Origin of the sequence: Acinetobacter pullicarnis (assembly GCF_006352475.1) — a bacterium.
Lineage (GTDB): Bacteria > Pseudomonadota > Gammaproteobacteria > Pseudomonadales > Moraxellaceae > Acinetobacter > Acinetobacter pullicarnis.
This window is the reverse complement of sequence record NZ_VCMZ01000001.1, coordinates 2,191,513-2,652,885: the sequence shown is the minus strand read 5'-3', so window position 1 is coordinate 2,652,885 and position 461,373 is coordinate 2,191,513. Positions and strand designations below refer to the sequence as shown.

Sequence of the window (461,373 nt, the reverse complement as noted above, 5' to 3'; positions counted from 1 at the left end):
TACGAACGCCTGAGTTTAATGAGCATATTTGCACCACGCAATATATCGAATAAACCATCTCGCCCAAGCTTGATTTTTAAATCTTGAAAGCGCGATTTAAGTAAGAAATATAATTTACGTGTCCCTAATCGGGGTAATTGCAACCGCTGACTTATTACAAGTTCTACCACACTATTAGCCATTTTCGCCTTAGCTTTAAGGCTTTGAAATTGTTTGTAATAGGCTTGGCGGCTAATACCATAATGGCGGCAAGCGGTATCAATACTCATCGCTTTTTCGGCTTTGAGGTTTTGGACAGCTTGCCTAAAGGCTTTTTTATCAGTGGATTAGGGTACTCTGTACGAATAATTCTGACGACTTCTTCAAATAGCATAGCCTTTTGTTGTGCTTCAAGAAGTTGCACTTCTAATTCTTTAATACGTTGTTCTGGAGTAAGTGGTTGATTTTTCATATTAGCGGCACTGTTTTTATTAGATGTAGCTCCAAGCGTACACCAATCCATAGAGCCATGCTTTCTTAACCAGTTACGAACAGTTGAATGACTCTGTATGCCGTAGCGCTTAGCAGCTTCAATATAAGTCATCTCGCCACGTTCAATTTGGGCGACAACACTCAATTTAAAAGACATGCTGTAATCGCGTTGAGTACGCTTAACGTATTGGTTCATTTGACACTCCTGAGCTAACGCTCTGTTGTGTCAACCTATTCTAGGACGGGACAATGTGATCTTTAAAACCAGCAACTGCTGGTTTTTTAGTTTTGTGCGATAAAGTGTGTTTATAAAAGATCTTGGCTTTTCTGAAGGTATTTGCGCGGAATAAAATTGCATCTATGAATTGAATCTATTTATTGAGTGATTAATCCGTGGAAAATACCATTTAAACTCGGGAAAGTGCATTAACGATCACAAGCAAAGTGTGAATAATAAGATCAAAGTAAGCGCTATAAAGCATTTAGACAAGATGTCTAATCAAGGGAACTTGAGTGATTAAGGGAAAGTTAATATGGAAAATACAATTTCAAATTCAGCCACTTTAAATACGACATTGACTGATTTCACCGATACATCGATTCATTTGGTTTATACCACCGCCAAAATAGCTGTGGCACAAGAAAAATCTATGCTTGAAAAAATCCAAGCGCTATTACCACAAATTGCAGCCAATGCTGAACAAGCGGAGCAGTTACGTCGCGTACCAGATGAGAACATTGCTCTATTAAAAGCCATCAATTTCCACCGCGCATTCCAACCCAAAGTCTATGGTGGTTTAGAAATGAGCTTGCCAGATTTTGCCAATTGTATCGTGGCATTGGCAGGTGCATGTGCAGGAACAGCTTGGGCATTTAGTTTGTTATGTACCCATAGCCATCAAATTGCTATGTTTAGCAAACAGTTGCAGGATGAAATCTGGCTTGCAGATCCAGATGCAACGGCAAGCAGTTCGATTGCACCGTTCGGAAAAGTACAAGAAGTTGAAGGGGGGGTACTGCTCAACGGTGAATATGGTTGGAGCAGTGGTTGTGACCATGCTGAATATGCCATTGTCGGTTTTAACCGTTTTGATAACGAAGGCAATAAACTGTATTCCTTTGGCGTGGTACCACGTGCGGACTATGAAATTGTCGACAATTGGTTTGCCCAAGCAATTAAAAGCAGTGGTTCAAAACAGCTAAAATTAGTTGATGTTTTTATTCCTGAATACCGTATTTCCAAAGCCAAAGATATGATGGAAGGTAAATCAGCTGGTTTTGGTTTATATCCAGATTCTAAAATATTCTATTCACCATATCGTCCTTATTTTGCCAGTGGTTTCTCCGCGGTGAGCTTGGGTGTGGCAGAACGTATGGTCGAAGCGTTTAAAGAAAAACAACGTAATCGTATTCGTGCCTATACGGGTGTAAATGTTGGTTTGGCAACACCTGCTTTGATGCGTATTGCTGAATCGACCCATCAAGTGGCTGCTGCGCGTGCATTACTTGAAAAAACGTGGGAAGATCATCGCTTACATGGGGCTAATCACGTTTATCCAAATCAAGATACTTTGGCATTTTGGCGGACCAATCAAGCCTATGCGGTGAAAATGTGTATCGAAGCGGTGGGGCGTTTAATGGCAGGTGCTGGCGCAACCAGTTGGCTAGACAACAGTGAGTTACAACGTTTATTCCGTGATTCGCATATGACGGGTGCGCATGCCTATACCGATTATGATGTCTGTGCACAAATTTTGGGGCGTGCATTGATGGGCATGGATCCAGATCCAACGATGGTCTAAGCCAATCGTCAATAACAGGGAAAGGTTATTATGAATACGATTAATAAATTAAGTGAAACTGAGGTAATTGATGTAAAAGCATTTCGCCGTGCTTTGGGGAATTTTGCGACGGGTGTGACCATCATGACTGCACAAAATGCAGCAGGTGAGCGGGTTGGGGTAACCGCCAATAGTTTTAATTCGGTGTCCTTAGATCCCGCTTTGATTTTATGGAGTATTGATAAGAACTCATCAAGTTTTGCGATCTTTGAACAAGCCACACATTTTGCGGTCAATATTTTGTCTGCTGCGCAAATTGATCTGTCCAATAAATTTGCGCGTCGTGGCGAAGATAAATTTGCAGGGGTTGAGTGTGATCTGGGGACTGCGGAGATCCCGCTGTTTAAAAACTGTGCAGCGGTATTTGAGTGTGAGAAATTCGATATTTTAGAAGGTGGTGATCACTGGATTATTCTCGGTAAAGTGGTGAAATTTCATGATCATGGTCGTTCACCGCTGCTCTATCACCAAGGGGCATATTCAGCCGTATTGCCGCATCCGAGTTTAAACAGCAAAACAGAACCTGGTGAGGATGCTTTTCCTGGGCGACTTTACCACAACATGTATTATTTGCTGACCCAGGCAGTACGAGCCTATCAGAATGATTATCAGCCGAAGCAATTGGCCAGTGGCTTTCGTACCAGTGAAGCACGCTTATTGTTGGTGTTAGAAAGCCAAACGAGATTAAATAAAAGTGATTTATTACATGAAGTGGCAATGCCAATTCGTGAAATTGAACAAGCCACTGATATTTTGGCACAAAAGGGTTTGCTTATCGATCGTGGTGACCATTATGTGCTTACCGCGGCTGGAGATGTCGCAGCACGTACGCTGTATCATATTGCGGAAAGTCATCAGCAAGATGTTTTTAAAAAATATAGTACAGATGAGCGCGATTTATTTAAGAAAATGCTCAAAGATTTAATCGGTATTTAAGCGCATTTTGAGCATTCAATATAAGGGTTTTACGGCTGTAAAATCCTTGTATCGCTGCTTATTTTAAATTTTGATTATAAATGATGCAGTGTTTTGTCAATTTGAAAGCATCTGCTCAGCACCAATAAGCTTGATTTAAATTGTGGCTTGCAAACATATTATCGACTTAGAGATTTTGCATATTTGTGCGCAGTAAAACTTATTATTCACGCAAAATATAAAACAAGCATAAGTTTATACTTTTAGAATATTGTTAATATCATCATTATATGTATATTATCGACGCTTGATGACTGGATGTTATCTCAGGAATATCCCTGCTGTTGCGCAGGGAAATGAAAGGATTTTTTAAAGGGTGTTTATGGATAAGTTCAAAAAATCACGGAAAGTTTTGTCAGCAGTTATGCCATTGGCCTTATTGGGTTTAAGCTTTAATCAAACTGCTTTTGCAGAAGATAACTGGAAACTATATCTTAAGAATGCATATATTGAGCGTGATTTTGAAAATAGTGCATTGAAAGATACCGGAAGTTGGTCTCAGGGCATTTCATTATTTTATACTTCAGATTATCAAAATACACCGATTAAAGACTTAGAAATTGGTTTAGATGGGTCTGTGCAATATGCGGTGCGATTGAGTAATGACAAGCATGTTGCAGATACGATTTTACCTTTTGATAAGCAGACACAAGATCAGGCACACGATCAGTTAAAATATGGCGGCACTTTAAAGCTGAAATATAAAGACAATGTGGTTCGTGTGGGTGAGCTTTGGTTAGACTTACCTGTGACCTCTGTCGATACAAGCCGCCAGTTATTGACTTCTTATCTTGGTGCAAATGTAAACAGTAAAATTAACGACAAGTTAAGTTTAGAAGTTGGTCGGGTGACCAAGATTTCACCGCGTAATGAAGAAGGTTTTCAGAAGTTTTCTTATACGACGAAAGGGGTAACACATCAGTCTGATGGTTTGAATTACCTTGATGTGCGTTATAAGTTTAATAATGACCTAAAAGCTGAATATTATTTTGGTAATTTAGAAGACTTATATAACAAGCATTATTTAGGACTAGAGCATAATTTAAAACTCAGTGATGACATGAGTTTGATCTCGAAATTTAAATATTTTAATGCGCAAGATACGGGTAATGACATCGATATTGATAGCCAAAATATTGGTTTAATCGAAACGGTAAAATATAAAAACCATTCGATTGGTGCCGGTTATCAACAAATCATTGGCGATGCTTATCCATTACCAGATGGTTTCTTACCTGAGTTATATTTTATTAACTGGAATACGACGGGTTTCTTTAAAGCCAAAGAGAAATCTTATCACGTGGTCTATGCTTATAACTTCAAAGATTATGTACCAGGTTTAAATACCGTTGTTAAATACGCTTATGGGGATAGTTTTAAAACCGCAGATGGCAAGAAAAACAACGAGTCTGAGTGGAACCTGATTGGTAACTATAGTTTCCAACAACCGATGTTAAAAGGTGTCGGACTCCAATATATCTTTATTAAATATGATGTGAAGCATGGTAATGACTTTAATGAAAATCGTGCATTCTTGACTTATACCAAGAAGTTCTAAGCGGTTGGTTAAGCGTTCAATAGTGTTAACTTTTTAATAAAGCTCCAATAAACAATCAGGGTTGCATGTTGCAGCCCTTTTTGATGCCCTCCTTCTAAGCAGTGTTCAGGTGAGCGGTTATATCGGTTAAGTGAGGAGGCTATGCTTGAAATGGCTGCGCTTATATTTATTTTCTAAAAAATCAGTTAACATATTTATTAAATATACGCGTAGATTGATGCATGAAAACGATTCGCCCTTCTTTAACCTTAGCACTTCTTGAAGCACGTGAAGCTGCAATGACTTATTTTAGACCCGCTTTAAATGAAATCGGTTTAACCGAACAGCAGTGGCGTGTGATTCGTATTTTGTCGCAACATGAAGCCTTAGAAAGCAATCAGCTTGCTGATTTAGCGTGTATTTTAAAACCAAGTTTAACGGGTATTTTAAATCGCATGATCGACCAAGATCTGATCCGCAAGCGTAAAGGTGTTACAGATCAGCGGATTCATTTAATTAGCTTAACTGATCAAGGGCGTAAAACTTTTGAGATTCAGGCGTTAAAAATGGAAGCATCTTACAAAAAAATTCAGGAACAGTATGGTGCTGAAAAACTAGAAGTATTGCTTGAAATGCTTAAAGATTTTTCTAAAGTTAAAATTAATTAAGGTGTTGATTGGGGGGAGTGACAGCCCATTGTTGAATATCAGGTAGAGCAAGGATGCTGCCAAAACTTAACAGGGTCAATTTAACCCCTCGATAATAAACAACCAATATCTGCTATTTCGCATCAATAGCCCAAAGCAGTTTTATTCTCTTGTAAATAATCTTTGGCAAGGATCCGCAATAGCGCGACATAACTCAATGCTGTGAGATTGAGAACCACCACATTGAGCATCATTTTTGTATATTCAGCATTTTTATCTGGTTACTATTATGAAATATCAACAGCCCCTAATAACTAGAATATTTATTTATCCTTTATAGTGTCGTTCATATTTAATCCCTTCCATTTCATAAATCTGATAAATACACTCAAATAACGCAGTAATATCTTTGCTTTTATCCAAATTACGAATACTCATGAATATGGGGCTGACGGCAGATTGATCGAGTATCGGAATATAATGCAAATGCGCCAATTGAATTGAACGCGCACTTTCAGGCACGATACACACTCCAATACCTGCCGCTACAAAACCTAAGGCCAATTGTAGTTCACGCACAGTTCGTAAATTGGTTGGATCAAGATGATATTCAGAAAATAGATTCTGTACTTGCGTTGCAAAGCTGGGTTGTACGTGATTTGGATATAAAAATATATTTTCATCGACGATATCAGATAAATAAACACCTTCTTTCTGCGCGAGTAAATGATGGTTTGAATGCAATGCAAGGAATAATGGCTCTTCCCGTAATAACACACGTTTCACGGCTGGATCTGAAATACGTAAGCGGCCAAATCCAACATCAATGCGACCTTCTTTGAGTGCCGTCACTTGTTGCATGGTGGTCATTTCAATCATTTCTATTTTTAAATGCGGTTGTTGTTGGCTATATAAATACACAATTTTAGAAAGTAAACCGTAGAGCAATGAGCCGACAAAACCCATGGTTACTGTATGTTCGAGTCCGCCGATACGCTGCGTCATCGCTCGAATTTCAGCAGCATTCGATAAAAGTTTTACAGCATGTTGATAAAGAAACTCACCCGCGGGCGTCATTTTTAATGGACGACTACCACGTTCAAATAACAGTACCCCAAGATCCGTTTCTAAGTTTTGGATTTGACGACTCAATGGTGGTTGCGCAATAAATAATTTTTCAGCAGCTTTGGTAAAGCTCTTTTCTTCTGCGACTGCAACGTAGTAGCGGAGGCGTCTCATATCCATACACTCTATACCTTTTCCATATACTAAAATGTTAATTTGATCTTAGACAGTCAATATCTATTCCGATAAGGTATATCAAGCCCGATATGAAAAGCAAGATTAAGCTGTGAACTTCGGGTTCTAGTTTCATTGTTTTCAAGCGCATCGCCATGAAAACTTGCACCAAGCAATGCAATACATACTCAAGGAGTCGAGTTATGCAATATATGCATCAGCATACATTAACTAAAATTTCGAATAGGTTGTACGGGGACATAGAAATCACGGGCTGCAGCGACGATTTCCTCAGCCTTGATTTCCTCGGCCTTGACGTACTGTTTTTTCAAACAAATTAAAACGACAGCCCTTGCTGGTTTAGAACTTTACCGCTTAAGCACTTGCTCAAAACCTCATGTAACCTAAATATCGCTACTTTGGATATTTCTGGGAACTTCCTTAAATTTAGAAAGCCGGAGAATGGAAATGCCACGCATTCCTGTGATGAATACTAGCCATCTTGATCGTATTGATGAATTACTTGTAGATGATTTTGAGTCGGGTGAATTTAAGCTACATCGTTCAGTATTTACTGACCAGACTTTATTTGATTTGGAAATGAAATACATTTTTGAAGGCAACTGGGTTTATTTAGCGCACGAAAGTCAGATTCCGAACAATAACGATTTTTACACCACACAGATTGGCCGCCAACCGATTATTATTGCGCGTAACCGCAATGGTGAACTTAATGCCATGATTAATGCATGTTCACATCGGGGTGCGCAACTTTGCCGTCATAAAAAAGGCAATAAAGCCACTTATACCTGCCCATTCCATGGTTGGACATTCAACAATTCGGGCAAGTTACTTAAAGTCAAAGACCCATCCGATGCAGGCTATTCAGACTGTTTTAACCAAGATGGTTCACATGATCTTAAAAAAGTAGCACGTTTTGAAAACTACAAAGGTTTTCTCTTTGGTAGCTTAAATCCAGATGTGCCGTCTTTACCTGAGTTTTTAGGTGAGACCACCAAAATTATCGACATGATTGTGGATCAATCTGAACAAGGCTTGGAAGTTTTACGTGGTTCTTCAACCTATACCTATGATGGGAATTGGAAGTTAACTGCGGAAAATGGCGCAGATGGTTATCACGTTTCTGCCGTGCATTGGAACTATGCAGCGACCACGCAACATCGCAAAGAAAAACAGCAAGAAAATGATAATGTTCGTGCCATGAGTGCAGGGGCATGGGGCAAACAAGGCGGTGGTTCATATGGCTTTGAACATGGTCATATGCTGCTGTGGACGCAATGGGCCAATCCTGAAGATCGTCCAAACTTTGTCAAAGCAGACGAGTTTACTGAGAAATTTGGTGCTCCAATGTCAAAGTGGATGATCGAACGTTCACGTAATCTGTGCCTCTATCCAAACGTTTATTTAATGGACCAATTCGGTTCACAAATTCGTGTGCTGCGTCCAATTTCGGTTAATAAAACCGAAGTGACGATTTACTGTATCGCACCGATTGGTGAGTCAGCCGAATCACGTGCCCGCCGTATTCGCCAATATGAAGATTTCTTTAATGCGTCTGGCATGGCAACGCCAGACGATCTGGAAGAATTCCGCTCATGCCAAGCGGGTTATGCCGGAATTGAACTGGAATGGAATGACATGAGTCGTGGTGCAAAACATTGGGTTCAAGGTCCTGATGCTGCAGCTGATGAAATTGGCTTAATTCCTAAACTCTCAGGAATTAAAACGGAAGATGAAGGCTTATATGTTGCACAGCATCAATATTGGCTCGACATGATGAAAACAGCGATTCAAAAGGAAAAACAATTGGCTGAGTGCGCTGAGTTAAATGCAGCAGCAGCGGGAGAGGCAGTGTGAATACGATTGTAAATTTAGAAAAAGTCACTTTAGAAAATATTAGCCAATTTTTATATCGTGAAGCTCGTTGTTTAGATGATGAAAAATGGGATGAATGGTTGGCATGTTATGCAGCGACGGCATCTTTCTGGATGCCTGCTTGGGATGATGATGATCGTTTAACGGAAGATCCACAGGCTGAAATCTCGCTGATTTATTATCCCGATCGCCAAGGTCTTGAAGACCGGGTGTTCCGGATTAAAACCGAACGTTCTTCGGCCACCATGCCAGACACGCGTACCAGCCATAATATTAGTAATGTTGAAATGATCTCGCGTGATGGCGACAAAGTGGTGGTGCGTTTTAATTGGCATACCCTCAGTTTCCGCTATAAAACCAGCTATAGCTATTTTGGCATGTCGCGTTATGAAATTGATTTCTCAGGTGAAAAGCCGCAGATCTTAAGCAAATATGTGGTGTTAAAAAATGACTATATCAATCAAGTGATTGATATTTACCACCTTTAATCATTTATCCAAGCAACCCATCCGAATTTTCAGCCAAATATAAATTGGCTGAAAAGGATACGTTTTAAAGATTTTTATAGGATTCTCAGCCATGTCAAGCCACAACATTGCACTTCAATTTGAAGATGGCGTTACTCGTTTTATTGCTGTCGCTCAAGGTGAAACTTTATCTGATGCAGCCTATCGCCAAAAAATTAATATCCCACTGGATTGTCGTGATGGTGCATGTGGAACTTGTCGTGCATTTTGTGCTTCAGGTTCTTTTGATATGCCTGAAGAAACCTATATCGAAGATGCTTTAACTCCTGAAGAAGCTGCTCAAGGCTATATTTTGGCATGCCAATGTCGCCCAAGTTCCGATGCGGTTTTTCAAATTCAAGCCTCATCGGCACTGTGTAAAACTGAAATTCATACATTTCAAGGCAGCTTATCCGCAGTTGAACACCTCTCTGAATCAAGTATTTGCTTTGATATTCAATTAGATGAAGATCAGCCGGATATTCATTTCCTTGCGGGACAGTATGTTAATGTAACGCTACCGAATACCACAGAAACCCGTTCATATTCATTTAGTTCGAAGCCTGGCGAGCGTCTAACCAGTTTTGTGGTACGGAATGTACCGAATGGCAAGATGAGTGCATTTTTAAGCACTGATTTTCAGTTGGGCCAAAAAATGTCATTTAGCGGTCCCTATGGCAGTTTTTATTTGCGTGATGTGCAGCGTCCCGTATTAATGCTGGCCGGTGGAACTGGGATTGCACCATTCATGTCGATGTTAAAAGTGCTTGAAGAAAAAGGATCTGCATATCCAATTCGCTTAGTCTTTGGTGTAACCAACGATTTTGATTTGGTGAGATTGGAACAACTCGATGCATTACAAGTAAAATTACCGTGGTTTGAATATCGGACTGTGGTGGCACACCCAGAATCGACACATACACGTAAAGGTTATGTGACTGGTCATATTGAAAATGATTGGTTAAATGGCGGTGATGTCGATGTTTATCTGTGTGGGCCTGTACCGATGGTTGAAGCCGTTCGTGGCTGGTTAGACAAAGAAGGGGTGCAGCCAAGTAACTTCTTATTTGAAAAATTCTCTGCGAATTAATCATTAAATTTAAGGGAATGAATAATGATCAATAAAAGATTCACCAACAAAGTGGTGATTGTCACTGGTGCTGCTCAAGGTATTGGCCGAGGGGTAGCACTACAAATTGCAGCGGAAGGTGCACAAGTGGTGATGGCTGATCTTTCACCGTATGTAGAAGAGGTCTTAGCCGAAATCATCGCAGCCGGTAATGATGCAATCACCATCAGTGCAAATTTAGAAACCTTTGCGGGTGCAGAAGCAGTTGTTGCCAAAGCAATCGAACACTATGGTCGTATTGATGTGCTGATCAATAATGTCGGTGGGGCGATTTGGATGAAACCTTTTGAGCAATTCTCTGAACAAGAGATTATCAAAGAAGTCAATCGTTCATTGTTTCCAACGTTGTGGTGCTGTCGTGCGGTATTGCCAGAAATGATTAAAAATCAAAAAGGTACGATTGTGAATGTGTCATCCATTGCGACACGTGGGATTAATAGGGTGCCATATTCTGCTTCTAAAGGTGGGGTCAATAGCCTGACGGCATCACTTGCCTTTGAGCATGCCAAAGATGGTATTCGTGTGAATGCGATTGCTACAGGTGGCACCGAAGCACCACCGCGCAAAGTACCACGTAATGCTGAGCAACTATCTGAAAATGAAAAACAATGGATGCAACAAGTGGTTGATCAAACGCTTGATCGCAGCTTTTTAGGGCGTTATGGCAGTATTCAAGAACAAGTGAATGCGATTTTATTCCTTGCTTCTGATGACTCTTCTTATATTACAGGGACGGTTGTGCCTGTTGGTGGAGGAGATCAGGGCTAAATCTGATTTTTTCCAAGTCAAAAGGAACATTGAATTGCAAGCAAGGAGGCACTCGCACAATGGCAAATCTGGTTCAAACCCTAAAACATGACTGGTCAATTTCGGCTACTGTGGCTGGATTTCTAGCTGTTTTAATCTCTTATTCCGGACCTTTAGTCATCTTCTTTCAAGCTGCCCAGCAAGCACAGGTTTCACCTGCCATGATGATTTCATGGATTTGGGGGATCTCGATTGGTGCTGCTGTTGCCGGGATTTATCTGTCAATCAAGTTTAAAGTGCCAGTTGTCACAGCATGGTCTGCACCAGGAACAGCACTACTGGTGACATTATTTCCAGATATCTCATTAAATGAAGCGGTTGCAGCCTATATCACCTCCGCGGTGGTAATTTTTGTGATTGGTATTACGGGCTATTTTGACAAACTGTTGAAACTGATTCCGCAAGCGATTGCTGCTGGGATGATGGCTGGGATTCTATTTCAATTCGGTATTGCGTTATTTGTTGCCAGTGACACTATGCCAATGATTGTCTTTGGCATGTTGATCGTGTTCCTGTTAGCAAAGCGCTTTAGTCCGCGCTATACCATGGTTTGGGTGCTCATTTCCGGCATTGTACTGAGCCTGATTATGGGCAAAATGAATCCAGTTGAAATGAACTTTAGCTTGGCAATCCCACAGTTTATTCGCCCAGTCTGGACATGGAATGCGGTTTTAAATTTGGCATTACCACTTACCCTCGTGAGTTTGTCGGGGCAGTTCTTACCCGGTATGGCAATGATGAAAGTGAGTGGTTATGACGTGCCAGCCAAGCCGATTATTGGTGTAACCAGTATTGTTTCACTTGTTGTTGCTTGTGTGGGAGGCATTACCATTGTATTGGCTTCGATTACAGCAGCTTTATGCATGGGCAAAGATGCACATGAACTCAGAGAAAAACGCTATATTGCAGGAATTGCCAATGGGATTTTTTATATTCTCGGTGGTCTATTTGCGGGCAGTATTGTGATGATGTTTAGTTTACTTCCCAAAGAATTGGTTGCAGCGCTTGCTGGCTTAGCATTGCTTGGTGCAATAGGCAGTAATATCTCTATGGCAATGTACAACGAATCGCAGCGTGATGCCGCCTTGATTACCTTTTTAGTGACTGCTTCAGGGATGCATTTTCTAGGGTTGAGTTCGGTGTTTTGGGGAATTTGTATTGGCTTAATCGCACATTTTATTTTAAAGAAGCCAGAACCGATTGCAGCAGCAACATAGCTTGTGGTAATCATTGCAACGATTTGTCTAGCAATGAAAATGCACACTGTCATTTGCGCTAAATTCGACATGGATCACGGATAGCATCTGATCGAATGTGGATTATTATTCGGTTTTGATTGAGGCCAGATTTCAGTATTTAAAATCAACTATTTTTTGGAAAGGGCTGCTTAGACAGCCTTTTAAGCATGCCTAGAAGGTATGTATTGCTTAACTTTTCTTCGATTTTAGCTTGGTACGCTTGGTGATAGCCGCTCAGTACTGGCTGAGCTGATTGATATTTCTTTTGTCAAAATACAAAAGATGGATTTAAATTGAATCGATTAATAAAGATATTTAGACTTTATAGTCTTTTGATTTTAGTGGTTTATATTGAATATTTAAAAAGAATACTTAAGGCCATGCGATTGAAAATAGTGTGATTCAAGCCGATTTAAACTTGAGTTGAATCTTTAGCACCTGAAAAATAAAAACAACCGAAACGGTATAACAATAGATTGAATCAGTTTTGGACATTAGCAAGAGAATCCCGCATTGTCTGCCATAGTTTATGGACTAATTCACAAGCAGGAGGCTTATCGTGGATAGTAACAAATTAAATATAAATACAGTCGTAGATAAGGCTAAATTCACTCCATTCCATTGGGGGGTATTGATTTGGTGTTTACTTATTATTGTTTTTGACGGCTACGATTTAGTAATTTATGGTGTCGCTTTACCATTGCTCATGCAGGAATGGGGCTTAACGGCAGTACAAGCAGGTTTACTCGCCAGTACTGCGTTATTTGGGATGATGTTTGGTGCAATGTGTTTTGGAACACTCTCAGATAAACTTGGCCGAAAAAAAACCATTATGATTTGTGTGGCTATTTTTAGTGGTTTTACCGTATTGGGGGCATTTTCCAGTTCGCCAACAGAATTTGGTGTTTTACGCTTTTTGGCTGGTTTGGGTATTGGTGGGGTCATGCCAAATGTGGTTGCACTGATGACCGAATATGCGCCTAAAAAAATACGCAGTACTTTGGTTGCATTGATGTTTAGTGGTTATGCCATTGGTGGGATGACATCAGCACTGTTGGGGGCCTGGTTGGTTGCAGATTATGGTTGGAAAATCATGTTCTATATCGCAGGTTTTCCATTGCTGGCACTGCCTTTAATTTGGAAATATTTACCCGAATCACTGATGTTTCTTACCCAGAAGGGGGAAACTGAAAAAGTCCGTGAAATTGTACAAAAAATTGCGCCCGAACAGCAAATTAGCCTAGACACAAGATTTGTTTTAAATGAAGCGACTGCAGGCGATGAAGCGCCATTACGTGCCTTATTCCAACAGGGGCGCACATTTAGTACATTAATGTTTTGGCTCGCTTTCTTTATGTGCCTGTTGATGGTTTATGCCTTGGGTAGTTGGTTGCCGAAGTTAATGATACAGGCAGGTTACTCACTTGGTGCTAGTATGATGTTCTTGTTTGCATTGAACATTGGTGGAATGGTGGGGGCAATTGGTGGGGGGGTATTGGCAGATCGCTTTCACTTAAAACCTGTACTGAGTATTATGTTTGCAGTCGGTGCACTGGCGTTAATTTTACTGGGTTTTAATAGCCCGCAGGCTGTGCTATATACCTTAATCGCCGTGGCAGGTGCAGCAACCATTGGATCACAAATTCTACTGTATACCTTTGTTGCACAATTTTATCCAGCTGCAGTTCGTTCAACCGGCATGGGATGGGCTTCGGGGATTGGGCGTATTGGTGCAATTGTCGGTCCAGTGTTGACGGGTGCTTTATTAACGTTTGAGTTACCACATCAAATGAATTTTATGGCGATTGCCATTCCTGGGATTATTGCAGCAGTTGCGATTTTCTTGGTACGCCTCAGCGTATCCGTAGAAGGTACAAAACAACGCTCGAAGTTATTGGATGCACAGCAAGCCACCGCTGAAAAAACCGTGATCAATTAAATCAAGTACAGTCTAAAAAGCAATTGAGTATCTGCTCAATTGCTTTTTTTTTTGAGTGTGATTAGGGCTGCTGGATTTGTTGAAGTGCAGCTAGATCAAAGGTGATCGCTGAATATTCTTTTTGAATTTTATTCATATAAAATACATGCTGCTTGTCTTTTGACCATGGGCCATCGAGATGCGTCCAAGATGCAATATCGACCCGCGGGAGTTTGCGCTCCAAATAATAAATATGCACATCATCCGTTGAGAAGTGAGCGCTTAGCATTCGCCATGAGTGAGCAGTGACGCGTTGCAAAGCTTTTCCATCACAATAAATCTGTTCTTCATCACTGGCATACAGCGTATTGTCTGTGAACACTTCGAGCCGTTGGCTATGCGTGCAAGTTTTCATAAGCCGCCCCCAATACCATGCCGCATTTTGATCTGCGGCATAACCATGACCAAGATCACGGAAGCTTTGAGGATCAGCATTTTGAACGGCTTTGAGTGAGGTCTCATGTTCAAGATATACTTGATGTTGATCAACCCAATATTGATCTCGTCTAGCAAAGCTATTGCGGTCAATTTCGCTCATGCGTGTCCAAGCATGATAAATACTCGAAGCATCACGGGCGATAAAAAGACTATTCTCTAAATGTTCATCCAGATAAATTTCAAAGCTTGCTGCATCGGCAGCACGTAGTTTACGTCCCTGATGCCAAACCTTCCCATCACGGATTGCCCAAAACTCGATTGCATAAACACCAATGACTTTTTGTTCAGGGAAGTCACTGAGTTTTTTCCAAGGCATGCGCTTCTTCTCTAAATATTGAGGATCACCAAGAGTATAGGCGATTTAATAGCTGAGAATCTGATCTTATGCATTATCTTAAAATACGTTTATCGACGTGTTGAATCTTGGTTTTTCCACAAAAGGCCATACTCAAATCAAGCTCTTTGTAGAGAATCTCAAGCACGCGATGCACACCTGCTTCACCATAAGCACCTAGACCATAAATAAAAGCACGACCAATGAGACAACCTTTTGCACCTAAAGCCATGGCTTTAAGCACATCTTGCCCGCTGCGAATACCACCGTCGATATACACTTCGGTTTGTTCACCCACCGCCAAGACGATTTCTTCAAGTACGGAAATGGTGGAGGGGGCACTATCTAATTGACGACCACCATGATTGGAAACCACAATCGCATCGGCACCAGCCTGAACAGCGAGGCGGGCATCATCCACTTCCATAATGCCTTTAATGATGAGCTTGCCACCCCATTGCTGTTTCACCCAAGCCACATCATCCCAACTTAGTTGCAAATCAAATTGTTCGGTGGTCCATGAGGAGAGCGAGCTGGTATTTGAAATGCCATCAACATGCCCCACGATATTGCCAAAGCTACGACGTTTTGTGCCTAACATGCCAAGGCACCACTGCGGTTTGGTGCCCATATTTAAAATATTACGAATGGTAAGGCGCGGGGGAGCAGATAAACCATTTTTAATGTCTTTATGGCGTTGCCCCATAATTTGTAAATCAGCGGTCAAAACTAAGGCACTACATTTGGCTTTTTTGGCACGTTCGATCAGTCGTTGCATAAACACACGATCACGCATCATATAAAGCTGAAACCAAAATGGTTGCGTGGTTGCCGCTGCGACATCTTCAATTGAGCAAATGCTCATGGTCGACATAATATAAGGAATACCAAATTTTTCTGCGGCCTTGGCAGCGAGAATTTCACCATCTGCATGTTGCATTCCAATCAGACCCGTCGGTGCTAAGGCAACGGGCATATGCACTGGTTGACCGATCATCTCTGTTGCCAAAGAACGGTTATCCATATTGACCAAGACTTTTTGTCGAAACTTATATTGCTTAAAATCTTCGCTGTTTTGATGCCAAGTTTGTTCAGTCCATGCACCTGAATCACAATAATCCACAAACATTTTGGGTACTTTGCGATAATAAACTTCACGCATATCTGCAATACAGGTAATGCGTTGTAAATCACTCATAATGGTTCCTTGATCGATGATCTGAAATGCTTTGGCTGTGTCGATAGATTTAGTGTTGTTGTTTTTGTATAAAGTATCTATATGTTTTATATCATAAAATAAATGATTCTGAAATAACATATCTCGATAAAGAAGCGCCGTGGTTTTGGGCTGTAGATTCCGTCTAAGAAGAAAAAGCTGGAAAGAGCTGTGCTGCGCTGCGCATAGAGACATTTTGGAAGAAGGCTGCTAAGGAAAAGACTGAAGATTAACGCAAAGGATAAACAGTTGCTTTATGCTATCGAGGTAGATTGAAAATTTTAGTAGAATATTGATAAAAATCAATTACTAGTTTATTAATATGACAAATGTTTCTCAAATTTTAACGCCTTTCCCTAGCATTAAGTTGAATGAGCTGAATGAAATGCTAGATTCAAGACTTAAAAGTTTTATAGATGCGCATCTAATCCAGAAAGAGAATGGACTGATTATTAAGGGATATCTTGTTAAGCTAGAGAAAACGCTTGAGCGCTCAAGGTATGCAAAGGTTTATGATCTCGTCCTAGAAGATGACACTGGAAAAATTGAAGTCGAAATCTCAAAAACGCTTTTAGAAAAATATTCATCAGGACAATATGTGGAATTATTTGGCTATCCAAAATTCAACTTTTATAATAATCAATGTAATAAAAGATTTGTCGCATATACAATTCACCAGCATGAAGCGCCAGCAGAAATTGAAACTTTCCAAAGTGTGACTGACCTTTCAAGCAGCTTTAAAAAATATAAACCAAAGAAAAATTTATTTCCATACTCGGCAAAAATTTCGATTGCATTGATTTACTCATCAGCCAGTGCAGTAAAGGTTAATAATGATTTCTATCAACAGCTTACTGATCAAAGTCGTTTGGAGTTTACCGAATTACCGGTCAGTTTATCTAATCTTAATAATTTGACTGAAGTATTAAATAAGGCTAAGAATTTTGATGTCATCGTGCTCATCCGTGGAGGAGGAGATCCCTCCGTTTTTGAAATATTTGATAATCCGCGTATTGTTGAAGCATTTAATGCGCTAAATGGCTATAGAATTGTTGGCTTAGGTCATAATACAGATCTCTCTATTATTGATTATTTAGCGGATTACTCTGGCGTAAGCCCAACAGAAGCGGGTGTGCATCTACGGGATATTTTAGTTTATTACACTGAAATAAATAAGGCGTTTGAAGAGGCAAATAAGCACATCGCCCATTTAAAGCATAGGGTCGCTGAAGGCTCAAAAAAGATTACACGACTTGAAGTTGATCTCGAACGTCAACCGAATGAAACGGTGCAAAGACAACTGCAAAGTAACTTTGATCGGGTTCAAGTGGAATTAAGCAATAAAACTGAAGCGTATAAAAAGCTAATGTATTTATCCCTCGGCATTATCGTTGTGTTGCTTTTTATGCTTTTTTTAAAATAGGAGCTTAAAGAAGAGGCAGCAACTTGCACTCAAGAATTGTATTACAGGGGTTGTGCAAATGAGTATTTAGGCATAGGCGACGCGCGCGATGTAATAGAAAACTGATGTGATATGAGTTTAATCGTTAAAAAACACCTTTCCAATCCGACACGCAAAGCTTTGTTTGAGTGTCGGAGGTATGGCCATTTTATGCAGAATTATTTAACGACCTAAGTCTGATTCAGAAAGATTGTCTGGTGTCATCAGGGCTTGCGCAATATAAAGTTTCACCAGTCGTTCACGTGAGCCAATCGACTTTTGATAATAGGTTGAATTTAATAATAAAGATGCGCCATGCGTGACGGTCCAGACATAGGATAAATAATCACGAATCGACATTTTACTGTTAACTGATTTTAGATATTCATCTGTGCTGTCTTTTATTTCTATAATCCGTGCTTCACGTACGGTATAAAGTTCTTCGAATAGCGATTTTAAAGTGCGTTCATTGTTGGTCAGGCGTTCTTCAATCACATGTAATAATATGGTGCGATTAGAATTAAGCATGTTGTACAGCATATATTGTGCGACATAGGTCTTAATATTATTTTTATATTTAATCGAAATATCGAGTAAGCGCTTTTCATTTAAAATAATGAGTTCTAAATACAGCTGATTTTTACTTTTAAAATGTTTGTAAATCGTGCCTTTAGCAATATCGAGCTCATGTGCCAATTCACCAAGCGTGATGTCTTGGTTATTTTCAAGCAATAGCCGTTCAGCCATCTCTAAGATTTTTTCTTTACGTAAAATAAAATTTTGTTGGCGTACAGACAGCATCTTATTTACCTAAAGCCATAGAATCAAAGCACTTTACCATATTAAAGGATTCTTGCATTAAATGTTATGGAACTAAAGTCGTGTTATTGCCTAAAAAACAAGCAAACAATTCAATGCATTATTCTTTAAAAATCACAACTGTATATTAATGTCAACAAGAGTGAACCAGAGAGGTCAATAATGCGTAATTTGATTTTAAAATCGAATGGAATTGTTTATTGTCATCGGCATCAAATACTGGTGTTTAAACGATTGGGTTCTCATTTTAAGCACTTTTATATTCACCCAGTATTGATATTTATTGCTGATTAATCTTGTTATTTGATTGGCAAAAAAATCATATTTCTAATGACATTCTTTTTGAAAATGGCAGATAAATGATTTGTCATGGATACACTCGAGGATACAAATATGCCGATCTATAATGCACCATTAAAAGACATGGAATTTATTTTAAATGACGTGTTTAAAGCGGATGAGTTCTGGCAAAGTAATCAGAAACTTGAACATGTAGACATGGCAACCGCCAATGCTATTTTAGAAGAAATGGCCAAGTTTTCAAAAAATGTCATCTTGGATTTAAATCGTAGCGGTGATGAAGAAGGCGCACATTTTGACAATGGTCAAGTGACAACGCCACAAGGTTTTAAACAAGCCTTTGAACAATATGGTCAAGGTGGTTGGATCGGTTTAGGCGCTGATGAAGCGTGGGGCGGTCAAAACATGCCGAAAATGCTGACCGTACTAACTGATGAAATGATTTTTGCGACAAACCCATCCTTTATGTTGTATCCATTGCTGTCTGTTGGTGCAGGAATGGCATTAAGCAACTGCGCATCTGAACAACAAAAACAAACTTATTTGCCGAAGATTTATTCTGGTGAATGGGCAGGCACCATGTGCTTGACTGAGCCACATGCAGGTACAGATTTAGGTCTGATTCATAGTAAAGCAGAACCTAATGCTGATGGTTCGTACAACATTAGTGGTACCAAAATCTTTATCACCGGTGGTGAGCATGATCTTGCTGAAAACATCATCCATTTAGTTCTCGCGAAAACCCCGAATGCACCTGCAGGTTCACGTGGTATTTCTTTGTTTATCGTACCGAAATTCTTAGTGAATGCCGATGGTTCTGTTGGCGAGCGTAATCACGTTGCAGCCGGTTCAATTGAACATAAGATGGGCATTAAAGGTTCAGCAACTTGTGTCATGAACTTTGATGCAGCCAAAGGTTTCTTGGTGGGTGAAGAAAACCGCGGACTTGCAGCGATGTTTGTAATGATGAACTACGAACGTTTATCGATGGGTATTCAAGGGATTGGCGCATCTGAGTTCGCCTATCAAAATGCAGCACAATATGCGACAGATCGTTTACAAGGTCGCAGTGCAACCGGTGCAAAAAATCCAAGTAAAGCAGCAGACAGCATTTTAGTTCATGGTGATGTGCGTCGTATGTTACTAAACGGCCGTGCGAACAATGAAGCATCACGTGCTTTTGCAGTGTATGTGGCGCAGCAACTTGATATTACTAAATTCTCTGTAGACCCTGCTGTGGTACAGCAAGCCGATGATCGTGTGGCATTACTGACCCCAGTCGCCAAAGCCTTCCTCACCGATACTGCATTTAATGCGGTACTTGATGCGCAAATGTGTTTTGGTGGTCACGGTTATATTCGTGAGTGGGGCATGGAACAATGTGTACGTGACTTACGTATTGCACAAATCTATGAGGGTACCAACGGTGTTCAAGCACAGGATTTAATTGGTCGTAAAGTCATTAAAAACAATGGCGCTATGATTTTGAGTTATGTGGCTGAAATCCGTCAATTCACACAAGCATTAAATGACAGCTTGATTATCAAAGCTGCAACTTTGCAGGCTTGTGATGAGGTTGAGCAAATTACGCAGTTTATTTTAGAACAAGCACAAAGTAAGCCAGATTTTGCTAATGGTGTGGCAGTTGACTACTTACAAGCAGTGGGCTTACTCAGCTTTGCTTATATGTTTGCACGTATGAGTCAAGCTGCAAGTGAAAAAACCGAAGACTTCTATCAAAACAAATTGGTCTTGGCTGAGTTCTTTGTGGCGAAAGTCTTACCTAAATTGGCGATGCATGTGCAACAAATCAAAGCTGGATCTGATTTGATGATGCAATTGTCTGATGCGTATTTTACGGCTCAATCGTAAGAAATCTCAGTCTTGCAGTATAGATGACTCATTTTTGTTTAAGAGAAATCTCCCCCGAACCCCCTCTTTTCCAAAGAGGGGGACTCCAGTGTGATGTGACATAAGACTCCTCCCTTTTTCAAAGGTGAGTAGCACTGCTACGCAAGGGAGGGATTTATGCTCCTCTCTCTAGAAGGACTATGTTTAGGCATGAAGGAAACATGCCTAACAATGGAATGCTTTAAACAACACCCTGCAATCACATGCAGGGTATTCACCATTTTGGCACTGTTGTTTAACCATATTGTTTAATGGTTTTTAAAAATATTTGAGAATTTTAAGATGAATAATGATTTAACGCGTATTCGACGCAGCGCCTTACATGACAAAATTATGCCTGCAGCAGAGGCTGTTAAATTAATAAAAGACGGCATGGTTGTCGGTATGAGTGGCTTTGGTGGCGGTGGTGAAGCGAAAACCGTTCCTTTGGCATTGGCTGAACATGCCAAGACCCATCCACTGCAAATTACCTTTGCGACCGGTGCTAGCTTAGGCAATGGGATTGATAAAAAATTATGTGAAGCCAACGTCATTGCACGTCGCTTACCTTATCAATCAGATGCGACATTACGTAAGGCGATTAATGCTGGCGATGTGATGTTTACCGATCAACATTTGTCAGAAACCGCAGAACAAATGCGCCACCATACGATCGCGCAACCGAGTATCGCGATTATTGCTGCGACCGCGATTACAGAAGATGGGCACATCATCCCAACGGGTTCGGTGGGGAATTCTGCTGCTTTTGCAGAAATGGCAGATCAAATTATTGTTGAAATCGACCAAAGTATTCACCCTTCCTTTGAAGGTGCGCACGATATTTACGTACCCAAAGCACGACCAAATCGTGAGCCAGTCCCATTGATTCATGTGGATGATCGGATTGGAACGCACGGTATTGTGGTCAATCCTGAGAAAATTACTGCAATTGTTTTTAATGACATTCCTGATCGTGCAGCGTCAATGGCAGACCCAGATGAGGAAACGCTGGCGATTGCGAAAAACTTAATTAAGTTCTTTGAAAATGAAGTCGCAGTTGGGCGTTTACCTGAAAACCTCGGCCCATTACAGTCTGGCGTTGGCTCAATTGCCAATGCGGTTTTTGCGGGCTTTGAACATTCAAGCTTTAAAAATTTAGAGATGTATTCTGAAGTTTTACAAGACTGTACCTTCCAGTTAATCGACTCTGGCAAAATGATCTTTGCTTCAGGTAGTTCGATGACGCTTGATACCAGCGCTGAACGCGTGATGAATAATTTTGAGCTTTATAAAGATAAAGTGGTGTTACGCCCCCAAGAGATTTCCAATAACCCTGAGCTTATTCGTCGTTTAGGTATTATTGCGATTAATACTGCGATTGAGTTTGATATTTACGGTAACGTGAATTCAACCCATGTCACCGGCAGTAAGATGATGAATGGGATTGGTGGTTCGGGAGACTACGCACGTCATGCACATTTGGCTGTTTTTGTGACCAAATCGATTGCCAAAGATGGCGCGATTTCTTCTGTAGTCCCTATGGTCAGCCATGTTGATCACAATGAACACGACATCGACATCTTGGTAACAGAACAAGGGGTTGCGGACTTACGTGGCTTGGCACCAAGAGAACGTGCATTACAAATTATTGAGCATTGTGCGCATCCATCTTATCAACCATTGTTACGTGATTATTTCGAAAGAGCCTGTGCCAAAGGTGGACATACCCCGCATTTGTTAAATGAAGCATTGTCTTGGCATGCTAACTTTGAAGAAACGGGTCATATGCAGGCTTAATAAATCCTGTTTTACAACACAACAAGCCGCTAAGACTCAGTCATAGCGGCTTTTTTTCTATTCGCGAGCAAAATCTGGATTAACTTAATGTACGTGCTGCATCCAGTACTGCGTGTAGTACCTTATCTTTGTCGATATCGCCAATATTGGTTATGCCAATCGCCATGTGACGATGGGTAATCGGAACGAATAAACCAACCACCCCCGCTTGTAATGCACCTTCTGAATAGGCATAGCCGAGTTGTCTTGCCGTGTGTACTGCGGCACTGTCTTGTTCCTGACTTGGAAACGTCGATGCGAGTGCGATGCCACTGGCTGCAAGACCAAGTGCATGTCGTGAACCCAGTTCATAATTAATCTTTAAATAGGTCGCTCCAGCCGAAGCCGTTTTAATCACCACACAATCGCTGCCTTCTGCAATCACCAAGCAAGCACTGGCTTGGGTCTGCATCGAGAGTTCATTTAAGACCTGTTGTGCCGATGCCGGAATCGTTCTTTCAAAGCACTGATATAGATCGATTACTTTACTACTCAGTTCGAGGTGCTGCTGTTCATTGCTTTTGATATAGCCCAAATGGCTTAGCGTGCGGGTAATCCGGTAGGCAATGGTGCGATTAATTCCAAGCTGTTCGGCAAGTTGTGCCACATTGATTTGGCCATGTTTTTTTGCAATCAATTCTAAGGCATGCATGCCGCGCTCTAATGTTTGTAATGTTTCCACAGTTTTTCCCTATTCCGACATTCACCAACTGCATTGGTCATGGCAGAGTTTACCGATTCTTCAATTAAAAGTATTTGCAAAATCATAGTTTATTTATTTGACAAAAGAAGAGTGGGTTATTTATGATGATTACTATATTAGAACATAGTGTTCGATAATAGAACAAGGACGGTTCAGTAATGAATACACCAGTAACGCCAGCGGGACAATGCCCATTTCATGCGCAGCTTAAGGAAAAAGGCGAAAATTTTGATATGTTTGGTGCTGCCTATCAAACTGATCCTGCTGAAGCTTTAAAAGAATTTAGAGAGCAACTACCGATTTTCTATTCAGAAGCGATGGGGCATTGGATTGTAACGCGCTACGAAGATGTTAAAGCCGTGTTCAGAGATCCGATTGTTTTTTCTGCTTATAATGCTTTGGAAAAACTGACTCCATCTTGTCCTGAATCGATCAAGATTCTTGAAAAATACCAATACGGTATGAACCGTACCTTGGTCAATGAAGTTGAACCAGTACATATGGAACGCCGCCGTGTTTTGATGGATGCGTTCACCCCACAAAATTTAGAAGTACATCAAAGCTTTGTAAAAGACTTAGTCAAAGAGAAAGTTGATGGCTTTATTCATAAAGGCCAAGCTGATTTAGTTCAAGAAATGCTTTGGGAAGTGCCGCTTACGGTTGCACTGCATTTCTTGGGCATTCCTGAAGAGGATATGCAAGAGCTACGCAAGTTTGCTGTGGCACATACGGTTAATACTTGGGGTAAACCAACTTTAGAGGAACAACGGGTTGTTGCTGAAGGCGTTGGACAGTTTTGGCAATATTCTGGGCAAGTGCTAGAAAGAATGAAAACCAATCCAGAAGGTGAAGGCTGGATGTATGACATGATTGCAAAAAATCGCCTCATGCCAGACGTGGTGACTGACAACTATTTACACTCCATGTTGATGGCAATCATGGTGGCTGCGCATGAAACCACTGCGTTGGCTTCAGTCAATGCCTTGAAGTTATTACTTGCTGATCGTTCGATTTGGAAAAAAATCTGTGACAATCCTAAATTGATTCCCGGTGCAGTGGAGGAGTGTTTACGCCATTCGGGTTCAATTGTGTCTTGGCGTCGTCAAGCCACTGAAGATGTGGTGGTGAATGGCACTCAGTTTAAAAAAGGCGATAAATTATTTGTGGTGATGGCTTCTGCTAACCACGATGAAGACCATTTTGAAAATGCCGATACACTGGATATTTACCGTGACAATGCCATTGAGCATCTGACCTTTGGTTATGGCGCACATCAGTGTATGGGTAAAAATATTGGCCGCATGGAAATCTGTGTATTCATTGAGGAATTGGCACGCCGTATTCCCGATCTAAGGTTATCTGAGCAAGATTTTAGTTATCTTCCGAATACCTCTTTTCATGGTCCAGAAGCACTTTGGGTGGAATGGCCGATTCAGCCTGAACCTAAAGATCAGCGTATTGTGACTTTTCCAATTGGCGCTCCCGATACCAAAGCCATGACCCGTACTGTGACGGTGCAAAAAATTCAACTGGAAGCAGAAGACGTATTGCGGCTTGAGCTGGCTGGATTGGATGGGGAGCAATTACCTAAATGGAGCCCCGGTGCACATATTGAATTAGTCTTGGCCAATGGTATGAGTCGTAAATATTCATTGTGTGGTACTGAGCAAGATGATTTTTATACTTTGGCGATTAAACATGAGCCACAAGGCCGTGGTGGATCGGCATGGATTCATCGTGATTTAAAAGCCAATGATGTGATTCAAATCAAAGGGCCGAAAAACTTTTTTAAACTTAATCTTAAAGCACCAACACATTTATTGATCGCTGGCGGCATTGGTATTACGCCAATCTTGACCATGGCCAATCGTCTACGGGCACAAGGCAAAAGCTATCGTCTGATTTATATGGCACGTCACCGCGAACAGATGGCATTGCTCGATGAAGTATTGGCGCATGGTGATGCTGCCGAATTGTTTATTTCAACTGAAGGCAAAAAAGTTGATTTAAAACAATTGTTATCGCAACAGGCAGCAGAGACACAGGTTTGTGCTTGTGGTTCAGAAGCGCTGTTGGATAGTTTGGCAGAATATGCTGAAGTGTTCCCACATTTAGAAATCACCATGGAGCATTTTGGTTCAGGCAGCAACAGTATGATTCGCCCGGATGATCAAGCCTTTGAAGTGGAACTAGTCGATAGTGGATTGAGCTTTACAGTAGCAGCCGATCAGACCTTACTCGACTGTCTGTTAGAAAAAGGTTTTGATGTCAGCCATGACTGCGGTGAAGGCTTATGTGGTAGCTGTCAGGTCGGTACCTCATGTGGTGAAATTGATCACAGAGATAAAGTATTGACCAAGTCTGAACGAGAAAGCATGTCCTCAATTATGACCTGTTGTTCTAGAGGCAAGGGTAAATTGCAGCTGAAGTTGTAAAACGAGCAAGATGGAGCATATAAATCAGAAGCTTTGATTCATCGCCCTGATCCATCGCACTACACGCAGCATCAAGCAAAAAGCAGGTCTCCATTGAGAGCTGCTTTTTGGGTTTAGACCATTACTTTTTTTAACGCATCTCAGGTTCTACTGCTTCGCGCTGAAATGTCTATATGCTTAGGATGTTCATGCATTTACATCGGATGCAGCAACATAATCACAGTGCTGGTGCTGAGTATTGTACCAATGGTGGTGATGAGCAAAATCGTAGAACTGCGTTCACCCATACCTACCCCTTGAGCAAAAACCCCAAAAAGTGTTGCCATCGACATGCTGGCCAACAGTACACCTGCAAAAATCATCTCGGGCGTGGTATTGGGCAGGCATAGGAACACCAAATAAACCAGAAGTGGCATCGCGACCAACTTGGTCGAAATGATAATGCTGGCATCACGAGAAATATTATTAATTTTTTTAATCCCGTAGAGGCTGCCACCCACCACAAATAATCCCAAGGGCGCTGCGATTTTTCCAATTGGCATGAGCACATCAAAGATAAACTTCGGAAATTGTAGCTGCAATGCGCTCATGCTCACGCCTAAAATTAAGGCGAGAATAATCGGATTGCGCATAATATTTTTTAAGGTTTGCAATAAAATCGTTTTAAAGTTGGCTTGTTGCTGTTGACCGATTTCCAGACAGATGAGAAAGGGCAGAAACACAATAAAGTTTTCAAGTAAAAAGGTAATGGCAAAATAAATCGCAGCATTGGCACCCAGCACTGAATGTAGAATCGCACCGCCCATAAAGCCGGTATTGGACATCGAAGCACCCAGTGCAAAAACGCTGGCTTGGCTTAAAGGGGTTTGAAATACTTTAAAATAGAGTAATAAAATCAAGGCAAAGATCAGCAAGGAAACCAGTCCATAGCTCAATAAATATTGCGGTTGCCAAAGGCTTGCCAAGTTTTGCGCAGAAATACTCACGACCAATAAGCAGGGAACAGCCAGCCGAATGACAAATAAACCCAGTACTTTAATTTGATCCTTACTGAGAATATTACGTGCAACCACGAAATAGCCGAGGAAAATGGTTAAAAAAATCGGGGATAAAATTTGAAAAATAAGAAACATACCTGTTCTCTTTGTCCTTGAATAAAAGGCAGCTCCGCCTTTTATGAGATTTTTGCGTGGTTTAAATCAGTGCGAGGTATTTGTTTTTACAGCCAATATCATCATACTTATTTTAACAAATCACGCAATATGTAATCTAATTATGCAGGTCATAAATATTTTACTGCTCAGCGATAGGCAAGTGTAATGGTCAATCTGGGGTATCCAAGCAGAAAACAAATCTAAAACCAACCTTTGCCATTTAAGATTCAGCTTGAATGCGGACTCACTCAGCCAAGGCCGGTGTCGATTAAGATAAAAATGATTTGAAGAAGTACTTTTCATCGAGATCAATTGTCGGCACTATAGCTGCGCAGCGAAAGTCCTCACATTTTCTTTGTCTGCTTATATCCGCTTTTTGCTCTTTGCCTAGGTCGTCTATCATGTCCAATCGCCCGATGAAAAAAAACAGATTAAACCAAGCTTTGCAGTGCTTTATCTCGCTTTCCTCTAGTTCAGTTCTACTGTATTCAAGTCAGTTACAGGCCGAGACGACGCAAGTTCAGCAACTGCAAACGATTGTGGTCGAAGCGAGCAAGTATGCGGATAATTATGGCGAGAAGACGGTCAATATTTCAGGTTATGCCAATCCAGAAATTGCCAAGGTGCCAGCATCAGTCAGTGTGATTGGCGCAGATTTAATCGCCGATCAGCAAGCGCGTGTACTCTCCGATATTGTAAAAAATGACGCTGCAGTGGGCGACAATTATGCACCACTTGGCTTTTATCCAAATATTGTGACCCGTGGTTTTGTGCTGGATCAGGCATCCAGTTATCTGATCAATTCAATGTTGATCCGTGGTGAGCAAAATGTGGCTTTGGAAAATAAACAGCAGGTTGAGATTTTAAAAGGCATATCTGCAATGCAAAGTGGCATGTCGACTGCAGGTGGTGTGATTAACTATGTGACCAAACGCCCAGAGCAAGTACGAAATTTGAGTATGGCCGTGGATGAGTACGGCGATAATCTGGTGGCGGTAGATGTGGGGGGATTTTGGGGGCAGCAACAACAGTTTGGGTATCGGATCAATTTAGCCAATCAAAATACCCGTCCTTATGTCGAACACAGCAATGGCGAACGTCAATTCGGTGCCTTGGCATTGGATTGGAAAATTGATGACAAATCAAAACTTGAGTTTGATATTGAATCACAAAGACAGCAGCAACGCTCTGTACCCGGTTATGAACTCCTTGATGGCAACGTGCCGACTGGTGTCAAGTGGGACCGTTTATTGGGTTATCAATCAGATGCAAAACCGGTGACCAATAAAAGCTTAAACAGCAGCTTGCAATATCAATATCAGTTTAATAACCGTTGGAGCGGGCGTTTAAGTGCGGCACACAGTAAAGTGGTGATTGATGATTTCTCCTCTTTTGCTTATGGCTGTTTTAGTGATATTTGTGATTTTACGGGCACGGGCAGTGGTTTTGATAAAAATGGCAATTACGACATTTATAATTGGCGTAATCCAGACGATACCTTTCAAACCAACCAATATAAAGCCACGCTCAATGGTGCTTTTAATACCGGTCCTTTCAAACATGAGCTGTATTTGGAATTGACACAGACACAGAAAAAGCACAGTCAATATCCCGGTGTGAATCAATTGATTGGGACAGGTAATATTTATAATGACGAGGTGCATTATATTGATGGCTTGGAATTAACCACGGAAATTACAGGTGATAAATATCAATCACTTCGTAGTTCACAAACAGCGCTCACGGTACTGGATCAGATTGCATGGAATTCGCAGTGGTCAAGCATTGTCGGGGGGAAATGGGTCGATTTAAATGAAAAAGCCTATAGCGCAGCTGGTGTGCAAAGCCGTAAGACTGATTTAGATAAATTCTTACCGCAATTGGCGCTGATGTTTACACCGTGGGAAAATACCAATTTGTATGCCTCGTATAGTAAAGGCCTTACCGATGGTGGAACTGCGCCGTGGTATGCGGAAAATTTTGGTGAAACCTTAGCACCGATTAATTCGCGTCAATATGAAATCGGGATTAAACAGCAGATCAATGATTATTTATTCACTGCTGCATTATTTGATATTAAAAAAGACAATCAGAGTATTGAGCCGAATGCAGCGGGTGAACAGATTTTTATGGACCAAGGGCAACAGCATAATTATGGCTTAGAACTTGGGGTCAGTGGACGTATTAACGAGGCCTTAAAAATCAGTTCAAGCATGGCCTATACCTATGCCAAATTAATTGATATTAGCAATCCAGATTATCAAGGCCATCAACTGCAAAATGTACCCAAACTGCGTTTTAGCAGTTATGCCGCGTATGATATTGCAGCCATTGAGGGCTTAAGTGTTTTGGGGGGGCTGCGTTATAGCAGTAGCAAATTTGCCAATAAAGAAGGCACAGCCAAAGTTGCGGGTTATAGCGTGGTTGATTTAGGCGCGGCCTATCGTTTCGATTTAAATCGTTATGCAACCACCGTGCGTTTTAATCTAGATAATGTATTTAATAAAAAGTACTGGCGTGATGCAGGTGGTTTTATTGGAGATGATTATTTATTCCTAGGCGCACCACGTACTGCAAAGTTGGCACTTGATATAAACTTTTAAGCAAACAGCCAGACCGTGATGACTACCGTCTGGCTTTATTTTAAATAAGGGAGGCATCATTTGTTTCTGCTATGACGCAAGATATGGCAAATTGTGCTGCAAATAAGTGCTTGTTTATATAGATGAAGGTCTACGATATCCCAGTCAAATGACATGTTATAAATGCATTGAGTATATTAATCATTAATAACTGCGCGGAATAAGACCGTATCAGGTTTTTTCAGCGGCCAAGCGCCGTGTATATAAAAATGAAAAGGGACGCAATGGATGCAGCCAAAAACCACTCAATTGAATATGCCCAATAATCGGGTATTTGCGCGCTATGCGATTGCTATCGTGGCATTTGCCCAATTGTTTGGAACCTCATTGTGGTTTAGTGCCAATAGTGCGGCTCTGGATTTAATTCGTGAATGGGGCATTACAGCAGCAGATATTGGTTGGCTGACCAATGCGGTACAAGCAGGATTTATTTTAGGCACTTTTTTAATTGCCGCCACTGGGCTTGCCGATCGTTTTAAGGCCAGTTCGATTTTTGTCTGTGCTGCTATTTTGGGGGCAGTTTTTAATTTTTGTTTTGCATGGTTGGCAACGGGATTGTCTGAAGCCATGCTCTACCGCTTTTTTGTCGGGATGAGTCTTGCTGGAATTTATCCGATTGGCATGAAACTGGTGATTCAGTGGGCGCCTGATCAAGCGGGGCAGGCACTGGCTCGACTGGTGGCAATGTTGACGCTAGGCACTGCATTACCTTTTGCTTTAAATGGCTTATTTACTGCTTTGGCTTGGCAAGCGGTGATGAGTTGCTCGTCTGTACTGGCACTGATTGCGGCCGGATTGATCTATAGGTTAGGCGATGCCAAGCATTCTCATACCGCAAAACCGCAAGCTCAAAGCCTAAGAGCTCAGCAAGCAGTTTTGACAAAATCAGGTGCCTTTCAGGTTTTTAAAATCGCAAAATTTCGAGCAGCTGCAGTGGGTTACTTCGGGCACATGTGGGAGTTATATGCTTTTTGGGCGATGCTGCCGTTATTTATTCAACACTCAGGTATTCCTGAAAAATTAGGCATACCTAACGTCGCATTACTCAGCTTTGCGGTCATTGCAGCTGGTGCAATCGGCTGTCTATTGGGCGGCTATGTTGCCAAACAGCGGGGTAGTGCGCAAGCTGCGCTTGGTGCCTTGTGGATTTCGGGACTGAGTTGTTTGGCTTTTGTGGTCGGTTGGCGGTTTTTACCCGCGTGGGGATTGCTGATTATTTTATTGGTGTGGGCAATAGCTGTCATCGCCGATTCTCCACAGTTTTCCGCGCTTTCGGCGCAGGCATGTCCACCGGAAAAACTTGGTGCAGCCTTGGCGATTCAAAATGCGATTGGCTTTGCCATCACCATTGTTTCGATCACCCTGACCAGTTATGCATTTGATTTTATTGGGCTAGATGCTGCTTGGATTTTACTGATTGGGCCTGTATTGGGATTGGTGGGGTTTTATTCGATTCGTCGTAATGAAATGCGGGTTTAACTAATAGAAAACAGTGCTGAAATAGCTACTCAGCTTTATCAGTGTGTTGATTAAAACCAAGCCACCCCATATTAAAAAACCCAACCTTTTATCAAAGATTGGGTTTTGATTTATTAACAGTAGGCTTTGGTTTAAACGTTTTGTGCTGCAGTTACTGCAATTTCAATTAACCATTTTGGGTTAACCAAATCAGCTTGAATAGTTGCGCGTGATGGTGCTTCAACGCCTTTTACCCAATCAATCCAAATCGCATTGACAGTATTAAAATCATCTAAGTTTTTAACATAGAGCTGCGCGGATAGCATTCTTGATTTATCAGTATTCGCCAATGCCAATAACTGATCAATTTTTGCGAGTACTTCAGCGGTTTGACCTTCAATACCCAAATCAGTATCTGTTGGTACTTGACCTGATAAATACACCACTTGATTAAAAATGGTAACACCGCTCATCACGTCGTTACGGTTTAGTTTTTTGATATCTGCATGACTCATTTTAAAGCTCCTTAAGTTTCTATTTTAAAATTAACTCGATTGGTAATGCCGCACATGAGTTCATAACCGACAGTACCTGAACCAGCTGCGACGTCATCAATGGCTAAAACTTGCTGACAACTTGATTTACCCCACAACACCACTTCACTGCCAATATCAGCATTTGTAATATGAGTTAAATCGACTGCCAGCATGTCCATACTGACTCGGCCAAGGGTCTGGGTTGGTGTCCCATTGACCAAAACTGGGGTGCCTGTTGCGGTAATTCGTTGATAACCATCGGCATAACCACAGGCGACGATACCAATTCGCATGTTTTTTTCAGCACGGAACAGTGAACCATAACCAATGGTTTCATCTGCGGTTAAATCTTGGATGGCAATGATTTCACTGCGCAAACTCATGCTTGGCTGTAAGTCCCAATCGACAATACTATGCGTTGGATAATCGGGAGAACTGCCATAAAGTAAAATCCCAGCACGCACATGATCTGAATCGACTTGCTGAGCATGCCTTAAGATGGCAGCACTATTACTTAAAGTACGTTTGCCCGGTAAATCTTCAATGCTGCGATTAAACAGTTCAAGTTGCTCATCAATGCCATTTTTTCCAAAACGATCACTGTCGGCATCGGAAAAATGCATCATATGGGTAATCGATTTGACTGCGGCACAGTCGTTGAGTTGTTGCCAAGCGGCACGATATTGTTCGGGTTTAAAGCCGAGACGATTCATACCGGTATTCATTTTTAGGAAAACATCAAACTGCGCAGGGTTGGGATGTTGCTGCAACCACTGAATTTGCGCTGCACTATGAATGCTAAAACTGAGCTTGTCGTTCGCACAATCAAAGAGATCTTGTGCTGAGAAAATCCCTTCTAATAAAATAATCGGGCCTTGCCAACCCAAGGCACGCAGACGTTTGGCTTCATCGAGATCCAATAAAGCAAAGCCGTCGGAGCAGTTCAGTGCAGGAAAAACCCGTTCGATACCATGACCATAGGCATTGGCTTTGACCACTGCAAAAACTTGGCTGTCTGGTACAATCTTTCTGACCACAGCCAAATTATGTCGCAGCGCATCATGATGAATAATCGCTTGAATGGGACGTGGCATTGATTAAAATCCTTTTCGCGTTACAAATGTTCGATCGTCAATTAAGCAACGTGGGAATAACGCTGAATTGATAAGCCTTCTGTACTAATTTCAGGATCTTGCTTTAACACCAAGTCACTAATCAGTTTGCCTGAACCACATGCCATGGTCCAGCCCAAAGTCCCGTGTCCAGTATTTAAAAATAGATTTTTATAACGCGTTCCCCCAATAATCGGGGTGCTGTCTGGGGTCATTGGTCGTAAACCCGTCCAGAATGTTGCTTGTGCTAAATCGCCACCTGGGAACAGGTCTTGAGTTACCATTTCCAAGGTATCGCGACGAGTTTGTTTGAGGCCGAGATTAAAACCACTTAACTCTGCCATTCCACCGACACGAATACGATTGTCAAAACGGGTAATCGCAATTTTATAGGTTTCATCTAACACGGTTGATTGCGGTGCTAAATCAGCATCAACAATTGGAATGGTGAGTGAATAGCCTTTGACTGGGTAAACTGGAAGATCCAGTGCCAGTGGTTTTAAGAAATCACGTGAATAACTACCAAATGCCAAGACATAACGATCGGCAGTTAATGTTTGACCATCAACGATCACGCCTTTAATCTCATCGCCTTCAACCACGAGATTTTCAACATTTTGATTAAATAGAAATTTTACACCCATGTCTTTGGCCAGCTTGGCCAATGCATTGGTAAATAAATAACAGTCGCCAGTCTCATCATTTGGAAGGTGTAGGCCACCGACCAATTTGTCTTGGGCACGGGCCAGAGCAGGTTCTACTTTGGCCAAATCTGCTTTTCCAAGCAGTTCATGGTCAACACCACATTCTTTCAGTACTTCGATATCACGTTGTACGGCTTCGAGTTGTGCATCGCTGCGGAATAACTGTAGGGTGCCTTTGGCGCGGTGTTCATATTGAATACCTGTCGCAGCACGTAAGTCACGTAAACAGTCACGGCTGTATTCAGCGACACGGGTCATTCGTTCTTTATTGACTGCATAATGTTGTGGATTACAGTTTTTAAGCATCTGTGCCATCCACTGCAATTGCCACAAGCTACCATCTAAGTTAATGGCTAAGGGAGCATGATGTTGGAACATCCATTTTACCGCTTTAAACGGAATGCCCGGTGCTGCCCAAGGGGTTGAGTACCCAGGAGAAATTTGGCCAGCATTACCAAAACTGGTTTCTTCAGCAGGGGCAGGTTGACGATCAATCACCGTCACATTTGCACCTTGTTTGGCAAGGTAATAAGCACTTGCAACACCAATTACACCGCTGCCTAAAACGATAACATGCATATTTATTCCTTTAAATTATTAAAAGCGTAGCTCTAGTTGATTTCGCTAGTATATTTGCAAAGCTATAGTTGATTTCACTGTTTAATGGGCTAAAATCTAGGTGTTTCATCGTTTTTTTCACGAGAAATTCAAAATTAGAGGAAAAGAGTGATGCGTAAGTTAGATCGGATCGATGCATTGATTTTGGATATCTTGCAGCGAGAGGGACGGATCGCCATGAGTGAGCTGGCGACCCGCGTAAATTTGTCGACCACGCCTTGTTCTGAGCGAGTTAAACGACTGGAACGTGAAGGGATTATCATGGGCTATCATGCGCATTTAAATCCAGCGCTGGTTGATCGTAATTTACTGGTTTTTCTGGAAATTAAACTGTCAGCAAAATCTGGAGATGTGTTTGATGAGGTTGCTAAAAAATTAGCCGAAATTCCAGAGGTGTTAGAATGTCATTTGATCTCTGGCGAGTTTGATTATTTGGTCAAAGCCCGCTTAAAAGAAATGGGGGCTTATCGACGTTTATTGGGGGATTTGCTGAAAAAGCTACCGGCTTCGGCTTCATCACATAGTTATGTGGTGATGGAAGAAATTAAAGAAAGTCTTTATTTAAATGTCGATTAAAGCGAGTTTGATTCAAACCCACTTTAATTATTCAGCCTGAAAATGCTGATCAAGATAGTGATCTAAAATATTATAATGATTGCTGTCTTTGATCAGCATATGCTGGGTATGTTGCTCACCATTTTTCAAGCGCTGCTGATAATAATGTTCACTTTGCCATTTCAGTGCAGCCAACTCTTGATCGCCGCAGTAAATTTCACAAGACTTATTAAAAATCTGATTGCGTGTGATCGGACTATAATGCTGAATTTCTTGCTCCGATAACTTTAAAGCCTCATTTAACGGTGTTGCTGAAATAGGGGCTAAGTCGTAAATACCGCTCAGTAAAATGGTTTTGGAAACCAGAGGGTGATCTTGCATTAATGCCCCCAGATGCGCACCCGCTGAATGCCCAATCACAATCACCTCATCGCTAATCCAAGGTTGTTCCAGCATAAAGTCAAACGCTTGACGGATCTGAGTCACGATCTCCTGCATACAACTGCTGGGTGCCAGATCGTATTCTAGTAATACACATTGGCAGTTTTTATTTAAAAGCTGCGGGGCAATAAATGCAAAATCTGATTTATTACACCACTGCCAATAACCGCCATGAATAAAAATTACTGTTGTTTTGGCTTGATCGAGTCTAAATAAATCAAGGCTTGAACGTTTATGTGCTGCATATTGAATATCACGAATGCAAAGATGATTTTTATAACAAGCTAAGCTTCGCTTTTTGAAATTGATTAGAATTTCATTTTCATTGGTTACAGTTGTCGCGTTGTCATAAGTTTGCATTGTGATACTCACTTTTCAAATATTTTAACAATCAGGCGAGTGCAAATTTAATGATTAAAAATGCCTTGCTATAGACTGCTTTCATCATTGTTTCGAACCATTTTAATTTCTCATCAAAGGCAAGATTAAAAGGGCAGATGAAAGAAGTCTTCTGTTTAGCCTTGTGATTTTTTTCTGATAGAGCGATTCATAAAGTAAAAAATGATCAGAAAAATAATAAATGGGATACCAAATTGAAGGGTGGATTTAAATTCATTGGTAAACCAAGTCGTGATCATAATGCTTAATATCGAGATCAGACCAAATAATGAAATTAGCTTACTGCCTGGGATTTTATATTTCAGACCAATGTTATTTTTTGCCATATTGGCTCTAAAGAACATGTGTGTAAAAAAGATACCGCCCCAAGTAAATAATGCACCAAACATCGACAAGGCAATCATGACAGGGAATGCCGTTGCTGGATCGATACTGTAAACCACACTCGCTACCCCAATACCCATTGCAGAGAGAATAAGTGCATTGGTGGGTACTCCATTTTTCCCAATTTTACCGAACAATTTAGGTGCATCACCGGCACGCGATAAACTAAACAGCATACGTGTTGAGATATACAACATACTGTTCATTGCAGATAAAGCCGCAACAATTACGATGAAGTTTAAAATACTGTCCGCATAGGGAATGCCCACGTATTGCATCACCATAACAAATGGACTGGTTGCATCTTTTTCGATTAATACGGTCCAAGGCACGATTAATACGATTAAGGTTAGCGACAGTAAATAAAATAATATTAATCTGACCGCGGTACTTTTAAAGGCAAATTTCACCGCCTTTTCTGGATCTTTGGCTTCACCAGCAGCCACGGCAATCATCTCAATACTCAGATAGCTGAATATCGAAATAATCACGCCAATCCAAATCCCTGAAAAACCATTCGGTGCAAAACCACCATGTCCCACCAAGTTTTCAGTAAGGTGACTGTCTGAACCTGAACCAAAATTTTGAGTCAGGATGCCAATCGCCAGCAGAATAAAAACGATAATCGCGAATACTTTAATGGTTGAAAACCAATATTCAATAAAACCAAATGCTTTTACGCTATATGCATTCACGGCCAGTAATACGGCTGAGAAAAATGCGATCCAAACCCAAGCATCGACATTGGGGTACCAAAACCGCATATAGTCTGCGACAGCCGTGATTTCTGTGCCCACGGCCAAGACAATACAGGCCCAATAACTATATCGAATAAGAAAGCCAACCAAGGGGTGTACATAATATTCGGCATAGGCACCGAAAGACCCCGAAGTTGGATGTTGAACGGTCATTTCTGCTAAACATGCCATTAATGCAAATGCAATTAAACCGCCAATGGCATAACTCACAATAACTGCTGGGCCAGCAAAACTAATTGCAAATTTGCTGCCCATAAATAAACCAGTACCAATGGCACCACCAATTGCAATCATTCCTATTTGCTTGGCGGTTAATTTTTTATGCAAACCCGCTTCACGGGTTTGGATTTCATCAAAATTACTCATACACCCTCCTAGGCATAAGCTTTTTTGCAATGACTTATGGTTAAGTCACTTGCGCTCGCACTTGATATTTTTCTTGTTTCCATTCACCTAAGTGCATGACTTGTTTTAATGCTTGAACTGCCTTCCAAATATCAGCATGGCTTAAATATAAAGGCGTGACTCCGAATCTTAAAACCTCTGGTTCGCGATAATCACCAATAATGCCGCGAGCGATCAGTGCTTGAATAATTTGATAGCCATTTGGATGCTTAAAGCTGACATGACTACCGCGGTATTGATGTGATGCTGGCGTGATTAATTCAAAACCAAACCCGGCACATTCTTGTTCAACCAAGGCCATAAATAAATCAGTCAGTTTTAGAGATTTATCACGAACTGTTTGCATGTCGGTATTGAGAAAAATATCTAAACCACATTCAATTAAACTCATCGACAGAATCGGTTGAGTCCCACATAAAAAGCGGCGAATGCCTTGTGCAGGTTCATAATGATCAGCCATGTTGAACGGCTTATTATGTCCCCACCAGCCTGAAAGTGGCTGTCCGACTTTATTTTGAAGTTTTGGGTTGACCCATAATAATGCGGGAGAACCAGGTCCACCATTTAAGTATTTATACGTACAGCCAATGGCAAAATCACTGTTGGTTTTATTTAATTCAATCGAAACGGCACCGACTGAATGGCATAAATCCCAAATCAATAATGCTTGATGTGCATGAACGTGCGCATTCAGTGCAGCCATATCATAGAGATAACCTGTACGATAATTGACATGAGATAACACCACAGCTGCAACTTGTTGCGAGGCTAACGTCTCGGTTAAATCATCCAAATTTTCGATTAAAACCAGTTGATAACCTTGGTTAATAAGATGAATAAAACCTTCGATCATATAAATGTCGGTTGGGAATACATCTTTCTCTGCCACGATGATTTTACGTTCAGGGTATGTTTCAGCCTGAATACTGACTGCCGCAGAAAGTACTTTAAATAAGTTTAAAGAGGTTGAATCCGAGATAATGGTTTCGCCAGCATTGGCACCAATTAATGGTGCAACTTTATCGCCTAAGCGTGTTGGTAAACCCCACCAATCGGCTTTATTCCAACTATTAATCAAATCTTCGCCCCATTGCTGGGTAATGACTTCTTGTGCTAATGCCAAAGATTTACGTGGGCGAGCGCCCAAAGAATTGCCATCAAGATAGATTACATCTTCTGGTAAAGCAAAATCGTCTTTAAAGTTTTTTAATGGGTCTTCACTGTCCCAAGCGAGGCATTGATCATATGTAATCATCTGTTGTTTCTACCTTTACTACCTTGTGTATAGGTTAATTTTAACACAGCAATTTTGTGATTTTATTCGATAATTTATAGCTAAAAACGCTTAAATATGAATATAATTCTAATTATGGCGTTATTATTGATAGGAGATTCTAAGCATGAATATGGACAATATTGATCATAAAATATTAAAACTACTTCAGAAAAATGCGCGTTTAAGTAACCAAGAATTGGCCGATGAGGTGAATCTTTCAGCATCAGCCTGCCACCGCCGTGTCAAAATTTTAGAAAGCATGGGGATTATTGAAGGCTATCAAGCAAAAATAAACTATGAAAAACTAGGCATCAAAGTTGAAGTGATGATTGAAATTAAATTGGCGCAGCTGACCGAAACGGATCACAAAGCATTTGTGAGTCAAATTCGTGATTTTGAAGAGGTGATTAATGCTTATATTATTACGGGGGACTCGAATTATGTATTGCATATCGCGACCAAAGACTTAAATTCGTTTTCCCAATTTGTGGTAAATAAGCTGAATAAAATAAAAGGCATTATGAATATTAATTCGAAAATTATTTTAGAGAAAGTGGTGCATAAAAGTTTATTCTAATTCTCGCCTAAGCATAAAACCAAAAATAAAATCCCTCTCCAAGGCATGTGAATATAAGACTTCTATTCCACAGATCAGGAGAGGGGGCGCTTAAAACTTTATTTCACATCAAATCTTCATTTCACATCAAAACTCATGGTTGCCACCATCACGCGCTTTTGATATTGCTGTTGCTTATATTCACCTGGCTCATCAATATTTTTGCTGACTTCGATGACATAGCGTCCTTTCCACGGCGTTTCGATATGAAAACGACCTTGCTCATCGGTCTCATATTTTTTACTCCAACGATTGCCTGCGATCACTTCAACTTCTTGTTTGGCTAAAGGCTGGTCTTGAAAGATCAATACGAATTGATTTGAATTGGCAGCCACGGGCACAATTTCTAGTTCTGAAACATGCGCAGTGCTGCTACGACCAGCTTTGGCGCGGAACTGAGCCAGCAGATCGCCATGCACCAAGTTGTTATCTGCACGAACATCCCCCGTAGCGGAAGTGCTGTAAGCAAAGTAATTGGGCTGCGCAGTCGCTTGCAGCTCTTTCCCATTTTGAACCACTTTGGCGCTGGCAAAGGCTTTTAATGGGCCTGCTTGGGTTTCGGTCAAGTTCTCGCTGTATTCACCAAAATAAGCACGGGTTTGTTGGTCTGAGGTTTTTTCCAGCCAAAACATGTGGGCTTGTGTTGTCTGTATGGTCATGGCAGCCGATAAAGCCAAGATAAGGGTACTAATACGTTGCATGCTTGCGTCCTTGTGGATGGGGATTAAAAAATGAATGCGCTTTACAGCGTTATTCGTGGTGTTGAGGGTTAAATTTAAAAATCAAAACTGGCAGAGAGCATTAGCGTACGCGGTGCGCCAAGGCCTGAACTGGTTGAACTGGCCCAATAGGCTTTGTTGCTCAGGTTGAAAATGTCGGCACGAATGATGGTCGGCACTTGACCGATTTGGGTGTTATAACGTCCACCGATGCCATAAAGTGTGCGACCTGCAACGGAAAGGCTATTTTCTGCATTGGCATATTGTTTAGACATGGCGCTGATATTGGCATTGATGCTCAATCCTTCGAGCATCGGGAGGTCATATTCAGCCGCGAGTTTGGCTTGTGACTTCGGGACACTGGTGGCGAAGTTGCCTTGGTTTTTGCCCCCTGCCGTTTTGGTGAGTTTGGCTTGGGTATAAGAGATACCGCCCATGAGTTTTAACTCAGGTAACAGCTTGCCAAAAAAGCCCCATTCCACCCCACGGTTGCGTTGTTCGCCATCCGCAGAATAAATATTGGTTGCTGGATCGGTCAGGGCACTTGGTTTTTCAATTTGGAAGATGCTGAAGGTATTGGCGAAATCAGCCCATTCGAGTTTGGCCCCCATTTCATATTGCTTGGTTTGATAGGGGGCAAAAACTGCACCTGCGTTGGCAGCATCTGCGGGCGCAGTTGATCCAGCACTTAAGCCTTCAATATAGTTGGCATAAACCGAGACATGATCTGAAGTTTTATACAGAATGGCAAAAGCCGGGGTGGTGGCATCTTGGCGATAACTGGTTTTTCGAGCAGCTGTTTTTGCATCAAAACTGTATTGGGTCACCTCTTGCTGACGTACCCCAACAATAATATTTAAGCGATCATCGAGCATGCTCATGCTGTCCGTCAGACCATAGCTAACATTTTTAACTGCTGAACTTTTAATAATATCGGGTTTTGTCGCGGCTTTATCGAGAATTAAACCATCCCAATTCGGTGCGTAAATATTGGTAATAAAAGGCGTTTTAAGTACATTACGGTTAAAGCCCAATTTTTGTTCGTGCTCATACCAAGTGCTATTGGCAATGAGATCATGCTGAATACCGAGCGTATTAAAGCTAAATTTCACACCAACATCAGCAGAGTCTTTATCAAGTTGAAAACGTTGATAGGAAAAATTGTTTTCAAAATCACCTTGCGCATTAATAATTTTACTATTAGAACCTGCTAAAGAATTAAAATCAGTTTTACTGTGACCATAGCTGGCATAGGTACTGATTTGATCACTGATCTCTAAATCCCCACGTAAAATAATGGCATCATCTTGGGTGGTGGTAAAGGTGCTGGGTGGGGCGAATACTGTGGTCGCTTTCGGGGCTTTGGGAATGGCGAGGCCCGTTGCTAAACCAACACCGCGATTTAATCCCTCAACATGATCTTCGGAATGGTAGAGGTCTGCTGCAAGTGATCCACGTTCAAAGCGCCAATCAAATCCGAGCGAAGCAAATTTACTGGTTGCAGATTGATTTTTGACTGCGGTATCACCATCACGATAGACCCCATTAAAACGCAGACCAAATTGTTGTTCATCACCAAAGCGTGTCGCTAAGTCTGCATGTACGCCAAATTTTGCATCTGAATCATAGGTCGTGGTTAAGCGTTTGCTTGGCGTATCTTGCGCACGTTTGGTGACCACGTTAATGGTACCGCCAACAGAACCGCCGGGTGGCATGCCATTGAGCATGGCCGAAGGACCTTTGAGCACTTCAACACGTTCAGCAAATTCGGGAGTCAGACGATAATACGGTGCAAGCCCGTACAAGCCGTTGAGGCCGATATCATTTGCTGATACGTTAAAGCCACGAATACTATAGCTTTCATTAATGCCACCGGCAGCACCTGAGCTATACACCGCAGGATCTGTTTTGGTGATAATCCCCGTAATATCTTTGGCTTGGCTATCTTGAACATATTCACTGGTATAACCAACAATACTAAATGGGGTTTCCATAAAGTCTTTTTCACCCAAAACCCCAACCCGTGCTCCTCGTGCTACTTGACCTCCTGCATAAGCTTGGGGTAAAGCTCTGGGCCCATTTTCTGCTGTGATATTGATCGTCGGGAGTTGCACAACCTCTTGATCAGCAACGAAGCCTTGGGCAATGGTTTCGGAAGAAGCAATCGTTGACAGCGCTTCAGTCGAAACAGGATTGGTTTTGGCAACCACCACATAGCCATTTGCAGTTTTCTGGGCTTGAAATGCTGTGCCTTGCAAGAGTGCTGCGAGGGCTTGTTCGACAGTGTAGTGACCATTTAAGCCTTGCGTTCTCAAATCATTAAGACTTTGTGCATGACTCGAAATCGCGACATCCGCCTGTATTGCAAATTGATTGAGTGCTTGTGCTAAGTCGCCCGCTGCAATGTGATAACGCAAACTTTGGCTTTGGTTGGCAATTGCAGTCGTACTGCTGATCAGGACGGCAGCTGTGCAAGCAATTTGAATCGCGAGCACCATTGGCTTGAGTACAAAACTGGTCGATCTGTCACGGTTCCGCATGAATATATCCCCACATATAATGTGATTACTCAAAAATATAAAAATTTTGTTGTTTCACTTATTAAGACAATCGAGAAAGGGAAATGGGAAGCATTATTATTTATTTTTTTAAATTATTTTTTAAAAAGCAGCTTTAAAGGGCGAGGGTATCGCGATTTATGAGGATGAGCGCCTAAAGTACCTTTGCTTAAAAAGGAGATACAAGGCTGAGAGAGCTCAGGGAGGATAAAATTAAAGTACCGCTTGCATTGGCAATACCTTCACCCGATTAAATAGAGCACGTTCAACTTTGATCGGTAGGCTTTTTTCAAGTAGATCTAGGGCGTGTTCATCAAGTGTTAAGGTCGCATTGACGCTTATTTTACTGAGTTGTGCAGCATCATAGACCAGCGTTTCTGACTGATAGTTTTGTAATAGGCCCAGCACCTGATCGAGTGGCATATTTTGAATCACCAACTTATGTTTTTGCCAAGCCGCTTCGAGCAGATCGGGAGAAACTGTGGTGGTGCTGATAATACCCTGTTGATTGATCAGTACTTGTTGACCAGCATGGACTATCGCCGCTGTTCCCATTTTGTCCGTTGTTATTTTTGTCTTAGATTCCAACATGATCAGCACTGTGGCATGTTCCGATTCTTGCACCATAAAGCGTGTGCCCAAGGCGGTAATCTGGGCGTATTGGGTTTGAATTACAAATGGCCGCTGCGCATCTTTGGCGACTTCTACCAAAATATTGCCCCGATACAGTTTGATCAACCGTTGCTTCGAGTCAAAATCAAGATCATAAGCCGTTTTGCCACTCATTTGAATTTCACTCAGATCGCTTAAGGTGTTGCTAGACCACGCTTGATAATTGTTTTTATGATCAGCGGTCCATTGATTGAGCGGTATATTTCCTGAGTAGGTCAACGCAAGCAGTATGCTCAAGCTCAGCAATAGCGCCAGCGCATAGGACTGCCAAGCGTTATTGTTGCTGGCGTTGTTGCTAGAGTTGGTGTTGTTAGGCGTCTGACTGGTGATTTGTTTCAGGGTTTCAGCACTAGAGCGTGCGGATGGGCTGTGTTGTAGTTGTTGAAAATAGCCTAAGGTTTGTTGCAACGCTGCAATCTGTGCAACGCGCTTGGGGGCTTGTTGTTGCCACGCTGCAAAGGCACTTCGATCTGCATCGGTACAGTCATCGCTATTCATTTTGACCAACCAGTACGCCACCTGTTCCAGTAATTGATCTTCTGTTACGGTGCTTTGAGCAAGCGGGTCTGATTGATTTGCATTGTTCATAACATTAAGACTGCTTTTGAATGCTGCGATGGCAAGAAACAATCGCTTTGATTAATTCATTTTGTATGGTTTTTCGAGAGACATTAAAATGCTCAGCGAGATCTACTTGGGAAATGCCTTCAATATAATGCATGATCAGCACCAAGCGTTGCCGTTCTGCTAAACCCTCAAGCGCATTCACCACGAGGGTCAGGGTTTCCAAAATAATAAACAGTTGCTCAGGGGAGTGCTGTAAATGCTCCGGCTGCTCGGCTAAATTTTTTAAATAGCTTTCCTCAATTTTTTTACGCTTGGCCTGATTGATCATAATATGCCGAGCGGTGGTCGCTAAATAAGGGCGGGGTTGTTTGATTTGATCTAAAAGATTGGGCGTCACAAAAATTTTTAAAAAAGTGTCCTGAAGAATGTCTTCAATGTTGTTTCTAGAACTGACGGTTTTGCAGATAAACGTATAAAGCCATTGATAGTTTTCTACATAAAATTGATTGAAACGCAGATGGTTTTCATTCGGTGATGGCGTAGATGACAACAGCATGGTGGGGCCTTATGACAGGAGAAAGCATTAAAATTGTATGACCATAATACACTTAAATGATAATCATTACTATTGGTGCGCCATTCAGCTCGAAAAATAACGAAAGAGAATAAATTAGATCAGTTTATGGCGGGCACCATTCGCACAAAAATCTTGTGGCTTGATGTGAGTAAGATATAAAGAAAATAAGCGGTTGTTTTTTAAACAAACAAGACCGCATAGACTAAAGTATAGGTTGTCGGATAGTAAATAGACATTTCTCATTACTTTTCCCGCAAGAGTATTGCGAATGAATCTTTTTAGCAGAATAAAACCGCAAAGGCCTGTATTAAAAAACCGCAGGCTGGTTTGAAAATGAGCCTTAAATGGTATGACCAATTTAGGTTGGCGGTCTGTTGGTATTGATCTTTAATTCATCAGAATTTAGTATTAGCTGCTAAATATCTGGTTTTTTTCTAAATTATACTTATATTGGTATGACCAATATTGAGTATATTGAAAATCAATCAGACCAATATCGTGTTCTCACAGGCATTTCAAGGAGATGACAATGCTTCAACATTGGCAGCAGGTTTACGATCCGATGGGCAATATTTGGTTATCCAGTATTGTTGCACTTATTCCAATTATATTTTTCTTTTTTGCATTGGCCATTTTCCGTATGAAGGGCAGTGTGGCAGGCACCATTACCGTGGTACTTGCAGTGCTGGTCGCACTGTTTGCCTACGACATGCCAGCAACCATGGCTTTTGCATCGGTGGTTTACGGTTTCTTTTATGGTCTCTGGCCGATTTCGTGGATTATTATTGGGGCAGTGTTTTTATACAAAGTCTCGGTAAAAACTGGTCAATTTAATATTATCCGTTCTTCGATTTTATCGGTGACGGAAGATCAACGTTTGCAAATGTTGTTGGTGGGCTTCTCCTTTGGTACCTTTTTGGAAGGTGCGGCAGGTTTCGGTGCACCGGTTGCCATCACGGCTGCGTTATTGGTCGGTCTGGGCTTTAAACCATTGTATGCTGCGGGCCTTTGCTTAATTGTAAACACAGCACCGGTGGCTTTTGGTGCAATGGGCATTCCAATTATTGTGGCGGGTCAGGTGTCTGGCGTAGACACGATGGAAATCAGCCAGATGGTCGGTCGTCAATTACCGTTTATGGTACCGATCGTGCTGTTTTGGATTATGGCAATCATGGATGGCTGGCGTGGGGTGAAAGAAACTTGGCCTGCTGTGATTGTTGCCAGTCTTTCATTTTCCTTGGCGCAGTACTTAACCTCGAACTTTGTCGGTCCTGAATTACCCGATATTACAGCAGCAATTGCCTCTTTGGTGAGTTTGACACTGTTACTTAAATTTTGGAAACCAAAGCATATTTTCCGCTTTGAGCTGGAAAAAACGGCTGAAAATGATGCAGCAGCAGCTGAAGTATTAAACAGCCAAAAACAACAGTATACGATCTGGCAAATTGCCAAAGCGTGGTCGCCATTTGCAATTTTAACAGCGATGGTGACGATTTGGAGCGTGCAGCCGTTTAAAGCATTATTTGCCAAAGGTGGTGCTTTAGAAGATTTAGTGATCTCAATCAAAGTGCCATTTTTGCATCAATTGGTACAGAAAATGCCGCCCGTCGTCGCTGAAATGAAAGACTACGATGCCGTTTTTAAATTTGATTGGTTCTCGGCCACAGGCACAGCGATTTTTATCGCAGCGATTATCAGCATCATTTATTTGAAAATGAAACCACGCGAAGCTGTTTCGACGTTCTTTGAAACCGTGAAAGAGTTAAAAACCCCGATCTATTCAATTGGGATGGTGTTGTCATTTGCTTTTATTGCCAACTATTCAGGCTTGTCTGCAACTTTGGCATTGGCATTGGCGCATACCGGTAAAGCCTTTACTTTCTTCTCACCGTTCTTGGGATGGTTGGGGGTGTTTCTTACAGGTTCTGATACCTCAGCAAATGCCTTATTTTCAGCTTTACAAGCCACCACGGCACAGCAAATTGGCGTACCAGAAGTGCTGCTGGTTGCAGCCAATACCAGTGGGGGCGTGACTGGTAAAATGATCTCGCCACAGTCGATTGCGATTGCCTGTGCTGCCGTAGGTTTGGTTGGTAAAGAATCTGATTTATTTAGGTTTACGGTGAAACATAGTATTACCTTTACAGTGATGATTGGTATCATGATCACCTTACAAGCCTATGTGTTCCCATGGATGATTCCATAGCACAAAAAACCAAGTAAAGCTCAAGGAAAGCCCAATGAAAGTCTCCGATAAAGTGGTTCAACACTTACGTTTGTTGATTGAACAAAACAACATGCAAGTTGGTGATCGTTTGCCAGCAGAACGTAAGTTGTGTGAACAACTCGGCGTCTCGCGTTCGTCTTTACGTGAAGCATTACAACAATTGATTAGCTTGGGCATGTTGGTCAGTAAAGTTGGGGCAGGTACCTATTTACAGCAACTTCCAAGCAATTGGTCACAATTGAAAATTGTACAGCCGCTAAGTGATTTGATTGATGAAGATCCAACCTATCGCTTTGATGTACAAGAGGCACGCATGATCTTAGAGGGCGGCACAGCTTGGTATGCTGCGCAGCGCTCTACACCAGAAGATCGGATTAAGATTCGCCACTATTATGATCAAGTCTCCCATTTTCAAGCGCTTGGAGATGCGGATCAGGCTTCATTGGCCGATGCGCATTTTCATTTAGCCATTGCTGAAGCTTCGCATAATCTGGTGTTGATTCAGGTGATGCGCGGTTTATTTGATTTATTGCAATACAACGTGGTGTTGGGACGACGCAAAGTCTATTCCGAAACCCATCGTTTTGATCAGTTACATGATCAACATTTTAAAGTAATGGATGCCATCGAACGTCAAGATCCAGATGCTGCGCGCAGTGCGGTCTGTGGACATATTGAATTTGTCGTTCAACAAGTACGCTCCATTGATGAAGAAGAAGCGCGTCATCAGCGTGCGAGTCGATTAAAAAGGATAACGCCATGATTATTTCCTCAGCGCAAGATTACCGTGAAGCTGCTAGACGCCGTTTACCGCCATTCTTATTTCATTATATTGATGGTGGGGCTTATGCAGAACATACGCTAAAACATAATGTTGAAGATTTATCTAAAATTGCACTACGGCAACGTGTGTTAAATGACATGTCTGAACTCAGTTTAGAAACTGAAATTTTTAATGAAAAACTGTCGATGCCATTGGCGCTATCACCAGTGGGCTTAACGGGCATGTATGCCCGTCGTGGTGAAGTACAAGCTGCTGTTGCTGCAGACAAAAAGGGTATTCCATTTACTTTGTCGACTGTTTCAGTGTGTCCGATTGAAGAAGTGACTCCCGCGATTCAACGGCCAATGTGGTTTCAACTCTATGTGCTGCGCGATCGCGGTTTTATGTTGAATGCACTGGAACGTGCCAAAGCCGCGGGTTGTTCAACCTTGGTCTTCACGGTCGATATGCCAGTGCCAGGCGCACGTTATCGTGATGCACATTCGGGGATGAGTGGGCCAAACGCAGCCATGCGCCGTTATTTACAATCGTGCATGCATCCACAATGGGCTTGGGATGTGGGCTTAATGGGTCGTCCGCATGATCTGGGCAACATTTCAAAATATTTAGGCAAACCCACTGGTCTTGAAGATTATATTGGCTGGTTAGGCAATAACTTTGATCCATCGATTTCATGGAAAGACCTTGAGTGGATTCGTGATTTTTGGGATGGCCCAATGATCATTAAAGGGATTTTAGATCCTGAAGATGCCAAAGATGCAGTACGTTTTGGTGCAGATGGCATCGTGGTGTCCAATCATGGTGGTCGTCAGTTAGATGGCGTGCTATCAACCGCACGTGCTTTGCCACCGATTGCTGATGCAGTCAAAGGTGACATTAAAATCTTGGTCGATTCGGGTATTCGCAATGGCCTCGATGTGGTGCGTATGCTGGCGATGGGCGCTGATCTGTGTATGCTCGGTCGTGCTTTTATTTATGCACTTGGCGCAGCCGGTGGTGCAGGGGTGAGTAATTTATTAGATTTATTTGAAAAAGAAATGCGGGTTGCCATGACTTTAACAGGGGCGAAAAGCATTCAAGAGATTACTTCAGACTGTTTGGTCAAACTTGATCACGAACTACGCGGTTAGCAGTAAAGTCCTTAGGAGTAAATAAGCATGCAAGCTCAAGCAAAATCTGATGCGCAGCGCAGTATAGAAAAAAATGTTTTGGCGCAGTTGGCCAAAATAGTGGGGGCGCAACATTTGTTAACCCAAGACAAAGACACGCGTTTATATCGTCAAGGTCGTCGTTTTGGTGAAGGCAAAGTGTTGGCTGTGGTGAGTCCAGGGAGTTTGCTTGAGCAATGGCAAGTGTTACAAGCGGCTGTAAATGCAGATTGTATTGTGATTATGCAGGCCGCCAATACGGGCCTCACTGGGGGATCTACGCCTTTTGGGGATTATGATCGTCCCGTGGTGCTGTTAAGTACTCGTCGTTTGGTGGGTATACAGGTCATTCAATCGGGCAAGCAAGTGATTTGTTTACCAGGTGCAACCCTGGATAAACTCGAACGAGAATTGGCAGGTTTTGACCGCGAACCGCATTCAGTGATTGGTTCATCTTGTATTGGTGCTTCGGTGTTGGGGGGAGTCTGTAACAACTCGGGTGGGGCTTTGGTACGTCGTGGTCCGGCTTATACCGAGTTAGCACTCTATGCGCAGGTCAATGCGGCGGGTGAGTTGCAGTTGGTCAACCATTTGGGCATCGACTTGGGCAATAGCCCAGAAGAAATTCTAAAAAACCTTGAACAGCAGCATTATCAACCCAGCGATATTCACAGTGATGATCAATGCTGTGCCTCAGATCAGCGTTATGCCCATGATGTAACCCAAGTTGATGCAGATACCCCAGCACGTTTTAATGCAGATCCAACCCGTTTATTTGAAGCTTCGGGTTCAGCTGGAAAAGTTTGTGTATTTGCGGTGCGTCTAGATACCTTTGTTAAAATTCCGAGTCAGGTGTTTTATGTCGGCACCAATTCGCAAGAAGATTTAACGGAAATTCGTCGCTTTTTATTGACCGAATTACCGCGCCTGCCAATCGCGGGTGAATATATTCATCGTGTCGCCTATGACATTGGTGCCAAATACGGCAAAGACACCTTCATGTTTATTGAAAAGTTTGGTACCGCCAAGGTGCCAGCAGCTTTTGCCATGAAAGATAAAGTCGATGGTTATTTAGAAAAGTGGGGTATGAAAGGTCTATCAGACAAGTGCTTGCAATTGGTCACTGGACTGCTGCCTTCGCATTTGCCCAAGCGTATGAATGCCTTTCGTGATCGCTATGAACATCATTTGGTCTTACGTATTGAAAACCAAGACGTTGCACAAGTTGAAGCTTTCTTAAAAGGCTATTTTAGTCAGACTGCATCTGCAGTAGCCGATAGCCAGACAGCAATGGGTGATTATTTCTTATGTGATGCCGATGAAGGGCGTAAGGCCTTTTTACATCGCTTTGCCGTGGCAGGTGCTGCGATTCGTTATCGCGATACCCATCGCAGCGAAGTCGAAGATATTGTGGCACTCGATATTGCGCTACGGCGTAATGACCGTCAGTGGGTGGAAACATTACCGACTGAGATGGATCAAAAAATACTGCATAAACTCTATTATGGGCATTTTCTCTGCCATGTGTTCCATCAGGATTATATTGTCAGAAAAGGCGTGGATCCAATCGCGATGGAACATCAAATGTGGCATTTACTGGATGATCGTGGGGCGGAATATCCGGCTGAACACAATGTTGGACATTTATATATTGCCAAGCCTGCGCTGCAAAAACATTATCAGCTGCTCGACCCAAGTAATCAGTTTAATGTGGGGATTGGACAGACCTCAAAGTTAAAAAACTGGCAATAGACTGGTTTAATTCGAGAGATGTGGCTTTAAAATGTCTCTTTTGCTACGCGAATTTTGTGGCAAAAGAGAAGCAACACAATATTTTCTAAAAAAAAGTTATAAAATTTACCCAATTTAAAAAATAAATCAAAATATATGTAACAAAATATAATTTTATTTTGCCTATTTCTATTACCTCGATCAAATTAAGTTATTTTGCAATTTTGCAGGTTAAGTCACATTACTTGCATTAATAGTGATATTAACTGTGAATTTTATAGGTTGTTTTTTGATCAAATAGTGGCAGGGTGAAATGCGAATACTATCGTTTAGCGCACTTTATAAAAACAACAGTTGAAACTTTTGCGTGTTAAAAATAGAGATTTTCTGTATGAAATTTCTTGTCATAACACGAGATGATAGCGCTTGGAATAATCTTATTTTGGGTAGAAAAAATAGAATGAAAAAACGCTGAATGCATTTTAATGCATGGCTTTGGTTACTTTTAATAATCATATTATTACTAATTGATTACAATTGAAATATACTGAAATAAGATAATTTTTATAATGAAAATATTTATTAAATTGTTTTAATGAGTCTGTTAATTTAATTTTTATTAAAGTTATTTTTATTTTTAATTTAATTTTTTAATTTAAGTCAATCCCTGATTATGGTTATATGTGGTTTTTTCTAACCTTTAGGCAACTAAAAAAATGATATACCCAATTCTAGTGATATGAATAAAACATAAAAAACCATTAAATGATCACTAGGTCGATTAGGACTAATCTCTAGTTCTATTTGGGGGAGTCGCTTATATATTTATTTTTAAATAGCTGAGTTACTTTTTAATTAATCGATTTAAATTTTTCATACTAGTGAGCTTTAACATGAATACTTTAAAAACATCATTATCTCTAATTGCTGCAATCCTTTGCACTGGTGCAGCTCATGCTGCAGAAACAACTGGTCAAGTTGATTTTTCTGGTAGCGTTTATTCACAAACTTGTACTATTGCAACAACTAGTAAAGACAAAAAAGTGATATTACCACCAGTACGTGCTTCAGCATTAATGACAGCTGGTATCGCTTCAAAAGAAAATGAGAAGTTTGATTTGGTACTTTCAGGCTGTACAGCGGGCATGACAGCGGGTGTATTGTTTGACCAAACTAACGTGGATTCTGCAAATTCAGGCACCTTAATCAATACGTCAACAGGTGCTAGTGCTGCTAAAAATGTCAACATTCAAATTGAATTGGCGGATGGTACGGCGATTAAATTGAATGAACAAACTAAAGATCATTACCGTGAAGTCGTTAAGGATGATGTAGATCAAAAATATGGCTATATCGCACGTTACTTCTCAACTGGAAAGGCAACTGCTGGATCAGTAACTTCATACGCTACATTTAAAGTTGATTACAAGTAATTCGTTGTCATTTTAAAATTCTGAAGGTGTGATATGTTTGTAAAATCATTTAGTTATACTACAGCACTCGGTCTAATGCTCGGTGCATCCATAAGTGTAAATGCTGCGATTATCATCAATGGTACGCGTGTTATTTTTCCGAGTGATCAAAAAAATATCACTGTTCAAGTCAAGAATGAAGGATCGGCGCCAGCATTAATGCAGACATGGATTGATAATGGTGATGCAGACGTCATACCGGATGAAAGTGATGTACCGTTTGTGGTAATGCCTCCAGTGAGTCGGGTAGATCCAATGTCTGGACAGACGATTCACATCTCAAATATAAATGCTGATTTACCGCAAGATCGCGAATCTGTTTATTGGCTTAATGTTTTAGATATTCCAGCAAAGCCACAAACAGCTGATGCAGAATCTGATAATCTTTTACAGATCGCAATTAGAAACAGAATTAAAATATTCTACCGTCCTAAACAATTACAAGGCAAAGCAATTGATGCGCCTAAAAAATTGCAATGGGGACTATCTTCAGATTATTTAACTGTAAATAACCCTACGCCATATTATGTCAATATTTCTAATCTGATCGCAGTTTCGAATGCGGGCAAGCAATATGAATTAGCACCTGATGGTCTCATGCTTTCACCTTTTGCCAATCAAAATATTGAACTTAAAAACTTAGAAATTCAAAAAATTAATCTTCTTAGTATTAATGATTATGGTGGCATAAATAGTTTTGATGTTGAGTTGAAGCAGTAATCAAGGACGACTGATCATGAATATCCCAAAGAACAGTTTTAAATTAAAGCTGCTAACACACTGTTGCTTACTTTCTGGAGCAATTTATACCAGTTCTAGTTTAGTTATGGTTTATGCAGAAGAAACTACCTCTACTACTCCAGTTTATGCAGAGTTTGAAAAGGTAGCTTTGGTGGGTGGTGTTAAAGAAATCGACTTAACAGCTTTTACTCAAGGTAATCCCGTACTTGCTGGAAACTATACCGTCAGTGTTTATGTGAATGGTGAGTGGCAAGGAGAAAGAGAATATGATTTTAAGCCATTTGGTCCAGATAAAATAATAGAGCATTGTTTTAATTTAAAACAATTACTTTCACTTGGCGTGGATATTTCTAAAATTCAAGTGAAAGATCAGCAACAATGTTTGCAGTTGGCTGAGTGGATTCCAAGTGCGAGTAGTCGCATGAACGGCAGTGAGTTACGTTACGAACTTTCAATCCCACAGGCTTTTCTCAAGCAGAATGCACGTGGCTATGTACCACCAGAAGTTTGGGATCGGGGAATTAATGCAGGTTTTTTAAGCTACAACCTGAATACCCAGCAAAATAGAGAGAACCATCAGACTAAAACCAATAGTTATTTGTCTCTAAATGCTGGGATTAACTTTGCAGGATGGCAGCTTCGTCATAATGCTATTGCGACTGATCTTGATGGTGAAAAAACGGAATATGAAAGTCTCAATACGTACTTACAACGTGCTTTTCCATCGATCCATTCCGTATTAACGGTCGGGGAAAGTTACACTTCAGGCGAGTTATTTGATTCCTTTGGTTTTACTGGGGTGCAACTACGCAGTGATGATCGAATGCTGCCTGAAACACAGACAGGTTATGCGCCGATTATTCGAGGTGTTGCACAAAGCAATGCGATTGTTGAAGTTCGTCAAAACAATCAAATGATTTATCAAATGTCTGTCGCACCGGGTGAGTTTGTAATTAATGACTTGTATCCAACAGGCTATGGCGGTGAAATGCAGGTCACAATCCGTGAGGCCAATGGGAAAATTCAGCGTTTCAATGTGCCTTATGCTTCTGTGAATCAAATGATTCGACCTGGACACCATCGCTATGCTGTGACTTTAGGGCAAGTGCGTAATAAAAATTTAAGCGATAAAGATAATTTTTTAGAAGTTACATATCAACGTGGTCTGAATAATTATTTGACGGGTTATGCAGGTTCGATTTTAAGTGAACATTATCAAGCTTATCAGCTGGGTAGTGCTATCGCGACGCCAATAGGTGCAGTTGCACTTGACGTCACGCATTCGGATACCGATTTACCGACTGGTCCCAAAAGTAGTAGCCAAGGACAAAGTTATAAACTCAGTTACAGTAAGTTCTGGCAGCCGACCAATACCAATTTAACCTTGGCAGCTTATCGTTATTCAACCTCAGGCTTTTATGGTTTTCAAGATGCCAATACCACGCAAGATTATATGCGTCGTGGTTTATCAACAAGCTATATCGGTCGTCAAAAAAGTCAATTTCAATTGGCACTTAACCAAAACCTAAAAGCAGGTTGGGGTAGTCTCTATGTGACTGGAACACGAAGCCAATATTGGGATGATGTACGGGCAAGTACAGACTATCAAATTGGTTATAACAATGTTTATAAGTTGTTGAATTATAGTCTTTCGATGCAAAAACTAACCGATATGAATGGCAAAAAAGACGATCATTACTTTTTGACGTTATCAATGCCATTACAGTTTAAACGACATGCAACCTCGATTAGTCATACAGTATCGGATTATGGCAATAACACCAGTGTCTTTGGTGCGCTAACCGAAGATCGTGCACTGACCTATAATGCCTCAGTGAGTGATGTCGGATATAACAATACTTCGGGTAATGCAAGCTTGCAATATCGCAGTCCATATACGACTGCTGCGCTCTATGCGAGTAGTGGTCGTGATTATCAGCAATGGGGTGTAAATTTAACCGGAGCATTGGTTGGGCATGAGAATGGGATTAGTTTTAGTCCCGAGATGGTCGATACTATGGTCTTGGTTCGTGCTGAAAATGCCAAAGGTGCCAAAATTAATAATACTGTCGGTTTGAAAATCGACCCATGGGGCTATGCGGTAATTCCTTTTGTTACGCCTTATCGCATGAATGAAATTTCGATTGATCCTAGAGCGGTATTGGACAACGTTGAATTAAGCTCTACCAGCCAAGATCTTGCACCTTATGCAGGTTCAATTAGTCGAGTTGAATTTAAAACCAAATCTGGTTTTCCATTACTCATTAAAAGTAAAACCAAGCTAGGTGAGCGTCTTCCATTTGGTGCCACAGTGTTCAACTCACATGGTGAGTTGGTCGGTGCCGTGACGCAAGGCAGTCAAATTTTAATTCGTACAGAAGCCTTAAGTGATTCGCTCTTGGTGAAATGGGGTGATTCTGCACAGCAACAATGCCAAGTGAGCTATACCTTAGCAAATACCAATCAAAGCAAAGTGGGATATCGCGTTGTAGAGGGACAATGTCAATGAAAAATAAAATGTTACTCATCGCAGGAAGTGTCAGTCTACTTTCACTTTGGAGCCAATCGAGTTTTGCGGTATGTACTTTAGAAGATAAAAACTTTATTGCGCAAAATGTCATTATGGATATTGGTAAAATTACTTTAGATCCTAAAAAGAAAGTTGGTGAGATTTATAAAACAGGTAGTTTTAAGATTAATGAAAGAAAAAATGTCTTTTCATGTGATAAGCGTGGAGGTGCAGCCATTGGGGTTGTTATCCCTGGTACAAAAGTTGCGAATATGGAAAATACTTACTCCACTAATGTAAGGGGAATAGGTATAAGACTGTATCGTGATTCAGGTCCAATCCAGACCTATTATCCACATAGAATACCGCTCAGTGCCGGGAGTTATGGCAGGTTAGCGGGGGGCAATTTTAAGGTCGATATCATCAAAACAGAGAATGTGACAGGGACGGGGGCTTTAACTTCTGGGTTATATTCTTCGTATTATTATGATGGCAATAGCCAGAGTAAGCCTGTACTGACATCGACTTTAAATGCTGAAGGCATTGTACTCATCAATCCGACTTGTTCTATTGATGAGCAGAGTAGATATCAGAATATTGAAATGGGTGGGATCCGTGCGAGTCAACTGAAAAATGTTGGCGATACCTTAAATGAAAAGGACTTTAAAATAAAATTAATCTGTAATGGCGGTAATGTACAAGTACAAAAAGTGAAACTTGGTTTTAGTTATTTACCCGATGCTCAAGCGGGCAATTATGGTGTTATTGCCAATAAAAAGGGGGTTGAATACGCACAAGGAATAGGCATTCAGTTATCCAAAGCAGATGATAAAACATCCGTTACCAATGGACGAAGTGTAGATATGGGCACGACAACATTGCATCAGGAGACTTATCCTGAGTTAAAACTAAAAGCGCGTTATTATAAAACCAATACGACCTTGCTGCCTGGTAAAGTGTTTGCCACCACGACATTTAATATTGAGTATCAATAGCTCTAGCCATTGAGCGTCGTATAAAAGCACTCGTTTAAGATGATATTTCAAACCTTTTACTGAATGCTTATTCCAATAAAAAACCCCATAATATTAAGTATTGAACTGAACCCCATAAGTTGGACACAACTTACGGGGTTTTTTATTGGAATACCTTTCTCAAAGTCTTGGAACTATTTGCCGCATCGCAAACACTAATTTAAGCTGATTGCGAAATGATGACTTTAATCTGGGTATCGCCAGGGCGAGAAACAATGCGAATCGATCCACCAATGCGATTTACCCGAATTTGCATACTGTGTAAACCGACATGCAGACCTGCTTGCACTGTACTTGGATCAAAACCAACGCCATTGTCCTTAATTTTTAAAATCAGCATGTTATCTATGTTGCAAAGTGAAACCTCGACCACTGTGGCATGGCTATGTTTAACGATATTGGTCAGTGCTTCCTCGGTTACCCGGGCTAAGGTTAGGCATTCGAGTGCTGTTGGTTTCGATTGCCAATGCGCAGGGAATTGCCAAGTAGATTCAATTTCCATTTCTTCAAACAATTGAATATAACGATGACGTAAAGGTGCACCCCAAATAATCGGTGTTTCTGGGACTTTAGCACCGATACTTGAGCCTGAATCGATAATTTGACGTAAATCATTGCGTAGTAATTTTAAAATTGACATAAAGCGTTGTTTGTCAAAGTTATCTGCTCGATCGACCAAGGCCATTGAACGAACCAATGAACCACCTAGACCATCATGTAGATCATGCGCGAGATTCAATCGTTCTTGTAGACGCATATTTTCAATTTCAAGCTGATGTTTATTATCAAGTGAACATTCTAATTCAGACTTAACTTGATCAATTTTTATTTCGAGCTGTTCATTGAAGGTTTCAATCTTGGTAATGTTTTGTGCAATACGCCAACCTAAAATCAGCGAAAGTGCCAAAGTCATCAGTACGCCACCTAAAGGCGTTCCCATAAACCCGCTGGTGTCTCTGGTGATGATTTTATAAATATCGTGGCAAATGATCACAATATAGCCGAGCATGGTGAGTGCCAGTATACGAACATCAGTTTGCTTACTTTTAAATGCAATCCATTGATAATAAATGCAATTTAGTACAAACACACCCATTGCTATTAAAAAAACAATGAACAGAAGCAGTTGTAACTTTTCTAGGGGAGAAAAGATTAAGGCCGGTATCATAAATAGGTTGATGGCCCATAGTGCATATTCAGTTTTTTTATATCTTTTTGCAGCAAATCGCCAAGTGAATATTGAAAAACAGAGTGTATAAGCGAGCAGTAGCCACATATTAAATTTGGCATATTGGATCGAATCTGCAAAGAAGGGAGTCTCTGTGACTAGAGTACCGCAAATAAAGATTGCCCAAATTATGCTAGCCAATGCAAACCAGCCAAAAGTGCTGTCTTGGCGACGCAATAACCAAATTAAAAAACCAAATATACCCAGCATCAAAGTCATCACTAAATTAATGAAATGAATGGCTCGTTGTTGGAAGATATATTTATTATGTGCTTGTACTATTAAGTGAGGTGAGCCGAGATGAATAACGCCCAGTCCAGGGCTTTGGGTGGCCACGCCAACCACTTTCACCAATAAGGTATTTTCACCTTGATTAAAATTCGCAGAAGGGAGAATCCAATAGCGTGGAATATTCCAACTGCGACTGAGTGGTTCAACCAATGCCTGGTCTTTCCAAATCAATTGCCCATTTAAATAGACTTGCCCCGCCATATTGATACTATTAATACTGAGTGCAAGCGAATCATGTTGCTGGCAGTATTGGGTCCATTGAATACGATATAAAACAGTACCAGAGTAGCCTTTCCAACGACTTTCCCAAAAATCGGGCAGTTGAACATCAACCCAATTTTGTTTTTTTAATTGGGATTGATCTTTTGTAGCTTGAATCTCTGTACACGACAAATTTCACAGAACCCTTATCCTATCAGGGTTCTGCCTTCTTAAAATTGCCAAAATTTCCTTAAACTCTTCTTTTTTCCCAAAACCAATTAAACGCTGAATCGCCATTTGAACATAGTCTAAACCATAGCGAAATAAACTCATTGAGAGTCGTCCATGCTTCTTTATTTTTATCACTTTTTTTTGATCATGTTGCCATTCACCCGTTAAGTAACACCAACAGAAGCTTATAGCTAACACCGCAATCAATTTTTTCACTCGTCTAGGGTCTGTCAAGCGCGTATTTTCAAGATTAAACCCGCGTCCTTTGAGACAACTGAATAAGGTTTCAATTTCCCAGCGTAATGCATAATCCTGAATAGCATTGGCATTAAACTGAGGAGAAACGACGAGTAAAAGCTCTCCATTTTCTAACTGTAGTGCACTTATATATAGTTTCACCCGACCAACCAAAATCCGTCGTTTACGACATTCAATTTGACCAACTTTAAGATGGCGAAATAAATCACTAATTTTATGATTCTTTCCTAAATGATTGGTGACAATGAAGTTTTTTTAACACGAATGCAGAAGTTGATGTCTTGTTCAATTAACCATGTAAACCACTGCTCACCGATAAACTCTCTGTCTGCGAACACATTCACAATACGGTCTTTACCAAAAATGGCTATAAAGCGTTGAATCAAAGCAATACGCTCTTTCGTATCTGAATTTCCACGTTTATTAAGCAATGTCCAAAGGATAGGTATCGCTATTCCACGATAAACGATTGCGAGCATCAGGATATTAATATTTCGTTTTCCCCATTTCCAATTGGTTCTATCTAAAGTCAGTTGCACTTGGTCGAATGAAAACATATTGAAAATCAACTGAGAAATTTGACGATAATCAAAATACTGACCTGCAAAGAAGCGCTGCATACGTCGATAAAATGATTGTGGTAAGCACTTGATGGGCAAGGCTTTAGATGCAGAAGAAAGATTACATGTTTGCTTTAAAATAATCACAAGCATGATGAGCGCAAAGCACTTTAAATGTGACTTGTTCCATTTTAGATATTTGTTTAAGATAAGATATAACTCATTGAGATGTGTCATAGTATTCGTCGTTAGAAAACAATTATTATGACATTATTTCAATGAGTTATCTATTTTTGTCGTGTACAGAGAGCTTGAATTGATTTTAGCTGAATATCACAGGCTTGATTGTCTAGCTGTACAAAATCGTTTGGTAAGGCATAGGCTTTAGCAAAGAACAAACTGAATAGACATAAAGCGAAACCACCTAATCGAGTAAGCCGAGTGAGCGTGCTGTATCTACTGCTTTGGTTCGTGTACATACCGAAAGCTTCCGATAAATATGTTTAATATGTGATTCGACGGTATAGCGAGATAAAAGTGTTTGATCTGCTATTTCTTTATTGCTTAACCCTGTAGACACGAGTACTAAAATCTCATGTTCACGGGGGGTTAATATTTTATTGATACTATCATTAGTTGCTGGTTGACCAGTCTTTTTTTCTTCTAAATCAAGATGTTTTAAAATTTTTTGCGCAATAAAAGGATCAATCGGTGCGCCACCTCTGAGTACGCTGCGAATCGACATCATTACTTCGAGATCATCACGCTCTTTAAGTACGTAGCCAGTTGCACCTGATTTGAGTGCGGCAAAAATAGCATCCTCAGTGCTCCAAGCAGAAATTACTAAAATCGCAATAGAGTCATCATATTCTTTTAAGTGTTGAATAAACTCATTGCCGTTGCCATCAGGCAGCCCCAAATCAACCAAGGCAAAAGAAGCGGAATGTTGGTTTAATAATTCTTTGGCTTGTTTTATATCTTGAGCAAATAAAATATTTTCTGCTTGATAGCCAATTGTTTCTAGAATTTCTTTTAATCTGTTCTGCATTAAAGGCTCATCTTCAACGACAAGAACAGGAACTGGTAAGCTAAGTTCGTGATGTAACATGCAAAACCTCACAATTAATTATTAGATCAATTTGCCTTGAAATGGCGCCTAATGCTATCCCCAAATCTAGGTATTTTTTAGATGAACTAAAAAATATAAAGTGAAATAGAAATCTAAACCACGATTTCAAGTTATTGATTTATACGTGCATTATGCACATAAAGTGTCTAGAAAAATATAACCAAGTAATCGCTGTAGGAGATCTTAAATTTTAGAAAAATTATCTAATAAAATATTTTTCATCCAGTGAATAGATGAATCATGCCTGAAAAGTTTATGGTAGAAAACACTGACATCAATCGAGTTATACTCATTTTTAATTTCTATTATTTTAAACTGGCTATAAAAATTATAACGCTTTGCAATCGAGCTTGGAATAATGACGCCATAATCAGTCTTACTCACAATATCAGGTGCAGCACTATAATAAGGAATGGTAATTTTTGTATCAAAATTAAAGTCTTTTAATATTTGATTAATGATTTCAGAATGGCCAGTTATATTGGTATTGATCTGAATTAAATTTAAGTTTTTTAAATCGGTTTCTTGTGACAACAACAATATATTTATTATTATAAAACAATGTATTAGTGTTTATTTGCTGACGTATTTTTATAAGGCTTTTTTAGTGGTTATTTTAAAATGCTGATGGCTTGGGTATTTTTAGCTGTCAGTGGTGCATGACAATGTAGGCAAGTCATCTGTGCTTCGGTCTGATGTTGGCAATCGTTATGTATATAATTTAAGACAGGAAATTGGTTGTTCTCATTCAGCCAACGATTGCCCCAAGCGGTCAGAGCCAAAATAACAGGATATAAATCAAGGCCACATTGGGTGAGTTTATATTCATAGCGTTTCGGGCTTTGTTGATATAAAACTTTTTCAAAAATTTGATGCTCGACCAAGCGATTTAATCGTTCAGTCAGCAAGTGCCGAGTGATGCCAAGTTGTTTTTGGAAATCATCAAAACGGCGGGTACGCATAAAGGCATTTCGAATAATCAGTAAGGTCCAACGATCACCTAAAATAGCTAAACTTCGTGCAACTGGACACTGCATTTCACCGAGTTCATGCCATTTCATTATGCACCTCATGTTTGATTTTTAATTAAATATCGCTGTTGCTCTTGGAAAAAAGCCGTGCATATCACCAATAACGATTGACAGCGAATTATAGCATGGCTATGTTAGATTTCATTAGTTCCTTTTTGGAACTTATGGTGGCAAGAAAAGAAAACTGCATCAATCCATGCTGAGCAAATTTTTTATCAAGGTTTTATTCGGAGATCCAAGACATGAATCCACTTGAAATGACAGGTTTAGAAGTGATGCAGGCCTTTGTCAAAGGCTTAGTGCCAGCACCGGGCATTGCCAAGACCATGCCAATGCAACCCGTCGAAGTTGAACATGGGCGAATTGTATTTACTGCCATTGCCGATGAACGACACACAAATCCTTTGGGTGGAGTGCATGGTGGTTTTGCTGCAACCGTTTTAGATTCAGTCACAGGTTGCGCCACGCATACTGTTTTAGCCGCTGGAGAAGGTTATGGCACCACTGATTTAAATATCAAAATGTGTCGTCCGATTCCATTTAATACCACCCTGTTTGCCGAAGCCAAAGTGATCAATGTTGGGCGCAATCTCGTGATTTCTGAAGCTTATATTCGTGATGAAGCAGGCAAGTTATATGCACATGCCACTGCCACCAATATGATTATTCGCCGCTAAAGATCTCAATACATCAGCTAAGCTGTCCGAATCGTACACAAAAAAGCGCCCATTGCTTTATCGCCAATGGGCGCTTTTTATCATCGATTTTCAAACAGGATATGTTTGTTATTTCTCAATTTTTACCGGTAAATCAAACCAAATCATTTGACTGTCTTGCAATGCCTGAATCTCAGATACCTCTGCAAAAATCAAAGCATCACCGGCATTGACCACTTGCGTTCCAATTTGTACTTGACCACTGATCAGATGCACATAGTTCAACTGCTGGGTTGCTGTAACGTCAAGTTTTTGATCTTGCAACAAATAAGCGGCTTTCACTTCCGCTTGTTGGCGGATATGCATGGCTGCATTGTCATTTGGGCCCGCAATCAAATGCCATTGGTTCGGCGCTTGTTTCGGATCACACTGAATTTGCTGATAACTTGGCGCTGCATTCTGAACATCAGGATGAATCCAGATTTGCAGTAAATGTACCGCTTCATCACCTTGATTCATTTCACTATGCTGCACACCTGTTCCAGCACTCATCAACTGCCATTCACCTGCGCGAATATCACCTTTATTGCCCATACTGTCTTGGTGCGAAATGGTTCCAGACAAGACACAGGTTAAAATTTCCATGTTCTCATGTGGATGGGTACCAAAACCACGATGTGCTGCAATATTGTCATCATTAATCACTCTTAATGCGCTGACACCCATATAGTTCGGGTCATACCAACTGCCAAAGGAAAAGCTATGTTTGCTGTCCAACCAACCGATATTGACGTGACCACGATTTTCTTGCCGATGTAATACTGCGTTCATATTTTTTCTCTTATTTTGTTTGATGACGCTATTTTAGTGTGTTAAAAGCATGTTAAAAAGTCCACGTTTGCAATCCATTGTTGCGTTTGTGAAACGATGTTTAGACTTGAAATTAGATTTAACTTGTATTGTGATCGATGCCAAGAGCGGCTACCATTTGCGCGATAATTTCAGCCTTGAGCATCAAAGCAAATGAGTCCATTAATGACCGCTTATGGATTATTGGCACTGGCCATCATCAGTGAAGTGATGGGATCTACTTTTTTGGTTAAATCTGAAGGGTTTACCAAGTTCGTACCTTCAATTGTGGTGATTACTTTATTCTCCATCGCCTTTTATCTATTGTCACAAGTGATCAAAGTAATTCCGCTTGGCATTGCCTATGCGATTTGGGCTGGGGTGGGCATTGTCCTCACCGCATTGATTGGTTTTTTTGTATTCCGCCAAACACTAGATTGGCCTGCCATCCTTGGCATTGCCTTGATTATCTGTGGTGTGCTGGTGATTAACTTATTTTCAAATGCCACAGGGCATTAAATCTACACTGTGGTTGCGCTAAGTTTTTATGCCAACGGCCTGTTTATGCAGCATCCGCGGCGACAGCACTTTTTACTGGCATACGTCGCCAAATCAAAATCGCCAAGATAAAAAATAATCCGCCTGCCATCCACAGCACCATACTGTGCGATGAGCTAAAGGCTGTTGCTGCATACTGCGTGACTTCTGCAGCAGTACTTGGATTTAAATGTTCAACCGCTTGTAAGGTTTCTCCAATTGAATAGCCTAAGCTCTGTATTTGGCTTTGACTGAAATCGGCAGGGTAACGCATTTGCTGCATATAGAAAAAAGACAACATTAAACCAAAAAATGTTATGCCTAAACCTGCACCTAATTCATAGGCCATACCTTCAATGGCACCTGCTGCGGTGGCTTTTTCAGGTGGTACAGCAGACATAATCGCAGCAGTTGATGACATTAATGCAATTTCCACGTTAATCCCCAGTAAGATCATCCATGCCCACGCTTGATATTGATCGTTATGGAAATTGAGTTGTGCCATACCCCAAAAACTCACTGCACTAAGTAAGAGGGCGATGGTTGAAACGTTGCGTAAACCAAATTGATTGACCAGATAACTGGCCAGTGGTCCACCCAAACTAATCGCGATGATAAAAGGTAAAATAAACAGTCCTGCTTGTAGCGGACTATAGCCATAAATAAACTGTAATTCCTGCGCCAGCAGCAGCTCAAAACCGACCAAAGCAATCATGGCCACCATTGCCATAATAATACTGATGGAGATCACTGGTTTTTGGAATAAGCGGAAATCAATCATGGCTTGTGGGGCAGAGATTTGATGTCGGATAAAGCCAGCCAATAAAATAGCACCCGCCACAAAAATACCAATATTGAGCAGATTGAAATCATACATTGCCTGTTTGAGCGCATAGATAATCAACAGAATTGCAGTCACAAGGGTCAATGCTTGTAGCAAATTTAAAGTTTGATTTTTTTGCGTGGTTTGTTTCGGCACATAAATGGCAATCAAAATCAGCGCGACGATGATAATGGGCACATTAATCAGAAACACCATGCCCCAATCGAAATGCTCCAAGATAAAGCCACCGACCAACGGGCCGATGGCCGCACCGCCACCGCCTACCGTACCCCAAATACCAAGGGCGAAGTTACGTTGCTTTTCATCTAAAAAGGTATGCCGTAAACCCGATAAAGTGGCTGGAATCAGCATCGCAGCGCCTAAGGCCAATAAGGCACGTGAGGCAATCAGCATCTCAGCGCTGTTGGAAAATGCGGCACATAATGAGGCGACTGCGAAAATGGCAGCCCCAATAAACATCAGTCGTTTAAAGCCAATCCGATCACCCAAGGCACCCATCGGGAGCATTAGACCCGCCATCACCAAGGAATAAATATCAATAATCCACAGCAGTTGGTTATTGCTGAGTTCGAGCGCTGAATTTAATGAGGGAATGGCCACATGCAAAACCGTCGCATCAATAGATACCGGTAAATAGACCAAAATGATGATCAGCAAGATCATCCACTGACGAGACATGAGATACCTTATTTAAAAGTTGGACGTTTGTTCAAGTTGTGCAGTTTAAACTAATTTGGACGAATGTCCAATATGGACTACAATGCGGCATAAATTCGGTTTGGGGGGCAGGGCATGCGCTATTTACAACGTGATCAACGACGTGATTTGATTTTACGTGCAGCAATGCAATTGGCCTTGGCAGAGGGCTTATCAGCACTGACGGCACGGCGAGTGGCACAAGCTGCAGCAGTATCGACGGGTCAAGTGCATCATCATTTTCAGTCGATCTCACATTTAAGAGCTGCTGTCTTTTTAGATTTAATGCAGCAATTGACCGAGATCGAATCCCATATCAAGACTCAGGATCATTTCTCCCGATTGATGCTGGAATTGGGTGCCGAAGACATCCAACAGACCCAAGCTTATTTGAGTTTATGGAATGAAGCTGAAGTGTTGATGCAGCAAGATATCGAATTAAAACAAGCTTATAAAATCAATATGCAGCAATGGCATGACTTAGTGGTGACGGTGATTGATGTCGGGATTGAGGCACAAGAATTTAAGTTAAAGTCCAATCATCAAGTGACTGAGGTGGCATGGCGATTAATGGCCTTTGTGTGTGGTTTAGAGGGTATGTATCAGTTAAAGCTATTTTGTGGAAATGCCGAAGATTTTAAATACCAAACCGAAGTGATGATTCAGATTGAATTGGGCGCAGTCAGGAATTAAAGCGGCTTATCCAGCCATGATTTTCTGAAATTCAGGACAGTCGAGATGCTGCGGATAGAGACATGTTGCAATGTGTTTTAAGATAAGTAGGGTAGTTTGCATTTGTGCAATACGCTGTTCGATGCTCTCGATTTTATCATCAAGTAAAGCGCTGTCGATTTGAATATTCTGCTGCTGAAAAAAGATATTTTTAATATCTTCGAGTGTTAGTGAGGACTGCTGTGCCATTTGAATCAATCTTAATTGATCGAGCGTTTTCAACGCATATTGGCGTCTTAATCCTTTGCGTCCTATCGAATGAATCAGTCCTTTTTCCTCATAATAACGCAAGGTTGCTGTCGATAGCTGGCTACGCTGTGCCAATGCACCAATATCAATTTCTGTATGAGACATGCTTGACTTCAAGTTAGCTTTAAGTCGTAAAGTCTAATTTGAATCGGGTCATGAGACAAGTAGATGGTATTAATACAAGCAGTTGTTGTAGGCGTAATCGCCACGCTGGTTATGGATGTATTGGGCGGTGTACGTGGCAAGTATTTTGCCGTGAAGTCTTTAAATTATGCATGGGTCGGGCGCTGGGCACTGGGTTGGAAAGACTGTCAATTTAAGCATCGCAATATCATGCAAGCACCTGCACGCCGTGGAGAAATGGCTGTTGGTTGGCTGTTGCATTATGTGACTGGCATACTTTGGGCGTATTTATTGTTATTGAGCATTCCGAATTGGCTCGCTGAAATCACGTTTTGGCCGGCATTGTTAACAGGATTGCTCAGCTTGGCTTTTCCATTTTTAATGATGCAGCCTGCCTTTGGTTTTGGCTTTTTTGCAGCGAAAACGCCTGCACCGCGACAAGCCATTAAAAATAGTCTAATTGCCCATCTATGTTTTGCAGTGGGCTTAGATATTGCTGCATGGATTTACAATGCTTTATTCGTGGGCTAAGTCGGTATATTTTTACTAACAGTTAAACTATATTTGCGTTATTCTTCAAATTCTTTTTAATCCCCCTAGATCCAATTGGAGTATTGTTTTGGCTGTCCGCGACATTATTGAAATTCCTAATGCAAAATTACGTGTTAAATATCAAAAGGTAGAAGATGTCAGCACGGTGCAAAACTTAATCGACGATATGTTGGATACGCTCTATGCCACCGAAGATGGCATTGGGCTGGCAGCACCACAGATTGGTCATGCTGATGCGGTACTGGTGATTGATTTATCAGAGCAACGCAATGAACCGTTGGTGATGATTAACCCTGAGATTATAGCCTCTGAAGGTGAAGTCATGTCAAATGAAGGCTGTCTTTCTGTGCCTGGTATTTACGTTGAAGTGAAGCGGTTTCAACGAATTAAGGTGCGTGCGCTCGATCGTGACGGCAACGAGTTTTTTACTGAACGTGAAGATTTCTTGGCAATTGCGATGCAGCATGAAATTGATCACTTACATGGCCGCATTTTTACCGATTATCTGTCGCCACTAAAACGTGAAATGGCAATGAAGAAAATTGCCAAAATGCGTAAACAAGCCAGTCGCACTGCATCATAAAAGTGGATCTAAAGCTTAGATCAGGGGCGCTGTAATTGCGTTTAAAATATAACGTGTACGTCTCATGATGAGCCATAGATAAGTTGTGCTGACGGGGCGTCGATAAGCAATAATACTTAGTCGTGGTGAAAAAATGACACAATCGGTTGTAATTGTTGGGGCAGGTATTTTAGGCGTAACCTTGGCATGGAGGTTAGCTCGCCAGTCCAACTTGAAAATTACCTTGCTTGATCAAGCAGATGCAGGCAGTGGGGCAAGCCAGCATTCGTTTGCTTGGATTAATACGGCATTTTCATCTACACCTGACTATATGCGCTTTCGTGCGCAAGCGGGTCAGTCGTGGCGACAATTAGATCAAGACACCGCAGGTCGTTTAAATATTCAGTGGTCGGGTGCGCTCAGTTGGCAACAAACTCCTGAGCAAACTGCTGCCTTTATTCAGCAACAGCAAGACTATGGTTTTCATGTGCAGGCTTGTACTGGATTACAGATTGCACAACTTGAACCAAACCTCAAACATTTTCCCGATTTGGCAGCCTATGCCCTGGATGATGGTGCTGTGCCACTGGATCATGTGATCCAGTCGCTCTTACAAGAGGCGATTGAAGCCGGTGTGAACTATGCTGCGCATCAGCGTGTGACCAGTTTAATTCATCATCAAAATCAGGTGGTGGGTGTGAGTACCACACATGGCAATTATTTTGCAGATCAGGTGGTACTGGCAGGTGGTGTGGGAAATCATGCGTTATTGCATGATTGCAAGATAGATTTGGCTTTAACCGCATCTCCTTCTATTTTAATGAAAATGTCTTATCAACACCGCACAGCATTATTAAACCGAATTGTCTCTACCCCTGAAATGGAGCTACGAGTGTGTGCGGTTGGGCAAGTGTTGGCGGCTGAAGATTATATTGATGCACAGGCTCAAAACCATCCAGAACTGATTGCACAACAGGCCTTACTGAGCATCCAAAACAATTTAAAAGCCTCGCATGGTTTGCGTTTAGACCAAGTCAGTGTGGGCTATCGACCCATGCCAACCGATACTTTGCCTTTGGTTGGGGCTGTACCGAATCTGCAAGGGGTATATGTACTCAATAGTCATGCGGCTGTAACGCTCGCACCGTTATTGTGTCAGTTGGCGGGTCAGGAAATTTTATCTGGCAATCTACAAACGGCTTTAGCACCGTATCGCCCCAATCGGATCATGTCAGCATCGTCATAGAACATCATAGATCGTCATAGATTTGGTAATTGTGCAATAACTGAAATGACTAGAGCAAACCATAGAGTGGGTGCCCAGAAATCAAAACTCATTTCAAATTGAAAGCCTTGGAACGGTATCACCACCGCAAACACCAATATTGAGATCAAATACTGCAAGGGTATCAACTGCATTGGGTTCTCTTTGATTTTGCGTTGTAAAATCGCTCCAAGCGTAATGGAAAATAAACAGCATGTTATGCTGCATGCTCGGATTTAAATTTAAGCAGAAATGTCATGTCTAAAGACCACTTACGCCTCATGGCCAATTATAATATTTGGGCGACAGACAAACTGGTACAACAATTAGAAAGCATGCCAGTCAAGGCTTTACAGCAAGATTGCGGATTGTTTTTTAACAGTATTTTTGGCACCTTAAATCATCTGCTGTTGGGCGAGCATTATATTTGGTATCCGCGCTTTGCTGAGGGCGTGTCACCAGCACTGGCTTTAAATCAGATTGTCGAAACAGACCCCACTGTATTGTTACAGGCACTTCGGGAAAAATCTAATAATTGGGTAGATTTTATTGAGCAATTGGATGCAACGACTTTAGCAGGCTGCTTAAGTTATACCACCACGGCAGGTCAGCATTTAAGTTTGCCTTATGCTGCAACCCTAATACACGTCTTTAATCATGGTACTCATCATCGTGGACAAGTTAGCGCAGCCATCACCGCAATGGGCTATGACTGCCCCGAACTAGATATGGTGTATATGCTACGTGAACAGATGCACTGAGATTTATCTTGAATACTCGACCTCTTTTATCATTGTTTTAACTTCTTTATTTTTCTACGCAAATGACAAAAAGCACCTCAAGTTCTTCTTATTTTCAAGGAGAGTATCGGAGAGGTTAGCAGAGAACACTTTTCTAAGTGCTCATCAGTTCTACAGCGCATTACTTAGAAATATATTTTCTAGTCCCACCGCAAAGCAGTGGAGCGAGAGACAGTTCCTCTCCTTTTCAAGGAGAGGTTAGGAGAGGATCAGAATAATTCAGAAGAGGATCTTAAGACTGATTGATTTCTAAGACCAATTGATTGATCAAATCCGCTGCATTCATGTCGCGTATTTGTGCCACATTACTGCCCGCCCAAAATGCACCATAACTCACATCGCCGTGTTGACTGGCAATTGCATTAAGTTGTTTCGCGAGATCATAGGCATAAGGGTAGGCTGCAACGGGTGCACGATCTGGGGTGTCAATTGCAAGTTGCCAATGTTGCATTAGACCACGTGCAGGCCGTCCTGAAATACTGGCGGTAATTTGGGTGAGCGGTTGTTGGAACAGGGCTTGGCGATAGGCTGCATTGGCACTCGAACTTTTACATTGCACAAAAGCGGTACCCATTTGTACAGCAGCAGCGCCTAAGTTCAGCAGATGCTGTGCTTGTTGCCCATTCATAATGCCACCAGCAGCAACCACTGGAAGCTGACAATGTTGCAAAATCAGTTGTAGCAAGTCCGCAGTTGGCATGGCGCTGTCAAAGGTTGGATTGAAAATTCCTCGATGCCCACCGGCTTCAATTCCTTGCGCAATGATCACATCGATGCCAGCTTGCTCAATACGAATGGCTTCTGGAAGATTTGTGGCGCTGACCATGGTCATAATGCCCGCCGCTTTTAGGGCTTGAATCTGCTCGGGGTGCGGAATACCAAAATGAAAACTGACCGCTTTGGGTCGAGTTTCTAACACGACTTCTAAATAATCATTATTGTCTAAAAAACTTGGATAAATACAGTTGAGTTGGCTCGGTGGTGTGGCAGCAAACTTTTCAAATTCAGGGCGTAATGCTTCGATCCATATTTGATCTGCTTGGGCATCGGCTGGCACGCTTTCATGACAGAAGAAGTTGACCTGAAAAGCAGCATCGGTCAGTTGATGGGTTTGAATAATCTGTTCACGTGCTGCTGCTGCGGTATTTGCACCTAAACCAAGTGAACCCAAAGCACCTTGATTGGATACTTCAGCAGCCAAGGTTGGCGTAGACACACCAGCCATAGGTGCCAGTAGAATTGGGTGTTTAATATTTAATTTTTCTAATAAAGTCATCATCATCAACGCCAGTACTCATTGAGCTTCAAGGTAGCTGATGTACTGGCTATGAGGCAAATTATATTCATAATTTATTTCGTTGATGATGATTAAATTTGTTGCTAAACAATATGACCGACTTGGAACAGAGAACCGATCCAACTTGAGAATGCCATTGCAATAATGCCCCAAATACAAACCCGTAAGCTGCCTTTAAGCATTGACGTGCCGGCATAGTAACTAGAAACAGCCCCTAAAATAGCCAAAGAAAGGACGCCAACCACCATAACCACCGTAGAGATATAGGCTTCAGGGCTAATTACAATCGCCAACATTGGCAGCACAGCACCCACGGTAAAGGAGGCAGCAGAAGAGCCAGCAGCTTGAATCGGTCTTGCTGCGGTCATTTCATTGATCCCAATTTCATCACGAGCATGAGCTTCTAGGGCATCCTTAGCGGTGAGTTGGACTGCAACTTCATGAGCAAGTTCGGGCGTGAGACCACGCAAGGTGTAAATGTGGGTGAGTTCTTTTAATTCGAGATGCGGATTTTTTTCCAATTCTCGCGCTTCAATTTTTAAATCTGCTTCTTCAATATCTGACTGCGATTTAACCGAAATATATTCCCCAGCCGCCATCGAGGTTGCACCAGAAATGAGCCCAGCCACACAAGTAATAAATAAGGTTTGACCTGATGCACCACTGGCTGCCATTCCCATCACCAAACTGGTGACGGAAATAATGCCATCATTGGCACCTAATACGGCTGCGCGTAACCAACCAGCACGTTGAATCAAATGTTTTTCGTCATGATGTGAATAAGACATAAATTATTCAGTTGCATAAAAAGAATGTGCTGACTTTAACTTGATTAACAACTCAATTTCAAATTTATTTGTGTGGTTTTACATTATATTTTTATTAAACCTGACTTAATGATGATGGAAATCATTTTTAATGATGTAATGGGATTTATTCTGAATTGTAAACGCATCTATTTATATACAGGTTGTGGGTTTAATTACTGAGTTGATTTATATAAGCTGTTGTTTTATGGTGATTATAGTTTTTTATTAAATAATAATTTTATCTTTGAATTGCTTATTTTTAGCATTCATCTGAGCGATTGCTGTGCTCAGGTGAATTACGTTAAATCATTCGCACTTTCTAATATTAATTAAAATAAAAAGGCGTACTGTGTATTCAAACTTAATAATAAGTTTTAAGATAAAACGGCTTGTTGTGGCCGAAATATTAAAAGTCATTATGGTACGAATTGCGTCACAGCAGGCTGTCAAAAATAAAAGCAATATTATAAAAATAAGGATAAATATTATGGAACAAAATGTCAGGAATAAGGTGGTTTCAGCCGTTATTGGAAACACCTTAGAGTGGTACGATTTTTTGATTTACGGTTTTCTGGCAACAACTATCGCAAAATTATTCTTTCCAGAGAAGAATGAATTAACCTCATTATTATTGGCCTTAGGCACATTTGGCGTTGGTTTTTTGATGCGGCCAGTGGGAGGGATCTTGATTGGTTACTATGCCGATAAACATGGGCGTAAATCTGCACTATTACTGATTATCGGCATTATGACCTTGGCGGTGAGCATGATTGCCTTTGCGCCAACAGCCGCTAGTATTGGTATTGCCGCACCTATATTAATTGTAATTTCAAGACTATTACAAGGGTTTGCCACGGGCGGAGAATATGCCAGTTCGACTGCCTTTGTGATTGAGGCCGCCCCAGACGATAAAAAAGGTTTATATGGTTCTTGGCAGTTTTTTGGCCAGTGTTTTGCGATTTTATTGGGTTCATCCGTTGCTGCTGCAGTGAATCATTTTATGTCACCCGAAACCTTAAACAGTTGGGGGTGGCGCATTCCCTTTATTCTTGGGTTATTAATTTGCCCTGTGGGGTTATGGATTCGTAGTCGTTTAGATGAAAATGAAAGTTATCTGCAAAGTAAAGCTGAGGTCACTGATAGTCATGCGCAGATTAAACAGACTGTAAAACAGTCAATTCGCGAAATTATCTTAAGTATGGGCTTGACCGTTAGTGCCACCGCTTCGGTTTATGTGGTGTTGGTGAATACCCCAACCTATGTCCACACCAAACTGGGTTTGGATATGGGCAGTGCCTTGTTTATACAGGCTTTGGCCGTCATGATCATGATGTTCATCATTCCTGTATCGGGCATGCTATCAGACCATTTTGGGCGTAAGCCTGTATTGATGACAGGCCTACTCATTCTGCTACTGACCGCATTGCCGCTATATCACTTTGTGATTGCAGCACCGTCCTTAACACGATTGTTATTTATGCAATTTGTACTCTGTGTGGGAATTGCCATCATGTTTGGTCCATCACCTGCAGCAATTTCTGAGCAGTTTAATATTTTGGGTCGAACCACGTCGATGTCCATTGCTTACAACATGGCCGTAATGTTATTTGGCGGATTCGCGCCCTTTATTGTGACTTGGTTAAGTAGCGCAATGGATTTGGCTGCACCGGGCTATTACCTCATGTTTGGTGTAATTGTTGGTATTTTTGCTGTGCTCAACATGAGGGAAACATCACCACGGCTTTGGCGTAAAAAAAGTAATTTAAAACAAATCAGCCCCTCAGTTTAAGGCAGAGGCTTAGTCCAGTTTTATTGTTTTTGGGCAATTATTCTCAATTTTAGGTTTTTAGACATTATTCTGTATTGCAAGCGAGCACACTCATGGACACGCTACGACTCGATTCATTTATTGCTATTCGCCACCACCTCCATCAACATCCTGAAATAGAAGGGGATACTGTTCAGACATCACAATTGGTTGCAGATCATTTAAGTGCTTATGGCTATAAAGTCCATCGTCATATTGGCGGGCATGGACTGGTTGCTGTTTTACGTCGAGGGACAGGAACAAAATCATTGGGCATACGTGCGGATATGGATGCCTTACCGATTCATGAACAAAACAACTTTGCACATGCCAGTAAAATTGCAGGACGCATGCATGCTTGTGGTCATGATGGGCACACCACAATTTTATTGGCTGCAGCAAAACAAATTGCGCAACATTGTGATTTTAATGGCACGCTCAATTTAATTTTCCAACCCGCAGAAGAAAACCTGACAGGGGCTAAAGCCATGTTAGAAGCAGGATTATTTGAGCAATTTCCATGTGATGCGATTTATGCTTTACATAACTTACCGGGGATTCCTGTCGGGACTGCAATTGTACAGGCAGGAACCGTCATGGCATCGTCACAACGGGTGCTGTGTAAAATTATTGGTAAAGGTGGGCATGGTGCAATGCCTGAACATACCCACGACCCAATTCAGGCGTTGTCTGCTTTTATTAATGCGATTCAAAGTATTAAGTCTCGTAATTTGAATGTACAGGAATATGCAGTGATCAGTATTGGTTCGATTCACGCTGGGGCAACCTATAACGTGATTCCCAATGAAGTTGAGCTACAACTCAGTATTCGTACTGATACCCAAGCGGTACTTAATAAAATTAATCACCGCATGGTTCAAATCGTGAGAGGGATTGAACTGTCCTTCAATGTGCATATTTCATTGGTATTTGACTATTTGGTGCCTCCGGTAATCAACAGTAGTGCTGAAACCTTGTTGCTCGAACAGGCATTGGCGGATGAAGATTCGGGGATTAACGTGGTGCCACAAACCACAACCATGATGGCTTCTGAAGATTTTGCATGGATGTTGGCGCAACGGCCGGGCTGTTACTTTTTTCTAGGAAATGGAGAAGGTGAGCCTTATGGTTGCTCGATCCACAATGCACATTATGATTTTAATGATCAGAATATTGTGTTGGGTGCGCATTGTTGGACATTGTTGGTGGAAAAATATTTAAATTAGCAATGGTTAGAAATGTAACCTCTCCCAGCCTCTCCTAAAAGGAGAGGAGATTAGTGTGATACCCTCTTCAACGAGAGAGGGCAAGGGAGAGGTTTTTAAGACCCTGAACGAATAATATAATCAAAGGCAGATAGTGATGCTTTTGCACCTTCACCTGCGGCAATAATAATTTGCTTATACGGCACAGTGGTACAGTCACCCGCAGCAAATACACCTTTGACATTGGTTTCGTTGCGATCATTCACCACAATCTCACCACGATTTGAAAGCTCAACTGCGGTCTCTTTTAAGAAATCCGTATTGGGCAATAAACCAATTTGCACAAAGATCCCTGCGAGTTCAACCGTATGTTCTTGCTCAGTCGCACGATCTTTATATTTCAACGCCGTCACTTGTGCGCCATCACCAATCACTTCAGTCGATAAGGCATTCATGATCACTGTAGTATTTGGCAAGCTATGTAGTTTGTCTTGTAGCACTTGGTCTGCACGTAATTTAGTATCAAATTCAACCAAAGTCACATGTTCAACAATACCAGCTAAATCAATCGCAGCTTCAACCCCTGAGTTACCACCACCAATCACTGCAACACGTTTGCCTTTAAACAACGGACCATCACAGTGTGGGCAGTATGCGACACCACGAGTTTTATATTCTTTCTCGCCCGGTACATTCATTTCTCTCCAACGTGCACCTGTGGAAAGAATGATGGTTTTCGATTCAAGTTTAGCGCCATTTTCAAGTTCAACTTCAACCAAGCCACTGGCCGTCTGATCTGCACCGATCACATGTTTAACCCGTTGTAGGTTCATGATGTCGACGCCATATTCGCGAACATGCGCTTCCATGTCTGCGCCAAATTTCGGCCCTTGGGTTTTTTGCACTGAAATGAAGTTTTCGATGTCCATGGTGTCCATAACTTGGCCACCAAAACGATCTGCAACAATACCGGTACGAATACCTTTACGTGCGGCATAAACCGCAGAAGCTGCACCTGCTGGGCCACCACCAATGACCAGTACATCAAATGCAGCTTTGGCATTGAGTTTCTCTGCATCTTTTTCCGCAGAATTGGTATCCAGTTGCGCCACAATCTCTTCTAGAGTCATGCGACCTTGGCCAATGTGTTCACCATTTTGGAACAGCATTGGTACTGCCATGATTTTGCGTTGTTCAACTTCGTCTTGGAAGAACGCACCATCAATCATGGTGGCCGTAGTGCCTGGATTATTAATTGCAATTAAGTTCAGCGCTTGCACCACATCCGGACAGTTATGGCAGCTTAGAGATACGAACACATCAAAATCTGCGGTTAAGTTTAGGCCTTTGATTTGAGCAAGTATTTCATCAGAAACTTTTGGTGCATAACCAGACACTTGCAGTAAAGCCAAAATTAACGAGGTGAACTCATGCCCCATTGGGAGGCCTGCAAAGAATACGCGTGGTTTTTCCCCTGCTTTAGCAACCCCAAAACTTGGACGACGTGCATTGTCACCATCAAAGCGTACCGTGACTTGCTCAGAAAGCTCAGCAATTTCGGTGACCAGTTGTTTGATTTTTTCTGCTTTATCAGATTGATCTAATGCGGCAACCAATTCAATTGGGCTTTCTAAACGCTCTAAATAAGATTTCAGTTGCGCTTTAATATTTTGATCTAACATGATTTTTACTTCCAGAAGATTTAAATTATTGGATTGCAGCCATCATACGATAAACGCATATATAGGTAAAACAGTTTGTATTTATCATTGTGATCGGTTTTTAGAATCAATGCCGCTGTGGTTCAGTACAGCATTCTGATTACAATACTGGCAATATAGGATGAGATGAGTGAATAAGAATGCAAATTAACAGAGGCATATATCGGCACTATAAAGGAAAGTTATATCAAGTGCTTCATGTTGCCAAACACAGTGAAAACAGAGAAGAACATGTGGTTTATCAATGTTTATATGATGACTACTCTATCTGGATTCGACCTTTGGCGATGTTTATTGAAAATGTACAACAAGAGGATGGCAGCCAAGTGCCACGTTTTAAGTTAGAACAAGATCTCACATAAGATTCAGTCAAATGTCATCGCTTTGACCTAAAGTCATGTAAAGATTGAATACTGAGATAAACCTCAGGGGAAAAAAGCATTATGAGTTTAAGTACAGCTTTTACCGATCGAATCAATCAACTGTACCGTAGTTTTATGCAACACGATGCAGTACAAAGCGATCGGATCAAACGATATCGAAATATTGAACCTGATTCCGCACAATACCTTGCGATGTTGATTCGAATTCAACAATCTAAAAAAATATTAGAAATAGGAACTTCGACAGGTTACTCGACCTTATGGATGGCAGATGCCATCCAGGTAACGGGTGGCAAGTTGACAACACTTGAAATTGATCCTGCTCGTACAGCAAAAGCGCAAAATTATGCGACGGAATTAAAACTCGATCATGTGATTGATTTTTGGGTCGGGGATGCTAAAAACTTTTTAGTTGAACAGCATGATCAGCAGTATGATTTCATATTACTTGATGCTGAACGTGATGCTTACTTAGATTATTGGCCGTATTTACAGCAGATGTTTATCAAGCAGGGCAGTGTATTGATTGTCGATAATGTGATTTCACATGCAGCTGAAGTCAAAAGTTTTATTGAAGCTGTTAAAAATGATGAACGCTTTATGAGCATGACCTTGTCATTAGGCGCAGGACTGTTTTTGATTTCTCCAAAGTCCTAAGCCAACGAACTACATTGCTTTTAAGCAACGATACAATGAGTAAATGATAGCCACAAAAAACCACGTCACATGGACGTGGTTTTTTGCTTTATCAACTTTAAATCAAAAGATTAAAGTAGATTAGATTTTACCAACGAGGTCGATTGAAGGTGCAAGTGTTGCTTCGCCTTCTTTCCATTTTGCTGGGCAAACTTCACCTGGGTGAGCGTGAACGTATTGAGCAGCTTTTACTTTGCGAAGTAATTCAGTTGCATCACGGCCTACACCACCAGCGTTGATTTCAACGATTTGGATTTTGCCTTCTGGATCGATTACGAAAGTACCACGGTCAGCAAGACCAGCAGCTTCGATTAATACTTCGAAGTTTCTAGACAAAGTCCAAGTTGCATCGCCAAGCATTGGGTATTGAATTTTTTTGATTTCGTCTGAAGAATCGTGCCAAGCTTTATGCGTGAAATGTGTATCAGTAGAAACTGAATAGATTTCAACGCCAATTTTTTGGAATTCAGCATAGTTGTCAGCAAGGTCACCTAGTTCTGTTGGGCAAACAAAAGTGAAGTCTGCTGGATAGAAAAAGAATACAGACCATTTGCCTTTAAGTGCAGCTTCAGTCACTTCAACGAATTGGCCATTGTGGTAAGCCTGAGTGTTAAATGGTTTAACTTCGGTGTTAATTAAGCTCATCAATATCTCCAAGAGTGAGGTTTGTATCTAATATGAAACTAGAATAGGTGATTTTTCTTTATTGAGGAAACAGTATTTTTGCATTGTTAGAATCGGAAAAATGAATCTATCAATAATTGTAGACTATTTCGCATCGAGGTTATAAATCAAATTCGCAGCTGCCATGTCGAAATACTCGACATACAAAGCATGTCTAATCTTGATGTTCAAAAAATGACAGCGACAAAAAATATTTATGAATCAATTGATCACTATGATTATGGAGTACTTTATTAGAAGTTCAAGTCAATCAACCTGAATAACCGATAAATTTCTTGAAGATGATCAAATGCGATCGCTTGTGTTCGGGGGAGATAGAAGTCCGGTTTTTTAGATTATCGTATGGACTGTTGGATATTCTTGATCTCATCAAAAATCGAATTTTGAAAATTCTAGCGGATAATATGATCAGTTAATTACATGATTAATCAAATATTAAAAATGATGCTGATATCAGTTATACTGCTTAAAAAGCGCGAGAGAAGTTGAATATGCATGCTCAACCATTGTTTAACAAGGGTTTAAATCCGGAATTAAAAAGGTGGTTATATGCCTCAGGTTCTTTAACGCAGCAGCTTACAGATTTAGCAGGGGGCACCTTTCGAGTGCAGCCCACTCAGCAATATTTTAAAAAAATGAATTTTAAAGACAGTCAATGGATGAAAATGCCATTTCATCACACCTCATGGGTGCGTGAAAGTTTGCTCTATGGTTGTGAAACACAGCCTTGGGTCAAAGCAAAAAGTATTTTTCCAATTTTAAGTCTGCATGCCAAAGCGCGCTTGTTTAAATATATTGGTACTCAACCAATTGGCCGCTATTTATTCGATCGTCATCAGCCGAAATGTCAACGACGTGTCTTGTATTTAGAGGACGGTTGGACCCGGCAAAGTTGTTATACTTGGCACGGTTGTAAATTCATTGTTCAAGAAACTTTTTTACCTGCATTTGAGCAATTTCTTGCCGCACAGGTCAATCAAGCTGCAGATCCCCAAGGATAATCATGGTCACTCAACATACAATACATTGGCGGCAACGTTTGGCTGCTTATTATTATCTCTGTCGTTTTGATAAGCCGATTGGTACTGAGTTGGTATTTTGGCCAACCATGTGGGCCTTATGGGTGGCTGCGAAAGGTATTCCTGATTTAAAAATTTTATTTCTAATGACTTTGGGCGTAATTTTTATGCGTGCTGCGGGATGTGCAATAAACGACTTTGCGGATCGTAAAGTGGATGCGCATGTAGAAAGAACCAAAGATCGCCCATTGGCCACAGGGGTAATAAGTGGTAAAGAGGCTGTAGCCGTATTTTTAGTTTTGGTTGCAGCAAGCGCTACGCTATTATTATTTCTGCCAATTGAAACATTTTACTGGTCCTTTGGGGCTTTATTTTTGGCCTTCATTTATCCATTTATGAAGCGCTATACCCAGCTGCCTCAAGTCTTTTTAGGTGCTGCATTTTCTTGGCCTATTCCAATGGCCTATGCAGCTGTAGGCGCAGAGCCCAATTTAACTTGCTGGTTATTATATTTTGGAAACCTTGCATGGACAGTCGCATATGATACCCAATATGCGATTACTGACCGAGAATATGATTTAAAAATTGGGGTTAAATCTACGGCTATACTATTTGGTCAATATGATATTGCGATAATTTCACTGTTACAAGCCAGCAGTTTAATCTTAATCGGTGCAGCTTTATACCAAGAAGGTTTATTATTTCCTTATGCAATTATTGGTTTGGTTGTTGCAATGCTTGATTTTATTTATCAATGGATAAAAACCCATAATCGTGATCCGCAACAGTGTTTTTGGGCCTTTCGCCATAATCGTTGGATTGGTTTGATGATCTTTGCAGGAATATTTATTTCTCTATTATAAACACTATTTTTATTTTAAAGAGACCACCTATTCAGGTGGTTTTTTTTATGTTCTATTATCCTTTATCGAGATGAGAACATATATTTAAATAACAATGAATCCAAGGATGAAGATCATGTTAAAACTAAAATTAATAGCGATTTGTTGTAGCGCTGCAATATTACTCAGTGCATGTCAGGATGACAATAAAGATCGTCGAAAACCTCGACCGAAGGCGAACAAGCAAACAACCATGCAGGTCTCTGAACGCAAATACAGTTTAGATAATTTGCCAGAAGCTAAGTCAATACAAGTGATGACTTATAACATGCCCAACGTTCAGGGTAAAACAGCAAAAGCCACAGCAATGTTAATGTTTCCACAAACACCGCAGCCGAAAGATGGTTGGCGCGTTGTGGTTTGGGGGCATGGTACTGTTGGCATTGGTGATCGTTGTGCGCCAAGTAATAATGCCTTGGATGTAAACTTTAAAACAACGGCTGCAGGTTTACTCAAAGCGGGTTATGTGATTGTCGCACCAGATTTTGAAGGCCTAGGCACGTCTGGTATTCATCCTTATTTAAATTTAGGCAGTGCATCACGATCTGCAAGTTATGCAATGATAGCGATCAAACAACTGTATCAAAATCAAATGAATGGCGCTTGGATGTCTGTTGGGCAGTCGCAAGGTGGGCATGCCGCTTTAGGAATTGCTGAGTATGCCAATGATGATCGAAATTACAAAGGTACTGTCGCAGCAGCACCAGCATCGAGTCTCGATATTATTGCGCTCGGTGCACCGATGGTATTGGAGCAGTTGGTTGCTGCAGGAAAACAGGAGGTTGCGATTGAAGGCTATGCAGGGTTGCTGACCTTTGCTGCCTATGCCACCGTTGGAATTAAAGCTTATGAACCACAGTTCAACTATAAACAAGTATTTGAACCACGCTCTGGCGAGATTGCGGCTTATGCAGAAGGTTCTACAGGTGAGCAAGGTGAATGTTTAGCCCCGCTTTATAGTCGATTCAGTGCTGATATTAAAGACTTTCTAGCAAGAAATAAGGGGAAAACAGTTTTAGATTATCCGGCACTCAATAAAGATTTTAATCAAAACCCGAGTGTGAAAAAATTCCTGTTGGATAATCAACCAGGGACCAAGAAAATAAAAAGTCCATTGATGATTATTCAAGGAACGGCAGATGAAGCCATTCCATATGTAATCACCGTTGGTTTAAAGGATCATCTGATTGAACTTGGGACAGCGCTTCACTTTGTGCCTGTGGAGGGCGCATCGCATAGTCAGGCAATTGTGCAAAAAAATGATGAGTTGCTAAAGTTTGTACAACAATATATGCCAGCCTCGTCATTGAAAGAGGGCATGCTTTAATTTAAGTGGTTGTGTTGCTGAGTCAATTGATGGGTTGACTTGGTAATGCCAATCAAAAGTGTGATTTTAATATTGCTTTTGATATAAGCTTTGGTCTGGTTTTAAATATAAGATTGAAGCTTAGATATTATCGCTATTTTATAAAATTCTGCGTGGTTAAATGGAGTGTTTATTTAAAATAAATACAGGTAGATACTTTGTTTGAAATTTTATTTAAAGAATATATGGTTGTTGGGTTTTATAAATAAATATAATAAATTATTTTTATATTTATTTTTAGAATATATTATTGTTAAGCAGTAAGTTAAATAAAATAAAAATAAATAATTATAAAATCAATATTAATTTCTTTGACTAAGTAAAACATATTTATATAATGATTTTGTACGAAGTTTGATCAATTAAAAGTCGTAGGCGTACACATTATAAAATCTCAATGAAATAAATAAAAAGTGAATAATGAAAATCGAAAGACCTGTAAGGAAAGCGTAGATGTGAAAAAGTAGTACTTAATAATACTCATCTAAATCAAAGGATATGAAAAATGATTAACACTTTCAAAGTGCCAGTATTGGCTGTTTGCTGCAGCAGTATGCTGCTGTTAAGTGCCTGTAAAGATAAGAAGGATGACCCTCCAACGCCGCAACCCAAAAAAACCGAGCCTGTAAAAGCAGTTGAAACGAAACTAAAAGCACCAGAGAAAGAACCAGAACCAGAGAAAACACCAGAACCAGAGAAAGCACCAGAAAAAGAGAAGGCAGAAGATGGCAAAGCAGCAGACGTACCTAAAGCCGACGGCAAAGCACCAGATGCGCTTAAAGCGAATGACAAAAAAACAGGAGAAGCGCCTAAGGCTGGTGACAAAGCACCCAATACACCTCCGAATGCCCTAATCGTAATCACCAATAAAAATGCTGCAAATAAAACATCTGCAGAATACTTAGGTGAAGTTGCTTATAGTGCGGATACGTTATTAGAGGATGCTGCATCGATTAATGTAATGAGTTACAACATGCCGACTGTATTGGGTAAAACAGCCAAAGCAACAGCAATGGTGATGATTCCTAAAACACCGCAACCGAAAGATGGTTGGCGTATTGTGGTTTGGGAACATGGTACGGTTGGTCTAGGTGATCGTTGTGCACCGAGTGCGAATAAGATCAATGCAAGTTTCAAGATACTTGCAACCAGCTTACTTAAAGCCGGTTATGTCATTGTCGCGCCTGATTATGAGGGCGTAGGTACACCTGGGGTGCATCATCCTTATATGAATTTAGGCAGTGCAGCTAAATCGGCAATTTATGCAGTAAATGCCATTAAAAAACAATATGGTAAAACCTATCAAGGATCTTGGATGGCTGTTGGGCAGTCTCAAGGCGGGCATGGTGCCTTAGGAACGGCAGAATACTCCAATAACGATACGACCTACAAAGGTACTATTGCTAGTGCACCTGTTTCTAATATTGTGGAACTCATAACAGCTAGAGGACCTGCCAGATTGGAAATTGGGAAAACAATCCCAGAGTATAAAGATAGAGTCCTTACAGGTTATAGTGATCTCTTAACGTATGCCTCTTATTTTGTGGTAGGGATCAAGGCAAGTAATCCAAGCTTTAATTACCAAGAATTATTTATTGGAAGTTCAGCCACAATTGCAGAAGCAGCAGAGGGTGGGCCGGTTGGCGATAATGGGCGTTGTTTAGCTGATATGCGAAGCTTATTTATGACTGAAATAAAGCAGTTTACTGAGAAGAACCCATTGGCATTCATTCCTGACTATCCAGGTATTATTCCTAATTTTGCGACCCATCCTATGATTGTTAAGTATATTCAGGACAATCTACTTGGAACCAAAAAACTCAATACACCGACATTAATTATTCAGGGTTTAGCCGATTCAAGTGTAGATCCATTAGAAACGATTGCTTTAAAAGAAAAGCTAGAAAGATTGGGTTCTATAGTTACTTATTCAGAACAGCAAGATGCAACGCATGCCACAGCTATTGATAAGGCCAATGATACGTTGATGGAATTTGTGAAAAAGACCATGCCTGCGTCATAAGAGAATGAGATAGAGAGCAAGCAAGAAGTAGTGTAATAGACAGTGTACGAGACAAAGTAGGAGGAGCTTCGGCTCCTTTTATTTTTAGGTTTAACATGAGACAACAGCGATTTACTTAGACATCAAAGGAGACATTAGATCATAGAGCTCATTTAAAGCGAACAAAATCTAGCCCCATCAAAATGCCAGATAGACACCACATTTTTTTGATTGCTTATTCAATTCAACCCAAATGCGTGATGGGCTAGATAAGATCTTAGTAATTGTCTTTTGAGAAGATTTTATTGAAAGTCGCCATATTTTAATTGTGCTGACCACTGCTATTTATAGGTTTTTATTGATTATACTTACATTTATTTAGATAAACTAAACTTAAATATCTGTTCAATGCATTAAATTTGTGTTTAATTACTCACTCTCAGCACAAGAATGTGTAATTTAAGATAGGGAGTTAAGATGGGTCATCTACTAAAAAAAACCATGCTAGCGCTATGCTGCAGTGGAGCATTACTTCTAACTGCCTGTAACGACAATGATGATTATCAGAAACCACAAGGACTCAATAACTATATAAAAGAAACGCCTTATGTGAAGGACAGTTTAGCCAATGCGGCTTCCATTAAAGTTATGACTTACACCATGAAAAACGTACAAGGGAAAATGGCTGATGCAACTGCATTGGTTTTTTATCCTAAGACAGCAAAACCAAAGGACGGTTGGCGTGTTGTGGTTTGGGAACATGGGACGGTTGGTGTGGGAGATAGTTGTGCGCCAAGTAATACATTAATTGGTGAAAACTTTGCTGAGTTGGCGCAAGACCTGTTGGCTGCGGGCTATATTATTATTGCACCAGACTATGAGGGACTTGGGACACGTGGTATTCATCCCTATTTAAATCTACAAAGTGAAGCCGAATCAGCGCTTGCAGCAGTTACTGCATATAAAGCCAAGTATGGTAAAGATCTGAATGGCGCATGGATGTCTGCCGGACAGTCTCAAGGTGGTCAGGCCTCGCTTGGGACAGCCGAATATGCCAATACCGATCCGACTTATAAGGGTGCCGTGGCAGGCGCACCAGCTTCGAGTTTGGGTGAAATTATTTTAGAAGTTGCACCGACTGAATTAAGAAAAATTGAAGTGCTCGAAAATCAAGCTCAGCAACCTTTGCAAGATCGTAACTCTGTGACCTCCTATGCGACCTTATTGTCATATGCTGCACTCACAGGAATCGGTATTAAGGCTTACGAACCAAGTTTTGAATATCGTGATTTATTCCAACTACGTGCCAAAGGCTTGGCTGCACTAGGAGAGGGCAGCACCGGTGAAAATGGCATGTGCTTAAATGATGCCGATCCGAGCCAGAGTCTGATCCAGAACTTTAAGGTCGACATTATTGATTATATGCAGAAATATCCAGGCACAAGTGTGATGGATTATCCAGGCTTAGATGAAGCGAGTTTTAAAAATGATAAATCGGTTGAAAAGTTCCTTGTTGATAGTCAGCCAGGAACCAAACGTATTGATAAACCGGTATATATTATTCAGGGCACCGCCGATACCAATGTACCTGCATCCATGACACAAAACGTGGTTGCTGAGTTAAGACGTTTAGGTTCTCCAGACATCAGAGTAGATTATGTTGTGGGCGCATCACATACCGCAGCAATTAAAATCAGACGTCAAGAAGTGGTTGCCTTCATTCAACAACATATGCCTGCACAATAAGCGGGTCTGGTTGTGAAACCCAAAGGAGCTACGGCTCCTTTTTTGCGCTTTGATTTTAGCGAACAGATGAAGAGGTCGAGCCGATCTAAAGATTGAGGTTTTGTATTTATTTTTGATTTTGCTATAGTGATGCCAATTTTAAGTCATTGTATTTTTTAAGAGAGTAAAGATGTCGCAAGCAAGAAATATCAATTTTAAAATACTGCTGTGTATATTGGCCGTGGTGGTCTTTTTACTTGCGATGCTGGGGATTCGTTCACTGCTTGAGAAATCGGACTTAGAAAATAAGCGTGAAATGGATGAGTTAATTCGTCAACAACAAGCATTGGTTAAAGTAAAACAAGATCAAGCTGTTGTAGAAGCTTCAACTGCGATGCCAAGCTCAAGCGCTGAGTAAACTTATTTATCAACCCAATTTTAGTCAATAAAAAACCCACAACAATGTTGTGGGTTTTTTGAATCTTGGCTCTCCAACCTGGGCTCGAACCAGGGACCTGCGGATTAACAGTCCGTCGCTCTACCGACTGAGCTATTGGAGAATCTGAAACGGATTCTATGCATCTCAGTGCATTTGGTCAAGCCGCTTTAGATAAAAAAGCTTTAATGTTGATTTGATTGTCTTTTTTATCGCCATCATGCTGATATTTTGAGGGAAGGTTTTGTAATTACAATAGGGGAGTAGGCGCTTATCAGAAGTATTTTATATTTATAATCTGGGCAAAGAAAAAGCCCATAACAATGTTATGGGCTTTTTGAATCTTGGCTCTTCCACCTGGGTTCGAACCAGGGACCTGCGGATTAACAGTCCGTCGCTCTACCGACTGAGCTATGGAAGATCGATGGCTCTCCAACCTGGGCTCGAACCAGGGACCTGCGGATTAACAGTCCGTCGCTCTACCGACTGAGCTATTGGAGAATCTGATGCGCATTCTAAGGATGAAACTCGAAGTCGTCAATACTATTTACGATTGAAGCGGTTCGTTTGCTTTATTAGTATTCATTTCGCTGTAATAAATCAAAAAAATCACCCCGAAGGGTGATTTTTTAAGCGTGTTAGAAAAATTATTTTTCTACACCAGCTTCTAAACCGGCATATTTCGCATTTGCGTAATCCCAGTTCGCTAAGCTTTCAAGGAAAGTCGTGATGTACTTAGGACGCATGTTGCGGAAATCGATATAATACGCATGTTCCCAAACGTCAATGGTCAATACTGCAACTTGGTTGTGTGCAAGTGGCGTATCTGCATTTGCAGTTTTGGTTACTGATAATTTACCATTGACTTTATCAGCCACTAACCAAGCCCAACCTGAACCGAATTGAGTGGTTGCAGCAGCAGCAAATTCTTCAGCAAATTTTTCGTAACTACCGAAATCTTCGTCAATTTTAGCAGCAAGCGCGCCAGTTGGTTTGCCACCACCATTTTGCTTCATGCTGTTCCAATAGAACGTGTGATTCCAAACTTGAGCAGCGTTGTTAAAGATACCTGCTTTAGAAGCATCACCAGCAACAGCTTTAATGATTTCTTCTAAAGTTTTACCTTCAAGCTCAGTACCCTTGATCAAGTTGTTTAGATTCACCACATAAGTATTGTGGTGTTTATCATGATGGTATTCTAAAGTTTCTTTGCTGATGTGTGGCGCTAAATCATCGTAGCCATACGGGAGCGCAGGTAACGTAATAGTCGTCATGTTCCTATTCCTTGCATTTGCTGGGTTATACAATTAAGTGGGCCTATTGTAGTTGATTTTGCTACCAATAGTGCAGTCTTTAAATAACTATACAGAATAAAGCCTTGCTTTGCGGTCATAAAGCAGATTGAAAATAAAGCTCAACTAAATCGGATTATTCAATTCAAAGTAACTGTATTCGATATCGCTAAATTGTTCAGTAATGGCTTGTGCTAAACGTTGTACGCCATAACGTTCAGTCGCGTGATGACCACAAGCATAATAATGCACACCTAACTCTTTGGCTTCATAGAAGGTTCTTTCACTGACTTCACCCGAAATATAGGCATCACAATTTTGTTCTGCTGCTTTGCTTATATAGTCTTGCGCACCACCGGTACAGAAGCCCACTTTTTGAATTTGTGCTTTGTCAGCAGGTAAGTGAATCGACTCAAAGCCTAAGCGATTGCTTAGCATCGCTTTAAAGTCAGTCGGAGACATCGCTGATTTTAAATAGCCGATATTCCCAATCGGATGCCTTTCACTTGGATCTAAAGCCTGAATTGAATCCAGTTCTAAAAGATCAGCGATCGCTGCATTATTGCCAAGCGTTGGATGGGAATCCAAGGGCAAGTGATAGGCAACCAAGGAGATATTGTTTTGGATCAAGGCCTTGATACGCTTACCACGCATGCCTGTGATCGGGTAGGCTTCACCTTTCCAAAAGTAACCATGATGTACCAGAAGCATGTCGGCTTGGTAGGCGATCGCGGCTTCAATTGCATCTTGAGAAGCGGTCACAGCACAAAGTATACGTTTGACCTCAGATTCTCCTTCAATCTGTAAGCCATTAGGTGCATAGTCCTTAAATTCATTGCTCTTTAAGCTTTCATTGCACCATAAGAGGATATCGCTAAGTAATGCCATCGTTTTTCTAAAAAATAAATTATAATCTTGAGAGTATAATTTAATTTGTAACTAAAGCTGAACAAATCTCTATTCGGTTTCTTTGTATCTTCATTTATTTTGATTACAATGTATAAAATTCTTTGCCATCAACTAATTAAATAATTCTTAGAGGAAGTAATAGTGCGCCGCTCCTTTTCTTGGTTACCTTGGGTCTTACTCGTTGTCGTCATTATCAGTTTTATTGGTTGGCAAAAGTATCAACAACCGAAGCCCCCAATTGCCTCAGATGGTGTGAAAATGCCTGCGGAGAAGGTCGAGCCGTTGCTAAATACATCACGTGCTGGTGGTGTGGTTTCCTTTAGTGCAGCAGTTAAAGTCGCAGCGCCTGCCGTGGTTAATATTTTTACCACACAGAAAGTTAAACAAACCAATCCATTATTTAATGATCCGGCATTTAGAGAATTTTTTGGTGATCAACAACAAGGCCGCACTCAAAGCCCCAATGAAAATAGCCTAGGTTCTGGGGTTATTGTACGTCCAGATGGTTATATTTTAACGAATAATCATGTTATTGCGCAGGCTGAACAAATTGTTGTGAGTCTGCAAGACGGTCGCCGTGCAGAAGCGACAGTTGTTGGAACAGACCCAGACACAGATTTGGCTGTTATCAAAATTAATCTTGATAATTTACCCGTATTGCCATTTAAACTCAGTGGCAATGAAGTTGGTGATGTGGTACTTGCGATTGGTAATCCATTTGGTGTTGGACAAACTGTTACTCAAGGGATTATTTCAGCGACAGGGCGCTCTGACCTTGGCATTAATACCTATGAAGACTTTATTCAAACCGATGCGGCGATTAATCCTGGTAACTCAGGTGGGGCGCTGATTGATGTTGCCGGTAATCTGATTGGGGTGAACACCGCTATTTTCTCGCAATCGGGTGGATCACTTGGTATTGGTTTCTCAATTCCAGCCAAAGTCTGCCAACAGGTACTGAACTCGATCTTAAAAGATGGTCGCGTTATTCGCGGTTGGTTAGGCATCAGTTTGGTTGCGCCAAAACAAGATGATGTGCTTTCTGCAAAACCTGCTGGGGTAATCGTCGCAGATGTGCTTAAAAATGGTCCAGCCGCTTTAGCCGGATTAAAATTAGGTGATAAAATTGTCAAAGTGAATGATGAAGACATTACATCTGCTTCACATCTAATTAATTATGTGGCTTTACAGGCACCCAATACCGAAATTCAAATTGAAGTTGTTCGCGGTAATCAACCAATTTTATTAAATGTAAAAGTGGGGGAGCGTAAAGTGCTAAGCAATGAATCACAGTACATTCCATTGCCACGTCGTTAATCGCTTAAGCCCTAAGTTGTATTGAAGAGAAAGCCAATCAGTGTCGTGCTGATTGGCTTTTTTGTTTTCGTGTATAGATTGAATTGTGCAGATGATTTGGTGCATGGTCGATTATCTAAATCACCACTATTTTCATCATTTATTTGTTGATTGCATTCAATGAAAGCTTCGTTGAGTTGCGCCTGAAAGCTATTGGTGATCAAAACTTCTTGTTTTTAGTGAAAAGTAGCGATCAAAGCTTGATTTAAGTGAAATTCGCACAAAGAACGTTCATCCAAATTAAATTCCACTAAAAAAGCTTGTCAACCTCAACAATAATTACTATTATGCATCCCACTTAGGCGTGTAGCTCAGTTGGTTAGAGCGCTACGTTGACATCGTAGAGGTCACCAGTTCGAATCTGGTCATGCCTACCAAAATATTGGTAGAATAAACAAAGACTTATTAGTTAATATTAAAAACTAATAGGTCTTTTTTATTGCCTGTAATTTCGTTAAAAGTAGCTTTCGCTGTATAAAGGACGAATATGCAGCGTGGTACTAAAATGTATTAGAATCAGATTGAACATTTTATACATCAGGTGAACAAGCGTGTCTTATCTATTACAAGTTGATTTTTCATTTTCAGGCCCTTGGGGGGATGCGATGACCGAAAGCATGCAGGGCTTGGCCAATTCAATTACGCAAGAACCTGGTCTAATTTGGAAAATTTGGACAGAAAATCAAACTGAACAGCAGGCGGGTGGCGTTTATTTATTTGATACGGAAGCACATGCACAAGCTTATTTAGACATGCATGCTGCACGTTTAACCGCAGCTGGGGTAACCGAAATTCGTTCTAGAATATTCTTAGTGAATGCCGCTTTGTCTGAAATTACACAGTTTTCGGCTTAAGACCAGATACGCTGTGCGAAGACAAGAGCAGGGCTAGAATTTTGTGATCATCGAGCAAAATCGTTATGCGATTGCTCAGACAAGATGAAAAGGCTAAATGTTGAAATTTTAGCCTTTTTTATTATAAAGAAGAATTGAACAATCATTTTAAAACACGCATGATAAAAACTCATGCAGTAAATAGTTTTTCTCACTTTTTATTCAGAACTGTTTATGAGACTTTATGTGGATTCATCACGTATGCAGGATGTATCGGTATGAGAATTTCCACAATGTAAGAAGGTTTTGGTTTAAACACGCTCATATTCAACCGGGATGGATGAATAATTGATTCAAATCAACCTAGCATTACCTTAATCTTTTCTTACATGATTGACTCCCCATAATCGGCATGGAGCCTTGGAGGGTCTTTAGATTAAATCAATCATGTGGGGAATCAGGACAAATCAGGAGTGTCCATGAAGATAAAACCCCTACCACCAATGAATAGTCTTATTGTGTTTGAGGCAGCAGCACGCCACCTCAGTTTTACCTTAGCCGCCAATGAATTAAATGTGACACAAGGAGCGATTAGTCGCCAAATCAGACAGCTAGAGGAATACCTAGGAAAAGAGTTGTTTGTTCGGGCCAATCGTAATATCTGTTTGTCGGCAACGGGATTGCAATATTATCAGACCATTTATAGTTCATTGCTTGAAGTTGCTCAGGCCACGGCTGAGATAAAAAAATGGCAAGGTGAAAATCAGGTGACTGTAGCCACCACCAATGCGATGGCTGCTTTGTGGTTACTCCCTAAAGTTGCATCTTTTGAACAGCTTGAAGGTATAGATTTGCGGATATTGACGACAGATAATATTGCTGATTTACACCGAATGGACTGCGATCTGGCCTTGTTTTATTGCCGGGTTAAACCTGAAAATATGCATACAACCACTTTATTCCCAGAAGAAGTTTTTCCTGTCTGTAGTCCTGGTTATCTTGAACAATTTAAAGGGGAGATGACATTGGAAAATATTTTTGGGAAGACGTTGCTGTATTTGGACGAATCTCAAAGAGATTGGATGACTTGGGCGGAATGGATTAAATCAGTGAATTATCCAATATTGACGCCAAAGAATCGCGTCAATATCAATAATTATCCATTGCTATTACAAGCTGCTGCCAATGGTCAGGGGGTTGCATTGGCTTGGGGATCGTTGGTCGATGAGTATTTAAAAAGTGGTCAATTGGTTCGTCCTGTGGATACCGTTTTACGAACCAAAGCTAATTTTTGTATGTTGGAGCCATGTGATCGTGGTGTGATTCCATCTAGCGTAAAACAGTTTCGGCATTGGTTGTTGGAACAGTTACCAGGGCAGGTCGGGCAGAAGGGATTAAGTGAAGTTTAATCTGTAAATAGGGTTGAGCATAAAAAACAGGGATTTTAAAATCCCTGTTTTTTTTATGCGGTTAAGTTTTGAGATTAATTGGATTGATCTTTGGACGCCTTGTCTTTGTGGCTGTTATCTGTTGTATCTAAATAATCTGGAAGTACATGTTGCGGCATCATGGCCCAAGCTTGAGGTTCTCTGCGTAAACTCTTAAACAAAGTCACACTCATGATGGCAAGGAAGATCGAGATGGGGAAGCCTGCAATAATTGACGCTGTCTGCATCGCTTTGAGTCCCCCTGCATAGAGTAAGCCTGCACCAATAATAGCAATCAATACGCCCCAGACAATTCTGATTTTTATCGGTGTTTCGGTGGAGCCCTCCGCATCAAGAAAACAGAGTACGTGGGTGCCGCAGTCAGCAGAGGTAATGAAATAAGTGGCTAAGAGAATACAAGCAATAACACTTAAAGCTTGCCCGATAATACCACGGTCAATATTGTCAAACATGGTAAATAAGGCACGGGTATTGTCTGCTTTGGTGGCTGTCACAATTGGCCCGCCAGCAAAAGCTTCAGGGGCAGGTTGTCCAGCTTCGATTAGCGCGGCACGTTGTTGTTCATAATGGTGTCTGGCATCTTGCTCAACTTTGAGTGCAGAACCACCAATCACAGACATCCAGATTGCTGTGATAAAGGTTGGCACCAGAAGTACCCCGGAAATGAGTTCTCTGATGGTACGCCCCCGTGAGATTCTTGCCACAAACATGCCGACAAAGGGTGCCCAGGTCATCCACCATGGCCAATAATATGCGGTCCACCAATTTTGCCAGCCAGAATCTTTTTGTGCATCACTCCAGAGACTCATGCCAACAATGTTTTGGGTGTAATTCCCTGTGGTTTCGAGCAAAGTATGTAAGATATAGCGGGTGGGGCCGATGGCAAGCAAAATGATGATGAGTAGCAAAGACAACAACATATTCAGTTGTGATAAGCGTTGCATACCGCGATTAATACCAAATACCACTGATACTGTCGCAATACTGCAGAGGATGCCAATCATTAAAAATTGCACGCCTAAACTGTTGCTAATACCAAAAACTTGATTTAACCCCGAATTAATTTGGATGACCCCCATCCCCAACGACTGGGCGATACCAAAGGCTGTGATTGCAATGGTTAAAATATCAATAGTGTGTCCAATCGGACCATAAATACGATCGCCAATAATAGGATAAAGAATCGAGCGCAGGCTAAAAGGTAAGCCTTTACGATAAGAAAAATAAGCCAGTGCCAAGGCAGTTACACAAAAGATTGCCCATGGATGTAAACCCCAGTGAAAAAAGGTTAGTTGCATGGCCATACTGGCTGATTCATCACTGAAATCAGGGGTGAAAGGGTTATTGGCATAGTGCCACATTGGCTCGGCAGCAGACCAAAAGACTAAACCAATTCCCATACCCCCAGAGAACAGCATGGAGATCCAAGCAATAAAGCTAAATTCAGGTTTTTCATCATCTCGCCCAAGCCGAATATGGCCAAAACGACTGACCATTAAATACAATAAAAAGCCCACGACAAAGGTCATTAGACCAATATAGAACCACTTCAAATTTAGTAATAGAACACTTGAAATCATTTCAAATGTTTGTCCTGCACGCTCCGCTTGAAGGGCGCAGAAAATGACAAAAGCAAAGACTAATATTTTAGAAATGACTGTCACTGTCGGATTGAGCCCTTTAAAGACCCCAGATGTAGCACGCATAACTCCTCCTTGGATGCGTTGCAGCAGTTAACTACCTGTTAACCGTTCTTGCGATTGCTAAAAGAGTAGTGAGATGTGGGGAATGCACTCAACTGATTTATTCTCACTCATGGGTGAGTTTTAATCATAGATCATGTTTTGGCTGCTCAATGCAAGTTTTTCAAAGGCATAGATAGAAAGGCGATGCATGATGAAAACTCATTAACACCTAGCTAAAAAGTCGTTTGTTTGTCGCGATGATGTTTACCACAATCTCCTTAAAGCAGCACAGCGTGCTAAAGAGTGAAGCGAGCGCAGGAAGCACTTCACTGGTTAAATATATGGAGATCAGCATGAGTAATGTCAGCCAAAAACTTATTAGCGTACAGCAAGCCGAAAATGTATTAAATCCAATCCATCTCGCCAATGGGATGCCTAATGTGGCGTATACCAATCAGGATTACTTTAATTTTGAGCGTGATCAAATCATGAGTAAAACCTGGGTCTGTGTTGGTTTTGCTTCAGATCTTGCTCAAAATGGATCGGTTAAACCTGTTGAATTTATGGGCTTGCCACTTTTGATGATGCGTAACCGCGAAGGTCTGGTGCAGGTGTTTCACAATGTCTGTAGTCACCGAGGAATGCGTTTGGTCGATCAAGAGGGCGTGATCGAAGGGGTGATTCGTTGTCCGTATCACTCATGGAGTTATGATCTCAATGGCCAGTTGAAAGGAACACCGCATGTGGGTGGGATTGGACAGCACAAAGATGAGCGTTTTAAGTGTGAAAAGCATGGGTTAAAAGCCTTGCGCTCAGCCATTTGGATGGACATGGTTTTTGTCAATATTTCTGGAGATGCCGTTGCTTTTGAAGCACATATTGCACCCTTAGTCGAACGCTGGAATGGTTTTTGGGGCGAGGATGGTTTGGCACAAATACGCCGTGTCAATATGGGTGGACAACTGGAAATTGAAGTCGCAACCAATTGGAAGCTAACAGTTGAAAACTACTGTGAAGCCTATCATTTACCTTGGGTTCACCCCGCACTGAATACCTATTCGAAATTAGAAGATCATTACAATATTTTATTTGATGATCGCTTTGCTGGGCAAGGCAGCTACAAATATAACTTATCAGATACCGCAGGTACTCATCTGCCAAAATTCCCAAGTTGGCCCACAGATAAACTACGCCATGCAGAGTATGTGGCACTGTTCCCGAATGTGTTGTTAGGTATTCAAGCGGATCATGTTTTTGCCATGATGATTGATCCGATTAATGCAGAGAAAACCATTGAAAAACTACGCTTATATTTCGTAGGTGATGAATCAACGCAAGATATTTATGCTGAATGTCGTGCTGCAACCTTAGCCTCGTGGAAAGTGGTCTTTTTAGAAGATATTAATGCGGTAGAGGGGATGCAAAAAGGCCGCCATTCACCAGGTTTTGGCGGTGGTGTGTTCTCACCAGAGATGGATTTACCCACCCACTTTTTCCAAAAATGGTTAGCAACACAGACCAAAATTGCGTTGGAGGCCTAAGATGCAGCACTACCTTAATTATATTGATGGTCAATGGAAAGATGCTGCAGGTCAACTGCTGGTGAACAATCCTGCGACGGGTCAAGTCTATGCCAGTATTGCGCAAGCAGATATTTCAGATGCAGATTTGGCGATGGCTGCTGCTCGACGCTGCGTCGAGAGTGGTGCATTAAGCGATGTTCGACCAGCGCAGCGCACCACTTGGCTGCTCAAGGCGGCTGAAGCAATTCGTGCAGTTGCCGATGCAGGTGCGTTGGTTGCCTGTCGTGAGAATGGGAAAAGTTTAAATGATGCCTACGATGAGTTTAATGAGGCAGCGCGTTACTTTGAATATTATGCCGGTTTAGCAGACAAAATAGAGGGGATTTCGGTGCCTCTGGGCAAGGACTATATTGATTTTACGCAATATGTCCCGATGGGAGTATCTGTTCAAATTGTGCCATGGAATTTTCCAGTCTCGATTTGTGCACGCTCTTTAGCACCGGCTTTGGCAGCAGGGAATGCAGTGGTTATAAAGTCGCCAGAGCTCTCGCCATTGGCCATGACCATATTAGTGAAAGCGATTGAAACAGCAGGATTTCCAAAGGGTGCAATCAATCTACTCTGCGGTAAGGGTTCAGATGTTGGTCGTCATTTGGTGCAACATCAGTTTTGCAATCAGATTGTATTTACTGGGTCGGTTCAAACTGGGCAAAGCATTTTAAAAGATGCTGCTGAACGTGCCACCCCATCGGTGATGGAATTGGGTGGAAAGTCTGCTGCAATTGCTTTTGCTGATGTCAATTTAGATCAATTGATCGCTAGCGTAAAAGTCGGAATTTTCTTTAATGCAGGTCAGGTCTGTTCTGCGATGTCACGGCTCATTATTCAACAGAGCCGTTATGACCAAGTCAAACAAGCAGTCGTTGCGCTTGCACAAAGTCTGTGTCCCGGCCCCGGTGAGCACAATCCAGAGATTACCCCCGTGATTTCACAGCAACAGCAGCAACGTATTTTGGCAATGATTGAACAAGCACGAGCCGAAGGTGCGCAAGTGTTATGTGGTGGCATCGCGGTCGATGGGCCAGGTTATTTTGTCTTGCCAACTGTGATAGAAGCCACGCCAGAAATGCAGATCGCCAATGAAGAAGTTTTTGGTCCAGTGTTGGTCATTATGCCTTTTGAGGAAGAAGCCGAAGCAATCCGTATTGCAAATGGCACTGACTTTGGCCTCGTCGCTGGCGTGTTTGGTGAAGGTCTCAGTCAAACTTTAAATGTGGCGAACCAACTTCGAGGTGGTCAGGTCTTCATTAATGAATGGTTTGCAGGTGGTATTGAAACACCATTTGGTGGTGTTGGCTTGTCTGGTTTTGGTCGAGAAAAAGGTCAGGAAGCGATTTATAGCTACGTCCAAACCCGCAACATTGGCATTCGCTTAAGCACCGCTTAGATCTCCTGAGATAAAGGAATAACAGCAGATGAAAAAATGGTTATGCCTCATATGTGGCTGGATTTATGACGAAGCAAAAGGCTGGCCCGCAGATGGCATAGCCGCAGGGACCAAGTGGGAAGATATTCCCGAAGATTGGCTCTGCCCAGATTGTCTGGTGAGCAAAGCAGATTTTGAAATGATTGAAATCAGCAATGAAAGCGCTAATTCCCCAGTACAAGCAGTGCAGGCAGTACAAGCGGAAGTTGCAACTTTAGCTGTTGAAGAACCGGTGGTGATTGTCGGATCAGGGCATGCGGCTTATCAGTTGGTCTTGGCCTTACGTGCCCAAGCACCAGATTTAGCGATTACAGTTTTTACTGCAGATGATGGTGGACTCTATAGTAAACCAGCTTTATCGAATGCTTTGGCTTTGGGTAAAGATGGACAGAGTTTATTGCGAGAATCAGCGCTTAGTTGGGAGCAGCGTCTCAATATACGGGTTTATGCACATACGCAGGTTGAGAAAATCGATCGGGACAACAAAAAGTTAATCACCAGTATTGGGGAATATCCTTATGCACGACTGGTTTTGGCTGTTGGTGGGACTCCGATAGTGATTCCAGTACAAGGTGCGGCTGAATCGATTCTAAGAGTGAATGATCTTGCGGACTATCGACATTTTCGCAGTCAATTACAGGATAAAAAGCATGTCACGATTTTAGGTGATGGCTTAATTGCCTGTGAGTTTGCCAATGATTTGGCCACACAAGGTATTCAGGTTTGCATTATTGGGCTGGGGCAATGGCCAATGCAACGACTACTCCCAGAGCCAATCGGCAATGCATTGCAACAGGCACTCAGTCAGTTGGAGATTGAATGGAAATTAGAGAATAGCCTAAGCAGTATGCAGGTTGAGCATGAACAGTTTCTATTGCAATTGGCGGATGGACAGCAACTGCGCACTGACTTAGTACTCAGTGCGGTGGGGCTCAGTGCCAACACACAACTCGCAAAAAATGCAGGTTTGGCCATTGGGCGCGGTATTCAGACCAATCTTGAACATCGGACGAGCGACCCCGCAATTTTTGCTTTGGGGGATTGTGCCGAAGTAAATGGGCAGTGGGCGCCTTATATCAATCCGATTAATCAAGCCATCCCTGCGTTGGTTCAAACCTTGTTGGGAAGAGCGACGGCAGCGCAGTTAAGTGCAACACCCGTTGTGGTCAAAACACCGATTATGCCCTTATCTGTTTTGCCAGCAAGTGGTCAGGGCAGCTGGGTGATTGAGCAGCATGGGGCTGAACATACGGCTGCCTTTTTAGATGAGCAAGGTCGATTACAAGGTTTTGTGTTGTTGGGGGCAGAATTACAAAGTCAGCGCAATGCATGGTTGGACAAACTGAATCACAACATGACAGCTGCTTGAGGAGCAAAACATGATTGCTTTACCAAATGATGATCGAAGCTGTGGTTGGTATGACGTATTGACCACAGCAGCGCCAAGCAAAAAAATGAGTGGTGAACAAAATGCCGATTTTGTCGTCATTGGTGCTGGCTTTGCTGGCTTGGCAGCGGCAAGGCGATTGGCTGAACGTCAACCGAATGCACGCATTGTATTGGTAGATGCACAGCGCATTGCGGAAGGTGCTTCTGGACGTAATTCAGGATTTGTAATTGATTTGCCGCATAAATTTGCGCTGGAACATCCAGATCCTGCGCATAAGCAGAAATTATTGAGTCTGAATCGATCGGCCATTTCGCAATTACAGCAGTTGGTTGACGATTACCAAATAGATTGCCAGTGGTCTGCGGTGGGTAAATATCAGGGTGCAGTTGGTGCGCGTGGACAAGCACATTTAGATCATTTTGAAGCATTAATGAAAGATCTTGGTGAACCCTTTCGTGTGGTTGAACAAACTGAACTGGCAAAAGTGTTGGGGACCAATTACTACAGCCGCGCTATTTTTACCCCAGGTACTTATTTGATGCAACCTGCAGCCTTGGTCAGAGGTCTAGGAAATAATCTACCTGAAAATGTTGACGTTTTTGAGCAGACACCGATTCGAAAAATACAGCAACAGGGGCAGAAATGGCTGTTGCATGCAGATGATGGCACGCTTAAAACACCAAAGGTTTTATTGGCAACCAGCATTTTCACCCGAGAATTTGGCTATTTAAAAAATAGACTTTTGCCAGTCATGACATTTGCCAGCTGGACACGCCCACTCAGTGATGCAGAACTTGAGCGTTATCAGGGTGAGTTAAATTGGGGGCTTACTCCTGCAGATCATGCTGGCACGACTTTACGTATGACGGCTGATCGTAGAATTTTAATTCGGAATACCTATAAGCATGTACCGAAATATGCGGCCAGTGTGAATGATCAGACGCGGCAGTGGGTGCAGGGCGAGCATTATAAAGCATTGCGTGCTCGCTATCCCGATTTTGCCGATATTCCACTTACCCATACATGGGGTGGGGTCTATGCGATATCGCGTAATTTTACCAATTTCTTTGGCCAGTTAGAAAATGGCGTATATGCCAGCGCTTGTGACAATGGTGTGGGTGCCGCTTGGGGAACGGTTTCTGGAGGTTTACTTGCTGATTTAGCGATACAAGCGGATTCACAGGCTTTACAAGATATTCAATATGTAACAGGTATGCCAAGCCTCAATCCACCTGAACCTTTTTTAGGTCTAGGGGTGAAATTTCGGATTGGTTTAGCGAAATGGCAAAGCAGAAGTGAATTGTAAAAGGAATTTGGAGGCAAACATGCGTGAAGTAATACGAATTGATCATCAAGATCTCAGCTTTAATATCCGCGGTGAAACACCCGGTATGGCCTATGTGGCACGGGCTTTAAGCCCCGAAGTCTCTCCCAACATGGGAATTGGATTCGCACGTTGGGAAGGGGCTGAGGTGGAATGGACCGTACTTTATGACGAAGTGATTTTTGTGATTGAAGGCTGTTTTGAATTGACAGCCAATGGTCAAAAACATGAAGTTCGACCAGGGCAAATGTTGTGGATTCCTGAAGGTACGGCATTAACTTATGCTGGGCATGCCTTATTTGGCTATGTGGTACATCCTGGAAATTGGAAAGCCTTGCATGGCCTCACCTAGGCTCTGCTAAAAGGACAGGATCAGATTAAAGCTGTATTGCATTGCTGCTTCTCCCGCGTTAAAGCAGCAATGCATTTTTTTAAAATATGAAAATAGGAATACGTTTCATATTCGTTGCAAATACAAACATACAAGGAAATGTAGATGAATAAAGGTTATTTAAAACTCAGCATGGGGTTTTGGGTTGGGGCAATGATCAGTCCAGCATATGCAGGGTTGAGTATCGGTGATCCTGAGAGTGAGTTGGGCGCTTTAACGCTTTCAGCAACGTTACGTGCCAACTATCAAGACAAAGATTATGGCGTGCCTGTCTCTGATCAAAAAATTAAATTTGATACTGCAATTGTTAAATTAGACTATCAATCGCAAGACTGGTTTGGAAAGGCCGAATACCGTTGTTATCAATACGATACTCTATGTGATTTTTCAACCTTGGTGGACGGTTATGTTGGTTATAAACTTAACTCAACCGATCATGTGACATTGGGTTTACAACCGATTCCTTTTGGTCCAGGGACTTTTTGGGACAGTAGTTTTTATGCCGGTATCAATAACACGATGGGCTTACAGGACGCGCATAATTTGGGTGTGAATTATCACGTTGAATTGCCTTCTAAAACCAAAGTGGATTTGGCATATTTTGCGACCGATGGTGGCAATTATGTTGGAAATAGTCGAGATGCTGCACGTTATACCGCAAATTTAGTCCATTCCGCAGATCCAGCGAAAACAGATCTCAATGAAAAAAATATGTGGATGGCCCGGGTTAAGCAAGAGCTCACTTTTTTGAAAAACCCTGATTTGAAGGTTTCAGTCGGTGGAAGTTATTGGTATTCAGACATTGAAAATAATAGAAACGCCCAGAATGGTTCACGGAAAGCGTGGGCTTTATTTAATCAGGTGCATTATAAAAACTTTGCAATGACATTAACGGGGGGCTCCTTGGCCATCAATAATCAGGACCCTTTAAACCCCTATAGCTCAACACTTGGCTCTTTTGAAACTGAATATGACATTGCCAACAAAGGTCACTTTTATTCAGTCGATACAAGCTACAGTTTTAAAAATGTAAGAGATGGGCTGAATGTCAGTCCCTATGTGGTTTTTAGTGGTTTTGAAAAAAAACAAAAAGGTTTCAATGATTCAATCCGAAATATTGTAGGCGTACTTTTTGATTATAAGGACATCTCGGTGTATAGCGAATATGTCATGAGTAAAAGTGATCCCTTTGTTGGTGGTTCTGGAAATGCACTTGCCTCAGGCGATGATGCCAAGTGGAAGAAACTTTTAAATTTCACCTTTATTTATCGTTTTTAGGCAGTTATTCACTTAAGGGAATAAAGATGTTTTCAACGTACACGCATGCATTTGCTTTGTTCTTTGCCTTATTAAATCCATTCCTTATGAGTATTTATATGATTGGATTAATACGGCATAGCGAAACCAAGGTTTTTAATAAAGGGTTAATACAAGGGGCAGGTATTGCTTATACCGTATTTATTTTATTTGCATGGGGTGGCGAGGCAATTTTTAGTCAATACCTGAATGTGCGTTTTGAATCCTTCCAAATCTTTGGCGGTTTAATCTTTTTAGTGATTGGTTATCGCTATGTGTTTCAAGGTGCCGATACGATTGGGGTAATGCGTGGTGCCCCTGAACATTTGGCGGGTACTGTGGCCATGCCATTTATGATAGGACCTGGAACAATCAGTGCTGCGGTGGTTACAGGAATGAGTATGACTTTATTTGAAGCCGCACTGGTGATTGCATTAACCCTATTTTTAAGCTGTAGTGTTTTAATCGCAATGAAACTCTCACATGATCATTTGAAATCAAAGCATGCCAAGTATATTGATCGTTATTTCGATATTGTTGGGCGATTGTCTGCATTATTAATTGGCACCATTGCCATTGATATGATTGTCAGCGGTGTAATGCGCTTAGTCGAAAAAGCTTAGCCTAGAAGGTTTATCTAGGCGAGTTCGTTTGATTTAAAGAGATGGTTTTAAGCCTGAGCATTAAAAGCTGTTTTAACTTGCCTCAGTACCAAAGCAGATCTTTAATTATAGGTAATATTGATGGTGGCTAATGCCTTCACATCACCGGTGGTAATCGTAGGGTCATACTGATAATAACGTGCCTTCATTGGGATATTAAAATCAAGCGTACTATCATTTGCACGAAAATTACCTAAGGCTAAGCGATCGCCAGTTTTGATAATCGTTTCAGTATTATTATAATTTGAGACCAGTTGAACCCCCACACCTTTGGCTTGGGTCAGTACAGGAACTTGATTACTCATTACTCCCATATTTGTTGGAATGTTGGTGTAGTTAAAGGTTAATCCGATATTATTAATAATGGTTGTGCTGGCTGAAGGTGCCCCTGCATTGCATTTGAGATTGAGCATAAATGCTTTTTCACCTTGGGTTGAACCGACACCGCTAAATCCAGATTTTTGTACTGTTGCTAATGAGATAACAGCATCTTTGTCGCTGCTAAACTCACAGGTGGTGGTATTAATAATAATTGAATTGGGATTAACGGTTCCAGTTAACCAAATTGGGGCATTTGCAATACCAAAGCTAGAGTAAGTCGCTGCCTGTAATGGTCCTGAACCTGTTATATTTTCCATTTTAATAATTTCAACCACAAGCGGGCCAGGGGCAAGGGAGAAAGTACCAGAGGTGGTCTGTGAAAAGCTATAGGGGTAGGTATATGCAAATCCAGGTGACTCCGTACGAATTCTGATGCCTATGCCCGCGATGTTGGTGGGATAGATGTTATTGCCCGGACTGTTTGCCCCAAACCCAGGAATAATCTTACCTTCGAAGGTATAAGTGCTGTATGTACAATTCAAATTAGTTTGGATGGGAGAGGTAGAATAAGGAAATTGAGCGATCCCATTGCCATTGCCATTTAATATCTTACCGACAGGATCCGTTGGACGAACAACAACTGTACCAACATTAAAGACGACATTGATTGTGGTAAAGCTTGCTGGATATTGGGGTGAACAGGCTGCATTTGCTTTTGAAAAAGAACCAACACTGCACAGCCCCAAGACGAGTATTAAATTTGTGATTTTCATTGGCATACCTCATTAGTCATCAGCATATGTTTGGTTTTGTCTTGTGTCTGCGCACTTAAGTCGTAATGAATCCAACATTGTTCATCGGCGGCTTCACCCCATTTCACTTGAAGCTGTCCTTTGATCTGTTGTGTCCTTAAATAGATCAGGCTACCTTGTGCCACGATGCCGACATTTTCGCCTGCCGTATCATAGACATTGGCAGTAAATGGGAGATTTTTACCGGCTGTTGTTAATGCGCGGATATAGAGTGCCTTGCCTTGTTTGGTGACAAAACTGACTTGAACAATCGCACCTGCATAGGGCGCGACTTTTTGACTGGTCTCAGATAACTCAACATCGATTGACATGTTTTGTGGATCAAGGCTGATGTCGTTTAAACGATATGGTGTGACATAGGGAATGACGGCATAACCTGATTTATTCACCCTCAAGCCTGTGGTATTGCTGACAGCAGCCCCATTGGCCTCTGGTGCATAAACGACGACCATGGTTTGACCTTGATCTGGACCAAATAACAATCCACCAGCATGTGCCACCACCGTCCCTTGTGCGCCAAGCATCGCTTGCTGATAGTGCTGTGTATGACTAAAGGCAGCGGTTAAGTTTGTGATATTGTTTCGATACTGGCTGTTCACGTTGAAGCTTGGCCGTTCCCCATAGCTCTCCGATATTGACGCGGCATAGTTAAAGCGTTCACCTAAGTGAGCATTTAGACCAATGTTTATATTGTTTTCGGTAACACTACTATTGACGTTAATGCTGTGTTTTTTAAAATCGAGAGGAAATGAAAGACTGAGCATATATTGTGTGTCATCTTGAAGTATTTCGGTTGTTTTGTTCTCAATCAAGCGCCTATTGGCGGAGAGGCCATAACTTAAACTGCGGTAGCGGTTGTTATAACCGAGACTATAGTTTGTTGAGCTTTCTGCACGATTCCAATAATCGATCCAAGATCCTGTGATATAAAAATTTCCCCATTTTTCAGGTAAGCCCTGATTGAGCGTGAGCTGAAACTGACTTTTCTGTTTGCCAATATGACCTGTGCTCAGGCCGTGATTTTCTAAGTCGCGAATGGCGAGCGCGTCTTGCAATTGATAAAAGTTTTCAGTGGAATAACGATAGGCTGCCAAAGTGAAATTGGTGAGCGTTGGACTAATAAATTTGCTATAACTCATACGATAACTTTGTCCATACTCACGTGTGCGGGTAAAATCTGCGGCTGAGTGGGTCATATCCAATGAAATGGCACCAATGGGGGTTGAAAATGCAGTTCCAATCGCCAGCGCTTGATAATATTCAGCGGCCTGTATACCGCCATATGCGGTAAGATAGTTATTTAAACCACGCTGATAGGTCACTTGAGCAACCCAAGGTTTAATCTCTAAATAGCGATCTCTAAACTCCCCGATTGTGACAGAGTACCGGTTTAAACCTGGTCGCAGCATTTGCACAACCGATGCATAAGGGGTAGTAAAGCGTTGAATTTCACCATTGCTCTCAATCACAGAAACCTCTAAGTTACCGCCATAACCGGTGGGGTAGAGATCATTAATCTCAAAATTTCCTGCTGCAACAGTGGTTTGATAAATTAACTGACCCTGTTGATGCACTTCGACTTTGGCATTGGTTTTTGCAGTACCACGTATTCTAGGGGCATAGCCCAATTGACTATTGGGCAACATCGAATCATCACTTCGGAGTTCAGCCCCGCGATAACCGAAGGAATCGAAAATATTGCCACTGCTAAAGTAATCACCTAGCGTGAGTTGACTGCGGTATTGGGGAAAGGCACGTTGTACATAGCTACTGACGGCATCGTATTGAGAACGGGACTGCGCATCTGTAATACTTTCTGACCAGCGCCATTGGCCTTGATGACGGAATTGCCAACCGCCAAGATTGGCGCCAGCGGTAATGGAAGCAAAGGCATGTATTTGATCCTGATGATTAGAAAAGTCACTAAAGCTTTTATAAACATTGGTGTTATAGCTGATAAACCCTGCATTAATGCCACGATCCCAGAGACTTGGATCAACATAACCTTGGGCATTTTTTTGCATGGCAGCTTGTGGAATAGAAAGATCGATACGTAAATTGGCGCTATCAAAGCGATAGAATGCGTCATCAATCCAATGCTCGATTTTGAGGCATTGTGTATTGCTTGAGTCTGCTACTTTGGCTTGTAAAAGATTGGCTTTTACCCCGTATTTAATTAAATCATTCGAGCTGAAACAGGTTGAAGCATTTTCATTTGGATGCGGTGCCGTGAAAAGGAGTCGGCGTTTTCCGATCCAATTATCATTTATGTAAATATCAACATTATATTCACCAGGCAAGATTGAATTATCATATTTAAAACGAGCCATATCGATTTTATTTGCATCACCTTTTAGAAAGGTGGAATCAAAGTTTGCATATTGTTCTTGTTTTGGTGGTGTTGTCTCTAATGCACTCACGATCATGGGAGTACAAAGTATAATGGTGCCATAACTATACAGATAGCATATTATTTTTCTTGACCGTTTATATTTTTTTGATGCAATTTTAGACATAAGACAACCCGCCTATTATAAATAGGTGTTTTTATTCATATCATTATTAAATAACTGATTTAAGTTTTAACTCATACTCTGAATGACCGCCATAATCGTTTATGGTGGTAAATATCATTTTTCTATTTTCTAGATGCTGTAAGTTTAGTATTTCTTCAGTATGTGGTTTGAGCATTAATCCATCAGAAATTAGATTAAGGGTTTTGCCGGACTGTTCTTGCTGGATGGAGGTTAGGGTTATATAAAATGCAGTGGGATTTTGAATTTTTAACTGAGATCCATCACGGACCCATTGTATTTTTTCTGGTGCTAATGCAGCTTGTTCTAAACCTTTTGGCCGATAAAACAATTTAATTCGCGAACGTATTGCCAGTTGTAAATAATTATCTGGCGCATCTACATTCACTGCATTACTTTCAGGTTTCGGTGGAATGTCTAAGACATTTAGCCAGAATAACGTTTCTTGCGTTTTACTTAATGATGCTGCATTCGGCAGTGCAGTAATCCGCAGCGCTTGTCCTTTCTTTGCATTCACACGACTAATGGGGGGAGAAATCATAAACGGTGCTGTAGATTGATCAGGTGTACTTTTCGGATCACCATCATCAATCCAAGCCTGAACCAATGAGGGTACTTCACCGATATTACTCAGTTGTAAGGTGACTTCACGGGCTTCTGCAGGATAAATTACACGTGTACCATGCAGAATAACCTCCGCATTTAAGTCGCTACAGAGGAGTAAAAAACTCAGCATGCAGGTCGAAAAAGTACTATTTATAATCATTGTTATTTCTCAAAGTCATTTCTCAAAAAACGGTTGGTGAAGCAAGCAAGCTGACTTCACCTTTAAAACAGCAAAATTATTGATAAATCATCGTGTATTGCACACTGGTTGTGACATCACCTGCTGTTGCAGCACCGGTTGCAACATACTCGGCAAAGTAATTTAGTGTTACAGCACTTCCTGCAACGCTAATCACTTTCCATTGTGCGGGGTCTGTTGGTGGGACACCAAGAATAGGCAAGATAGTGCCATTATCCGTTAAGAGTTGAACTTGGACTTTTGTTGCAGGAGTTCCAGAAGCTTGATTGTTTAATCGACCTGTACTGAGATCAACTGTTGTACCTGGTTCAAAATAACTGGTGACTTGACCAATCGAGCAGTTGGTTAGTTTTATGGCAAAGGGAGTACGACCTGCTGTTTCACCAGCAGCAAATAATGTACTTTTAGATACAGTCGGCAAAGTTACAATAATATTTTTAGAGTTCGTATCGACTGTACAGGTTTGATCTGTGACTTTGCCATTGATCGTGACTTTACCATCTACAGCATAAGCATTTGATAGCCCGATAATTATTGTTGAGGCAGCTAAAATTAATTTTTTCATGTTATTTTCTCTATAGATTAATAATCTTCAAAATAAAACTGGATAATCTTGGTTTTCGTTGCAAAACAAACTATAAATCTACAATCTGAAACAATCAAAAAACATTTCATTTACAATGTTTTTTTGAATTAAAACAACTTTATTGCTTATACATTTGAATGTTTGATTATGTTGGTCGAGTTGGGGTTTAGGGCTTTGTGAGTATAGGGTGTAAATTGAGTTTGATAATTTGCGGTGTAAGTCATATTGAAATATTTTGAAAGATATTAATTTAAAACCTATATTATTATTAAGTTGAGTTGTTTATTTTAAGGAAAATATAATAGTTAAAGTCGATATTGAAAATGGTATTAATCATATTTTTATTATTGAGTTCCATCACATCAGAATGGAACCGTCTATTCAGAATGCTTTTAAAATTAAATTAGCCTAATCCATTAACAAACCCTGATACGCCTCTGCTTGTTGCCTTAAAAAATCCCAGACCAGTTTAATCCGGGGTTCATGATGCAAGTCGACAAAGGTCAGCATCCAAAAGGTGTGGGTGAAACTGACCTGATTACTCAAAACCTCTTCAAGTTCAGGTTTATCATCGGCCAAAAACTTCGGCAAAATCGCGAGGCCTGCGCCCGCACTCACCGCTATTTGCTGTGCCAAAATACTACTGCTACGAAAATTGGCAGTCAGTTGTAGGGGCAGGCGTTCCAGACAGTACAGTTGCGGGCTATAAATCAAGTCATCAATATAATTAACAAAACGGTGCTGTGGTAAGTCATCCAAACTGTGAATCGCTGGGTTTGCAGCCAAATAGCTTGTGCTGCCATAAATTTTGAGGCAGTAGTCGGTTAGTCGGGTGATGATATATGGCCCTGATTTGGGTCGATCAATCGAAATCACAATGTCTGCTTCACGATGTGAGAGCTTAAGCATTTTCGGAACTGGAATTAAATCGACAGACAACAGGGGATATTGCTGTAAAAACACTGCCAATAGCCGCGCTAAAAATGCAGTTCCAAAACCTTCAGGGGTGCCAATTCGCACATGACCTTGTACTGGACTGGTTTTTTCAATCTGTAAAAAGGCTTGTTCCATCAGCTCAACCCGTGGCACTAATGCTGCACCCTCAAGGGTCAGTTCATAGCCACTGGCCTCTCGTTTAAACAGTTGGGTACCGAGTTCTTGTTCGAGCGCCTGAATCCGCCGCGCTACGGTGCTGTGTTCAACTCCAATCAGCCGGGCGGCATTGGTCAGGGTTTTAGCCCGTGCCAAAACCAAGAAAAAGCGTAAGTGGTTCCAATCCACACTCATTGTTTTTACGTCCTGTGCTTTTTTGCACAACCATCGTGCAACATTTTGCGTTGGTGGTCAAAGTTTTCTTTGCTAGGCTGTTTTCATGACGTAACGGAAAATACGTTTTTAAAGGATGATCATACGCTTAAGTCCGTATTTTCAAAAAAGCAGTGACAGTACAGCAGATAGTACAGCAGACAGTAAACAGGCCGTTTAACTGATCAAGCAAATGGATCGACAACAATAATTCGTCCCTACGGAGAGACCATGAACGCAATTCATAACCCGATGCTCGCAAACCAATTAACCAGTGTTAAATTGCTGATCAATGGGGAATTTGTTGACTCAAAGACCACTGAATGGCAAGACATTGTCAATCCAGCGACACAGGAAGTGTTAGGCAAAGTCCCATTTGCCACCACTGAAGAAATTAACGCAGCCATTGCATCTGCACAAAATGCTTTTGCCAGTTGGAGCCAGACGCCAATTCAAGCGCGTATGCGCATCATGCTTAAATTGCAAGAATTAATCCGTATTCACGCCAAAGAAATCGCCAAAGTCCTGACGGCTGAACAAGGTAAAACCTTGGCCGATGCAGAAGGGGATATTCAGCGTGGCCTAGAAGTCGTTGAACATGCCTGTTCAATTGGTACTTTGCAAATGGGCGAGTACGTTGAAGGCGTGGCGCGTGGTGTCGATAGCTATACGTTGCAACAACCGTTAGGTGTTTGCGCAGGGATTACCCCATTTAACTTCCCAGCCATGATTCCATTGTGGATGTTCCCAATGGCAATCGTTTGCGGTAATACCTTTGTCTTAAAACCGTCTGAGCAAGATCCATTGTCTACCATGATGTTGGTGGAGTTGGCGCTTCAAGCGGGTGTGCCTGCTGGTGTACTGAACGTGGTGCATGGCGGTAAAGAAGTGGTCGATTTACTCTGTACCCATAACGACATCAAAGCGATTTCATTTGTTGGTTCAACCGCAGTTGGTACGCATGTGTATAACCTTGCTGGGCAACATGGCAAACGCGTACAGTCCATGATGGGTGCGAAAAACCATGCGGTAATTATGCCAGATGCCAATAAACAACAGACTTTAAATGCCTTGGTTGGTGCTGCATTTGGTGCTGCGGGTCAGCGTTGTATGGCACTTTCAGTTGCAGTGATGGTCGGTGAAACTAAAAACTGGTTGGCTGAGTTTGTTGAAAAAGCCAAAACCTTAAGTGTAAATGCAGGACATGAACCAAATACCGATGTTGGCCCGGTGATTTCGCCACGTGCCAAAGCGCGTGTGATTGATTTGATCAACAGTGGGGTTGAGCAAGGTGCACAGCTGTTGCTTGATGGTCGTGATGTACAGGTTAAAGGCTATGAGCAAGGTAACTTTGTTGGCCCAACCATTTTCAGTCAAGTCAGCACAGACATGCGCATTTATAAAGAAGAAGTGTTTGGTCCGGTCTTGGCAGTGATTTGTGTCGATACGCTAGAAGAAGCGATTGCATTGGTGAATGCCAACCCATTTGGTAATGGTGTGGGCTTATTTACCCAAAGTGGTGCGACCGCACGAACTTTCCAACATCAAATTAATATTGGTCAAGTTGGGATTAATATTCCAATTCCAGTGCCAGTGCCATTCTTTAGCTTTACTGGTTCACGTGGTTCGAAATTGGGTGATTTGGGTCCCTATGGCAAACAAGCGGTACAGTTCTATACTCAAACCAAAACCATTACCAGTCGTTGGTTTGAAGACAGCCAAGACAGCGGTAAAGTCAACACCACGATTAACCTAGGCTAAGGAGCAACATCATGAATATTGCTTTTATTGGTTTAGGAAATATGGGCGGTGCCATGGCGCAAAACCTGCTCAAGGCAGACCAAAAGGTTTTTGGTTTTGACTTAAGTCCGAAAGCGCTGGAACAGTTTGCAGCAAGTGGCGGTGTGGTCTGCGACAGCCCACAAGCCGCTGCCAAACAGGCGGACGTGGTGATTACCATGTTGCCTGCGGCCAAACATGTACGTGAAGTCTATCTGGGTGAAAATGGCATCTTGGCGGTGCTCAAAGCTGGTGCCTTGTGTATCGACAGCAGTACCATTGATCCGCAAAGCATTAAAGACGTTGCTGCTGCGGCAAAAGCCAAACATATCAATGTCTGCGATGCCCCGGTTTCAGGTGGCACTATTGGCGCACAAGCGGGCACCTTAACCTTTATGGTGGGTGCAGATGAACCGATCTTTCAAGCGATCCAGCCCTATTTAAGCCTTATGGGCAAAAATATTGTGCATTGCGGTGATGTTGGCACAGGACAGATTGCCAAAATCTGTAATAACTTAATTCTTGGTATTTCAATGGTTGCCGTAGCCGAAGGGATGGCACTGGGTGCCAAGCTTGGGATTGATCCAGAAGCGTTGGCTGGCGTGATTAACAGTTCAAGCGGTCGTTGCTGGAGTTCCGATGTTTGCAATCCGTGGCCGGGTATTAATGCCAATGCACCTGCGGCACGTGGTTATCAAGATGGTTTTGCCACGCAATTGATGCTTAAAGATTTAGGTCTTGCCGTTGAAGCGGCTGAGCAGGCACAGCAACCGATTTTACTCGGTGGTTTTGTGCAACAGCTTTATCAGCAACGTTGTATGCAAGGCAATGCAGGTTTGGATTTCTCCAGTATTATTCAACAATATTTACCGGCTAAAGTATAATTACTGCATTGATTATTAAGTAATATTATTGGTGCGATGGATCGTGCAATTACTGAGTTATTAACACGATCTATTGTAATGATAATAAAGTGTGATCGAAATAGGATATTAGCAAGGTTTTGCTAAAGCTTGGGTCTGTTCACACATCATCTCAAGGATACCTAGATTGTTGCTTAAGTCAGTTATTAATTAAGCAATTGATCAAAGGGTGGGATGATGCCTGGCATGGATTGCCAATAGACCCTAACTCGTCATGAACAACAAAAAGTCTAGACTGAGGTTAGAAATATGTTGAACTATCAAGAAGCAGCACGTGCATTTAATTTAGAAATGGCTGCAAAAGATTTACTTTCAGGCTCTATTGATGCTTTAAATGCCTGTTATGAGTGTTGTGACCGCCATGCGCAGTCAGATGCAGATAAAGTTGCCCTCTATTGGCAAGGCAAGGATGGCCGCAAAGAACAATACACCTTTAGTGAACTCCAAAAAGGTGCCAGTCAATTTGCGAATTTCTTAAAATCTCAAGGTGTAGGTAAAGGCGATCGGGTTTCAGGTCTATTGCCACGGACACCTGAGTTGATCATGACCATTTTAGGGGCTTGGCGCATTGGCGCTGTTTATCAGCCATTATTTACTGCGTTCGGCCCGAAAGCGATTGAACATCGTCTCAATATGGCGCAAAGCAAGTTAGTCGTCACCGATCTAGGCAATCGTTCTAAATTAAATGAGGTTGCTGACTGCCCAAGCATTATGACTGTTGCAGGCAAAGACGATGCTGATTTACCCGCGGGTGATTTCAGTTTCTGGGGCGAAATTGAGCGTCAGTCTGCCGATTGTGCGGTAGAGCTGCTGAGTATTGAAGATCCATTCTTGTTGATGTTCACTTCGGGCACCACTGGGCCGGCTAAACCGTTAAAAGTGCCATTAAAAGCACTGATTGCCTTTGGTCGTTATACCCAAGATGCCGTAGGGCTAACGGAGCAGGATTCATTCTGGAATATTGCAGATCCAGGTTGGGCCTATGGTTTGTACTATGGGATTACCGGGCCATTATTGTTGGGTCACGCGACTTTGTTCTATGAAGGTGGCTTCAGTATTGAAAGTTTATCTCGCATTGTTCAAGAGTACGGTATTACCAATTTGACTGGTGCACCCACAGCCTATCGCATGATGATGGCTGCGGATCAAGAAGAAATGGCGAAATTGCGCGGTCAATTCCGTCGTGTCAGTAGTGCAGGAGAGCCATTAAATCCAGAAGTGATCCGTTGGTTTAAACAAGTCCTCAATGCACCGATTTATGACCATTATGGTCAAACCGAAGTGGGAATGGTGGTATGTAATCACCACGCACTTGCACACGATGTCCATCCGGGTGCTGCAGGTTTTCCAAGTCCAGGTTATCGCATTGTGACCGTGAATGAACAGGGTGAGGAATTGGCCCCTGACGTCCCAGGCATATTGGCCGTCGATATCAGCCAATCGCCAATGATGTGGTTTGGTGGCTATGAAGAAAGCCGTAAGTCTCCGTTCTTGGGTCAGTATTATCTCACGGGTGATACTGCTGAGATGCATGCTGATGGCAGTATGAGCTTTGTTGGACGTAATGATGATGTTATTACGACGTCGGGTTATCGGATTGGACCATTTGATGTGGAAAGTGCTTTGCTGGAGCATGAAGCCGTGGTGGAAGCAGCTGTGGTCGGTGTTCCAGATCCTGAGCGTACAGAGATCGTTAAAGCCTTTGTGATTTTGACAGAAGGTGTTCAAGCGACACCGAAGCTTGCAGAAGAGTTGGGCCAGTTTGTGAAAAAACGCCTTTCTGCACATGCTTACCCACGCTTGGTCGAGTTTATGACTGAACTTCCAAAAACCCCAAGTGGCAAAATCCAACGCTTTTTATTACGTAATCAAGAAATTGAAAAACAGAAAGTGGCAACCAGCATCGCTTAAGTCGCATTTTTGACATGGATTATGAATCGAAAAAATCCATCCTTGCGCTGCAGTACTGCTCCTCTCTTTGAACAAGGGGAGCAGCGTTGCTTGGCAAGGGAGGGATTGCTTTCTCAGCTTTAAAATTTAAGGAACGACACGATGCTATTTACGGAAGAACAAATCTTAATTGGTGACATGGCCAAAAGTTTTGCAGAAGAGCAAATCAAGCCCTTTGCCAGTGAATGGGATAAACAGGGTCAGTTTCCTGCAAGCGCTTTAAAACAAATGGGTGAGCTGGGCTTTATGGGCATGTTGGTGCCTGAACAATGGGGTGGTTCAGATACTGGTAATTTGGCCTATGTATTGGCACTTGAAGAAGTGGCTGCTGCAGATGGTGCAACCTCAGCCATTATGAGTGTACATAACTCAGTCGGTTGTGTGCCAATTTTGAAATATGGCACGGAAGCACAAAAACAACGTTTTTTAATGCCATTAGCACGTGGCGAAATGATCGGTGCTTTTGCATTGACTGAGCCACATACGGGTTCAGATGCTGTGGCGATTAAAACCCGCGCAGTCAAAGATGGTGAAGAATATGTAATTAATGGCGCCAAGCAATTTATTACCTCTGGGCATAATGCTGGGGTGATCATTGTGTTTGCTGTCACCGATCCGAGTGCGGGTAAAAAAGGCATTAGCGCATTTTTAGTGCCACGTGACACACCAGGATATGAAGTGATTCGTGTCGAAGAAAAGCTCGGTCTACATGCTTCAGATACCTGCCAAATTGCCTTAACCGATGTGCGTATTCATGAAAGTTTAAGACTGGGTCAGGAAGGCGAAGGTTTAAAAATTGCCTTGTCCAATTTAGAAGGGGGACGGATCGGGATTGCAGCGCAATCGGTTGGCCTTGCACGTGCAGCGCTTGAAGAAGCCACGCGTTATGCCCATGAGCGTGTGACCTTTGGCAAACCAATTTTTGAGCATCAAGCAATTTCTTTCCGTTTGGCCAGTATGGCAACTGAAGTTGAAGCTGCACGTCAGTTGGTACATTACGCGGCACGTTTAAAAGAAGCAGGTCAATCATGCCTCACAGAAGCATCAATGGCCAAATTGTTTGCTTCGGAAATGGCGGAACGTGTTTGTTCGAATGCTTTACAGGTTTTTGGTGGCTATGGTTATTTAAAAGATTTTCCGATTGAGCGGATCTGTCGTGATGCCCGTGTTTGTCAAATCTATGAAGGCACCAGTGATATTCAACGTTTGGTGATTGCACGCAGTCTATAAGTCCAGTTTAGATTCAGAATTTTAGGGCTGAGTGCAAATTTAATTGAATTTCAGAAATCCCCAATCTCCCCTAACCCCTCTTTTCCAAAGAGGGGGACTTTTTGGGGAATTCAAAGCCAAGTATAGGCTACACAACGCTCCTTCCTTAGAAAAAGGGAGGTTGGGAGTAATGCCAGTCAGTTAAGACAAATACAGCTATTTTTGATTGATCAATTGTGTCTGAAAGCCCCTTCTCCCTTTGGGAGAAGGCTGGGAAGAGGGTGCTTTTAAACCACAAAAGCCCTTAACTGACTAGCATTAAGGTTGGGAGGGATTGTCTCGAAAAAGCTAAGTAGTATGCTGCGTAAGGATGGATTGCTTTGGATCGTAAATAGCATATCAAAAGATGTGTAGATACCTTCTCCCTTTGGGGTGAGGAATATATTTCGCAAGTTGGATAAGGGGAAAGGGAGCGACCAAGCGACTCTCCCCAAACCATCTCGCACACGCAACAACCCATATTTCTAAAGATGACGTTGACTTTAAATTATTTAATAAACAGGGTTTAACAAGGAATTTCTCATGCAGTGGAACAGTATTTTATTAGAACAGCGTAATGGGGTTGGATTGATTACTTTAAATCGTCCCAAAGCATTGAATGCACTGAATAGTGAATTGATTCGCGAAGTTAATTTGGCACTCGATCAGCTAGAACAAGATGCAAATATTGGCTGTATTGTGATTGCAGGATCAGAAAAAGCCTTTGCTGCGGGTGCAGACATTAAGGAAATGGTTGATCTTCGTTTTCCCAATATTTATTTAGATGATTTCTTTAGTCTGGCGGATCGTATTGGTCAACGCCGTAAACCGCTTATTGCTGCGGTAAGTGGTTATGCCTTGGGCGGTGGTTGTGAATTGGCACTGATGTGTGACTTTATCTATTGCGCGGACAATGCCAAATTTGCGTTGCCAGAAGTGACGCTTGGGGTTTTACCGGGCATTGGGGGTACGCAACGATTGACACTTGCAGTAGGCAAAGCCAAAGCCATGGAAATGTGCCTAACAGCACGTCAAATGGGTGCGGTTGAAGCAGAGCAAAGTGGTTTGGTGGCACAGGTGTTTAGCAAAGAAGAATTACTTGAACAGACCATGCAAGCGGCTGAAAAAATTGCTGAAAAATCACTGACTGCAGTGATGATGATTAAAGAGTCGATTAATCGCGCTTTTGAAGGTAGTCTGGCGGAAGGTCTACGTTTCGAACGTCGTATTTTCCATGCAGTATTTGCAGGTCAAGACCAAAAAGAAGGCATGCAAGCCTTTATTGAAAAGCGTCCAGCAAAATTTACCCAATAATTCAGTTTTAAGGGATAGCTCATGAGCCATGAAAACAATTTAGAAATTCAGACTCAAGGCCATTTTGGTCGAATCGGTTTAGACCGTGCGAGTAGTTTAAATGCATTATCTTTACCCATGATTCAAGGCATCATTCAACAACTCGAAATATGGCGTGACAATCCGAGTATTCAGGCCGTGCTGATCGATTCAAATAGTCCGAAAGCGTTCTGTGCTGGCGGTGATATTCGGTATTTATACGACAGCTATCAAAGTGGCGATATTGATTATCGGGATTATTTTACTGCCGAGTATCAAATGCTGACCAGCATCAGAAAATATCCAAAAACGGTAGTCGTACTTTTAGATGGCTATGTTTTGGGTGGTGGTATGGGCTTATCGCAAGCATGTCACATCAGAGTCAGCAGTGAAAAATCACGTTTTGCGATGCCAGAAACTGCGATAGGCTATTTCCCAGATGTTGGTGCAACTCATTTTCTCTCACAGCGAGATGAGATTGGTGTGTATATGGCACTTAGCAGTGAACAGATCAGCAGTGCTGATGCATTTTACTTGAAGTTTATTGATGTGCATGTGGCAAGTGAGCGTTTACCTGCACTGAAAACAGACCTATTGGCATTAGCAAATCCAACGAAACTGAGCATTGAGCAACTCATCGCTCAGTTTAGCGTTGCACCAGCAGCCAGCGAGATTCAAAGCCGAGCAGCGTGTATTAAAAAGCATTTTAGCCATCAACAGCTCAGTGAAATTGAACAGAGTCTGGCTCAAGAAACCAATCCTGATGATCAAGCATGGGCTGCTAAAATATTAGCTATTTTACAACAACGTTCTTTGGTCGCGATGCAGACCAGCTTGAAGTTGCAGCAGGTGGGGCGAAATTTATCACAGGATCAAACCTTACAACTTGAACGTGAATTACAAGATGTTTGGTTTGAGCTTGGTGATCTGATTGAAGGGGTGCGGGCGCTGATTATTGATAAAGACAAGCAACCGCAATGGCAAAGCCATAATCCTAAACTTGAGCAGCATTTAACACAGTTGCTTGCCGCCGTGGCCTAAGTTGCTTGAATGGGCTTGGTGATTTAAATAATTGAGTCCAGTCGCTTAAAAGCCCATAAGCATTTCGATGACTTATGGGCTTTTTTGATTTTTGATTTTTGATTTTTGATTGAAAGTTTGATGCAAGCGCTGCAAGGTCTAATCGCCTTAAAGTTAAAAATGAAGGTTGGATCGTTGATTAGACTGTAATTTCAGTTTATTGATATCTTTATTTATTCGTCGCTTATTTCTGTGCTAGTTTATTGAAATTCAATAACAAGAGCAAAGGCTGCTTTAATGATTCCAGAGAGAATACAACCTGTGATGAGTCGTCCAGGCGAGAATGCGCTGTTTATTGTATTGGGCATGCAGCAAGACGATATTGCGGTCGATACCATTCTTGATTTTGCAGCTGGTTTTTCTGCCTTAACGCGCAGCTTGGCAAATCGCTACCCTGCGTTAGGCTTCAATGCAACTTTAGGTTTTAGTGCCAATGCATGGGATGTATTGTTTCCCAATCAAGCCAAACCCAAGGAATTAATCCCGTTTGAGGCGATTCAAGGACCGAAATATACGGCTGTTTCGACACCAGGTGATTTGTTCTTTCATATCCGTGCAGACCGTCAGGCACTGTGCTATGAGTTGGCGAGTATTATTCAAGAGCAATTGCAGCAAGTCACTTATCCCATTGATGAAGTGCATGGTTTTAGATACTTTGATGGACGTGCAATTATTGGTTTTGTTGATGGAACTGAAAACCCTGAAGCAGAAATTGCTGCTGAATATGCATTGGTTGGCAATGAAGATCCTGTATTTAAAGGGGGCAGTTATGCCTTTATTCAAAAATACAGCCATGATATGTCGAAGTGGCGGGCATTAACGGTTGAAGAACAAGAGCGCGTGATTGGACGCAAAAAGTTTAATGATGTTGAGTTGGGGGATGATGAAAAACCCAATACTGCGCATAACAATGTCAGCAAAGCCTATGATGAATTGGGCAATGAACTTAAAATTATGCGTGCAAATATGCCATTTTCCAATCCATCTAAAAATGAATATGGCACTTTTTTTATTGGCTATGCGCGCAAGTTTAGTGTGACCCGCCAAATGCTAGCGCATATGTTTCAAGGCGATGCAGACGGAAATCTAGACCGTTTGCTGGACTTTAGTACAGCTACAACGGGGACTTTATTTTTTGTGCCCACCATCAATTTTTTAGAAAGTCTTGGTGATGATTAAGTCTTGATATCCATCATATTGTCATACTTTAGACTGAAGACATGAATAGAAATAGCTCGATATAAACAGATTGCAGCAACCCCGTAATGTATTTGCCATGAACAGCAGAGGTGCACGGCGATGAATGAATTAAAGCAGATCGAAATCATGTTTGTTGCAGGATTTGGTCCAATTACCCAGTCCGATGCAGACAGTAAAGCCTTTTATATTGATGCTTTAGAGTTACCTTTAAAACCGATGCCAGACAATGAACGTTATAGGTCAACTGAAAATGGCGACTTAGCAGGGGTAAAGCATTTTGCGCTGTGGCCCTTAGATCAAGCTGCACAATCTTGTTTTGGCTCACCAATTTGGCCGAGTGATTTGGTTGTGCCACAAAGCTGGGTGGAGTTTGAAGTGGTTGATATTAGCACTGCATCTAAGCAGCTCGCAGCACAAGGCTATACGCTTTTGGTGAATAACCGTATCGAACCTTGGGGGCAGACGGTAACGCGTTTACAGAGTCCAGAAGGCAGCTTGGTGGGGCTGACGCGAACACCGTGGTTAAGAGATGATTTAAGCCAGTGAGCATACTGATTTAACCGATATGATGTAAGAGATGTATGGTGCATCTAAATTAAGGCCATAGCTGATATATGGCCTTAATTATTGATATTTAGAGTTTAAACATATTGCTACGATGAAATTTAGTTATTCACGATGGTGGCTTTCTGCGTGGTTTTCGGTGCTTGCCAAATACGATAACTTACATCGACATCTTTCGGTGCATAAATCACTAAGGGAAGCTTACTGTTATAGCGCAATAAACTTTTATCACCTAAATGAACGGGTAAATTTGCTTTCACCTTTTTTGTATTGCTACAGGCCATTTGGGTGCTGATCGGCCCTTGAAGACTCTCAACAGTGTAATAATCATAACCCCAGCCTTCTAAGACTTTTTCATTAAAGCTGGCGTTGTATGAAACATTATTACAATCTTTTAAACCAGATTTTGTCGCCACGATTTCAACTTTGTATTGTGACTCATCGGGTTGATTTTTTAGCCAGATGACGTGGCGATTGCTGTCCTTGTTAACGGCCGGATAGGGAGCAACATCTTTAAGTTTCTGGGCTGGCGATGCTGCGGATGAAGTCGCAGCAAATGCCAGATTTGTGATAAATACGGATACGATAGCAGTGTATAATCCTATATTTTTCATAATATTGGCCTTTGTCTTTTGAGTGGTGTGCTTAGGCGTGACTGCAAGTTCTAGCAGGACGCATGTGCAGCAGTTTACTGCTTCAATAAACATACGGCTAAAGTTGCCATTGATCAGAGAAAATTACCAAATAAAACCAATTAATATACATTACACAACGGCTTTAATGGCCCAAGACGTTTCAGGGTATAGAGGTCAGTATCCTGAAAAGCCATTGTATGTGATTGCTTTTTGAACGAATCTCGGTTGTGCGCGTTCAATATAAAAGCTTATTTTTAGTGCATATAGGGTATTAAATACAATTAAATACACGGTATAAAGTTGTACTGTATCAAAATCATTAAGGCTACCCGCAGTTATTTTTACAAGTAATTCAATATTTTATAATTAAAGATAAATCTATATAATATATGGGTTTAATGTATTATTTTTTAAGAAAATAGCGATTTAGAAACTATGTTTTAAGCCTTAATCCTATTATTTTGCCTTCCATCATAAAAATCTCATATCCTTTGAAAATACGACCATTTCCATTTCTTATTGTTTTATAAACAATGGTTTATTGTATAATTGTGATTATTATCAAACATTCATGCTTTAAGCCAGTCGTTATCACTCTTCTTTGTTGAATTTTTCACACCTATCCATACTTTGTCCATTTCAAATGTGCAAGACCTCGATCAGTAGCCATCTGCATCGGGGAGAAGACTCACATCGAATGATCCGCAGATGCGTATTCGATCCATGTGGTGACTGTTTTGAGCATGAATCAATATTTATAGATTGAAACTGATGTTAGTAAAAAAGTAAGTATTATGAAATATGAAAATTTAGTCAGCTTCTCAGATGAAGCATTTGAACAATTGGTTGGCGTTTCTAAGGCCGCTTTTATTGCGATGGTTGAAGTGTTAATTCAATTTGAACAACAGAAGAAAAAGTCAGGACGCCCACATACTTTGAGTATTGAAAACCAATTACTACTCACCTTGAAATACTTGATCCATGAAAGTACCCAGTTGCAACTGGCAGATGAATATAACTTGGCAGAAAGTAATGCCAATCGAACCATTCGCAAAGTTGAACAGGCGTTGGCTCAGTCAAAACAGGTGTGCTTACCACTGCGAAAAGTCATTAAACGTGCTGAATCCGAACAAACGGAAGTGTTGGGCTACTCAGACTGAGCACTCAATGCGCTTGAGGGACATTAAGGCCAAGTACTCTGGCGCTGTTCATCTATAAGTTCCTCGGAAGTCGTTGTGAACGGTCAATATATCGCTGATGTTCAAGATCAGCGTTTTTGTGTAAGGCTATGATATAATCCGCCACACTCAAAGCAACCTTTTACTTTAATCGATTTGCTTAGAACATATATGTATGTAAAAGCTGCTCAAAAGCAGCTTTTTTGGTTTGAACAGGGTTTCACTTTAAAGAATAAATCAGATCGCCCGCAGCTGTAAAAATTCACAACAGCACCGATCGGCTATTCTTTCTTTTTAGCAAGGCCAAATTTAATTTTCCTAGCTCAACTTTCACAGGGGCTCCTCAATGGCAAACCCAAATTCATCCGCGAATTTGCTAGAACGCTTATTTAAACTTAGTGAGAACCGTACCGACTTTAAAACGGAAGTCCTCGCAGGTTTTACCACCTTTTTGACGATGTGTTACATCATCATTGTGAATCCAGATATTCTTTCATTGACGGGAATGGATTTTGGTGCGGTATTTGTGGCGACCTGTTTAGCTGCTGCTATCGGCTGTTTTGTCATGGGTTTAATCGCCAACTATCCAATCGCTTTGGCGCCAGGTATGGGGCTTAATGCGTATTTTACGTTCAGTGTCTGCTTGGGCATGGGGGTAAACTGGCAAGTTGCTTTGGCTGCAGTTTTTGTCTCTGGTTTGATTTTTATTTCAATCAGCTTGTTTAAAATTCGTGAAGCGATCGTCAATGCCATCCCAATGTCACTTAAGTTTGCGATTGGTGGCGGGATCGGGTTGTTTTTAGCCTTGGTTGGGTTACAGAAATCCGGCATCGTGGTTTATAAAGAAGCAACCATTGTGGGCTTGGGTGACATTACTCAACCGAGTGTGCTTTTGGTCTTGCTTGGCTTTTTCATGATCGTGATCATGCATCATTTTAAGATCAAAGGTGCGATTATTATTAGCATCTTGGCCATTACCATCATTGCGACGTTGACGGGTTTAAGTGAATTTAAAGGCGTGGTCGGTGATGTACCTTCGCTTGCACCAACCTTTATGCAGATGGATTTCGCAGGCTTATTTACCTACAGCATGATCGGTGTCATCTTCGTATTTTTCTTGGTTGATTTATTCGATTCAACCGGTACTTTGGTGGGTGTTTCACATCGTGCGGGATTATTAAAAGATGGTAAATTACCGCGCTTGAAAAAGGCCTTATTTGCCGATTCAACCGCAATTGTAGCTGGAGCGGCATTAGGCACATCTTCAACGACGCCCTATATTGAATCTTCGGCAGGTGTTGCCGCAGGTGGACGTACAGGTTTAACCGCAGTTGTGGTGGGTGTCCTGTTTCTTTTGTGTTTGTTCTTGGCTCCACTCGCGCAATCTGTCCCAAGCTTTGCAACCGCACCTGCCTTACTGTTTATTGGGGTGCTGATGGTTCAGGGGATTACCAATATTGATTGGGAAGATATCACTGAAGCGGTTCCTGCATTTTTAACCATTGTATTTATGCCATTTTCTTATTCGATTGCAGATGGTATTGCCATGGGCTTTATCAGCTATGCTGTCATTAAACTGTGTACTGGCAAGGCAAAAACAGTGCCTTATATGGTCTGGATTATTGCAGTGCTTTGGGTCATTAAATTTATGTATTTTGGTGGCTAAACCGAAATTCAAAATTAGTATCTAGGCTTTAGCGTTTAAAGTTTAAGCTGAGATCTCATCATTTAAAGTCCAAGTATGCTGCTGTATGCTTGGACTTTCTCTTTCATTTAAAAATAAATTTGTGGAATGATATGCAACAACTTGAGCTGATCCGTGCTTTACCAAAAGCAGAATTACACGTCCATATTGAAGGGACTTTTGAACCTGAATTGATGTTTGCGATTGCACAACGTAATCAAATTGAGATTCCCTACAAAAGCATTGACGAAGTTAAGCAGGCTTATAACTTTCATAATTTACAATCCTTTCTTGACATCTACTATGCTGGAGCGCAAGTCCTGATTCATGAACAGGATTTTTATGATTTGGCGTGGGCGTATTTTGAAAAATGTGCGCTTGATCGAGTGGTGCATACCGAGATGTTTTTTGATCCACAAACCCATACCGACCGTGGCGTGGCCTTTGAAACGGTCATCAATGGATTAACACGTGCATGTGATGATGCAAAACAGCAGTTAAATATCAGTTCTCATCTGATTATGTGCTTCCTGCGGCATTTAAGTGAAGCGGCGGCATTCGATACTTTGGCGCAAGCCCTTCCTTATAAAGATCAGATTATTGCCATCGGTTTAGATTCAAGTGAACTTGGGCATCCACCTGAGAAATTTGAACGGGTTTTTGCGAAAGCAGCTGAAGCGGGCTTTTTGTTGGTGGCACATGCCGGTGAAGAAGGGCCAGCAGATTATGTGTGGCAAGCCTTAGATTTACTTAAAGTTAATCGTATTGATCATGGTGTCCGTTCAGAAGAAGACCCAGCACTATTACAACGCCTAAAGGCAGAACAAATGCCGCTGACGGTCTGCCCGTTGAGTAATTTAAAGCTGTGTGTGGTTGATCAGATGCAACAGCATAATATTCAGCGTCTGTTACAACAGGGCCTATGTGTCACAGTAAACTCAGATGATCCTGCCTATTTTGGTGGCTATATGAATGATAACTTTATTGCGATCACTGAGGCCTTGGATTTAACTGATACCGCGTTAAAACAATTGGCAATCAATTCATTTAATGCATCATTTATTTCAACAGCCGATAAACAAAAGTGGATTGCTGAAATTGAGTCAATTTAAATAAATTCTGTTTAACCCTTCAGTAAATGAATGAATAAAAATGGGGATGTTTTGGCATCCCCATTTTTTATTGCATTATTTCGTTTGTAATCTCTGGCTTGTGGCTGCGATGTCTCAACGTTAAGTTTAGTCAGCGCATACTTAAGCTTATTTCGGCTGTTTCAACATACTTTTTAAAACAAAATCTTTGTCGATAAAGTGATGTTTTAAAGCGGCGAGCAGGTGTCCGACAATCAGCAATGCCGCGAACCAAGAGATATAAATATGCAGTGGCTTCACAATAGCAAGTAATTGCGGATTATCTTGAACTAGACGTGGAATTTCAAATAAATACAGGACAGGTGCAGGGTGACCAGCACTCCAGCTAAATAGACAGCCAGTAATCGGCAAAGCAAGTAAAATGAAATAAAGTGCTAAATGGCCGTAATGCGCCATTTTTTTCATTGGGGCAGACATGCTGTCTGGTAGTTGTGGTGTTGGATGGGTGTAGCGCCAAAAAATACGGATCACCACTAAAAAGATAATGACGGTCGCAATATTTTTATGCAACGTGATTACATTGCCTTTAAAATCACCATCGACGGCATAGCTTAGAAAGTTACCACTATAAAAACCAATGAGCCATGCCGTAATAAAGATTGCCGCCATCGCCCAATGTAGCCATTGCGCTGTTCTTGTATAGTATTGCGCTTGCTTTGACATAGAAGCCTCATTAATTTTGGATTGTGCGATATTAACGAGATGATGCAATTGACTCAATATTTAAAAACACAACGCCTTGTATTAATATCGCAACGGTGAGGGGTAACTTCGGCTTAAAAAACAATCGGCTAGCTTTGTCGTAACCGGTGCAGCATGATGATCATGTTAAAATCTGCGCCAAATGACGTTGATATTAGATCTGTGAGAAATAAACTTGATGAATCAAATATATATTGCGGGTGTCGATGAGGCAGGTCGCGGGCCATTGGTGGGATCAGTCGTTGCAGCCGCGGTGATCTTGGATCCGCTTCGTCCGATTGAAGGCCTGAATGACTCAAAGAAATTAACGGAAAAGAAACGTGAAAAGCTTTTTATTGAGATTCAAGAAAAAGCTTTGGCATGGTGCGTTGCAGAAGCGTCACATACTGAAATTGATGAGCTTAATATTCTACAAGCCACCTTTCTTGCAATGCGTCGTGCAGTAGAAGGTTTACAGATTACACCGCATAAAGTACTGGTCGATGGTAATCAAATTCCTAAGGGGATCAGCATTGCTTGCGAAGCCATTGTTGGTGGTGATGCCACACATGCCGAAATTAGTGCGGCAAGTATTTTGGCCAAAGTAACCCGTGATCGAGACATGAAGGCATTAGATCTCGAATTTCCACAATATGGTTTTGCAAAGCATAAGGGCTATCCAACCAAAGCACATTTTGCTGCCATTGAGGCATACGGCGTAATTGCACAGCATCGTCGCAGTTATGCGCCCGTGAGAAAAGCCTTGGTACAGGCGAGCTTAGGCGTTGATTTAGGGGATATGTAATTTAAGATTTTTTAATAAATGGTAAAAAATTTAAAGCGGCTTGGTAAGCCGCTTTAATTGTGGAGAACATCTAATCTAGCGATTGAAGTTATTCTGAGAAAAATTATCATCTTCAAAGGAGGGTTGATAATCTTGGTCAAGATGCTGCAAGTGCTCATGCATTGCGCGTTCGTGTTGAATTCGTTGATAGATTTCCTCACGGTGTACAGATACTTCTTTCGGAGCATTTACACCAATGCGCACTTGGTTACCCTTAACACCAAGCACAGTAACACTGACTTGATCCCCAATCATTAATGTTTCTCCGACACGACGGGTCAGAATCAGCATGTTTATCTCCTTGCCTAAGCGCTAAACCTGCGATAGTTTTTGAAATTAAAAAAACAACCTCGGTATCGAAGAAAATTTTAACAGATTATTGTGATGAATTATGCAAAATCAATAGCTCTGTTGAAATTTTCAAAATAACAGAGCCTAATATATCAGAGCCACCATGGAAAAAACTATGGTGGCTCGACTTATTATTGGGGTATAACATGATAAAACTGGCACGTATGCTTAAAAATTAAGCGCTCGCACCAGACTCACCATGTTCACGATCCAAACCAAAGGCTGTATGCAATGCTCGAACAGCCAGTTCTAGATAGTTTTCTTCGATAATAACGGAGATTTTAATCTCAGAAGTGGAGATCATCAGCATGTTAATGCTTTGTTCTGCAAGGGCAATAAACATTTTACTTGCAACACCAGCATGTGAACGCATGCCAACACCAACAATTGAAACTTTCACAATATCGTTACGGGTTGCAACTTCACGCGCACCAATGGCTTTTGCTGTTTCTTCAAGAATTTTTTTGGCTTTAGCCAAGTCACCACGATTTACAGTAAATGTGAAGTCGGTCGTACCATCTTCTTCAACATTTTGAATAATCATATCGACTTCAATATTGGCAGCACCAATCGGCGATAAAATTTTGGCTGCAATACCTGGTTCATCAGGTACACCTAATATGGTTAATTTTGCTTCGTCACGATTAAACGCGATACCAGAAATAATTGGGTTTTCCATATTGTTTTCCGTTTCAGTGGTGATGAGGGTACCGACATTTTTTTTGAACGCTTCGTCAAAAATGCCATCATCTTCATTGTCAAAACTAGAAAGTACGCGCAAAGGTACTTGGTATTTTCCTGCAAATTCAACTGAACGGATTTGCAAAATCTTCGAACCGAGGGAGGCCATCTCAAGCATTTCTTCGAAAGAAATACGATCAATTTTTTTGGCTTTTGGCGCGACACGTGGATCGGTGGTATATACACCATCAACATCCGTATAGATTTGGCATTCATCTGCTTTTAACGCAGCGGCAAGTGCCACACCTGTCGTATCTGAACCGCCACGACCGAGAGTGGTGGTATTACCTTCGTTGTCAACGCCTTGGAAACCAGCAACCACCAGCACACGACCTGCATCTAAATTACTGGTCATATATTCGGTGTCGATAGATTCAATGCGTGCTTTATTAAAGGCATTGTCCGTTTTAATACTGACTTGACGACCAGTGAGAGATTTGGCTTGTACACCTATGGAATTCAGTGCCATTGCCAACATGGAAATCGTCACCTGTTCACCGGTAGAAACCATTTGGTCAAGTTCACGCGGGTCAGGGGTTTCAGTAATGGCCTTGGCAAGCGCCAATAAGCGGTTGGTTTCCCCGCTCATTGCTGAAACAACGACCACGACTTGGTGACCATTGTCATGCCAGCGCTTGACACGACGAGCAACATTAAGAATGCGCTCGGGAGTCCCCATAGAGGTACCGCCATATTTTTGAACGATTAAAGCCATAGTTTTTCCATATAAGCCATGATCTTGAAGCTGTAATCTTACCTAAGTTCAGTTCAAGATCAGTTACACAAAAGGGTAGATTAGGGTTGTTCAAGCCAAGTGCTAAGATTGGCCATTACAGGTTCAAACGTGTCGTTTAGTGGTGCGCCACCTTGCGCCAAGTCTGGTTTACCGCCACCTTTACCACCAAGTTCGGTCGCAAGATGTTTGATAATGTCACCTGCTTTTATGTTTGCAGTAAAGTCTTTTGCAACTGAAGCAATTAAACTTACTTTGTCACCATCGATTCCTGCAAGCACAATAATGGCATTGTCTAATTTAGACTTGACGCCATCGTGTAAATGACGGAGTGCTTTTGCATCTGTCTCTTTTACAGTTGTGATCAGCGTAGAGCGACCTGCAATCGTTTGAACTTGGCTTAAAAGTTCAGCTGCTTGGAAGTTTGCCAACTTTTGGTTGAGCTGTTCGATTTGCTTTTGCAGGGCAGTTGCCTGCTCTGCATTGGCTTGAACGCGTTCTACGGTTTGATCTTTTTGTGCTTTAAGCAATTGGTTGATCTGTTGGATATCCGCATCTGCTTTCTGTACAGTTTCAAGTGCTTTGTGACCTGTAACCGCTTCAATACGGCGAATACCCGCAGCGACACCTGCTTCAGAGGTGATTTTGAATAGGCCGATGTCGCCTGTGCGTTTGACGTGAATACCACCGCAAAGTTCGACAGAGAACTGTTGCTCTTCCTGCAGAGAACCCATAGAAAGTACACGAACTTCATCGCCATATTTTTCGCCGAATAACATCATGGCGCCTTTGCCTTTTGCCGCTTCAATGTCCAAAACTTCGGTATTGACTGCAGTGTTGGCAATCACTTCAAGATTGACCAAACGCTCAATTTCTTGTAATTGTGCAAAACTCACAGGTTGATCATTGGCAAAGTCAAAACGCAAAATATCACTGGCAACCAAAGAACCTTTTTGTTGTACATGACCACCCAATACTTGGCGCAATACTGCATGTAGTAAATGTGTTGCAGAGTGATTGCGCGCAGTTGCTTCACGGATATCCGCACGTACAGTCGCTTCAACCGCTTGTGTGGTTGATAGGCGACCCATGGTTACAATCCCTTGATGAACAAAGGCCCCACCAGATTTTTTGGTGTCTTGAACTTCAAAAATACCTGTCTCGTTTTTGAAAATACCGGTGTCACCAATTTGACCACCACTTTCAGCATAGAAAGGGGTCTGATTGAGGACGATTAAGGCTTCATCACCTTCATCGACATGATCAACTTGAGCACCATCTTTATAGATCGCAATAATCTGGCCTTGACCTTGGGTTGCATCGTAGCCATCGAATTGGGTTTCAGTGTCAACCTTCACCACACTGTTATAGTCGATTGAGAATTTGCCAGCATCACGTGCACGTTGACGTTGTGCTGCCATTTCTTTTTCAAAACCAGCTTGGTCAATTTCTAACTCGCGCTCACGGGCAATATCGGCTGTTAAATCGGCTGGGAATCCATAGGTGTCATACAGTTTAAATACGGTTTCACCAGGAATAACCTTGCCTTTTAGGTCACTTAATTCAACTTCAAGTAATTTAAGACCTTGTTCTAAAGTCTTGGCAAATAACTCTTCTTCGCGAATTAAGAGTGCTTCGACACGGCTGCGTTCTTGAGCAAGTTCCGGGTAGGCCTGACCCATTGTTTCAATTAAGGGTTGCAACATTTTGTAGAAGAAGGTGCCTGTTGCGCCCATTTTATTGCCATGACGAACTGCACGACGAATAATACGACGCAAGACATAACCACGGCCTTCATTGGATGGATTGACACCATCAGCAATGAGGAAGCAGCATGAACGTGCATGATCTGCAACCACTTTAAGCGACGCAGGATAATCTATAGCGCTGCCATTGGCGCTTGCTTCTGCTTGTTGTTGGGTGGTGTCTAGACCAACAATTTCAGCTGCAGCTTTTAATAGATCTTGGAATAAGTCGATTTCGTAGTTGGAATGCACATGTTGTAAAACAGCAGAAATACGTTCCAAGCCCATGCCTGTATCGACAGAAGGTGCAGGAAGTGGGTGCAAGACGCCATCAGCAGTACGATTGAACTGCATGAAAACGTTATTCCAGATTTCGATAAAACGGTCGCCATCTTCTTCAGGGCTACCTGGTAATCCACCCCAGATATGATCGCCATGATCAAAGAAGATTTCTGAACACGGCCCACAAGGCCCAGTATCACCCATGGTCCAGAAATTATCAGACGCGTATTTTTCACCTTTATTGTCACCAATACGGATAATACGGTCTGCCGCTAAGCCAATCACTTTATTCCAGATATCAAAAGCTTCATCATCAGTTTCATAAACTGTGACATAAAGTCGATCTTTAGGAAGGCCTAACCATTCTGATGCGGTTAGAAATTCCCAAGCAAATTTGATTGCATCTTGTTTGAAATAGTCGCCAAAAGAGAAGTTGCCCAACATTTCAAAGAAAGTATGATGACGCGCGGTATAACCGACGTTATCTAAGTCATTGTGTTTACCGCCAGCACGGACACATTTTTGTGAAGAAGTCGCACGTACATAGTTACGTTTTTCAAGGCCTAAGAAGCAGTCTTTAAACTGATTCATACCGGCATTGGTGAAGAGCAGAGTCGGGTCGTTGGCTGGAACTAATGAACTCGAGGCGACGCGCGTATGTCCTTGCGTTTCAAAGTAGCGTAAAAACGCTTCACGGATTTCAGCAGATGTCATTAAACGAGTACTCACGATCAAGTCACTCCCTCTTTTATTGGATTTGGCTAAATACACCGTATTTGCTTGGGCGTGCTGCCTAAAGTCAAACGCGATGCGCGGCTTATAAATTAAAAAACGCCAAATTATAACGGAAAAAGCCTGTCCAACCAATGATTTTAAGGGAATAACTGACAATTCAGTAGAATTGTTGCTTTCAAATCAGTGAATGATTCTTCTCCATTTTCATTGGGGGGGGAGGTGCCTTGAAAACCGTAATAAACTGAAGCTGTATTACTATATAACATGAAATCTGCTGTAATGACTGCCAACACAGGCGATTTGAGAGTTAAATAGATATTTTATAAACAACTTATTGTTTTTAAATTGTTAAATATAAAGGTGGTTTTAGGGTTTTGAAATGGCAGTATTCGTCGAAAGTCTCGCATTATAAAAAATGATAAAAGCAAAAATAATCAACTTGCAGATTTAAACGGCAATCGATCGTGCTCAAGCAGCAACTAAAATTAAAATAAATCTTCTTCATCTTGGGTTTAATTTAAAACTAAGGCTATCTAAAGGCTAAAAATCCGATAACATAGATGCCGTTAAATAACGAGTTTTAATGCAAAGGAAAACTGATGCAACGTGTGGCAATTAATGGATTTGGTAGAATAGGACGAAATGTTTTAAGGGCTTGGTTTGAAAATCCGCAAGATTTTCATTTTGAGATCGTTGCCATTAATGATATTGCAGATGTTGAAACGCTGGTGCATTTATTTAAATACGACTCAACCCATGGTCGTTTTGCTGGGAAAGTGGCAGTAGAACACGAGCAGGGTGCTGATTATTTACAGATTTCCTATGGCCATATGCAGGCACGTGTACAAGTGCTCTGTCAGGAACAACCCAGTCAATTGCCTTGGGCAAAGCTTAATATTGATGTAGTGCTTGAATGTACAGGCTTTTTCCGTTCACGTGCTGCAGCAACACAGCACCTTGAGGCGGGTGCTGAGCGTGTCATCATTGGGGCAGCACCATTTGACAGTGTCGATGCTGCGATTGTCTATGGTGTCAATCACCATGAACTTAAAGCCAGTGATCGCGTCATTTCGAGTGTGTCTTGTACCACGCAGGCTTTGGTGCCATTGGTGAAAATTATTGATGATGCTTTTGGGATTGAAAGCGCATTAATGACCGAAATTCATGCAGTAACAGCGGATCAAACCGTATTGGATCAAGCGCATCGAGATTTAAGACGCGCGCGGGCTTCGGGACAAAATATTATTCCAACCACATCTTCGGCTTTAGCTGCGCTCAAGCAAGTACTGCCTAAAATGGCAGATCGCATCGATGGCTATTCGATTCGGGTGCCGACCATTAATGTGGCTGCTATTGACCTAAGTTTTGTGGCACAACATCCTATTTCTGTTGAGAAAATCAATCAGGTGTTGGTGCAGGCAGCTGAACAGAATTATGCCAAAATCATGCAAGTGACCGATGAACCGTTGGTGTCGAGTGACTTTAATCATTCACCGTATTCATTGATTGTCGATTTGACCCAGACCATGCATGTTGGGCACCAAGCCAAAGTTTTTGCTTGGTATGATAATGAGTGGGGGTATGCCAATCGCTTGCTCGATTTGTGTGAGAGCTTAAGCACACAACATTGAGGTAAGGTACTTAAGGTCAAGTGCTTAGGCTTGGACAGCTAGGCTTAAGCACTCAAGCTTAGCTGTGTTAATTAAACATGCCATATTCAGGACTAAACATCCGTTACTTGGTCTTTTAACAGCATCAGCACATCGGTGACTAACTCACTTTCCTTGAGGTCATGAATGAAATTGTGATCGTGGAAATAAAGACAGGATATTCACCGACCTCTCTAAACGCATCTACAGAATCAAATTAAAATCGTTAAGCCGAATTAGAATAATTTATATGCGAGACACTTAATTTCAAATGTTTGTTATATTTATCTTTTAGAATAAAGCACTTTCAATTTTATTTGGCATAAGCTGATTTGCTATGGCTCATCTTCAGGTTGCACTTTCATATCGTCAAATCTTTTTCACCTTTTTGAAATTAGGTTGTATTGCCTTTGGTGGTCCTGCAGCACATCTGGTTTTTTTTCATCAAGTCTTTGTAAAGCAACTGCAATGGTTGAGTGAAAATAACTACGCACAATTGCTTGCGTTGGCACAGATTTTACCGGGGCCGAGCAGTAGTCAAGTTGGGATTGCAATTGGTTATTCCTTGCGGGGGCATTGGGGTGCAGTGGTGGCATGGCTCGGTTTTACTTTGCCTTCCGCGTTACTTATGACATTGGTCGCAGTGATTGGGTCTCGTTTATCTGATGTGTTATCACAGCAGTTTTTTCATGTGATTCAATTGATTGTTTTGGCCGTTGTACTTTGGGCTTTTTGGCAAATGCTACGCAGTTTTTGCCAGCAGTTATGGCAATACTTTTTAATGCTCTGTGCGGCTGGATTTGTGTATTTTGTGCAGCTACCAATGAATCAAATACTATTGATTGCGGTTGCTGCACTGGTTGGGGTGTTATGTTCAAAATACGTTAAACCCAATGCAACCGTTCAAGTTGGCGTAGATTCTCAAACAACACCTGCTGAAAAGAAAAGCGTCAAGCACAAGGCTGCTGCCACAGCGCTTGGAACGAAGCAACGTAGTTATGCCTATATTTGGCTGATCTTATTTTTCCTGCCCTTTTTTATTTTGCCCATTTTGAAAGAAGGGCATTCCAATATTCTGCTAGAAAGTATCCAAGGTTTTTATTATTCGGCTTCTGCTGTATTTGGTGGCGGGCATATTATTCTGCCACTTTTGCATCAAGATTTTGTCGTAACCGGTTTGGTATCGGGGGAAAAGTTTGATTTGGGCTACGCATTTGCTCAGTTAATGCCGGGGCCACTGTTTAGTTTTGCAAGCTATCTGGGGGCGCTTTTGCCGCTAACCGATTCAGTGTTGTTCAATGCGCTGATTGGCACAGTGCTGATTTTTATTCCTTCGTTTTTGTTGGTGTTTGGGGCATTACCTTATTGGTCATATCTGATGCATCAGCCGAGAATATATCAAGCGGTTGCAGGCATTAATGCTGCTGTTGTCGGGTTGTTGCTGTGTTTGGTGGTGCAAATGACTCAACAGTATATTTTACAATGGACGGATGTTGTATTTGTGCTGTTGGTGATTGCTATGCTCAAACAAAAAATTCCGATCTGGGTGAGCTTAATTTCAAGCTTCTGTATTTATTATGCTTTATTGTCGTTCTTGTCAGGGGTATTGGGCTGAAAATAATATAGCGTATTTAACCGCTCGAAATGCAGCAGATTCAATGGGCAGATTGAGTCTGCATCGCAATACGGTGGTTTTAGGTTAAATTGTGTTTAGACCAAAGTCTGGAAAATAAAATTAAACATAAGTTAGAAGAAACTTTATTGCATTTTCACGTAGAATGCCCCGCATTCAATTGTTAAACAATAAGATTGAGAGATTCATGCGTTTATACCAAGTAGATGGGGCAACAAAAATTATTGCGCTTATTGGCGACTCTATAACAACAGCTCAAATACCAACACGTTTAAATAAAATGTTAGCCGAACAAAGTAAATTGGGGGAGTATTTAATTATTCCATGGCATGTGTCTGCTGCGGGTTTGGCAGATACTTTGCAGGCGCTACGTTCCATGCAAAATTTTATTGGTGCGATTGTGACTGCGCCACATAAAACTCAAGTGTTGCAACATTTAGATGAAGTTGCTCCCGATGCTGAGTCTATTCAAGTGGTTAATGTGATTACCCGCTGTGTGGAAGGGAAATTGGCAGGGTGGAATTATGATGGTGCTGGCTTCGTGCGTGGGCTTGAACAGCAAGGGCATCAAGTACGACAAAAAAAGTTTGTATTGATTGGGGCAGGCGGTGCAGCAGCTTCAGTTGCCTTTGCTTTACTCAGCCGTGGTTGTGCTGAATTGATCTTGTATAACCGCAATCCCAATAAGGCAAAATCATTAATTGAACAGCTCTATGCACATTTCCCTAAAGCCAAACTACGTTTAGGTTTAGCAGAAAATGAAGCCATGGATGTGATTATTAATGCCAGTGCGATTGGGATTGACTCGACGAGCGAATTACCAATTGATGAAGTGGTATTGCAACGTGCTGGTTTAGTCGCAGAGTGTATTGCAACCAAAGAAAAAACCGCATTATTGACGCTTGCAGAAAAATACACCGAAATTCATTCGGGGATTCACATGTTGGTTGGGCAGTTGGAATTGATTTGTGATCTATTTTTGTCTACTCAGGCATCAGCACAGGCTTAATCCGTGCATTTGGAAATAATGCGGAGCAGGCCGAGCAGACCAAAGTTCTCGCAAAAAAAACATGGGCTTATACAACGGCTTTCTTGCGGCTGGGCTATTTTTGTCCTTGTTGGCAGAACCTCATGTCGCCTTGGCCAATTTCTTTTTAGGTTGTGTGCTGATTGCTGGAATTTATGGCGGTGTGACGGCAAATAAAAAGATTATTTATATTCAAGCGATCCCAGCATTAATAACGCTCATTTTATTAAATCTAGGTAAGTGAGGCCGAGAAAGATTAAATTATCGATTTAACCCTATCAGTGAGGATGGATTGAATATAAGTATTTTGGAAGCGACAGTCATAATGCCGCTTTTAGCACGAATATTCGAAGTATTTAGCTAAAATCTCAGGTGCATGGCTGAAACTATCGTGTTAAACTATTCGAAATCGGGTGTGTTCCCGATTTTTTTATGCGGATAACAACCGCTTTAGCAATAATTTAGGTTTACAACATGCCCATTTCAGAGACATGGTTATTACCTGATGGTGTAGCTGATGTATTACCCGAACAGGCGCAAGTGATTGAAACTTTGCGTCGCAAGGCATTAGATTTCCTCGCTCATCGAGGTTATCAGCTGGTCTATACTCCATTTATTGAATATATCGAATCACTCTCTTCATTATCTGAATCGAATCAAGATCTAGATTTGGTCACTTTTAAAGTGATTGATCAGCTGAGTGGCCGGTTACTTGGAGTACGTGCGGACATGACACCGCAAGTGGCGCGAATTGATGCCCACGTTCACCCGATTGCGGGTGTTGCGCGTTATTGTTACGCCGGTTCGGTCTTACACACGAAACCACAAGGGTTTAATACCACGCGAGCGCCCCTACAACTTGGGGCAGAACTGTTTGGTTCAAACAGTATCGATGCTGATGTAGAAATGGTCGATCTGATGTTGGGCTTGCTTGAACAAGCAGGTTTGGCTGATGGGATCCATTTGGACTTAGGTCATGTGGGTTTATTCCGCAGTATGGTCAAACTTGCAGCATTGGATAAAGCCACAGAGCAACAACTCTCTGACTTATATCAACGTAAGGCTTTACCAGAGTTAGCTGAATTTACTCGTGAATTACATTTTGGTGCAGACTTTTATGTGCTTGGCCGTTATGCCAGTGACTTAAAAGCATTACAAACGCATTTAAGTGAAGAGATTCAAAACAATCCAGCTTTTCATGAGGTGTTTGAGGCCTTGACTGAAACGCGTTCAGCAATTCAGCAACGCTGGCCAGATGTGCAGATTGGTATTGATGTGGTGGAATTACGTTCTTATCATTATCATACTGGCTTAACCTATGCGGTATATGCGCCAAATCGTGCAGCAGCCTTGGCTCAAGGTGGTCGCTATGACGGTATTGGTAAGCATTTTGGTCGTGCGCGCCCAGCCACAGGTTTTAGCTGTGATTTATATGCACTCAGTGCAGGATGTTTTGAAGAAATTTCAGTTGTGGTTGCGCCTAAAGGTTTGCAACGCGACTTACAGGAAAAAATTGCGACGCTTCGTGCCGAAGGTTCGAACGTTGTACAGCTTTTAGATCAAGATGATCTCGATTCTGTGCCAAATGCAACCCATCAGTTGCAGCAGTCAAATGGGCATTGGGTCGTTACAGCGATTTAAGCAATGAATCGGGTGCAATACCTGGATATATCTATTCAATTTTAACAGCATGATGCAATGAGGCTATTATGGGCAAGAATGTTGTGGTACTTGGTACCCAATGGGGCGACGAAGGTAAAGGTAAAATCGTCGACCTGCTCACAGATCAAGCGGCTGCAGTAATTCGCTATCAAGGCGGACACAATGCCGGCCATACGCTCGTGGTGAGTGGTAAAAAAACCGTATTACATTTGATTCCATCGGGTATTTTACGTGAAAACGTGATGTGCATGATTGGTAATGGTGTGGTACTTTCACCCGCTGCATTAATTGAAGAAATGGCGATTCTTGAGAAAGAGGGCGTTCCAGTAAAAGAACGTCTACGCATTTCGCCAAACTGCCCACTGATTCTGCCGAATCATATTGCCTTGGATCAAGCACGTGAGAAAAAACGTGGCAATGCAAAAATTGGTACAACAGGTCGTGGTATCGGACCAGCTTACGAAGATAAAGTGGCACGCCGTGCGGTTCGCGTTGCAGATTTAGTTCGTGGTGGCGATCATCTTAAAAATCTTTTGGTTGAATTGTTGGAATACCACAATTTCCAATTGACCCAGTTCTATGGCGTTGAAGCTGTTCAACTTGAAGATGTCTTAGCATTGTGTGATCAATGGCGTGAAGTGATTCAACCATTGGTGGTCGATGTGATTGCTGAACTGCATAACTACCGTAAAAATGGTCAGAACTTAATGTTCGAAGGCGCACAAGGTTCTTTACTTGACGTCGATCATGGTACTTATCCATATGTGACTTCATCAAATACCACCGCTGGTGGCGTAAGCTCAGGTTCTGGTCTTGGTCCATTACATTTAGATTATGTATTGGGTATTACCAAAGCCTACACCACCCGTGTTGGCGCAGGACCATTCCCGACGGAGTTGGTTTATGATGCTGCCAATGACACCGGTGATGCGATTGGTAAGCACCTGGGCACAATCGGTAACGAATTTGGCGCATCGACTGGTCGTCAACGTCGTTGTGGTTGGTTTGATGCTGAGATTCTACGTCGCTCGGTTGATGTGAATTCACTTTCAGGTATTTGCTTAACCAAGCTTGATGTTCTTGATGGCTTAGAAGAAGTAAAAATCTGTGTGGGTTATGAAGCAGCAGATTGTGGTTGCATCGGTTCTTCAGATGCATTGGCATTTGATACGCTTAAACCGATCTACGAAACCATGCCAGGTTGGTCTGAATCAACAGTGGGTTTAACCCAAGTGGATCAACTTCCTGCAAATGCGTTGGCTTATGTAAAACGTATTGAGCAATTGGTTGAATGCCCGATTGATATTATTTCAACCGGCCCAGACCGTGCTGAAACAATGGTATTACGTCATCCATTTGATGCATAAGCAGTTTCGTTAATATGCAAACAAGCCTCGATCAATTCGGGGCTTTGCTTTAATGTGCTAGACACTCGGTAAATCAGGGGATGACTTACTGCTCACGCGACTAAAGTAGGCTGTTTAAATAAGATAAAACCATCTAAAAAACCAAGATTACATTAAAGATTAAATGAAAGTGATGCCTGCATGAAACTCCTCCCGAACATTTCAAAAACAATTTTATTTTCATTTATTTTTGCACTCGGTGGTGCACCAACGATTGCAATGTGGATCAGCGCATCTCAGGTGAACGACCCGGTACAGTTGTTGAATTTGTTTATTAGTTTAACGGTACTGATTGCTTGTATTTTGGTGCCTATTATTTTTATTCAAAATGTATTTTTGCTAATCAAACGGCAAAGCCTTTGGGTTGAAGATCGAATTGTATTACTTAGTCGATTTTATTTGATCCTAAATGTATGCTGTCTTATTTACTGGTTGTTAAAAGTTTTTGAGCTAAGTTGATGTGATCTCAACGTTATTTGACCGCTATTCGCGTGGTTGAACTATCTACTGTGTCACACGTTAGTTATAATCTTTGTAAAAATCAGTGCTCAAAAATTGGAGTTTAGAGATGAAAAACAAAATCTTGTTGGCTGTGTCTACAGCAGCAATCGTGACATTGTCGGGCTGTACGACCATTGCTGATATGGCAGGGGCAGATTCACAAAGCTTGAATATCAATGCCACTCAAGGTTTTAATAAAACTGTAGATGAAGCGCGTAGCAATAAAACCCTCGATACAAGCTCGAATGTTTATAAGCGCATTAATGCAGTTTTTGTCCGTATGGCACCTTATGCTGATTTAGAGAATAAAACGGGTCAAAAGTTTGATTGGAAGTTGGCTGTGCTCAAATCTGACACGGTTAATGCCTATGTTGCACCAGGTGGTAAAGTGGTGTTCTATACCGGTATTGTGACTAAATTGAACTTAACAGATGCGGAAATTGCAGCGATCATGGGCCACGAAATGGTGCATGCTTTAGAAGAACATTCTAAAAATAAAATTGGTGCAGACGTGTTGACCAATATGGCGGTTGGTATTGGTAAACAGTATGCTGGTGCAAGCTTAGGCGAGGTGGGTTCTGCTGCTGTCGATTTTGGTAGTCAGGTGGGTGTAGGTCTACCTTATTCGCGTAGTCTCGAAAGCCGCGCTGACCAAGGTGGTTTAATGTTGATGGCACGTGCGGGTTATGATCCGAAAGCTGCGATTAGTCTTTGGGAAAAAATGAATAAACTCAGTGGCTCACAAGGTTCATTCTTGTCAACGCATCCATCCAATACCAAACGTATTGATGATATGCGTAAAAACTTAGCTGCAGCTGAAGCGGTGTATAAACAAGCCAGAAAATAATCGACACTGCGAGATGAGTTTCGATTCACAATATTGAGTATATTGTGCTTAAACCCCAATATTTATGTATTGGGGTTTTTTATTTTGAAGCCGTTGCCTAGATGCGCGCTTATCGTAAGGCTTTGAGTTGCTGTGAACCGACCCAGTGCTTAGAGAACTGATACGCTGAGCGACCGGAACGTTGTCCACGCGCTTGGCTCCAACGGAGGCTTTCGGCACGGGTGAACTCATCAAAAGCAATATTTTCTTTCGCCAAATAATGCTCAACAATTTCAAGATAAAGTTGCTGATCCATTGGGTAAAACGACAGCCACAAACCAAAACGATCTGAAAGTGAGATTTTTTCTTCGATGGCTTCTTGTGGATGTAGTTCTTTGTACTGAGGCACATCCACTTTGGTGGCTGGGGTGTTTTCGTGCATAAATTCAGGCAATAGATGACGACGGTTACTGGTGGCATAAATAATGAAATTACTGGTACCTGATTGTAATGAGCCATCTAAGACACTTTTTAAGCTACGATAGTTTTCATCTTCGGCATTAAAAGCAAGATCATCACAATAGACAATAAATTTTTCAGGTCGATTTTTGATGGTCTCTTGAATCAGTGCCAAGTCAGATAAGTCATCGCGCTCGATTTCAATTAATCGAAGCCCTTGCGCCTGATAAGTGGTGAGCAAAGAGCGTACGATCGAAGATTTACCTGTGCCTCTTGAGCCTGTCAGTAAAATATCATTGGCGGGAAAGCCGTGTAAAAACTGTTCTGTGTTTTGCAGAATAATCTTCATTTGTCGTTCAATTCCCTTAAGATCTGCTTGCAACACAACTTTAGGATTGAAAATAGGTTTAAGCTGCTGATCATGCCAGCGAAAGGCTGGTGCAGAAAAGTCAGGGTCTTGCTTTGGTGCTGGCAGTATTTGTTGCAACTGATCCAATACCACCGCAAGCTTATTGATTAAGTGTTCAGGTAAATCAAGAGTAGCCATAATGTTTTAAGTGTAAAAATACAGCATTTAAGCATAATCCCAATGGGGTGAAAAATGAAGCAGTGTATTTTTTTAATCTGTATTTTGAAGGCTTATTCGGGGTTTTAAAAAATAAAGCTTTTAGCTAAGCATTTATCCTTATATGATTTCATCAGATAAGTAGAGCGCTAAAGCGATCCAGTTAATTCGATGAAGAGGCACATATGATTTTAGAGTTCAGTGGTGACCTGAATCCGCATCAAGCATATCGTATCAAAAAGTTAAAAAGACAATTAAATCAATCAGAAAGCTATGAAGAATGGAAGTCTATTGCGTTAAAGCTCGATGAAGAGAGCGGTGCACAAGAATGGAAATTCGACAATAGTTCACCCTATTTTGATGCAGAGATTATTTCGCATCGCTTAAATCTGCTTAGACGTTATCGCGGTCAGCATCGCACTGCGGATCTTATTCATATTTTAAGTGAAGGCTTAAGCTATGACGTGGCCAATATTGGTCACCCGATGCTGTTTGGTTCGACGTATGTGGGTACTAAAAAAATTATTGAAGATTATATTGAAGAGGTCAGTGAGTCTCTGGCTTATGTGGCTTCTGAAAATTGTGCCAGTCTAACGTTTCAAGAAAAGCACGATTTTTTTGAGAACTGCCAAAAAGCCTATGGACAACCAGCTTTAATGTTTTCTGGTGGTGCAACCCTTGGTTTATTCCACAGTGGGGTGTGTAAAGCACTGCTTGAGCAGGATTTAATGCCTAAGGTGCTGTCTGGCTCCAGTGCTGGTGCAATTATGACCGCCATGCTGGGCGTGTCTAAACCTGAAGAGATTCCAAATATCTTAAAGGGTGAACATTTTTATAGCGAAGCCTTTCATTTCCGTGGAGTCAAAGAGTTACTCAGTGGCAATGGTGGTTTTGCAGATGTACGCTATCTTAAAAAATTCTTAGTAGAAAACCTCGGTGATGTCACTTTTCAGGAAGCCTATCATCAGTCGGGTTTAGATATTAACGTGACAGTTGCGCCATTCGATGTCTCTCAGGAAGACGCACGAATTATGAATCGCTACACCTCACCAGACCTACTGGTGTGGAGCGCAGTCCTGGCTTCCTGTGCGGTTCCTATTCTTTTTCCACCAGTGCGCTTGGTCAGTAAACGCTATGATGGCGTACATACACCTTATTTGGCGAATACACGTTGGGTCGATGGCAGTGTACGCAGTGACTTCCCACAAGAGCGCATGTCGCGCCTGTATAACTTGAACTACACCATTGCAAGTCAAGTGAATCCGCATATTGTGCCGTTTATGCAAACCGATGAAGAGCGTTACCGTCAGGATGTATTGAGTTGGCCGCAACGTATCTTGCGTAGGCAGGGGAAGATTTTGGCGATGGGGGTCATGGATTTCACCCGTGGTCGTATGGGGCGGGTGCCTTCGGTGCGACGTTTGCTCGATCATGGTTATGGGGTAATTGATCAGCGTTACTACGGCGACGTAAATATCGTAGGGCAGTATAATCTCACGCATTATATGTACATGTTGCAGAATCCACGGCCATTTCTATTTAATCTGTTGCAGCGTGAAGGCGAACGCGCGACTTGGCCAAAAATATCTTCGATTGAAAGTCATGCACGTATTGGTAAAACCATTGAGCATTGCTTAGAGGTACTTCGATTTAATCAAGCACAGGCACAACCATGCCAAGATTATGTTGAATCTTAAACAGCTTTATCAGACTGGGACAGCTGTTAACCCGATACAGAGTCAACAGCTTGGCCGTTATCTCTATCTTATCGATCCAGAGGCAGCATCGCAGTCAATACCGTGTCATTGGCTCAAGTTACAGCAGCAGGGGGTGAACAGCGCCTATGAACGCAGCTTTATGCATGAATTACAGTGCTATGCAGATTTAAATCGTTTAGAAGCTGAATATGGGCTTGAGATCACCCTGCCTTTTAGGGTGTTAGAGGCATCCCAAACATTAGATTTTCCTGATGGTTTTGTGCCACAAGCTTTGTTGCTTGGCGAAGCGTCAGCGCATTTTAATAATGCAACGCTACTTGCATTAGCATCCTCCCATTTTAGTGATGTTGGTGAGCAGCAGTTACTTGCACGGCAGCATTCGAAAATCCTACACCATTTGATTCAGAGCAGCCAAGTGCTGGCGCATTTGCATCATGTGGGGTATTTGCATGGTGACTTAAAGCCTGAACATTTTCGAACGCAAGCAGGGCAATGTTATTTAATCGACTTTGAGCAAGCAACCCGCATTGATTTGGCAAAACCGTTGTCACATGCCGCAACACCGCGCTATATGGCACCCGAGCTGTTTCATGGCGAGGCAAAATCGCAACAATCAGATATTTATGCTTTAGGTATTATTTGGTACGAATGGCTAACGCAACGACGGATACAACATAAAACCTATTTAGATTGGGCAAAATGGCATTGTCAGCACTTTCAAATTGAATTATCACCGCAGTTTCAGCCATTGATGGCGGTATTAAAACGAATGTTGTGTAAAAATAAAGCAAATCGATATGCCAATATTCATGAAATAAAACAAGGATTAAGTCGTATTGTGTAGATAAACAGCGTTATATGGCTTTTTGTTTTTTATTTAAGCAAACAAATTGATTTTTCATAAAAAGGACTTGTCAGGTAGTACTGATCTCTATAATATACACAGCCATCGGGGGGCGTGGCGGAATTGGTAGACGCACTGGATTTAGGTTCCAGCGCCGCAAGGTGTAAGAGTTCGAGTCTCTTCGCCCCCACCAAGTAAAACATGAAGTGGCATTAAAGCTTGATGAGTTACTTATAGAGGATTGGTGTAATGGTAGCATGACGGTCTCCAAAACCGTTCGTCAAGGTTCGAGTCCTTGATCCTCTGCCAAATTCTTAAGAGACCCCATCGTGGGTCTTTTATCTGGGGGCGTGGCGAAATTGGTAGACGCACTGGATTTAGGTTCCAGCGCCGCAAGGTGTAAGAGTTCGAGTCTCTTCGCCCCCACCATATTCTAAAAAAGACAAGATTCTATCTTGTCTTTTTTTTTGCTTAAAATTTATAAAGCCCAAAAAAAATAAGCACCAACATCATGTTGGTGCTTAGGGTAAGACATCATCGTGAAAGAAATTAAACTAAGACGCGCTTAAAGTGTTAAAACAATATTGTTATACAGGGGTTGCGTACAAAGTCGCTGAGTCATTAAAAGGTACTTAGGCCTTCAGGTGATCCTCAAACTCTTCACCTAACTGGAGTGCCAAAGAGTTTCCAGCAAGATCGCAGGTGACCAAACCATATTCTTTTTTAAAGCTAAATGTGAAACCACGATTATCAGTAAGGGTTCTTACTGAATAACCCAATTTTTCTAACCAAATTCTAAATGCAATTAAATTTTTTGCTTTGACGACCTTTTTCACGATTCGTTCTCCATTCGTTTACCTAATAAAAATAATAGGGATTAAGCCTGAGTTTTTAAAGGGCTAAGTGCGCAATTATTTTAATTTATATTGTTTGACAAGGGAGAGTCGTGCATTTTAGTGACGATAAAATACGGGATTGTTGTCGATTAAAATGGGAATTTATGTATTTTATTTTTAAAATTAATATAAAAAACAATATGTTGTGATTTTCTTTGGAATGGGCTAAAGCGCGACTCAAGCAAGAAAGGCCATGACGTATATTTAAATTTGATGAAATATTTTGTATTACTTCTATTTTATAGAAATTTAAGATAAATAAAAAAATATGGACTTAAGTCACGTTTATTGGTGCTTTAGGTAAGAACTTGTATTGTTGTTATAAAAAATGCCTAAGCTGAGGTTTATATATTAAACCCAACTTAGGCATTTTATTTTGATGCTTAGTACTGATCCTTGAGTTGACGAATACGAGCAAATTCTTCAACATTTTCAGTTCTAAGAAATGGGTTGGTGGCTAGTTCGAGTTCAATGCGGCTGGGTAGGGTAATTTCACCACGTTGCCGTTGCGCTTGGGTTTCTTGAAGGCGGTGTTGTAACGCAAGATTATTTGGTTCTATTTCAATTGCAAACTGAGCATTGGCCAACGTGTATTCGTGGGTGCAATAGACTAGCGTTTGCGGTGGAAGTGCGGCCAGTCGGTTGAGGGAATGGTACATTTGCTCAGGTGTACCCTCAAAAATACGGCCACAGCCCATAGCAAATAAGGTGTCGCCACAAAATACACTGTCTAGATGGTCAATATAATAAACAATATGACCTAAGGTGTGCCCAGGCACTGCGATAATCTCTACATTAAGCCCTTGGAACTCAAAATGATCATCATGTTGTAAGGGATGACGAATAAACGGAATTTTACTGAGTTCTTCACGTGGCCCATAAACAGGGATTTGAGTATTGGCAATTAAATCCGGTACTCCACCAATATGATCTTTGTGCCAGTGCGTGAGCCAAATTTGACTGAGTGTGAGTTGCTGTTGCTCACAGTATTGCTTTACAAGATCTGCTTCAGTTGGATCAATTGCGACCACTTGTGCGCTGCTGGTATGTTCAATTAACCAGATATAATTTTTCAGGGCATTTTTGACATCAATGACATGGATTTTATATGACATGTTGGTGATCCTTCAGGTGCTCGCTGGGTCGGCTGCATTGGTTTAACGCTATAAATGAACAAAAGATTCTGCTTAGCGCTTGATCTACACATTTAAATTTTTAACTGGGCTGAGTATAACAAAGATTTAAGTTGGCTAAGGTTGTGACTACAAGGCACATTTAAATGTGGTTTCTTTTAAATCTTGATTGAGCTGATCCAATTCGTTTTGGGTGCGCGTGTATTTCACGTCTAGTTTGTCGCGGCTGAGAGATGGCTCATTGATTTGGATTTTAAAATCTTCAAAATTTTTATCGATTAAATCTAAAGATTTAAACTTTATTTTGATTAATTCACATTTGAGTTTTAGGGAATCTAATTTTTCTGCTTGGCTTGGGTTTTGCTTAAGCCGAAGTTGGTATTTAGATTGATTACTTGCACTGGATGCATGGTCGAATTCTTTTTCGAGTTGTTGGAAGGCTTGGGTAAATGTTGGTTTTGGCTCAGCTAAAACGGAACTTGAAAATAAGGCAAGGCCAAGCAGGAGGCTAAATTTGTTTTGCATAGTTCAAGTTTTAAGGAATTAATACAACAACATATAATATGTTCAAAAGTTTTCAAGTGCTTTTGCTGGTTTAATTGCGTCAGCTATTACTGAATAGATGACTGAACCGACAATTCTGTATGTACTTTATGCTTAATGAGCAGTACGCTTTATTTTTTGTTGTATATATCACATAGATTGGGCATTGCTTGAAAAGCACCACAAAGGCTTAATCCATCATGAGACTTTTACTAGGTAGTCTAAGCTTCTATTTGATTTTTTATATACAATTGAAAAGTTATCGGTTAAAACTATGTATACTCTTGTCTATACAAGCTGAAATCCTCTGAACACGCTACTCGCTCTCTATAGAATATAATTATGTCGATTAAACTGAACCCTGAAAATTTTGACTTTTCGATGGATCAAGATGAACCATTGCCGATTTATCAACGTATTAAAAAAATTATTCAAACAAAAATTTATGAGGGAAGCTGGAAGGTCAATGAGAAAATTCCTTCCGAAAGTGAATTTGTAAAACAATTGGGTTGTAGTCGGATGACGATTAACCGTGCATTAAGAGAGCTCACTCAAGAAGGTTTGTTGGTGCGTATACAGGGGGTGGGTTCTTTTGTGGCTGAAGGTCAAGGACATACCGCTTTATTTCAGATTAGTAATATTGCCGATGAGATTATGGCGCGGCATCATCTGCATCGCGCAGAAGTGCTGAAGTTAGAGCAAATTCAGGCAGATGCAGCACAAAGTTTGGTAATGGGGTGTCGTGAAGGGACGGACTTATTTCATTCGATTATTGTGCATTATGAAAATAATATCCCAGTACAACTCGAAGACCGCTTGGTGAATGCAGCTTTAATTCCAGCATATTTACAACAAGACTTTCTCTCAATCACCCCACATGCCTATTTAATGGCGCATGCCCCTATTAGTGAGGGGGAGCATATCGTTGAAGCCGTGTTGGCCACAGTGCAAGAAGCCAAATGGTTGAAAATGAGTAAAACCGAACCGTGCTTGCTGATTCGACGTCGGACTTGGTCAGATAAAAACTTAATTTCCAGTGCACGTTTGACCTATCCGGGAAGTCGCTATCATCTGGAAGGTAAATTTATTCCTTAATCGCCGAGCTTAAATTTTCATTTTAAAATGCACAATAACGTGATTGATTGGGGAATATCACGGATTGAAACTGATAATGAGGGCCGCGTATGCGATTAGGGGTAAAGCTTTTCTGTAACGTATGCTTCTTTGCCAATATCCATTATGCATACGCCAATAGCTGCGAGGAGCCGGCATTTATAGGTTCGTTGCTACAGCAGGCTTAGTTGAATTTAGATCAGAGATCTCATTGCGGGTTGTCTGGTTTTACTGAATCAAGTCGATTGGGTGGTAATAATCTATCAACGCATTATAAAAGCTTATGACGCGAATTAGATGATGTAGGATTATGCGATCTATTTACTGACAGCAGATCAAAAAACAGAATAACGGATTAGTTGTTATAAAGATCCTTCATGGTTTTTCTAACGCAGCCGCATGGCATGGTAGACCTAAAAGTCAATATTATAGTGGCTTAGGAAATATCTGCACTCGATCAAGGTGATTGTGTCAATGTTGCAACTAAGCCCAAAAAGCTGAGTCATATATTAAAATTTAATGGCCAAAATATGTGGTCCCAAAATATTTACAACAACCTGCGGGAGAGTAAATAGTAGAGGAAGCATGCCGTAAGTATGTGAGTGTTTAGACATGAATATCTATAATTAAAAAAGGAACCTAAGCCGGTTCCTTTTTTAAAGTGTTAAAGCCTTACTAGAACTACCAACCCCAACAAGTGCCTGTTTGTGGTTTACCACATTGATTATAATTTACAGCGTACCAGACACTACCACCTGTTCTCGGGGACTTATCTTTTTTGATTTCATCACGGTTTAACTCATCAAGGTTACTAATCGCGTTTGCGGTAACCGAACCTTTGGCTGCATTCTTTTCTAGGCGCAGTGCACCAAGATCTGCAGCAGTGAGATCTTTATAAATTAAATCCGTTGGCTGGGTAGATCCCATTAAAATCGAATAGTTGGCAACAGCGGCTTGATATCCAGTTGCACTGCCAGAAACCGTGAGATCTGATTTGATGGCACTGCTTGCCAGTACATCTGCCGCACCATAGGCTTTTGCATCCAAGTGATAAAAGCTCAAGGGTTGAACTAGACCTTGTGTGCTTTGTTTCTGGAACCAATCTTCCCACAAGAACTCAGTAAAATCAGTTGCATTAGCGACTTTTTCATAGCCGATATCACGGGTGAAATAGACCAGTGAACGGTATGGATTGTTTTGCATGCCATTTGGATTCGACGTGGATAATAAACCTAAGTTCTTTGGCAATTGTTGATAGGTAATGCTTTCATTTTTGCCATTTCTTAACCAAGTACGCCCTGTATGCTGCATTTTCGCCCAAAACTCATCTGCTGTTTTGAGGTTACTTTCATTGGCAACAACTTTTACCCAAACTTTGAGCTTTGTACCACCATCAGGGAGTTCTTGTAGTTGCGACATGGTGTGATGTCCATCGGTCAGATAGAGTCGGCCGTCATAGCCCACCACCACTGTTTTTAAGTCGGCAACTTCAGTCCCAGGTTGTTCTGTACAACCGAAGCTATCGAGTTGTTTTAGATTGGCTTTTTGCAAGGCTTCAATTGTCTTGAAATCGTCACGGCTTTTTGCGCCAATTGCTTCGCAATAATCACTAAATTTTTTACCAATGGTTTTGTTGAGATAGACCAATTGATTTTCAGGGCTAGCTTGCCATGTTGGGCGGTTGACATCCCCCTGCCAACGACCGAGTTTATAATAAATTTGATCATAGCCAATTGCCCCTTGCGTAGGTTTTAAGTCTTCAATATTGACTTGAATGACATCATTTACTTTGGCAGTTAAAAAACGTTGATCTCGTGAATCGGTTGGAGGAGAAACAACATTTTGATCATTTGAATCATTGCAGGCGGTTAGCCCGATCATACAACTGAGTGCTAAAGCAATGCTTCCCATGCGATAACTTTTTATTTTCATGATTTTGACTAGGTCCCTAATAAACTAGCCTATTTTCACTGCCTGAGATGTCATTCATGTGACAGCGCTTAAATTACATTTGCTTAATTTTAATGCTATTCAAACATTTAAAAACGATTGTTTTGTCAGGTATTAAACAATAATGACGATAAAATATTTGCGTATTACTTGATAGAAAACAGCATATTTTGATCAGATGGCTTATTTTTTCCATGAAACCTATGTTTTTTTGCATATGCTTTTGTATGCAAGTGTATTTTTAATATTTTAAAAATCAAAAACTTATTTTAAAAATAAAAAAAATTCATCAAGAGTTCTTTTCAAGTTACAAAATCTCTGTTAGTGTTTACCTGTATATACAAGTTAATACATCTTTAAACGAAGCTTGTAAAAAAGACTTGATCAAATTTTATGTAGCACAAGGAGTTCTACAGTGACCGCACAAATTACAAAATTTAGAGACGTTGAAATCAGAGCACCTCGTGGCAATAAACTCACTGCAAAAAGTTGGTTGACTGAAGCGCCTTTACGTATGCTGATGAACAACTTGGATCCTGACGTTGCTGAAAATCCAAAAGAGCTTGTGGTTTATGGTGGTATTGGTCGTGCTGCACGAAATTGGGAATGTTATGACAAAATTGTTGAAACGCTAACAACGCTTGAAGATGACGAAACCTTATTGGTTCAATCAGGTAAGCCAGTGGGTGTTTTTAAAACGCATTCGAATGCGCCACGTGTGTTAATTGCAAACTCAAATTTAGTGCCACATTGGGCAAATTGGGAACATTTTAATGAACTTGATGCTAAAGATTTGGCGATGTATGGCCAAATGACAGCAGGTTCTTGGATTTACATTGGTAGCCAAGGCATTGTACAAGGCACGTATGAAACTTTTGTTGAAGCAGGCCGTCAGCACTTTAACGGTGACTTGACCGGTCGTTGGGTCTTAACCGCAGGTTTAGGTGGTATGGGCGGCGCGCAACCATTGGCTGCAACTTTAGCTGGCGCATGTTCACTCAACATTGAATGCCAACAAGCCAGTATCGATTTCCGCCTACGTACCCGTTATGTCGATGAGCAAGCGGCAGATTTAGATGATGCTTTAGCGCGTATTGCAAAATATACAGCAGAAGGCAAAGCGATTTCGATTGCACTGCATGGCAACGCAGCGGAAATTTTACCAGAATTGGTACGCCGTGGTGTTCGTCCAGATATGGTGACGGATCAAACCAGTGCGCATGATCCACTCAATGGTTATTTGCCAATTGGTTGGACTTGGGAAGAATATAAAGACCGTGCGAAAACTGAACCACAAGTCGTGACCAAAGCTGCAAAACAGTCGATGGCGCAACATGTACAAGCCATGCTCGATTTCCAAGCACAAGGAATTGCAACATTTGACTACGGTAATAACATCCGTCAAATGGCACAAGAAGAAGGCGTGGAAAATGCCTTTGATTTCCCAGGATTTGTACCAGCATATATTCGTCCATTGTTCTGTCGTGGGATTGGTCCATTCCGTTGGGTGGCCTTGTCTGGCGATCCAGAAGATATTTATAAAACAGATGCAAAAGTTAAAGAGCTGATTCCAGATGATGAACACTTACATCATTGGTTAGATATGGCGCGTGAGCGTATTAGCTTCCAAGGTTTACCTGCACGTATCTGTTGGGTGGGCTTAGGTCTACGCGCTAAACTCGGTTTGGCGTTTAATGAAATGGTTCGCAGCGGTGAGTTATCTGCACCAATCGTGATTGGTCGCGACCATTTAGACTCAGGTTCTGTGTCTAGTCCAAACCGTGAAACTGAAGCGATGCAAGATGGCTCAGATGCGGTATCGGATTGGCCATTATTGAATGCCTTGCTCAATACAGCAGGTGGGGCAACTTGGGTGTCGCTCCATCACGGCGGTGGTGTAGGAATGGGCTTCTCTCAACATTCTGGTGTGGTGATCGTATGTGATGGTACCGATGAGGCCGCCGCACGTATTGCACGAGTTTTAACCAATGACCCAGCAACGGGCGTGATGCGCCATGCTGATGCGGGCTATGACATCGCAATTGAATGTGCCAAAGAGCAAGGTCTTCATTTACCAATGATTACAGGCTAAGCGCTGTTCTGGTGACGTTTGAAAATGAGTCATCTGCGTAAATGGATCGTTTTAAGATCTCGCAGGTGGCTTATTCGACCTGATTCAATCGCTTTTAAGGCATTGAAGTACAACAAAGATTTGTAGTTTAGGATGACATGATGCAAAAAATATTAAAACCAGGACAGTTAAGTTTGGCAGAGTTACGTCAAGCGTATTTTAATCCCATTCAAATTCAGCTTGATCCGCAAGCGATTCCAGCCATTGAAGCCAGTGTGAACTGTGTCAATAGTATCGTGGCTGAAGGTCGTACCGCTTATGGTATTAATACCGGTTTTGGTTTGTTGGCTTCAACCAAAATTGCAGCAGAAGATTTAGAACAACTACAACGTTCATTGGTTTTATCACATGCTGCGGGCGTGGGTGAGCCTTTGGATGATGCCATGGTTCGTCTGATTATGTTGCTTAAAGTCAACAGTTTGGCACGTGGCTTCTCTGGTATCCGTGTCAAAGTCATCGAAGCGTTAATCGCGCTTATAAACGCAGAAGTTTATCCACATATTCCATTAAAAGGCTCAGTGGGCGCATCAGGTGACTTAGCACCGTTGGCACACATGTCGCTTATATTATTGGGCGAAAGCCAAGCGCGTCATAACGGCAAATGGTTACCCGCTGTTGAAGCGTTAAAAATTGCAGGCTTAGAACCAATTTCATTGGCTGCAAAAGAAGGCTTAGCACTGTTAAATGGTACTCAAGTTTCAACTGCTTATGCATTACGTGGTTTGTTTGAAGCCGAAGACTTATTTGCTGCAGCCAGTGTTTGCGGCAGTTTAAGTGTTGAAGCGATGTTGGGTTCACGTGCACCATTTGATGCTCGTGTACATGCAGTCCGTGGTCAAAAAGGTCAAATTGACAGTGCTGCAATTTACCGTGATTTGTTGACTGAGCACAGTGAAGTTGCTGACTCACATCAAGACTGTAGCAAAGTGCAAGACCCGTACTCATTGCGTTGCCAACCGCAAGTGATGGGTGCGTGTTTGACCCAAATTCGTCAAGCTGCTGAAGTCCTCGAAATTGAATCAAATGCCGTTTCTGATAATCCATTGGTTTTTGCTGCGGAAGGTGATGTGATTTCAGGCGGTAACTTCCATGCTGAGCCTGTGGCGATGGCAGCGGATAATCTGGCCTTGGCGATTGCGGAAATTGGATCACTTTCGGAACGTCGTATTTCAATGATGATGGACCGTCACATGTCACAATTGCCACCCTTCTTGGTTGCCAATGGTGGGGTGAACTCTGGCTTTATGATTGCACAAGTGACTGCAGCTGCATTGGCGAGTGACAATAAAGCTTTGGCGCATCCACACAGTGTTGACAGTCTACCGACATCTGCCAACCAAGAAGACCATGTGTCTATGGCTCCGAATGCGGGCAAACGTTTGTGGCCAATGGCAGACAATGTTCGTGGTGTGCTTGCTGTTGAATGGCTTGGTGCATGTCAGGGCTTAGATTTCCGTGAAGGCTTAAAAAGCTCACCGAAACTGGAGCAGGCACGAAAAATCCTTCGTGATCAAGTGCCTTACTATAGTGAAGACCGTTTCTTTGCACCGGATATTGAACAGGCCAGTAATTTATTGAACAGTCGTTGCTTGAGTGAACTCGTGCTTGCAGATATATTGCCTAGCGCAAAATCCAACTAAACGTCACTGAGATGTTAGCGGCCACGTAGAATGGCCGCCTTATTAAATAACTTCAGGGAATGGAGAATTATAATGTCAGAAAACTCCACATTATCGCGCGGGTTAAATACCCGTCATATACGGTTCTTAGCATTAGGCTCAGCGATTGGAACAGGATTGTTCTATGGATCTGCTGCAGCCATACAACTTGCTGGACCTTCAGTCATACTGGCTTATCTTTTTGCCGGTATCGCGATTTATATTGTGATGCGAGCTTTGGGGGAGATGGCTGTTCGTAACCCAGTTTCTGGGTCTTTCAGCCATTACGCATCACAGTATATTGGCCCTCTGGCGGGGTTTACCACCGGCTGGACTTATGTGTTTGAAATGATCATTGTGGCACTTGCTGATGTGACTGCATTTGGTTTGTACATGGGGCTATGGTATCCGGATGTGCCACGCTGGATTTGGATCATGTCATTAATCATGTTCTTAGGCGCGATTAACTTGATTCACGTTAAGGTCTTTGGCGAACTCGAATTTTGGTTATCGATTATTAAAGTGACAGCTATTGTCGCGATGATTGTGGGTGGCTTTGGTTTAATGTTCTATGGTTTTAATGGTGGACATCAGGACTTTGTTCCAGGTATTGCCAACCTTTGGGAACATGGCGGCTTTATGCCAAATGGGATTGGTGGCTTGATTGCATCATTAACCGTTGTGGTGTTTGCTTTTGGTGGTATTGAAATTATTGGGATCACTGCAGGTGAATCTGCAGAGCCGAAAAAATCAATTCCTAAAGCGATTAATGCAGTACCGGTACGTATCTTATTATTTTATGTGTTAACCATCTTTGTCTTAATGTCGATTTTCCCATGGAACCAAATTGGTACCCAAGGCAGTCCATTTGTACAGATTTTTGAAAATCTAGGTATTTCATCAGCTGCCAATATTTTGAACATTGTGGTGATTACCGCTGCGGTATCTGCGATTAACAGTGATGTATTCGGTGCAGGACGGATGTTATTTGGGATGTCGACCCGTGGTCAGGCACCGAAAGTGTTCCAAAAGTTGACCAGAAATGGTGTGCCGTGGATGACTGTGGTCATGATGGTTGCAGTATTGATGGTTGGTGTACTGTTGAATTATTTGATTCCTAAAGATGTATTCCTGATCATTGCATCGATTGCAACTTTTGCGACAGTTTGGGTCTGGTTAATGATCTTACTTGCGCAGGTGGCAATGCGTCGTCAGATGTCTCCGCAAGAAGTAAAAGAACTGGGTTTTCCAATTATTGGTTGGCCGTATGCACCCGCAATTACAATTGCCTTTATGGTATTCATTTTGGCGATGATGGCGTACTTCCCAGCATCACGTCCTGCGATTTATGTCGGCATTGTATGGCTAGTCATATTGACTATTGCTTATAAGATTTGGGTTGAGCCGAAGCAGCAAAACGATGCTGATGACGATCAATCGAGTGAAAATGTAGAAGTTCCTGCATCAGTAAAAGCCTCAGTCAAGCTTGATGTCGCAGATAACGTAGAAGTCAAAAGCTAAGCTTTAAAACCAATTAAGCTCCCAGTGCGGAGCTTAATTTTTATCATTTATACCTGTTTTAAGCGGCCGTATGTTGTATGCATAAGGCAGTACAAGGAGATGCGAATGAAAAAGCGTTGGTACAATTGCCATATCGCGACCATGCAAAATGGCCAATATTCGATAATTGAAAATGGCGCCATCATAAGCAATGCTCATTTAATTGAGTGGATTGGGCCTGAAGCAGAATGTGCTGTGGACAGCAGCATCGAATCTATTGATTTGCAGGGGGCTTGGGTAACACCTGGCCTAATCGACTGTCATACCCATAGTGTTTTTGGGGGGAATCGCAGCCGCGAGTTTGAACAGCGCTTAAATGGTGTCAGCTATGCAGAAATTGCAGCGCAGGGCGGGGGTATTGTCAGTACTGTTAAAGCTACTCGTGCAGCAAGCGAAGCTGAGCTTTTGGCATTGGCACTCAAGCGAATTGAACATCTACGCCGTGAAGGCGTGACCTGTATTGAGATTAAATCGGGTTATGGCCTTGATTTAGCCAATGAACGTAAAATGTTAAGGGTGATTCGTGAAATTGCAGCGCAACTTCCGCTTACCGTAAAAAGCACGTGTTTGGCAGCTCACGCTTTACCCCCTGAATATCAAGATCGCGCAGATGAATACATCGATCATGTCTGCGACATCATGTTGCCGAGCTTGCATGCCGAACAGCTAATCGATGCTGTTGATGCATTCTGCGAATATCTTGCATTTAGTCCAGCACAGGTTGAGCGTGTTTTTCAAACCGCGAAACGCTTAGGCCTACCGATTAAACTGCATGCAGAACAATTGTCTGCACTGGGCGGGTCAAGTTTAGCAGCACATTATCATGCCTTATCTGCCGATCATTTAGAGTTTATGAGCGAGGATGATGTGTTGGCGATGGCGGCTTCAAATACTGTTGCGGTGATATTGCCGGGTGCTTTCTTTATGTTAAAAGAAACCCAATATCCTCCGATTCAAAGCTTGCTTAAACATGGTGTACCCATTGCATTATCAACCGATTTAAATCCAGGGACATCGCCAGTGCTATCACTGCGATTAATGCTGAATATGGGCTGTACGCTTTTTGGCTTAACCCCAGAACAGGCTTTGGCAGGCGCGACCCTACATGCAGCACAGGCCTTGGGGCTTGCAGACAGCCATGGTAGTTTGGCTGTGGGTAAAGTCGCTGATTTCGTGGCATGGGATATTGAACATCCTGCTGAAATTATGTATTGGCTAGGCGGTGATTTAAATAAACGCGTCATTCACCATGCACAAGAACTGACATTTTAATTTAAAAGCTGATCTGCTATGACCGTGTTGTGACGCAATACTGTCGTGCTGGCATCACATCTCATAGGATAATCTTTATGCCCAATCAAGCTTTTCAATGGCAAGGCCGTAACGATGGTGAAGGTGAGGCGCACCTACGCATTCACAATATAATCAATCAATCACGCCAAGCGACGTATGCACTGATGGGCTTTTGCTCGGATGCCGGGGTAAAACGTAATTTGGGTCGTATTGGTGCGGCCGCAGGGCCTGATGCAATTCGGGCACAATTGGCAAATTTACCCGTACATCAACCGGTTGAAATGATCGATCTGGGCAATGTAATTTGTATTGATGATCAACTGGAGCAAGCGCAATTTGAATTGGCAGAGATGATTGATCTGAGTCTGCAAAGAAAGATGATGCCAATTGTGCTTGGTGGTGGGCATGAAGTTGGCTTTGCCAGTTTTAGTGGCTTATTCAAATATTTGCATGCGCAGCACCCAGAACGTCGCTTGGGCATTATCAACTTTGATGCGCATTTTGATTTGCGCCAAGCACCGCGTCCAAGTTCAGGCACCCCGTTTCTACAAGCGGCAGAGGTAATGCAGCAGCACGGCAAAACATTTAATTATATGTGTCTTGGGGTAGGGAAACACTCGAATACCAAAGTGCTATTTGATACTGCCGATGCCTTAGCCTGTGATTATCTGTATGACCATGAAGTCACTATGGCCAACCTGCCTGCCGTGCTGGATCGTATTGACCAATTTATGGCAAAAATAGACGATCTCTATGTCACCATTGACTTAGATGTATTCACTTCTGCATTGGCACCTGGGGTAAGCGCACCCGCCGTGAAAGGGGTTGATCTAACCACCTTTGAGGCGATTTTTCAGCATTTACAACGTAGTGGCAAAATCCGTCTGCTCGATTTGGCCGAATGCAATCCAACATACGATATCGACAATAAAACCGCCAAGTTAGCGGCTTATATTGTATTTAATTTTATTTTTGCGCAGGCTGAAGCACAGGCCTGATTTATAAGAGCTAAGGATTGAGGTGGATTTTAAATTAATCACCTCAGTTTAGCTATAACTTGGCAGTACGCACCACTAAAAACCGAGAAATAGCCAAACGCAGTTGATTAAGGTAGCCGGTAAAATAATGATTGGCACCCGGAAGCACGGTAATCAAATGGCGTTGTGGGCGTGCCCAAAGCATCAGATCAGACAGTAAGGTCACGTCATCAAGTTCGCCATGAATCAGTAATAAATCAGCTTGAATCGCTGGAGTGTCATAACATCTTAAGCCAGCAACATCGGCAGTGGGAAGGCCACATAAAATCATTTGTCTGGGTTTATGTTCCGCGCTGAGTCGTGCTTGGCAATTTGCTAGGACATGCGCACCAAAGCTAAAACCTGCGGCATAAAATGGCAAGCCTCTATGGCGTTGCTGGAGTTGCTCAATCAGATTGAGCATATCTTCTGTTTCACCAAAGCCATCATCATGTACACCAGCCGTTTGACCAACGCCACGGAAATTCGGTCGATAGACGATACAGCCTTGTTCAAGCAAGAGTTGCGCAAGTAGGGTGGGCACTTTATGTTGTGGTGTGCCACCGACCAGTGGGTGCGGATGACAAACCAAGGCAAAACCTGTGTATTCACCCAGAGGGTAGTCGACATAAATTTCCATTTTGCCAACAGGGCTTTCTAGAAAAATGGTGTCTGTCATACCGTTACTCGTTGAAATTGATGTAAAGCGCTATTCTAACGATTAACAGCATCAAAATCATGAATTGGTATTCAAATAGTGCTGCTGCTATAGTAGTTTGCAATGAATTTTGAAAAAGAATAGTGATGCTTGCTTTAATCTCTCCTGCAAAAACTTTGGATTACCAAACTGCACTGCCAACCGATCAATATACCCAAGCCAGACTGCTTGACCAGTCACAGCAACTGATTGAAGTCGCAAAAGTATTATCTGCTTCTGAAATTGCCAGTTTGATGCAGGTCAGTGAAAAAATTGCACAGTTAAATGTCGGGCGTTTTAACGATTGGCAAAGCGAATTTGATTTCTCCAATGCACGCCAAGCCATCTTTGCATTCAAGGGTGATGTTTATACTGGTTTAGATGCTTATCATTTATCCGACCCAGATATTCACTTTGCACAACAGCACTTACGTATGCTATCTGGGCTTTATGGTTTATTGCGCCCTTTAGATTTGATGATGCCGTATCGCTTGGAAATGGGTACCAAGCTCAAAAATAGTCGTGGTCATAACCTCTATGAATTTTGGGGTACTCGGATTACTCAACTGATTAACCAAGACCTTGAGCAAGCCGGTTCTAAAATATTATTGAATCTGGCTTCGGATGAGTATTATAAATCGGTGCAAGAAAAGCAGGTTCAGGCCGATATTATCAAGCCGGTCTTCTTGGATCAGAAAAATGGCAAATATAAAATCATTAGTTTTTACGCTAAAAAAGCCCGCGGTTTGATGGCGCGCTATATGATTGAACATAAAATTGAACAGGCAGATGATTTAAAAGCCTTTAATACTGATGGTTATTATTTTGATAGCGAAAACTCATCTACAACTGAACTGGTATTTAAGCGTGATGAGCAAGCTTAACCGCGTTTAAAATCAACGTTTTAAGCCATTATTTAGTTCACGATGAATCGCCTAGTTTGGAGTTCGCCCAATGTCGCAATATATTCAACAATTTAAGCAGCATTGGGCGCAGTTTCAACAGCGGTATCAACTCGATTCACAGCGCGCACAGCAGTGCTACACTCAGTTAGCACAAGCATATTTAGAGCCACAGCGTCATTATCATACGGTACAGCATATTGTTGAATGCTTAGACCTTTTTCATCAAGTCAAAGCCCAATTAAGTGACCCGTTTGCAGTGGAACTCGCCATTTGGTTCCATGATGTGGTCTATGACCCTAAAGCCTCAGACAACGAAGCCCAAAGTGCTGTTTTTATGCAGCAGTGTTGCCATGACTTTGTACCCGTGGCAGTGCTTGAAAAAATTGCCGCTTGGATCGAAGCGACGCAGCAGCATCAACCGAGTACGGATACGGATCTGAATTTTTTATTGGATATTGATTTGGCGATTTTGGCTAGTTCGCCATCGCGTTTCGCTGAATATGAGACTCAGATTCAACAGGAATATCATTGGGTTGAAGCAATTGTTTATAAAGAGAAAAGGGCAGCTGTTCTACGTTATTTTTACGCAATGCAACCACTTTATCAAACTGCATATTTCCAAGAAAAATATGAATTACAGGCCAAACAAAATTTAAGCTTAAGTCTTTGTAGATAAATTATAAATATTAATGGCTTACTCCTTCTTGTTCGAGTGACCCCTCAGCGTGAGGCATAGGGATCTACACAAATATTTAAGAAATGTATTTAGTCGAAATATGTAATCTATTTGAGCTTAATACACGGTATTTAAGTCCTGTTTAGATTTTGAATTTAGGACTGAATACAAATTTCATTGTATTTCAGAAATCCCCAATCTCCCCTCTTACGCCATATATGGCTCATCTTTTCCAAAGAGGGGGACTTTTTTGGGAATTCAAAGCCTAGTATAGGCTACACAACGCCCCTCCCTTTAGCAAAGGGAGGTCGGGAGGGATTTCTTTGGATCGTAAACAGCATATCAAAAGATGTGTAGATACCTATGTAGCGTGAGGGGACAAGGGCATGTTTTAAGGATTTACATTTAGTGAAACAATGGTGTAGTACTGATTCACAGGTTTCTTTTTAAAATCATGGGTTTCAGTGACTTCAACCAAGTATTGACCTGCGGTTGGGAACTGGACTTCAGCAATTCCTTCAGCATTGGTCACAAATTGCGTTGCTTGATCTTCAGTAGCACCTTGCGCAAGAATATTCACTTCTGCATTTTTCAAGACTTTTTGATCTTTCATCACCAAAATGTTGGTTGCAGTGGCAGCTTTGATTTCATTTGGGTGAGCTGAGAAGCTGATGCTCAACGGTGCTGCAATTTTTTGTGTAATGGCAGACGTTTTATTTTTAGATACATAGCTTTCAATGCTCCATTCACGGACAACATTTTCAACTTTCATCTTTTTAAAATCACTTGGAATCAAGTAATCACGGTCGGCTAAAGGACCTGCTTTTTCAGCGGTGGCATCGTAGACCGGTTTCCATTGCTTGTCGTGCTGTGCGTATTTTAATGGATAGCCAACGGTTGCAGAAATTTGATAAGTCCCATCTTCAGGCAGTGCCAAATCAAAAACAGTGGTCGATTTTAAATTAGATTCTGGGCTAATGCTGCTGCTTTTTTGACTCGGACTCATCACGGTAAATACGATGTCTTTCAGTGCGTATTCGCTGCTGAGGGCATTTTCAGCATAGCCTGAAAGTACAGGTGTCTGTGAGTTTTCAGTGACATAGGCCAATGGGGCTACATAAGGTTCATGTGCGAAAGTCGTTGAACTGAGTAAAGCACCAAGTAAAAGCATTTTTTTCATAAAAGTCCCCAATGAAAAAACATCAATAAAGTAAATAAGAATCATTATTGTATTTGAACGCGAAGATTAAGCAATGCTTTGATTATATTTAATATTCACAAAGCAAAAAAATAGACCCAAATCCAAATGGATCGGGCCTATTTTCGTTGTTTAAAGACTGAAGTCTGTATTGAAGCTTAAAGCTCGACAGATTCAGCTCTAAACGACCAAGATACGAGGTATCTTAGTGGTGATGACCACCAGCACCGTGTACATGACCGTGCTCAAGTTCTTCAGCAGAAGCATCGCGAATTTCAACGATTTCAACTTCAAAAGTCAGGTCTTGACCAGCAAGTGGGAAGTTAGCATCAACGATGATGTTTTCACCTTCGATTGCTTTAACGGTTACGATTTGTACGCCATCATCAGTTTGTGCTTGGAACTGCATGCCAGCTTCGATGTTGTCAACGCCTTGGAACATTTGAGCAGGTACTTCCTGAACTAAATCAGGGTTGTATTCGCCATAACCATCAGCAGCTGAAACGTTTACAGTAAATTTATCGCCTAGGTTTTTGCCTTCTAAAGCTTTTTCTAAACCTGGGATAATATTTCCTGCGCCATGCAAGTAAGCAAGTGGTTCACCTTGAGATTGGTCAAGGGTTTCACCTTCAGCATTTGTTAGTGTGTAGTGGAAAGAAACCACGTGATCATTTGCAATTGCAGTTGCATCAGTCATTGTATTGATCCATTCAATGTTTTAAGGGCTATATCATAAAGTGAAAAGCGATTTTTGTAGACTAAAATTACTAAAAAAATGCACTTTCACAGCTTTATGCCATTTTTTTGATTGATTGGGGCGGTATTTATAAAATCAATGTTATTCAACAGCTATTGTGCATTTTTCTTAAAATAATCGGTTTAATCATAAAGCGTGTGATGATGCTATTGGTCACATCATCACACTTTGTTATTGTTAGTTATTGATATTGCTTATAAAAAAAAGAACGATCTGTTTAAGCTAAAAATGGGAAAATATTTTGCAGCCACATCCAAAAGCGTTGATACCAGGTCGCTTGCTCAATATGCACACTATTTGAAATATCGAAGCTTTGTAGGAACTCATTGTTTTGATAAACATTTACTTTGGCTAAATGCATCAGACCTGCAACGGGTGCAGTGAGGCTTTGCTGTAGCAGTTCAACATTGAGCTTGGTTGAAGTTTGCTCTAGTGGAAGAACAGGACTGAGTGCACCTGCGGTGTCTGGAAGCATGATCCGTTGTGTGGTTTGGTCAAAGGTATTGAGGTCAATCGGATTTTGAGCTGTATAAAGGCTGGTCGTTACGATTTGCGGCGTTGGTGCTTCAACTTTAAACAGTTTGCTGGTGGCATTAATTACAGGGAGCTCGGCAATTAATTGTTTACCATGCAGTGCAACCTCATCACGGGTATAGGCATAAGCCAAGTTCATCAGTTTATGCGCGACTTCTGCGCGTTTATGTGCCGACTTGGTTCCCATGACCACCACCACGATCCGGCGCTCTGGGCTTTCAGTTAAATTGGAAGGGCGATGTGCAGTAAGTGCCAGATTATAGCCAGCCGCCTTGGTAAATCCTGTTTTCAAGCCATCAACACTTGGATCGAGCTTTAGAATTAAGTTGGTCGCTTCGTGAAAATGCGGACCATAGCTAAAACTCGGTTGTTTGGAGTAATGGAGATATTCTGGGGTTTCTAGTGCAACTACTTGTCCAAGGCGCGCCATATCAGCAGCAGAGGAGAGGTGGTCTGGCATGGTAATGCCTGCGGGATTGGTGAAGTGGGTATCTTTCATGCCAAGGGCTTGCGCTTCTTGATTCATACGTGCCACAAAGGCTGGCACACTGCCAGAAATTCGCTCAGCCAAACTGACCGCGGCATCGTTGGCAGACATCACAATTAAACCAGCCAATAACTGATCAATCGGAATCTGTTCACCGGGCTTTAAATACATTTGTGATTCATCGGATTGCACCGTGTTGACCACTGCCGTTGCTGTCAGAATTTCATTTTTATTGAGCCGACCTGCGTTGATTTCTTTGATGGCGATATAGGCCACCATCATTTTAGTGAGTGAGGCAGGGGCGCGTTGTGCATGGCTATTGTGTTCAGCAATTGTTTGACCGGATTGGCTGTCTAAAATAGTCCAAGATTCTGCTTCAACTGTACTTGGATTGATATTTAATAAACCTGCAAACGCGAATGTGGAAAATAACAGGCTGTACAGTACAAAGATAGAAGTGAAAATTCTCAACGGGGTATCCTTTCTCAGCCAATCTTTTGGCCATTACGTAATATAAAAACAAAGGGCATGCTATGCTTTTTTTCAACGCTTAGCTAGTGAGAACTGCTGTCAATTGCGACGAATAACGCCTGACTTTGTAAAAAAATGCTAATCTAGATGGCAACTGTCATTAGAGCGTTTCGAATATAAATTATGTTGCATTATCAGATCGAGTTTGACGATTATCGCCAGCATCTTATCCATGTCACCCTGCGTTTTTTGGCTGACCCAACTCAAGTGTTGTGGTTGCCAACTTGGATCCCTGGAAGTTATTTGGTGCGAGAGTTTGCGAAGCACATCGAAGCCGTTAAAGCCTATGATGAGGCTGGACGACGTTTAGAGATTCAGAAAATCGAAAAAAATAAATGGCGCTTATTTAATACGGATCACGAACTGATCACGGTTGAATACGATGTCTATGCCTATGATCTTTCGGTTCGTGGTGCTTACGTTGATCAAACCCGACTCTATGTCAATCCGGCCTGCGTGTGTTTAGGGCTTGAAAATCAGAATGATAAAGCAGTTGAACTCGAAGTATTCTTGCCTGAAGAGCTACAGCATTTTCAATTGGCAACCGGGCTTGCTGCAAAAAGTTTGGTCAAAGGACGTCATACCTTAAAAGCCAATGATTATATGCAGTTGATTGATAGTCCTTTTGAATTGGCGGTACAAAGTCGGTTTGCGTTTGAGGTGGCGGGTATTCCGCATCAGTTTGTCGTTTCAGGTCAGCATGCAATGAATGCTGAACGGATGCAGCAAGATATCGAAAAAATCTGCCGCACTGAAATTGAACTGTTTGGTTCAGCACCATTTAAAGACTATACCTTTATGACCATGGCAACGGGGAATAGCTATGGTGGACTTGAACATCCCAACAGTACCAGCTTAATTACTCCACGCGATGATTTACCAAAATGGAATGAGCCGGCTGAACCTTCTGCTGATTATCAGCGTTTCTTGGGCCTATGTAGTCACGAATACTTTCATTCATGGTTGGTCAAATTTATTCGACCTGAAAATTTCGTCAATTATGATTTGCATAAAGAAAGTTATACCTCATTGCTTTGGGTATTTGAGGGGATTACCTCTTATTATGACGACCTGATTCTGTATCGCAGTGGTGTGATTTCACAAGGTGCTTATGTCACTTTGCTCAAAGCACAAATCGACCGTTATTTACAAAATCCGGGGCGTTTTATTCAAAGCGTGGCGGAATCGAGTTTTGATGCGTGGATTAAATTTTATCGCCAAGATGAAAACTCCAACAACGCAGGTACCAGTTATTACAACAAGGGTGCATTGGTTGCGCTGTGTTTGGACTTAGGTTTACGTAGTCATGGTTCCAGTTTAGATGCACTGATGGGTTTGTTGTATCGCAATGCGCAACAAGGGATTCAGGTCAACACACAAACTATGTATGAGCTGTGCAAACAGTTAACAGGTCAAGACTGGTCGGATCGTTTAGGCTTTTTAATCAACCATACTGATGAATTGCCATTGGCACAGTTACTGCCAGAGTTTGGTTTGAGCTATACGCCCAAAGACAATAAGAACCTGCCATTTGGCTTAAAGCTGTTAGAAAAGCCTGAGGGTCTTCTGATTCAACAAGCGCGTCGTGAGGGCAGTGCTGTACAAGCAGGGCTTTCAGCATTGGATGTGATTGTGGCGATTGATGGCTTAAAGGCTACGATACCTTTGATGGCAGCTTATGCCAAACAAGCCAAGAGCTATACCGTACATGCTTTCCGTCGCGATGAGTTGATGCAGTTTGAAGTACAAGCCGCAGAAGTAGCTTTGACTGAAATTGAATTAAACGTATTGGATCAGCAAAAACTTGCAAAATGGCTCTAAGTCCATGTGATTCATTACATTATTGAGTGTTGTTTACTCAACAAAAAAGCCCAAGGATTTTGAATGGTCCTTGGGCTTTTGTATTGGGGTGATGAACTTAGCTATTTGCTTTGCAGCTAAAGGTTAAGGTGGTTTGGTAATCAGTGTCTTTCTCTAAGCTTGTTGGGGTTCCCAGTACAGTGCCCAATACACCCGCTGCGGCAGTAATCAGTTGCCCAGTTTTCTCATCGACCACGCCATTGAGGACGCCTGTATATTGGGTTTTTTCATCAATCAAAATTGGGGCTGCTTTTTTTCCACAGGTGTTGTTGGCTGCTGCAATGGCGTTATTTTTGGCTTGCAGTTGGCTTTTTGCCATTCCAGTGACTTCATATTGATTGTCAACTTTTTGAATGGCTAAATTTTGCGTTGGATTTGAGGCACATGCGACTAAGGTGATGGCTGCGAAAAGTGTTGTTGTTAAAGTGAATATAATATATTGTTCATATGAGATTCCAATTGGGAGGAATGAATTAAATAGCATGTATATAAGTTCAGGATTTTACATCAATTACGCCGTGAAATAGCGGTTTTGAGTAGTATTCCTGTGTCAGCACATCCTTAATTGCTGCGCAATGATCTGGCTAGAGTAATTTTGAGAGATTATGTTAAGCTTAGTCCGTGTATTCTATTTAGAAAAAGTGTGCAATGGTCGATTCTCAGCTTCAAATTATTCATGACAATATTCATCAGCGTCAATCCATTGGGCTGCTGATCGAGCCAGCACCAAGTTCAGAACAACTTGAACTTGCCTTTCAAGCGGCAGCAACTGCACCTGATCATCATCGTTTAAAACCAACAAAATTTATTGTGATTGGCCATGCGCAACGGCAAGCTTTTGGTGAGTTATTGTCCGAGGCAATCAAAGACTTGGGTGAAATAGATGCGGTACAAGTTGAGCGTGTTAAGCAGCATCCATTACGCGCACCATTGTTGATCTTGGCCATCACGCATATCCAAGATCATGCAAAAGTTCCAGAATTTGAACAGATTTTAAGTACCGGTGCCGCCGTACAAAACCTCTTGTTGTCTTTGCAAGCACAAGGTTTTTCCAGCATTTGGCGGACTGGCGCTGTGGTTGAGTCGGTGTTGCTCAAACAGGCCTTGGGAATCAAAGAGAATGATTTGATTTCAGGGATTATTTATTTGGGCACTGCAGCGAAGCCCATCCCAGCACGTAGCCTGCCTGAGCTGGACAGTTTTGTCAGTGAATGGATCGCACCGAAATAATAAGGACTGCAGTTTTGACGCTATTTCGATTGATTGAGCAGCATATAAAGTGCCTTAATCTTTAAGTCCGCAATAGATTCGATTTTTAAATCAGCAATACAGCAGAAAATAAATTAGGAAATTAACGCGCAAGCTAGGAAAATCATCATGTCAGAATTGAAATTTAAAGATTTAGTTGATCCCGTGGTGATTGATCGGAAAACAGCACTTAGAGTAACAGTATTGGGTGGTGGTAGCTTTGGTACGGCGATGGCCAATACCGCGGCAAGAAATGGCTGTGAAACCAAAATTTGGATTCGTGATGAAGCCGCAGCTGCCGAAATTAATACGCTGCACCGTAACCAACGTTATTTGGCGGATTATCCGTTAGAAGAAAGCTTAAAAGCTGAATCTGATTTGGAAACCGCAGTTCGTGATCGCGATATTATTTTGGTGGCGATTCCAAGTCACTCATTTCGTCAAGTATTACAGCAGATTGCACCCTTTGTCAGCGCACAAGCGGTGATTTCGCTGACCAAAGGCATTGAAGCCAAAACCTTTAGCTTTATGAGTGATATTATTCGCGAAGAATTGCCCGAAGTGCCGTTCGGGGTGTTGTCTGGGCCGAACTTAGCCAAAGAAATTATGGCGGGTATGCCAGCGGGCACTGTAATTGCTAGCGATTCAGAATTGGTGCGTTATGCCGTGCAGCAAGCCTTACATAGTGCTTTGTTCCGTGTGTTTGGCAGTGATGATGTGCATGGGGTTGAATTGGGGGGGGCGCTCAAGAATATCTATGCGGTGGCGATGGGGATTGCAGCAGCTTATAAAGTTGGTGAAAACACCAAAAGTATGATTTTAACCCGTGCCTTGGCGGAAATGAGCCGCTTTGCGGTCAAGCTTGGTGCAAACCCATTAACGTTCTTAGGTTTGTCTGGGGTCGGTGATCTGTTTGCGACCTGTAACAGTCCACTGAGCCGTAACTATCAAGTGGGTTTTGCGCTAGGTTCAGGCAAAAGCTTAAAACAGGCGACTGAAGAATTGGGTCAAACCGCAGAAGGGATTAATACCATTGTCCAAGTCAGTGCGCGTGCCAAAGAATTGGATGTCTATATGCCGATTACCGAGGCATTGCATGAAGTGATCTTTGAAGGTGCACCACCACTCAATATCGCGGTGGCATTGATGAAAAATGGGCATCGTAGCGATGTTGAATTTGTTTTACCCCATCATCAAGTTTAAGGTCGTGGTAGGCCATGAGCGCTGTAGGCCTGGCAGCGCTCAGATGAGGTGCAGTAATTTTTATAAAAGCGCTAGAATTGTAATAAAGCTTCGCTATAATCGCTTTGAAATCGGAAAAGGAAAATAAATGCAACTCACTTTAGTGCGTCATGGCGAAGCAGCTATCGCGATTAATGGTAATGATGATAAAAGGCCACTCACCGAACGTGGTCATCAACAGGCAGGGCAAACGGCAGCGTTTTTAAATGGCGCATTTTTAAAGCAAGGGGTTAGTCCTGATTTATTTGTGGTCAGTCCACTTTTGCGTGCGCAAGAGACTTTGGCGCATCTTGAAGCCCACTTTGCCAAAGTGCCAGTGTTGATGTGCGATAAGATTAAACCTGAAGATGACGCAAAATCGGCGATTGATTGGTTGTCACAACTGCCGTTTAATCATATTGTTGTGGTCTGTCATATGAATGTTGTGGGGCATATTGCAGAACAATTGACTGGCGAGAATTTTCATCCTTTTGCTTTGGCTGAAGCGCGAATTTACCAGCAAAGTGTAATTGCACAAGGTTTATCAACAGAAAAACAAGCGTTTATACCATCTATATAAAACGAAAAATGCACTAGGGGCAGATAATAATCAATGTTGTACTTATGGATGCCCGAAGCCAACGGTGTTTGGTTGTGGTCACGTGGCGAAAAATGGATGCCTGCAGCAACGCTTGAGCAATTAATTCAAGCGATTCAACTCGATAAAGGCGAGGACGCGGTGGTGTTCTTTCCGAGTCGTGATGTGCAAATTTTGCAGCAACAATTGAGTAAAGCGCAATATAAGCAATTGGGCCCAGATGGGTTGAAATACTTATTAGAAGAATACGTGATTCAGCCGATTGATTTGATGAAGGTGTATTCCCACTTTAAGGCACCCGATCAAGTTTCTATTTTGGGGATTGCACAGCATAGTGTGACCACAATTCAGCATGCGCTGAGCTTGATTCCGGTGAAAATTGTGGCCTTGCTGCCCGATTTTCTCGTGCTACCGACGCCTGAACCCAATCAAATTGTGTTAGCCAATCTTCATGGACGTTTGTTGCTACGTGACGGGGAATATACGGGTAACTCCGTTGATGACTTATCTGTGGCATTGGCATTTTTGGGTGCAGAGAAGACTTATTTATACAGTGACTTGAGCGATGGTCAATTTAATTGCTTAAGTGCTGTGAGTACCGCAGAGCAGCGGCAAACTTTTGACGTGACGGTGGTTGAGTCGAAGCGCATTAAAAATCATCCCTTTAATGTACTTCCCAAGCAAAAGAAAACCAGTAAGCGTGAATCAAACTATTGGAAAGCATGTGCTGTGCTGGTGGTTTGCGTATTACTGAGTCAATTTAGCTATGATTTATTGCGTTGGGTCAAACTGAAAAAAAATGCAGATCAGACTGCACAAATTGCAATTGATCAATACAAATCTTGGTTTGGTGCCAATGAACGAGTAACAGAACAAAATTTAACCAATGTCTTTGAGAGTCGCTTACGTGAAAGTAAGGGGGCCAACACCCAAGCCTTACAACTGCTGAGTCGGATTGGACCTATTTTGATGCAGCAGCAAATTATTGCACAACGTGTTCGTTATCAAGGTGCCGTGTTGGATATGGACTTGCAGGCAAAGTCTTCAGAGGCTTTAAAAAGCTTGGTGGAACAGTTGAATAAGCAAGGTTTTAAAGCGGAACTGGGGAATATCCAAACCCAAGGTGATGTGGTTGTGGGCATGGTGAAAATACAATAATGAAAATATTCAATGGATTTCAAAACAAAGTAGCGCTGTGGAGCGAACAAGTACAAGCCTATTTAGATCGACTCTCGTTACGTGAGCGGGTAATGGTGATTGTTGCAACGATCGTTGTGGTCGTTGCCAGTGTCGGTGCTTCGCTGTGGTATATGCATAAAGCTGCCGAATATCAAAATCAGCGAGTTAACCAACTCAAAGACTTGGTGGTATGGATGCAAAGTAATGTGGTGACGATGAAGCCAGCCGATGATATGGCGCTGACCACTGCAGATAAAATCCAGCGTGCAGCACAGCAACAAAGCCTGTCAGTTGTAACGCAGCAACAGGGTGAAAAGAATTTGCAGATCTCGGTGCAGCACGAAAACTACGCCGTATTGGCCAACTTTTTAGGACAGATTGCACAGATGGGTGTGAGTATCGAGCAATTGGACATGGAAAAAACCCCGACTCAGATTAAATTAACAGCGATAGTCTATTAACTTATTAAAATAAACCTTGATCAAGCATGGCGTTTTTGAGGTGCTGTGCCTATAATGTGCCTACCTAAAAAGCCATAGACTTTTATAGATATGTTGTATTCTCTAGCTCGCCCTTTGTTGTTTTCTTTGGCACCAGAGCGTGCGCACGAAGTCTCATTATCTCTGCTTAATAAAGCACATAAATTAGGGATTTCTCAGCAAAAAATAACGGCGAAACCCGTTACTTGTATGGGAATAGAATTTCCAAATCCAGTCGGTTTGGCTGCAGGCCTCGATAAAAATGGTGCATATATTGATGCACTTGCAGGTTTGGGTTTCGGCTTTGTTGAAATTGGAACCATCACACCGCGACCACAGGCCGGTAATCCAAAGCCACGAATTTTCCGTTTGCCAGAAGCCAAGGCCATTATTAACCGTATGGGATTTAATAATGATGGTGTAGATCAGCTGATCGAAAATGTGAAAGCTGCAAAATTCAAAGGAATTCTTGGGATCAATATCGGCAAAAATGCCGATACGCCAGTCGAGGATGCAACATCCGACTATTTGATCTGCCTTGAGAAAGTGTATAACTATGCTTCTTATGTTACGGTTAATATCTCATCACCAAACACCAAAAACTTACGTAGTTTACAAAGTGGGCACGCCTTAACTGAACTATTAGAGACATTGAAAAAACGTCAACTCGAATTGGCAGAGCAACACCAACACTATGTACCGCTGGTGCTGAAGGTCGCTCCTGATTTAACTCAACTTGATATTAAATTTATTGCTTCACAATTGTTGCAATTCAAGATTGATGGCCTCATTGTAACCAATACCACTTTATCGCGTGATGGCGTTGAAAATCTTGCACATGCAGATGAAGCGGGTGGTTTGTCTGGTGCACCTGTATTTGAGAAAAGTACGGCCTGCCTCAGTGCTTTTGCTAAATATCTCAATAAAAAAGTCGCATTGATTGGTGTTGGCGGGATTTTGGCGGGTGAGCAAGCCGTAGCGAAGCAACAAGCGGGTGCAGATTTAGTGCAAATATATACTGGCTTCATTTATAGCGGACCCGATCTCATTAAAGATTGTGTCGAAGCAATGACGGTGGTATGAACACTTTAGACATCATTATTCTGATTGTCTTGCTCATTGGAGGGCTAAACGGCTTGCGACAAGGATTTGTAAAGGCCTTAGCAAATTTGGTTGGCTGGATTTTTGCGCTGATATTGGCCGCAAAGTATGCCAACATTTTAGCACCAATGATGTCGGTCTTAAGTCAGGATCCTGTTGTGCAAAAAATTGCTGCTTTTGCGGCCATTGTACTGCTTATTGTCGTGATGACCTGGATTGTCGGTGCGCTGCTCAATAGCGTACTTAAAAGCTTAAAATTAGGCCCCCTGAACCGCTTGGTTGGCGGCGCTTTTGGTGGTCTAAAAGGTTTGTTTATTGTATTGGTTGCCATGCAGGGGTTAGGCCCTTGGGTTGAAAGCTCTCCGTATTGGAGACAATCCAAGTTAGTGCAAACATTGCTCCCTTATGCACCTTTAGTTACTGAAATGTCAAAAAATGCTGCAGATCAGGCTTTAAAAGAAATGAAGTCTGAAGGTCGTAGTGAACCCAATCGTGTTACTCCTGAAGTGGTCGGGGCGAGTCATGAACACGCGCTTCAGCGTACAACACAAAATCCTTTTTCTTAATCCTAGCTTGTCTGCGAGGTAGCTATGTGTGGAGTCGTTGGTATAGCAGGTAAATCACCTGTAAACCAAATGTTATTTGATGCGTTAACGATGTTGCAACATCGTGGACAGGACGCAGCTGGGATTGTGACGAGCCATAATGGCCGTTTATTTCTGAGAAAAGATAATGGCATGGTACGTGATGTTTTTCATACACGTCATATGCGTGCGTTACTTGGACATTTTGGTATTGGTCATGTGCGTTATCCAACTGCGGGCTCATCGAGCAGCGCAGAAGCACAGCCGTTTTATGTCAACTCTCCTTATGGGATTACCTTGGCGCACAACGGTAATTTAACCAATGCCAAAGATATTCATGATGATCTGTTCAAAACAGATTTAAGACATATGAATACAGACTCCGACTCGGAAGTTCTGCTCAACGTGTTTGCGCATGAATTGCAGAAAAATGCCACTTTGGCACTTGATCCTGAGCAAATCTTCCACACGGTAAAACGTGTACATGAGCGTTGTAAAGGTGCTTATGCTGTGGTTGCGATGATTACAGGCCATGGTCTGGTTGGTTTCCGTGATCCCAATGGTATTCGTCCATTAATTTATGGTTCACGGGTGAATGACGCTGGTGAAACTGAATATATTATTGCTTCTGAATCTGTTGCGATTACTGCTTTGGGCTTTAAAGTCGAGCGTGATATTGCACCGGGTGAAGCAATTTATATTAATGATGATGGCGAATTCTTTAGTCAGCAATGTGCCGATGACTCACGCTATCGTCCATGTATTTTTGAGCATGTCTATTTTGCGCGTCCGGATGCCATCATCGATGGTATTTCAGTCTATAAGGCACGTTTGAAAATGGGTGAGAAGCTTGCGTATAAAATTTTACGTGAGTGGGGCGAAGAGCACGACATTGATGTGGTGATTCCAATTCCAGATACCAGTCGTACCTCTGCACTTGAGCTTGCGAACATTCTTGGGGTGAAATTCCGTGAAGGGTTTATGAAAAACCGCTACATCGGACGAACCTTTATTATGCCAGGCCAACAGCAGCGTAAAAAATCTGTACGTCAAAAATTAAACCCAGTTGAACTTGAGTTTAAAGGTAAAAATGTCTTGTTGGTCGATGATTCGATTGTGCGTGGCACCACCTGTAACGAAATTATTCAAATGGCGCGTGATTCAGGTGCGAAAAATGTATTTTTTGCCTCTGCTGCACCGATGGTAAAATATCCAAACGTTTATGGTATTGATATGCCGGCCAAAGCAGAACTGATTGCTTCAGGTCGTAGTGTAGAAGAAATCCGTGAAATCATTGAAGCTGATCGTTTAATTTTCCAAGATATTGAAGACTTAAAAGATGCAGTACGCACCTCGAAAGTGCCGGTTGTACAAGAGTTCGATTGCTCTGTATTTGATGGTATTTATGTGACAGGTGATATTGATGCTGCGTATTTAGAGCGTCTAGAGCATAGCCGTAGTGAGAGTGCGAAAAAGGAAAAAGATGGCTATATCGATGTCAATATCGATGCTGCCTCAGTTGACCTGACTGGCATCAAGGAAAGTTAAATAAAGCTAAACAGATTGAGCTTGGCTTTTAAAGTGTGAAAAGTGGGTATTTCCCACTTTTTTCATTTATGATGAGGGCACAATGTAATGAGGGCAGTTTACATTGAGAGATGTAAGTCATTATTTAATTAAAAATAAAAACATTTTATGGTCTGTGAGTATTTCGATGCTCGCAGTGCTTTTGACGATTTTTATTTTAAATACCATTCTGGGGTTGTTGGTCTATTATTTCGATTCAACACAATCGATTTTTTGGCATCGACTGAGTCCCTACCTCACTACGGGTTTGGTCACGATCATTGGCCTATCAGTGTTATATGAGTTTTATGTATTTCGTTCTGGTGGGCATTCGCTCGCAAAACAACTGAGTGCACGACGTTTAAGCTTTATAGAGAGCACCCCAGAAGAGTGCATTACATTGCGTTTGGTTGAGCGCTTGGCTGAAACTTTTTGCATTGATGTTCCTGCGGTCTATGTTTTACCCGATGAAGTTGGAGTCAATGCGCTTACCGCAGGTTTTTATCCGCGCGATACCGTGATTATTTTGACTTGGGGTGCATTGCAAAATCTCGATGAACTTGAAATCTATGGTCTGCTGAGCCATGAGTTTCATCAAATATTATCGGGTGAAGCAAGAGACAATACTCGGCTAAAAATTCTCTACAGTGGACTGACCACATTTAGTCAGTGGGGCAGTAAATTTACCAAGCAGGGCTTTAGTGCTTATTCGGATCGAACCCGCAGCAAGTTTGAAACTTCTTTTGTTGCGGTCGGTGGTGTTATTTGGCTGTTTGGCAGTATGGGGATTTTGATTAGTCGTTTAATTAAATATCTCACGCTTGGCGGTCGTACATTTTATAACGATGCGCAAACCCGGCATTTGATTCGTAACAGCGCGAATATTCAGACATTACTTCGAATTTATGTGCATCATGCGGGTTCACAAATTCATAGCGAGTATTCTGAAGCCATTGCACATATGTGTTTTGCTAACTCATTGGGGCCGCAAAGCTGGTTGAATATTCATCCAAGTATTGAAGATCGTATTTACGAGTTAAATCCAACCCTATTACAAGATTTGCAATTAGAAAATTTAAAGAAACTGCGTACACAGCCATGGCTTTCCATGATGCGTAATTTTGAAGACTCTAATCCTGAAATTTATAATCCTTGGTTGTCGCCACAACCTTTGCCATTACTGCGTTTATCACCGATTAGTTTTGCAATGAGTGATGCGATAAAGCCGCTAAATCGTGAAATTAGACAGCAAATGGAGCGTCCTGAGTTGCTACAACGTGCTTTACAAACCTCAACTGGGGCGCGTGAAGTGATGGTGGCAATTTTAATGATTCGTCAATATCACGAGTTTATTCCAGCAGATGCCGAAGTCAGCCGCGCAATTGTAGATTCATTGCTGAATTTGGATGGACGTGTGCATATCCAAATTTTCTATGATGCCTGTGATTGCTTAGGGGATATGCCTGCAACGATTTCGCGGCAGTTTTTAACCAAGTTGGCCAAGATTATTCAAGAAGATGGTGAAATTAGTTTACTTGATGCTTTATTGCTTGAGCGGGTCAAGTCGATCTTGAATTTACTGCCAATGCATACGCCATCATCGATGGAGAATGCCAAACCGCAGATTGTACGTTTAATTGATGCGTTGCTACATGTGCAGCACATTAATAGTGCCAATCAACTGGATACACGTTACCAGATTTTACAACAGGTACTGAGTGTCGATGAGTTGGAGCTGTACGAGCAAATCTCTGATGAGCCGATTGATTTGGGTGAAATCTTAAATGATGTGGCCGGATTGTTGTTGCGTGATCGTTTGAGTATTTTGGGTGTCGCTGAAATTTGTTTGTGGAATGAACGGGTTATTACTCAAGATGAACTTGATGTGCTAGCGCTGTTATACTGGCGGCTGGGTTTTGAACATGCTGCCATTATTGATCAGATTCAAAAGCAAAATAGTGTGATGATTCTCTGATTGTATGGGATAGATAGCGGGAAGCATGTCATTTAGCTTTCGTGAATTTTTGTTGTGTTGCTACGCTATAAAATAAAATGCAGATCTTTATAGCGCGCATAACGTTGTATTTTTGAATGATCCAAGCGGATAGGGTTTTAAAATTAGTGAATATTAATGTGGTCGCGCATCAGCGCAATATTCTTAAAACACTGGGCATTGATGTATGGGTGCCTAGGCAGGGAAGTCATACCCAGCGCGCTGATTATTCTACTTATCGAGATACGCAAACCAATTGTGCTGTTCCCCCTGTCATGGGCGCAGAAATGCAGCAAACGATGCCAAATCCTCAAAATCATTCAGTTGATCAGGCCGTAGGTAGCGCAAATCCTGTGATTGCAGCACCAGTTGCTGAGTTTAACGATATTGCGAAAAAGCGTGTGAAAGCAACAGTGGTTGAAGAAGCCGCGATTGTTACACCAGCGCGTGCTGTGATTGCGCAAGAACCAGCCATGGAATTGGCCGCATTTGAGTTACAGGCCTACGTGTTGTCAGATTGTGTACTGTTGTTGGATGTGCAGGAAATGAATGCTGATCAGCAGCGTTTATGGTCGAATATCCAAGCGGCGAAACCGGGTGATTATTTTGAATTAAAATGGCCCTTTGCCTTGGCACAATTTCAGGATGGTCGTGGTGCCAGTCTGTATATTCAAGGCTTTATTGATGGTCTCGCACAAGATAAAAAAGTAATCAGCTTGGGGCGGTTAGCGCATCTTGAAAATAGTGAAGTGATTTGTTTGGCCAGCTTAGCAGAGATGATTGAGCAACCTATTTTGAAAAAACGTTTGTGGCAATTTATGCAAAGTCACGCAATGCACAAGGAAGTGGTATGAATCAAAAAGTTGTCGTGTTTAGTCAGATTGATCCCGATATTTTGGCGCGTTTACAGGCGCAATATCAAGTGGTGCAGATTAACCCAAAATTAGGCGATGTGAATCAGCAGATCAGCGCTGCTGTGCAAGATGCAGATGGCATGATTGGTGCTGGGCGTGTATTGAATGCCAGCACTTTAGCCACGGCTAAAAAATTAAAAATCATTTCCTCGGTGAGTGTTGGCTATGACAACTATGACTTGGCCTATTTAAATCAACAGAAAATATGGTTGGCCAATACGCCTTATGTACTAACTGAAACCACTGCAGATTTGGCGTTTACCTTGCTCATGAGTGCAGCACGACAAGTACCACGACTCGACCAATGGACCAAAACAGGACAGTGGCAACGTACAGTAGGCGCAGCGCAATTTGGTGTTGATGTTTTTGGAAAAACCCTTGGAATCATTGGTTTAGGTACCATTGGTGCCGCGATTGCACGTCGTGGTTTCCATGGTTTTAATATGAATATCCTCTATCACAATCGTCAGGAAAAACCTGAAGTTGCCGAAGCATTCAATGCGCAGTACTGCAGTTTGAATACGTTATTACAGCAATCAGACTTTGTGGTGGTTGCTGTTGATTTAAATGCGGATTCTCAAGCCTTAATTGCTGCTGCTGAACTGGCACAAATGCAAGCACATGCAGTATTGGTGAATATTTCACGTGGCAGTGTGATTGATGAAAATGCTTTGATTGAAGCGCTTAAATCACAACAAATTTTTGCAGCAGGGCTAGATGTCTATCAAAAAGAGCCGCTGCAAAGCTCTGAGTTGTTTCAGTTGGATCGTGTGGTGACCTTGCCACATGTCGGTTCTGCAACGGCTGCAACGCGGAAGAAGATGGCAGAGCTGGCTTATAAAAACTTAGTCGATGGCTTAGATGGGCGCAAACCCAGGACGTTGGTTAATCCAAGTTTTGGTTAAAACAACATAACATTTCATTTGTAATTGCTTCGAAATTCAATGTTATAGTGAGTGAAAATTTAATTTAGAGCACCTATTTTGAAAAAAGTTTTGCTCAGTGTAGGGCTTAGTTTAAGCTCGCTTTGTAGTTCAACCTTTGCTTTCTATGCAAACAACACCACTGTGGTTGAAGTTCCAGAAATTGGGGGCGGTGTTGGCTTAATCGATCAGCAAAATGAAAAAATGATCGGTGAAAAAGTTTATAGACAAGTGCATAGTCAGTTACCTGTTTTACTTGACCCGTGGCTTGAAGATCAATTTATGCTGATCTTTTCAAACATACTGAGCCAAACACAATTAGGTCGGCCAATCGGGCTGGTCTTGGTGAATGATCCGCAAATTAATGCATTTGCAGTTCCTGGTGGATTATTTGCCTTAAATACTGGCATGATCACCTCCGCAAAAAACATGGATGAAGTGGTTGGGGTGATGTCGCATGAGATTGCACACGTGTCACAACGCCATTATAGTCGCTCACAAGAAGCCTTTAAGGGGCAAGGCTTGTTAGCTCTCGCAGGTATTTTGGTTGGTGCGGTGGTTGCTGCCAAAGGCGATGGTGATGTGGGTGGCGCAGTCATGATGGGCACTCAGGCCGCGATGATGGATCGTCAGCTCAACTATAGCCGTAATCAAGAGCGTGAAGCGGATCGAATTGGTATGCAGTTTATGTCGGGTGCAAACTATAATCCGCAGGCGATGGCAGACTTCTTTGAAACCATGAACCGCTCACGTAGTTTTGTGAGTTTTTTACCGGATTTCTGGCTGACCCATCCATTGACTTCAGAACGTATGAGCGAAGCACGTTTGCGTGCCAATCAATTGCCCAAAGTTCCTTATAATAATAGCCAGCAAGAATTCGATATTATCAAGTGGTATGCCTTAGCCGTATCAAAGCAAAGTAGTGAGCAGCAATTGCAAGTTTTGGCTAATCAGAAAAATTATGCTGGTTTGCTGGCGCTGGCGACCTATTATTTGCAACATGGTGATTATGAGCAGGCTCAGCGGCAGCTTGATATCGCCAAAAAAATAAATCCTGAACATACGTTACTGGTATTGTTGCAAACAGATTTATATTTGGGCCAAAATAAAATTGAAGATGCCTATCAAAGTGTTGCACCGAAGCAACGGATCATGCCTGAAAATCGCGCCTTAAGCTTTAAATTGGCTGAAGTCTATATTCGCCAGAAAAAACCTGAGCAGGCTGAAAAACTGGTCAATCAATTTTTACGTAAAAATGATCGCGATATTCTAGCTTGGCAACTGATGCAGCAAGCTGCCAATATTGATGCGCAAAACCCCATGCGGACAGTCAATGTGCTGCGTAACCGTGCTGAAGTGGAATATTGGTCTGGTGCGGAAGATAGCGCGATTAAATCGTTATTACATGCCAAACGCTTAAGTAAAGATAATCAGGCCATGTCTGCCAAAATTGAAGCTCGGTTAAAAGTTATGCAAGAAGAAAGACAAATGAAAATCTAGGGTGATCATATGCTGAAGGGACATTGTCTTTGTGGCGCAATTCAATATGAGTATCATGCTGCGCTTGAGCAGAGTATTTTATGCTATTGCCGTGATTGCCAGCAAGCACAGGGTGGGATTATGGCGTGGAATAGTCCGATACAGAAAAAATTTTTTAAAATTATACAAGGTGAAGATTTATTAAGCGCTTATTTTCATACACCGAATAAGGCGCGGGTATTTTGTCGGGTCTGTGCTAGCCCAATTTATTCATATCGAATTGATTTACCACAAATTATACGTTTGCGCTTGGGAACGGTGGTTGAGGGAGATATCCCAGCACCTACAGAGATATTTTATGCAGAGGCTAAGCCAGAGTTTGACTTATAGTCGATACAACGGCGCTTTAGTCAAATCGACTCAATCTGTAGAAGACGTTGTATCAGTATCAGACAAGTTTTATTTTTGAATTGAATCGCGGTTAAGCGAGTTTCGCTTTGATTTTTGCAGATACTTGTGCAGGATCGGCACGCCCGGCTATGATCGGACGTAGAGAATTCATCACCTTACCCATATCTTTCATGCTAGTAGCTTCTTGAGCAGTAATTACTTGCTCAATCAGTGAATCAAGCGCTTCCTCAGTCATAGCTTCTGGTAGAAATTGAGATAAAACCTCAAATTCGGCTTGTTCTTTACTTGCTAAGTCTAGTCGATCAGCAGCTTCAAAAGCTTTGATAGACTCTTTACGTTGTTTGATTTGCTTTTCAAGGACCGCAAGAACTTGAGTATCATCAAGCTCGATGCGATCATCGACTTCGATTTGTTTGATGGCTGCTTGAAGACTACGAATTACCGTTAACGTGGCCATTTCTTTGGCGCGCATCGCGTTTTTCATTGCATCGGTAATTTGATTTTTTAAAGTCATCTTCGTGGATTCCAAACAGTCAGTCACAAATTAATTAGTAAAGGCGAGTAGTACGTACAGATTCACGCGCCAATTTCTTTTGGTAGCGTTTAACTGCAGCAGCTTTTTTACGTTTACGTTCTTGAGTCGGTTTTTCGTAAAATTCACGTTTACGTACGTCAGCTAAAACGCCTGCTTTTTCACATGAACGTTTGAAACGACGGATAGCGACGTCTACTGGTTCGCCTTCTTTCAATTTAACTTGTGGCATGAAGAATCCTCATAGTTTATGGATAAGATCTAGCACAGGATTGTGGTAGATCACAAGTGAAGGTCAGCATTTTACTCATTTACATCTCATATCACAAGTCTATAATGGTGCGCGCACGACTTTGGAATGGAAAATAGGCAAAATAATGATTGTTCTCGGCTTAGAAACCTCATGTGATGAAACCGGTCTAGCGCTGTATGACAGTGAGTTTGGGCTAAGAGGACAGGTACTTTATAGTCAAATTAAACTACATGCCGAATATGGTGGCGTAGTGCCCGAATTGGCTTCACGCGATCATGTTCGTAAGATGATTCCGTTATTAAATGAACTCTTAGTACAAAGTAATTTAAAAAAATCTGACATTGATGCGATCGCTTATACCCGAGGGCCGGGCTTGATGGGCGCACTGATGACTGGTGCTTTATTTGGTCGTAGCCTAGCATTTGCTTTAAATAAACCTGCAATTGGGGTGCATCATATGGAAGGTCATATGTTGGCACCTTTGTTGTCTGAGACACCACCCAGCTTTCCCTTTGTGGCTTTGTTGGTTTCGGGTGGTCATACGCAATTAATGGCTGCTTATGGGATTGGTCAATATGAAATGCTGGGCGAGTCGATTGATGATGCGGCAGGGGAAGCATTTGATAAGGTCGCGAAGATGATTCATCTGCCTTATCCAGGCGGTCCAAACATTTCTAAACTGGCCGAACAAGGCGACCCAACCGCCTTTGCCTTCCCACGACCGATGTTACATCAGGGCTTAGATTTTTCGTTTAGTGGTTTGAAAACTGCGGTTTCTGTGCAACTCAAAAAACCAGAATCTGAAGGCCGAGATGCAGACATTGCAGCTTCATTTCAGGAAGCACTGGTTGATACCTTGGTGAAGAAATCAGTTAAAGCATTAAAACAGACGGGTTTAAAAAGTTTGGTGATTGCGGGGGGCGTGAGTGCCAATTCGAGACTGCGCGAACGCTTACAGGCTGAGTTGAGTAAAATTCGAGCAGCAGTTTATTATGCAGAACCGGCTTTGTGTACTGATAATGGGGCGATGATTGCTTTTGCAGGGTATCAACGTTTGAAGGCAGGAGAGCAGGATGGTTTATCGGTTACGACCACACCACGTTGGCCAATGACTGAGTTGAGTAATCCTAGCTTGCAGGTTGAATCATAAATTTGTAATTTAGGTTTGTTGTTTTACTTGTTGGATTTAAATTTATTGTGCAAATCAGTTGATTTGCACATCTAGATTTTTCAATACTAAAATTTACTCTTCAGTGACTTGCTCAGCTTCAACAGAAGCCTGCTCTAAAGAGCTATCGAAGATTAAAATCGCTTTCCCTTCGGTCTCGATCATACCTTCTTCTTCGAGTGTTTTGAGGACTCGACCAACCATTTCACGTGAACAACCCACAATACGACCAATCTCTTGACGAGTGATACGAATTTGACGGCCATTCGGTAAAATCATTGCTTCAGGTTGCGCAGATAGATCGATCAAGCAGCGTGCAATACGGCCAGATACATCAATAAACGCTAAATCAGTCACTTTACGGGTGGTATTTTTCAATCGACGAACCAGTTGTGCGAATACGGCATAACTTAAGTCTGGATATTGCTGACTTAACTCATGAAAATTCTCATAACTGATTTCTGCTATTTCGCAGGTGTCACGGGTGCGGACTTCAGCTGTACGCTGAGGATTCGCTTCAAACAACCCCATTTCCCCAAAGAAATCACCAGGATTTAAGTATGCTACAACAATTTCGCGGTCATTATCTTCGCGCAAAATAATTGAAACTGAACCTTTTAAAATTAAATACAGTGATTTTGATTCACTACCCGCATCAACGATGGTCATTCGTTTCGGAAAACGATTGATATGGGCGCGTTTTAATAACGCTTTAAGTGACTCGGGCAATTGTCCTGGCGACAATGCATCTGTACTTAAATATGAAAAATTAGAAGCCATGCTAATAAATTCCAAATTGGATAATAAATAGATCTAAAGACCTAAAATGAGCTCGTCAAGCAGAAGCAAAGAGATGAAATTCCTTCTCAACTCATTTTATGCTAGTGTTATCGCTACCCCGTCAATTTATAGATTTTTTTAGGTAGTTGCAATGCAAACAAGTGTACATTGGTTAGAGAATGTTGCTTTTGAGGCAAAATCACAAAGTGGACACCGATTGGTTATGGATGGTGCCGAAGCCTATGGGGGGCAAAACCTTGGCCCACGTCCCATGGAGTTGATATTAATGGGACTTGGAGGTTGTGCTTCGTTCGATATTGTGACTATTTTGAAGAAATCTAGACAGGACGTGACAGGCGTAGTTTGCGAGTTAAAAGCTGAGCGTGCCGATACAATTCCTGCTGTTTTTACCAAAATTCACTTACATTTTGTTGTGACTGGTAAACAGGTCAAAGAAAAACAAGTGGCCAAGGCCGTCGAGCTATCTGCTGAAAAATACTGCTCTGCGAGTAAAATGTTGGCTGACGGTGGTGTTGAAATCACCCATGACTTCGAAATCATCGAAACTGAAGTATAGCTAAACAGTGAGACTGGACATGGAAAATTGCAGCGTCGATTTTTCATGTCGAATTCAATTCAAATATGAGAATTTCGCAATGATGGAGTCAAGCGTCATTAGAAATGCCAAGCAAGAAGATGCAGTAAGCATCGCTGCACCTCAGTATTTCCGCAAAGCCCTTCCAAGCACATTAAAATAAACCGCACAACTTGTGTGAGATCTAAGCTTTAGCAAGCAAAGTTGCGTTAAAGCATGATTTACTGATTTTTAGTGCAATTTCACTTGAAAAAAACCAGCATAATCACCATCTTATAACCAAGTTCTCTGTACACGACAAATTTCACAGAACCCTTATCCTATCAGGGTTCTGCCTTCTTAAAATTGCCAAAATTTCCTTAAACTCTTCTTTTTTCCCAAAACCAATTAAACGCTGAATCGCCATTTGAACATAGTCTAAACCATAGCGAAATAAACTCATTGAGAGTCGTCCATGCTTCTTTATTTTTATCACTTTTTTTTGATCATGTTGCCATTCACCCGTTAAGTAACACCAACAGAAGCTTATAGCTAACACCGCAATCAATTTTTTCACTCGTCTAGGGTCTGTCAAGCGCGTATTTTCAAGATTAAACCCGCGTCCTTTGAGACAACTGAATAAGGTTTCAATTTCCCAGCGTAATGCATAATCCTGAATAGCATTGGCATTAAACTGAGGAGAAACGACGAGTAAAAGCTCTCCATTTTCTAACTGTAGTGCACTTATATATAGTTTCACCCGACCAACCAAAATCCGTCGTTTACGACATTCAATTTGACCAACTTTAAGATGGCGAAATAAATCACTAATTTTATGATTCTTTCCTAAATGATTGGTGACAATGAAGTTTTTTTAACACGAATGCAGAAGTTGATGTCTTGTTCAATTAACCATGTAAACCACTGCTCACCGATAAACTCTCTGTCTGCGAACACATTCACAATACGGTCTTTACCAAAAATGGCTATAAAGCGTTGAATCAAAGCAATACGCTCTTTCGTATCTGAATTTCCACGTTTATTAAGCAATGTCCAAAGGATAGGTATCGCTATTCCACGATAAACGATTGCGAGCATCAGGATATTAATATTTCGTTTTCCCCATTTCCAATTGGTTCTATCTAAAGTCAGTTGCACTTGGTCGAATGAAAACATATTGAAAATCAACTGAGAAATTTGACGATAATCAAAATACTGACCTGCAAAGAAGCGCTGCATACGTCGATAAAATGATTGTGGTAAGCACTTGATGGGCAAGGCTTTAGATGCAGAAGAAAGATTACATGTTTGCTTTAAAATAATCACAAGCATGATGAGCGCAAAGCACTTTAAATGTGACTTGTTCCATTTTAGATATTTGTTTAAGATAAGATATAACTCATTGAGATGTGTCATAGTATTCGTCGTTAGAAAACAATTATTATGACATTATTTCAATGAGTTATCTATTTTTGTCGTGTACAGAGAACCAAGTTTTATATTCTTAATTATTGGCTTAGTTTTTTGAAATTTAATGATTTTTTGTAAAAAAACAACCAAAAAAGTTTGAAAAAAAATAATCTAATCCCATCTAGTGATCAATGCTTAAATTTACTTGAGAGGAATAATAAGAATGCGTTTTGAAAAATTCACGAATCGTTTACAACAAAGCTTATCTGATGCGCAGTCTTTGGCGATGTCCAAAGATCATACCGCGATTGAAACAACCCATATTTTAGCCGTTTTACTGAAAGAACCTGCAAACTTGAGTTTACTACAGCAAGCAGGTGCTAACTTACCTGAGTTACAGCAACAACTTGAGCAAGCCTTGCAATCTGCCGCAACCTTAAGTCAGCCGACTGGCGACATCAATTTAAATCCTGAGTCGGTGCGTGCTTTAAATCTAGCGGATAGCTTTGCGCTCAAAGCAGGTGATGAGTTTTTAACCACGGATTGGGTGTTGTTGGCTTTGGCTGAAACTGGAGCAACCCAAAAGCTATTAAAAAAAGTAGGTGTAAGTCCTGAACGCTTACGTGAAGTCATTGATAAAATTCGAGGTGGAGACAAAGTGATCAGTAATAACCACGAAGACCAGCGTGATTCATTAAATAAATATACGGTTGACCTGACTGAGCGTGCGCTCGCGGGCAAACTTGATCCTGTCATTGGACGTGATGAAGAAATTCGCCGCACCATTCAGGTGTTGTCACGTCGAACTAAAAATAATCCGGTCCTCATCGGTGAGCCAGGTGTGGGTAAAACGGCAATTGTAGAAGGATTAGCGCAACGTATTGTCAATGGTGAAGTGCCTGAGAGTCTCAAAGGAAAACGTGTTTTATCGCTTGATTTGGGCTCATTGTTGGCGGGAGCAAAATACCGTGGTGAGTTTGAAGAGCGTTTAAAAACTGTGCTGACTGATTTGGCTAAACAGGATGGTCAAATTATCTTATTCATTGATGAGTTGCATACCTTGGTTGGTGCGGGTAAAGGCGATGGCGCGATGGATGCGGGCAATATGCTTAAACCTGCTTTGGCGCGTGGTGAGCTACGCTGTGTGGGTGCAACCACTCTCGATGAGTATCGTCAGTACATCGAGAAAGATGCAGCGCTAGAGCGTCGTTTCCAGAAAGTCTTGGTCGATGAACCGAGTGTTGAAGACACCATTGCGATTTTACGTGGTTTGAAAGAAAAATATGCGACCCATCATGGCGTGCAGATTTTAGACTCTGCGATTATTGCTGCTGCAAAAATGTCGCATCGTTATATAACAGATCGTCAGTTGCCAGATAAAGCCATCGATTTAATTGATGAAGCAGCCTCACGCATTAAAATGGAAATCGATTCTAAGCCTGAACCATTAGATCGTTTAGACCGTCGTTTAATTCAATTGAAAATGCAGCTCGAAGCGGTGAAAAAAGACGAAGACTCGGTCAGTAAGGCAGAAGTCAGTCATTTAGAGCGTCAAATTCAAGAAGTTCAAGCTGAATATAATGACCTCGAAGAAATTTGGCGCGCTGAGAAAACCATTGTTGAAGGCACCAGTAAGGCACAGGTTGCGCTTGATCAGGCACGTATTGCTTTAGAGAAAGCACAACGCGATGGTGACTGGGCAGAGGCAAGCCGTTTGCAGTATGGCGTGATTCCAGAGTTGCAAAAGCAATTGGCGCAAGCTGAACTCGTTGAAGACAATGAGGAAGAGGGTGAAGCACCAAAACTGATTCGAACCAAAGTTACTGAAAATGAAATTGCTGAAGTGGTAAGTGCTGCGACAGGTATTCCAGTCGCGAAAATGCTGCAAGGTGAACGTGAAAAGCTACTCGAAATGGAAGCATTCTTGCATCGTCGTGTGGTGGGTCAGGACGAAGCCGTGGTTGCTGTCTCCAATGCGATTCGTCGCTCGCGTGCGGGCTTGTCCGATCCGAATCGTCCAAGTGGGTCGTTCTTGTTCCTTGGGCCGACAGGTGTGGGTAAAACTGAGTTGACCAAAGCTTTGGCAAACTTCTTATTTGATGATGATGACGCCATGATTCGGATTGATATGAGTGAGTTTATGGAAAAACACTCTGTTAGCCGTTTGGTGGGTGCGCCTCCGGGTTATGTCGGTTATGAAGAAGGTGGCATATTGACCGAAGCGGTACGTCGTAAGCCATATAGCGTGGTGTTATTTGATGAGGTCGAAAAAGCCCATCCAGATGTTTTTAATATCTTGCTGCAAGTCTTGGATGATGGTCGTTTGACCGACTCGCAAGGGCGCATGATTGACTTTAAAAACACCGTAATTGTGATGACATCTAACTTGGGTTCACAAGATGTACGTGAACTGGGTGAGGGCGCCAGCGAGGATGATGTGCGTACCGTGGTGATGGAGGCGGTCGGTGAGCATTTCCGTCCAGAGTTTATCAACCGGATTGATGAGTTGGTAGTCTTCCATTCATTGAAGAAATCACAGATTCGCGGTATTGCAGATATTCAGCTTGATCGTTTACGTGCGCGATTGGTTGAGCGGGATTTAGACTTAAATGTAGACGATAACGCCTTTGATCAATTGGTGGACGCAGGCTTTGATCCGGTCTTTGGTGCGCGTCCGTTAAAACGTGCGATACAGCAGCGGATTGAAAACCCATTGGCACAGAAAATTCTAGCAGGGCAATATCTGCCAGGGGATACTATTTTAGTCAGCAGTGCAGATGGTCATTTGGTGTTTGATAAAATGAAACCGAACTAAGAGAGTGCCCTGTAAACACAGGGTCTGAATATTAAAAGCACCAGTGAGTTGAATACTCGCTGGTGCTTTTTTTTATAGGTTCAGTACATTATTTCTTAATGTCGAATTTAGATTAAGCTAAGTCTGGATATTATGGATATTACAATATTTTTTATTTATCAGGCATCCTATGTTTTAAATATTAATATGTTTTAAATGTTGAGTTTTTTATTTTAATACTTAATTTTTTCTTATATTTATTTTATTTTTTAATAATATGTATAATTCAAGTGGAATATTATTTAAATTAAGTTTTTTAGGTAGTTTCTGTTTGCGTGGAGATTTAGCAAGGAGGTTTTTAAACATGATTATTTTTATAAGTTATTGATATTAATTATTTATTTTAATTTTACTTGAATTTTATTTTAAATTTTTCATAGATATTAAACTGTGTGTTTTAAAATATAATATAATATATTAAATTAAAGCTAATGATTTAAATCATATTGTTTTGCTGATGAAAAATTGAATAAAAAAAACTTTTATTACAATAATAAGTGGCGTAGTCGACATTTTTGCTGCGCGATAATAAATAATTAAATTAAGGTGGGATATGAATAAAGTCTATAGAGTCATTTGGAATGCATCACTCGGGGCATGGGTGGCGGTTTCAGAATTGGCTAAAAGTAAATCAAAATCAACTGCGAAGACGGTTGGTTCGATCGTTACAATTATTGGGATAGTGAGTTTCTCAGCAGATGCGTTTGCATATCAAGCAGGTACTGGGAGTACCGCTCTTAATTGTACAACGTCAAGTGCTGGATGGGGAACTAAAGCATTTGGAAGTATAGCTATTGGTGAGGGGGGGGGTGGCATGTGCGCCAACTAGAGATTCTATTGCAATTGGTGGTGATGCCACTACACAAGCCGTTCGACCTAATGGTGATACCTATTCGGATCTAACTAAATATAACCAAGCGATTGCGATTGGTTTCGACAGTCAAGCGTCAGGTGATCAAGCGATTGGTTTAGGAGCAAATACGCGAGCGACTGGGCATTCATCTATTGCGATTGGAGGAGATGATATCGATCGCGTTATTGATCAAGATGGTAAAAAATATACTACGTTAACAGGTGATACATTAATAGAAAGTGATTATAAAGAAACGCAATCGAGTGGTGGTGCTTCTATTGCACTAGGAATACAAAACGTTGCGAGCGGTGCATTTTCGACGGCAATAGGTACAACGTCTTTAGCAAGCGGTATCGCTTCTATAGCCTTAGGAACCAAGGCTGTAGCATCGGATGAAGGCGCTTTAGCAATTGGTGCTGTATCTCAAGCAACTAAATCAGGTGCTGTAGCACTGGGGATTAATACGCTTGCTGGTGGTATTAACTCTACAGCAATCGGTTCGGGGAATAAGCCTGGTCAAGGTGCAACAACGATAGGTGATAATGCGACTGCAATTGGTAGTGGATCATCAGCGAATAAAAACGGTACTGCAATTGGTACTGGTGCAAAAGCAACAATTGATGGTGGCGTAGCAATAGGTACAAGTTCAGTCTCAGTCATTGATGCTAAAGTAGCTGGATATGATGCAATTACTGGGACGAGTTCAACTAAGACAGACTCAACTTGGAAATCGACACGTGCTGCCGTTTCTGTTGGCGATGTCAAAAACAATGTAACTCGTCAAATTACAGGTGTTGCAGCAGGCACTGCTGATACAGATGTTGTCAACGTTGCGCAATTGACCACTGTAAAATTATATACAGATAAAGTGGCTGATAGTACGGCTAAAGCTTTAGGTGGAGGTTCTGTACTTGATAAAACTACAGGTAGCATTACTGCGCCAACATATAATGTAGGTGGTACAACTGTAAATGATGTCGGGGCTGCCATTACGAATTTAGATGGTCGAACAATAACCAATACGACTAATATCACGAGCCTACAAAACCAAACTTGGAAAATCCAAGCCAATGACGATACGGCATCTGCTGTAAAAGCGAGTGACACAGTTGAGTTTTTGAATGGTCAAAATATTGACATTCAACGCACAGGCAATAAATTAACGGTTGGCACCAGTAATGATGTGAATTTTAATTCGGTTAAAACTGGCAATACAACGATCAATACTGATGGTTTAACCATTAATAATGGTCCAAGCATTACAACAGCAGGCATCAATGCGGGTGGTAAAAAAGTCACCAATGTTGCAGCAGGCGAGCTCTCAGCTACATCTAAAGATGCAGTGAATGGTAGTCAGCTACATGCAACCAATGAAAACGTTACTGACGTAACCAATATTGCAAATGAAGCTTTAACTGAAGCAGGTAAACATGCCACTGTTGTTGCAGGTGAAAATGTTGACGTTACAGAAGGCGTTAATGCAGCTGGTGGTAAAGAGTACACGGTTCAAACTAAGAAAGACGTTAGCTTCGATACAGTGCAAGTTGGCGATATTCTCGTTGATGGTTCAAGCAATAAAATCAGTGGTTTAGCTGCAGGTACTGTCTCTTCGACTTCAACTGACGCGATCAATGGTAGCCAGTTGGACAGCACGACTGATTCAGTGAGCAACATTTTAGGTGGCGGTGTCACCAACAATGCAGGTAGCGTCACTGGTCCATTTAATGTATCTGGTCATGACTACAACACGGTTGCTGAAGCAATTGGCGATCAAGCAGCGAAGTCAAAAACCACGGTATCTGAAGGCGACAACATTGTTGTTACTAAGTCTGAAAATGCAGATGGTTCAGACAACTACCTCGTTGAAACTGCGAAAGACGTTAGCTTCGATACAGTGCAAGTTGGCGATATTCTCGTTGATGGTTCAAGCAATAAAATCAGTGGTTTAGCTGCAGGTACTGTCTCTTCGACTTCAACTGACGCGATCAATGGTAGTCAGTTGGACAGCACGACTGATTCAGTGAGCAACATTTTAGGTGGCGGTGTCACCAACAATGCAGGTAGCGTCACTGGTCCATTTAATGTGTCTGGTCATGACTACAACACGGTTGCTGAAGCAATTGGCGATCAAGCAGCGAAGTCAAAAACCACGGTATCTCAAGGCGACAACATTGTTGTTACTAAGTCTGAAAATGCAGATGGTTCAGACAACTACCTCGTTGAAACTGCGAAAGACGTTAGCTTCGATACAGTGCAAGTTGGCGATATCCTCGTTGATGGTTCAAGCAATAAAATCAGTGGTTTAGCTGCAGGTACTGTCTCTTCGGCTTCAACTGACGCGATCAATGGTAGCCAGTTGGACAGCACGACTGATTCAGTGAGCAACATTTTAGGTGGCGGTGTCACCAACAATGCCGGTAGCGTCACTGGTCCATTTAATGTATCTGGTCATGACTACAACACGGTTGCTGAAGCAATTGGCGATCAAGCAGCGAAGTCAAAAACCACGGTATCTCAAGGCGACAACATTGTTGTTACTAAGTCTGAAAATGCAGATGGTTCAGACAACTACCTCGTTGAAACTGCGAAAGACGTTAGCTTCGATACAGTGCAAGTTGGCGATATCCTCGTTGATGGTTCAAGCAATAAAATCAGTGGTTTAGCTGCAGGTACTGTCTCTTCGGCTTCAACTGACGCGATCAATGGTAGCCAGTTGGACAGCACGACTGATTCAGTGAGCAACATTTTAGGTGGCGGTGTCACCAACAATGCCGGTAGCGTCACTGGTCCATTTAATGTATCTGGTCATGACTACAACACGGTTGCTGAAGCAATTGGCGATCAAGCAGCGAAGTCAAAAACCACGGTATCTGAAGGCGACAACATTGTTGTTACTAAGTCTGAGAATGCAGATGGTTCAGACAACTACCTCGTTGAAACTGCGAAAGACGTTAGCTTCGATACAGTGCAAGTTGGCGATATCCTCGTTGATGGTTCAAGCAATAAAATCAGTGGTTTAGCTGCAGGTACTGTCTCTTCGACTTCAACTGACGCGATCAATGGTAGCCAGTTGGACAGCACGACTGATTCAGTGAGCAACATTTTAGGTGGCGGTGTCACCAACAATGCCGGTAGCGTCACTGGTCCATTTAATGTATCTGGTCATGACTACAACACGGTTGCTGAAGCAATTGGCGATCAAGCAGCGAAGTCAAAAACCACGGTATCTCAAGGCGACAACATTGTTGTTACTAAGTCTGAAAATGCAGATGGTTCAGACAACTACCTCGTTGAAACTGCGAAAGACGTTAGCTTCGATACAGTGCAAGTTGGCGATATCCTCGTTGATGGTTCAAACAATAAAATCAGTGGTTTAGCTGCAGGTACTGTCTCTTCGACTTCAACTGACGCGATCAATGGTAGCCAGTTGGACAGCACGACTGATTCAGTGAGCAACATTTTAGGTGGCGGTGTCACCAACAATGCCGGTAGCGTCACTGGTCCATTTAATGTATCTGGTCATGACTACAACACGGTTGCTGAAGCAATTGGCGATCAAGCAGCGAAGTCAAAAACCACGGTATCTGAAGGCGACAACATTGTTGTTACTAAGTCTGAGAATGCAGATGGTTCAGACAACTACCTCGTTGAAACTGCGAAAGACGTTAGCTTCGATACAGTGCAAGTTGGCGATATCCTCGTTGATGGTTCAAGCAATAAAATCAGTGGTTTAGCTGCAGGTACTGTCTCTTCGACTTCAACTGACGCGATCAATGGTAGCCAGTTGGACAGCACGACTGATTCAGTGAGCAACATTTTAGGTGGCGGTGTCACCAACAATGCCGGTAGCGTCACTGGTCCATTTAATGTATCTGGTCATGACTACAACACGGTTGCTGAAGCAATTGGCGATCAAGCAGCGAAGTCAAAAACCACGGTATCTCAAGGCGACAATATTGTTGTTACTAAGTCTGAAAATGCAGATGGTTCAGACAACTACCTCGTTGAAACTGCGAAAGACGTTAGCTTCGATACAGTGCAAGTTGGCGATATCCTCGTTGATGGTTCAAACAATAAAATCAGTGGTTTAGCTGCAGGTACTGTCTCTTCGACTTCAACTGACGCGATCAATGGTAGCCAGTTGGACAGCACGACTGATTCAGTGAGCAACATTTTAGGTGGCGGTGTCACCAACAATGCCGGTAGCGTCACTGGTCCATTTAATGTGTCTGGTCATGACTACAACACGGTTGCTGAAGCAATTGGCGATCAAGCAGCGAAGTCAAAAACCACGGTATCTCAAGGCGACAACATTGTTGTTACCAAGTCTGAGAATGCAGATGGTTCAGACAACTACCTCGTTGAAACTGCGAAAGATGTTAGCTTGAACAGTGTGACCACCAACAATTTAACAGTGTTGAATGAAACCAAATTAGGTGACAGCTTCACGGTGAATAATACGGGTGCGCATTATGATGGTGACATCACAGAAGGCACGCATGTTACCAATAAAGAATATGTGGATAACAGTGTTACTGAGCTAGGCAACAAACCACTTACTTTCGCTGCAAATGAGGGCAGTGTTGATAAGAAACTGGGTGAGACAGTCACGATCAAAGGTGCTGGTGTTAAAGCTGACGATCAATACTCAGCTGAAAATATCAAAACCACGATTGATGCCGACGGCAACTTAATTGTTGCACTCGACAAAGACTTTAAAACAGAGACTGTGACAACCAATGAAATTACCCTTGCTGGTAAGGATGGTCTAAATGGTACAGACGGTATTTCGTTAACGGCGAAAGATGGTGCGCCAGGTTTAAATGGTGCTGACGGTACGACCTCAACGCGTATTGTTTATGAAAAAGCAGATGGTACGACTGAAGAAGTTGCAACGTTAAATGACGGTCTGCAATTTATTGGTAACGATGGCCAAATCATCAACAAAAAACTCAACGAGAAATTGGGTGTTGTTGGCGGTATGACAGACCTGACTGCAGAAGCAGCAAGTTCTGAAAACATCCGTACTGTACAAAATGCGAAAGGCGAGCTTGAAATCCAATTGTCGAAAGACTTGACTGGCTTGAATAGTGTTAATACCACTAACTTGACTGTTACGGGTGAGACGAAGTTGGGTGATAACTTCACGGTGAATAATACGGGTGCGCATTATGATGGTGACATCACAGAAGGCACGCATGTTACCAATAAAGAATATGTGGATAACAGTGTTACTGAGCTAGGCAACAAACCACTTACTTTCGCTGCAAATGAGGGCAGTGTCGATAAGAAACTGGGTGAGACAGTCACGATCAAAGGTGCTGGTGTTAAAGCTGACGATCAATACTCAGCTGAAAATATCAAAACCACGATTGATGCCGACGGCAACTTAATTGTTGCACTCGACAAAGACTTTAAAACAGAGACTGTGACAACCAATGAAATTACCCTTGCTGGTAAGGATGGTCTAAATGGTACAGACGGTATTTCGTTAACAGCGAAAGATGGTGCGCCAGGTTTAAATGGTGCTGACGGTACGACCTCAACGCGTATTGTTTATGAAAAAGCAGATGGTACGACTGAAGAAGTTGCAACGTTAAATGACGGTCTGCAATTTGTTGGTAACGATGGCCAAATCATCAACAAAAAACTCAACGAGAAATTGGGTGTTGTTGGCGGTATGACAGACCTGACTGCAGAAGCAGCAAGTTCTGAAAACATCCGTACTGTACAAAATGCGAAAGGCGAGCTTGAAATCCAATTGTCGAAAGACTTGACTGGCTTGAACAGCGTGACTACCAACAATTTAACAGTGTTGAATGAAACCAAATTAGGTGACAACTTCACGGTGAATAATGCGGGTGCACATTATGATGGTCCAATCACTGCGGGTGATCATATTGTTAACAAGTCTTATGTTGATGGTGCGGTTACTGGTGTTACAAACAATCCATTAACTTTTGCAGCGAATACTGGAAAAGTTGATAAGAAACTGGGTGAGACAGTCACGATCAAAGGTGCTGGTGTTAAAGCTGACGATCAATACTCAGCTGAAAATATCAAAACTACGATTGATGCCGATGGTAACTTAATTGTTGCACTCGACAAAGACTTGAAAGCTGACAGCTTGGTGTTGAATGGTAAAGATGGCAAAGACGGTATTTCGTTAACAGGTAAAGACGGTGCGCCAGGTTTAAATGGTGCTGACGGTACGACCTCAACGCGTATTGTTTATGAGAAACCAGATGGTACGACTGAAGAAGTTGCGACATTGAATGACGGTCTCAAATTCAAAGGAAACCAAGGTGACTCGATTGCGAAGAAACTGAATCAAGAGTTAGAAATTGTTGGTGGCTTGACTGCTGATGAAGCAGATGCAGCCAATAGCGATAACATTCGTACAGTGAGTAAAGACGGCAAGTTAGAAATTCAGTTGTCTAGAAACTTGATTAATCTTCAAACTGTTTCTATCGGCGATGTTTACATCAATGGTAATAACAACACCATGATTGGCTTAAGCAACCGTGATTTAAGTGCTGCTGATTTTGCAACACAAGGTCGTGCTGCGACTGAAGAGCAGTTGAAGGAAGTTATTGATCAGATCGCTGGTAACCCAACAGCACCAATAGATGTTGATGGTATGGTTAAGTATGACCGCAATTCTGATGGCTCTGTAAATAAAGATAGCGTGACGCTTGAAGGCAAGCCTGTTACTGCAAGTAAAGATGCAAATGGCAATATCAGCACTGAAGGTGGAACCAGCTTGAACAATGTAGCAAGTGCTGGTGATTACACTGATGTGAAAAATGCGGGCAATGGTGTCAATGCTGGAGATCTAAACAACGCAGTGAATGATGCAGTGAACAAGGCTGGCGACAACCTTGCAAGTATTGTTGGTGGAAACACAACTGTTAACCCTGATGGCAGTGTAACCAATAACAATATTGGTAATACTGGAAAAGACAACATCCATGATGCAATTGATGCAGTCAACAAGGCAGCAACAGATGCAAAATCTACTGTAAGTGCTGGCGATAACGTTACTGTTAAAGTGACAGATATCCCTGGTGGTGGTAAGAACTATGAAGTTGCAACCAAGCAAGACGTTAACTTTGATAGCGTGACCAGCGGTAAGGTCAATGTAGGTACTGTTACGATTGACGATCAAGGCATTCATGCTGGTGATAAAAAAATCACGGGCGTGGCTAATGGTGATGTGAGTGCGGCATCTCAGGATGCAGTGAATGGTTCTCAGCTCAATGAAACCAATCAGAACATCGCAAACTCTCTGGGTGGTGGTTCGAAATACGAGAACAACAAGTGGACAGGGCCGACTTATAACGTTGCTGGTGGTAAATACGACAACGTTGGGGATGCACTGGGCGCTATAGACACTAAAGTGGATAACTTAGGTGATCGTATGGAGCAAGTATTCCAACAAACCAACCAGAACATCAAAAATGTTGAGAAGCGTGCCAATGCAGGTATTGCAGCAGCAATGGCTTTAGAGTCAGCGCCATTTGTTGCCGGTAAATGGAGTTATGCAGCGGCTGCAGCTCACCATGGTGGTGAAAATGCAGTGGGTGTGACCTTACGTAAAACTGCCGACAATGGTCGCTGGTCATTGACTGGTGGTGTTGCAGCAGCTTCAGAAGGTGACCCAAGCTTCCGTATCGGTATCAGTGGTGTAATTGACTAATCAATTGCTGGTGAGGGAGGGCTGGTTTACAGCCTTCCTTTTAAGCTCAAAGATAGAGATTTAAACATGAAAAGTATTGTAAAGAGTTTGGTCGCTGGCTTATTCGCCATGACGGTTGTTGGTTCATATGCTGCAAATGATGCTCAAATACAAACTGTGCAGACTGCAGATGAGATAACCTTTCCAGAGGTTGATAGCAGCTATCTAAATCAAGTTAAGCGTTATGAATATGCAGATGTTGCACGTTTGGCTATAGGTTCAAATAAAGATCAGTTTCGTCATATTTTGGGCAATCCCCAATTTAGTGAAGGTCTATTCTTTGTTAAACAATGGAATTACGTTTTAGATATTCGTAAGCCCAATACGCAAGCATATAAACGTTGTCAGCTACGTATCGATTTCGATAAAAAATATGTGGCCGAGCGTTTGAACTGGAAAGGGGAAGAATGCGAAGAATTTATGATTCGTCCCGAAACGATTGTGCAGCAATTACCGCCAGTCATTCAGCAGGTGACTGTTGCAGGCCAAAACAATCTGAATGCCAATGTTCTATTTTCTTTTGATCAACATGATGCCAATGCGATTCTCAATGGTCGTAATGAAGTTGCAGATATTGCGGAAATGATTCGACGCTCCAATTCAGTTAAACCTGTTGTTGTTGCTGGATTTACAGATCGCTTGGGTAATGTCGGATATAACCAAAAATTATCAGCAAAACGTGCAAGTACCGTTGCAAACTTATTGGTTCAATATGGAATTCCAGCGGAACGCATCCAAGTTTTTGCAAATGGAAAAACAGAGGCTTATCAAGTATGCGAAGTGCAGGATACGCGTAATCATTTAATTGAATGTTTAACGCCAAATCGTCGTGTTAACGTAAGTTGGTAGATTTAAGGCTTTGTGGGCTTTTTGACGTGCTTCGTTGTAAGCCTACATATTTACTCTTGATTGATTATAAAATAGATTGAATTTAATCAGTTGTGATCGCTTTAAATGCGACTTTCTGTATAAATTTATTGTAATTTAAGTTTAGTGTTTAAATAGTAATCAAGGGATACTTTAAACAGTAAAGTATTGTGAATAAAAAGTCTCAAGTCGTTTGGTTGAGTGTATATTGCCTTGGCTAATTAGGGTAAAGACCTTGACCTTTTAATTCGGTGGTAATCAGCCTAGGTTCGCTGTATATTACAGCGAACCTAGGAAAGAAAAATAATTTTTACTCAGCGTGGATTTTGATCCCGTCATGGTCCTTTACCTAGGTAAAAAATATAATATATTTAAAAGATTAGTTCAGTCGTTAAGGAACATTTTCATGGCAAAATTTGCATCAACTGAGTTGTTTGATTCGGAGGTGAATGAGTTGGCACTTAAATCACCATCTAATGATGCAACATCAACACTCGAATCAGTTATGGGGATTATGCAGGAATTAACCAGTTGGTTGGTAAAATCTGGTGTGGGTTACACTGAATTTTCAACTGCATTAAAGCCCTTGTTTTATAATGAAGCGATTCGAGAATCAGAATATATTGATCAAAAGAAAACGGATTCATCGCTCAGTTTATTATCCGGTTTACATCGTCGCGATGTCAGCGCGTATCGACAAGAAAACAACGGTCATTACTTACTTAATAATCTAGAAGCTTACACACCCATGAGTATTGCTGCACGGGTTATTGGTGCATGGATTCGCAGTGATCTCTCTCACCAGTTACCCATCACAGGGATTGATAGTTTTGAGGCTTTGGTCAAGACAATCTCAACTGAAAAGCATCCGCGCTCGGTATTATTAGAGTTAAAACGATTGGGCATGGTTGTTGAGGAAGAAGAGCATGTTGTATTGCAATCAACTTGTTTAAAGCCAAGGCCAGATTTGATTCAAAGTAAAAAAATATTTAGTGCCAATGTTGCAGATCATTTATCTGCTGGAGTCCATAATTTAATTCATAAAGATGATGCATTTTTAGAACAGGCAATTTTTGCAGAATCACTCAGTCAAAAATCGATAGACCAACTTAAGGTTTTAAGCGAGCAGCTTTGGGGAGAAATGTCGGAAAAAATACTCTCAAGTGCAATTGAATGTAGTCAAAAAGATTTTGGAAAAGAAAATGCAACTCAACGGTTTCGAGTTGGTATTTTCTGTTATGACGAAAAACTAAATAAAGCATAAATTAATATATAACAATAATATAGAATTCAACCAAAATTATTCAAATAGATAGTTTCTATGCGTGTCATCCAACTGAAAGAGATAGACAGCTCTGCTATAAATTAGCCTGAAAAAGCTTATAAAAAAGAATAAAAATAAGAGAATTGATGAAGTGTGAAATTTAGCCATTAGTGGATTATGTAGCTAAATAGCACAAATAATACTGCTTTTAGAAGAATCTTACAGGTTACTAGAAATCACGAACAATTTATCATGCATTTGGAACATCCAAACAGGCTGAATTATTGGAGGGAAGCCTTCCTATTTTTTGTCGTGTAATTTTACGAATCTTTATTAAAAAAAGAATTTCATATGGAAAAAATTCTCTAAAAATTCCGAATTTGAGTTAATTTTAAACCAATATTGTTTAATTTTTAGAAAAATTAATAAAAACTATATATTTATATTTAACAATAATGAGAAGTAGGGTCTAATCAATATTAAAAATGTTAAATATGTACATTTTTAATATGATAAATGTTCAATTTACACATTTTATACGTTAATATGCGCCCAAGTCTTTTCTCTTTTATAAAAAAAGGGAAATAAATTAAAAAAGGGTGTCTTATGAACAAGATTTATAGAGTAATTTGGAATGCTTCAATTGGGGCGTGGGTTGCTGTTTCTGAGTTAGCAAAATCAAAGTCAAAATCAACTGCTAAGACGGTTGGTTCTATTGTTGCGATTGTTGGGGTGGTGAGCTTCTCTGCAAATGCATTTGCAGGGACAGTACTTTCAGGAGCCGAGTGTGGTAGTGCTGCAGCAACTGCCACTGATAAAAATGGGGTCGCAATTGGCTGTAACGCAAAAGCGGGTGAGGACTCTAAAATAGCGGACAGAAAAAATCCATATAACACTGATTATGATAAAGGTGGACGAGTTAATGGAACTCCTTTAGGGGGATCTACTGCGGTAGGTTCTGGTGCGCTTAATGAAAAAAGCTTATCAGTGGCGATTGGGACGTATGCTCATACTAAAGACGTTGCGGGTGTTGCAATTGGTGTTGGTGCTCTTTCTGGTGGCAATACAGCATTGGCGCTTGGACGTCAATCTGCTGCAACAGCAGATTTTGCGCAAGCGATTGGTAATGTCGCTGCTGCAACTGGCAAAGGAACTTTAGCGATTGGTCACTCTGCAACGGCAACGGGTTATCGTTCGATTGCAATTGGTTCTCCTGATATTGAAAGCGCAGAAGAAGTTGCGGGTCAAGGTGGTGTTGGATACCAAACAGAAGGACAAACCAAATCAACAGGTAAAGACTCGATTGCTTTTGGTGGTGGTGCTCAAGCGACTCAAGACAATGCTTTATCAATTGGTGCATTCTCTAAGGCCAGTGGTAAGAAGTCAGTTGCGATTGGTACTAATGCAATTGCAGATAAAGATAATGCGGTTGTAATTGGTGATGGTGCTAAATCCACAGTGGTTGGTGGTGTTGCACTAGGCATGGGCAGTCAGGTTAATACTGACAATAGTGCTGCGATTGGTCTAAATGCGATTGCTACAGCTGCTAAGGGTGATGGCTACTTAAGCAACCAAAAATTATCAACTGTAAAGGGTGTCGTCTCTGTTGGTAAAGAGGGTGAATTACGTCGCCTTCAAAATTTAGCTGATGGTGCTGTAGATACTGATGGTGTTACTGTTGCGCAGTTGAAAAAGCAAAAAGAATTAACAGATAAACAAGGTAAAGATACGGCCAGCAACTTAGGTGGTGGTTCGGTATATAACGAAACAACTGGTGGCGTTTCAGCTCCAACATACAACGTGGGTGGGAAAGATTATAAAAATGTTGGTGCAGCAATAACTGCAGTTGAAACACACTATCTCAGCGTGAACGACGGTGGTGATAAAGGTGGAAACTTTAATAATGACGGAGCCAAGGGTAAAAACTCGATGGCTTTAGGGGTTGGAGCCAGTTCAACGATTGATGATGCAATTGCAATTGGTCTTGGTGCAAAAGTACAAGCTGGTTCTGATACTGTTGGATCGCCTCAGTTAACGGGTGGTATTGCGCTTGGTGCTGGTGCACTTGCAACGCAAGATGGTATTTCCATTGGTCGAAATGCACGCTCAAACTCTGGTGAAGATCGTGGTGGTATAGCGATTGGTCAAGACTCTTTTGGTTATGCTTATGGCGTTGCTATTGGACTTGGCGCAGTTGCTGATCAAAGTGGTACAAATGCAGATTACGGTTCAGTAGCTATTGGTTCAAAAGCGAAAACTGGTGGATCTGCAGATGGTGGTGTAACCATTGGTGCAAATTCTTATGTAGAAGCTGAAGGCGGTGTTGCAATTGGACAACAAGCGAAATCTAAAATTAAGTTTGCTACTGCACTTGGTGGTGGGGCAGTTGCTGATAGAGAAGGCGGCGTAGCACTTGGTTCTAATAGTGTTACAGATCGTGATAAAGGGATGGAAGGGTATGTAACTACTCAAGCCTCTGAGTCAGATCGTGATGCAATTTTAGCTACCACAGCGACTCATGCTGCTGTAAGTGTTGGTGGTACACAGACAGATGCTGATGGTAATGTTTCTACTATTACTCGTCAAATTACCAATGTCGCGGCTGGTACTACAGACAGTGATGCAGTCAACGTTGCACAATTAAAATCAGTAGAAAATGCTGCAAAAGCTGCAAATGACTTCGCAGTTAAGTACGACAAAAACGAAGATGATTCAGTAAACAAAGACAGCGTCACCTTTGCTAGTACAACTGCTACTCCTGCTACGAAAGATGCGTCAGGCAAGTTCGAAATGAACGGCGGTACGACTCTTAACAACGTTGCAAGTGCTGGTGACTATAAAAATGCTGACAATGCTTATAAAGGCGTTAACGCAGGTGACTTGAACAATGCAGTGCTTGATACAACATCAAAAGGTTTAGACTTTGTAGGAAACAGTGGTGAATTCCATCGTGACCTAGGTCAGACTGTAAGCATTAAAGGTGCTGGTGAGAAAGAAAATACTGAATATTCAGCTGCGAATATCAAAACGATTGCAGATGAAGAAGGTAACCTCGTTATCGCATTGGACAAAAACTTAACTGGTCTTGAGTCTGTAACAGTTGGCGATACTTCGATCACGACTGATGGTTTAACCATTAACAATGGTTGAACCGTACCGGGTTTGTCGGAGACTTTTTTATTTAAGTTAGGCCACCTGACCTAACGGATTAATCTTATCATAGTACATTGCTTCAAACTCAAAAGGCGATACATAACCCAGTGCACTGTGTACACGCTTTTTGTTGAACCAATCTACCCAATTTAATGTCGCAAGTTGTACATCCGCTAAACCTTGCCAATCTGCTTTTAAATATTCAATCACCTCTGTTTTGTATAAGCCATTCACCGTTTCAGCCAAAGCATTATCGTATGAATCACCTGTCGTACCGACTGATGCTCGTAAATTTGCTGCTTCTAAACGATTGGTATAGCGAATAGAAAGATATTGAACACCTCTATCGGAATGATGAATTACATTCTTTGGCATGCCTCGATCGTGCAATGCTTGCTCCAATGCATCGAGCACCATATCTGTATTCATCCGTGTAGATACTTTCCATCCAACAATTGCTCGCGAGAACACATCAATAATAAATGCAGTGTAGACCCAGCCAGAATTGGTTTGAATATACGTAAAGTCACTGACCCATAATTGGTCAGGTCGATCAGCACTAAAATTCCGTTTCACTAAATCATCTGCTCGTTTTTGATCATCTCGGCTGCGGGTAGTTTGTTTGTTCTTACCACGCCAAACACCTTGTATATCTAGCTTCTGCATCAATCGAGCAACTGTACAACGTGCAATAACATAGCCTTCACGTTTCAATTTTTGCCAGACTTTACGTACACCATATCGACCTGAACTTTCTTTCCAAATACGTTTGATTTGTTCTGCATGATGTAAATCATGCTGAGCACGTTTCGCTCGATGTTCTGGGTTATCAACGAGATCTAAAGCCCGATAATAGGTCGAAGCTGCAATCGGTAAAATTCTACAAATCGCTTCAACACCATATCGATCTTTATTGTTATGGATAAAATCCACCATTATTTGTGTGGGCGGTCGAGCTCCGCCTGGGCGAAAAAAGCGGCTGCTTTACGTAGAATTTCATTGGCACGTTTTAATTCTTTAATTTCACGTTCCATTTGCTTCATTTTTTCTTGGTCAGATATCTGTTGTACTTTGGCAGGATTTAGTTGATCCATATGCTTTAAATACCAAACACGCAATGTTTCAGGAGTACAACCAATCTTAGGTGCAATAGCTGTGATTGCTGCCCAAGTAGAAGGATAATCTTTTTCAGATTCAATTAGTAATTGAACCGCTCTTTCTCTAATTTCGGGGGTATAGTTTGGTTTTTTCATCGGAATAGTCTCTCAGAATATTGACCCTCCGACAAACCCGGTACGGTTCAGGTCCAACGTTCACCAAAACTAAAGTTGATGTTGCTGGTAATCAAATTACCAATGTTGCAGCTGGTAAAATTGAGAAAGACTCAAAAGATGCAGTAAATGGTGGTCAGATTAGCGACATCAGCACAAGCATCAAAGAAAGCATCGGTGGTAATACGACTGTAAATGAAGATGGTTCAATCACTACTTCAAACGTTGGTAATACAGGTAAAGACAATATCGATGATGCGATTAAATCGATCAAAGATAAAGCAGACCTTACTGATGACTTCGCAGTTAAGTACGACAAAAACGAAGATGATTCAGTAAACAAAGACAGCGTCACCTTTGCTGGTACAACTGCTACTCCTGCTACGAAAGATGCGTCAGGCAAGTTCGAAATGAACGGCGGTACGACTCTTAACAACGTTGCAAGTGCTGGTGACTATAAAAATGCTGACAATGCTTATAAAGGCGTTAACGCAGGTGACTTGAACAATGCAGTGCTTGATACAACATCAAAAGGTTTAGACTTTGTAGGAAACAGTGGTGAATTCCATCGTGACCTAGGTCAGACTGTAAGCATTAAAGGTGCTGGTGAGAAAGAAAATACTGAATATTCAGCTGCGAACATCAAAACGATTGCAGATGAAGAAGGTAACCTCGTTATCGCATTGGACAAAAACTTAACTGGTCTTGAGTCTGTAACAGTTGGCGATACTTCGATCACGACTGATGGTTTAACCATTAACAATGGTCCAACGTTCACCAAAACTAAAGTTGATGTTGCTGGTAATCAAATTACCAATGTTGCAGCTGGTAAAATTGAGAAAGACTCAAAAGATGCAGTAAATGGTGGTCAGATTAGCGACATCAGCACAAGCATCAAAGAAAGCATCGGTGGTAATACGACTGTAAATGAAGATGGTTCAATCACTACTTCAAACGTTGGTAATACAGGTAAAGACAATATCGATGATGCGATTAAATCGATCAAAGATAAAGCAGACCTTACTGATGACTTCGCAGTTAAGTACGACAAAAACGAAGATGATTCAGTAAACAAAGACAGCGTCACCTTTGCTGGTACAACTGCTACTCCTGCTACGAAAGATGCGTCAGGCAAGTTCGAAATGAACGGCGGTACGACTCTTAACAACGTTGCAAGTGCTGGTGACTATAAAAATGCTGACAATGCTTATAAAGGCGTTAACGCAGGTGACTTGAACAATGCAGTGCTTGATACAACATCAAAAGGTTTAGACTTTGTAGGAAACAGTGGTGAATTCCATCGTGACCTAGGTCAGACTGTAAGCATTAAAGGTGCTGGTGAGAAAGAAAATACTGAATATTCAGCTGCGAACATCAAAACGATTGCAGATGAAGAAGGTAACCTCGTTATCGCATTGGACAAAAACTTAACTGGTCTTGAGTCTGTAACAGTTGGCGATACTTCGATCACGACTGATGGTTTAACCATTAACAATGGTCCAACGTTCACCAAAACTAAAGTTGATGTTGCTGGTAATCAAATTACCAATGTTGCAGCTGGTAAAATTGAGAAAGACTCAAAAGATGCAGTAAATGGTGGTCAGATTAGCGACATCAGCACAAGCATCAAAGAAAGCATCGGTGGTAATACGACTGTAAATGAAGATGGTTCAATCACTACTTCAAACGTTGGTAATACAGGTAAAGACAATATCGATGATGCGATTAAATCGATCAAAGATAAAGCAGACCTTACTGATGACTTTGCAGTTAAGTACGACAAAAACGAAGATGGTTCAGTTAACAAAGACAGCGTCACCTTTGCTGGTACAACGTCTGGTGCTGAAAAAGATGAAAATGGTCGCATCACAACTGCTGGTGGTACAAGCCTAAACAACGTTACAAGCGCTGGCGACTATAAAGATGTTGCAAACGCAAGCAAAGGTGTTAACGCAGGTGACTTGAACAATGCAGTTCTAGATGCTGGAAACAGTGTTGCGAACATCATTGGTGGTACAACGACTGTTAATCCAGATGGCAGCATCACCAACAACAACATTGGTAATACTGGTAAAGACAACATCAATGATGCAATCACAACAGTAAATAACGCTGCTAAAGCTGCGAAAACAACTGTTATTGAAGGCGAAAACATCAAAGTTAAAGAAGATGTTGATCCAATCACTGGTGCAAGTACTTATACCGTTGCTACAGCGAAAGACGTTAACTTTAATAGTGTGAACGTTAAGGATCTTCTAGGTAATACAACTCAAATTATTGGTTCAGGCATTAAAGTTGCTGATGCGTTAGGTAATAAGAATGTTATTACTGCCAATGGTAATCTAGTTGAAGATTTTGCTGGCAATACAACTAAAGTCGCTGCTGGTAAGTTGAGTGTTTCTGATTCTACTGGAACAACTTTAGTTAACGGTAGTCAGGTATTGGTTGGTGGTGACCACTCAATTAATCTTGATGGTAATAAAGGTACAATTTCATCTCTGACAAACAAAGACTTGTCTGCAACTGATTTTGCGACCAAAGGACGTGCAGCAACTGAAGAGCAATTAAAGCTTGTTAAAGATGCGGCTGACCTTACTGATGACTTCGCAGTTAAATACGACAAAAACGACGATGGTTCAGTCAACAAAGATAGCGTCACCTTTGCTGGTACAACTGCTATTCCTGCAGTGAAAGATGCGTCAGGCAAGTTCGAAATGAACGGCGGTACGACTCTTAACAACGTTGCAAGTGCTGGTGACTATAAAGACGCTGACAATGCTTACAAAGGTGTTAACGCAGGTGACTTGAACAATGCCGTTCTAGATGCTGGAAACAGTGTTGCGAACATCATTGGTGGTGACACTAAAGTCAATACTGATGGCAGCATCACAAATGGTAACATTGGTGGTACTGGTAAAGACAACATTAGTGATGCAATTAAAGCGAACAAAGTTATTGTTAAACAAGGTGATAACATTGCGCTTGATACGGTTGTTAACGAAGAAACTGGTGAAACAACGTATACCGTTGCTACTGCGAAAGACGTTAAGTTTGACACAGTAACAGTTGGCGATACTTCGATCACGACTGATGGTTTAACCATTAACAATGGTCCAACGTTCACCAAAACTAAAGTTGATGTTGCTGGTAATCAAATTACCAATGTTGCAGCTGGTAAGATTGGTGCAGGTTCAACAGATGCAGTAAATGGTGGTCAGATTAGCGACATCAGCACAAGCATCAAAGACAGCATCGGTGGTAATACGACTGTAAATGAAGATGGTTCAATCACCACTTCAAATGTTGGTAACACAGGTAAAGACAATATCGATGACGCGATTAAAGCGATCAAAGATAAAGCTGACCTTACTGATGACTTCGCAGTTAAATACGACAAAAACGACGATGGTTCAGTCAACAAAGATAGCGTCACCTTTGCTGGTACAACTGCTATTCCTGCAGTGAAAGATGCGTCAGGCAAGTTCGAAATGAACGGCGGTACGACTCTTAACAACGTTGCAAGTGCTGGTGACTATAAAGACGCTGACAATGCTTACAAAGGTGTTAACGCAGGTGACTTGAACAATGCAGTTCTAGATGCTGGAAACAGTGTTGCGAACATCATTGGTGGTGACACTAAAGTAAATACTGATGGCAGCATCACAAATGATAACATTGGTGGTACTGGTAAAGACAATATTAGTGATGCAATTAAAGCGAACAAAGTTATTGTTAAACAAGGTGATAACATTGCGCTTGATACGGTTGTTAACGAAGAAACTGGTGAAACAACCTATACCGTTGCTACTGCTAAAGACGTTAAGTTTGACACAGTAACGGTTGGTGATATCAAGATTGACCAAAGTACAAATACCATCACTGGTCTAATCAACAAAGACTTATCAGCAGCTGATTTTGCAACTGCAGGTCGTGCAGCAACTGAAGAGCAATTGAAGCTTGTTAAAGATGCTGCTGCTGAAACTGATAACTTCGCAGTTAAATACGACAAAAACGAAGATGGTTTAGTCAACAAAGACAGCGTCACCTTTGCAGGTACAACAGCTACTCCTGCTACGAAAGATGCGTCAGGTAAGTTCGAAATGAACGGCGGTACGACTCTTAACAACGTTGCAAGTGCTGGTGACTTTACCAATGCAGACAATGCTTATAAAGGCGTGAATGCAGGTGACTTATACAATGCGATGAACGGTGTTAAGAACATCATTGGTGGTGATACGGTTATTAATGCTGATGGCAGTATTACCAATGGCAACATTGGTGGTACAGGTCAAAACAACATCAATGATGCTATTTCTTCAGTAAACAACGCTGCGAAAGCTGCGAAAACTGTTGTAGAAGCTGGTGAGAACATTGAAGTTAGTGAAACGACTGATAAAGATGGCGCAAGTATTTATACTGTTGCAACTGCGAAAGACGTTAACTTTGATAGCGTGACGATTGCTGGTAAAGATGGCAATAACATGGTCTTTAATCAAGATGGCTTAAGCTTCTTGAATGGTGGACCAAGTATTTCATTTGGTGGTATCAATGCCGGTAATACACAGATCACTAATGTTGCTGCTGGTACAAACCTTGATCATGCAGTGAATCTGGGTCAGTTGAACGGTGTTCGCAAAGACTTAGAAGATCTAATCGGTAAAATCCCTACTGGTCCTGGACCATCTGAAGGTCTGATTGATGATATTACTGGCGGCAAAAATATCACTGTTAAACCGGGAGAGAAGGACGGTAGCGTTGTTGTTGACACCAAACCAGATGTAAGCTTTGACAGTGTTAAAGTCGGTGATGTAACCATTAATAAAGATGGCATCAATGCTGGCGATAAGAAAGTAACTGATGTTGCTGATGGTGCCATTAATAGCGGATCGAAAGACGCAGTCAATGGTTCACAGTTGAATAAATCATATGAAGATATGAAGAGTTCACTTGGTGGTGGTGCTGAGTTTAAAGATGGTAAATGGACAGGTCCTACTTACAACGTTGCTGGTGGTTCGCACAACAACGTCGGTGATGCATTAGGCGCTATTGATACCAAGATTGATAACTTAGGTGATCGTATGGAGCAAGTGTTCCAAGACACCAATCAACACATCAAAAACGTAGAGAAAAAAGCCAATGCGGGTATTGCAGCGGCAATGGCACTTGAAAGTGCACCATTCGTTGCAGGTAAATATACCTATGCAGCAGGTGCGGCTTACCACGGTGGTGAGCAAGCGATCGGTGTGACTTTACGTAAAACTTCTGATAATGGTCGCTGGTCTATCACAGGCGGTGTTGCTGCAGCATCAGAAGGTGATCCAAGCTTCCGTATTGGTATCAGTGGTGTAATTGACTAAGCATTGATCTGTGTGAGTGGGGGCCGTTTGGCTCCTCGCTTCAGCAACCATTTTTTAGAGTACAAAACAATGAACAATATTGTAAAAGCATTATGTTTTAGTGTGGTTTCAGGGCTTGCAGTTGCGACCTATGCTGAATCAGTGGAAATCACTGCAACAACAGCAGAAGTTGAATTTCCTGCAATTGATAAAAGTTATCGCAAGCAAGTTAATCGCTATGAATATGCCGATGTAGCACGTTTAAGCACAGGTTTAACCAAAGATCAATTCCGTCATGTTTTGGGTAATCCCCATTTTAGTGAAGGTGTATTCTTCGTTAAAACATGGAATTATGTCTTAGATATTCGTATTCCGAATACCCAAGACTATAAACGCTGCCAATTACGTATTGACTTCGATAAAGACACTTTATCTGAGCGTTTGTCTTGGAAAGGCGAAGCGTGTGAAGATTTCATGATCCGTGCGCAAGCCGTTCCTGCACAGCAACCAAAAGTAATGCCAGAAGTAACGCCTATTGCTCAACCTTCTGCTGACATTATTTTTGATTTTGATCGCTCAGATGCTGCTGCCATTAAAAATGGTACGCAATCACTTGCCATTATTGTGGGTCAAATTAAGCAATCGAACTCAAATGGTCCGATCGTTGTTAGTGGTTTCACAGATCGTTTAGGTAATGTCGGTTATAACCAAAAACTTTCAGCTAAACGTGCATCGACTGTAGCCAATTTATTGGTTCAACAAGGTATTCCAGCTGAACGTATTGAAGTTTATGCCAATGGCAAAACGGATGCTTATCAGGTTTGTGATGCACAAGCTGCACGTACTCAACAGATTAATTGCTTATCACCAAATCGTCGTGTGAACGTCAGCTGGTAATTTAAAAATATTATTAAGTTGAGACTGAAGGGCATGCAGCTTTAAGTCGACTAGAACATCAAAAGGTTGTTTCACTTTAAGTGGGACAACCTTTTTTAATGGCTTCGATTTGAGGCGGAATAAATCCGAGAGAATAATTTATAAGTAATTTATAAATAATTTTTAAATATAAAAGGCGGATTCAAGCGGCAAGTGCAACAGTATAAAAACCAGCCATAACTTCACTCGGTGTATACCAACCTAGTGTTTTTCTAGGACGATGGTTGAGTGCAAATTCTATCTGCTCTATTTGTTCGTTTGACACGCCATCAAACGATGATGATTTTGGCAGATATTGACGGATTAAACCATTCGTATTTTCATTTCTAGCTCGCTGAATAGACTTGTAAGGATCAGCAAAATACGTCTCTATGCCAGCATCAGTAATTCTTTTGTGTTCGGAAAATTCTTTGCCATTATCAAATGTCACACTATAAGCATGGCTCATTTGTAAACGATCTAATGCACAAGTAATCGTTTGAGAGGATGCTCTTGTTGGCCCTAAATGAACAATATGTACATACAGGCTCTTTCGATCAACGAGAGTCAATAAAGCACCTTTATGATGTTTACCAATCACCGTGTCACCTTCGAAATCTCCTAAACGTTGTCGTTGATCAATGACCTGGTGTCGGCAGTGAATACTTGTTTTATCAATGATTTGACCCCTACGATCCGTGTTTTTGTAACCGCGTTTTCGATATTTCTTCTGATGCCTTAAATGTAGATGAAGTTTACCGCCTTTTGATTTATCTTGATAAATGTACTGGTAAATCCACTCATGTGAAGGTACATCCAGCCAACCGCGTTGTGTTAAAGCACCTGAAATTTGTTCGGGTGACCAGTCCAAACCAATCAAATAATCAATATAAGCGAAGGCAAATGCTGTCATTGATGATGAAGGACGGTACCGTCTTTGACTTGCAAATTTAGCTGCCTGTTGAGCTCTATATCCACGTTGCCCAGTATTTCTTTTTAATTCACGGTAGATGGTTGATCGTGAACGTCCTAATTCCCGAGCAAGGGTAGCGATTGAACTTTTACTTTTCAAAGTAGCATAAATTTCGTATCTTTCATCTTGAGAAAGTTGGGTGTATTTCTTCATTGTGTGCTTTCCAATTACGAGTTGAAAAAGTCTAATGATTCTATGAATACACCTAACTTTTTCAACTAACTACAAATGTGTTGCACTTGGGATTTGAATCTGCGAAATCAATAAATTTATAAAAATCAGTTTATTTTTTTTACCTAATAACCGGCCGCGTTCATAAAAAAAACAAATAAAAACAAGGGGTATAGATAATTTAGATGAAAGTGATTATCATTTGCATTTTATAATCATTGCTTTTACTGCTATCGGCTTTGCGCAATGTCATTGCCGACGTTATTGGTATAAGTATTTGAAAAAAATGAATAACAATCATCTATCTTGTCAGGGAAGCGTCACCATGACTTCACACCGTTGTATCTCGCATTTGCACTGGCTGAGTACTCAGCAAATAAAATCTCCACTTCAACGTCTTGCACTGTGCATCAGCAGCCTTATGCTGAGTACCGCAAGTTTTGCTAGTGAGCAAGTCACAGCGCATGCTGAAATCGTTTCATTGCCAGTGATTAAGGTCTATGCCTATAAAGATCAAAAAACGGCTTCAAATCTCACCACAATAAGTCGCAATCAATTGGATCAAATGGGTGCCAATGACATGGCTGGCATTGTCAAATATTTACCCTTGGTGAGTGCACCGAAGGCAAGCAGTGGCAGTGGTGCTGCTTGGGACAGTGCCGGAACCAGTGGTTATAATATTCGTGGTGTTGATGGCAACCGAATTGGTTTAGACGTGGATGGGATTAATCTCGCAGATGCCGCACCACAGCCTTCGAGCATAAAAGCCAATAGTTATGGGGTTGGTCGTAACTTTATCGATCCAGAAATGTTCGCAGAAGTGGATATTCGTTCGGGCACCACAGATGTTTCTAAAGATGGGATTGGTGGGCGAGTTTCATTTAAAACCAAGTCACCTGAGCTGTATCTCAAAGACCATAAAAATGCCTATGCAGCCTATAAAACAGGTTATTCATCTGCCGATGATGCCTGGTTAAATTCGGTCACCGCGGCCATCGGTAATGAAACTTTGCAAACTTTGTTGGCCTATGCACGTCGCGATGGTCATGAAATGAAAAGTGAAAGTATCCGTAAAGTGAATCCAGCTGATTGGCATTCTGATGCGGTGCTTTCAAAGCTATTGTGGAATATCACTGCCCAGCAGCAACTCGGCTTTACTTTTGATTATTATCAAAGAAATACCGATAGTTTTATCGATGCAGAAACTTTGGGTAAATCCTATCCTAAAGGGGGGATGCAACATGAAAAAGCACAGCGCAGCCGTTATGCACTTGATTATCGGTTGAATGCTGAAAACCTATTATTCGATCAACTGAAAACGCAGCTTTATTATCAAGAAACCACCAATAAAAATTTATTGAATGCATTTTATTTATATTACCCCCGTAAAATCCAAAATGATTTTGAAAATGAAGTTTGGGGACTCAATGCAGATGCAATTAAAGTTCAAGGGATACATGATATTCAATATGGTTTGAGTATGAGCCAAGCCAAAGATGACCGCCCTTGGATCTCGACCAATACCGATACCGATACGAGTAAGCAAGCCAATTTAATGGTGGCCTCGGATACCCAAAAATATGCGCTTTATGCACAAGACAGCCTACATTTTACGCTAGCAGATCGTGATTTGACTGTGAGCCCAGGTTTGCGTGCCGAGTACCAAAAATTTGATCCAAAGAATACCAATAAAATCTTGAACTCCAATGCCAAGCGTGAACAGGTGCAGTCTGCAACCAATCATTATCTGGCACCGAGTTTGGTTGTGTCTTATCAACTTTCACCAGACTATCTCAGTTATGTGCAATACCATCGTGGTGCACGTATTCCTAGCGCGAGTGAAATGGCGGGCAGTTTTGACAGTGGCCATGGTTATTCTATCCTTGGAAATTCAAAGCTTAAAAAGGAAAGCAGTGATGCTTTTGAGTTGGGCTTTAAAACCACACCGATTACTGGTCTTCGCTTGGATCTCTTAGGATTCTATACGCGTTATAGCGACTTTATTGATTATCAAAAACTGTCTAAACCGGTTAATGGTGACTTTATGATGACCTATCAATTGCAAAACTTATCACAAGCCAATATTTGGGGAGGAGAGCTTTCTGCGCATTTAGATCTGGCGGCATTTATTAACGATGCAGATGGCTTTAGTCTGGCCTTGGTTGCCGGCAAAGCAAGAGGAACTTCAAAAGATCATCATGGGTTACGCGGTGGAGTAAATTCAGTTCAGCCTGAAAAGGCCAGCTTGAGCTTTGCTTATGATGCTCCTGAACATGTCTATGGGGTCGGTGTGATTGGGACCGCTGTGGGACGTCGTTTAGCAACACGTGATGCCTCGATTGATAGTTCGACTGAGAAGTATCAGCCCGTTGCAGGTTATGCAATTGCAGATTTATCAGCCTATTGGAAGTTAAATAAATACGCTAAACTCAATTTGGGTTTAAATAATATATTTGATAAAAAATACCGTGACTATGCAACAGTGGGAACCTTAACCTCAGAAAACCTGATTGATCGTGCAACGTTGCCGGGACGTAATTTGGTGGCAAGTGTGGAGTTTAAATACTAATAGTTAAAGGTTAAGGGCCCACAGTTAAGCATTCAGCCAAACTTGACGGTGACATTACGCGCTTAAAACCTAAATGAAAGCCCTTAAACCAAGTGTGCCTGAGTCGCTGCTTGGTTTATTGGTACATAAGGTGATAGTACCTTATCAATCAAAATGTATTTATCAGACACTGTTTTCATTAGGCATTGTTTTGATTAGATATTGTTTTAAATAGATATGGCTTTATATAGATATTATTTTAATCACTTGGTATTGGGGTAGGGAACGGAAATGAAAAAATCGATATGGGTACTGATGTTTGCGCTGAGTGGTATGAGTTATAGCTTTGCAGATGCGACAACCGATGCCTATTCTACAGGTATCAATGAATCTGAAGCCGCGATGAAAACCCGTTGGATACAGACCTTTGCGGGTAAAGATGCAAAAGAGATCAGCAAGAAAAATTTTATTGCACAATTTACCGCGCAATATGCCGATTTGTTTAAGCAGCATAAAAATGTCACACAAAACCAATTTGTCGCCTATGAACAAGCCAAATTAGAACAGCAGATTGCCGTGCATCGTGAAATGTCGATGAAACAAGCCGATGTGCGTTTTGGAATTTTAAGCAATAAAGCAGCGTTTTTAAGCTTAAAGCAATTTCAAGATACAGGGATTAAGACCTTTAATAACTTCGATAAAAATGGCAATGGTTATGTCGATCAACAGGATGTCGAAGCGAATACACAGATTGATACAGCGCATGCTGGTACAGCATTTCGGTTGGTGATTTCAATGCCCATGCCGACGACTGTAAATGAGTTTATTGCAGAATACGGCCAAGGCAAACAGTATGTCAGCTTGGCAGAGTACTTAACTTTGCGTGAAAAGCAGTTTAATCAAATGGACAGTGATCACAATCGTCAGGTGACTGAACAAGAATATGTTGCTGAATTTAAACAGCGTTATGATGCCAATATCGAGCAAAGCAAAGCTGCACAGGCACAGTTTGCACAGCAACGTTTTGCGGCAATGGCAGGCCAGCAGCAGACGATCAATGCCAAAGATGTGGAAAAATTTGCACAGCAACTGTTTAAACATTGGGACAAACAGGGCAGTGGGGTGATGAAGCTGTACTAAATCCATATGACTTATATCCCGTAATACAACATCAAGCCAAATATCATTCGCTTTCAAAGCCAATCAATAGACAGTTGATTGGCTTTTTAAATGCTGTAACGTTTTAAAAAAATTAAAGCTAAACCCAACAATTTCACTTGTGCTGAATCCTAAAGTGTCATGGCCTGCGAGGGGCATTCGGGCTTAATTCGGTTTTTTCGCTTTAAGTGCATAGGCTGCAGCTAAACAGATTAACCAGACTGGAATAAGCGTCACGGCAATTCGCATACTTGGGGTGTTCCACATAATCAATAAAATACCCAGCATAAAGATCACGCAAATATAGTTGGTGATTGGATAGGCAATGCTTGGGAAAATACTGACTTTTTTCAGTTGCAGCATTTTCTGCTTAAATTTGATGTGGGTGAGCGATAACATCATCCAGTTAATCACAATTGCAGACACCACCAAACTCATCAACAATTTAAAGGCTTTATCTGGGAATAAATAGTTCAGGAGCACACAAATCGCAGTCACCACAGCGGAACATAAAATGGCGGCATAGGGAATACCACGACTGTTGATTTTGCCCAATACTCGTGGTGCATTGCCTTGTTGCGCTAAGCCCAAGAGCATGCGACTGGTGGCATAGCTGGTGCCGTTATACACAGAAATTGCCGCAGTCAAAACAATAAAGTTCAAAATGGTGGCCACGCCAACATTGCCCAGTGAGTCGAAAATCAAGACAAAGGGGCTGCCGCCTTCTGCAATCTGATTCCACGGATAGAGTGACAGTAAAATAAAAATCGTACCGACATAGAACAATAAGATCCGATAAACAATTTGATTAATCGCTTTGGGAATGGTTTGGGTTGGGTGCTTGGCTTCAGCCGCAGCAATGCCGACCAACTCGATCCCGCCAAAGGAAAACATAATAATCGCCATCGCCATGACCAGACCTTCCCAACCATTGGGAAAGAAGCCACCCAATGCCCAGAGGTTTGATACAGAAGCGGTTTCACCAGCATGACCACTGGCCAATAGATAGGCACCAAAGCCAATCATGCCAATAATCGCTAAAATTTTGATGATAGAAAAGAAAAACTCAACTTCACCAAACACTTTGACATGCATCAGGTTAATCACATTGATTAAGATAAAAAATCCCAATGCAGAAACCCAGTTGGGGATTTCAGGCCACCAATACTGTACATACAGTCCGATGGCACTCAGTTCGGCCATACACACCAACACATTGAGCACCCAGTAATTCCAACCCGACATAAACCCTGCAAATGGGTTCCAGTATTTGTAGGCGAAAAAACTAAATGAACCACTGACGGGTTCTTCAACCACCATTTCACCCAACTGACGCATCATAAAGAAGGCAATCAGTCCAGCAATGGCATAACCTAAAATTACGGAAGGACCTGCCAGTTTAATGGTTTGAGAAATCCCCAAAAACAGGCCAGTACCAATTGAGCCCCCCAAGGCAATCAATTGAATATGGCGATTGCTTAACTCATTTTTTAACTTACGGTGTTGCTGAGATGACATAAAGAATCCAACTGCAGTGGTATCGACAGAATATTGACCACTGAAAAAAGCATAGAAAAACAGTCCCAATATAATAATCTTTTATGAATTAATAAAACTTTATTTATGAATGTTCAGTATTTAGCAGTAAATTCATCCTGAATAACGATGATATTGCATGAGATAAAATTTGGTAAATATAACTTTTGCGTATTACCATGAGCAGGACTTCAGCATAAGATTGGCCCATGATTAAAAATGAATGGTATAAATTCAGAAAACTCGTCTATAACTATTTACATAATGACGACTACGAAACCGTTTATAGCCGCTGTATAAACTATCTGTTAATTGCTTTGATTATTGGTAATGTCATTGCGGTATTACTGGAATCTGTCGATTCAATTTATGCACGGTACCATGTATTTTTTAAATATTTTGAAGATATTTCGATTGTTGTTTTTAGTGCCGAGTATTTGCTGCGTTTCTGGAGCATTGCCGATGAAAAACCACAACAGCCAGCGTGGAAAACCCGATGGCAGTGGGTTACCAGTGGTGCGGCAATTATTGATTTATTGGCTATTTTACCAGCCTATATCAATTACTTCGTACATATTGATTTGCGCTTCTTACGAACGCTCAGACTATTGCGTCTGCTGAAATTGACCCGTTATTTTGTTTCCTTGCAGATCTTATTGCGGGTGATTGCGCGTGAGAAAGGTTCTTTTCAAGCGGTGATCTTTATTTTAGGGATTATGATTGTGATGGCTGCCGCTGGGGTTTATGTGGTGGAAAATAAAGCTCAGCCAGACATGTTTAGTTCTATTCCAGAGTCAATGTGGTGGGCGGTTGTAACCTTAACCACGGTCGGTTATGGCGATGTCACCCCAATTACCCCAATGGGGCGTTTTCTCGGTGCGATTATCACCATTCTTGGGGTAGGCTTGGCTGCGCTCCCCGCTGGTATTTTGGCGACAGGTTTAGCCAATGAACTTGAGCTGAGAAAACAAAAATTGGAGCAAAAGTTTCAAGATCTATTAGAAAGTAAGGGAATTGATTTAATCACGGATCAGAAGATGATTGAGGAAATTCGTCGGGAAGTTGGTCTAACTCCTGAACAAACACAGGATATAATCTTGCAGTTAATTCGAGAGCAACGAGAACAAGACCGTACTGCGAACCGAGCAGCAGAAAAAGTAGCCAACAATGAAGGACATTGCTTTTGCCCACACTGTGGCAATAAATTACAGCACTGAGTCTATTTTTCAGGGCGACTTGCAAGCAAATGTATTGTGTAAAAGCCAGATATTCAAATCTGGCTTTTACATTGAGCTTAAGTTTAAGTCTAGGCTTTGCGGGCTAAGGCCAAAGTCAGCAATAAAATCGCTAAACCGATCAGACTCAATACAAAGCCCACCCAGATCGGTGCAAGCCAACCCATTTGCTGATTGATGACCCAGCCACCTAAAAAGGCACCTAAGGCATTGGCAAAGTTAAATGCTGAGTGATTTAACGATGCTGCAAGGGTCTGTGCATTGCCTGCAACATCCATGAGTTTGATTTGTAAGGCACCACCTAAACCAATAATGGTTAAGCCAATTAAAAATAATGCAAGTAGTGCACTATAAAGTTGTTCCATCATAAAGCTGGCAAATACGAAACTACAGGCCGAGCTGATCAGCACCGCAATCATGGTGCGATTCAGGTTTTTATCGGCAAGCCAACCTGCAGTCAACCCACCAATCACCATACCGAGCCCCAGTATGGCCAAAGCAACTGGAACAGTTTGGATATCCGCATGGGTATATTCGGTTAAAATCGGTGAAATATAGGTATATACCGAAAATAAGCCACCAAAACCAATCGCACCAATTGATAGGGTCATCCACATGTGCAGGTTTTTAAGGCCAGCCAATTCGGTTTTGATACTCGCAGTTGCATGCACAGGAACTTTGGGTACAAAAGCAGCCATAGCGCACAAGCAAATAACGGCCAAAAGTGCAGACAATTCAAAACCAGCGCGCCATCCAAAACTTTGCCCCAACCATGTCGCCATGGGCACACCCAGTACCGTTGCAAGCGTCAGTCCAAGCATAATCCGCGCAACGGCGGTGGCTCTTTTTTGAGGTCCTGCAAGTTCAGCCGCCACCAATGCGGCAATCCCAAAATAAGCGCCGTGGGGTAAGCCTGCGACAAAACGAGAAATGAGTACCCCACTGGCATCACTGGCCAATGCAGTGGCTAAATTGGCCAACGCATAAAACAGCATCAGTAGCAGTAGCATGGTTTTACGGGGAACTTTGGCTGCAAAAATAGCAATGACGGGTGCACCAATCACCACGCCTAAGGCATAAGCACTAATAAAATGACCCGCTTCAGGCACGCTGACCTGTAAGTTACTGGCGATTTCTTGGATCAGGCCCATGGCGACAAATTCAGTCGTACCAATACAAAAACCACCTAAGGCCAGTGCAAAAATAACCCAAAACAGTGAATAGGCAGGTGTGGGTGCGTTGGCAGAATGGCGTTGTTTGGGTTGGTGTATATCAGTTGTGGTATTCGTCATAAAGGTCATTACTTGGATGAATGTAGAGGATGTATAGCCTAGCGGTGCAGATCATTTAGTTAAATTGCAGCAGTCCATCGAGCAATCAACTGAATTTAAACATATTGACTAAGTATTTACAGCTTTAAGCGGTCTATTCAAAGCCATGTTATTGCAATACTGCAAAGATTCTTGGCGTTTAGCGCAGACCTGATGCAAATACAGCTGGGTAGAATTGAGGCAGTTGTGATTTTTTCGATACTGTTGCGGTTACATAATACAATTTAACTAAAGTGGCTATTAGTGGTATGAAAATAGCAAAGCTGAAATGTAGTTACTACAATTTGTACGCAATCAATCGCTTTATATCCTATGTTCGGTATTTAGGCTTTTGTGGTCAGTTATGTGTTGACAAATCTTGCGCTACTTTTTTTAGTACACCAGCAACTTAATACATAGGAATGAGTAAACAATGAATTTTCAGGTTGATGCTTTTGGTACGATTGTCATTGCTGTTTTTGTTCTGTTTATTGGGCGATTCTTACTGCAACATATTTCCTTTTTACGAAATTATAATATTCCAGAGCCTGTTGCTGGTGGGCTGGTTGCAGCACTGGTTGCATTCATTTTATTTTACTATTTTCAGCTGAGTGCCAGTTTTGATCCACAAATACAAAGTGTATTGATGTTGATGTTCTTTACCTCAATTGGGCTGAGTGCCAGTTTAAGTAAATTAAAAAAAGGTGGTAAGGCACTGTTTACTTTTCTAATTTGTGTCGCGCTTTATGTTCTAGTGCAGAATTTTGTTGGGATGAGTCTGGCAACCTTGCTTGGATTAGATCCGTTAATTGGATTGATTGTTGGTTCTATCACTTTAACCGGTGGGCATGGAACCGCAGGTGCGTGGGGAACAGTGCTTGAGCAGGAGTATGCGATTCAAGGCGCTGTGGTGTTGGGGATGGCCAGTGCCACCTTTGGTTTAATTATTGGTGGAATTGTCGGTGGACCCGTCGCCAAGTTTCTGATTAAACGTCATCAATTGGCAGAGATACAAACTGAACACGATACCCATTTGCCACAGCACGATGTGGCTGCATTTGAATACTCCAAACAAACTCGACTGATTACTGCAAGTGATGCGATTACGACCTTGGGGCTATTTGCTGGCTGTATTTTCTCTGCCAATTTTTTGGCGCAGTGGAGTGCTGGGCAATGGTTTGAGTTGCCAACCTTTGTTTGGGCTTTAGGCAGTGGTGTTATGGTTCGAAATGTCATTGAAATGCTATTTAAGCAAGAGATCTTTGATCGTGCCATTGATGTATTTGGTAATGCATCCTTGTCACTTTATTTGGCCATGGCCTTGCTTTCGCTACAACTGTGGTTGCTGGCAGATTTGGCAGGTGCGTTGCTGATTATTTTATTGGTCCAAACTGTAGTACTGATTTTATATACCATTTTTGTGACCTTTAATGTGATGGGCAAAGACTATGATGCCGCAGTATTGGCCGCAGGACACTGTGGTTTTGGGATGGGGGCAACGCCAACCGCCATCGCCAATATTCAGGCGGTCACCAATCGCTACGGCACATCACACAAAGCTTTTCTTATTATTCCACTGTGCGGTGCTTTTTTTGTCGATATTATTAATGCGGTGGTGATTCAAACCATTTTAAGGATTTTTTCATAAAACGATTTACATAGGAAAAAGCTGACGAGAAAAAATCTGACTGGAAAACAACCTGAGTCGGTCTTTTAGCAGAGTTACTCAGGTACTAGAAATGGGTTGGAAATTTACAGGCTATTTTATTAAAGCTGCGCTAGGCTTCATCTTGATCCATGGCATTGCTATAAAACTTTTCACCCAAGCGAATTCGATCACGGCCTTGACTCATACGCCAGCGATTGGTATCTCGGAGTGAATAGACACAGCCGCAATATTCTTGTTGATAAAATTCTTCACGTTTACTGATATCAATCATGCGACTGGCACCGCCACTTTTACGCCAGTTATAATCCCAATACTCAATACCCGCATAATGCGCTGCTGCACGTTGACCACAATCATTGATTTGCTTCATGTTTTTCCAACGCGAAATACCAAGTGAACTGCTGATCAGACTGTAGCCATGCTCGGCAGCATACAGTGCTGTTCGCTCAAAACGCATATCAAAACACATGGTGCAACGAATTCCACGTTCTGGTTCTTCTTCCATGCCCTTTGCGCGTGCGAACCAGTTGTCGGTGTCATAGTCGCAGTCTATAAATGGAATATTATGTTTTTCGGCAAAGCGAATATTTTCGTCTTTGCGGATGAGATATTCTTTGACAGGGTGAATATTGGGGTTGTAGAAGAAAATCGCGTAGGGGATATCCGCCTCAATCAATGCTTCCATTACCTCGCCTGAACAGGGCGCACAACAAGAATGAAGCAATAGCTTGTCATGACCTTCGGGCAGTTGTAGTTTAGCGCGCGTAGCAATAGACATGGCAAGCTCAATAGGGAAAAAGTGTATTTTAAGTTTTATTCAAATCAATGTCAGTGCTATCGGCATCGATTGTATTGAATGTTTTTCAGTTTGAGCTGAGTTATTTTCAGCTAAATCTTTGACCGGATTAATTATTTTTTGAAAAATTTGGTTTTTCTCATCAAAGCAGCAATGCAAAGGACCGCTAAAAGAAGTGGTTATTTGAGCCATAAAAAAACACCGCATTGATGGTTCAATACGGTGTGCACTAAAACGAAGTTGATTTATGCTTAGCGTATGCTTCGTTTATTATCTTTTGATTAAAGCTCTCGTTATTCATGATTTTATTGTTAAAAGTCTTATTGTTGTCTCGAACTTTTTGGGTCTAAGCATTTTTTAATTCAGCACGAACTTGCTTCGCCATTTTGACCAATTCGGTCAGTGCGGCTTTGGTCTCATTCCAGTTCCGGGTTTTTAAACCACAATCGGGATTGACCCACAACCGTTCAGCAGGAATGGTTTGTAGCGCTGCATCAATCACCATACGCATGTGATCTGCAGTGGGGGTGCGTGGGCTATGAATATCATAAACACCAGGACCAACTGCATTTGGATAACCTTGCACGTGGAATACTTCAAGTAACTGTAAACCTGAACGTGAAGTCTCAATGGTAATCACGTCTGCATCCATCGCGGTGATTTGTGGTAAACAATCTTTAAAGTCCGAATAACACATATGAGTATGAATCTGAGTTGCCAGATTGGCACTGCTGGCACAATGTTTAAATGATTTAACCGCCCAATCCCAATATTCAGCTTGCTCGGCTTGACGTAAAGGTAAACCTTCGCGGAATGCTGCCTCATCAATTTGAATGATTGCAACCCCAGCATCTTGTAAATCAGAGACTTCTAGTCGAATCGCTTCAGCCAACTGCAAGCAGACTTCACGGCGGCTACGGTGTGCAGGTGGGAATGACCAATTTAAAATGGTCACTGGGCCAGTCAGCATTCCTTTCACGATTTTGCTGGTCAAGCTGTTGGCATAGGCAATCCATTTCACCGTCATTGCATTTGGGCGACTGATATCGCCAACAATAATCGGTGGACGTACACAGCGGCTGCCATAGCTTTGTACCCAACCAAATTTAGACAGCCAGAAACCATCCAGTAAGCCTGCAAAATATTCAACCATATCTGTGCGTTCAGCTTCGCCGTGTACCAATACATCAAGCGCTAATTGTTCTTGCTGTGCAATGGCATAGGCAATTTCATGTTGCATTGCTGTTTCATAGTCTGCATCTGATAAGTGACCGCTGTTCCATGCCGCACGTGCTGCCCGTATTTCAGCCGTTTGTGGAAAGGAGCCAATGGTGGTGGTTGGCATTAAGGGCAAATTCAATGTTTGTTGTTGTGCTTTAAAGCGAATTTCAAAGGCTTCAGTGCGTTCTTGAGCAACAAAATCAAAAGTATTCTGAGCAGCTTTGGTTAATTTTTCATTGGCATTGATGTTCCCTGTCGCCAGCGCAACCAACTCATCCAGTTTTTGTCGGGCAAAGGCCAATTTCCCCTCTATTGCTGCTGGCACCTGTTCTGAACGTAGATCAACGGGTACATGTAACAATGAACAACCCGTTGCGAGCCACAGACGCTGCCCTAAGGCTTTTTGTGCAGTTTGTACAATGTCATGTAGGGCGATTAAATCACTGGCCCAAACACTACGACCATTGATTAAACCGAGTGAGAGGATTTTATGGCTGGGCAATTGGTCTATGACTTTTTTCCAGAAAAATTCACCTACTTTTTCACGCGTAATATCTATATGTAAGCCAGCAACGGGGAGGTTGACCGCCAAATTTAAGTTGTTCCCTAGGGTTTCAAAATAGGTCGCAATAATCAGTTTTAAACCATCACGGCGTTGCAGTAAGTTGTAGACACGCTCAAATGCGGCTTGCCACTCTGGTGCAAGATCAAGTACTAAAATGGGCTCATCAACTTGTACATATTCAACGCCACGTGCTTTAAGTTGGTCAAACAAAGCTGCATAGATTGGCAGGAGGGTATCGACAAATTTTAAAGTCGCTTGATCTGCACCCATATCAGCATGATCAGTCGCACAGTCACAAGCATGCTGTTGGGTTTCTGTGGTTTGAGTATCTACAATACGTGATAAATATAAGAAGCTAAGCAGGCCAGGCACGACAACCTTTAAGGGTTGCCCCAAGGCTTTGGCGCGATCCACTTGGGCCAATAAATCATCAAAGTTAGGATTAAATTGTTGGGTCGGGCTAAGTTCAGGCACCAAGTAATGGTAGTTGGTATCAAACCATTTGGTCATTTCAAGTGCTGCAACATCATCACAATTGGGTGCACGCCCCCGGGCCAAATAGAACTGTTGGTCAACTAGGTTTAATTTTTCTGCATTTTGAAAACGCGCTGGAATCACACCGAGACGAACGGCATGGGTCAGGATCGCATCATACAATACGAAATCCCCCGTGGTGAGCAAAGATAAACCTGCATCGACTTGCGCTTGCCAGTTACTGGCTTCTACTGCTTCAGCTTGAGCAAGCAATTCAGTTTGACTTGTTTCACCTTTCCAATAGCGTTCTGCTGCAAATTTAAGTTCACGTTTTGTACCAATGCGCGGGTAACCGAGAATATGCGTTTGAATAGCCATTGACTGTCCCCTTAATTTAAATTGTTAATTTTCATCTGTTGAGACAATCATTAAATATTTATCAAGTTGAGGCAAACTAATTAATTTCATTGTACAATGAATCAAATTCAACTTTGTGACTTCCCATGCTTGAACTTCGTCATCTTAGAACGCTATCTGCCTTGCGTGAGCATGGTTCTCTGGTTTCCGCAGCCAACGATTTATGCCTCACACCATCCGCAATTTCTCATCAACTCAAAGAGTTAGATCATTGGTATGGGGTCGAAGTCGTCAATCGCCGTAGTCGTCCAGTGACTTTTTCCAATGTGGGACAGCGTCTGTTAAAACTGGCAGATGATGTACTGCCGCAAATTCAAATCACCCATTCGGACATTACCCGGATTGTGCATGGGCAGACGGGGCGGATTATTTTTTCCTCAGAATGTCACAGTTGCTTTGATTGGCTGATGCCATTACTTAACCAATATCGCCATCAATACCCCGATGTCGATCTGGATTTTGCTTCAGGATTTGAAGCCAATCCGCATGAACTGTTGCAGAATGCTGAGTTTGATCTCTTGATTACCGCAGATCCAATCACTCTTAAAGGCATTGAATACTTTCCAATATTTGAGTACGAATCACGTTTGGTGCTCTCGAATACCCATGCATTAGTACGTCAGGAAAATATCTCGGTACAAGATTTGGCTGAGCAAACCTTAATTACCTATCCAGTCGATAAGCACCGTCTGGATATCATGGCGCATTTATTTCTGCCTGAGAATATTCAACCCAAACATATACGTACCACCGATTTAACCCAGATGTTAATTCAATTGGTGGCCAGTGGGCGTGGCATTGCAGCACTCCCAGATTGGGTGGTGAATGAATATGAACAAAAAGGCTGGGTCACTTCGCGTCGCCTAAGCTGTGTATCTGATCAGGGGCTACGCCGTACCTTATATGCTGGTTATCGTATTGAAGAAAAAGAGAAAAGTTATTTTGAGGGTTTTCTTAAGCAGCTCGAAAAGTTTTCTCAAAAGCGCAATATTTATTATTCGGCTTAGCGGTGCGCTTATTTGAGACGACCTGTTCAGTTGTTCATTTACGGTTTGATCCCAACCAATAATGACAGTAGGCCTGCTGCAATCAGTGGGCCAACGGGAACACCACGTAATACAGCAACACCTGCCACAGTACCAATCAATAAGCCAGCCACAATATCGGGCTGATTTGACATTAATTTGACCCCACGACCACCCAACCATGCGACCAATAGCCCAATAATAATGGCCAATACTGACTTCCAACTCAGGAAGGCTTTAAAAATTGCATCGCCAGGGATCTTCCCGCTGGCGATTGGGGTAAGCACGCCAATGGTTAAAATAATAATCCCGACATGCAGACCATAGTCTTGTAAATAGGGGAAATACTCACTGAGTGGGGTCATCCGAAATACAATCAATAAACCAGCTGCGATGGTGACGGCACTATTGTGGCTAAAGATGCCACAGGCCAATAAAATAATCAGTACGATCAGGTTTAAATCTAAACTGGATAAGCTCATAGAGAATTCATTTGTGTATCACAGGAATGGTGGATTATACGAATATTTAATCGTTAAGCGCATAAGGTATCACGAAAATACGCAGAGTCTTCTTATAACCCTACATCATGTCGCTGCCGCTCAAAATCAGCTAGAATACTGGCCTATCAAATTCTTCGATGAGTTAAGCCGATGTTGTTGGAAAAAATGTTGCAATCACAAGGCTTTGGCTCGCGTAAACACTGCCAACAGTTGATTAAAACCGGGGCGGTTTGTATTGCAGGACAGCCAGTGACTGAGCCCAAGCAGCGGCTCGAGCTACAAGATTTAAATTTTAGCGTGTATGGGCAAGATTATCTTTATCGTGAAAAAGTTTATATTGCACTGCATAAACCACTCAATTATGAATGTTCACATCAATCGACCCATCATATGAGTGTATTTGATTTATTTAATGAAATGCTGATTGAACGGGGCATACAGTGTGTGGGTCGTTTAGATCAAGATACGACGGGACTATTGTTGCTTACTGATGACGGTCAATTTTTACAGGCACTGACCCATCCTAAAAAACATGTGCCTAAGGTTTATCGCGTTATTACTGCAGATCCGATAACAGTGCAACAGATTGCAGACTTAATGGCTGGGGTGGAATTACGCAATGAAAAAGGTATTTTCGCTGCGACAGATGTACAAGCATTGGCTACGCAGGAGTTGGTGATGACAGTACATCAAGGGGTTTATCATCAGGTTAAGCGTATGCTTGCTGCCGTGGGCAATAAAGTTGAGCAATTGCATCGTGCTGAAATTGGGCAACTTGGATTGCAGGATTTAGCACAGGGAGAATGGTTGTATTTAACGCCAGAACAATTACTTGCAGCTAAAAATCAAAGTACTGAAGGAATCATGACTATTTAATGAAGGATTTAAGTGCATTGTTTTAGCGTGAAAAAGTATTTTCTCTTTCACGCTAGCGATTTACTTTAAAAAACAGTGATAGGTGGTGAACTGATTGTCTAAGATAAAGCCCATAGCTTCATAGAGTCGACGAGATTCAATGTTGGTTTTTTGGGTTTCAAGACTAATCCGCAGTGCCTGTTCATTACGTGCAAATAAAATTGCAGTATCAATCAGTTGTTTAGCAGAGCCTTGGCGTCTAAAAGCAGGGGTCACATAGACATCATCTAAAATATAATATCGGCTACAAGCAATTGAAGAAAACCCCAAATATAACAAGACAAAACCAGTTAAGACCTCATCTTTAAGATGGACGAAAATAACACTCTCTTTATTTTCAAAGCGTTGTTTTAAAAACTTAAAGGATTGATTTAAATCAGAAGAAGCGCCATAAAACTGACGGTACTCATCAAATAAAACTGCAAGTCGATCTAGATCATTAATTGTTGCGCGCCGTACAATCATCGCTCATCCTTTTGCTGTTGTTATTGTGATCATCAAAAAGAGCATAGCGAAAAAAACACAGTTAAATTGAGCCTTTCTGTAATCTTAGTTAAGGCTCATTGTTCGGTTGGCTTTCACCCAATAAAGCATTCAGTTCAGCAAAAATATCATCATCTTCATGTGGGTTAATTTCAGGAGTTTCATGCAGTAATGCGTTTTGATCTGTTTTAATCTTTTTTAATTTTAACAACTGTTCCATGTTAATGCTTTGATTTTCAATTGCAAAAGGAATGGATTTGGTAAGTACGACCTGCTTAAAAAACAAGCGAACGGCTTGTGCAGGGGTAATCCCGAGTTGTTTAAAAACAGCAAAGGCTTGTTTTTTTTCTTGTGAATCAAGTCGAACTTGATAGACTTCCGTTTTTCTCATAAAAGAACCAAGCAACATAAAGTTGAAATACATATTTTAAACAAAGCCGATGTAATTTCAATGTCTATTCGTAGAAAACTAATCTTTGTCATTACATTGCAATGCTAAAGAAAGCTGTCGATTCGACTGAAAGCACATATTCTGCTGTGTCAGGGGGTCTTGAAAAGCAATTTGTTGCGCCAGTAATTGCAACGGACGAGAAAAATCATCCGCAGCTTTGTGTTGCAGCATAGGATATAAGGGATCGTGTTGAATTGGAATATTTAAATGATTGAGATGTACACGAAGTTGGTGCTGTTTACCGGTATGTGGCTTTAAACAGTATTTTGCCCAATGCTGATTGTGCTCAAGCAGATCAATTTCTGTATGGGAATTCGCTGTGCCATCAATAACTTGCATGGTATAAAACGGCTCGGATTTTACCATTCGTAGTGCCAAACTTAAGCTTTCAGGCAAAGCTGGATCATAAGCTGTAATGGCATGGTAGGTCTTTTTCACTTGCCCTTGCGCAAACATTTGCTGATAGCAACCACGTGTTTCGACTCGTTTTGAAATTAACACCACCCCGGCCGTTTCGCGATCAAGCCGATGAATTGGGGTTAAAAATGGATTATTTGTTGTTTTTTTCAAACGGACCAACAAGGTTTCCTGCACATATTGTCCAGTTGGGCTCATGGTCAAAAAATGTGGTTTATCGACGACCAGTAAATCATCCGTTTCAAATAAAATCTGTTCCTCAAAAGGAACATGCACTTCATGCGCTAAAAAGCGATAATAATAAATATGGCTTTCGGCACGATATTCAGTTGTTAGATTGAGCGCTACACCATACTGATCAGTGATTAAGTGCGATTCAAAGCGTTTGCGCCATTCATCAGCTGCAATATGTGCGAAATGTTCACATAAATAGTCAAATATGGTGACAACAGCAGTTTCTAAACGTGGTAAAAAAACTTGACTGGCACTGACACCATCGCGCATAGGCGGTTGGATCTTTTCAATGATGTGACTATGCGACATTAGAGGTTTCGTTCATTTTCAAAGATTAAATAAGAATTGTGCATGATGAAGCCAAAATAAAAACAGTTTCATAGCCTTGAGAATAGCGTGGCGTAGGTTTTCAAGCTGCGCAATGTTATCATATTGCAAGATTTGAGTCATGCCGTGAGCCATATGCAATTTTCCCTTCAATATATGCTGAGTAATGAACAAGATACCCAACAATTTGCACAAATTTTGGCACAGCACATTAAACAAGGTGTCGTGTACTTAATGGGTGATTTAGGGGCGGGTAAAACCACGCTCAGCCGTTATTGGTTGCAAAGTTTAGGGCATAAGGGGGCTGTAAAAAGCCCGACTTATACTTTGGTTGAGCCTTATCAGATTCATGGAAAAGACGTATTTCACTTCGACTTATATCGCTTAAATGATCCCTATGAACTGGAATTGATGGGAATTCGCGATTATTTAGATACCCCCAACGCTTTATTTATTTTTGAATGGCCTTCCAAAGGTGGTGATGAAATACCTGCAGCAGATGTGGTGATTGAAATTGTAAAAACTGAAGATGAAACGCAGCGACAAGTACAGCTTGGTTTTAATTCAGAAGCGTTAAAACAGGCTTTACAATTAAAATAAAGAGCTCATGCCCTGATAAGTGTACTGACAGATATAAAGTATTGAGTTTAAGCGTGTGAACGTCAAAAGAATTAAGGTTAATTGAATGCAAGATCAAGAGGTTAGTCTAAAACGTATTCGTCATTTAGACCCTGCTTTGGCAAACCAAATTGCAGCAGGTGAGGTGATTGAACGCCCTTCATCGGTCGTCAAAGAGTTGCTGGAAAACTCGATTGATGCTGGCGCGACGGTTTTGATGATCCGTATTGCGCAAGGTGGCAGTACTTTAATTGAAATCATTGATAATGGCCGTGGTATTCATGTCGAAGATTTAGCACTTGCCATGACTCGGCACGCCACCAGTAAAATTCAAACATCTGAAGATTTACAGGCGATTGTGAGCCTCGGTTTTCGTGGTGAGGCTTTGGCGTCGATCGCAGCTGTTTCTCGCTTAACGTTGTGTAGTAGTCAAGATGACAGTGGCGTGGGCTATCAGGTTGAAGTCAATGGGACTGCGATGGATCACCAAGAGATTCAGCCTATTGCAATGCAAAAGGGCACACATATTCGCGTACAAGACTTATTCTTTAATGTGCCTGCGCGTCGAAAATTTCTGAAAAAACCAGGTACAGAGTTTGGGCATATTGAAGAAATTGTGCGGCGCATGGCATTGACACATTTTGATGTGCGTTTTGTGCTTGAGCATAATGATAATATTCGTTTGAATTTACCGATTGCAGACAGTGGTGAATTGCGTTTTCAGCGGGTACAGCAATTACTGGGGCGTCCTTTTACTGAGAATGCTTACTGGATTGATGCTGACAGTATCAATATGCGTTTGTCAGGATGGCTTGGGCATCCCTCTGATGCACGTACACATGCCGATTTACAATATGTTTATGTAAACGGCCGTATTGTCAAAGACAAAACCATCTCACATGCATTACGTATGGCTTATGACGGTATTTTGCATGGTCATCAATATGCAGGTTACTTACTCTTTTTAGAAGTTGATCCAGACCAAATTGATGTCAATGTACATCCAACTAAGCATGAAATCCGTTTTTTAAATCAACGTGAAGTACATGAGTTTGTGCGGCATTTTGCTAAAAACACCTTGTCACAGTTTCAAACTGCAGCGGTAGAGTTGGCGCAAGCAATGAAAGCCGATGCGACTGAGCAACAGCAAGTCGCTGCTCAGCCACGCTATCAGGAACAATTTTCTTTGCATCGTAGCCACCCTGAAAACCACTCTCAAGATTTAGCTTCAAGTCAGATGAGGCAGGATAATAACGCGCAAAATCAAGTGTATTCATTCGAAGCACCAGCAGATAGTCGTGATCCATTAAGTAATTTTCAGACATCTCAACCACAAGCTGCAAATTATGCACCACAGCGCGCCTATACGGCATCGCTACAAGCCAATCAAGCGTTAAAGCAATATCTATCACCATTACGTGAAGAAGATACGCTTGGGCAAACAAGTGCAGCAGCAACCACGGTGAAGGCTTTTAATGGGGTTGATGAATATCCGTTGGGAATTGCGATTGCGCAATTACACGGTATTTATATTTTAGCTCAAAATACGGAAGGCCTGATTATCGTTGATATGCATGCGGCACATGAACGAATTTTATTACAACAAATGAAGTCTGCATGGGATAAAACGGAGTTTTGGGTGGCACAGCAACTACTGATTCCCAAAGTAATTTCAATTACACGCTTACAGGCGACACGTGTTGAAGAACTTAAACCGCAGTTGCATCGTCTCGGTCTGGAAATTGATCAGTATGGCGATGAGCAGGTGATTGTCCGTGGTGTGCCTGCCATTTTACAAAAAGCAGATTTTAATGGGCTTATTTCTGAATTGCTGAGTGATTTGGATCCAAATGATGAAGCACAGGCATTGCAGCAGAAGCGCGATCATATTCTCGCAGGCATGGCATGTCATGGTGCTGTACGCGCGCATCGAATGCTAAGCTTATCTGAAATGAATGCGTTATTACGCCAGATGGAACAAACCGAATTTGCCAGTCAATGTAACCATGGTCGACCGACTTGGCGAGCATTTCCGCTGGCTCAATTAGATAAATTATTTGCACGTGGAGAGTAGGGAACAATGTCAAATCAATTGCCCGTTATCAATTTAATGGGACCAACTGCAAGTGGTAAAACCGCTTTGGCATGTGAACTCTATGCGCGTGGAAACTTTGAACTCATTTCAGTTGATTCTGCTTTAGTTTATCAAGATATGGATATTGGAACTGCAAAGCCAACCCAGGCGGAACAGGCAGAGTATCCTCATCATTTAATTGATATTATTACACCACTTCAGGTCTATTCTGCAGCAGAGTTTGTGCAAGATGCATATCGCTTGATTGATGAGATTCATCAGCGTGGAAAAGTCCCTATTTTGGTGGGAGGCACGATGCTGTATTTCAAAGCGCTATTAGAGGGTTTGTCTGACAATTTACCAAGTGCAAATTATGTTATTCGTGCTGAGATTGAAAAGCAGGCACAGGACTATGGTTGGGCGCAAGTTCATGCAGAACTGCAACAAGTGGATCCAATTGCTGCGGAAAAGTTCAAAGTATCAGATAAGCAAAGAATAATACGAGCCTTGGAGGTTTATCGCATTACTGGTGAGGCGATTACAAAACTACAGGCAAGTCAGCCAAAAAACATTAACTATCGTTACACTTTTCATAATTATGCTTTACAGCCTGACCGTGTACAATTGCATCAGAGAATTGAATCTAGGTTGAAAAAAATGTGGGAAATCGGATTTTTAAATGAGGTTGAAAATCTTATTGAAAAATACGATTTAAACGAAAGTTTGCCAGCAGCACGCTCAGTTGGTTATCGGCAGGCCATAGATTTTTTAGTAAATAGTGATAGAAGTCATGAAAACAAGTGTATTATGCAGGATAAATCGTTGTTTGCAACACGACAATTAGCCAAACGTCAATACACTTGGTTGCGGTCTTTGCAAGAAGCTCACCAATTTAAAACTTTTTCGTCAATAAAGCAGGCTCAAGAAGACTTGCGAAACTCATACGGATAAAGCAAAATTTACCAACTATCTTTTTTATAATTTTTTATAAATTTAATTGAAAAATAAAGATAGTTTTTGCGCTGATTTATTTAAATTTTTTTGGAGTACATAATGTCTAAAGGTCAAACTTTACAAGATCCGTTCTTAAATTCTCTCCGTAAAGAACGCATTCCAGTTTCTATATTTCTTGTAAACGGAATTAAACTTCAAGGACACATTGAGTCTTTCGATCAATACGTAGTGTTGTTGAAAAATACAGTTAGCCAAATGGTTTACAAGCACGCGATTTCAACAGTCGTTCCTGCACGTAACCCTCGCCCAGTCGGTGCACCTGCTGGCGGCGCTCAGGCTGCTGGTGGCTTTGGCGGTCAAGGCGGTGGCTTTGGTGGTCAAGGCGGATTTGGCGGTCAAGGCGGTGGCTTTGGTGGTCAAGGCGGGTTTGGCGGTCAAGGTGGTGGCTTTGGTGGTCAAGGCGGATTTGGCGGTCAAGGCGGTGGCTTTGGTGGTCAAGGCGGGTTTGGCGGTCAAGGCGGTGGCTTTGGTGGTCAAGGTGGCTTTGGTGGTCAACCTGCTGGTGGCTTCGAAGGCGAAACCAAATTTGAAGATAGTCAAGACGACGAAAATAACCGTTAAGATGTTTAAAGGAAAGGCGCCATTCGGCGCCTTTTTTATAATTTAAACCGACTGTATTACAGTTGGCTAAATTGAATTGGTTTATGCAGGAGCTGTTTACGATAGACAACACTCCCATTGTCTAAATGTTGAATTGTTCCTGTACAAATCCACTCTACCACTTGAGGGTAGGCAAAGTGCTCAAGTTGATGAACACGTTGCGCGAGCGTATCTGTATTATCATGAACCTGAACATTAAGCACGCATTGTACTAATGCTGGACCAGCATCAAGTTCAGCTGTTACATAATGAACGGTGCAACCATGATAGACATCACCGCTGTTGAGTACCCGTTGATGGGTATGCATACCTTTGTATGCAGGCAACAGGGAGGGGTGAATATTCAACATCTTGCCATGCCACTTTTGCACAAAACTCGAACTAAGAATACGCATAAAGCCTGCAAGCACGACTAAGTCAATTTCCCAGTCTAATAACTGTTGATGCATGACCTCATCGAAACTTTCACGACTGGGATAATCTTTGTGTTCAATGACTGCAGTTTGAATCCCTGCAGTCTGCGCACGTTGTAATGCATAAGCATTGGCTTTGTTGGAAATGACACCAACAATTTGCCCTGATAAATTGGCATCGATCAGGGCTTGTAAATTACTGCCCTGACCTGAAACGAGTACCGCAATCTTCATTAGGCAAAGATCACGCGAATTTTTTCGTCAGCACCCGCAACTGATGCTGCATTTTCTTGGATATGACCAATTTTCCAGGCTTTCTCGCCATGTGCATTTAACAGTGCAATACTTTGATCGACGTCAGCAGGATCAAGAACAAGCACCATGCCAACACCACAGTTAAAAGTGCGGTACATTTCAAACTGATCAACACCGCCTTCGCGTTGTAGAAGTTTGAATAATTCTGGCCATTCCCAAGACGATTCATTTACAACAGCTTGAGCACCATCTGGAAGTACACGTGGTAAGTTGCCAGGTAGGCCACCACCCGTAATATGTGCCATCGCATGCACATTAACTTGTTTGCACAATTCTAAAATAGATTTGACATAAATTCGGGTAGGTTCCATAACGACATCGGCCAATGGACGGCCATCAACGATTTGATTTAAGTCAATGTTTTTGACATCGAGAATTTTACGTAGTAATGAGTAACCATTCGAATGTGCGCCAGAAGAAGCAATACCGACTAAAACGTCGCCTGCTTTAACTTGGGTACCATCGATAATTTTGCTTTGTTCAACAACACCGACTGAGAAACCAGCAAGGTCGTAATCTTCACCTTCGTACATGCCAGGCATTTCAGCAGTTTCACCGCCGACTAAAGCACAGCCTGCAAGTTCACAGCCTTTACCAATACCTGTTACTACATCCGCAGCAACATCAATATTTAAATGTCCAGTTGCATAGTAGTCGAGGAAGAATAATGGTTCTGCACCGCAGACCAACAGGTCATTGACGCACATCGCGACCAAGTCTTGACCGATGGTGTCATGACGGTTGAGGTTGAGTGCAACTCGCAATTTTGTACCAACACCATCTGTGCCTGACACAAGTACAGGTTCTTCATAACCTTTTGGGATTTTACACAGGGCACCAAAGCCACCGAGTCCGCCCATCACCTCTGGTCGAGTTGTACGTTTAGCGACTGATTTGATTCGATCGACTAGTGCGTCGCCCGCTTCAATGTCCACACCTGCGTCTTTGTAGCTTAAACCGGTGCTTGAGTTAGAAGTTGTGTTGCTCATAATGATGTCTCCGCATTGGCGCGGAGATTATACCTGAATATACGAAACTCTTATGTTAATTCTGCGCTAAAATGCTATCTTAATTGAAATATTTCACTTTCTATAATGAATAATCTCCAAAAAGGCGTGATTGTATGCACGATCGGACATTAAAACGTTTATTAATCTTAATTTCAGCAGCTTTTCTCTTGTGGGTGGCCTATCTACTTAAGCCGGTTCTGATTCCATTTGTTGGTGCTTTTTTTATTGCCTATCTGTTTAATCCATTGGTTGAAAAACTAGCCAAACTGATGCCGCGTTGGTTGGCAATCTGCAATGTCTTTATTGGGATTGGAACGGCGATTACATTGGCATTTTGGTTTTTGGTACCCGTGGTGTGGAAGCAGTTAATTTACGCACGAGATAGTATTCCAACCGCGATTCAGTGGATTAATCACACGTTCTTACCTTGGGTATCGAAGACCTTTGATGTCCAGTACATGAGAATCGATAGTGATCAAATGTCTAAAGTCGTGATGGACTATGTGCAAACCAATTACAGTATCGATAATATTCAAACGATGGTGTTGTCGATCTTACAGTCTGGTCTCAGCTTTATTCAAGTCGGCGGTACATTTATCTTGATGCCAGTGATTGCATTCTATTTTTTACTTGATTGGAATCGCATGCTGTTTCAGATGAATCGTCTCATTCCACCACGCTTTGAAGTTAAAACCCTGCAGATTGTTGGCGAATGCCACAGTGTGTTACGTGCTTTTGTAAAAGGTCAGTTTTTGGTGATGGTATTGCTCGGCATTATTTATGCTGTTGGGCTACAGTTGATTGGTATACAAGTTGGCTTGATTATTGGAATGGTGGCCGGTTTGGCCAGTATCATTCCTTATTTGGGTTTTGCTGTGGGTATTATTTCAGCGGTTATCGCAACATTTTTCCAATTCGGCCTAGATTGGACGCACTTGGCCTTGGTGGGTATGGTATTTTTAATTGGTCAAGTTGTAGAAGGCTATATTTTACAGCCATTTTTATTGGGTGATAAAATTGGTTTATCTCCTGTAGCCGTGGTCTTTGCCGTATTGGCAGGCGCACAGTTAGCAGGATTCTTGGGTATGCTTATCGCATTACCCGTTGCTGCTGTCATTGTCGTGGTATTAAAGCATATTCGGCAAAGCTATGTACGGAGTGATTTTTTTCAAACCGCGCTGGTGAGTGCTGAACATAGTGGGAGTGGTGAAAGGATTGTTGTGGAAAGTGATGACCTTAATTTGAATCTTGATCTTGAGATTAAAAAACAGCAAGATAACGCAGACACATCGACAGATGTTCAACCTAAATAAATTTCGAGGATGAGATACATCAATGCGTCAATTACAGTTGAATATTGAACCTCAACTTGATGCCCGGATTAGCGATTTTTGTGGTCCAGGCTGGGAACCTGTAATTGATTCGGTTCGGCAGCTTCATGCAGGACTATTTAATCGATTTTATGTCTATGGTGGTGCGGGTACAGGAAAATCACATTTGTTGACTGCAATCTGTGATTCCTATTTAGAGTTGGGTAAATCTGCAATTAAAGTGTCTTTGCTGGAATTACTTGATGCGCCCATTGAAGCAATTACTGCTTTAGAAAGCTATGATCTGGTTGCCTTGGATGATATTGAAGCGATTATTGGGGTGCCACATTGGCAAAAAGCAGTTTTTCATTTAATTAATAATAATAATGATGGTGGCGGGCAGTTGGTGTTTTCTTCTCGCTATGCCCCGAAAGAACTTAAGTTAGAACTCTATGATTTGCGTTCACGGCTGAATCAAGCAGTCAGTGTAGCAGTGCCAGATGGTAACGATTTTGCAGATCGTCAAGCTGTATTATTGTCAGTACTGGCGCGACGAGGCGTACATTTTGATACGCAAATTATTGATTATTTACTGCAGCATGGCCCACACCAGACCAGTACCTTATTACAGTCTGTTGATCAGTTAGAGAAGTTACTACAGGGTGAGAAAGTTAAACTGTCACATGCAACTTTAAGACAAATTTATGCATTGATTGATGAATATCAACAATAGTCAGCGTTGCATATAGATGAAGTGGACGCAAAAAAGACCAGTCATAAACGGTATGCTGGTCTTTTTTTATGGATTAAGCAATTGATACAAAAGCTAATTTAATTTGGCCTATTTGAGTTGTTTTGTAGTTTTTTCATTTTATATGCCGCGAAAATTTGCAATTTTAGAGATTGGCATGCATATAAGTAAAATGCTTCCGCAAATTCTTTAATTTAGGTCACTATGCAACAATTTATCAGTTTGACCCCGCTTGATCAGATTGAACTGGATCCGCAACGTTTAATCACGATTCAGCGCCAGGATTTATTGACATTGCTGGCGCAACCTATCGGTCTCAACCAATATGCTGAAAATATCGTGCAGTCACAGGCGGTGCTACTGGATGCGATAGATCCACAGTTAAATCAACAACTGAGTCAAGTGATCGCAGAAATTATTCAGCATTTAGCGGCTTCGGAAAAAGCATTGAAAACCAAAAAATTTAATGCATTACAGAAATGGCTAGGCATCGATTTAGAGTTTGATGCTGGACAGGCAAAATATTTAAAAAATCTAGACCATTTAATTGATCAAGCCAATCATCTGAGTCAACGTTTGCATATTGAAATTCAAAAATCTCAAGCAAGATTATTGCAAGCCGTTGGTTTAAGAGCACAAATGGCGCATTATATTGTGGCTGCACGCGAATTTTTAACAGATTATCCAAATTTTGTTAAAAATCAGCATCCACTTGATAACTTTCCAGAACGTTTGGCCAAAAAAATTCAAAGCTTGGAGACGCTACAAAGCAGTCACGATATAGCCATGACACAAATGCAGTTAAGTCAACAGCTTGCAATGGGGTTGATTGATCGCTTTAAGGAAGCCCAACAAGTGTTGATTCCAGCTTGGCAGTACCATTTACAACAAAGTCGTGCTCAGAAAAATAGTACGACGCTTGCTGAATTTGATCGTAGTCGTGATCAATTGATTCAAAACTTAAAACGAACTTTAGAGAAATAATTAAGGTATGCACATGAATGATTTAACGCAACAATCAAGTGAACTGGTCGAAGTTACGAATGAGATTAAAAAACAAGATTTCGAACAAATGAATTTGCAAGAGATTGGTTTAAAACAAGATGACTTCACTGAGGTGATGAGTGCACATAAAGAGCTTGCAGATCTAAGTCAAAATTCAATTTCTGAATACGGTAAAAATATTGCATCCAAAACCTCAACCTATACGGATGAATTGTTGGGGTTGGTAAAAAACAAGGACTTAGATCAGACTGGGCAGAAACTGAATGAAGTGGTGCAAGTGGCGCAGCAACTGAACACATCGAGTATTTTAAACCCGAGTAAGCGTTCTGGTTTTTTGGGTAGTTTGTTTAATAAAGTTCGTGGTGCAAAGCAAAGTTTTGATCAAAACTTTGATAGCACTAAAGAACAAATTGATCGTTTAGTCAAAGAAATTGAGACCTCGCAGTCCGGTTTGAAAAGTCGGGTAAATACACTGGATCAGATGTTTAATGCGGTACAAGAGGAATATAAACAACTGGGTATTTATATTGCCGCAGGTCGTTTAAAACAAAGCGATATGCAGCAACAGATCCAGCAGTTGAGCAGTGAAGTGGTCGATCACGATCCACAGCGTACCCAACAGGTGTATGACTTAAATCATTTGGCCAATAATTTAGAAAAGCGGGTCAGCGATTTACAGGTATTGCAACAGTCAGCCATGCAAACCTTGCCGATGATTCGAATTATTCAATCGAATAACTTGATGTTGGTTGACAAGTTTTATGCGATTAAAAACATTACCTTACCTGCTTGGAAAAATCAGATTAGTTTGGCGATTTCACTGCAAGAGCAAAAAAATAGTGTGCAACTTGCCAATACCATTGACGATGCAACTAATGAGTTGCTGCGACGTAATGCAGACTTATTGCATCAAAACTCTGTAGATACTGCCCGAGCCAATCAACGTGCTGTGATTGATATTGAAACCTTGGAACACGTTCAAAATACGTTGATTAGTACTGTGAACGATGTGATTCAAATTCAAAAAGAAGGTATGCAAAAGCGTGAAGAAGCAGCGATCCGCTTGCGTAGTTTGCAGAACAATTTAAATCAATTGGTTTTGCAATCAAGTTCAGAAATTAAAACCATCAAATAGCACCCATGCCCACGGATCACTCATTTTGAATTATTTGAGGATAAAAACTTGTCGAGTGTAGATGAAAACCAAGTGCAAATCACCGATTTTAAATCGCGATTGATTCGCTTGAAGCAACGCCAACAGCAGACGATGTGGCTGACTTTTTCTGCACTGTGCGTATTGGCACTGTCGACGTTTGCTGTATTTACCCAAGCTGAATTTATTTATGGGTTTTGGGGGCTAAGTCAGACCGTGCAACAGTTACACATTCCAGCCAGTGTGGATTTAAATGCATTGGACTCCGCACAAGTGACGGATTATTTTGGGCGACTGTTGTCTTGGTTGGGCTGGTTGATATTAAAACTTGCTGCTGCATTCTTTGGCGCATTTATTTCAATTCGCCTTATGCGCAAGTTTGAGTTTTTCAAACATCGGCTTAAATCGGTAGTATTAAAATTTGTTGCATGGTTGATTGCGTTTGGCATGATTTGGTCGCTGTTGTCTTTTGTTCAATATCAGAAAAATGAAGCAGTACAACAGCCTTATCAAGCGTTGTTGCAATATGATCAAAATATTCAAAGCAGTGAACTTGCCCAATATGCAGAGCAAGCCAAATTGGCACCAGCTGTGCGTGATTATTTATTGGCGCAGGCTGCATTGTTACATCGACCAGTTGATCAGGCGGCAGCAAGTAGTTATGTGCAAGGTTTGATTTTGGCTGAAAACAGTCAGGCAAATTTTGCCAGTTATGGATTTAAGCCGGAACAACTCTGGAGCATGCAACAGCAACTGTATGGAAAAAGTTTAACGCCAATGACGCAAAAGCTAGATCAGCAAGCCAAACAAGCGCAACGTGTTTCAACGATTGTTGCTTGGGTGTTATATGTCTGCATGGCATTGGCTGGATTGTTGGCTGCTTTCAGTTATTTATTGGCGAGACAACTGGGAAAACGTCGTTTACGCATCGAAATGACATTACATGATGTTGAGTTTCGCTCAGTAGATAACAAAGAGCGCATTAATCGTTAATTCGGAACAGTGCTTTAAAAGATTCACTATCTATTAATACGATCGTGATGATGAATACAAACTGTTTCTCCTATATTTGCATTTATCGTATGATGGCTGCAGTGAAAAAATGAATCCTTATGGAGATTGTGAACATGTTAGACCAAAACATTAAAGCGCAACTGAAATCTTATTTAGAGCGTTTAGAAAGCCCAATTGAATTGGTTGCCGCATTAGATCAATCTGATAAAGCAGAGAAAATCAAACAACTGGTCACCGAAATTGCTGAGCTTTCTGAGCAAGTCACGGTACGCTTTGATGGTGACAATGCACGTCGTCCAAGTTTTGGGGTTGCTAAAGCTGGGGAAAAACCACGCGTATTCTTTGCAGGCCTCCCAATGGGGCATGAGTTCACCTCGTTAATTTTGGCTTTACTGCAAGTGTCTGGTTATGCACCAAAAGTTTCTGATGAAATACTTGCTCAAATCAAAGGCCTAAACCTCACAGCTAATTTTGATGTGTTCGTATCTCTAAGCTGCCATAACTGTCCGGATGTGGTACAAGCGCTGAACTTAATTGCAATTAATAATCCAGGCACTACGGCCACCATGGTTGATGGTGCGTTCTTCCAAGACGAAGTTGAACAACGCAAAATCATGGCTGTACCAATGCTGTTCCAAAATGGCGAACACATTGGCCAAGGTCGCATGACTCTAGAAGAGATTGTGGCGCAACTGGATACCAATTCTGCGGAAAAAGATGCAGAGAAACTCAATGCCAAAGCTGCATTTGATGTACTGGTCATTGGTGGTGGCCCAGCAGGTGCGGCTTCTGCGGTTTATGCCGCACGTAAAGGTATTCGTACCGGTATTGTTGCAGATCGTTTCGGTGGCCAAGTTATGGACACCATGGACATCGAAAACTTCATTTCAGTGCAAAAAACCCAAGGGCCGAAATTTGGTGCAGACATGGAAGCGCATGTTCGCGAATATGGCGTCGACATCATGAACCTACAACGGGTTAAACATGTGATCGGTGCAGATCAGACGGCCAGTGGCTTGGTTGAAGTTGAACTTGAAAATGGCGCTAAACTTGAATCGAAAACCATCATTCTTTCCACAGGTGCACGTTGGAGAGAAATGAATGTACCGGGCGAGAAAGAATATAAAACTCGTGGTGTCGCATACTGCCCACACTGTGATGGTCCGTTGTTTAAAGGCAAACGTGTTGCAGTGATTGGTGGTGGTAACTCAGGGGTTGAAGCTGCGATTGATTTAGCTGGTATTGTTGAACATGTGACTTTGGTTGAATTTGATACTAAATTACGTGCAGACCAAGTGCTACAAGACAAACTACATAGCTTGCCAAATACTACAGTGATCATGAATGCCTTATCGACTGAAGTGATTGGTGATGGCGCACAAGTGACGGCGTTGAAATATAAAGATCGTGCGACTGAGCAAGAACATACGGTTGAACTCGCAGGGATCTTTGTGCAAATTGGTTTATTGCCCAATACGGATTTCTTAAAAGAGACTACAGTTGAGCTTTCAAATCGTGGTGAGATTGTGGTGAATGATCGCAATGAAACCAATGTCAAAGGTGTATTTGCTGCAGGTGACTGTACCACTGTGCCGTATAAGCAAATCATTATTGCCGCAGGTGAAGGTGCTAAAGCATCACTATCTGCCTTTGATTATATTATTCGTTCAGGGAGTTAAAACTCTCTGCTTAACCCTCTCCCTTGCGCAGCAGTGCTGCTCATCTCCCGTTGGAGAGGGTATCACTAATCTCCTCTCCTTTTTTAAGGAGAGGCTGGGAGAGGTTGCTTTTAACAACAAGGCATTAACCAAACAGATTCAACGCCTTAAACTTCTGCATTAGCTGTTCATTGCTTTCAATATGTTCTGGGTGCGGCACAATACAATCAATTGGGCATACCGCAACACAGGTTTGTATTTCATAAAAGCCCACGCATTCGGTACAACGTTCGACATCGATTTCATAGACTTTACTGCCCTCATAAATCGCTTCATTCGGGCATTCTGCTAAACACATATCACAGTTAATACATTGATCTGTAATCAATAAAGCCATGGTTATGCTTCCGTATAGGCCAGCGCGCTTGCGGTAATATCCTGTGTTGAGTTTGGTAGGTTACGAATTAACAAGGCAAAGGCCATATCTACATTGGCTGGAACAGGAATATCGACAATGTGCCCTGAGCCTTTGGCTTCAAGGATCGAGTTGCCTTTTTTATCTAAGATTTGTGCTAATTTAAAGGTGATATTGCCAGATGTGGTCATTAACTCAAGCGAATCGCCAACCTCAAAATGATTTTTGACATCAATCTTAATATAGTCACCGTGACGTTCTAAAATTTCACCACAAAATTGCTGATGGTCAAAATAAGATGAGCCCGTTTCATAGTTTTGATATTCGCTGTGCACATGGCGACGCAAGAAGCCTTCGGTATAACCACGGTTGGCAAGCCCCTCAAGTTGGTTTAACAGGGCGGGATCAAATGGCTTTTCCGCAAGGGCATCATCGATGGCTTGGCGATAAATCTGTGCAGTACGTGCGCAGTAAAAATAGGATTTGGTGCGGCCTTCAATTTTAAGTGAATGAATGCCCATTTTAGTTAAACGATCAACATGTTGAACCGCACGTAAATCTTTAGAGTTCATAAAGTACGTGCCATGTTCATCTTCTTCGGCAGCAAACATGTCTTCTTCATTGCGTTGCAGCAATACCGGCTCATCAAATTGATTTTGTGCGATTGCATGTTGTTCATCTAGATCAGCATCTGCTGTTACTGTTTTACAGCCGCAACCCGCAGCATCAATTTGATGCACTGGAATCACGTCCCCAGTTTCATCTTCAATGGCATCATGAATTTTATATTCCCAACGACAGGCATTGGTACATGCCCCTTGATTGGCATCACGTTTATTCATATAGCCTGAAAGTAAACAACGACCCGAATAAGCCATGCATAAGGCACCATGCACAAAAACTTCGATTTCCATGTCTGGAACTTGATTTTTAATTTCTTCAATTTCTTCTATAGACAGTTCGCGTGACAGGATCACACGGGTCAAGCCCATGTTTTTCCAAAATTTAACTGTAGCCCAATTGACTGCGTTGGCTTGAACCGAGAGATGAATATCGACTTCAGGAAACTGCTCACGCACCATCATGATTAAACCGGGATCTGACATGATCAAGGCATCAGGTTGCATGGCAATCACGGGGGTTAAATCACGAATAAAGTTTTTGAGTTTGCTGTTATGTGGCTGGATGTTCACCACCACATAGAATTTTTTGCCTAAGGCATGTGCTTCGTGAATACCAATTTCTAAGTTGTCATGGTCAAAAGCATTGTTACGCACCCGTAAACTATAACGTGGCTGACCGGCATACACCGCATCTGCACCATAGGCAAAGGCGTAGCGCATATTTTTCAACGAACCAGCAGGGGATAAGAGTTCAGTCACGTGTTTAATGGTCATAATGCTAAAGGCATATAAAAAATAGGTCTTTATTGTATGAATATACGTAAAGGATTCAACCCAGTAAATTAGTAGGGATTATTGTGGCTGAACAGAATTAATAGAATAAAAAACCGAAGACATCGCTTCGGTTTTAGATTTTTTAGGAATGATAGAGAGTGTAAAAAACTATTTCTCTACAAATGCACGTTCGATCACATAGTCGCCCAGTTGACCCATACGTGGTGATTCTTTTAAACCGTGTTGATCAAGCAATGCTGCAACATCACTTAAAAAATGTGGACTACCACATAACATGGCACGGTCTGTTTCAGGATTAAAGCGATCTAAGCCAATTTTCTCAAACAACTCGCCTGATTCAATCGCATGTGTCACACGACCACGGGTGTGGAATTCTTCGCGAGTGACAGTTGGGTAGTAAACCAATTTCTCTTGCACACCAAGTTCTTGGAAGAATTCATGATTTGGGAGTTCATCTAGAATGAGATCTTGGTAAGCCAACTCTGATACAAAACGTGTGCCGTGCACCACGATTACTTTTTCAAAACGCTCGTAAGTATCGGGATCACGAATCACCGCTAAAAATGGTGCAAGCCCAGTACCAGAAGAAAGTAAGTATAAGTTTTTACCTGGATTTAAATCATCAAGTACCAAGGTACCTGTTGGTTTTTTAGAGATAAGTAACTCATCACCCACTTCAATTTTTTGTAAAATTGAAGTTAATGGGCCGTCCTGTACTTTAATCGAGAAGAATTCAAGTTCTTCTTCATAGTTCGCGCTGGCAATCGAGTATGCGCGCATTAAAGGCTTACCATTGACCTCAAGTCCAATCATCACAAACTGACCATTTTTAAAGCGCAACGCGGTATCACGCGTGGTTTTAAAGCTGAATAAAGTGTCATTCCAGTGGTGAACGTGAGTAATCTTTTCGACGTTAAAAGCAGCCATTAAAAGTCTCAATAAATTATCAAAATAAATCAACTTACTATTCTAAACTAAAATCATTCTCGATAAACTGAATATAATCAATTGAGCTTATCAGAAAAAATGATTATGACTGACATTTCTATGCCTATTATTGGTTATATGCACTCTCCCTACCGTGAAAAATTTGGAATTCCGCGCCAACCAAACCTCGTTCAAGTCGAATCCTACATTGAAATGCAGCCGCCTTATAATGATTTGTTGGCTTTTGAGGGGATCGAAGCTTTTAGCCATTTATGGTTGATTTGGCAGTTCCATGAAAATAAACCAGCCACCACTGCACAACAATTTCGTGCGCAAGTTCGTCCACCACGTTTGGGGGGCAATCAAAAAATAGGGGTTTTTGCCACACGTAGTATGTATCGACCTGCGCCATTGGGTTTATCGGTGGTACAGCTCAAACAGGTGGTGAAGCAGGGGAAATCAGTGCGTGTCTATGTGTTAGGCAGTGATTTGCTGGATGGCACACCAATTGTGGACATTAAACCTTATATTCATTACTCAGATGCTGTTTTAAACGCCCAGAGTGGCTATGCGCAGCAACAACCACAGCGTAAACTGCTGCAATGGTCTGTGCGAGCAATGCAAGATAAACAGACGCTGCTCGCAGCTCAAAAAACAAGTCTGCAACAGCTTGAAGAGCTTGAGCAGGTGTTATCACTCGATCCACGTCCAGCCTATCAGCAGGATGCACAGCGTATTTATGGAATGCGTTTTGCAGATTTAAATGTGAAATTTAATATCTTAGAAGACCACATCGAAATACAACGATTAACGTTATATGGCAGCATGGAATAAATAACAATAAAGCAGCGCAACAATCGATCTATTTTAGGGGCTGAGTTTTTGTTAACGCGTCATTGAAATAGGGATAGATAATGAGATGCAACTAAATTATGAGGTGGATAGCGCTTGGTGCTTGGAGCAATTGTGCTTAGATGGTTTTCTGTCTGAGCGTGATCAGGCCTTGGTCAAAACCACGCAACGTAAACCCCAGCAAATGGACTGGCATCCTCTGCGCTGGATCGCAAATTTTCAATTAAAAGAGCAACGCACTCAAAAGTTGCTCGATTTACCCTTACTCTGTCAATGGTTTGCACGAAAAGCCCAATTGCCGTTGTATCGAATTGATCCGCTCAAAGCTGATGTCGCGGCTTTGACCGAGGTGATGACTCAAGAGTTTGCCTTGAAAAATCATATCTTGGCGGTTGAGGTTCGAGACAATGAGGTTTTGGTCGGGACTGCACAACCGTTTTATTTGGAATGGATGCAGCATTTAGAGCAAAGTCTTTTGCCCAAAAAGATTGTCTGCGTGTTGCTCGATCCAGAGCAATTACAACGTTATATACTCGAATACTATCAAGTCAGTGATGCAGTGCATTCCTCACAAAAAGCATCCAGTTATGCGATTGAACATAAGGGGGTAGAAGCGTTGTTGCAGTTGGGCGAGCAACTCAGCCCAGATGTCAATGATCAACATATTGTCAAGTTGGTGGATTGGGTTTTACAGTTCGCATTCGAACAACGCGCCAGTGATATTCACCTAGAGCCGGCAAAAGACAAAGGCCGAGTACGCTTTCGAATTGATGGGGTGTTACATAGTATTTACCGAATGCCATCTAATACCCTAACAGCAGTGATTTCAAGGATCAAAATTTTAGGGCGTTTGAATGTCGCTGAAAAACGCAAACCGCAAGATGGGCGACTGAAAACACGTACGCCAAAGGGGCACGAAACGGAGCTGCGGCTCTCGACTTTACCTACAGCATTTGGTGAAAAACTGGTATTGCGTATTTTTGACCCAGAAGTATTGGTACGTAGCTTTCAGCAGTTGGGTTTTAGCACAAAGCTTTTAGCTGATTGGCAGAAAATGACCCAACAGCGTCATGGGATTATTTTGGTGACGGGCCCGACCGGTTCTGGAAAAACCACCACCTTATATTCGACTTTAAAATTGTTGGCCACCGACCAAGTTAATGTCTGCACGGTGGAAGACCCAATTGAAATGTTAGAACCGAGTTTTAATCAAATGCAGGTTAATCCTGTGATTGGCTTGGGCTTCGCAGATGGGATTCGTGCGCTCATGCGTCAAGATCCCGATATTATTATGGTTGGCGAGATCCGTGACATTGATACCGCAAATATGGCCATACAAGCTGCGTTAACAGGTCATTTGGTGCTGTCGACGTTACATACCAATGATGCACCTTCAAGTTTGATTCGTTTGCATGATCTGGGGGTTCAGGCATTTCTGAGTTCTGCCACAATTTTGGGGATATTGGCGCAACGTTTGGTACGGCAGTTGTGTAGCCAATGCCGCGTGATTCAGCCGATTGATCTCGTACAATGGCAGCAGCTATGTTTTGACGATCAGATCGAAACGCCAGATCAGGTCTACGCTGCCGTGGGATGTCAGCAATGTCGGCATACGGGTTATAACGGACGGATTGCTTTATATGAATTTATGCCAATCAGCCAACAAGCCAAAGCCAAGATTAATCTGAATGCAAGTTTGGAGGAATTGCGCGCTTTGGCAAAGCAAGAAGGCGTTGCACCACTTCGAATCGCGGGTGCGCTGCAAATCAAGGCAGGCCTAACCACACTTGAGGAAGTGCTTCGTGTGGTGCCCCTGCATTAGTCGCTGGATTTAATAATTAACGTAATACATTAAAAAATAAATGATGCATCTTAAGATTCAGCTCATGTTGTGTTGTTTTAATGGCTCTACCAAAACAAGCAACGTCCTAAAGAGGCAACCAAAATGAAATTAATTTCTAAATTATTGATCAGCAGTAGTTTAATCGCAGCCAGTACGTTAACGCTAGCAAATGCACCTATTAATCAATCGGCAGTTGTACCCGCAGCCACCACAGTAAAACAGGCGTTAAGTTTGAAAGATGAGCAAAAAGTTCAACTACGTGGTTATGTGGTTAAAGCCATTGGTGATGAAAAATATGAGTTTAAAGACAATACGGGCAGCATTACTGTCGATATTGATGATGATTTATGGCAAGGCAAACCGATTGCCGCCAATACAGCAGTAACTTTAATCGGTGAAGTAGATATTGACTACAAGCCGATGAAACGTGTTGAGATCGATGTCGATGCGGTACAATTTTAAAGTTGACTTGAGTTTCGATCGTTAAATAGCTTTCAACCACATGCACTTGGCATGTGGTTTTTTATTCAGTGGGTTTCAGGCAATATATTGAGTAAATGAAATACATACCATCAAAAAGATGAGTCAGAAAAATGCGAATATTGTTGGCTGAAGATGACTGCTCTCAAGCGGAGAGTATTAAGAGCTGGCTAGAAATGGATGGCTATAGTGTTGATTGGGTTGAGCGTGGAGATCATGCGCTTTTAGCACTCGAACAACATGCCTATGATTGTGTGTTACTGGATCGTGGTTTGCCTAAGGCCAGTGGTGATGAAGTTTTACAGGCTTTGCTTCAAGCCAAACAAAGTGTACCTGTCATCTTTATTACCGCACGTGATCGTATTGCCGATCGGGTTGAAGGACTCGATTTAGGTGCAAGTGATTATTTGGTCAAACCATTTAGTTTGGAAGAACTTTCTGCTCGTGTACGGCTACAACTTCGGCAGCAGCATACGCAAATTGGGCAACAGCTTAATTTTGCAAATTTAAGTCTAGATCCTCAAGCCAAAATACTGTTGCAAGATGGTCAGCCAGTAAATTTAACCGCCAAAGAATTTCAGATTTTATACAAGCTGATGCAAAAGCCTGCACATATAGTCACTCGTGAGCAACTTGAGGTTTCCTTGTATGCATGGGGCAGTGAGATTGAAAGCAATGCAATTGAAGTATTTATTTATCAATTGCGTAAGAAAATTGGCAATCGCATGATCAAGACCATTCGTGGTCTCGGTTACCGTATGAATCAAGAGCAACACACAAGTTGAATTATGTCTAAACAAGCGATTTCATTACAACGACGTCTGGTCAAGTCGGCCATGTTCAGCTCAATTGCTGCGGGCATTGTCGGGTTGATTTTATTGCTGGCATTTTCTGTTTATCAAAATATGGATACTCAAGATAATTTGATGGATGAGATCTCGGATATGTTGTTGATCTCAGATTTAAGTGCGGGCAGTGGGCGACAGGTTGATGAACTGAGTGATGAGTTTGAGATCGCCTATCAATTGAAGTTTGGGCAACAGCTGCTGACGCAATCTGAGAACTTCCCATTAGAGCTACAACAAAATTCGACCTTTCTCTCAAATGATCAATATGCTTTTATTTGGTACGATCAAGGGCTTTGGCGCAGTTATCAGGCTGTCGATGCTGAGCGGCAGTTACACGTCCGGCTTTATCAGCCGATAAGTGAGCGCTTCTCTGATTTCTTTCAGCATTTTGCTTGGTATGGCTTATGTTTGTTGCTGCTGTGGGGGTTGCAATGGGGCTTACTGCATTTTTCTGTTAAAAAGCAATTTCGATCGATTCATCGTTTGTCACGGGATATTGCAGAAAAAAATGCAGATGATTTGGAGCCAATTCAACAGCAAGCTGAATTTATCGAATTACAACCAATGGTCAAACAACTGAATTTACTGTTAGAGCGTTTGCAGCGCTCCTTGATTACAGAGCAGCGGTTAACGGCAGATGCATCACATGAATTGCGTTCCCCATTGTCTGCGATACAAATGCGGTTACAAGTACTACGGCGTAAATATGCGAATCAGCTCGGTGCAGTTGAAGCAGATCTTATCTTGATTCAACGTGATGTAGAGCGTGGTACCCAAATATTAGAAAACTTATTGTTGCTTGCCCGGCTAGATCCAACCCAGTTACAGGCGCTCCCTAAAAGCTATTTTGATTTTGATGATCTCATTTATGAAGTCGTACAATCGCTAGAATTATCTGCACAACAAAAGCAGGTTGAGTTGTTTATACTTCCCAATAGTAAGCAACTACGAATAACACAGCATGAGGTGCATGACTCGGCAGCGCTACACACAGCTGAAATGCAACAACAGCAGATCGCTATTGATTCAAATCAAACTGTTCATCCGATGCTGTTGGCCAATCGTGAACTGCTGTTTATTTGTATTCGTAATTTACTGGATAACGCGATTCGTTACTGTGAAAACGTAGGCCATGTCTATATTGATTATCAATACTTGAATGGGCAGTTAATCTTTAGCATTGAAGACGATGGGCAGCAGATGAACGCAGAGATACTGGCGCGATTGGGAGAACGTTTTTATCGTGCTTTGGGCACGAAAACCCAAGGCAGCGGCTTAGGCCTGTCGATTTGCAAGAAAGTTGTTGAATTACATCAGGCGAAAATAGAGTTTAAATTATCTGAATATGGTGGTTTAGCCGTTGTGATCAGCATGCCGAATCTGAATATATAATGGTAGGGTTATTATCGAATTCAGTTTTATTCAGCCAAAAAAAAGCAGTATGCGCTGATTTCATACTGCTGTTCCCACGTTTTTTATTATAACCGTTGTTGATCTTATTATTTGGTCAGAATCAGACGGTTATTACGTGTTAGACGCAAGCGATATTCTTCTCCAGCATGCATAATGCGAATTTCTCGACCCAATGCAAATAGGTTGTTTGAATGCAACATCGGCAACGAATGGTTTGATTCATAGTGACGTGTAAATAAGCTAAATGGTGCGTTCATGGTAAAACTCCGTGGTGTGTTGATCGATTCAAATGATAATCATTATCGAATAGACCTGTCAACGTAAATTTAACGATTTCTAAAAAAAAATGTTTTGCGTAAACTTAAGTAAAATACACAGAATTTTTGAATTATGACGAAAGCAGTATTGGATATCGCGATTGGCTTGGTCTTTTATCAAGGTCAAGTTTTGGTCGGATGGCGCACCAGCGATCAGCATCAAGGCAATAAATATGAGTTTCCTGGCGGTAAAGTGGAGTCAGGAGAAACCGCACTGGCAGCTTGCCGACGTGAAGTGTTTGAAGAGGTTGGCGTGGATATTGCGATTTGGCATCCCTTTGATCTGATTACCCATCGTTATGACGATTTAACCCTGAATTTACATATCTTCCATGCTCAATTGGATGACAGCGCATTGCCGCAGGTGAAAACGCCGTGGTCGTGGTATACGCGGTCACAGCTGCACAGCTTGAAATTTCCAGCAGCCAACAAAAAGATCATTGCACGGCTCAATTGGCCGACCCAGATTAAAATTTCCGATGATATTGATGCGCTTGCACAACTTGGGGCAGATCAAGCCTTGTATTGGCGGATTGCTGCTGCGCAGCTGAATGAAACAGTCTTGCAGGATTTTGATGCATCACAGTTGGCAGGGCTGATCGTCAATATTGAAATTTACAATTTATTGAGCCCCCAACATCGTCAGCACATCACTGCGGTACATTTTAAGCAGCATCAGTTGATGGCACTCAAGATCGGTGACTTGCCACTTGGCCAGCGCTGTATTGCCGCGTGTCACGATTTAGCTGCGATTCAGCAGGCGCAGGCAGTGGGATTTGATGCAGTGCTATTAAGTCCAGTACAGGCGACTGCATCGCATCCTGAAGCCATCGGGATGGGCTGGCAGGCATTTCAACAGATTGCGCAGCAATGTCATATTCCCATATTTGCTCTCGGTGGATTGAAACCAAATGACTTGGACTTGGCACAGCGGCATGGTGCTTATGGGGTGGCAGGCATCAGTGGCTTTTGAATGCAAACTTAAAACAGCCCACTAGAAAAATAGTATTGTAAGAAATCCCTCGTTCCATCCACTTTATGGTGGAACGTTAAAGGGAGGGGGCTTACATGATGGCGTAAAAGGCTAAGGCTCCACCGTACAGCAGTGGAGCTATAAATCCCCACAAGTGTGTGGAGCTGGACTTATGCAGTTGTGTTGGCTTATAGGCCTTTTAATTTAAGCCGTGCTTCTTGAAGAACTTTTTGATTGTTCTGTTGTTGAGCAGCCGTCACAATGACCTGCCACAATTGTTTTTTCATGGCATTGCTTTGTGCATAACTCAATCCGCGCCGTGCGAGAGATTCAGCATTGCTGGCTTGTTGATTGTGATTGGCAATCATCGCTAAATATAAATAACTTTCAGCTGACTGTGGCGCTAGGCGCTGTGCATGCGTGGCCGCATTTTGTGCGTCCTGCATCTTGCCTTGCTTAAATGCAGTCTGAGTTTGCTGCATCAGGTGTTTGAACGCAGGCAGGGCACTGCCATCATCAAAGTGCTGTGGTTGTACTTGTTGCTTCGGCACCACAACCTCTAGACGCTCTCTGGTAATTTCAGCTTGCTCATAAGGCGTAATTTTAACGCCTGGTGGTGTAGCCACTTGCTGCGGAGTCGTGGGTTTTGTCGCGGGCTTTTGTACAACCGGCTTTGGGCCTCCTGTTGGGGCGGAGGTGAGTTGACACCCGCCCAACAGGACCAGAGGACTACATAAAATTAAAACGTGAGATAACTTCATGGTTTAGATTCAAAATTGATTGTTGGATGAGGGAGTACGTTGTGGCGCATCGGAGAAATCTTGTTCCATATTACGCTCACTCTCGCGAATATAATTACCCAAGCTATCGTTAGCACCGTCCTGTGATGGATCATTCTCATCGCCAGGAATGTAATCAGACTGAACCTGATAGTGTGGGAAACCACATGGCGTAGCACGAGTTGGCACATGGAAGCGTGTGATCGGGATAAATAACGCGCCTTCACAACCTTGAGCTGACAATTCACCACTGGCAACATCAATCCAATGCCATTGGATATCATCGGTTTGTTTTAGATTAACGGGCTTTTGACGCAACTGCTTCATTACATTAATCCAGACTGGTAGAGCACCACTTGAACCAGTGAGTCCAGTCACTTTGTTGTCATCTAAGCCTAACCAAACCACTGTCGTGTAATTACCAGAGTAACCTGCAAACCAAGAGTCGCGGGTGTCATTGGTGGTTCCAGACTTACCTGCCAATTTGAGCTGCGGTGAAAACGTATTGTAGGCACTGCGTCCAGTTCCTGAACTCATGACTTGTTGCATACCGTAGTTCAATTGGTAGGCAGCGGTTGGATCAATGGTCTGTTGCACGTTCAAATTATAACGATCGAGTGAACGACCATTAGAATCGACAACTGAGCGAATTGATTTGACAGGGTATTTAAAACCGCCAGTCGCGAAGTTACCATAAATATTCATGACTTCCATCGGTGACATGTCGACGGCACCCAAGAAAATAGACGGATAGCTTGGAATTGGAGATGTAACGCCAAATTTGATCAGATGATTACTGAAGCTTGAAACCCCAAATTCTTGACCGAGTCGAACAGCGGATAAATTATACGAGTTGGCCAATGCTTGAACCAATGGCACCTCGCCATAACTACGACCACTATAGTTTTTAGGTGTCCATGATTGATTGCCTGTCATCGGAATGCTAATCGGGCTGTCATCTACTTTGCTGGCCCAGGTATAACGACCTGATTCGAGGGCAGTGAGATAAATCACGGGTTTGAGTAATGAGCCGACTTGACGTTTAGCATCGATGGCACGGTTAAAGCCAGTGAAGTCTTGGGTTGAACCAACGGCTGCCACCAATTCACCATTTTCAGGATGGGTGATGAGGACAGCACCTTGTAAATCTTGTAAACGACGTGGATTGCCTTTGACCAATTGTGCAACAGATTGTCTAAAGCTAGTTTGAACTTTGGTTTGTGCAATTGGATCGAGTGTAGTGAAGATTCTGAGGCCTTGATTGGTTAAATCAGATTCTTGATATTCGGTTTTAAGTTGACGACGTACAATATCAAGGAAGTCGGGGAAACGTGAAGGTCCTGTGGTCGGTTTTGCCACGACATTGAGTGGACGGGCACTTTCAACATCATATTGTTCTTGGTTTAAATAACCCATCACCAACATATTATGTAAAACCACATTGCGTCGATTGAGCGCATTTTCTGGGTTTTTCCAAGGATTGTGCAGGGTTGGGCCTTGAACCAAACCAACTAAAAAAGCCTGTTGTGCGGTATTCAATTCGCGTAGTGGCATACCAAAATAAAACTGTGCAGCTAAGCCATAACCATTAATGGAATAGTTGCCATTTTGCCCAAGATTCACTTCATTGAGATAGGCTTCTAAGATTTCATCTTTGCTGTAATGCAATTCGAGCAGCAATGCCATTAAGGCTTCATTCACTTTACGTTTTAGGGTTTTTTCAGGGCTAAGATAAAAGTTTTTCACCAACTGTTGGGTGAGGGTAGAGCCACCTTGGCGTTTTCCACCAGTGACATTACTGACCAAAGCACGCGCAGTGCCTCGGAAAGAAATACCAAAATGTCGATAGAAGTTGCGGTCTTCCGTTGCAATAAGGGCTTCAATTAGCGGCTTCGGCACTTTATCGAGTTTAATCAGCACACGGTCTTCGTTGTGCTGCGGAAAGATACCACCGATGAGTAACGGTTCAATACGCGCAATCCCCGTATTGGAAGGCTTCGTCGCACGAACATCCAAAATTTGATCATTGGCAAAAGAGACTTGTAATACTTGTTCAGGATCAACTTCATTGCCGTAGTCAAAGCCACGTGTATGAATATAGAGGGCATTATTTTGCACCACATAATTACCTGATTTTTCGTAACTATTACTTTCTTTGTAGCCAAGTAGTTTAAGTTCTTGTTCTAAGTCTTTTTGAATGATGGGCGCATTGGCATAAATTTCGAGTGGCCGTGCAAATACTTTTGCGGGAATATCCCAACGATTTCCTTCAAATTTATCTCGAATGACATTGTCTAAGCGAATGACATAAACACTAAAAGCGATCGCGGCTGCAATGACCAACAACGAAAAAATGAGTGCAATTAAGCCGATACCACGTTGAAACTTCATAAATATACATAATAGCCTGTTTATTTTAGCCAATCATGCGAAGCTTTTCATTAATTTGCAATCATTAAACTGTGAAATAATCAGATTAGTTGCAACAAAGCCAAGCAATTTGGTTGCTGCATTTATTAAAAGTCATAGGTTAGTGTTATTATATCCAAAATTATTATGGGGTTTGTCGTAGGTGCACCTTTCACCAAGAACATTTCGAAATATTGGTTTAATTGGGCGACCAGACAAAGCATCCGTGGTTGACACACTCTGTCTTATCCATGACCACCTTTTAGGGCTTGGTCTACATCCTGTATTGGATGCGGAAACTGCTGAACTGGTTCCTTTTCAAAATACTCAAACCGTAAGCCGTCACTTACTCGGTGAGGTCGTTGATTTAGTTATTGTTGTTGGCGGAGATGGTTCTCTATTACACGCAGCGCGTGCACTGGTTAAATATAACACGCCCGTGTTAGGCGTTAACCGTGGTCGTTTGGGGTTTTTGACTGACATTAATCCCACTGATGTAATTTATAAATTAGACCAAGTCTTAAATGGAAAATTCCAATTAGACCGTCGTTTTCTATTAGAGCTAGAAATTCGCAGTAAAAATGAAGTGATCTATGATGCGATCGCATTAAATGATGTGGTGCTACATTCTGGTAAATCTGTGCATATGATTGATTTTGATCTGTATATCGATGGTCAGTATGTTCATCGACAGCATAGTGATGGCCTGATTGTATCTACGCCAACAGGCTCAACTGCGTATGCTTTATCTGGCGGAGGTCCAATCTTACATCCGAGTATGGATGCAATTGCGTTGGTTCCGATGCATCCACATACCTTGTCATCTCGACCGATTGTGGTGGGGGGACAAAGCGAAATTAAAGTGCAAATTCGAGAGAATCGGGTTATGCCGATGGTGAGTGCTGATGGACAGCACAGCGTATCGTTAAATGTAGGCGATAGCTTACATATTCGCAAACACCCTTTTAAACTGACTTTATTACATCCACCAGGCTATGACTTCTACATGGCGTGTAGAACAAAACTTGGATGGAATCGAGACTTTGACTCATTGCAACAGCAGGATTGATTATGAACGTACAGCAAATGCTCGCAGTGTTAGACGCAGATGTAGTGGCGCGTTTAAAGACCGCAGTGGAAATTGGTAAATGGCCGAATGGTGCCGCACTTACGACGGAGCAACGTCAAGTCTGTATGCAAGCTGTGATTGCTTGGGAGCATGAGCATGTGGCAGCGACTGAGCGTACTGGCTATATCGATAAATCTAAAAAAACGCATGTGGAAGAAGAAGTCTGTGATGATGATAATCACGTTCCAGAATCAGAGTTCACCCCGATCCGTTTTGTCTAATTTGTCTAAACAGCTCGGATCACAAAAAAGGCGCTAGGTAGAGCGCCTTTTTTGTGGATTGTTTAGGGGGCAGATACCCTAACAGCTTAAACCAATCGAGTTTGCCAGAGATGCTTAGCGTGAAGCATGGCTTGTTCGTAGCTGCTGCAAACTCCCATCGTATATAACGCGATGCCCATGGTTTCCGTTACTGCAATTTCCCCATATTCATGACTTTGTTTGCCTTCCCAGACTGCTTTGAATGTTTCAAGCTCAAGTTGTTCTTCGGTTGCGCTGCGACCTTCTGTCAACTTCGGTAGTTCATATTCGTACATTTCACCCTGTTGAATGCCACAAATGAGGGTGCGCGCATCTGGATTACGCTCAAACTCACCCCCTTCACCTTTGATCACCGCACTGTTTTGATAGCCCAGTTTTAATGCTGCTTGTTGATGTGAACTGCGGTAGGCAGGGTGGAAAATGGCTTGTAAAGTGGCTTTGGCATTAAATGGATTGATTAAACGAGACAACGTGTGAATTGGGGAGCGTAAGCCCATTACATTTCGTAGTCCGATCAAGTCGCTTAAGATCGGTGAAATAACATCAAGTGGTAAATAGGCGAAGTTATGCAGTTGTAATTGACGTTGTACTTGGGTTTGATTCTGACAAATAGAATAGCCTAAGTATTGCAAAACTTGTTCGGTGTAGATGCGATTAATGGTATGGCCTGCTGCGCCATGCATAACGATACGATAACCATTTTTTGCCAAGGTCAGCGCTGCCAATAAAAACCATGGAAAATGCTTACGTTTACCAGCATAAGAGGACCAATCAAGATCTATAGGCATCGGATCAAACAGCAATTGATCTTTAGTGGCTTGAACAAAGCCTGCAAGTTCGTCGACAGATTCTTCTTTCACGCGCAGCAGCATGAGGAAAGCACCTAACTGCACCTCTAAGACATCACCTTTTAAAATCATACTAAAAGCTTGATAAGCTTCATCATAGCTTAATGATCTGGCGCCATTTTTGCCTTTGCCAATAATGCGAATATAGGTCGCAAAAGGATGTTCAAAATCTGAATATTGGTTACGAGAGTTCGTGTTCATTGCCAAAAAGTATAAAAAAGAATGTCTACACTATGACATAAATATCTTTTAAAGCTGCGCATCAATCTGCTCAAAATACAAAACAATAGTATACGACTAATGTCTAATGCGGTATTGATCACTTTCTAGACTGATTTAACAAAATTATCAGAAATGTCCGATGAATTATTATTATACTGTCGCGCTTTTCGAAGTTTATTAAGATAAATTGAAACACAAGTTGTTTTGTTTAATTTAACTCAACTATAAGTATTCGATATTTCCCAAAAATCGAACTGATTTGAATAAATAATTTAGTTAAGTGAGTGATTGATTTTTTATATTTATTTCTTGTAGTTACAAGAGATGCCGGTTTTTTGTTTTTAGAAGGCTGACATGAAAAATGCCGCCTATCTTTTTTAGATAGAAGTAAAGATTATGGAAAAAAAACCTATATATAAATCCTTGTATTTTCAGGTGATTGTTGCAATTATTGCCGGCATATTGGTCGGTCATTACTTCCCAAGCAGCACTGAATTTATTCAAGGCGTAGAGAAACATATTCCTGGTTATGGTGAGAAGCTTAAACCCTTAGGCGATGGTTTTATCCGTCTCATTAAAATGATTATCGCACCTGTGATTTTCTGTACGGTGGTCAGCGGGATCGCAGGTATGGAAAGCATTAAATCGGTTGGAAAAACCGGTGGTATTGCGCTGTTATATTTTGAAATTGTATCTACCATTGCCTTAATCATTGGTCTAGTGGTGATTAATGTTGTACAGCCTGGTGCTGGTATGAACATTGATCCAGCAACCTTGAAAACCGCTGGTATTGATAGCTATGTTAAGTCTGGTGAATCACAGAGCTTGGTTGATTTTTTTCTCAACATCATTCCCAATACCGTGGTTGGTGCATTTGCCAACGGTGATATCCTGCAAGTCTTGATGTTTGCGGTTCTATTTGGTTTTGCTTTACACCGTCTAGGGCCAATGGGCAAACCCGTTCTGCACTTTATTGATCAAATCTCACATGTGTTCTTTAATATTGTGAATATGATCATGAAACTTGCACCGATTGGTGCGTTTGGTGCGATGGCATTTACTATCGGTAAATATGGTATTAGTAGTCTAGCGCAGTTGTTCCAACTGATTGTTTGCTTCTACATAACCTGTATCTTGTTTGTTTTCATTGTATTAGGAACGATCAGCCGTATTTGTGGTTTCAATATTTTAAAAATGATTCGTATGATTCGCGAAGAATTGCTGATCGTATTGGGTACGTCTTCATCTGAGTCTGTATTGCCACGTATGTTGAAAAAACTACAGATTGCAGGATGTGAAAAATCAGTGGTCGGTTTAGTCATTCCAACCGGTTATTCATTTAACTTGGATGGCACCTCGATTTATTTGACGATGGCAGCCATTTTTATTGCGCAAGCCACTAATATTCAATTGGATATCTGGCATCAAATTACCTTACTTGCGGTGTTGTTGGTGTCATCTAAAGGGGCTGCTGGTGTGACAGGGTCTGGTTTTATTGTATTGGCTGCGACGTTATCAGCCGTTGGAACCATTCCTGTGGCAGGTCTTGCTCTAATCTTGGGGATCGACCGCTTTATGTCTGAGGCACGTGCTTTGACTAACTTGGTGGGGAATACCTTGGCCACCATTGTGGTTGCTAAGTGGGTTGGTGAGTTAGATAGCGAAAAATTGCATGAAGCATTAAACAATCCAGAGGAAGTGGATCGTAAAATGTTGGAAACATCGAATCAAACCTTGCAGAGTTAATATGCTTAAACTTGATGTGTATTGGTTTTGATTTGATTAGAAACCCCAAAGTCGCTGCCGCACTTTGGGGTTTTTTATTGTCGCACTGACGGCTTGAAACGGTCTCTTTAAAAAATCGAATTAAGTGCTAGTACGGCTTTCGACCTGAGTGTTTAAGCAGATTACAATGGTTTATAAATAGCCTAAGCTTAATGGGCACTCTGATCTAAATTGTTGGACTGGACCGTGCAGTTTAATCACATGACAGCGGCCACTAAAATGATTAGTCTGCGTATTGAGATGAAAAACAATAACCGCAAGGATGAGAGAAAATGTTGGCTTATGATGCAGATTTAGAACTGTTTCGCGATAACTTTAAACGTTTTATGAATGAACATATTGCACCAGATTATGCAGCCTGGGAACGTGATGGCATTATGCCGCGTGAGATTTGGAGCCGCTTAGGTGAAAATGGCTTTTTATGTGTCGATGTTCCCGAAGCCTATGGGGGCTATGGTGTAGCGGTTGAATATTCTCTCATGTTAATTGAGGAATCTGCGCGGGCAGGCTTTGCTGCACTTTCTACGGCCATTTCTTGTCACTCTGACATTGCCGCCCCTTATATTCTGCATATCGCCAATGAAGCACAAAAACAATATTGGTTGCCTAAAATGGTTACAGGCGAAGTCGTCGGTGCCATTGGCATGACTGAACCAGGCGCTGGATCTGATTTACAAGCCATGCGCAGTAGTGCAATTTTACAAGGTGATCATTATCTCCTAAATGGTTCAAAGACTTTTATTTCAAATGGTCAACATGCCGATTTGGTGGTGTTGGCAGTAAAAACTGATCCGCAGGCACGAGCCAAAGGCGTATCGTTGTTGTTGGTCGACACGCATTTGGATGGTTTTAAAAAAGGCACTAACTTAGATAAAATCGGTCTACATTCACAAGATACTTCTGAATTATTTTATGACAACGTTAAAGTGCCAGCAGATCAACTGCTTGGTCAAGCAGGCCAAGGCTTTGCTTATTTAATGCAAGAACTCCCACGTGAACGTACGGCGATTGCGGCAACCGCATTGGGTGCGATACGTGGTGCGATTGATATTACTAAACACTATGTGCAAGAACGGCAAGCTTTTGGTCAAGCGATTGGCCAATTTCAAAATACGCGTTTTGTGCTGGCACAGGCAAAAATTGATGAACTGGCAACGGCTGCCTTTTATGAGCGAAATTTGACTCTGTATAAACAGGATAAACTTGATGTGGAAACAGCGGCCGCACTGAAAGCCTTTAGCAGTGACATGCAAATGAAAGTGGCAGATAGTTTACTGCAACTGTTTGGCGGTTATGGTTATATGACCGAATACCCGATTTCACGCTTTTTCACCGATGCACGAATCCAACGCATCTATGGTGGCACCAATGAGATTATGAAAGAAATTGTGGCACGCGGAATGATCGGTCGTTAAGCAATATATTTACAGTGAAAATGATCTAAGCCTAAATGATCTAAACCTTAATGAGGTTTAAATATATTTAGGCTTATTTTTATGTGCATTTAAGCAATTTGAGCTAAATAAATGCTAAAAGTACCTATTTGGAAAAGATAAAAAGTTGTTGAGCGTACCAATTCAAATCGAAGTCTTGTTATACTCAGTTTGATTTAAAAAAACATTATTGAAATAGGGCAGTATTACACATGGTCCATGATGGTCAAAACAATTCGTCTTCTCTTAATCTAAATCAAATTCGTGATGAAATTGATTCGGTCGATCAACAACTTCAGCAATTGATTAATCGTCGTGCCAGTTTGGCAGAGGCAGTCGCGAAAGCCAAATTTGCAGCTGAAGAGAACCCGATGTTTTATCGACCTGAGCGTGAAGCACAAGTGTTGCGCCGTGTCATGGAACGTAATGAGGGCCCAATTTCTGATGTGACCATGGCACGTTTGTTCCGTGAAATCATGTCAGCTTGTTTGGCACTTGAAGCCCCACAAAGCATTGCATTTTTAGGGCCTGAAGGGACATTTACCCATTCTGCTGTATTGAAGCATTTTGGACAGGATGCCTTGGTTCGCCCACTGCCGACCATTGATGAAGTTTTCCGTGAAGTGGAAGCGGGCAGTGCGCATTATGGTTTAGTACCGGTTGAGAACTCTTCTGAAGGGATCGTTAACCATACTTTAGACTGTTTTAAAGCCTCGCATGTTAATGTGATTGGTGAAGTTGAATTGCGTATTCATCATCAGTTCTTGGTATCGAGCAATACCCGCAAAGACAGTATTAAACAAATTTATGCGCATCAACAAACCTTGGCACAATGTCGTAAATGGTTAGATGCGCATTATCCAAGCATTGAGCGGGTACCGCTTAGCTCGAATGCTGAAGCGGCACGCCGTATTCGCAATGAATGGCATTCTGCTGCGATTGCATCAGATGTGGCTGCTAGCTTGTACGATCTTGAAATTTTTCACAGCAATATCGAAGACAACCCAGAAAACACCACACGTTTCTTGGTGATTGGCCGTGAGAAAGTACCACAAAGTGGCAATGATAAAACCTCATTACTGATTTCCGCTCATGACCGTGCAGGGGCACTGCTTGAAATTCTAGCGCCATTCGCCAAGCACAATATCAGCTTGACCAGCATTGAAACCCGTCCTGCATTGCCAGAGAAATGGGCATATGTGTTCTTTATCGACTTAGAAGGTCATATTGAGCAAGACAATGTGAAAGCTGCGATTGCAGAAATCCGCCCATTGGTCAAAGAAGTCCGTGTGCTGGGCTCATATCCGATCGCGGTGCTATAAGTCACTGCTATGTTACAGCCGTTATTTCAAAAAGTTGCATTTATTGGGCTCGGACTGATCGGTTCGAGCCTTGCACGCGTCATTAAACAACAGCATTTAGCGGTTGAGGTTGTGGCCTCAACACGTTCCAAACAAACCTTAGCAGATGCCAAAGCTTTGGGCCTGATCGATACAGGATTCAGCCAAGCCATTGATGCTGTTCAAGGTGCAGATTTAGTGGTGTTGGCTTTACCTGTTCGTGCCACCCAGCAAGTACTTGAAACAATTAAACCGTATTTGTCAAAAAACGTTATTTTAACTGACGTTGGTAGCACCAAAGGCAATGTGGTCGCCGCTGCTGCAGCAGTATTCCCTGAAGGTTTTCCTGAGGGTTTTGTACCTGGGCACCCGATTGCAGGCGCTGAACATACCGGTGTACATGCTGGACGTGCAGATTTGTTTGCTGATCATAAAGTGATTTTGACCCCACTGGACAGCAGTGCACCATGGGCGGTCGAGAAATTGACTCAATTGTGGCAGGCTGCCCGTGCTGAAGTGATTTGTATGGATGTGCAAAAGCATGATGAAGTGCTTGCTCATACCAGTCATTTACCACATTTAATGGCATTTAACTTGGTTGAGCAATTGGCCAGTCGCCAAGACAATTACGATATCTTTCGTTATGCAGCCGGCGGTTTTCGCGACTTCTCTCGCATTGCAGCCAGCGACCCAGAAATGTGGCACGATATCTTCTTTGCCAATAAAACGGCGATCTTAAATGCGGTCGATGGTTTTGAAGCACAATTGAAATCTTTACGTCAACTGATTGAAACAGATGATTCGCATGCGTTGATGGGGATGCTTGGACATGCGCAAGCAGCCAGACAACATTTTAATCATATGCTCGCGAAAAAACCTTTAATGGAGAAAAATAAGGTGACCCAACAATTTAATATTTTGCCTGGATCGCATCGCTTCAACGGTAAATTCACGATTCCCGGTGACAAGTCGGTGTCACATCGCTCAATTATGTTTGGGGCGATCGCGGAAGGTACCACTCAAGTCAGTGGTTTCTTAGAAGGTGAAGATGCTTTAGCAACGCTACAAGCTTTCCGTGATATGGGCGTAAGTATCGAAGGTCCGAAAAATGGTCAAGTGACCATTCATGGTGTGGGCATGCATGGGCTAAAAGCACCAGTGAGCGCGTTGTATATGGGGAACTCTGGTACCTCAATGCGCCTATTGTCAGGCATGCTGTCGGCACAGCAGTTTGACTCGGTGATGACTGGCGATGCATCTCTAACAAAACGACCAATGGAACGTGTCGCTAAACCTTTACGTTTGATGGGCGCACAGATTCAAACCACCGGTGAGCGTGGCACACCACCAGTTTCGATGACTGGTCAGCAGCAGTTAAAAGGCATTCATTACGATTTGCCAATGGCTTCGGCACAAGTGAAATCAGGCATTTTACTGGCGGCATTGTGGGCAGAAGGTGAAACATCGGTCACTGAACCTGAACCAACCCGTGACCATACTGAACGTATGTTACGTGCTTTTGGTTATGAGGTGAAAACCGAAGGCAATCGTATTTCACTGCAAGGTGGTGGTAAGTTAACCGCAACACATATTCAAGTACCTTCAGATATTTCTTCTGCAGCATTCTTTATGGTGGGCGCTGCGATTTGTGAAAATGCTGATGTGACTTTGGAAGCGGTTGGAATTAACCCAACACGCACCGGAATCATTGAAATTTTAAAACAAATGGGTGCAGATCTGACCGTTGAAAATGAGCGTATCGCAGGCGGTGAACCGATTGCAGACATTCGTATTCGTGGTAGTCGCACTTTAAAAGGCATTCATATTCCCGAAGATCAAGTGCCATTGGCGATTGATGAATTCCCAGCATTATTTATTGCTGCTGCGTGTGCAGAAGGTCAAACCATCTTAACGGGTGCGGCTGAATTACGGGTGAAAGAATCAGATCGTATCCAAGTGATGGCAGATGGCTTACAAACCATGGGCATTCAATGTACCCCGACCGATGATGGCATCATCATTGAAGGTAAAGGCCAAGCCAATGATTGGTCTGATATTTTCACTGGTGGTGAAATTGAATCGCATCATGATCATCGTATCGCGATGAGTTTTAGTATGGCAGGTTTACGTAGTTCAGCCCCAATTACCATTTATGGGACTGAAACGGTTGCAACCAGCTTTCCGACTTTTACTCAGCTGACAACACAAGCGGGCTTCAGTATTGAAGTTGAAGAAAATCAGTAAGATTTAAAAGTTCATTTTAAATAAGTCTGCAAACAGCCAAGTTAATCCTTGGCTGTTTGCGTTTTATTGCTTATGCTAAATCCATATAAGAATTAAGTCATTGGATTAGATTATGAGAACTTTAGAATTTACAGCAGACCGCCAAACCCATCCCCATGCGCAACATGATGATTGTCATGTGACCCAGCAATATGTAACGGCCTTGCTGTCCGAAAAATTAAAAAATTATGGCTTTGAAACGCAAGCATTACCCAAAACAGAAACCGTTAATGTCAGCGTGGCTGACCATCCGATTGCGCTTGGGGTCACCTGCCGCAACCAAGATGCCAGTGGGGTATTGGTCTGTGAAATTAATGCAGCAGCAGATGAAAGCCAAGATTGGTTTAGTAAAATAGAAACCCAAAGTTTGATCAAGCAGTTGGCCAATGCGGTCGAAAACAGCTTAAAAGACGATCACAGCCTGCAAGTGTTGCAATGGAAGAAATAATGCGATTTAGGGCATCTACTTGTGCAGTGTAGATTTATATGAGGGATACTCAGTCTGTTCGGTTGCTAAAGCTCCATTTAATGCGTGTTGTTTTGGGCAGTGTGCTGGGGATGTCGCTGATCAGTTCGCAAACCCTCTGGGCCTGTATACCACATTCACCAGATGATGTTTTTATCGCGCGTTATCAATCAGTTGCTCCCTTAAAAACACCAGATCAATCCAGCAACTTTAGGCTGCAATTTGCTCATCCGCAGTTTGTCTTGCGTAGCGTTGACCTCAAGACCAGCATGGCTTTTTTGCAGACCAAATTGCGAAGTATATTTCAGTCTAGGCTGGAGCAATGGCACAGTGAGGTTGAGTTTCAGCAGCTAAAGCAAAATGAATGGGTGATCGGGTTAGCCTACGCAGCAGATGGTGATGCACCAGAAATTTATACGGTTAGCGCATTGGCTGTGCTTTCATGTACGGCAGATAAATTATCGATTGGACCATCCCTCAAGTCTTTTCTGGTATGGAACCGAGAGGTTGGGCGCTGTTCAAGCAGTAATGTGCTAAAGGTTGGATTACTAGACGGTTTTTTAAACCATGATCAGGCTTATTATTTGCAGCAGCTACAGCGACAATATCCAACTTGTGCTGCATTAGAGGCAGCATTTCCTAAAATGAAAAATCAGGATCTACAGCAACTCAATCTATTCGATTCAAATAGCAGCGCCAGTCAATCTGAAACACATCAGGCCCCATCTTTATGGCAGCGGTTCAGCAACTGGTTTGGACAGTGGTTTTAGTCTAGATTATGCTGCTATCCCCTTGAGATAACTAAGCATATATTGTGAAGGCTGATGGGTGTGATGGTAAAAGCATTCGTCTTGTCGTGTATGACTACCGTATAATCTATGTATTATAAGAAAGTGGTTGTAGGCAATGGGTAAGACATTTTTAGCTAAAATCTGCTGTATTGTGTTCTGTGTGAGTACTTTGACAGCATGTACGCTAAACAAGGCGATGCAAAGTTATGAAAAAGGTGACTATCTAAGCAGTATTCGCATCGTCACCAACAAGCTGAATGAAAAACAAGAATATCCAAGAAACTCACTGAAAAAGAGTTGGCTGGAAAGTGTGCATTTATCCTTGAATCGCATTGAAAATTTGCCCAATGTGAGTATCGATCAGAAAATTAAACGTCTTGAAACGATTTATCAAGCGCGTTATTTACTCGATGCTGGTTTTTATCGCAATGAGTTTACAGCTTTTAATCAACGTTATCCGATGCCAAGCTTAAAACTCGATATGGCGAAATTGTATTACCAAAAAGGCAATGCGATTCAACTGAATACCACTGAAAACTATAGACAAAAAGCAGAAGCCTATCAAACAGGTGCAAGTTATGCAGACTATTTAGACATCGCCAAACTTGCGACGCGTTATCAATTTGAATATGCCACGCGACTGGCTGGCGACTATTATCAAAGTGGCTTGTTACAAGTCCGAATAAAAAATTATCAAGCTGCGAGTGAAGACTTTGCCAAGGCCAGTGAAGCTTATGCGGCACATGGGAAATACAAAGACGCAGCGCAACAATTTAGTAAATATGACCAGCTTTGGCGTACAGAAAAAGCCAGTCAATTGTTTTTAGAAGCCAGTCAGAAAGAAAAGTCTGCACGTTACAAGGTTGATTTTCGAGAAATTGCCACGTTATATCAAGATGCCAATACCATTTATAGCCCCTATGGCCGTTATAAAAATTCAGCAGATTTAGCACGCACTGCAGCTCAAAAAGGCCTTGTACGTGTTGCCTATTTTATCGATCAGGAAAAGGGGGATGATCGCTGCGGTAAGTACAGCAGTGAGCGTTTATCTGAGCGATTTGAACAAGAAATCAAAACTGCTTTTAAAGCTGCTCCATTTACGCTTTTAGATCGTCGTTCAGATGCTGATATTGTGGTGTATTTTGATTACAGCAGTTATTACAGTGAAGGTCGGCCTGAAAAAAACAATCAAGTGCAAAGTGTGCTTGACCATCAGGGGCAAGTATTTAAATTTAACCAACAGACTGAGTTTCAAAAAAATAAATATGAAATTCGACTCATCATTGAAAGCAAAGGTGCTGTTGGTCTACGCAAGGTGATTTCACTTGAAGATGAAACTGAACAAAGTAAGGTCTTTTATTCTGGTGATGTACCGGCAGGTTATCGCAATAAAAGTACCGGGACGTTGAAGAAGCAAGATGAACTTTGCCAAGGTTTGACTGACGATTTAGAACGGCAGGTGAATCGTGTATTGGATGATATTGTCAATCGAGCGAAACGAATTTAATTGGCTGAGTAAGTGGAGTAGGTTTAAGTCAAAGGCTTAAAGAAAGTGTCTTGAGTTGGTTTTCAGGGTCGCGACTGCAGGCGTTGATACCGAGCCAACCAAAAGCCAACCCTTTATGCTGTACCAATAGTTGAGTTGCAGATCTTCATCAATGACAGACTAAACCAATAAAGTGCAAGGGATCTCTATGCGATGGTCTGATTATTTTGATGGTTTGAGATGCGAAGGCACATTCATTGACGTATTGGAGAATAAAATGAAAGCAGCTCGATTTTACGATAAGGGTGATATCCGCATTGAAGATATTCCCGAGCCCGTCGTTGAAGCTGGTACGGTTGGTATTCAAGTGGCTTGGTGTGGTATTTGCGGCACAGATCTACATGAATTTATAGACGGTCCTATTTTTATTCCTGCTTGTGGTCATCCACATCCGATCTCTGGTGAATCTGCGCCAATTACCATGGGACATGAGTTCTCTGGTGTGGTCTATGCCGTAGGTGAGGGCGTTGATGATATTCAAGTGGGTCAACATGTCGTGGTTGAACCGTATATTATTGCGGATGATGTACCGACAGGTCCGGGTGATCAATATCACTTATCTAAGAACATGAACTTTATTGGTCTTGGTGGACGTGGTGGTGGTCTTTCTGAAAAAATCGCAGTGAAACGCCGTTGGGTGCATCCTATCTCAAATAAAATTCCACTCGATCAAGCAGCTTTAATTGAACCTTTATCTGTGGGTCATCATGCCTTTGTACGGAGTGGTGCCAAAGCCGGTGATGTTGCTCTGGTTGGTGGTGCAGGTCCGATTGGACTGCTGTTGTCTGCGATATTAAAAGCCAAAGGTTTAACGGTGATCGTGACTGAACTCAGCGCCAAACGTAAAGACAAGGCACGTGAATCAGGGGTGGCAGATTACATTTTGGATCCAACGCAAGTCGATGTTGTGGCTGAAGTGATGAAAATTACGGGTGATCGTGGCGCAGATGTGGCCTTTGAATGTACCAGTGTCAATAAAGTACTTGAATCATTGGTTGATGCAACCAAGCCAACGGGTGTCATTGTAATTGTGTCGATTTGGAGTCATCCAGCAAGTATCAATGTGCATCAAGTGGTGATGAAAGAGCTTGATATTCGTGGCACGATTGCCTACGTCAATGATCATCAAGAAACCATCAAGTTGGTTGAAGCAGGCAAAATTAATTTGGAACCGTTTATCACCCAGCGCATTAAACTTGATGATTTGGTTGCTGAAGGCTTTGAAACCTTGATTCACAACAATGAGTCCGCTGTGAAAATTATTGTGAGTCCTTAGTTTTTTGAAAGTAGACGAACCACAACTTTGTGTTTAACGACGTTGTGGTTTTTTATTATGTCTATAATAAATATAAAAATATTCTCCTATTTTTAAATAGAAATTATTGTGAGTTTTTCGAGCTTATTAAAAATGATTAATAGCAAATTACTTTTAGGACGTTACGCATAAATAAAATGTATTAACGGCAATACGAAATACATTAAGTTTTGATTTCATTATCTTCATTTAAATATTTTTTGAAAAAAAATATTCTATTAATTTTTATTTAACGATGATTAAAATTAATATTTAAAGCCATGTAATTAATATGGTTTTAAATGTGGATTACAACACCTATTTTTCAAATTAATTTAGAATTTATCAGATAATAAAATATTCAAGATTAAATACAATTGTAAATTAGTGTAAGATAAATAGGTTGATTGTGTAAACCAAGTTTAGAGAAATAATGTGATTAGCCGCCGTTTAATTTTAATCACCCCTAGGCTAAGCCTATGTGTCATGATTTTTGCGCTACAAAATACCTATGTTTATGCATCTGATACTGTGAAATCTACAGCTGCTGATCATCCATACAATGCGAATGTTGCATTGAGCCCTATGAGTGCACCTGAAGTTGAAAAATCTGCGAGCATGGCACAATCGCTTAAACACAGGGTTATGGCGTTAATAGCACCGACCCCCGATTTTAATTATCAAAAAATACAATTCAGTGAACTTTCTAATTTTCAATATGACCGTTCAGCGATTGAAGATCTACCGCGCTTACAGGCTGTAGGCAACCCACAATCGATGATGGGGCAAAGTCAGCAGAATGACGCAGAAATACAAAACTTGAATTTTTTTGATGCAATTCGTATCACACTTTCACGCCATCCACTGATTAGCCGCAGTATTTCCAATCTTGCTTCACAGAATGCAAGTATTGATGTTGCTAAGGCAGCCTACTATCCACAACTTTCTGGTGGTATCGGTAGCGGTGATATGACGACTGGCGAGCGTGGTCGACAATTGCTAAATATTAATGCAACACAGATGGTTTATGACTTCGGAAAAGTAAAAAGTGGTGTGGATGAGCAAAAGGCCAAGTTGCTTGCTGCACAAAGCAATGTCTTGGTCAGCATTGACGATATCGCTTTTCAGGTTGCAAGTTCGATCGTCAATATTAAACGCTACCAAGAGATGTCTCGAATTGCACAAGAACAAATCACAGGTATTGCGCGGATTGCTGAAATCGCAAATTTACGTGCCAATGCTGGGATTAGTAGTCAGGCCGATCCAATTCAAGCTCAGTCTTATTTGGCAGCAGCACGTTCTAATCTCATTTCACAACAGACACAGCTGAGAATTTATCAAGAACGACTCCGAACTCTTTTGGGGCAAGAGGTTGCAAGCACAAATTGGCAGATTCCCTTGGTGTTAATTGAGAATGCTGACATTTATGCTGATCCTGCATTTCAAAAGATCCCTAGAATGATTGAAGCACAAGCTTATGTTGATGTGGCTCAGCTACAAAAAAAGCAGGTGGATTTAAGTCGTTATCCAACACTTAGTATTAAGGGATCGTTGAGTCAGGCCATCAATGGCGTTAATCCAAATAACAATCAAGACAATGGTTATTACAACTCAATCATGTTTGAAGCAACCAGTAATTTTTATCAGGGAGGTGCCAATGCCTCGCGAAGTAAAGCTGCAAGTTATGCAGAGCAAGCTGCTCGTTCTAGTGTCAATGCCGTGTATTTAGAAGTCCTCAATCAAATTCGTGCAACACGCGAAAACATTGAAAATAAGCGCTTACAAATGGAGGTGTTGGTGAGTCAACAGGCCATTTCTGTCCGCACCAAAGAGCTTTATCAAGAACAATATAAGTTAGGAACACGTTCGGTTGTGGACTTACTCAATGCAGAACAAGCGATTCACAGTGCCAATATGCAACTTGAAACCAATCGCTATGAAATCTTTGACAGTTTGGTTCAATTTATTGCAGTGACTGGAAAGACACGTGAGGCGTATCAACTAAATAATGTTTCAATTCAAGGGGTAGAGATTCAACCATGACACTAAGTATCAATGCACAAGCGTGGTTGCAAGCGGTCCTGATTATTGCAAAACATTATCGTATTTCGCCTTCTGAAGAGCGTTTACGCCTCGAACTCAATTGGAATAAAAACCAAACCGTTGATGATGTTCTGTCTTTAGTGACACGCCAGGTGGGTCTCAGTTTACGTAAGTCAGCATTTGGCATTGAGATGCTTAATCCATGGCGTTTACCGATATTAATTGGTTTTAAAAATGGTCAAGTTGGGGTTGCAGATAAAGCAGATCAAGAAGGCAATATTAGTGTTCAACTCAGTGGTGATCATGGTTTGGCACAGGTCTTTAGTATTGAAGATTTACTAGAGCATGTTGATGTTGCTTATATTTTAAGACCTGAAACCTCTGTACCAGATGTACGCATTGATGAATATATCAAACCTTATGAGCCAAATTGGTTTTGGCATATTGTGCTTGCAGATTGGAAGCGCTATATCGATATTTTATTTGCTTCGTTAATTGCCAATATTCTAGCTTTGGCAACCATTGTATTTTCAATGAATGTCTATGATCGGGTGGTACCGTCGCAGTCAATCCCAACCTTGTGGGTATTGTTTGGCGGTGTGGTGATTGCAGCAATATTTGAGTTTATTTTAAGAATTTCACGTGCTTATATTTCCGATATGATTGGGAAAAGAGCCGATTTACGTGTCTCAGATCAGGTCTTTGGTCATGCACTGCGGATCAAAAACAATGAACGCTCTAAATCAACAGGGACATTTATTTCACAAATTCGCGAATTGGAAGGTGTGCGTGAGATGGTCACCTCAACCACCATCAGTGCGATTGCAGATTTACCATTTTTTATTTTGTTCTTAGGCATTTTTTGGCTGATCGGTGGTGATTTATTCTGGATCATGTTGGTGATTGTCCCTGTGATGCTTATTCCAGGGATTTTAATGCAAAAGCCTTTGGCTCGATTGGCACAAGAGGGCATGCGTGAATCCTCAATTCGTAATGCAATTTTAGTTGAAGCAGTACAAGGGATTGAGGATATTAAGCTATTACGAGCAGAATCACGTTTCCAGAACCAGTGGAACCACATGAATGAGGTTTCAGCCAATATCAGCATGAAGCAAAGAATAATAGTCAACTTGATGTCGACGTGGACGCAAAAAGTTCAAGGGCTAACTTTTGCAATTGTGGTTTTAGTGGGAGTCTTTGCTGTCATTAAAGGCGATATGACCACTGGGGCATTGGTCGCATGTTCAATTTTATCGACACGAATGTTGGCTCCGATTTCTCAATTTGCTGGCGTGTTAGGTAAGTTACAACAGTCGAAAATGGCCAAGCAAAGTTTAGATGAATTGATGAAAAAACCTGTTGATCAACCAGAGCGCTCACAGCTGATTCAACGTGCAGTTTTACACGGTGATTATCTATTGGAAGGTGTTAGCTTTAAATATGCCGAGGATGACCCGAAACCCAGTCTCGCCATCGCTAAGCTTGAGATTAAAGCGGGTGAGAAAATTGCCATATTAGGGCGTAATGGTGCAGGTAAGTCAACCTTACTGCAATTGTTGTCGGGGATGCAAAATCCAGTACAAGGTAAGGTTTCTTTGGATGGCATTGATCTGACACTATTAGATCCCTCCGATGTACGACGAGATATGAGCTTATTAAACCAAAATGCACATTTGTTTTTTGGCAGCATCCGTGAAAACTTAATGATGGGTGCACCATTAGCAACCGATCAACAGTTGTTGAGTGCATTGGAAATTACAGGTGCATTAGCATTTGTACAAGAAAAGAAAGAAGGTCTCGAACATATTATTCTAGAGGGCGGTGTTGGATTTTCAGGTGGGCAGCGCCAAGCATTATTGTTGACACGGTTATTAATTTGTCAGCCGAATATTTTATTGCTTGATGAACCTACCGCTTCGATCGATGATATTTCTGAGAAACAATTGATTGATCATTTAAAACAGTGGCTCGGTAATCGAACCTTGGTGGTTGCGACACATCGTCGAGCAGTACTGGAATTGGTTGATCGAATTATTGTGGTGAATAATGGCAAAATTGTGATGGATGGACCACGTGATCAGATTCTAAATGGTTCGCAATCCAACCAAACTCAGGCCGAGTCAACTCAAAGCATACAGGTCCAGCAGAGTCAGGGAGTAGAGGCATGAGTTTAAACAATAAAAAAAATGCACGTAGGTTAAATCTTTCTCGTCAGGTGCCAGCATTGCCGAAAGCCAGTTTCTTGGTTTGGATTATTAGTATAGGCTTTTTGATACTCATCTTATGGGCATGGTTCTTTACACTAGAAGAAGTCTCAACGGGGACTGGCAAAGTGGTGCCATCTTCAAAAGATCAGGTTATTCAATCATTAGAAGGTGGTATTTTAACCAAATTAAATGTCAAAGAGGGTGATGTGGTACAGAAGGGTCAGGTTTTGGCTCAACTTGATCCGACTCGATTTGCGTCGAATGTTGGTGAATCACAGTCCTTGCTGATCTCGGCTCAAGCAACTGCTGCACGATTGCGTGCAGAGGTAAATGGAACAGCTTTGGTCTTTCCTGATGCAGTTAAAAAAGAGATGGAGTTGGTTCGAGAACAAACCCAGTTATATCAATCACGCCGTGACAATTTAAATGCGACGGTGGCCGGCTTAGAAAAAGCCCTGATGTTAGTTGAGCAAGAGCTACGGATGACGGAACCCTTGGTGGAGAAAGGTGCAGCCAGTGAGGTCGAGGTACTTCGTTTAAAACGACAAGCTAACGAAATGCGTAATCAAATCAGTGATGCAAAAAATCAATATTTGGTAAAAGCACGCGAGGAACTGTCTAAGGCCAGCACAGACATAGAACAGCAGCAGCAAGTGGTTAAAGGACGGTCAGATACTTTGGAGCGCACTATTTTTAAAGCACCTGCACGCGGTATTGTGAAAGAAATTGATGTGATGACTTTGGGTGGGGTTATTCCTCAAAATGGTAAGCTCATGACGATCGTGCCTTTAGAGGATCAATTATTAATTGAAGCACGAATTTCACCACGAGATATTGCTTTTATTCGACCAGGGCAATCTGCATTAGTTAAAATCACGGCTTATGATTATCCAATTTATGGTGGACTAAAAGGAAAGGTTACGGTTATTTCTCCGGATACAATTCGAGATGAAGTTAAACAGGATCAGTTTTATTATCGGGTTTATATTCGTACGGACTCAGATAAACTTTATAACAAGGCAGCTAAAGCCTTTGCGATCACTCCAGGCATGGTGGCAACTGTTGATATTCAAACTGGGTCGAAAACCGTACTTGAATACTTACTGAAACCATTTAATAAAGCCAATGAAGCTTTAAGAGAGCGATAGCATAGAATACATTGAGTTCTAATAATAAAAAATGGCTGCAGATGCAGCCATTTTTTATTGGAATAAGTCGTTTTCAGAACTGTTTACAAACACGTTTTTCCTCCTTGAAGGATAAATTAAAAGGCTAATAAAAGAGTTTTATTGGGATTTTGATTCATTTGAGATAGCAGGGCTTATTTATCTTTAATACCTTATTTAAGTTGCCGACTAAAAACTAAAATCATAGACGTAAATCAGAAAATCGATACGCTTTTGTTTGTGGTTTATCAGCTTATTTTTTTAAAAAAAGACGAGATCAGCTAAATAGAAATCAACTGGTTAAATATTGAACATTTGATCGATGGGAATTTTTTGCTTATTGTAAATATAGTGATAATTAAATCACATATAAAATTATACAAATGGAAGATAAAATCCTTTTTTTATTTAAAAATTATAAAGTCCGACTAAATTGGTTGGAATTAATGTGACATGATCGACACATGTAAATAAGGCGGATATCATGCATAACAAAAAATTAACTTTAAAAGTGTTACACTTAACTTGTGTTCCATTTTGTGTTTTATTTCTGTAAATATTTCTTTATTGCATCATTGATACCATAGAACCTTTTAAGTATTCGCTAATTGAAGTTGAGAAATATCAATTGATAAGTATTCGCTTAAATAAATGATTATTGTTACTTAATTAAGAAAAACAAATTGTTAATCAAAACTAAATAATGTTTTATTTTTGATTTTTAAATCTAAATTAAAATGGCTGCTTGGATGGATTTATATACTTATCGTATATTGGGGGTAATTGTGATTGTATTTGCGGTAATTTAATTTAGTTTGCTTTCTATTTGATTTTGTAGGACGAATTCTGGTTTATTTTTTCATCTAACTCGAATTGGTTTTTACGCATTTGCTTGTTTGTATCCTAATGTTGATAAGGTAATCTAAATAATCTATTTGTGTCAAATTACACGAAATTTACGCTGAGTCCCAGAGGACTCTTAAGGTGAAGTGGCATAAATAATTAAATCTAAATTGGTTTGATGGTGAGAAGTTGGAAGTAGATTAATAATATTGGTGTGGTTTATATTTAAACTGATGTGACATTTTATTTGTTTGTTTTTTTTGATAATTAAATACTTAAAATTATTATGACTTAATTGGTTAGATAATAATGTATTTGTTCTTTTTCGCAAATTTAACTTGTAATGATGACTATGCTTTAATGCAAATTAACATGGGATTTTATTTATAAGTTTTGAAATAAAAACTTTGAATAGTTTTATTATTTGTGTTCTTGGGGACGTGTATTTATGGCTGATATCCAAATAATTGCTAAAGAAAGTCATGCGACTTTAGCGAATGTTTCAGGAACTACAGTAAAGTTAATAGAACCATCTGTAGTTTTAATTAAATATTCAATTAAAGATGTTTCTGAAATAAAAATAGATGGTACACAGGTAATTATCCATTTAAAAAATGGTGAAGTTATTGTCATTGAGGATTTCTTTAGTTCAACTAAAGGAACTGACAATAGTTTGGTTTTTAGTGATGAGACTGGGAAGTTAATTTGGGTGCGTTTTACAGATAATGAAGGCTTATTTTTAAGCGAAATTCATTATCAACCAGTAGAAGAGATTGACGCGCTTTTATATCAAGATAATTATAATCCGTTGGCTTGGGCTGCTGTACCACTTACAGCAGGCGGTATTATCGCTTGGGCTGGTGAGTCTAGTTCGGCATTAAACGATGGACCTGAACCTTCAGAGGGCGATTCGGATTCAGACAGCGACTCAGATTCGGACAGCGATTCGGATTCAGACAGCGACTCAGACTCGGATAGCGACTCAGATTCAGACAGCGATTCAGATTCAGACAGCGACTCGGACTCTGATAGCGATTCAGATTCAGACAGCGACTCGGATTCAGACAGCGACTCAGATTCGGACAGTGATTCAGATTCAGACAGCGACTCTGACTCAGACTCTGATTCAGACAGCGATTCAGATTCGGACAGCGACTCAGATTCGGACAGCGACTCTGATTCGGACAGCGACTCAGACTCGGACAGCGACTCAGACTCGGACAGCGACTCTGATGATAATACTGCTCCAGATGCTCCGACTAATGTCGTCATTAGTGAAGATGGTTTAAGCATTACGGGTAAAGCAGAAGCTGGTTCAACCGTTGAAGTTAAAGACAAAGCTGGCAACGTCATTGGTACAGGTACTGCGGATGCGGACGGCAACTTTGAAGTTACGCTAGATCGTCCAGTCACCGATGGTGAAGTGGTTGATGTTACAGCTACCGATAAAGCTGGGAATACCTCTGAACCGACTGAAGCAACCGGTACTAAAGATACTGTTGCGCCAGATGCTCCAGAAGATGTTGTGATCGGTGAAGATGGTTCAAGTATTACTGGTCAAGCAGAAGCTGGTTCAGCTGTTGAAGTTAAAGACAAAGACGGCAATGTGATTGGTCGTGGTACAGCGGATGCGGAAGGCAACTTTGAAGTTACGCTAGTGAACCGTACCGGGTTTGTCGGAGGGTCAATATTCTGAGAGACTATTCCGATGAAAAAACCAAACTATACCCCCGAAATTAGAGAAAGAGCGGTTCAATTACTAATTGAATCTGAAAAAGATTATCCTTCTACTTGGGCAGCAATCACAGCTATTGCACCTAAGATTGGTTGTACTCCTGAAACATTGCGTGTTTGGTATTTAAAGCATATGGATCAACTAAATCCTGCCAAAGTACAACAGATATCTGACCAAGAAAAAATGAAGCAAATGGAACGTGAAATTAAAGAATTAAAACGTGCCAATGAAATTCTACGTAAAGCAGCCGCTTTTTTCGCCCAGGCGGAGCTCGACCGCCCACACAAATAATGGTGGATTTTATCCATAACAATAAAGATCGATATGGTGTTGAAGCGATTTGTAGAATTTTACCGATTGCAGCTTCGACCTATTATCGGGCTTTAGATCTCGTTGATAACCCAGAACATCGAGCGAAACGTGCTCAGCATGATTTACATCATGCAGAACAAATCAAACGTATTTGGAAAGAAAGTTCAGGTCGATATGGTGTACGTAAAGTCTGGCAAAAATTGAAACGTGAAGGCTATGTTATTGCACGTTGTACAGTTGCTCGATTGATGCAGAAGCTAGATATACAAGGTGTTTGGCGTGGTAAGAACAAACAAACTACCCGCAGCCGAGATGATCAAAAACGAGCAGATGATTTAGTGAAACGGAATTTTAGTGCTGATCGACCTGACCAATTATGGGTCAGTGACTTTACGTATATTCAAACCAATTCTGGCTGGGTCTACACTGCATTTATTATTGATGTGTTCTCGCGAGCAATTGTTGGATGGAAAGTATCTACACGGATGAATACAGATATGGTGCTCGATGCATTGGAGCAAGCATTGCACGATCGAGGCATGCCAAAGAATGTAATTCATCATTCCGATAGAGGTGTTCAATATCTTTCTATTCGCTATACCAATCGTTTAGAAGCAGCAAATTTACGAGCATCAGTCGGTACGACAGGTGATTCATACGATAATGCTTTGGCTGAAACGGTGAATGGCTTATACAAAACAGAGGTGATTGAATATTTAAAAGCAGATTGGCAAGGTTTAGCGGATGTACAACTTGCGACATTAAATTGGGTAGATTGGTTCAACAAAAAGCGTGTACACAGTGCACTGGGTTATGTATCGCCTTTTGAGTTTGAAGCAATGTACTATGATAAGATTAATCCGTTAGGTCAGGTGGCCTAACTTAAATAAAAAAGTCTCCGACAAACCCGGTACGGTTCAGTCAGGTGGCCTAACTTAAATAAAAAAGTCTCCGACAAACCCGGTACGGTTCAGATTCGGACAGCGACTCGGATTCAGACAGCGACTCAGACTCGGACAGCGACTCAGATTCGGACAGCGACTCAGATTCAGACAGCGACTCAGATTCAGACAGCGACTCAGATTCGGATAGCGATTCAGATTCGGATAGCGACTCAGATTCAGACAGCGACTCAGACTCGGACAGCGACTCAGACTCGGATAGCGACTCAGACTCGGACAGCGACTCAGACTCGGACAGCGACTCAGATTCGGACAGCGATTCAGATTCAGATTCGGACAGCGACTCAGATTCGGATAGTGACTCAGATTCGGATAGTGACTCAGACTCGGACAGCGACTCAGACTCGGACAGCGACTCAGATTCAGACAGCGACTCAGACTCGGATAGCGACTCAGACTCGGACAGCGACTCAGACTCGGACAGCGATTCAGATTCGGACAGTGAACCGTACCGGGTTTGTCGGAGACTTTTTTATTTAAGTTAGGCCACCTGACCTAACGGATTAATCTTATCATAGTACATTGCTTCAAACTCAAAAGGCGATACATAACCCAGTGCACTGTGTACACGCTTTTTGTTGAACCAATCTACCCAATTTAATGTCGCAAGTTGTACATCCGCTAAACCTTGCCAATCTGCTTTTAAATATTCAATCACCTCTGTTTTGTATAAGCCATTCACCGTTTCAGCCAAAGCATTATCGTATGAATCACCTGTCGTACCGACTGATGCTCGTAAATTTGCTGCTTCTAAACGATTGGTATAGCGAATAGAAAGATATTGAACACCTCTATCGGAATGATGAATTACATTCTTTGGCATGCCTCGATCGTGCAATGCTTGCTCCAATGCATCGAGCACCATATCTGTATTCATCCGTGTAGATACTTTCCATCCAACAATTGCTCGCGAGAACACATCAATAATAAATGCAGTGTAGACCCAGCCAGAATTGGTTTGAATATACGTAAAGTCACTGACCCATAATTGGTCAGGTCGATCAGCACTAAAATTCCGTTTCACTAAATCATCTGCTCGTTTTTGATCATCTCGGCTGCGGGTAGTTTGTTTGTTCTTACCACGCCAAACACCTTGTATATCTAGCTTCTGCATCAATCGAGCAACTGTACAACGTGCAATAACATAGCCTTCACGTTTCAATTTTTGCCAGACTTTACGTACACCATATCGACCTGAACTTTCTTTCCAAATACGTTTGATTTGTTCTGCATGATGTAAATCATGCTGAGCACGTTTCGCTCGATGTTCTGGGTTATCAACGAGATCTAAAGCCCGATAATAGGTCGAAGCTGCAATCGGTAAAATTCTACAAATCGCTTCAACACCATATCGATCTTTATTGTTATGGATAAAATCCACCATTATTTGTGTGGGCGGTCGAGCTCCGCCTGGGCGAAAAAAGCGGCTGCTTTACGTAGAATTTCATTGGCACGTTTTAATTCTTTAATTTCACGTTCCATTTGCTTCATTTTTTCTTGGTCAGATATCTGTTGTACTTTGGCAGGATTTAGTTGATCCATATGCTTTAAATACCAAACACGCAATGTTTCAGGAGTACAACCAATCTTAGGTGCAATAGCTGTGATTGCTGCCCAAGTAGAAGGATAATCTTTTTCAGATTCAATTAGTAATTGAACCGCTCTTTCTCTAATTTCGGGGGTATAGTTTGGTTTTTTCATCGGAATAGTCTCTCAGAATATTGACCCTCCGACAAACCCGGTACGGTTCAGCGATTCGGATTCGGACAGCGACTCAGACTCGGACAGCGATTCAGACTCAGACAGCGATTCGGATTCGGATAGCGATTCAGACTCAGACAGTGATTCAGATTCGGATAGCGATTCAGATTCGGACAGCGATTCAGATTCAGACAGCGATTCAGATTCAGACAGCGATTCAGATTCAGACAGCGATTCAGATTCGGACAGCGATTCAGATTCGGACAGTGATTCAGATTCAGACAGCGATTCGGATTCAGACAGCGATTCGGATTCAGATAGCGACTCGGACTCGGACAGTGATTCGGATTCGGATAGCGACTCAGATTCAGACAGCGACTCAGATTCGGACAGCGATTCGGATTCAGATAGCGACTCGGATTCAGACAGCGACTCAGACTCGGATTCAGATAGCGACTCGGATTCGGACAGCGATTCAGATTCGGACAGCGACTCGGATTCGGACAGCGACTCAGATTCGGACAGCGACTCAGACTCGGACAGCGACTCGGATTCAGACAGCGACTCAGATGTAGATAGCGACTCGGATACAGATGCGCTTGAAGAGGCACCAACTGTAGAAGACAAGGTTGGTAGTGTTACAGGCCAAATTGGCAAGAATGATGTGACAGATGATGTTAAGCCAACGATTTCGGGTGTTGGTGCAATTGCTGGTGCAACCATTACTGTTTATAACAATGGTGCGATCATTGGTACTGCAACCGCTGCAGCCAATGGTACCTGGTCACTACAACCAGAAAATGCTTTAACAGAAGGTCTTCATTCAATCACAGCAACGCAAACGGTTGATGGTAATGAGAGTGCTCAATCACCAGCACTTGAGTTTGAAGTAGACATCACACCACCTGTAATTACTTTTGCAGAAGTGAGTGAAGATAATGCTTTACTTACAATTGAAACGGAACCTAACGTTACTGTGATCGTAAAAGATGCAGATGGTAATGTGCTGAAAGAAGGTCAAGCAGATGCGAATGGTGTTTTTGAATACAAACCCAATACGCCATTTGTAAAAGGTGAGATTTTAAATATCACTGCAAAAGATAAGGCAGGCAATCAATCAGACCTACAAACACGTGTTGGGGTTAAAGAGATTATTGCTGCGGTCGATAATAATATCGATGTTAAACTGGATGCAACACCAGAGAAGATTATCAATAGCAAACCAAGTGATTTGGATAACGGTGGTTTGACGGTTGCAAATGTTGGCTTAGGTCCTGTTCTTGGACTGGATGTACTGGCTGATGTGATTAAAAACTCAGTTCAACTTGACGTGGGTGAAAATCAAGTTCGAGAAGTTACTCTTCATGGCAGCGCATTCGGTGTTCAAGTCGTTGGAACAATGGATTTATATGTATATAAACTCAATGAGACAACCAATGAATGGGAACAACATGCAGTTAAACAAAACTGGGTAGTCTCTTATTTACTCGGTGGTAAGTCTGAAGACACTTCATTTACGCTAGGCGAAGGTAAATGGATGTTTGTCATGGCTTCTGGTGAGGGCGTTCAAGTCTTAACTGGCTATAAACTATATTTCACTAAAGATGTAGTTTTAGATTACAACAATGCTGAATCGGTTAAAGGTGAAGCACACGGTAATATGCTAACGGATGAAGATCCGAAGTTTGGGCAAGATGAATTACCAGCAGGAACAACATTAACTTCGGTGAATGGTCAGACGCTCAATCAAGATGAACCGTACCGGGTTTGTCGGAGACTTTTTTATTTAAGTTAGGCCACCTGACCTAACGGATTAATCTTATCATAGTACATTGCTTCAAACTCAAAAGGCGATACATAACCCAGTGCACTGTGTACACGCTTTTTGTTGAACCAATCTACCCAATTTAATGTCGCAAGTTGTACATCCGCTAAACCTTGCCAATCTGCTTTTAAATATTCAATCACCTCTGTTTTGTATAAGCCATTCACCGTTTCAGCCAAAGCATTATCGTATGAATCACCTGTCGTACCGACTGATGCTCGTAAATTTGCTGCTTCTAAACGATTGGTATAGCGAATAGAAAGATATTGAACACCTCTATCGGAATGATGAATTACATTCTTTGGCATGCCTCGATCGTGCAATGCTTGCTCCAATGCATCGAGCACCATATCTGTATTCATCCGTGTAGATACTTTCCATCCAACAATTGCTCGCGAGAACACATCAATAATAAATGCAGTGTAGACCCAGCCAGAATTGGTTTGAATATACGTAAAGTCACTGACCCATAATTGGTCAGGTCGATCAGCACTAAAATTCCGTTTCACTAAATCATCTGCTCGTTTTTGATCATCTCGGCTGCGGGTAGTTTGTTTGTTCTTACCACGCCAAACACCTTGTATATCTAGCTTCTGCATCAATCGAGCAACTGTACAACGTGCAATAACATAGCCTTCACGTTTCAATTTTTGCCAGACTTTACGTACACCATATCGACCTGAACTTTCTTTCCAAATACGTTTGATTTGTTCTGCATGATGTAAATCATGCTGAGCACGTTTCGCTCGATGTTCTGGGTTATCAACGAGATCTAAAGCCCGATAATAGGTCGAAGCTGCAATCGGTAAAATTCTACAAATCGCTTCAACACCATATCGATCTTTATTGTTATGGATAAAATCCACCATTATTTGTGTGGGCGGTCGAGCTCCGCCTGGGCGAAAAAAGCGGCTGCTTTACGTAGAATTTCATTGGCACGTTTTAATTCTTTAATTTCACGTTCCATTTGCTTCATTTTTTCTTGGTCAGATATCTGTTGTACTTTGGCAGGATTTAGTTGATCCATATGCTTTAAATACCAAACACGCAATGTTTCAGGAGTACAACCAATCTTAGGTGCAATAGCTGTGATTGCTGCCCAAGTAGAAGGATAATCTTTTTCAGATTCAATTAGTAATTGAACCGCTCTTTCTCTAATTTCGGGGGTATAGTTTGGTTTTTTCATCGGAATAGTCTCTCAGAATATTGACCCTCCGACAAACCCGGTACGGTTCAAGATGGCAAAACCATTATCCAAGGTAAATTTGGTATATTGACGGTTGAGGCAGATGGTACGTATACCTATACCGTAAATGACAACTTCCGTGGTTATGGTGAGAAAGATGTGTTTAATTACCTGGTGACTTCACCATCAGGTAATACTTCAGAAGCTGAATTGACCTTTGATTTAAACCTTACGCCAAAAGATCAACGCATTGAAATTGATAATGTTGTGATCATAGATACAGCACCAAGTGTAACTTTAGATACGGACAAGTCTGAAATTAAGGCGGCGACTGGATTTAAGTTGATCGATTTAGGTTTGCTTGGGCCAATTCTGAATGCTGAGATATTATCTAATGCTGGCGCTATGCAGTTCACTGTTGGGAAAAATGAGGTCCGTGAACTCACTTTCCATGGTAGTGCAGGTGGTGTATCAATTGGTAAAACTTTTGATATGGTCATTTATAAACTGGATCCAAGTACAGGTAACTATGTCCAGGTACATCTTGAAAAAGATTGGTTTAACATTATCTTGCTTGGCGGAAAGTCAGATCCTTTAACCTTGTTATTTGGTGAAGGGGAATACCGTGCAATCTTAAATAGTAAAGGGCTACTCGGTGTTGCTGAAGGTTCTGGTCTATACGTAGATCACGATAAGATCTATGACTATGGAAAACCAACAGAATATGCAGGTTCAGTCAGCGGTGATGCGACACCAGATGAGACAACGATTTTACTTAAAGTCAAAGCCAACGGCGTTGAAGTTGATGTGAAGCCAGATAGTGCTGCTGAAATTACAGGTAAGTATGGCGTATTAACCATAAATACTGATGGCAGTTATACCTATACGGTGACAAAACCTGTAAATGCTCCAGCGGATTGGAAACCTGCCTACGGTCAAGTCGATAGTTTCCAATTGGTTACGCAAGGTGCTAATGGTAAGACGGTTATTGAAAACTTAAATATCAAAATTGGTACGCATACTGCTCAAGATGATTTTAATACAGTAACTGTTGCAGAGCATAATGTTGAGTCTAAAGTTGAATTCCATGATTCATCTACACTTTTGAATGGCATTGGAAAAACCTATTCAAAAGAATTTGATATCAAAACCAATGAAATGGGTAAAGGCTTTACCATTAAAGTTGCAGGAACTTCTGAAAGCTTCTTGGGTCTGAATAAGAAAGACATGACAGTCAGTTATGTATTGAAGAATACAACAACGGGACAACAATGGACTTTCACTACACCGAAGGGCAAAGATGCGGTACTTGATATTGGGGGGGGGAATTTACCTGCTGGTCATTACGCCTTAACAGTGATTACCCAAGATGGAACAATTGATAGCATCGATTTTGTGGCTGATATTGTTCATCTAGACAGCTATACCGAAAAACTGACGCCAATTGCTGGTAAATTATTTGAAAATGACCTTGGTATAGATTCAATTAATAGCCTGAAAATTGGTAATAAAGAATTGTCAGTCAGTGATCCGAATAAAGGTGTGAAGTCATTCGATATTAAGGGTGAGTTCGGAACATTAACGGTATTTAAAGATGGCAACTACAGCTATAAACCAACAGGTGGAATATACGGTATAGATCATTTCACTTATGAAACAACATCTAATGTTGGTACTAAAGAAACTGCCGTACTTGAAATTAATGTTGGTAAGAATATTAGCGCATCTGAATTTAGTGATAGCGTGAAGAGTTCTGCTGCAAACGACACCTTTAAAATGGGTGCCGGTGCAGATACTGTGATTTATGACATATTGAATAAATCTGATGCGAACAGCGGTGGTAATGGCGGTAATGGTTTAGATACTTGGACTGATTTTAACGCTACCGAAGGTGATAAAATCGATATTAGTAAATTGCTTGATGGAAATCAAAATGCAAATAATATTGGTGATTATGTCAGTTATGAAGATGGTGTATTGAAAATCGATCGTAATGGCAAGGCTGATAGTATTGGCCAACCAGAAGGAAGTTCAGGTCAGTCTAATTATGTTGATTTAATTAACATTAATACTTCTAGTTCACTTGAGGACTTGCTGAAAAATAATATTATTTGGCATTAATATTCTGTTATTCGGTTAGTTAAATAAAAAAGGATCCTTGGGTCCTTTTTTATTGTTATTAATAAGAAAGATATAATATATGGGATTTAATTTTCCTATATTATTTGTGAGAGCTATTGTTAATTTTTTATTATTAATGTGGTATATTGCTATTAAGTTTTTGCTAAAAAATCTATAGTCGGTAATGGTGATTTATTAATCTTGATTAATAGGGTGGATTCATTTTTAGGTGAATTAACATTAAAAGATAATGTTTTAAATGAGAGTTTTTCTGTTTTATTTTCATATGGAAGTCAAGTTGCCGATCAATCTTAGATAGTTGTTTTCTGCTGAGTATAATTTAAGTATTAGACTTGGCTAGACTAATTTGTTTTTATGAATTTGTGGAATAAATAGGATTTTTATTTGTATGCTGAGTTATTTTTTAAATTCTCCTTTTGGTTATAAACTAACGGGGATTGAACATGCATCTTTGAAGCGGTATAAACTATTTAAAGAGATGGGCTTAGCTTGCAATATAGTGACAATGAATTACTCTACTGAACTGCAACCTATTTGTAATTTACATAATATCGAATACACTGATTTTATAAATTTATACAAGAGTTATCAGGGTTTTGATCGAGATTTAATCTATACGTTGCAAGACTTTCTACAAACTTTGCATCAGCCTGAAGTTAAGCCTGTACTTAATATCGAAACTGATCATAAAGTTTTTGTCGGAGGTGTTTATGTTATGTATATTCGATGCTTTAAAGGCACAGATCGAGTTTCATATATCAATTATTTTAATCCTGAAAGGCAGAAAGTTAGACGCGAACTTTATGATTATTTAGGATATAAGAGTTGTGAAGTCATCTTGTTTAATAATAAGGTATTACAGCAAAATCACTATGATGCAAATCAGCAAATATACTTAATAGTGAATCATCATGAAGATAAGAAGTCTTATACTTTGCAGCATAAAAATAAAAAACTATTTTTTGCAAATGAAACTGCTTTACAACAGCATTGGTTAGAGACGCTTATTCAGGGGAATACATATTTTTTTATTGATAAAAATAGAATTTATAATTCTATTTTGGCAGAAATTAAAAATGATGATTTAAAAAAAATAGCCATTATTCATAGCACGCATACTAGTAATCCTAATATGAGTGGTAACAAGAAGGTTAATTCAAATTATAAATATCTACTAGATAATCAACAACATTTTTCTGCTTGCGTAGTTGGTACACAGGCGCAGTATTTAGATTTAATTGCTGATTTTAATATGAGTATTCCAGTTTATGTTATCCCACCAAGTTATATAAGTGAATACAGAAAGAACACTCAACTTGAGTCAGAAACTTTTAGAATTTTATCTATTGGACGTATTGCAACTGAAAAGCGCCATGAGGATATGGTTATGGCGATGAAAACTGTCGTACAAACGATTCAAAATGCGCGTTTAGAGTTTTTTGGTTCAGGGGATATTAAACAAATAGATCGTATTAAGGCTCTAATTAATGAACATGGATTACAAGAATATATATTTTTAAAAGACTATGTTCATGATATTAAATCAGAATTATTTAATGCTCAGCTTAGTCTTGTTACTAGTAAGGTTGAAAGTTTTTGTATTGCAATTTTAGATAGTTTAGAACAGGGAACACCTGTTATTTCCTATGATATTAAATATGGACCATCTTCAATTATACAAGATGGTGTCAATGGGAAACTTGTGGCTCATGGTGATGTGGAAAGCCTCTCTAGTAGCATTATTGACTACTATCGCAATAATATGTTTAATTACAGCGATAATACTCAATTGGTTTTAGATGAATATTCTAGTCAAAAGGTGAGTAGTAAATGGAAAGATTTATTAAATGATTTAAATCGAACTGATATTAATCATATTTAATAAGGGGGATATAATCTCGTAGTCTAATTAACTTTCGCAATTTATTTTTTATTAAAGAGTGTAATAGATTTCTTTTATTAATTATTTTAGTTTCTATTTTAGTAGAAAGAAGTGGTTATATAATTTTATGAAAGCAGTCTAATCTTTAATAAATAACGAACAAGATCTTTATTTATTACAAGGATTACTAAGCATTCAATGACCTATTCAGTACACTTTAGAAAAAAAGTATTAGCTAAGCTTGAATCAGGGATGAGTATTCGAGCACTTGCTGATAAATATGATTTGAGTCCCACGACCATACAAAAGTGGAAAACCAAGCTCGAACCCAAGCCTGATTGTGTGCGTAAGCCCTTGAAGATTGAGGATCAGGCCTTGAGCGATGACTTATTAAACTATCCCGATGCGACGTTTACTGAACGGGCGAGCCGGTTTAATTGTTCGGCAGTTGCGATTAGTAAGGCGATTAAACGCTTGGCTGCAAAAAACCGTAGCACTGAGTAAATGTCGATCTATTCTCTCTATCAGCTGTAATCTCCCTACAGCACATTCCTTAGCTCGCGTGCCGTGTCTTGCAACAGCGGAAGGATTTTTGTGAGTAAATAGTCATCCGTGGTTTTCGTGGTGGATGAAATAATATTCAGAGCAGCAACCACTTTGGATTGCTGCGCATAAATAGGAACAGCCAAGGCGTGTATGCCCAGCTCATGTTCTTCTTGTGATAGACAAAAATCTTGCTGGGCAACCTGTTGAAGGACTTGATAAAAATCGGCCTCGTCCTGAATGGTATAGGGCGTTAAACGTTTTAGACCATGTCGATCAAACCAGACTTTCTGCTCATCATGCGTTAAGGCGGCCAATAATACTTTACCCGTCGAGGTGGCGTGTGCAGGTAAGCGATTACCCAAATGCATGCCATAAGGGCTTATGCGTAAGTTATCTTGCTGGGCTAAGTAACTCCGTGCAATCGGCACCACTTCATTTTCATCCAGTACCGCAATTGAAAAGGTGAATGATGTTTGTGCACTGAGTAGGTTTAACATCGGTTGCGCGACTTTGGGTAGCGATGCCGAACTCAGATAAGAGCTGGAAAAACGCAGTACTTTGTGGGTTAACCAAAAATAGTGTTCGTCTCCATCCAAATAGCCTAAGAACTTTAAGGTACGCAAATAGCGTCTGGCGGCAGTGCGACTGATTCCTGTGCGGGCTGAAACTTGCGAGGCATTGAGTTTCTGCCGTTCCATGCCAAATGCTTCAAGCAGCGCCAAGCCTTTGGCTAGCCCCGCAATATAGTCATCATTAGAGATACTTTCTCCAGAAGATGAATTGTGAATTTGTTGGTATCGCATCGCGTTCCCTGCTTTTTAAAATATCAACTTATGAACTATTGTCCGCTATACGGTGGAGGTCTCCGTATAGCGGTGAATTTGTCATGCTCACTATAGCCTAAAGCAACTTTAAAAATTAACTTTAATGAATGAAGCAAGGAGCATTCATCATGGAAGTTTTAACCACAAAAGTTGCAATTATCGGTTCAGGTCCTGCGGGTTTATTGTTGGGGCAATTGCTTTATAAAGCAGGGATTGAGCATATTATCATCGAGCAACGTAGTGCGGATTATGTTTCAGCGCGGATTCGTGCTGGTATTTTAGAGCAAGTGTCTGTGGATTTACTGACACAAGCAGGGGTGGATCAGCATCTAAATCAACAAGGTCTACCACATTCAGGCATTGAAATCCTGACTCAAGGCATCAAGCATCGGATTGATTTAACCGCATTGACTCAGGGCAAACAGGTTGTGGTCTATGGCCAAACGGAATTAACCAAAGATTTGATGCAGGCACGTACACAGGCAGAACTCAGCTCATTCTACGAAGCACAAGATGTACAGGTACATGGTTTTTATGACATGCCTTTTGTGACCTTTGAGCATCATGGAATACAATATCGGGTGAACTGTGATTTTATTGCTGGCTGTGATGGTTATCATGGGGTTTGCCGTGCCAGTGTGCCGAAAGAAAACATAAAGACCTTTGAAAAAGTCTATCCCTTCGGTTGGCTCGGTATTTTGGCAGATGTACCCCCAGTGGCTGAAGAGTTGATCTATGTACAGTCAGATCGTGGTTTTGCACTGTGTAGCATGCGCTCTAAAACACGTAGTCGTTATTATTTACAAGTGCCGCTCACAGATAAAGTGGAAGATTGGTCTGATCAACGCTTTTGGGATGAGTTAAGTAAACGTCTTGATGATGAAAGTCGTCAACATCTAGTGACAGGCCCTTCCATTGAAAAAAGCATCGCACCGTTGCGTAGTTTTGTGACTGAGCCGATGCGCTTTGGAAAAATGTTTCTTGCCGGAGATGCAGCACATATTGTCCCACCGACAGGCGCAAAAGGTTTGAATCTTGCAGCATCCGACATTGCCTATCTCTCTAGCGCCCTCATTGAGTTTTATACCGAAGCTTCAGCGCAAGGGATTGAGCAATACTCTGAAAAATGTTTGCAGCGGGTTTGGAAAGCTGAGCGTTTCTCTTGGTGGATGACACACCTTTTACACCGATTTGAAAATGAAAGTGAATTTGATTTAAAAATCAAGCAAGCAGAGTTGGCCTATGTGCTAGGTTCCGTCGCTGGGCAAACCACCTTGGCTGAAAACTATGTGGGTTTGGCTTATGAAGGCAAAGCCATGCTGTAATCCCAAAGCTCAAACACCAGCGGCTTCAAACTCAGGCCACTGCACGGTCAAGCCACGTTGCGTGACAGTGGGGATTGCTCGTGCAAGGTGTTGTTGTACTAACAATAGGATCGGCCATAATAGACCTCTGGCATTCATCTTGATGTTATAAGGTGATATGCAAACTTAATCATAATCCGTAATTTGAGGCACGCCCCATGAAAGCAATACAATTGAAAAAACCCGCAGGCTTTGACAGTTTACACTGTGTTGAATTGCCGCAGCTTGGTGAGCCGCAAGCTGGCGAGATTCAGGTCAAGATTTGCGCCAATTCTTTAAATTTTCATGATTTGGTTGTGGTTCGAGGTGATTTCCCGACTGCAGAAGGTCGTATTCCGATGTCAGATGGTGCTGGTGTGGTTACGGCGGTTGGTGCTGGCGTGACTGAATTTGCCGTGGGTGATCACGTGGTGTCTTGTTTTTTCCCAACGTGGCAGGATGGGCCAGCAAATTTATCGGATTTTGCAACAGTGCCAGGGGATGGGGTTGATGGTTATGCGATTGAACAAGTCAATGCGCCAAGCACTTCATTTACGCATGCACCAAGTCAGTATAGCCATGCACAGGCAGCAACTTTGACTACAGCAGCATTGACGGCATGGCGTGCTTTGGTGGTCGATGGCAAACTGAAAGCTGGAGATACTGTTTTAGTCTTGGGGACCGGTGGTGTTTCAATTTTTGCATTACAAATGGCCAAGTCCCTAGGTGCTAAGGTGATTGCAACGACTTCATCTGAAGCGAAAAAACAAAAATTACTGGCACTTGGTGCTGATCAGGTAATTAATTACCGTGATGAAAAAAACTGGGGTGATGTAGTGCTTGAACTCACTGCTGGTCGTGGCGCTGATATTGTGGTTGAAGTCGGTGGTCCTGCAACATTGGCACAATCGATTCGTGCCTGTCGAGTCGGTGGACATATTGCATTGATTGGTATTTTAACCGGTTATTCCGGTGAAATTCCGACAGTTGAATTAATGGCCAAGCAAATTAGCCTAAAAGGGATTATCGTCGGTAGCCGCGAGCAGCAACAAGAGATGGTGAAGGCATTAAATCGCTTTGATTGGGTGCCAGTGATTGACCGTACATTCTCGGTAGATCAAATGGCAGAAGCCTTCAAATACCAAGAATCTGGTCAGCATTTTGGCAAAATTTGCATTCAGCACTAAGCCAGATCAAGCAATCAAGCGCGAACATAGACAAACGCTTGATTCAATAAAAATCTAACTCTATCTTGAACCCCATAAGTGATGTCCAACTTATGGGGTTCAGTACCTGTACAGCGTTTTTTAAAAGACGTGCCTAGAGATGACTGGCAAATGCATCCGAACAATGTTGTGGTATTTCGCAGGGCAGAGTTGAGTGAAAAAGAGCAGAAAAGTTACCCACACAAATTGTGGATAGTTTTTGGGCTGAAAGCCTTATTCGTTGTATGGGATTGTGCTTTTTGCTCAATTAATGATCGAAATTTGACCCCATTATTTTCGCCCAGATTTTAAAAAGTCGACCTGTTATAGATCGACTTTAAATCTTAGTAATTGATAGCAAGTTATTAATATTTAAAATAATTAATTAAGTGCTATCTGACTAGATCGCTTTAAATGCTTCTAATGCACGAATCCGAGTTTGTTTTAGATCGGCAATCGGTTGCGGATAATTTAAATGCAAATTTTTATCTTTTGCATAGGGTTCATGAATCTGTTTTGCATCTAAATGGGCCAATTCGGGAACCCACTGACGGATATAATCACCGCTTGCATCAAAACGTTGTGATTGCGACACTGGATTAAAAATACGGAAGTAGGGAACAGAATCTGTACCAGTCGATGCACACCATTGCCAACCGCCATTATTGGCAGACAGGTCACCATCGATTAAATGCTGCATAAACCATTGCTCACCGAGACGCCAATCAATCAATAGATTTTTGCAAAGGAACATCGCTGTGATCATCCGCACCCGATTATGCATCCAACCTGTGGCTAAAAGCTGACGCATTCCGGCATCGACAATTGGAATTCCAGTTTGGCCCTGTTGCCATGCGTGTAGGTCTTGCGCGGCATCACGCCATTGGATGTTGTTGGTATTGATTTTAAAGGGCTGGTGTTTAGAGACTTGTGGGAAATCAAACAATATATGTTGATAAAACTCACGCCAGATGAGCTCATCTAGCCAAGTTTGTTGCCCCAGATTGTCGATATGAAAATGACCCTGTTGCAAGCGGAAGAGTCCCTGAATCGTCTGGCGAATCGACAGGATTCCGATATTTAAATAGGCCGCCAATCGACTGGTCGAATCTAAATTTGGAAAATCTCTTTCTTGCTGATAATACTCAACTTTATCATTTAGAAATTGATCGAGTAGCGTAACTGCATAGGTTTCACTGATTGGCCAAAGCACACGTTGTTCATCGGTGACGTGGGCGGGGACAAAATCCTCAAGCTGACAGTGCGATGTTGTAAACAGGGGATGCGCTGAAAGTGGGGTTTGCGCCTCAATCGCGGGATAACACTGTGGCAGACTGATTATCAGCTGTTCATAGCAATTTTTTTTAAATGCACTAAAGACTTTATAAGGTTGCTGAGTTTTATTGCGAATACTTCCGACTGGAAATAGGGTTCGGTCATGATAGAGCTCAAGCGGAATATTGGTATTTTCCAACAACTGCTGCGTAGCCGCATCGCGTTTTAACTCATTTAGCCCAAGTTCAATATTGGCATGCAGGGTCTTGATATTCAGTTGCTGTGCCAGTTGTAGCAAGGCTTGTGGAATTTCGTTCCACAGTGGAATATGTTGAATAATCAGCGGGATATTTAGATTATCCAATTGTATTTTTAGCGATTGCAGTTGTCTGAGATAAAAATCGACTTTAATTGGAGCATCATCATGCAATGCCCATTGTTCGGGAGAAATAGCCACAAATGCAATGCAAGGACCAGCCTGAGTTGCATGCCATAGCGCGGTGTTGTCTTGAACACGTAAATCTTGTCGAAACCAAATCAGTTGCATAAAAGGTGTCACGTCCGCAGTTTGTAAAGTGATGATTGAATGAGTATTGGAATCTTAAATAAAGGATGAATGCGAAACAATGAGCGCCAACCAATCAAATCGGAAAATTTGAGTTTGAGCGAGTACAGTTAAGTTCTACACCGCTACTTTTTTGTTTGGGCGCCTTTAGCTCAAAGAAAAAATCAATCAAGTGTAAGTGATTGTAGGTTCTGGTCGAAAATAATACAAGTTAAGTGTTTTTTGTCGTATTTAAAATCAGCGCAAAATGCCATCTGATCAAATTGAGATACGTAAAAGTTTTTTGCTATCAAAAGTTTGTTGATTTCTTGTTCAAATAACCTTATCTGTTTCTGATCAATTTCCGCTAAACACCCCATCGCCCAAGCGTTTCAAACTAAGCTGCTGTTTGATAGAAAGAAATAAATCGAATTAATAATAAGAATCATTATCAAATTGAGTGATAGTAATATACAATTCTTAACAATTCAGCTGAGCTGTTCTGCTTTCTCAATCGTCTTAGTTATTAAGTAAAGCAGTTGTTATGAACGGTCCTCTTGGTTAGTGAATGCAGTTAATGAAATTTAAAGCGTTAAAGATGAGTGAAATACAGCGCTATCGCTGGATGGTGTTGAGTCGGATTGTACTGGCGGTGGTTATCGGTTTTGCGATTGCATCTTTATCCGTTGCGGTGATTGCATTGATTTATCCAGATCGTCGAGCTGTGGCGACTTATACCGGCATGATCGCAAGTTTTGTGGTTTGGCTGATCTACATTATTTATGTCTTCAGTGTGAAAAGCTTAGCTAAAGCGTGGATTTCATCAGGCATTCTCCTGTTGCTGCTCAGTGCTTGTGTTTGGGGCGCTAGACAGGTGGGGGCGCTATGAAAGAGGGATTTCGTCAATGTATGGCGTGGTTGCACACATGGACTGGGCTGGTGGTGGGCTGGATTCTATTTTTTGTATTTTTAACCGGGACTGCTGGTTATGTACAAATTGAACTCAGTCGCTGGATGCAGCCTGAACGTCCATTGCAACAACAGGTTTTTCCAAACAGCACTGAACAATTCAGCAAAGCCTATGCCTTTTTAAAAAATGATCCCGAGGCGGCGAAGGCTGAACGTTGGGGCATGAGTTTTATCTCTGAGCAACGCGGTGCAGATGCGCTGACAGTGAACTGGTCATTGCCTGCCGCTGAAGGGGAACGCTATGGAAAGTATCAGCGTACAAGTTTAAATCCGACTACGGGTCTACCGACTGAAGGTCAAGAGAAACCACGCGAAACCAGTGGCGGTCATACCTTATATCGCATGCATTATGCTTTGCATTACATCCCTTATGATTGGGCGATTCGCATCATTGGTATTTGTACCATGTTGATGTTTGTGGCAATGATTTCAGGCGTGATCACCCATAAAAAAATATTCAAAGATTTCTTCACCTTCCGTCCAGCCAAAGGGCAACGTTCTTGGCTCGATGGTCATGTGATTCTAAGCGTGATTGCACTGCCTTTTCATTTGATGATTACTTATAGTGGCTTGGTATTTTTTCTCAATGCATATATGCCTTTAGGAGTGCCTTTGGCCTATGGCGAAGCAGAGAAAAGTATTGATCACTTTTATGCAGAACTTTATAACTCCCCAATCGCCTCGAACGATACAGATAACGCCAAAACGATGGCGTTGGGCGATGAATCTAAGCACTTTGCTGATTTTATGCCAATGTTACAACAAGTGCAGCAGCAATGGGGGCCGGGTCAAATTGAAGGGCTGAGTATCTATCCAAGTCAAGGGGCAGAACCAGCAAGAGCTGAGTTTTATAAATATAGCAGCCATGTGGCACGTAGCTACACCACGATGAATTTCAATTTGCTGAGCGGCAAAGAAATCGTCAAAGGGAAAACGCCCCAAGACACTGCACCATTGATTTTTGGCAGTACGATACTTGGTTTGCATGTTGGTAGCTTTGCCTCACCTTTGGTGCGCCTATTTTATGTGATTACCGGATTGATCGGCACCGCCATGGTGGCGACAGGCTTGGTGCTATGGACAGTGAAACGTCGTCCGAAACAGATGAAAGCGGGCAAGATGTTATTTGGTCATGGCTTGGTTGAACGTCTCAATATTGCCATGGTCGCAGGTTTACCTTTGGCCATCGCGGTGTATTTTTGGGCCAATCGGCTACTTTCCGTTGGTTTTGAAGGGCGTGCTGCTTGGGAAGTACATTGTCTGTATTTGAGCTTGTTGTTTAGTTTGCTCTATGCGCTGTGTCGACCGATTCCGCGGGCATGGTTTGAGCTGTTGGCTTTGGCTGCTGTGGCCTATCTCAGCTTACCCATTTTAAATGTGTTAACCACAGATCGACATTTGGGTGTGACCTTACAGGCACAAGATTATGTGCTGGCCAGCATTGATATTGGTTTCTTCATGTTTGGTTTGTTGTTGGCTTGGGCAGCCTATGCGATATGGCGTAAACGTCTATCGATTTTAAAGCCAGTAGTCAAAGCCAAGCGCGTTGTCAAACAACAAAGCGTTCCGAAGGCATCGGTGATTGTTCAGCCGAAGTCAGCAGATCCAACGGCAAAAGCAGACTTAGCTTTAGATTCGGATTCAGCTATACAGTCAGACTCACACTTAGCTTCAGACGCAAGCAAGGATCATCCTACTGAGGATGAGCCATGAATCTTGATTTAATCAATATGATCAGCACGATGTTGCTGCTTTATCTCGGCATGTTTGCAATCAATCTCTCGATGGAACGCCATGCCAAACAAATATTGCAACGCCCACTTAGCCCAACCCAAGCAAAAATTAGTTATGCCTTGGGGTGGCTGGCATTGTTATTGGCATTTTTCCCTGCGATTGCCGCATGGGGTGCGCCAATCGGCATCACTGCAGGGTTTGGTGCGCTAACCCTAATTTTAGCACTGATGATTTTTATCCAAAGTTACCGACCGCGCTTGAACCTGTACTTGGCAGGTTTTTCAGGCGTGCTGCTGTGTGGCTTACAAGTTTTTCGTTGAATGGGAATAAAGTGTAATGAGTGAACCAATAATGTCAGAAGCGGAAAAGTCCCATTCAACCTCAAAGCAAACGCCATCTCGGCAATCAAAACTGAAACCTTTTAAATGGTTGATTATTGTGGTTTTGCTGATACTGGGTTTGATTGCTGCATGGAAATATTGGAAAAGTACTCAAACGGTAGCAGAAGAGTATAGTCAATGGAGTAAACCCGTGCCAGTACGGGTGGTGCCTGTAGAGCGCAGCGATTTACAGCAACAAGTCAAAGCCATTGGAACGGTGATTCCAAGTCAAATGGTCAATGTACAAAGCCAAGTGTCTGGTCGTTTACAGCAGTTATATTTTAATGAAGGGCAAACGGTCAGAAAAGGGCAGTTATTGGCATTGATTGATCCGGCACCTTTTCAAGTGGCTTTGGCACAGGCTTTGGGTACCCAGCAGCAGCATTTTGCTCAGCTAGCCAATGCTCAAACTGAATTACGCCGTTATGAATTACTTTATCAGCGCGATTCAATTGCAAAACAACAAGTTGAACAGCAGCAAGCCTTGGTGAAACAGCTGCAAGGGCAAAGTCAGGCCAATCAAGCGCAAGTCGATGCGGCAAAGCTACAGTTGTCGTATACCAAAATTCATGCGCCAATTTCGGGTCGTGTGGGCTTCCGCATGAAAGATGTGGGTAATCTGATTCAAGCCAATGACAGCAGCGCTTTGCTGAGTATTACCCAAGTTAGCCCGATCTATGTGCAATTCGCTCTGCCCGAACAGCAATTGGCGACCTTACGCGGTGCGCAACAAGCAGGGCAAAGTCTGGCGCTTTCCGCTTGGGATCGCAGTGAGCAGCAACAATTGGCGACAGGGAAAATCCATGCATTGGATAATCAAATTGATTTAAGTACAGGCAGCATTAAGCTCAAGGCGATTTTCAATAATCAAGATGATCGTTTATTCCCAAATCAATTCGTCAATGTCAAATTGGCGCTCAACACCATTGCCAATGCCGTCAATCTTCCCAGCGATGCGATTCAGCACGGCGCCAAAGGGCCTTATGTTTATATTATTAATAAAGACAATAAGGCCGAAGTGCGTGTGCTTCAACTCGGTATCAATACCCAAGGGCGTACCGAAATCTTATCTGGCCTAAATGGTCAGGAACGGGTGGTACTTGAGGGAATTGATCGACTTTCCGAAGGCAAAGCCGTACAAATTGTGCAGCAGAAAGCGCAACATCCAGCAGAAAATCAGGTTGCTGCGGCATCTACGCTGGTTGCGAGCCCATGAATATCTCTCGCTTTTTCATCCTAAGACCCGTCGCCACCATCTTGTTGATGTTGGCACTGTTGGTCAGTGGTCTGTTGGTGTGGCGCTGGCTGCCAGTCTCTGCTTTACCGCAAGTCGACTATCCAATTATTCAAGTCTATACCTTTCAACCAGGGGCCCATCCCGATACGGTGCAACGCACCATTACTGCACCGCTTGAACGTGAAATGGGTAAAATTGCTGGGCTGAAGCAGATGTCCTCCACCAGTTCGGTGGGTGCCTCTGTCATTACATTGCAATTCCAGTTAAGTGCGGACTTAGGCGTGGTCGAACAAGAGGTGCAATCTGGGCTAAGCACTGCCAACAGTAAGCTTCCCTATGATTTGCCAACACCACCGATCTACCGTAAGGTCAATCCTGCGGATGCACCTGTAATGACATTGTCCATCAGTTCGGAGACTTTGCCGCTAAGCAAAGTCTATGATTTGGTGGATACGCGCGTGGCACAAAAGCTATCGCAATTGTCGGGTGTGGGCATGGTCAGTTTGGCTGGTGGGCAGCGCCCTGCGGTGCGGGTGCAGATGAATCCGACTGCCTTGGCCGCCTATCAACTCAGTGCCGAAGAAGTGCGAGCTACGATTGCAGCAGCCAATGCCAACCAGCCCAAGGGCAGTTTTGATGGACCATTTCGCAGTACCTTGTTGGATGCCAACGATCAAATTCGTTCGGTTGAAGACTATGAAAATCTGATTCTGCGTTGGAACAATCAAGCCCCGATTCGCCTCAAAGATGTGGCACGTATTGTTGAAGGCAGTGAAGACCGTTATATGGCGGCATGGGCAGATAGTCAGTCCGCTATTTTAGTGAATATTCAACGGCAACCGAATGCCAATGTCATTGATGTAGCCGATCAAATTAAACAAGTGTTGCCCGAGTTACAGCAGAATATGCCAGAAAATGTGCAGATTCAGGTACTCAGTGACCGTACCGAAAGTATCCGTAGTGCCATCGATGACGTGCAAAAAGAACTAGTCTTTGCTGTCTGCTTAGTGGTGATGGTGACGTTTTTATTTTTAAGAAATCTCGCTGCCACCATTATTCCAAGTATTGCGGTGCCGCTGTCGATCATTGGTACCTTTGTGCTGATGTACTTCCTTGGTTTCTCAGTCAATAACTTAACCCTGATGGCCTTAACCATTGCCACTGGTTTTGTGGTCGATGATGCCATTGTGATGCTGGAAAATATTGCACGGCATCGAGAAGCGGGTGCCAGTAAATTAGAAGCAGCTTTAAAAGGTGCCAAAGAAATTGGATTTACCTTGATTTCATTGACAGTATCGCTCATTGCAGTACTGATTCCCTTGTTATTTATGGGCGATATTTTAGGGCGTTTATTCCATGAATTTGCCCTGACCTTGGCTGCTGCAATTGCATTGTCGTTGCTGGTGTCGCTCACGTTGACACCAATGATGTGTGCTTATTTGCTGAAAAAAGCCCCACAACATCGTGCGGGTGGACGTTTTAGTCTGGACGGGATTATTCAAGGCTATGGCAGGTCATTGAAATGGGTGTTGCGCCATCAAGCATTGACGATGGTGGTGATGCTGAGTAGCGTGGTTTTGGCAGGCATATTGTACTGGGTGATTCCCAAAGACTTTTTCCCGGTACAGGACAATGGCGTGATTCAGGTGGTGACCGAAGCACCCGATGACATTTCATTCCAAGCCATGAGTCAGCGGCAACAGGCCCTCAGCAAAGAGATTTTAAAAGATCCTGCGGTGCAAAGCTTATCGTCGTTTATTGGGGTGGATGCCAATAATCCGAAACTGAGCAGCGGCCGTATTTTAGTCAATTTAAAGCCACATGCTGAACGTGAAAAAATCGATGGTGTGATGGCGAGGTTGTCTGAAGATTTATATAAAGTACAAGGCATTAAAGCGTGGATGCAACCGCTGCAAGAGCTGAGTATTGAAGATAAAATCAGTCGCACTCAATATCAAATCAGCTTGACCGCAGCCAATCAGCAAGCGGTACAGCAATGGACTGAAAAGATTCAGCAACGTCTAGCGGCACAACCACAATTTGCAGATGTGACTCGGGTCGATGCCGGTCAAGGCTTGGAGGCCTATATTGAGGTTGATCGCGATGCTGCTTCACGTCTTGGACTGACCATTCAACAGATTAGTTTGGCGCTGCAAAATCTCTATGCACAGCGTCAAATTGCGACTTTGTATAGCCAAGCCAACCAATATCAAATTGTGCTTGAAATTGATCCTAGGTTGGAACAAGGCATTGATCTTTTAGCACAAACTTATATTCACTCGGCAGAGGGCCAAGCCATTCCGCTGAGTGCAGTTGCCACGATTACCGAACGCCATGCACCGGTGATTTTACAGCAGCAGGCGCAATTTCCGTCCAGTACCATTTCCTTTAATTTGGCAGCAGGCGTGGCCTTAGGTGATGCGATTGCGGTGATTGATCAAATCAAACAAGATCAAAGCTTGCCTGTCGATTTAAATATTGAATTACAAGGTGCAGCAGCCGCCTTTGCCTTTGCACAGGAAAATAGTCTGTGGTTGGTGCTGGCGGCAATTGTCACCATGTATATCGTGTTGGGCATGCTCTACGAGAGTTTTATTCACCCGATTACCATTTTATCAACCCTACCTTCAGCCGCGATTGGGGCGTTATTGGCATTGATGTTATTGCAGCAACCGCTGGATATGATTGCACTGATCGGGATTATTCTGTTGATTGGTCTGGTCAAGAAAAATGGCATCATGATGGTCGACTTTGCCCTCGAAGCACAGCGCCATCAAGGTTTAAGCCCTGAACAGGCGATTTACCAAGCGGCATTAATGCGTTTTAGACCGATTCTAATGACCACCATGGCGGCCTTGGTCGGTGCATTACCGTTGATGTTTGCTTCTGGCTCAGGTGCAGAGCTACGCCAACCGCTCGGTTTGGTGATGGTCGGTGGACTGATCGTCAGCCAGTTGCTGACGTTATTTACCACGCCTGTGGTGTATTTATTCTTTGATCGTCTACAAAAACCGTCAGCACCCGCCGATATCGGCAATGTTAACAATGCTGGCAATGATTCATCAGGAGCGTTGTCTTGAAGTTCCTGACTATGATGATTCAGCGTCCTGTCGCCAGTCGTTTGCTGGCGATCGCGATTGTGCTGTTGGGGCTGTTGGCCTATTGGCGTTTACCGGTGGCAGCATTGCCGCAAGCGGATATTCCAACCATTGTGGTGCGTGCCAGTTTGCCGGGCGCCAGTCCAGAAAGCATGTCCTCCACCGTGGCGACACCGCTTGAACGCGCCATGATGGGCGTGGCTGGGGTGAAGGGGATTAATTCGTCAAGCAGTCAAAACTCAACCCAAGTGGTGCTCCATTTTGATTTAAAAACCGATATCAACGAAGCCGCGCGTGAGGTACAGGCTGCCATTAATGCAGCGATGTCGCAATTGCCTGCCGGAATGCCAAGCCCACCCGAATATTTCAAAGTCAATCCAAGTCAAAGTCCGATTTTTTATCTGGCTTTTAGTTCAGCGCATCTGGCGCCAAGTCAGCTCTATGAAATTGCTGCCAATGATTTACAACCGAATTTGGCGCAAATTTCTGGTGTGGGTGAAGTTAAAATTGATGGCGCTTCCATGCCTGCGGTGCGAATCACTTTGCATCCCAATGCTTTAATTTCACAGGGCTTATCACTGGAGCAAGTGCGTAAAGCAGTGGTTGAAAGCAATGTGGTACAAGCCCTAGGCGTGATTGAGCATGAAAAGCTCCGTTGGCAAGTGTCTTTGTCCAGTGACCTGAAAAAGGCGGAAGATTTTGCAGATTTGGTCATTCACCAAAATGCCAATGCCGTGGTGCGTTTAAAAGATGTAGCTGACGTTGAAGACGCAGTGGAAGACCGCTATGTCAGTGGTTATCACAATGGCAAACCTGCGGTGATCTTGAAAATTAGTCGCCAGCCGAATGCCAATATCGTGGCAACGATTGACCAGATTAAACAGCGCTTACCGACATTAGGCCATCTAATTCCAGCCGACAGTGAGTTGAACGTGGTGATGGATGGCTCGGAAGTGATTCGTGCCAGTTTGCAAGATGCTCGGGAGACCTTGCTGTTTTCGATTCTGTTGGTGATTGTGATTATTGGGGTGTTACTGGGGCGTTTTAAAAGTGCTTGGGTGCCAACACTGGCTGTGGGGGTGACCCTGATTGGCAGTTGTATACTGATTTATCTTTCGGGCTTTTCCTTAAATAATCTGTCGATTATGGCAATTATTGTGGCGATCGGCTTGGTGGTGGATGATGCCATTGTGGTGCTGGAAAATATCGAACGGCATGTTGAAAATGGTCTAAGTCCATATGCTGCGGCAGTTAAAGGCATTCAAGAAGTGGGTGCAACCCTGATTGCTATGAACCTCTCGCTGTTGGTGATCTTTATTTCGGTATTGTTTATGGGCGGTGTGATTGAACGGCTGTTTAAAGAGTTTTCATTGACCTTGGTATTTGTGGTCATCCTCTCAGTCTTGGTTTCGCTGCTGTTTAGTCCCAGTTTGGCAGCACGTGTGGTCGCACCACTTAATCGTCAGCAGCCGACATCTTTGTATCGTTATAGCCATGCCATGATGCAGCGCCTGACTCAAGCCTACCTGCGTTCACTGAAATGGTTGATGCGACACAGTTATGTGGTCATTGTGCTGTGGCTTGCAGCGATTTTTGGCTCAGTTTATGTCTATCAAATGCTACCGAAAAAAGTATTGCCAGAACAAGATACCGGACGCGTCGAAGCCTTTATTCGCGGCGATGATGGTTTTTCATTCCAAGTGATGCAGCCTAAAATTGCCAGCTTTATTGCCTATGTCAATCAAGATCCAGCGGTGCAAGATGTGATTGGGATTTCAGGCGGAGGCGGCGGTTTTACCAACTCAGACATTATGATCAGCCTAAAACCCAAAGCTGAACGTGGTGGTGAAGCTTCCAAAACCGTGGTGGAGCGCTTAAAAAGCCAAGCGCCTTGGCATGCAGGTGCGGTATTTTCTGCGCGGGTGGGACAAGATTTAAAACTGGATGATCCTTTTGCCTCAGGCAATGGCCAAGAATACTTATTATTATTGCAGTCCGACAATGTCGAGTTACTGCGTCAATGGGTGCCAATCCTGACCGAAGCCATGCAGAAATTGCCACAACTTGAAGAAGCAGAAAACTATGGGGACAAAGGCGCACAGCATGTGCGTTTAGAGATTGACCGTGCAGCAGCCAAGCGTTTGGGTGTTGATATCGAAGCAATTTCTAGTGTGCTGAACAATTCATTTTCACAACGACAAATTTCCACCATTTATGATCAGACCGATCAGTTTTTTGTGGTCATGGAGGTTGATCGACATTTTACTGAGCATCCCGAAGCATTGGCAAATATTAAAGTACCCAATCAACAAGGGCAGTTTGTCCCATTGCCACAGTTTGCCAGCTGGTCTTATGGCTTGACCAATGACCGAATTTATCGACGCAATCAGTTTGCGGTGATGGGCATTGGTTATGTGGTCAAAGCGGAATATAGCGCTGAACAGGCCGATGCTGCGATTCGTGGTTTATTGCCTGAAATCATGTTTCCAAATGAGATTTTTGTGACGGGAGATAAAGATGCTGAAGCGGAAAGTCTACAAAGTGGTTTAACGACTCCAATGCTGATTCTCACTGTGATTGTGCTGATCTATTTGGTGTTGGGGATGACCTATGAAAGTATGATTCATCCACTGACGATTTTATCGACCATTCCAGCCGTTGCGGTTGGGGCGTTGGTTACCTTGTGGCTATTTGATCATGCCTTTAGCTTAATTGCCTTGTTGGGGATGTTCTTGCTGATTGGGATCGTGGTGAAAAATGCGATTTTAATGATTGATTTTAGTCTGGCACTCAGGCGGCAAGGCAAATCGTCGCTGGCGGCTATTTTAGCAGCTGCACGCTTACGTTTCCGCCCGATTTTAATGACCAATACTGCGGCTTTGATTGGCGCTTTACCCTTGGTAATCAGTTGGGGACAAGGCGCAGAATTCCGTCAACCCCTCGGTTTAGTGATTGTCGGTGGTTTGATTTTGGGTCAATTACTGACGTTATACACCACCCCAATCATGTACTTACTTTTAGAGAAAATCTCACAATATTTAAAGCGTTTGATTTTTAGCACAAATCGTTTTCAAAGGAATCCATAGGCCATGCATATGAAACTGCGTATTCTCTCTCTTTCACTCATGGCCATTCCGCTGCTTAGTGCTTGTCAGTCCGATCGGGTCTTTAAAGCAGCAGACTATCAGCAGCCAGTGTTAAGTCATCCGCTGCAATATCAATATGCAGGGCTGAATTGGGTGGAAACCAGCAATTTATCGGCAGCGACTGCCGATTGGTGGCAAGTGTATCAAGACCCGACTTTGGCAGCACTTATGCAACGCTTAGGCAAAGATAACCTGAGCTTGCAACAAGCGGAGGCACGTTATCGACAAGCCATGAGTTTGGTACAGCAGCAACAGGCAACAGGCAAACCCAATCTCGATGCGCAGGGCGGTGTATCGCGTCAAGGGGCCAAGCACAGCGATGATAACAACAACTATAACGCAGGACTCAAGGCCAGTTGGGTACTGGACGTGTGGGGCAGAGTCGCGCTTTCGGTACAGGCGGCACAAGCCAATGCGCAGGCCAGTGCTGCAGATTTGGCAGCCATACAGCTGAATCAACAGCTTTTGGCGGCAGAGGCCTATTGGCAAATACGTGGTTTTGAACAACGGCTCAACTTGCTTGTGCAAACGCAAGCAAGTTATCAGCGTGCCTTTGAGATTCTTCAAGATCAATTTCGTGCCGGCATGATTGCCCGTGCAGATGTGATTCAAGCAGAAACACAGCTTAAAAAAGTCGGCATTGACTTGCTGGTGCTGCAACGTGAACGTGCTTTAGCTGAAAATATCTTGGCAGTTTTGCTTGGGCAGCCAGTCAGTGAATTTAAGCTCCCAACCCAGAAGCTCAGCTTGAATCCACCAGCAATTCCGATCCAAGTACCCAGTCGTTTGCTGGGTCAACGTCCCGATGTGATTCAAGCTGAGCGTGAATTGGCTGCCAGTCATGCCGAATTGGGTTTGGCACAAACGGCATGGTTGCCCGATATCAATATCGGTTTAGATGCCAGTGTCAATAGCCGGGTACTCAGCACGTTATTGCAATCTCCGCAGTATTTGTGGTCGTTGGGATTACAAGCCGCAGGGACGATTTTTGATGGTGGCAAACGTAAAGCGCAGATTGTACAAGCGCAAGCCCGTTATGACGAACGCTTGGCGATCTATAAACACAAGGTTTTAACGGGTTGGAAAGAAGTTGAAGATGCCTTGCTGCAATCGGAAAGCTTTCGCAATGAATTACAGCAACAGCAACAACTGCTGGATTTAGCAAAGGAAAATGAACGTGTGGTTCAACAGCGTTATCAAGCCGGTATGATCAGTTATCTTGAAGTAGTCGTGGCACAAAACTTGCGCTTAGCGGCTGCGCAGTCCATCGTGCAATTACAACAAAAACAAATGCAGAACTCAGCACAGCTGATCGCAGCATTGGGTACGGGGTGGGGATAATCAGCATATCGGTCCATTCTATGCCCCTCAACCCAGCCTTCTTTCATTGGGCATAGGTATCTACACATCTTTTGATATGCTGTTTACGATCCAAAGTAATCCATCCTTGCGCAGCAATGCTGCTCATCCATTTTTCTAAGGAAGGAGCGTTGTGTATCAAACTCAGTATGATATTTAATGGAAGTTCCCCTCTTTGGAAAAGAGGGGTTAGGGGAGATTGGGGGTTTCTGAAATTCAATGAAATTTGCACTCAGCACTAAATTCCAAATCTAAACAGGACTTAAATACCTTGTATTAAGCTCAAATAGATTACATATTTCGACTATATATATTTCTTAAATATTTAAGTATTCCTCTGAAACATTAGGGGTTACTACCATCCTAATCGCATTTCATATTTATATCATTTAGAAAAATGGTTGAATTTTAACGACATATGAATGATAATTATTATCATTCATATATCTGCGTTTCTCCCATGTCCGTATTATCCCCTCATCAAGCGATAGGTCAGCTCTATCAAGAACATCATTCTTGGGTGTATGCATGGCTGTATAAAAAACTGGGCAATGCGTCAGATGCGGCTGATTTAGCACAAGATACTTTTTTAAGAGTCATGGCACGCCAACAGCAAGTTGAATTACAGCAACCGCGGGCGTATTTGACCACCGTGGCAAAAGGTCTGATGGTCAATTGGATTCAGCGTAAACAGATTGAGCGGGCCTATCTCGAAGTATTGGCATTACAACCAGAGAATGAGGGGATTTCCCCAGAGCAGCAATGTTTGATTATCGAAAGTTTGCTGGAAGTGACACAACTCTTAGAACAGTTACCGCCAGTGGTGCGAGATACTTTTTTATATGCACAGCTTGAAGGCTTAAAATATGAAGCCATTGCAATTAAATTAGATATTTCGCTGAGCACGGTAAAGCGCTATATGAAAAAAGCCTATTTACATTGTTTGACAGTGATGTTGGACGACTAACAATGAATAAAAAAAGATAACTTAATGAGTGAACCGTGAGCGAATACAGCACTACAGAAGCACAGCAGATATTAGCAGAAGCAGTCGATTGGTCGATGCGTCTAAGCCAAGATGAACTGAGTGCACAAGATTTACTCGAATTGACCGCTTGGCAGGAACGCAGCCCATTACACGGCAAAGCGTGGCAAAAAATACAGCAACTGAATGGCACTTTTGCAGCGTTACCGACTGAGCTTGCGCGGCCTGTGCTCAATCAAAGCACCAGTACCGGATGGTTAAAGCAGCGACCTTTACTCTACCTCTTGGCTTGTGTGCCAGTATTGTATTTGGCCAATCAGCTTAATCAACAACAGCAGTGGGGTGCAGATTATCGTAGCCCGATGGGAGTACAAAAAAGCATAACTTTGCCTGATGGTGGTGAGTTGTATTTGGACAGCGGTGCTGCGATTGATGTGAATTTTGATGCAGAGAAGCGTGAAGTTGTGCTGCGAAAAGGCCAGATCTGGGTGAAAACCGCCAAAGATCCACAGCAGCGCCCATTCTTCGTACAGATCAAGCACGGCCAAGCGCAAGCACTCGGGACCGAATTTGCGGTTAATCTCGAAGCGCAACAAAGTTGGCTAATGGTTGAACATGGGGCAGTACAAATCAAACCGAAGCAAGCATCCGATCAAGGTGATGCTGCGCCTATTGTCTATGCCAATCAGCAAGGTATCTTTAATGCAACCAATGTGACAACAGTTCAGGGTTTAGATCTAGCACGGTTAAGTTGGAAAAAAGGCTTTATTGTGGTGGATAACATGCCCTTGTCCGAATTTGTACAGCGCCTTGAAAAATATCAAAAAGGGCATATTTCGCTGGATGATGCAGCAGCACAAATCAGCATATCAGGCACTTATCCGATTGATGATCTCAATACGTTATATGAGATGTTGGCGCAAACCTATGCACTGCAAGTCGACTGTTATGCGCAAGGCTACTGGGTGCGCATTGCACTTAAAAATTAAATTAGTTTGACACTTTTTCGCGATTCAACTGGCTATATAGATAAGAAAGCTTCTTATTCTTATTTAATCGGGGATTACGGTGTCTAGAACTTCTCAAAAATTGCAACGGGCCACAGCGAAGCCTAACAGCAGCAATAAAAAATTTAAATTTTCAAGCTTGCACATATTGGTACTCAGCAGCATGTTGGGGATGAGTGCCATGCAGCACGCACAAGCTGCAGCGACACAACAGCATTATCAAGTGGCTTCGGGTGATTTGGGGCAGGCCTTGTCAAGCTTTGCCTTACAGTCGAATATTGCCTTGTCATTTGATCCAAAGCTGGTGCAAGGACTTAAAAGCCAAGGATTAACGGGAAATTATAATATTCAACAAGGCTTTGCCCAATTGTTAAAAAGTACCGACTTACAGTTGATTCAGCAAACGCCCAATGTATGGCGAATAGAACCACGTTTGCAATCGGCACCTGCTGCTGTCGCTACAGGGGAGATAACCAATCGCGGAACTGCGTCTATGTCCGCAGAGGGTGAGGCGGTACAACTTGAAACCATCGTGGTTACCGCCAATCAATTGGGTGAAATTACTGAAAATACAGGTTCTTATACCCCCGGTAAAATTGCTACAGCTACCCGTTTGGTGTTAACCCCTAAAGAAACACCACAAAGCATCAGTGTGATTACGAATCAGGAAATGCAGGATTTTAATCTCACTGCGATTGATGATGTAATGCGCCATACCCCAGGGGTGAGTGTTGTCATTTATGATAGCGAGCGTACCCAATATTATGCGCGTGGTTTTGCGATTGAAAACTTTCAATACGATGGTATTCCAATGTTACGGAATTCTGCTTACTCAGCAGGTAATACGCTGACTGATATGGCGATGTATGATCGGATTGAAGTACTTAAGGGGGCAACTGGACTGCTGACTGGCGTAGGTGATCCTGGTGCAACCATTAACTTAGTTCGTAAAAAACCAACCCAAGATTTTCAAGGTCATGTTTCGCTCAGCGTTGGATCATGGAATAACTACCGGAGCGAAATTGATGTCAGTGGTTCGATAAATGAATCAGAGAGTATTCGTGCGCGTGGAGTTGCAGCCTATCAGTATCGAGAGTCTGAACTTGATCGTTATGAACGTCAAACGCCAGTGTTTTACGGTATCGTCGAGGCCGATCTAACTGAAAATACCTTGCTGACGGTAGGTGCAGATTATCAAGATAATAAGCCGAAGAATTCAACTTGGGGTGGGATTCAGATTTTTAATACGGAAGGCGAGTTTAATGACATGCCAACCTCATTTAACAACGGTGCAAGATGGAGTAAATGGGAGCAATACACCCGGACGGTATTTTCGACTTTAGAACATAAAATGCAAAATGATTGGGTGGCTAAACTACAGTTAAATCACCAAATCAATGGCTATGATACCCGCTTAGGTGCGACTGCTGGTGGTGATCCAGATCCAAATACTGGGCAAGGTGCAAGCTTATGGCTTGGTCGTTATATAGGTGAAACCAAAAGTAATGCCGCTGATATCTATATCACGGGCCCTTTTGCTTTATTTAATCGAGAGCATGAATTAGTTTTGGGGGCGAGTATTTCTGAAAGTACATGGAAGAATGACGGCTATAATAGTGAAAAAGACTACAATAATCATGTAGATGATTATTATAACTGGAATGGTGATGTTCCTGAACCTGACTGGGCCAATGGTAATCACTGGAATGATAAAGAGGTGACGAAACAAAGTGGTTTTTATGCCACTTCGCGTTGGAATATCAGTGATCAGCTTAAAGTGATTTTGGGTGGTCGAATTGTTAATTATAAAGTAGAGGATTTGAAGAAATCAGGGATTTTTGTGCCCTATGTTGGAACGGTCTATGACATCAATGATCAATATTCAGTATATGCCAGCTATAGCACCATTTTTAAGCCCCAAGATGCCAGAGATATAAACGATAAACGACTTGATCCACTTGAAGGTGAAAACTATGAAGTAGGTGTGAAAGGTGAGTTTTTTGATGGTCGTTTAAATGCAAGTTTGGCCTACTTCCAATTGACCCAAGATAATTTTGCAAAAGAAGTTGGAAAGATTGAAACGTCAAATGATGTGGCGTATGAAGCAATTCAAGGCGTGAAAACCAAGGGAGCAGAATTTGAAATTTCTGGAGAAATCACGCCAGCATGGAATATTCATGCTGGCTTTAGCCATAAAATCTCTAAGAAAGAAGACAGCAAAGTTGCAACACTCACGCCAGAAAATGAATTTACGTTATTTACTCATTATAAAGTCGATCAGTGGGTCGAGGGTTTAAGTATTGGCGGTGGTGTACGTTGGCAGGATAAAACCTGGGGTGATGTTTATAATCCGAAATTTAAAGACCCTATTAAACATGAGGTTTCGGATTATTGGCTCGTGGATGCAATGGCCAATTATAAAATGAATGACCAACTCTCGCTTTCGTTTAATGTAAATAATCTATTAGACAAAAAGTACTACACGATTTTTAACTGGTATAGCACTTACACTTGGGGTGAGGGCCGAAATTATAATTTGGGCTTAAAATACAAGTTCTAATTGTCGTATAAAAATCCTCTCCTTGTATCATTTAAATATACAAAGAGAGGGTCAGGGAGAGGTTATCTTAGCTTAGACAACCATTCGCCAAACATTTGCATCAACTGCACCATAATCAATAAAACAACTACAGTTAAAATGACGACACTACTATCAAAGCGTTGATAGCCATAAGAAATCGCCAAATCACCGACCCCGCCAGCACCCGCAGCACCTGCCATCGCAGTGGCACCCAGTAAGCTAATCGAGGCTGTGGTCATATTTAAAATTAATGAACTACGTGCTTCTGGAATCACAAATTTAAAGATAATTTGTGCCGGTGTTGCACCCATGGCCTGTGCAGATTCGATAATGCCCGGATTGACTTCAAGCAAAGAGTTTTCAATCAAACGGCCCATATAAGGACCAATATATATCGTTAGTGGGACAATGGCGGCCCAAATACCAATCCGTGTGCCCACCAGAAAATAGGTTAGGGGCAGTACCGCGATCAGCAAAATAATAAACGGTAGTGAGCGTAAGGCATTTACAAATGGACTAAGCAGATGATAAACCGCACGGTTGGGGAGAATACCTTCGGGGCGAGTACAAAGCAGGATAATCGCTTGTAAAAATGCCCAGATCATGCCAAACAGCATTGCAAAAAACATCATTTGCAGGGTTTCTTGCATCGCTGTGACGAATTGGTCAATCGAAAGTGAGCTATGCCAAAATGGAGCTGTGAGGGCAGTGAGGAATTCGACAATCAGTTCTCTCATTGTTGTACCCCTGTTTGCAAGACACGCACGCCGTGTTGTTCTAAGTAGGCAATCGCTTGTTGAATATTTTCTTCGTCACCAAGCATTTGCACAAACATTTGCCCAATCACGGTGCCCTGAATTTCCTTCATGTTGGCAAACAAGATATTAAACTGTAATTCAAATTTTAGTAGCATCTGTTGTACCACCGTTTCCTGGGAGGAAGTTCCCAAAAATTGCAGCGAATAAATACTATGATGATTTTGGTTTTCTAGACGATTGAGGATATTCACCGGCAGCTGTTGTTCTAATACCGTTTGAATAAAGGTTTTACTGGTTGGATGTTGTGGGTTACTAAAAATATCAATGGTTGAACCTGTTTCAACCACATGGCCAGCTTCCATCACCGCAACATAGTCGCAAATGGATTGAATCACATCCATTTCATGGGTCACCATTACAATGGTAATATTCTGTTCTTTATTGATTTTTTTCAATAAGTCTAGGACAGAGCGTGTGGTTTGTGGGTCCAGTGCAGAGGTCGCTTCATCACAAAGCAAAATTTGCGGGCGATTGGCCAAGGCACGGGCAATACCAACACGTTGCTTTTGACCACCGGATAACTCATCAGGATAAGCCTGCTTTTTTGAGCTGAGACCAACATAGGCCAAGAGCTCATCGACACGTTTATCGCGTTCTGCAGCATTGACACCCAACAGTTTTAAAGGCATTGCAATATTTTCAGCCACAGTTTTACTTTCAAGTAAATTAAAATGTTGAAAAATCATGCCAATATTAGTGCGCTCATGTCTAAGCGCCGCAGCATCTAAAGCAGTAAAATCTTTATCTTGAATGATGACTTGACCTTGAGTGGGTCTTTCTAGCAAATTAATTAAACGAATCAGGGTACTTTTACCAGCACCACTATAACCAATGATCCCAAAAATACTGCCAAGCGGAATCTCTAGATTGATTTGATCGAGCGCACGTACGCGTTGACCTTTCAATACATAGTCTTTCGAAATATTTTTAAATTGAATCATAATTATAGGACTATTGAGTGATTACGATAAGAAGGTTAAAACACAAAACAGGCCGCAATTGCTGGCCTGTTTTGCTTACACATTATAAATTATTGCGTGTCAGTTAAATAGCTCAATGGTTGATTTACATCAATCTTGGTTCCGCCAAAATGTTCAGCAACATATTTTTTTACTGCTTCGGTATGATATAACGCGCCAACTTTAGTTAAGGTTGGGTCTGTTTCACGACCGGCAGCTGTCACCAATAAGTTGACATAAAGTTTGGTACTTTGATCTGTAGGCTCATAATAGATCGCATCTTTTAATACATTGAGACCACCTTCCATTGCCAGGGTATTGCCCAATACGATGGCATCAACTTCAGATTTAACCCGTACTGCAGTCGCCATTGGGATCGGTTTAATCTGTAATTGTTTTGGGTTTTCAATCACATCATTCAGTGTACCTTGTACCGGATCAAAACCAGCTTTGAGTTTAATTAAACCTGCCGATTGTAATAGGCTTAATGCACGCGATTCATTTGCGGCATCATTCGGAATGGCAATCGTGGCCTTGTTTGGAAGCTCATCTAACTTTTTATATTTGTCTGTATAGATACCCATAGGCTCGATATACGTCGTTGAAACAGCAGCAACTTTATCTTTGCTTTGTTCATTAAAGGCCAGCATATAGTTATAAGACTGAAATGCGTTCAGATCGACTTCTTTATTTGCTGTTGCAGCATTCATTGCAACATAGTCAGTGAAATTTTTAATTTCAAGTTCAACACCAGCAGCTTTGGTTTCAGGCAGGGTTGCAATATATTTCCAAATATCTGCATCAGAACCTGTTGAAGCAATAACAACTTTTTGTGGTTTTGATGGATCAGCAGCCGCTGTGGTTTTCTGTTCTTCTGGAGCTTTGCTACAGGCAGCCAGTACCAGTACAAATACACTTAAAAATAGGCGGGTAAACATTTTCATTATGGCGTCCTAATATGGATATAACTTTAACAATCAAGCCTTAGTCTCAGCGACTGAAAGCTGTTTGTGTTTTTGTAGTTGCGCATATTCTTTTGGATAATGCTGTGTTGCGATCTCTAAATGTGATCATAAACGTCCTTTAACGCTGTTTAAGCCGACATTTAGAGACAACGGAGTTTCGACATCATCAGGTCTTTGCGCTAAAGCGGAAAGCTCTGGTTTTAGCGGTAGCCACGGTATATGACCAGCAAAATATTGATCGTTCGCAAACAAGCAATTGAAAACGGACAATACGGCTTGAGGGACAAGCACACGGTGGATATTACCATGGAGACTGCTATGGATGGCAAGTGCTCAAATTTCACGACACAGTTGCAAGCTGTTCGCAAAATAGCCAAGCAATTGCTAGTAACTTGATGATGCAATTATATTTATTTTCATTATCTTTTAAACGAAGAAAAAATATGACATATATGAAATAAAAATATATAGAACACCTTTAAATAGTTATGTGATCGAGGCTAATGCACAAAACGGGGGGAAGAAATCAATAAAGCCAGGCAAGATCGAAGTCTAGACTGGCTTTATGCGCAAGGGAACTTGGCTTAATTTATTTGCTTTGTTCACGTGCAATGGCACGGTAACCAATATCTTTACGATATTGCACGCCATCAAAGGTAACGGTTTTGCATAGTTCTAAGGCTTTGGCTTGGGCATCAGCAATGCTGTCGCCAATCGCCGTTACGCAAAGCACACGACCACCAGCAGTGATAATGTCGCCTTGAGCATTCAAAGCTGTACCTGCTTGGAAGACTTTACAGTCAGCAGCATTCGTGTCTAAACCATGAATCACATCACCTGTACGTACAGTTTCAGGGTAGCCTTCAGCAGCCAATACGATACCGACTGTTTTACGCTCATCCCAAGCTGCTTCGGCTGGTAATTGACCTGCAATACCGGCTTCAATGAGCTCAACCAATGATGACTGTAAACGCATCATAATCGGTTGTGTTTCAGGATCACCAAAACGACAGTTAAATTCGATGACACGGGGCTGACCTTGTTCATCGATCATTAGACCTGCATACAAGAAACCGGTATAAACATGGCCATCTTTGGCCATGCCATCTACAGTTGGACGCATCACTTCATTCATAACACGTTCAAAAACTTCAGCTGTTACCACAGGCGCAGGTGAATAAGCACCCATACCACCAGTATTCGGGCCTTGGTCAGCTTCGAAAATACGTTTGTGATCCTGAGAGGTTGCCATTGGTAAAATATTTTCACCATCAATCATACAAATGAATGAAGCTTCTTCACCATCAAGAAACTCTTCAACCACAACACGTGAACCTGCATCACCAAATTTGTTGCCAGACAGCATATCGTCAATTGCAGCAAAGGCTTCATCATTGGTCATGGCAACAATCACGCCTTTACCCGCAGCAAGACCATCCGCTTTAATCACAATTGGTGCGCCATGTTCTGCAACATAGGCTTTGGCTGCATCAGCCTCAGTAAATACATCATAAAATGCAGTTGGAATTTCATGGCGTTTCAAGAAGTGCTTGGCAAAGGCTTTAGAACCTTCAAGCTGCGCTGCAAATTGGGTGGGTCCCCAAATTTTTAGGCCAGCATCACAACAAGCATTGACCACACCATTGACCAACGGTGCTTCTGGTCCAACCACGATTAAATCAATCTGTTGCTGCTGTGCAAAAGCAATGATTGCTGCATTGTCGAGAATATCGAGTGGTGCATTTTCACATTTATTTTCGTTTGCCGTGCCAGCATTGCCTGGTGCAACAAAAATTTTAGCAACTTTTTCATCTTGCGCGATTTTCCATGCCAAAGCATGTTCACGACCACCACTACCCAAAACTAAAATATTCATCGCTTCATACTCCATGAATCGCAATGACATAAAGTCCTCATTTTATTGAGGACTTTATGCAAAATATAAAAATATTAGACACCAATGCTGGCATCGTATTGATCTTTTAAACACGCAGCATTAATGACGGAAATGGCGCATACCAGTAAAGACCATTGCAATACCATGTTCATCTGCAGCAGCGATTGTTTCTTCATCACGCATAGAACCGCCTGGCTGAATAATGCATTTGATACCTGCCGCAGCAGCATTATCGATGCCATCACGGAAAGGGAAGAATGCATCCGATGCCATAACAGCACCTTCAACCACTAAACCTGCATGTTCTGCTTTAATTGCAGCAATACGGGCTGAGTTGACGCGGCTCATTTGACCTGCGCCCACACCAATGGTTTGACGATCTTTTGCATAGACAATTGCATTTGATTTTACGTATTTGGCAACTTTCCAAGCAAAGATCAAATCATCAATTTCTTGTTCAGTTGGCGCACGTTTAGTGACGACTTTAAGATCATCTTTGCTCACCATGCCTAAGTCTTGTGCTTGAACCAATAAACCGCCATTGACGCGTTTATAGTCAAGTTGTGCAGCACGTTGATCAATTGCAGGAAGTTCACCACAAACCAATACACGAACGTTCTTTTTCGCTGCAGTCACTTCGAGTACACCATCAGCAATACTTGGTGCAATAATCACTTCAACAAATTGACGGTCAACAATCGCCTGTGCTGTCGCAACATCTAATTCGCGGTTAAAAGCAATAATGCCACCGAAAGCAGATTCAGGATCAGTTGCATACGCCAAATCATAGGCTGCTTGAATACCGTCTAAAGACACGGCAACACCACAAGGGTTGGCGTGTTTTACAATCACGCAAGCAGGCTTAACAAATGATTTTACACATTCAAGTGCCGCATCAGTATCCGCAATATTGTTATAAGACAGCTCTTTGCCTTGTAACTGCTGTGCTGTCGCAACAGATGCTTCTGTTGCTGCAGGGTCGACATAGAATGCAGCAGCTTGATGCGGGTTTTCGCCATAACGCAAATCTTGAGCTTTATTTAATTGCGTATTGAAGGTACGCGCAAACTGATCTGCTTCAGGTTCAGTTTTGCCAACACGTACGCCTAAATAAGTAGCAATCATGCCATCATATTGTGCTGTGTGTTCAAAGGCTTTTACGGCTAAATCAAAACGTGTTGCATGAGACAATGCTTGATTGCTTTGTAGTTCAGCAATAATGGCATCGTAGTCATTTGCATTCACGACAATACCAACTGAAGCATGGTTTTTTGCAGCAGCGCGGACCATGGTTGGGCCACCGATATCGATATTTTCAATCGCATCGCTCAGGCTACAGTTTGGTTTTGCAACAGTGGCAGCAAACGGGTAGAGGTTTACAACAACCAAATCGATCGCATCGATTGCATGTTCTTGCATTACCGCTTCATCTAAACCACGGCGGGCTAAAATTCCACCATGAATTTTTGGATGTAAGGTTTTTACGCGACCATCCATCATTTCAGGAAAGCCGGTATGTTCAGAAACTTCGACTACGGTGATGTTGTTTTCTTTGAGTAATTTATAAGTACCACCGGTAGAAAGAATTTCTACCCCTAAATTTGCAAGATTCTTAGCAAATTCAACAATACCTGTTTTGTCAGAAACAGAAATTAGAGCGCGTTTAATAGTCATGATTTTCAGTCAACAGTTTGGAGTCTACAGATTGGAAACAGATAGGCAAAAAAAATGCCCACAGGCGTGAGCATCTTAGCATTTATTCACTCATTAAACCGTGAGCTTTTAACTTTTTACGCAGCGTACCGCGATTAAGTCCGAGAATTTCTGCAGCGCGAGTTTGGTTACCACGCGTATATTCCAATACAACAGATAATAGAGGTTTCTCCATCTCTGCTAACACCATGTCATACACTTGTGAAGGCTGTTCACCTTGAAGCTGTGCAAAATAATGGCGAACTGCGCGATCTACGTGAATACGAAGAGCGACATCAGATTGAGCAGTAAAAATAGGAGACTTGCTATTCATGCGAATTAATCCGAAAAATCAAATATTACTTTGGTAAAGTAACATATAAATGTGTGTAAAAACCGAGCACTGTTTTAGTTCCTAAAACAGTTCACGCTAGAACAATTAGCTTGCCATAACTCATCGAACTGAACGAAATTTAAGCGTAACAAAAAATTAATATTTGTTACAGCGCTTATTTACACAAAAAAAATGCTACTTGCGCAATATTGGGATATAGAGCACAAAATTAGACAGTATTTGTTGTGGGATATTGCGAAAAGTTGACGAGGCATAGCTTTCGTGGCGCGTATCATACCATTGTCTAGGAAAAAATGAGCAAGAAAACTACATTTTTTTTAACTTTTTTCGCTTTTTTTTAATTCTAAGGGTGAATTAAGTAAATCTGATAGCGTTCAGCTGCATCATAGCGGTGTGGTAGTACCAATTTAAATGAATAAGGCTGCTCAGTTGGAATTCGGGTAATTCCATGTAGGCTTTCAATTAAATATTCTGAAGAGACAAAGGTCTGGCTCATTTTTTGGTTGTCTTTTATAAACACAACTTTAAGCAGTGGCAGTTTTAGACTATTCGGGTAGTGGCTGACGAGCTCACCTGTAAAAATAGTTTGGTTGTATAAGTCGGGCTTAATGCTGAGGTCTTTAATTATAATCTGTTGATAGCGTTGATCTATGTTTTCACAACGTAAAACAGCGCAGCTGCGATTAAATAAACTATTTAGTGCAGGATTACGTTCAATAATACTGGGGTTGAACCAGATGATTTGAAACAGCAACAGCAACAATAAGCAAAAATTAATCAGTCCCCATGCCAAATAATAGCGTAGTGGACGAGGTTGTTTTATTTTCTTGGTTCTCGCTTTTGGCTTTGAAGACAAGCTGAGTGTCGGAAAATAATCAACAGTTTGGTGGTCACGATAATTGATTTGATTTAAATAATGGCGCAGGTCTAAGTTGGAATGTTGAACCATGCGGGTAAAAATTTCTAAATCCTGTGGCGCAGAGCGCTGCATCGTTTGCGATGGGCGATTTAAAAAAGATTTTTTATGTTGTAGTGTATTTTGAATGTCATCATTTAAATTTGGATCTGAGTCACTCAGCAAATTTAATAAAGCATTAAAGTTATGATCGCACTTCTCGCAACAAACCATGCCCTGTGCCACAGTCAGCTGAGGAACAGTGACTTTATATATGCGATGGCAGCTTGGGCAGCGGGTTTGTTTATTCATACGAAAAGTAGATGTCCTCGGTTATAAACGCTTACCAGAGATACGGCACCAGTTTTCTTCACGTTTTTCAACGTCTAACACTTCAAAGAATTGCGAATAGACTTTGGAAACATCTTCCACTTGCTCTTCGATTACACCCGCTAAAGCAAACTCAGCTTGTGGCTTGATGAGCGTGGAGAAATCTTCTGCCAAAGCCATGAGTGGACCAGCTAAAATATTTGCAACCAGTACATCGGCTTGCTGGGCTGCAAAGGCAAGATTAAATGCTTCAGGTAAATCGACGAATAAGCCATCTAATACGCCATTCAGTTCGGCATTTTGACGGGTGGCTAAGACAGCTTGTGGGTCAATATCGGTGGCATACACTTTTTTCGCACCCAATAATAATGCAGCAACGCCTAAAATACCTGAACCACATCCATAATCGATGACGACTTTGTCTTTTAAGTCTGTTTTACCTAACCACTGTAGGCAAAGGAAAGTACTGGCATGATTACCCGTACCAAAGGCCAAGCCTGGATCAAGTTTGATATTTACTGCATCAGATTCAGGTGGTTCTAACCATTCAGGAACAATCCAGAATTTCTCACCAATTTGAATTGGCTCATAATAATCCATCCATGAGCGTTCCCAGACTTGATCTTCTAAGAATTCGCTGCGAATTGGCGTATTTGGCATTTGTGCTGTAATAAATGTTTCTAAGGCGGCAACATCAAGTTGCTCATCATCTTCTTGGGCGTAGATGCCAGTCACAATGACTTTATTCCAGAGCGGTGTTTCACCTGGTAACGGTTCAAGTAAATCCTGATTTTCGGCATCGTCCAATGTCACACTGACGGCGCCTAAAGAGCTGAGCAGGGTTTCTGTGAATTCAACCTGAGCTTGATCAACTGTAATATGAATTTGTAACCACTTCACAACTAAAATCCAATCTTATGACTATATCGCTATGCATTGTAACGGAATAAATTCCGTTACGTGCATAAATGTTAATAAGTTGCTTAGCCTTGCGCGGATGTTGGGGGCGTGAGCTCAGCGAGATTTTCATCACCTGCGCTAAAGCGGTTGATTAATGTCCCAAAGATCGCTGCGAATATATACATAAACATGGAATAGATGGCTGCCGGCATGGCAACGGCTGGAATCGCAATCACAGTCAAGGCTATGGTCATGGCTAAAGTGCTGTTATGTATCCCAATTTCAAAGGCGCAAGCCTTAGCTTGAAAAGCGGGAATTCCAAATAAACGTGGCACGAAATAGCCAATCGTTAAACTTACAATACAGAAGAGTAGCGTTGCAATACCGACCTGACCAATATAGGCCATCATGTTATGACGTTCTTTTAGGACTGCAGCAATAATAATCAGAATGAGAAAAACCACAGCAAAAATACGAACCGGTTTGTTAAGACGTTCTGCTACATTCTCTGCATAGCGGCGTACTAACATCCCGATGCCCACCGGAATTAGAATAATCAAAAATACCTGTAAAATTTTAGAGAACTGTAAGCCCACGTGTTGGCCATCTTGGATGAAATGTGCAATTGCGAAATTCACAATTAAGGGGAGGGTAAATGCAGCAATCACTGAATTCACCGCTGTTAAGGTAATATTTAAGGCAATATCACCTTTATAGAGATAACTGAATAAGTTGGCGGTTGGCCCACCTGGGGATGCCGCAAGTAACATTAATCCAACGGCTAACAATGGCGGAAGAGCCAGTAGCTTACAAATCAGGAAGGCAATACTGGTTAGCACGACCAGCTGACAGAGCAAAGCTAAAATAACTGCTTTGGGGTGTTGTGTGACACGTGCAAAATCTTTGGGGCGAAGCTCTAAGCCTAGCCCCGCCATAATAATAGCCAATGCAAGTGGTAAAAATATGGTAATGATCCCTGAATCCATGGTCGCTTCCTTATGTGTTTTTTATATGCAATTAAAAATGATCTCACTTGGTTTTCTTTTACAAGGCATCGATTAACTCTAAATACGAATGTCTGACGATTGCAGAAGAAATATCAGATAATTTAGATGTTTATAAAAGAAGTTTAGGTGAGATTATTATTGAATATAATTGAGTTATTGAAAGAAGCAAGAACTCAGTCGCTAAAGCACAAAAAAGCAGCCTGAGATGGCTGCTTTGATTTGTTTTTCTGGGAAGTAGTAAAGATCGCGCCAGATTAATGGGGGCGATGCAGTCAGACTAACGTGGTTGTGGTGGCGAGAAGCCCAATGCACATTGTCCTTTAATGTCGACCCCTTCGATGTTAATTGACTTTGATTTAGGATCTGATTTGCAAATTGAATTCAATTCTTTTTCATCGCCTTTCAGGACTGAACTTTTGGTTGCAAAGAACTGAGGTTGGCAAGTTCCATTCCAAAGTACCCCTTTGTAAGTAAAGCTCACAGCCGCACCTTCAGTCTTGCCTTTACAGACTTGTTGGTATTTCTGAGCATTGTAGATTTGATTCACATTGTCATTTGCTTGGGCAAAAGTACTTAATCCAAGGGTGAACAGTAAAGCAGGCAATATGATTCTTATATTCATGGTATATATTCCTATGTTTATGATGTAATTGCATAAACAGTCTAGAAATTCGTAAGCCATAAAACAGTGTCGATTAAGTAAATTTTGCTCAACTATTGTTGATTTTATATACAAAAAAGTAATATTTAATTACAGAGTAATAAAGTTCTGATTGTTTAGTGAGAGATTTTGTTTTGTTGCCGCTATGAATTTGGCTGAGGTTCTGCTCTACATCAATCTAAAGATTTGCTATAATTTTTCGTCTCTTCTTTTTGTCTCAGAATTATGCATTATCCTAAAGTTTATGATGTCATTGTTATCGGTGGCGGTCACGCAGGTACTGAAGCTGCATTAGCAGCAGCGCGCATGGGGCGACAGACATTGCTCTTGACGCATAACATTGAAACTTTGGGGCAGATGAGTTGTAACCCAGCAATTGGTGGAATCGGAAAATCTCATCTGGTCCGCGAAATTGATGCTTTAGGTGGTGCAATGGCATTGGCTGCCGATAAAAGTGGGATTCAATTTCGAATATTAAATTCACGTAAAGGTGCGGCAGTACGTGCAACACGTGCTCAGGCTGATCGTGTACGCTTTAAAGCTGCAATTCGTTATACGTTGGAAAATCAAAAAAACCTAGATATATTTCAACAGTCTGCAGATGACCTCATTGTAGAAGGTGATACCGTTAAGGGTGTTGTTACCCAAATGGGCATCCATTTTGACGCAAAAACAGTGGTTTTAACCACAGGTACTTTCCTTGGTGGAATTATCCACGTTGGTTTGGAGCAGTCGCGTGGTGGTCGTGCTGGTGATCCACCGTCAATTGCATTAGCAGATCGTTTAAGAGAATTAAATCTTCCGGTCGGTCGTTTGAAAACGGGTACACCACCTCGAATCGATGCACGCTCAGTAGATTTCTCAGTCATGACGCCACAGCCAGGTGATTTCCCATCTCCGACCATGTCGTTCTTGGGTGATGTGAGTATGCATCCCGAGCAAATCAACTGTTATATTACGCATACCAACGAGCAGACCCATGAAATTATTCGTGGTGGCTTAGACCGCTCACCCATGTATACCGGGGTGATCGAAGGCGTTGGTCCGCGTTATTGCCCATCAATTGAAGATAAAATTCATCGTTTTTCAGATAAAAATTCACATCAAATCTTTTTAGAGCCAGAGGGTTTAGATACACACGAACTTTATCCGAATGGTATTTCGACTTCATTGCCTTTTGATGTGCAGTTCGAGTTGGTGCGTTCAATCCGCGGTATGGAAAATGCACACATTTTAAGACCGGGCTATGCGATTGAATATGATTATTTCAATCCACAAGCACTGAAATTTACCTTGGAAACCAAAGCGATTCAAAACCTTTACTTTGCTGGTCAAATTAATGGCACCACAGGTTATGAAGAAGCCGGTGCGCAAGGGGTCTTGGCTGGTTTGAACGCCGCCCGTCGTGCATGGGATCAAGAACAATGGACACCAAAACGAGATGAAGCCTATATGGGCGTGTTGGTTGATGACTTGATTACGCTAGGGACCAAAGAACCCTATCGGATGTTTACCTCACGTGCAGAATATCGTTTGATGTTGCGTGAAGACAATGCAGATCAACGTTTGACTGCGATTGGTCGTGAACTTGGTTTGGTTGATGACCAGCGTTGGGCGGCTTATAGCGAAAAAATGGAAGCGGTTGAGCGAGAGACAGCACGTTTACAACATCTATGGGCGGCACCAAACAACCCAATGGGTAAAAAGTTTGTAGAAATGACGGGTGCTGACTTAAGTAAAGAATGTAGTGCAATTGATTTACTCAAACGTCCGAATGTTCATTTTACAGAAATTGCAGCGCTAACAGGTTCTGAAGTTTCCGCACAAGTGGGCGAGCAAATTGAGATTTCGGTGAAATATGAAGGTTATATTCATCGTCAGCATGAAGATGTTGCACAGTTAAAACGTCTAGAGGAAACTAAAATTCCGACAGACTTTGATTATGACAACATTTCAGGCTTGTCACGTGAAATTACCCAGAAATTAAAAGCGGTTTATCCAGAAACCTTGGCACAAGCGGGGCGTATTCCTGGTGTGACACCGGCTGCAGTCCAAGTGATTATGGTCATGATTCGTAAGCAACATGCCGCCAAGAAAAGTGCTTAGCTTCCTCTTTTATGGTTGCTAACCAAAAGAGAGTTAATATAGAAAAAGCCCTAAACTATTTAGGGCTTTTTCTTGGGATACGCAGCACCATGAGGATATTTTAAAGCTCATTTATGTCTTGATCATCTGTGTCGGGATATGGCTGCGATCACGCGATTAATTTAATGGGCAAGGTTCTTAAACATATGTTTTAAGTTTTCCATCATTTTCTCAATTTGTAATGGGGTTAGGCCATCAAAAGATTGTTCTAATACCACTGACATTAGATCATAGATTTTTTGGGTCATTGCAATGCCTGCTTCTGTGAGAAAAACACGGGTAATACGCGCATCATTTTCACAAGAATATGTATCAACAAAACCTTCTTCTTTTAGCCGATAAACGATTTTAGTTGTGGTTGACATCTTAGAAACAATTAACTCGGAAAGCTCTGAAACACTTGCATGTGGTTTGGCTTTAAGGGTTACCAATAGACGTCTTCTAGAGTTATCTACGCCGTATTTTTTCAGTACATGATCAACATTTAACACATATTGTGCATGGACTTGAGTAATCCAATAATAGGGGAAATTCTCAATATTGAAATCTTCCGCCGAAGGTAAAAATTTCGCAAATTTCTTGGTCATCGAGTCGTGCCTGTTTTTTTAATTATCATTGAAACTTGATAATATTGTAAATTAAATAGATAAATCAAGCGCTCATTAAAATGAGTAAAAAACAAGGGAAATTTATCGTAAATTTTCTTTGCCGTCAAATGAAGCTAGGTTGTTGAGTCGCGACAATATGTAACTTTTTTTGATGCAGTAATCGGCTTTTCCTGCATGCATAAATCGACTATTTTTCGTTGTGCTGAATAGGTCTTGTGCTGAGGTGTTATGCATTTTGATCGGGATTAACTTAAGCATTCATCTGGCTAAATAACATAACTGTTTTGTTTGATGCTATTGGGTTGCTATGCGTTGAATTTGATATTGATTAAAAGCGCATTCGTGATCGATTTTCACCGCTTAATGATTCATATCTATTATGCGCTGTGCACTTTTGCTGCATATAAGTGAATTGTGATTGGTTATCTTATTTCCAGTTGAGATGGTGATTAAAGCGGGTAGAGGAATGGTTTTTTTTGATTGGCTAGGTTTATAAAATAGGCTTTCTGTGGAAATAGCTGGGCTAATATTTAGGTGAATAAAATGATTGTTCAGGGGGACTGGGGGGGCAACTTTTACTGTATTTTCAAATTTTATTAAAAAATAAAGACACGTAGGGACCGTTTAAAAAAATGTGGTAAAACATGTATTTATTTTATTGTTTTAGAATGTAACTATTACATAATATATTTATTGAAAAATGTAATAAAATATTTCTAAAGTTTGCTTATTCTCCTGATGTAGTTTGATCTGTTTGAAAAGCACACGATATGCAGGCGGACTATTGCCTAAATTGACTTATTTGAAATAGCCCGCAGCCTGTTTATCTGCTCGATTTACTCATAAAGTTAAGCAATACACCGCCTGTAATTAATACTAAGCTCAGAATTCTGGTCATTGAGATGTCCTGTATAGGCATATGGAATAAGCCAAATTTATCGATCATCATTGAGCTAAACAGTTGACCTAAAATCACACAAGCAATAAAGGTATTAACTCCAAGTTTCGGCGATAAAATTAGTGCAGAACTAATAAATATGACACCCATTATGCCACCAATCCAAGACCATGCAGGGGCGCGCTCCAAGTATTGAGGCTCGGAAGCTGTGCTTTGTTAAGTAATAAAATTGGTAGTATGACTGCAAGACTAACCACTAAAGAAACGAATGTGCTTAGAAATGGGTTTGCCAATGCTTTTGCCAAATAACTATTGGTCGCAGATTGAATCGGAACGACAAATCCTGAGAGTAAGGCAAAGAAAATCAAAATATAACCTTTCATAATGATCGTGCTCTAATAGTATTGTTATGATTTTCCGCTATTCATATTTATAATAGAAATTCTAGTTTTGATAATTTGCTATTCGTATAATGAATGAATTAAGACGGTTAGACCTCAACTTGTTGTTGAGTTTGGATGCCTTACTGAGCGATCCACATTTAACCCGTGCTGCTGAGCGCTTGAATAAGAGTCAGCCAGCTTTAAGTCATGATTTAGCCAAACTTAGAATTGTTTTTAACGACCAGTTGTTGTTAAGAGAAGGCCGTGGATTGTGTTTAAGTCCAAAAGCGACACAAATGAAAATGGCTGTAAAAAATATACTTGAGAATATTCAGCAGCTTATTTTAGATCAAGAGTTTAAACCAGAGGCATCTCAACGTCGTTTTCGATTGGCAATGTCGGATTATGGCAGTAGCGTGATATTGACCAAGTTATTGCCAATTATTCGTCAATATGCACCACATATTAAAATTGAGGTTGTACAGCTGAGTAGGCGCATGATGATGGAACAGGTCATTGAAGGGCAGTTGGATTTAGCCTTTGGGGTGTTTAATCAGGCACGACCTAAATATATACAGCAAAAAATTCTATTCAAAGAGCGGTTTATCAGTGTGATGGATCGTCAGTTTTTAGGAGAAGCAGCAACTTTAGATCTGGATACTTGGTTGAATTATCCGCATATTTTGGTTGCAGTACAGACTTTTGCTGCAGATGAAATCGATCGAGTACTGGCCGAAATAGGAAGGCAGCGCAATATACACTTGATATTGCCACATTGGAGTGTGGCCGCTGAGGTCTTATTGGGGACTGATTTGATTTTAACGGTAGCCGAAAAAACCATTCAGACTGGCAGATTTCCAAAGCAATTGACATGCTTCACTCCACCACTTTCAATTCCTCAATTTGATTTCAGTATGATTTGGCATCGAAATAAAGATTCTGATCCAGCATTACAATGGTTGCTTGGCGTAATTCAGACGCTGATGCAAAGTGAAAGTCGGATGGATGATTGTTAAATAGAGCCTTTCAAGCTGATGTCCTTGAAAGGCTAAGCTATTTTCTGCGGCATGGTCTGTTTAGGCTTGGCTCAGGATCTCCTGTGTAATCAGTGGCCAAATCTGGTTATGCGATTTTTTAAACATCAGCATATGCCCAATCTGTGCAAAGCCTAGTTGATTTGGTTTAAGCTCATGCATTTGAGTGTTTGCATTTGGATATAGACTAAGCAGGTCTTTGACATTAGCTTCAGTTGCAATTTGATCGTCCGAGCTCCAATATACGGTGATTGGACATTGAATCTCATGATGAAAATCTTCGAAAATGGTTTTTCCAATGGCATTGGTTACATAACCAGGTTGACCACAAAATTGGGCCCATTGTTTGGCGACTTGTTTGGGTAAGTTTTCACCCATACCGATAAATTTAGTCGCACCATAGCCTTTAAGTAAACTGGAAATAGGAAAAATAACGTTAAACATCACAGGGCCGAGGAATTTGGTGCGACCTTTTAAGCCTTTTAAATAACCCGTTGAACAAGAGACACCAATGACACGCGCAACTTTTTTATGATTGGGGGCAATACCCAATAATTGCCCGCCAGCGCTATGCCCAATCAGAATAACTTTTTCAGCTTGAGTTTTGTTTAATAGCGTTTCGATCGCGGCTGGAATATCGAGTTGGCCCCAGTCTTGAATGCTGGCCGTACTATTTTTGAGTGCACCATGCAGTGATTCGCCAATACCACGAAAATCGAAGCTCAATACATTAAAGCCTTGATCGGTTAACCATTCGGCAAAGGCATTATAAAATACTTTGGTAATACCTGTGGCAGGGCAAATGAGGATTGGGTGGGATTGCGTTTGAGCAGACTGTGCTAGTGGATTGGCTGAATAATACTGGCCACTCAGCTGGTAACCATCTTTACAGGTGATATTAATCGGTTCGAACTTTTTCATAATTCTTGCTTAATTAAGGTACTGCCAGTACTTTACCTAAGTTCCAAAAAGAAACTCATGTATTCTATGACTGAAAAGTCATACACCAGGCAAAAATGCCGAAGTATAAATTAAGGAAGATTCAGTTATGTTGTTTGTAGATGCAATACCTTTTTCGGTTAAGCTTGCTATTGCCTTTAGTGGGGTTTATTTGTGGGTTGGCATGCTGACCGGGGTGTGGAAGTATGCGCAAATTCGTACTTCGGTATCTGGTCGAGCGCATTACTATGTCGATATTGCACATCGCAGTAGTTTGTTATATGCACCTGCTACTTTGATTTTGGCTGTGCTGGCCTATTTTTCAGCCTGGTCTGAGCGCGTTAATTTAATCTTTATTCTTATTAATGTGTTGTTTTTTAGCTTTGCAATCTTGAGCTATGTGTTGCATGGTTGTCTTAAAGACACCAATAACCAATTTAAGCAGCCAAATCAATTGGGTAAATGGCACTTACCGAGTTGGATATTAACCTCGGCAATGTTGTTATTGATTGTGGGCGAATTACTTGCGACAGCGGGATTGTTACTTGGCACGATCTACAGTTTTATGTATTGATGTGGAATCTACTGCACTTGGAATTTCAATCCAAGAAAACAGAAATGAAAACACAATGAGGGAGAACTCAATTTTATTTTTAAATTAAATGGACTTGAATGCAAAGTATGAGATTGTAAAAAGTGAAAATAAAGTTTAAATATAAGAGTTGCTTGGTTTATTATTTTTCTATTATGGTGGTGGTTTTTAACTAAGATGGATGACATGGTCATCCACCTTCTAATCTAGAAATTCACAGTGTTGTTTTCGATAGCGGCTATCAATGACTGCCCATAGGAAAAATGCGACAGATACAATTAAAGCATAAGCGAAATATTCGAGTTTCAAGTCACCTTGTATAAGACCATGCAGCATGAGCGTTAGCATCAGTGCAAAAGTGGTACTCATATAAGTAACTAAATTTTTATTTGCCTTCAAAGAATTAATGAAGACTTGCTTGTCGAAATGTAGTGAAAACATCTCCATACCTCCTGTCATTCGCGACAAAACACTATTGTTATGGTCTTTGAAGTATCCATTTGTACCTCTTCTACTAGAGGAATGCAAGCGCATTAACATTCTAATGTTAAATATTTATGACAATATTGAAATATATGATGCAAAAGTACATTTATTTTAAAAATATGATTATTCTTTATTTTTAAGGTTAGATGTTGTCGTGATAAGGCTTTGAGCTGGGGTTGATGTAAGCAATAAAAGTGTATTTGGGTAAAATACGCTAATATTGTTACGCATAAATTCTATTTGGATAAAAAAGAATTTAAATTTCTCAATTCAAAGCTTAGTTCGATTTTTCACAATTTGTGAACTTATCGAGGGTAATGCAGATACAAAATATGATGACGGTGGGTAACAGCCAAGCCAAATTTTGTTGGCTGAGTGGAAGATTATTTAGAAACTGTGGCAAGATCGAATTAAACTGCGTGACTTTTATTCCCTCAATAATCCCGAATATAAATGCAACGCCAGTGACGGGTGCAAAGATAGAGTGCGGTCGCTTGAAATACTTGGCCAAAAAGCTCAGTAAAATCACAACGATTGCAGGGGGGTAAATTGCAGAAAGTACCGGCTCAGAGACGGCAATCAATTTAGTCAAACCTAAGTTTGAAATCAGTAAGGAAAAAATAACAAATACAAAGACTAAAACTTTATAGGGAATGCCGGTGAGGCCAGAGAAATATTCTGCACATGCACAGGTCAAACCAATTGCGGTGACAATACATGCCAAGAAAATCATAATCGCTAAAAAGATTGAACCACTCGCACCAAAGGCATGTTCTACATAAGCATGTAAAATCACAGCACCATTTTGTGCATTGGCTGCAATTTCATGGCTGCCTGAACCTAATTTAAAGAGACTGAGATAAACGAGTGTTAGGCCGATACCTGAAATAATACTGGCAATCAGTGCATATTTAATAATCAACTTTTGGTTGGTTACGCCACGAGAATGAATCGCATGGATAATGACAATACCAAAAACCAGTGCGCCCAAAGTATCCATGGTCAAATAGCCACTAACGAAACCTTCAGAAATCGGTGAACTTTGATATTTACCAATCGCAGGTGAGATATCCATTGCAGGAATCATAAAGGCTGCAATACCAAGAATGGCAAGTGCAATAATTTTTAGTGGCGCTAAGACACTCCCAATACTGTCCAGTAATTTATTGGGGTAGAGAGAGACGACAGTCACTACAGCAAAATAAATGATGCTGTAAATTAAAATACTGTAGTGCTCATTGCTGAAATAGGAGGCCGCCATTTGCGAGAAACCGATTTCATAAGAAACGGTGGCTGTGCGCGGGATAGCAAATAAGGGTCCCACAGATAAATAGCAGACGACAGTTAGAATTAAACTGGCAACTTTACCAAGTGGTGCGCTTAAAATGGCGATTGAACCTTCAGTTCTAGACAACGCAATAATGGTGAGTACGGGTAAACCAACAGCGGTGATGAGAAAACCGAATGCGGCATACCAAACCTGATCACCGGCTTGTTGCGCAACAATAGGTGGGAAGATAATATTGCCAGCCCCAATGAAGAGGGCAAAGGTCATAAAACCCAGTGCAATAATATCTCTTAAACGAAGAGTAGTCATACAACAGTGTGAATATTACAAAAGCGTCGATTTTAGTTGAATTACGCATAGATTGGTATTTTATTTTATCAATCATATTCCGATTTTTTATATAAAAGCCTTGTATCCCAAGAATTCTACTGTAAATGGTTAAATAGCATGCATTGCTAAAAAAGAATGGCCATCCCATGGTTGATGGTAATCTTAAAAATTGCCGATTTAAATCCAAAACAATGAAGGAAGGTGATGTAATACAAGTGTATTTTGCTTCTTATTTTCAAAGGAGTATGATGAAGGATTGAAATATATGACTTTCATATTACTTTTTGCGAAATAAGATTAAGGGGAATTTAATGCGTGCTACTCGCGTGACAATAAAAACAGAAGATGATATTAAAAAATTGCGTATTTCAGGGCGATTGGCTGCACAAGTGCTTGAAATGATCGGTCCTTATGTGAAAGCTGGAGTAAGTACTGAATATTTAGATGATATTTGCAATGACTATATTGTGAATACCTTAAAGGTGATTCCAGCCAATGTTGGCTATCATGGCTTTACCAAAACCACCTGCATTTCTCCAAACCAAGTGGTTTGTCATGGTATTCCTTCGAAAGACAGTATTTTACAAGATGGCGATATTTTGAATATTGATGTTGCCATTATTAAAGACGGTTATTTTGGGGATACCAGTCGCATGTATTATGTGGGCGCTGCTAGTGCAGAAGCCACTAAACTCGTTGAAACCACCTATGCTGCAATGCGTGCTGGGATCCATGCCGTAAAACCTGGTGCGACATTGGGTGATATTGGTTTTGCCATTCAAAGTGTTGCGCAAGCAGAAGGTTATAGTATTGTTCGAGAATACTGTGGTCATGGTATTGGCAAGGTTTATCATGAGCAACCCGATATTTTGCATTATGGACAGTGCGGTACCGGCTTAGTCTTAAAAACGGGCATGGTATTCACCATTGAGCCAATGGTGAATTTAGGTAAGGCTGGCGTGAAAGAGCTGAAAGATGGTTGGACTGTAGTTACCCGCGATGGTTCTTTATCTGCTCAATGGGAACACATGGTTGCAGTCACAGAAACTGGATTTGAGTTACTCTCACCATGGCCTGAAGGTACAGGGCATTATCCAGCAATCTAAGTGATCTTGTGTAGATTTAATTAAAAACTCGTTCAATAAAGCAGTGTTGGCCATCTTGCCACACTGCTTTATTTTTTGGCTTTAAATTTGAAAATAAATGAAACCACACAGCCGAACAATAAACCCCAAAATGCAGAACCAATACCAAAGAATTGTACCCCAGAAGCACTGAATAAAAATGTCATTAAGGCCGCTTCACGTTCTTGCAGATCATGAAAGGCGATCGCAATGTTATGACCAATGGTGCCAAATAAGGCGATACCGGCCAAAGCCACAATAAACAGCGTTGGAAAAGAGAGCAATAAACTGGTGAGGGTTGCTGCAAACAAGCCCATGATGATGTAAAACAACCCACAACTCATTCCTGCGATATAGCGTTTGCTCGGGTCTGGGTGGACTTGATCATCTAAGCTTACGGCAGCACTAATTGCTGCAATATTGATACTAAAGCCACCGAAAGGGGCCAATAGCGTTTGCGCAAAGCCAGTCCAACCAATCAATTGGTTGACATGCGGTTGATAACCATAGCTTTTAATCATGGCAATCCCTGGGAGATACTGCGATGCCATGTTGATGACAAACAGTGGCAGGGCTAAACCAAACAAGGCAGACCAACTAAAAGCTGGGGTCGTCCAGATTGGTGTGGTCAAGCCCCATTGAATGTGAAGCGGTTGAATTTCTAAGAAAAATGGGCTGAGCATGAAGCTGCCAATCACAGTAATAACGATGCTATAACGTGGCCAAAGGCGTTTTGACAAAATATAGATGGCGAGTAGTGAAAGGATAAAAGCCCAGCTATTTTGTAGGCTGGCAAATAAGCCAATCCCAAACTTTAATAAAACGCCTGCCAACATTGCACTGGTGAGACTTTGCGGAATATAGGAAAGAACCCGTTGAAAAACACCTAAAAAGCCGAGTATTGCGGTGAGTAGGCCGCAAATCAAAAATGCACCGATGGCTTGTTCAAGACTGTAGCCACTGGCACTGGCGATGATCAGCGCCAAACCCGCAGTTGACCAAGAGGTTGCCACTGGATATTTAAATTTCCAGGACAGTAATAGACCGCAGAGTCCGATGCCAATACCCAATGCCCAAAACCATGAGCTGATTTGCGCTGTATTTGCTCCCAGGTTTTGTGCAGCTTGAATCACTAAAATTGATGAAACACTAATGCCAATTAAAAAAGTGATAAAGCCTGCGAATACGGCTGGCACTGAAAAATCTTGGGATAATTTACGGATCATGAACGGCTTATATTGAACAACGCTAAAATTTAACGCTGATCATACCGATTTGATGGGAGTGCGAAAAGCATTGATCGGAAAATAGAATAATCTGATTTCTTTTATGCGATTCGCAAAAATGTATTGAATAGAGCGTTAGGTCAAGGTCGAAGTTGCGAGTTTGATGCCGAAGCCACAAAACATTAGGCCAACACCAGTCACACAGACGGCAGCAACTTTATAATGCCTGTTAAAGTATTGCGCGAGTTTGATGCCTGAGAAAATCAGTAAGGTGAGATAACTCATACTAACGATTTGCAGCATAACCGATAGAAGTGCAAAACTTATGGCTGGATAAGGGTAGTTCGGGTCGACAAATTGGATGAAAAAAGACAAGAAAAATAAAATGGCTTTGGGATTGAGCAAACTAATGGTGAGCGCAGTTCGATAAGGATGAAATTGTTTACTGCTCACTGGTGCTGCGGTGGCTCTGTTTTTACTGCTGCTGCGCCAAGTTTTAACCCCTGCGATCCCTAAGCGTATCCCTAAATAAGATAAATAACTGGCACCTACGACTTTTAATAAGACAAAAAGCCAAGGAAATGCATGTAATAACGACGCAGCTCCTAAAACCGTCAACAAGATTAAGATCAGATCACCGGTAAAAACACCGAGCGCAGCGGTATATCCAGTTTTGACACCAAAGCGTGATGCAACTGACATGACATAAATTGAATTCGGGCCAGGAAGGATAACAATAAAAATTGTCCCAATGATATAACTGAGAAGATCAGTGATGCCAAACACGTTGTACTCGCAAAGGTTGTCGAATTAAAAAGTCGAGACACCCTTAATAGAATGCTCGACTTCATAGAAGAACGTTCGATGTCTTTATAACAAACGACTGTTCCCCAAAGGGCTTAAATTATGCCTTAATTTCTGCATCAATGCCAAAAGATTGACGTAACAGCGTACTTAACTGTTCGCGTGCCTTAATAAAGCCATCGATCCCGCCTTGCAACAGTTGAAATGCCATCAAATCTGCTTCGAGTTGTTGCTTAAATTGGGCTTTATCGAGTTTGAAATCGGCCTCAACGGCAGTGCTGGCTTGGCTTAGGAGTTGATGGCTCACTTGGCGATGATCTTGTGCGAGTTCTGCCAGTAATGCGGGAGAAACCGTGAGTAAATCACAGCCTGCCAGTCCAAGTACTTGATCAATACTGCGGAAGCTGGCGCCCATAATTTCAGTTTTAATCTGGTTGTGCTTGTACAGTTGATAAATTTGTTTAACCGACAATACACCCGGATCTTTTTCAATCGGGTAGTGATCGACTTGTTCAGCTTTTTTATACCAATCTAAGATACGACCAACAAACGGTGAAATGAGTGTGACTTGAGCATCGGCGCAGGCTTTGGCTTGTGCTAAGCCAAACAAAAGGGTGAGGTTACAGTGAATCCCTTCGGCTTCAAGTTGTTTTGCGGCTTGAATGCCTTCCCACGTGGCTGCAATTTTAATTAAAATACGACTTTGATCAATGCCATAACTTGAATAAAGCGCCAGTAATTGTTTGGCTTTGGCAACGGTTGCATCGGTGTCATAAGACAGGGCAGCATCGACTTCTGTCGAGACACGACCTTGAATCGATTTTAAAATTTCCACGCCCAGTTTGACCGTCAAAATATCAATGCTACGCTCGATGAGTTCATCGCTTTGATAGTCTTCATTTCTTGCTTGGGTGTAGGCATCTTCAATCAGCTCACGATTTTCAGGCTGTGTTGCAGCAGCAGTGATCAAAGATGGGTTAGTGGTCGCATCAAGTGGACGAAATTGTTGTATGGCTTTTAAGTCGCCAGTGTCAGCAACAATTGTTGTGATGGCTTGTAATTGGTCAAATGCAGATTGAGTCATTGCTGTGAAATTCTAAATTAAAAATATTTGTGCTGTATTTATAACACAGGCAAAGCCATGCTTTGTCGAAATAAGCTGGGAAATAATGTGATTTATTTGCTTCTACTGGCGCGGATGTGTGCAATCAAATAGCGTGCAGCCGCCCCCAATTGACTTTCACGTCGCCAAACCAAGTCGACGTAGTATTCAAATTTTGGGGTAAAGTCTGCCAGGTCTAGATACTTCAGTTGTTTTTTTAAGTTCGGATTTTCATTAAACATTTCGAGTGGAAGAATCCCCCATCCCAAACCTTGAGTAATTAATGCGCAAGCAGAATAGTGATTATCTGTACGCCAATACTTTTTTGAATAGAGCAGTTCTGGTTTGATTGCGCGGTCACGGCTTGCCACTACGATTTGTCGGCTTTGTAATAATTGTTCAAAACTGACACTGGAATGTAATGCGAGGTTAAAGGTTTTTGCGGCGACAGCAACCAAGGTTTCTCGCTTTAACTCAACGAATTGTTCACTACTGGCCAGTTGTTCGCGTTCAAACATAATGGCCAATTGCGCTGCGCCATCGTGCAGCAGTTGTACCGCATCTTCTTGGGGGGCCGAAAAAATATTGACTTGAAGTTCTGGAAACTGATGTTCTAACAAGGCGATATAGCCAGTCCAATGGGTGTGTGAGAGCTCAGAGACCACCACAATGTTGAGTGACGACTCAAGCCCGGCACTGAGCGCAAAGGCATGTTGCTTCCATTGATTGATTTCAACCAAGAGCTGATCTGTTTTTTCATATAAGGTCATTGCTTGGGGGGTGGGTCTTGGCTCGCGACCCACCCGTTCAAATAAATTGAGTTGTAAATCAATTTCTAAATTGGCGATCGACATACTCACGGCAGAAGGAACCTTGCCTAACTTACGCGCGGCTGCAGAAAATGAACCGGTCTCAATCACGGTCTTGAAAATGTTGAGTTGTTCTTGATTAATATTCATCTATCAAACTTTATGAAAGGTTCTAACTCGAATTATCAATATAATACATTAGAATGGCGATCTAATTATGTAATAGAGTATTTAAAATGTTGATTTCCAAAAGAAGGATCGTTCATGCGTTGAGCTATGAGATTATCCTTCTGGTCATCATTGCAATCGCGTTAAGTTTTATCTTTGAAGTACCATTAGAGGTGACCGGTGGTTTAGGTGTGGCGATGGCGGTTACCTCGGTCATCTGGAATATGATTTTTAATCATTATTTTGAAAAATTAGAAAAAAAGCGAAAGTTTAAGCGTAGCTTTGGAGTGCGAATACTGCATGCAATCGGCTTTGAGGGTGGATTGATGCTGGTAACGATTCCGATGGTGGCTTATGCAATGAACATGAGTTTGTGGGAAGCAATTTTACTTGATTTAAGTTTGACTACTTGTATTTTGGTTTATACCTTTATTTTCCAATGGTGCTTTGATGTGATTGAAGCTCGTTATTTTTCTAACGATACCAAATCAAGCTTGAGCGGCACAGCCTAAATCTGCGTGATGAGCGACTCAGTGATTCTGAGTCGGGACACACAGGCAATAAAAAACAGCACCCATGTGCTGTTTTTTATTGCGCTTTAAAAAATTATTTTTCAATAATGGCCGTTACACCTTGGCCACCAGCAGCACAGATCGAGATAAGAACACGACCAGAACCTTTTTGATTGAGCAGTTTTGCTGCGGTTGCTAAAATACGACCGCCAGTTGCTGCAAAGGGGTGACCCGCTGCAAGTGAAGAACCTTTTACGTTTAATTTACTACGGTCAATTGAACCAAGAGGTGCTGCTAAGCCTAAACGCTCTTTACAGAATTTAGGATCTTCCCAAGCTTTTAGGGTTGAAAGCACTTGTGATGCAAAGGCTTCATGAATTTCATAGTAGTCGAAATCTTGCAGGGTCAAGTCAGCACGTGCCAACATACGCGGTACGGCATAAGCAGGAGCCATTAACAAACCTTCTCTTTTGCCAATAAAGTCAACAGCAGCAGATTCAGAGAAGCTGAGGTAAGCAAGCACTTCATGGCCATTGGCTTTTGCCCACTCTTCAGAGGCGAGTAACACAACAGAGGCACCATCGGTGAGTGGCGTAGAGTTACCAGCAGTCATGGTTGCTGCTTCGCCTTTACCAAATACCGGTTTCAATTTAGCCAGTTTTTCAACAGAAGAGTCTGGGCGTAAATTGGTGTCTTTTTCGACGCCCATAAATGGCGTGATCAAATCAGCAAAGAAGCCGTCATCATAGGCTTTTGCCATTTTATGGTGAGAAGCTGCGGCTAACTCATCTTGCGCTTCACGAGAAATACCCCATTCAAGTGCGGTGATTGCTTGATGATCACCCATTGACATGCCCGTACGTGGCTCACCATTTTTAGGTGCTTCGAGTAAATCTCTAAAGTTAATTTTGGTTAGCGCTTTTAAACGGCCTTTTGCTGTTTTGGCGATATTGAGTTCGAGCAGTGCTTTTCTTAAGCCATCACCAATCGAGATTGGTGCATCGGAGGTAGTATCGACACCACCTGCAATACCGACTTCAATTTGACCCAAGGCAATTTTATTGGCAACAGCAAAAGCCGCTTGTAAGCCGGTACCACAGGCTTGCTGCATATCATAAGCAGGAGTTTCAGGAGCGAGGAGGGTGCTGAGTACACATTCACGAGTCATGTTGAAATCACGACTATGCTTTAAAACAGCACCAGCAACGACTTCACCTAAACGTTGACCTTCTAAATGATAACGTTGTACAAGGCCATTTAATGCTGCAGTGAGCATATCTGAGTTTGATACTTCAAAATAGGCACCATTCGAACGTGCAAATGGAATACGGTTACCACCAATGATCGCAACGCGACGGACTGTATTGTTACTCATATTTTTTTCCTGTGGAACAGAGATTGGTGTAAGTTCAGTTTTAGCCTCAGCGGCAGTCTTTTTGTTGGCTGCTACTTTGGGTTGAGGGCTTGCTTTTCTACTGCTACGACCAGTTGACTTTGATGTATTTGACACCGAAGGAGTCGTCGTATTTTCGACGACTGAATTGTCTTGAGTTGTTTTGCTCATAAGGCTTTTCCAAGCATATCAAACACTTTCTTGATGGCTACATTAGCACAATTGTTGTTGGCCCGTATTGACTATAATGACTTCTGAGTATGTATTCAGGTCAAGACATCATTGGGCCAAGTCAAGTATGATCTTAGCGAAACAAATGAATCGATTTAGATAAAACGATCTGACATCAAGTACAGCCGCAGGAATACGAGACTGACGACAGCCAATGATACAATGCAGCGATTGGCGTTTTAAGCTTAAACTGTCGCGATAACCCCCTGAAGATTCATCCAAAATTAATTTATTGAGAGATTAAAACATGAGTGACCAATACCAAGCCTTTGCAAAATCTCCAATTGGTAAATTTGTCATTAAAAATTTAGGCCTACCATCTCCAACTCACTTAGATCGCTTTCAGTCTGCGACACCTGTCATTCAGGGTGCAGTGCTATTGGGGGCAGCGCCATCAAGCAGCTTAACTGCAGAAATCACCCAAGTATTGGCCAATATTCACGCCAATAGTTATAGCGGCAATAACCCAGAGTTACAGCAAATCGCGGCAAAAAGCGGTTTAAATGTCGGGGCTTATAATGAAGGTGATAAAGAGTCAAAATTTAAAGCAGTGGTATTTGATGCTTCAGGCATTCAAAGCTCAGAACAACTGCATGCGCTTTATGCCTTTTTCAATCCAATTGCACGTCAAATTCAACGTTCTGGTCGCGTGATTGTGGTGGGTATCGATCCAGATGCCGCAACAACCGTACAACAGGCGATTGCGCAACGAGCACTTGAAGGCTTTGTTAAATCTGTTGGTAAAGAGCTTAAAAAGGGCATTACAGCACAATTACTGTATGTACAACCTGGTGCTGAAGCCAATATTGAGTCAAGCCTACGTTTCTTATTGTCACCACGTTCAGCCTATGTATCTGGTCAAGTGCTTCGTGTGAGCAAAGCAGAAGTGCTCGATATTGATTGGGTCAAACCGCTAGCTGGTAAAACAGCGGTGGTGACTGGTGCCAGTCGTGGCATTGGTGAAGCGATTGCGCATGTGTTGGCACGTGATGGTGCACATGTGATTTGCTTGGATGTACCACAGCAACAAGCCGATTTAGATCGAGTTGCTGGTGAAATTTCTGGATCAACCTTGGCGATTGATATTACTGCAGCAGATGCGGGTGAGAAAATCAAAACAGCTGCAGCGGCTTTGGGTGGGGTTGATATTATTGTGCACAATGCCGGGATTACCCGTGACAAAACTTTGGCGAATATGAAGCCTGAGCTATGGGATCTGGTGATTAACATCAACCTGGCTGCGATTGAGCGCGTGAATCATTATCTACTGGGCAATGCAGGCTTAAACGCAAATGGCCGTATCGTCTGTGTTTCTTCAATCTCCGGAATTGCAGGAAACTTGGGCCAAACCAACTATGCAACCTCTAAGGCTGGCGTGATTGGTCTTGTGAGATACACAGCACCAACCTTAGATCAAGGGATTACCATTAATGCGGTTGCCCCTGGTTTTATTGAGACACAAATGACGGCGGCGATTCCATTTGCGATTCGCGAAGCGGGCCGCCGTATGAACTCAATGAGTCAAGGCGGGCTGCCAGTCGATGTGGCTGAAACCATTGCCTTATTTGCTTCTACCGCATCAACCGGTCTCAATGGCAACGTGGTGCGTGTGTGTGGTCAAAGCTTACTTGGCGCTTAAGCCTTGGTGTTAAAAGGGATGCCTTGGCATCCCTTTTTTATCTGGATCGCTTGGATCCGCAGTGCATCGAAATAAAAATACAGGAAATGTTAAATGAATACACGCCATTTTAGTCAACTTCCCAAAGCTTATTTTGCTTATCCTAAAGTGATTCAAGGGCTTATATTTAAAAAAATTAAAGTAGCACCAATTTTACCGCAAGTTAAATATCAGGTTGATGGGTTCAAAGTGGATCAAAACCATTTAAAAGCCTATAACCAAGTCTGCGGTTTTAAAAATAATGGCTATATTCCTGCTATTTATTTGGCTGTACTCTCGCAAAGTTTACAAATGCATATGATGACACAAGAAGCATTTCCGTTTGCAGTGTTGGGTTTAGTGCATATTCGCAATCAAATTAAACAGTTCCGCAAAGTCGGTAGCAATGAGCAACTGACGTTGTCATGTGAGTTTGGTGAATTACAGCCACATGATAAAGGGGTGCAGTTTGATTTTATTACGCTTGCTAAAGTAGGCGATGATGTGGTGATGCAAGGGGTGACGACGTATTTATCACGCCAAAAAACCGAGCTTTCTGTAAAGGCGGCAAATGCGGTTAAAACAGATCAAGCGACAGAACAAAATCCTACGGATTACCAGTTACAGGGTGTCTGGGACATTGCCGAAAATATTGGTCGTCGTTACGCCAAGGTTTCAGGAGACTTTAACCTTATTCATATTCATGCTTTGACTGCCAAAGCTTTTGGTTTTAAACAGGCCATTGCACATGGTATGTGGAGCAAAGCACACGCACTTGCCAGTCTCAATTTAAGCGATGCTTATGAAGCGGATGTTTGGTTTAAACTCCCTTTATATTTACCATCTCAAGTTGAGTTTTTAAGCGTAGAGCAAAAACAAGAGACTGATTTTCTCATTCGGAATCAGAAAAATCAAAAACCACATGTGGCGGGGCGTATTAAAGCAATATAAGATAAGCCGCTTAAGTCTGGATGACTTTGGCATGATGGATTAAGCGGCTTTATATAGTGACAGCTGTGCCATGAACCCGCCCGAAATAACAATGAAGGTAAAGGACATGAGTGGTTTAACGGATATTATTTTTGCAGACAAACAACAATATAGCGGTTTTGTAGATCCCAATTTTATTGATCTTGCACAGCAATTTAGTCGACTACAAGCCGCGCGTAACGGACAGGGTGGTGCGGCTTTAGCAGTTTATTTTCAAGGTCAGTTGGTGGTTGATATCTTTACAGGGAAAAAATCACAGACGGAGGCTTGGGCTGAAGATACGCTCTCGATTTGTTATTCCACTGGCAAGGGGGTACTGGCAACGCTGGCGCATATCTTGGTCAGTCAGGGCTTTTTAAACTATGACACGCCTGTGATGCAATATTGGCCTGAATTTGCTCAAAATGGCAAAGAAAACGTGACCTTGCGACATATTCTAAGTCATCAGAGTGGACTTTTTGATATTCGCCATTTAATTACGACCGCTGCGGAAATGGCAGATTGGCCGCATATGTTGCAGCGTATTGAGCAGGCGCGTCCTCGTTTTGTGCCTGGTCAGGATATGGCTTATCAAGCCTTAACCTTTGGTTGGCTGGTGGGTGGGCTGTTGGAAAAAGCCACGCAACGACCACTCAAAGATTTAATGCAAGCATATTTAGTCGATACCCTTGCGCTGGATGGGGCATTTTTTGGTGTACCTCGTACAGCGCTTGAACGCGTAGCAAAGCCCATTCGGAAAACAGTGCCGACAACAGCCGCTGGGGCGCAGCCTGAGGCAGCTACAGCGCAAGCACGTAAAAAACACAAAGCCACGATTCCAGAGAAACTGCTTGAACTTTCTGGGCAAAATCCGCAAGACTTCCTCGATGCGATGATTCCAAAGGGCATGCGTGACTTTAGCTTTTTTAGTGATGTCGGATTGCAGGCGATGATTCCGGCAGTCAATGGGGCATTCACGGCACGCAGTCTAGCCAAAGTCTATGCCATGCTTGCCAATCAAGGTCGGTGGCAAGATCAACAACTGATCCGTCCAGAAGTATTCGCAGAACTGAGCCAAATTCAAAGTTATAAACGTGATCGGATCATGCCCATTCCAATGAAATGGCGTTTGGGCTATCACCGTGTTATTACACTTGGTAAACGCGTCAAGCATGGTTTTGGGCATTTGGGTTATAACGGATCGGGTGCGTGGTGCGATCCTCAACGAGGTTTGAGTATTGCTTATACCCATAATTTTGCAGATGCGTCGATTACTGGGGATTATCGACTTTGGGGATTGAGCCAAGAAGCCTTGCGTTGTAGTGATGCAATTTTAACAGGGCATAAGGGCTGGTTTTGAGAGCGATTGCTTAGCTTTTGAGCATTAACATGATTTTCGCACTTTGCTTACATGGAGAGCGGTCGAAATGATTCACACTGTGCTGAAAACACAGTATCCTTATGCCTGTCACTAGGAGCATCCATGTATCAGGTACTTGCACGTAAATATCGTCCGCGTAATTTTAATGAGTTGGTGGGCCAAAGCCATGTTTCCCGAGCTTTAACCAGCGCGCTAGACCGTGGTCGTTTACATCATGCATATTTGTTTACTGGAACCCGTGGTGTCGGTAAAACCACCATTGCACGTATTTTGGCAAAATGTCTGAACTGCGAAACTGGTGTAACATCAACACCATGCGAACAGTGTGCAACCTGTCAGGCGGTGAATGCAGGTCGTTTTATCGATCTGATCGAAATTGATGCTGCGTCACGAACCAAAGTGGAAGACACCCGTGAACTGCTCGATAACGTGCCTTATGCCCCAACCCAAGGGCGCTATAAAGTTTATCTGATCGATGAAGTGCATATGCTTTCAACGCATTCTTTTAATGCGTTGTTGAAAACCTTGGAAGAACCGCCGGCACACGTTAAGTTTTTATTTGCGACGACTGATCCGCAGAAATTACCGATTACGGTGATTTCACGTTGTTTGCAATTTACTTTACGGCCTTTGGCGGTTGATGAAATCACCCAACACCTTGAACAAATTTTAAAAACAGAAGCGATTACCGCGGAACATGATGCACTTTGGCAAATTGCTGAAGCAGCACAAGGTTCTGTACGTGATGCTTTGTCGCTCACCGATCAAGCGATTGCTTTTGGTCAAGGGGAGATTCATCACCAAGATGTAAAAGACATGCTTGGTCTGATTGATCGCAGTATTATTTATGATTTGTTGGCTGCGATTCACCAAAATAAACAACAACAGGTTAGTCAACTGCTGTTGCAGTTTAGGCAGCAAGCCTTAGATGTCGCGTTGGTGCTAGATCAACTGATTTCAACTTTACATGAGTTGGCATTGTTGCAACACTTACCCGATTTAAGCCTGAAATATAGCGAAGAAATTAACCATAAAATTAAAAAATTATCTGCGGTGATTTCAGCACAAGATTTACAGCTGTACTATCAGATTGCCTGTAAAGGCCGTGCTGATTTACAAATGGCGGTGACTCAAGAACAAGGCTTTGAAATGACGGTGCTGCGCTTATTGGCATTCCGTCCGTTGTCGCTTGAAGAAATCTCCTACTCAACGGGAGGATCTGCACAAATTGTACTTGAGTCAAATATCACGGTTGCAGCGCCAACAGAAACAAGTGGCACTGAGCAAGGCATTATTGCAGCGCCTACAGCAGTACAACCACCGCGTACGCAAGCAAAAGCTACGCACGCAGTACAAGCCATGCCATCCTCTCAGCCAACAGCGGTTGTCCACGAGACAGCACAAGAGAGTCCTGTTCCGAATCATGTGGTTGATGTTACTGCCGATCATGTACTGGAAACAGGTACACATACAGCTGAAACCGTGACTTTGACAGAGACAATCGAGCGCGTCGCCCCAGTGGTTCAGCCTGAAATACTTGAGCCGACGGGTGCGGTTGCTGCTACAGCTACCACTAGTCGCTCTGAAGCGCCGGCATTAACCTCATTTATCAGTGCCGCAGATGATCGTCAAACGGCACTACACACGATTGATATTGCATCACTGTCTGACCAAGATGCATTTTTCCTTGATCCGCAACGTGATGCAACGTTGCAAGCCGTCGTAGAGCAACCGATGGTTCCGCAGACCGCAGTTGTTGAACAAAATCAAGTCATTGAGCAAAGTCAAGCGCATCAGCCGTTATTCCAGCAAGAAGCCGAACAGCCACATTTGCAAAATAGCCAAGCAGCGCTTACAGGCGCGACCTCGCAGCCGAAGCAAATGCCACAAGACATTTTGGCACTCGCACCGCAACAGCTGGATGGTGAATGGGATGTACATAAGTGGGAATACTGGTTTAGAAGCAGTGGCTTACCACCAGCAGTACAAGAACTCGCACAGCAAGGTCTGATGACAGGGCAGATTAATGGTGCATCGGTATTTCATACCACTCAACAATATGAAAACTTACTGGCGCAAGCACAGTTTGACTTACAGCAAGCATTGTCCAATCAATGGCCAGACACGCGCTTTAGCGTGGAATACAAAGAAATTGCTGAAATCACGCCCTTTATTTTGCAAAATCAACGCAAAGAAAAAGCCTTTCAATGTGCGACTGATTTACTGCATCAAGAACCTGTCGTGAAAAGTTTGGTTGAAACCTTTGAAGCCGAATTAAACGATATTCAAATCAAATAATGCTGTTTTTCGCTGTGATTTATAATTTATCGGTTTTGCGCTCTACTGTGCAGCGGTAGCGCGCTAGAAATTAGCTTTTATACCCAAGAGCATACCCCACTTTTTTTCTGCTGATTAAATACCAAACAACAGCGGGTCTAGCACATTATTCTTTACTGTGTAAGGATGTGTTTGTCATATATCTGTCAAAGCAATGTCATTAAACAAATCTAATCTGTTTAGCTCAATCTGACCGAGTTTTGAAGATGCCTTCCGATTTCACCCGAAGCTTACGCTTTGTGTTGTTTATTCCTGTTTTATCCTTATTGCTTGCCTGTAATGACTCAGATGATGCGCCACCAACGGATCAGAATCCGTCAAAACCTGCTGTTAAGCGCTGTGCACCTTAAGGATGAGATGAGAATTACACTATGATTACCCGCCGCCAACTGATTGCAAATTCTATTAAAACTGGGCTAAGCGCCACAGCGATCGCTGCCTTTCCTGCCAGTATTCAAAAAGCACTGGCAATTCCAGCCAATAATCGGACTGGAACCATTAAAGATGTTGAGCATGTCGTGATTTTGATGCAAGAGAATCGCTCTTTTGATCATTATTTCGGTACGCTCAAAGGGGTACGTGGTTTTGCTGATCGAATGGCAATTCCATTGGCCAATGACCGTACGGTATGGCAGCAACTACGTAGTGATGGTGCGGTTTTAACGCCTTATCATTTAGATGGTACTTTCAATAATGCGCAACGTGCAACAGGGGTTCATCATGCATGGCGCGATAGCCAAGATGCTTGGGATCATGGGCGGATGGCAAAATGGCCAACCTACAAAACCAATCCATCGATGGGCTATTTCAAACAACAAGAATTGCCCTATCAATTTGCTTTGGCCAATGCCTTTACCATTTGCGATGCCTATCACTGTTCAATGCATACAGGGACCGATGCCAATCGTGCCTTTCATTTAACGGGAACCAATGGTGCTGTGCCGACCAGTACCGCATTTGTGAATAATGAATGGGATGCCATTGATGGTTTAGCTGCCAATATCAATCGTGGTTATACTTGGACAACCTACGCAGAGCGCCTAGAAAAAGCGGGCGTGAGTTGGATTTGCTACCAGAATATGCCAGATGAATGGGGCGACAATATGCTTGGGGCTTTCCGCACATTCAAAAAAGCCAATGTCGATTCTGGTTATCCCGTTTCAAGTGGTGGAGCACCGAATAAACCGTACACCAATAATGGGCAAGCATTGCCTTACCATGCTTATGATGCCAATACGGATAATGCACATAACCCATTGTATAAAGGCATTGCCAATACCTTGCCAGGTGACACTCCTGAGTCCTATCTGGATGCATTTAAACGTGATATTAAAATGGGTAAGTTGCCACAAGTCTCGTGGGTCAATGCACCGTCTATTTATTGCGAACATCCTGGACCGTCAAGCCCAGTACAAGGCGCTTGGTTTATTCAAGAAATTTTAGATGCTTTAACCGCAGTGCCTGAGGTGTGGAGCAAAACTGTCCTGCTCATCAATTATGATGAAAATGATGGCTATTTTGACCATGTACCATCTCCATCTGCGCCCTCTATGCAGGCTGATCAAAGCTTTGCAGGCAAAACCACGCTGACAGATCAAGAAATGTCATATGAGTATTACACCCATCCTGCGCCTGAAGGCAGTAGCTGGCAGCCGAAGAATGACAAAGGGGTTTATGGGCCTGGGCCGCGTGTTCCATTATTTGTAGTTTCACCATGGAGCCGTGGGGGCTGGGTGAATTCACAAGTGTTTGATCACACATCAGTATTACGTTTCCTTGAACAGCGCTTTGGGGTTATTGAAACCAACATTAGCCCATTCCGCCGTGCAGTTTGTGGTGACCTGACCTCGGCATTTAACTTTAAAACACCAAATGATGATCGCCTACCAGAATTAAGCGGAAAGCAATCACGTGCTGATGCCGATGCTTTGCGTGCATCACAACAGCAAAACCCAGCGATGCCGATTCCAACCGATGTGCGTATGCCGATTCAAACGCGCGGTATTAAGCAATCACGTGCTTTGCCGTATGAACTCCATACCAGTGCACGCTGTGAGGCAGAGGGTGCCGTGAAATTGCTTTTTGCAAATAGCGGTCAGCAAGGTGCGGTCTTCCATGTTTATAACAAGCTGAATTTGGGATTAATTCCAAAACGCTACATGGTTGAAGCGGGTAAGAGTTTGGAGGATGTTTGGCAGGTCGATAACGATCATCAAGGGCAATATGATTTGTGGGTTTTGGGGCCGAATGGCTATCATCGCCACTTTAAAGGTGATACCAAACGATTGAAAAGTTTGGACATTAACCCAGAAATTCGGGTGTGTTACGACATTGCCAATGGGAGCCTCTATGTTGATTTCATTAACTTAGGCAATAAAGAAGTCAGCTTTAATGTCAGCCCAGTGGCTTATCGGATAGATGCTGCGATGAATATTAAAGTTGCTGCAGGTACCACCAAGACCCAGCATTGGGATTTGGATGATGCACGTCAATGGTATGATTTTGAAGTGACTTCGAGCAATGATTCCTCATTTTACCGACGCTTTGCTGGACGTTTGGAAACAGGTTTAGATTCGGTTACCGATCCTGCTCAAGCCTAAGTTTTTACTTTTATGGTTCGCCATTAATAAAACACCTTCTATTCAAGTGAGTAGAAGGTGTTTTTAACTCTAGATTGATCCTGTTGTTCAAAGGCCGTGATGTTCAGGTTTGGGATATGCAGGGGTTCACTTGAAATGGGGTTGAATTTTTGGGGGGACGGTGCCATTAATAAATCGCTTGATAAATTGCCAATGCGTCTTCGAGTTGCATTGGGCGGGGATTATTCTGCAATAAGCGGGTTTGCTGCATGGCAGCTTCGGCTAAAAGCTGTAGGCTCGATTCTGGGATATTTAACTGACTCAATTGGAGTATTAGTCCACTTTGGTTCAAATGCCGTTGCATATGATCAATAAATAAATCACATAAACCATCGACACTGCCTGAGCAGCGCGGATCAAGCCATTGGATTAATTCAGCATAATAATGTTTGGCATGTGGCGCATTAAATTTTAAAACTTCAATTAAGACCAAGGCATTGCTGTGACCATGCGCTATATGAAAATGGCCACCTAAGGGATAGGCCAAAGCATGTACGGCGCCAACAGGCGCATTGGCAAAGGCTTGCCCAGCCAACATCGCACCGAGCAACATATTTTGTCGTGCAGCCAAATCTGCGGGCTGTTTGAGCACCAGTGGTAAATTTTGATTGAGTAACAGCAGTGCTTGTTTGGCCAAATGATCTGAATAAAAGTTCTTTTTTAATTTAGAAGTATAGGCTTCTATCGCATGCACCATTGCATCGATGCCCGTGGCCGCTGTGGTTGCTGCGGGTAAATATTGCGTGAAGGTTGCATCTAAAATGGCAACATCTGCAAACAATACTGGTGAGACGATTCCTGTTTTGGTGGTTTCACCGGTGGTCACAATTGAAATGGGCGTGACTTCTGAACCAGTCCCCGCGGTGGTTGGGACCAAGATTAACGGTAGGCGCGGTAATTGAACCTGATCGATGCCATATAAATCTGCAAGTGTTTGCTGCTGTTGCGGATGTGCCAAAATCGCAATCACTTTGGCGACATCAAGGACACTGCCACCGCCAAAACCTAAAACCAAATCAACAGTTTGTGCTTTGGCAAAGTTGACTGCTGCGAAGATGATGGCTTCACTGGGATCGGGTTGTATTGCATCGTACAGACTGTAGTGAAGTTGTAGCTTGTCTAAGATTTCGATAATGGGCAAATGTAATTGATGTTGAAGCATCCCAGCATCAGTGACGATTAAAATATGTTGGTAGCATTGTTTCGTGAAAAGTATTTTTAGTTCTTGGATTGAGCCTAAACCAGAAATAAGCTGCGGGACGCTTTGGAAATGAAATTGGCTCATTAGAATTCCTTTATTATCAGCATAAATTAAACATTATTGTTTTAAAGTTCTATAGGATTCATCCTCCAAATAACTTAACATAAGTCGTTTGAAAAGAAATAAACTTTTGGGGCTGTTATGTCATCTCAGGCGCCGTATAAGGTGTTATGTGTTTGTTTAGGCAATATCTGTCGTTCACCAACAGCCGAAGTGGTTCTTCGTCATTTTTGTACGAATGAGTCGCTAAATGTACAAATTGATTCTGCTGGTACCAGTAATTATCATCCCAACAAAGCACCAGACTTACGCAGTCAAAAACATGCGCTGAGTCGGGGCTATGATTTGTCTTCGTTAAGAGCAAGACAGGTTCAATTGGCTGACTTTATTGATTTTGATTTGATTCTGGCGATGGATCTAGCAAATTTAAATGATTTGAAAACCTTACAATTACAAGCTGTAGCGCATTTTGGTGCACCTGCATTACAGGTGCAGTTGGCTTTGATGAGTGAGCATGATCGTTTATTTCCACAACAGGCATTGCCTGATCCTTATTATGGTGAAGCAGATGGTTTTGAGCGCGTGATCGATCAATGTGAATCGAGTAGTCGTGCTTGGGTCGAGCATTTCCAACAACAACGTTTGAGCACAAGTAATTAAGCAATCATGAGAATTCAACAGCAAGTACAACTTAAACGCTTTAATACGTTGAACTTAGATGCAATCGCCAGTCATTATGTCGAGATTAAACAGCCTGAAGAAATCGTTCAAGCTCTTGATTATGCCGAGCAGCAACAACTCAATGTGATCATTCTCTCAGGTGGGAGCAATATCATGCTGCCGCAACGCTTAAATGGGCTGGTCATGCATATGCAGATTCAGGGCATTGCATCATTATCTGAAGATACGCAATCGCAGCAGTTTCGAGTCGGTGCGGGTCAGGTTTGGCATGATTTTGTGTTGTGGAGCACGGCACAGCGTTGTTATGGTCTGCAAAACTTGGCCTTAATTCCCGGTTTGGTCGGTGCCTCTCCAGTACAGAATATTGGTGCCTATGGTGTTGAAGCGGGTGAGTTTATTGAGTGTGTTGAGATATATGATCGTCAGCAACAATGCTTTAGCCGTTTAAGCCATGTTGAATGCCAATTTGGCTATAGAGATAGCATTTTTAAACAACAGCCAAACCGTTATATTATCAGCCATGTGGTGTTTAGACTGTTGAAACAGCCACAGTTAAAAATCAATTATGGCGATTTAAAAACAGCAATGGGCAATGACTTAAGTCCTGAAAATTTACAGGCACAGGTGATTCAGATTCGCCAAGCCAAATTGCCAGACCCAAAAGAATTTTCCAATGTGGGGAGTTTCTTTAAAAACCCTTTGATTACAGCACAGCAATTTGCAACATTGCTGGCACAATTTCCAAAGCTACCACATTATCCACAAGCGCAAGATCTGGTTAAAATTGCTGCAGGCTGGTTGATTGAACAAGCTGGATGGAAAGGCAAGCGCTTGAATAACGTGGGAATGTTTGATCGTCAAGCTTTGGTCTTGGTAAATTATGCTGATGCCAATTTACTGGATGTACAACAGACGTATCGTGCGGTACAACAAGATGTTTATCAAAAATTTGGCATTCACTTAGAACCTGAACCGGTTTTATTTAATCAAGATGGTCAGATACAACCACATCAGGATCAATGCCAATGAAAGAACGCAACTGGATAGTAAAGCTGCTACGTTTGTTGATCATCGTATCGGTACTTATAGGCTGTCTGGTGTTTTTTTTCTATACACCCTTTTATTCAAATGCAGTAGTACGTACTTTAAATGCATGGGTTCCAGTTGAAGTCAATCAGGTCGCAGCACAGAGTCAGCAGCAGGCAGCACTCACCGAAAGTGAGAATTTAGAGCCGGGTTCTGATTTATGGATTGCACGTCAAGCCTATTTTAAAGTGATAGAAGAAGCATTACATAAGCAGAATGTGCAAGAACTCAATGTGATTCAAGCACGCTATAAAATTCTTCAGCAAGAAATCACAGATGATCGCACTGAGACCAAGCAAAAAAGAACAGGTGGTACGACAGTTCCTGTCAGTGTTCCGTTAAAGGCGGAACAGTTTAATGTTGCTGTGAGTCAAGCCGCACCACAAAATGTGCAAGATTTACTTGATCTTAATCGCACGGATTATAAAAAGCGGATGGATCAATACATGCACTTTTTACAGACCCATCCCATTGATGCAGAAATGGCAGCAAAAATTGATGAGCAGGTCTATAAAGATATTGCACATATTAATACTTTAAATGATTCACCGAAAAAGACTCAGTCACAGCCATATGCGATTGTGGTGCTTGGCGGTGGCTTAACCCAAGATAAAACCAGTAAAGCAATTGTGGTTAATGAATATACACGGCTGCGATTGGAAACCACATTGGCACTAGAACAAAAAACAGATTTGCCAATTGTACTAAGCGGTGTGGAAGCCCCTTATATGCAAGCTTGGTTGGCAAAGCGTGGATTACAAGCCAATTTATTGGAAAATAAAAGCATGAATACTTGTGAAAACACGAGGTTCAGTTCATTGTTATTACAAAAGAAGGGTGGAGCACCAACGGTATTGCTGATTACAGACCGTTACCATATGCCACGAACACGGCGATTGTTTGCATTAAATGGAATTGAAACCATTCCAGTTGAAGCACCAATGCCAACCCAATTAACAGCATGGCAACCAAGTAAACAAAATTATGATCATAGTCGCCGTGCTAATTATGAAACTTTAGCCACAATACGAGATATGTTATTTGGCTCAAGTGGTTGTAGAGAGGTTCCCTAGTGTCTGATATTCCTTTTCTAAATCCAACAATATTAAAACAACTCGACTTACCCGTTCCTAATCGGGAAAATACACCAGATTTATTACAGCCGCTCAATTTAAACAGCAGCTATCATGCTTCCAGAGAAATGTTGGCTTATAGTCGACTTTATGGTTTTGACCAATTGAACTGTGAATATTGGCAAGGCTACATCAAAATGCCTTTATTTAAATTACATGTGCAAGTTTTTAAACCACGTATAGAGCGGGTGAAAGGCACAGTGTGTTTATTACATGGTTATCTGGAGCATAGTGGGATTTATCAACCTATTATTAAAGAATTATTGGCGCAAGGCTTTAGCGTATTAACCTATGATTTGCCCGGTCATGGCCTCAGTGATGGCTCTCCAGCCAATATTAAAAACTTCGATCATTATCAAGAGGTTTTACAGGCCGTTTATCATTATGTTAAACAGGCAAGTCAGTTACCGAAACCATGGTTAGGTATTGGGCAAAGTACGGGTGCCGCAATTTTAATGCATCATTTACTTGAATATGCAGAACGTCGTGAAAATCCAATTGTTGAGCGTGCATTATTGCTTTCACCCTTGATCCGTCCTGCCAAATCGGCATGGTGGCATAACTCGATTGGTCTTGGTATTATTCGTCGCATTAAACGGGAAGTACCACGCCATTTTAGACGCAACAACCACAACCCAGAATTCTTGCGCTTTGTACGCTTAAAAGATCCATTGCAACCGAAAATGATGGGGATGGATTGGATTTTAGCCATGTCAAAATGGATGCAAGAAATGGAACAGCGTCCAGCCTGTCGTATTCCAGTCTGGTTGGCACAAGGTGCACAAGATCAAACAGTTGATTGGCGTTATAACCTTGACTTTGTACGGCGTAAATTCCGTTTGCAAACCTTATTGATGCTTGAGGAAGGCTCACATCAGCTCATCAATGAACGCGCTGATATTCGTGCAGCATTGACCGGGTTAATTCCGGCTTTCTTACATGCGCACTCGACTGGTGACTATTACTAGGTATTGTCAGCATCAGCTGCTGATCACTGGTTACTCATATTCAGCCAAGTTAAATTCACGTATTTAATTTGGCTTTTTATTATTTTATTCAATTGAATACACCGATTATATTGGGTGTTTGAGCTTGGCTTTCTTGAATAAAAAAGGGTTAAAGCAAATGGCTTTAACCCTTTTTTATTTGTTTAAAATCCGCAATATTGTTAGTTTTAAAGTCGCTTAAAACTGCTGAGTATTGGCCAGACTCCACATCCGATAATAGAAGTTATCTTCATCTTTATTTTCACAATTGAGCAATTCACCTGATTTTAACCAGAAATGCAATTGGGCATAGGATTTGATTTCACGGTCATTGATTCGTTGTGCTAAATGATGCGGTCTAATTTCATTCGGGTGACTCAGGCCAGAGGCGGCAATCATTTCAGCCAAGCCTTTGAGCGTGTTTTCATGGTAGTTAAAAACACGCTCCGATTTGGTGGGAACATCAATTGCATTTTGGCGCTCTTTGTCTTGGGTTGCGACACCAACCGGGCATTGATTGGTATGACAACTTTGCGCTTGAATACAACCGACTGCAAACATGAAGCCACGTGCAGAGTTCACCCAGTCAGCACCGGTTGCCATAATGCTGGCAATGTCGAAGGCACTAATGACTTTACCACTGGCGCCCAGTTTCACTTTGTCGCGTAGACCAGCACCCACTAAGGTGTTGTGTACAAACAATAAACCTTCACGCAACGGGGTTCCCATATGATCAATCAATTCCACTGGTGCAGCACCTGTACCGCCTTCGGAACCATCGACCACCACAAAGTCGATGACAATACCCGTTTCAAGCATGGCTTTCACAATGCTCATAAACTGCCAAGGTTGACCAATACACAATTTTAAGCCGACAGGTTTACCATTAGAAAGTTCACGTAATTGTTGGGCAAAGAGAAGCAGTTCAATTGGGGTGTTAAAGGCAGAATGTTTGGCCGGTGAAATACAGTCGCGATCACGTGGAATACCACGAATCTGAGCAATTTCTTCAGTAATCTTATCTTTTGGTAAAATACCACCATGACCAGGTTTAGCCCCTTGTGAAAGCTTGATTTCAATCATTTTAATTTGTGGAATAGCGGCCTGCTCTTTAAAGCGCACAGGATCGAAATGTCCATCTGCATCACGACAACCAAAATAACCACTGGCGATCTGCCATACGATATCTCCACCATTTTCAAGATGATAAGGGCTTAAACTGCCTTCACCTGTGTCATGGTAAAAATGCCCCTTATAGGCGCCTTTATTTAAGGAGCGAATGGCATTGGCACTTAAGCTACCAAAGCTCATTGCTGAAATATTCATAATCGATGCACTGTAGGGCTGAGCGCATTGTTCATTGCCCACCAAGGTGCGGAAACTGGCATGATCTGCAGGGTGGCAAGGATTCATAGAGTGGGTGAGAAAGCGGTAATCTTCTTGATAAACATCAATAATTGAACCAAATGGTTTATCTGCATTTTCATTTTTAGCACGCTGATAAACCAAACTGCGTTGCATTCGCGAAAATGGCAGTTCATCTTGATCGGATTCAATAAAATATTGACGAATTTCTAAGCGGAAGCTTTCAAATATAAAGCGAAAATGTCCCATGATGGGATAGTTTCTTAAAATAGCATGCCGAGTTTGGCGTATATCGTATAATCCTAGTGCAGCAAGGATTATGGTAATCACCCACAGGGTATTAAGCCAAGTATCTGATAAAAAATAATAAATATAATGGTCGGCATTAAAGAAAATCACCCAAGTTAAATAGAGGGCGATAAAAATACAGAGAAACCAAACTGAATATCGCGAAAAAAAAGTGTTAAGTAGCTTATATCTGATGGATTGAGCAGAACTAGGCATTTTTTAAAATGGTCCGTTTTTAATTCAACTTGTAACTTGCCGATAATGCGATAGAAGCTCAAGTACTGAATTGTTAAATATGAAGTTTTGGTTTATTTAATGGAAAAATTAATGAAGTTTAATCAATGTAAGTATTTGGACTAAATCACTTTTCTTAAGTGAAAAGTGATTTAGTGTGAAAATAGCAGGCTGCTGTTACAACGGGATTAAAATGCGAACCTAAGCCTCTTCAGCAGGTGGTAATAACATTAAGATTGAATCATTGAGTAATTGCGCCAGATCCGCTAACACCTCAGGATCTTGCAGGGCTTGGTCAAATGCTAAAACTTCACCATCTGCAATACGTTTCAGGGCATCCACCAAGTCTGGCGAGATGCAAATCGACTCACCATTGCCCCAAAATGCAAAGCTATCTGCTTGTTCGATATATAAAAGGCGCGATGCTGGCTCTAACATGAGTTCATAACCGCTATCTAAAATTTCCAGCAAATCATCTGCTTCAAGTTCATCTGGCTCAGGCAGGTGATCAGGATATTTGGCTTCAGACATTAGTCCAGCCAGAATGCCCTCAATAGCGGTTGAGTTTTGCAACTGTTCTAAAATGTTGGCTTTTAAATAATCCAACTCGGTCTTGGTCATGCTACCAATTGGCGTCGCGTGTTGGCGTGCAAGATCACGCAACGGATTTTTTAAGTTTGTGGTGTCAGCAAAATGGTCGCTAATACGATCCATCATGGTTGCGACATTTGGCATACGGAAGCCAAATGAATAGGTGAGACAGTCATCTTCAGCGACGCCATAGTGCGACAAGCCCGGTGGTACATACAATAAATCACCTGGTGCCAATACTTCATCAAAATTGATTTGCATTTCAGGCAATAGTTTAAGCGGTTGATTCGGCACATATTCAGTGTCTTCATCACACATTTGTCCAAGCTGCCAACGACGATGGCCGTGGCCTTGTACTAAAAACACATCATAAAAATCAAAATGCTGACCGACTGAACCACCACGTGGTGCATAAGACACCATTACATCATCACGGCGCCATTGTGGAATGAAGGCAAATTTTTTCCAGAGTTCAGACAATTCGAAAGAAAAATGATCGACGGCTTGTACCAGTAGGGTCCATTGTTTGGGCAGTTTTTGAAAATCACTTTTTGCCAGTGGCGAAGATTTAACTGACCATTGATTCGGATCTTTGTCTTTTTGCTTAATTAAACGGGCGGTGACGTGTTCTTCGAGGGCCAAGCTTTGCACATCCTCAGGCACCAATAAGTCAGCGATTTCAGGAAGGGCATTCCGCACCAATAAGGGTTTTTTTTGCCAGTATTCTGACATGAATTGTTCGGCGCTTATTCCGCCTAGTACATCAAGGACTTGGGACATAATGAAAACTACACTTAAATTTTCGCTATTGTCCCTTGATCGGGCACTTGGCTGCAAGTTTTATTGCGGGTTAAGATTTTTGCTGTTGTTTTAAATTTTGCCAAACTTGCGTTTCGATCCGCTCTTCATGTTGTTTGATCTCTTTGGTCAATTTCGTCAATTGAGCGTATTTAGATAAATACTGTTCTTGCTGTTTTTTCGATTGGGTATGCACTGGCTTTGTCATTTCATTGATCATGAAATCAAAAGTTTGTTCTGTGAATTGCATTTTCATGTGCACCAGTTGCTGAACTTCAACAGTACGTGGTTTGAGCTGCTTTAAACCATCAAGCGAAACACGTTTCGCGTCTTTGGAAAGATTAAGTATTTGTTGCTCAGAGACCACAGTATTTTCGGGTTTGAGCTGTGCGAATTCCTTTCGAGCGATTTCTAAACGATCAGCAACTTGTTTTTCATTAAGTTTGTAGTCAACCCAATCATCAATTAAAGCTTGTGCTTGTTGGTTTTGCTGCTGGCTAATCATCGTCGCGGTTTGGGCAAGGCTTGGTGTCGCCATACCGATAGACAATGTGCAGACAGCACTGAGCAAAATGATATTTTTCATGTTTAGTAAATCTCAAAAACTATAAACTTGAAATAATATGAACTTTATCTAATGCTTAAGCAAATAAAGTAATAAGAGAGTGAATCATTGTGATGTTGAATCAGGCTGCATGCCTTGAGTTCAAGGCAGCTTGAACTCAAGTTTACGTAAGATATGACACAGCTGAATCAAGGGCAGTCCCATTAAGCTGGTTTGATCATCGCCAGAAATTTTTTCAAATAAACTAATGCCTAGACCTTCACACATAAAACTACCAGCACACTGTAACGGTTGTTCACGCGCAACATAACGCTGGATTTCAACTAAACTTAAGTCACGAAATTGCACCTGAAAATGCTCAACCACGGTATGCTCGAAACCGCTAGATTGTTGTTGCACACTCAGACCTGTACTGAAATAAAGTGTTTGCGCAGATTGTGCTTGTAATTGCTGAATCGCAGCATCGACTGTTAAGGGTTTACCAATAAAAACTTGCGGTGCTTCTGCATGCCATGCCACTTGATCAGAACCAATAACAATCGCATGTGGATGTGCTTGACTAATCACGTTGGCTTTTTCATAGGCCAATCGCATTGCAAGTTCATCTGCATGCTGTTCATTTTGCGGCGATTCATCGATATCGGGTGAAATGCAACGATAGTCCAATCCAAGACGATCAAGTAAGGCTTTACGGGTCTGACTGGATGAGGCCAAAATAATTTCAGCAGCGACCATTAGATTGAATATTCCATTAAAATATTTAAAGGCACATAAGACAGCATGGCTTGATGACAAGCGCTGACTTTAATGCGTGGCGCTTGATTGGCTTGATAAGCTTCAACCCATCGAGTCACGCAAATACACCATAAATCACCTGGTTTTAGTCCCGGAAAGCCAAGCTCTGGAAGCGGGGTAATCAGGTCATTGCCAATTTTTTGTGAAAAGTTTAAAAAATCTGCGCTCATTTCAGCGCAGACGGTATGCTGGCCAATATCTGTGGCTGCAGTATGACAAAAACCATTGCGAAAATAACCACTAATGGGGTCAAAGCAACAGCTAGCCAAGGGTTGGCCTAACACGTTTAAGCCATTGATTTTTGGATCAGGATGTATCGACATAAGGGTATACTGGTGTGCAAACTCAGCCTATGATAATCAAAACAAAATATTTCTACAGCTTTTCGACAAATTAACTCACCTTTTTTTGTGTAATCATTTAGAATCGATGCGATTTTTGATAGCTAATGAGTGAGAAAAGCATGAATTTTCAGCGTATGACTGATCTTGATTTAACCGGAAAACGAGTTCTGATTCGTGAAGATTTAAATGTTCCTGTTAAAAATGGGGTCATTAGCAGTGATGCACGTTTGCGTGCAGCATTACCAACGATAAAAGCGGCTTTGGCACAAGGTGCGGCAGTGATGATATGTTCACACCTTGGTCGTCCTGTAGAAGGTGAGCCGAAAGCTGAACAATCTTTGGCACCTGTGGCTGCATATTTGACTGCAGCTTTAGGTCAAGACGTTCAATTGGTAACGGATTATCTTGCTGGTGTTGCGGTGACGGCTGGTCAAGTAGTTTTGCTTGAAAATGTACGCTTCAACCATGGTGAAAAGAAAAATAACCCTGAGTTAGCACAACAATATGCTGCACTTTGTGATGTGTTCGTGATGGATGCCTTCGGTACAGCCCATCGCGCAGAAGCTTCAACGGAAGGCGTCGCACGTTATGCGGCGGTTGCAGCAGCGGGTCCTTTGTTGGCGGCTGAGCTTGATGCTTTGGGTCGTGCATTAAAAACCCCTGAAAAACCAATGGTTGCCATTGTTGCAGGTTCAAAAGTTTCAACCAAATTAGATGTACTGAATTCTTTGTCAAGCATTTGCGATCAATTGATTGTAGGGGGCGGTATTGCCAATACATTCTTGGCTGCTGCTGGCTTCAATGTCGGTAAATCATTGTATGAAGCTGATTTAATTGATACTGCAAAAGCCATTGCTGCAAAAATTTCAGTACCGTTACCAACAGATGTTGTGGTGGCTGATGCCGCTGAGATTGATTTTAGTGATTTCTTGGGTTCATTGGCCAAAGCGACTGCACGTACAGTTAATGTCGCTGATGTTGCTGAAAATGACATGATTTTAGATGTTGGTCCTGCAACAGCTGCTGCATTTGCAGAGATTTTAAAAACCTCTAAAACCATTCTTTGGAATGGTCCCGTTGGTGTCTTTGAGGTGGATCAATTTGGTCAAGGAACGCAAACCTTGTCTTTGGCCATTGCTGAATCGGCTGGATTCTCTATTGCCGGTGGTGGTGATACCTTGGCTGCGATTGATAAATATGCAGTTGCAGACAAAATGGGCTACATCTCTACAGGTGGTGGTGCATTCTTAGAATTTGTCGAAGGTAAAACCTTACCGGCAGTTGCTGTATTGCTTGAACGCGCACAATAAATAGTAGCGTAACGTTATATTTTATGCGTTGATTACCTGCTTAGTCGAACCGTTAAATTGACTCGCGATATCGAATAAAAGGCTGACAAAATGTCAGCCTTTTATTTTTTCGTCATTAAAATGTAATATCTCTGCAATATATTGTTGTGAAATTAATCACCGATTGTGGAAAATGTGATGAACTACAAACTACTTCTTGCCGCACTTCTTGTTGCTCCTTTAGCTTTGACTGCATGTGCCAAAAAAGATGCTGCAACATCTGAACAACAAGCAAGCTCAAATGCTCAAGTTGCTGAGTCAGATCAGACAACACCAGAGCAACAAGCAGCGATCGATAAATTGGATAAACCCGTTTTAGATGAAAAAAATACAGATGTTCCAGCAGAAAAAGCCAATGCACCTGCTGATGTTGCAACGCCAGCAACGGAAGAACCGGCTCAGAAATAGACAACTGGTCGCTAAAAATGGTTATTTATTAAAAGTCCCTGCGTTTGCAGGGATTTTTTTTAGAAATAAGTCGATTTGTTGCTGAATTGGAACAGATCACAGGGTAGAATATGGGGCATTACCTGGGAGGATATTATGGCTCTTATTTCATTGCGCCAGCTCTTGGATCACGCCGGCGAACACTGCTATGGCGTACCAGCATTTAACGTAAACAATCTAGAACAAATGCGCGCAATTATGATGGCCGCAGATGAAACCAATTCACCTGTTATTGTGCAGGCATCTGCCGGTGCACGTAAATATGCGGGTGCTCCGTTTTTACGTCATCTTATTTTAGCTGCAATTGAAGAATGGCCACATATTCCTGTGGTGATGCATCAAGACCACGGTACCAGCCCAGATATTTGCCAACGCTCAATTCAATTGGGTTTTAGTTCGGTGATGATGGATGGTTCTTTGGCTGCAGATGGAAAAACACCGACATCATATGAATATAATGTTGATGTAACCCGTCGTACTGTTGCCATGGCACATGCCTGTGGCGTATCGGTTGAAGGCGAAATCGGTTGTCTAGGTAGCCTAGAAACCGGTATGGCTGGCGAAGAAGATGGTGTAGGCGCTGAAGGCGTACTGGATCATTCTCAGCTATTAACCTCTGTTGAAGAAGCGACCCAATTTGTTGCAGATACCAACGTTGATGCTTTGGCCATTGCGGTTGGTACATCACACGGTGCATACAAATTTACTCGCCCACCGACAGGCGATATCCTTGCAGTTGAACGGATTAAAGAAATTCATGCAGCGCTTCCAAATACCCATTTGGTGATGCATGGTTCAAGTTCAGTTCCACAAGAATGGTTAGCCGTAATCAATGAATTTGGTGGCGACATCAAAGAAACTTATGGTGTGCCAGTAGAACAGTTGGTTGAAGCAATTAAACATGGTGTTCGTAAAATCAATATCGATACCGATTTACGTTTAGCTTCTACAGGTTCAATTCGTCGCTTCTTGGCTGAAAATCCAAGTGAATTTGATCCACGTAAATACTTTGCAATTTCAGTCGAAGCCATGAAACAAGTGTGTATCGATCGTTATACTGCTTTTGGTACTGCGGGTAATGCGGATAAAATTCGCCCAATCTCATTAGAGAAAATGGTCGAACGCTATTAATCTTCGCCTGATTACTGCTGTTATATTGTCTATCTCGTTATAAAATCAAAGCCCACAATTGTGGGCTTTTTTATTAAACAAAATCATATTACTTCGCTATGCGTGGTTATGTAGATAAAACGCTTGAACTTAAAATAACTCAGGAAAGAAACATGCAACTGGTCTTTGCGGCAGCATTATGTAGTGTATTGGTCTCTGCTTTAATGAAGTTATTTAAAGCGCGAGGCTTAAATACTTTACAAATGGTGGCATCGAATTATGCCATTGCTAGTATTTTATGTTTTTTCTGGTTTAAGCCCGATTTTAGTCATATATCTATTACAGGTACGCCATGGTGGATTATCATCCTTTTGGCGATTATCTTGCCCAGTATTTTTTTATGTTTGGGTAAGGCCTTACAAACAGTTGGGATGGTAAAAACCGAAATTGCCCAACGACTTTCCGTGATTCTATCGGTGATCGCAGCATTTATGCTGTTCCAAGAACAATTAAATCTACTCAAGGCTTTGGGATTGGTGCTTGGGCTTGCTGCCATTTTACTTTTATTATTTTCAAAGTCTGGGCTGAATACAACACAGGCGATGCCTAAAACTGGGCTGTATGCTTTATTGGCTGTATGGGGGGGCTATGCATTGGTGGATGTTCTGCTTAAATACACCAGTAGTCTTGGCTTACAGTTTGCAGTAACAATTAATTTAAGTTTTATCTTGGCCTTCATTTTTACACTTGTGGTTCTATTTGTTCAAAAAACCCAATGGAATAAGCAGGCGATTAGCGCAGGTCTTGTCTTAGGGTTATTCAATTTCGCCAATATTGCCCTCTATGTGAAAGCACATCAATTATTAAAAGATTCACCAGCAGTGGTCTTTGTTGGCATGAATATTCTAGTGATGTTTTTAGGTGGTCTGCTGGGCGTGATCTTATTTAAAGAGCAGCTTCGAAAAGAATTATTTCTTGCCTTACTACTCGGGGTAATGAGCGTGTTGTGTTTGGCGATGGCAGTTTAATAATCATAAAGAGCCATTTACAGTTGGGTGGAATTTAGCTCCAGTTAAAACTATTCAAATAGCGCAATCCCTAAATATAATTGCCGTGACTGTTAACTTCTATTTAACCTAGTGTTAACAGTTAAATTCTCGCTATGTAATGCTGTAATAAAAGCTAAATATTGATTTTAAAAAGGGTTTACTATACAAATCAAAACAATAATAATAACGATTCTCATTTAATGGTTCGTATTAACTTCATGAATAGAATACTTAAACTGAATACGCTCAGTCTGGCAGTGAAAACTGTTTTAATTTTTTCGGGGATAAATCAAGTTGCTTATGCTCAGGAAGATGCAGCTGAGAACACTATTAACCTTCCGACAATCATTGTGAAGGCGACTTCTGGCGATCAGAGCGAAGGGACGGGTAGCTTTAAAGCAAAAGCATCACGTAGTTCATCTAAACTTAATCTTAGCTTAAAAGAAACACCTCAGTCGATCAGTGTGATTACCAGTGAGCAAATTGAACAACGCAATTTAAATAATATTGATGATATTTTGGCGGCAACGCCTGGCGTGACTGTAACCAAAAATGATAGTGAGCGTTCGAATTATTATGCGCGTGGTTTTAAAATTACAAACCAGCAAATTGATGGGATGCCCATAGGAGATAATGATCCACGTGCAGACAGTTTCTTTTTTGACCGAATTGAAGTGGTTAAAGGTGCTTCGGGTTTAATGGGGTCAACAGGTAATCCATCTGCCACCATTAATATGATCCGTAAGCGTCCCGCCAAGGAGCTGTCAGGCAGTGTCAGTTCAAGTTACGGTCGTTGGGATGATACTCGGGTTGAGGCAGATGCTTCAATTCCATTGACTTCAGATGGCAGTATCCGTAGCCGAATTATGGCTGCCTATACCGACAAAGAATCCTATATGGATTTTTATCAATTAAAATCAACGGCTGCAATGGCCGTTATTGAAGCTGACCTAACCGCGAATACCACGGCATCTGTGGGTTTCCAATATCAAGACAACACACCTAAAGGTTCCACTTGGGGTGCTGTGCCTTACTTTAATAAGGATGGTCGCTTAGCCAATTTATCACGTAATTTTAGTTTGGCCGCAGATTGGAGTTCGATTAGCCAAAAAGATAAAACTATTTTTGCGGATATTCAGCACACATTTGAAAATGAATGGCTTGTAAAAGCGGCAATAAGCCACAGTACATCGGATAGCAGTTGGTTAATGGCCTATGGGGGCGGTGGTTTTCCCGACCCAAAAACGGGTTCGGGTATTGGGATGTGGACCAATATTTCTCCCTATTCAGAAAGTAAAAAGCTCAATCTCGATCTTTATGCGACGGGACCATTTCAATTCTTAGGTCGTCAGCACGATTTAATTTTGGGTTATAGCGGTTATAAGAGTAAGTCCACTTCGCAAGATGTTGATGCAGATATTAAATATCCAGACGAAATTCCCAATTATTATGAATGGACAGGCAATATTCCTAAACCAAACTATCAACTGAATGGAGATCATGATAAACAAACGACAGAGCTGTATGGTTATTATTCGACGCTACGTTTAAATTTAGCTGATCCCTTAAAGTTAATACTCGGTGGGCGTTTTAATACTTATGATTATAAAAAAGAAGAGTGGGAAAATTATAATTCTAAACCAGGACTGAAACCTCGCAGTTTCAAGAAATTTGTCCCTTATGTTGGTGTACTTTATGACTTCAATGATACCTATACCGGTTATGCCAGTTATACCGATATGTTTACGCCATCTGGAAAACGGGATCGAGCAGGTAATTACTTAGATCCTGAGGTTGGCAGTAATACCGAGATGGGGGTTAAAGCGGAGTTTTTAGATGCGAAGTTACTCACCAGTGCAGCGGTATTCTGGTCTAAAGTTCAGGATCTTGCTGTAGAAGACAAAGAATATCGTGATGGGGTGAAGAATGGCACCATTCCCAAAGTTGATAATATGGAAACAGCCTATATGTCAACGGGTAAAGGTTTGAAAGTCAATGGTTTTGAAGTCGAAGTCATTGGGATGTTGCAAGACAATTGGAATATCAGCGCAGGTTATACTTATGTGAATAGTGTTACCTCTGCCAATGCGAGCTCGACGACGACGATTCCACAAAACCAAGTCAAACTTTTTAGTAGCTATACCTTACCTGAAAACTTATGGAAAGGCGCGAATAAACTTACTGTCGGTGGTGGGGTAAACTGGCAAAGTGAAATATCTCAAAAATGGGGTGGTGCACCTAAAAATGCCCACAACGGTGGAACAATCGTACAGCCATCTTATTATTTGGCCAATGCCTTCGCCAGTTATAAAATCAATGATGAATTATCAGCCAGTTTAAACATTAATAATTTATTTGATGAAAAATATTATCTGAATGTTGGTTTTTATAATGGAATCTATTGGGGCGAACCGCGTAATGTGACCTTCACTGTACGTGCTAAATTCTAGGTTTAATATCTAAGGCTGATTAAATCAGCCTTGTTAATATAGCGGTTATTTATGCAGCTTGAATACTGTCTTAAAATATTTGGGCGAGTATAAAAAAATCCACTGTTAGAGATAGCCTACAGTGGATTTTTTATTATGCGATATAACTAAAAATCTCGCTTTCGTCTAAACGTGATTTTGGCAGTTTTGCATTGAAGTCGCTATCGCTGCGATAACCAAGTGCGACGATTACACTTGGTTTTAATCCGAGCGTATCGAGCTTTAATTGCTGGCTGAGAATTTCTGCATTAAATCCACCGATAGGGGTTGCATCAATTCCTTTTAAAGCAGCAGTGGTGAGTAACTGACCCAAGGCAATAAAAGTTTGGTTTTCAGTCCATCTCGAAATATCACCTTGGCTTTGATGATAATGCTGCACATAGTTCTGTAGACTTTGGTGGCGCTGTTGTTGAGAGACTAGATCTTTAAAACGACCATCTAGATTTTCTTGATTATTGAGCTGCTGTAAATAGGTTTCATCAATATCGGTTTTGCTGCAAAATACCAGCGTATGCGATGAATCTAAGACTTTACTTGCATTATAGGCGTAGTTACCAATTAAGGATTCAGCAATACGTTGTTTGGCACTTTGCTCGACTGCAATCATAAAATGCCAAGGCTGAATATTAATTGAGGATGGTGTTAAGCGTATGAGTGCCAAGAGTTCCTCAAATTGTGCTTGAGGGATTTTCTTACTTGAATCGTAGGCTTTGGTACTATAGCGTTGCTGCAAAATACTGAGTAAATCCATAGATAGGTATTCAATCTAAATAAAAGATACAGATGATTATACCTATTTAGCCAAAGTGAATTAGATCGATTTAATATAAATAATAATTTTTAAAATATGCGCTTGATCTTCAGCACCTGTAAATGAAAATGAGTTTAGGCAATCGGCCAAGTAATACATTTCCATTCGCCTTGCTGATTCACTTCTAGAATTTCTGCTGCTGATGTTTCCTCACGCCAATCACCCAATACAATCCGAACTTTATCATGTTCATGGTGGACGCTTGGACGGTGAGTATGGCCATGGATTAATAAGTCAACAGTTTGTACGGCATCTGCCACCGCATCATCATTGACATCCATGATGGCATAGCTTTTGTTTTGTTGAGACTGCTGACTTTTTTTACGAAAACCTTGAGCGAGTTGCATTCTAAATTTGAGTGGCGTTCTTTTGAGTACCGCGAGTAACAGCGGTTGTCGAATGATTTTTTTGAAGCGTTGATAAGCGATATCGTCTGTGCACAGTGCATCGCCATGCTCAATGCGTAGGCGTTGCTGCGCAATATTAAGCGTAAGTTCATCTGGCAGTAAAATGCCATTAAACTGTTTTAAAAATTTTTTATTTAAGAGGAAATCGCGATTACCTGCCAGAAAATAAATCTGATTGCCTTGCTGGTTAAACTGTTTTAATGCAACGACGATTTCATCAAGCCATGCTGCATGAAAATCATCACCAATCCAAGTATTAAACCAATCGCCTAAAATATAGAGTTGGGTCTGCTGTTGTGAATAATGTTTTAACAAATCTAAAAACCCCCGAATTAATCGAGGGTGTTCAGGTGACAAATGTAAATCTGATATAAACAGATAGGTCACGATGCTTCCTATTGAATACTAAAACGTTGAATTACTAAAATTACTCAGAGATAATTTTAGCAGATTCAATCACGATATTCTCTAAAGGTACATCTGCATGATAACCACGGTTACCAGTGCGTACAGCTTTGATGGTATCAACAACATCGAGACCTTCAACTACTTTACCGAATACAGCATAGCCCCAGCCTTGTGCTGTTTTACCCGTGTGGTTTAAGAAAGAGTTGTTTTTCACGTTAATGAAGAACTGTGCAGAAGCAGAATGTGGTGCTTGAGTGCGTGCCATTGCAACAGTACCAACTTCATTGCTTAGGCCGTTATCTGCTTCATTTTCAATTGAATCGCGAGTTGCTTTTTCTTTGAAGTTTTCATCCATGCCACCACCTTGAACCATGAATCCTTCGATCACGCGGTGAAAAATAACGCCATCATAAAAACCGTCACGAACATACTCTAAAAAGTTAGCGACAGTTTTAGGCGCTTTTTCAGAATTTAGTTCAAGGACAATACGTCCTTTATTGGTATTTAATTCGACTTGAGGAAAACTCATTCTATAATCTCCTAAACATGACGAAATGCCATGGGTTTTTCAGTTGTGAGAAGCATAAGCAAACTGTAAACTACAAGGCAAGCAAAAATGTTATTTTTCTTTGTTAAATACTTAAATTAATGTTTTTTCCTCTCTTACCTTTATCTATAAGTGATTAAAAAGTTATGAAGCCGAACACTGTTGTTTCTGATTTGCCAATGAACCCGACATCTTCTGTTACGCCTGTCGATGCTCAACAGCAAGAACAACAAGCGGGTTTAGACTTTATTCGTCAGGTTATTACTGATGATTTGAAAACGGGACATACTCAAAAAATCGTTACCCGTTTTCCACCTGAGCCAAATGGCTATTTACATATTGGTCATGTGAAAGCGATTTGCTTGAACTTTGGTATTGCCCAAGAATTTGCAGGTGTCTGTAATTTACGTTTTGATGACACTAATCCAGATGCTGAAGAACAAGAATATGTCGATGGTATTGCGAACGATGTAAAGTGGTTGGGCTTTCAGTGGGAAGGTGAACCACGTTATGCATCGAGCTATTTTGATCAATTACATGCGTGGGCAGTACAGTTGATTGAGCAAGGCGATGCTTATGTTGATTTGCAAAGTCCTGAGGAAATTCGCTTAAACCGTGGTTCATTTAGAGAGCTTGGTAAAAATTCTCCCTATCGCGATACAACCGTTGCTGAAAATTTAGCGCGCTTTGCACAAATGAACAATGGTGAACTTGGTGAAGGCCAAGCGGTACTACGTGCCAAAATTGATATGGCATCATCCAATATACATATGCGTGATCCAATTTTATATCGTGTATTACATTCAGCACATCACCAAACCGGTGATCAGTGGAAAATGTATCCGATGTACGATTATGCGCATCCACTGTCTGATGCAATCGAAGGGATTACCCATTCTTTATGTACTTTGGAGTTCCAGGATCACCGCCCATTCTATGATTGGGTGGTTGAGAAAGTTCGCTCTGAAACCGTGCCGCATCAATATGAATCAAGTCGCTTAAATATTGATTACACCATTACCTCCAAGCGTAAACTACGTAAATTGGTTGAAGCAGGTTATGTGAATGGTTGGGATGATCCTCGGATGCCAACCGTTGTTGGCATGCGTCGTCGTGGTTTTACCGCAGAAGGTCTAAGAGATTTCTGTAAGCGTGTCGGAGTGTCTAAAACAGATGGTATTGTTGATGTGGCAATGCTTGAGTTTTCGATTCGCCAATCACTCGAAAATACCGCTGCACGGGGTATGGCGGTATTGAACCCATTAAAAGTGACGTTGACCAATTTGCCAGCAGAACTTGAAATGACCCATGCACGTCATCCTAATGTTGACATGGGAGATCGCGTGATTCCTTTGACCCAAGAAATCTATATCGATCGTAAAGACTTTGAAGAAGTACCGCCAAAAGGCTTTAAGCGCTTGATTCCACAAGGTGAGGTGCGTCTGCGTCATGGTTATGTGATTAAATGTGATGACGTGATTAAAGATGCTGCTGGTGAAGTGATTGAATTGAAATGTTCAATTGATCCAGAAACATTGGGCAAAAATCCAGAAGGCCGTAAAGTCAAAGGTGTATTGCATTGGGTTTCTGCAAGCCGAGGCATTGCGGCTGAAGTACGTATTTATGATCGTTTATTTAGCCAAGCTGATCCAGAAGCGGGCGAAGAAGATTTCTTAGACAATCTCAATCCAGATTCACTCAAAGTTGTTCAAGCTGTGATTGAGCCATCACTTGCTCAAGCCCAGCCAGAAGATCGTTTCCAGTTTGAACGTGAAGGTTATTTTGTCGCAGATCGCTATGATCACAGTGAAGCAAAACCTGTGTTTAACCGCATTTTAGATTTACGTGATAGCTTTAAACCAGGTAAGTAATTTAAAGCTGTCTGATTTAAGCTGACAGCGTTTAGACCTATTTTCAATGACCTTAAAAAACGCAGCTCAGGCTGCGTTTTTTAATCTGCTGTCATGGTGATTGTTCGGTTTGCAGAGTTGGTTTGTTGAGTCTAGCAATCAACGTCTGCGGCTACTGGTGCGGCTGCGGCCACGCGCCATTCCACCAAGTGCATTCAATACGGCAAGCTTACTCATGGTGCCAGAGGCGTGTGCGTGACAAATGGCAGCAGCCAGTGCATCTGCTGCATCTGATTGTGGTTGAATACTTAAATTGAGTAGTTTCATAACCATCATCTGTACTTGTTCTTTTTCTGCGGCACCATAGCCGACGACAGACTGCTTAATCTGTCGGGCCGTATATTCTGCGACCTCTAGATCTGAATTGACCAAAGCTGCAATCGCGGCGCCTCGTGCTTGACCGAGCTTCAATGCGGAATCGGGGTTTTGTGCCATAAACACTTGTTCTACAGCAGCTTCAGTTGGACCATGAAATTCTACAATACGATGAATCCCAGCAAAAATACGTTTAAGACGTTCAGGCATTTCTTTGGTTTCAGTGCGAATAGTGCCTGCATCAACAAATTTGAGTTTTTGACCATCTTTTTCAATAATCCCGTAGCCAGTTAAACGAGAGCCTGGATCAATGCCAATAATTAAGGTCATATTTAAGCTTAAAAAATCAATAATGTTGATATTGTTACACAAGGCTAAGGTGACTGCATAGCCTAATTTCTCGTACAAAAAATGGTATTTTCCGAATATTTACGTGGCTTAACTTGATAAATTTAGTTTTGTACCCATAATTTATGATGTAAGTGCTTTGAAATCAGTAGGGACTTGCAATTATAGGTGAATCTGCGGGTTTTTTCGTCGAATTCATTGTCTGGCATGAATATGTAGTTGTTTTATTCCAAGATTAATTCGGTATCATTGCTACCTTCCAACTGACTTACAGCATTGTTTGTAGAAAATTAATCCATCGATTAAGTACTGCAAATGAAATCCCCCCATTTATATTTAGAGATGATTGATCTTAATGAAAATTTTACCCATTATTTTAATTGCGATTGTTGCTGAAATTGCTGTCTGGATTGGGGTTGCACAATTCATTAGTGGTTGGCATGTCTTTTTCTCATTTTTCATTACTTTTTTCATCGGTATGAAGATGCTTCGTTCAAGTACTGCTGTGCTTATGCCACAGTTACAGCAAATGCAGATGACTGGTCAAATGGGTGGCGATTCAGCCGTTAGTGGTAAAATCACAACGGCTATGGCTGGTTTCTTGTTAATGATTCCCGGTTTAATCAGTGATGTATTGGCTTTACTTATTTTGATTCCACCAGTGCAGAAGTTGTTCCGCAACTTGTTCATGCAAGCGATGGCTAAACGCCAGCAGGCGATGATGGAAAAAATGATGGGTGGCATGATGGGGGGCATGAATGCAGGTGGTTCTGCAGATCAAAACCCATTTGCTGATTTGATGCGTCAAATGCAAAATCAAAATGGTGCAAATTATCAAGATTCTAATGTGATTGATGGTGAGGCGCGTGAAGTCGAACCTGACTATAAGAAAATTGAATTTAAAGACGTTACACCGAAGAAGTAAGGCATCAATCACCTGTGCGGCTAAAGGCTTTCTCTTTAGCGCAAGGCTGAGTAGCAATTAAGAAACCGAATCAATGATTCGGTTTTTTATCGTAAATGAAAAAGCGTCATACTGTTTAAAATAGCCAGTGCGATCTTAGCATCCACCAGGAAAAATGATTTAATCGATTGTTGTTATTGTTTTTTTATTTTTATTGAAAAAAGATCGTTATACTTTTTATCTTCATGTTTGAGCACGTTTTAAATGTCACTGTTACTTTCGATTTGCGCACTACATTTTATTGCCCAACTGACTCCCGGTCCCGATGTACTTCTCATTGCAAAAAGTGCAGCATCCACCAGCAAGGCCAATACCTTTAAGATTATTCTCGGGATTAGTATGGGGGTCGTGGTTTGGGTTGTTTTAACGCTACTTGGTTTTACGGTTCTGATTCAGCAATGGCCATGGATTCAGCAATTGATTATGCTGCTTGGTGGGTTGTTTCTGGCAAAAATGGGCTATGCGATGTTTAGAGGTGGCCGTGCTGCTTTAAAACAAAAACTTGCCTTAGATATCGAAGCTCAACCAGAAAAACAAAATTATTTTTTAAATGGGCTATTCACCAATTTATCTAACCCCAAAATCGTTATTTATTTCAGTAGCGTATTTTCAATTGCCTTAAGTTCATCTGCCAATACAGACCTTAAGATGCAATTGGCAGTACTTATTCCAATTCAAACTGTTTTAACTTTTAGTTTGCTAATGTGGATTTTATCTAGAGCACGAATTAAGGCGATTTACCAACAAGTCAGTGGTTATATCGATCTGATTTCTGGAGTCTTATTCATGTTGTTTGCCATTTGGCTGTGGTTAGATGTCTTTAGACTCTTCAGTGTTTGATGATGCTATTAGATCAGTCAAGGGGGCTGCTGCTGTCTCAGTGACAGGTAACTGCTGATCTTGGGCTTTAGGTTGATATTTTTTTTGATTTTTCAAACTAGCCTGTTGATTTTCAGAATCTTTATATCTGTGATTGCGATTCGCCCGTTCTCTAAAACCGCCTTTGTGAATCAGTGACACCTGTAAACTCCTCTGCAAAGAACCGGCATAGAATAACATTGTTCATCCAGTAATATGCATTTTGTCATTTAATTGTTATAGAGCAGTATTACAATCTCGGCCAAGGATATGGTTTATATCTGCTCTGTAAGTCATAGAGAGAATTATGCGTAGGCAGTATTTTTATGTAGGCTTTTAACATCTCTTATATAAATTAAGGATTGTTTTTGTTTGCGAGGTCTCCTATGCTCTATAGGCCATATAAATATTTAAATGAATGGCTTAGGCAAATAAAATAGGAGAATACCTATGCTCTACAAATATCATTGTGCTTGTTGCGAAGAAGCTTTACCAAGTTACAACAAAGCATGCCCCAAATGTGGCTCACATCATATTAGAAGTCCAATTAATTTATGGGTCTTTTGTGTGGTGACCTGTTTTGCTGCTGTTCTTGTTTTTAAACTGGTACATATTTATATCGAAGACACGCAAGATACGCAGACTCAGCCATTTATCTTAGATGTATTGAATCAGGATAATACGCATGCGCCAAAAAAATAATCAAATTGCTGTTCTGTCTTTTGTAATGGTTGCACAAAAGCATTTTGCATAAAAAAGCTCACATTAATGTGAGCTTTTTAGCAATTGCTAGAGTTCTAACTTATAGATTTGCAGATGCTTTAAGCGCGTCAACCTTATCGGTTTTTTCCCAAGTAAAGGCATGATCATTACCTTCACGACCAAAGTGGCCGTAGGCTGCAGTTTGTTGATACATCGGCTGCAATAAGTTGAGCATATGAGTAATGCCGTAAGGGCGCAGATCAAAATGTTCACGAACCAACTGAATAATTAGTTCATCAGAAACTTTACCTGTATTAAAGGTATTGATTGAGATCGAGGTTGGTTCTGCAACACCAATAGCATATGAAATTTGGATTTCACATTTGTCAGCCAAACCTGCTGCAACAATGTTCTTCGCAACATAACGGCCAGCATAAGCCGCTGAACGGTCAACTTTAGATGGATCTTTACCAGAGAAAGCACCACCGCCGTGACGTGCCATACCACCATAGGTATCAACAATAATCTTACGGCCAGTTAATCCACAATCACCTACAGGGCCACCGATCACAAAGATACCTGTTGGATTGATATGGAATTTAGTGCCAGCATGGAACATTTCTGCTGGAATAATCGGTTTGATAATTTCTTCGATGATGGCTTCTTTTAGCGCAACTTGGCTAATGTCAGGATCATGTTGCGTTGAAAGTACCACCGCATCTAAACGCACTGGTTTACCATTTTCATAAGCGAAGGTTACTTGGCTCTTGGCATCAGGACGTAACCACGGTAAACGGCCATTACGGCGTAATTCAGCTTGTTTTTCCATTAAGCGATGTGCATAGGAAATCGGGGCTGGCATTAACACGTCCGTTTCACGACTGGCATAACCAAACATCAGACCTTGGTCACCTGCACCCTGATCTTCAGGTTTTTGACGATCAACGCCTTGAGCAATCTCTGGAGATTGTTTACCAATCATATTTATGACGGCACAAGTCGAACCATCAAAGCCTAGGTCAGTGTGGTGATAACCGATACCATTTACGGTTTTTCGAACAACAGCTTCAAAGTCAATATTCGCAGTCGATGTGATTTCACCGGCAAGTACAACTGCACCAGTTTTTACCAAAGTTTCACAAGCCACTCGAGCATATGGATCTTCTTTTAAGATGACATCCAAGATTGCGTCACTGATTTGATCGGCCATTTTATCAGGATGGCCTTCGCTTACAGATTCCGAAGTAAAAACGGCATACTCGCGCATGAAAATCCTATCAAAGTTTATTCATAAAGACGCGATATGTTACATCGACTTCAGCCTTAGGACTAGCTTAACCTGAGTAAATTGCATGAAATTATTTCAATCAGGGGCTTTTTCTTAAAAAAACTCAGAAAATAATAAGTTTCTGTATGAAATATGTACTTTGTGCTGCTGCATAAATGAATTGAAAGACTGATAAACTAAAGTGTTTATATGCCTGAGCCATAACAAGCCTAATATTTCAGATAATGAAGGCCAAGGAATATTAGATTAAATAACTGTGTATTTAATTGAATTTAATTCATCTTTTAGCAGTTGAACGTTAAATTTAGAAAAATGGCAAAGGCGAGGCTGCTTTAAAATTGTTTTATTGAATTTAAATGATTGAAAGCCTGAAATAGAAATGGCACTTAATCTTTAAGTGCCATTTTCAAAGGGGGAATTGATTAGACTCGGATTTGAGTTGGCATCAATGCACAGAGTTCTTTACGGCTATAGCCACGAGAGATCAGTACATTTTTAATTCCAGCGATGATTTCTTCATCCGTTTCTTTCATTAACGCTGAAAGAAGTTGGTCGTTCGATTTACATGAACAGTCATTTTCAACACAAGCAATTTGATTTTTATGCTCGTTGTCCTGCGGATCAGAGATCAGCAGATTTTTCCAAAAACTCATAGAGCCTTCTTCTAGAACTTAACATAGTTCGAAATATAACCAATATAAAATAAAATACAAGCACCTTAAGCCAGGTTGCTCTTTTTAATGGATAAAATTTTTCGATCATAACACCAAAATTGAACGGAATAATGAAATAAAAATGGAGATACCTACAACATAAAGCAGCTAATCTTTTGCTTGTTCGGCAAAATAGCTGCTTTATTTGTATGAATTAAAGTCTAAGCCTGTTGTTTAGATTTTTTCGAGTAAAACGCCACATTCAACGTGATGGGTATATGGAAATTGGTCAAACAGTGCAAACTTGGTGATACGATGCGTTTGAGTGAGACATTTAAGATTTTCATATAAAGTATCAGGATTACATGAAATATAAATAATACGTGGGAAAAGTTGCAGCAATTTAAGCGTTTCATCATCAATGCCTGCACGTGGTGGATCGACAAAAACGGTATCGAAATTATAGCTTTGAATGTCAATTTCGGCTTCTTGCAGGCGACGGAATTGGCGTTCGCCATGATAGGCTTGGGTGAAGTCTTCAGCTGATAATCGAGCGATTTGAATATTATCAATTTTATTTTGTTCAATATTCCATTGCGCTGCATAAACGGAGGATTTTGCCAGTTCAGTGGCGAGTACACGGTTAAAATGCTGTGAGAGGGGTAAAGTAAAGTTACCATTGCCGCAGTAGAGTTCAAGCAGGTCTTGATTGTTATCACCAGTTGCTTGGCATGCCCAGCTCAACATTTTCTCAGCGACTCGTGCATTTGGCTGAGTGAAACTATTTTCAAACTGTTTGTATAAATAAGTGCGATTAAGTACTTGAAGCTCTTCCAAGATAAACTCATCACTAAATACAAATTTTTGTTTACGGCTGCGACCCACCAATTTAAAGCCGAGTGTTGTTGCGAGTTCTTGCGCAGCGCTTTCCCAGTCAGCTTCGAGTTTACGATGGTAAATTAAAGAAACCAACATTTCACCTTTTAAGCTACAGAGAAAATGCACCTCAAATAAACGTTGATTTAATACCGGATCTTTTTTTAATGCCGCCAATAAAATTGGCATCAGAGTGTTAATGCTTTGATCGGCAATTGGGAATTGATCAATGCGTACCACAACTTTGCTTTGATCTTCGGCTGAGCGCTCAAACATGGCATAGAACATGTCGTCTTGTTCGCGCCAGATTCTAAACTCTGCACGCATGCGAAAATTGTGTTCTTGCGAGGCGTAAACGTCAAGTTCTGGTGGAGAAAATTGACTGAATTGGGTGTTTACTCGGTCAATTTTCGTTTGTAACTGCTGTTGATAGGGCGCTAAAGTCATAGGGAATACAGTGCAAAAAAACTAAGAGAGGATGGTATCAAAAATTGGCTTAGAATGCTCGAAGCTATTATTGCGGTGTGGTCGAGGTTGAATTTGTTGCAAAACATTCAACCAAATAATCAATAAAAACACGGACTGCGGGCAATAAACCACGACGAGAGGGATAAACTGCATGGAAAATACCATGTGGGGCTTTCCATTCAGGCAATACCCGGACAATGCGGCCTGTACGAATTAACTCACTGGCAATGGTGTCAGGAAGCAACGCAATCCCACAATTTTGGCTAACCAATTGCGCGAGCATACTGAGATCTGAAGCCATAATGGTGGGATTTACTTTTACTTTGATCTGTTGGTTATCTGCATTATGTAACAGCATTTGTTGATCTAAATGATCTTGGGACATGCTTAAAATACGATGTTTGTTTAAGTCTTCTGGGCTTTTTAGCATCCCAAATTCATTGAGGTAGGCTTGGGTTGCAAATAAATGTTGTTCAATGTGCTGAAATTGGCGTATGACCAAATTGGGATCATCATCTAGATTGGAGCGCACTCTCAAAGCCACATCGATCCCTTCATTGATGACATCAATTCGACGATTGCTTACAAAAAATTGAACTTTAATTTCAGGATAGTTTTTCAAGAACGCAGGTAGAATTTGTGCCATTTCATGTTGGGCGATGGTCACAGGTAGGCTAACTTTAATGACGCCACGTGGTTGTACACTGAGATGATCGACTAAATCATGGGCAGCTTGTGCTGCATTTACCATTACTTGTGCATGTTGATAAATATTCATGCCCACATCTGTGACTGCAAAATGACGTGAGCTGCGTTGAATTAGACGAACTCCCAAGTTTTCTTCCAATTGATAGACACGACGGCTTAATTTGGATTTAGGGATATCGGTTGCGCGTTCAGCAGCACTAAAGCCTCCGTGTTCAACCACCAATGCAAAACAATAAAAATCATCTAAATCCGGTAGCATAGAACATTCCAAAATTGCAACAATAAGTGATTTTTAAGGAAATGGTTGCAGCATGTCAAATGCTAGAAACATAAATCCTATAACTTTTTAGTAAAATAGTGCCGTCAAAAGAGTGTGGTAAACGTGCTGGAAGAATTTTCAGCACCATCGTGGATGGAAAAAATGGTCAAACTCATTCAGTGGTTAAAATCTGATAGACGTGTTTGTATTCTTTTAAGCGCAATAGGTCTTTAGTACTAGGCTGGGTAATTCGAGATAAGTCCATGTTATCCGTTACATCTGCTAGTTTGACAATGCGTGCCAACGGATTTTTGACCGCACGATAGGCGGCTTCTATCCGTGATTCATTCTTTTTTTTGGTTAAGGCTAAAATTGCATCAATAATATCTTGGTTGAAGCCCAGTGAAATTAAGTCAACGACAGTGGTATCGGTATCTTCTAAAATATCATGAAGCACTGCAACAATTTGTTGTTCAGGGCTTTTCATTTTAAACATGATTCTAAGTGGGTGAAATATATAAGGATGTTTGGCTTTATCTATTTGTCCAGCATGTTTTTTTGCAGCGAGTGCAATGGCAATTTCTATAGTAGACATAATATCCTTATTGACTAAATTGGAGCTGATTATTGCAATGCGTTTTCATTTGGAGAAAACCGCATTAAACTGGCATTTATTTTGTGCTCGAAACTATGACATTTCAATTCATTCAAGTTAAAAATCATCAAGCAAATGTAACATGCCCTTATTGTGAGTCAGCGGTCATTGATTGGTCTCAAGAGCAATATTTACAGCCTTGTACACACACATTATTTATTGCAATGGATTTAAGCTTTGAATATGTCAGTGATTTATTTGAGCAAACTTTGCCAAGAAGCATCGATGAAATCCATGCCAATGATGATCAACTCAATATCTTTGATGAAATTACGCAGTCGAATTACACAGACTATTTAATTTATAAAATGGATCTTGGGGTGCTGGGGATGTCGCGTTATATCGGTTTAAGCCCACGTGAGTGAGCTACGGCGTAAGTTACAATTAATGTCATGCTAAGAGTCACAAAGTAGGGCGTCGTTATTGCTGGCTTTTTCTGAAGCATTGGCTTGTTGTGCTAACCATTCTACAAACTTCGTAATCAATGGGCTTTCTTGTTGTTCTGCATAGACAAAATAATAGGCTCGTGCGCCAAGAAGCCTTAGATCAGAGGCTACCACCAACTCACCTGAAGCCAGCTCTTTTTCTAATAAATTTTGAGGGACTAGCGTAATTCCCATCTGATGGGTTGCTGCAACAGCAAGCATTGAAAATAGTTCATGTCGTTGTCCATCTGTTGGGGAAGGGTGGGTGAAACCCGCCTTATCAAACCATTCTTGCCAAATTTTAGGGCGCGTCGTTTGCTGTAGTAATGGTAAGCACGCAATTTGTTCTGGGCTTAATCGCAGATTTTGCGCTTTGGACTTTGCGACCAATTCTGGAAAGTATTTTTTAATTAATTTAGGTGAACAGACCGGTACCACGTCCTCTTTCATAAGGTAATGAATTTTAGCACCTGGCCAATTTGCAATTTGTGCATGAGTACCCGTATAAATTGCAGCATCAAATATATGCTCGCTAAACAGAAAAGGTTTGGTGCTGGTTTCTAAGTGAATGGTAATTTCAGGATGAATTTCATTAAAAGCATTGAGTCGAGGCAGTAACCAACGCGTGGCAAAGGTGGGGACAACACCGAGTTTTAAGGTGCCTCCATGGCCTTTGTGTGCGATCAAGTCCAAGGTGCTTTGTTCTATTCCTGAAAGTAAGGGTTTAATTTTTTTATAGTATTGATCGCCAGCCAGCGTAAGTTCAACGCCATAGCGGGTCCGATTAAATAAAGGCAGTTTTAATAATTCTTCTAATTGTTGGATTTGCCGAGATACAGCACTTTGGCTCAGAGAAAGTTCCTGTGCTGCATAAGTATAACTACAATGTTTGGCTGCAGATTCAAAGCACAGTAGCGCTTGTAATGATGGAATAGTTCTGCGCATAAGTTCCCCAATAAGCCTTATAAATTAAAGTTTGTAGACATTAGTTAAATGAATATTTACGCGGGGTGTAGCTAGGTTTGATCTAGAAAATTATTTAAATCATCGCTAATTACACCATCAAAGCATAAAATGAAATAACAAGCTATGTGAAAATAGCATATCTCAATGCGAATTAATCGTTTGTCAAATCTGTTTGGCATCACTAGCATGAACTTTAAATAAACATGACTAGAGCAAAGGATGCATTCCCTCATGAACAACACAGCAAAATCATCTTCTAAATTTAACTGGCAAGATCCTTTTTTAATCGAAGCGCAATTGACTGAAGAAGAGCGCATGATTCGTGATGCGGCACAAGCGTACTGTCAAGATAAGTTGATGCCACGTGTTTTAGAGCAATTTCGTAATGAGCAAACTGATCCACGCATTTTTCGTGAAATGGGCGAACTTGGCTTATTAGGACCAACGATTGGCGAACAATACGGTGGTTCAGGACTGAATTATGTAAGCTATGGCTTGATTGCACGTGAAATTGAACGTGTTGATTCGGGATATCGTTCAATGGCAAGTGTGCAAAGTTCGTTGGTCATGGTACCCATCAATGAATTTGGCACTGAAGAACAAAAACAAAAGTATCTTCCTAAGCTAGCAAGTGGTGAATATATCGGTTGTTTCGGTTTAACAGAGCCAGATCATGGTTCGGATCCGGGCAGCATGATTACCCGTGCGAAGAAAGTACCAGGAGGCTATCGCCTCAGTGGTGCGAAAATGTGGATTACTAATAGTCCGATTGCAGATGTGTTTGTAGTTTGGGCGAAAGAAGTTTCAGAGCAAGGTAATGTCGGTGATATTCGTGGCTTTATCTTGGAAAAGGGTTGGGAAGGGCTGTCTGCACCAACAATTCACGGTAAAGTTGGCTTGCGTGCTTCGATTACGGGTGAAATTGTTATGGATGCAGTATTTGTTCCAGAAGAAAATGCTTTTCCAGAAGTGCGTGGTTTAAAAGGACCATTTACGTGTTTAAACAGTGCACGTTATGGCATTGCATGGGGGGCGATGGGTGCGGCAGAATTCTGCTGGCACACCGCACATCAGTACACCATGGATCGTAAGCAGTTTGGTCGCCCATTGGCTGCAAATCAGTTGATTCAGAAGAAATTAGCAGATATGCAAACTGAAATTGCTTTGGGTTTACAAGTCGCTTTACGTTTTGGTCGCATGAAGGATGATGGGACGGCTTCCATTGAAGGCACTTCTCTGATCAAGCGCAATAACTGTGGTAAGGCATTAGATATCGCACGTGTTGCCCGAGATATGCTAGGCGGTAATGGAATCAGTGATGAATTTGGTATAGCACGTCATTTGGTCAATCTGGAAGTTGTGAATACCTATGAAGGTACACATGATGTACACGCCTTAATTTTGGGTCGTGCGCAAACGGGTATTGCCGCATTCTGTAACTAATCTAATCAATTTTATCTATCTTGGATGCTCAGAAATGGGCGTCTAAAGATAAGTTTTGTCTAAAAAATACAAAAACAATTCGGCATTTAAACAAGGGGAAGTTGAAATGGGTGCATTACAAGGAATACGTGTTTTAGATTTAAGTCGCGTACTTGCAGGGCCTTGGTGTGGACAGATCTTGGCGGATCTTGGTGCTGAAGTGATTAAAGTCGAGCGACCAAACGTGGGGGATGATACCCGTATGTGGGGGCCACCCTGGATGCTCGATAATGATGGAAATCCCACACGTGAATCGGGTTACTATCAGTGTGCGAATCGGAATAAGTATTCGGTTGCAATTGATATTTCTCTCGTAGAAGGTCAAAAACTGATTCAGGAGTTGGTTAAAACCGCAGATGTGGTTATCGAAAATTATAAAGCGGGTTCATTAAAAAAATATGGGTTGGATTATTTAAGTTTGAGCGAGATTAATCCTAAAATTATTTATTGTTCAATTACAGGGTTTGGACAAACTGGTCCACGTGCAGCAGAACCAGGTTATGACTTTGTGATTCAAGGTTTATCTGGCTTGATGAGTATTACGGGTGAACAAGACGGCTTACTGGGTGGTGGTCCGCAAAAAGTCGGTGTGGCTGTTACGGATATTCAAACCGGACTATATGCTACGATTGCAATTCAAGCGGCATTAATTGCAAGGCAGCATACTGAACGTGGGCAATATATCGATATGTCCTTATATGATGTACAACTCGCGGTATTGGCGAATCAGGGAATGAACTATTTAACCACAGGGAAGTCACCTAAACGAATGGGGAATCGTCATCCAAATATTGTCCCTTATCAGACCTTTGATGCCCAAGATAAGGCCTTTATATTGGCTTGTGGTAACGATACGCAGTTTAAGGCTTTGTGTTCGGCCATTGGTTTGCCTGATCTAGCAACAGATCTGAATTATGTTCGTAATCAAGATCGGGTTAAACATCGTGAGATATTGGTTGCATTGCTTGCCAAGCACTTTTCAACACAGCCAGCGCAGCACTGGATTGCACTTATTCATGCTGCGAAAGTTCCTGTTGGGATGGTGAACTCCATTGAAGAGGCATTTGCTGAAGAACAAACTCAGGCCCGTGAAATGTTGGTGGCTGTGCCGCATCAACTGCAGCAAAATTTTAAAATGGTTGCTTCTCCGATAAAAATGTCTGAAACACCGATTGAATATAGACGTGCACCGCCACAGTTAGGTGAGCATACCGAACAGATTTTAAAGGGAATTTGTACCGAGGTGGAACTTAAAGCCTTGCAGCAGTCAGGCGTTGTTGGTGCTTAATTCGCCTATTGTCGAAAGAGTCTAAGCTTTTTAATTTGCACGATGTGTTGGTGTTTTAAGGTGTTGCTTGTTGCTTGTTGCTTGTTGCTTGTTGCTTGTTGCTTGTTGCTTGCATAGGAAAAAATCCCCTGATATCAGGGGGTTTTTATTGGAATTCATGCCTTGTCGCTAAATAAGCAAAACTACTGGTGATCGCATTTAAAATCAGGCGATAGGTGTTAAATAGCGTTGATCCATTAACTGTTGTTGGGCAATAAATACCTTTTGCTCGTTTTTAGGGCTGACACGATGCCATTGTTCATGTTCATCTAATTCCCAAGCGCGAACATTGTCTTTCAGATAGTTGAGCAAGCCATGTTCAATTATCTGTTTGCGTAATTTTGTGTCTTCAATGGGGAAACAGGTTTCCACGCGCGAAAATAAATTACGCCCCATCCAGTCTGCGCTGGCACAATAAAGTTTAACGTCACCATCATTGTGGAAATAATAAACGCGAGTGTGTTCTAAAAAGCGACCTACGATGGATCGTACACGAATATTTTCTGACAGGTCTTTGACTTGTGGGCGTAAACAGCAAACAGATCGAATAATTAAATCGATTTTTACCCCTGCTTGAGATGCGTTATAGAGTGCGGCAATCAGCTGAGGTTCAGTCAGTGCATTGACTTTAATAATAATGCGCGCAGCCTTACCAGCTTGGGCAAAAGCAATTTCTTGTTCAATCAGGTGTAAGAGTTGCGCGTGTAAGGTAAATGGGGCATGAAATAGTTTCTTTAATTTGGCCATACGCCCCATGCCAGTCAATTCTTGGAAAATTTTGTGTACATCTTCACAAATATCAGGCGCTGTTGTGAGTAAACCGTAATCGGTATACATCTTGGCATTGCCTGCATGATAGTTTCCAGTCCCTAGATGCACATAGCGTTTGAGTTGGTCTGATTCACGTCTAACAACTAAAATCATTTTGGCATGGGTTTTGTAGCCAACAATGCCGTAAACCACAACTGCACCGGCTTCTTGCAAGATATTTGCGACCATAATGTTTGATTCTTCATCAAATCGCGCTCTAAGTTCAATAATAGCGGTGACTTCTTTACCATTACGTGCAGCTTCCGCAAGCACTTGAACAATCTCAGAGTCTGGGCCACTTCGATAGAGGGTTTGCTTTATTGCCAAGACGTTAGGGTCTTTTGCGGCTTCTTTCAGTAGATTGATTACTGGTGCGAATGAATCAAAAGGATGATGAAGTAAAAAATCCTGCTTGGATAAAACATCAAAAATCTTATGTGATTGGCGCAGTGCTTTAGGAGTAACTGGCTGATAGGGTTTGAATCGTAATGCTGGAATATCAAAGTTAGCCAAAAGCCGTGCTAAATTTACAGGCCCGGCGACAGGGTATAAATGAATTGGATCAAGATCAAACTGCTCTAATAAATAACGATTAAGTGCTTCCGGTGTATTCTTGGCAACTTCTAGACGTACAGCGCGACCAAAACGCCGTGAAGATAATTCATCTTTTAAGGCAACGGCTAAGTCATCGACATCAGCCGCTAATGTGAGATCTGCATTACGAGTGACTCGGAATTGATAGCAACCCGTTGCAGTCATGCCTGGAAATAAATCACTAATATGTTCATGAATTATCGCAGATAATAAGATGTAGTGTTCTTGCCCACCGGTAAGTTCATTGGGAAGCCGAACAACGCGTGGTAGCGAGCGAGGTGCTGGTACAATCGCAAGTTCAATTTGACGACCAAATGCATCTTTGCCTGCTAAGGTGACAATGAAGTTTAAGCTTTTATTGCCTAGACGCGGAAAAGGGTGTGCTGGGTCGAGACTAATGGGGGTAATTACGGGTTGTACTTGTTTAAAAAAATAATTCTTAATCCATTCTTTATGCTTTTCTAAAATATCGTTGTGTTGAATAAAGTGAACGCCATGGTTTTGTAATTGCGGCAATAGTGTGTAATTTAAGATTTGATATTGAAGTTCAACGGCTTCATGCGCTAATACTGAAATTTGTTGGACTAATACTTCATTGGGAATGCCATCTGGGGCAGTTGTGAGTAGATTGAAATCTAACTGCTTAATCAGCCCTGCGACACGAATCTCAAAAAATTCATCTAGATTGCGGGAAAATATAATTAAAAAATTTAATCTTTCAAGTAACGGGTGATTGGCATCGTTGGCTTGCGCTAAGACGCGTTTATGGAATTCAAGTAGTGAAAGCTCACGATTAATATAGGTGTGAGAACTGTGTTGAACATTATTAAGGTTTGAAGACATGATCTGCGCCATCTTAAGGACCGCTTATTCAAATTTGCATGCATAGTAAGTTGGCTACATGACAAATTAGTTACATTATTGAAACTATTTATATTTATATCAATAAGTAACCAGCTGTCAATTGAGTGTTCGTAGGCTTGTTAAATTTCGGCATGGGCAATGAGTGAATGAGTCAATTGTCTTGGATGAAACGATTTAGGTTTAGCCCTTTTGCATTTATAAGTGGCTATATAGTCAAATTGGGGTGGTTCAATACACTTTAATGGAGCTCGATTAAGCCTCATTTGAATCGTGCGGATCTGGGGCCTAATGTGCGAACAGTTAATTTTGGTTATAAAAGCAACTGACAAAGCATTTAATCGGGTATTTGGATTGAAAAATAGCCACCTGATAGAAATAAGATGAAATAGGGGTTGCGCACGATTTTTTTTCGCCTATAATGCACATCCATCGGCGGTGATGTTAATAAGAACTTGTTGAATAACAAGCACTTAGCTTTAAGTTAAGGTGTTTGGATTGCAGATAGGGGCTTTAAATTAAATAACATTACTTGTTGACTTTCTAAATAAAGAGAGTAACATAGCCGACCTAGCTTGCTGCTGACGAAGCAGTAAGTAAATCATTAAGAGATTATGAAGAACAACTTGTGTGGATTTTTACTGGTTGATTGATCAAATATTATCATTGATTGATTGGTAGAAATTACTCGAAGTTTATTTGAGAAATATTTGTCAGTTATTTGATGAGCCAAGATTTGTAGCCATAAGCTACTAATGATTTTTAACTGAAGAGTTTGATCATGGCTCAGATTGAACGCTGGCGGCAGGCTTAACACATGCAAGTCGAGCGGGGAAAGGTAGCTTGCTACCTGACCTAGCGGCGGACGGGTGAGTAATACTTAGGAATCTGCCTATTAGTGGGGGACAACGTTTCGAAAGGGACGCTAATACCGCATACGCCCTACGGGGGAAAGCAGGGGATCACTTGTGACCTTGCGCTAATAGATGAGCCTAAGTCGGATTAGCTAGTTGGTGGGGTAAAGGCCTACCAAGGCGACGATCTGTAGCGGGTCTGAGAGGATGATCCGCCACACTGGGACTGAGACACGGCCCAGACTCCTACGGGAGGCAGCAGTGGGGAATATTGGACAATGGGGGGAACCCTGATCCAGCCATGCCGCGTGTGTGAAGAAGGCCTTATGGTTGTAAAGCACTTTAAGCGAGGAGGAGGCTCCTATAGATAATACCTATAGTGAGTGGACGTTACTCGCAGAATAAGCACCGGCTAACTCTGTGCCAGCAGCCGCGGTAATACAGAGGGTGCAAGCGTTAATCGGATTTACTGGGCGTAAAGCGTACGTAGGCGGCTAATTAAGTCGGATGTGAAATCCCCGAGCTCAACTTGGGAATTGCATTCGATACTGGTTAGCTAGAGTATGGGAGAGGATGGTAGAATTCCAGGTGTAGCGGTGAAATGCGTAGAGATCTGGAGGAATACCGATGGCGAAGGCAGCCATCTGGCCTAATACTGACGCTGAGGTACGAAAGCATGGGGAGCAAACAGGATTAGATACCCTGGTAGTCCATGCCGTAAACGATGTCTACTAGCCGTTGGGGCCTTTGAGGCTTTAGTGGCGCAGCTAACGCGATAAGTAGACCGCCTGGGGAGTACGGTCGCAAGACTAAAACTCAAATGAATTGACGGGGGCCCGCACAAGCGGTGGAGCATGTGGTTTAATTCGATGCAACGCGAAGAACCTTACCTGGTCTTGACATAGTAAGAACTTTCCAGAGATGGATTGGTGCCTTCGGGAACTTACATACAGGTGCTGCATGGCTGTCGTCAGCTCGTGTCGTGAGATGTTGGGTTAAGTCCCGCAACGAGCGCAACCCTTTTCCTTATTTGCCAGCGGGTTAAGCCGGGAACTTTAAGGATACTGCCAGTGACAAACTGGAGGAAGGCGGGGACGACGTCAAGTCATCATGGCCCTTACGACCAGGGCTACACACGTGCTACAATGGTCGGTACAAAGGGTTGCTACCTAGCGATAGGATGCTAATCTCAAAAAGCCGATCGTAGTCCGGATTGGAGTCTGCAACTCGACTCCATGAAGTCGGAATCGCTAGTAATCGCGGATCAGAATGCCGCGGTGAATACGTTCCCGGGCCTTGTACACACCGCCCGTCACACCATGGGAGTTTGTTGCACCAGAAGTAGGTAGGGTAACCGTAAGGAGCCCGCTTACCACGGTGTGGCCAACGACTGGGGTGAAGTCGTAACAAGGTAGCCGTAGGGGAACCTGCGGCTGGATCACCTCCTTAACGAAAGATTGACGATCGGTAAGAATCCACAACAAGTTGTTCTTCAACTGTGTCTTGCAAAAGATTTAAAGCGATTCGTTGCTTTAGGTTTTCTCAGGGTCTGTAGCTCAGTTGGTTAGAGCACACGCTTGATAAGCGTGGGGTCACAAGTTCAAGTCTCGTCAGACCCACCATTCACTTTTTAAGTGTGGTGATAAAACGATGTTTTAGAACTTATGAGAAGCAAAGATAGAGTATCTCGAATAGATTATCTGGGGACTTAGCTTAGTTGGTAGAGCGCTTGCCTTGCACGCAGGAGGTCAACGGTTCGACTCCGTTAGTCTCCACCATATAAAGTTAGGTTTCTGGAATCAGAAACAAAGAATTTAACTGCAAAGTTAGATTATAGAATTTAGTAAAAGTTGTTCTTCATATCTTGGTGATCAATTTTATTAAGTTCTGTGATTTATCACAGTTTGCTACGACCTGACGAAGGCGTAGTTAATCATTAACAGATTGGCAAATTTGAGTTGAAATTAATTGTTTTAGCTCATTGTTTCGAAAGGAACGATGAGTACTAGCGAAGAAATTAACTGAATCAAGCGTTTTGGAAAACGAAAATAGATTGAAGCTGTACAGTGTTTAAATACACAGTACTTCAAACTGTAATGTTGCTAACCCTCCTTGTAGGGGTTACGACTGTTTGGGGTTGTATAGTCAAGTAATTAAGTGCATGTGGTGGATGCCTTGGCAGTCAGAGGCGATGAAAGACGTAATAGCCTGCGATAAGCTCCGGGGAGGCGGCAAATATCCTTTGATCCGGAGATTTCTGAATGGGGAAACCCACCTACTATAAGGTAGGTATCGTATGATGAATACATAGTCATACGAGGCGAACGAGGGGAAGTGAAACATCTCAGTACCCTTAGGAAAAGAAATCAATTGAGATTCCGTCAGTAGCGGCGAGCGAACGCGGATCAGCCCATTAAGTTATGTGTGTTTTAGTGGAATGCTCTGGGAAGTGCAACCATAGTGGGTGATAGTCCTGTACACGAAAGGGCACACATAATGATGACGAGTAGGGCGAGGCACGTGAAACCTTGTCTGAATATGGGGGGACCATCCTCCAAGGCTAAATACTCCTGACTGACCGATAGTGAACCAGTACCGTGAGGGAAAGGCGAAAAGAACCCCTGTGAGGGGAGTGAAATAGATCCTGAAACCGCATGCATACAAGCAGTGGGAGCCGACTTGTTCGGTGACTGCGTACCTTTTGTATAATGGGTCAGCGACTTATATTCAGTAGCAAGGTTAACCGTATAGGGGAGCCGTAGAGAAATCGAGTCTTAATAGGGCGTTTAGTTGCTGGGTATAGACCCGAAACCAGGTGATCTATCCATGAGCAGGTTGAAGGTTGGGTAACACTAACTGGAGGACCGAACCCACCGTCGTTGAAAAGCCGGGGGATGACTTGTGGATAGGGGTGAAAGGCTAATCAAACTTGGTGATAGCTGGTTCTCCCCGAAAGCTATTTAGGTAGCGCCTCGGACGAATACCATTGGGGGTAGAGCACTGTTTCGGCTAGGGGGTCATCCCGACTTACCAAACCGATGCAAACTCCGAATACCAATGAGTACTATCCGGGAGACAGACTGCGGGTGCTAACGTCCGTAGTCAAGAGGAAAACAATCCAGACCGCCAGCTAAGGCCCCAAAATTATAGTTAAGTGGGAAACGATGTGGGAAGGCATAGACAGCTAGGAGGTTGGCTTAGAAGCAGCCACCCTTTAAAGAAAGCGTAATAGCTCACTAGTCGAGTCGGCCTGCGCGGAAGATGTAACGGGGCTAAAACTATATGCCGAAGCTGCGGATGCATAATTTATTATGCGTGGTAGGGGAGCGTTCTGTAAGCCGATGAAGGTGTATTGAGAAGTATGCTGGAGGTATCAGAAGTGCGAATGCTGACGTGAGTAACGACAATGCGAGTGAAAAACTCGCACGCTGAAAGACCAAGGGTTCCAGTCCAACGTTAATCGGGGCTGGGTGAGTCGACCCCTAAGGCGAGGCCGAGAGGCGTAGTCGATGGGAAATTGGTTAATATTCCAATACTTCTGTGTAATGCGATGAGAGGACGGAGAAGGTTAAGTCAGCCTGGCGTTGGTTGTCCAGGTGAAAGGTTGTAGGCATGTATCTTAGGCAAATCCGGGGTACTCTATGCTGAGAACTGATACCAAGCTAGTTTACTAGCGAAGTGGCTGATACCCTGCTTCCAGGAAAAGTCTCTAAGCTTCAGTTACACAGGAATCGTACCCGAAACCGACACAGGTGGTCAGGTCGAGTAGACCAAAGCGCTTGAGAGAACTCTGCTGAAGGAACTAGGCAAAATGGTACCGTAACTTCGGGAGAAGGTACGCTGTTGACGGTGATAGGATTTACTCCTTGAGCGGTTGACAGCCTCAGAAACCAGGCCCCTGCAACTGTTTATTAAAAACATAGCACTCTGCAAACACGAAAGTGGACGTATAGGGTGTGATGCCTGCCCGGTGCTGGAAGGTTAATTGATGGGGTTAGCGTAAGCGAAGCTCTTGATCGAAGCCCCAGTAAACGGCGGCCGTAACTATAACGGTCCTAAGGTAGCGAAATTCCTTGTCGGGTAAGTTCCGACCTGCACGAATGGCATAATGATGGGGGCGCTGTCTCCAGCAGAGACTCAGTGAAATCGAAATCGCCGTGAAGATGCGGTGTACCCGCGGCTAGACGGAAAGACCCCGTGAACCTTTACTGCAGCTTGACATTGAACTTTGATCTTACTTGTGTAGGATAGGTGGGAGGCTTTGAAGTAGCGACGCTAGTTGCTATGGAGCCATCCTTGAAATACCACCCTGGTAATATTGAGGTTCTAACTCTGTCCCGTTATCCGGGACGAGGACCATGTCTGGTGGGTAGTTTGACTGGGGCGGTCTCCTCCTAAAGAGTAACGGAGGAGTACGAAGGTGCGCTCAGTGTGGTCGGAAATCACGCGTAGAGTATAAAGGCAAAAGCGCGCTTAACTGCGAGACCAACAAGTCGAGCAGGTACGAAAGTAGGTCTTAGTGATCCGGTGGTTCTGTATGGAAGGGCCATCGCTCAACGGATAAAAGGTACTCTGGGGATAACAGGCTGATACCGCCCAAGAGTTCATATCGACGGCGGTGTTTGGCACCTCGATGTCGGCTCATCTCATCCTGGGGCTGAAGCAGGTCCCAAGGGTATGGCTGTTCGCCATTTAAAGAGGTACGCGAGCTGGGTTTAGAACGTCGTGAGACAGTTCGGTCCCTATCTACCGTGGGCGCTGGAAATTTGAGAGGATCTGCTCCTAGTACGAGAGGACCAGAGTGGACGAACCTCTGGTGTACCGGTTGTGACGCCAGTCGCATCGCCGGGTAGCTATGTTCGGAAGGGATAACCGCTGAAAGCATCTAAGCGGGAAGCCTACCTCAAGATAAGATTTCCCAAGGACTTTATGTCCTCTAAAGAGCCGTTGAAGACTACGACGTTGATAGGTTGGATGTGGAAGCATAGCGATATGTGAAGCTGACCAATACTAATTGCTCGTGAGGCTTGACTATACAACACCCAAGCAGTTGTATGCGCAATCTATTCTTTAACAAATCGCTTGATTTAGTTAATCAAACCGCTAAAATATACATGCAATTTCAACTCAATCAGCCCTTCTGTTAATAACTCTTTTGGTTAAGATAGTACGGATGTCGAATACGACGTAAAACCCGAAATCACCATAAACAGTTGTGCTGGCGACAATAGCAAGAGTGAACCACCTGATCCCTTCCCGAACTCAGAAGTGAAACCTCTTTGCGCTGATGGTAGTGTGGGGTTACCCATGTGAGAGTAAGTCATCGCCAGCTCATTATTCCTAAAAACACCCCAGTCAACGACTGGGGTGTTTTTTTATGCGCGGAAAAAAGAAATGGAAAAACGAAAAGGTCGAATACAATAAAAAGCCCCTAAATAAGGGGCGCTCATGAGGTTAAACCATCTTCATTTTGCGTGATTACTGATCAAGTATCCACGATGTTATTTGTATGAAAGAGACAACCTTTAGGGATTCCATTTTTTTAGTAGAGTTAGATTGAGTTTGCTATATTAATTTGCGTGAAATTAATAAGGTTTAATCAGATTTATATTCGATTTTAGTCTAATGCATGGAATTTATTTTTAAAAACATTTGAAGATATACCCACCTAAAGTCTAATAGACGACTATTTTCTATGTAAACATTTGAAATATAATAATATAAAAATAAAATATTAAAAGAGTAAATGTATTTCCTTGTAGCGGTGTGGCTGAGAACCTTTATAAATGGTTGCTGTTAAATGCCTAAAACTACTTAAGATACGGAATAAGTATAACTTCATACCTTAAGGGTTTTGGACAAAAAATGAATACAGATTCATTCTATGCTTAAATTAAAATCTCACAATTGGAGGTGAGTAAAAATGACAGCGCAAACAATGAATGTAAATGCTGTAATCGATAATGCAAAATTTAAACCATTTCATGCCTTGGTCGTGATGTGGTGTTTATTTGTCGTCGTGTTTGATGGTTATGATTTGGCAATTAATGGCGTTGTTTTGCCTTTATTGATGCAGGAGTGGGGGTTAACGGCTGTTCAGGCGGGTATGCTTGCAAGTACTGCATTATGTGGAATGATGTTCGGAGCCATGCTATTTGGTATGCTGGCTGATAAAATTGGCCGTAAAAATGTAATTTTAATATGTGTTACTTTATTTAGTGGCTTTACCTTTTGGGGTGGATTTGCTACTAGCCCGACAGAATTTGGTATTTTACGTTTTATTGCAGGCCTTGGTATAGGTGGTGTGCTTCCAAATTTAGTTTCATTAACGTATGAATATGCACCAAAACGCTTACGCGGTACATTGGTAACGACGATGTTCAGTGGTTACGCTGTGGGCGGTGTTTTAGCGGCACTCTTAGGTCGATGGCTGGTTGCTGATCATGGCTGGCAAATGATGTTTTATATTGCAGGTCTTCCTTTGTTATTTGTTCCTTTGCTTTGGAAGTTTTTACCTGAATCATTAACATTTTTAGTTAAAAAACAAAAAAATGATACTGCTAAAGCAATTGTTAAACGAATTGCACCCGCTGAAAAAATTACTGCAGAAACCAAGCTTGTACTTCAAGAAGTAGAGGCAACCTCAGAAGCTTCTGTTAAAGAGTTATTCAGACAGGGCCGTGGCATGGGAACGGTCTTATTCTGGTGTACATTCTTCATGTGCCTACTGATGCTTTATGCATTGGGTAGTTGGTTGCCGAAGCTAATGATTGCTGCCGGATACTCAATGGGTACCAGTTTAATGTTCTTATTATCGATGAACATTGGAGGTGTTATTGGTATTATTGGTGGAGGTATACTTTCAGATCGCTTCCATTTAAAACCTGTGATTATCACCATGTTGTTAATGGGAGCCTTGGCTTTATTTGGCTTGGGTTTCAACTCACCTCAATATGTTTTATATTTACTGGTTGGTATTACCGGTGCATCAGCACTCGGTGCCAGTATTTTATTATACAGCTACGTTGCAGAGTATTATCCTTTGTCTGTTCGTGCGACAGGTATTGGGACTGCATCTGGCGTGGGGCGAATTGGTGCAATTATTGGTCCGATTGTAATTGGTATGCTTTTAGGAATGGAGCTTCCGCATAAATTGAACTTCCTTGCTGTAGCACTTCCTGCCTTAATTGCTGTAATTTCAATTGCACTGATTAGAACACCTAAAATAATGGAAGAAGATGTTGTGCTAGAAACTGATCTTGCTAAAAGCTATTCGGAGAAACAGTCATTATCAAATTAGTAAGATATTAAAATAAGCTTAAATAACTCGGTAATGTATGAGCAAAGAGGCTGCCTTAAAAAGGTGGCCTTTTTGCTATAATCGACAAAAATAAATGATAGAAGGTTTTTGGTGGGATTCTAGATTTCTTGGTGTCGCTGTAGAAATATAAAGCGTTTTTTAATGCGAAATCTGATTATTTTGCCTAATCAGTGCTGACCAATCGACAATAAAAAACGGGCCAAAAAGTCATTTAAACCTTGTAGCCCGTTGATTCTAATACCATATTTTGGAGCGGGAAAAGAGACTCGAACTCTCGACCCCAACCTTGGCAAGGTTATGCTCTACCAACTGAGCTATTCCCGCAATAAGCAAAATTATAGAGAATTTCATCCAACTGTCAAGATGTTGTGCATCTGACTGTCGAATTAATCAGCACGGCGCCAAATTGTACCTTGACGGGTATCCTCTAAAACCACACCTAAATCGAGTAAATCCTGACGGATTTGATCGGCCTGACTAAAGTTTTTGGCTTTTTTAGCGTCTTGGCGTTGTTGGATGAAGTCTTCAATTTGCGCTTCGGTCAGGTTGAGTTCAACTTGGCCAATATCTGATTTTAAAAATTCATCTACATCGTGTTGTACCAGACCTAAGATATCAACTAAATACCGCAGCGTTGAATAATACAACTGCGCTTGTTCAGCTTGTTGCTCTTTGATCGCACGGTTTAATTCTTTAATGATTTCAAATAAAACAGCCAATGCTTCAGAGGTGTTGAAATCATCAGACATTGCCGCTGTAAAACGCGAAACCAAAGCTTGATCCAAGTTCTGAGTAGTGGGTTCAGCATATTGTTGCTGATAGGCTTTAAATGCATGATAAAAGCGGCTAAGTGCTGATTTCGCTTCTTTTAATGCCACATCTGAAAAATTCACTGGGCTGCGATAATGTGAAGACACAATAAAATAGCGAATCACTTCAGGATGGAATTTATCCATCACATCGCGAATGGTGAAAAAATTGCCCAAAGACTTCGACATTTTTTCGCCATCAACATTAATAAAGCCAACATGCATCCAGTAGTTTACATATTGCTCACCTGTCGCTGCTTCACTTTGCGCAATTTCATTTTCATGGTGCGGAAAGAGTAGATCTGAACCGCCACCATGAATATCAAAGTGGTTGCCTAAGCAGCACGTTGACATCGCTGAACATTCAATATGCCAACCTGGACGACCTTTGCCCCAAGGTGATGGCCAAAAAGGCTCATTTTCTTTGGCATGTTTCCAAAGAACGAAATCAAAAGGATGTTTCTTTTCGACGTCGACATCAACACGTTCAGAAGCACCGGCTTGCATATCATCAAGTTTACGGCCAGAAAGGCGGCCGTATTTTGCAAATTTATCTACTTGAAAGTACACGTCACCGTTAAGCGCTGGATAAGCCGCGCCATTGTCAACTAAATCGCTAATCATGGTTTGCATTTGTGCAATATATTCAGTCGCACGCGGGGCTTGGTCTGGAGCAAAGCAACCGAGCTGTGCGGCATCATCATTCATAGCTTGAATGAAGCGCTCGGTTAAGTCTTGAATAGATTCATTGTTCTCATTAGCACGTTGGATAATTTTGTCATCGATATCGGTAATATTACGTACATATCGAACTTTCCAACCCTGACTACGTAAATAACGAGTAATGATATCAAATGCAACCATGACCCGAGCATGTCCAATATGACAGTAGTCATATACTGTCATTCCACAGACATAGAGGTCGATGTGTCCTTCTTGGCGTGGAACAAATTCAACTTTTTTACGTTGCTCTGAGTTGTATAGAACAAAAGGCTGCATAGGAATCTAAAAGCTTTCACGATAAGGTGACTTATCATAACGTAAGCATGATGTTTCACAAAGTCTTATGCTTTATTTTTATATACACGTGAAAATTATACATTTTGCGAAGAAGAGAATTGCATAGCTATGCTAAAATGCCGAAAATACTTTTCCTTCGTATTTAAATTTTACCTCCAAGTTTAAGGTCATTCATTTTGAATTCATCATCGCTCTCCAATCAAATTGATTTTCAAAAAGTCGCGTTGGACACTTTGCTATTAGAAGAACAAGCATTAAGGGTCTTGGCGAGCCAAATTGATCAGCGTTTCACGCAAGCGTGTGAAATCATTTTGCAATGTCGCGGTCGCCTTGTCGTGACAGGTATGGGTAAGTCTGGCCATATTGGTCGCAAAATGGCTGCAACCTTTGCATCAACAGGTACACCGTCATTTTTCATGCATCCAGGCGAAGCAGGACATGGTGATTTAGGCATGTTGGTTGCTGGTGATGTGGTGATTGCCATTTCAAATTCGGGTAAAAGTGATGAAATTATGATGCTAATGCCTTTGCTGAAGCATTTAAAAGTGCCATTAATTACCATTAGTGCAGCAAATACTGGGCCAATGCCTAAAAATGCCGATGTCGCCTTAACTTTGGGTAATATTCAAGAAGCTTGTCCATTGGGCTTGGCACCAACTTCAAGTACCACTGCTACATTGGCTTTAGGCGATGCCTTGGCCGTTGCGTTACTTGAAGCACGTGGTTTTACTTCAGATGATTTCGCGCGTTCGCATCCGGCAGGTGCTTTGGGTAAGCGTTTACTTTTACATGTAAAACATATTATGCATACTGGTGATGCTTTACCTAAAGTTTCTCCAGATACGCCAATTAATAAAGCATTATATGAAATTTCTAATAAGCGTTTAGGTTTAACCACGGTCGTGGATCAAGATGAGAAGCTTTTGGGGATTTTTACGGATGGTGACTTGCGTCGTTTAATTGATAAACAACAAGGTTTTGATATCAATCTGCCTATTTCAGCGGTGATGATTCCGAATCCTGTGACAATTTCTAAAGAGGCACGCGCGGTTGAAGCCTTAGAGAAAATGAACGAAAGAAAAATTAGTCAATTTGTTGTGGTCGATGAAGCAAATAAAGTCATTGGTGTAATCAGTATGCATGACCTAATTCAAGCTGGAGTAAACTAGCCAATGGCTTCCTATGTTTTATTGGAACAAGCACGTGATATTCAAGCCTTAGTTCTTGATGTTGATGGTATTCTAAGTGATGGCTTTGTGAGCTTGACCAATAGCGGTGATGAAATTAAATCTTTCGATATTCGCGATGGTCTTGGAATGAAGTTGGTTCAAGCATCTGGGATGAAAGTCATTATTATTACTGGGCGAAAAAGTAATATCGTTGAAAAGCGAATGACTGATTTAGGTGTGGATCTTATATTTCAAGGTCGTGAAGATAAGGGTGTTGCTTTAAAAGAAGCTTGCGCTCAATTAAATATTTTGCCCGAAGACTGTCTATACATGGGCGATGATTGGCCTGATTTATCTGCTTTTGCAATTGCTGGAATGAAAGTTACTGTTCCAAATGGACATGTTGAAGTTCGTCGTCGCGCAGATTTAGTTACACAGGCGATGGGAGGGCGTGGCGCAGTTCGAGAAGTATGTGATATGTTGCTCACTTCAAAGGGAACTTACCAAGCACTTCTTGAAAAATATTTACGACTCACACATTAATATTAAATCTTGTATTTTTACTGGCGCTGTTGATCTTTATCTATGGATACACGACTCTTATATATCTTGGCGGTAGTTATAACCACGATCAGTGGGGGCTATTATTACTACAGTGGTAAAAGTAATAAGTTGGATGCCGATACCGCCCATAACATGACTCAAGCGGCCGACGACATTCAAGTGTTACAGACCGATGATCGCGGTGCTTTAAATCTCCGTGCTCAAATTGATCATGCCGAGCAAAATGCACAAGATAAAACATCTAAACTAATCAACATGACGGTGACGACTTATCATGAGGATCGTATTGATTCGACCTTCAATGCGAAAGAAGGTCGTGGTTTTGATGATAATAGCAAGGTTATACTAAGTGGTGATGTTCAGGCCGTTAAAAAAGGCCAATTTGGTGAAATGGTTTTGACCACAGAAGAACTCACTATTTATCGCGATTCACGACGCTTAGAAACCAAACATCAAGTGGATGTGGATGCACCAAATGGGAAATTTGTAAGCCAAGGGCTTCAAGCTGACTTAAATCAAGGTCAATACGAATTCTTTAACATTCGAGGAAAGTATGCGCCACGTTAAACTCTCTACACTCACGACAACTTTCCTAAAGCACGTTGGTATCAGTGCATCGTTGCTGCTCATTTCAGCTGCTGCACTGGCGCTGCCTTCAGACCGTAGTCAACCCATTTCATTGGTTGCAGACCGTGCGACATTTAATGAGAAAAGTGGTACAACCACCTATAGTGGTAATGTGATCATTGAGCAAGGTAGTATGAAAGTGCAAGCCGCTTCAATTGTGGCGCAATTAAATAAAGATAAGCAGATTAGCGTGATCACTGCGACGGGTGGACCTGCCAAATTCCAACAACAGATTGATCAAAACCGTGGCATGTCTCGTGGCGAAGCTCAGAAAATTGTTTACAATGCAGAAACTGGTCTTATCAACTTAATTGGTAATGCATATTTCTATCAAGATGGCGGAGCCAGTATTCGTAGTAATACCTTAACTTATAGCTTGAATAAAGGTGATATCGAAGCAGCTGGGAGTTCGTCTGGAAATACCAAGCGTGTGCAAATTATTATACCGCCTTCAAACACTAAGACTTATCCAGGAGTGCGCAATTAATGGCTCAGTCTGAAAATCAACAACGGACTTTATGTATTCAGCATTTGGCTAAGAATTATAATAAACGTTGGGTGGTCAAAGATGTCTCTTTAAAAATTGAGAGTGGGCAAATTGTTGGCTTACTTGGTCCAAATGGTGCAGGGAAAACCACAAGTTTTTATATGGTGGTTGGTCTGGTACGTATGGATAAAGGTGAAATTCATCTCGATGACTTAGATATCTCTGATTTAGCCATGCATGAGCGGGCACTGAAAGGAATTGGTTATTTACCACAAGAAGCTTCAATTTTTAGGAAACTAACGATCGCTGATAATATTATGGCGATTTTAGAAACCCGCAAAGATTTAAATAAGAAACAAAGACAGCAACGTTTAACTGAGCTGCTTGAAGATTTTAAAATCACACATATCAAAGATTCTCTGGGAATGAGTGTTTCTGGTGGTGAGCGACGTCGTGCCGAGATTGCACGCGCCTTGGCTGCTGATCCTAAGTTTATGTTGCTGGATGAGCCTTTTGCGGGAGTAGATCCAATTTCAGTTGGTGATATTAAAGAGATTATCCGTAATTTAAAAAGCCGAGGAATTGGTGTGCTCATTACTGATCATAATGTACGTGAGACTTTAGCAATTTGTGAGCACGCTTATATCGTGAGTGAGGGTGCGGTTATTGCGGAAGGGACGCCTGAAGAGGTGCTCTCCAATGAAATAGTGCGGGAAGTTTATTTGGGTGAAGACTTTGTGGTTTAAGCAAAAAGAGGTCATTTAGACCTCTTTTTTATTATTTGGGGTGATGACCATGTTTAAAGGGTTAAGTTTATATTGTAAATGTAATGCGATATATTCGGTCACTACACGCTATTTATTGTCATTACAATATTAAAATACAACTTTATCAAACAAAAAAAAATGGCAAAATCAACTAATTATTGATCAGTAATCATCAGTAATTATACGATTCTATATTTGAAAAAAATGATTATTAATAAAATCTAAATACTTATTATTTTTAAGGTTATTTATATGTGACTTTTATCACATTATTGGTTTAAAATTTACTGTTTAATACATATGTTTTATTTGGTGATCTAATTAACTTAAGAATAGCTTTAATAAGTTTTTTGAAATTCTTGAAATTGATTTTTGGCATTTGTTAAATGTATTTAAATTACATAAAATAACACCTGTACAGTTTTATGAACTGAATCTATTGGTGGTTGATGTAATGAATATCTTGGCGTTTTATGAAAAAGTAACGAAAGAGGTGGTCCCACATGTTTGAACAACTAAAAGCTTATTTATAAGTGATACTCTGCTCTAGTTAAGCTACCTTATTTTGTTGTGGTAGCTGGTCATAGTAAAACTCATCTGGAGTCATTTTGTCCAGACTCGAATGAGGTCGTTTCAAATTATAAAATTCAAAATATGCGTTTAATTGCTTCTTCGCATCCAAAACATTGCTGTAGGCTTTGAGATACACCTCTTCATATTTAACGCTCCGCCATAATCGTTCAACCATCACATTATCAACCCATCGACCTTTACCATCCATGCTGATTTGGATGTCATTTGATTTCAATACATCAATAAATGCATCACTGGTAAACTGACTGCCTTGGTCTGTATTAAATATTTCAGGTCGACCATATTTTTCAATAGCTTCATTTAATGTTTCTATGCAAAATGTAACCTCCATACTAATCGATACTCTATGCGCAAGTACCTTGCGGCTATGCCAATCAATCACAGCACATAAATAAACAAAGCCTTTTGCCATAGGGATATACGTTATATCCGTAGACCACACTTGATTACTGCGCTGAATAGCCAATCCTTTGAGCAGATATGGATATTTGCGGTGAGCTTGATTAGCCTGGCTTAAATTTGGTTTGCAATATAACGCATTAATGCCCATTTTCTTCATTAAAGTACGTGTATGACGTCGTCCTATATGATGTCCTTGACGATTCAACAAATCACGCATCATACGGCTACCTGCAAAAGGGTATTGCATATGTAACTCATCCATACAGCGCATCAGCTTCAGATCTGATGCACTCACAGGTTTTGGGCGATAGTAATAACAACCACGGGAGACTTTCAGCAGCTGAGCTTGCTTAGATACTGAAATCTGAAGTGAGTCATCGATTAACTTTTGTGGTTGAAGCGGCCCAGTTTCTTCAACACACCTTCTAAAAAATCAATTTCTAATGCCTGCTCACCGATTTTTGCATGTAGTTTTTTTAGATCGATGGGTGGTTCTGTTGGAGCTTTTGATTGATCGAAAGCTTGCGAGGAAGCTGAAATCAGTTGATTTTTCCAGTCGATAATTTGGTTTTGATGAACATCAAATTCAGCACTCAATTCAGCAAGTGTTTTTTCTGCTTTAATCGCAGCAAGTGCTACCTTAGCTTTAAAATCATTTGAATGATTTCTTCTTGGTCTACGTGCCATAAAATACTCCATATATTGATGTTTATAACATCATTTGGGGAGCAAAATATCACTTATAAGTGTTGTTCAAATTTCCTGATCCACCTCTCGAATAAGTGCTTTAATTATGAAGTTGGTACGAACGCACCTAAAATTTTTAAAGTAAATTTAGATTTAGACGATGTATACAAGTTTTTCAAAAGTGAATGTTCGTTAATCATTGTTCTAAAAGATGGCAAGGATATGATTGTTGATTGTTTTTTTAATGAATCTGAAAATAATCAATTGATTTTAGAAACCGGATCAGAGGAATACTTACTTGTAAGTTTGTCCGGTATTTCTTTAGAAACGAGCGTATCTGAAATTGAATCTGTAAATATTAAAAATTTAAAAGATATTACTGAAAATGAGTCTACGCATAAAAATGCAATCTTAAAGTGGTTGGCAAGAAGTAAAGTAGGTATTGGTGGTTCACAGCGTTTATCTGTTTTTAATCTCGTAAATAGCTTTTAGGTTTGAAATTCTTTAAGCATTCGTTACGATCCAGTAGATCATCTTATTTTCATACATTAGTATAAATCTGGTTTGTTGAATTTTTAAGCAATAGTTACGTGTCTTCTCATTTGAAAAATCAAGTTCGTAGATTGGTTAAACCTTTGTGTTTCAGCCACTGTAGGCAAATTAATTTCTCTATTGTCTGTTAAAAAATAGATTTTAGCTTTTTAAAATGCCAATCTTTAAATTAACTTAATATTATTTAAACTTTATTTAATGGTATAGCTCAAGTTTTGGATTTGAGCTGCTGTTATTACTTGCTAGGTCAAATGCATCAAAGATGCCAAGTAAATGAAAACAGGCTATACTTTTACTGTTTATTTTAGTTTTTTTATAATATGCCATTTAGTCTTGCTGCAACTTATACTTTTGAAGAAGAAATAAAAAAAAGCCGCTTTCAGGCCATTGCTGCTGTCGTTGATAGTGAGCAGGCGGTGAAGGATTTTCTAATGCAATATAAGGACATTACCACTACACACCAATGTTGGGCATGGAAAATTGGTCATCAATTGCGTTTTAATGATGATGGTGAGCCTTCTGGTACAGCAGGTCGTCCGATTCTTGCGGCACTTGAGGGGAATGACCTCAGTAACTGCATTGTGTTGGTGAATCGCTGGTATGGTGGGATCAAGCTCGGAACAGGTGGTTTGGTGCGTGCCTATGGGGGCTGTGCTGGAAAATGCTTAAAGCTTGCTGAGAAAGTTGAACTGATTGAGTATATGCAGGTACATTTTGTATGTACATTCGCAGAATGGGCAATATTACAATACGAATTAAAACAGCGAAATATAAGTTTTGAGGAACATTATCAAGCACAAGGCGTTGCAGTGTATGCCAAGTTACAGCAACCCCAATTTGAAGAGCTCTCCTTAAAAATCCAAGATGTAAGTCGTGGTCAATCACAACTGAAAGCTTTGGATTTAGCTCAGGAGTAGTAGATGCGCGAGTTTAATTCTTTGCCTAATGTAGATACGCTAAATCTAGACGTATCTTCAGATCCGCTCGCTAAATATCGTGCACAGCATCAACATCGATTAAATTACATGCCATGGTTGTATTGGACATTGAAGCCCAAGCACCGGCAGTGGGCTGAAGCTTGGCAAAAGGACTTTCAAGCTTATTTAATGGAAATGGAAACCATTGAAATTGGAGAGAATTGTTTTATCTCGCCGTTGGCCCATATTTTTGCAGAACCAGGTCGTCATATTCGTATTGGTGATCACAGTTTTATTGCGGCGGACTGTACCTTACATGGTCCTTTAGATATAGGTCGTGAAGTTGCAATTAATCATCACTGTATTCTTGATGGTGGGCGTAAAGGCATACGTTTGCATGATCAAGTGCGAATGGCGGCTTATTGTCACCTGTATGCTTTTGATCATGGTATGGCAATTGATCAGCCGATCTATCAACAGTCAGTACGCTCGCAAGGTATCGAAGTCGGCCGAGATGTTTGGTTGGGTGCACATGTTGGTGTAAAGGATGGCGTACAAATTGGAGCTCAGGCGGTCGTTGGTATGAATAGCATGGTGACTAAAAATATCAAAGAACGACAAGTCGTTGCTGGGAATCCCACAAAATTAATTCGTTACAGGGATTGATGAAATACTGTTAAAACAGTTGAGTAAAAGGATAGATTACGACAATATGTATTGCATACAATTAAATTTTTTATTACTTAACTTTAAGAACTAGACCCGCAGAGAGGCACATATGAAACGTGTTATTGCATGTATTGATTCTTCACCTTGCATTCATGCGTTGGCAGAGGCTGCAGCTTGGATTGCAACTCAGACGCATCGAGAATTAGTGCTTCTACAAATTTTGGATTATTATCCCGCAAGTTACCATTTGGGCGAAATTAGTGGCGTCATTGGTTTTGAAAGTAATGCGATGCTTCTGAAAGAACTCGCTGAGCTTGAGCAAAAGCAAAGTGAACTGGCACTCGATTATAGTAATAATCTGCTCAATCATATTTCTGAAGCCGTGCATGAGAAATTTTTAATTCAACCGAGTACGATTCAAGAAAAAGGTGATTTTTTAGAGCAGAGTTTTAATCTTTTGAAACCTGATGACATTGTTGTGATTGGTCGTGTCGGTGAACGCTCTGCTGAGAAAAACAAAAGTATTGGTGGTAATGTCGAAAACTTTATTCGAGGTGCCAATTGTACCGTCATGACTGTGGGTGAAAATTTTAAGCCGCCTACACGTTTTATTTTTGCTTACGATGATTCGCCAACCTGTAAAGATATGCTGAAGCGTGTTGCAAAAAGCGATTTATTACGCTTACTACAATGTCATTTGCTTTATGTGGGGGATTATCCAGAAATTTTGAATGAGCCGACTCAATTCTTAAAAAACTCGGGAATGGATGTTGTTGTTGAATATCGATATGGTGATATTGCGGATAATATCCTTGATTATCAAGCACAGCACCAGATTCAGTTAATTGTGCTTGGTGCCTTTAGTCACAGTAAAATACGTCAATTCTTTTTAGGTAGTGTGACTACTAAAATTTTCCGAAGTGCGACAGTGCCACTTTTGGTTCTCAAATAAAATAATGCTTCGTGTCAAGTTATTTGGCCTAGGTCATTAAAATTTCATGTGTTTTTGAATAGTCAAGCGCTTGAGTAAGTGCTTGATTGTTTTATCTTCTTTTGGATTAAGTTGTTATTTAACAGTAGCTTGGGTTGTTATCCTGAAGTTATCCACAAAATTACAAACAGCTTTCGGGGATAACTCTGATATTATTTTAAATTATGTGGTAAAAATGTAAGCTCTTTGAAAGCTAATATGACAATGAACTGCTTTAAGGGATGCGCTCATTTGACCTCTTTACTTGACAATCGCGATAGCAAAACCATCATGGCCTTTGCTGCCAATAGTTTGCAAGGCAGTGCAAGAAAGAATGCGGGGGTGATTTTGTAGGCGTGTATAAGTCTCACGAATACCTTCAATACTTGGCTTATGATTGTCGAGATCTAAAATATCACCAGCGCGAATCACGTTGTCGAGTACAATGACCGTCCCTGAATGTGAAAGTTTCAAGCTTAGGTCTAGGTATTCAGGATAGCTCTGTTTATCTGCATCAATGAATATAAAATCAAAAGCTTCGGTATCTTCTGGTAGCATCTTCAATATTTCAACCGCATTGCCCAGTTTTAGCTCAATCGTGGCTGGATATTCTTTTTTTGCAAAATCAATGTGTTGTTGTGCTAAGTTGGCATGTTTTTCACGGGCTTCGATGGTGAGGACGTAGCCATCTTCAGGTAAGGCGCGTGCTAACCACATGGTGCTATAAGCCGCAAAGGTGCCGACTTCAAGGATGCGTTTGCAGGCATTCATTTGAATGAGCATTTGTAATAACATGCCTTGGTTTGGGGCAACTGCCAAATGCTCTGGAAAGCCTTGCTGTTCAGTGTTTTCAATGGCATAGGACAGCGCAGGGTCTTGCGGGGTTAAGTGCTTTTCAATAAAACAGTCTATATCTGACCACAATTGCTGCATCGTGTAACTCTCATTCAATTTAAACTAGTGGCATTCTAAACTTTTGGCGATAGAGTGCAATTTTATTTGAATGGCTTGCTGAATTATTCAGCAAGCCTGAGTGGAATCGTTACATGTCGTCTATTAGAAATTGCACATTGAGCTTTTACGAGTCAGATCTGGTCCCCAAGTACGGAAACCTTGGGTATCAATATGAATCTGTCCGGAAGCGTATAAGCCTATGCCCATATTAAAGTTTTGACCATATTGAGACCAAAACTGGCAAAGTCTATATTTGGTGCTTTCGATATAAGTATAATCATGAGCCTGTGGGTAAACAGGGCCAATTCGAAAATCAATCGCTGAGTTATATAAATGACGTGAAGATGAAGCACCACCCGCACATTGGTTCAATGGTAGATCTCGATAAACTGAGGTGACCTCAAAGTCAGTTAATATATTGGTCGCAACCAAATACTTAAAAACTTTTAAAGTGGCTAATTGGTTGCCCCATAGTTCTCGGTTAGGCACCATATATTCAGCGCTGCCACATTTCTGCCAATCGCGTGCTGTTTTAAATAATTCGAAACTCGGAATAATATTGCCAACATGGTTTTGTTCTAGAAAGCGCTCGTATTCACGCGCTCGGGCTTGATTATCATTGGTGATTAACCATTGACGATAAGATTCTGGCATGGCCTTGGGTGGGGCTTGGCGTTGCAGTATGATTTTCTCTTGGGGAATGACGATACGCTGACTTTTGTCATGTGGTATCTGTGAATTTTTATGCGGAGAAGTACTACAGGCAGTCATGATAAGTGTTGCACTTGCAATCGTACCAAGACCAAGTAAGTTTTTTTTCATTCTTTAAATTAAATATTTAAGATAACGCGACTAGTTTAGTCTACTTTTAGATATCGGGTTCGCTTAAATTGCAAATAAATGTACTCTAAAAGAAGAAAAGATCAGCAGTGCTGATCTTTTCATCGATTATTTTTCTAAATATTGTAGCTTGTCTGGTTTGCCATTCCACTCTTCACGATCATCGGGTTGATCGCCAATTTGTGTAATGTTTGGCCATGTTTGCGATAAATCTGCGTTAAGTTCAATAAAGACTTCTTGCCCTTCAGGAAGTTCATCTTCTGAGAAAATTGCATTGGCTGGGCATTCTGGTTCACATAAAGCACAGTCAATACATTCATCAGGGTTGATGACCAGAAAATTCGGTCCTTCATAAAAGCAATCGACTGGGCAAACTTCTACACAGTCTTGATATTTACACTTAATACAGTTCTCAGTGACAACAAAGGTCATGGCGTCAGCTACCTAAAAATATGGTTCTATTCAATGATTGCCTATTTTAGGCAAAAACCACCTCAACTAACAATCGCTTTTATTGATATTTGTTATATAAACCACTGCTGAGTTTAATAATATTGATGAAACCCTACTTTAAATGAGAATGATTCAGTTGTATGTACTTGTTTTTATGTAATTAACGCGCTTTGTGGATTTTTCTTTAGTTCTTTTTATTGTTGATATCAAAGGGTTTATTTAATTAACCAGTATTCCATTGGAAGTATTTTAATCGAGAAAAGACATACTTTAATGTAAATAAGCTTTAGCCCTCCAATTATCTTGTTCATTTACTTTTATATGATAAAGATATACAGATAATGTTTAAGCAGGGGGGATTTGAAAAGAATAGGCTTATTGGAGGGATTTCTGTTGATTTATGGCAGTGAACTATTTTAAAAACCTCATTTCCATCTAAAATGTAATACTACAAAAGTGAATGCATAGAACAAATCAATGAAAAAAATTGTCGTAATTCTTCTCACGAGCACCTCTACAATGATTTTTGCAGACTTAGGGCCTTCAAAAGTCAAAACCGGAAAAATAGAAATACCTGAAAACAAAGATTACAAGTTAGAAGCTGATTTAAGTTATTTGCTCAATAGTAGTCATTCAAATGGTAAAGGCAATAGTAAGGAAAACTTAGCTGCAAATCTTTTATTCCAGCGCCAAGTTGGGGTTTGGGGGCAAGAACTTAAAGCGCAAGCGGTAAGCGCCAATGATGATGGCGATGCTGGTAATAATGTAGAACGTTATATGTTGTCAGGAAAGTTATTGCACCGTAGCACGGACACGACTTATCAGTATGCCAAATTACAAGGGGATAAAGATTTATCCAGTAGCTTTGATTATCAAGTTGCCCTGACAAGTGGCGCTGGACTTGATGTGATTAAAACGGCCAAACAAGAACTGATCGCCGAAGCGGGTGCGGGCTATCGCTACAGTAAAATTAATCATGATTCTAGTCGTAGCTCTAGCAATGATTACAATGAGTTAATTGGTAGTTTAGGTATGTTTTATCAGTATAAATTTAATGACATGGTTAAGTTCAATCAGGACCTTGGTTATGATTTTGGTGATAAGTCCCAAACATTACGTTCTCGAACCAGTGTGAGTGCAAGTCTAACCACCGCAGTTTCAGGATTGGTCAGTTATCAAATTAAAAACCTTCAAGCGGACAGTGGTAACAGTCGAGATTCATTGCTCTCTGTGGGCTTACGTTATCGCCATTAATTCAAATTTTCAGCAAATGATTATAGAAAAAGGGCGCTAAATCATTCGAGTTAACGCCCTTTTTAATAAGTGTAACCACCCGAAGTGGCTTAGTTATCCAGTTGTGCCTTTAAGGCATAAAGCTGTTCGAGGGCTTGTCGTGGGGTGAGATTATCAACATCTAAATGACTAAGTGCATCTAGTACAGGAGATGACTTCTCAACTTCAATAATGTGTGCGATTGGTTCAGGGCTTGGCTCAGAAAATAAATCATTCTGCACCGTTTTTTTACTCTGCTGTAGTTGCTGCTTCTCTAGAATATTTAAGCGTTTCTGTGCTTCTTTAATCACACTGTTGGGAATACCAGCCAATTTGGCGACTTGTAAGCCATGACTTTGACTGGCTGGGCCATGCTGAACTTTATGTAATAAAATCAAATTACCATTCAACTCTTTTGCGGTCACATGATAGTTATCGATTGCAACTTCACTGGCAAGCTCTGTTAGTTCAAAATAATGCGTTGCAAACAGACATAAGCACTTAATACGTTTGGTTAAATCGAGTACACAGGCCCATGCCAACGATAGACCATCATAGGTACTGGTGCCACGACCTACTTCATCCATTAAGACTAACGATTGGCTGGTGGCATGGTGCAAAATCTGAGAAGTTTCAGTCATTTCCACCATAAAAGTCGATTTACCTGAAGATAAATCATCTGCAGAGCCAATACGGGTAAAAATACGATCCACCGGTCCAAGTTTGGCCGATTGTGCTGGAACAAAGCTGCCGCAATAAGCCAATAAGGTGATTAATGCTGTTTGTCGCATATAGGTCGATTTACCGCCCATATTTGGTCCAGTAATAATTGCCATTCGATGATGGAAATCGAGTTGGGTATCGTTTGGCGTGTACGGTGTTTTAATCAAGGCCTCAACCACTGGATGGCGTCCAGCTTGAATATGAATCCCGATCTCTGGGCTAAACTGTGGTCGTGCCCAATTTTGTAGGCGTGCTTGATAAGCAAAATTACCGATTAAGTCGATTTGCGCAATTGCACTGCTCATCATTTGTAGTTGACCAATCTCAGAGCGTAAATCTTCTAATAGAGCTTCAAATAGCATTTTTTCTCGGGCCAAAGCACGAGATTCACTTGAAAGTACTTTATCTTCAAATGATTTAAGTTCAGGTGTGATATAGCGTTCAGCATTTTTAAGGGTTTGTCGGCGAATAAAATGAGCTGGGGCTTGTTCAGCTTGCGCGCGGGACAGTTCGATATAATAGCCACTGACGCGGTTATACCCGATTTTTAAGGTATTAATGCCAGTTTGTTCGCGTTCCCTGATTTCTAAGTCAATGAGGAATTGTCCGGCATGATCGCGGATTTGACGTAACTCATCGAGTTCTTCATCAAAACCTTCTGCGATGACATTTCCATCACGTAATAACACCGGTGGGTTTTCCACGATCGCGGCAATAAGGTGTTGATGCAGACCGTGAAAATCGCCCATTTCATCATTGAGCTGATTGAGGAGGGTTGAGGCATTCTTATCGAGCAGTGGTTGGATACTTTGACGTAATGCTGGTATCTGGGCGCAGGCTTGACGCAATTGTACTAAATCACGCGGTCTGGCACTGCCAAGCGCGACACGACCTAGAACACGCTCAATGTCGCCTATTTCTTTTAATACATCACGTAATGGGGTTTCATAGAAGCCCTTGATTAAACAGGTAATCGCGTCGAGGCGTTGTTCGAGTAAGGCGGTGTCACGCAAAGGCTGCATCAGGGTTCGGCTGAGTAAACGCCCACCCATTGCGGTTTCACAATGATTGATTAATGCAAATAATGAAGTGCCATGTTCGAATAGAGGATCAATAATTTCTAGGTTGCGCCGTGTCACAGGGTCGAGTGCAATAAAGTCGGTGCTCTGTTCAAGTTTTATTGACTGTAAATGCGGTAAAGCAGTTTTCTGAGTTTCTTTGGCATAATGAATTAACGATGCGGCAGCGGCCTTGGCGAGATTTAAATGATCAATGCCAAAGCCCGATAATGTCGAAACCTTAAATTGATCGCATAAAGTTTTTTGCGCATTATTAATATTAAAGTCGACGTTGGGGCGCTTGGTAATCGGGCAATCTAAGTATTTTTTTATTTGCTCAATAATATTTTGATCGATTAAATCTTCATCGATTAATATTTCACTTGGCATTAAACGCGCTAATTCTAAGGCCAGCGTCTCAGGCTTATAATCAAGCTGTTGAACTTTAAAAATACCAGCACTGAGATCTAATAATGCAATCCCAATTTGATTTTGCTGTAAACATAAAGAGACTAAATGCGAGCTTTGATGTGTCGCTAATAATGCATCATCGGTGAGTGTACCTGGAGTGAGAATACGGACCACTGCACGTTCGACGGGACCTTTTCCTGTGACTTCACCCACTTGCTCGCAGATGACCACAGCTTCACCTTGTTTTACCAAACGTGCGAGGTAACCTTCAGCTGCATGATAGGGAACGCCCGCCATTGGAATCGGATCACCATTACTTTTACCACGATGGGTCAGGGTGATCCCGAGCAATTTAGCAGCTTTACGCGCATCATCAAAAAACAGCTCATAAAAATCGCCCATACGATAAAACATCAAGGCATCAGGATGCTGCATTTTTACTTTTAAATACTGTTGCATCATTGGAGTATGGGTAGAGAGGTCAGGCATTAAATGATCTTGATTCATACAGGTTAACACCTTTGATTTTATGCGTTTTTACAATGATAGGTTGTATTATGATTTCCTATCGAATCCAGTTAAGTTGATTAAAATGCCCTGATCTTGAAGTTAAATTTACGTTGCGTGAATGGACGTATTTAAAATATCTATTTTCAAGAGTCATGAGGTTTTTCAACTCGCTCGGTGATTCTAACAAAAAAGCCGTGTAGTGAAAGGCGTGGCACACTAATTGTCTGAAAATGCTGCAAAGTCCGATGGATAAAATCAAGGTGTAGAGAGTGTCTGAGGGGAAGCATTAGCCTTGCAGCTAGAATTTTTCTGGCGACTTTAATTTAAGTAACAAGGTTTATTCTAAATCCTTCAAGTCGGTAATCGCTTAGATCAGATTAAAGGTTATGGACAAAACCAATCAGAATTAGATATAGTGCTTTGGGCCAAACCAAGCCCAGATGAGCAGGTTTCGGTTTGTTGTATAGAAGAAATAATCTAACAAATATAAAAACATATTTTTATTAAAATACTGTCATTATAATAATCTAATTTTTATTTATTCTATTTATGAGTGGAATTATTAATATCGAACTTTAAAACTTATATGCTTGAATCATTGTTAATGTCGAATCCCCTGAGATTTCCTCTATGCCATTCAGTACCATTTTCCAATTACCAAGTGTGAACTGGTAATTGTTTTTTTGCTGTAATTTTCAATAAACTGTAAAAAATCAATGAATAATGAGCGAGTTGAATATTGACTGTGTATGATAATTCATCGACTATAGTGGATAGGTTGCGGATACATCAAACTGTAGAATAGTTCGTGTATCTTATTTTTATTCAATAGAGCAATCTGAATTTACTGCTTCACACGTCAATACAATCATTGACTTAAAATTTAAACATAATAAATCGTGGGTTTAAATCAATGTTTATTACAACTCAAGCACCACAAGATCCGCGCATCTTGGAATTGGTTCCGATTATGGCGCAAGCCAGTCAGTTACTCTTTGACGAATACCAACATTACTGTGCAGGACACGAGTTTAAGATTGATGAAAAATCAGATCACTCTCCCGTCACTCAAGCTGATTTGAAGGTGAATCAATTTTTATTGGCCCAATTGGCTGAGATTACACCGGATATTCCTGTACTTTCTGAGGAAAGTGATTATGCACAGCGCCATGATTGGGATTTGTGTTGGATGCTTGATCCACTGGATGGGACCAAGGAGTTTATTCATCAACGTGATGAATTTACAATTAATTTAAGTTTGATCCAAAATCATCAAACAATTTTTTCATTAATTGCTGTGCCATGTGAGCAGTTGATGTATTTGGGGTATTTAACTGAGTTCCCATATAAATATTATTTTGATAACAGAGCGTGGGAACGTTACTGCAAATATAAAGATGCAGAGCACGATGCCATTCAAATAGGATTAAGCCATAGCAGTAAAAATCCGAAGTATCAGCAATATATCGATTATATCGAACAAGAAGTTCCGGTTATTCGCCGTGAGGCTGGCAGTGCTTATAAATTTTGTATGATGCTTGAAGGCGAAATTGATATTTATCCACGGTTTCATCCAACTTCTGAATGGGATACCAGTTCGGGTCAGGGTTTACTGGAAAGTATTGGGGGAGGGTTGGTGAGTTTAGATGCCGTTCCATTTACCTACAACCTCCGAGATACGGTGCTAAATCAAGGTTTTATTGCCTTTCGCAATGAGGAAAATCAAAAGATTGCATTAGCAGCATTGGGCAATGTCACCATGCAAAGTTGATTTAGATCAAAGATCTCATGCTATAGTTGCTTTCCCTATGCCGCTAAAACATGAGAGTGTGTTGTGCTGAAGCTGTTACCGCAAAGTATGCTAAGAGCTGTCGACTTGTTGCCCGTTTCGGACACACCAGTCACTTTACTTACGCGCCATTCTATTCGTGAAATGGTGAGTGGTCAGGGCTTGGCAGGCTATAATCTACAGTTGACACCGCAAGGCCGTGATTTAGCCGAGTCTTGGGGGGCATATTTGGTTGAGCAAACTGATCGTAACATTCAACACTGCATGTCTAGCCCGATTCAACGCTGTGTGGATACCGCAGCGTTGATGATTCAAGGTGCTGATTGCATGACAGCTTCCGATATAGCTGTACCACTTGCCATCGTTGAACAGGGGTTACTGGTTGAGCCCGGCAGCTTTGTTGTCGATATTGAGCAAGCCTCTCCTTATTTTAGACAACAAGGCGCCTTGGGCTTTATTAATAGCTTTGTTAATCAGCGTTTACCTGGTATGAAGCATCCAGTGACTGGGGTGATGGATGTGCTTGAGCTTATGTATAATGCGCATCCACGACATGGAAATGGTCTCAGTCTTGCCGTCAGTCATGATACGATTTTGGCCGCAATTGTGGCTGTGATTTCAGGATGCTCACATATTCAACAAGATGACTGGCCAGAGATGATGGAAGGGGCTTTTCTTTGGTTTGAAGGTGAGCGTTTTTTAGAATCTCAATTAAAATGGATTTGGCGTGGGGAATTGGGGCAGCTGAATATACAAGACTTTGCCAATCAAAGACCGGCGTTGATCTAGTCAACGCCCTACTCGAAAAAATTAACTGACACGATACCAAGTTTGGCTACGTCCAATTGCTGAGAAACCGATATAGCCACGGCCGCTTAATGTCTTTTTGTCGGCTGACATGATTGCATTGAAGCGATAGGTCTTGCCTGATTGTGGGTCGAGAATAGAGCCATCATCATATTTATTTGGTTTGATTTGCTTAAGATTTTTAATAATGGTTAATCCGATCAGTGGTTTATTATGATATGGGCCGATACAGTTTGAACATTTTTCGCCTTCATTGGCAATTAAGACTTTTTGTATTGTGCCGCTCAGATTTCCATTTGATGTTTCTGTAAATTTGACAATAGCGCTGGGTTGTTTGGTTTTGTCATCGATGGTTTTCCAAACGGTATTGTGGAGTGGGTCAGCGGCATAGAGTGTGCAAGGTAATAGCAGTAACGCTAAGCTAAAGATTGAGCGCATTATTTTTATTCTCTATAAAAGAAAACGATTCTAGCTGAATTTGATAAAAATTAAATAAGATTGAACATATTGCTTTAAATTTGGATAAGAAAAAATAACCAAACGGTTAAAACTGGGCATGATCAATTTAACCAAAACCAATTTGATACAAGGGCTGGGTGATTGATTCGCTCAGATTTGAAAGCGGTCGCAATGGTGCTTGGCTTTTTATGGAGAATATATTCGGTGTATTGGGTATTGAACACTTAGAATCTTGGGGAGGGATAATATTTAAACTGTTTTAAACGCTACAAAAGTGTATTTATTGTTTGATTGGTTATTGAATTTCAAATAAACAAAAAGCCCATCAAGGGCTTTTTTATTCAATGCATCTTAGTTAGAAGCAAGTGCTTTAACTTGAGCATTTAAACGGCTCTTATGACGAGCTGCTTTGTTTTTATGGATGATGCCTTTATCAGCCATACGGTCGATTACAGGAACTGCTTTTTTATATGCGTCTGTAGCTAGAGCATAATCACCAGCAGTAATTGCAGCGATAGTACGTTTGATATAAGTACGAACCATTGAACGTAAGCTTGCGTTGTGTTTGCGTGCTTTCAGATTTTGACGAGCACGTTTTTTAGCTTGAGCAGAGTTTGCCACTCGTGCACTCCTTGAAATTAGGTGGTCTGGGCGGGCTGAAATTGCATCTGAAAACAATATCAAATCAATTGTCACCAGCCCGTAAACAAGTGCCATATTGTGATTAAACAATGCGATTAAGTCAAGTCTTGAGACGCCCTTAGAGCAATTTAGAGGCAGAAAAACTGGAAAGAAAAGGTTAGATTATTACTAAGCTATGGAGATCGTTTAAAAAATGACTAATTTTATTCAAAGTGCAATTGTGATCGGTGCTACAGGTTTAGTGGGAAAAGTACTCATCGAGCAACTTAATCAACGGGAGGATTGTGAAAAAATTACGGCAGTGGTGCGTCATTTAGATCCTGCGCTTAGTCGCTTAAATAAAGTACAGCAGTTGTTGTTGAGTGATTTTATGGTATTACAAAGTGAGCAGGTTCAAGGGTATAGCCATGCTTTTAGCTGTTTAGGCACAACTATGGCAAAAGCTGGGAGTCGGGCTGCGTTTTATCATACTGATTTTACCTTAAATGCACATTTTGCCAGCTTAATTGCGAAGACCAATGCACATTACTTGTTGATCAGTGCGATGGCTGCCGATCCAAACGCTTATTTTTTTTATAATCGGGTCAAAGGTGAGTTGGAAGACTATGTTCGTGAGTTGGATTTGCGCCGAGTTTCCATTTTAAGACCATCGTTACTGTTGGGGACACGGCCAGAGCAAAGACCTTTGGAGCAAATAGGGCAGAAAATATACCTTAAATTTATGCCACTTTTACCCAACCGCTTTCGTTTCAAGCCCGTAACGGCCGATGCTGTGGCTGCAACGCTCATCAAAGCCGCGCAAACACAAATAGATAATTTTAAAATATATGATAATTTAAGCATTCTTGATGATAAATAAGGAAAAACCAAAATGACAAGCGCTCCATTTGTAACCTGTGATTTACTTGATGATCATCCAGAGCTGGCGATTCAAGTGTTGATTCCCTCAATGGATGGGAAGTTTTTTAACAGCTATGGCGCACGTCAATCCTTTGCTGGGCAGATTGTGACGGTTAAGTGTTTTGAAGATAATTCTCGAGTGAAAGAATTGTTAGCCACAGATGGCGCTGGTAAGGTGCTGGTGGTCGATGGTGGCGCATCTATGCGCTGTGCACTGATGGGCGATATGATTGCTGAATCAGCCGTGAAGAATCACTGGAATGGTGTCGTGATCTATGGCTGTGTACGTGACGTGGATGCGATTGCGGAACTCGATTTAGGCGTGCATGCATTGGCGGCAATTCCACGCAAAAGCAATCGTCAGGGTGTGGGCGAAGTCGACGTGAATATTTCCTTTGGTGGTGTCAACTTTAAAGCTGGTGATTATCTCTATGCTGATAATAATGGTATTGTGGTGTCTCAGGAAAAACTGGTCGACTAGGGTTTTAATATAAGTTCAAGAAGTACAAGTACTTAAAAAAGTACAGCAACACGCAGATGAAAACACCTATTAAAAAATGCCAGCCCGTTTAAACGGGCTGGCATTTTTATTTTAGAGTTGCATTCGGTAAGACTTATTGAGCGACGTCGTCACCAGCATAACCTTTGAGGAAGGTTAAATACGCGGAGGATTTATGGCCCGCTGTGGTTAATATTGGGCGTTCAATATTTCCTTTGTCTGTGACTATTTTTAAATCAATTTCTTTGGCATCACGGAATGAGTTTAAAAAGCTGACTGGAACAACAATCGAATTGGATGAGGTTGTTGCTGTCTCTTGCTTGGTGAATTGGGTGGTTTGAATTGTTGAATAGACATAATCTTGTCCATCAATAATAAAATTCATTTGTGTAATATTAAATTGTTCGGGATTATTAATCTCTGCAGTAATTTTAAAACCATTACGTTTTTCATCATTCCATAGCATAGAAAGTTCTGGGCAGATTTCATCAGCTTGACAAATAAGAGGACCTTTGGTGACGACTCTTTCTGGTAGAGATGCGACACAACCAGTTAACAAGACAATAGAGGATATCAATGCCAATTTGATTTTCATGTTTTACCTATGCTTTAAGATTGTTATTTAAAAAATATTAATCAACCCAATTTAAAGGTTTATCTAACAAAAAGGAATACTTCGTCAGTTCTTTATTAAGGGTTGAGCAATTAAAGTACGAATAACTCAGGCTTATAATAAAGCAGGTAATAGAATGATGCCAATCAATACTGCATATAAAATCCATTTATAGATATAATATTTGGTGGTGTTTTCCGCTTTAATTTCTCGACCTTTGGCATGAATAGCATAGCCATATTTAAATACTTTATTAATACCGCCAGTACGGTCTTGTTCATCGTTGGGGGAACTTGCACCCGCCATAAAATGACGACCAAACCAGTAATTAAATGATTGCGCCCATCCCCATTTCATTGGCCGTTCAATATCACAGAATAAAATAATACGTGTCGTATCTGCTTTATTTTGAGCCCAATGCACATAGGTTTCATCGAATAGTGTCGCTTCACCATCTCGCCAACTATAACGTTGTTGATCAACTTCAATAAAACAATCATCGCTATTGGGTGTACTAAGTCCGAGGTGATAGCGAATTGAACCAGCATAGGGATCGCGATGTTTGCCTAAATAACTGCCTGATGGAAGTTCTGCAAACATTGCAGCTTTTACGCTTGGGATTTTTTCAAGCAATGCAACTGTTTGAGGGCAGAGTTGTTCTGCAGAGGGATGGCTGGCTTGATACCATTTTAAATAGAAGCGTTTCCAGCCTCGTTTAAAAAAGGTATTAAACCCCGCATCATTATTGCTTTCAGCCGCTTTAATTTGATCTTGTAACTGCAATGCCTCTTCACGAATAACTTTCCAGTTGTCTTGCAGGACTTGTAACTCAGGAAAATCTTTAGTCTCAAAAAAAGGTTTATTGGGCAGTTTAGAAAAACCGGTCATAAAAATATTCACAGGTCCCAAAAATGTTGAGTGGTCAAATAATTGGCGTGAAAATTTTAATCTTTCTTTACCACGAAAGTGTGCATATAAAAGACTGATCACAAATATAGAAATAATAATGAGCGCGTACATATTGGATTTTAAAATTTGGATATTCTTGGTGAGGGATTTTAACTGAATTGGCGTCAAAAAGCTTCGAGAACTGGCTCGAAAAATTGTATAAAACTTATTTTTTAAATATGAATACGGTGGAGATGTTTAAAAATGATGAAAAAACACCTGTCATGCGTAGAATAAAGTGCTAAATCAGGCTTAATTGTGGTTTTAGTGGGCAAAAAGCTCGATCAGCGCTGTACAGACATTTAAAAGCTGTTATAACTAAAAATAAAGCGCCATAAAAGAGTAGGGATTATGAAAACCACGGTTAAATACATCGTATTAAAAAGTAAAGAATACCAGTTAGGCACCTCCTTGTTTGAAGAGAATATCGAGGCAGATAAAGACTATTTTGATCAGATTCCATCCGTAATTCGTTATCAGAACCATGACTTTAAAGTGAGCTCAAAAGAGTTGAGTCGCAAATATATTGTAGATGATAGCGATGCAGCACAAAGTGAAGATACCCAAAGCATTGTGATTAAAGTGATTGCGCTACCAGAATAAACCCGTTTAATGACGGTGAGTCCCGTCAATTTAATCGATTTAGTTAGATAGATTGAGGGCGGTTAAAAATCTATTTCCGCCCTGAATATGATTTAACTTATAATTGTTTCATTCGTCGTTTCAAATACCCATTATTTCAAACAGTCGTGAGCAACGTGTTTCTTCAACCTCATCGTAATACCATACCCACTGTGCAACGGGATTATCCTGAATGGCATCGTGGTCGAAAAAAATATGCATTGTGGTATTTGGAAATTGAAGATACGGGTTTGCTCAACTATTTGCACGATTTAAGACATGCATTTTCAGATGTGTTGTTTCAGCCGATTCATCGGCAATTCCATATTAGTCTATATATCTGTGGCTTTTTAACGGATCAAGCCCACATTCAACAGAATGATGACTTTCTTCGCAAGCAATTGCAGCGGCAGTTAGCCGATCTACAGCAAAGGCCAAGCTCAGCATTCAAACTACGTGTAAGTCAAATTCAGAGTTTTGAGAGTGCTTTGATGCTTGAGATTGAAGATCCAAGCGGAAAACTTATTGATTTACGGCACCGGCTAGCGGAACATGCAGTTGAAATTGCACCATTGGATTATTGTGCGCATATTACGTTAGGGGTTTATCGTGCTGCCTATCGTTATGCCGATATTTATCAGCGTATAGCCGCAATTCGGCAACAAACATTTGAAATTGAAGTGAATCATTTGACGTTTGGTTGCTATCAACCGCATATTCTACAAGGCCCGCTTTTTGCGGAGCAGCATATTCAATTGGATAAGCCATGTTACAACTGATTTTAGGTGGGGCACGTTCTGGTAAAAGCCGTTATGCAGAGCAAATTGCACAGGATTTAAACCATCCTGTCATCTATGTTGCGACGGCTCAGGCACATGATGTCGAAATGCAGCAGCGAATCGAGCATCATCAACAGCAACGACCTTGCGCTTGGAAAAGTGTTGAAGAACCCCTATTTTTGGCGGATCAATTGTTAGCACATGATCGCGCTGAACAGGTGATTTTAGTGGATTGTCTGACCCTATGGATGAGCAATCTACTTTTACATGAAGATGCGAGGTTGCAGCAGCAACAGTGCCAAAAACTTTATGAAACTTTGCCGACATTGCAGTCACATATTATTTTAGTCAGTAATGAAACAGGATTAGGCGTGGTTCCTCTGGGGCAGTTGAGTCGTCAGTTCGTCGATGAATCAGGACGCTTACATCAACAATTGGGTCAGTTGGCTGATCGGGTCTATTTTTGTGTTGCAGGTTTTCCAATAAAATTAAAAGGGGCTTAAGATGAGCTGGTTTTTACAAGCATCTCAACAACCAAGTACAACGGCACAACACAGTGCCGTTGCAAGACAACAGCAGTTGACCAAGCCAACAGGATCTTTGGCAGATTTAGAGCATGTTGCGATTCAATTGGCTAGCTTGCAAAACACCCCACATCCTGAGCTTTCTAAACCCTGGATTAGCATTTTCGCAGCGGATCATGGCGTGTGTGCTGAAAATATTTCGGCCTATCCTCAAATTGTGACACGACAAATGCTACAAAACTTCTCAAATGGTGGCGCCTGTATCAATGTGATTGCGCGAGAATATGCAGCAACTTTAACCGTGATTGACTGTGGTACGGTCGGTGAAGCCTATGCTTATGCAGGCGTTGAGCAACGCCAAATTCGTGCAGGCACAGCAAACTTTGCGGTAGAAGCGGCTATGACTGAAGCTGAGTGCCTACAGGCTTTGGCGCTTGGGCGCGACAGTGTTGAACAAGCGGTTGCACAAGGTGCTTCAATTTATATTGCAGGTGAAATGGGCATTGGCAATACCTGTAGTGCATCCGCATTGGCCTGCATGGTATTAGATTTGCCAGCAGATCAACTCACGGGTACTGGTACTGGCATGACTGCAACGGGTCTAAGCCATAAAACCAATGTGATTGCACAAGCCATCAAATTGCATACAGCCTATGTTCAGCAAGATGCCTTTAAAGCTTTGTGTGCCGTTGGTGGGTTGGAGGTTGCAGCCATGACGGGGGCATATATTCGATCAGCACAACTTGGACTGCCTATTTTGGTTGATGGTTTTATTAGCACTGTGGCGGCATTACTGGCGGTACGGATCAACCCTGGGGTACGTGCATGGATGCTTTTTGGCCATCAATCGGCTGAATTTGGTCATGTGCGCTTATTGCAAATTCTGGAAGCTCAACCTTTATTAAAACTCAATCTTCGGTTGGGTGAGGGCAGCGGTGCAGGGGCGGCATTGGGCTTGATTCGTTTGGCCTGTCGTATTCACAATGAAATGGCGACCTTTGCTGAGGCTGCGGTTGAAGCGGATAAAGTTGAGTAACCCCAGATGCGACGTATCGATCTATTGCGGCACGGTGAGAGTCAATGGTCGAATGGCTATTTACGTGGCTCCATTGATGATGAGCTGAGCACTTTGGGGTGGGCACAAATGTCTGCCAGCATTCAGCCGCAGCTTGAGCAAGGCTGTCCATGGCAAGCCGTATTTAGTTCACCATTGCAACGTTGTCGTTTATTTGCAGAGGATGTTGCCAAGCAGCAGCAACGAGCATTGTATTTAGATCCCGATTTACAAGAAATTCATTTTGGCGATTGGGAAGGTGAATCCACGCAAGCCTTATATGATCGTATTCCGAGTCAATTAGCTGAGTTTTGGCAGCAGCCGACACAATTCACGCCACCGAATGGAGAACCATTATTGGTTTTTCAGCAGCGGGTTTTGAGCGCGATACAACATATCCACCAACAGATGGTGCAATCAAATTTACAACATGCCTTAGTGGTTACTCATGGTGGTGTGATTAAATTGCTGAAAACCATAGCTTTAGCACAACCACTCGATCGCCTGCTGAGTATGTCTGCCGAATTGGGGCAGCTGCACCATTTTGAATTAGATGTTGATGCAGCACTGTATTATCAGGGCATTGCCAAATGACCCCGCTTTGGATTGCATTACAGTTTTTGACCATTGTGCCCATCCATCTAAAGCAGATGCCGTCACCGCAACAAAATGCTGCATCACTGTTGTTTTATCCTTTGATTGGACTCGGTATTGGACTGATTTTATTCGCATTGGCGAATCTATGGTCCGTATTGCCCCATGTACTATCCGCAAGCTTAATTTTAGGATGTTGGGTGATATTGACTGGTGGGTTACATCTGGATGGTCTCGCGGATAGTGCAGATGCTTGGGTGGGTGGTTTTGGTGATCGCACACGTACCTTAGAGATCATGAAAGATCCGCGCAGTGGTCCAATTGGCGTACTGAGTCTGGTGCTACTTTGTTTAGTCAAATGGTCGAGCCTCTATGTGCTCTTAGATCAGCAGATGCTTTATGCGCTGATTTTATTTCCAGTTTTAGGTCGACTTGCACCTTTATTCTTACTGCTGAGCTGTGACTATGTGCGGGCAACGGGGTTGGGTTCATCCATGGCCCACTTTTTACCCAAAACGTGGGCCATCATCATTTTGATCAGCAGTTTAGCCGCTTCTGCTTTTTGGGGATGGCGTGGGGTATTTAGTGCAACATGGGTGCTACTTGGACTGCTTTGGCTTAGGCATTGTTTTATTGCCAGAATTGGTGGCGTGACCGGAGATACCCTTGGTGCTGCGATTGAGGTAAGTGAAGCGGTCGCGCTATTGGGCTTTGTCTGCGTGGCTTATTATCTTTAGCATTTGATAAATAGCCTAAGCATTGTGGAGGGTTAATCGCGTGAGTAGCATTAACTCTTTTTAGCTTAAACTATTCAAAGCCATTGCTTTTAATCATTAGGGAAAGCCCAAGTTGCCGCAGGAGTGCTGTTCGGGATTGTGGACACCGCTGAGCTTCTTGTTTGGTCAAGATATTGAATACTTGATTGAAATTTTCTCGGGGATATTTTTCTAACACTTGTTTTTGATAGGCTAAAGGAATGCTTGCCAAATCAATTGCAGTAACATCACAGCTTGTTGCACACTGCAGTAAGAGCACTTCTTTGCTAAGCTGCGGATTCTCCTGATTCAAATACCCATTCATATGTAGGCAAATTGCATTCGAAATATTTTCAGTGCGTTGCACAGGAAAAGCATGTTGTTGGCACAATTGCTCTGCTTTGAGTGCACTCAAATAGCTAAAGCAGTAACAAGGTTGTGATGGTGTGGAATCGACTAAGCCCAAATCATGCATCAGACTGGCAATTAAGAGACTTTCCATATCAAATTGCCACGACTTTGATTGCGCAATGGCGATTGCCCAGAAAAAACAACGCCAAGAATGATAGATAATGGCTGGGGAGCCACAGTGTGCCAAGATTTCAGTTGCCTCCTGAATCACGCGGGTATCTGGTAGCGAAATCTGATCTAGGTGTAATTGGGTATTGTGATGGGGGCGCTTCAACCAACGTTGTGCGTAGCCAAGTGACACAGGCATTATGATGTGTTGGATTAATTGAAGTTTTTCTTTGCTTGATAAATTTCCTTGACTGAGATTCATCCATTGACGTGATCCGATCATGGTAAAAGACCTTTTTATTTAGAGTAAATGCTCTAAATTATTATGCATGGATTTTAAGCTGTAGCAAGATCAAAGGCGTTCAAGTCACGATGGGGTGTTACGATTTGAATCGCTTAAGCTTCACAAACCAGATGTTGAATAGGTTTGGCATTTCATCACGGTCTTGGTATTTAGTTACAACTTCAGTTTTATTGTTTTTAAAACCCATCATTTAAAGCTAGCGGTTGCTATATTTATCGATTAAAAAAGACATGCATTGGGTGGCTTAACTGGCATGCTCAAGTCGCAGGATAAGAATATTCCCACAAAATGAAAAAATGATTTCGAGGATTGAAAATGCTCAGTGTTGGTATTTTAATTTTTAATGAAGTTGAGGTTTTGGATTTTGCTGGTCCTTTTGAAGTGTTTGGTATTAGTCATGACCGTCATCGCCAAAAACTATTTAAGGTCTTTACGGTTGCTGAACATGCACAGATTCAGGCGCGCAATGGGCTATTGGTTCAAGCCAATTATAGCTTTGAGCAGCATCCACAGATTGATGTGCTCGTGATTCCAGGAGGGTACGGTGCGGAAGTCACAGAGTTGCATAATCCTGTATTAAAAGCATGGGTCGATCAGGTACATCGACAAGCAATTGTGACACTCTCCGTATGTACAGGCATATTTATTTTGGCTGAATTGGGATTATTAGACGGTCTGGAAGCCACCACACATTGGATGGATCTACAGCGTTTAGCAGAAGAATATCCAAAAATAACCGTCCTTCAACAAGTGCGCTACGTCGAGCAAGGCAAGATCATTAGCTCAGCTGGTATTGCTTCTGGCATCCATGCATCACTTTATGTGGTCGCTCTATTAAGTGAACTGGAATTTGCCGAAAATACCGCAAAAAGAATGGAGTTTGATTGGGCGCCTGCATCTACATTGCCACTGAATTATTCACTCTGACAATACAGCTGATAAAGACTGTGCATGAGTTTCAAGGTTTTAACCTGTTTGATTGAATAGAAAATCTGTTTGCCTTCACGACGAGTCTGTACTAAATCGGCTTGGCGTAACACGGTCAGTTGTTGCGACAATGTGGGTTGTTGGATTTGCGTGAGGGCTTCGATCTGTTGTACTGAAATTTCCCCATCTTTTAATACACATAAAATTTTCAAGCGATCTGGATTGGAAAGCACTTTCAATTGTTGCGCAACAAAATCAGCTTTTTCAAAATCAAATGAAAAATCAAGGTTCGTCATTGTTTAAATTTTCCTAAATAAAAAAAAGTTGATTAATTAAGATAATTATATATTATAAGAAGATATAATGTAAGGCGTCAGACTATGTTTAATGATTTAAATTTAATGACCTGGTTCACAGCTTGGGTAGGCGGCTTGATCTTAGGTGTGGCAGTACTCGGGTATTTGTTTGTTAATGGTCGAATTGCTGGAATTAGTGGCCTGATGGCTCAGGCACTGAATTCGAAAACACGTTCCAAAAGCCCCGCATTGTGGTTTTTATTGGGGTTGATGCTGGTGCCAATGCTCTATGCTGCGATCCAACAACCACAAGTTAAAATGATGACAACCAGTCCATTTTTGTTAATTGTTTCGGGATTATTGGTCGGGTTCGGTACTCGTTTAGGTTCAGGCTGCACCAGTGGTCATGGTATTTGTGGAATAAGTCGTTTATCGAAGCGTTCGATGGTTGCAACCTGTACCTTTATTGCAGCAGGTGCGGCATGTGTTTGGATCACGCGTCATTGGTTAGGAGTATTGGTATGAATAGCTGCGACATTCAGGCACAAGGCATGAAAAACAGCCGATTGGGCAATGTCTTTGCCTTTGTTTTTGGTGGATTGTTTTCGATAGGTTTACTGGTTTCAGGGCTTGCCAATCCTCAAAAAGTCATTGGTTTCTTAGATTTTTTTGGAGATTGGGATCCCAGCTTAGCCTTTGTGATGTTGGGCGCGATCATGCTGTGTATGTTACCTTTTCAACGCGCCATTCGTAATCCACAGACGTTATTTAACGAAAAAATCGAATTGCCGCAAAATAATCAGATCGATTCTAAGTTGATTCTCGGTGCAGTATTGTTTGGTGTCGGTTGGGGCTTAACTGGCATTTGTCCAGCACCAAGTATTAGCTTGATTGGTTTGGGTTACTGGGAGGTTTTATATTTTGTTGGTGCTATGTGTTGCGGTATTTGGATTCATCGAAAAACATTAGGAGCAGGTTAATATGCAACAGGCACAGGTTGAAGCATTCTTTGATGACAATACCAATACCTTTAGTTATTTGGTGATTGATCCAGAAACCTTGGCTTGTGCCATTATCGACAGTGTGCTCGATTATGATGCTGCCTCAGCCACCACTTCGACACAACATGCCGATCAAATTATCGGCTATGTGCAGAAACATCAGTTAACGGTGCACTGGATATTAGAAACCCATGTCCATGCCGATCATTTAACGGCAGCGCAATATTTAAAATCACGCTTAGGCGGGAAAATTGCCATGAGTGATCAGATTAGCCAAGTGCAACGCACCTTTTCCAAAATTTATAACCTTGATATCAAGGGAATCAATGCCGATCAGCACTTTGATTATTTATTTAGTGCAGGGGAGCATTTTAAAATTGGTCAGCTTGAGGCTTATGGTTTGGCAACGCCTGGACATACGCCAGCTTGCTTGAGTTATGTGGTGGGTGATGCTGTATTTGTGGGTGATACATTGTTTATGCATGACTACGGTACAGCGCGCTGTGATTTCCCTGGTGGAAGTGCAGAACAACTCTATGATTCAGTACAGAAACTCTATGCCTTAGCTGAAACAACACGGGTTTTTTTATGCCATGATTATTTGCCCGCTTCTCGGCAGCATTATGTTTTTCAAAGTTCTATTGCGACCCAGAAAAACTGTAATATTCATATTCACACGGGTGTAAGCAAAAACAAATTCATTCAAATGCGTGAACAACGTGATGCGACGTTGTCGATGCCTAAACTGATTTTACCTGCCATCCAAATTAATATGCTGGCGGGAACGTTTCCAAAACCAGAGGCCAATGGTGAACGCTATTTAAAATTGCCTTTAAACTACTTTTCTTCAGTTTCAAGTGATTAGATATTTAGTATTGGATAAAAGTAAAAGCCTCAAATCAGTCGATGCTGATTTGAGGTTTTCTCATGATGATTGGCAAAATGTGATTAAACGAAGAAATCAAATTCATCAAATAAGCCGAATGCGGCCCATTAATCAAAAATAATTTTTAGATCTTTCGGTGCACCTTGCTGACTTTGAATTTCACCAGCACTGTTTTTCCATAAAATCGCTGGGGTGGCATAGAATTCATATTTATCCATCAGGGCGGCATTACTGTCTAACTTTTCAGCCAAGTCAGATGGGATTTTAGCCATGGCACCAATTTTTTGTTTACCTGCTGACTGATTAAATTGCTTGAATAGTGCTACGGGATCAGAGGCCGATAAAATCGTTGCAGCTTGAGCTTTACTGCTTTCGCGAATCACACCCACCATAATATGGCGTAACTGTACTTTGCCTGAATCGACCCAAGGGCGTGCTTGCTTCCAGAAGGTATGGCAGTAAGGACAGTTAACATCACTGAACACATAAATGGTTTTGGGTGCATCTGGATTACCATCTTGAATCCAAGTCGATTTTTCTAAACTTTTCCAAATCTCATCCAATACTGCGCTTTTAACATGTTGATTAATCGCTTGTTCTGAAAGATTTTGGTTTTGGGCATTAAATAAATCCCCGACAATATAGTTTTTTTGATCTTTTGAAATAAACACGGTTGATGGGTAGCCATCTTTATGACCGGTCCAACCGATAAGACCTTCAGGTGCATCGATTTGTTTTACAAAGGTATATCCCTGCGTCTCTAAATTTTGTTTGATCAAACCCTCTTGGGCATACAGCTGACTGGTTAAAAGTAGTCCCAAGCCTGCCAATGTGATCGATTTAAAGTTAAGCATCATTGCTCCTAACATTGCTAAAGTGATTTAAAGGGTTATTTCAGTTGTTGAAGTTTTTGTGCTAATACCGCATGGCTGATTTCACCCATATGGCTATCCACCAGTTCACCGTTGGCATTATAAAATAGCGTGCTTGGCAACCCATACATACCGGTTGCCTGTGCTGTTTGCCCCTGTGAGTCAAGTAACACATTGTGCATGACCAATTGATTCTCGCTCAGATAGTTTTGCACCTGCGTGGCATCTTCACCTTGATTAATCAGCACAAATTGAATATCCGTCTCACGTTGCTGGGCTGCGGCCAGTACGGGCATTTCTCGATGGCAAGGTGGACACCAACTCGCCCATAGATTAATGACAGTAGCTTTGCCCTTAAATTGCTGCAATTGAATGGGGTTTTGCTGTAAATCAGTGAGCGTAACCTGAGGATATTGTTGGTATTGCTGCTGAACTTTTTGCAGCAGCAACTGACCAGTTCCCATCACAGCCGCAACAGTGATGATAAAGATCGCAATAAAACCCAAGTGAACTTTTCGATTTTTCCAAAATAACCAAGCCATTGCAGCCACAACGCCAGCAATCGGATTAAAACCTTTGTCTTGGATTTTGATGATGTCAATCGGGCTTGCAAGATAAAACGGATAGTTTATGGCCACAAAGACCAGTCGCGCACAGAGCAATCCGATCCAGAGCGCACTCCAGACGCTGTCTTTAAACTGCTGCCATTGCAATGGGGCCAAGTTAAACTTGAGTCTAAGTTGACTGCTCAGCCAGAGTGCAAGGAGTAGACTGAGCAGACCAATCAGAATCGGCCAAGGGATCATGAAAGGGCCTAAATGGAGGGCTTGAACCGTTAACATTATTGACCCAGCTGTTGAAGTTGTTGAATAAACTGCGGTGCAGAGAACGTACCCGTCAAACGTAAATGGCGTTGTTCTTGTCCATCCGCATTGAGGAAGAGCATGGTGGGTGGGCCTAAAATTTCACGATCTTTCAAGATTAAGTCTTGTGACTCATCATAATGGGTTAAATCGAGTTTAATCAGACTAAAACCTGCCAATGCGGCTTGTACATCTGCACGAGGCATGACTTCTTTTTCAATTGGTTGACAGGCAACACACCAATCAGCATATACATCAAGCAAAATAGGACGTTGTTGCTGCTTGGCTAAAGTTAGTGCTTGTTCCAGTTCGGCTGCGGTCGTGACTTTTTGCCAAGTCAATTGTGCCGTAGTCGCATGCTTGACTTGGTAGGCTTGATAGCCGTGCTGAATATTCCAGAGCGCAGCGCTTAGACTGAGTGCAGCCAACAGAATCAGGCTGAATCCAGCAATTTTACCTCGACTTTCACGACGTATTCTAATCAAATACAAAGCCAAGGCGAGGCAGAGGAGTGCGAGTAATACAGCGTACAAGCTTTCCGCAATCATCGGGCGGATAAAATATACCGCGACCATCAACATCACAAAACCAAAACCAATTTTAATGCGATCCATCCAAAGACCTGGTTTGGGTAAGTATTTGGCGCCAAATACACTGGCAATAAACAGGGGGAGACCAATACCTAAGCCGAGAATAAATAAATATAATCCACCTAAAACCGCATTCTGGCTTTGTGATACAAAGAGCAAGGCACCAGCTAAAGGTGCACTCATGCAGGGACCAACGATCAGTGCAGACAAGGCACCCATGACCATTGCGCCAACGAGGGTGCCACCTTTTTGTTTGTTTTGAAAACGATCGAGGGCTTGCATTACCGATTGTGGTAATGAAAGCTGATATAAACCAAATAAATTCAGTGCTAAAGCCACAAAGACTAAGGCAAATAGGCCAATCACCACTGGACTTTGGAACCAACGCTGAAAGCTATAACCAATCTCAGCGACCACAATGCCCATTAAGCTATATACCAAGGCCATACTAATGACAAAGCTTAAAGCAACTGCAATAGCTTTATAACCACTGGCGCGTTGCACAATAATCCCAGATAAAATTGGAATCAGAGGTAAAGAACATGGCAAGAAGGCCAATAAAATACCCAGTAAAAAGAAAATAATTAAATTTAAAAATAGAGTATCAGGCGAGAGTAGCTGAAAAAATCCTTGATCATTATTCAGTTGCAACTGACTTTGCTGCGAATCCGTGGCAGCCACTGAGCTATTTTCTGCTACAGCACTGGTTGCTGCGGTCAGATCAGATGGGGAGGCTGCGGAGATACTGATATTTTCTGTGCTTGACGCGCTGGTTTGGGTATCTATGTTTTGCGTCGGGGCTGAATCAAGTTTCTTTTCTGTCGCAAGTGTTTGCGTCGCTGGTGCCAAATCTTTTTGAGCGCTATCAGCTGCGGGTTTGGAACTGACTTCCTTGCTGGTCAATGGTGTCGTTGCGGCTTTAGCGGTTGTCGCTGCGGTCGCATCATTGGCTATTTCGTTATTGTTGGCAGGCGTTGCTTTAAATAGGTTCTTCTGGCTGGCGCTATTGCCGTCACCTTGGGGCAATAAACCCTCAGCATTGGTCTGAATTGAGCGACGTTGCAGTGGGTAGCATAGACCATCTTCAGAACAACCTTGCCACACTACTTGGTACTTTGTATTGGGCTGCACCGCAATATTGGTGATCACCTGATTGTAATGTACATTGGTGACCCCAAAGGTGGGATCATCTTTGGGTTTGCCTGCAGGTAAATGCAGCTTAATTGGCTGTTGATTGACCGTGACTTTAAATTGATCGTGGTAAAGATAATAATGGGGAGCAATTTTCCACTTGAGTTGAGCCGACTGGGTACTGACCGATTCGGCAGAAAACTGAAATGCTTGATCAGGTGGGAGAAAATCGGGTTTGGCAAAACTTGAAGCTGCTGTAATAGATATGACTGAGGCAAGTCCAAGACGGTATAAAAAATGCAAAGTCATCATTCCATATTAAAATCTGATTTGTCACCATTATCCATATAATTAGATTAAGAGAGCATTAACTGTTGTTTTTCTTTGTAAAATAACAGTGCTTAGGAGAAATACACATGTTTATTTTATTGGTTGAAGATGATCCCTATATTGCCAAGAGTATTGTGCTGGCTTTGAAGCATCTCGACTTTAGAATTGAGCATGTCAGTACTGCCAAAGATGCAGATTATTTTGTACGGCATACCGCGGTCGACATGTGCCTACTTGATTTGGGCTTACCAGATCAAGATGGTCTGAGTTTACTCAATACTTGGCGTACACAGTCGATTGATTTACCGGTACTGGTGCTGACGGCCCGCAATCAAACCGATCAATGCGTCAAGGCTTTAAATGCCGGTGCTGATGACTATCTAACTAAACCATTTGAATTGGTTGAGCTAATTGCACGAATTCACGCACTGGGGCGACGCTTCCGCGGTTTTGCCTCGAATCATATTGAATATCAAGACTTACATTTAGATCAGGCGACCCAGCAGGTGCATCTCGCAACGCAGGCATTAAATTTATCACGCCGTGAATATGCATTGCTCGAAGTGTTTATGTTGCATCCCAATCAAGTCCTGAAAAATGAAGTCCTGATCGATAAGATTTATGGTTTTCAGGGAAATATTGAAAGCAATGCGCTCAATGTACATATTTTTCATTTAAGACAAAAAATTGGCGCCGAGATGATTCAAACGGTACGTGGGGTGGGCTATTTGTTTAATGCCAAAGCTTAATGGGGGCGCTTACTATGATGCGCGTTAAAAAATATAGCCTCAAATGGCGGTTAGTGGTTAGTATTGCCACGGCATTTATCTTGATTTGGGCTGTTGCTTTTGTTTGGCTCTATGTCAATCTTGAACGGAAAATGACTGAGGCACTGGATGAACGTCTCTCTGCATCGGCACATATGGTGGCACGTCTATTAAGCCAAATTCCGGTGACGCAACTGTCTGATTATGCCACGCCAGTGGTATCTGAATTGAATCAACAGAACCTAATTGCTTGTGAAGTCTCATTATTTAGTTCGGATTTGGTCATTGACCATAATATTGTTGCGCGTACCCGTGGTGCACCCGCAGGCTTGGCGAAACAAGCGGCTGGTTTTAGCACGTGGACAGAACATGGCGTGACTTGGCGCAGTTATTCTTTAAAGCGTGAACCTTTACAAGTGGTGGCAGCAGAGAAGGTGATATTAAGGGAACAATTGCTTATTGAAATTCTACAGTCGATTTTATGGCCATTAATCTTGACGTTGATTTTTTGTCTTGGCTTGGTGCAGTGGATTATCAAAAAACAATTTCAGCCGATTGAGCAGACCACACAGTTTTTAAAACGGCATAAAGATCAATTACAGCGTGGCTCGGATTCGATTCATCAGTTACAGTCAACCAATGTGCCGCTTGAGTTACATTCATTTATTGAGCATCTTTCTGATTTGGTCTCGCGCTTACAACAGAGTCTGGAAAATGAAAAAAACTTCAGCGCGTTTGCAGCACATGAGCTGAGAAGTCCGCTGACAGCAATTAAAGTTCATGTGCAATTGAGCCAGATGATTGCAACACAGACAGATGTGCCGGCCAGTCTCACTGAATCTTTGTCTGAGGCAGCCGATAGCATTGTCCGTTATCAACGACTTTTAGAGCAATTGTTACTTTTAAGTCAAACAGAACATCATGATCAGCTTCAAAACTCACAGAACAATACGGCAGTGGAACTAGACCTCAGCTTAAAACATATTATGCTGACTTTAGCCGATACTTATACTGATATTGAACAACGGGTTGACGTGAATTGGGCGAGCCTCAAGCGTATGTATTTGCCTGAACAAGCCTTAAGAATGGTACTGCTAAATTTAATTGAAAATAGTTTAAAGCATGCGCAAAGTTCACAACCGATTCAGATTTATCAGCAACAACATCAATTGATTATCGCTGATTTTGGCGTCGGTCTGAGCCTAGAAGAGTTGCAATTGGCCAAGCAGCGTTTTTGGCGTAAATCTGCACAAAATCATGGTTATGGTCTAGGTCTTGCTTTAGCCGACAGCTTGTTAGAAAGAAATGGCTATCAACTACACTTGGAAGCCAATCAACCACAGGGACTTAAGGCGGTGATTGCGCTAAAGCCAAATCCTTAAACCAAAATTTAAGGATTAAGCCTGTGTTTAATTTATGATTTTTCTAAAATTTCGCTTGGCATCAGTTCAGTAAAATGCTGCATGTGAGTAAAGTTTGCTTGTTGTCGAGTATGGGCATCGATTAATGGCACCAGACGCTGGAAGTGCTCAGACTGAACATGCCGATCCAGCGCTGCACGATCTTCCCATTCTTCAATAAATACAAAATGTCCGACGTTGCGTAGATCATGAAATAAATCATAGGCAATACAGCCCGTTTCTAATTTGGTGAGCGCAACTAACTCTTGGTATAAGGGCAATACCAACGCAATCTGATCCGGATCTATAAAGTCTTCAGCAATAAGTTTAAGCATTACATTCTAAATCACTAAATAAATGAAATATTTATACAGGAGTTATCATGAGCACTGCAAGGTCATTGATATTCGGTATGCCTCAAAGTTAAACCATTGATATCAGCATTCGTTATGGCAGGCTTGAACGGCTGCTTTGGCTGCGCATTTAAAACAGCAGCATGGGCAGGCTTGGGTTGTGGGTGGCACACAACTCCAAAGCGCATTTATAGAAAAGAAATTATTGGATTCATTGGAAATTTATGAAATGCCCGTGTTTTTGGGAGATGGGATTGCTTTATTTCCAGCATCAAAACACCCACCTTATGCGCTGCAAGCCATGAGCGCAGAACTCATTGCTGAAAAGGTGATTAAAAAAGTTTACTATTTTTGATTTTAGAACAATTTAGACACTTCCAAACTGCGCTGTGATCACGTAATTTAGGGACTTATAACGACGAAGATGTTGCAAATCTGCAACAGATCGTTTTATAGAACAGGATGTTTTTACTACATAAATCACTAAACTAACCAACATTGTTAATCGAGATAATACAACATGAATTTTAAAGCACTTAGCCTTGGCCTTGCATTCGCAGCGGCTACAACTCTTTCAATTGCGAAACCAGTCGCTTATCAAATTGACCCAACCCATACTGCAACCGTATTTACTTGGAATCATTTTGGTTTTTCTACACCATCTGCAAATTTTACGGATATTCAAGGTGTTATTAACGTAGATAATGAAAAGCCTGCGAACTCTTCTGTAAATGTCACTATCCCAATGAGTAGTGTAAATACCAGTGTTACTGCTTTAGATAAAGAGTTTCAAACCAAAGATTGGTTTGATGCAGCAACTTATCCAAACATTACTTTTAAAAGTACCAAGGTTGAAACCAAAGATAAAAAGAACTTTAAAATTACAGGTAACTTAACCATTAAAGGCGTGACCAAACCTGTTGTTTTAGATGCGGTGTTAAATAAACAAGCTGATCATCCAATGACTAAAGCACCAACGATTGGTTTTAATGCAACGACTTCATTTGATCGTTCTGCATTTGGGATTGGGAATTATGTTCCAAATGTTGGCGATAAGATCACTGTAAAAATTACCACTGAAGCATCTGTAAAGAAATAAGTCTTTAAAATACAACAGCCTGTATGAGTCAGACCTAAGGCTTGTGCGGGTTTTTTATCATCTACATTTTGGTATTTGTTGATTGATTTCACTATTTTCACAGCTTTTTGGGTAATTGGGGAAATAATCTGCACCAGATATGCACTAAAAAATGAAGCTACCAACTCCGATTAAACGTGGTCACACGTGGCGAATCTCGTAATGTCCCTTTATCAAAAGAAGTAAATGCCTAATATCCTGATTACCACCCGATAATGATGTTCTGGTGCCCGTTTAAAGTTAACACCTTTCTTATACAGCGGATAATAAGGTTGATGTAACTTGCAAAATGAGTGGTTCTGAATATAAAAAACACTTCCTTGGTATCTCTGACAATGTTGCTTATTTTTCTGAGCGGTGGATTGGTAAGGGGAGGTGCATATTACGATAAGCTTAGATTTAAATCGAAGTCTATTATTTCTCATATTAATTCAAAAGTGCAATGAGAATCTCACTATTAAAAGATTTGTATTACTAACTTAAAAAAATTATTTTCTAGGGCATGGATAAGTGATAAATTTATAACCAATAAATTTGAGTAATTCCAATGAGATATTTTTTATTACTCGGCTATTTAAGTGTCTCGATTACATGTACATATGCCGAGAATATGCATCTACCAGTAAAAAATAAGTTTTCAATATCTACTGGTTACATTGGAGGAGGTGAGAATTTTAGTGATGATAAAGAAGAGCTTCACGGTTTTTTTGTAAAAGGTGCTGTGAAGGCAAGCCCTCATATTGGTTTTTATATTGAATATAATAAACAGAAAATAAGTATATTAAAGTTTAATGAAGTGACGGCAGGTACTCAGTATAAGTTTTATCGTGGTAAAAAAATTAATGGGCTGGTTGGAGGTGGAGTTGGCTATATGTGGTTGGATCAAAAACTAGGTGATTCAAATGCTCTCGCAGTCGATCTAAAACTCAAATATATAACCACACCATTATTTATAGAAGGAGAGGCTAGATTATCAGAGCATCTCTCATATTTTAGTAATTTGAGTTATCAGTGGTTATTTAATTATGATTCTAAAGCTTGTTTTACTATAAAGGGTATCCAGACCACGTGTGATTCAATCAAAGTCAATGCAAATGGCTTGGTATATAAATTGGGGTTGCGATATCATTTTTGATAACTAGGCATACTTAGAAATAACGCCGTAGATTTTTATGAATATTTAAAAATACAAAGACCGAACCAATAAGAAGCTCATCAAAAAAATCAAGAATCAAGAGGTGGTTCCGATATTTTGAACAACTAGAACTCTATTTATAAGTGATATTCTGCTCTAGTTAAGCCGCCTGTTTTTGTTTAGGCAACTGATCATAGTAAAACTCATTCGATGCCAATTTTTCTAGACTAGAATGAATGAGGTCGTTTGTGATTGTAAAATTCAAAGTACAGCTTCAATTGATGCCTTGCATCTTTAAACAATTCGGCAGTATTTTGAACAAAAGCCAGTAATTTAAGTTACTGGCTTTTTAATTTTTAAGCTAAACCCACTGTTCGGATTATTTTTTAAATGGCCATTTAAGTTGCCCTAGATAATCATTTGGCATTTTAAGTTTGATACCGACTTGGTTGTCTTGTACTTTTTGATCTTGATAATGAAATGTTTTAAAGAGATGATCCCAGACAACAAAGACTTCACCAAAGTTTTTTTGACCATAACCATGTTTATGATGCCAACGATGAACTTCCGCAACAGCAAATATATTTTTAAATGGACCAAGTCGATAATCTAAGTTGGCATGTTGAAAAGCCAAATGAACAGCCATCATTGACATCCAGCAACCGATAAGTAAGCTAGGAGCACCGATTATAGTGAGAATAATAAGACTTGGCGCTGCCAATAATAAAGCACTTAAAGGATGCCGCTTTTCAGCATTCAACCAATAGAGCCGTTGTGATTGATGATGGATGGCATGTAGTTTCCATAAACGTCGGTATTTATGACTCATATAATGCATGACCCATAAGCCAAAATCGATGATTAAGCCGACCAGTAAGAGTTGTAATAATAGTGGAAGCTTTGTTGGCCAAAGTTGAGTTGTGAAATTAAATTGATAGAGTAAGCTGATTACTTCAGAGGTGAGTACAATTAAGCTTAAGTTCAAAAGCGCATGTATGATATCAGTGAAAGTATCCTGATGGTCATCTAACCAATCTTCTTGATATGGATCAATGCGCTCCAAGAATGCAATAATCAGGCTAGCCATAACAATAATAGCGAGAGCCGTTGGCCAATACGCTAAAGTTCCATCCGCAATTTTATAAACAATCAGAATGACACTACTGATAATGAGGGGATAGCTGCCATAGCGAATTAGGTATTTCAATAATATTTTCATCAGTGCTCCTTTGCTTTGTCGGTGAATGGAGCAATATTGATGGATCAATTGAAATTAGAATTGAATGAAACGGCTATTTTATTATTAATCGAACAATGACGGAATCATCTCAATTTGGTCAAGCGGTTGAATGGCGGAAGGATTAATGCCAAACATTTGCTTGCAGGTACGGCTAAAATGAGCCTGATCTGAAAATTGGCGTTCATGTGCGATGCTGGTTAGATCGACATGCAGTTGAATAAGTTTGAGAGTGCTGATTAATCTTAGCCATTTTCGATAGCTTCGATAAGATATGCCAAATGACGCTGTAAACCAATGTGAAAAGCGGCTATCCGAGACCCCAATGTATTGCGCAAGTAAATGTCGTTCAGGAATATGTGGATATTCGGATTGCAGAAGCGCTAGAGTTTTTATTTTTTTGTCTGAAGTATTCACATTTATTGGTTTTTTTAGTGATTGAAGCAACTTCAAAAAACTAGATTGAATGCTATTGGGATGATTGAAACAGCGACGTAATATTTGAATTAAATCTTGCGTTAGGGGAAGAATGGCATCATTGAGTTGATGCTGTGCAATAAATTGCTCGGCTAAATAATGGGTGCTGTCTATATAAATCGAGCAGTAATAATCTGGGTCTAACTGGTGTGCAGTATTGGCTCGAATAAAAAAAGCTTCACCGGTTAAACACGTTTGATCTGATTTTATCGAGATTAAATGTTCAGATGATTTTGAAAAACTGATTTGATGTGCGTGATGTTGGTGGTGGTGATTATCACCAGACAGGCCTTCAAAATAACCAATACCATATCCAATCCCAATTTTGCCTTGCCAATGCTTCTGCCTATGACGGTCTTGTACTGTGTGCATTGCTAAAATCATCTACATTTTATAAAAACGATTCAATCATACGATTATATTTAGTTTATTTGCGAATAAATATAGGGCTGAATGTATTTTGCTTAGAATTGGATAGTGAATCGTGCTTGATGTATAGAGGCGGAAAAACTCATTATATGGGAGTATTTTTATTCTAAGCATGATGTTTAAGTAATAAAAAAGCATGCAATGTTTTATGCATGCTTTAAAGAGATGAACTTGATTTGATTGAATGTCGTATGAGGCTTAAGACCACCAATAACGAAGAATATGAAAAAAGATTGGGGCGGAAAAACAAATTGAATCGATACGATCTAGCATGCCACCATGCCCTTGAATGAGTTGTCCCCAGTCTTTTACACCGCGATCACGTTTAATCGCTGACATAACCAAGCCACCCAAAAAGCCAAAAATACAAACAACAAAACCAATCACTGTTGCTTGCCAGTAATTAAATGGAGTGAGCCAGGACAGTGCCACACCGAGTGCTGTCGCCAAAATAATACCACCCAGTAAACCTTCAACTGTTTTTGAAGGAGAAAGAACAGGGGCGACTTTATGTTTGCCAAATAGTTTGCCACAGACGTACTGTAAAACATCCGAGGCTTGTACCACCATAATGAGCCAGATGGCTAACCATATTTTTTCACCATCAAAACCGATTAATTTGAGGTTTAATAATGCGGGTACATAGGAAATACAGAATACACTAACCATCAATCCCCATTGTATTTTAGAGCTACGCTCTAGAAAATGCGTGGTATCTTCTTGTTTTAAACTGGCAATTGGAATCAGTAAGAACACATAAAGTGGAATAAATATCGAATATAGCCCATACCAATCGATATAAACTAAATAATATTGATAAGGAATGACAAAGTAAAATGCGATGAGTAATGGAAAATAGTCGCCACGTCGTGTAGGTAATAAACTGATAAACTCACGTAAAGCAAATAAAGAAATAATACCAAAAAGTATAATAAATGCAGTTTGACCCAATAGAATTGCTGATCCGATAACGATCAGCATTACCCACCAAGCATTAATACGTGCATTTAAATTGTCTATCACTGGTGATGCTTTTGAGGCTGTTCGTTGTTTTAAAATAAACCCAACAGTCGAAGCAAAAATTAAGATCCCTGCAAAAATTCCAAATAAAAGATAGGTTTGCTGTAGGTTATCTAAGCTCATTGGTTTTCAGCCTTTTTTAATTTGATTAATGCATCTTGGGCATAATCTAAAAATTCTGCTTTATCCATGTCTAAATGCGATTCAAGTGGTGCACCAAAACAAACCGTTGACAACAATGGAAGTGGAATAAGAGCCCCCTTCGGCATCACTCTTCTTAAGTTTGAAATCCAGACCGGTATAATTTCAATTTCAGGAAACTGTTTATGTAAATTATAAAGACCACTTTTAAATTTTAGCAGGTCAACATCATCATCTAAGTTTCGAGTTCCTTCAGGAAAGAAAATAATTGAATAACCATCACTGAGTACATCTTTAATGGGCTGTAATGGATCTGCATTATTTTCACGATTGCGCTTTATGGTCACCCCATTAAAAGTATCTTGAATCAGAAAGCGACGTATTCCATCTTTATTCCAATAATCTGATGCAGCCACAGGACGTGTTTTTCTGCGGATGGGTTTAGGCAATGACGACCATAAAAGAATGAAATCGATATGGCTATTATGATTTGCATAGTAAATGCGCTGCTTTAAATCAGGTTCACAGCCAAGCCAAACGCTTCTTGCGCCAGTCAGTAATCGAGCACTTCGACGTGTTAAAAATGCAATAAAACGAGCAATCTGCTGTGAGATTATCGCAGTCTTTTTGGTGGTTCCACTTGAAGGCGTGGGCAAGTTACTGTTCATAATGAGGCCTAGGTGAAATTATTGTTGAATAAGACGTTTAATCAAGAAAATAAATATAATGTATTGAAGTATAAGTAAAGTGATCTGTATTTTAAACAAACGCATACAGCCTTGCATACGTAGATTCCAATTACGGCCTATTTTTTTGGGTGGAATCAGTTGTAAGTCGACCAAAGCATGGTCGAGTTGCGTGGTTAATTCGGTGAGTGAAGCAGTCTCATTTTTGCTGTCAGCAGTTGTCGTCATCATGTTCAGCAGGTCGACATCAAATTGTATGCGAATGCATAAAAAATGTTGAGTCAAACACAAAGCCATAATACTCAGTAAGTAAGCCCACCAAATCATGTCGTGCCACATATAAAACATAAGTGGGAGCATTGCCAAGGCAAAACACAGATAAGCCGAGCAGCACAGACCTCGTGTTGCAGACAGTAATTTTGATAGCACACGTAATTGCATTAACATGATTGTGCCCCCTGTAACATCAGATGAAACTGCTCAAGTTCAAGGTGTTGCGCAGGATTAATCACAATCCACGGTCGTGCATTTTGTATGATGCTGATTGCCTCAGCGACGGAATCAGCATTGTGATGCGTCAGCAACCATGCCACCAGCGTGCAACTACTTCTCGAATAGCCTAAGGCACAAAAAACTAAAATCTTTTGTGGTGATGTGTGATGGGTAAGGGTATTTATGGCGTGATCTAGTTCATTTACAGCACATTGTAATTGCATTGCCTGTACAGTGGTTAAATCTAAACTATAGCTTGCATAATGATGCGGATGATTTGGGCGTGGGAGTTCAGCACAACAATCGAATAAAGCATCAAAGCTTTTAGCATGTTGCATTGATGGAATACGTCCCAAATACAATTCGACTGAACCCAAGGTCACGATGAATGAATCTTCAGGATGCGCCTTGGTCCAGATTCGGCTATTTAACCAAGCGCAGAGAAAATAGGGGGCAAATAGAATTTGTGCAGCAGCACTGATTTGTCCTTGTGGGTCTTTTTGGAAAAAGTGAGGGCGATCCAAAACATAAGCACATGCGACTAGAATTAAACTTAAGCTGGGATACAGTAACCACAAAGCCCAACCTTTCAATAGATAAGCCACAAAGCAAAGGAGGATGGCGGCAAGGCTATATAATAGTGCTAGTCGCGCATGTCGTTTCGTATGTTGCGGTTGCTTTTGAGCGGAATAGGGTGCTTTGACCTGAAGCGGAAAGAGCCATAAACAGAAGGCACCAACCAATATGCCCGTTGGGATATCAATAAAATGATGTTGCCAAGTGGTGAGTACAGAAAGCCCGATCAGAAAAGACCAACAATCAACCCATAATTTCCAACTGCCATTCACATGCCTGCGGTAAAAATCCCAAAGAATCACCAATAAGACGATATGTAATGAAGGGGCTTGATTAAAAGGCTGGTCAAAGCCCATTAATACATCAAACCATAAACCAAAAAAGCCAGAGAGTTCCGGGCGTACTAAACTAAATTTGAGTGGGAAGAGTAAAAAGCAACTCACAGCAATGATTTGCGCTGAGAATAGCCTAAGCATTTGCTGTTTGAGCTCAAATTTATTCCAACACAGCAGCAGCGATAGGCCATAAAACAAATCAATTGACCAATAAGGAACAATGCTCCAAGGCCATAATGGAATATCAGCTTCCCATGCAAACATGATGCTTGGCACAGCCTTGAGGTTGGCGGCATAATGATTGGCAAAGCCATAACTTAAAAAGAAAAATGGAGCCAATAGGGCAAGCCCGAATATTCCCCATTTCCATGTTCCTGATTGTTTATCAAGCGTATGCATCATTGCGATTTTGCATTCCAGTAATGATCAGTAAAGATAAAATGTGCGCGATTTAGATCATCTGAATTACAGTTTCTGCGCAACAGAGACGGTAAATATGCCAAATTCATCAATGCATTGGTCAACTTTTTTAAAGCCAGCTTGCTCAACCAAGGCATCCATTTCTGCTTGAGAGCGTAAGCGCATCACCCAAGCATCTCCTTGGCGATGCGAAGTTAAGGCGCGTGCAATGAATTCTTGTTGTGGATGCCAGATTTGACCGGTGTAAATTAAATAGCCACCTTGAGTGACAGCAGCGCTTAAGCCGCTGAGTGACTGTGTTAAAAGGGTATTATCACTAAATAGCTCATATAGGCCAGACACCACAGCCAAATTGACTTTGGGTGCAATGGTCGCCAGTGAAACTTGATCAAATGCATCAGCTTGAACAAACTGTGCGATGGTTGCTAAACCACGGTCAGAGATGAGTTTCTGGCCAGCCTTTACATTCAACTCACTATAGTCACGCAATAAAATCGATTCTGGCTGCTGAGTCAAACTTTTGACGGCATCTAAAATATAGCGACCATGCCCAGAGGCAATATCGAGGATGCGTAATGGTTGATTGGCTTGCGTCAAAGTCTGCGCGTATTTTTGTAGTAGTTGTTCGATATGCTGTTTGCGAACACGAATCCCTTTCCAGCCGATCGCATTTAAATATTGGCGATCAATGATTTTACCCAGTGGATTACGGCTTTCTGCTTGATTGCGATAAACAAAATCTAAGGTGCTACCGGAGTCATAACCAGTATCTTCGCCAATTTTTAGGCCTTTAGAAAAATAACTGCCAATTTTAAGATTTCTTTTGGTCAGTTGCCAAAAAACTTGTTTTAACGATTTTTCTGGTAGAGGAGCGCTAAGCTGCTCTGCGATAGCACAGCTTGGTCCCATTTTGTCGGCATGTAATACATCTGGGGCTTGGTAGTCTTGGGCAAAACATTGCAAAATAAATCTGCGTATTTTTTCGATTGCCACATGACGGCCTTTTTCACCTAAAGTATCGTGATAAAAGCCTTCTAATATGTGGAACTCTTTGTGTGGATGTGGCAATTTTTGATAGAACTTATGTTGTGGTGCTTGCGTGACCACAAAATCTGAACCAGAGCAAAGGATTTGGGTGGGTACGAAAATATGTTGCGCATCATCGACAATACGATCCGCAGCTTGATAGAGGCCAAGCAACATACGAACGGAAATGGCACGTGCAATCAGTGGATCAGTATCATAGCTCGCTGCACGTTCTAGATCGTGGGTGAGCATTTTGGATTTAACATAGCTATTAATAAAGAAATTACCACGCAGCTTATTCATTAAGCTGAGGCCAGGTCGGGCCAAAGGTACATAAAGTTTGATATCGAAGGCTGGTGATGCCAAACACAGTGCACGAATTTTGGGCGCATAGTCATGTACCCAAGTGGCGGCCAAGACAGCACCTACACTCTGACCAATCACCGCAATATTATGAATTTGAATGTTGTATTCCGTCGCAATGTGCTGCACAAAATACTGAATATCTTTTACACAGACTGAAAAACTGGGTGCGTCCCCACGTTCACCTGGTGACTTTCCATGACCACGAGCATCCCAAGCGAAAAAATCATAGGCGGGAAGTTTGAGTTCCTCAATTAAATGTGCCATACGGCCAGCGTGTTCATGCCCGCGATGAAATAGCAGAATAGCTTTCTTTTCTGAATCAGGTTGGGTGCTGGCCCAATGTTGATAAAAGAGTGATGTGCCGTCATGTGTAATAAAAGTTTGTTCTGAGTTGTTATGCATCATTTTGATTCCAAAGTAATATTGATAATTAAGGTAAATTAATGCTTTTTTTGATTCGATTAAAAGTCGTCAGGAGTAATAGTAAAATAATCAGAATGATTAAACCGTTAGCGAGATAAGCCATCCGTTGATGCAGGTCAGGAAGGAGGGAGGAGAGATAGATGAGAATTGCCAACAGGCTTAAGCAAAACGCGCGATCACTTTTGCCCATTGGCCCATCATAACGACGTTCAGCACCCACCAAGGGCGCCATCACCCCAGCATATTCAGATAAAATTGCAAGAAAGCACATGAGCAACAGCAGTTCGGCAGAGAGCCAAGCAATACATAAAAAACTTAAATACAGTGCACTGTCTGAGATGACATCACTGAGTTCATTATAAAAAGCCCCGAGCTTAGATTGCTGATTAAATTCACGTGCCAGCATGCCATCGACAGCATTAAAGGCCATTCGCAGTAACATCCATACCGGAAATAACAGCCAAATCAGTGGTGAGGTTGCTGCTTGTAAGTAGAGGAACAGACCAAGCAGCACTGAAATAATCATTGCAGATAAGGTGACTTGATTTGCAGTTACGCCCAGTTGATATAGTTTTTTAACGAGGGGGCGTAGCACATTTTGGAAAATAGGTTTGAGTTGATAGATAGATGGCATTGTTATTGTGACGTAGTATCTTATAAAGAGTTTAATCAAGTTAGATGATTAAACTCAAGTTTTATCGAATTTCTTTTAAAGAAAACATTCAATTTTTATCTATCAGGTAAATGAATCTTAAATTATTTCAATGGTATGCACTTGTACTGAGGGGTTAAAAACACAACAAATGCATATCTTTTTTTATTGGAATAACAAGGCTGTACAGCCCTTATCTAATCCAGCCTCTTTTTAAAATTGCATTAAAACAGAGATGATAAATTTTGAGGCAGAAGTTCATAATCGGATCTTGGTAACGATTCCAGATCCATTGCAGCAAGACATTTGTCATCAAAGCGACACATATAGCCCCTAACATATCCATCGGAAAGTGTACGCCCACATAAATTCTAGACCATGCAACTAACAGCGCAAAACCAAATAAACTTAGTCCAAATTTAAGCTGTTTTGCAAAGATATAGGAAAATGCCACGCTGCTAAAGATCAGCATATGATTACTTGGGAAAGATGCAGTAGGTGCATGTTTAATCAAGGTGTTGCCCATGTCGAGCATAAAGGGTCTTGGATGATAATACCCCAGCGAAATAACATAACCAATTAACAGTGCGGTGATTGTGGTGAGTACCGCTTTGAGTGCCAAGGCCTTGGATTGATAGCTGCCAAGGAACCAGGTCATGGCCAAAAAGAGCAATAAAATATACAAGGTGTCATTGGCCATAAAAATACCAAAATAAATATCTGTATGACTTGCGGTTGCTGGTGCATTGAGATAATTAAATAATTGGTAATTTAGCATTTCAACTGACATTTTTGCTCCTTGATTAAAATGTCCCAATGATTATTGATCATCACAACATCAAGATTAGATAAAGCGCGACATTATACGGTCAATCTGCAAGAGAGTTGTAGATTGACACTCTTTCTCCTTGATCATTTAACTTAAATGCATCAAAAAGTGCGGCAAAGAAGCTTTATAAGGCTTAAATCTTAAGTTTTGCTGAAAATTAAAATGAATTTAGTATAATCAACGCCTTTGATTTGAGTGCTTAGCAAGATGACTCCAGCCTGTAAAATACTGCAATCTCAAAAAATAGCATTTAGTATTCATGAGTATCAACATGATCCAAATGTCAAAAATTTTGGTTTAGAAGCCGCAGAAAAACTAGGACTGTCTGTTGAAGAGGTCTTTAAGACACTGCTGGTGACTGATGATAAAAACTTCTATATTGCTGTCATCCCGGTTCAATATCAGCTCAGCTTAAAAAAAGTTGCAGCAGCGCTCGGTTGTAAAAAACTGCATATGGCAGACGTCAAAGATGCAGAGCGGCTCACGGGCTACTTGGTGGGTGGGATCAGTCCTTTTGGCCAGAAAAAGCGCTTGAAAACAGTATTAGATCAGCAGGCGACTGAATTAGAAAAGATTTATGTGAGCGGTGGAAAGCGTGGTCTTGATATCGGGGTGCATCCGAATGCACTGCAACAGGTTTTAAATGCAGCTTTTGCAGATATTGTCGATGCAGACTAAGTGAGGGATGATTGTTCAGTGCGCAAGACGTATTGGAATAAAAGACCAGCGATAAAAAAAGAGGAACAATTGAGTTCCTCTTATACGTTAAGTCATTCAACGTCAGCCATTGAAATAGGCTTAGCGGTTAACTTAGTTTTTTAATGCAGGCGCAGCAGCAGCCATTGCGGCAGCAATCGCATCAGCTTCAGACTGTGAAGTTGATGATTTAGTACTGGTTTGGCGTGTCGGTTCTGCAGTTTCTTTCACAACATCAGCTTTGGCTGGTTTTGGCTCAGGTTTCGCAACCACTGGTTTTACCTCAGTCGCAGCATTGTCTGGCGTATTGATGATGTTAGGCTGAACTTCAGGATTATGTCTAACGGGTTCTGCTTCAACATGTGTTGGAATTTCTACTTGAGTAGGTTGTTCTTGCTCAACACTTTTCAAGCTTTCAAATTGTGCAGCAGGCTGAGATGCAACTTCAGCAGTTTGAGTTTCCTCTTCTTGCGGTGCTTTCTTTTTTACGCAGGCAGTCACGAGGAGTGCTGTAGCCACAAGGCCACAGATTAAAAGTTTTTTATTCATAATTACTCAAAGAAAATTGAATCAAAAATGTCAACGTATTATAGCAGTAAATTTATAGAGTTTATCGCTCTAAACAAATGTAAATATTTTATCGGAAATGTTGATAAAATAATCAATTGTTTTCAGTTCTATGAATTGATGCTGATTGACTTTGCTTTATAGGGGCAGAGTACAGTAAAATTGCGCAACATTGTAGGCCGCTTTAGGCTCGATTGTACGAGAGACTCAATGACCCATTTTATTTTCGTGACTGGTGGTGTGGTTTCATCACTAGGTAAAGGTATTTCGGCTGCTTCTGTCGCTGCGCTTCTAGAAGCCCGCGGTTTAAAAGTGACCATGGCTAAAATGGATCCATACATTAATGTAGATCCAGGTACGATGAGCCCATTCCAACATGGTGAGGTATTCGTCACCGAGGATGGCGCCGAAACGGATTTAGATTTAGGGTATTACGAGCGGTTCTTACGCCATGCCAAAATGACTAGACTGAATAACTTCACTTCTGGTCGTGTTTATCAGGATGTTCTCAATAAAGAACGTCGTGGTGACTACTTAGGCGGAACTGTTCAAGTTATCCCACATATTACGGATAATATTAAAGAACGTGTACTTCGCGCTGGCGAAGGCTATGACGTTGCGATCGTGGAAATTGGTGGGACTGTCGGTGATATCGAGTCTCTACCATTCATGGAAGCTGTACGTCAACTGATGGTTGAACTTGGTCATAAACGGACCATGCTCATGCATTTAACGTTGTTGCCTTATATTAATTCTGCCAAAGAGTTAAAAACCAAGCCAACACAACACTCTGTAAAAGAGTTGCTCTCGATAGGTATTCAGCCAGATATTTTAATCTGCCGTACTGAATATGATGTTGATGCTGAGACTAAACGTAAAATTGCTTTATTTACTAACGTTGAAGCACGTGCTGTCGTGGTATGTAAAGATGCAAAATCAATTTATGAAATCCCGCGTACTTTCTATGAGCAAAACGTCGATGATTTAATCTGTGAACGTTTTGGTTATGACGGTTTAACCGAAGCCAATCTTGAAGATTGGGACAATGTGGTTGAAGCTTTATTTAACCCGGCGTTTACGGTTCGCGTTGCGATGGTCGGTAAATATGTTGAATTGCCAGATGCTTATAAGTCGGTCAATGAAGCACTTTTACATGCCGGTATTCAAAATCGCGTTAAAGTTGAAATTGATTATGTCAATGCAGAAGAGTTAGAAAGCTTAAACCCTGCTGATGTACTAAAAGATGCAGATGCCATTTTGGTTCCAGGTGGCTTTGGTGAGCGCGGTACTGAAGGTAAAATGCAAGCGATTCAGTATGCACGTGAAAACAATGTACCGTTCTTGGGTATTTGTTTGGGTATGCAATTGGCGGTAATTGAATTTGCACGCAATGTCGCAGGTATGCCAGAAGCAACCTCAACTGAGTTTAACCGTGCCAGTAAATATCCACTGATTGGTTTAATTACGGAATGGTTAGATGAACGTGGTGAAGTACAACAACGTAATTTAGAGTCAAATTTGGGGGGCACCATGCGTTTAGGTGCACAAAAATCTGAATTGGTTGAAGGTACTAAAACTCGTGAAATCTATGGTAATGCTGAAATTGTTGAGCGCCATCGTCATCGTTATGAAATGAATAATCGTTTTATTCCAGCGATTGAGCAAGCGGGTATGAAGGTTTCAGGTTATTCACCAGTACAACATCTTGTTGAAACAATTGAAATTCCTAACCATCCTTGGTTCGTTGCTGTACAATTCCACCCAGAATTTACCAGTTCACCACGTGATGGCCATCCATTGTTTGCAAGCTTTATTGATGCAGCAAAAAAACACTACCAAGCTGCTCAGTAAGCTGAGTCAGTAATTGTTTAGGACAGATGAGGACGTTTAAATGTCACAGTTACAAGCGCAGGAAATAATCAGTTTAGGCGATATACAAATGGCGAATCATTTACCATTTGTATTGTTTGGCGGAATGAATGTGCTTGAATCTAAAGATTTAGCATTTGAAATTGCTGAAACTTATATTGAAATCTGTAAACGTTTAGATATTCCTTATGTGTTCAAAGCCAGCTTCGACAAGGCCAATCGTTCGAGTCTCAATTCCTATCGTGGACCTGGACTTGAAAAAGGCATTGAATGGCTTGCAGAGATTAAAAAACAATTGAATGTGCCAATCATTACTGATGTGCATGAACCGTATCAAGCCGAAGCTGTTGCTGAAGTTGCTGATATTATTCAATTGCCTGCATTCCTCAGTCGCCAAACTGATTTGGTTGAAGCCATGGCAAAAACCCAAGCCATTATTAATATTAAAAAAGCTCAATTTCTTGCCCCACATGAAATGCGTCATATTTTGCATAAGTGTCTAGAGGCAGGAAATAACAAACTTATTTTGTGTGAGCGCGGTTCATCATTTGGCTACAACAATTTAGTGGTCGATATGTTGGGCTTTGACATTATGAAAGAGATGAATGTACCCGTCTTCTTTGATGTCACACATGCATTACAAACACCAGGCGGCCGTGCGGATTCGGCTGGTGGACGTCGCGCACAAATTACCACACTTGCTCGCGCAGGTATGGCGACAGGATTAGCTGGTTTGTTCTTAGAAGCACATCCAGATCCTGAAAAAGCAAAATGTGATGGACCTTGTGCGTTACGTTTATCTCAACTTGAGCCGTTCTTGGCACAATTGAAAGAATTGGATACTTTAGTTAAAGGATTCAAAAAGTTAGATACTCATTGATGTTATATTCAACATCTTGTTTTTTATTCAACTGAGGAATTATTCATGAGCCAAATCGTTGACATTCGTGCACGTGAAATCTTGGACTCTCGTGGTAACCCAACCATCGAAGCAGACGTTATCTTAGAATCTGGTGTTGTTGGCCGTGCATGTGCACCATCTGGTGCTTCAACTGGTTCTCGTGAAGCTTTAGAGTTACGTGATGGGGATCAATCACGTTATCTTGGTAAAGGTGTCCGTACTGCTGTTCAGAATGTAAAAACGCAGATTCGTGATTCATTGCTTGGTCATAATGTATTTGAACAAAAAGCATTAGATGAGCAGATGATTGCTTTAGATGGCACTGAAAACAAAGAGAAATTAGGTGCAAATGCAACACTTGCAGTTTCTCTTGCCGTGGCACGTGCTGCTGCAGTTGAGAAAAAAACAGAGCTTTTCCAATATATCGCTGATTTGCGTGGTCAAACCACTTTAAGCATGCCTGTACCAATGATGAATATCATCAACGGTGGCGCACATGCTGATAATACAGTGGATATTCAAGAGTTTATGATTGAGCCTGTCGGTTTCACTTCATTTGCTGAAAGCTTACGTGCCGGTGCAGAAATTTTTCATTCATTGAAATCTGTACTGAAAAAACAGGGCTTAAATACAGCAGTGGGCGATGAGGGCGGTTTTGCACCAAACTTACGTTCAAATGAAGAAGCGATTACCGTAATTCTTTCTGCAATTGAGCAAACTGGCTATAAAGCAGGTTCTGATATTATGTTGGCGCTTGACTGTGCTGCTTCAGAATTCTACAAAAATGGTCAATATATTCTTGCAGGCGAAGGCAATAAAGCCTTTACCAGCAATCAATTTTCTGACTATCTTGCAGGTTTGGTAAAACAATACCCAATTATTTCAATTGAAGATGGTTTGGATGAGTCGGATTGGGAAGGTTGGAGCTATTTAACTTCAATTCTAGGCGACAAGATTCAGTTGGTCGGTGATGATTTATTCGTGACCAATCCAAAAATCTTACAACGTGGTATCGATGAGAAAGTTGGTAACTCAATCTTGATTAAATACAATCAGATTGGTACGTTGACTGAAACGTTAGATGCGATTTACCTAGCTAAAGCCAATGGTTATAGCACGGTTATTTCTCATCGTTCTGGCGAAACTGAAGATACTACGATTGCTGATCTAGCAGTCGGTACTGCAGCGGGCCAAATTAAGACCGGTTCACTTTGTCGTTCTGACCGTGTTGCTAAGTATAATCAATTACTTCGCATTGAAGAGTTGACTCAAGCAGTTTATCGCGGTAAAGCTGAATTCAAAGGCTTAAATTAATTGGTGTAAACCAACCCATGTTAGAAGTATTTAAAACAACTTCGAGTAAAGTATTGACAGTATTGGCGATTATTATAATCGCCGTGCTGCAATATCACTTTTGGTTGGGTGAGGGAGGCTATCTTCCTCACCAGACTTTGCTTGAGCAGATTGAAACTCAAACCGAAGCCAACCAAGAACAAAAAGAAAATAATCGCGTTTTAGCTGCGGAAGTCTTTGATTTAAAAAATGGTGCAGAAGCCATAGAAGAGCATGCACGATTAGATCTCGGTCTGATCAAACCACATGAAACATTTATTCAAATGAGTACGATCAGTACCCAATATAAGCCTATACAACTTGATTCGAGTATTGACGTAGAGATCGGAACCAATGAAGATGCACCACCTGAACTCCATTAAACTGTGGGCCATTATTCCAGCAGCGGGTTCAGGTCGTCGTTTTTCGGCCACTGATTTAAAACAATATCAGATCATTCAAGACCGTACCGTACTTGAACACAGTGTTAGTCGATTAAATGCTTTGCCCTTGACGGGTTATGTATTGGCAGTTAGTGCGGATGACCATGTCGCGAAAAGCTTAAAATTTACATGTGCAGAAAAAGCTCATTTTTGTCTAGGTGGTGCGGAAAGGGTAGATTCAGTCTTAAATGCGCTAAACTATCTGAGTAATATTGCCGATCCAAATGATTTGGTTTTGGTACATGATGCAGCACGTCCTTGTGTAAGTATTGAAAATTTAAACACTTTGCTCGAAACGGCACTGTACTCTAAGCAGAGTGCTATTTTGGCTGTACCAGTCAGAGACACCTTAAAATTAGGCTCAACTGAACATCATTCGATTGTAAAAACAGTGAGCCGTGAGCAACTTTGGCAAGCACAAACCCCACAAATTTCCAGCATTGCTTTGCTAAAAACTGCACTTGAACGTGCTTTGGCAGATGCCGTGCATGTGACGGATGAAGCCAGTGCTTTGGAATACTGTGCAGCACCTGTGCAAATTGTGCCTGGTCGTTCGGATAATATTAAAATCACCTATCCTGAAGATTTAGAGCTCGCCAGATTAATTCTACAGTCTCAACAAGACGTTTAATCATTCTTCAAACCTTGAAGAGATAGATAGCAGTACCACCCCAGCCAGAAAGACATTGCAAGATTCAAACTACTCATTTATAGACTAATATCCTAGCTTATTGCTTTTAAAAAGAAACTTGCAATGTGTCATAAGAGCGAATACATTGAGATAAATCTATTTTTGTTTGTTTTACAATCAAGTGGAATGGACAGATCGCACTTGATATTTGTTGCCTTAAAAGGATTGGTGACACAGATTAAGTTTCAGGTTTTATATTAAGAAAAATGGCATATACATTGCATAAAGGATGCAAAGATTGTTGCAGGAGAGAAGCAAAAATGCGCTCGCCGAAGGAGCAACCGCCCCGGAAACTCTCAGGCAAAAGGACTGTAACAATCGCAAAAATCTGGAGAGAAGCCATAAAAAAATTATGTGCTCACCGAAGGGGATGGTCATATTTGACTACTCATTGTTTAACTAATTGAGTTTTTAAATGTGTATCGAAGCTCTCAGGTACCAATGACAGATGGGGCATGATTTGAAATGTTATGCATTTCAAAGGGGTGTTTTATGAAACATGTCGTTGTAATTGGTGCAGGTATTACCGGCGTAACCACAGCTTATGAATTGGTTCAATTGGGCTATGCGGTTACGGTTATTGATAAGCATCTTTTTCCAGCAATGGAAACTTCTTTCGCCAATGGCGGCCAACTTTCTGCCTGTAATGCGGAAGTGTGGAATCAAAAATCAACGGTACTTAAAGGAATTAAGTGGATGGCGCGCAAGGATGCACCGCTATTACTCAATCCAGCCTTTGATCTCCATAAATATGCTTGGTTGGTCGAATTCTTAGGCCACATCAAAAACTATGAAAGCAATACACAAGAAACGGTCAAAATGGCACTGATGGCACGCGCACGTTTATTTACTGTTGCGGAGCAGGAAGGGATTGATTTCGATTTAGAAAAACGGGGAATTTTACATTTTTATCATACAGCTGAGGAGTATGTGGTCGCAACGCAGGTTAATGAATTACTGTGTAGTGGTGGTTTAACTCGATATTCAATTACAACCGATGAAATTAAAAGTATTGAGCCAACGCTGACAGGGAAATATTACGGCGGTTTTTATTGCCCGGACGATGCTACAGGTGATATTCATAAATTTACCACTGGGCTGGCTAAAGTGACTGAAAGTAAAGGGGTTAAGTATTTGTTTGGTATGCAAGTACTGGCGATCGATACGGACACTCAAGGGGTGCGCATCCAGTATCAGCCAAGCGTAGAAAATATGCAGATGACAGAAAAAATGACCTCACAACTTGATGCAGATGCAGTGGTGGTTTGTGGCGGTGTGGGAAGTTATCAGTTAGCGAAGCAACTGGGTGATCGCGTGAATATATATCCGGTGAAAGGCTATTCGATTACTGTACAACTCAATGATCCAGAAAGTATTCAAGCTGCACCTTGGGTGAGTTTGCTGGATGAGGGCGCTAAAATTGTGACTTCGCGCTTAGGTGAAAATCGTTTGCGGGTGGCGGGAACAGCGGAGTTTAATGGCTATAATCGAGATATTCGTGCTGACCGTATTCAACCCTTAACCGACTGGGTCAATAAAAATTTCAACCTTTCTACTGAACATGTCGTGCCTTGGGCGGGACTTCGACCAATGATGCCGAATATGTTGCCTGTAGTACGACGTGGAAAGCGTGAGCGGGTTTTTTATAATACTGGGCACGGTCATTTGGGATGGACTTTATCTGCAGCAACTGCGGTGATGATTGCACAAGAAGTCTATCGTGAGCTGCCGATGTAGCGTGGCTTGCCGTATCTATTCATGGATTTAACAGAAAAACTCCGAGTCATTTGACTCGGAGTTTTAAGTGGGAGAGTTTTGGAAAACTTGCTTTAGACCAGATGGATTGGCTTAGAAGCTGTAGACCATACCTGCACCAAATACAGTTTTTGTATCGTCTGTAGTGTTTTTATCTTTCCAATCACGTTTTTGCTGTGCAAGGATGCCGTAGAAGCGAGTTTGTTTATTGAAGTTATAGTCTAAGCCCATACCATATTGATCAAGTGTTTGACTACCACCTGTCCATTCATCTTTTGCAGACTGGTATTGACCTTTGACTGCCCAAGGTGTGCTTGCAATGCGATAGGTTGCTTGGATGGCCCATGCATTTTCTTCAAGTGAGGCAACTCTAGGGTCAAGTTTGTTTGCAGTTAGCGATGCAGCTGTTGGTGAATTAGATGGTTCTACATATTGATAAAGTGCGCCTAAAGTTAAACCTTGAACGCCAATTTTAGATAAGTCATAAGAACCGGTTAGGCGGTAAGCATCAGATTCGATTTTATCTTTAATGCCAGATGCATTATAAGTACCAGCGACACCAAAGTTACCAGCAAGTGCAACTGCTACACCAGCATCTTTGTTTTCATAAGACAGTGCAGTTGATACGCCACTTCCAAAGCCATTACGTTCTTTAGTGGTATATTTTGAAGCGTTATTTTCGCCCATTTCAGCCATAACTTTAAATTGTAGGCCTGGGATAATTAATTTTTTATCTGTTTCAAAACCAACCACGTTTTTAAGACGTTCTTCACCGTACATGGTTTTGGTGATATCGAGATTGGTGTCATCGTTGAAGATATCTTGATAATCGCCAGCAACAGTTTTGAAGTAAGAGTCGTAATTACCTGCTTTTAATACACCAATGTCTTTAAAGCTTAAGCCGAGGAAGCGATTACGTGCGCTGAGGTCTGTATCTGAACCTGAACCATCAGTTGAAATTGCCCATTCAGCTTGATAAACAACACCAAGTGTATCCGTTAATTTTTCTTCGCCTTTAATCCCAAAGCGTGAAGCATTCGAGTTGAGCTGAGTTTGGTCGTTGCCTTTCCAGTCATTATTATCAACTTGGTTTAATGAAACATTGAATTTACCGTACAATGTTGGCGCTGCATGCGCTGCGCTAAAGCCAATTGATGCAACTGCTGCAGCGAGTAGCACTTTTTTCATTGAGATTTCTCCAAAAAACGTATATCTAAAATGGCATGTGATTGATTTAACCGTTCTGCGTTTGTAAGGTTTTAAAGGTAGTTACAAACGCTTACTAACTTGCTTTGCAGTATCTGAAAACTTTGTTACAAGTCAGTGAAAGCAAAATGACAGTTTGATGACGTTTAAGAGGTAGGTTTAGTGGTTTAAAATTTATATTAATAAATAAGTGGATTTTAGTAATTGTATAATTTGGAATTGAAATGAAGTGATGGACTGAGTAGTTAAAGCTAAATTGGAAATATAGAGAGCTAGTGTTTGATACTTTGTGATTTCTGCTTATTTTTTATTTTAGGTTTTAATTTTTTATTTATAAGTCATTGTATTTAAGTATAAAAATAAAGTTAATTATTATTAATTCATATGTGTAAAGGTGAAGTGAATCTGATTTTTATTGAATTTATTTTATCTTGTTTATACATGGAATATATTGATTAACCAAGTGGAATGGCTTGAATAATTTTTCTATTTTATTGAATTCTATTTATTTTAAAATATAACATTTGGTTTATTTAAATGTTTATAAAGCATTAGATTTCATTTGAGGGCGTTATTTAAAGGATCGATTTGGTTGATGTCTGGCGAGGAAGGCGGAGAGGGGTGTGAAAGTTGATTTTTATTTTGCAATCATTTAAATCAGCGCATAAAAAATAGACCGCTTTCATTGATTGCTTAATTTAATTCGGAATGACAAGGGAGAATTATCATTCGATTTCATTATACAAAAAAGAAATAGGTCTATTTATTTAAACTAGAGGGCTGCTTTAATTTTCTCAGCCAACGCTTTAATTTTCTCTTGATCACCCATTTGAGCAGCGTGTTTGCCCAACGTATGAATTGAACTTGGAATCAGATGGAAATGTACGTGGGGCACAGTTTGTCCAGCAGCCTCTCCTGAGAGTTGCATAAGGACGATGCCTTTTGCATCTAAGGCTGTTTCAATTGCTTTGGCAACTTTTTGAACGACTTGAATGGTATAGGCCGCAGCATCAGCTGGGAGATCGAGTAGTGTGACCGCTGGTACTTTAGGAATGACCAATGTGTGACCATCTGCTTGTGGCATAATATCCATAAAAGCAAGTACTTGATCGTCTTCATAGACTTTTATCGCGGGAATCTCAGCACGTAAAATTTTTGCGAAAATATTTTGGTCATCGTAAGCCATATACTACTCCGTGGTTAGTGTCCTTGAATTTTAACTATTTACAGTTCAACTCTTTTTGACGTGCTTTGATGTCGTCAAGGTGCTGTTGTTCTTTATCAGAAAACTTGGGTTTGTTGGTAAAGCAGTTTTCATTTCCATACTTCTCTTTTGCTTCAGGATCTTTAAAGCAGAAGCCTTTTGCCGCATAGATAAGATTTGATTCATCTTGGAGTTTTTTACACTCTTGTGCAGCATCTGCTGCATAGGCATATGAACCCACTGCAACTGAAACGATAGAGAATAATGCTACTGTGAACTTTTTCATGTGCTTACCTCAAAAATTGACATCAATGGTGTCTTATTTATAGCCATTATAGGGGCAGAAAAGCTTTATACAATGTTGAATCATTACTCAAACGTAATTTTACTCCATGATTCATACCGTTTTATTGCACTGACGAAGTCACTGTTTGTATCAGCAACAGATTAAATCATCAAGTTTCCCTTCTTTTATCTCTGTATATCTGACTTATGCTGTGTTTAAAGCTGTAGATCGCTGCTTGAGCCAGTCTGCGAGGAATGGCCAAAATTTATCAGCACTTTTTTTGCTCGACATCAAGCCTAAATGTCCACCAGGAATAAGGCGATACGTGACATCTGTACTGCTGGTTAGGTTTTCCAGTGGCTGCGCGGCGGCTGCAGTGACGATTTGATCATTTGTTCCTGCGCCAATCAATAATGAGCAATTGATCGCTTTAAGATTAATCATTTGATCTTGTAATTCAATCCAACCATTTTTTAATGGATTTTGCAGCCAGATATTGAAGAGCATGTCTTGAACAATCCCGCCAGGATAGTCAATCATATGATTCAAAAAGTGAGCTAAAGTTGCGTGCTCTTGCAGGTTTTGTGTTTTATCAAGGTTGAGTAATAACTGTTTCTGTCCGTCATACCAACTTTTGGGATTAATGATTTTAAAGCCTATTGCATTGAGCTTGGCTGGTGAGTGAATAAATGCAGTCGGTAGCTTACCAGAATATAAGGTTTTTTTTAGTTTCTCTGACCGCTGTATCACAGCATTGCTAGTTTCAATCAGTTTACCAAGATAACCAGAAGCATAGCTGTCAATTGGACTCCCCAAGACCATTAAATTTTTCACAATCTGCGGTTGTTGTCGTGCGGTATACAGCATGACAAAAATACCAGCCATACTCCAGCCATGCAGAGAAATTTTTTCGCTGTTGGCATGCTGCTGAATCTGCTGAATACATTGAGGTATATAGTCTTGAACAAAACTTAAAAAATTTAGATGGCGGTGTTGGTAGTTCATTTCCCCCCAGTCAACTAAATACACTTCAAATCCGATTTGAGTAAAATATTGGATTAATGAGCGATAAGGGAATAAGTCATAAATGGACATGTTGATCGCAAGTGGCGCAACAAAGACCAGTGGTTCAAGATATTTTCTCTCAGTGGCAGCATAATAGCGCACCCGAATATGATCCCACTCGGCAATGATTTGATAGGGGGTTTGCTGAGAAAGGATCAGTGATTTCGAATCAAATAGCCGTTTTGACAGGTTTTTCAGTTTATCTTGTTGCTGTTTCATTTTCTGTTTAATGGCTGACATGATTGGATCAAAACTCGTGATCAGAAGAATTTGTTGGCAGTCTAAGCTATATTTTCATATTTTACCTTGACCTTAAATACCTTAGGCGCTCAAAATGTTGGCTATAATTCACAAGCCAATCCATAACTGGTGTAAATAAATGAGTCAATACGACGACATTGAATATCAACTTGACACACTTGCAATTCGTACCGGGCATACCCGGAGTTTTGAAGGTGAGCATGCCGAACCAATATTTTTAACTTCTTCTTTTACTTATGCGAATGCAGCCGAGGCAGCCGCCAAGTTTTCTGGGCAAGTGGCGGGGAATATCTATTCACGCTTTACTAACCCAACGGTCGCGATGTTTGAAAAACGTCTGGCAGCACTTGAAGGCGCAGAACGTGTTGTTGCAACCAGTTCCGGTATGGCTGCAATTATGGCGGTGTGCATGTCCTTTTTAAAAACGGGCGATCATGTGGTGTGTTCGCGTGCAGTCTTTGGTTCAACTGTTGCGCTATTTGAAAAATACATTTGCAAGTTTGGTATTGCTGTCGATTTCGTTGATTTAACGGATCTTTGTGCATGGGAAGCAGCGATTCGCCCAGAAACAAAACTGTTGTTTTTAGAATCCCCCTCTAATCCATTAAATGAAGTTGCGGATATTCGTGCTTTAGCCGATTTGGCACATGCACACCAAGCCTTATTGGCGATTGATAACACGCTTTGTACGCCAATATTACAAAAGCCTTTGGCGTTGGGTGCAGATTTAGTGGTTTATTCAGCAACCAAATATTTGGATGGCCAAGGTCGAACTTTAGGGGGAGCTGTCGCTGGTAGCGATAAATTGCTTGAAGACGTATTTGGTTATGTGCGTACCACTGGTCCATCGATGAGCCCGTTTAATGCATGGGTTGTGTTGAAAGGCTTAGAAACCTTGCGTTTGCGGATGCGAGAGCATTGTGCGAATGCCGAAAAGGTTGCTGAATGGTTAAAGCAGCATCCTAAAGTTGAACATGTTTATTATGCCGGATTCGAAGATCATCCAACCCATGCTTTAGCGGTTGTACAACAACAAGGGTTTGGCGGTATTGTTTCGTTTAAAGTATATGGCGGTCGTGAGCAGGCGTGGACGATCATTGATCAGACCCAAATGATTTCGATTACAGGGAATCTGGGTGATGCTAAATCAACCATTACCCATCCAGCGACGACCACACACGGCAAACTGAGTGATGAAGCCAAGCAACGGGTCGGTATTGATGAAGGATTAATACGTCTATCTGTTGGTTTAGAAGATTTTAATGATATTATTCGCGATCTTGCTCGTGGTTTAGATTTAATTTAAGAAAATAGGATGGTTTGGAGAGATTTATGAATATCAATATGTTAATGCAGCAAGCCCAGCGCATGCAAAAAGATATGGAACAAAATGTTAAAAAAGCCAAAGAGCAGTTAGCGCAAACAGAAGTGCAAGCTGAAGCGGGTGGTGGTTTGGTTAAAGTCACCATGACTTGCCGTAACGTGGTTAAACGTATCGAAATTAATCCTGAATTATTACAAGATGATCCGGATATGATTGAAGATTTAATCGCTGCTGCAATTAATGATGCTGTACGTCAAGCCGAAGTCATTAGTGAAGAAAAAATGAAAGCTGCAAATACTGGCATGGGCTTACCCCCTGGTTTAGCAGGTATGTTTTAAGGATTCGCCTAGTGTTTAGTGATCGTTTCGATCAGCTAGTGCAAAGCTTACGTATTTTGCCAAGCGTTGGGCCTAAGTCTGCCCAACGTATGGCTTTGCATCTGATTATGAAAAACCGTGAAGGGGCTGTTAATTTAGCGCATGCCCTGAATGAAGCAACCTCTTATATTCATGAATGCAGAACTTGCCACTCACTGACTGAAAATGAGGTATGTGATATTTGTTTGTCAATCGACAGAGATGACAAAGTGCTTTGTGTCGTTGAATCTCCTGCAGATGTTATGGCAATTGAACAAAGCGGTAGTTTTCGAGGGAAATATCATGTTTTGGGAGGGCATTTATCACCTTTAGATGGGATAGGACCTGAAGAAATTGGTATTCCTTATTTGGTGCAACGTCTAACCGAGGGATCCATCCAAGAAGTCATTCTGGCAACCAACGCAACCGTTGAGGGGCAGGCAACAGCACATTATCTTTTAGAGGCGACCAAGCATCTTGCTTTACATATGACACGAATCGCCCAAGGTGTACCACAGGGTGGAGAACTTGAATATGTGGATAGCCACACCCTAAGTCAGGCATTACATCATCGGATGCAAATGAAATAAGTGACTTATATATATTTTTCTTGATAAAACACCAAATCCGTTTACAATAATTGAAACATTTTCGCGCCTGAAAATATTGTTTTGTGTCAAAATCAATCAAAGTTAAGCTGTTCATACTTCAGGGTTTGGTAGCATCATTTGATGATGCGGCGTATGATTTTAGGCTTTAAGGTCAAAAAATACATCGCTGTGTTTGATTTTCAATGTAATTTATTTTTTTTAGGAAATTAGTGTAAAAATACTATATTTAAAAATCTTGTATTAATGTAAAATATTGTTTAATTTGAATATATTATTTTGACTCAAAACGAACATGTTTCAATTTATCCAACAACAAGCTGAACTTGATAATGTTCTGAATTTGATGAGTCGCTGTTCGATTTATGGCTTAGATACAGAATTTATTAAAGTTGATACTTACTGGCCGAAACTCGGTGTTTTTCAGATTAATGTAGATCATCAGATTTTTCTTTTAGATGGTACTACACTGGATTTGAGCGAGTTTTGGAACAGGCTTTATCAAGCAGAGCAAAATATTTTTCACGCATGTAGTGAAGATATCGATCTGATCTATCATTATGCGCAGCAAAAAAGCCTAAAAAATGTCTTTGATACACAAATTGGCATGTCTTTTTTGGGGCATGGTCTGCAGGTCAGTTATCAAAATGCATTAAAACAAATGCTAGAAATTGATATTGCGAAAGATCAAACCCGTTCTGACTGGCTTGCTCGTCCATTAAGTAGCGAGCAAATGCAATATGCGGCTAATGATGTTTTATATATTATGCAGCTTGCTGGAAAGCTCAAAGCTGAGCTTGAGGCAAAAGGGCTCTATCAGTTTGCAGTAGAAGACAGTAATCATTTAAGTCTTGAAATTGCAGCTGAAGTACCGAAAGAAAAATTGTTTAGTGAAGTCGGTAATTATCGCCATTCACGCAAGCAGTTAATGCAATTGCAGCAACTGTGTGTTTGGCGTGAGCAAATGGTCAAAGCCCTAAATCAACCGAGAAGCTTTATTTTAAAGAACTCAAGTATGATTGATTTGGTGGAAAAAAACCCAAAAAATAATTTTCAATTGTCTCAGACCAAAGATCTACGTGCATCGATTGTACGCGAGCATGGCAAAATTATTTTGGATCTTTTGCGTTTTCTACCAGAACCAGATCATTGGCCACTGCGAATTGCACGACCAATAAAGCACTCATCGAAAGGAGTGACGCAGTATGTTGATGATTTAATCGAAAAAACGGTCATTAGCAGTCAAGTGCCTAAAGAGGTACTTATGCGTAAAAAATGGTTGAACACTTTGTATCATCATGTGGTGTTTCAAGGGCGCGAGCAAGATTTACCTGAGTATTTGCTGGGCTGGCGTTATGATATTTTAACGCGACCAATCATTGCTCTTTTAAATAAAGACATCGATTATTTATCAACGCAAATGAAAGTGATGAATTAATCGCTGTGTTTGCTGGCTGAATATATTAAGATGAAGCTGCTTTAATAAAGCTCTATACGCAAGTGTAGAGCTTTTTCTTTACAAGAGAATCGCCGTACAAATCATTGAATGCTTAAAATACGACTATTGCATTGATATTGGTTAATGCCAGCAGGGCGGTTTTATTGTATGCTACTCCTCGAGTTATATAGACATGGTCAAACCTAATGCATTGTGATATTTATAAATCGAGTAAAAAAGATGAAATGTATCTTTACATCGCTCGCCCAGAACAAGCGGATGAAGCGCAAGATACAGATCCTTTAGCGGTTGTTCCCGAATTACTGCGCCAGACTTTTGGTCGTGCAACATTTGTGATGCATTTGGAGTTAAGTCCTGCGCGTAAGTTGGCTCGTGTAAGCACTTTGCATGTGATTGACTCTCTGCTAAACAAAGGTTTTTTTATTCAAATGCCACCCGAAGGTTTAATTAATCCGAATGCGGTTGAACCGGAAGGTCTGCGTGGTGCATAAGGATTAAATTACGATGTGGGACAGTTTTTTAAGTCTGTTGGACTCACTTCCTGAAGATGGTATTGCAATTACCGTTTATATTCTTGGTGGCCTGATTATATTGTGGTGTTGGTACGGGGTTGTAAAACGCTTGGCCTCGCCATTGGCAGGGATATTGTGGATTATCGTATTTGCCTTTGTGGCGACACCAACGATCTCCGAAGGACCAAATTCTGAAATTGCACCAGCCACGTTTGGCTTATTATTTGGGTTGTTAACCAAAGAATATAGCTTGGTATGGTCGAATTTATCCCTGATTTTATTTGTGATCGGAATTGGTTTATTGCTCGGATATAGTTGGTCAAAATATAAAGCCAACAAGCTAAAGCGAGCCAAAATGGCATCGCCACTTTAAATAAGAAATAAGGTTAAGATTATGTCTGTAGACTCACAACAATTTAGTGGAACTGAACAGTATATTGCAACGGATAGTTTAAAGCTGGCCGTTAAAGCTGCACGTTCATTACAAAAGCCATTATTGGTAAAGGGTGAACCTGGTACAGGCAAAACCTTATTGGCAGAACAAGTTGCACAAAGTTTAGGTTTGAAACTTATTACTTGGCATATTAAATCAACCACCAAAGCACAACAGGGCTTGTATGAGTACGATGCTGTATCGCGCTTAAGAGATAGCCAACTGGGTGATGAGCGTGTTTATGATATTAAAAATTATATTAAGCCAGGTAAATTGTGGGAGGCCTTTAGTAGTGAAGAGCGCTGTGTCCTATTAATTGACGAGATTGATAAAGCGGATATTGAGTTTCCAAATGACTTGTTGCATGAACTCGATAAAATGTCGTTCTATGTTTATGAAACTGGTGAAACGATTCATGCTGTGCAACGACCAATCGTAATTATCACCTCCAATAATGAAAAAGAACTCCCAGATGCCTTTTTACGTCGTTGTTTTTTTCATTACATCGAATTCCCAGATGAAGCAACCATGCGTGAAATTATTGATGTACATTTTCCGAAGATTTCGACAACTTTGGTGAATGAGGCATTACAAACATTCTTTAAACTTCGTAAAGTCCCAGGCTTAAAAAAACCACCCTCGACTTCTGAATTGATCGATTGGTTGAGTTTATTGATGGCGGATGATATGCCTGAAGACATTCTTCGTCAGGATAAAGCCAAAGCTGTACTGCCGTTGTATGGTGCATTGATTAAAAATGAACAAGATGTGCAGTTACTAGAAAGACTCGCATTTATGTCGCGTCGATAAGCGGATTTTCTCGTAAATTGAATGGGGCGTAACAGTGATGTTACGCCCTAAATATATCTGCTGAATATAATCGTAGCGTTTCATTTAAAGTTATAAAACTATGGCAATTAATTTAATAAATGCTTTAAAATTTTACTTTTACTGTAGTCTTATTGTTAGCAGATAAGTACCTAAAAATCAGGAATTTAGTGCGTTAAAAATATAAATAAAGTGAATAAATTGCAATTAATTTGTGGAATCTGAGAAAGCGTTAAATAAACCGACTTAGTTCGATGAATTTTGATTTTTTTAGTAGACGAAGGGCTTTTATTTTACTAATATATTCATTGCTCATATTGATGGGCTTTTTAAAGATCAACTCTATAGTCGTAATGAGTGAATAGTTTGTTTCAGTATCTTTTAGTTCGTGGTTTATCATTTAATCCTTCGTATCTTTTGATTCAGTTTCACATTCTTTCAAATTCGAACATTATTAAGAGTCGACTCAATTTTTAAAATTTAGGATTAAATATGTCTAATATCGTTACTGGTACTGTTAAATGGTTTAACGAAACTAAAGGTTTTGGTTTTATTCAGCAAGATTCTGGTCCAGATGTTTTTGCTCATTATAGCGAAATTCAAAGCAGTGGATTCAAAGTATTGAACGAAGGTCAACGTGTTGAATTTGAAGTGACTGATGGCAAAAAAGGCCCACAAGCAAGCAGCATTAAAGTAATTGGTTAATTGCGAAAAGCTTTAGTTTAGGTCAATACATTCATTTTAATATAAAGGTTGAATTTAGTCTGGTCACGTAGCCTCTTTATGAGGATGCAGATCGCAAATGAAATCTTGTTAAAGTTTAAATGAATCGAGAAGCTCACAAATGTGGGCTTTTTTTTATTCGATATTAACGTGTTTTATTTATGTCAATCTGAGTGCACGGGGGTAAATATTTCAGTATTTATAAATTTGGTCGATTGAATGCATTATTTTGCCTGAATTCTCCTTACTGAAACCTGTACTTGGCATTTTGCTTTACATCGTTTTTACAATCTCACATAATGCCATTTTAAGCTGCATTTCAATTTGCATTGAATATGTCAGTTGATAACCATTGTTTTAATTTTCTCAAGTTCACCTCATATTGAAAGGGATCTATTCGTCCATGTTTGTGCGATTGTTTTACATCTTAAGAAAGTACGGTGTACCTGTGAGCACACGTGAATTGATTGATTTGAATCAAGCCGTTGCACAAGGGCTAGTTTTTGCGGATCAAGAAGAATTTTATCAGTTGGTGAAGACGATCATGGTTAAAGATGAACGTTTTTTTGATAAATATGATCGTGCCATGAAAGATTATTTTGACGGTATTCAAAGTTTTGATCTTGATGATTTACTGAATCAGGTTAAAAAATTGCCCAAAGATTGGTTTGATCTAGAATTACTTGAAAAGCACTTGAGCCCAGAGCAACGTGAAGCCTTAAAAAAGGCTGGTTCGCTTGAAGAGCTGATGAAAATGTTGGAAGAGCGTTTGCGTGAACAACATAAAAAGCATCAGGGTGGCAATCGTATGATTGGTACTGGTGGAACTTCACCTTTTGGTGCTTTTGGTGATCACCCAGAAGGGGTGCGGATTGGTGGGCCAGGTCGTAAACGTTCAGCGGTCAAGGTTTGGGAACAACGCAATTATCAAAATTTAGATGATGAGCAAATTTTAGGGACGCGGCATATGCAGTTGGCCTTGCGTCGGCTGCGTAAGTTTGCGCGGCAGGGTGCGGCTGAAGAGCTCGATATTCAGGGAACAATTCGTGAAACTGCGAAGCAAGGAATTTTAGATGTACAGTTAGTACCTGAACGACGCAATCGTATTAAAGTACTGATGTTATTCGATATCGGTGGCTCAATGGATGCTCATATTGCGCAATGTGAGCAGTTATTCAGTGCGGCAAAGTCTGAGTTTAAAACATTAGATTATTTTTATTTTCATAATTGCCTATATGACTATGTATGGAAAGACAACAAGCGTCGTTCTACCTCACGCATGAGCACATGGGATTTACTCAATACCTATGGAAGAGACTATCGGGTTATTGTGGTTGGTGATGCCAGCATGGCACCTTATGAAATTAGATCCGTGGGTGGCTCGGTTGAATATATGAACGAGGAGCCAGGTGAACTTTGGTTAAAACGTCTCCATCAGCATTTTGAAAAAACAGCATGGCTTAATCCAGAAGAAAAAAACTATTGGCAATACACTCAAAGTATTGGTTTAATTGAGCAAATATTTGAAAAGCATATGTACCCAATGACTTTGAAAGGCATTGAGGATATGACTAAATATTTAGCCCGCTAAGGTTTAATATCCCTATAACCTAATTTTAGCCGCCTGGCTTCGGTAGCTGAGTTTCAAGAATTCAGTTTCAATAATCGTTAATATCAGATTGAATGTTGTGAGGACTCGAATGGATCATCAGATCAATGGCATTGCATTACCTAACCAAGATGGTTTTTTTGGCGAATATGGTGGTCAATTCATACCGCCTAATTTAAAAGAAGCCATGGATGAGATTAATCTTGCCTATGAGAATATTCGTCACAGTGCTGAGTTTCAGGATGAACTAGCTGATTTATTTGCAAATTATGTCGGGCGTCCAAGTCCATTGTTTCATGCGAAGCGCCTTTCTCAGCAATTGGGTGGTGCGCAGATTTATTTAAAACGTGAAGATTTAAACCATACTGGCGCGCATAAAATTAATCACTGCTTAGGTGAAGCGTTATTGGCCAAGTATATGGGCAAAACCAAAGTGATTGCTGAAACGGGCGCAGGTCAACATGGTGTGGCACTGGCAACAGCCTGTGCCTTGGTGGGTATTCCTTGTGAAATTCACATGGGGCAGGTTGATATTGAGAAAGAGCATCCAAACGTGGTTAAAATGAAAATTTTAGGTGCGAATTTGATCTCAGTCACAAGAGGAACCGCCACCTTAAAAGACGCCGTTGATAGTGCCTTTGAAGAATATTTAAAAGACCCGAAAAACTTTATCTATGCAATTGGTTCAGTTGTCGGTCCGCATCCATTTCCTAAAATGGTGCGTGATTTCCAATCGATTATCGGAAATGAAATTAAGCAACAGAGTGCACAGCGATTCGCACGAGATCCAGATTATATCGTGGCGTGTATCGGTGGTGGATCAAATGCCATTGGTGCCTTTACTGCCTTCTTAAATGTGCCAACGGTTAAATTGGTCGGTGTTGAACCGGCTGGTCTGGGTCTTGATACGCAAATGCATTCTGCAACATTAACGCTTGGCAAACCGAGTCAGATACATGGGATGGCATGTTATGTATTAGAGGATGATGGGCAACCTTTACCAGTACATTCCATCGCTTCAGGGCTTGACTATCCGGGTGTAGGACCACAGCATAGCTTTCTGAAAGATTTAGGTCGTGTTGATTATCACTCAGTAACAGACCAAGAGTGCTTAGATGCCTTTATGACCTTATCGCGCGTAGAAGGGATTGTGCCTGCACTGGAAAGTTCACATGCTGTGGCATGGGCAATTCGAGAATCTGTAAAAATGCCAAAAGAAACGATTATGGTGGTCAATTTGTCTGGGCGTGGGGACAAGGATGCAGATTTTGTTGCTGGAAAACTAGGCTTAAATTAGATTGTTATTTGAGTTGCAGCTTTATTTAAAGATAAAACGAGCTATTCGGATAGCTCGTTTTATTTTATGCATCTGTCCCGTCCTAGAATAGGTTGACACAACAGAGCGTTAGCTCAGGAGTGTCAAATGAACCAATACGTTAAGCGTACTCAACGCGATTACAGCATGTCTTTTAAATTGAGTGTTGTCGCCCAAATTGAACGTGGCGAGATGACTTATATTGAAGCTGCTAAGCGCTACGGCATACAGAGTCATTCAACTGTTCGTAACTGGTTAAGAAAGCATGGCTCTATGGATTGGTGTACGCTTGGAGCTACATCTAATAAAAACAGTGCCGCTAATATGAAAAATCAACCACTTACTCCAGAACAACGTATTAAAGAATTAGAAGTGCAACTTCTTGAAGCACAACAAAAGGCTATGCTATTTGAAGAAGTCGTCAGAATTATTCGTACAGAGTACCCTAATCCACTGATAAAAAAGCCTTTAGGCAAGCTGTCCAAAACCTCAAAGCCGAAAAAGCGATGAGTATTGATACCGCTTGCCGCCATTATGGTATTAGCCGCCAAGCCTATTACAAACAATTTCAAAGCCTTAAAGCTAAGGCGAAAATGGCTAATAGTGTGGTAGAACTTGTAATAAGTCAGCGGTTGCAATTACCCCGATTAGGGACACGTAAATTATATTTCTTACTTAAATCGCGCTTTCAAGATTTAAAAATCAAGCTTGGGCGAGATGGTTTATTCGATATATTGCGTGGTGCAAATATGCTCATTAAACTCAGGCGTTCGTATCACAAAACGACGAATAGTCATCACCGTTTTAGAAAACACCCTAACGTACTTAAAGCAGGTGAGAACCAAGTAGCTGTAACGGGTAGTGAGCAGTTGTGGGTTGCTGATATAACGTATATTCCTACACATGAACAAACAGTGTATTTAAGCCTGATCACAGATGCTTTCTCACGTAAAATCGTTGGATATTATGTGCATGAGAGCCTACATACAGAGCATGTAGCAAAAGCATTATTGGTAGCGATTAAATCAAGGCAGACAGATCAGCAGCTAGTGCATCACTCGGATCGAGGTATTCAGTATTGTTCTGATAATTATCAAAATATTCATGTGGTTGAAGGTATTACCTGTTCAATGACAGACGGTTATGATTGTTATCAAAATGCTTTAGCGGAGCGAGTAAATGGAATCTTGAAACAGGAGTTTCTGCTAGAGAAGCCACGAGATTTAAAGCAAGCCCGAATAATAATTGCCGAATCAATTGAAGCCTATAATAGCTTGAGACCACATTTATCTTTAGGATATAAAACGCCTGATGCAGTGCATCAGGCGTCTATAATCGAGTTTAGAAATAGAGAGCAATTCGTTGCATAAAACTGTCAACCTATTTCAGGACTAGACAATCGACTTTAATTAGGTGGGTTTAGCCAGAAATATATTGCTGTAATTGTTCGATTAATTTCTTTTGATCTTCCATGGTTGCCTTAACTAAATCCCCAATAGAAATTAAACCAATTAACTTTCCATCTTCAACCACTGGCAAGTGACGTAGATGTTTGTCGGTCATAAGTTCTAAACACTGATCTACACGGTGGCTTCGACCAACGGTAATGACTCTACTGGTCATGATCTCAGACACCGTGGTCTGTTGAGAGGTTCGCGCCATAAGTGCAATTTTACGAGTGTAATCACGCTCGGATACAATGCCGACGACTTGTTCATGCTCGACCACCACAATTGCACCAATGCCTTTGCTGGCCATTAGGGCAATGGCTTCTAATACCGTGGCATCTGGGGTAATGGTGGCAACGTCTTGTGAAGCTTTATTAAGTAATACTTTTGCAACGGTGGACATATTAGCTATCCTCTCTTTTTTATCAACTAAATCTTAAAATCATGCTTTTTGATTGGTTATATCTTTATATCAAGATATAGCGAGTATTTTTCATTTTGTGGGTAAAATCAATGGCTGAGAGATAAATTAAGCAAACTGCATGGTTTTTGAGTCAAAAAAGAAATGATGCATTTGATGTGTGGTTAATCTAAATTTTTGGGTAGAAGAATTATAGAGTACCGGAATAACTTTAAAGCGCGTCAAGGTCGGTAATAAAGATTCCTCGAAGTCTTTGGGGGTGATTCTGCGGGGCTGATAATTTGGCCAATGGCTTTTAGCATAGCGATAGGCTTGAACAGCGTTGAGCCAGAAAGGGAAAATGTTGCCATTATGTTCGGATTTGATTGCCCAACCTTCATGATACAAGCCCCATAATACGCCACAGTACATCATGGTCTTTAAAATGGAGATTTGAATAATGAGTTGTTTAGAGACTGGTTGTAATACAAAGTATTTTTTCATGAGGCTCTAGCTGTCTGATTCAAAGTCAACTTATTGTAATGGAACTTCTGACAAGGTCAGTAGCTGCTTTATGCTTTATCGTAAACAAATATTTATATAAAATTGAAAGGTTGTAAAAAACGCCACCTAGGTGACGTTTGATTATGCTTGCATGGTGGCCATCTTTTGCCAGTATTGTGCTTTAAGTGAGTCACGTTCGACACGAAATCCTTGGTAGTAAAGCTCTGCTAGGAACATTGCCGCTTTACCATGGCCAGCATGTGCTGCATCTTCTAACTGGTGAACTGCATCAATAAAATTCATTTCTGAGTGGATTGTATTAACTGCAGTTACGTAAATATTTTCTAAGTCACGGTGAGAGAATTGTTGAATCATATTAAACTCCTTATTGTAATTATGATCACTAAATGTTGTAGCTTATGTTCGACTCATGAGTAGTGTAACCAAGCAATATTAAACTAATATTACATATAACTTCATTTGTCAATTAATTTGAGGCCATTTCAAGCCACTAATAATAATGAGATTACAGGATTAAACATTAATTAAAATATTTTTTATTAAAATCAATACAGGAAATACTAAAAAGGAGAACAATCATGACAAATATAATTGACGGTTTTAATTTTGATCTACCTCTATCCGAGTCTCAAATTATCGCTTTGGCGCAGTTTCATCGTAAGCAACTTGATGAAGCGATTTTCCATCAGGAAATTCATCTTGGAAATTTTTCCATTGCACAGCGTAATAGAGTGTCTGAGTATACTCGAACTTTAACCTTGCCGCAAAAAAAACAGTTTTATGAAATCTATGATGGTGAATTAAGACGTTTGGCTGATGACGATGATTTACACCCTGCAAATGCAGAATCAGGTGTGAGTATTTTTGCAGTGATTCTAAGTTTGATTGTTATTGCCATGATTTTATATTTTACGGTGGTTCGAATCGCGATTCCTTAGCGTATCTTAGCGACGTCGCTAAGGGCTTTGATCCCTTTATTTATAAGGATTTTGCTAAAGTTTCGGTTGGAATCAAACAGGGCTATATTTTTTAGGTCGGCATGATTAAACTATCTCTAATTAGAGGTAGTTCATGTTTGATTTTAGAAAATGGTTTAACAGATTTAAAGCTAAGTTTAATCTAGATAAAATGTTTCAAGTCATTGTAATTTCAATTATTATTTTAATTGTGTTACATGCATCGGCAAAATTATATCAACCCATTGATTCACGAGAATATAATAATGTAGTTGTGTTGTCTGACCAAGCGAGTTATTTGCATACCCAAACAATGGCGCAAGCACTTTTGGGACAAGAGAAAATACATGTCTTTGAATATCTGAAGCTGATGTTGGCGCAACAGCAAGAAGCGAGTCAAGTGAAAGAATATCCAGCCATGAAATTAGAAGATGAGTAAATATTGTTTTGAGAAATGCTGTACTTAACCTTTAAATCCACTTTAAGACAAAATGATCAGAATCGCTACAACACCGCGCTGGGTTAGGGGATAGCTGTGATATTTGGCACATAAAAAAACTAGAATTATGCTAAACTCAGCCTTTTAAACGTGGTGCTTTTCAAGGAATCGGCATGCAACAACAGCAAAATAAATTTTTGATTGATGCGGATATTGGTGACGATGATGTCACTTTACCGAGTTTACCCGCCGTTGATGTGCCTATCGTTGAAAATCATGCGGCAGAAATAAGTGCACCTTCTACTGCGCATTCGATTGATGCTGTAGAAGAAAGCGGCAAGGGTGGTTTTTTTAGCCGTATGAAAATGGGCTTAACCAAGACCCGCAAAAATCTTGCCGACGGTATGGTGAATATTTTAATTGGCGGTAAAGAGATTGATGATGAGTTGCTTGAAGAGGTTGAGGAGCAGCTTTTAGTCGCAGATATTGGGGTGGAAGCGACCAAAACAATTATTGCCAATCTGACCGAACGTACGACACGTGGTGATTTGATCTACTCACATTCATTGTATAAAGCATTACAAGAAGAGTTGGTGAGTTTGTTGGCGCCAAGAGTGAAAGCATTACATGTCGATCCCAATAAAAATCCCTTTGTCATTTTAGTGGTTGGCGTTAATGGTGTGGGTAAAACCACCACGATTGGTAAGTTGGCAAAACGCTTACAGGGTGAAGGCAAAAAAGTAATGTTGGCTGCTGGGGATACTTTCCGTGCAGCTGCAACGGAGCAGTTGGAAATTTGGGGGGAGCGCAATCAAATCTCTGTGGTTTCTCAAGGTCATGGTGCAGACAGTGCTTCAGTCATCTTTGATGCCTTTGAAAGTGCGCGTGCCAAAGGCATTGATGTGCTTATTGCAGATACCGCAGGACGGTTGCATAACAAAAGCAATTTGATGGAAGAACTCAAAAAAGTAAAACGAGTTATGCAAAAGATTGATGCCACTGCACCACATGAAATTATGTTGGTGGTCGATGCTGGCACAGGCCAGAATGCAGTCAATCAGGTTGAAATGTTTGATGAAGCCGTTGGGCTGACTGGACTGACAATTACTAAATTAGATGGCACTGCAAAAGGTGGAGTGTTATTTAACATCGCAAGTCGTACACATGTTCCTATTCGTTTCATTGGCGTAGGTGAGCAAATTGATGATTTACGACCATTTTCTGCTAAATCATTTGTTGCAGCTTTGTTCGAAACTGAAAAGTAAGCTTTATATTTCATCTATTCCGCTGTTACAGTGGAATAGGTGAAAGAGATATTGTTCTAATTACGAAACGCAATGTAGTACCAGTATGAGTGAACAATATTGGCTTGATCCATACAATGACCAAATCCCAAACAATATGTAAACTACTATAGTAGAAGGTTGAAACGATGTCATTTTTAGATCAAATCAAACAGCGTCGTAGTATTTATGCCTTAGGTAATAATGTTACTTTGGCTCAAAATGAAATTGAAAATATTATTAAAGAAGCGGTAAGACAGAGCCCATCATCATTTAACTCACAAACTTCCCGTGCCGTTATCTTATTTGATCATTCACATGTTAAATTTTGGACGATTGTTCTAGAAACCTTGCAAAAAATAGTGCCAGAAGCTGCTTTTGCAGGAACTAAAACTAAAATTGACAGTTTCATTGCAGGTAAGGGAACCGTATTATTTTATGAAGATCAACCAACTGTTAAGCAGTTGCAAGAACAATTCCCACTTTATGCCGATAATTTCCCTGTTTGGTCTGAGCACTCAACTGGTATTGCTCAATTTGCAGTATGGACTGCACTGGCAGAACAGGGTGTAGGTGCATCGTTGCAGCATTACAATCCAATCGTAGACGATGAAGTTGCTGATGTATTCCAAGTGCCTAAAGACTGGAAATTACGTGCACAATTGGTATTTGGATCGATTGAAGCACCAGCAGCAGAAAAAGCATATATTGATGACAGTGTGCGCTTTAAAACTTTTAATTAAGTTTGGTTAATGGAATTTAATTTAAAAAAGAACGCATTGCGTTCTTTTTTGCATTTTGGAGGTCGGGGGGATTCGATTTTTTGGGGAGGGATATACAAACAGTGCAGATTTTCTTGATTGTCATAAAGTTGTCACACGGACATTGCATAGTGCATTAAATTTTACGGTTTTTTGACAGTGGTATGGGTGAAGTGTATGGCGTTTAATAAGTTCGGCATTGTAGCAATCAGTTTAATGGTGAGTGCGCCTGTTTTTGCGGCCGTGACGATTACAACACCTGAGGAAATTGTGCTGCTCGCGATTAATGATCAGGAAGTCAATTCTGGCCTATTCAGAACTTCAAAAAATGATTATAAAGTGGATGCTGGGCAAGCGTCATTTAGTGTGCGTTATCAGCAGTATTTTAGACATCTAGATGGTGAGCATGACATCGTGAAATCGGGTGTTGTGACTATTGCGGCGCCAAACTTATTGGATGGGAAAACCTATACATTAAAGCCAGTTAATGTACCCAATGAATATGAAGCCGCGAAAAAATATGCTGAGCAACCCACTATTGCACTTTATGATCAGAACAAAAAGTTAGTTGTAGAACAGACGGGTGCCAATAACGAGCCAAAGGCTTGGTTTGGTGGGCGTATATTTGATTTTACCAAATCAAATAAACCATCTGGTAACCAACCTGCTGCGGTCTATGCAAGCAGTTCAACAGCAGTGCAAGCATCAGCCGCTCAGCCAAGTGCTGCAACGGCAGCAACAGATGTACAGTATGCCATGCCTGCTCGTAGTGCAGATCAACAATTGATTCAAATCTGGCAGAGTGCCAGTAAGGCAGAACGTCAACGCTTTATGACTTGGTTAGCCAATCAATAAATAGCAAAGCAATCGTTTGAGTGTCGATCACATCGACGAGATGACTTTTTAGTTTGGGCGGTTTTAAGCCGCAACTGCGATAGTATAAAACCCAATATTTTAAAAAATATTGGGTTTTTGGTTATGTGGATGGCGGTTATTAAAATAAAACTGCCACTTTTCTATGTGTGTTGACTCAGCGTTTAAACCACAATATTTTTATACTTGGGCATCCATGGCTGAGCTGTTTCAAGTTGCGCTGCCAGTTGCAATAAACGATCCTCTCGACCGAAGGGTGCAATAAATTGTGAGCCCAAAGGGAGATTTTCTTTATTCCAATATAAAGGCACTGACATGGCAGGTAGGCCGGTAATATTGGCCAATTGGGTGAAAGGCACCCATTGTAGATTGCCTTTGACCAATTGTTCGACCAATGTGCCTTTTGCAAGCCAGTGTGCTTGATCGACTTTTAATAAAGTTTTCAGGATCGGGTGTTGCCAGCGAGGAGTTTTAACATGTCCATTTTTAGGGGCAACGGATGCTGTTGCAGGTGTGAGATACAAATCATATTGCTGAAAGAACTGATTCATTTGCGCCGTATAAACACCCCATTGATTTAAGGTGTGAATATAATCTAGGGCACTGACTTTGGCACCAAAAGCGGCAATTGCCAAGGTGTCGAGTTCAAAATCTCGATCTGTGGCACCATGCTGTTGTTTCAGTTGCTGTACATTGTAGGCACATTGGCTGAACCAGATGCGAACAAAATCTTTGGCCAGTGCCATACCATCAAGCGGCGGTGTAGCCTCTTCAACATGATGACCGAGAAACTCTAATAGCTTGGCGGTAGCTTGAATCGCCTGAATCGCATCTTTAGAGACTTCGGTACCAATGGGTGATTGTGTGTTGAAGGCGATTCTCAAGGGTTTTAGTGGCTGTTTTAGGCAGTCTAAATAGCTGCCTTGTGGAGATTGTATATTAAATAGGGCATGTGCATCAGCACCCTGCGTGGCATCAAGCATTGCTGCACTGTCCCGTACAGATTTACTGAGCACATGTTGCATTGCTGCACCATGCATCGCTTCACTCATGTGAGGTCCCCATGGTGTACGACCTCGACTTGGCTTTAATCCAAATAAACCGCAGTAAGATGCTGGAATTCGTATCGAACCACCACCATCACTGGCACCTGCAATCGGAACAATGCCCGCAGCAACCGCAGCAGCGGAGCCACCAGAGGAACCACCACTGTTATATTTTAATTGCCAAGGGTTATGACAACTTCCCCAAGCTTTTGGTTCGGTAATACCTTTAATACCAAATTCTGGTGCGTTAGTTAGGCCAAAAATGCTAACCCCAGTATTTTCCCAGCGTCTTACGATTTCTGCGTGCTGTGGAGCAATATACCCTATTCGTTTAAGTGCATTAGAGCCAGAACTGGTTGCGACACCTGCATATTCTTGGTGTAAGTCTTTGAGTAGAAATGGAACGCCCGAAAAAGGCCCCGATGATGGCTGTTGCGCCTTTTTACGGGCTTGTTCGATCATGGGAATGACGATGGCATTTAATTTAGGGTTAACGTGTTCGCTGCGTACTAAGGCAATGTCTAGAAGCTCATGGGCTTGGACTTGTTTTTTATGAATTAAATTGGCTAAACCAAGGCCATCATATTGAATGTATTCGGCGTATTTCATTGCAATCCTTCGCTTAAAGTATTGTTCATTCTAAGTAAAATTTACAGATTATTTATAAGGGTAGCGTATTTCAGAAGAAGTTGCGCTACTGAAGCCTCATCTATAGCATGAAAGTAGCATGACCCTCGCATGGGGTTGAAAATATTTATTTTGAATGCTGCATTTTCATTGAGCTTAAATGAAGTCATTGGCAGATTGGTTTGAAATGCCTGAATAATGTGGTGCAATTAAGTCAGGGTTTGCTGGATTGCACAGATTAAAGAAATGGAAATGAGTTGGTTTATTAATTTTTGACGGGGAGTCCGAGTTTTGGATTTCTATATTTGTGTTATAGCTTAAAGGGTCACACTAAATGCAGGCCCGTAATGAAAGCCAAGCTGCAATGCGGCTAAAATTGAGTGCATTGGGCTTTACTGGTAAATGCAACAAGTTAAAATATATAGATATTAACTAGATTAGTTATAAATACCTTGACCTTATTTTGATATTCTGAATATTTAAACTTGATTGTTCAACTATAGTTATTTTTAAATAAAATCTTGAGAAATTGTGCTAAGTTAGCAAAATAAAATTTGATTATTTTTGAAGAAGTATGAATCGAACTCTTTTATTGACTGCTGTATTGAGCTTGGTAACACCAACAATATTTGCAAGTCCAGCTAAAACACAAGTGCCAAATAATCCGACTGCCCCAAATGTATCTAAAATTAATGTCGATACTCGCCCTGAAATTTTGGGTTTATGGGGAATGGTTATTCCGAGTAATAAAAAATGCGTTGAATACTATAATTTCAGAGGGGGCAATCAAGTTGTAATCAATAGCGCAAAGGAGTGGTCAATTGGGGCTTATGATTATCAACCTTCGCCCGATAACAGTATGACTAAATTGCCAACCTTGGCGATTCAAGTGAAATATGAAAACAATGAAAAAGATTGTTCTGGATTTAAAGAAGACCAAACTGGTGAAATGTCCAATGTCTTCGTGCGCTGGGAAAATAGTAATAGCATCGATTTTTGTGCGGATGAAAAAGGTGATAAGTGCTTTGTAAGCTTGCATCGGATTCGACCTTAAAAAATGGCATAAAAAAGACCCATAAGTCGGAAACAACTTATGGGTCTTTTTTATGCCTAAGGCTTGGTTGAACAACCAAACCCTAGATCTAGGCTTTATTATTTCGCTGGTGTTTTGAGCACTTGCCAAACATTATAGCGTTGTTTCTTTTCGATTTCTGTGATCAGGCGATCAGCCACTTCACTTTCTTGAGGGTATTTGACTTTATAGTTTTTCAGCGTTTGAATTGCATTTTTCTTTTGCTCCATACCAATATAGTTATTGGCTGTAGAAAGATATGCTTCTTGCACGCCAGCTTTCATCGCTCGCTCTAAATAAACGACAGATTCTCTTTGACCACCACCCTCAGACAGTGAGAAGCCAAACCAAAGATTCGCTTCACCATCATCTTTATTGATTTTTAAGATGCGCTGCGCATAGGTCAATGATTTGGTTGTATAGGCAGGACCAAGGTCAAGGTTACGTCCCATCACGCTGGCTTTAAATGCGCGAATCAAGACATCAAACGATGCATTGTCTTTGGCTGCAAGGGTGTCCAGTTGTGATGACACTTCTTTAAGTCTATTTTCAAAGCCTTTACGTTCTTGACGGTCTGTAAATTGAGGTGGGTAATGACGCGCTTTACCTTCAACCATTTGTAAGAAATCATCAATACTGGTGATATCAATTTCATTATTACCCGCAAGAACCGCATATTTCATGGCGCGGTTTTTATTGTTGACTGTTGGGATAATGAGTTTGTTGGTATCCAAGATCATTTTATTTTGTGGATTGCTTGGGTCAGTGACTTCCATTTTAGCCACGGGTTGAACTGCAGCTTTTTGTAACTCAAGTTCAAATACAGGTGGTTGATCATAGTTAAATGGATTTAACGCATAGAATGGCGGTGTCAAATCTGGCTCAGTAAATACGATTGGATCGGTATTTGCCTTATTATCTTTTTTCAGTGACGTTGTACCACATGCGGTTAATACTGCTGCCGCGAGTAAGGTAAATGCCAAGGGCTTAAGGGTCATATCTATCATCCGGTAATTGTTGTAAATGCTTGGTTATACACGCGCTTCAGTCTAAGAAAAGAAGGTCTAACATGCAACGTTAAATGTTCTACATGCATAAAAATACTACATTAATCTTGTGTGGATTCATTTTGTGCTTCGCACTCACGGCGAATATCATCGAGTACTTTTAACTCTTGTTGACTAAACGGTTGAGTGGTTTGAGTAGATTGATCAAATGTTGGATCGAGATGCGAGAGCCGTTTGCATAAATCATTCATGCGTTTTTCATTGAGTTCTAACCGATCGAGTAGAACGCGCATGCCTTCAATCATTGGATCAGGCTGCTCATTGCTGGTGGCATAGGCTTGGAAACCAATACGAGCAGCATAATCACGACGTCTTTCTTCTTGTTTATTGATCTGGGTGAGCTCGGCCTGCGGTGCATCTTTATAAATGAAGCGAGCAGGGTTACCAACAGCAGTCACCCCTTCAGGAACGGGTTTAGTGACCACGGCATTAGAACCCACTTTGGCATTTTTACCGACGATAAAGGGCCCAAGAATTTTAGCGCCAGCACCAACCACCACACCATCTGCTAAAGTTGGATGACGTTTGCCTTTATTCCATGTGGTACCACCAAGCGTAACACCATGATAAAGCGTGACATCATTGCCAATTTCGGCAGTTTCCCCAATCACCACACCCATGCCGTGGTCAATGAAAAAACGTTTACCAATTTTGGCACCAGGATGAATTTCAATACCCGTTGCAAAGCGGCTAAAAGAGGACAGAACACGCGCAGAAGTTTTACAATCCTTTTTCCAAAGTTCATGCGCCATACGATGCATGATAATGGCATGTAT

Annotated in this window: 394 protein-coding genes, 10 tRNA genes, 3 rRNA genes, 8 pseudogenes, 1 riboswitch and 4 other annotated features (2 of these 420 cut by a window edge); of the genes and pseudogenes, 254 read left to right on the top strand and 161 right to left on the bottom strand. The window is 41.4% G+C overall.

What is annotated here, in order from left to right; translation table 11 throughout:
* A protein-coding gene (locus FD716_RS11680; RefSeq protein WP_139852498.1) for an IS3 family transposase occupies positions 1 to 667 on the bottom strand; the annotation gives its coding sequence in 2 pieces (ribosomal slippage) (positions 1 to 328 and positions 328 to 667; 1,263 coding nt in all) (it extends 595 nt beyond the left edge of the window).
* A 337-nt stretch (positions 668 to 1,004) separates the two neighbouring features.
* On the opposite strand from FD716_RS11680, the gene FD716_RS11675 reads away from it, so the two are divergent.
* From FD716_RS11675 to hpaR, 4 genes are all read left to right on the top strand, one after another.
* Complete coding sequence (locus tag FD716_RS11675) at positions 1,005 to 2,273, top strand: p-hydroxyphenylacetate 3-hydroxylase oxygenase component (RefSeq protein WP_139852497.1); 1,269 nt, start codon at positions 1,005 to 1,007, stop codon at positions 2,271 to 2,273.
* 30 nt (positions 2,274 to 2,303) lie between these two features.
* A complete protein-coding gene (locus tag FD716_RS11670) occupies positions 2,304 to 3,248 on the top strand; it encodes a p-hydroxyphenylacetate 3-hydroxylase reductase component (RefSeq protein ID WP_139852496.1) in 945 nt (314 codons plus the stop codon).
* Positions 3,249 to 3,609: 361 nt separating this feature from the next.
* Positions 3,610 to 4,845: an OprD family outer membrane porin gene (locus tag FD716_RS11665; protein ID WP_139852495.1), complete on the top strand. Its 1,236-nt coding sequence runs from the start codon at positions 3,610 to 3,612 to the stop codon at positions 4,843 to 4,845.
* 221 nt (positions 4,846 to 5,066) lie between these two features.
* A complete protein-coding gene (hpaR, locus tag FD716_RS11660; RefSeq protein ID WP_139852494.1) occupies positions 5,067 to 5,492 on the top strand; it encodes a homoprotocatechuate degradation operon regulator HpaR in 426 nt (141 codons plus the stop codon).
* Positions 5,493 to 5,798: 306 nt separating this feature from the next.
* On the opposite strand, the gene FD716_RS11655 is transcribed toward hpaR, so the two are convergent.
* Complete coding sequence (locus FD716_RS11655) at positions 5,799 to 6,716, bottom strand: LysR family transcriptional regulator (RefSeq protein WP_139852493.1); 918 nt, start codon at positions 6,714 to 6,716, stop codon at positions 5,799 to 5,801.
* A 462-nt stretch (positions 6,717 to 7,178) separates the two neighbouring features.
* Here FD716_RS11655 and benA point away from each other — a divergent pair, with 462 nt between their 5' ends.
* From benA to FD716_RS11625, 6 genes are all read left to right on the top strand, one after another.
* Complete coding sequence (benA, locus tag FD716_RS11650; RefSeq protein WP_139852492.1) at positions 7,179 to 8,588, top strand: benzoate 1,2-dioxygenase large subunit; 1,410 nt, start codon at positions 7,179 to 7,181, stop codon at positions 8,586 to 8,588.
* A gap of 5 nt (positions 8,589 to 8,593) precedes the next feature.
* Positions 8,594 to 9,094 (top strand): benzoate 1,2-dioxygenase small subunit, encoded by a 501-nt coding sequence (gene benB / locus FD716_RS11645; protein ID WP_139853676.1) that lies wholly within the window; start codon positions 8,594 to 8,596, stop codon positions 9,092 to 9,094.
* 91 nt (positions 9,095 to 9,185) lie between these two features.
* On the top strand, positions 9,186 to 10,202 hold the full coding sequence (benC, locus tag FD716_RS11640; protein WP_139852491.1) for a benzoate 1,2-dioxygenase electron transfer component BenC: 1,017 nt from the start codon (positions 9,186 to 9,188) through the stop codon (positions 10,200 to 10,202).
* 24 nt (positions 10,203 to 10,226) lie between these two features.
* A complete protein-coding gene (locus tag FD716_RS11635) occupies positions 10,227 to 11,009 on the top strand; it encodes a 1,6-dihydroxycyclohexa-2,4-diene-1-carboxylate dehydrogenase (protein ID WP_139852490.1) in 783 nt (260 codons plus the stop codon).
* Between the two features lie 59 nt (positions 11,010 to 11,068).
* The gene (benE, locus tag FD716_RS11630; RefSeq protein WP_139852489.1) at positions 11,069 to 12,265 is read left to right on the top strand and encodes a benzoate/H(+) symporter BenE; all 1,197 of its coding nucleotides are present in this window, start codon (positions 11,069 to 11,071) and stop codon (positions 12,263 to 12,265) included.
* Positions 12,266 to 12,845: 580 nt separating this feature from the next.
* Positions 12,846 to 14,225 (top strand): MFS transporter, encoded by a 1,380-nt coding sequence (locus tag FD716_RS11625; RefSeq protein ID WP_139852488.1) that lies wholly within the window; start codon positions 12,846 to 12,848, stop codon positions 14,223 to 14,225.
* A 61-nt stretch (positions 14,226 to 14,286) separates the two neighbouring features.
* Here the strand turns inward: FD716_RS11625 and FD716_RS11620 are convergent, their stop codons facing one another.
* Positions 14,287 to 15,018 carry a DKNYY domain-containing protein gene (locus FD716_RS11620; RefSeq protein ID WP_139852487.1) on the bottom strand — a complete coding sequence of 244 codons (732 nt, stop codon included), beginning with the start codon at positions 15,016 to 15,018 and terminating at the stop codon, positions 14,287 to 14,289.
* Positions 15,019 to 15,091: 73 nt separating this feature from the next.
* Entirely contained in the window at positions 15,092 to 16,234 is a 1,143-nt protein-coding gene (locus FD716_RS11615) for an alpha-hydroxy acid oxidase (protein ID WP_139852486.1), read from the bottom strand.
* Positions 16,235 to 16,574: 340 nt separating this feature from the next.
* Between FD716_RS11615 and FD716_RS11610 the strand changes: the two genes are divergently transcribed.
* Entirely contained in the window at positions 16,575 to 17,675 is a 1,101-nt protein-coding gene (locus FD716_RS11610) for an exodeoxyribonuclease VII large subunit (protein ID WP_139852485.1), read from the top strand.
* 201 nt (positions 17,676 to 17,876) lie between these two features.
* On the opposite strand, the gene FD716_RS11605 is transcribed toward FD716_RS11610, so the two are convergent.
* Complete coding sequence (locus FD716_RS11605; protein ID WP_139852484.1) at positions 17,877 to 18,494, bottom strand: TetR/AcrR family transcriptional regulator; 618 nt, start codon at positions 18,492 to 18,494, stop codon at positions 17,877 to 17,879.
* A gap of 411 nt (positions 18,495 to 18,905) precedes the next feature.
* On the opposite strand from FD716_RS11605, the gene FD716_RS11600 reads away from it, so the two are divergent.
* Both FD716_RS11600 and FD716_RS11595 read left to right on the top strand, forming a co-directional pair.
* The gene (locus FD716_RS11600) at positions 18,906 to 20,684 is read left to right on the top strand and encodes an acyl-CoA dehydrogenase C-terminal domain-containing protein (protein WP_139853675.1); all 1,779 of its coding nucleotides are present in this window, start codon (positions 18,906 to 18,908) and stop codon (positions 20,682 to 20,684) included.
* Between the two features lie 321 nt (positions 20,685 to 21,005).
* Positions 21,006 to 22,499 carry a succinate CoA transferase gene (locus FD716_RS11595; protein WP_139852483.1) on the top strand — a complete coding sequence of 498 codons (1,494 nt, stop codon included), beginning with the start codon at positions 21,006 to 21,008 and terminating at the stop codon, positions 22,497 to 22,499.
* Between the two features lie 79 nt (positions 22,500 to 22,578).
* Here the strand turns inward: FD716_RS11595 and FD716_RS11590 are convergent, their stop codons facing one another.
* Positions 22,579 to 23,220: an IclR family transcriptional regulator gene (locus tag FD716_RS11590; protein WP_139852482.1), complete on the bottom strand. Its 642-nt coding sequence runs from the start codon at positions 23,218 to 23,220 to the stop codon at positions 22,579 to 22,581.
* Positions 23,221 to 23,399: 179 nt separating this feature from the next.
* Between FD716_RS11590 and FD716_RS11585 the strand changes: the two genes are divergently transcribed.
* Positions 23,400 to 25,676: a cytochrome P450/oxidoreductase gene (locus FD716_RS11585; RefSeq protein WP_139852481.1), complete on the top strand. Its 2,277-nt coding sequence runs from the start codon at positions 23,400 to 23,402 to the stop codon at positions 25,674 to 25,676.
* Between the two features lie 194 nt (positions 25,677 to 25,870).
* On the opposite strand, the gene FD716_RS11580 is transcribed toward FD716_RS11585, so the two are convergent.
* Positions 25,871 to 26,809, bottom strand: a complete 939-nt coding sequence (locus FD716_RS11580; protein WP_139852480.1) for an AEC family transporter — start codon at positions 26,807 to 26,809, stop codon at positions 25,871 to 25,873.
* Between the two features lie 422 nt (positions 26,810 to 27,231).
* Here FD716_RS11580 and FD716_RS11575 point away from each other — a divergent pair, with 422 nt between their 5' ends.
* Both FD716_RS11575 and FD716_RS11570 read left to right on the top strand, forming a co-directional pair.
* Complete coding sequence (locus tag FD716_RS11575; RefSeq protein WP_139852479.1) at positions 27,232 to 29,433, top strand: TonB-dependent siderophore receptor; 2,202 nt, start codon at positions 27,232 to 27,234, stop codon at positions 29,431 to 29,433.
* Between the two features lie 267 nt (positions 29,434 to 29,700).
* A complete protein-coding gene (locus FD716_RS11570; protein WP_139852478.1) occupies positions 29,701 to 30,951 on the top strand; it encodes an MFS transporter in 1,251 nt (416 codons plus the stop codon).
* 131 nt (positions 30,952 to 31,082) lie between these two features.
* On the opposite strand, the gene FD716_RS11565 is transcribed toward FD716_RS11570, so the two are convergent.
* The 3 genes from FD716_RS11565 to FD716_RS11555 are packed head-to-tail and all read right to left on the bottom strand — an operon-like array spanning position 31,083 to position 33,861.
* The gene (locus FD716_RS11565; protein WP_139852477.1) at positions 31,083 to 31,445 is read right to left on the bottom strand and encodes a RidA family protein; all 363 of its coding nucleotides are present in this window, start codon (positions 31,443 to 31,445) and stop codon (positions 31,083 to 31,085) included.
* 11 nt (positions 31,446 to 31,456) lie between these two features.
* The gene (gene alr, locus FD716_RS11560; RefSeq protein WP_139852476.1) at positions 31,457 to 32,560 is read right to left on the bottom strand and encodes an alanine racemase; all 1,104 of its coding nucleotides are present in this window, start codon (positions 32,558 to 32,560) and stop codon (positions 31,457 to 31,459) included.
* 41 nt (positions 32,561 to 32,601) lie between these two features.
* A complete protein-coding gene (locus FD716_RS11555) occupies positions 32,602 to 33,861 on the bottom strand; it encodes a D-amino acid dehydrogenase (RefSeq protein WP_139852475.1) in 1,260 nt (419 codons plus the stop codon).
* A gap of 150 nt (positions 33,862 to 34,011) precedes the next feature.
* On the opposite strand from FD716_RS11555, the gene FD716_RS11550 reads away from it, so the two are divergent.
* Entirely contained in the window at positions 34,012 to 34,476 is a 465-nt protein-coding gene (locus FD716_RS11550; RefSeq protein WP_139852474.1) for an Lrp/AsnC ligand binding domain-containing protein, read from the top strand.
* A gap of 27 nt (positions 34,477 to 34,503) precedes the next feature.
* Here FD716_RS11550 and FD716_RS11545 read toward each other — a convergent pair whose 3' ends face one another.
* The 3 genes from FD716_RS11545 to kynU all read right to left on the bottom strand — a co-directional run bounded on the left by FD716_RS11545 (position 34,504) and on the right by kynU (position 38,097).
* Positions 34,504 to 35,256 carry an alpha/beta hydrolase gene (locus tag FD716_RS11545; RefSeq protein ID WP_139852473.1) on the bottom strand — a complete coding sequence of 251 codons (753 nt, stop codon included), beginning with the start codon at positions 35,254 to 35,256 and terminating at the stop codon, positions 34,504 to 34,506.
* Positions 35,257 to 35,411: 155 nt separating this feature from the next.
* Complete coding sequence (locus tag FD716_RS11540; RefSeq protein WP_139852472.1) at positions 35,412 to 36,803, bottom strand: amino acid permease; 1,392 nt, start codon at positions 36,801 to 36,803, stop codon at positions 35,412 to 35,414.
* A gap of 40 nt (positions 36,804 to 36,843) precedes the next feature.
* Positions 36,844 to 38,097, bottom strand: a complete 1,254-nt coding sequence (kynU, locus tag FD716_RS11535; protein WP_139852471.1) for a kynureninase — start codon at positions 38,095 to 38,097, stop codon at positions 36,844 to 36,846.
* Positions 38,098 to 38,242: 145 nt separating this feature from the next.
* Between kynU and gigD the strand changes: the two genes are divergently transcribed.
* Entirely contained in the window at positions 38,243 to 38,695 is a 453-nt protein-coding gene (gigD, locus tag FD716_RS11530) for an Lrp/AsnC family transcriptional regulator GigD (protein ID WP_139852470.1), read from the top strand.
* Positions 38,696 to 38,811: 116 nt separating this feature from the next.
* On the opposite strand, the gene FD716_RS11525 is transcribed toward gigD, so the two are convergent.
* From FD716_RS11525 to FD716_RS11510, 4 genes are all read right to left on the bottom strand, one after another.
* Entirely contained in the window at positions 38,812 to 39,435 is a 624-nt protein-coding gene (locus FD716_RS11525; protein ID WP_139852469.1) for a DUF4198 domain-containing protein, read from the bottom strand.
* A 74-nt stretch (positions 39,436 to 39,509) separates the two neighbouring features.
* Complete coding sequence (locus tag FD716_RS11520) at positions 39,510 to 41,993, bottom strand: TonB-dependent receptor (RefSeq protein ID WP_139852468.1); 2,484 nt, start codon at positions 41,991 to 41,993, stop codon at positions 39,510 to 39,512.
* Between the two features lie 231 nt (positions 41,994 to 42,224).
* Positions 42,225 to 43,271: a FecR family protein gene (locus FD716_RS11515; RefSeq protein ID WP_139852467.1), complete on the bottom strand. Its 1,047-nt coding sequence runs from the start codon at positions 43,269 to 43,271 to the stop codon at positions 42,225 to 42,227.
* Between the two features lie 4 nt (positions 43,272 to 43,275).
* Positions 43,276 to 43,806, bottom strand: a complete 531-nt coding sequence (locus tag FD716_RS11510) for an RNA polymerase sigma factor (protein WP_139852466.1) — start codon at positions 43,804 to 43,806, stop codon at positions 43,276 to 43,278.
* A 544-nt stretch (positions 43,807 to 44,350) separates the two neighbouring features.
* Between FD716_RS11510 and lldP the strand changes: the two genes are divergently transcribed.
* The 8 genes from lldP to FD716_RS11470 all read left to right on the top strand — a co-directional run bounded on the left by lldP (position 44,351) and on the right by FD716_RS11470 (position 55,434).
* Complete coding sequence (gene lldP, locus FD716_RS11505; RefSeq protein ID WP_171477034.1) at positions 44,351 to 46,033, top strand: L-lactate permease; 1,683 nt, start codon at positions 44,351 to 44,353, stop codon at positions 46,031 to 46,033.
* A 34-nt stretch (positions 46,034 to 46,067) separates the two neighbouring features.
* Entirely contained in the window at positions 46,068 to 46,817 is a 750-nt protein-coding gene (gene lldR, locus FD716_RS11500; RefSeq protein WP_139852464.1) for a transcriptional regulator LldR, read from the top strand.
* Entirely contained in the window at positions 46,814 to 47,968 is a 1,155-nt protein-coding gene (gene lldD, locus FD716_RS11495) for an FMN-dependent L-lactate dehydrogenase LldD (protein WP_139852463.1), read from the top strand. The genes lldR and lldD overlap by 4 nt, the downstream gene beginning before the upstream one ends.
* A gap of 27 nt (positions 47,969 to 47,995) precedes the next feature.
* On the top strand, positions 47,996 to 49,738 hold the full coding sequence (gene dld, locus FD716_RS11490) for a D-lactate dehydrogenase (RefSeq protein WP_139852462.1): 1,743 nt from the start codon (positions 47,996 to 47,998) through the stop codon (positions 49,736 to 49,738).
* A gap of 872 nt (positions 49,739 to 50,610) precedes the next feature.
* On the top strand, positions 50,611 to 51,150 hold the full coding sequence (locus FD716_RS11485; protein WP_139852461.1) for a fimbrial protein: 540 nt from the start codon (positions 50,611 to 50,613) through the stop codon (positions 51,148 to 51,150).
* A 33-nt stretch (positions 51,151 to 51,183) separates the two neighbouring features.
* Positions 51,184 to 51,909, top strand: coding sequence for a fimbrial biogenesis chaperone (locus FD716_RS11480; protein WP_139852460.1), 726 nt, complete (start codon positions 51,184 to 51,186; stop codon positions 51,907 to 51,909).
* Between the two features lie 16 nt (positions 51,910 to 51,925).
* Entirely contained in the window at positions 51,926 to 54,439 is a 2,514-nt protein-coding gene (locus FD716_RS11475; RefSeq protein ID WP_139852459.1) for a fimbria/pilus outer membrane usher protein, read from the top strand.
* Entirely contained in the window at positions 54,436 to 55,434 is a 999-nt protein-coding gene (locus FD716_RS11470) for a fimbrial protein (RefSeq protein WP_171477033.1), read from the top strand. Before FD716_RS11475 ends, FD716_RS11470 begins: the two co-directional genes overlap by 4 nt.
* A gap of 199 nt (positions 55,435 to 55,633) precedes the next feature.
* Here FD716_RS11470 and FD716_RS11465 read toward each other — a convergent pair whose 3' ends face one another.
* The 5 genes from FD716_RS11465 to FD716_RS11445 all read right to left on the bottom strand — a co-directional run bounded on the left by FD716_RS11465 (position 55,634) and on the right by FD716_RS11445 (position 60,432).
* Positions 55,634 to 57,385 carry a sensor histidine kinase gene (locus tag FD716_RS11465; RefSeq protein WP_139852457.1) on the bottom strand — a complete coding sequence of 584 codons (1,752 nt, stop codon included), beginning with the start codon at positions 57,383 to 57,385 and terminating at the stop codon, positions 55,634 to 55,636.
* Positions 57,386 to 57,388: 3 nt separating this feature from the next.
* Positions 57,389 to 58,479 (bottom strand): IS4-like element ISAba1 family transposase gene (locus FD716_RS11460; RefSeq protein ID WP_088631513.1). Its coding sequence is split into 2 segments (ribosomal slippage): positions 57,389 to 57,939 and positions 57,939 to 58,479, totalling 1,092 coding nucleotides; the frame shifts between segments, so codons are not numbered across the junction.
* Positions 58,480 to 58,666: 187 nt separating this feature from the next.
* On the bottom strand, positions 58,667 to 59,350 hold the full coding sequence (locus FD716_RS11455) for a response regulator (protein ID WP_139852456.1): 684 nt from the start codon (positions 59,348 to 59,350) through the stop codon (positions 58,667 to 58,669).
* 204 nt (positions 59,351 to 59,554) lie between these two features.
* The gene (locus FD716_RS11450) at positions 59,555 to 59,905 is read right to left on the bottom strand and encodes a type 2 periplasmic-binding domain-containing protein (RefSeq protein ID WP_215895463.1); all 351 of its coding nucleotides are present in this window, start codon (positions 59,903 to 59,905) and stop codon (positions 59,555 to 59,557) included.
* A 77-nt stretch (positions 59,906 to 59,982) separates the two neighbouring features.
* Positions 59,983 to 60,432 (bottom strand): winged helix-turn-helix transcriptional regulator, encoded by a 450-nt coding sequence (locus FD716_RS11445; RefSeq protein WP_139852455.1) that lies wholly within the window; start codon positions 60,430 to 60,432, stop codon positions 59,983 to 59,985.
* A 212-nt stretch (positions 60,433 to 60,644) separates the two neighbouring features.
* On the opposite strand from FD716_RS11445, the gene FD716_RS11440 reads away from it, so the two are divergent.
* On the top strand, positions 60,645 to 61,079 hold the full coding sequence (locus tag FD716_RS11440) for a PaaI family thioesterase (RefSeq protein WP_139852454.1): 435 nt from the start codon (positions 60,645 to 60,647) through the stop codon (positions 61,077 to 61,079).
* 108 nt (positions 61,080 to 61,187) lie between these two features.
* On the opposite strand, the gene FD716_RS11435 is transcribed toward FD716_RS11440, so the two are convergent.
* Entirely contained in the window at positions 61,188 to 61,889 is a 702-nt protein-coding gene (locus FD716_RS11435) for a pirin family protein (protein WP_139852453.1), read from the bottom strand.
* Positions 61,890 to 62,093: 204 nt separating this feature from the next.
* On the opposite strand from FD716_RS11435, the gene FD716_RS11430 reads away from it, so the two are divergent.
* Positions 62,094 to 62,426 carry a DMT family transporter gene (locus FD716_RS11430; protein ID WP_171477032.1) on the top strand — a complete coding sequence of 111 codons (333 nt, stop codon included), beginning with the start codon at positions 62,094 to 62,096 and terminating at the stop codon, positions 62,424 to 62,426.
* A gap of 43 nt (positions 62,427 to 62,469) precedes the next feature.
* On the opposite strand, the gene FD716_RS11425 is transcribed toward FD716_RS11430, so the two are convergent.
* On the bottom strand, positions 62,470 to 63,966 hold the full coding sequence (locus tag FD716_RS11425; RefSeq protein WP_139852451.1) for a SmvA family efflux MFS transporter: 1,497 nt from the start codon (positions 63,964 to 63,966) through the stop codon (positions 62,470 to 62,472).
* Between the two features lie 114 nt (positions 63,967 to 64,080).
* On the opposite strand from FD716_RS11425, the gene FD716_RS11420 reads away from it, so the two are divergent.
* Positions 64,081 to 64,677 (top strand): TetR family transcriptional regulator, encoded by a 597-nt coding sequence (locus FD716_RS11420; protein ID WP_139852450.1) that lies wholly within the window; start codon positions 64,081 to 64,083, stop codon positions 64,675 to 64,677.
* 6 nt (positions 64,678 to 64,683) lie between these two features.
* Here the strand turns inward: FD716_RS11420 and FD716_RS11415 are convergent, their stop codons facing one another.
* A complete protein-coding gene (locus tag FD716_RS11415) occupies positions 64,684 to 65,070 on the bottom strand; it encodes a MerR family transcriptional regulator (RefSeq protein WP_139852449.1) in 387 nt (128 codons plus the stop codon).
* A 63-nt stretch (positions 65,071 to 65,133) separates the two neighbouring features.
* Here FD716_RS11415 and FD716_RS11410 point away from each other — a divergent pair, with 63 nt between their 5' ends.
* The 3 genes from FD716_RS11410 (at position 65,134) to FD716_RS11400 (ending at position 67,448) form a co-directional block, all read left to right on the top strand.
* A complete protein-coding gene (locus tag FD716_RS11410) occupies positions 65,134 to 65,619 on the top strand; it encodes a DUF2938 family protein (RefSeq protein WP_139852448.1) in 486 nt (161 codons plus the stop codon).
* Positions 65,620 to 65,707: 88 nt separating this feature from the next.
* Positions 65,708 to 66,223 carry a peptide deformylase gene (def, locus tag FD716_RS11405; protein ID WP_139852447.1) on the top strand — a complete coding sequence of 172 codons (516 nt, stop codon included), beginning with the start codon at positions 65,708 to 65,710 and terminating at the stop codon, positions 66,221 to 66,223.
* 133 nt (positions 66,224 to 66,356) lie between these two features.
* Positions 66,357 to 67,448, top strand: coding sequence for an NAD(P)/FAD-dependent oxidoreductase (locus tag FD716_RS11400; protein ID WP_139852446.1), 1,092 nt, complete (start codon positions 66,357 to 66,359; stop codon positions 67,446 to 67,448).
* Positions 67,449 to 67,541: 93 nt separating this feature from the next.
* On the opposite strand, the gene FD716_RS18970 is transcribed toward FD716_RS11400, so the two are convergent.
* Entirely contained in the window at positions 67,542 to 67,682 is a 141-nt protein-coding gene (locus tag FD716_RS18970; protein ID WP_215895462.1) for a hypothetical protein, read from the bottom strand.
* Positions 67,683 to 67,723: 41 nt separating this feature from the next.
* Here FD716_RS18970 and FD716_RS11395 point away from each other — a divergent pair, with 41 nt between their 5' ends.
* The gene (locus FD716_RS11395; RefSeq protein ID WP_139852445.1) at positions 67,724 to 68,227 is read left to right on the top strand and encodes a DinB family protein; all 504 of its coding nucleotides are present in this window, start codon (positions 67,724 to 67,726) and stop codon (positions 68,225 to 68,227) included.
* Between the two features lie 271 nt (positions 68,228 to 68,498).
* On the opposite strand, the gene FD716_RS11390 is transcribed toward FD716_RS11395, so the two are convergent.
* Together FD716_RS11390 and FD716_RS11385 are read right to left on the bottom strand one after the other, a co-directional pair.
* Positions 68,499 to 69,542 (bottom strand): NAD(P)H-dependent flavin oxidoreductase, encoded by a 1,044-nt coding sequence (locus FD716_RS11390; RefSeq protein WP_139853674.1) that lies wholly within the window; start codon positions 69,540 to 69,542, stop codon positions 68,499 to 68,501.
* 104 nt (positions 69,543 to 69,646) lie between these two features.
* Positions 69,647 to 70,351: a VIT1/CCC1 transporter family protein gene (locus tag FD716_RS11385; RefSeq protein ID WP_139852444.1), complete on the bottom strand. Its 705-nt coding sequence runs from the start codon at positions 70,349 to 70,351 to the stop codon at positions 69,647 to 69,649.
* 508 nt (positions 70,352 to 70,859) lie between these two features.
* Between FD716_RS11385 and FD716_RS11380 the strand changes: the two genes are divergently transcribed.
* Both FD716_RS11380 and FD716_RS11375 read left to right on the top strand, forming a co-directional pair.
* Positions 70,860 to 72,161, top strand: coding sequence for an MFS transporter (locus tag FD716_RS11380; RefSeq protein WP_139852443.1), 1,302 nt, complete (start codon positions 70,860 to 70,862; stop codon positions 72,159 to 72,161).
* A 92-nt stretch (positions 72,162 to 72,253) separates the two neighbouring features.
* The gene (locus tag FD716_RS11375) at positions 72,254 to 73,405 is read left to right on the top strand and encodes a M20 aminoacylase family protein (RefSeq protein WP_139852442.1); all 1,152 of its coding nucleotides are present in this window, start codon (positions 72,254 to 72,256) and stop codon (positions 73,403 to 73,405) included.
* 95 nt (positions 73,406 to 73,500) lie between these two features.
* On the opposite strand, the gene ahpF (FD716_RS11370) is transcribed toward FD716_RS11375, so the two are convergent.
* Entirely contained in the window at positions 73,501 to 75,066 is a 1,566-nt protein-coding gene (gene ahpF / locus FD716_RS11370) for an alkyl hydroperoxide reductase subunit F (RefSeq protein WP_139852441.1), read from the bottom strand.
* A gap of 179 nt (positions 75,067 to 75,245) precedes the next feature.
* Here ahpF (FD716_RS11370) and FD716_RS11365 point away from each other — a divergent pair, with 179 nt between their 5' ends.
* Together FD716_RS11365 and FD716_RS11360 are read left to right on the top strand one after the other, a co-directional pair.
* Positions 75,246 to 75,467, top strand: coding sequence for a DUF1653 domain-containing protein (locus FD716_RS11365; protein ID WP_139852440.1), 222 nt, complete (start codon positions 75,246 to 75,248; stop codon positions 75,465 to 75,467).
* Between the two features lie 81 nt (positions 75,468 to 75,548).
* Positions 75,549 to 76,145: an O-methyltransferase gene (locus FD716_RS11360; RefSeq protein ID WP_139852439.1), complete on the top strand. Its 597-nt coding sequence runs from the start codon at positions 75,549 to 75,551 to the stop codon at positions 76,143 to 76,145.
* Positions 76,146 to 76,265: 120 nt separating this feature from the next.
* Here FD716_RS11360 and ahpC read toward each other — a convergent pair whose 3' ends face one another.
* Complete coding sequence (gene ahpC / locus FD716_RS11355; RefSeq protein WP_139852438.1) at positions 76,266 to 76,829, bottom strand: alkyl hydroperoxide reductase subunit C; 564 nt, start codon at positions 76,827 to 76,829, stop codon at positions 76,266 to 76,268.
* 530 nt (positions 76,830 to 77,359) lie between these two features.
* On the opposite strand from ahpC, the gene FD716_RS11350 reads away from it, so the two are divergent.
* From FD716_RS11350 to FD716_RS11325, 6 genes are all read left to right on the top strand, one after another.
* Positions 77,360 to 77,869, top strand: a complete 510-nt coding sequence (locus FD716_RS11350) for a chorismate--pyruvate lyase family protein (protein WP_139852437.1) — start codon at positions 77,360 to 77,362, stop codon at positions 77,867 to 77,869.
* Between the two features lie 2 nt (positions 77,870 to 77,871).
* Complete coding sequence (ubiA, locus tag FD716_RS11345) at positions 77,872 to 78,750, top strand: 4-hydroxybenzoate octaprenyltransferase (protein WP_139852436.1); 879 nt, start codon at positions 77,872 to 77,874, stop codon at positions 78,748 to 78,750.
* Between the two features lie 115 nt (positions 78,751 to 78,865).
* Positions 78,866 to 80,116 carry an alpha/beta hydrolase family protein gene (locus FD716_RS11340; protein ID WP_407641890.1) on the top strand — a complete coding sequence of 417 codons (1,251 nt, stop codon included), beginning with the start codon at positions 78,866 to 78,868 and terminating at the stop codon, positions 80,114 to 80,116.
* Positions 80,117 to 80,660: 544 nt separating this feature from the next.
* Entirely contained in the window at positions 80,661 to 82,178 is a 1,518-nt protein-coding gene (locus tag FD716_RS11335) for an alpha/beta hydrolase family protein (RefSeq protein WP_139852434.1), read from the top strand.
* A gap of 456 nt (positions 82,179 to 82,634) precedes the next feature.
* On the top strand, positions 82,635 to 83,903 hold the full coding sequence (locus FD716_RS11330; protein WP_139852433.1) for an alpha/beta hydrolase family protein: 1,269 nt from the start codon (positions 82,635 to 82,637) through the stop codon (positions 83,901 to 83,903).
* Between the two features lie 169 nt (positions 83,904 to 84,072).
* A complete protein-coding gene (locus tag FD716_RS11325; RefSeq protein WP_139852432.1) occupies positions 84,073 to 84,300 on the top strand; it encodes a hypothetical protein in 228 nt (75 codons plus the stop codon).
* Between the two features lie 66 nt (positions 84,301 to 84,366).
* Here FD716_RS11325 and FD716_RS11320 read toward each other — a convergent pair.
* The 5 genes from FD716_RS11320 to FD716_RS11300 all read right to left on the bottom strand — a co-directional run bounded on the left by FD716_RS11320 (position 84,367) and on the right by FD716_RS11300 (position 86,498).
* Positions 84,367 to 84,442 (bottom strand) — tRNA-Asn (locus FD716_RS11320).
* Between the two features lie 221 nt (positions 84,443 to 84,663).
* A tRNA-Asn gene (locus FD716_RS11315) sits at positions 84,664 to 84,739 on the bottom strand.
* 4 nt (positions 84,740 to 84,743) lie between these two features.
* Positions 84,744 to 84,819 (bottom strand) — tRNA-Asn (locus FD716_RS11310).
* A 146-nt stretch (positions 84,820 to 84,965) separates the two neighbouring features.
* The gene (locus FD716_RS11305) at positions 84,966 to 85,592 is read right to left on the bottom strand and encodes a superoxide dismutase (RefSeq protein ID WP_139852431.1); all 627 of its coding nucleotides are present in this window, start codon (positions 85,590 to 85,592) and stop codon (positions 84,966 to 84,968) included.
* Positions 85,593 to 85,736: 144 nt separating this feature from the next.
* Positions 85,737 to 86,498 (bottom strand): Nif3-like dinuclear metal center hexameric protein, encoded by a 762-nt coding sequence (locus tag FD716_RS11300; protein WP_139852430.1) that lies wholly within the window; start codon positions 86,496 to 86,498, stop codon positions 85,737 to 85,739.
* 162 nt (positions 86,499 to 86,660) lie between these two features.
* On the opposite strand from FD716_RS11300, the gene FD716_RS11295 reads away from it, so the two are divergent.
* From FD716_RS11295 to FD716_RS11280, 4 genes are all read left to right on the top strand, one after another.
* Positions 86,661 to 87,836: a S1C family serine protease gene (locus FD716_RS11295; RefSeq protein WP_139852429.1), complete on the top strand. Its 1,176-nt coding sequence runs from the start codon at positions 86,661 to 86,663 to the stop codon at positions 87,834 to 87,836.
* Positions 87,837 to 88,175: 339 nt separating this feature from the next.
* A tRNA-Val gene (locus FD716_RS11290) sits at positions 88,176 to 88,252 on the top strand.
* A gap of 174 nt (positions 88,253 to 88,426) precedes the next feature.
* A complete protein-coding gene (locus FD716_RS11285) occupies positions 88,427 to 88,729 on the top strand; it encodes a monooxygenase (protein WP_139852428.1) in 303 nt (100 codons plus the stop codon).
* Between the two features lie 458 nt (positions 88,730 to 89,187).
* Positions 89,188 to 90,117 carry a LysR substrate-binding domain-containing protein gene (locus FD716_RS11280; RefSeq protein ID WP_139852427.1) on the top strand — a complete coding sequence of 310 codons (930 nt, stop codon included), beginning with the start codon at positions 89,188 to 89,190 and terminating at the stop codon, positions 90,115 to 90,117.
* Between the two features lie 74 nt (positions 90,118 to 90,191).
* Here the strand turns inward: FD716_RS11280 and FD716_RS11275 are convergent, their stop codons facing one another.
* Positions 90,192 to 91,862 carry a BCCT family transporter gene (locus FD716_RS11275; RefSeq protein ID WP_139852426.1) on the bottom strand — a complete coding sequence of 557 codons (1,671 nt, stop codon included), beginning with the start codon at positions 91,860 to 91,862 and terminating at the stop codon, positions 90,192 to 90,194.
* Positions 91,863 to 92,194: 332 nt separating this feature from the next.
* On the opposite strand from FD716_RS11275, the gene FD716_RS11270 reads away from it, so the two are divergent.
* The 8 genes and pseudogenes from FD716_RS11270 to FD716_RS11240 all read left to right on the top strand — a co-directional run bounded on the left by FD716_RS11270 (position 92,195) and on the right by FD716_RS11240 (position 99,874).
* Entirely contained in the window at positions 92,195 to 93,382 is a 1,188-nt protein-coding gene (locus FD716_RS11270) for an aromatic ring-hydroxylating oxygenase subunit alpha (protein ID WP_139852425.1), read from the top strand.
* A gap of 1 nt (position 93,383) precedes the next feature.
* The gene (locus tag FD716_RS11265) at positions 93,384 to 94,811 is read left to right on the top strand and encodes an aldehyde dehydrogenase family protein (RefSeq protein WP_139852424.1); all 1,428 of its coding nucleotides are present in this window, start codon (positions 93,384 to 93,386) and stop codon (positions 94,809 to 94,811) included.
* A gap of 28 nt (positions 94,812 to 94,839) precedes the next feature.
* Positions 94,840 to 95,001 (top strand): annotated as a pseudogene (locus FD716_RS19090) (rubredoxin); the annotation flags it as partial.
* Positions 94,990 to 96,219 (top strand): NAD(P)/FAD-dependent oxidoreductase, encoded by a 1,230-nt coding sequence (locus FD716_RS11260; protein ID WP_228714994.1) that lies wholly within the window; start codon positions 94,990 to 94,992, stop codon positions 96,217 to 96,219. The pseudogene FD716_RS19090 and the gene FD716_RS11260, both read left to right, overlap by 12 nt.
* 10 nt (positions 96,220 to 96,229) lie before the next feature.
* A complete protein-coding gene (locus FD716_RS11255) occupies positions 96,230 to 97,546 on the top strand; it encodes an NAD(P)/FAD-dependent oxidoreductase (protein WP_139852422.1) in 1,317 nt (438 codons plus the stop codon).
* Positions 97,547 to 97,565: 19 nt separating this feature from the next.
* Entirely contained in the window at positions 97,566 to 97,916 is a 351-nt protein-coding gene (locus FD716_RS11250) for a cupin domain-containing protein (RefSeq protein ID WP_139852421.1), read from the top strand.
* A 144-nt stretch (positions 97,917 to 98,060) separates the two neighbouring features.
* Positions 98,061 to 99,233 carry a hypothetical protein gene (locus tag FD716_RS11245; RefSeq protein WP_139852420.1) on the top strand — a complete coding sequence of 391 codons (1,173 nt, stop codon included), beginning with the start codon at positions 98,061 to 98,063 and terminating at the stop codon, positions 99,231 to 99,233.
* A 26-nt stretch (positions 99,234 to 99,259) separates the two neighbouring features.
* Positions 99,260 to 99,874, top strand: coding sequence for a MarC family protein (locus FD716_RS11240; RefSeq protein ID WP_139852419.1), 615 nt, complete (start codon positions 99,260 to 99,262; stop codon positions 99,872 to 99,874).
* Between the two features lie 101 nt (positions 99,875 to 99,975).
* Here the strand turns inward: FD716_RS11240 and FD716_RS11235 are convergent, their stop codons facing one another.
* The 5 genes from FD716_RS11235 to FD716_RS11215 all read right to left on the bottom strand — a co-directional run bounded on the left by FD716_RS11235 (position 99,976) and on the right by FD716_RS11215 (position 106,258).
* Positions 99,976 to 101,007 (bottom strand): fimbrial protein, encoded by a 1,032-nt coding sequence (locus FD716_RS11235; RefSeq protein ID WP_171477030.1) that lies wholly within the window; start codon positions 101,005 to 101,007, stop codon positions 99,976 to 99,978.
* Complete coding sequence (locus FD716_RS11230; RefSeq protein ID WP_139852417.1) at positions 101,004 to 103,562, bottom strand: fimbria/pilus outer membrane usher protein; 2,559 nt, start codon at positions 103,560 to 103,562, stop codon at positions 101,004 to 101,006. The genes FD716_RS11235 and FD716_RS11230 overlap by 4 nt, the downstream gene beginning before the upstream one ends.
* 46 nt (positions 103,563 to 103,608) lie before the next feature.
* Positions 103,609 to 104,346: a fimbrial biogenesis chaperone gene (locus FD716_RS11225; protein WP_139852416.1), complete on the bottom strand. Its 738-nt coding sequence runs from the start codon at positions 104,344 to 104,346 to the stop codon at positions 103,609 to 103,611.
* Positions 104,347 to 104,422: 76 nt separating this feature from the next.
* Positions 104,423 to 104,950, bottom strand: coding sequence for a fimbrial protein (locus FD716_RS11220; RefSeq protein ID WP_139852415.1), 528 nt, complete (start codon positions 104,948 to 104,950; stop codon positions 104,423 to 104,425).
* A 429-nt stretch (positions 104,951 to 105,379) separates the two neighbouring features.
* Positions 105,380 to 106,258: a LysR family transcriptional regulator gene (locus FD716_RS11215; RefSeq protein WP_139852414.1), complete on the bottom strand. Its 879-nt coding sequence runs from the start codon at positions 106,256 to 106,258 to the stop codon at positions 105,380 to 105,382.
* A 249-nt stretch (positions 106,259 to 106,507) separates the two neighbouring features.
* On the opposite strand from FD716_RS11215, the gene FD716_RS11210 reads away from it, so the two are divergent.
* From FD716_RS11210 to FD716_RS11175, 8 genes are all read left to right on the top strand, one after another.
* Positions 106,508 to 108,037 (top strand): CoA-acylating methylmalonate-semialdehyde dehydrogenase, encoded by a 1,530-nt coding sequence (locus FD716_RS11210; RefSeq protein WP_407641889.1) that lies wholly within the window; start codon positions 106,508 to 106,510, stop codon positions 108,035 to 108,037.
* A gap of 11 nt (positions 108,038 to 108,048) precedes the next feature.
* Positions 108,049 to 108,939 carry a 3-hydroxyisobutyrate dehydrogenase gene (gene mmsB / locus FD716_RS11205; RefSeq protein ID WP_139852413.1) on the top strand — a complete coding sequence of 297 codons (891 nt, stop codon included), beginning with the start codon at positions 108,049 to 108,051 and terminating at the stop codon, positions 108,937 to 108,939.
* Between the two features lie 288 nt (positions 108,940 to 109,227).
* Positions 109,228 to 110,889: an AMP-binding protein gene (locus FD716_RS11200; RefSeq protein WP_139852412.1), complete on the top strand. Its 1,662-nt coding sequence runs from the start codon at positions 109,228 to 109,230 to the stop codon at positions 110,887 to 110,889.
* A 141-nt stretch (positions 110,890 to 111,030) separates the two neighbouring features.
* The gene (locus tag FD716_RS11195; RefSeq protein WP_139852411.1) at positions 111,031 to 112,158 is read left to right on the top strand and encodes an acyl-CoA dehydrogenase family protein; all 1,128 of its coding nucleotides are present in this window, start codon (positions 111,031 to 111,033) and stop codon (positions 112,156 to 112,158) included.
* A gap of 561 nt (positions 112,159 to 112,719) precedes the next feature.
* Complete coding sequence (locus FD716_RS11190) at positions 112,720 to 113,490, top strand: enoyl-CoA hydratase-related protein (protein WP_139852410.1); 771 nt, start codon at positions 112,720 to 112,722, stop codon at positions 113,488 to 113,490.
* Positions 113,491 to 113,511: 21 nt separating this feature from the next.
* The gene (locus FD716_RS11185) at positions 113,512 to 114,549 is read left to right on the top strand and encodes an enoyl-CoA hydratase/isomerase family protein (RefSeq protein ID WP_139852409.1); all 1,038 of its coding nucleotides are present in this window, start codon (positions 113,512 to 113,514) and stop codon (positions 114,547 to 114,549) included.
* A gap of 276 nt (positions 114,550 to 114,825) precedes the next feature.
* Complete coding sequence (locus FD716_RS11180; RefSeq protein ID WP_139852408.1) at positions 114,826 to 115,767, top strand: Dyp-type peroxidase; 942 nt, start codon at positions 114,826 to 114,828, stop codon at positions 115,765 to 115,767.
* Between the two features lie 120 nt (positions 115,768 to 115,887).
* Complete coding sequence (locus tag FD716_RS11175; protein WP_139852407.1) at positions 115,888 to 116,334, top strand: VOC family protein; 447 nt, start codon at positions 115,888 to 115,890, stop codon at positions 116,332 to 116,334.
* Positions 116,335 to 116,453: 119 nt separating this feature from the next.
* On the opposite strand, the gene eco is transcribed toward FD716_RS11175, so the two are convergent.
* Positions 116,454 to 116,966, bottom strand: a complete 513-nt coding sequence (gene eco, locus FD716_RS11170) for a serine protease inhibitor ecotin (RefSeq protein ID WP_139852406.1) — start codon at positions 116,964 to 116,966, stop codon at positions 116,454 to 116,456.
* Between the two features lie 815 nt (positions 116,967 to 117,781).
* Between eco and FD716_RS11165 the strand changes: the two genes are divergently transcribed.
* The 3 genes from FD716_RS11165 to FD716_RS11155 all read left to right on the top strand — a co-directional run bounded on the left by FD716_RS11165 (position 117,782) and on the right by FD716_RS11155 (position 120,961).
* A complete protein-coding gene (locus FD716_RS11165) occupies positions 117,782 to 118,147 on the top strand; it encodes a helix-turn-helix domain-containing protein (RefSeq protein ID WP_139852405.1) in 366 nt (121 codons plus the stop codon).
* Positions 118,148 to 118,511: 364 nt separating this feature from the next.
* A complete protein-coding gene (locus FD716_RS11160) occupies positions 118,512 to 119,831 on the top strand; it encodes an NCS2 family permease (RefSeq protein WP_139852404.1) in 1,320 nt (439 codons plus the stop codon).
* A 131-nt stretch (positions 119,832 to 119,962) separates the two neighbouring features.
* The gene (locus FD716_RS11155) at positions 119,963 to 120,961 is read left to right on the top strand and encodes an adenosine deaminase (RefSeq protein ID WP_139852403.1); all 999 of its coding nucleotides are present in this window, start codon (positions 119,963 to 119,965) and stop codon (positions 120,959 to 120,961) included.
* A gap of 147 nt (positions 120,962 to 121,108) precedes the next feature.
* Here the strand turns inward: FD716_RS11155 and FD716_RS11150 are convergent, their stop codons facing one another.
* Complete coding sequence (locus tag FD716_RS11150) at positions 121,109 to 121,663, bottom strand: cytochrome b (protein WP_139852402.1); 555 nt, start codon at positions 121,661 to 121,663, stop codon at positions 121,109 to 121,111.
* Positions 121,664 to 121,889: 226 nt separating this feature from the next.
* Between FD716_RS11150 and rnhB the strand changes: the two genes are divergently transcribed.
* The gene (gene rnhB, locus FD716_RS11145; protein WP_139853672.1) at positions 121,890 to 122,486 is read left to right on the top strand and encodes a ribonuclease HII; all 597 of its coding nucleotides are present in this window, start codon (positions 121,890 to 121,892) and stop codon (positions 122,484 to 122,486) included.
* Positions 122,487 to 122,561: 75 nt separating this feature from the next.
* Here rnhB and csrA read toward each other — a convergent pair whose 3' ends face one another.
* The 3 genes from csrA to alaS all read right to left on the bottom strand — a co-directional run bounded on the left by csrA (position 122,562) and on the right by alaS (position 127,106).
* Positions 122,562 to 122,816: a carbon storage regulator CsrA gene (gene csrA / locus FD716_RS11140; RefSeq protein WP_004989721.1), complete on the bottom strand. Its 255-nt coding sequence runs from the start codon at positions 122,814 to 122,816 to the stop codon at positions 122,562 to 122,564.
* A gap of 235 nt (positions 122,817 to 123,051) precedes the next feature.
* Positions 123,052 to 124,332, bottom strand: coding sequence for an aspartate kinase (locus FD716_RS11135; RefSeq protein WP_139852401.1), 1,281 nt, complete (start codon positions 124,330 to 124,332; stop codon positions 123,052 to 123,054).
* 80 nt (positions 124,333 to 124,412) lie between these two features.
* Complete coding sequence (gene alaS / locus FD716_RS11130) at positions 124,413 to 127,106, bottom strand: alanine--tRNA ligase (protein WP_171477029.1); 2,694 nt, start codon at positions 127,104 to 127,106, stop codon at positions 124,413 to 124,415.
* 605 nt (positions 127,107 to 127,711) lie between these two features.
* Between alaS and gap the strand changes: the two genes are divergently transcribed.
* From gap to FD716_RS11090, 8 genes and pseudogenes are all read left to right on the top strand, one after another.
* Positions 127,712 to 128,743 carry a type I glyceraldehyde-3-phosphate dehydrogenase gene (gene gap, locus FD716_RS11125; protein ID WP_139852400.1) on the top strand — a complete coding sequence of 344 codons (1,032 nt, stop codon included), beginning with the start codon at positions 127,712 to 127,714 and terminating at the stop codon, positions 128,741 to 128,743.
* 355 nt (positions 128,744 to 129,098) lie between these two features.
* On the top strand, positions 129,099 to 130,376 hold the full coding sequence (gene chrA, locus FD716_RS11120) for a chromate efflux transporter (protein WP_139852399.1): 1,278 nt from the start codon (positions 129,099 to 129,101) through the stop codon (positions 130,374 to 130,376).
* A 205-nt stretch (positions 130,377 to 130,581) separates the two neighbouring features.
* Positions 130,582 to 131,403: a shikimate dehydrogenase family protein gene (locus FD716_RS11115; protein WP_171477028.1), complete on the top strand. Its 822-nt coding sequence runs from the start codon at positions 130,582 to 130,584 to the stop codon at positions 131,401 to 131,403.
* A pseudogene (locus FD716_RS11110) lies at positions 131,403 to 131,665 on the top strand (DUF1304 domain-containing protein); the annotation flags it as partial. The gene FD716_RS11115 and the pseudogene FD716_RS11110, both read left to right, overlap by 1 nt.
* Positions 131,666 to 131,895: 230 nt before the next feature.
* A complete protein-coding gene (locus FD716_RS11105; RefSeq protein ID WP_139852396.1) occupies positions 131,896 to 133,062 on the top strand; it encodes an ATP phosphoribosyltransferase regulatory subunit in 1,167 nt (388 codons plus the stop codon).
* Positions 133,063 to 133,130: 68 nt separating this feature from the next.
* Positions 133,131 to 134,450, top strand: coding sequence for an adenylosuccinate synthase (locus FD716_RS11100; protein WP_139852395.1), 1,320 nt, complete (start codon positions 133,131 to 133,133; stop codon positions 134,448 to 134,450).
* Between the two features lie 180 nt (positions 134,451 to 134,630).
* Positions 134,631 to 134,948 (top strand): hypothetical protein, encoded by a 318-nt coding sequence (locus FD716_RS11095; RefSeq protein WP_139852394.1) that lies wholly within the window; start codon positions 134,631 to 134,633, stop codon positions 134,946 to 134,948.
* 109 nt (positions 134,949 to 135,057) lie between these two features.
* On the top strand, positions 135,058 to 135,837 hold the full coding sequence (locus FD716_RS11090) for a M48 family metallopeptidase (protein WP_139852393.1): 780 nt from the start codon (positions 135,058 to 135,060) through the stop codon (positions 135,835 to 135,837).
* Between the two features lie 109 nt (positions 135,838 to 135,946).
* On the opposite strand, the gene FD716_RS11085 is transcribed toward FD716_RS11090, so the two are convergent.
* Positions 135,947 to 136,822 (bottom strand): ATP-binding protein, encoded by an 876-nt coding sequence (locus FD716_RS11085; protein WP_139852392.1) that lies wholly within the window; start codon positions 136,820 to 136,822, stop codon positions 135,947 to 135,949.
* Positions 136,823 to 137,025: 203 nt separating this feature from the next.
* Here FD716_RS11085 and FD716_RS11080 point away from each other — a divergent pair, with 203 nt between their 5' ends.
* The 5 genes from FD716_RS11080 (at position 137,026) to FD716_RS11060 (ending at position 139,831) form a co-directional block, all read left to right on the top strand.
* Positions 137,026 to 138,537 (top strand): DUF3336 domain-containing protein, encoded by a 1,512-nt coding sequence (locus FD716_RS11080; RefSeq protein ID WP_139852391.1) that lies wholly within the window; start codon positions 137,026 to 137,028, stop codon positions 138,535 to 138,537.
* Entirely contained in the window at positions 138,524 to 139,402 is an 879-nt protein-coding gene (locus FD716_RS11075) for a serine/threonine protein kinase (protein ID WP_139852390.1), read from the top strand. The genes FD716_RS11080 and FD716_RS11075 overlap by 14 nt, the downstream gene beginning before the upstream one ends.
* Before the next feature lie 108 nt (positions 139,403 to 139,510).
* Positions 139,511 to 139,595: transfer RNA gene (locus FD716_RS11070), tRNA-Leu, on the top strand.
* A 42-nt stretch (positions 139,596 to 139,637) separates the two neighbouring features.
* Positions 139,638 to 139,711, top strand: a tRNA-Trp gene (locus FD716_RS11065).
* A 35-nt stretch (positions 139,712 to 139,746) separates the two neighbouring features.
* A tRNA-Leu gene (locus FD716_RS11060) sits at positions 139,747 to 139,831 on the top strand.
* Positions 139,832 to 140,034: 203 nt separating this feature from the next.
* On the opposite strand, the gene FD716_RS11055 is transcribed toward FD716_RS11060, so the two are convergent.
* The 3 genes from FD716_RS11055 to FD716_RS11045 form a co-directional block, all read right to left on the bottom strand.
* Positions 140,035 to 140,238 (bottom strand): hypothetical protein, encoded by a 204-nt coding sequence (locus FD716_RS11055; protein WP_139852389.1) that lies wholly within the window; start codon positions 140,236 to 140,238, stop codon positions 140,035 to 140,037.
* Between the two features lie 443 nt (positions 140,239 to 140,681).
* Positions 140,682 to 141,413, bottom strand: coding sequence for a hydroxyacylglutathione hydrolase (gloB, locus tag FD716_RS11050; RefSeq protein ID WP_139852388.1), 732 nt, complete (start codon positions 141,411 to 141,413; stop codon positions 140,682 to 140,684).
* A gap of 147 nt (positions 141,414 to 141,560) precedes the next feature.
* The gene (locus FD716_RS11045; protein ID WP_139852387.1) at positions 141,561 to 141,956 is read right to left on the bottom strand and encodes a hypothetical protein; all 396 of its coding nucleotides are present in this window, start codon (positions 141,954 to 141,956) and stop codon (positions 141,561 to 141,563) included.
* A gap of 360 nt (positions 141,957 to 142,316) precedes the next feature.
* On the opposite strand from FD716_RS11045, the gene hutC reads away from it, so the two are divergent.
* On the top strand, positions 142,317 to 143,069 hold the full coding sequence (hutC, locus tag FD716_RS11040) for a histidine utilization repressor (protein ID WP_005332366.1): 753 nt from the start codon (positions 142,317 to 142,319) through the stop codon (positions 143,067 to 143,069).
* Between the two features lie 699 nt (positions 143,070 to 143,768).
* On the opposite strand, the gene FD716_RS11035 is transcribed toward hutC, so the two are convergent.
* The gene (locus FD716_RS11035) at positions 143,769 to 145,019 is read right to left on the bottom strand and encodes a ParB/Srx family N-terminal domain-containing protein (RefSeq protein ID WP_139852386.1); all 1,251 of its coding nucleotides are present in this window, start codon (positions 145,017 to 145,019) and stop codon (positions 143,769 to 143,771) included.
* A 433-nt stretch (positions 145,020 to 145,452) separates the two neighbouring features.
* Here FD716_RS11035 and hutU point away from each other — a divergent pair, with 433 nt between their 5' ends.
* From hutU to hutG, 5 genes are all read left to right on the top strand, one after another.
* Complete coding sequence (gene hutU, locus FD716_RS11030) at positions 145,453 to 147,129, top strand: urocanate hydratase (RefSeq protein WP_139852385.1); 1,677 nt, start codon at positions 145,453 to 145,455, stop codon at positions 147,127 to 147,129.
* A gap of 140 nt (positions 147,130 to 147,269) precedes the next feature.
* Positions 147,270 to 148,808, top strand: coding sequence for a histidine ammonia-lyase (gene hutH, locus FD716_RS11025; protein ID WP_139852384.1), 1,539 nt, complete (start codon positions 147,270 to 147,272; stop codon positions 148,806 to 148,808).
* A gap of 72 nt (positions 148,809 to 148,880) precedes the next feature.
* Entirely contained in the window at positions 148,881 to 150,347 is a 1,467-nt protein-coding gene (locus FD716_RS11020; RefSeq protein ID WP_139852383.1) for an amino acid permease, read from the top strand.
* Positions 150,348 to 150,452: 105 nt separating this feature from the next.
* Positions 150,453 to 151,658 carry an imidazolonepropionase gene (gene hutI, locus FD716_RS11015; RefSeq protein WP_139852382.1) on the top strand — a complete coding sequence of 402 codons (1,206 nt, stop codon included), beginning with the start codon at positions 150,453 to 150,455 and terminating at the stop codon, positions 151,656 to 151,658.
* A 77-nt stretch (positions 151,659 to 151,735) separates the two neighbouring features.
* Positions 151,736 to 152,677 (top strand): formimidoylglutamase, encoded by a 942-nt coding sequence (hutG, locus tag FD716_RS11010; RefSeq protein WP_139852381.1) that lies wholly within the window; start codon positions 151,736 to 151,738, stop codon positions 152,675 to 152,677.
* Between the two features lie 52 nt (positions 152,678 to 152,729).
* Here hutG and FD716_RS11005 read toward each other — a convergent pair whose 3' ends face one another.
* Positions 152,730 to 153,374 carry an alpha/beta hydrolase gene (locus FD716_RS11005; protein WP_139852380.1) on the bottom strand — a complete coding sequence of 215 codons (645 nt, stop codon included), beginning with the start codon at positions 153,372 to 153,374 and terminating at the stop codon, positions 152,730 to 152,732.
* A gap of 125 nt (positions 153,375 to 153,499) precedes the next feature.
* Here FD716_RS11005 and yaaA point away from each other — a divergent pair, with 125 nt between their 5' ends.
* Positions 153,500 to 154,276 carry a peroxide stress protein YaaA gene (gene yaaA / locus FD716_RS11000; RefSeq protein ID WP_139852379.1) on the top strand — a complete coding sequence of 259 codons (777 nt, stop codon included), beginning with the start codon at positions 153,500 to 153,502 and terminating at the stop codon, positions 154,274 to 154,276.
* Positions 154,277 to 154,346: 70 nt separating this feature from the next.
* Positions 154,347 to 154,973 (top strand): HD domain-containing protein, encoded by a 627-nt coding sequence (locus FD716_RS10995; RefSeq protein ID WP_139852378.1) that lies wholly within the window; start codon positions 154,347 to 154,349, stop codon positions 154,971 to 154,973.
* A 391-nt stretch (positions 154,974 to 155,364) separates the two neighbouring features.
* Here the strand turns inward: FD716_RS10995 and FD716_RS10990 are convergent, their stop codons facing one another.
* The 3 genes from FD716_RS10990 to FD716_RS10980 form a co-directional block, all read right to left on the bottom strand.
* Positions 155,365 to 156,153 carry a DUF4198 domain-containing protein gene (locus FD716_RS10990; RefSeq protein ID WP_139852377.1) on the bottom strand — a complete coding sequence of 263 codons (789 nt, stop codon included), beginning with the start codon at positions 156,151 to 156,153 and terminating at the stop codon, positions 155,365 to 155,367.
* A gap of 223 nt (positions 156,154 to 156,376) precedes the next feature.
* Positions 156,377 to 156,868, bottom strand: coding sequence for an FKBP-type peptidyl-prolyl cis-trans isomerase (locus FD716_RS10985; RefSeq protein WP_139852376.1), 492 nt, complete (start codon positions 156,866 to 156,868; stop codon positions 156,377 to 156,379).
* Positions 156,869 to 157,145: 277 nt separating this feature from the next.
* Entirely contained in the window at positions 157,146 to 158,420 is a 1,275-nt protein-coding gene (locus tag FD716_RS10980; protein WP_139852375.1) for a D-alanyl-D-alanine carboxypeptidase PBP6B, read from the bottom strand.
* Between the two features lie 183 nt (positions 158,421 to 158,603).
* Here FD716_RS10980 and FD716_RS10975 point away from each other — a divergent pair, with 183 nt between their 5' ends.
* Positions 158,604 to 160,301, top strand: coding sequence for a M61 family metallopeptidase (locus FD716_RS10975; protein ID WP_139852374.1), 1,698 nt, complete (start codon positions 158,604 to 158,606; stop codon positions 160,299 to 160,301).
* A gap of 97 nt (positions 160,302 to 160,398) precedes the next feature.
* On the opposite strand, the gene FD716_RS10970 is transcribed toward FD716_RS10975, so the two are convergent.
* Positions 160,399 to 160,824, bottom strand: coding sequence for a hypothetical protein (locus FD716_RS10970; RefSeq protein ID WP_228714945.1), 426 nt, complete (start codon positions 160,822 to 160,824; stop codon positions 160,399 to 160,401).
* Between the two features lie 164 nt (positions 160,825 to 160,988).
* Between FD716_RS10970 and FD716_RS10965 the strand changes: the two genes are divergently transcribed.
* From FD716_RS10965 to FD716_RS10905, 13 genes are all read left to right on the top strand, one after another.
* Positions 160,989 to 161,570, top strand: a complete 582-nt coding sequence (locus tag FD716_RS10965) for a nitroreductase family protein (protein WP_139852373.1) — start codon at positions 160,989 to 160,991, stop codon at positions 161,568 to 161,570.
* 147 nt (positions 161,571 to 161,717) lie between these two features.
* On the top strand, positions 161,718 to 162,791 hold the full coding sequence (locus FD716_RS10960) for an NAD(P)H-dependent glycerol-3-phosphate dehydrogenase (protein WP_139852372.1): 1,074 nt from the start codon (positions 161,718 to 161,720) through the stop codon (positions 162,789 to 162,791).
* Positions 162,792 to 162,918: 127 nt separating this feature from the next.
* Positions 162,919 to 163,389, top strand: coding sequence for a phosphohistidine phosphatase SixA (gene sixA / locus FD716_RS10955; protein ID WP_139852371.1), 471 nt, complete (start codon positions 162,919 to 162,921; stop codon positions 163,387 to 163,389).
* 33 nt (positions 163,390 to 163,422) lie between these two features.
* Positions 163,423 to 164,565 (top strand): type II secretion system protein GspL, encoded by a 1,143-nt coding sequence (gene gspL, locus FD716_RS10950; RefSeq protein ID WP_139852370.1) that lies wholly within the window; start codon positions 163,423 to 163,425, stop codon positions 164,563 to 164,565.
* Positions 164,565 to 165,047: a type II secretion system protein GspM gene (gene gspM, locus FD716_RS10945; RefSeq protein WP_139852369.1), complete on the top strand. Its 483-nt coding sequence runs from the start codon at positions 164,565 to 164,567 to the stop codon at positions 165,045 to 165,047. Before gspL ends, gspM begins: the two co-directional genes overlap by 1 nt.
* A gap of 90 nt (positions 165,048 to 165,137) precedes the next feature.
* Positions 165,138 to 166,148: a quinone-dependent dihydroorotate dehydrogenase gene (locus tag FD716_RS10940; RefSeq protein ID WP_139852368.1), complete on the top strand. Its 1,011-nt coding sequence runs from the start codon at positions 165,138 to 165,140 to the stop codon at positions 166,146 to 166,148.
* The gene (locus tag FD716_RS10935; RefSeq protein ID WP_139852367.1) at positions 166,145 to 166,732 is read left to right on the top strand and encodes a CvpA family protein; all 588 of its coding nucleotides are present in this window, start codon (positions 166,145 to 166,147) and stop codon (positions 166,730 to 166,732) included. Before FD716_RS10940 ends, FD716_RS10935 begins: the two co-directional genes overlap by 4 nt.
* Before the next feature lie 24 nt (positions 166,733 to 166,756).
* Positions 166,757 to 168,298 (top strand): amidophosphoribosyltransferase, encoded by a 1,542-nt coding sequence (purF, locus tag FD716_RS10930; RefSeq protein WP_139852366.1) that lies wholly within the window; start codon positions 166,757 to 166,759, stop codon positions 168,296 to 168,298.
* Between the two features lie 103 nt (positions 168,299 to 168,401).
* The gene (locus FD716_RS10925; protein ID WP_139852365.1) at positions 168,402 to 170,291 is read left to right on the top strand and encodes a M48 family metalloprotease; all 1,890 of its coding nucleotides are present in this window, start codon (positions 168,402 to 168,404) and stop codon (positions 170,289 to 170,291) included.
* A gap of 146 nt (positions 170,292 to 170,437) precedes the next feature.
* Positions 170,438 to 171,163: a hypothetical protein gene (locus FD716_RS10920; RefSeq protein WP_139852364.1), complete on the top strand. Its 726-nt coding sequence runs from the start codon at positions 170,438 to 170,440 to the stop codon at positions 171,161 to 171,163.
* Complete coding sequence (locus FD716_RS10915) at positions 171,160 to 172,128, top strand: 2-hydroxyacid dehydrogenase (RefSeq protein ID WP_139852363.1); 969 nt, start codon at positions 171,160 to 171,162, stop codon at positions 172,126 to 172,128. The genes FD716_RS10920 and FD716_RS10915 overlap by 4 nt, the downstream gene beginning before the upstream one ends.
* Before the next feature lie 78 nt (positions 172,129 to 172,206).
* A complete protein-coding gene (locus tag FD716_RS10910; protein ID WP_407641887.1) occupies positions 172,207 to 173,646 on the top strand; it encodes a M48 family metalloprotease in 1,440 nt (479 codons plus the stop codon).
* Positions 173,647 to 173,655: 9 nt separating this feature from the next.
* Positions 173,656 to 174,015 carry a GFA family protein gene (locus FD716_RS10905; protein WP_139852362.1) on the top strand — a complete coding sequence of 120 codons (360 nt, stop codon included), beginning with the start codon at positions 173,656 to 173,658 and terminating at the stop codon, positions 174,013 to 174,015.
* A gap of 91 nt (positions 174,016 to 174,106) precedes the next feature.
* On the opposite strand, the gene FD716_RS10900 is transcribed toward FD716_RS10905, so the two are convergent.
* Entirely contained in the window at positions 174,107 to 174,550 is a 444-nt protein-coding gene (locus FD716_RS10900) for a GatB/YqeY domain-containing protein (RefSeq protein WP_139852361.1), read from the bottom strand.
* Between the two features lie 34 nt (positions 174,551 to 174,584).
* On the bottom strand, positions 174,585 to 174,800 hold the full coding sequence (gene rpsU / locus FD716_RS10895) for a 30S ribosomal protein S21 (protein ID WP_001136722.1): 216 nt from the start codon (positions 174,798 to 174,800) through the stop codon (positions 174,585 to 174,587).
* Between the two features lie 145 nt (positions 174,801 to 174,945).
* On the opposite strand from rpsU, the gene tsaD reads away from it, so the two are divergent.
* Complete coding sequence (tsaD, locus tag FD716_RS10890; RefSeq protein WP_139852360.1) at positions 174,946 to 175,971, top strand: tRNA (adenosine(37)-N6)-threonylcarbamoyltransferase complex transferase subunit TsaD; 1,026 nt, start codon at positions 174,946 to 174,948, stop codon at positions 175,969 to 175,971.
* Positions 175,972 to 176,064: 93 nt separating this feature from the next.
* On the opposite strand, the gene crp is transcribed toward tsaD, so the two are convergent.
* Entirely contained in the window at positions 176,065 to 176,769 is a 705-nt protein-coding gene (gene crp, locus FD716_RS10885; RefSeq protein ID WP_139852359.1) for a cAMP-activated global transcriptional regulator CRP, read from the bottom strand.
* A gap of 151 nt (positions 176,770 to 176,920) precedes the next feature.
* On the opposite strand from crp, the gene FD716_RS10880 reads away from it, so the two are divergent.
* Positions 176,921 to 177,346, top strand: coding sequence for an OsmC family protein (locus tag FD716_RS10880; protein WP_139852358.1), 426 nt, complete (start codon positions 176,921 to 176,923; stop codon positions 177,344 to 177,346).
* Between the two features lie 322 nt (positions 177,347 to 177,668).
* On the opposite strand, the gene FD716_RS10875 is transcribed toward FD716_RS10880, so the two are convergent.
* Positions 177,669 to 178,759 (bottom strand): IS4-like element ISAba1 family transposase gene (locus tag FD716_RS10875; protein ID WP_088631513.1). Its coding sequence is split into 2 segments (ribosomal slippage): positions 177,669 to 178,219 and positions 178,219 to 178,759, totalling 1,092 coding nucleotides; the frame shifts between segments, so codons are not numbered across the junction.
* Between the two features lie 217 nt (positions 178,760 to 178,976).
* Here FD716_RS10875 and clpB point away from each other — a divergent pair.
* The 6 genes from clpB to FD716_RS10845 all read left to right on the top strand — a co-directional run bounded on the left by clpB (position 178,977) and on the right by FD716_RS10845 (position 195,479).
* Complete coding sequence (gene clpB / locus FD716_RS10870; protein WP_139852357.1) at positions 178,977 to 181,568, top strand: ATP-dependent chaperone ClpB; 2,592 nt, start codon at positions 178,977 to 178,979, stop codon at positions 181,566 to 181,568.
* 592 nt (positions 181,569 to 182,160) lie between these two features.
* Positions 182,161 to 182,436: an ESPR domain-containing protein gene (locus tag FD716_RS10865; RefSeq protein ID WP_139852356.1), complete on the top strand. Its 276-nt coding sequence runs from the start codon at positions 182,161 to 182,163 to the stop codon at positions 182,434 to 182,436.
* Positions 182,417 to 190,159: a YadA-like family protein gene (locus tag FD716_RS19515; protein ID WP_171477027.1), complete on the top strand. Its 7,743-nt coding sequence runs from the start codon at positions 182,417 to 182,419 to the stop codon at positions 190,157 to 190,159. Before FD716_RS10865 ends, FD716_RS19515 begins: the two co-directional genes overlap by 20 nt.
* 66 nt (positions 190,160 to 190,225) lie before the next feature.
* A complete protein-coding gene (gene tpgA / locus FD716_RS10855; RefSeq protein WP_139852354.1) occupies positions 190,226 to 191,047 on the top strand; it encodes a trimeric autotransporter adhesin/peptidogylcan-associated protein TpgA in 822 nt (273 codons plus the stop codon).
* A 523-nt stretch (positions 191,048 to 191,570) separates the two neighbouring features.
* The gene (locus FD716_RS10850; RefSeq protein ID WP_407641931.1) at positions 191,571 to 192,329 is read left to right on the top strand and encodes a DUF6502 family protein; all 759 of its coding nucleotides are present in this window, start codon (positions 191,571 to 191,573) and stop codon (positions 192,327 to 192,329) included.
* Between the two features lie 606 nt (positions 192,330 to 192,935).
* Positions 192,936 to 195,479 (top strand): ESPR-type extended signal peptide-containing protein, encoded by a 2,544-nt coding sequence (locus FD716_RS10845; RefSeq protein WP_139852352.1) that lies wholly within the window; start codon positions 192,936 to 192,938, stop codon positions 195,477 to 195,479.
* Between the two features lie 36 nt (positions 195,480 to 195,515).
* Here FD716_RS10845 and FD716_RS10840 read toward each other — a convergent pair.
* Positions 195,516 to 196,735, bottom strand: a protein-coding gene (locus FD716_RS10840; RefSeq protein ID WP_125269079.1) for an IS3 family transposase whose coding sequence is annotated in 2 segments (ribosomal slippage) — positions 195,516 to 196,459 and positions 196,459 to 196,735 — 1,221 coding nt in all. Because the reading frame shifts where the segments join, the coding sequence is not laid out codon by codon here.
* Positions 196,344 to 196,460, bottom strand: a sequence feature (AL1L pseudoknot). It overlaps the preceding gene by 117 nt.
* A gap of 50 nt (positions 196,736 to 196,785) precedes the next feature.
* Here FD716_RS10840 and FD716_RS19510 point away from each other — a divergent pair.
* The 4 genes and pseudogenes from FD716_RS19510 to tpgA (FD716_RS10805) all read left to right on the top strand — a co-directional run.
* Positions 196,786 to 198,498: pseudogene (locus FD716_RS19510) on the top strand (hypothetical protein); the annotation flags it as partial.
* 969 nt (positions 198,499 to 199,467) lie between these two features.
* Positions 199,468 to 201,393 (top strand): annotated as a pseudogene (locus tag FD716_RS19505) (hypothetical protein); the annotation flags it as partial.
* 162 nt (positions 201,394 to 201,555) lie between these two features.
* Positions 201,556 to 202,110: pseudogene (locus FD716_RS19500) on the top strand (YadA-like family protein); the annotation flags it as partial.
* A 69-nt stretch (positions 202,111 to 202,179) separates the two neighbouring features.
* A complete protein-coding gene (tpgA, locus tag FD716_RS10805) occupies positions 202,180 to 202,986 on the top strand; it encodes a trimeric autotransporter adhesin/peptidogylcan-associated protein TpgA (RefSeq protein ID WP_139852351.1) in 807 nt (268 codons plus the stop codon).
* A 181-nt stretch (positions 202,987 to 203,167) separates the two neighbouring features.
* Here tpgA (FD716_RS10805) and FD716_RS10800 read toward each other — a convergent pair whose 3' ends face one another.
* Positions 203,168 to 204,130 carry an IS30-like element IS18 family transposase gene (locus FD716_RS10800; RefSeq protein ID WP_004691346.1) on the bottom strand — a complete coding sequence of 321 codons (963 nt, stop codon included), beginning with the start codon at positions 204,128 to 204,130 and terminating at the stop codon, positions 203,168 to 203,170.
* A gap of 343 nt (positions 204,131 to 204,473) precedes the next feature.
* On the opposite strand from FD716_RS10800, the gene FD716_RS10795 reads away from it, so the two are divergent.
* Positions 204,474 to 206,717 (top strand): TonB-dependent receptor domain-containing protein, encoded by a 2,244-nt coding sequence (locus tag FD716_RS10795; protein ID WP_171477025.1) that lies wholly within the window; start codon positions 204,474 to 204,476, stop codon positions 206,715 to 206,717.
* Positions 206,718 to 206,987: 270 nt separating this feature from the next.
* The gene (locus tag FD716_RS10790) at positions 206,988 to 207,836 is read left to right on the top strand and encodes a hypothetical protein (protein ID WP_139852349.1); all 849 of its coding nucleotides are present in this window, start codon (positions 206,988 to 206,990) and stop codon (positions 207,834 to 207,836) included.
* 183 nt (positions 207,837 to 208,019) lie between these two features.
* Here the strand turns inward: FD716_RS10790 and FD716_RS10785 are convergent, their stop codons facing one another.
* Positions 208,020 to 209,372 (bottom strand): amino acid permease, encoded by a 1,353-nt coding sequence (locus FD716_RS10785; protein ID WP_139852348.1) that lies wholly within the window; start codon positions 209,370 to 209,372, stop codon positions 208,020 to 208,022.
* A 227-nt stretch (positions 209,373 to 209,599) separates the two neighbouring features.
* Between FD716_RS10785 and FD716_RS10780 the strand changes: the two genes are divergently transcribed.
* Positions 209,600 to 210,607, top strand: a complete 1,008-nt coding sequence (locus FD716_RS10780; protein WP_139852347.1) for an ion transporter — start codon at positions 209,600 to 209,602, stop codon at positions 210,605 to 210,607.
* An 89-nt stretch (positions 210,608 to 210,696) separates the two neighbouring features.
* Here the strand turns inward: FD716_RS10780 and FD716_RS10775 are convergent, their stop codons facing one another.
* Positions 210,697 to 211,926 carry an MFS transporter gene (locus FD716_RS10775; RefSeq protein ID WP_139852346.1) on the bottom strand — a complete coding sequence of 410 codons (1,230 nt, stop codon included), beginning with the start codon at positions 211,924 to 211,926 and terminating at the stop codon, positions 210,697 to 210,699.
* Positions 211,927 to 212,368: 442 nt separating this feature from the next.
* Between FD716_RS10775 and gltS the strand changes: the two genes are divergently transcribed.
* The gene (gltS, locus tag FD716_RS10770) at positions 212,369 to 213,583 is read left to right on the top strand and encodes a sodium/glutamate symporter (protein WP_139852345.1); all 1,215 of its coding nucleotides are present in this window, start codon (positions 212,369 to 212,371) and stop codon (positions 213,581 to 213,583) included.
* Positions 213,584 to 213,713: 130 nt separating this feature from the next.
* Here gltS and FD716_RS10765 read toward each other — a convergent pair whose 3' ends face one another.
* From FD716_RS10765 to metE, 3 genes are all read right to left on the bottom strand, one after another.
* Positions 213,714 to 214,382 carry an epoxyqueuosine reductase QueH gene (locus tag FD716_RS10765; protein ID WP_139852344.1) on the bottom strand — a complete coding sequence of 223 codons (669 nt, stop codon included), beginning with the start codon at positions 214,380 to 214,382 and terminating at the stop codon, positions 213,714 to 213,716.
* Positions 214,383 to 214,421: 39 nt separating this feature from the next.
* On the bottom strand, positions 214,422 to 214,592 hold the full coding sequence (locus FD716_RS18895; protein WP_171477024.1) for a hypothetical protein: 171 nt from the start codon (positions 214,590 to 214,592) through the stop codon (positions 214,422 to 214,424).
* A 154-nt stretch (positions 214,593 to 214,746) separates the two neighbouring features.
* Complete coding sequence (metE, locus tag FD716_RS10760; RefSeq protein ID WP_139852343.1) at positions 214,747 to 217,038, bottom strand: 5-methyltetrahydropteroyltriglutamate--homocysteine S-methyltransferase; 2,292 nt, start codon at positions 217,036 to 217,038, stop codon at positions 214,747 to 214,749.
* Positions 217,039 to 217,163: 125 nt separating this feature from the next.
* On the opposite strand from metE, the gene FD716_RS10755 reads away from it, so the two are divergent.
* Entirely contained in the window at positions 217,164 to 218,084 is a 921-nt protein-coding gene (locus FD716_RS10755) for a LysR family transcriptional regulator (protein ID WP_139852342.1), read from the top strand.
* Between the two features lie 38 nt (positions 218,085 to 218,122).
* Here the strand turns inward: FD716_RS10755 and FD716_RS10750 are convergent, their stop codons facing one another.
* Complete coding sequence (locus FD716_RS10750; RefSeq protein ID WP_139852341.1) at positions 218,123 to 218,584, bottom strand: DUF441 domain-containing protein; 462 nt, start codon at positions 218,582 to 218,584, stop codon at positions 218,123 to 218,125.
* Between the two features lie 171 nt (positions 218,585 to 218,755).
* On the opposite strand from FD716_RS10750, the gene FD716_RS10745 reads away from it, so the two are divergent.
* Complete coding sequence (locus FD716_RS10745; RefSeq protein WP_139852340.1) at positions 218,756 to 219,481, top strand: pseudouridine synthase; 726 nt, start codon at positions 218,756 to 218,758, stop codon at positions 219,479 to 219,481.
* 60 nt (positions 219,482 to 219,541) lie between these two features.
* On the opposite strand, the gene FD716_RS10740 is transcribed toward FD716_RS10745, so the two are convergent.
* The 3 genes from FD716_RS10740 to FD716_RS10730 form a co-directional block, all read right to left on the bottom strand.
* Complete coding sequence (locus tag FD716_RS10740; protein WP_139852339.1) at positions 219,542 to 219,985, bottom strand: GNAT family N-acetyltransferase; 444 nt, start codon at positions 219,983 to 219,985, stop codon at positions 219,542 to 219,544.
* Between the two features lie 88 nt (positions 219,986 to 220,073).
* Positions 220,074 to 220,394, bottom strand: coding sequence for a type II toxin-antitoxin system RelB/DinJ family antitoxin (locus FD716_RS10735; protein WP_139852338.1), 321 nt, complete (start codon positions 220,392 to 220,394; stop codon positions 220,074 to 220,076).
* Positions 220,395 to 220,472: 78 nt separating this feature from the next.
* Positions 220,473 to 221,414, bottom strand: coding sequence for a pseudouridine synthase (locus FD716_RS10730; RefSeq protein WP_139852337.1), 942 nt, complete (start codon positions 221,412 to 221,414; stop codon positions 220,473 to 220,475).
* A gap of 153 nt (positions 221,415 to 221,567) precedes the next feature.
* Here FD716_RS10730 and tsaE point away from each other — a divergent pair, with 153 nt between their 5' ends.
* The 4 genes from tsaE to hfq all read left to right on the top strand — a co-directional run bounded on the left by tsaE (position 221,568) and on the right by hfq (position 225,699).
* Entirely contained in the window at positions 221,568 to 222,032 is a 465-nt protein-coding gene (gene tsaE, locus FD716_RS10725) for a tRNA (adenosine(37)-N6)-threonylcarbamoyltransferase complex ATPase subunit type 1 TsaE (protein WP_139853667.1), read from the top strand.
* A gap of 85 nt (positions 222,033 to 222,117) precedes the next feature.
* Positions 222,118 to 224,124, top strand: a complete 2,007-nt coding sequence (gene mutL, locus FD716_RS10720) for a DNA mismatch repair endonuclease MutL (RefSeq protein ID WP_139852336.1) — start codon at positions 222,118 to 222,120, stop codon at positions 224,122 to 224,124.
* 6 nt (positions 224,125 to 224,130) lie between these two features.
* Positions 224,131 to 225,075 carry a tRNA (adenosine(37)-N6)-dimethylallyltransferase MiaA gene (miaA, locus tag FD716_RS10715; protein ID WP_139852335.1) on the top strand — a complete coding sequence of 315 codons (945 nt, stop codon included), beginning with the start codon at positions 224,131 to 224,133 and terminating at the stop codon, positions 225,073 to 225,075.
* 102 nt (positions 225,076 to 225,177) lie between these two features.
* Positions 225,178 to 225,699, top strand: a complete 522-nt coding sequence (hfq, locus tag FD716_RS10710; RefSeq protein ID WP_139852334.1) for an RNA chaperone Hfq — start codon at positions 225,178 to 225,180, stop codon at positions 225,697 to 225,699.
* Between the two features lie 56 nt (positions 225,700 to 225,755).
* Here hfq and purN read toward each other — a convergent pair whose 3' ends face one another.
* A complete protein-coding gene (gene purN, locus FD716_RS10705; protein WP_139852333.1) occupies positions 225,756 to 226,385 on the bottom strand; it encodes a phosphoribosylglycinamide formyltransferase in 630 nt (209 codons plus the stop codon).
* Entirely contained in the window at positions 226,385 to 227,455 is a 1,071-nt protein-coding gene (gene purM / locus FD716_RS10700) for a phosphoribosylformylglycinamidine cyclo-ligase (RefSeq protein WP_139852332.1), read from the bottom strand. The genes purN and purM overlap by 1 nt, the downstream gene beginning before the upstream one ends.
* Before the next feature lie 134 nt (positions 227,456 to 227,589).
* On the opposite strand from purM, the gene FD716_RS10695 reads away from it, so the two are divergent.
* The 6 genes from FD716_RS10695 (at position 227,590) to ahpF (FD716_RS10670) (ending at position 234,388) form a co-directional block, all read left to right on the top strand.
* Positions 227,590 to 228,789, top strand: a complete 1,200-nt coding sequence (locus FD716_RS10695) for an AI-2E family transporter (RefSeq protein ID WP_139852331.1) — start codon at positions 227,590 to 227,592, stop codon at positions 228,787 to 228,789.
* A gap of 22 nt (positions 228,790 to 228,811) precedes the next feature.
* Entirely contained in the window at positions 228,812 to 229,519 is a 708-nt protein-coding gene (gene hda / locus FD716_RS10690) for a DnaA regulatory inactivator Hda (RefSeq protein ID WP_139852330.1), read from the top strand.
* A 222-nt stretch (positions 229,520 to 229,741) separates the two neighbouring features.
* Positions 229,742 to 230,521, top strand: coding sequence for a tellurium resistance protein (locus FD716_RS10685; RefSeq protein ID WP_139852329.1), 780 nt, complete (start codon positions 229,742 to 229,744; stop codon positions 230,519 to 230,521).
* A gap of 13 nt (positions 230,522 to 230,534) precedes the next feature.
* On the top strand, positions 230,535 to 231,677 hold the full coding sequence (locus FD716_RS10680; RefSeq protein WP_139852328.1) for a toxic anion resistance protein: 1,143 nt from the start codon (positions 230,535 to 230,537) through the stop codon (positions 231,675 to 231,677).
* Between the two features lie 48 nt (positions 231,678 to 231,725).
* Complete coding sequence (locus FD716_RS10675) at positions 231,726 to 232,688, top strand: hypothetical protein (RefSeq protein ID WP_139852327.1); 963 nt, start codon at positions 231,726 to 231,728, stop codon at positions 232,686 to 232,688.
* Between the two features lie 134 nt (positions 232,689 to 232,822).
* Positions 232,823 to 234,388: an alkyl hydroperoxide reductase subunit F gene (gene ahpF / locus FD716_RS10670; RefSeq protein WP_139852326.1), complete on the top strand. Its 1,566-nt coding sequence runs from the start codon at positions 232,823 to 232,825 to the stop codon at positions 234,386 to 234,388.
* 124 nt (positions 234,389 to 234,512) lie between these two features.
* Here ahpF (FD716_RS10670) and FD716_RS10665 read toward each other — a convergent pair whose 3' ends face one another.
* The 3 genes from FD716_RS10665 to FD716_RS10655 all read right to left on the bottom strand — a co-directional run bounded on the left by FD716_RS10665 (position 234,513) and on the right by FD716_RS10655 (position 237,127).
* On the bottom strand, positions 234,513 to 234,764 hold the full coding sequence (locus FD716_RS10665; protein WP_139852325.1) for a YfhL family 4Fe-4S dicluster ferredoxin: 252 nt from the start codon (positions 234,762 to 234,764) through the stop codon (positions 234,513 to 234,515).
* Between the two features lie 2 nt (positions 234,765 to 234,766).
* Complete coding sequence (gene trhP, locus FD716_RS10660; protein WP_139852324.1) at positions 234,767 to 236,179, bottom strand: prephenate-dependent tRNA uridine(34) hydroxylase TrhP; 1,413 nt, start codon at positions 236,177 to 236,179, stop codon at positions 234,767 to 234,769.
* Between the two features lie 168 nt (positions 236,180 to 236,347).
* Positions 236,348 to 237,127 carry a ferredoxin--NADP reductase gene (locus FD716_RS10655; RefSeq protein ID WP_139852323.1) on the bottom strand — a complete coding sequence of 260 codons (780 nt, stop codon included), beginning with the start codon at positions 237,125 to 237,127 and terminating at the stop codon, positions 236,348 to 236,350.
* A 105-nt stretch (positions 237,128 to 237,232) separates the two neighbouring features.
* Here FD716_RS10655 and tsaA point away from each other — a divergent pair, with 105 nt between their 5' ends.
* From tsaA to FD716_RS10630, 5 genes are all read left to right on the top strand, one after another.
* Positions 237,233 to 237,961 carry a tRNA (N6-threonylcarbamoyladenosine(37)-N6)-methyltransferase TrmO gene (gene tsaA / locus FD716_RS10650; RefSeq protein WP_171477022.1) on the top strand — a complete coding sequence of 243 codons (729 nt, stop codon included), beginning with the start codon at positions 237,233 to 237,235 and terminating at the stop codon, positions 237,959 to 237,961.
* 85 nt (positions 237,962 to 238,046) lie between these two features.
* Positions 238,047 to 239,801 carry a GspE/PulE family protein gene (locus FD716_RS10645; RefSeq protein ID WP_139852322.1) on the top strand — a complete coding sequence of 585 codons (1,755 nt, stop codon included), beginning with the start codon at positions 238,047 to 238,049 and terminating at the stop codon, positions 239,799 to 239,801.
* A gap of 123 nt (positions 239,802 to 239,924) precedes the next feature.
* A complete protein-coding gene (locus FD716_RS10640) occupies positions 239,925 to 240,284 on the top strand; it encodes a NirD/YgiW/YdeI family stress tolerance protein (protein WP_139852321.1) in 360 nt (119 codons plus the stop codon).
* Positions 240,285 to 240,415: 131 nt separating this feature from the next.
* Complete coding sequence (locus FD716_RS10635) at positions 240,416 to 241,087, top strand: response regulator transcription factor (RefSeq protein WP_139852320.1); 672 nt, start codon at positions 240,416 to 240,418, stop codon at positions 241,085 to 241,087.
* Positions 241,088 to 241,090: 3 nt separating this feature from the next.
* Positions 241,091 to 242,542, top strand: coding sequence for a sensor histidine kinase (locus tag FD716_RS10630; protein ID WP_139852319.1), 1,452 nt, complete (start codon positions 241,091 to 241,093; stop codon positions 242,540 to 242,542).
* A gap of 107 nt (positions 242,543 to 242,649) precedes the next feature.
* On the opposite strand, the gene hemP is transcribed toward FD716_RS10630, so the two are convergent.
* Positions 242,650 to 242,820, bottom strand: a complete 171-nt coding sequence (gene hemP, locus FD716_RS10625; RefSeq protein WP_139852318.1) for a hemin uptake protein HemP — start codon at positions 242,818 to 242,820, stop codon at positions 242,650 to 242,652.
* A gap of 133 nt (positions 242,821 to 242,953) precedes the next feature.
* Between hemP and FD716_RS10620 the strand changes: the two genes are divergently transcribed.
* A complete protein-coding gene (locus FD716_RS10620) occupies positions 242,954 to 243,853 on the top strand; it encodes an NUDIX domain-containing protein (protein ID WP_139852317.1) in 900 nt (299 codons plus the stop codon).
* Between the two features lie 188 nt (positions 243,854 to 244,041).
* Here FD716_RS10620 and FD716_RS10615 read toward each other — a convergent pair whose 3' ends face one another.
* The gene (locus FD716_RS10615) at positions 244,042 to 244,614 is read right to left on the bottom strand and encodes a tetratricopeptide repeat protein (protein ID WP_139852316.1); all 573 of its coding nucleotides are present in this window, start codon (positions 244,612 to 244,614) and stop codon (positions 244,042 to 244,044) included.
* A gap of 9 nt (positions 244,615 to 244,623) precedes the next feature.
* Positions 244,624 to 247,023, bottom strand: coding sequence for a penicillin-binding protein 1B (mrcB, locus tag FD716_RS10610; protein ID WP_139852315.1), 2,400 nt, complete (start codon positions 247,021 to 247,023; stop codon positions 244,624 to 244,626).
* Between the two features lie 181 nt (positions 247,024 to 247,204).
* Here mrcB and FD716_RS10605 point away from each other — a divergent pair, with 181 nt between their 5' ends.
* A complete protein-coding gene (locus FD716_RS10605; protein WP_139852314.1) occupies positions 247,205 to 248,110 on the top strand; it encodes an NAD(+) kinase in 906 nt (301 codons plus the stop codon).
* A 2-nt stretch (positions 248,111 to 248,112) separates the two neighbouring features.
* A complete protein-coding gene (locus FD716_RS10600) occupies positions 248,113 to 248,391 on the top strand; it encodes a YeaC family protein (protein WP_139852313.1) in 279 nt (92 codons plus the stop codon).
* A gap of 86 nt (positions 248,392 to 248,477) precedes the next feature.
* Here the strand turns inward: FD716_RS10600 and FD716_RS10595 are convergent, their stop codons facing one another.
* Positions 248,478 to 249,479 carry a glycosyl transferase family protein gene (locus FD716_RS10595; RefSeq protein WP_139852312.1) on the bottom strand — a complete coding sequence of 334 codons (1,002 nt, stop codon included), beginning with the start codon at positions 249,477 to 249,479 and terminating at the stop codon, positions 248,478 to 248,480.
* A 417-nt stretch (positions 249,480 to 249,896) separates the two neighbouring features.
* Between FD716_RS10595 and FD716_RS10590 the strand changes: the two genes are divergently transcribed.
* The 13 genes from FD716_RS10590 (at position 249,897) to FD716_RS10530 (ending at position 269,625) form a co-directional block, all read left to right on the top strand.
* Positions 249,897 to 251,246 (top strand): dicarboxylate/amino acid:cation symporter, encoded by a 1,350-nt coding sequence (locus FD716_RS10590; protein WP_139852311.1) that lies wholly within the window; start codon positions 249,897 to 249,899, stop codon positions 251,244 to 251,246.
* Between the two features lie 311 nt (positions 251,247 to 251,557).
* Positions 251,558 to 252,700, top strand: coding sequence for an acyl-CoA dehydrogenase family protein (locus FD716_RS10585; RefSeq protein ID WP_139852310.1), 1,143 nt, complete (start codon positions 251,558 to 251,560; stop codon positions 252,698 to 252,700).
* A 230-nt stretch (positions 252,701 to 252,930) separates the two neighbouring features.
* Positions 252,931 to 254,040 carry a prephenate dehydratase gene (gene pheA, locus FD716_RS10580; protein ID WP_139852309.1) on the top strand — a complete coding sequence of 370 codons (1,110 nt, stop codon included), beginning with the start codon at positions 252,931 to 252,933 and terminating at the stop codon, positions 254,038 to 254,040.
* A 9-nt stretch (positions 254,041 to 254,049) separates the two neighbouring features.
* Positions 254,050 to 256,302 (top strand): bifunctional prephenate dehydrogenase/3-phosphoshikimate 1-carboxyvinyltransferase, encoded by a 2,253-nt coding sequence (locus FD716_RS10575; protein WP_139852308.1) that lies wholly within the window; start codon positions 254,050 to 254,052, stop codon positions 256,300 to 256,302.
* 112 nt (positions 256,303 to 256,414) lie between these two features.
* Positions 256,415 to 256,789 carry a hypothetical protein gene (locus FD716_RS10570; RefSeq protein WP_139852307.1) on the top strand — a complete coding sequence of 125 codons (375 nt, stop codon included), beginning with the start codon at positions 256,415 to 256,417 and terminating at the stop codon, positions 256,787 to 256,789.
* 80 nt (positions 256,790 to 256,869) lie between these two features.
* The gene (locus FD716_RS10565; RefSeq protein ID WP_139852306.1) at positions 256,870 to 257,577 is read left to right on the top strand and encodes a hypothetical protein; all 708 of its coding nucleotides are present in this window, start codon (positions 256,870 to 256,872) and stop codon (positions 257,575 to 257,577) included.
* A 181-nt stretch (positions 257,578 to 257,758) separates the two neighbouring features.
* Positions 257,759 to 259,105: a hypothetical protein gene (locus tag FD716_RS10560; protein WP_139852305.1), complete on the top strand. Its 1,347-nt coding sequence runs from the start codon at positions 257,759 to 257,761 to the stop codon at positions 259,103 to 259,105.
* A 256-nt stretch (positions 259,106 to 259,361) separates the two neighbouring features.
* On the top strand, positions 259,362 to 260,420 hold the full coding sequence (locus FD716_RS10555) for a 2,3-butanediol dehydrogenase (protein ID WP_139852304.1): 1,059 nt from the start codon (positions 259,362 to 259,364) through the stop codon (positions 260,418 to 260,420).
* Between the two features lie 636 nt (positions 260,421 to 261,056).
* Positions 261,057 to 262,481, top strand: coding sequence for a TolC family protein (locus tag FD716_RS10550; protein WP_407641930.1), 1,425 nt, complete (start codon positions 261,057 to 261,059; stop codon positions 262,479 to 262,481).
* Complete coding sequence (locus FD716_RS10545; RefSeq protein WP_139852303.1) at positions 262,478 to 264,649, top strand: type I secretion system permease/ATPase; 2,172 nt, start codon at positions 262,478 to 262,480, stop codon at positions 264,647 to 264,649. The genes FD716_RS10550 and FD716_RS10545 overlap by 4 nt, the downstream gene beginning before the upstream one ends.
* Complete coding sequence (locus FD716_RS10540; RefSeq protein WP_139852302.1) at positions 264,646 to 265,836, top strand: HlyD family type I secretion periplasmic adaptor subunit; 1,191 nt, start codon at positions 264,646 to 264,648, stop codon at positions 265,834 to 265,836. Before FD716_RS10545 ends, FD716_RS10540 begins: the two co-directional genes overlap by 4 nt.
* Before the next feature lie 1,309 nt (positions 265,837 to 267,145).
* On the top strand, positions 267,146 to 268,393 hold the full coding sequence (locus FD716_RS18890; RefSeq protein WP_171477021.1) for an Ig-like domain-containing protein: 1,248 nt from the start codon (positions 267,146 to 267,148) through the stop codon (positions 268,391 to 268,393).
* Positions 268,394 to 268,405: 12 nt separating this feature from the next.
* Positions 268,406 to 269,625, top strand: a protein-coding gene (locus tag FD716_RS10530; RefSeq protein ID WP_125269079.1) for an IS3 family transposase whose coding sequence is annotated in 2 segments (ribosomal slippage) — positions 268,406 to 268,682 and positions 268,682 to 269,625 — 1,221 coding nt in all. Because the reading frame shifts where the segments join, the coding sequence is not laid out codon by codon here.
* Positions 268,681 to 268,797: a sequence feature (AL1L pseudoknot), on the top strand. Its footprint overlaps the gene before it by 117 nt.
* A gap of 562 nt (positions 269,626 to 270,187) precedes the next feature.
* Here FD716_RS10530 and FD716_RS10520 read toward each other — a convergent pair.
* Both FD716_RS10520 and FD716_RS19085 read right to left on the bottom strand, forming a co-directional pair.
* Positions 270,188 to 271,407 (bottom strand): IS3 family transposase gene (locus FD716_RS10520; RefSeq protein WP_125269079.1). Its coding sequence is split into 2 segments (ribosomal slippage): positions 270,188 to 271,131 and positions 271,131 to 271,407, totalling 1,221 coding nucleotides; the frame shifts between segments, so codons are not numbered across the junction.
* Positions 271,016 to 271,132 (bottom strand) — a sequence feature (AL1L pseudoknot). Its footprint overlaps the gene before it by 117 nt.
* A gap of 12 nt (positions 271,408 to 271,419) precedes the next feature.
* Positions 271,420 to 272,130 (bottom strand): hypothetical protein, encoded by a 711-nt coding sequence (locus FD716_RS19085; RefSeq protein WP_228714944.1) that lies wholly within the window; start codon positions 272,128 to 272,130, stop codon positions 271,420 to 271,422.
* Here FD716_RS19085 and FD716_RS19080 point away from each other — a divergent pair.
* Complete coding sequence (locus FD716_RS19080) at positions 272,072 to 273,202, top strand: Ig-like domain-containing protein (protein ID WP_267285307.1); 1,131 nt, start codon at positions 272,072 to 272,074, stop codon at positions 273,200 to 273,202. The genes FD716_RS19085 and FD716_RS19080 overlap by 59 nt on opposite strands.
* Here the strand turns inward: FD716_RS19080 and FD716_RS10505 are convergent.
* Positions 273,199 to 274,418 (bottom strand): IS3 family transposase gene (locus tag FD716_RS10505; protein WP_125269079.1). Its coding sequence is split into 2 segments (ribosomal slippage): positions 273,199 to 274,142 and positions 274,142 to 274,418, totalling 1,221 coding nucleotides; the frame shifts between segments, so codons are not numbered across the junction. The genes FD716_RS19080 and FD716_RS10505 overlap by 4 nt on opposite strands.
* Positions 274,027 to 274,143: a sequence feature (AL1L pseudoknot), on the bottom strand. Its footprint overlaps the gene before it by 117 nt.
* A gap of 63 nt (positions 274,419 to 274,481) precedes the next feature.
* Here FD716_RS10505 and FD716_RS10495 point away from each other — a divergent pair.
* The 3 genes from FD716_RS10495 (at position 274,482) to FD716_RS10485 (ending at position 278,946) form a co-directional block, all read left to right on the top strand.
* Positions 274,482 to 276,539 (top strand): BapA/Bap/LapF family large adhesin, encoded by a 2,058-nt coding sequence (locus FD716_RS10495; protein ID WP_407641929.1) that lies wholly within the window; start codon positions 274,482 to 274,484, stop codon positions 276,537 to 276,539.
* 409 nt (positions 276,540 to 276,948) lie between these two features.
* Complete coding sequence (locus FD716_RS10490) at positions 276,949 to 278,442, top strand: glycosyltransferase (RefSeq protein WP_139852300.1); 1,494 nt, start codon at positions 276,949 to 276,951, stop codon at positions 278,440 to 278,442.
* A gap of 198 nt (positions 278,443 to 278,640) precedes the next feature.
* Positions 278,641 to 278,946: an IS630 transposase-related protein gene (locus tag FD716_RS10485; protein WP_139852299.1), complete on the top strand. Its 306-nt coding sequence runs from the start codon at positions 278,641 to 278,643 to the stop codon at positions 278,944 to 278,946.
* Positions 278,947 to 278,981: 35 nt separating this feature from the next.
* On the opposite strand, the gene FD716_RS10480 is transcribed toward FD716_RS10485, so the two are convergent.
* A complete protein-coding gene (locus FD716_RS10480; RefSeq protein ID WP_139852298.1) occupies positions 278,982 to 279,791 on the bottom strand; it encodes an IclR family transcriptional regulator domain-containing protein in 810 nt (269 codons plus the stop codon).
* A 149-nt stretch (positions 279,792 to 279,940) separates the two neighbouring features.
* Here FD716_RS10480 and pobA point away from each other — a divergent pair, with 149 nt between their 5' ends.
* Both pobA and FD716_RS10470 read left to right on the top strand, forming a co-directional pair.
* Entirely contained in the window at positions 279,941 to 281,137 is a 1,197-nt protein-coding gene (pobA, locus tag FD716_RS10475; RefSeq protein WP_139852297.1) for a 4-hydroxybenzoate 3-monooxygenase, read from the top strand.
* Between the two features lie 197 nt (positions 281,138 to 281,334).
* Positions 281,335 to 282,342: a zinc-dependent alcohol dehydrogenase family protein gene (locus FD716_RS10470; protein ID WP_139852296.1), complete on the top strand. Its 1,008-nt coding sequence runs from the start codon at positions 281,335 to 281,337 to the stop codon at positions 282,340 to 282,342.
* A gap of 418 nt (positions 282,343 to 282,760) precedes the next feature.
* Here the strand turns inward: FD716_RS10470 and FD716_RS10465 are convergent, their stop codons facing one another.
* On the bottom strand, positions 282,761 to 284,182 hold the full coding sequence (locus FD716_RS10465) for a cryptochrome/photolyase family protein (protein ID WP_139852295.1): 1,422 nt from the start codon (positions 284,180 to 284,182) through the stop codon (positions 282,761 to 282,763).
* A gap of 595 nt (positions 284,183 to 284,777) precedes the next feature.
* On the opposite strand from FD716_RS10465, the gene FD716_RS10460 reads away from it, so the two are divergent.
* The 10 genes from FD716_RS10460 to FD716_RS10415 all read left to right on the top strand — a co-directional run bounded on the left by FD716_RS10460 (position 284,778) and on the right by FD716_RS10415 (position 300,654).
* A complete protein-coding gene (locus FD716_RS10460) occupies positions 284,778 to 285,068 on the top strand; it encodes a DUF3649 domain-containing protein (RefSeq protein ID WP_139852294.1) in 291 nt (96 codons plus the stop codon).
* Positions 285,065 to 286,861 (top strand): PepSY-associated TM helix domain-containing protein, encoded by a 1,797-nt coding sequence (locus FD716_RS10455; protein WP_139852293.1) that lies wholly within the window; start codon positions 285,065 to 285,067, stop codon positions 286,859 to 286,861. Before FD716_RS10460 ends, FD716_RS10455 begins: the two co-directional genes overlap by 4 nt.
* Positions 286,858 to 287,202, top strand: coding sequence for a DUF3325 domain-containing protein (locus FD716_RS10450; protein WP_139852292.1), 345 nt, complete (start codon positions 286,858 to 286,860; stop codon positions 287,200 to 287,202). Before FD716_RS10455 ends, FD716_RS10450 begins: the two co-directional genes overlap by 4 nt.
* 31 nt (positions 287,203 to 287,233) lie before the next feature.
* Entirely contained in the window at positions 287,234 to 288,478 is a 1,245-nt protein-coding gene (locus tag FD716_RS10445) for an efflux RND transporter periplasmic adaptor subunit (RefSeq protein ID WP_407641928.1), read from the top strand.
* Positions 288,475 to 291,579, top strand: a complete 3,105-nt coding sequence (locus FD716_RS10440) for a multidrug efflux RND transporter permease subunit (protein ID WP_139852290.1) — start codon at positions 288,475 to 288,477, stop codon at positions 291,577 to 291,579. Before FD716_RS10445 ends, FD716_RS10440 begins: the two co-directional genes overlap by 4 nt.
* A gap of 11 nt (positions 291,580 to 291,590) precedes the next feature.
* A complete protein-coding gene (locus FD716_RS10435; RefSeq protein ID WP_407641927.1) occupies positions 291,591 to 294,683 on the top strand; it encodes an efflux RND transporter permease subunit in 3,093 nt (1,030 codons plus the stop codon).
* Between the two features lie 3 nt (positions 294,684 to 294,686).
* A complete protein-coding gene (locus FD716_RS10430) occupies positions 294,687 to 296,084 on the top strand; it encodes an efflux transporter outer membrane subunit (protein WP_139852288.1) in 1,398 nt (465 codons plus the stop codon).
* Between the two features lie 478 nt (positions 296,085 to 296,562).
* Entirely contained in the window at positions 296,563 to 297,069 is a 507-nt protein-coding gene (locus FD716_RS10425; RefSeq protein WP_139852287.1) for a sigma-70 family RNA polymerase sigma factor, read from the top strand.
* Positions 297,070 to 297,104: 35 nt separating this feature from the next.
* Positions 297,105 to 298,076, top strand: coding sequence for a FecR domain-containing protein (locus FD716_RS10420; RefSeq protein ID WP_228714943.1), 972 nt, complete (start codon positions 297,105 to 297,107; stop codon positions 298,074 to 298,076).
* A gap of 79 nt (positions 298,077 to 298,155) precedes the next feature.
* A complete protein-coding gene (locus FD716_RS10415) occupies positions 298,156 to 300,654 on the top strand; it encodes a TonB-dependent siderophore receptor (protein ID WP_228714942.1) in 2,499 nt (832 codons plus the stop codon).
* 62 nt (positions 300,655 to 300,716) lie between these two features.
* Here FD716_RS10415 and FD716_RS10410 read toward each other — a convergent pair whose 3' ends face one another.
* The 10 genes from FD716_RS10410 to FD716_RS10365 form a co-directional block, all read right to left on the bottom strand.
* The gene (locus FD716_RS10410) at positions 300,717 to 301,412 is read right to left on the bottom strand and encodes a methionine ABC transporter permease (protein ID WP_139852286.1); all 696 of its coding nucleotides are present in this window, start codon (positions 301,410 to 301,412) and stop codon (positions 300,717 to 300,719) included.
* Positions 301,409 to 302,434, bottom strand: coding sequence for a methionine ABC transporter ATP-binding protein (locus FD716_RS10405; protein WP_139852285.1), 1,026 nt, complete (start codon positions 302,432 to 302,434; stop codon positions 301,409 to 301,411). The genes FD716_RS10410 and FD716_RS10405 overlap by 4 nt, the downstream gene beginning before the upstream one ends.
* 89 nt (positions 302,435 to 302,523) lie before the next feature.
* Positions 302,524 to 303,396, bottom strand: coding sequence for a MetQ/NlpA family ABC transporter substrate-binding protein (locus tag FD716_RS10400; RefSeq protein ID WP_139852284.1), 873 nt, complete (start codon positions 303,394 to 303,396; stop codon positions 302,524 to 302,526).
* A 610-nt stretch (positions 303,397 to 304,006) separates the two neighbouring features.
* Entirely contained in the window at positions 304,007 to 305,293 is a 1,287-nt protein-coding gene (gene purD, locus FD716_RS10395; protein ID WP_139852283.1) for a phosphoribosylamine--glycine ligase, read from the bottom strand.
* Positions 305,294 to 305,413: 120 nt separating this feature from the next.
* Entirely contained in the window at positions 305,414 to 306,988 is a 1,575-nt protein-coding gene (gene purH / locus FD716_RS10390; protein WP_139852282.1) for a bifunctional phosphoribosylaminoimidazolecarboxamide formyltransferase/IMP cyclohydrolase, read from the bottom strand.
* 82 nt (positions 306,989 to 307,070) lie between these two features.
* Positions 307,071 to 307,340: a DNA-binding transcriptional regulator Fis gene (fis, locus tag FD716_RS10385; RefSeq protein WP_001086304.1), complete on the bottom strand. Its 270-nt coding sequence runs from the start codon at positions 307,338 to 307,340 to the stop codon at positions 307,071 to 307,073.
* Between the two features lie 364 nt (positions 307,341 to 307,704).
* The gene (locus FD716_RS10380; RefSeq protein ID WP_139853663.1) at positions 307,705 to 308,568 is read right to left on the bottom strand and encodes a DUF3426 domain-containing protein; all 864 of its coding nucleotides are present in this window, start codon (positions 308,566 to 308,568) and stop codon (positions 307,705 to 307,707) included.
* 21 nt (positions 308,569 to 308,589) lie between these two features.
* Entirely contained in the window at positions 308,590 to 309,486 is an 897-nt protein-coding gene (prmA, locus tag FD716_RS10375; RefSeq protein WP_139852281.1) for a 50S ribosomal protein L11 methyltransferase, read from the bottom strand.
* Positions 309,487 to 309,569: 83 nt separating this feature from the next.
* Entirely contained in the window at positions 309,570 to 310,472 is a 903-nt protein-coding gene (locus FD716_RS10370; protein ID WP_139852280.1) for a bile acid:sodium symporter family protein, read from the bottom strand.
* Positions 310,473 to 310,770: 298 nt separating this feature from the next.
* Positions 310,771 to 311,115, bottom strand: coding sequence for a hypothetical protein (locus FD716_RS10365; RefSeq protein ID WP_139852279.1), 345 nt, complete (start codon positions 311,113 to 311,115; stop codon positions 310,771 to 310,773).
* Between the two features lie 264 nt (positions 311,116 to 311,379).
* On the opposite strand from FD716_RS10365, the gene mnmG reads away from it, so the two are divergent.
* A complete protein-coding gene (mnmG, locus tag FD716_RS10360; RefSeq protein WP_139852278.1) occupies positions 311,380 to 313,260 on the top strand; it encodes a tRNA uridine-5-carboxymethylaminomethyl(34) synthesis enzyme MnmG in 1,881 nt (626 codons plus the stop codon).
* A 161-nt stretch (positions 313,261 to 313,421) separates the two neighbouring features.
* On the opposite strand, the gene FD716_RS10355 is transcribed toward mnmG, so the two are convergent.
* Positions 313,422 to 313,886, bottom strand: coding sequence for a MarR family winged helix-turn-helix transcriptional regulator (locus FD716_RS10355; protein ID WP_139852277.1), 465 nt, complete (start codon positions 313,884 to 313,886; stop codon positions 313,422 to 313,424).
* Between the two features lie 844 nt (positions 313,887 to 314,730).
* A pseudogene (locus FD716_RS19425) lies at positions 314,731 to 315,188 on the bottom strand (DMT family transporter).
* Positions 315,189 to 315,277: 89 nt separating this feature from the next.
* Here FD716_RS19425 and FD716_RS10340 point away from each other — a divergent pair.
* Positions 315,278 to 316,204, top strand: coding sequence for a LysR substrate-binding domain-containing protein (locus tag FD716_RS10340; RefSeq protein ID WP_139852274.1), 927 nt, complete (start codon positions 315,278 to 315,280; stop codon positions 316,202 to 316,204).
* A 60-nt stretch (positions 316,205 to 316,264) separates the two neighbouring features.
* Here FD716_RS10340 and FD716_RS10335 read toward each other — a convergent pair whose 3' ends face one another.
* A complete protein-coding gene (locus FD716_RS10335) occupies positions 316,265 to 317,143 on the bottom strand; it encodes an alpha/beta hydrolase family protein (protein ID WP_139852273.1) in 879 nt (292 codons plus the stop codon).
* 127 nt (positions 317,144 to 317,270) lie between these two features.
* On the opposite strand from FD716_RS10335, the gene FD716_RS10330 reads away from it, so the two are divergent.
* Positions 317,271 to 317,735, top strand: coding sequence for a hypothetical protein (locus FD716_RS10330; RefSeq protein ID WP_139852272.1), 465 nt, complete (start codon positions 317,271 to 317,273; stop codon positions 317,733 to 317,735).
* A 219-nt stretch (positions 317,736 to 317,954) separates the two neighbouring features.
* On the opposite strand, the gene FD716_RS10325 is transcribed toward FD716_RS10330, so the two are convergent.
* Both FD716_RS10325 and brnQ read right to left on the bottom strand, forming a co-directional pair.
* The gene (locus tag FD716_RS10325) at positions 317,955 to 318,194 is read right to left on the bottom strand and encodes a hypothetical protein (RefSeq protein WP_139852271.1); all 240 of its coding nucleotides are present in this window, start codon (positions 318,192 to 318,194) and stop codon (positions 317,955 to 317,957) included.
* Between the two features lie 322 nt (positions 318,195 to 318,516).
* Positions 318,517 to 319,836, bottom strand: a complete 1,320-nt coding sequence (gene brnQ / locus FD716_RS10320; protein ID WP_139852270.1) for a branched-chain amino acid transport system II carrier protein — start codon at positions 319,834 to 319,836, stop codon at positions 318,517 to 318,519.
* Between the two features lie 332 nt (positions 319,837 to 320,168).
* Between brnQ and map the strand changes: the two genes are divergently transcribed.
* Positions 320,169 to 320,963 (top strand): type I methionyl aminopeptidase, encoded by a 795-nt coding sequence (gene map / locus FD716_RS10315; protein WP_139852269.1) that lies wholly within the window; start codon positions 320,169 to 320,171, stop codon positions 320,961 to 320,963.
* 68 nt (positions 320,964 to 321,031) lie between these two features.
* Here the strand turns inward: map and FD716_RS10310 are convergent, their stop codons facing one another.
* The 4 genes from FD716_RS10310 to aceR form a co-directional block, all read right to left on the bottom strand.
* Complete coding sequence (locus FD716_RS10310; protein ID WP_139853662.1) at positions 321,032 to 322,204, bottom strand: benzoate/H(+) symporter BenE family transporter; 1,173 nt, start codon at positions 322,202 to 322,204, stop codon at positions 321,032 to 321,034.
* Between the two features lie 138 nt (positions 322,205 to 322,342).
* Entirely contained in the window at positions 322,343 to 322,993 is a 651-nt protein-coding gene (gene leuE / locus FD716_RS10305; protein WP_139852268.1) for a leucine efflux protein LeuE, read from the bottom strand.
* A 118-nt stretch (positions 322,994 to 323,111) separates the two neighbouring features.
* Positions 323,112 to 324,095 carry a transaldolase gene (gene tal / locus FD716_RS10300; protein WP_139852267.1) on the bottom strand — a complete coding sequence of 328 codons (984 nt, stop codon included), beginning with the start codon at positions 324,093 to 324,095 and terminating at the stop codon, positions 323,112 to 323,114.
* 92 nt (positions 324,096 to 324,187) lie between these two features.
* Complete coding sequence (gene aceR / locus FD716_RS10295; RefSeq protein WP_139852266.1) at positions 324,188 to 325,072, bottom strand: HTH-type transcriptional regulator AceR; 885 nt, start codon at positions 325,070 to 325,072, stop codon at positions 324,188 to 324,190.
* Positions 325,073 to 325,158: 86 nt separating this feature from the next.
* On the opposite strand from aceR, the gene aceI reads away from it, so the two are divergent.
* Entirely contained in the window at positions 325,159 to 325,602 is a 444-nt protein-coding gene (aceI, locus tag FD716_RS10290) for a chlorhexidine efflux PACE transporter AceI (protein ID WP_139852265.1), read from the top strand.
* A gap of 94 nt (positions 325,603 to 325,696) precedes the next feature.
* On the opposite strand, the gene FD716_RS10285 is transcribed toward aceI, so the two are convergent.
* Complete coding sequence (locus tag FD716_RS10285; RefSeq protein WP_139852264.1) at positions 325,697 to 327,166, bottom strand: acetyl-CoA C-acetyltransferase; 1,470 nt, start codon at positions 327,164 to 327,166, stop codon at positions 325,697 to 325,699.
* A 307-nt stretch (positions 327,167 to 327,473) separates the two neighbouring features.
* On the opposite strand from FD716_RS10285, the gene FD716_RS10280 reads away from it, so the two are divergent.
* The 6 genes from FD716_RS10280 to FD716_RS10260 all read left to right on the top strand — a co-directional run bounded on the left by FD716_RS10280 (position 327,474) and on the right by FD716_RS10260 (position 336,170).
* Positions 327,474 to 328,865: a 3-oxoacyl-ACP reductase gene (locus tag FD716_RS10280; RefSeq protein WP_139852263.1), complete on the top strand. Its 1,392-nt coding sequence runs from the start codon at positions 327,474 to 327,476 to the stop codon at positions 328,863 to 328,865.
* 93 nt (positions 328,866 to 328,958) lie between these two features.
* On the top strand, positions 328,959 to 329,834 hold the full coding sequence (locus tag FD716_RS10275; RefSeq protein WP_139852262.1) for a MaoC/PaaZ C-terminal domain-containing protein: 876 nt from the start codon (positions 328,959 to 328,961) through the stop codon (positions 329,832 to 329,834).
* Between the two features lie 70 nt (positions 329,835 to 329,904).
* Complete coding sequence (locus tag FD716_RS10270) at positions 329,905 to 331,212, top strand: serine hydrolase domain-containing protein (protein WP_407641885.1); 1,308 nt, start codon at positions 329,905 to 329,907, stop codon at positions 331,210 to 331,212.
* 123 nt (positions 331,213 to 331,335) lie between these two features.
* A complete protein-coding gene (gene dnaX / locus FD716_RS10265; RefSeq protein WP_139852260.1) occupies positions 331,336 to 333,531 on the top strand; it encodes a DNA polymerase III subunit gamma/tau in 2,196 nt (731 codons plus the stop codon).
* Positions 333,532 to 333,776: 245 nt separating this feature from the next.
* Positions 333,777 to 333,920 carry a hypothetical protein gene (locus FD716_RS18885; protein WP_171477019.1) on the top strand — a complete coding sequence of 48 codons (144 nt, stop codon included), beginning with the start codon at positions 333,777 to 333,779 and terminating at the stop codon, positions 333,918 to 333,920.
* A gap of 21 nt (positions 333,921 to 333,941) precedes the next feature.
* Positions 333,942 to 336,170, top strand: coding sequence for a phosphocholine-specific phospholipase C (locus tag FD716_RS10260; protein WP_139852259.1), 2,229 nt, complete (start codon positions 333,942 to 333,944; stop codon positions 336,168 to 336,170).
* 166 nt (positions 336,171 to 336,336) lie between these two features.
* On the opposite strand, the gene FD716_RS10255 is transcribed toward FD716_RS10260, so the two are convergent.
* Positions 336,337 to 337,494 carry an iron-containing alcohol dehydrogenase gene (locus tag FD716_RS10255; RefSeq protein ID WP_139852258.1) on the bottom strand — a complete coding sequence of 386 codons (1,158 nt, stop codon included), beginning with the start codon at positions 337,492 to 337,494 and terminating at the stop codon, positions 336,337 to 336,339.
* Positions 337,495 to 337,611: 117 nt separating this feature from the next.
* Between FD716_RS10255 and FD716_RS10250 the strand changes: the two genes are divergently transcribed.
* From FD716_RS10250 to FD716_RS10235, 4 genes are read left to right on the top strand one after another with little or no spacing between them, the layout of a single operon-like run.
* A complete protein-coding gene (locus tag FD716_RS10250; protein WP_139852257.1) occupies positions 337,612 to 338,130 on the top strand; it encodes a low molecular weight protein-tyrosine-phosphatase in 519 nt (172 codons plus the stop codon).
* Positions 338,131 to 338,136: 6 nt separating this feature from the next.
* Complete coding sequence (gene murB / locus FD716_RS10245; RefSeq protein WP_139852256.1) at positions 338,137 to 339,180, top strand: UDP-N-acetylmuramate dehydrogenase; 1,044 nt, start codon at positions 338,137 to 338,139, stop codon at positions 339,178 to 339,180.
* Positions 339,177 to 340,310, top strand: coding sequence for a YdcF family protein (locus tag FD716_RS10240; RefSeq protein WP_139852255.1), 1,134 nt, complete (start codon positions 339,177 to 339,179; stop codon positions 340,308 to 340,310). Before murB ends, FD716_RS10240 begins: the two co-directional genes overlap by 4 nt.
* Complete coding sequence (locus tag FD716_RS10235) at positions 340,310 to 341,338, top strand: alpha/beta hydrolase (RefSeq protein ID WP_139852254.1); 1,029 nt, start codon at positions 340,310 to 340,312, stop codon at positions 341,336 to 341,338. Before FD716_RS10240 ends, FD716_RS10235 begins: the two co-directional genes overlap by 1 nt.
* 216 nt (positions 341,339 to 341,554) lie before the next feature.
* Here FD716_RS10235 and FD716_RS10230 read toward each other — a convergent pair whose 3' ends face one another.
* The 5 genes from FD716_RS10230 to FD716_RS10210 all read right to left on the bottom strand — a co-directional run bounded on the left by FD716_RS10230 (position 341,555) and on the right by FD716_RS10210 (position 346,315).
* Positions 341,555 to 343,225, bottom strand: coding sequence for an FMN-binding glutamate synthase family protein (locus FD716_RS10230; RefSeq protein ID WP_139852253.1), 1,671 nt, complete (start codon positions 343,223 to 343,225; stop codon positions 341,555 to 341,557).
* 219 nt (positions 343,226 to 343,444) lie between these two features.
* Positions 343,445 to 344,614 (bottom strand): ribosomal protein uL16 3-hydroxylase, encoded by a 1,170-nt coding sequence (locus FD716_RS10225; protein ID WP_139852252.1) that lies wholly within the window; start codon positions 344,612 to 344,614, stop codon positions 343,445 to 343,447.
* A 70-nt stretch (positions 344,615 to 344,684) separates the two neighbouring features.
* Entirely contained in the window at positions 344,685 to 345,218 is a 534-nt protein-coding gene (locus FD716_RS10220; protein WP_139852251.1) for a hypothetical protein, read from the bottom strand.
* 120 nt (positions 345,219 to 345,338) lie between these two features.
* Positions 345,339 to 345,932, bottom strand: coding sequence for a Maf family protein (locus FD716_RS10215; protein ID WP_139852250.1), 594 nt, complete (start codon positions 345,930 to 345,932; stop codon positions 345,339 to 345,341).
* Positions 345,932 to 346,315: a DUF2237 family protein gene (locus FD716_RS10210; protein WP_139852249.1), complete on the bottom strand. Its 384-nt coding sequence runs from the start codon at positions 346,313 to 346,315 to the stop codon at positions 345,932 to 345,934. Before FD716_RS10210 ends, FD716_RS10215 begins: the two co-directional genes overlap by 1 nt.
* Positions 346,316 to 346,455: 140 nt before the next feature.
* On the opposite strand from FD716_RS10210, the gene FD716_RS10205 reads away from it, so the two are divergent.
* From FD716_RS10205 to FD716_RS10185, 5 genes are all read left to right on the top strand, one after another.
* Positions 346,456 to 347,646, top strand: a complete 1,191-nt coding sequence (locus FD716_RS10205; protein ID WP_139852248.1) for a phosphoglycerate kinase — start codon at positions 346,456 to 346,458, stop codon at positions 347,644 to 347,646.
* 177 nt (positions 347,647 to 347,823) lie between these two features.
* Positions 347,824 to 348,093 (top strand): hypothetical protein, encoded by a 270-nt coding sequence (locus tag FD716_RS10200; protein ID WP_139852247.1) that lies wholly within the window; start codon positions 347,824 to 347,826, stop codon positions 348,091 to 348,093.
* A gap of 135 nt (positions 348,094 to 348,228) precedes the next feature.
* Entirely contained in the window at positions 348,229 to 349,263 is a 1,035-nt protein-coding gene (gene fba, locus FD716_RS10195) for a class II fructose-bisphosphate aldolase (protein WP_139852246.1), read from the top strand.
* 152 nt (positions 349,264 to 349,415) lie between these two features.
* Entirely contained in the window at positions 349,416 to 350,270 is an 855-nt protein-coding gene (locus tag FD716_RS10190; protein ID WP_139852245.1) for an EamA family transporter, read from the top strand.
* A 239-nt stretch (positions 350,271 to 350,509) separates the two neighbouring features.
* Entirely contained in the window at positions 350,510 to 352,741 is a 2,232-nt protein-coding gene (locus FD716_RS10185; RefSeq protein WP_139852244.1) for a TonB-dependent siderophore receptor, read from the top strand.
* Positions 352,742 to 352,874: 133 nt separating this feature from the next.
* Here FD716_RS10185 and nfsB read toward each other — a convergent pair whose 3' ends face one another.
* From nfsB to FD716_RS10170, 3 genes are all read right to left on the bottom strand, one after another.
* Complete coding sequence (gene nfsB / locus FD716_RS10180; protein WP_139852243.1) at positions 352,875 to 353,531, bottom strand: oxygen-insensitive NAD(P)H nitroreductase; 657 nt, start codon at positions 353,529 to 353,531, stop codon at positions 352,875 to 352,877.
* Positions 353,532 to 353,665: 134 nt separating this feature from the next.
* The gene (locus FD716_RS10175) at positions 353,666 to 354,385 is read right to left on the bottom strand and encodes a UDP-2,3-diacylglucosamine diphosphatase (RefSeq protein ID WP_139852242.1); all 720 of its coding nucleotides are present in this window, start codon (positions 354,383 to 354,385) and stop codon (positions 353,666 to 353,668) included.
* Between the two features lie 40 nt (positions 354,386 to 354,425).
* Positions 354,426 to 354,935 (bottom strand): peptidylprolyl isomerase, encoded by a 510-nt coding sequence (locus FD716_RS10170; RefSeq protein ID WP_139852241.1) that lies wholly within the window; start codon positions 354,933 to 354,935, stop codon positions 354,426 to 354,428.
* Positions 354,936 to 355,099: 164 nt separating this feature from the next.
* Between FD716_RS10170 and FD716_RS10165 the strand changes: the two genes are divergently transcribed.
* Positions 355,100 to 356,824 carry a glutamine--tRNA ligase/YqeY domain fusion protein gene (locus FD716_RS10165; RefSeq protein WP_139852240.1) on the top strand — a complete coding sequence of 575 codons (1,725 nt, stop codon included), beginning with the start codon at positions 355,100 to 355,102 and terminating at the stop codon, positions 356,822 to 356,824.
* 138 nt (positions 356,825 to 356,962) lie between these two features.
* Here the strand turns inward: FD716_RS10165 and ruvC are convergent, their stop codons facing one another.
* Positions 356,963 to 357,508, bottom strand: coding sequence for a crossover junction endodeoxyribonuclease RuvC (gene ruvC, locus FD716_RS10160; protein ID WP_139853661.1), 546 nt, complete (start codon positions 357,506 to 357,508; stop codon positions 356,963 to 356,965).
* Between the two features lie 373 nt (positions 357,509 to 357,881).
* Here ruvC and FD716_RS10155 point away from each other — a divergent pair, with 373 nt between their 5' ends.
* Both FD716_RS10155 and FD716_RS10150 read left to right on the top strand, forming a co-directional pair.
* The gene (locus FD716_RS10155) at positions 357,882 to 358,451 is read left to right on the top strand and encodes an FxsA family protein (RefSeq protein WP_139852239.1); all 570 of its coding nucleotides are present in this window, start codon (positions 357,882 to 357,884) and stop codon (positions 358,449 to 358,451) included.
* Positions 358,452 to 358,694: 243 nt separating this feature from the next.
* Positions 358,695 to 359,330 carry a LysE family transporter gene (locus FD716_RS10150; RefSeq protein WP_139852238.1) on the top strand — a complete coding sequence of 212 codons (636 nt, stop codon included), beginning with the start codon at positions 358,695 to 358,697 and terminating at the stop codon, positions 359,328 to 359,330.
* Here the strand turns inward: FD716_RS10150 and FD716_RS10145 are convergent.
* Positions 359,301 to 359,510: a hypothetical protein gene (locus tag FD716_RS10145; RefSeq protein WP_228714941.1), complete on the bottom strand. Its 210-nt coding sequence runs from the start codon at positions 359,508 to 359,510 to the stop codon at positions 359,301 to 359,303. The genes FD716_RS10150 and FD716_RS10145 overlap by 30 nt on opposite strands.
* A 288-nt stretch (positions 359,511 to 359,798) precedes the next feature.
* On the opposite strand from FD716_RS10145, the gene FD716_RS10140 reads away from it, so the two are divergent.
* Positions 359,799 to 360,050 (top strand): hypothetical protein, encoded by a 252-nt coding sequence (locus tag FD716_RS10140; RefSeq protein ID WP_139852236.1) that lies wholly within the window; start codon positions 359,799 to 359,801, stop codon positions 360,048 to 360,050.
* A 100-nt stretch (positions 360,051 to 360,150) separates the two neighbouring features.
* On the opposite strand, the gene metK is transcribed toward FD716_RS10140, so the two are convergent.
* From metK to FD716_RS10115, 5 genes are all read right to left on the bottom strand, one after another.
* The gene (gene metK / locus FD716_RS10135; RefSeq protein ID WP_139852235.1) at positions 360,151 to 361,317 is read right to left on the bottom strand and encodes a methionine adenosyltransferase; all 1,167 of its coding nucleotides are present in this window, start codon (positions 361,315 to 361,317) and stop codon (positions 360,151 to 360,153) included.
* A gap of 443 nt (positions 361,318 to 361,760) precedes the next feature.
* Positions 361,761 to 361,991, bottom strand: coding sequence for a hypothetical protein (locus FD716_RS10130; protein WP_139852234.1), 231 nt, complete (start codon positions 361,989 to 361,991; stop codon positions 361,761 to 361,763).
* Positions 361,992 to 362,225: 234 nt separating this feature from the next.
* On the bottom strand, positions 362,226 to 363,314 hold the full coding sequence (trmA, locus tag FD716_RS10125) for a tRNA (uridine(54)-C5)-methyltransferase TrmA (RefSeq protein ID WP_139852233.1): 1,089 nt from the start codon (positions 363,312 to 363,314) through the stop codon (positions 362,226 to 362,228).
* Positions 363,315 to 363,381: 67 nt separating this feature from the next.
* The gene (locus FD716_RS10120) at positions 363,382 to 364,302 is read right to left on the bottom strand and encodes a LysR family transcriptional regulator (protein WP_139852232.1); all 921 of its coding nucleotides are present in this window, start codon (positions 364,300 to 364,302) and stop codon (positions 363,382 to 363,384) included.
* Between the two features lie 172 nt (positions 364,303 to 364,474).
* Positions 364,475 to 364,897 carry an HD domain-containing protein gene (locus tag FD716_RS10115; RefSeq protein ID WP_139852231.1) on the bottom strand — a complete coding sequence of 141 codons (423 nt, stop codon included), beginning with the start codon at positions 364,895 to 364,897 and terminating at the stop codon, positions 364,475 to 364,477.
* A gap of 95 nt (positions 364,898 to 364,992) precedes the next feature.
* Between FD716_RS10115 and FD716_RS10110 the strand changes: the two genes are divergently transcribed.
* Positions 364,993 to 365,322, top strand: a complete 330-nt coding sequence (locus FD716_RS10110; protein ID WP_139852230.1) for a hypothetical protein — start codon at positions 364,993 to 364,995, stop codon at positions 365,320 to 365,322.
* Between the two features lie 30 nt (positions 365,323 to 365,352).
* On the opposite strand, the gene FD716_RS10105 is transcribed toward FD716_RS10110, so the two are convergent.
* Positions 365,353 to 366,327 (bottom strand): LysR substrate-binding domain-containing protein, encoded by a 975-nt coding sequence (locus tag FD716_RS10105; RefSeq protein ID WP_139852229.1) that lies wholly within the window; start codon positions 366,325 to 366,327, stop codon positions 365,353 to 365,355.
* A gap of 252 nt (positions 366,328 to 366,579) precedes the next feature.
* Between FD716_RS10105 and FD716_RS10100 the strand changes: the two genes are divergently transcribed.
* Together FD716_RS10100 and FD716_RS10095 are read left to right on the top strand one after the other, a co-directional pair.
* Positions 366,580 to 367,791, top strand: coding sequence for an acyl-CoA dehydrogenase (locus FD716_RS10100; RefSeq protein ID WP_139852228.1), 1,212 nt, complete (start codon positions 366,580 to 366,582; stop codon positions 367,789 to 367,791).
* A 106-nt stretch (positions 367,792 to 367,897) separates the two neighbouring features.
* The gene (locus FD716_RS10095; RefSeq protein WP_139853660.1) at positions 367,898 to 369,118 is read left to right on the top strand and encodes a CaiB/BaiF CoA transferase family protein; all 1,221 of its coding nucleotides are present in this window, start codon (positions 367,898 to 367,900) and stop codon (positions 369,116 to 369,118) included.
* Between the two features lie 204 nt (positions 369,119 to 369,322).
* On the opposite strand, the gene ppk1 is transcribed toward FD716_RS10095, so the two are convergent.
* Entirely contained in the window at positions 369,323 to 371,416 is a 2,094-nt protein-coding gene (gene ppk1 / locus FD716_RS10090; protein WP_139852227.1) for a polyphosphate kinase 1, read from the bottom strand.
* Positions 371,417 to 372,185: 769 nt separating this feature from the next.
* On the opposite strand from ppk1, the gene FD716_RS10085 reads away from it, so the two are divergent.
* From FD716_RS10085 to FD716_RS10060, 6 genes are all read left to right on the top strand, one after another.
* A 16S ribosomal RNA gene (locus tag FD716_RS10085) occupies positions 372,186 to 373,725 on the top strand.
* A 96-nt stretch (positions 373,726 to 373,821) separates the two neighbouring features.
* Positions 373,822 to 373,898: transfer RNA gene (locus FD716_RS10080), tRNA-Ile, on the top strand.
* A gap of 80 nt (positions 373,899 to 373,978) precedes the next feature.
* Positions 373,979 to 374,054: transfer RNA gene (locus FD716_RS10075), tRNA-Ala, on the top strand.
* A gap of 365 nt (positions 374,055 to 374,419) precedes the next feature.
* Positions 374,420 to 377,311: ribosomal RNA gene (locus FD716_RS10070) — 23S ribosomal RNA — on the top strand.
* A gap of 182 nt (positions 377,312 to 377,493) precedes the next feature.
* Positions 377,494 to 377,608, top strand: a 5S ribosomal RNA gene (rrf, locus tag FD716_RS10065).
* Together the 16S, 23S and 5S rRNA genes with 2 tRNA genes alongside form the textbook arrangement of a ribosomal RNA operon.
* Positions 377,609 to 378,199: 591 nt before the next feature.
* Entirely contained in the window at positions 378,200 to 379,576 is a 1,377-nt protein-coding gene (locus tag FD716_RS10060) for an MFS transporter (RefSeq protein WP_139852226.1), read from the top strand.
* Positions 379,577 to 379,845: 269 nt separating this feature from the next.
* On the opposite strand, the gene FD716_RS10055 is transcribed toward FD716_RS10060, so the two are convergent.
* Both FD716_RS10055 and cysS read right to left on the bottom strand, forming a co-directional pair.
* Positions 379,846 to 379,921: transfer RNA gene (locus FD716_RS10055), tRNA-Gly, on the bottom strand.
* 62 nt (positions 379,922 to 379,983) lie between these two features.
* A complete protein-coding gene (gene cysS, locus FD716_RS10050; protein WP_139852225.1) occupies positions 379,984 to 381,405 on the bottom strand; it encodes a cysteine--tRNA ligase in 1,422 nt (473 codons plus the stop codon).
* Between the two features lie 197 nt (positions 381,406 to 381,602).
* Between cysS and FD716_RS10045 the strand changes: the two genes are divergently transcribed.
* From FD716_RS10045 to lptB, 5 genes are read left to right on the top strand one after another with little or no spacing between them, the layout of a single operon-like run.
* Entirely contained in the window at positions 381,603 to 382,595 is a 993-nt protein-coding gene (locus FD716_RS10045; RefSeq protein WP_139852224.1) for a KpsF/GutQ family sugar-phosphate isomerase, read from the top strand.
* A 3-nt stretch (positions 382,596 to 382,598) separates the two neighbouring features.
* The gene (locus tag FD716_RS10040; RefSeq protein WP_139852223.1) at positions 382,599 to 383,138 is read left to right on the top strand and encodes a KdsC family phosphatase; all 540 of its coding nucleotides are present in this window, start codon (positions 382,599 to 382,601) and stop codon (positions 383,136 to 383,138) included.
* A 42-nt stretch (positions 383,139 to 383,180) separates the two neighbouring features.
* Entirely contained in the window at positions 383,181 to 383,726 is a 546-nt protein-coding gene (gene lptC, locus FD716_RS10035) for an LPS export ABC transporter periplasmic protein LptC (RefSeq protein ID WP_139852222.1), read from the top strand.
* Positions 383,713 to 384,273, top strand: a complete 561-nt coding sequence (gene lptA / locus FD716_RS10030) for a lipopolysaccharide transport periplasmic protein LptA (RefSeq protein WP_139852221.1) — start codon at positions 383,713 to 383,715, stop codon at positions 384,271 to 384,273. Before lptC ends, lptA begins: the two co-directional genes overlap by 14 nt.
* Positions 384,273 to 385,019 (top strand): LPS export ABC transporter ATP-binding protein, encoded by a 747-nt coding sequence (gene lptB, locus FD716_RS10025; protein WP_139852220.1) that lies wholly within the window; start codon positions 384,273 to 384,275, stop codon positions 385,017 to 385,019. The genes lptA and lptB overlap by 1 nt, the downstream gene beginning before the upstream one ends.
* Before the next feature lie 571 nt (positions 385,020 to 385,590).
* Here the strand turns inward: lptB and FD716_RS10020 are convergent.
* Positions 385,591 to 386,735, bottom strand: a protein-coding gene (locus tag FD716_RS10020) for an IS3 family transposase (protein ID WP_085944219.1) whose coding sequence is annotated in 2 segments (ribosomal slippage) — positions 385,591 to 386,471 and positions 386,471 to 386,735 — 1,146 coding nt in all. Because the reading frame shifts where the segments join, the coding sequence is not laid out codon by codon here.
* Between FD716_RS10020 and FD716_RS19420 the strand changes: the two genes are divergently transcribed.
* The 4 genes from FD716_RS19420 (at position 386,697) to FD716_RS10000 (ending at position 389,813) form a co-directional block, all read left to right on the top strand.
* The gene (locus FD716_RS19420; protein ID WP_407641884.1) at positions 386,697 to 387,215 is read left to right on the top strand and encodes a BapA/Bap/LapF family prefix-like domain-containing protein; all 519 of its coding nucleotides are present in this window, start codon (positions 386,697 to 386,699) and stop codon (positions 387,213 to 387,215) included. The two genes, FD716_RS10020 and FD716_RS19420, sit on opposite strands and share 39 nt — an antisense overlap.
* A gap of 380 nt (positions 387,216 to 387,595) precedes the next feature.
* On the top strand, positions 387,596 to 388,192 hold the full coding sequence (locus tag FD716_RS10010; RefSeq protein ID WP_139852218.1) for an IMPACT family protein: 597 nt from the start codon (positions 387,596 to 387,598) through the stop codon (positions 388,190 to 388,192).
* A 3-nt stretch (positions 388,193 to 388,195) separates the two neighbouring features.
* Positions 388,196 to 388,858 (top strand): acyltransferase, encoded by a 663-nt coding sequence (locus tag FD716_RS10005; RefSeq protein WP_139852217.1) that lies wholly within the window; start codon positions 388,196 to 388,198, stop codon positions 388,856 to 388,858.
* A 112-nt stretch (positions 388,859 to 388,970) separates the two neighbouring features.
* Positions 388,971 to 389,813: a universal stress protein gene (locus FD716_RS10000; protein WP_139852216.1), complete on the top strand. Its 843-nt coding sequence runs from the start codon at positions 388,971 to 388,973 to the stop codon at positions 389,811 to 389,813.
* A 279-nt stretch (positions 389,814 to 390,092) separates the two neighbouring features.
* On the opposite strand, the gene FD716_RS09995 is transcribed toward FD716_RS10000, so the two are convergent.
* The 3 genes from FD716_RS09995 to fdxA all read right to left on the bottom strand — a co-directional run bounded on the left by FD716_RS09995 (position 390,093) and on the right by fdxA (position 392,057).
* Positions 390,093 to 390,764, bottom strand: a complete 672-nt coding sequence (locus FD716_RS09995) for an O-methyltransferase (protein WP_139852215.1) — start codon at positions 390,762 to 390,764, stop codon at positions 390,093 to 390,095.
* A gap of 123 nt (positions 390,765 to 390,887) precedes the next feature.
* Complete coding sequence (locus tag FD716_RS09990; RefSeq protein ID WP_139852214.1) at positions 390,888 to 391,607, bottom strand: D-Ala-D-Ala carboxypeptidase family metallohydrolase; 720 nt, start codon at positions 391,605 to 391,607, stop codon at positions 390,888 to 390,890.
* A 126-nt stretch (positions 391,608 to 391,733) separates the two neighbouring features.
* Positions 391,734 to 392,057, bottom strand: a complete 324-nt coding sequence (gene fdxA / locus FD716_RS09985; protein WP_139852213.1) for a ferredoxin FdxA — start codon at positions 392,055 to 392,057, stop codon at positions 391,734 to 391,736.
* 498 nt (positions 392,058 to 392,555) lie between these two features.
* Between fdxA and FD716_RS09980 the strand changes: the two genes are divergently transcribed.
* The gene (locus FD716_RS09980) at positions 392,556 to 393,332 is read left to right on the top strand and encodes a DUF481 domain-containing protein (protein WP_139852212.1); all 777 of its coding nucleotides are present in this window, start codon (positions 392,556 to 392,558) and stop codon (positions 393,330 to 393,332) included.
* Between the two features lie 89 nt (positions 393,333 to 393,421).
* On the opposite strand, the gene mutS is transcribed toward FD716_RS09980, so the two are convergent.
* Positions 393,422 to 396,049: a DNA mismatch repair protein MutS gene (gene mutS / locus FD716_RS09975; RefSeq protein ID WP_139852211.1), complete on the bottom strand. Its 2,628-nt coding sequence runs from the start codon at positions 396,047 to 396,049 to the stop codon at positions 393,422 to 393,424.
* Between the two features lie 916 nt (positions 396,050 to 396,965).
* Here mutS and FD716_RS09970 point away from each other — a divergent pair.
* Together FD716_RS09970 and FD716_RS09965 are read left to right on the top strand one after the other, a co-directional pair.
* Positions 396,966 to 397,823, top strand: a complete 858-nt coding sequence (locus FD716_RS09970) for a 3'(2'),5'-bisphosphate nucleotidase CysQ family protein (protein WP_139852210.1) — start codon at positions 396,966 to 396,968, stop codon at positions 397,821 to 397,823.
* Positions 397,824 to 397,910: 87 nt separating this feature from the next.
* Complete coding sequence (locus FD716_RS09965; protein WP_139853659.1) at positions 397,911 to 398,630, top strand: histidine phosphatase family protein; 720 nt, start codon at positions 397,911 to 397,913, stop codon at positions 398,628 to 398,630.
* Positions 398,631 to 398,651: 21 nt separating this feature from the next.
* Here FD716_RS09965 and FD716_RS09960 read toward each other — a convergent pair whose 3' ends face one another.
* Entirely contained in the window at positions 398,652 to 399,086 is a 435-nt protein-coding gene (locus tag FD716_RS09960; RefSeq protein ID WP_139852209.1) for a DUF2147 domain-containing protein, read from the bottom strand.
* 372 nt (positions 399,087 to 399,458) lie between these two features.
* Positions 399,459 to 399,728 (bottom strand): 30S ribosomal protein S20, encoded by a 270-nt coding sequence (rpsT, locus tag FD716_RS09955; protein WP_139852208.1) that lies wholly within the window; start codon positions 399,726 to 399,728, stop codon positions 399,459 to 399,461.
* Positions 399,729 to 399,942: 214 nt separating this feature from the next.
* On the opposite strand from rpsT, the gene FD716_RS09950 reads away from it, so the two are divergent.
* Complete coding sequence (locus FD716_RS09950) at positions 399,943 to 400,608, top strand: Rossmann-fold NAD(P)-binding domain-containing protein (protein ID WP_139852207.1); 666 nt, start codon at positions 399,943 to 399,945, stop codon at positions 400,606 to 400,608.
* A 12-nt stretch (positions 400,609 to 400,620) separates the two neighbouring features.
* The gene (gene rraA, locus FD716_RS09945; RefSeq protein WP_139852206.1) at positions 400,621 to 401,130 is read left to right on the top strand and encodes a ribonuclease E activity regulator RraA; all 510 of its coding nucleotides are present in this window, start codon (positions 400,621 to 400,623) and stop codon (positions 401,128 to 401,130) included.
* A gap of 133 nt (positions 401,131 to 401,263) precedes the next feature.
* Here the strand turns inward: rraA and FD716_RS09940 are convergent, their stop codons facing one another.
* Positions 401,264 to 401,743 carry a hypothetical protein gene (locus tag FD716_RS09940; RefSeq protein WP_139852205.1) on the bottom strand — a complete coding sequence of 160 codons (480 nt, stop codon included), beginning with the start codon at positions 401,741 to 401,743 and terminating at the stop codon, positions 401,264 to 401,266.
* 132 nt (positions 401,744 to 401,875) lie between these two features.
* Entirely contained in the window at positions 401,876 to 402,781 is a 906-nt protein-coding gene (gene lpxO, locus FD716_RS09935) for a lipid A hydroxylase LpxO (protein ID WP_139852204.1), read from the bottom strand.
* Between the two features lie 279 nt (positions 402,782 to 403,060).
* Here lpxO and FD716_RS09930 point away from each other — a divergent pair, with 279 nt between their 5' ends.
* The 6 genes from FD716_RS09930 (at position 403,061) to FD716_RS09905 (ending at position 407,018) form a co-directional block, all read left to right on the top strand.
* Positions 403,061 to 403,312, top strand: a complete 252-nt coding sequence (locus tag FD716_RS09930; protein ID WP_139852203.1) for a hypothetical protein — start codon at positions 403,061 to 403,063, stop codon at positions 403,310 to 403,312.
* Positions 403,313 to 403,467: 155 nt separating this feature from the next.
* Entirely contained in the window at positions 403,468 to 404,109 is a 642-nt protein-coding gene (locus tag FD716_RS09925; protein WP_139852202.1) for a 2'-5' RNA ligase family protein, read from the top strand.
* The gene (cobU, locus tag FD716_RS09920) at positions 404,097 to 404,612 is read left to right on the top strand and encodes a bifunctional adenosylcobinamide kinase/adenosylcobinamide-phosphate guanylyltransferase (protein WP_139852201.1); all 516 of its coding nucleotides are present in this window, start codon (positions 404,097 to 404,099) and stop codon (positions 404,610 to 404,612) included. The genes FD716_RS09925 and cobU overlap by 13 nt, the downstream gene beginning before the upstream one ends.
* Before the next feature lies 1 nt (position 404,613).
* A complete protein-coding gene (gene cobT, locus FD716_RS09915) occupies positions 404,614 to 405,669 on the top strand; it encodes a nicotinate-nucleotide--dimethylbenzimidazole phosphoribosyltransferase (protein WP_139852200.1) in 1,056 nt (351 codons plus the stop codon).
* A gap of 6 nt (positions 405,670 to 405,675) precedes the next feature.
* Positions 405,676 to 406,281: a histidine phosphatase family protein gene (locus tag FD716_RS09910; protein WP_139852199.1), complete on the top strand. Its 606-nt coding sequence runs from the start codon at positions 405,676 to 405,678 to the stop codon at positions 406,279 to 406,281.
* A complete protein-coding gene (locus FD716_RS09905) occupies positions 406,278 to 407,018 on the top strand; it encodes an adenosylcobinamide-GDP ribazoletransferase (RefSeq protein WP_139852198.1) in 741 nt (246 codons plus the stop codon). Before FD716_RS09910 ends, FD716_RS09905 begins: the two co-directional genes overlap by 4 nt.
* A 70-nt stretch (positions 407,019 to 407,088) precedes the next feature.
* Here FD716_RS09905 and FD716_RS09900 read toward each other — a convergent pair whose 3' ends face one another.
* Positions 407,089 to 407,838 carry an HD domain-containing protein gene (locus FD716_RS09900; protein ID WP_139852197.1) on the bottom strand — a complete coding sequence of 250 codons (750 nt, stop codon included), beginning with the start codon at positions 407,836 to 407,838 and terminating at the stop codon, positions 407,089 to 407,091.
* A 336-nt stretch (positions 407,839 to 408,174) separates the two neighbouring features.
* On the opposite strand from FD716_RS09900, the gene FD716_RS09895 reads away from it, so the two are divergent.
* Positions 408,175 to 408,786: a DJ-1/PfpI family protein gene (locus FD716_RS09895; RefSeq protein WP_139852196.1), complete on the top strand. Its 612-nt coding sequence runs from the start codon at positions 408,175 to 408,177 to the stop codon at positions 408,784 to 408,786.
* On the opposite strand, the gene FD716_RS09890 is transcribed toward FD716_RS09895, so the two are convergent.
* Positions 408,774 to 409,082: an ArsR/SmtB family transcription factor gene (locus FD716_RS09890; protein WP_139852195.1), complete on the bottom strand. Its 309-nt coding sequence runs from the start codon at positions 409,080 to 409,082 to the stop codon at positions 408,774 to 408,776. The two genes, FD716_RS09895 and FD716_RS09890, sit on opposite strands and share 13 nt — an antisense overlap.
* Before the next feature lie 84 nt (positions 409,083 to 409,166).
* Here FD716_RS09890 and FD716_RS09885 point away from each other — a divergent pair, with 84 nt between their 5' ends.
* Genes FD716_RS09885 through FD716_RS09875 form a run of 3 tightly spaced genes read left to right on the top strand, consistent with a single transcriptional unit; the run spans position 409,167 to position 410,948 of the window.
* Positions 409,167 to 409,607: a YeeE/YedE family protein gene (locus FD716_RS09885; protein WP_228714940.1), complete on the top strand. Its 441-nt coding sequence runs from the start codon at positions 409,167 to 409,169 to the stop codon at positions 409,605 to 409,607.
* Positions 409,608 to 409,648: 41 nt separating this feature from the next.
* Positions 409,649 to 410,062 carry a DUF6691 family protein gene (locus FD716_RS09880; protein WP_139853657.1) on the top strand — a complete coding sequence of 138 codons (414 nt, stop codon included), beginning with the start codon at positions 409,649 to 409,651 and terminating at the stop codon, positions 410,060 to 410,062.
* A 1-nt stretch (position 410,063) separates the two neighbouring features.
* Complete coding sequence (locus FD716_RS09875) at positions 410,064 to 410,948, top strand: MBL fold metallo-hydrolase (RefSeq protein WP_139852194.1); 885 nt, start codon at positions 410,064 to 410,066, stop codon at positions 410,946 to 410,948.
* A 128-nt stretch (positions 410,949 to 411,076) separates the two neighbouring features.
* Here FD716_RS09875 and dsbG read toward each other — a convergent pair whose 3' ends face one another.
* Genes dsbG through dsbD form a run of 3 tightly spaced genes read right to left on the bottom strand, consistent with a single transcriptional unit; the run spans position 411,077 to position 414,734 of the window.
* Complete coding sequence (gene dsbG / locus FD716_RS09870) at positions 411,077 to 411,823, bottom strand: thiol:disulfide interchange protein DsbG (protein WP_139852193.1); 747 nt, start codon at positions 411,821 to 411,823, stop codon at positions 411,077 to 411,079.
* 35 nt (positions 411,824 to 411,858) lie between these two features.
* Entirely contained in the window at positions 411,859 to 412,683 is an 825-nt protein-coding gene (locus FD716_RS09865; protein ID WP_139852192.1) for a TlpA disulfide reductase family protein, read from the bottom strand.
* Positions 412,683 to 414,734 (bottom strand): protein-disulfide reductase DsbD, encoded by a 2,052-nt coding sequence (gene dsbD, locus FD716_RS09860; protein ID WP_139853656.1) that lies wholly within the window; start codon positions 414,732 to 414,734, stop codon positions 412,683 to 412,685. Before dsbD ends, FD716_RS09865 begins: the two co-directional genes overlap by 1 nt.
* A gap of 107 nt (positions 414,735 to 414,841) precedes the next feature.
* Here dsbD and FD716_RS09855 point away from each other — a divergent pair, with 107 nt between their 5' ends.
* Positions 414,842 to 415,504: a response regulator gene (locus FD716_RS09855; RefSeq protein WP_139852191.1), complete on the top strand. Its 663-nt coding sequence runs from the start codon at positions 414,842 to 414,844 to the stop codon at positions 415,502 to 415,504.
* 14 nt (positions 415,505 to 415,518) lie between these two features.
* Positions 415,519 to 416,904, top strand: coding sequence for an ATP-binding protein (locus FD716_RS09850; protein ID WP_323808189.1), 1,386 nt, complete (start codon positions 415,519 to 415,521; stop codon positions 416,902 to 416,904).
* Between the two features lie 32 nt (positions 416,905 to 416,936).
* On the opposite strand, the gene FD716_RS09845 is transcribed toward FD716_RS09850, so the two are convergent.
* On the bottom strand, positions 416,937 to 417,257 hold the full coding sequence (locus FD716_RS09845) for a putative quinol monooxygenase (RefSeq protein ID WP_139852190.1): 321 nt from the start codon (positions 417,255 to 417,257) through the stop codon (positions 416,937 to 416,939).
* Positions 417,258 to 417,393: 136 nt separating this feature from the next.
* Here FD716_RS09845 and FD716_RS09840 point away from each other — a divergent pair, with 136 nt between their 5' ends.
* The 4 genes and pseudogenes from FD716_RS09840 to FD716_RS09830 all read left to right on the top strand — a co-directional run bounded on the left by FD716_RS09840 (position 417,394) and on the right by FD716_RS09830 (position 419,548).
* Positions 417,394 to 417,630 (top strand): dihydrofolate reductase family protein, encoded by a 237-nt coding sequence (locus FD716_RS09840; RefSeq protein WP_139852189.1) that lies wholly within the window; start codon positions 417,394 to 417,396, stop codon positions 417,628 to 417,630.
* Between the two features lie 165 nt (positions 417,631 to 417,795).
* Positions 417,796 to 418,374 carry a YceI family protein gene (locus FD716_RS09835; RefSeq protein ID WP_139852188.1) on the top strand — a complete coding sequence of 193 codons (579 nt, stop codon included), beginning with the start codon at positions 417,796 to 417,798 and terminating at the stop codon, positions 418,372 to 418,374.
* A 307-nt stretch (positions 418,375 to 418,681) separates the two neighbouring features.
* Positions 418,682 to 418,804 (top strand): annotated as a pseudogene (locus tag FD716_RS19495) (beta-sandwich lipoprotein); the annotation flags it as partial.
* A 219-nt stretch (positions 418,805 to 419,023) separates the two neighbouring features.
* Positions 419,024 to 419,548, top strand: coding sequence for a hypothetical protein (locus FD716_RS09830; protein WP_139852187.1), 525 nt, complete (start codon positions 419,024 to 419,026; stop codon positions 419,546 to 419,548).
* 160 nt (positions 419,549 to 419,708) lie between these two features.
* On the opposite strand, the pseudogene FD716_RS19070 reads toward FD716_RS09830, so the two are convergent.
* From FD716_RS19070 to FD716_RS09785, 10 genes and pseudogenes are all read right to left on the bottom strand, one after another.
* Positions 419,709 to 419,841, bottom strand: a pseudogene (locus FD716_RS19070) (IS3 family transposase); the annotation flags it as partial.
* An 86-nt stretch (positions 419,842 to 419,927) separates the two neighbouring features.
* Positions 419,928 to 420,767, bottom strand: coding sequence for a sterol desaturase family protein (locus FD716_RS09825; RefSeq protein WP_139852186.1), 840 nt, complete (start codon positions 420,765 to 420,767; stop codon positions 419,928 to 419,930).
* A gap of 84 nt (positions 420,768 to 420,851) precedes the next feature.
* Positions 420,852 to 421,634, bottom strand: coding sequence for a helix-turn-helix transcriptional regulator (locus tag FD716_RS09820; protein WP_139852185.1), 783 nt, complete (start codon positions 421,632 to 421,634; stop codon positions 420,852 to 420,854).
* Positions 421,635 to 421,889: 255 nt separating this feature from the next.
* Positions 421,890 to 422,834, bottom strand: coding sequence for a phosphatidate cytidylyltransferase (locus FD716_RS09815; RefSeq protein ID WP_139852184.1), 945 nt, complete (start codon positions 422,832 to 422,834; stop codon positions 421,890 to 421,892).
* Entirely contained in the window at positions 422,831 to 423,520 is a 690-nt protein-coding gene (locus FD716_RS09810; protein WP_139852183.1) for a lysophospholipid acyltransferase family protein, read from the bottom strand. Before FD716_RS09810 ends, FD716_RS09815 begins: the two co-directional genes overlap by 4 nt.
* An 18-nt stretch (positions 423,521 to 423,538) precedes the next feature.
* A complete protein-coding gene (locus tag FD716_RS09805; protein WP_139852182.1) occupies positions 423,539 to 423,985 on the bottom strand; it encodes a hypothetical protein in 447 nt (148 codons plus the stop codon).
* Positions 423,979 to 425,340 carry a phosphatase PAP2/dual specificity phosphatase family protein gene (locus FD716_RS09800; RefSeq protein WP_139853654.1) on the bottom strand — a complete coding sequence of 454 codons (1,362 nt, stop codon included), beginning with the start codon at positions 425,338 to 425,340 and terminating at the stop codon, positions 423,979 to 423,981. The genes FD716_RS09805 and FD716_RS09800 overlap by 7 nt, the downstream gene beginning before the upstream one ends.
* A 66-nt stretch (positions 425,341 to 425,406) precedes the next feature.
* Positions 425,407 to 427,155 carry a bifunctional alpha/beta hydrolase/class I SAM-dependent methyltransferase gene (locus FD716_RS09795; protein WP_139853653.1) on the bottom strand — a complete coding sequence of 583 codons (1,749 nt, stop codon included), beginning with the start codon at positions 427,153 to 427,155 and terminating at the stop codon, positions 425,407 to 425,409.
* Positions 427,156 to 427,183: 28 nt separating this feature from the next.
* Entirely contained in the window at positions 427,184 to 427,810 is a 627-nt protein-coding gene (locus tag FD716_RS09790) for a CDP-alcohol phosphatidyltransferase family protein (RefSeq protein ID WP_139852181.1), read from the bottom strand.
* A gap of 211 nt (positions 427,811 to 428,021) precedes the next feature.
* Positions 428,022 to 428,618 (bottom strand): undecaprenyl-diphosphatase, encoded by a 597-nt coding sequence (locus FD716_RS09785; protein ID WP_139852180.1) that lies wholly within the window; start codon positions 428,616 to 428,618, stop codon positions 428,022 to 428,024.
* 246 nt (positions 428,619 to 428,864) lie between these two features.
* Here FD716_RS09785 and ybaK point away from each other — a divergent pair, with 246 nt between their 5' ends.
* A complete protein-coding gene (ybaK, locus tag FD716_RS09780; protein WP_139852179.1) occupies positions 428,865 to 429,335 on the top strand; it encodes a Cys-tRNA(Pro) deacylase in 471 nt (156 codons plus the stop codon).
* 132 nt (positions 429,336 to 429,467) lie between these two features.
* Here the strand turns inward: ybaK and FD716_RS09775 are convergent, their stop codons facing one another.
* Positions 429,468 to 429,902 (bottom strand): internalin, encoded by a 435-nt coding sequence (locus FD716_RS09775; protein ID WP_139852178.1) that lies wholly within the window; start codon positions 429,900 to 429,902, stop codon positions 429,468 to 429,470.
* A gap of 228 nt (positions 429,903 to 430,130) precedes the next feature.
* Here FD716_RS09775 and FD716_RS09770 point away from each other — a divergent pair, with 228 nt between their 5' ends.
* The 6 genes from FD716_RS09770 (at position 430,131) to FD716_RS09745 (ending at position 436,893) form a co-directional block, all read left to right on the top strand.
* A complete protein-coding gene (locus FD716_RS09770) occupies positions 430,131 to 431,771 on the top strand; it encodes a CTP synthase (protein WP_139852177.1) in 1,641 nt (546 codons plus the stop codon).
* A gap of 40 nt (positions 431,772 to 431,811) precedes the next feature.
* Entirely contained in the window at positions 431,812 to 432,669 is an 858-nt protein-coding gene (kdsA, locus tag FD716_RS09765) for a 3-deoxy-8-phosphooctulonate synthase (protein WP_139852176.1), read from the top strand.
* A gap of 45 nt (positions 432,670 to 432,714) precedes the next feature.
* Positions 432,715 to 434,004, top strand: coding sequence for a phosphopyruvate hydratase (gene eno / locus FD716_RS09760; RefSeq protein WP_139852175.1), 1,290 nt, complete (start codon positions 432,715 to 432,717; stop codon positions 434,002 to 434,004).
* A 17-nt stretch (positions 434,005 to 434,021) separates the two neighbouring features.
* Complete coding sequence (locus tag FD716_RS09755; protein WP_139852174.1) at positions 434,022 to 434,405, top strand: septum formation initiator family protein; 384 nt, start codon at positions 434,022 to 434,024, stop codon at positions 434,403 to 434,405.
* Positions 434,377 to 435,096, top strand: coding sequence for a 2-C-methyl-D-erythritol 4-phosphate cytidylyltransferase (ispD, locus tag FD716_RS09750; RefSeq protein WP_139852173.1), 720 nt, complete (start codon positions 434,377 to 434,379; stop codon positions 435,094 to 435,096). The genes FD716_RS09755 and ispD overlap by 29 nt, the downstream gene beginning before the upstream one ends.
* Before the next feature lie 294 nt (positions 435,097 to 435,390).
* A riboswitch (glycine riboswitch) is annotated at positions 435,391 to 435,478 on the top strand.
* 170 nt (positions 435,479 to 435,648) lie between these two features.
* Positions 435,649 to 436,893 (top strand): D-amino acid dehydrogenase, encoded by a 1,245-nt coding sequence (locus FD716_RS09745; protein ID WP_139852172.1) that lies wholly within the window; start codon positions 435,649 to 435,651, stop codon positions 436,891 to 436,893.
* A gap of 111 nt (positions 436,894 to 437,004) precedes the next feature.
* On the opposite strand, the gene FD716_RS09740 is transcribed toward FD716_RS09745, so the two are convergent.
* From FD716_RS09740 to FD716_RS09725, 4 genes are all read right to left on the bottom strand, one after another.
* Complete coding sequence (locus FD716_RS09740) at positions 437,005 to 438,099, bottom strand: porin (RefSeq protein WP_139852171.1); 1,095 nt, start codon at positions 438,097 to 438,099, stop codon at positions 437,005 to 437,007.
* A 790-nt stretch (positions 438,100 to 438,889) separates the two neighbouring features.
* Positions 438,890 to 439,303, bottom strand: coding sequence for an HIT family protein (locus FD716_RS09735; protein ID WP_139852170.1), 414 nt, complete (start codon positions 439,301 to 439,303; stop codon positions 438,890 to 438,892).
* Between the two features lie 34 nt (positions 439,304 to 439,337).
* Positions 439,338 to 439,607 carry a YARHG domain-containing protein gene (locus FD716_RS09730; RefSeq protein ID WP_139852169.1) on the bottom strand — a complete coding sequence of 90 codons (270 nt, stop codon included), beginning with the start codon at positions 439,605 to 439,607 and terminating at the stop codon, positions 439,338 to 439,340.
* A 204-nt stretch (positions 439,608 to 439,811) separates the two neighbouring features.
* Complete coding sequence (locus tag FD716_RS09725; protein WP_139852168.1) at positions 439,812 to 440,912, bottom strand: alpha/beta fold hydrolase; 1,101 nt, start codon at positions 440,910 to 440,912, stop codon at positions 439,812 to 439,814.
* Positions 440,913 to 441,051: 139 nt separating this feature from the next.
* Here FD716_RS09725 and FD716_RS09720 point away from each other — a divergent pair, with 139 nt between their 5' ends.
* The 11 genes from FD716_RS09720 to FD716_RS09670 all read left to right on the top strand — a co-directional run bounded on the left by FD716_RS09720 (position 441,052) and on the right by FD716_RS09670 (position 451,470).
* A complete protein-coding gene (locus FD716_RS09720; protein ID WP_139852167.1) occupies positions 441,052 to 442,239 on the top strand; it encodes an O-succinylhomoserine sulfhydrylase in 1,188 nt (395 codons plus the stop codon).
* Positions 442,240 to 442,265: 26 nt separating this feature from the next.
* Positions 442,266 to 442,595 (top strand): YbaB/EbfC family nucleoid-associated protein, encoded by a 330-nt coding sequence (locus FD716_RS09715; protein ID WP_139852166.1) that lies wholly within the window; start codon positions 442,266 to 442,268, stop codon positions 442,593 to 442,595.
* 11 nt (positions 442,596 to 442,606) lie between these two features.
* Positions 442,607 to 443,203 carry a recombination mediator RecR gene (gene recR, locus FD716_RS09710; protein ID WP_139852165.1) on the top strand — a complete coding sequence of 199 codons (597 nt, stop codon included), beginning with the start codon at positions 442,607 to 442,609 and terminating at the stop codon, positions 443,201 to 443,203.
* Positions 443,204 to 443,516: 313 nt separating this feature from the next.
* A complete protein-coding gene (locus FD716_RS09705; RefSeq protein WP_139852164.1) occupies positions 443,517 to 444,659 on the top strand; it encodes a ribonuclease D in 1,143 nt (380 codons plus the stop codon).
* A 206-nt stretch (positions 444,660 to 444,865) separates the two neighbouring features.
* Positions 444,866 to 445,171, top strand: a complete 306-nt coding sequence (locus tag FD716_RS09700) for a YcgL domain-containing protein (protein ID WP_139852163.1) — start codon at positions 444,866 to 444,868, stop codon at positions 445,169 to 445,171.
* 13 nt (positions 445,172 to 445,184) lie between these two features.
* Positions 445,185 to 445,565 carry a hypothetical protein gene (locus FD716_RS09695; protein WP_139852162.1) on the top strand — a complete coding sequence of 127 codons (381 nt, stop codon included), beginning with the start codon at positions 445,185 to 445,187 and terminating at the stop codon, positions 445,563 to 445,565.
* Positions 445,566 to 445,586: 21 nt separating this feature from the next.
* The gene (locus tag FD716_RS09690) at positions 445,587 to 446,435 is read left to right on the top strand and encodes an AAA family ATPase (protein WP_139852161.1); all 849 of its coding nucleotides are present in this window, start codon (positions 445,587 to 445,589) and stop codon (positions 446,433 to 446,435) included.
* Between the two features lie 510 nt (positions 446,436 to 446,945).
* Positions 446,946 to 447,158 (top strand): cold-shock protein, encoded by a 213-nt coding sequence (locus FD716_RS09685; protein ID WP_139852160.1) that lies wholly within the window; start codon positions 446,946 to 446,948, stop codon positions 447,156 to 447,158.
* A 421-nt stretch (positions 447,159 to 447,579) separates the two neighbouring features.
* On the top strand, positions 447,580 to 448,767 hold the full coding sequence (locus FD716_RS09680) for a vWA domain-containing protein (RefSeq protein ID WP_139852159.1): 1,188 nt from the start codon (positions 447,580 to 447,582) through the stop codon (positions 448,765 to 448,767).
* A gap of 109 nt (positions 448,768 to 448,876) precedes the next feature.
* Positions 448,877 to 450,082 (top strand): tryptophan synthase subunit beta, encoded by a 1,206-nt coding sequence (trpB, locus tag FD716_RS09675; RefSeq protein ID WP_139852158.1) that lies wholly within the window; start codon positions 448,877 to 448,879, stop codon positions 450,080 to 450,082.
* Positions 450,083 to 450,208: 126 nt separating this feature from the next.
* Positions 450,209 to 451,470, top strand: a protein-coding gene (locus FD716_RS09670; RefSeq protein ID WP_139852498.1) for an IS3 family transposase whose coding sequence is annotated in 2 segments (ribosomal slippage) — positions 450,209 to 450,548 and positions 450,548 to 451,470 — 1,263 coding nt in all. Because the reading frame shifts where the segments join, the coding sequence is not laid out codon by codon here.
* Positions 451,471 to 451,519: 49 nt separating this feature from the next.
* On the opposite strand, the gene FD716_RS09665 is transcribed toward FD716_RS09670, so the two are convergent.
* The 3 genes from FD716_RS09665 to FD716_RS09655 all read right to left on the bottom strand — a co-directional run bounded on the left by FD716_RS09665 (position 451,520) and on the right by FD716_RS09655 (position 452,827).
* A complete protein-coding gene (locus FD716_RS09665; RefSeq protein WP_139852156.1) occupies positions 451,520 to 451,951 on the bottom strand; it encodes a CBS domain-containing protein in 432 nt (143 codons plus the stop codon).
* A gap of 126 nt (positions 451,952 to 452,077) precedes the next feature.
* Entirely contained in the window at positions 452,078 to 452,452 is a 375-nt protein-coding gene (locus FD716_RS09660) for a DUF2750 domain-containing protein (protein ID WP_139852155.1), read from the bottom strand.
* A 141-nt stretch (positions 452,453 to 452,593) separates the two neighbouring features.
* Positions 452,594 to 452,827, bottom strand: a complete 234-nt coding sequence (locus FD716_RS09655; RefSeq protein ID WP_139852154.1) for a hypothetical protein — start codon at positions 452,825 to 452,827, stop codon at positions 452,594 to 452,596.
* A gap of 224 nt (positions 452,828 to 453,051) precedes the next feature.
* Here FD716_RS09655 and FD716_RS09650 point away from each other — a divergent pair, with 224 nt between their 5' ends.
* From FD716_RS09650 to FD716_RS09630, 5 genes are all read left to right on the top strand, one after another.
* Complete coding sequence (locus tag FD716_RS09650; protein ID WP_139852153.1) at positions 453,052 to 453,411, top strand: hypothetical protein; 360 nt, start codon at positions 453,052 to 453,054, stop codon at positions 453,409 to 453,411.
* A 133-nt stretch (positions 453,412 to 453,544) separates the two neighbouring features.
* On the top strand, positions 453,545 to 453,868 hold the full coding sequence (locus FD716_RS09645) for a hypothetical protein (protein WP_139852152.1): 324 nt from the start codon (positions 453,545 to 453,547) through the stop codon (positions 453,866 to 453,868).
* Positions 453,869 to 454,041: 173 nt separating this feature from the next.
* On the top strand, positions 454,042 to 455,133 hold the full coding sequence (ftsY, locus tag FD716_RS09640; RefSeq protein ID WP_139852151.1) for a signal recognition particle-docking protein FtsY: 1,092 nt from the start codon (positions 454,042 to 454,044) through the stop codon (positions 455,131 to 455,133).
* 167 nt (positions 455,134 to 455,300) lie between these two features.
* A complete protein-coding gene (locus tag FD716_RS09635; protein ID WP_139852150.1) occupies positions 455,301 to 455,894 on the top strand; it encodes a nitroreductase family protein in 594 nt (197 codons plus the stop codon).
* A gap of 195 nt (positions 455,895 to 456,089) precedes the next feature.
* Positions 456,090 to 456,767 carry a YccT family protein gene (locus tag FD716_RS09630; protein ID WP_139852149.1) on the top strand — a complete coding sequence of 226 codons (678 nt, stop codon included), beginning with the start codon at positions 456,090 to 456,092 and terminating at the stop codon, positions 456,765 to 456,767.
* 182 nt (positions 456,768 to 456,949) lie between these two features.
* On the opposite strand, the gene FD716_RS09625 is transcribed toward FD716_RS09630, so the two are convergent.
* Positions 456,950 to 458,440, bottom strand: a complete 1,491-nt coding sequence (locus FD716_RS09625; RefSeq protein WP_139852148.1) for an amidase — start codon at positions 458,438 to 458,440, stop codon at positions 456,950 to 456,952.
* Positions 458,441 to 459,032: 592 nt separating this feature from the next.
* Here FD716_RS09625 and FD716_RS09620 point away from each other — a divergent pair.
* Positions 459,033 to 459,512, top strand: coding sequence for a hypothetical protein (locus FD716_RS09620; RefSeq protein ID WP_139852147.1), 480 nt, complete (start codon positions 459,033 to 459,035; stop codon positions 459,510 to 459,512).
* A gap of 98 nt (positions 459,513 to 459,610) precedes the next feature.
* On the opposite strand, the gene FD716_RS09615 is transcribed toward FD716_RS09620, so the two are convergent.
* Positions 459,611 to 460,528, bottom strand: a complete 918-nt coding sequence (locus FD716_RS09615; RefSeq protein ID WP_139852146.1) for an ABUW_2363 family tetratricopeptide repeat lipoprotein — start codon at positions 460,526 to 460,528, stop codon at positions 459,611 to 459,613.
* A gap of 110 nt (positions 460,529 to 460,638) precedes the next feature.
* On the bottom strand, positions 460,639 to 461,373 hold the 3' portion of the coding sequence (gene cysE / locus FD716_RS09610) for a serine O-acetyltransferase (RefSeq protein WP_139852145.1). 93 nt of this gene lie beyond the right edge of the window; 735 of the gene's 828 nt are visible here — the last part of the coding sequence; its start codon lies off the right edge, out of view; it ends in the stop codon at positions 460,639 to 460,641.

Excerpts from the sequence above, each read along its gene's own strand:
- trhP (WP_139852324.1), bottom strand. The coding sequence starts at position 236,179 with ATGACCATTAAACACGTGACTGAACTCTTATCCCCTGCTGGTTCGTTG.
- lpxO (WP_139852204.1), bottom strand. The coding sequence starts at position 402,781 with ATGTACGCGCTCATTATTATTTCTATATTTGTGATCAGTCTTTTATAT.
- FD716_RS10430 (WP_139852288.1), top strand. The coding sequence starts at position 294,687 with ATGCATATGAAACTGCGTATTCTCTCTCTTTCACTCATGGCCATTCCG.
- FD716_RS09885 (WP_228714940.1), top strand. The coding sequence starts at position 409,167 with ATGTTTAATGATTTAAATTTAATGACCTGGTTCACAGCTTGGGTAGGC.
- FD716_RS10325 (WP_139852271.1), bottom strand. The coding sequence starts at position 318,194 with ATGTTTTCACTACATTTCGACAAGCAAGTCTTCATTAATTCTTTGAAG.
- FD716_RS09825 (WP_139852186.1), bottom strand. The coding sequence starts at position 420,767 with ATGAAAATATTATTGAAATACCTAATTCGCTATGGCAGCTATCCCCTC.
- FD716_RS10485 (WP_139852299.1), top strand. The coding sequence starts at position 278,641 with ATGACCTATTCAGTACACTTTAGAAAAAAAGTATTAGCTAAGCTTGAA.
- FD716_RS09775 (WP_139852178.1), bottom strand. The coding sequence starts at position 429,902 with ATGAATAAAAAACTTTTAATCTGTGGCCTTGTGGCTACAGCACTCCTC.
- FD716_RS10585 (WP_139852310.1), top strand. The coding sequence starts at position 251,558 with ATGTTGGCTTATGATGCAGATTTAGAACTGTTTCGCGATAACTTTAAA.
- FD716_RS09855 (WP_139852191.1), top strand. The coding sequence starts at position 414,842 with ATGTTTATTTTATTGGTTGAAGATGATCCCTATATTGCCAAGAGTATT.
- FD716_RS11275 (WP_139852426.1), bottom strand. The coding sequence starts at position 91,862 with ATGCGTGCTACATCTGGGGTCTTTAAAGGGCTCAATCCGACAGTGACA.
- FD716_RS11605 (WP_139852484.1), bottom strand. The coding sequence starts at position 18,494 with ATGCTGTCTGTACGCCAACAAAATTTTATTTTACGTAAAGAAAAAATC.
- FD716_RS19085 (WP_228714944.1), bottom strand. The coding sequence starts at position 272,130 with ATGGTTGCACCAGCAATTGCACCAACACCCGAAATCGTTGGCTTAACA.
- FD716_RS10115 (WP_139852231.1), bottom strand. The coding sequence starts at position 364,897 with ATGTCTACTATAGAAATTGCCATTGCACTCGCTGCAAAAAAACATGCT.
- FD716_RS10865 (WP_139852356.1), top strand. The coding sequence starts at position 182,161 with ATGAATAAAGTCTATAGAGTCATTTGGAATGCATCACTCGGGGCATGG.
- gigD (WP_139852470.1), top strand. The coding sequence starts at position 38,243 with ATGAATATGGACAATATTGATCATAAAATATTAAAACTACTTCAGAAA.
- FD716_RS10755 (WP_139852342.1), top strand. The coding sequence starts at position 217,164 with ATGCTTGAACTTCGTCATCTTAGAACGCTATCTGCCTTGCGTGAGCAT.
- FD716_RS09785 (WP_139852180.1), bottom strand. The coding sequence starts at position 428,618 with ATGTCAGTTGAAATGCTAAATTACCAATTATTTAATTATCTCAATGCA.
- lldR (WP_139852464.1), top strand. The coding sequence starts at position 46,068 with ATGAAAGTCTCCGATAAAGTGGTTCAACACTTACGTTTGTTGATTGAA.
- FD716_RS11175 (WP_139852407.1), top strand. The coding sequence starts at position 115,888 with ATGAATGAATTAAAGCAGATCGAAATCATGTTTGTTGCAGGATTTGGT.
- chrA (WP_139852399.1), top strand. The coding sequence starts at position 129,099 with ATGGCTCATCTTCAGGTTGCACTTTCATATCGTCAAATCTTTTTCACC.
- FD716_RS10685 (WP_139852329.1), top strand. The coding sequence starts at position 229,742 with ATGCAACAATTTATCAGTTTGACCCCGCTTGATCAGATTGAACTGGAT.
- FD716_RS10995 (WP_139852378.1), top strand. The coding sequence starts at position 154,347 with ATGTCGCAATATATTCAACAATTTAAGCAGCATTGGGCGCAGTTTCAA.
- FD716_RS09665 (WP_139852156.1), bottom strand. The coding sequence starts at position 451,951 with ATGTCCACCGTTGCAAAAGTATTACTTAATAAAGCTTCACAAGACGTT.
- FD716_RS11670 (WP_139852496.1), top strand. The coding sequence starts at position 2,304 with ATGAATACGATTAATAAATTAAGTGAAACTGAGGTAATTGATGTAAAA.
- dld (WP_139852462.1), top strand. The coding sequence starts at position 47,996 with ATGCAAGCTCAAGCAAAATCTGATGCGCAGCGCAGTATAGAAAAAAAT.
- FD716_RS10335 (WP_139852273.1), bottom strand. The coding sequence starts at position 317,143 with ATGAAAAAGTTCGAACCGATTAATATCACCTGTAAAGATGGTTACCAG.
- FD716_RS11115 (WP_171477028.1), top strand. The coding sequence starts at position 130,582 with ATGCGTTTATACCAAGTAGATGGGGCAACAAAAATTATTGCGCTTATT.
- map (WP_139852269.1), top strand. The coding sequence starts at position 320,169 with ATGCGTGCTACTCGCGTGACAATAAAAACAGAAGATGATATTAAAAAA.
- FD716_RS09795 (WP_139853653.1), bottom strand. The coding sequence starts at position 427,155 with ATGCATAACAACTCAGAACAAACTTTTATTACACATGACGGCACATCA.
- FD716_RS11385 (WP_139852444.1), bottom strand. The coding sequence starts at position 70,351 with ATGTCTTATTCACATCATGACGAAAAACATTTGATTCAACGTGCTGGT.
- FD716_RS09995 (WP_139852215.1), bottom strand. The coding sequence starts at position 390,764 with ATGCAGCAATTGTGGTCAGATATAGACTGTTTTATTGAAAAGCACTTA.
- FD716_RS10215 (WP_139852250.1), bottom strand. The coding sequence starts at position 345,932 with ATGGTCGCTGCTGAAATTATTTTGGCCTCATCCAGTCAGACCCGTAAA.
- FD716_RS09990 (WP_139852214.1), bottom strand. The coding sequence starts at position 391,607 with ATGAAAAAAAACTTACTTGGTCTTGGTACGATTGCAAGTGCAACACTT.
- FD716_RS11215 (WP_139852414.1), bottom strand. The coding sequence starts at position 106,258 with ATGAGTGTGGATTGGAACCACTTACGCTTTTTCTTGGTTTTGGCACGG.
- tpgA (WP_139852354.1), top strand. The coding sequence starts at position 190,226 with ATGAAAAGTATTGTAAAGAGTTTGGTCGCTGGCTTATTCGCCATGACG.
- clpB (WP_139852357.1), top strand. The coding sequence starts at position 178,977 with ATGCGTTTTGAAAAATTCACGAATCGTTTACAACAAAGCTTATCTGAT.
- FD716_RS10785 (WP_139852348.1), bottom strand. The coding sequence starts at position 209,372 with ATGTCATCTCAGCAACACCGTAAGTTAAAAAATGAGTTAAGCAATCGC.
- FD716_RS10985 (WP_139852376.1), bottom strand. The coding sequence starts at position 156,868 with ATGACTGATGCAACTGCAATTGCAAATGATCACGTGGTTTCTTTCCAC.
- FD716_RS10630 (WP_139852319.1), top strand. The coding sequence starts at position 241,091 with ATGTCTAAACAAGCGATTTCATTACAACGACGTCTGGTCAAGTCGGCC.
- benC (WP_139852491.1), top strand. The coding sequence starts at position 9,186 with ATGTCAAGCCACAACATTGCACTTCAATTTGAAGATGGCGTTACTCGT.
- FD716_RS11545 (WP_139852473.1), bottom strand. The coding sequence starts at position 35,256 with ATGCAAACTTATGACAACGCGACAACTGTAACCAATGAAAATGAAATT.
- miaA (WP_139852335.1), top strand. The coding sequence starts at position 224,131 with ATGTCAAATCAATTGCCCGTTATCAATTTAATGGGACCAACTGCAAGT.
- ubiA (WP_139852436.1), top strand. The coding sequence starts at position 77,872 with ATGGTCACTCAACATACAATACATTGGCGGCAACGTTTGGCTGCTTAT.
- FD716_RS09620 (WP_139852147.1), top strand. The coding sequence starts at position 459,033 with ATGAATCGAACTCTTTTATTGACTGCTGTATTGAGCTTGGTAACACCA.
- FD716_RS10400 (WP_139852284.1), bottom strand. The coding sequence starts at position 303,396 with ATGAAAATGTTTACCCGCCTATTTTTAAGTGTATTTGTACTGGTACTG.
- FD716_RS10150 (WP_139852238.1), top strand. The coding sequence starts at position 358,695 with ATGTCACTGTTACTTTCGATTTGCGCACTACATTTTATTGCCCAACTG.
- FD716_RS10775 (WP_139852346.1), bottom strand. The coding sequence starts at position 211,926 with ATGACCTTTATGACGAATACCACAACTGATATACACCAACCCAAACAA.
- FD716_RS10460 (WP_139852294.1), top strand. The coding sequence starts at position 284,778 with ATGAGTGAAATACAGCGCTATCGCTGGATGGTGTTGAGTCGGATTGTA.
- murB (WP_139852256.1), top strand. The coding sequence starts at position 338,137 with ATGAGAATTCAACAGCAAGTACAACTTAAACGCTTTAATACGTTGAAC.
- ispD (WP_139852173.1), top strand. The coding sequence starts at position 434,377 with ATGAAGATGCACCACCTGAACTCCATTAAACTGTGGGCCATTATTCCA.
- FD716_RS09970 (WP_139852210.1), top strand. The coding sequence starts at position 396,966 with ATGTTTATTACAACTCAAGCACCACAAGATCCGCGCATCTTGGAATTG.
- FD716_RS11300 (WP_139852430.1), bottom strand. The coding sequence starts at position 86,498 with ATGGCATTACTTAGCGATATCCTCTTATGGTGCAATGAAAGCTTAAAG.
- FD716_RS10340 (WP_139852274.1), top strand. The coding sequence starts at position 315,278 with ATGAATGAATTAAGACGGTTAGACCTCAACTTGTTGTTGAGTTTGGAT.
- FD716_RS09660 (WP_139852155.1), bottom strand. The coding sequence starts at position 452,452 with ATGAAAAAATACTTTGTATTACAACCAGTCTCTAAACAACTCATTATT.
- FD716_RS09865 (WP_139852192.1), bottom strand. The coding sequence starts at position 412,683 with ATGTTAACGGTTCAAGCCCTCCATTTAGGCCCTTTCATGATCCCTTGG.
- FD716_RS11165 (WP_139852405.1), top strand. The coding sequence starts at position 117,782 with ATGAAATATGAAAATTTAGTCAGCTTCTCAGATGAAGCATTTGAACAA.
- FD716_RS11475 (WP_139852459.1), top strand. The coding sequence starts at position 51,926 with ATGAATATCCCAAAGAACAGTTTTAAATTAAAGCTGCTAACACACTGT.
- FD716_RS11255 (WP_139852422.1), top strand. The coding sequence starts at position 96,230 with ATGATTGCTTTACCAAATGATGATCGAAGCTGTGGTTGGTATGACGTA.
- FD716_RS09810 (WP_139852183.1), bottom strand. The coding sequence starts at position 423,520 with ATGAACAGTAACTTGCCCACGCCTTCAAGTGGAACCACCAAAAAGACT.
- FD716_RS10595 (WP_139852312.1), bottom strand. The coding sequence starts at position 249,479 with ATGAACACGAACTCTCGTAACCAATATTCAGATTTTGAACATCCTTTT.
- kynU (WP_139852471.1), bottom strand. The coding sequence starts at position 38,097 with ATGATTACATATGATCAATGCCTCGCTTGGGACAGTGAAGACCCATTA.
- mutS (WP_139852211.1), bottom strand. The coding sequence starts at position 396,049 with ATGAATCAAGATCATTTAATGCCTGACCTCTCTACCCATACTCCAATG.
- FD716_RS11400 (WP_139852446.1), top strand. The coding sequence starts at position 66,357 with ATGACACAATCGGTTGTAATTGTTGGGGCAGGTATTTTAGGCGTAACC.
- FD716_RS10550 (WP_407641930.1), top strand. The coding sequence starts at position 261,057 with ATGGCACAATCGCTTAAACACAGGGTTATGGCGTTAATAGCACCGACC.
- FD716_RS09615 (WP_139852146.1), bottom strand. The coding sequence starts at position 460,528 with ATGACCCTTAAGCCCTTGGCATTTACCTTACTCGCGGCAGCAGTATTA.
- FD716_RS11330 (WP_139852433.1), top strand. The coding sequence starts at position 82,635 with ATGGGTCATCTACTAAAAAAAACCATGCTAGCGCTATGCTGCAGTGGA.
- FD716_RS11335 (WP_139852434.1), top strand. The coding sequence starts at position 80,661 with ATGATTAACACTTTCAAAGTGCCAGTATTGGCTGTTTGCTGCAGCAGT.
- FD716_RS11195 (WP_139852411.1), top strand. The coding sequence starts at position 111,031 with ATGCTATTTACGGAAGAACAAATCTTAATTGGTGACATGGCCAAAAGT.
- FD716_RS11340 (WP_407641890.1), top strand. The coding sequence starts at position 78,866 with ATGTTAAAACTAAAATTAATAGCGATTTGTTGTAGCGCTGCAATATTA.
- FD716_RS09980 (WP_139852212.1), top strand. The coding sequence starts at position 392,556 with ATGAAAAAAATTGTCGTAATTCTTCTCACGAGCACCTCTACAATGATT.
- FD716_RS10570 (WP_139852307.1), top strand. The coding sequence starts at position 256,415 with ATGAGAACTTTAGAATTTACAGCAGACCGCCAAACCCATCCCCATGCG.
- mrcB (WP_139852315.1), bottom strand. The coding sequence starts at position 247,023 with ATGAAGTTTCAACGTGGTATCGGCTTAATTGCACTCATTTTTTCGTTG.
- ftsY (WP_139852151.1), top strand. The coding sequence starts at position 454,042 with ATGCAACAACAGCAAAATAAATTTTTGATTGATGCGGATATTGGTGAC.
- FD716_RS10240 (WP_139852255.1), top strand. The coding sequence starts at position 339,177 with ATGAAAGAACGCAACTGGATAGTAAAGCTGCTACGTTTGTTGATCATC.
- FD716_RS11570 (WP_139852478.1), top strand. The coding sequence starts at position 29,701 with ATGCAGCCAAAAACCACTCAATTGAATATGCCCAATAATCGGGTATTT.
- hpaR (WP_139852494.1), top strand. The coding sequence starts at position 5,067 with ATGAAAACGATTCGCCCTTCTTTAACCTTAGCACTTCTTGAAGCACGT.
- FD716_RS10575 (WP_139852308.1), top strand. The coding sequence starts at position 254,050 with ATGTTACAGCCGTTATTTCAAAAAGTTGCATTTATTGGGCTCGGACTG.
- FD716_RS09790 (WP_139852181.1), bottom strand. The coding sequence starts at position 427,810 with ATGCCATCTATCTATCAACTCAAACCTATTTTCCAAAATGTGCTACGC.
- FD716_RS11090 (WP_139852393.1), top strand. The coding sequence starts at position 135,058 with ATGAAAAACAAAATCTTGTTGGCTGTGTCTACAGCAGCAATCGTGACA.
- gloB (WP_139852388.1), bottom strand. The coding sequence starts at position 141,413 with ATGTCATATAAAATCCATGTCATTGATGTCAAAAATGCCCTGAAAAAT.
- FD716_RS11180 (WP_139852408.1), top strand. The coding sequence starts at position 114,826 with ATGATTCCAGAGAGAATACAACCTGTGATGAGTCGTCCAGGCGAGAAT.
- benA (WP_139852492.1), top strand. The coding sequence starts at position 7,179 with ATGCCACGCATTCCTGTGATGAATACTAGCCATCTTGATCGTATTGAT.
- FD716_RS09965 (WP_139853659.1), top strand. The coding sequence starts at position 397,911 with ATGCTAAGAGCTGTCGACTTGTTGCCCGTTTCGGACACACCAGTCACT.
- FD716_RS10155 (WP_139852239.1), top strand. The coding sequence starts at position 357,882 with ATGAAAATTTTACCCATTATTTTAATTGCGATTGTTGCTGAAATTGCT.
- benE (WP_139852489.1), top strand. The coding sequence starts at position 11,069 with ATGGCAAATCTGGTTCAAACCCTAAAACATGACTGGTCAATTTCGGCT.
- FD716_RS10935 (WP_139852367.1), top strand. The coding sequence starts at position 166,145 with ATGAACACTTTAGACATCATTATTCTGATTGTCTTGCTCATTGGAGGG.
- cysS (WP_139852225.1), bottom strand. The coding sequence starts at position 381,405 with ATGCAGCCTTTTGTTCTATACAACTCAGAGCAACGTAAAAAAGTTGAA.
- hutC (WP_005332366.1), top strand. The coding sequence starts at position 142,317 with ATGTCGATTAAACTGAACCCTGAAAATTTTGACTTTTCGATGGATCAA.
- alr (WP_139852476.1), bottom strand. The coding sequence starts at position 32,560 with ATGCCACGTCCCATTCAAGCGATTATTCATCATGATGCGCTGCGACAT.
- FD716_RS11075 (WP_139852390.1), top strand. The coding sequence starts at position 138,524 with ATGTTGAATCTTAAACAGCTTTATCAGACTGGGACAGCTGTTAACCCG.
- FD716_RS09630 (WP_139852149.1), top strand. The coding sequence starts at position 456,090 with ATGGCGTTTAATAAGTTCGGCATTGTAGCAATCAGTTTAATGGTGAGT.
- FD716_RS09850 (WP_323808189.1), top strand. The coding sequence starts at position 415,519 with ATGATGCGCGTTAAAAAATATAGCCTCAAATGGCGGTTAGTGGTTAGT.
- FD716_RS11595 (WP_139852483.1), top strand. The coding sequence starts at position 21,006 with ATGAATAATGATTTAACGCGTATTCGACGCAGCGCCTTACATGACAAA.
- FD716_RS10915 (WP_139852363.1), top strand. The coding sequence starts at position 171,160 with ATGAATCAAAAAGTTGTCGTGTTTAGTCAGATTGATCCCGATATTTTG.
- FD716_RS10220 (WP_139852251.1), bottom strand. The coding sequence starts at position 345,218 with ATGAAAAATATCATTTTGCTCAGTGCTGTCTGCACATTGTCTATCGGT.
- lptB (WP_139852220.1), top strand. The coding sequence starts at position 384,273 with ATGGCTCAGTCTGAAAATCAACAACGGACTTTATGTATTCAGCATTTG.
- FD716_RS10285 (WP_139852264.1), bottom strand. The coding sequence starts at position 327,166 with ATGAGCAAAACAACTCAAGACAATTCAGTCGTCGAAAATACGACGACT.
- FD716_RS10640 (WP_139852321.1), top strand. The coding sequence starts at position 239,925 with ATGAAATTAATTTCTAAATTATTGATCAGCAGTAGTTTAATCGCAGCC.
- FD716_RS11220 (WP_139852415.1), bottom strand. The coding sequence starts at position 104,950 with ATGAAAAAATTAATTTTAGCTGCCTCAACAATAATTATCGGGCTATCA.
- metK (WP_139852235.1), bottom strand. The coding sequence starts at position 361,317 with ATGCGCGAGTATGCCGTTTTTACTTCGGAATCTGTAAGCGAAGGCCAT.
- FD716_RS11470 (WP_171477033.1), top strand. The coding sequence starts at position 54,436 with ATGAAAAATAAAATGTTACTCATCGCAGGAAGTGTCAGTCTACTTTCA.
- FD716_RS10545 (WP_139852303.1), top strand. The coding sequence starts at position 262,478 with ATGACACTAAGTATCAATGCACAAGCGTGGTTGCAAGCGGTCCTGATT.
- FD716_RS10200 (WP_139852247.1), top strand. The coding sequence starts at position 347,824 with ATGAACTACAAACTACTTCTTGCCGCACTTCTTGTTGCTCCTTTAGCT.
- FD716_RS18885 (WP_171477019.1), top strand. The coding sequence starts at position 333,777 with ATGCCTTCCGATTTCACCCGAAGCTTACGCTTTGTGTTGTTTATTCCT.
- FD716_RS11430 (WP_171477032.1), top strand. The coding sequence starts at position 62,094 with ATGACCGCTTATGGATTATTGGCACTGGCCATCATCAGTGAAGTGATG.
- FD716_RS10795 (WP_171477025.1), top strand. The coding sequence starts at position 204,474 with ATGACTTCACACCGTTGTATCTCGCATTTGCACTGGCTGAGTACTCAG.
- rpsU (WP_001136722.1), bottom strand. The coding sequence starts at position 174,800 with ATGCCACAAGTTAAATTGAAAGAAGGCGAACCAGTAGACGTCGCTATC.
- FD716_RS10880 (WP_139852358.1), top strand. The coding sequence starts at position 176,921 with ATGCAAACAAGTGTACATTGGTTAGAGAATGTTGCTTTTGAGGCAAAA.
- FD716_RS10250 (WP_139852257.1), top strand. The coding sequence starts at position 337,612 with ATGTCATCTCAGGCGCCGTATAAGGTGTTATGTGTTTGTTTAGGCAAT.
- hutH (WP_139852384.1), top strand. The coding sequence starts at position 147,270 with ATGCAAAAAATATTAAAACCAGGACAGTTAAGTTTGGCAGAGTTACGT.
- FD716_RS11555 (WP_139852475.1), bottom strand. The coding sequence starts at position 33,861 with ATGCATGTTATCGTTTTAGGCAGCGGTGTAATTGGTGTTGCAAGTGCT.
- FD716_RS11210 (WP_407641889.1), top strand. The coding sequence starts at position 106,508 with ATGAACGCAATTCATAACCCGATGCTCGCAAACCAATTAACCAGTGTT.
- FD716_RS09745 (WP_139852172.1), top strand. The coding sequence starts at position 435,649 with ATGAAACATGTCGTTGTAATTGGTGCAGGTATTACCGGCGTAACCACA.
- FD716_RS09950 (WP_139852207.1), top strand. The coding sequence starts at position 399,943 with ATGACTAATTTTATTCAAAGTGCAATTGTGATCGGTGCTACAGGTTTA.
- FD716_RS10100 (WP_139852228.1), top strand. The coding sequence starts at position 366,580 with ATGAACAACACAGCAAAATCATCTTCTAAATTTAACTGGCAAGATCCT.
- FD716_RS11515 (WP_139852467.1), bottom strand. The coding sequence starts at position 43,271 with ATGAACAATGCAAATCAATCAGACCCGCTTGCTCAAAGCACCGTAACA.
- FD716_RS09800 (WP_139853654.1), bottom strand. The coding sequence starts at position 425,340 with ATGCATACGCTTGATAAACAATCAGGAACATGGAAATGGGGAATATTC.
- FD716_RS18970 (WP_215895462.1), bottom strand. The coding sequence starts at position 67,682 with ATGCTGTTTATTTTCCATTACGCTTGGAGCGATTTTACAACGCAAAAT.
- FD716_RS11235 (WP_171477030.1), bottom strand. The coding sequence starts at position 101,007 with ATGAAAATCACAAATTTAATACTCGTCTTGGGGCTGTGCAGTGTTGGT.
- FD716_RS11265 (WP_139852424.1), top strand. The coding sequence starts at position 93,384 with ATGCAGCACTACCTTAATTATATTGATGGTCAATGGAAAGATGCTGCA.
- yaaA (WP_139852379.1), top strand. The coding sequence starts at position 153,500 with ATGCTTGCTTTAATCTCTCCTGCAAAAACTTTGGATTACCAAACTGCA.
- FD716_RS10665 (WP_139852325.1), bottom strand. The coding sequence starts at position 234,764 with ATGGCTTTATTGATTACAGATCAATGTATTAACTGTGATATGTGTTTA.
- FD716_RS10140 (WP_139852236.1), top strand. The coding sequence starts at position 359,799 with ATGCTCTACAAATATCATTGTGCTTGTTGCGAAGAAGCTTTACCAAGT.
- FD716_RS11455 (WP_139852456.1), bottom strand. The coding sequence starts at position 59,350 with ATGTTACATCACGAACTTAGCTTACCAGTTCCTGTTCTTGTCGTTGAA.
- ahpF (WP_139852326.1), top strand. The coding sequence starts at position 232,823 with ATGTTAGACCAAAACATTAAAGCGCAACTGAAATCTTATTTAGAGCGT.
- FD716_RS09930 (WP_139852203.1), top strand. The coding sequence starts at position 403,061 with ATGAAAACCACGGTTAAATACATCGTATTAAAAAGTAAAGAATACCAG.
- FD716_RS11395 (WP_139852445.1), top strand. The coding sequence starts at position 67,724 with ATGTCTAAAGACCACTTACGCCTCATGGCCAATTATAATATTTGGGCG.
- FD716_RS10380 (WP_139853663.1), bottom strand. The coding sequence starts at position 308,568 with ATGAATAAACAAACCCGCTGCCCAAGCTGCCATCGCATATATAAAGTC.
- FD716_RS10255 (WP_139852258.1), bottom strand. The coding sequence starts at position 337,494 with ATGAGCCAATTTCATTTCCAAAGCGTCCCGCAGCTTATTTCTGGTTTA.
- FD716_RS10130 (WP_139852234.1), bottom strand. The coding sequence starts at position 361,991 with ATGAGTTTTTGGAAAAATCTGCTGATCTCTGATCCGCAGGACAACGAG.
- FD716_RS09805 (WP_139852182.1), bottom strand. The coding sequence starts at position 423,985 with ATGTTAATGCAATTACGTGTGCTATCAAAATTACTGTCTGCAACACGA.
- FD716_RS09700 (WP_139852163.1), top strand. The coding sequence starts at position 444,866 with ATGCATTGTGATATTTATAAATCGAGTAAAAAAGATGAAATGTATCTT.
- dnaX (WP_139852260.1), top strand. The coding sequence starts at position 331,336 with ATGTATCAGGTACTTGCACGTAAATATCGTCCGCGTAATTTTAATGAG.
- FD716_RS10850 (WP_407641931.1), top strand. The coding sequence starts at position 191,571 with ATGGGGATTATGCAGGAATTAACCAGTTGGTTGGTAAAATCTGGTGTG.
- mmsB (WP_139852413.1), top strand. The coding sequence starts at position 108,049 with ATGAATATTGCTTTTATTGGTTTAGGAAATATGGGCGGTGCCATGGCG.
- FD716_RS11360 (WP_139852439.1), top strand. The coding sequence starts at position 75,549 with ATGAGTTTAAGTACAGCTTTTACCGATCGAATCAATCAACTGTACCGT.
- FD716_RS10745 (WP_139852340.1), top strand. The coding sequence starts at position 218,756 with ATGTTGTTGGAAAAAATGTTGCAATCACAAGGCTTTGGCTCGCGTAAA.
- FD716_RS11250 (WP_139852421.1), top strand. The coding sequence starts at position 97,566 with ATGCGTGAAGTAATACGAATTGATCATCAAGATCTCAGCTTTAATATC.
- FD716_RS11380 (WP_139852443.1), top strand. The coding sequence starts at position 70,860 with ATGGAACAAAATGTCAGGAATAAGGTGGTTTCAGCCGTTATTGGAAAC.
- FD716_RS09735 (WP_139852170.1), bottom strand. The coding sequence starts at position 439,303 with ATGGCTTACGATGACCAAAATATTTTCGCAAAAATTTTACGTGCTGAG.
- FD716_RS09835 (WP_139852188.1), top strand. The coding sequence starts at position 417,796 with ATGAATTTTAAAGCACTTAGCCTTGGCCTTGCATTCGCAGCGGCTACA.
- FD716_RS09815 (WP_139852184.1), bottom strand. The coding sequence starts at position 422,834 with ATGAGCTTAGATAACCTACAGCAAACCTATCTTTTATTTGGAATTTTT.
- rraA (WP_139852206.1), top strand. The coding sequence starts at position 400,621 with ATGACAAGCGCTCCATTTGTAACCTGTGATTTACTTGATGATCATCCA.
- FD716_RS10355 (WP_139852277.1), bottom strand. The coding sequence starts at position 313,886 with ATGACCAAGAAATTTGCGAAATTTTTACCTTCGGCGGAAGATTTCAAT.
- FD716_RS10110 (WP_139852230.1), top strand. The coding sequence starts at position 364,993 with ATGACATTTCAATTCATTCAAGTTAAAAATCATCAAGCAAATGTAACA.
- FD716_RS11445 (WP_139852455.1), bottom strand. The coding sequence starts at position 60,432 with ATGAAATGGCATGAACTCGGTGAAATGCAGTGTCCAGTTGCACGAAGT.
- tal (WP_139852267.1), bottom strand. The coding sequence starts at position 324,095 with ATGACTCAATCTGCATTTGACCAATTACAAGCCATCACAACAATTGTT.
- ybaK (WP_139852179.1), top strand. The coding sequence starts at position 428,865 with ATGACTCCAGCCTGTAAAATACTGCAATCTCAAAAAATAGCATTTAGT.
- hutI (WP_139852382.1), top strand. The coding sequence starts at position 150,453 with ATGAAAAAGCGTTGGTACAATTGCCATATCGCGACCATGCAAAATGGC.
- FD716_RS09940 (WP_139852205.1), bottom strand. The coding sequence starts at position 401,743 with ATGAAAATCAAATTGGCATTGATATCCTCTATTGTCTTGTTAACTGGT.
- fba (WP_139852246.1), top strand. The coding sequence starts at position 348,229 with ATGGCTCTTATTTCATTGCGCCAGCTCTTGGATCACGCCGGCGAACAC.
- FD716_RS11200 (WP_139852412.1), top strand. The coding sequence starts at position 109,228 with ATGTTGAACTATCAAGAAGCAGCACGTGCATTTAATTTAGAAATGGCT.
- FD716_RS10450 (WP_139852292.1), top strand. The coding sequence starts at position 286,858 with ATGAATCTTGATTTAATCAATATGATCAGCACGATGTTGCTGCTTTAT.
- FD716_RS11435 (WP_139852453.1), bottom strand. The coding sequence starts at position 61,889 with ATGAACGCAGTATTACATCGGCAAGAAAATCGTGGTCACGTCAATATC.
- FD716_RS11080 (WP_139852391.1), top strand. The coding sequence starts at position 137,026 with ATGATTTTAGAGTTCAGTGGTGACCTGAATCCGCATCAAGCATATCGT.
- fdxA (WP_139852213.1), bottom strand. The coding sequence starts at position 392,057 with ATGACCTTTGTTGTCACTGAGAACTGTATTAAGTGTAAATATCAAGAC.
- FD716_RS11415 (WP_139852449.1), bottom strand. The coding sequence starts at position 65,070 with ATGTCTCATACAGAAATTGATATTGGTGCATTGGCACAGCGTAGCCAG.
- FD716_RS09705 (WP_139852164.1), top strand. The coding sequence starts at position 443,517 with ATGTTTCAATTTATCCAACAACAAGCTGAACTTGATAATGTTCTGAAT.
- FD716_RS10190 (WP_139852245.1), top strand. The coding sequence starts at position 349,416 with ATGCAACTGGTCTTTGCGGCAGCATTATGTAGTGTATTGGTCTCTGCT.
- FD716_RS11365 (WP_139852440.1), top strand. The coding sequence starts at position 75,246 with ATGCAAATTAACAGAGGCATATATCGGCACTATAAAGGAAAGTTATAT.
- trpB (WP_139852158.1), top strand. The coding sequence starts at position 448,877 with ATGGATCATCAGATCAATGGCATTGCATTACCTAACCAAGATGGTTTT.
- FD716_RS09900 (WP_139852197.1), bottom strand. The coding sequence starts at position 407,838 with ATGATCGGATCACGTCAATGGATGAATCTCAGTCAAGGAAATTTATCA.
- FD716_RS11440 (WP_139852454.1), top strand. The coding sequence starts at position 60,645 with ATGAATCCACTTGAAATGACAGGTTTAGAAGTGATGCAGGCCTTTGTC.
- FD716_RS10975 (WP_139852374.1), top strand. The coding sequence starts at position 158,604 with ATGTTGCATTATCAGATCGAGTTTGACGATTATCGCCAGCATCTTATC.
- pobA (WP_139852297.1), top strand. The coding sequence starts at position 279,941 with ATGGAAGTTTTAACCACAAAAGTTGCAATTATCGGTTCAGGTCCTGCG.
- FD716_RS10280 (WP_139852263.1), top strand. The coding sequence starts at position 327,474 with ATGAGTGACCAATACCAAGCCTTTGCAAAATCTCCAATTGGTAAATTT.
- FD716_RS11035 (WP_139852386.1), bottom strand. The coding sequence starts at position 145,019 with ATGAAAATAAAAAGTTATCGCATGGGAAGCATTGCTTTAGCACTCAGT.
- FD716_RS11485 (WP_139852461.1), top strand. The coding sequence starts at position 50,611 with ATGAATACTTTAAAAACATCATTATCTCTAATTGCTGCAATCCTTTGC.
- FD716_RS10590 (WP_139852311.1), top strand. The coding sequence starts at position 249,897 with ATGGAAAAAAAACCTATATATAAATCCTTGTATTTTCAGGTGATTGTT.
- FD716_RS09755 (WP_139852174.1), top strand. The coding sequence starts at position 434,022 with ATGTTAGAAGTATTTAAAACAACTTCGAGTAAAGTATTGACAGTATTG.
- FD716_RS11230 (WP_139852417.1), bottom strand. The coding sequence starts at position 103,562 with ATGTCTAAAATTGCATCAAAAAAATATAAACGGTCAAGAAAAATAATA.
- FD716_RS11150 (WP_139852402.1), bottom strand. The coding sequence starts at position 121,663 with ATGTCAAAGCAAGCGCAATACTATACAAGAACAGCGCAATGGCTACAT.
- FD716_RS11260 (WP_228714994.1), top strand. The coding sequence starts at position 94,990 with ATGATTGAAATCAGCAATGAAAGCGCTAATTCCCCAGTACAAGCAGTG.
- FD716_RS10555 (WP_139852304.1), top strand. The coding sequence starts at position 259,362 with ATGAAAGCAGCTCGATTTTACGATAAGGGTGATATCCGCATTGAAGAT.
- mutL (WP_139852336.1), top strand. The coding sequence starts at position 222,118 with ATGCAAGATCAAGAGGTTAGTCTAAAACGTATTCGTCATTTAGACCCT.
- ahpC (WP_139852438.1), bottom strand. The coding sequence starts at position 76,829 with ATGAGCTTAATTAACACCGAAGTTAAACCATTTAACACTCAGGCTTAC.
- purN (WP_139852333.1), bottom strand. The coding sequence starts at position 226,385 with ATGAAGATTGCGGTACTCGTTTCAGGTCAGGGCAGTAATTTACAAGCC.
- FD716_RS09770 (WP_139852177.1), top strand. The coding sequence starts at position 430,131 with ATGACCCATTTTATTTTCGTGACTGGTGGTGTGGTTTCATCACTAGGT.
- hda (WP_139852330.1), top strand. The coding sequence starts at position 228,812 with ATGCGTCAATTACAGTTGAATATTGAACCTCAACTTGATGCCCGGATT.
- FD716_RS10210 (WP_139852249.1), bottom strand. The coding sequence starts at position 346,315 with ATGTCGATACATCCTGATCCAAAAATCAATGGCTTAAACGTGTTAGGC.
- lldD (WP_139852463.1), top strand. The coding sequence starts at position 46,814 with ATGATTATTTCCTCAGCGCAAGATTACCGTGAAGCTGCTAGACGCCGT.
- FD716_RS09890 (WP_139852195.1), bottom strand. The coding sequence starts at position 409,082 with ATGACGAACCTTGATTTTTCATTTGATTTTGAAAAAGCTGATTTTGTT.
- FD716_RS11270 (WP_139852425.1), top strand. The coding sequence starts at position 92,195 with ATGAGTAATGTCAGCCAAAAACTTATTAGCGTACAGCAAGCCGAAAAT.
- FD716_RS09625 (WP_139852148.1), bottom strand. The coding sequence starts at position 458,440 with ATGAAATACGCCGAATACATTCAATATGATGGCCTTGGTTTAGCCAAT.
- purF (WP_139852366.1), top strand. The coding sequence starts at position 166,757 with ATGTGTGGAGTCGTTGGTATAGCAGGTAAATCACCTGTAAACCAAATG.
- FD716_RS10730 (WP_139852337.1), bottom strand. The coding sequence starts at position 221,414 with ATGTCGCATAGTCACATCATTGAAAAGATCCAACCGCCTATGCGCGAT.
- FD716_RS10735 (WP_139852338.1), bottom strand. The coding sequence starts at position 220,394 with ATGAGAAAAACGGAAGTCTATCAAGTTCGACTTGATTCACAAGAAAAA.
- FD716_RS11100 (WP_139852395.1), top strand. The coding sequence starts at position 133,131 with ATGGGCAAGAATGTTGTGGTACTTGGTACCCAATGGGGCGACGAAGGT.
- purD (WP_139852283.1), bottom strand. The coding sequence starts at position 305,293 with ATGAATATTTTAGTTTTGGGTAGTGGTGGTCGTGAACATGCTTTGGCA.
- FD716_RS10565 (WP_139852306.1), top strand. The coding sequence starts at position 256,870 with ATGCGTGTTGTTTTGGGCAGTGTGCTGGGGATGTCGCTGATCAGTTCG.
- FD716_RS10040 (WP_139852223.1), top strand. The coding sequence starts at position 382,599 with ATGGCTTCCTATGTTTTATTGGAACAAGCACGTGATATTCAAGCCTTA.
- gltS (WP_139852345.1), top strand. The coding sequence starts at position 212,369 with ATGAATTTTCAGGTTGATGCTTTTGGTACGATTGTCATTGCTGTTTTT.
- mnmG (WP_139852278.1), top strand. The coding sequence starts at position 311,380 with ATGCATTATCCTAAAGTTTATGATGTCATTGTTATCGGTGGCGGTCAC.
- ruvC (WP_139853661.1), bottom strand. The coding sequence starts at position 357,508 with ATGACCTTAATTATTGGCATTGATCCAGGCTCTCGTTTAACTGGCTAC.
- FD716_RS10765 (WP_139852344.1), bottom strand. The coding sequence starts at position 214,382 with ATGTCTATTGCTACGCGCGCTAAACTACAACTGCCCGAAGGTCATGAC.
- FD716_RS09910 (WP_139852199.1), top strand. The coding sequence starts at position 405,676 with ATGCGACGTATCGATCTATTGCGGCACGGTGAGAGTCAATGGTCGAAT.
- FD716_RS19420 (WP_407641884.1), top strand. The coding sequence starts at position 386,697 with ATGATTTCTTCTTGGTCTACGTGCCATAAAATACTCCATATATTGATG.
- FD716_RS11675 (WP_139852497.1), top strand. The coding sequence starts at position 1,005 with ATGGAAAATACAATTTCAAATTCAGCCACTTTAAATACGACATTGACT.
- FD716_RS09650 (WP_139852153.1), top strand. The coding sequence starts at position 453,052 with ATGACAAATATAATTGACGGTTTTAATTTTGATCTACCTCTATCCGAG.
- lptC (WP_139852222.1), top strand. The coding sequence starts at position 383,181 with ATGGATACACGACTCTTATATATCTTGGCGGTAGTTATAACCACGATC.
- FD716_RS10750 (WP_139852341.1), bottom strand. The coding sequence starts at position 218,584 with ATGAGCTTATCCAGTTTAGATTTAAACCTGATCGTACTGATTATTTTA.
- FD716_RS11375 (WP_139852442.1), top strand. The coding sequence starts at position 72,254 with ATGGACACGCTACGACTCGATTCATTTATTGCTATTCGCCACCACCTC.
- aceI (WP_139852265.1), top strand. The coding sequence starts at position 325,159 with ATGTTGATTTCCAAAAGAAGGATCGTTCATGCGTTGAGCTATGAGATT.
- FD716_RS10490 (WP_139852300.1), top strand. The coding sequence starts at position 276,949 with ATGCTGAGTTATTTTTTAAATTCTCCTTTTGGTTATAAACTAACGGGG.
- FD716_RS11095 (WP_139852394.1), top strand. The coding sequence starts at position 134,631 with ATGAAACTCCTCCCGAACATTTCAAAAACAATTTTATTTTCATTTATT.
- FD716_RS11585 (WP_139852481.1), top strand. The coding sequence starts at position 23,400 with ATGAATACACCAGTAACGCCAGCGGGACAATGCCCATTTCATGCGCAG.
- FD716_RS10620 (WP_139852317.1), top strand. The coding sequence starts at position 242,954 with ATGACGAAAGCAGTATTGGATATCGCGATTGGCTTGGTCTTTTATCAA.
- FD716_RS10275 (WP_139852262.1), top strand. The coding sequence starts at position 328,959 with ATGAATACACGCCATTTTAGTCAACTTCCCAAAGCTTATTTTGCTTAT.
- purM (WP_139852332.1), bottom strand. The coding sequence starts at position 227,455 with ATGAGCAACACAACTTCTAACTCAAGCACCGGTTTAAGCTACAAAGAC.
- FD716_RS09685 (WP_139852160.1), top strand. The coding sequence starts at position 446,946 with ATGTCTAATATCGTTACTGGTACTGTTAAATGGTTTAACGAAACTAAA.
- FD716_RS11020 (WP_139852383.1), top strand. The coding sequence starts at position 148,881 with ATGTCAGAAAACTCCACATTATCGCGCGGGTTAAATACCCGTCATATA.
- lldP (WP_171477034.1), top strand. The coding sequence starts at position 44,351 with ATGACAATGCTTCAACATTGGCAGCAGGTTTACGATCCGATGGGCAAT.
- FD716_RS09720 (WP_139852167.1), top strand. The coding sequence starts at position 441,052 with ATGAGTCAATACGACGACATTGAATATCAACTTGACACACTTGCAATT.
- FD716_RS10330 (WP_139852272.1), top strand. The coding sequence starts at position 317,271 with ATGTTGTTTGTAGATGCAATACCTTTTTCGGTTAAGCTTGCTATTGCC.
- FD716_RS11425 (WP_139852451.1), bottom strand. The coding sequence starts at position 63,966 with ATGTCTCGTCAGTGGATGATCTTGCTGATCATCATTTTGGTCTATTTA.
- FD716_RS10000 (WP_139852216.1), top strand. The coding sequence starts at position 388,971 with ATGAAACGTGTTATTGCATGTATTGATTCTTCACCTTGCATTCATGCG.
- FD716_RS10225 (WP_139852252.1), bottom strand. The coding sequence starts at position 344,614 with ATGTCCCAAGTCCTTGATGTACTAGGCGGAATAAGCGCCGAACAATTC.
- FD716_RS11550 (WP_139852474.1), top strand. The coding sequence starts at position 34,012 with ATGCGTAAGTTAGATCGGATCGATGCATTGATTTTGGATATCTTGCAG.
- FD716_RS10425 (WP_139852287.1), top strand. The coding sequence starts at position 296,563 with ATGTCCGTATTATCCCCTCATCAAGCGATAGGTCAGCTCTATCAAGAA.
- eco (WP_139852406.1), bottom strand. The coding sequence starts at position 116,966 with ATGAAAAATATAGGATTATACACTGCTATCGTATCCGTATTTATCACA.
- FD716_RS10060 (WP_139852226.1), top strand. The coding sequence starts at position 378,200 with ATGACAGCGCAAACAATGAATGTAAATGCTGTAATCGATAATGCAAAA.
- FD716_RS09725 (WP_139852168.1), bottom strand. The coding sequence starts at position 440,912 with ATGTCAGCCATTAAACAGAAAATGAAACAGCAACAAGATAAACTGAAA.
- FD716_RS11325 (WP_139852432.1), top strand. The coding sequence starts at position 84,073 with ATGTCGCAAGCAAGAAATATCAATTTTAAAATACTGCTGTGTATATTG.
- pheA (WP_139852309.1), top strand. The coding sequence starts at position 252,931 with ATGGTCCATGATGGTCAAAACAATTCGTCTTCTCTTAATCTAAATCAA.
- dsbD (WP_139853656.1), bottom strand. The coding sequence starts at position 414,734 with ATGACTTTGCATTTTTTATACCGTCTTGGACTTGCCTCAGTCATATCT.
- lptA (WP_139852221.1), top strand. The coding sequence starts at position 383,713 with ATGCGCCACGTTAAACTCTCTACACTCACGACAACTTTCCTAAAGCAC.
- FD716_RS11520 (WP_139852468.1), bottom strand. The coding sequence starts at position 41,993 with ATGCGGAACCGTGACAGATCGACCAGTTTTGTACTCAAGCCAATGGTG.
- kdsA (WP_139852176.1), top strand. The coding sequence starts at position 431,812 with ATGTCACAGTTACAAGCGCAGGAAATAATCAGTTTAGGCGATATACAA.
- brnQ (WP_139852270.1), bottom strand. The coding sequence starts at position 319,836 with ATGACTACTCTTCGTTTAAGAGATATTATTGCACTGGGTTTTATGACC.
- FD716_RS11580 (WP_139852480.1), bottom strand. The coding sequence starts at position 26,809 with ATGTTTCTTATTTTTCAAATTTTATCCCCGATTTTTTTAACCATTTTC.
- FD716_RS09645 (WP_139852152.1), top strand. The coding sequence starts at position 453,545 with ATGTTTGATTTTAGAAAATGGTTTAACAGATTTAAAGCTAAGTTTAAT.
- FD716_RS10005 (WP_139852217.1), top strand. The coding sequence starts at position 388,196 with ATGCGCGAGTTTAATTCTTTGCCTAATGTAGATACGCTAAATCTAGAC.
- FD716_RS10470 (WP_139852296.1), top strand. The coding sequence starts at position 281,335 with ATGAAAGCAATACAATTGAAAAAACCCGCAGGCTTTGACAGTTTACAC.
- metE (WP_139852343.1), bottom strand. The coding sequence starts at position 217,038 with ATGGCTATTCAAACGCATATTCTCGGTTACCCGCGCATTGGTACAAAA.
- FD716_RS10645 (WP_139852322.1), top strand. The coding sequence starts at position 238,047 with ATGCAACTAAATTATGAGGTGGATAGCGCTTGGTGCTTGGAGCAATTG.
- FD716_RS11565 (WP_139852477.1), bottom strand. The coding sequence starts at position 31,445 with ATGAGTCATGCAGATATCAAAAAACTAAACCGTAACGACGTGATGAGC.
- FD716_RS11185 (WP_139852409.1), top strand. The coding sequence starts at position 113,512 with ATGAGCCATGAAAACAATTTAGAAATTCAGACTCAAGGCCATTTTGGT.
- FD716_RS09715 (WP_139852166.1), top strand. The coding sequence starts at position 442,266 with ATGAATATCAATATGTTAATGCAGCAAGCCCAGCGCATGCAAAAAGAT.
- gspM (WP_139852369.1), top strand. The coding sequence starts at position 164,565 with ATGAAAATATTCAATGGATTTCAAAACAAAGTAGCGCTGTGGAGCGAA.
- FD716_RS10095 (WP_139853660.1), top strand. The coding sequence starts at position 367,898 with ATGGGTGCATTACAAGGAATACGTGTTTTAGATTTAAGTCGCGTACTT.
- dsbG (WP_139852193.1), bottom strand. The coding sequence starts at position 411,823 with ATGCTTAACTTTAAATCGATCACATTGGCAGGCTTGGGACTACTTTTA.
- FD716_RS11305 (WP_139852431.1), bottom strand. The coding sequence starts at position 85,592 with ATGACGACTATTACGTTACCTGCGCTCCCGTATGGCTACGATGATTTA.
- FD716_RS11665 (WP_139852495.1), top strand. The coding sequence starts at position 3,610 with ATGGATAAGTTCAAAAAATCACGGAAAGTTTTGTCAGCAGTTATGCCA.
- FD716_RS09695 (WP_139852162.1), top strand. The coding sequence starts at position 445,185 with ATGTGGGACAGTTTTTTAAGTCTGTTGGACTCACTTCCTGAAGATGGT.
- hutG (WP_139852381.1), top strand. The coding sequence starts at position 151,736 with ATGCCCAATCAAGCTTTTCAATGGCAAGGCCGTAACGATGGTGAAGGT.
- FD716_RS11480 (WP_139852460.1), top strand. The coding sequence starts at position 51,184 with ATGTTTGTAAAATCATTTAGTTATACTACAGCACTCGGTCTAATGCTC.
- FD716_RS09655 (WP_139852154.1), bottom strand. The coding sequence starts at position 452,827 with ATGATTCAACAATTCTCTCACCGTGACTTAGAAAATATTTACGTAACT.
- FD716_RS11610 (WP_139852485.1), top strand. The coding sequence starts at position 16,575 with ATGACAAATGTTTCTCAAATTTTAACGCCTTTCCCTAGCATTAAGTTG.
- FD716_RS11615 (WP_139852486.1), bottom strand. The coding sequence starts at position 16,234 with ATGAGTGATTTACAACGCATTACCTGTATTGCAGATATGCGTGAAGTT.
- ahpF (WP_139852441.1), bottom strand. The coding sequence starts at position 75,066 with ATGTTAGATCAAAATATTAAAGCGCAACTGAAATCTTATTTAGAGCGT.
- FD716_RS10960 (WP_139852372.1), top strand. The coding sequence starts at position 161,718 with ATGTCAGAATTGAAATTTAAAGATTTAGTTGATCCCGTGGTGATTGAT.
- FD716_RS11600 (WP_139853675.1), top strand. The coding sequence starts at position 18,906 with ATGCCGATCTATAATGCACCATTAAAAGACATGGAATTTATTTTAAAT.
- cobU (WP_139852201.1), top strand. The coding sequence starts at position 404,097 with ATGTTACAACTGATTTTAGGTGGGGCACGTTCTGGTAAAAGCCGTTAT.
- FD716_RS11085 (WP_139852392.1), bottom strand. The coding sequence starts at position 136,822 with ATGGCTACTCTTGATTTACCTGAACACTTAATCAATAAGCTTGCGGTG.
- FD716_RS09875 (WP_139852194.1), top strand. The coding sequence starts at position 410,064 with ATGCAACAGGCACAGGTTGAAGCATTCTTTGATGACAATACCAATACC.
- tpgA (WP_139852351.1), top strand. The coding sequence starts at position 202,180 with ATGAACAATATTGTAAAAGCATTATGTTTTAGTGTGGTTTCAGGGCTT.
- tsaD (WP_139852360.1), top strand. The coding sequence starts at position 174,946 with ATGATTGTTCTCGGCTTAGAAACCTCATGTGATGAAACCGGTCTAGCG.
- FD716_RS09820 (WP_139852185.1), bottom strand. The coding sequence starts at position 421,634 with ATGCACACAGTACAAGACCGTCATAGGCAGAAGCATTGGCAAGGCAAA.
- aceR (WP_139852266.1), bottom strand. The coding sequence starts at position 325,072 with ATGAATATTAATCAAGAACAACTCAACATTTTCAAGACCGTGATTGAG.
- FD716_RS09960 (WP_139852209.1), bottom strand. The coding sequence starts at position 399,086 with ATGCGCTCAATCTTTAGCTTAGCGTTACTGCTATTACCTTGCACACTC.
- FD716_RS10965 (WP_139852373.1), top strand. The coding sequence starts at position 160,989 with ATGGTCGATTCTCAGCTTCAAATTATTCATGACAATATTCATCAGCGT.
- FD716_RS11540 (WP_139852472.1), bottom strand. The coding sequence starts at position 36,803 with ATGAGTAATTTTGATGAAATCCAAACCCGTGAAGCGGGTTTGCATAAA.
- hemP (WP_139852318.1), bottom strand. The coding sequence starts at position 242,820 with ATGAACGCACCATTTAGCTTATTTACACGTCACTATGAATCAAACCAT.
- nfsB (WP_139852243.1), bottom strand. The coding sequence starts at position 353,531 with ATGGATTTACTCAGTATTTTGCAGCAACGCTATAGTACCAAAGCCTAC.
- tsaA (WP_171477022.1), top strand. The coding sequence starts at position 237,233 with ATGACTGACATTTCTATGCCTATTATTGGTTATATGCACTCTCCCTAC.
- FD716_RS10905 (WP_139852362.1), top strand. The coding sequence starts at position 173,656 with ATGCTGAAGGGACATTGTCTTTGTGGCGCAATTCAATATGAGTATCAT.
- FD716_RS11410 (WP_139852448.1), top strand. The coding sequence starts at position 65,134 with ATGGTATTAATACAAGCAGTTGTTGTAGGCGTAATCGCCACGCTGGTT.
- FD716_RS10845 (WP_139852352.1), top strand. The coding sequence starts at position 192,936 with ATGAACAAGATTTATAGAGTAATTTGGAATGCTTCAATTGGGGCGTGG.
- FD716_RS11510 (WP_139852466.1), bottom strand. The coding sequence starts at position 43,806 with ATGCTGTTGTCATCTACGCCATCACCGAATGAAAACCATCTGCGTTTC.
- cobT (WP_139852200.1), top strand. The coding sequence starts at position 404,614 with ATGAGCTGGTTTTTACAAGCATCTCAACAACCAAGTACAACGGCACAA.
- FD716_RS10435 (WP_407641927.1), top strand. The coding sequence starts at position 291,591 with ATGATGATTCAGCGTCCTGTCGCCAGTCGTTTGCTGGCGATCGCGATT.
- FD716_RS10540 (WP_139852302.1), top strand. The coding sequence starts at position 264,646 with ATGAGTTTAAACAATAAAAAAAATGCACGTAGGTTAAATCTTTCTCGT.
- FD716_RS11240 (WP_139852419.1), top strand. The coding sequence starts at position 99,260 with ATGTTTTCAACGTACACGCATGCATTTGCTTTGTTCTTTGCCTTATTA.
- FD716_RS10365 (WP_139852279.1), bottom strand. The coding sequence starts at position 311,115 with ATGAATATAAGAATCATATTGCCTGCTTTACTGTTCACCCTTGGATTA.
- FD716_RS10780 (WP_139852347.1), top strand. The coding sequence starts at position 209,600 with ATGATTAAAAATGAATGGTATAAATTCAGAAAACTCGTCTATAACTAT.
- FD716_RS10635 (WP_139852320.1), top strand. The coding sequence starts at position 240,416 with ATGCGAATATTGTTGGCTGAAGATGACTGCTCTCAAGCGGAGAGTATT.
- FD716_RS10800 (WP_004691346.1), bottom strand. The coding sequence starts at position 204,130 with ATGAAGAAATACACCCAACTTTCTCAAGATGAAAGATACGAAATTTAT.
- FD716_RS11105 (WP_139852396.1), top strand. The coding sequence starts at position 131,896 with ATGCCCATTTCAGAGACATGGTTATTACCTGATGGTGTAGCTGATGTA.
- tsaE (WP_139853667.1), top strand. The coding sequence starts at position 221,568 with ATGCAATTTTCCCTTCAATATATGCTGAGTAATGAACAAGATACCCAA.
- FD716_RS10455 (WP_139852293.1), top strand. The coding sequence starts at position 285,065 with ATGAAAGAGGGATTTCGTCAATGTATGGCGTGGTTGCACACATGGACT.
- FD716_RS10615 (WP_139852316.1), bottom strand. The coding sequence starts at position 244,614 with ATGAAGTTATCTCACGTTTTAATTTTATGTAGTCCTCTGGTCCTGTTG.
- sixA (WP_139852371.1), top strand. The coding sequence starts at position 162,919 with ATGCAACTCACTTTAGTGCGTCATGGCGAAGCAGCTATCGCGATTAAT.
- FD716_RS11135 (WP_139852401.1), bottom strand. The coding sequence starts at position 124,332 with ATGGCTTTAATCGTTCAAAAATATGGCGGTACCTCTATGGGGACTCCC.
- gap (WP_139852400.1), top strand. The coding sequence starts at position 127,712 with ATGCAACGTGTGGCAATTAATGGATTTGGTAGAATAGGACGAAATGTT.
- gspL (WP_139852370.1), top strand. The coding sequence starts at position 163,423 with ATGTTGTACTTATGGATGCCCGAAGCCAACGGTGTTTGGTTGTGGTCA.
- FD716_RS11190 (WP_139852410.1), top strand. The coding sequence starts at position 112,720 with ATGCAGTGGAACAGTATTTTATTAGAACAGCGTAATGGGGTTGGATTG.
- FD716_RS11420 (WP_139852450.1), top strand. The coding sequence starts at position 64,081 with ATGCGCTATTTACAACGTGATCAACGACGTGATTTGATTTTACGTGCA.
- FD716_RS10205 (WP_139852248.1), top strand. The coding sequence starts at position 346,456 with ATGAATTTTCAGCGTATGACTGATCTTGATTTAACCGGAAAACGAGTT.
- FD716_RS09740 (WP_139852171.1), bottom strand. The coding sequence starts at position 438,099 with ATGAAAAAAGTGCTACTCGCTGCAGCAGTTGCATCAATTGGCTTTAGC.
- FD716_RS10230 (WP_139852253.1), bottom strand. The coding sequence starts at position 343,225 with ATGCCTAGTTCTGCTCAATCCATCAGATATAAGCTACTTAACACTTTT.
- FD716_RS09635 (WP_139852150.1), top strand. The coding sequence starts at position 455,301 with ATGTCATTTTTAGATCAAATCAAACAGCGTCGTAGTATTTATGCCTTA.
- FD716_RS10680 (WP_139852328.1), top strand. The coding sequence starts at position 230,535 with ATGAATGATTTAACGCAACAATCAAGTGAACTGGTCGAAGTTACGAAT.
- FD716_RS10970 (WP_228714945.1), bottom strand. The coding sequence starts at position 160,824 with ATGCTATTTAATTCATTCCTCCCAATTGGAATCTCATATGAACAATAT.
- FD716_RS10405 (WP_139852285.1), bottom strand. The coding sequence starts at position 302,434 with ATGATTCAATTTAAAAATATTTCGAAAGACTATGTATTGAAAGGTCAA.
- FD716_RS10185 (WP_139852244.1), top strand. The coding sequence starts at position 350,510 with ATGAATAGAATACTTAAACTGAATACGCTCAGTCTGGCAGTGAAAACT.
- fis (WP_001086304.1), bottom strand. The coding sequence starts at position 307,340 with ATGAATAGCAAGTCTCCTATTTTTACTGCTCAATCTGATGTCGCTCTT.
- FD716_RS10655 (WP_139852323.1), bottom strand. The coding sequence starts at position 237,127 with ATGGCTGCTTTTAACGTCGAAAAGATTACTCACGTTCACCACTGGAAT.
- FD716_RS10600 (WP_139852313.1), top strand. The coding sequence starts at position 248,113 with ATGAACGTACAGCAAATGCTCGCAGTGTTAGACGCAGATGTAGTGGCG.
- FD716_RS09680 (WP_139852159.1), top strand. The coding sequence starts at position 447,580 with ATGTTTGTGCGATTGTTTTACATCTTAAGAAAGTACGGTGTACCTGTG.
- FD716_RS11635 (WP_139852490.1), top strand. The coding sequence starts at position 10,227 with ATGATCAATAAAAGATTCACCAACAAAGTGGTGATTGTCACTGGTGCT.
- FD716_RS11225 (WP_139852416.1), bottom strand. The coding sequence starts at position 104,346 with ATGATTATAAATAGTACTTTTTCGACCTGCATGCTGAGTTTTTTACTC.
- FD716_RS09905 (WP_139852198.1), top strand. The coding sequence starts at position 406,278 with ATGACCCCGCTTTGGATTGCATTACAGTTTTTGACCATTGTGCCCATC.
- FD716_RS11005 (WP_139852380.1), bottom strand. The coding sequence starts at position 153,374 with ATGACAGACACCATTTTTCTAGAAAGCCCTGTTGGCAAAATGGAAATT.
- FD716_RS10170 (WP_139852241.1), bottom strand. The coding sequence starts at position 354,935 with ATGAGTTTTCCTCAAGTCGAATTAAATACCAATAAAGGACGTATTGTC.
- FD716_RS09895 (WP_139852196.1), top strand. The coding sequence starts at position 408,175 with ATGCTCAGTGTTGGTATTTTAATTTTTAATGAAGTTGAGGTTTTGGAT.
- FD716_RS11575 (WP_139852479.1), top strand. The coding sequence starts at position 27,232 with ATGTCCAATCGCCCGATGAAAAAAAACAGATTAAACCAAGCTTTGCAG.
- FD716_RS10480 (WP_139852298.1), bottom strand. The coding sequence starts at position 279,791 with ATGCGATACCAACAAATTCACAATTCATCTTCTGGAGAAAGTATCTCT.
- FD716_RS11390 (WP_139853674.1), bottom strand. The coding sequence starts at position 69,542 with ATGACTTTATTAGAAAAATTAAATATTAAACACCCAATTCTACTGGCA.
- FD716_RS10410 (WP_139852286.1), bottom strand. The coding sequence starts at position 301,412 with ATGAGAGAACTGATTGTCGAATTCCTCACTGCCCTCACAGCTCCATTT.
- FD716_RS10695 (WP_139852331.1), top strand. The coding sequence starts at position 227,590 with ATGCACGATCGGACATTAAAACGTTTATTAATCTTAATTTCAGCAGCT.
- FD716_RS11245 (WP_139852420.1), top strand. The coding sequence starts at position 98,061 with ATGAATAAAGGTTATTTAAAACTCAGCATGGGGTTTTGGGTTGGGGCA.
- FD716_RS18890 (WP_171477021.1), top strand. The coding sequence starts at position 267,146 with ATGGCTGATATCCAAATAATTGCTAAAGAAAGTCATGCGACTTTAGCG.
- FD716_RS09730 (WP_139852169.1), bottom strand. The coding sequence starts at position 439,607 with ATGAAAAAGTTCACAGTAGCATTATTCTCTATCGTTTCAGTTGCAGTG.
- FD716_RS11620 (WP_139852487.1), bottom strand. The coding sequence starts at position 15,018 with ATGCCTTGGAAAAAACTCAGTGACTTCCCTGAACAAAAAGTCATTGGT.
- eno (WP_139852175.1), top strand. The coding sequence starts at position 432,715 with ATGAGCCAAATCGTTGACATTCGTGCACGTGAAATCTTGGACTCTCGT.
- FD716_RS11160 (WP_139852404.1), top strand. The coding sequence starts at position 118,512 with ATGGCAAACCCAAATTCATCCGCGAATTTGCTAGAACGCTTATTTAAA.
- FD716_RS10445 (WP_407641928.1), top strand. The coding sequence starts at position 287,234 with ATGTCAGAAGCGGAAAAGTCCCATTCAACCTCAAAGCAAACGCCATCT.
- FD716_RS18895 (WP_171477024.1), bottom strand. The coding sequence starts at position 214,592 with ATGGCTCAAATAACCACTTCTTTTAGCGGTCCTTTGCATTGCTGCTTT.
- FD716_RS10370 (WP_139852280.1), bottom strand. The coding sequence starts at position 310,472 with ATGGATTCAGGGATCATTACCATATTTTTACCACTTGCATTGGCTATT.
- FD716_RS09830 (WP_139852187.1), top strand. The coding sequence starts at position 419,024 with ATGCATCTACCAGTAAAAAATAAGTTTTCAATATCTACTGGTTACATT.
- FD716_RS11155 (WP_139852403.1), top strand. The coding sequence starts at position 119,963 with ATGCAACAACTTGAGCTGATCCGTGCTTTACCAAAAGCAGAATTACAC.
- FD716_RS11525 (WP_139852469.1), bottom strand. The coding sequence starts at position 39,435 with ATGCAACGTATTAGTACCCTTATCTTGGCTTTATCGGCTGCCATGACC.
- FD716_RS10165 (WP_139852240.1), top strand. The coding sequence starts at position 355,100 with ATGAAGCCGAACACTGTTGTTTCTGATTTGCCAATGAACCCGACATCT.
- purH (WP_139852282.1), bottom strand. The coding sequence starts at position 306,988 with ATGACTATTAAACGCGCTCTAATTTCTGTTTCTGACAAAACAGGTATT.
- FD716_RS11045 (WP_139852387.1), bottom strand. The coding sequence starts at position 141,956 with ATGCAAAACAAATTTAGCCTCCTGCTTGGCCTTGCCTTATTTTCAAGT.
- FD716_RS09690 (WP_139852161.1), top strand. The coding sequence starts at position 445,587 with ATGTCTGTAGACTCACAACAATTTAGTGGAACTGAACAGTATATTGCA.
- FD716_RS10990 (WP_139852377.1), bottom strand. The coding sequence starts at position 156,153 with ATGAAAAAAATGCTTTTACTTGGTGCTTTACTCAGTTCAACGACTTTC.
- FD716_RS11655 (WP_139852493.1), bottom strand. The coding sequence starts at position 6,716 with ATGGATATGAGACGCCTCCGCTACTACGTTGCAGTCGCAGAAGAAAAG.
- FD716_RS10790 (WP_139852349.1), top strand. The coding sequence starts at position 206,988 with ATGAAAAAATCGATATGGGTACTGATGTTTGCGCTGAGTGGTATGAGT.
- FD716_RS10465 (WP_139852295.1), bottom strand. The coding sequence starts at position 284,182 with ATGCAACTGATTTGGTTTCGACAAGATTTACGTGTTCAAGACAACACC.
- FD716_RS10900 (WP_139852361.1), bottom strand. The coding sequence starts at position 174,550 with ATGACTTTAAAAAATCAAATTACCGATGCAATGAAAAACGCGATGCGC.
- trmA (WP_139852233.1), bottom strand. The coding sequence starts at position 363,314 with ATGACTTTAGCGCCCTATCAACAGCAGTTACAAACGAAAATTGACCGA.
- FD716_RS10270 (WP_407641885.1), top strand. The coding sequence starts at position 329,905 with ATGAACCCGCCCGAAATAACAATGAAGGTAAAGGACATGAGTGGTTTA.
- FD716_RS10940 (WP_139852368.1), top strand. The coding sequence starts at position 165,138 with ATGTTGTATTCTCTAGCTCGCCCTTTGTTGTTTTCTTTGGCACCAGAG.
- FD716_RS11280 (WP_139852427.1), top strand. The coding sequence starts at position 89,188 with ATGAAGATAAAACCCCTACCACCAATGAATAGTCTTATTGTGTTTGAG.
- crp (WP_139852359.1), bottom strand. The coding sequence starts at position 176,769 with ATGGCTTCTAATTTTTCATATTTAAGTACAGATGCATTGTCGCCAGGA.
- FD716_RS10440 (WP_139852290.1), top strand. The coding sequence starts at position 288,475 with ATGAATATCTCTCGCTTTTTCATCCTAAGACCCGTCGCCACCATCTTG.
- FD716_RS10740 (WP_139852339.1), bottom strand. The coding sequence starts at position 219,985 with ATGATTGTACGGCGCGCAACAATTAATGATCTAGATCGACTTGCAGTT.
- FD716_RS10260 (WP_139852259.1), top strand. The coding sequence starts at position 333,942 with ATGATTACCCGCCGCCAACTGATTGCAAATTCTATTAAAACTGGGCTA.
- FD716_RS10120 (WP_139852232.1), bottom strand. The coding sequence starts at position 364,302 with ATGCTACCGGATTTAGATGATTTTTATTGTTTTGCATTGGTGGTTGAA.
- FD716_RS11350 (WP_139852437.1), top strand. The coding sequence starts at position 77,360 with ATGCATGCTCAACCATTGTTTAACAAGGGTTTAAATCCGGAATTAAAA.
- FD716_RS10105 (WP_139852229.1), bottom strand. The coding sequence starts at position 366,327 with ATGCGCAGAACTATTCCATCATTACAAGCGCTACTGTGCTTTGAATCT.
- hfq (WP_139852334.1), top strand. The coding sequence starts at position 225,178 with ATGTCTAAAGGTCAAACTTTACAAGATCCGTTCTTAAATTCTCTCCGT.
- ppk1 (WP_139852227.1), bottom strand. The coding sequence starts at position 371,416 with ATGGCGCAGATCATGTCTTCAAACCTTAATAATGTTCAACACAGTTCT.
- FD716_RS10010 (WP_139852218.1), top strand. The coding sequence starts at position 387,596 with ATGCCATTTAGTCTTGCTGCAACTTATACTTTTGAAGAAGAAATAAAA.
- FD716_RS09845 (WP_139852190.1), bottom strand. The coding sequence starts at position 417,257 with ATGCTTAAACTTATTGCTGAAGACTTTATAGATCCGGATCAGATTGCG.
- csrA (WP_004989721.1), bottom strand. The coding sequence starts at position 122,816 with ATGCTGATTCTGACCCGTCGTGTCGGAGAAACATTAATGATTGGGGAT.